Genomic DNA, 447,455 nt, shown 5'->3' on the forward strand with positions numbered 1-447,455 from the left:
CGCTGATCCTGACTGCGCCCCCAATGGCTGCGATGTTCTTCCAGGGCACCCTGGGTACCTTCATGGCATATTCGCAGATAGGTGGTAGCGCCGTGCCGACCTCGCCGGGTCCGAATGGGCAGCCGCCGGGTTCTAGTGGATTGAGCGGGGGGGTGTATATGCCTCCGGTTCCCACCAATTCGAGGGCCTCAAGTCAGGTTCCGGTTCAAGATGCAACGCCTAGATTTGGAGGTGCGACCACTGAATCTCCGATTCAGAGTGGGCAGCGCGGCAATGCTGGAACAATGAATTCGTAACTCTTCGGGAATTGGAGGCCATGATGCGAACGACTTTGACCTACACAGTTCTCGTTGTATTGTTGTTATGCGTACACTCCGCATCAGGAGAGGGTGGCTGCCCCCCGGGGTCGTATCCGATCGGTGGGCAGGGTGTCCAGGGTTGTGCGCCAATTCCTGGTGCAGTTGGTGGAACGGCTTCAGCCTCTGCTCCCGCTCCTGCTCAGCCGTTGGGGGAGTGGTTGACGAGATGGGGAGCCGTGGCTGAGTCGCCTACGTCAAATCTCGTCGGTACCGCAGCCAATGAGTCCAGCGAGCGGCGCGCGGTGGCTGCGGCGATCAAGAAGTGTGCCGCAGAGGGTGCAAAGGACTGCAAGTCTTCGGTTACCTATTACAACCAATGCGTTGCATTCGCTGTGCCGTCCTCAGGAAAGGGGCAGGGCTCCCTGGATACGGCGGTGGACGCAGAGACCGTCGCTAGAAATGCGATTGGTCATTGTCGGGATACCGGAGGCGGAAAGTGCGCCGTCGTCTATTCCGAATGCTCCTTGCCCGTCTTCCGGAAGTATTGATAAGGCCTCAGATAGGTCAGCAGAAAAATTGGGAATTGATCGTCAGATTAGCGTGAGTGGGGTTGCGCTCTTGTCAGTACCTCGAATGCCAGCGTTTCCATGAGATGCCGCTAAAAGAAGGGCCCAGAACGGGAAGCTGTGTAAGAATGCGCCGCTTTTGGGCGCGTGATCACAGCGGCGGCATGACTTTCTTCAATTGGTACGCTTTGTGGATCACCCTGAGCGGGGGAAGCACGTACTTCCTGTCTGGCATGGATCCAGTCTGACGCAGAGGCTACGGGGGCCGCGCAAGGGAGCTGCAGGAACGAATCATCGTGCGCACTGACTGCGCCCCCAATGGCTGCGATGTTCTTCCAGGGCACCCTGGGTACCTTCATGGCATATTCGCAGATAGGTGGTAGCGCCGTGCCGACCTTGTATCCCAGAAATCGAAGTGAGCTGCGGAAGCGGCGGCGATCGACAGATGTGTCCGGCGAGGAGGGAGCAAGTGTCAGATTCGTTTGAGCTATCACGATCAATGCGCCGCAATCGCCGATCCGTCGCCCCGCTCGGGCGGACAGGCTGCCGGAAATTCAATCGTTGCCAGCGCTGAAACACTTGACGAAGCTCAATCGCTCGCGTTGAAGGAATGCGCCTCTGTGAATGATGGGGGAGCGTGTGAAGTGGCCTACTCGGCCTGCAGCATGTCGGAATTCAGGGCGTATCGCTGATCGCCAAGTTCCGCATGATATCTGTCAACAGGTACGCATGCCACGTCAGAAAAGGGCGCTATGCGTGACAGCGTCTGATATGGCTTGGACTTTTTCCAGTGTGCCCCGGAGACTTCATACGTGTTCGCAGATGGTTGCAAATTGGATCGGACGCGAGTGAGTGAAAATGACTAGTCGTTCGATGCAAATGGTCGTAGCAGCAATGCTCTCGCTAGTATTCTCGTCCGCAAGTGCGGAGGGCAACTGTCCCCCTGCTATGTATCCGATCGGAGGGCAGGGAGTACAGGGCTGTGCACCTATCCCGGGAGCAAACAAAGGCGGGTTGACCGCTCCCGTCTCGCCGCCACAACCGTCTGGAGAATGGATCACCACCTGGGGTGCAATTGCCACATCCAAGCGAACGTCGCATGCAGGTGTGTCGACAGGGCAGCGAAGGAAGAGTGGAGCGGAGCAGGAAGCCCTTGGCAAGTGTGCTTCCGCGGGTGCGAACGATTGCAAGGTTATGCTTGCCTACTTCAATCAGTGTGCGGCATGGGTAGTTCCCAGCGGCCGGACAGGTCAGGGTGGATCTGGTATTGGACGCGGACCGACACTCGACGTGGCAGAGCGCGAAGCTCAGAAAGGCTGCACAAATGACCAAGCCGGGGCATGCGAGGTTTTCTATACAGATTGCACAAAGCCGATCTTCAAGGCGTATTGATGTTGCCGCCTCTCAGCTGTGCGTCCGGAACCGCTGGGCGAAGGGTTGAGTGGATGGTGAGCCGTTGCCAAATTTCACATGTCCAAATCAAACGAGTCCAGTGAGTGGCAGGCGATAGCTGTCGCCATCAAAAGGCGGGCAGCTGAAGAAGCAGGGCTACAAGCCTTCTGCGACCTGTTTTAATCCGGGAGTCGCATCCGCGGCGCCATCCTCGGGGAAGGCGCAAGGATCACTGAATCAGGAGGTTGGGATGATGAAATGCGGTCTGGCCGGGGTGTTGGTTGCTGCTGCCGCCGGGTTTGTTGGAGGCATCAGTTCCGCGCACGCAGAAGGCAACTGTCCGCCAGGGATGTACCCCATTGGCGGCCAGGGTGTTCAGGGGTGTGCACCAATTCCCGGATCTAGTGGAACTTCCATGACTCCGTCCGCGCCGGCACCCGCGCCCGCTGGGGAATGGGTGAAAACCTGGGGCGCGATTGCGGTCTCGAAGGCCACGTCCGAGGCCGGTGTTTCAACCGGGATGAGATCCCGGCGAGCCGCTGAGAAGGAGGCGCTGTCCAAGTGTGGTATCAGCGGAGCTCCTGATTGCTCGCTCAACATGACGTACTTCAACCAGTGCGTCTCATGGGCCATCCCTGCTGGCCGTTCGGGACGGGGGCAATCTGGTATTGGATCGGGACCCACGCCGGAAGCTGCACTTGAGACGGCGCGGTCACTGTGCAGGAACGATCAACCGGGCGCATGCGATGAAGTCTATGCGGATTGCACGCAGCCGGTGTTTGATCGCTATTGAGTGGCGTTGCGACAGGTGAGGCTCGCGCTTTGGGCCCCGCGGCGGGTGGGCTGCTGGGAGCCCATGCGGCGATGGTAGCGTGCGCCGAGCCGTGACCCACTTCGCCGGGCCCGCACGAACAATTGCGGAGTGCTGATCGTATGGATGGTGTATCCGGAATCGGGATCCATCAGCGCCAATCCCGATTTTATGTGATCAAGTGCGCTTTTCATCCCAAGCACCCTTCGACGAGCGCTGCCTCCTCGAAGTAAGCTGCGTGCGCGTCAAAATCCCGACGCGCTGGTGCCATCGAACGCAGGAGCTTTTCCGTCCATGAGGACTGTGTCCCCCCGCAGTGCGGGTGACGCTTGCCACCATCGCGGTTGCCGTGGGCTCGGGGCTATCATCCGCCATGGCGGCCGCAGGGCACGTGCGAGGCATCGCCCCGTTTCCGGCCTCCGCTCGGGAACTGGCAAGACGGGATTGAAGGAGTTGCAGGGGATGGAGAAGGGGAGTGGCACGCACATGGACAATGCCCTGGCGTTCGTTCCGTCCGGCGCGAACCTGCTGGAAGCCGTACGCGGCGATCTGACCGGTAATGGTTTCCAGGACCAGCTGCTGGTGATCGACCAACCTCCTCCGGAGGGCTTGCTGCCCGGCGAGCACGGACCGAACCGGGTCCTGCTGTTGCTGCTGGGCGATGCCACGGGCCGCTGGCAGCTGGCGGCACGCAACGACAAGCTGGTGCCGTGCTCAACGCGCGGTGGCATTGCCGGTGACCCCTTCGCCTACGTGACGATTGAAGACGGCGCGTTCAGCGTGATCACCAACGGCGGCAGCCGCGAACGCTGGAGCAGCGTCTACACCTTCCGGTATGCACCTGCCGAGCAGGCGTGCTGGGTGCATGGCGTGCAGCGCAAGGTGGTGGACACCGAAACCGAAGCGACCCACACGCGCGATTTCTCCGCGGCCGAGCTTGGCCGGGTGCGGTTCGAGGATTTCGATCCGTCCGTCGTCGCCGACGTCAGCTTGCCCTGAGTGCCATGCCCGTGAGGAGGCGGGAGTATCCAACGATGATCGAGCAGGAGTTTCACCGTGTCGCAGGATAGAGAGTCGCAGCTGTTGCGGCAGGCCACGGAGGCCGGCATGACCTCGTCCCGGGAACTGGCCAACTTCATGGCGCAGGCCGGGCACGAGTCCCGTGGCCTGAGCCGGCTCAATGAGAGTTTCAACTTCACCCGGGGCATCTCGCAGATCCCGGTGGAAGCAGCGTGGCGCAATGGCAATGGCGCGCTTGAGAGCGCCCGCCAGGAGGCGCTGCGCGGGCGGCCGGAGAACCTGGCTGAGCTGATGTACGGCGGGCGCATGGGCAACGACGCGCCTGGCGACGCGCTGAAGTATCACGGCCGCGGCTATCTGCCGCTGGTCGGCAAGGAGAATTACGAGCGTGCCGGCAAGGCGCTGGACCTGGACCTGGTGAATCAGCCGGAGCTGGCCGCGCAACCCGAGCACGCAGGCCGTATTGCCGTGTGGCAGTGGCAGACGCGGGTGCCGGAAGCGGCGCGCGAGGACGTGCGCGAAGCGACGCGTGCCCTGAATGGCGCGCTCAACGGCATCGAAGCCCGCCAGCAGCGTTTTGACGTGTGGCAACAGAAGCTGACCCCCGATGTGATGGCGCGCCTGGAGCGTGGCGAAGTGGGGGCGCCTGCCCAGCCCACAACGGGACGCGACATGTCGCAACCGGGCGAGCCGGGATACACGCTGTTCTCGGGAGCGCGCCAGCACCTGCAGCAGATGGGGCCGCAAAGCGGTCTGCGCAGCGTGCAGGAACTGGACAATGCCGCCGGCGCACTGGCGCTGAGCGCGCAGAAGGCGGGGATGTCGCGCATCGATCATCTCCTGGCGGGCAATGACGGTCGCACGCTGTTTGCTGTACAGGGCGCGCTAGGCGATCCGGCCATGCTGCGCGCATCGGTCGATCGCGAACAGGCGGCGCAGCAGCCGCTGGCGCAGAGCAGCCAGCAATTGGCTGCCAATGTCGCCCAGCAGGACCCGGCGGCTGCGCTCGCCCGCGAGCAGGAGCAGCGTTCTCGATCCCTGTAACACCGATGCCGGCGGGCAGGGTGCCCGCTGGCGCTTTACGTACGACGCGTGGCGCCCTGTGGCGCCGACATGGAAACCCACCCGTAAGGACACCACATGCGAATCGTTCCCCCGAATGCCCGCCACGCCGCTGCCCGCTGCAATGCACCCGTGCGCCGCCTGCCGCCGCTCTGGCTGCTGTCACTTGGACTTGCCGCAGCGTCGGCACAGGCTCAGGAGGCAGCGGCGCCCGTCGTGGAGACGCGCCCCGCTGCCGAGGCTACCGTTGAGGCGCCTGCAGGGGCGGCGCCCGTTGCAGCGCCCGCGGCGGCCGACGCCGTTGTCGCGGCGCCGGCTCCCGAAGTACCGGCTGCCGTGACACCCCCTGCGACACCGGTGGTGGACACGCAGCCGGCGCCGGCTGCGGACCCGGCGCCGGCGCCCGTTCCGCCCGCAGCGGCGGCGCCTGTGGCTGCACCGCCTACAGTCGTCGAGCCAGGGGTCCCGGCCGTAGCGCCGGCACCGCCCGCATTGGCGATCGTGCCGTTGCCGCCCGAGCAGGCGACCGAGCGTGCGCTCGGTGCCCGCTGCCCGGTGGATCTGGCCGGGCGGCTGGCGACCCAGGGCGACCTGTTGATCGGCGCCTGCCAGGGCACCATGCCGGCGCATCTGGCTGCGATGCTGGTCGCGCTGCCCGAGCAGGACATCCACCTGCCGCGCAGCTGGCGCGAGCGTGAGGTGCGGCAGAAGGCCTGGTTCAAGGCGGTGCCGGGCTACGGCCAGCGCCCGGACTTCATCGTCCGGATGGGCGACATCTGGGTGCGCTCGTTGGAAGGGCGCGACGCCGACAGCACGTTCTACCTGGTGTCGGCGCCGTTCACCTGCAGCGACCAGGTCGCCAACCGCGGTGAGTACGGCGCGGAGCCCGTGCGCGTCCCAGCGGGCGACTGCCGCGAGGCCTATGTGGCCCAGCGTGTGTACCAGGTCCGCGGGGACGCGGCGCCGAGGGATGTGACCGCCGATGCCATGCCGGCCATGCCCCCGGTGACGGAAGCCGACCGTGCGCGCCAGCTCTCGCGTGAGGGACGGATCAGCCTGGACCATAGCAAGTTGCAGTACGGCCCGGCCATGCGCTGGTTCGTGCAGTACCCGGAAACGGCGCAGAAGGGCGGTCCGCGCGCCTACAGCGACTGGAACCGCGAGCACATCGCGTTCGTGGTCTGGACTGGCGATCGCTTCGAGCTGCGTGAGAAGGTCGCACGCGCCCAGTGGCCCTGTGATCCGGTGGCACCCGGTGATCGCACCTGTGGTGGATTCCCGGATTCCGGCCCGGATCCGTTCGTGACTGCCGGAGGAGCCGTGCCAATGGCGGCCTCCAGTCCCTGAGCCGGAGTGCCGATGTACAACGGGAGCCGGAAAGACCGGCTCCCGTGCTGTCCATCAGGCCTGCAGGCTGCGGGTCTGGTTCTGCTGCTGTTCCAGCTGCTGGTCGCGCTCCAGTGCAAGGCGCTGACCTGCGGCCTGCTGGTCGATGCGCTGGCTGCTCTGTTCCAGCGGTGTGTTCATCGCCACCGCCGTATCCACTGACACGCGAAGGTGGGCCGGGTCACCGCCCTGGCCCTGCACGGCAAAGCTGCGCGAGGCATCGGCATTCATGACCACTTCGTCGATGCGCTTGCCGCCCGCCGCATGCATTTCGGCGGCCAGGCTGCCGGCCAGTTGCGTGCTCATTACGTCTGGTACCCGGCCGACGCGGACGTCCTGCGCGTGCACGCCACGGATCGCGTCGTTGAACAGTGGGTTGCCCACATGGTTGGCGTCGTCCATGCGCAGCATGCTGGTGTGATGGCCGTTCTTCTCCGCTTCGCGGCGTGCCGGCTCACCGGGCTGCAGCGGGCCGCGGATGTGGTCGTACAGATCGACGGCGCCGCCCGGAATGCCCCGCGCCGCGCGGGTGACACCACGGCGCAGTGATTCAACGTCGTCGCGGTACTCCTCGATCATCCTGGCGTTGTCTTTTGCCAGCTTCTGCGTTTCCGGGTGTTGCAGCACCGAGCCGTCACCGAGGAAGTTGCCCAGCTTGTGCGCACCGAACGAGCTGCCTGCGGCGATGATCGGCCGGTCGGGGATCAGGGCGCGCAACGAGTGATTACTGAAGCCGTTCGCGGCAAGCGTGCTGATTTCATTTGGCCGGGCGTAGATGCGCACCTGGCCGAAGTGCGGCGACGCCGCGCTGACCGGATCGGAGGCCATGACATGGTTGATCATGGTGTTGCCGCCTTCCGGGATGCGGTAGCTGAGGCTGACCGCGCCATAGGCGTTGAAGGTCTCGCCCTTGACGTTGAAATGGTGCGAGGTGATCTGGGCCAGAGCGCCGCCGAGGGAGTGACCGGTGACGGTGACCTGGGGGGCATGTCCGCCATTCAAGCGTCCCTGCAATGCGGCAGTTTCGAGTGTTCGCTGTGTCAACGCGATCGCGTCCGGCGCCTGCACATTGGTGCGCGCAACCACCATGCCGCCATCGGTCAGAATCGCGTCGCGAGCTATCTGCTCGGTGCCACGATGCGCAATGACGATCTCTTTGCTGTCTACGCGCTGATAGACGGTCCCTTGATAGCCGTTGAGACGATTATTGACATGCTCAAGAATCTTGTACTCATGGCCGTTTAAGGTGACTTTCTCTTCTTGGCCGGGTTCACGTCGGCCGACGGCCCGATCCTTGTAGGCGTCATCAGATAACGCAGCGTAATCCTGGGAGGTGATGGTCACGGCGCCACCTCACTTGCGGAGAGGGTGATCGTAAACAGCTTGTCCTGAAGATCAGGGGCGTAATTGCTGCGATCGGGTTCGCCACTGGCGGGGAAATTGGGAACGCGATCTGCCTTCGGATAGACCAGATCCGGATAGTAGAGCGTATGCGCGCCACCTTCGGTCAGTGGCTTGGCGTCAACGAAGGTTAGGAAGCGGGTCTCTTCTTCAGCGCCCGTTGCCTTCAACATCGCCCCAGCGCCAGTGAACTCCCAACGGCACACGCCGCGGCCGTAGTAGTCTTCATCCAGCATGCGATCCACATACAGCGTGCCGCGGTACTCGCCATCAGCGACCTTGCGCAGTTCCACCGGTTCCTGGCTGGTAATCCGTGCAGCCGTGCCGGTGGCCGGCTCGATATAGCCACACTGGTCTTCGTTGGTGACGTCGTACTGCGCGACACCTTCGACCACCGCGAAATCGCCTGGGGCGTCCTTCAGGCGCAGCACCAGTTCATAGGCCTTGCGCGGGCTGGGGTTGAGCTTGGCGAGGCCGCGCCCACCCTGGGCGACATCGGCTTCAGCAGCGGCACGTTCCTGGTTCATGGCGGTCTCCGGATGGCAGGCGGTCAACAGAAGCAGAGCAAGGCACGGAATCATCTTGTGGCGCAATGTCGGCCTCCTGGTGTGTAGGGGGAAATGTGGCACTGGCAGCTCATGGCGCGAGCGTCCGCACAGTGGTTGTGGTCGAGAACAGCGCGTCGCGCAGTTCCTCCTTGTAGGCCGACGGATCTTCTTTGCCGCTGGCAGGGAAGTTGGCAGCGAGCTCGGCGCGGGGATAAGCAGTCTTCGGATAGTAGAGAGTCAACGGCGATCCCGCGTCCATGCGCTTCTTGTCGATGAACGTCAGGAATCGCGTATCAGCTTCGCCGGTCGTGGCACGCAACATCGCGCCAACGCCGGTCAGCGTCCAGTGGCACGTACCGCGATCGTAATAGTCCTGGTCCTGCATGCGGTCGAGGTAGAACGTACCGCGGTATTCGTTCTCGCCCGTCCTGCCCAGTTCCACCGGTTCCTGGCTGGTGATGCGGCTGGCCGTGCCGGTGGACCAGATGACCCTCCCGCAGTCTCCGTAGTTGCTCACGTCATACTGGGCCACGCCCTCAACAACCGCGAACGGGCCTGGCGCGCCCTTCAGTGTCAGCACCAGCTCATAGGCCTGCTTCGGCGCCGGGTTGAGTTTGGCCAGGCCGCGTCCACCCGCGGCGACGTCGCGCTCGGCATCGGCGTAGGGCGAGCATGCCGCCAGCAGGACGAGGGCGAGCACTGCCAGCAGCGGCCGTCCCCTGTGTGCGAGGTGCGCTACACCCATGGCCCGATCCTGCATCGTGCGTCCATGTCCATCTATCCTTCCTGGGTGGCAGGTTTCTCGATTATGGAGCGTGTCGGGAGCCCTGTGCCACCCTTGGAGACGGATTTTTGACGCCCCCGGGGCGCACTGCCCAAGCGGATCGCTTGCCGCACAGGGCATTCGATCGTGGCGTTGGCGTTGCTGCCGGACGCAGGTTCGCAGCTGAATCCGTGAGCGGAATCGATCATTCACATGTCCATCACTTCATCAAAGGTGTTGTCCTTGAACTGCACGATCCGCCCTGAAACCCGCGAAGACCACGCGGTCATCCATGCACTCACCGAGGCGGCCTTCCGCGAAGCCCCGCACAGCAGCCACACCGAGCAGTTCATTGTGGATGCGCTGCGTTCGCGTGGAGAGCTGAGTCTTTCGCTGGTCGCCGAGAAGGACGGACAGGTCGTCGGGCACATCGCGCTGTCGCCGGTGACGATCAGCGATGGCAGCACCGGCTGGTTCGGCCTCGGGCCAATCTCGGTGCTGCCGGACTGGCAGGGGCAGGGCATCGGTGCGGCGCTGATGCACGCGGCGCTCGACGCGTTGCGTGAGCAGAACGCGCAGGGCTGTGTATTGCTGGGGGAGCCCGCCTATTACGGACGATTCGGGTTCCGCGCCGAGCCGGGCCTGGTGCTGCCGGGTGTGCCGCCAGAGTACTTCCAGGCGCTGTGCCTGCGGCCACCGATGGCGCAGGGAGAGGTGCAGTACTCGCCGGCATTCGAGGCCACGGCCTGATGATCGGGGCGGGCCTCGAACATCCGTCGAATGTCAGCCGTTGTACCGGAGATGGATCAGGGGATACGGGCGGCCCTGCGAATCCAGCGGTGAACGTCCGGTTTCGACGAAGCCCATGCGCTGGTAGAAGCCGACGGCCTGCGCGTTCTGTTCGTTGACGTCGGTACTCAGCTGCGGATGCAGTGCCAGCGCGTGCTGCAGCAACTGCCGGCCGATACCGGTGCCGCGTACGTCCGGATCGATGAACAGCGCTTCCATGTGCGTGCCGTCGATCAGCATGAAGCCAAGGGGGCGGTCCTGAGCGTCGACGGCCACGGTCATCGGAGCCTGCGGCAGGAAGCCGGCGACTTCGGCATCGATGGCTTGGCGGTCGTCGGCGCTGAGGAAGTTGTGGGTGGCGTCGACGGCGCGGCGCCAGAGGTCGACGAGGGCGGCGCCGTCGTCGGCGCGCGAGGGACGGAGGGTGGTCATGGGTTCACCAAGGTGCTTGCAAAGAGCGCGTAGTATGGCGCGTCCCGACCCAGCGCGCAGGCGTGGATTCATCCGGTGTTGCGATGGCGGATGAAGGGGCTGTAGGCAGTGGCCTCCGCGCGCAGCACCACGCCATCCTCGAAATCGCCGCTGTCGTTGAAGGGCACGGTGGGCCACCGCGGCCATTGCGCCAGGCGTTCGCGGTAGTAGTGGGTTGCTGCAGCCAATGCCTCGTCGTGTGCCTGCACGCGCTCCGCTGCCAGCCCGGAACGCACGCCATGCACCAGATGCGGCTCCAGCACGTCGAAGCCGACGTAGCGCAGGCTGTACATCAAGGGCCACAGCAACAACCGGGTATCTCCCTCGCGGCCGTCGACGGCGCAGGCCCGTGCCGATGAGCCGGTGGTGACGCTCAGCAACGCACGCTTGCCGCGCATCGCGCCGTGCTCGTGGCGCAGGCGGCTGTTGTACATCGGCCCGTAGACCAGCACGCGATCCAGCCAGCCCTTGAGGATTGCCGGCGGCGCGAACCACCACAGCGGGAACTGCAGGATGACCAGATCCGCGGCCTGCAGCAGCTGCAGATGGCGCTGCACATCGGCGGGCAGCCGGCCCTGTTCGGCGCCGTGGCGTTGTTCGCGCTGGGCATCGAAACGGCCGGGCTGCAGGCGACTTGAATGATGGTGGGCCGCTTCCAGCGGATCGAAGCCCTCTGCATACAGGTCGACCACGTCCACCTGCAGCGCGTCATGCCGCAGCTGCTCCGCGGCCTGCGCGGCCAGGTGGGCGTTGAAGGAGCGGGGTTCGGGATGGGCAAGCAGGATCAGGGCGCGCATGGGGCGAGGTGTTCGAGGAGTGTGCGACCATCCTCGCGGCGCCGGTATGCCCCGGCAATTACGCACCTTGAGGTAACCATGGCCTATCCGGGCGATGTCTATGCCGCCGATTGCTCGGCACGCGATGCGCTGGCGCTGATCTCCGGCAAGTGGGTGATGCTGCTGTTGCCGGCGCTGGCGCAGGGCCCGCAACGCAATGGCGCGCTGCTGAGGAAGATCGAAGGCATCTCGCAGAAGGTGTTGACCCAGACCCTGCGGCAGCTGGAGCGCAACGGCCTGGTCGAGCGGTGTGAGCGGGGCAGCAAGCCACTGCATGTGGAATACCGGCTGACCGAGGTCGCACGTGGACTGGTTGACACGCTGTCCGCCCTGGACCGTTGGGCCGAGCACAATTTCCCGGCGCTGGACGCCGCCCGCGAGCGCTTCGACGCGCGTTAGCGGCGCCTGCACGGCCGCGGGCGTACAATGCGGCCCCGGCGGCCATCCTGGCCCTGCAGACACGCGAGAACCGCCATGACCGACGCCCTGGGTGTACCGGTGCACGACGCCGATGAACACTGGATGCGCCATGCGCTGGCGCTGGCCGAGCGTGCGCAGCGCGAGTACGACGAGATCCCCGTTGGTGCGGTACTGGTGGGCGCCGATGGCCAGCTGCTGGGCGAGGGCTGGAACCTCAACATCGCCTCGCACGATCCCAGTGCGCATGCCGAGATCGTGGCCATGCGGGCCGGTGGCACGCGGCTGGCCAATCATCGGCTGCTCGGCAGCACCCTGTACGTGACCCTGGAACCGTGCGCGATGTGCGCGATGGCCATCGTGCATGCACGCGTTGCCCGCCTGGTCTACGGCGCCAGCGACCCCAAGACCGGCGCCTGCGGCAGCGTGTTCGACCTGCTGGGCGATGCCCGCCACAACCACCGGGTGGAGATCCACGGTGGGGTGCTGGCCAAGGAGGCCAGCATGCGCCTGACCAATTATTTCCGTGCCAAGCGTGGCAAGCCGCCGCTGCTGCTGGAAGACCATGCCGGCGAGGCCTGAGGGGGCGAACCGGTATGATGGGCGCCTCTTTCCATCACCGGCAGGCCGCGCGCCTGCCCAGCAACGAGGCGACACATGGCGGACAACGGCGCGGCCAACGAGCGACTGATCTGGATCGACCTGGAAATGACCGGGTTGGATACCGACAACGATTCGATCATCGAGATCGCCACCGTGGTCACCGATGCCCAGCTCAACGTGCTGGCCGAAGGGCCGGAATTCGCCATCCACCACCCGCTGGAAACGCTGGAAGCGATGGACGAGTGGAACCGCAACCAGCATCGCCGCTCGGGCCTGTGGCAGCGCGTGGTGGACAGCACCACCACCCTGGGCCAGGCCGAGGCGCAGACGGTGAACTTCCTGGCGCAGTGGATCCCGGCCGGCCTGTCGCCGATGTGCGGCAACTCGATCTGCCAGGATCGCCGCTTCCTGCACCGCCAGATGCCGCGACTGGAGAAGTACTTCCACTACCGCAACCTGGACGTGTCCACGGTGAAGGAACTGGCCAAGCGCTGGGCGCCGAGCGTGGCCGCCGGCGTCGGCAAGAACAGCAACCACACCGCGCTGAGCGACGTGCACGATTCGATCGCTGAGCTGCGCCACTACCGCCAGTTCATGGGCGCGCTGTCGGGGCTGCCGGTTGCCTGAACAACGACGCCGGGCATGGCCCGGCGCTATCGGATGACACGCCAACGGGTAGTGCCGGCCGCTGGCCGGCAAGGCGCCGGGGTCGGATCCCTTTCCTGCGGAAAGGGCTCTGACCCCTCTTTCGTACCCCGCGACGAACCGTTCAACTTCCTGGCGCTAAGATCGGGGCCATGAACGAGCCGATCCTGCTCCCCCGCGACATCGCCCATGACGCCCGCGACTGGTCCGACCTGCAGCGCGCGGTGGCCCTGCTGGAAGCGCCGACCCTGACCGCGCGCATGGCCAACCTGGTCGGCACGCCGCTGGAGTTCGCGGTGAAGGCGCTGCCCAGCTCGGTCTCCAACCGCATCCACGGCGCTGTGCAGGCGGCGCTGAGCAAATCGGCGCAGGCCGCGCTGTGGAGCATGGACAACACCCCCGGCAAGGGGGCGTCCACCCGCTGGCACAAACTGGCGGCGGCCACCTCGGGCGCGGTCGGTGGGGCCTTCGGCTTCGCGGCCTTGTTCATCGAGCTGCCGGTGTCGACCACCATCATGATGCGTGCAGTGGCTGACGTGGCCCGCAGCGAGGGCTTCGACCTGTCCGAGTTCAGCACCCGCCAGGCGTGCCTGGAGGTGTTCGCGTTGGGCGGCAACTCGCCGCGCGATGATGCCAGCGAGACCGGCTACTACCTGGCCCGCGGCTTCACCACGGATGTGATGCGCCACCTGTCGGCCGAGCTGGCCGGGCGCGTGGTGACCGGCCGCGACCTGACCCTGGGCGTGGCGCCAAAGGAAGCTGGCAAGCTGCTGGCGAAGATGGTGGAAAAGGTGGCGGCGCGCTTCGGCGTGGTGGTTACCGAGAAATTCGCTGCGCAGGCGGTGCCGATCGTCGGTGCCGCCGCCGGTGCAACACTGAATACCATGTTCACCGACTACTACCAGGACATGGCGCGCGGCCACTTCATCGTGCGCCGTCTCGAGCTGAAGTACGGGGAAGACGTGGTGCGCGCCTGCTATGACCGCGTGGCGCATGGCGGCGTACTGATCGAGCCCACGCTGTAACCGGCTTCGGGGTCGGAGCCCTTTGCGTTGCAAAGGGATCCGACCCCGGTTCCGCGCGGGGTCGGATCCCGTTCCGCAGGAAGGGGCTCTGCCCCCCGGCCGGTCATCCTTGCCTTGGGGGAACAATTGTTTTGCCAGTACATGCCTGTTGCCTGGCAGCTGGCATCCCCATCCTTTGCGGCAGTCCCCCCCGCAAGAGATCGCCGCCATGTTGTTCACTCCCCACCGCCTGGGCGCCTTGACCCTGCCCAACCGCATCGTGATGCCGCCGATGACCCGCTCGCGTGCCGCCGACGGCAACGTCGCCACCGCGGACATGGCCGCCTACTACGCCCAACGTGCCAGTGCTGGCCTGATCGTCAGCGAAGGCACCCAGATCAGCCCGCAGGGCCAGGGCTATGCCTGGACCCCGGGTATCCACAGTCCGGAACAGGTGCAGGGCTGGCGCCGGGTGACCGATGCCGTGCATGCCGCTGGCGGCCGCATCTACGCCCAGCTGTGGCATGTGGGCCGGGTCTCGCACGTGGCCCTGCAGCCGGGTGGTGCCGCACCGGTGTCGTCGTCGGCGCTGCTGGCCGAAGGCGTGAAGGTGTTTGTCGACCCTGCAGGCGCTGGCCCGGAAGCGGGCGTAGGCGAGATGATCCAGCACTCGATGCCGCGCGCGCTGCGCGAAGACGAGATTCCGGGCATCGTCGCCGACTATGCACAGGCCACCCGCAATGCACTGGCCGCCGGCTTCGATGGCGTGGAGCTGCACGGTGCCAATGGCTACCTGATCAACCAGTTCATCGACTCGCAGGCCAACCGGCGCACCGACGGCTATGGCGGCGCGTTGCAGAACCGGCTGCGTTTCCTGCGAGAGGTCGTGCAGGCGGTGACGGCCGTAGCCGGTGGTGACCGCGTCGGTGTCCGTCTGGCGCCGCTGACGACGTTGCAGGGCGCGGTGGACGATACGCCACAGGCGACCTATCTGGCCGCGGCGCACCTGCTGGGTGAGCTGGGCGTGGGCTACCTGCACATCGCCGAAGCCGACTGGGACGATGCACCGTTGATGCCGGTGGCGTTCAAGCAGGCGCTGCGCATGGTCTACCCGGGCACGCTGATCTACGCCGGCAAGTACACCGCCGAACGCGCCGGGCAGGCACTGGCTGAAGGCTGGGCTGACCTGATCGGCTTCGGTCGCCCGTTCATCGCCAACCCGGACCTGCCGGAGCGACTGCGTACCGGTGCGGCGCTGAATCCGCCGGATCGTGCGACATTCTTTGGCGGTGGCGCGGCGGGCTTCACCGATTATCCGACGCTGGAAGAGAGCGTCGCGGCCTGATCCTGGCCGGCATTCCAGTCAGGCGGCGGGGGTAGTGCCGGCCGCTGGCCGGCATTTCAATGTCGTATCGCCGATGGGTGGGTGCCGACCGTTGGTCGGCACTACCGGCATGGATCAGGGCTTGTCGCGCACCAGCGCGTCAGCCTCTATCACGCCGCCATCCTTTCCATGCAGGTACAGGTGCATGTCCTGCTGCGGGTACGGGATGTTGATGCCCGCCTTGTCAAAGCCCAGCTTCAGCTGCTCCAGCAGCGTGACCTTGGTACCGAACCAGTCGGCCGACTTCACGTAGCAGCGGATGCCCAGGTTGATGGCGTGCGCGCCCAGTTCATACACCACCACGTCCGGTGCCGGTGTCTGCAGCACGCGTGGGTCGGCCTTCATCAACGCCAGCGCGGTATCGCGTGCCAGCTGGATGTTGTCCTCATAGCCGATGCCGATCACCAGCTCGACGCGGCGCGTCGGTTCGGCGGTGAGGTTGATGATCGGTGCGGCAGTGATCAGCGTGTTCGGAATGGTGGTGTGCTGGTTGTCGGCACCGGTGATGACGGTCTGGAAGATGCGCACTTCGCGCACCGTGCCGGTCTGTCCGGCCACGGTGACCACATCGCCCACGCGGAACGGTCGCAACGTCACCAGCATCACGCCCGAGGCGATGTTGGACAGCGAATCCTTCAATGCCAGGCCGACGGCCAGGCCAGCGGTACCGAGCACGGCCAGCAACGGGGTGATCTGCACGCCCAGCGTGCCGATCGCCAGTACCACTACGATCACGAGCGATGCGGCATACACCACGTTGCGCAGGAAGCTGCCCAGCATCGGGTCCACACCCATGCGAGCCGTAGCGCGCGGCATCGCGTTGGACAGGCGTCGTGCCACCCACAGGCCCACCAGCAGCACCACGATCGCGGCCAGCAACGGTACGCCGTAGGTTTCCAGCAGGCGCTCCCAGTCGAGCGAGTGGAACCAGGGCGTTGCGGCGGGGGCGGGTGGGGCGGCGGCGATCATGCGGGAGTTCCTTTGCTGCTGAGGGACAGGCGCGAGGTGCGCGTGGCGTGCACGGACGCCAGAAACAGCAAGCCCCGCAGAGGCGGGGCTTGCGTGCGGCAGCAGTATGGGCGGACGTCGATGAAAGCGACGTCAGCCCATTACGGCATCAGCCGTTGGCCTTCAGCTTGGCCAGGCGCAGCCAGGTATCGACCACGGTGTCCGGGTTCAGCGACACCGACTCGATGCCTTCCTGCATCAGCCATTCGGCCAGATCCGGGTGATCGGACGGGCCCTGGCCGCAGATGCCGACGTACTTGCCCTTGGCGCGTGCGGCCTTGATCGCCATCGACAGCAGCTTCTTCACTGCCGGGTTCCGTTCGTCGAACAGGTGCGCGACGATCGACGAGTCGCGGTCCAGGCCCAGGCTGAGCTGGGTCAGGTCGTTGGAGCCGATCGAGAAGCCGTCGAAGATCTCCAGGAACTCATCGGCGAGCAGTGCGTTGGACGGCACTTCGCACATCATGATGATCTTCAGGCCGTTCTCGCCCTGCTTCAGGCCGTTCTGTTCCAGCACCTCGACGACCTTGCGGCCTTCCTCCAGGGTGCGCACGAACGGAATCATGACCCACAGGTTGTCCAGGCCCATTTCGTTGCGCACGCGCAGCACGGCCTTGCACTCCAGCGCGAAGGCGGCCGAGAAGCTCGGGTCGACGTAACGGCTGGCGCCGCGGAAGCCGATCATCGGGTTTTCTTCGTGCGGCTCGTAGTTGCTGCCGCCGATCAGGTTGGCGTACTCGTTGGACTTGAAATCCGACAGGCGCACGATCACCGGGTTCGGTGCAACCGAGGCGGTGAGCGTGGCGATGCCTTCGGCCAGGCGGTCCACGTAGAAGCTGACCGGATCACCGTAGCCGGCGATCTTCTCGTCGATCTTCTTCTTGGTCGCCGCATCCTGGCGGTCGTATTCCAGCAGCGCGTTCGGGTGGATGCCGATGTGGCTGGCGATGATCATTTCCAGGCGGGCCAGGCCGATGCCGGCGTTCGGCAGCTGGCCGAAGTCGAAGGCACGTTCCGGGTTGGCCACGTTCATCATGATCTTCAGCGGTGCCGGCGGCATGTTGCCCAGATCGGTGGTGGTGCGCTCGAAGCCGAGCTTTCCTTCGTAGATGAAGCCGGTATCACCTTCAGCGCAGCTGACGGTGACCAGCTGGCCATCTTCGATCACCTTGGTGGCGTTGCCCGAACCGACCACGGCCGGCACGCCCAGCTCGCGCGCGATGATCGCGGCGTGGCAGGTACGGCCGCCACGGTTGGTGACGATGGCCGAAGCGCGCTTCATCACCGGCTCCCAGTCGGGATCGGTCATGTCGGCGATCAGTACGTCGCCCGGCTGCACGCGGTTCATGTCGTCCAGCGTCTTCACCACGCGGGCCACGCCCGAGCCGATCTTGGCGCCGACGGCGCGGCCTTCGGCCAGCACGTTGCCGCCCTTTTCGGTCAGCGCGAAGCGCTCGATCTGGGTGGCGTGGCTGCGCGACTTCACCGTTTCCGGGCGCGCCTGCACGATGAACAGCTTGCCGCTGACGCCGTCCTTGGCCCACTCGATGTCCATCGGGCAGCCGTAGTGCTTTTCGATGACCAGCGCCTGCTTGGACAGTTCCTGCACGTCCTCGTCGCTGATCGAGAAGGTGTTGCGCAGTTCGGCCGGGGTGTCCTCGATCCTGACGCGCTCACCCGGAACATCGGAATACACCATGCGGATCGCCTTGCTGCCGAGCGAGCGGCGCAGGATCGCCGGCTTGCCGGCCTGCAGGGTGGGCTTGTAAACGTAGTACTCGTCCGGATTGACCGCACCCTGCACGACCATTTCGCCCAGGCCGAACGAAGAGGTGACGAACACCACGTCGCGGAAGCCGGACTCGGTGTCCAGGGTGAACAGCACGCCGGAGGAACCGACGCCCGAACGCACCATCAGCTGCACGCCGGCGGACAGGAACACGTCCTCATGCTTGAAGCCGTGGTGGACGCGGTAGGCGATGGCACGGTCGTTGTACAGCGAGGCGAACACTTCCTTGACCTTGTGCACGACATCGTCGGCACCGGTGACGTTGAGGAAGGTCTCCTGCTGGCCGGCGAAGGAGGCATCCGGCAGATCCTCGGCGGTGGCCGACGAACGCACGGCCACGGCCACGTCGCCGCCGCCGTTTTCGGCGCTCAGCTTGGCGTAGGCGGTGCGGATGTCCTGGTCCAGCTGCGGCTGCAGCGGCGCATCGATCACCCAGCTGCGGATTTCCTTGCCGGCGGCGGTCAGCGCGTTGACGTCCTCGACGTCCAGCGTGGCCAGCTTGTCGAAGATGCGCTTGGACAGGTCGTTGTGCGCGATGAAGTCCTTGAAGGCTTCAGCGGTGGTGGCATAACCGCCCGGCACCGAAACGCCCAGACCGGCCAGGTTGCCGATCATCTCGCCCAGCGACGAATTCTTGCCGCCTACGCGGGCCAGATCGGCCAGACGCAGTTCGTGCAACCACAGGATGTTCTCGTTCAAGCGCGATGCTCCGTTTGGCCATCGCCCGAGGCGGGCTGAGTGGCCGCGTCCGTAGGAAGAAGCCGATATGATGCCGGGCAGAGCACCGTCGGCACAAGCTTGTGCTGGCGGCCTTTTTAAGCTTCGTAGGGGGTAAAAGCGCGCATGTCGACCATCCGTCCGGTGTTCTACGTTTCCGATGGAACCGGTATCACCGCTGAAACCATTGGGCATAGCCTGCTGACCCAGTTCTCCGGGTTCAGCTTCATTACCGACCGCATGTCGTTTGTCGACGACCCCGAAAAAGCGCGTGAAGCCTGTGCCCGGATCCAGGCGGCAGGGGAGCGCTACCAGGTCCGGCCGATCGTGGTGAACTCCTGCGTGGACCAGAGCCTGAGCCTGATCCTGGCCGACAGCGGGGCGCTGATGCTGGATGTGTTCGCGCCGTTCATCGAGCCGCTGGAGCGTGAACTGGCCAGCCCGCGCCTGGCCCGGGTCGGCCAGGCCCACGGCATGGTCGATTTCGATACCTACCACCGTCGCATCAACGCGATGAACTTCGCCCTGACCCATGACGACGGCATCGCGGTGAACTACGACGATGCCGACGTGATCCTGGTGGCGGTGTCGCGCGCGGGCAAGACGCCGACCTGCATCTACCTGGCCCTGCATTACGGGGTACGCGCGGCCAACTACCCGCTGACCGACGAAGACCTGGAAAGCGATCGCCTGCCGCCGCGACTGCGCAATTACCGGCGCAAGCTGTTCGGCCTGACCATCGATCCGGACCGGCTGCAGCAGATCCGCCAGGAGCGCCGTCCGAACTCGCGCTACGCCAACCTGGAGACCTGCAAGCGCGAGGTGGCTGCGGCCGAGACCATGTTCCGCATGGAGCGGATCCCGACCCTGAGCACCACGCATACCTCGATCGAGGAGATTTCCAGCAAGGTGCTGGCCACGCTGGGGCTGCAGCGCGAGCTGTATTGAGCCTTTCCGGCGCGCTGCACTTCGCCCTGTAGAGCCGAGCCCACGCTCGGCTGGGCCGCCGGGTTCTTCCCGAACAGCAGCCGAGCATGGGCTCGGCTCTACACGGGGATCGTCGTTGTCGGGTTGGCTGTGGCTTGAGGCGCCCCCACGTTGAAGCACCAACGTGTAGGATCGACCCATGGCCCAAGCCTCGCCCCGCACCGAACGTATTCCCCGCCTGAGCCGGTTGAGCTGGCTCATGGGCCTGTACGCGGAGAACTACCGCCATCTGGTGCGCCTGTTCGAACCGGCCGGATTGGTGGCGGGCAGCTACATTTCCTCGATCGGCGACGGCCTGGACGTACGCCTGGACGTGATCGAGTGCCACCGCTACACGGTGGAGCTGCGCCTGACCTACGACCTGGCCGACCCGGTCACCGGTGAGCCGGATCCCTCGGCGTATGTGCGCCTTTACCGTGACGCACGCCAGGCCGAGACCACCCATTGCTACGTCGGCCGCCGCTGGCAGGACACGATGGGCCTGTACCCGCCGCCGGCCGAGCTGATCAGCCACCGCATGCGGATGAACACCTTCCTCGGCAAGTGGCTGGAATACCTGGCCGAGCGCGGTCACGGCGTGGCCACCCTGCGCCGCGATCCCGATGGCGCAGGCACACCCGCCGAGCGCCGCCTGTCGCTGGTGCGCTGATCGGCCATAATCCACGGCTGACCTGCCGCTGGATGCCGCCCATGCCGTACACCCCGATCGTCGCCACCCTGGGCTACGTGCTGTCGCCTGATCGTCGCCAGGTGCTGATGATCCACCGCAACACCCGTCCGGGTGACCACCACCTGGGCAAGTACAACGGGCTGGGCGGCAAGATCGAAGCGGACGAGGACGTGGCATCCAGCATGCGTCGCGAGATCGCCGAGGAAGCTGGCATCGACTGCACCGGCATGCGCCTGCGCGGCACCCTCAGCTGGCCGGGCTTCGGCAAGCACGGTGAAGACTGGCTGGGCTTCGTGTTCGTCATCGATACTTTCGAAGGCACCCCGCACGGCGGCAACCATGAAGGCACGCTGGAGTGGGTGGACCTGGACAAGCTGGACACGCTGCCGATGTGGGAGGGCGACCGCAACTTCCTGCCGCTGGTGTTCGACGCCGACCCGCGCCCGTTCCACGGCGTGATGCCGTACAAGGACGGCCGCATGGTCAGCTGGTCCTACAGCCGGCTGTGAGGTGACGAATCGGGTGGGTGCCAACCTTGGTTGGCACGCTCTTTTGGCAAATTAATACCCGGATAATATTGACTCGGTGAAATTACCCGGGCAATATTCGCGCATCGCCTCTGATGCCATTGCCATGCCTGTGTCCCGACTTCCTCCCTTCAGCTGTTTCGACGGCCATCGCCTGGTCGCTTCCGGTACCCCGGAAGTGGCAGCGCTGGCGTTGAAACAGTTGCGTGCCGACAATGCAGCCGGTCCGCTGCTGGTATTCGACAACGCCAGCGGGCGAACCCGCGATTTCGACACGCGCGGCAGCGACACAGAGCTGCTGGCGCGGGTGACCGAAGCGTTTCCCTCCGCCGTGGAGGCGGGTGCCGACGTCACTACCGGAGAGGCGCCCGCGACCCCGCGTGGCCGTGGCCGCCCCAGACTGGGCGTGGTCGCCCGCGAAGTGACGCTGCTGCCGCGGCATTGGGCGTGGTTGGCCGAACAGCCGGGTGGGGCCTCGGTGGTGCTGCGCAGGCTGGTGGAAGCGGCCAGCCGTGCCGGTGCCGACGAGGATCGGCAGCGCCGTCACAGCGAGCGTACCTATCACTTCCTGCAGGCCATCGCCGGTGACCTGCCGGGCTTCGAGGAGGCCATTCGGGTGCTGTTCGCGCATGACCGCGCGGGCCTGGAAGCGGCGCTGCATTCCTGGCCCAGGGATGTGCGCGACCACGCCCTGCGCCTGGCGTTCGAAGACGCTGACGGCTGAGCCATCGCGCCGTTGCTGAGCGACGGCGTCATCTGATCGCGGGCCGCGGCCCGCTTCCCCTGTGCTTGCTTTGCTGGCGGAAACGCCGGGCAGGGCGGCGCCTTGCCCAGAGAATCCCATGAGTCCCCCTGTACATCCGACACCTCCGGCAGCACCCTCGCTGTGGCGCACCTACCTGACGCTGCTGCTGCCGATGCTGCTGACCAATGCGTTGCAGCTGGCCGCAGGCACGCTGGACAACATCTATCTCGGCCACCTGCTTGGCACACAGGCGGTGGCTGCGGCCGCGGCGTTCTTCCCGGTCTTTTTCCTGCTGCTGGCCCTGGTGATGGGCCTGGCCACGGGCGCGATGGTGCTGATCGGCCAGGCCTGGGGCGCGGGCCGCCCGCAACAGGCGCGCGCGGTGGCCGGCAGCGCGGTGGCGCTGATCCTGCTGTTGTCGGTGCCGGTGATGGCCCTGGGCGGCGGTTTCGCGCCACAGCTGCTGGCGGCACTGGGCACGCCGGCAGCGATCCTCGGCGAGTCCATCGTGTACGCGCGCGTGCTGTTGCTGGCGGCTCCGGTGTTCTTCCTGCTGTGGCTGGCCACTGCCGTGAGCCGCGCGGTGGGCGATGCAAAGACGCCGCTGCAGGCGCTGCTGCTGGCCACGGTGGTCGGCCTGCTGTGCACGCCGCTGCTGATCCTGGGCTGGGCCGGCCTGCCGCGGCTGGGGTCGGCCAGTGCGGCTGTATCGGCGGCGTTTGCCTCATTGTTGGCCCTGGGCTGGTTGCTGTGGCGCTGGCAGCGGGTAGGACATCCCCTGGCACCAGGGCGCGAGCTGTTGCGTGCCATCCGTTTCGATGGCGCGCTCATCCGCGCGATGCTGCGCATCGGCGTACCGTCTTCGCTGCAGATGCTCAGCCTGGCCATTGCCGAGATCGTATTGCTGGGCTGGATCAACCGCTACGGCTACACGGCCACGGCGGCCTACGGTGCGGTCAACCAGTTGATGAGCTGGGTGCAGCTGCCGGCCATGTCACTGGGCATTACCGCCACCATCCTTGCGGCGCATGCGATGGGCGCGGGGCGTACGGCACGGCTGCCCGGCATCGCCCGCACCGGCGTGCTGCTTGGACTGGCGATGCTGAGTGCAGTGGTGCTGCTGGCGATGGTGCTTGCGCCCTGGCTGACCGGCCTGATCCTGGTGGCTATCGAAGCGCGTGAACTGGCCACGCTGCAGTTGCGCACGGTGGCATGGGGCGTGCTGGCGATGGGCGGCAGCACCGTGCTGGTAGGGGTGATGCGCGGCAGTGGCACGGTATGGCGGCCAGCGCTGCTCGGCATGACGGCGGTATTGCTGCTGGAGCTGCCGCTGGCGATGTGGTTGCAGGCGCGGCATGGGCTGGCCGGCGTGTGGTGGGCGTGGCCGCTGGGGTTGCTGGCGATGCTGGTGATGCAGGTGATGTGTTTCGCCCGGTGGCGGCGGGTGCAGGCTGGGTAGTGCCGGCCGCTGGCCGGCAACGCTGAACGGTCGGGGCAGCCGGCCAGCGGCCGGCTCTGCCACTTCAGGGCCGCTGCGCCAGCGGCAGGTGGAAGCATCCGGCATCATCGCCGCCCGTCACCAGGCATCGGACGCGGCGGCGGCGGGCCCACCGGTGACCATAGCGCCGACTCTGCGGCTTGGGAAGTAGGGAAACCCCGCGGAAGAGTGATGAGGAAATGTCCACCGTCGCAGTCGGTGAGATCTGGTTGTCCACAGGGGGTGTGGATTACGCGTGGGCAACTTTGTGGATAAGCCCCGACAGGCGCCACCCCCCTAGGCTGTCAAGATGGGTGGCGAAAAATTCACCGCCGGTGACGACGGGTGAGGGGGCGGTGAAGGATCGGCTGAGCCAGCGCTGTCGCCAGCAGCGGCGCTCGCGGTAACCTGTGGGCCTTGATGCTCCGTGAGACCCCATGAAACGTCACTTCTCGATGCTGCGCGAATTCCAGCTGGCCGACTGGTTCACCCTGGCCAATGCTTTCTGCGGCACCGGTGCGGTCTTTGCCGCGATGCGCTTCCTGCAGGACGGCGAGCGCGGCTATCTGCTGTTCGGCATGGCGCTGATCCCGCTGGCCTTCATCTTCGACGCCCTCGACGGGCGCATCGCGCGCTGGCGCAAGTCCAGCTCCACCCTGGGCCGCGAGCTGGACTCGCTGTCCGACGTGATCTCCTTCGGCGTGGCGCCGGCGGCGCTGGCCTATGCCTGCGGCATGCAGGGCGGATGGGACTGGCTGGTGCTGAGCTACTTCGTCTGCTGCGGCGTCAGCCGCTTGGCACGCTACAACGTCACTGCCGAGGCGCTCGCCGGCGACGAGGGCAAGGTCACGTATTTCGAGGGCACCCCGATCCCGACCAGCCTGGTGCTGGTGATCGTACTGGCGATTGCCGCCGGCACCGATGCCATCGGCCAGAACATCTGGTTCGGCCAGTGGCAGATCGGCCCGTGGCAGCTGCACCCGATGGTGCTGTTGTTCGCCCTGTCCGGGTCGCTGATGATCAGCAAGACCCTGCGTATTCCCAAGCCATGAGCCAGCCCTGCGGAGGCCTGCGATGACCAGCTCGGCCCACGACACCGGCAGCAGCGATTTCGAAACCCTGGCCCGGCAGTATTTCGGCGCCTGGGGCGATGCCCTGCGCCATGCGAGCACGCCCGGCGCACCCCCCGGTGACGATCCCGGCAGTTGGCAGCGGTTGTTCGACTGGTGGGGCCAGCTGTTGCCCGAGCAGGCGAAGGGCGCGCCGGAAGATGCCGTGCGCCGGTTCCGCGAACAGGCGGGCAGCTGGTACGGCACCATGCAGGAGGTCGCCGCACGGTTTGCGGGCCGCGACGCCAGCAGTGCCGATGTTGCCCAGGCCTGGCGCGAGGCGGTGCAGGGGCAGGGCGACGGCATGCTCCAGTGGATGCTGCAGGGCGCCCGTGGCAGCACGCACGCCGGCGCCGCGATACCCGAATTCGCCGCCTGGCTGCAGCAGTTCCAGCTGCAGGCGGGCCCGTGGCTGCAGAGCCCGGCATTCGGCCCCGGCCGCGAGCACCAGGCGCGCTGGCAGGCCCTGCTGCGTGCGCAGGAGGAATACCAGCAGCATTCGCGCGCCTATGTCGATCAGATCAAGCAGGCACTGGACGAAGCCTTTGCGCTGTTCGAGCAGCGCCTGGCCGAGCACGAACAGCCCGGCAGCCAGCTGACCAGCGCCCGCGCGATGTTCGACCTGTGGATCGAAGTTGCCGAGGAGGCCTACGCCAAGGTCGCCATGTCCGAACCGTTCCAGCAGGTGTACGCCTCGCTGGGCAACGCGCAGATGCGCCTGCGCGCCGGCCTGCAGCGGGAGGTGGAACAGATGAGTGAACGGATCGGCCTGCCCACCCGCAGCGAGATGGATGCCGCACACCGCCGCATCGCCGAGCTGGAGCGCAGCCTGCGCCGCCTGCAGGCGCAGGTGGCTGTGCTGGCCGGAACCGCTGAGGTCGATCCGGTGGCGCAGCCGGCGCCGGCGAAGGTGAAGCCAACTGCGCGCAAGGCCGCGAAGAAGGCCGCGCCGGCAAAGAAGGCGCCTGCGAAGAGGACATCTGCGAAGAAGGCCGCACCTCGCACTTCCGCTCGGGCGCGTGACCGATGAAGGGACCATTGGGCTTCAACGCCGATGACCTGATGCAGGAGAGCCTGGCCATGCAGCGCAAGCTGATGGAAGGGCTGAAGCTGCTGCCGCAGGTGGAAGACGTGGACTATGGCGTGACCGCGCGCGAGGAAGTCTGGCGCGACGGCAAGGTGGTGCTGTATCGCTTCGTCGGTGAGCAGGCGCCGACCCGGCGCACGCCGCTGCTGATCGTCTACGCGCTGGTCAACCGGCCGTACATGGTCGACCTGCAGGCCGACCGTTCGCTGGTGCAGAAGCTGCTGGCGCTGGGCCAGGACGTGTACGTGCTGGACTGGGGCTACCCGGACCGGTCCGAACGCTTCCAGACCCTGGAGGACTACCTGCTGCGCTACATCGACGGAGCGGTCGATGCGCTGCGCGTGCGCAGTGGTGGCCCGGTCGACCTGCTCGGCATCTGCCAGGGCGGCGTGTTCGCGCTGTGCTACGCCGCGCTGCGCCGGCAGAAGCTGGGCAAGCTGATCACCATGGTCACCCCGGTCGATTTCCAGACCGCCGACAACATGCTCTCGCACTGGGCGCGGCAAGTGGACGTGGACCTGCTGGTCGATACGCTGGGCAACATCCCGGCCGACCTGATGAACGCCAGCTACCTGATGCTCAAGCCGTTCCGCCTGAACGTGCAGAAGTACGTCGGCCTGCTCGACATCCTCGATGACAAGGCGGCGCTGGAGGACTTCCTGCGCATGGAGAAGTGGATCTTCGATTCGCCGGACCTGGCGGGCGAGGCGTTCCGCGATTTCATCAAGCAGTTTTACCAGGCCAATGGCCTGATGAAGGGCACGGTAAGGATCGGCGAGGAAGCAGTGGACCTGTCGCAGGTGACGCTGCCGGTGCTGAACATCTACGCCGAGCAGGATCATCTGGTGCCGCCGGACGCCTCGCGCGCGATGCGCGGGCGCCTGGGCACGGACGACTACACCGAGTCCAGCTTCCGCGGTGGCCATATCGGCATCTACGTGTCCGGGCGCGCGCAGCGCGAAGTGCCGGCCACGATCGATGGTTGGCTGAAGGCGCGCGACCTGTAGAGTCGAGCTTGCTCGACTTCGAAAGGTGGATAAGCTCAAACACCGTTTGATGGACAGGCACATGGCTCAGCCAGCAGTTTTCGCCCGGAACAACGTCGTGTTCAACGATTCGTCGCCACCGGTGCCGATCGATCTGATTGCAGTGATGGTGCCGGGCAGATTTCCCGGCAGAGATGCCTTTATCGAATTCTATTCGAAGCACAATGGTGGCTACTTCGACGGCGGCGCGGTGTTCTATCGGGACACGTTCTACGAAGTTACCGCAGAAGATCGAAATCGGCTTGAGCTGGAGGCATTCCATTGCATCGAGGTGCCGGGCGTGCCTCCCAATCCTCGGCTTGTGTCAATCGTTGATGTGATGGAATGGAGGGCAGACCGCCATCGTGACGCTCTGGCGTTCTTTGAATCTCACATCCCCTTTGGGGTTGACTGCGGCGACAACGACTATTGGCTTGATACGCGGACAGGTAGTGTGAAATTCACAATTGCGGGGGAGCATATCCGTGCGGACGACGCGATTCTTGTCGCCCCGGACTTCCTCTCGTTTTGCGAGAATATTCAGGCCATGCAGCGATAGAATCGAGCTTGATCGGCCGCCATGAGGCCCCTGATGTCCCGACGAATTCCTCTGATCTTGGCCGCGCTACTGGCAGCACCACTTGCCCAGGCGGCACCCGGTGCAGACGCACGGCGGGAGATCGCCCAGTTGATCGCCAGCCTGGACGGCTCCCAGTGCCGGTTCCAGCGCAATGGCAGCTGGTACGACGGCGGCGATGCGCGCGCGCATCTGCAGCGCAAGTACGACTATCTGCTGAAGAAGGACATGGTGGACAGCGCCGAGCAGTTCATCGAGCGCGCCGCCAGCCAGAGCAGCATGAGCGGCAAACCCTATCGCATCCAGTGCCCGGGGCAGCCTGAACAGACCGCAGCCGCCTGGTTCGGTGCGCGCCTGCAGGCGCTGCGTCACCGCACGCCGTAGACATGGGCAGGGTGTAGAGTCGAGCCACGCTCGACTGCCCTGTCCGTTGCCCGGAGCCGCCGCCATGAACACCACGCCCAAGACACTGTCGCGTTCATTGAACGACCGCATGATCGCCGGCGTGATGGGTGGCATTGCCCATCGCTTCGGCTGGAATGCCACCCTTCTGCGGGTGGTCTACGTGCTGCTGTCGCTGGCCTCGGCGGCCTTCCCCGGCATCCTGGTCTACCTGATCCTGTGGCTGCTGATGCCGAACGAGGCCGATTGAACACCGCCTCCCGGCCTTGGCCGATCTGGCTGCGCGCGCTGCAGGTGCTGGGCGCGGTGTGGACCCTGCCCAACACCCTGATCGGCCTGATGGGTGGGCTGGCCGGCATGCTCGGCGGCGCGACATTGCGCTGGAGCCGGCGTGACTGCGCGCTGGTGTTCGACCGCTGGCCGTGGGGGCCGGGTGGGGCGATCACCTTGGGCAATGTGATCCTGCACACGGGCCACGATCTTGGCATTTCCTGCCGGACCTACGCGCATCAGGCGGGGTGGGGCGTGGAGCCGCTGATCCGGCTGGACGACCATGAGCGTGCGCATGTCTACCAGTACATGGTGCTGGGGCCGCTGTACCTGCCGGTGTACCTGCTGTGTGGCGGGGTGAGTGCGCGCAATCCGTTCGAGCGGGCGGCCGATCATTTCGCCCGGTTCGGGCAAGGCTGGTGGCCGTAGTTTCCAGCCAACGGCACCGCCCCTCGTGGCTTGGTCGCGGAATGCCTGCTTCCTGGGGGCTGGCCGGGTGGGTGGGGCCAGCGGGGACGCCGTGAACCCATCCATGGGGGCTTGGCCGCGGCTTGCACGTGTGCGCTGTCCTGCGCACACGGCAAGACCGGGGTTGGGCGTCCTGCCCAACCCGTCGGGCGCATGCGCCCGACCCAAGCCGCGGATACCCGCCACCCCCACCCACCCGGCCGCTGACAGATTCCGTGCGCGTCCAGCCACGGAAGAGATAAAGAACAGCAGAAGCGGGTCGCGCGCTGCGCTTGCTCGTGTAGAGCCGAGCCTGCGCTCGGCTTCGCGGACTGGCCTGAAAGCAGCCGAGCGTGGGCTCGGCTCTACAAAAAGCGGCCAGCCAAGCTGTTTTTGCTTTTGATCTTCTTTTTTCTTTTCCGTGGCTGGACGTGCCCGAAAAACTGCCAGGGGCCGGGCGGGGTGGGTGCGCGGGACCGTTGGCGCCATGGATGGCGCCATCGAGCCCCCAGGGACGGGTTCACGGCGTGTCCCGCGCACCCACCTCGCCCGGCCCAATCACATCAAACGCGTTACACGACCACCCACGAGGGGCTGCGCCGTTGGCGGGAATCCCCCACGGATTCGTTAGCCGGAAGTTAAGGATCCGTAAGCATTCTGCTGCGATCCCGCAGTCATCTGCATGCAACCGATCGTCATTAGCCTTCGTGACGTTCCAGTCAGGTTCGACGCGGTAAGCTCTCCCCCGATGAGCTCGCAGCATTGCTCATCGAGTGCAGTACGCAGTAGCAATTTGGAGGAATACATCACATGGCAATCGTTCTTTATGTCGGTGGTAGCAAGGATGGCGAGAAGGGCGTGGTGCCCTACGGCTTCAGCAAATCCCGCGCCGACACCGCGCTGGGGCCGGAGTTCTACACGGAGCGGTTCATGGAACTGCAGGGTGTCGGCAAGGTCCGCCTGATGGCCCTGGAAGGCATGCGTGACGAGATCGTCATGCAGCGCGCCGCCCGCCACTACCGCTGACCTTCGCAACACGCGGCAGGGCGCGCCCACCATCGCGCCCGCGCCGGCATCCCAGCCCCGGGCCAGTCCGGGCCCGCTCTTTGCCAGGATGCCGGCGTCCACTCCGGCTACGCCGCTGAACCCCGTCCCCTGTCAATGCCTTGTCCGGCTCCGTCGTCGGTTGCCAGAATGGGGTCTTCCCGTAACGCGGCTCAGACCTGAAGCAATGCACGACGCCAAGAACGCCCAGAGCGCGCTCGCCCAGCAGATCGCCCAGACCATCGCCGACGAGATCGGTGCCCAGTCCGCCCAGGTACGCGCCGCCGTCGGCCTGCTCGACGAGGGCGCCAGCGTTCCGTTCATCGCGCGCTACCGCAAGGAAGTGACCGGTGGCCTGGACGACACCCAGCTGCGCAACCTGGAAACCCGGCTGACCTACCTGCGCGAGCTGGAGGACCGCCGTGCGGCGGTGCTGGCCAGCATCGGCGAGCAGGGCAAGCTCAGCGACGAGCTGCGCAATGACATCCTGGCCGCCGATACCAAGAGCCGGCTGGAAGACCTGTACCTGCCTTACAAGCCCAAGCGACGTACCCGCGCCCAGATCGCCCGCGAGGCCGGTCTGGAGCCGCTGGCCGATGGCCTGCTGGCCGATCCGACGCAGGACCCGCAGACGTTCGCGGCCACCTTCGTCGATACCGACAAGGGTGTGGCCGACACCAAGGCCGCGCTGGAAGGCGCCCGCGCGATCCTGATGGAGCGCTGGGGCGAAGATGCCGCGTTGGTTGGCGAGCTGCGCACCTGGCTGGGCGAGACCGGCGTGATCCGTGCCCGCGTGGCCGAGGGCAAGGAAACCGAAGGCGCCAAGTACCGCGACTATTTCGAACATGCCGAATCTCTGGCGAAGATTCCCTCGCACCGGTTGCTGGCGCTGTTCCGCGCGCGCCGCGAAGAGATCCTGTTCCTGGAACTGGACCCGGGCAGCGATGCCGAAGCGGGCCACCAGTACGCCGAGGGTCGGGTGGCACGCAAGGCCGGCATCGCCGACCGGGGGCGTGCCGCCGACCGCTGGCTGCTGGATGCCTGCCGCCTGACCTGGCGCGCCAAGCTGCACACCCATCTTCTGCTGGACCTGTTCAACCAGGCCCGCGAAAAGGCCGAAGCCGAAGCCATCGCGGTGTTCGGCGACAACCTGAAGGACCTGCTGCTGGCCGCACCGGCCGGCCCGAAGACTGTGCTGGGCCTGGACCCTGGCATCCGTACTGGCTGCAAGATCGCCGTGGTCGATGCCACCGGCAAGCTGGTCGCCACCGACACCATCTACCCGCACGAACCGCGCCGTCAGTGGGAGCAGTCGGTGCAGACGATCAAGCAGCTGTGCGCCAAGTACAACGTGGAGCTGATCGCGATCGGCAATGGCACCGCCAGCCGCGAAACCGACAAGCTGGCCGGCGAAGCGATCAAGGCTGCCGCCAACCCGAAGCTGCAGAAGGTCGTGGTCAGCGAGGCGGGCGCCTCGGTGTACTCGGCCTCCGAGTTCGCGGCCAAGGAGTTCCCGGGGCTGGACGTGTCGCTGCGTGGCGCGGTATCGATCGCTCGTCGCCTGCAGGACCCGCTGGCCGAACTGGTCAAGATCGAACCCAAGGCGATCGGTGTCGGCCAGTACCAGCACGACGTGGACCAGTACCGCCTGGCGCGGGCGCTGGACGCGCGCGTGGAGGACTGCGTGAACGCGGTCGGCGTGTATGTCAACACCGCCTCGGCCGCGCTGCTGTCCCGGGTGTCCGGCCTGTCGGCCACGGTGGCCGAGAACATCGTGCGCCATCGCGACGACAACGGCCCGTTCAAGTGCCGCAAGGACCTGCTGAAGGTCGCGCGCCTGGGCGAGAAGACCTTCGAGCAGTGCGCCGGCTTCCTGCGCATCGCCGATGGCGACCAGCCGCTGGACGCCTCGGCGGTACACCCCGAAGCCTATCCGGTGGTTGAGCGCATCGTGGCCAGCACCGCGCGCCCGATCAAGGCGCTGATCGGTGACGGCAGCTTCCTGCGTGGCCTGAAGGCAGAACAGTTCACCGACGACACCTTTGGCGTCCCGACCGTGCGCGACATCCTGAAGGAACTGGAAAAGCCGGGCCGCGACCCGCGCCCGGAGTTCAAGGCGGCGCGCTTCGCCGAGGGCGTCGAGGACATCAAGGACCTGCGCGAGGGCATGGTGCTGGAGGGCGTGGTCAGCAACGTGGCCGCCTTCGGGGCCTTTGTCGATATCGGCGTGCACCAGGACGGCCTGATCCACATCTCGGCGCTCTCCGATACCTTCGTGAAGGACCCGCGCGACGTGGTCAAGGCCGGTGACATCGTCAAGGTGAAGGTGCTGGAGGTGGACGTGGCGCGCAAGCGCATCGCCCTGACCCGGCGCCTGGACGATACCCCGGGCCAGGCCACCAGCCGCCCGGGCCAGCGCGATGAGCGGGGCCAGGGCCAAGGGCCGCGCCGTGACGCTGGCGGCCAGAACCGTGGACCGAACCGCGGCCAGGGCGCTGGCGGCCGTCCGGCCCAGTCTGCGCCGCCGGCCAACAACGCCCTGGCCGAAGCCTTTGCCCGGGCCAAGCGCAGCTGAGGATCGTGCCCCCCGTCACGGTTGATCCGGGGCGGGGGGCTTGTCGGTTTTCCCGGTGATTGCGCACACTTGCGCCTGAGGGGGGCGTTTGGCCTCCCCGCTGTCGCTGGGGAGGACCATGACGCCAGCACGACCCGCCGTCTTCGTTGCAGGCCGCAGCGCTCCGCTGCGGTCGGCGCCTGCCCGTGCCGGCAGGGGACCGGAGTGATGCCGGGCCAGGGCACCCACGGCAATGGACTGCTGGAGCGCCGCCTGCAGGCGTTGGCGGAAGAGCGTCGCCGGCTGGCGATGATCATCGACGGTACCGCTGCGGGTACCTGGGAATGGAACGTGCAGACCGGCGAGATGCGGGTCAATGCGCGCTGGGCCGAGATTGTCGGTTATCGCCTGGATGAGCTGGAACCGATCTGCCAGAAGACGTTCCTGAAGCTGGTCCATCCCGATGACATTGCGCTGTCCGATGCAGCGCTGGACGATCATTTCGAAGGGCGCAGCGACAACTACGCCTGCCTGCTGCGCATGCGCCACAGGAACGGCCAGTGGATCTGGATCCAGGACCGTGGCCGGGTCTTTGAATGGGACGGGCACGGCAAGCCGCTGTGGATGGCCGGTGCCCATGCCGATGTCACCGAGCTGCAGCAGGCAAGGCAGGACGCGGCCGAGACCCGGCAACGCCTGCAGGCCGTGGTCGATGCGTCCGATGAGGTGGCGGTGATCGCCACCGATACCGATGGCACCATCACCCTGTTCAACACGGGGGCGGAGCGCCTGCTGGGCTACAGCGCGGCGGAGGTGGTCGGCCAGCGCCGGCTCGACGCCTTCCACGATCCAGCCGAACTGAAAGCGTGGTTGCAGCCGCTGGCTGATGCTGATGGCAATCTTCCCGGCGTGTTCGAGGCGCTGAGCGCGCGTGCCGACGGGCAGACCTACTCGCGGCAGTGGACGCTGCTGCGCAAGGATGGCCAGTCACGCCAGGTACGCCTGTCGATCAGCCGCATGGAGAGTGCCGATGGAACGCGCATCGGCTACGTCGGCATGGCCATCGACATTACCGAGATCCTGCAGGCACGCGCCGAAGCACGACTGTCGGCAGAGAAGTTCGCTGGCGCGTTCACCTCCGCCGCACTGGGCATGGCACTGGTGTCGCTGGAAGGACGCTGGCTGGATGTCAACGACGCGCTGTGCCGGATACTGGGCTACCCGCGAGAAGAGCTGCTGCAGGTCGATTTCCAGCGCCTGACCCATCCCGATGACCTGCAGACCGACCTGGCCCTGGTACAGGACCTGTTGGCCGGGCGACGCAGCCACTATCACCTGGAAAAGCGCTACCTCGACCGCGACGGCCGCATCATCTGGGCGCGGCTGTCGGTGTCGCTGGTGCGCAACGAGCATGGCGAACCGCTGCATTTCGTGTCGCAGATCCAGGACATCACCGCCCAGCGCAGCAGCGAGCAGCGCCTGTTCGAGAGTGAACAACGCAGCCGAATCACCCTGGATGCGGTGGCCGACCTGGTGCTCAGCGTCAGCCTTGATGGCCGCATCGACTACGCCAACGCGGCTGCGGTGCGCACCCTGGCCGGTGATGGCGCATTGTCGCTGGCCGGGCACAAGGTGCAGGACGTGCTGGCGCTGACCACCGAGTACGCGCCCGGTTCGGTACTGGATGTGACGGTGCTGCTGGACCCGGAGAGCAACGCGGTGGACCTGCACGCCGACCTGCTGCTGCGCCTGGGCACGGCAACGGTGCCGGTGGACCTGACCCGCGCCTGGCTGCGCGATGACGAAGGCCACGTGCGCGGCGCGGTGTGGGTGCTGCGCGACGACACCCAGCAGCGGGCACGCCAGCGCGAAGCCCGCCACCTGGCCGAGATCGATCCGCTCACCGAACTGAGCAACCGCCGCGGTTTCGAGGTGCACCTGCAGCAGGCGATCACCCGCGTGGAGCGCACCGGCCAGGCTGCCTCGCTAATGTACATCGATCTGGACCGCTTCAAGCCGGTCAACGACACCTGGGGCCATCTGGCCGGCGATGCCGTGCTGTGGGCGGTGGCCAGCGTGCTGCGCCATGGCGTGCGCGATTCGGACGTGGTGGCGCGGTTGGGCGGTGACGAATTCGCGGTCATCCTGTCCGGTTGCACGCCGCGGCGTGCGGCCCGCATCGGGGGCGAGCTGCTGCACACCCTGGCCGCGCTGTCCATTCCGTGGGACCAGGACCGGCTGCGGATCGGTGCCAGCATCGGTATCGCGCCGCTGGCCGGCGGCATGAGCGTGGACCAGGCGGTGGCTGCGGCCGATGCCCAGTGCTACCGGGCCAAGGCGATGGGGCGCAACAACGTGCAGGTGCAGGGCGAGTTGTCCCAGCTTCCGGGTGACGATCCCGACGCCGCGGAGGACTGATCTCAGCCTGTGAGAGGACGCGCGCGAATACTGCGCGCACTCCACTCACGCAGGTAACCTCCATGAATGCCTGGAACCCGGTTGCGGTACGCAAGTTCATTCCGGCCCTGATCGGCTGGTGCCTGGCGCTGGCCGCCTGTCTACGCGCCGAACAGCTGCGCGGCGACCTGCACGCACGGGCGTTGTTGCCCGTGTTGCAGCAAGGTGCGGTCGCGCTGCTGGTCCTGAGCCTGTCCTGCACGGTTGCGGCCTGCCTGTTGCTGTGGCGGCATGGCCGCAGCGATCATGTGCATCCCGCTGCAGGCACTACACCCGTACGGCATCCATCAGCAGGAACCGGCACGGCGCACACTGGAAGGCATTGATCTGTGGCACAAGGCGCTGGAAGTGTTCGCTGGCACAGTGCAGGTCGAGCGCGGCGCGGTCGGGCCACAGCTCGATGAAGATGAAGTGGCCCGGATCCTTCTGGTCGACGAACAGTTCATAGCCGAGGCAGAGCGGCTCGCGCAGCGTGCATGCGACCAGCTCCCGGTACAGGGGAAGCACGGTGTCCACCGCATCGGGATGGATGAAATCCTCGGCGATCACTTTCAGCATGTCGGCTCCTGCGAATCGGGCCTTGCAGGATAGCGCCGGCGCATGGCCGGCACCTGTTCCCGTCAACGCAATACCGTGTCCGCACTGACCAGCCGCACGTCATGCATCTGATTGAGGTAGGCCTCGTAGTAGCCCTTGTGCGAGGCACCCACGATGGCCAGCATGCGTCTGCCAGGATGCTGGCTCAGCACGTCGCGGATGTTGGCGACCATGCGCAGGTTGCGGGTTTCCCAGTAACCGACGTACATCCGGCCGAACGCCTTGGAGGACGGCTCGACGAGCGTCGCGCCGAAGTCGCTCTGGTAGGCGGCCATCGCCGCCGCCGGGCTGTTGTAGTCCCGATACAGCGCCATGACACCGCCGGGCTTGTCCAGATCGGCCACGAGGCGTTCATCGGCCTCCCGCCGCGCGCGCGAGTGCGTATTGTTCCAGGCACCGGTGATGGCCGCGCTGGCCGCCGCTTCATCCTCGGCGGGCGTGGGCGAATCGGCCGTGTGGTCGTCCACGGCCCACAGGCGTTCCTGCCCGAGGCGGGCGGCGACCTCGGCGGCGATCAGGTGGGTTTCATTGCGGCGAACCAGGCCTTTTTCGAGGATCTCGACCAAGGCAGGTGTCAGTCCATCACCGCCTTTGCGCTCGGACGCAGGCAGGCGCAGCCACTGCACCTGCGCCGAGCCGCGTTCACCCGCTGCCAGGAACAATGCTGCGAGCCGACGACGCTGGGCGGGCGTCGGCTCGTCCGGCCAGGTCGCAAGCAGGTGCTCGGCCTGGGTGTTCGCCGTAGGCACGTCCAGTCCGGTCGCAGCCTGCGCAGCGGTGGTGTCGAAGCAGTAGGTGGCCACGCTCTCCGCATAGCGTGCCGGGTAGCGACGCATGAAATCGCACTGCAGGCCTGACAGGTCTTCGGTGGCGATCAGCTCGGGCTTCCAGGCGACCAGTCGCTGCAGCAACGGTTCAAGCAAGGCGGGCTGGAAGGACTTGGGCAGGCCGGACAAGTGGGGGGTGCCCAGTACCAGCGCTTCGTTCGGGCGCCCGGCAGGCGGGCCCTTCAGCTGGTCGGGATGGAAGCTGGGGCGGTAGGTGGCGTCGGCAGCGAAGGCGCCGCTGCTGCACAGGCCCAGGATGAGGAAACTGGCCAGGCGTGGGAACATGCGATCTCCGTGTCAGTGAGCGTCCTGCGGTTCGCTGCATGCTGGCCAGTTTCATCTACCACCGGATCTCCCGTTGGTCATGCAAACCTTTTCCGCTTGAACTGCATCCGCGTGCCGGGCAAGGCTATGCCCAGTGACGGCGACAACGCGCGACATATGCCCTGACGACACCCGGTGCCGAGCAGAACCTGCCCAGCCGGCGCCTGGCGAAACCGCTCGGCGGTGCCCCTGTCTCGCGTGAGCAGAATGTGAAGTGCATCGCGATTGTCTACCGCATCCCTGCAGGAGCATCTGAAGATGCGACGGACGTCGCGGAATCCGGCTAAAGCCACCGATCGCATCGCCGATATTCCCTCTGGATCCCGCTCAAGTCGCCCGCTGCAGGACCCCAGGCTGCCCCCGACGGGCGGCCCGCGCTGTGTGTTCCGCCGCTCCTTATGCCGATCGCACCCGCACCAGACGTTCTTGCCAGCCGCTCGAGGGGTGCCTGCCGGTACCTGTAGTCCCAAGCAACTGAAGTTGCCGCCGGGCATCCCGCCCGTCGGGTCGCAACCGCTTACCGGACACCGAGGATCAGACAATGCTCATTCCAGGCTTTACGGCGGGCGCGCAGGCGCCGGCCGAGCTGCATACCCGTTGGTCGCCGTGGCGCGCCCTGCTGGGCGCGCTGGCACCGCAGCACCGCAGCGGCGTCGAGGCGGCGGCCGATGGCCGTGCCGAGCTGGAGGCGCAGGTCGCGGCGCTGCACCGGGTCCAGGCGGTCATCGAGTTCGCCCTCGATGGCACCATCCTGCAGGCCAACGAGAACTTCCTGCAGGCGATGGGTTACCGGCTGGAGGAGATCCAGGGCAAGCATCATTCCCTGTTCGTCGACCCCGAGCAGGCGCGCAGCGCCGGATACCGTGACCTCTGGGCGCGGCTGGGTCGTGGCGAATACGACGCGGGCCAGTACCGGCGTTTTGGCAAGAACCAGCGCGAGATCTGGATCCAGGCCTCGTACAACCCGGTGCTGGACCGGCAGGGGCGTCCGTACAAGGTGGTCAAGTTCGCCACTGACATCACTGCGCAGAAGCTGCAGGCGGCCGACTCGGCCGGCCAGCTGGCGGCGATCGACAAGTCGCAGGCGGTGATCGAGTTCAGCATGGATGGCCGCATCCTGTCGGCCAACGACAACTTCCTGGCTGCCACCGGTTACAGCCTGGATGATGTGCGTGGCCAGCACCACTCGCTGTTCGTCGAACCTGAGTATCGCAGCAGTGCCGAGTATCGGCAGTTCTGGGAAAAGCTCGGCCGTGGCGAATATGATGCCGGCCAGTACCGGCGCCTCGGCAAGGGCGGACGCGAGGTCTGGATCCAAGCGTCCTACAACCCGATCCTGGACCTCAACGGGAAGCCGTTCAAGGTGGTCAAGTACGCCACCGACATCACCGCGCAGGTGCATGAGAACCAGGCCATGCAGCGTGCCGTGGCGCAGACCCGTGAAGTGGTGGCGGCCGCCAAGGAAGGCGACCTGACCCGGCGCGTGGCCACCGCCGACAAGAACGGGCCGATCGCCGAGCTGTGCGAAGGGGTGAATTCGCTGGTCGAGGCGATGGCCGCGATCATCGGCCAGATCAAGTTCGCCGCTGACACCATCGCCGTCGGCGCCACCGAGATCGCGCAGGGCAACAGCGATCTGTCGCAGCGCACCGAGCAGCAGGCAGCGTCGCTGGAGGAGACCGCGGTGTCGATGAAGGGCCTGGCCGAGACCGTGCAGCGCACCGCGACCAACGCACGGCAGGCCAGTCAGCTGGCCGGTGGTGCCGCCGATGTCGCCGCGCGCGGCGGTAACGTAGTGCACGAAGTGGTGGAAACCATGGCGGTGATCAACGCGTCCTCGCGCCGCATCGTCGACATCATCGGCGTGATCGACGGCATCGCCTTCCAGACCAACATCCTTGCCCTGAACGCCGCGGTGGAAGCCGCGCGTGCGGGCGAACACGGGCGTGGCTTCGCCGTGGTCGCCACCGAGATCCGGGAACTGTCGCAGCGCTCGGCCAGTGCCGCCAAGGAGATCAAGCAACTGATCGATGCGTCGGTGGCCAATGTCGGTGCCGGTACCGCGCAGGTTGAGAGCGCCGGCCGCACCATGGACGAGATCGTGGTCAACGTGCGCCGGGTCAGCGACCTGATGTCCGAGATCAGCACGGCCGCGCAGCAGCAGAGCGACGACATCCAGCAGATGAACCATGCCGTCGATCTGATCGACCAGGGCACCCAGCAGAACGCCGCGCTGGTCGAGGAAGCTTCGGCCGCGGCGCGCAGCATGGAAGAACAGTCGGCGCAGCTGCTGCAGACGGTGGCCAGCTTCCGCGTGCAGGGTGGGGCGGGGCACATGCATGGTGCGGCGGTGCTGCGCGCGGTCTAGGCGCGGCGGTCGGCGTGTTGTTCCCCGGCCTCGACGGCCGGGGCGGCGTGCACGCAGTTGCGGCCGGCATGCTTGGCCCGGTACAGGGCCTGGTCGGCACGCTCGACCAGGCTGCGCGGGTCACCCTCATCATGCGCGGCCTGCCAGGCCACGCCGATGCTGATGGTCACGTGGGCCTGGGCGGCGGGCAGGGCGGCGGCTTCCACGGCGGCGCGCAGGCGCTCGCCCAGGCCCAGGGCGTGGCCGATGTCGGGCGCGGGCAGGGCGGCGATGAACTCCTCGCCGCCGTAGCGGGCCAGCAGGTCATCACCGCGTTGCAGGCAGCCGTCGAGGATCGCGGCGACCGCCTGCAGGCGGCGATCACCTTCCGGATGCCCGTAGGTGTCGTTGAGTCGCTTGAAGTGGTCGATATCGATCATCAGCACCGCCAGCCCCACGCCCTGGCGACGGGCGCGGCCGTGCGCGCTGCCGAGCGCTTCATCGAAGTTGCGCCGGTTGCCGAGCCCGGTCAACGGATCGCGCCGGGCCAGCAGCGCCAGCTCGTCGCGCTCACGCTGGATCTGCACCTGGGTGAGCACGCTGCGCAGGGCATGGCCGAGCATGGCACCGATGAACCCCACGGTGGCCAGGGTCGGCTGCAGGCGTGCCACCAGCAGCGCCACCATTATCAGCAGCAACGGCAGCATCAGCGGCACGCCGGCATCGACGATGCGGCGGAGGTTGCGCGGCACAGCCACCGCCGGTGGGCGGTACGTGCTGCCGGCCAGCACTGCCAGCAGCACGAAGAGCCCGCTGATCAGCAGGTCGCCCCAGCCACCATCGGGTACCTGCGGCTGCCAGGTATTGATGTAGAGCGCCATCAGGAAGTAGCCGAGCGCGTAGATCGTCAACGTGCGGAAGAAGTCGCGGCGGTCGGCATTGTCCTCGGCCAGGAAGCGGATCAGCGCGAAGCAGAACACCAGGCTGTTCTGCACGTTGCTCAGGGTGTGCAGGCATTGCGTCCACAATGCGGTGTTGAGGTGTGCCATCGCCCGCGTATGCACGAAGTACAGCACCCACAGCAGCGCGATGACCGCCAGGTCCACCGCACGGATACAGCGGTTGCCGCCGCCTGGGCTGGCGGCAACGTAGGTCAGCGGAATCCGGTAGAACACATACAGGATCAGCGACGAGGCGGTCATCTGCGCAGGGCTGAGGCCGGCCACATTGCGATACAGCAGGGCCAGCAGGGCCAGCGAGAACAGGCCGACGGCAGCGCCCAGCGTTCGCCACTTGCAGGCCGCCTGGCTGTCGCGCGCGCGTCGCACGCAGGCCAGAGCGGCCAGAAGGGGGGCGGTGATCAGCATCAGGTAGGAGCCAACCGGGTCCTGCGGGCCGATCAAGGCAATGACGAGCGCGTGCGTGACCATGAAAAACAGTGCCGCACGCAACGTCATGCATTCCCCCGCCCCCAGATCCGGCTGGGATCACGATAGGCAGAAGTAGGTGAGGCTGGCAAGAAAAGTGTGCGCTAGTGCTATTCGCAACCTTGTCGACTGTCACATTTTCGTTTCAGCGGGGTGACACGACGGCGTTGACGTGGGCGTACGTCCAGAAGTCGCGGGGCTGCCCCCGCACGTGGCGATGGGCGCGCAGTATGTCGGCAAGCGTGGGAGGGGCATGCTGGGGCATCCTCGCCAGTGCCGGCGCTCCGGCCCGGGAAATGCAAAAGGCCAGGTCATGGACCTGGCCTTTGATGCAGTGGTGCCGGTGAAAGGACTCGAACCTTCATGGGGTCACCCCCGGCTGATTTTGAGTCAGCTGCGTATACCATTCCGCCACACCGGCAGGCAGCATGCGAGTGTAACCGAGGTCGGCAGGAGATGCCTAGTAGGAGAGCCTATCAGGGCGGTTCCTGTCGGCATTGGCCCCTTGGTAGCTATACTCCCGACGTGCAATTGCCTCCAGGAGCGGTAGCTGATGACAGTGTTGCAGGACCTGAGGGTGCTGGTGGTCGAGAACGACGAGATGAGTGCGGCCCTGCTGCAGATGCAGCTGGTGCATGCCGGTGCGACTGTGGTCGGGCTTGCCGCGAGTGTGTCCGAGGCCCTGCGGCTGCTGGAGCAGAGCACTCCTGACGTGGCCCTGCTGGATTACCGGCTGGCCCGCAACGAGACCAGTGAACCAGTGGCTGCAGCGCTTTCGGCGCGTGGCATTCCGTTCGTGCTGGCCACCGGGATGCTGGCCGAGCAGCTGCCTGCGCCGATGCTGGCCGGCCTGTTGCTGGTCAAGCCGTACCTGTCGGCCGATCTGTCGCGGGCGCTGGCGCGTGCGGTGGGACGCTCCAGCGCCAAGGCCTGAGCCGCTCGCCACGCACCGGCGGGGGGAAGCTGCGGGGGGCTGAATCCTCACGTCTGCGATGTGCGGCGGCAACCCCTGATCCAGGAGCCCTGCCCACGCGCGGTTTTTCATTCGCGTCCGGCGCTCAGCCCGCTTCCTCGTACACGTAACGGATTTCCTCGCGGTCATCGAGGATGCGGTACTGGCGCGCCAGATCATCCGGTTCGGGGTTGAGCCAGGCGTCCAGGTGTTCCCTGCGGATCGGTACCACGCCGCGGTCATGCCCGGCAGCGGCGACGTCGCTGGGCGGTGTGTCGGTGATCGTGGCAAACGAAAGCAGGCGGCCTTCCGGTCCTTCCCATTCTGCCCAGAGGCAGGCCAGCAGCAGGTCGCGGGGTGGATCGGGGCGGAATTCGAGCACCACGTCCTGCTCCTTTTCGTCGGCATCGAGGCTGCGGCCGGCGATGGCGTGGCGGGGCACGTGCTCGTAGAACGCCTGCACCACCACCACGCCGTGGCGCAGTCCGAACGCACCCCGCCAGTAACCTTCCAGGCTGTCGCGCCGCGCGTTGTAGGTGCCGGGGTACAGCACGTCGTTGCGCGCCGGCTTGTCCGGCAACCGGCACTGGTAGCGCATCGGCTTGATCACGCGCCGGCCGTTCTCGCTGACCATCACCGGCGCGTAGGTGCCGGGGAAAATGCGGTTGTCGCGCGGCAGCAGCTGCACCCGATGCAGGTCGTCCAGCCGGGCCTGCGCGCGCTCGATGCGGTTGCCGGCCACGCGCAGGTCATTGCGCGCTTTCTGCGTGGGCCGGGTGGCCAGCGTGGCATGGGCAATATCGCGTCGTTCGCGCTGCCGGACCAGTTCAGCCTCCAGCGCCTGCTGCTCCTGCGCATGCCATTGCTGGATCTTCGCCACGATGTCCCGGCCCTGTTCGGTACGCGCACCGGCGAACCCGTCATCCATCGCCTTCGGCGTCTTCGGCCGCTTCTTGCCTGGATCGTGTGCGTACAGTTCGGCGAACTCTTCCAGCGACAGGATGGCGCCGAACTCGCGTACCAGCTTGGCGTAGTCAGCGCGGATCAGGGCGGAATAGCACATGGGACTCTGGGGGCCTGGGTCGCAGCGGCTGCGACGTGGATGCGGCAGGATAGCCCGACCCATCTGGAGATGCCGCATGACTGATTCCATCACCTGCCAGTTCCGCGAAGCCGTGCCCACGGTCGAGGACTACTGCCGGTTGCGCGTGCTTGCAGGCCTCAGTGCCAAGGCCCGGGAAGCGGCCGCCCGCGCGCTGCCCAATACGCTGTTCGGCGTGTGTGCCTACCAGGGCACTGAGCTGGTGGCGATGGGCCGTATCGTCGGCGATGGCGGCTGCCACCTGCAGATCTGTGATATCGCGGTGCTGCCGCGGTTGCAGGGGCAGGGCCTGGGCAAGGAAGTGATGCGGCGCCTGGATGGCTGGATGCAGGCCAACCTGCCGCCATCGGCGTACGTCAGCCTGCTGGCCGATGGCGAGGCGCATCGGTTGTACGCACAGTTTGGTTTCGCGCCCACGGCACCGGCATCGATCGGGATGTATCGGCGGTTCTGAGCCGTAATCGGGGTGAAGCCATCCACACCATGCGTGGATAGGGCCTTCCCAGGAATCACAGGCAAAGAAAAACCCCGACCGGAGTCGGGGTTTTCAAGAATTGGCGTCCCCACGGGGATTCGAACCCCGGTCGCCACCGTGAAAGGGTGATGTCCTAGGCCTCTAGACGATGGGGACGCACGAAAACTTCAAGTTGTAGATCCTTCGACGGCCTAATGTCGAAGTGGTGGAGCCAAGCGGGATCGAACCGCTGACCTCCTGCATGCCATGCAGGCGCTCTCCCAGCTGAGCTATGGCCCCATGAAACTCCGGATGATCTGCCGGGAGCAGAGTCCGTTTTGAAACTGGCGTCCCCACGGGGATTCGAACCCCGGTCGCCACCGTGAAAGGGTGATGTCCTAGGCCTCTAGACGATGGGGACGCACGAAAAACTTCAAGTTGTAGAACCTTCGACGGCCTAATGTCGAAAGTGGTGGAGCCAAGCGGGATCGAACCGCTGACCTCCTGCATGCCATGCAGGCGCTCTCCCAGCTGAGCTATGGCCCCGTGTTACCGAGCCGCCTATCATACCTGCGTGTTCACGTTTGTGGAAGTTTTTTTTGAACTTTTTTCGTTCCGGTTCGCCCGTCGCCACGAGGGCAGGGGAACCGCAACGCCACAACCTGAATGCCGGTAGGCGGTGAACAAAAAAGACCCGGTTATCGGCCGGGTCCTCGTTGTTCGTGATGAGTGGCGTCCCCACGGGGATTCGAACCCCGGTCGCCACCGTGAAAGGGTGATGTCCTAGGCCTCTAGACGATGGGGACGCAATTCTCATCAATGTTCTTTAGCGACCTTTCGACGGCCTAATGCCGAAAGATTGGTGGAGCCAAGCGGGATCGAACCGCTGACCTCCTGCATGCCATGCAGGCGCTCTCCCAGCTGAGCTATGGCCCCACGTCGCTGAGGAGCGAAATAATAGCCTTGCCCCCGGGGGTTGGCAAGCATTTGTTGCACTTTTCTTCACGCGCGTTGTTATGCCGCGTCGTCGGTCAGCGCCGCCAGGATCGGGCACTGATCCAGCGTGCCGTGGCCGGGGCAGGCGTCGACCAGCTGAGAAAGCGCGGTGTGCATGCGCTGCAGTTCGGCCATGCGTTGTGCAATGTCCTGCAGTCGGGCCTGCGCCGTGTCGCGCACACTGCCCATGTCCTGTGAGTGGCGGTCACTGAGCGCCAGCAGTTCGGCGATTTCTTCCAGGCTGAAGCCCAGCGTCTTGGCGCGGCGGATGAAGCGCAGCCGGCGCAGGTCCTGCTCACCGAAGATGCGGTAGCCCCCGGCCGAGCGTGCCGCCGTGGGCAGCAACTGCTGGCGTTCGTAGTAGCGCACCGTATCGATCGGCACGCCGGCCTGGCGTGCCAGTTGACCAATGTTCATGGCGGATTCCTGCGGATGCTGCCGCTCATTGTGAAGCCTTGAGTCTGGTCCAGGGTCAAGGTCCCGTCGCTGACGGCGCATTCAGCGCACTTTGCAACTTTCTTCATAGCCCCACCGTCGTGGCAGTTCCTACCCTGCGCCTGAACCGGCCGCTGGACGGCCTGCAACGAACCGAGGAGATGGTCTGTGGAAGGATTCAGGAACGAAGGATTCGTCGAGGTCGCGGTGGTCGAATACCCGGGAGGCGACCCGTCGGCCGCCTCCGTGCTGACCGAGATGGCACATGTCGCCAACCGGCTTGCCCAGCAGCAGCGCCGTCCGTTCAAGCGTGTCCTGGTGACCCGCTGGATCGTGCCGGCCAGCCAGACCGGCGTGCATCGCATTGCCGGCGCGGAGATGCTCGAGGCGGACATCCCCGCCGTGATCGCCGTGCCTGGCCAGATCAGCCAGGGCGTCTGCCTGCGCGCCGATGAGGTGCTGCTGGATTGGCTGCGCGCGCATTACGACGGTGGCAGTCTGCTGGCTGCCGCCAGCGACGGTGTCAGCATGCTGGCACGCGCCGGTCTGCTGGCTGGGCGCACCGTCAGTGGTCCGGACCTCGGGCGCCATCCGGGCCTGCAGGGGCAGTCGGCCAGCTGGGTACCCAGCGAGCGCGCGCTGGTCGATGACGGCGACCTGCTGACGGTGGCCGGTTCCCAGGCCTGGCGCTTCCTCGCCCTGCGCCTGCTGTACCGGCTGCACGGCCAGGGCGTGGCGAGTTCCGTGGCGCAGCAGCTGGGGATCACGGTTCCGGCGGCGATCCAGCAGGATCTCGAGCGTTTCAGTGCCAACTTCGCCCACGGCGATCGCGATGTACTGAAGGCGCAACGCTGGCTGCATACCACCGCTGCGCGCGGCGCCACGCTCGGTGCGATCTGTGAGATTTCCGGGCTGGAGCCGCGCACCCTGCAGCGGCGCTTCCTGAAGGCCACCGGCCTGCGCCCGATCGAGTATTGCCAGCGGTTGCGTATCGCCAAGGCGCAGACGCTGTTGCAGCAGGGGGCGGGCATCGATGAAGTGGCCTGGGGCGTGGGCTATGCCGACCAGAGCGCATTCCGTCGCCTGTTCCTGCGCATTGTTGGAATGACGCCGGCCAACTATCGCCGGCTGGTCAACAACAAGCGGCGCGAGCGGCCGCTGTTGTCATCGGTGGCAGGCAGCCTGCGCGGGCTGCAACCGGCGCCCGGCATGCAGATGCCGCGCAGCGTGGCCTGATGCCTGCAGTAGGCGTCGCGCTTGCAACCTGGGCGCGACGCTTCGACCATGCAGGTAACGGATGATGGGGCAGGTGGGCTGATGTCGAGTGTGGGACCGGTGCCGATGCCGGTGGTGTTGATCCTGATGTGCGTGCTGCTGGCCATGGCGGTAGCACGCCTGTGGCCGCGTCGGAAAGACGGGATGGCAGTGCCTTCCGCGGCCAGCCTGGTTCTGGACATGTTGCTGATCGGCCTGCTGTGCGGACGCATCAGCTTCGTCGCCTTGAACTTCGCGCTTTACCGTGAGGCCCCGTGGAGCATCCTGCAGATCGCCGACGGTGGGTATCACCTTGCAGTCGTGCTGGCTGCGGGCCTGGCGTGGGGCACCTGGCGGCTGCGGCTCTGGCGCGCGTTGCGTGCGCCGGTGCTGGCGGGCGCACTGGTGGGCGTGGTGTCGTGGGTGGTGGGCAGCCACCTGCTGTCAGCCTGGCAGGAGCAGCGGATGCCGCTGCCGGCGGTGCAGGTGGCCGATCTGCAGGGGCGCGTGATCGACCTGCAGCAGTTCCGGGGCAAGCCACTGGTGCTGAATCTCTGGGCCAGCTGGTGTGGGCCCTGCCGGCGCGAGATGCCGGTGCTGGCATCCGCACAGCAGACCCACACCGACGTGCAGTTCGTGTTCCTCAACCAGGGGGAAACCCCGGACGAAGTGAAGGGTTTCATTGCATCCGAACAGCTCCGGCTGGGCAATGTGCTGCTGGACGATACCGCCTCGGCGTCAACCGTGCTGGGTGTGCAGGCCTATCCGTCGACGCTGTTCTTCGACGCCGAAGGTCGCCTGCGTGAACTGCACCTTGGCGAACTGACGGCCGCGGGTCTTGAACACAAACTGCGCCGGCTGCGGTAGCCTGCGCGGGCATCTCATTACGGAGTTCCCATGTTGTCGACTTCCCTGCGCATCGCTCCGGCGGTGCTGTTGCTGCCGGTCATGCTGGCATTGGCCGCCTGCAGCCAGGCCCAGACCCCGCCGGGCAAGACGGCGGCAGCGCCGGCCGCCGGCGCTCCGGCCACCGCGGCCAAGGGTGACCGTCCCGCAGTGCTGAAAGGCATCGAGAAGCACGGCTTCGAAGTCGTTGCCGAGTTTGATGCACCGGGTGGCCTGCGTGGCTTCGCCGGCGTGGTGGGGGGGCAGCAGCCCGCCGCCGCGTACGTGACCGCCGACGGCAAGCATGTGCTGGTGGGCAGCCTGTTCGATGCCGAAGGCAACGATGTGGCCGCCGAGGCGGTGGAGAAGCTGGTCGCTGCACCGATGTCGGCCAAGATGTGGACCAAGCTGGAAGCCAGCGCCTGGGTGCGTGACGGCAAGGCCGATGCACCGCGTGTGGTCTATACCTTCAGCGATGCCAACTGCCCGTACTGCCACAAGTTCTGGGAAGCGGCGCGTCCGTGGGTTGACGCCGGCAAGGTGCAGTTGCGCCACATCATGGTCGGCGTGATCCGCGAGGACAGCCCGGCCAAGGCCGCCGCCATCCTCGCGGCGCGTGATCCGAGCGCGGCGCTGCTGGAGAATGAGCACCAGTTCGACCGTGGCGGCATCAAGGCGCTACCGAGCATCAGCCGCGAGATCGCAGGCAAGCTTGATGCCAACCAGGTCCTGATGATCGAGATGGGCTTCCAGGGCACGCCGGGCATCCTGTTCCAGGATGCACAAGGGCAGGTGCAGCGTCGCGCGGGCCTGCCGCAGGGCGCCGACCTGCAGACGGTGCTGGGTCCGCGCTGATCGCCGCCAACGTCGTTATGTAACCGACAGGCCCGCATGGCAGCATGCGGGCCTGTTGCATTTCGGCGCTCCTGCGGCGGGCGGAGAGGGCAGCAGGGCTGCGCAGCAGCTGTTCGTCGTCACATCTGAATCGTGACTGACATCAAGCATCGCGCCTTGATTCCAATCAAGGTCAAAAACGACAGGCGGATTAGCCTGTTGACGCATGGAATACAGCGTCAACGCGCCATGGATGCCGCGCCAGACATGCCTTGAACCAGGGCGGTCGGCACAGCCATTCACGACACTCTCACTCCCCGATTGTTACCCAGACCGCTGCGGTCGCCACCTCTCTGGCAGCGCGGCCTTGATGGGCTCGACACCGGTGCGGGCAGGGCAGTGTCATCGTCCTGTTGCCTGCCGGATGCAGGCTGGCCGGTGTCGTCAACGCAGTATCCGCATTTCCAGCAACGGCGACGCGAGGCCAGGGCACTGTGCGCCTGTATCCGGCCAGCGCGCTGCGAATGTTTGTCCAGGGAGGATGCAATGCGCTTGGCGGTACTGAGTCTGGCCTGTTCGACCGCACTGGCGATCGCGCCAGCGTATGCGCAGCAGCATGGCCAGGAAGATGCGCAGGCGTTGCGGCAGGAAATCGCTGCCATGCGCCAGGCATTGGAAGGCATGCAGCAGCGCCTGGATCGGCTTGAGCAGCGCGAGGGCTCAGCGCCTGCCGCCGTGGCGCAGGCCCCGACCCCGGCAGCAACGGCGGGCGGCAGCGCCAGCATGCTGCACCCGACCCAGGTGCCGGGCGTGGCGCAACCGGTGCTGCCGCAGCGCGAATCGGTGGCCGATCCCTCAACGGCGGCGTCGCGTCCCGACAGCGCAGCCGGTCCGACCGACCCCGATCTGAAAGGCTTCTTCACCATTCCCGGCACCGATACGGTGATCCGCATCGGCGGCTACGCCAAGCTCGATGCGATTGCCGATTCGCGTGCGGCCGGTGACGAAGATCAGTTCATTCCGTCGTCGATGCCGGTGGGTGGCAGCCATCGCGATGTCTCCAATTTCAACATCCATGCCAAGCAGACCCGCTTCAGCTTCGAGGCGCGGCGCCCGACCACGCACGGCAACCTGCGTTTCTACCTGGAGAACGATTTCTTCGGCAGCAGTGAGGGGTATGAGTTCCGCCTGCGACACGCCTATGGACAGCTTGGCAACACCTATGCCGGCTATGGCTACTCCAGCTTCATGGACCCGGACAGCCTGCCCGATACGCTTGACTTCGCCGGGCCGGGCGGCGCCGGATACCTGCTGGTGGCGGGCATCCACCACAGTTTTGCGATAGGCAAGGGCAACACCCTGACCGTCGCTGCTGAAGACCCGAAGACTGAACTCGCCGGCGCCAGCGATGCTCGCACGGCAGTCAACCGCCTGCCCGATGTGACCGTGACCGCGCGCCTGGAGCGCGACTGGGGCCACCTGCAGCTGGGCGCGGTGGCACGCAGCCTGGCCTACGACGGCGATGGCGAGCGCGACCGGCGCATGGCCGGTGGCCTGCAGCTGAGCGGCTCGGCGTCAGTGGGCGAGCGCGACCTGCTGCTGTTCGGCGTACTCGGCGGGCGCGGCCTCAGTCGCTACACCGCCGACCTGACCGGCTCCGGACTGGACGCAGTGGTCGGTGCCGATGGCCGCCTCGCCGCGTTGGACCTGCACGGCGGTTTCGTCGGCTACACCCATTACTGGTCCGCGCTGTGGCGCTCCAACCTGATCTTTGGCCAGCTGACCCTGGAGCGCAACGCCGCACTCGCCACTGATGCATTCCGGCAGAGCCGCTACGGCGTGTTCAACCTGATCTGGAGCCCGGCGCCGTCCTGGACGATGGGCATGGAGCTGCTGTACGGCCGGCTGGAACAGCAGGGCGGCGCACGCGGCGACACGGTCCGGGTGCAGGGCAGCCTGCAATACAACTTCATCAAATAGACGCCAGCGGTCGTACGCCAGCGTAACCGTCCCCACGCCCGGTGCTGCCGGGCTCATGCCAGTACCGGAGATCGTCATGGCAGAAGCAAAGAAAATCGGGGTGGTCGGAGCCACCTTCCTCGTCGCCGGCAACATGATGGGCTCAGGCGTGTTCCTGTTGCCGTCCAGCCTGGCCAAGATCGGTACCGCCTCGATCTGGGGCTGGCTGATCACCACCGCCGGTGCGCTGCTGCTGGCCTTCGTGTTCGCCAAGCTGGGCAAGCTCGCACCCAAGGCGGGCGGTCCCTATGCCTACGCGCGCGACTGGTTCGGGCCGTACATGGGCTTCCAGACCAACACCATCTACTGGTTCGCCAACTGGATCGGCAACGTCGCCATTCCGATCGCGGCGGTGGGCTATTTCAGCTATTTCTTCCCGATCCTGTCCGAGCCGCTGGTGCGTTGCATCGCGGTGCTGGTGCTGGTGTGGGCACTCAGCTTTGCCAACGTGATCGGTCCGGCCTTCGTCAGCCGCGTGCAGACGGTCACCACCAGCTTTGCGTTGGTGCCGATCCTGGGCATCGCCATTTTCGGCTGGTTCTTCTTCGATGCCGACATCTTCAAGGGCGCCTACAACGTGTCTGGCGAGTCGAACTTCGGTGCGATCTCGAGCGCTGCGGCACTGACCCTGTGGGCCTTCATCGGCGTCGAGTCTGCATCGGTGACTGCCGGTGTGGTCGAAAATCCGGAGAAGAACGTCGCCCGCGCGACGCTGGCCGGCGTGTTCCTGGCTGCCATCGCCTACATCGCCAGTTCATCGGTGATCATGGGCATGGTGCCGAACGCGGAACTGCAGGTGTCCGACGCACCGTTCGCGCTGGCGGCGGCCAAGGCGGTCGGTGGCTGGGGCGGCGCGCTGGTCAGCCTGTGCGCCTTCATCGGTGCCGCCGGCTCGCTGGGTGGCTGGATCCTGCTGACCGCGCAGAGTGCCAAGGCAGCGTCGGATGACGGCCTGTTCCCGAGCATCTTCAGCAAGACCAACAAGGACGACGTGCCGGTCAAGGGCGTGCTGATCGTGGCGGTGCTGATGACCCTGGCGGTGCTGGTGACCTCCACCTCGGAAACCGCGTCGGCCCAGTTCGACGTGATCACGTCGGCGGCCGTGGTGCTGACCCTGCTGCCCTACATCTACTCGTGCGTGGCGTGCTACTTCGTGGTCGAGCGTTCGCACACCCTGGTCCACACCGGTGCGTTCTGGACGCTGACCAGCCTGACCGTCGTGTACTGCCTGTGGGCGATCTACGGCTCGTCGGGGACCATCGTGCAGTACGCCTTCCTGTTCGTGCTGTTCATCACCGTGTTCTATCCCTTCTTCAGCGAGGAGCGCCGCCAGCAGCGGCAGCGCGCCCGCGAGGCCTCGGCGATCAGCGCCGGCGCCCGGCATTCCTGAGTTCGACAAGGAGAATCAACGTGTACTTCAAGTCCCTGGACTACCCGGTCATTGTCATCGACAACGACTACGAGTCGCCGCGCATCGGTGGCATCCTGATCCGTGCGCTGGTGGAAGAGCTGCGCAGCAACGACCAGCGCGTGCTGTGCGGGCTGAACCTGGATGACGCCCGGGCCGGTGCCCGCACCTACGTGGCGGCCTCGGCGGTGCTGATCTCGATCGATGGCAGCGAAGAGGTGGATGGCGAGTTCCAGCGCCTGACCGCCTTCCTGCGCGAGCAGAGCGCACGCCGTGCCAATCTGCCGGTGTTCCTGTACGGCGAGCGCCGCACCATCGAGAAGGTGCCGAGCAAGCTGCTCAAGTACATCCACGGTTTCATCTTCCTGTTCGAAGACACCAAGAGCTTCATCTCGCGGCAGGTGATGCGCGCGGCCGAAGACTACATGAAGAACCTGCTGCCGCCGTTCTTCAAGGCGCTGATCCATCATGCGGCCGAGTCGAACTATTCCTGGCATACGCCGGGCCATGCCGGCGGCGTGGCATTCACCAAGTCGCCGGTCGGCCGCGCATTCCATCAGTTCTATGGCGAGAACACCCTGCGCAGCGATCTGTCGATCTCGGTGCCGGAGCTGGGCTCGCTGCTCGATCACACCGGCCCGATCAAGGATGCCGAGAACGAGGCGGCACGCAACTTCGGTGCCGACCACACCTTCTTCGTCACCAATGGCACCTCCACCGCCAACAAGATCGTCTGGCATGGCACGGTGGCCCGCGGCGACGTGGTGTTCGTTGACCGCAACTGCCACAAGTCGCTGCTGCACGCGCTGATCATGACGGGTGCGGTGCCGGTGTACTTCACGCCCAGCCGCAATGCGCACGGGATCATCGGCCCGATCAGCCTGGACCAGTTCACGCCGGAGTCGCTGCAGCAGCGCATCGCCGCCAATCCGCTGGCCAGCCAGGCCTACAAGGCCGGCTCCAAGCCGCGCATCGCGGTGGTCACCAACTCGACCTATGACGGCCTGTGCTACAACGCCGAGAAGATCGCCGACGAGATCGGCAGCGCAGTTGATTTCCTGCATTTCGACGAAGCCTGGTACGCCTACGCCGCGTTCCACCCGTTCTACGAGAACCACTACGGCATGGCCAAGGGCAAGCCGCGTGAGCAGGATGCGATCATTTTCACCACGCATTCCACCCACAAGCTGCTGGCTGCGTTCTCGCAGGCGTCGATGATCCACGTCCGCAACTCGGCGCAACGCAACCTTGATGCCGAGCGCTTCAATGAGTCGTTCATGATGCACACCTCGACCAGCCCGCACTACGGCGTGATTGCCGCCTGTGACGTGGCCTCGAAGATGATGGAAGGCGATGCCGGGCGCTCGCTGGTGCAGGAAATGCATGACGAGGCAATTGCCTTCCGCCGCGCGATGCTGCACGTCCGCGATGATCTCGGTCGCGACGACTGGTGGTTCAGCGTGTGGCAGCCAACCCAGGTCGAGCGCAGCCTGGACAAGGGCGATACGCCGGCACCGCTGGTGGCCAAGCGCGAGGAGTGGTACCTGCGGCCGGACGCGCACTGGCACGGCTTCGAGAACCTGGTTGACGACTATGTGTTGATCGATCCGATCAAGGTGACCCTGCTGACCCCGGGCCTGGCAATGGACGGCAGCATGGGCAGGCTGGGCATCCCGGCGGCGGTGCTGAGCAAGTTCCTGTGGGGCCGCGGCATCACCGTGGAAAAGACCAACCTGTACTCGGTGCTGTTCCTGTTCTCGATGGGCATCACCAAGGGCAAGTGGAGCACCCTGGTCACCGAGCTGATGGCGTTCAAGGAACTGTACGACCGCAATGCGCCGCTGAGCCAGGCACTGCCGACGCTGGCCGCCGATTATCCGAATGCCTACGCCGGCTGGGGCCTGCGTGACCTGTGCGACGCGCTGCATGCGTTCAACCAGGAATTTGCCGTGGCCAAGGTGATGCGCGAGATGTACGTGGACCTGCCGACGCCGGTGATGACCCCGGCCGATGCCTACAACCACCTGGTCAAGGGCGAGATCGAGCGGGTCGACATCGAGCAGATCAGTGGCCGCATCGCGGCGACCATGCTGGTGCCGTACCCGCCGGGCATCCCGACCATCATGCCGGGCGAGCGCTTCGGCGACAGCGACGAGCCGATCATCCAGTCGCTGCGCATCGCCCGCGAGCAGAACGCCCGTTTCCCGGGCTTCGAATCGGACGTGCACGGGCTCATCATCGAGCAGGAGGGTGATGCGGTCTCGTACAAGGTGGAGGTGCTGAAGGCCTGACCCGTAACGGTCGGCTCATCGGCGAACGATGGATACCGCGCGCGAGCAACGCATCCTGACGTTCTCGATCGGTGTCACCCTTGCGGTGAGCGCGGTCGGCTTCGGCGGTGGCCTGCTGGTGGGATCGCAGGCCATCCTGTTCGACGGCGTGTACAGCCTGGTCGACGTCGCCCTGACCCTGGTGTCGTTGTCGGTGCTGCGGCTGGTGGCGCGGGAACAAAGCCCGCGCTTTCAGTACGGCTACTGGCACCTGGAGCCGATGGTCGAAGCGCTGGGTGGTGTGATCCTGTCGCTGGCCTGCGTGTATGCGCTGGCCAACGCGGTGATCGGCCTGACCACGGGCGGGCACGAAGTGAAATTCGGGCCCGCGCTGTGGTGGGCGGCGCTGCTGAGTGCCAGCAACCTGGCGATGGCGGCGTTCGTTGCGCAGCGGGCGCGGCATCTGCGCTCGGCGCTGTTATGGCTGGATGTGCGTGGCTGGCTGCTGGGTGGGTTGATGAGCCTGGCAGTGGTGCTGGCCTTCGTGTTGGCGCTGGTCCTGCACGGTGGTGAGTGGCACCATTGGGTGCCGTACCTGGATTCGATCGTGCTGGCATTGATCAGCCTGGCGATGCTGCCGGTGCCAGCGCGCAGCGCGTGGAAGGCCATGCGCGAAGTGCTGCAGGTGGCGCCGGATGATCTGGACCGGCGCGTGCAGCAGGTGATGCAGGCGTTCGTGGCCGAGCGTGGCTATGCCGGTTTCACCAGCCATGTGGCGAAGATGGGGCGGATGCGCTTCATCGAGATCCATGTATTGGCTGACCCGATCACGCCGCTGGGGTCGGTAGGCGAAGTCGATGCGATGCGCGATGAGATCGCGGTGCGGCTGGATGCGCGGGGCAGTACTTTCTGGTTGACCATCGATTTCACCGCAGACCCGGCGTGGACGTGAGCCGTGAACGGTAGAGCCGAGCCCATGCTCGGCTGCCATTCGCGCTGAGCAGCCGAGCGTGGGCTCGGCTCTACACGTGGGCACGATCGTTGCGCATGGCAGACCGGACTGTTGCAGCGGATCTGTTTGACCTCAACTCTGGTTGAGGTCGCAGACTGCTTCACATTCCCCATGAGGCATGCGGCATGAACCTGCTGACCACCCCGGACCTGGGCCACGGCCTGCTGGAACTGTTCAATCCTGCGGGGCTTTACGACCCCTCGGCCAACGGCTACTCGCACGTGGCGGTGGTGCGCCTTCCCGCCCGGGTGATCCATATCGCCGGGCAGGGCGGTGAGGATGCCGATGGTCATCTCTCCCCCGGCTTCGGGGAACAGGTCGAGCAGGCACTGGACAACCTGCAGATCGCATTGCGTTCGGCGCAGGCCAGCCTGGCCGATGTCGCACGGTTGCGCATCCTGGTGGTCGACCACGACGAGGACCGGCTGGGCATCATCGCCCGGCAGGTACGGCGGCGTTGGCCGAACGGCGCAGCGCCGACCTGCACCCTGATTCCTGTGCCACGGCTGGCGCTGGACGGCATGCTGTTCGAGATCGAGGCGGAGGCCTACGCCGCCTAGCGCAGGTAGTACTCCACCGGCACCACCAGTTCCTGCGGTGCCTTCATTTCCATGGGAATGGGCGGCAGCGGCTGCGCGCGGCGGAACGTCTGCAGTGCGGCGTCGTCGAGCATCGGTTGGCCGCTGGACTGCTCCAGCCGCAGGGCCTGCAGGCGTCCCTCGCGATCGATGCTGGCCCTGACCCAGGCCGTCCCCTGCTGCCGGCGCGAGCGCGCGACGGCGGGGTAGTAGCGATAACGCTCCAGCCGCGCCATCAGGCGGGCTTCCCACTGGTCGCTGGCGGCGCCGGCCTGGAAGTCCGCCGGTGGTGCGTCGGGAGCGGGCGGCGCGGCCGTGATCGATGCCGGTGCGGGACTTGCATCGGTCACGACCGCAGGCGGGGCGACCGGCAGGGCTTGCCGGCCAGGGCCACCGAGCTCGCTGGCGGCCACCTCGCCCTCGCGCGCGGCGGTGGGCTTTGGCGGAGGGGGCGACTTCGCCGGTTGCGACGCGCGCGCCTGCTGCGCCTGGCTGGGGGTGTCGGCCAGGCGCTCTTCGACCGGCTGGGGAGGCGTAGCTGGTGCCAGCAGGCGCAGGCTGATGCGCACATCCTGCTCAGGCGGCGGCAGCAACGGTGGCGCGGCCATCCAGTGCACCAACAGCAGCAAGGGCAACAGGTGCAGGCCGATGCTGATGGCAATCGCCTGCCAGTGTTGGCCGCGTTCACTCATCGCCCGGCACCCACAGCAGATCGGCGTCGGCCGCATCGACGCCTTCGTCGGGTGACGCAAGCGCGATCACCAGTGCCGGTACCTCCGGTGGCAGGTAGCCCGGCACGCCGGTGCCGCGCAGTACATGCCAGCGGCCGGCCACCAGCAGCGCGGGTGCAGGGGCTGCGGTCAGTGCCTGTGCCATGCGGGTGTCGCGGGCCTGTTGCACGGCCAGCATCCCTTCCAGCATCGGTGCGGCGTCTGCGTGCTGGGCCAGCACCACGGCCGACAGGCGTTGCCGGGCGGTGGGCATCGGAAACCGCACCGACGTGTTGGAGGCAAGCAACGCATCGACCTCGGCACGCGACAGGTTGCCGCCGAACAGGGGGATGCCGGCGGCGGTGGCGTCCTGTACCAGCCCGCCATAGGTGGCCCACGGCCAGCGTGTATCCCAGCCCAGCAGCGCCTGCAGGCGCGCACCATCGGCATGGTTGCCCTTGGCCAGCCAGCGCTGCACCCGCTGCAGGCGCGGTTGGCGTTCACTGGCGATCATCTCCATCACCAGCGCGCCTTGTGGACGCTGCCGTTGCAGCGCGTGCAGCAGCCAGCGCTGGGCGGCGTGGTCACCGGCCAGGTCGTGGCGTTCGCCCAGCAGCAGCCGCGGGGCGTTCGCTGCACGCTTCACGAACGCGGCTTCGTCCAGGCGCTGCCCGCTGGCCAGGTCGATCACCGTGCCGGGCATAGGCTGCGCGCTGGCCGTTGCGGCCAGTGCGAGCAGGCACAGCGGCAGCCAGCGGCGGCTAGAACGCCACATTGACGCCCATCGAGACGGTGCGGCCACGGCCGTTGCCGCGGTCCAGGATCGGGCTGAAGATGCTGTCGATCGAGGCATTGTTGTCATAGGCCTTGTTCTGCAGGTTTTCGATGTTCAGCCACAGCGTGGTGTTGGGCTGGGGCTTGAAGCTGGCGTAGAAGTCGAGCAGTACACCGGTACCGCCGGTCCTGCGGGTCTGGAAGAAGTCGTAGCCTTCTTCGGTGGGCCCGGAGTATTCGGCGCGCAGGCCGGCCTGCACGCGCTGCTGCCACCAGCGGCCGCCGACATCCAACGTCCAGAAGCGGTCGGGCAGGGCGGTGATGTCTTCCAGGTTGACGAATTCGATGGCAGGCGCACTGGTGCGCGAGCGGGTCCAGCTCAGCGTGGCGTGGTAGTGCGCGCTGGCGTAGTGCGCTTCCAGCTCGATACCGCGCATGCGCACCACGCCGGGGTGGTTCATCCAGCGCGTGGTGGTGCTGAAGTCGTCCACGTCCAGCGCATCGGTCCAGGCAGTGAGCTGCTGATCGCTGTCGATCGGTACCACGAAAGGCCCCACCTCCGGCGGGTGCACGATCAGCAGGTACTGCGGCTTGATGTAGTCGCGGATGCGGTTGTCGAAGCGGGTGACGCGCAGCTGCGCCAGGTCACCGTCGGTCAGCAGCGAGGAGGCGCTGAGGTTGGCGCCGAACTGCAGGTTGCGCGAGCGCTCTCGGCGCAGGAACGGGTTGGCACCCACGCCGTCGGCATCGCTCATGCCTTCCAGCGGGATCTTCTCGAAGAACATCTCCTGCACGCGCGGCGGGCGGGAAGTACGCGAGGCTTCGGCGAACAGTTGCAGCCAGTCGGTGGCCTGCCACGAGACCGTCAGGCTGGGGCTGAGTGCGCGCTGGGTACGGCGCACGTCGATGCCGCCGCCGTTGATCTCGGCGCACTGGCCAGGCACATCCGAGCACACCGGGACGTGGCCGCGGATGCCATAGCGATCCTGGCGCAGGCCTGCAGTCAGCGCGTAGATGTCGTACTGCAGTTCCAGCGTGCTGAACACGCTGTCCAGCTGGCTGCGGCCCTGGGGGTTGGCGCCGCGCAGGATGGGGGTGTCGGCCACGTAGACGTCCGACTGGTGCTTGATGCCGGTGTTCCAGCGTGCCTGCAGTGCACCGATATCGAAGCGGCTGGTGTTGTCGAGCGTCCAGCTGCTCAGGCTGCTGTGGGTGCGGCGGCCGATGTAGCTGGAATCCTCCACGGGTGGATAGAACAGCCGGGTCTTGTTGCCGGCGAAGGTCGCGCGCAGGTCGATCCACGGCGTGTAGGGCGTGTAGTGGTAGCTGGCGCGCTGGTTGCGTGCGGAAATCTGCCACGGGTAGTTGTGGTAGAAGTCGTTTTCGTAGCGCATGTGGCTCAGGTCCAGCCGATGCTGGTCACTGGGCTGCAGGCGTGCTTTCAACAGCCAGCTGCTGGGCTGCTGGCTGCCGGGGTCGGCATTGTTCTTCTGCCCGCGTGCCGTGGCGTACTCGCCGCTGCGACTGCTGCTGGCAGCGGCCAGCAGGCCGAACTGGCGGTCACCGCCGTCCTCGCTGTGGCGCCATGCGCCGGCGAAGGTGCGGCCGCTGCCATAGCCGTTGTTGCCATGGCGATAGCCCGCACGCAGGCCCCAGTCACGGCCTTCGCCGAGCAGGTCGTCGATGTCCAGCGTGCGGAAATTGGCACTGCCGGCCAGCGTGCCGGCACCATCACCACCGGCGACCGCACCGCGTTGCACGTCCACACCGGCCAGCAGGAATGGGTCGACGTAGGCGAACGGACCACCGGAGCCATGGCCCGCGTTGTTGCGGAAGGTCTGGGTGACACCATCGATCATGGTGTTGACCCGCCCGGCGCCGGTCATGCCGCGGATGTTGACCTGCAGGCCGGGCTGGCTGCGCGAGTGGAAAGTGTGGGTGCCGGGCATCGAACGCAGCAGGCTGTTGCCGTCCTGGCGTTCGGCCATTGCCACGCGCTCGCTGCCGACGGCGGGCGCAAAGCCATCGCGGGCCGCCGGGACATACTGGCTGGCGCCTGCACCGGGGGAATGGCGGTGTGCGATATCGCCCTGTACGCGCAGCGGGCCGGTTCGACGGCTGCCATCGGAGGGGGCGGCCGGCGCCGGTTCCAGGGTGGCGCGGCGCGCGTCGATGAAACGGGGGCGCAGGCCGCTACCGGCCAGCAGGCGCGACAGGGCCTGCGCGTCGTCGAACCGTCCGCGTAGTGCCGGCGCCGTCTGGCCGCCTGGCAATGCCGCGCCGATCACCAGATCGACACCGGTCAGCCGGCTGTAGGCATCCAGCGCGCTGGCCAGCGGTTGCGCAGGAAGATCGAAGTGACGGGAGGCGGCCTGCGCGTGTGCGCTGGCAGGTAACAACGGAAGCGGACCGGCGCAGGCCAGTGACAGGGCGAGGACAAGGGGACGGTGAAACAGCATTGGGAGCTCCAGGGGCTGACGCAGCGCGTCGTCATCCTGGGTAGACGCAGTGGCAGGGCCGATGTCAGGGTGCATCGCGATGTTCCCTGCGTGGCGGCAGCCACACCTGCACGCCCGCGCCCAGGCGCAGCACGCGTACATGCAGCTGCGTGGCCAGCTGGTCGCGGCTGCGCGCCGCACCGTCTGCACTGCCGAGCAGGGTGACCGGCTGCTGGCGCAGGTGTGCGCCGATGATCCAGGTGTGGCCGCCATGCCAGCGATCCAGGCCCTGGGTGGCCTCGGCCAAGGGCGTGGAGACCCAATGCAGGCGACGCTCGCGCCAGGCCAGGGCACTGTGGCTGGCGGCCAGGCCGATGATCGGTGCCTGTCCATCGAAGCGCAGCTGCTGCCCTTCGATGGCCTGCTCACTGCGGGTGCCGCTGTCCACACGGACGCGATGCTCAGTGACGGTGACCACGCTGTCGTTGTCCTGCACGGCAAGGTCGAAGGCCGTACCGAGCGCGGTGACCATGCCGTGCGTCGTATGCACCTGGAACGGATGCTGCGCATCGGCGGCTACCTTGAACCAGGCTTGGCCGTGCTGCAGCTGCAGCTGGCGGCGCTGTGCATCGATGCGGACATGGACTTCGCTTCCGGGTGACAGCAGCACGTGCGAGCCGTCCGGCAGTACTTCTTCACGGATCTCGCCTGCCGCCGTGCGCATCACCTGCGCGGCCGGTGGTGCGGCCTGGCGGGTATACAGGCCCAAGGCGCAAAGCAGCAGCACGGCAGTGCCGGCGTCGCGCAGGTGCCGGCGCTGCCGCTTGCGCTGATGCCGCTGCAGGCTGGGCGTGGCATCACCGGCCTGCCAGAGCGCCTGCAGGTGCTGGTACTGCGCGGCGTGGCGGCAATCGGCGTAGTACCACTGGTTGAAGGCACGCTCGTCGCGGCCGCCGTCGTGGCCGTCCAGCCACCAGCGCGCGGCCTCGCGCGCGATCGCCTCCGGGCTCATGCGCCGGGTACCTGCTGCAGCGCCACCAGCGCACGCAGCAGATGGCCGTGCGCGGTCTGCCGGCTGATGCCGAGCCGGCGGCCGATCTCGGCCAGTGCCATCTGCTCCACCCGGGCCAGCAGGAATACCTGGCGCGAGCGCGGTGGCAGCGCGGCGATGATCGCGTCGAGATGGCGCAGCTGTTCGGCGTCCAGCAGGTGCTGCTCCGGCAGCGGTGCAGGATCGGCGAGGGCGTGCAGTTGGGCGTCATCCAGCGCTTCCTCACGACGGCGCTGGCGTTGCCGGTAGTGATCGGCGATCAGATTGTGGGCGACGCGGTACAGGTAGGCGCGGCCGTTGCTCAGCAGGCCGCTGGCGGCGACCTTGATGACACGCAGCCAGGCTTCCTGGACGACGTCATCGGCGTCGCTGCGTTGCGGGAGTTTACGGCGGACATGGGCGTGCAGCGGCCGGTAATGGGCCGCGCACAGCTGCGCGACATCCGTCGGTTCGACAGGCGTGGACACGGGGCGGGCGACAACTGGGAAAGGGAACAGCCCGCGGCGGCAAGGGCAGCGGCTGCACCTTACAGCAAAAGAGAATCATTTGCATCTATCGATGGGCGTGACACGCCTGCCCGGGTGGGAGATCAGCGCGGGCGATAATCGCAGTGGATCTGCAGGGCTTCGGTGGGGTTGTGATGCAGCTCGAAGCCGCAGCGCTGCAGGCTGCGCTTCACCCGCGCGACCGCTTCGGCATGGCGGGCGACGCGACGATCCTGCCAGCGTGGCGGGGTGAATACGCCCACGGGCAGCAGCCGTAGCCGCTTGCCGTGCAGTACCAGCGAGACATCGATATGACGGCCATCGATGTCGTGGCCGTTGGCGCCGAAGATGGCATCGACCTCATCATGGCGTTGCGGATAGCAGGCCCGGAACAACGCGATACCTAGCCAACGCACGCCACGACGGAAGCTGCCGAGCCGGCTGCGGCCGGGTTCGAAGCCGCGCGTGAGCAGCAGTCGCAGCCCGTCAGGCAGCATTGCCTGCGCATCGAGCAGGCGTTGCAGTACCTCTTCTTCCAGTTGGATATGGGTGGAGGGCCAGCGCGGGGCGACCAGCAGCCCGTGGTGGCTGCCGCGTTGCAGGGTCAGCATGCGTGAAGCTTCGCACGCGGGCGAACAGCCGTGGTAGTGCCGGCCAGCGGCCGGCACTACCGTGACGATCGTCAGATGTCGCGGTACTGGATCTGCGAAGCCAGTACGCGCAGGCCGTCGGCATTGCTGGACAGGATGCGCTCTTCGCCGACACCTTTCTGCCGTTTCAGCTGGAAGCCCTGTTCGGCAGGCAGCTGCGCGGCGATGGTGTCCATGCGTTGCATGGCATCGGGGCCGCTGCAGTCGAAGTGGCCCCAGTGGGCGCCATCGCGGTGGATCTGCAATCGGTAGTTCATTGCGGTGTCTCCGGCAGCTCCTGCAGCCAATGGTCGAACATCGCGGTGGCCGCCGCCGCCAGCGGTGCACCGTAACGGCGTGCCTGGGCGCGAAGATCGTTCGGATCGATGCCGGCCTGCGCCAGCTCCAGGGTGTGGCCGATCAGCCAGCGTTCGAACTGGCGGGCATCCAGTTCCGGGTGGCATTGCAGGGCCAGCGCATGGCTGCCCATGGCGAAGGCCTGGTGGCGGCAGGCCGGCGTGCTGGCCAGGCGTCGTGCACCGGCCGGGAGTTCGAACGCCTCGCCGTGCCAATGCAGTACCGGAATGCCCTGCAGGGACTGCAGCGGAGAACGCTGGCCTTCATCAGTCAGCAGCAGTGGCGCAAAGCCGATCTCCTTGCCACCACTGGCGGCGACGTCGGCACCGAGTGCGCGCGCCATCAGCTGCGCGCCGAGGCAGATGCCCAGCGTGGGCCGTTGCTGCTGCAGCCGACGTTGCAACAACGCGATGCTGTCGTTGAGGAAGGGATAGCGATCAACATCGTTGACGCTGACCGGGCCGCCCAGCACGACCAGCAGGTCGGCGGTTTCGGCGGAGTCGAGCGCGTCGATACCGGCCTGCAGCACCTGCAGCTGCCAGCCCTGTGCCGACAGCAGTGGCTGCAGGGTGCCGAGGTCTTCAAAGGCGACGTGTTGCAGGACGACCGCGTGCTTCATGCGGGGGCTCCATTGCTGGGCCAGTAGAAACTGTCCGGGGTGGCGCGTGCGCCGAAGATGGCCTGCCCGACGCGGACCACGGTGGCACCTTCCTCGATCGCCACTTCGAAGTCCCCGGACATGCCCATCGACAACTGCGAAAGGTCGATGACGGGAGGTGCAGTGCGCTGCAGCTGGTCGCGCAGTTCGCGCAGGCGCACGAAGCAGGCACGCACGCGTTCGACCTCCGGGGTGAAGATGGCCAGCGTCATCAGGCCGCGTACGCGCAGGTGATCGAACGCTGGAAGCTGCTGCACAAAGGCCTCGACGGCAGCGGGTTCCAAGCCGTACTTGCTGGGTTCGGCGGAGGTGTTGACCTGCACGAACACATCCAGCGTGCGGTCTTCCAGCTGCAGGCGCTGCTGCAGTGCTTCGGCTACGCGCAGGCTGTCCAGCGCCTGGAACTCGCTGGCGAAGCGCGCCACGTAGCGCGCCTTGTTGGTCTGCAGATGCCCGATCACCGACCAGTGCACGCCAAGATCGGCCATCGTCTCGGCCTTGCGTTGCGCCTCCTGCACCTTGTTCTCGCCCAGCTCGCGGCAACCGGCGGCCACCGCCATGCGGATGCGGGCATCATCGACGGTCTTGCTGACCGGCAGCAGGCGCACGCTGGCCGGGTCACGGCCGACGCGGGCGCAGGCATCGGCGATGCGTTGGCGCACCGTGACCAGGTTGGCGGCGATCTGTTCAACGGACTGGGCGACGGGCCAGTCGGCAGCGGCAAGGGGCATGCGGGCACCTCCAATGCAGGGTGGCCAGGGTGGGATACACTGGCACAGGACAAGAGATATTTTGGCATAGGACAAAATGAAAATCACCGGGCACAGCGCCGAGTCGATCTTCGACAGCATCCGCGACGGCATCGGCAAGGGTCGCCTGTCGGCCGGTAGCGTGCTGCCGCCGGTGCGTGAACTGGCCGAGCAGCTGGGCGTGAACCGCAACACCGTGGCTGCTGCCTACAAGCGCCTGGATGCGGCGGGACTGGCCAGCACGGCGGGCCGCCGCGGCACGGTGGTGCGTGGCCTGCCGCCGCCGCTGGCGCGCGAGGGCAGCACCCCGGGGCTGGCGCTGCAGGACCTGGCCGGTGGCAACCCGGATCCGCGCCTGCTGCCGAACCTGCGCCTGACCCCGGCGGCGCCGCGGCTGTATGGCGTGGGTACGGTCGACACGAGGTTGCAGGTGCTGGCACGCGCCTCGCTGGATGCGGATTGCCCTGAGGGATATGCGCTGGAGCTGACCCATGGCGCGGTCGATGGCATCGAGCGCCTGCTGGCGGCGTGGCTGCTGCCGGGGGATCGCATCGCGGTGGAGGATCCATGCTTCCTCGGCAGCCTCAATGTGCTCAATGCGTCGGGTCATGCGCCGTTGCCGGTGGCGGTGGATGCCCAGGGCATGCAGGTCGAATCGCTGCGGCAGGCGCTGGAGGCTGGTGCACGTGCGGTGCTGCTCACCCCCCGGGCGCACAATCCGACCGGGGCCAGCCTGGATGCGAAGCGGGCGCGGGCGTTGCGGCAGTTGCTGGCGGCGTACCCGCAGGTAGCAGTGCTGATCGACGATCACTATGCGCTGCTCTCGCAGCAGGCCTATCACTCGGTACTGCCGCTGGATGGGCGGCGCTGGGCGCTGCTGCGCTCGTTGTCCAAACCGCTCGGCCCCGACCTGCGGCTGGCCTGGCTGGCCTGCGATGAAGAAACCGCGATGCGGTTGCGGCTGCGATTGGCATCCGGTATCGGCTGGGTCAGTCACCTGCTGCAGGACGCGGCAACCTCGGTGCTGGCGTCGTCAACGCAGCGGGCGAAGATCGCCTCGGCAGGCGAGCGTTACCAGCAGCGCCTGCAGTCGCTGCAGGAACTGCTGCGCGCGCGTGGCGTGCCGACGCCGCTGCCGATGGAGGGATTGAACCTGTGGCTGCCGTTGCCGGGCGACAGCCATCCGCAGGTGCTGGCGCTGGCCGCGCGCGGATGGCATGTGCGCGCTGGCGAGGTGTTCGCGGTGGCGGCGCCGGCACATGGCCTGCGCATCACCTGCGCGGCGCTGGGCGCGGCGCAACTGCGGCCGCTGGCTGACGACCTGGCGGCGGTGTGCGGTCTGTAGCGTCGAGCGATGCTCGACGTTGCTTCGCCTTTGTAGAGCCGAGCCATGCTCGGCTGCTGTTGGTAGAAGCAGTCGAGCATGGCTCGACGCTACAGAAGCAGATCAGGGCGCGGCGTTGGCGCCCGGGCGCACGTAGTAGGACTGGCCGCTGTCATCGACGAACATCAGTTCCGGCTTGCCCTGCCATGAGGTGAGCATGGCGCCGGTGTTGTTCTGGTGCTTGACCATCAGGCTGGCACCACGGTCCGGGTTGGCCACCACCTTGAACACTTCCGTGGTGCCATTGGCATCGTCCAGGGTCAGCACGGCTTCACCGCCGCGATCGCTGGTGCCATAGCCCCCGCGTTCGGAGCCATCCGGGCCGAGCAGGATCAGGCCGGACAGGGCGGTGGCGCGCGGCCCCTGGATACGGCCCCGGCTGAGGGGGTCGGGCACCGGCGCGCCTAGGATCACCCGGGGTTGGCCCGTGCCATCGTGGATGATCAGCCCGCGCGCTTCGATGATGCGCTGTGGCGATTGGCTGCGATGCAGGCTCCAGGCGGTCCAGCCGGAAACCAGCAGGGCGAGTGTGGAGACCACCAGCGTGGTCAGCAGCAGTGCGCGCGGCATCGTGTCGTCCTTCCTTGGATGCAGCGACGATAGCGGATGCGGGCGACCGATGGCCAGTTCATTGTGTGACGCTGTGTATCGTCAATGGAAATCGCGGCTGTGGCTGCGCAACCCCTGCAACAGTTCATCCAGGCAGTGCATGCGCTGCACGATGACATGCTGCACGCCATCGACGCGTTCCAGGCGGCCGTCGATCTGCATCAGCCGGGTATCGACCAGGACCCGGTGCTGGCGATCGGCCAGGTGCCGCCAGACCACGGCATTGACCATGCCGGTCTCGTCTTCAAGGGTGAGGAAGGTAACGCCACTGGCGGTCTGCGGGCGCTGGCGCATGCGGACCAGGCCGGCGATGCGCACGCGACGGCCATGGCCGTGGCCCGCAAGCTGCGCGGCATCCAGGCAGCCGCGGCTGCGCAGCTGCGTGCGCAGGAACGAGATCGGGTGGCGGCCGAGGGTGGTGCCGATGCTGCGGTAATCGGCCTGCATGTCCTCCCAGGCGCTGGGCAGGGGCAGCGGCACACGTGCTTCAGTGGTAGCGCGGGCCTGGTCGAACAGCGGCAGCCGGTTCTCCACGCCGGAGATATCCCAGCGTGCACGATGGCGATGGCCGCTGAGCCCGCGCAGCGCACCGGCATCGGCCAGCAGGCCCTGCTGGCGGCGATCCAGGGCGGTGCGCTGGCACAGGTCGCCCACATCGTCGAACGGGCGCCGTGCACGTTCGCGCATGATGGCCTGTACAGCCGCTTCATTGCAGCCGTCGACCAGGCGCAGGCCGAGCCGGATCGCGGCCGCGCCCCTGCTGAAATCCAGCGTGCAATCCCAGTCGCTGTGGCGCACGTCCACGGGAAGCACGCTGATGCCATGCCGGCGCGCGTCCTGCAGCAGCTGGTCGGGGCTGTAGAAACCCAGCGGCTGGCTGTTGATCAGGCTGGCGGTGAACGCGGCCGGATGGTGGCATTTCAGCCAGCAGCTGTTATAGGTCAGCAGGGCGAAGCTGGCGGCGTGGCTTTCCGGGAAACCGTAATCACCGAACCCTTTGATCTGCTCGAACAGGTGCTCACCGTATTCGCGGCTGAAGCCGTTTTTCAACATGCCTGCCAGCAGTTTTTCACGATGCGGTTCCAAGCCGCCACGGCGTTTCCAGGCCGCCATCGAACGGCGCAGGGCATCGGCCTGGCCAGGCGTGTAACCGGCTGCTTCGACCGCCAGCTGCATCACCTGTTCCTGGAACAATGGCACGCCCAGCGTGCGTGCGAACACGCGTTCCAGCTGCGGTGGGTAGAGCGGGTTGTCCGGGTCGTTCAACGCGTCCGGTCCCTGTTCGCGCAGGATCCGGCGCCGCTCCAGATAGGGGTGCACCATGTCGCCCTGGATCGGGCCAGGGCGCACGATTGCCACCTCGATCACCAGGTCATAGAACGTGCGTGGCTGCATGCGCGGCAGCATCGCCATCTGTGCGCGCGATTCGATCTGGAACACGCCGATGGTGTCGGCGGCGCAGATCATGTCGAAGGTCTTTGCATCCTTGGGCGGGATCGCATCCATGCGTCCTTCATGCAGGCCATGCTGTTTCAGCATGGCCAGGCACTTGCGGATGGCGGTAAGCATGCCCAGCGCCAGGCAGTCGACCTTCATCAGGCCGGTGGCGTCGAGGTCGTCCTTGTCCCATTGGATGACGGTGCGGTCGGCCATCGCCGCGTTTTCCACCGGCACCAGGGTCGACAGGGGATGTTCGGAAATCACGAAACCGCCGGGGTGCTGCGACAGGTGGCGCGGGAAGTCGATCAGCTCGGCGGTCAGCGCCAGCAGGCGCCGCATCAAGGGCGTGTCCGGATCGAAACCGCGCTCGCGCAGGGTTTCCGGCAATGGGATGTTGCCGCCCCAGTGGTCCATCGCCGCGCCCAGTTCGTTGACCTGGTCCATCGGCAGGCCAAGTGCACGCGCCACGTCGCGGATCGCGCTGCGGCCACGGTAGCTGATTGCCACCGCGGTCAGTGCGGCGCGCTCGCGGCCATAGCGCTTGAACACGTACTGCAGCACTTCCTCGCGGCGCTCGTGCTCGAAATCGATGTCGATATCCGGTGGCTCGTCGCGCTCGGCGGAGATGAAGCGCTCGAACAGCAGGTTGCTGCGTGCCGGGTCGATCTCGGTCACGCCCAGCACGAAGCACACCGCGGAGTTGGCCGCCGAGCCGCGGCCCTGGCAGAGGATGTCCTGGCTGCGCGCGAAGCGCACGATGTCCTGCACGGTGAGGAAGTACGAGGCGTAGTTCTTCTGCTTGATCAACGCCAGTTCGTGTTCGATCTGCTCGCGTTGTTTCGGTTCGATGCCGCCTTTCCAGCGCCAGGGGATGCCACGCTCGACCAGCACGCGCAGCCAGCTGTCCGGGTCATGCCCCTCGGGCACCAGCTCGCGTGGGTAGGTGTACTGCAGCTGTTCCAGGGTGAAGTGGCAGCGCTCGGCGATGCGCAGGGTCTCGGCCAGCAATTCGGGCGGATACAGTTGGGCCAGCGCGGTGCGCGGACGCAGATGGCGCTCGCCGTTGGGGAACAGGCGCCAGCCAGCCTCGGCCACGCTGCAGCGGTGGCGGATCGCGGTCAGGGTGTCCTGCAGGGCGCGGCGGCGGCGCACGTGCATGTGCACGTCGCCACTGGCGACCAGCGGCAGGCGGTGGCGTTGGCCGAAGGCCTGCAGCTGCTGCAGGCGGCGTGCGTCGTCGTGTTCGTGGTGCAGCTCCACCGCCAACCACAGCCGATCATTGAAGCCGGCGCGCAGCAGTTCCAGGTCGGTGGCGGCCGGTTGCCGGTCCAGCCACAGGCACAGCAGGCCGTCGGGCAGGCCGAGCAGATCCTCGCGCAGGCAGCGGTACTCGCCCTTGGCTGCGCGCCGCCGGCAGGTGGTGATCAACTGGCAGAGCCCGGCATAGGCGGCCTGGTCGGTGCACAGCAGGGCCAGCTTCGGGCCGTCCTCGACCTGGAATTCGGCGCCGACGATCAGCGCCACGCCATGCGCCTTCGCCGCCTGCCAGGCGCGCACAATGCCGGCCAGCGAGCATTCGTCGGTGATCGCCAGTGCCCGGTAACCCTGGCCAGCGGCGCGCGCGAACAGTTCTTCGGCGATCGAAGCACCGCGCTGGAAACTGAAGGCCGACAGGCAGTGCAGTTCGGCGTAGCCGGGCAGTTCGCTGTGCATGGCGGCTCAGCCGAACCAGCCGTGCAGCATCCACGGCGCATGCGGATCGTTGCGCTCACGGAAGGCCCAGCCGCGCTGGCCGTGTGCGGTTTCCACCACGTAGTAGTCGCGGCGTGCGTCGGCCTGGTCCCACCAGCCCGATTCGATCCGCTCCGGCCCGGCGACGATGCGCAGGCGCGGGTCACGCAACGGTTGTGGGGTGTCCAGCAACCAGCCGGGGCGCAGTGGCCAGTACGACGGGGGCTTGGCCGGTGGCTGGGTACCACTGGCGCGTTCGGGGCGATGGTCGGCCTGCACCGCCAGCGGCTGCACGGCGTCATCACCCAGCCGCGCACGCAGGCGCTCGCGCAGCTGGTTCCAGGGCATCGCCTGCGCCGGCCGGGTATCGAACAGGTCACGCGCGGCGGGCACGAACGGTGGCAGCTGCTCGGCCTGCAGGCGCAGTGCGCGGCTGCCGGCCGGCAGGGCGAACGCTTCCATGCGGTTGCGTGCGATCTCGAACAGCAGCGCAGGATCGCGTTCGGGGGCCAGCAGGCCGATGGTCAGCACGCTGGCCGGCAGCAGGTCGTGCTCGAAATGCAGGTCGAAGCGCTGCACGCCGCCATCGCGCGAACACAGGAAGGCGGCCAGGTCCAGCAGCAGGCGGCGCAGCGGGAACAGCAGGGCCTGGCTGGATTCGATCTCGTATTCGAATTCGATGCGCGCATCGAAACGGTCCGGTGGCTGGTAGTAGCGCAGCGGCGCGGTGGGCAGGCCGCGCAGTGCATCCAGCTGCTGCAGTACCTCCGGTGCGAAGCGCCGGGCCAGGCTGTCACGCGGCAGCTCGAGCACCGCACCCAGCGTGCGCAGGCCGGAACGGCCGAGCACGGTCACCGCGTCGCTGGGCAGGCCGCAGCGCGGCAAGGGTAGCTGCGCCAGTGCCGCTGGCAGCTGCTGCGCATCGATGCCGAGGCCGTCGTGGACGTTGGCCAGCACGCGCGCGGCATGCGCCGTGGGCGCGGCCACCAGGCGGTGGCGGAAACCGAGTTCATGCAGTTCGTTGCGCAGGCGCTTTTCGATCGTCAGCCAGTCACCGAACAGGGCACGGCTGGCGCCGATTTCCAGCACCAGTGCATGCGGGAAATCGAGGCTGACCTGCGAGCTGTAGGCGTAGGCCCAGCTGGCCAGCAGCTGCCGGGTGTGCTGTTCCGCGTCAGGGTCGTAGTCGTGCAGGTGCATGTCCTGCACCAGCACCTGCGCGGCCGACAGCAGCATGCCCGGGCGCAGCCCTGCTGCGCGCGCGGCCGGGCTGACCGCACGCAGCACGCGGCGCTGCGCTGGGCCCTGCAGCAGCACCAGTGGCCGCTGGGGGTCCGGCTGCAGGCGCAGCACGCTGTCCAGCGCCAGCTGCGGCAACAACAGGCAGGCCCAGTGCATGGCGCGGCCTCAGTGGGTGATGGCCAGTGGCAACGGCTGCGCGGGTGGCAGGCCGCCACGGCACTTCAGCACCCTTACCTGGCCGTGGTCGAGCTGCAGGCGCAGGCTGGCCGGGGAGGGGTTGCGCGCTGCCTGCGCCTCGCGGAACACGAAGCCCAGGCACTGGCCGCTGTCGGCGGCGACCTGCAGCCGGCGCAGGGCGCGATCGTCGGCCTGGTGCGGCCAGCACAGCACCGCCGCGCAGGCGGCAGAGCGCAGGCATTGTTCGGCCGCCCACAGCGCCTGCTTCGGCGCAGCATGGATGATCTGCAGCTGGGCCAGATCCAGCCCGGCCGCAGCCCAGGCCGGGGCATGCGGGCGATAGGGTGGGGCGACCAGCACGATCGGGCGGTCGCGCTGGCTCAGCCTGGCCAGCGCCGGCCAGACCAGGGCCAGTTCGCCAACGCCCGGCGCCGCCTGCAGCACCTCGCACAGCCCGCTGGCCGGCCAGCCGCCGCCGGGCAGGCGTGCGTCCAGCGCCGGGTGGCCGCTGGCCAGGTGGTCGCTGGCCGGCCCTTGGCGGGCCGGGCCGCGCCACAACTGGCGGCCGTCCAGCAGCCGGTCGAGGGCGACGACGGCGCCCATCAGCCGGTCCTCCAAGGGAGGCGCCGGGCGGGCTGGAAGCGGCAGGAACGGGCGGAAACGACAGGCATGGAGCGAGTATCGGCGGGCTGGTATCAGGGGCTGAGACCAGACATGCTACTCGCCTTGTGAGTAGAATTACTAATGAAATTGGCGGGCCGGGTTTCAGGTTGCTGAAGTGGGAAAGGAGTGCCGACCCAGGTCGGCACCCACAGGGCCCGGTTACGGGCGGACCGGCAGCGCGACCGGGCGCAGCGGCGCGGCATCGCCGCCGCGGATCTTCAGCGGGCCGCCGATGAAGGCGAACTCGTAGACCTTGTCGCGGGCCAGTTCATCCAGCGCCACCAGTTCGATGATCGGCGCGCCCTGCTGGGCCAGCAGGTAGGTGTGCAGCGGCACGTAGTCGTCAGCCACCTCCGAGGGGAAGGTCTCGAAGCTCAGGTTGTCGGCGCCGACGATCATCGCGCCGCTGTCCTCAACCAGGAAGCGCGCCGCGTCCAGACCCATGCCCGGCGGGTTGGCCATGTAGGCCTTGGGCTGTTCGAACAGGCGCATGCGGCCGGTGCGGATCAGCACCACGTCGCCCTGCTGCAGCTTCACCCGCTGGCGTGCCAGCGCATCCTTCAGGTCCTGGCGGGTGACGCGGTAGCTGTCCGGCAGCATGTCCACGCCCTTGGCGGCGGCCACGTCGATCAGTACGCCACGCGCGATCAGCGGCGGGAATTTCTCGATGCCGGTGACATTCCAGCCACGATCGCCGAGATGCTTGTCGGCCTCGAAGCCGTTCCAGATCTTTCCGTGGATGCCAAAGTGGTTCAGCGCATCGATGTGGGTGCCGGTGTGGCTGTACATCGAGAACGCGGTGCCGGTGTAGCTGCGGGTGAGGTTCATGGTCTCGCCCACGCCCATCGGATCATCCATCACCGTGCCGCGCGGGGTGTGGGTCATCCAGAACTGGTAGTGCGGGTCGCCGGCGTCCTGCCAGCTGGGCATGCCGACGTAGTAGTCGGTGGCCAGGTCATAGGCCTTGCCGCCGCTGACCCGCGACAGGATCGCCGCACGCGAGGCTTCGGTGATCAGGTTGAGCCGGCCGATCTCGTCCTTCGGCCCCCAGGGGCTGGTGCCGACCTGCTGGCCGGAGGGAACGCGTTCGTGCGCGGACACGGTGGTGGACGCCGCGGTGCCGGCCAGCAGCAGGGCCAGCGCGCTGGCCAGGATACGTGGGGTCATGGGGGAATCTCCTTGCAGGGTGGGGGAGGGTGCGGCTCAGGCCGCGACCAGGGGCGCCAGGGCCTGGCGCAGTTGCGGCAGCGGCAGGGTCTGCAGGCGCAGGCCGTTGCCGCCGATCACGGTGGGAATGGAGCGGATGCCGAGGGCAGCGGCGTCGGCACGATCGGCCTGCACGCGCTGGCGCACTGCGTCGCTGCGCATGTGGTCAGCGAAGGCACCACGGGGATGGCCCAGTGATTCGGCGATATCCAGCAGCACTTCGGCGTCGCCGATGTTGCGGTGCTGGTGCAGGTGCGCCCATTGCACCGCGTCGAACATTGCGCCATGGGCATCATTGCCGCCGATCAACCCTGCGGCCTGGCAGGCCAGTGCGCCGAGCCAGCCGGAGGGATATTCGAAGTCCTGTGCGCGCATGCCTTCGATATCGATGCGCGCGCTGTCTTCATGCGCGGCGCAGTCGGTCCAGTGGCGCAGGATGATCGCCTTGGCGCGCTCCATCGAGCCGAACACCTCGACCATCTGCGCGCGCGAGTCCTGCAGCACGAAGCTGCGATGGCGCACCTGGATGCCGAGTTCGGCCGAGACCTGCTGCAGGCGCGGGGCCAGCACGAAGCACCAGCCGCAGACCACGTCGTGGAAGAAGTCGACCACCGGCGCGGCGGTGGCGGGGGAAGGAACGGGAGACATCTGCCTGCCATCGGTGAGAGGGGAGGCGGCAGATTAGGCAGCGCGGCGGGGCCGAAACAGCGCGCCGTGGGCAGCTCAGTTTTCGCTGGCGGTTACGAATCCAGGCCGGCGCAGCGGGGCAGCTCGGCGTGCAGGAAATCGATGAAGGCACGCACCTTGGGTTGCAGGTGGCGCGACGTGGGATAGACCGCATGCACGAAGCGTGGCGGATAGCGGTGGTCGGGCAGCACCTGTTGGAGTTCGCCACGGGCCAGCGCTGGTGCCGCCAGGAACGAGGGCAGGGCGCCGATGCCCATGCCGGCCACCAGCAGGTCGCGCAGCAGCAGGCTGTTGTTGACGGTGACGCGTGCCGGCAGGGTGATGGTCACCTGCCCATCCGGGCCGAGCAGCGGCCAGCTGCCGGGGGAGTCGGACAGGCTGTAGGCCAGCACACTGTGCACCTGCAGATCGTCCACCGACTGCGGTGCTGGACGCTGCCGCAGGTAGGACGGGGCAGCGCACAGCACCTGTTGCAGCGAGGCAAGCCGGCGCGCCACCAGTCGCGAGTCGTCCAGCTCGGCACGCAGCCGCAACGACACATCGAAACCCTCACCGACCGCATCAAGCAGGCGATCTTCCATCACCAGGTCCAGCGACAGCTGTGGATGCTGTTGCAGGAAGCGTGGCAGCAGCGGCGACAGCGTGCTCAGTGCGAACGACTGCGGTGCATTGACACGCAGGCGCCCGGCCACCTCGCCACGCTGTTCGGCGATGCCACGTTCCAATGCGTCCAATTCGTCGAGCAGGCGGCAGCATTCGCGGTAATAGGCGTGGCCGGTCTCGGTCAGGCTCATGCGCCGCGTGGTCCGCTGCAGCAGCACCACGCCCAGGTGCGTTTCCAGCGCGCGCAACTGCTTGCTCAGCCCGGCCGGCGACATGCCCAGGTCTTCGGCAGCGCGGGCCAGCCCGCCGCGTTCGACGATGCGGCGGAAGGCGCGCATCAGGTTGAAGGAATCCATGCCGGTACCGGGCGCGATGAGGGCGCCATTGTAGATCCACGCCATCCGTGGGTGGGGGAAACGCGGTGTCGGGCAAAGGGGGGATATCCACCGAGGCGGGGCGGGTTGCGCCGTTTGTTCAAGCCCGCAACCGTCGTGCCGCGCCAGCATGCAGGCCCCTCACGTTCCGGGTTGCCCATGAAACACTGGATCCTCCGCCTGTATGCCCCGTTGTTCCTGCTCGGTTTCGTTGCCGCCGCCGTCGTCTGGGTCGGCCACCTCCATGGCGATCCGCTATGGCTGCTGGCCTTGCTGGCGGTCGCCATCGCGGTTTCGTTCGCTGCCGAACGTGCCTGGCCGTATGACCCCGCGTTCAACCACGACCACGGCGACAGTCTGCGTGACACCCTGCATGCACTGGTCAACGAAAGCCTGAACCTGCTGTCGATCGCTGCGGTGCCGCTGCTGGCAGCGCTCCTTCCGTGGCAGCTGTGGCCGCTGCAGTGGCCGTTCGTTCTGCAGGTACTGCTGGCCATCGTCTGCGCCGACCTTGGCATTACCCTGGTGCACTACGCCAGCCATCGCATCGGCTGGCTGTGGCGGTTGCACGCGGTGCATCACAGCGTCATCCGCATGTACGGCTTCAACGGCTTGATGAAGCATCCGCTGCACCAGGCGGCCGAAGCAGTGGGCGGCGTACTGCCGCTGCTGCTGTTGGGCCTGCCGATGCCGGTGGCTGCGGTGCTGGCCTTCGCCATTGCCATCCAGCTGCTGCTGCAGCACTCCAACGTGGACATGCGCCCGGGCCTGCTGGGCCGGGTGATGGCGTGGGCGCCGCTGCACCGCTTCCACCACATGCGTTACGGCACCGCTGGCGACGTCAACTTCGGCCTGTTCCTGACCGTCTGGGATCACCTGCTGGGGACCGCCTTCGATGCGCCGGGCTATCGGCTGCAGCAGCGCGACCTCGGCATCGGCAGCCAACCGGACTATCCGCGCGATTATCCGGGACAGCTGCTGGCGCCGTTCCGCGAACTGCCGCACGGCGAGGTGCCGGAGCTGCCGGAAGGTCTGCGCAGGCGCGGATGATGGGCCGTGTCAGGCCGCGTGAAGCTGCAGGCCCTGCAGCTGTGCGGCACCGATACCGAACATGCGGCGCAGGCTGCGCGACAGATGGGCCAGATCGGCGAATCCAGCGGCATGCGCACTGTCGGTCAGGGTGTGCCCGCGCAGATGATGCATGAGTGCGCGGCGCAGCCGCTGCCACAGCACCCAGCCGCGCAGGGTCACCGCCAGATCAGACTGGAAACGCCGGTGCAGCTGGCTGGTCGACAGGTGCGCCGCCCCGGCGATATCGGCGGCCGGCACCGGGCCGGGCAGGTGCTGGGCGATACGGGCCAATGCCGCCTGCACGCGGCGGTCCAGCGGTTGCGGGCGGCTCAGCCGTGGCAGCCAGCCGTGCAGTTCCAGCGCGTTGCCCGGCAGTGCGTGCAGGTATTGCTGGATCTGTGCGGGATTGGCATGCGTCGGCTCAAGAAACACCGTGCAGCCTGCTTCTGGCGCTAACAGGATCGCGTGCGACTGGAATGATGGCAGCCACAGTCGCTGGCCTTGCTGCTGCACGCCATCGACCTCGACCTGCCAGGCTGCGCCGTCGCTGAGCAGCAGTTGATGGGCGTAGTGCGCGTGCGCGGCGCTGTCACCGGCATGACCCTGCAGCACGGCCACGTGAGCATCCAGCAGCAACGTGCCATTCCAGGGCAGGGTGGGGGAGGACATTGAGGGATTGTAGATCCACGCCATGCGTGGATGAATCTCCATCGAAATCAAATATTTCGACAATGAAACGAAGAGCATCCACGCATGGCGTGGATCTACCGCAGGTTGCGAGAAATTGTTGAAGGCGGGGTGGGTCCGTTGGCGGGGGCGTGAGCGCCATGGATGGCGCGACCGAGCCTCCAGGGACGGATTCACGGCGTCCCCCGCCAACGGACCCACCCCGCCTACCCACAGGAGCCCCGCTGTTGCTTTGGCCGTTGCCTCTGCGGGTGCCGGGCGCAGCCCGGCCGTCCCCTCACCGCCCGTGCGGATCCGGCCGGTGATGCACGTATTCAACCACGGTGCCATCGGGATGCACCGCATTGAACGCCGCCCCGGTCGGGACTACCTGCAGCGGGAAGATGATCTCGGCGCCGGCGGCGACCAGTTTGTCGTGATAGGGCCGAACATCATCGACCAGCAGTGTCCCCGTGGTCGAGGTGAACGGGGCCAGTGCCGCCTGGCTGCCTTCGATCAGCAGGAAGGCGCCGACCATCGCCAGGCGCAGCCCGGCTTCCGGGAACGGGAACCCCGCATCGGCTACCACGCCCTGCAACTGCTCGTAGAACGCCACGCTGCGCTCCAGCTCGCCCGGGGCCACGAACACCCGGATCAGCACGCGCGGTGCGCGCTGGCTGGAGGTGTCACAGCGGTCGCGCCAGAGATGATCGAAGTCGCGATGTACGGTCATGGGCTCGCTTCGTGGCCAGGGATCTCCATTATCAGCAGCCTCGCGCGGCGCGCTGATGACCGCCAGTGATGGCCTGATAACCATTGGCCGGGTTGCCCCTGTGACTTAGGTCCTGTTGACAGGTGTGAACGCCCTCGCACAATCTTCCCAGGATTGGGTCGCCCTGCGCGGCCCGGGCAGGCAGGTTGTCACGCCGGGAGGAGGGTCCCGCGCGCAGACCGGCCCGTCCATCGGCCTGCGGGGCGTTGCCTGGCAACCCCTGCGCGGCATGAACGCTGCACCCTTCGGCGGCACTTTCCCTGGACCGATTGCCTTGGCAACGGAATTACGCCTGCCGATGAAAACGTTTACAAAACCGCTTGCACTGTCTCTGGCCCTGTCTGCCGCACTGGCCGCTCCGGCCTGGGCCGACCCGGCCGCGTTCACTGTGCTGACCCTGGAACAGGCGCCCCACGCCGAGGCGATGCCGGCGCTGGCCGCGCAACTGAAGAGCCTGAAGGTGGACGCGGTGAGCGTGCGCCAGGTGCAGCGCGGCATCGGCCAGGTCGATCCGCTGCAGGTGCTGGCCGATGGCCTGGGCTACGAGTACCGCTTCATTGCCGCCGGCAAGGACGATGGCCAGACCCAGCGCGGCCAGGCTGTTCTGACCCGGCTGCCGATCGCCGCTGAATCCGGCCCCGACCAGCCGGGCCTGAACTACCTGCGCCTGGACGATGGCCGCCACACTGTGGCGGTCTATACCGATGCCGGTGCAGGTGCGGCGCAGCTGCCGGCGCTGGTCACCCGTTCGCGGCTGGGTGCACCGGCGGTGCTGCTCGGCGCGGTGGCCGGTGAATCTGCCAAGGCCGCAGGCTTCGATCCGGCGCGTGTGGCGCTGGAAGCCGATGCCAGCTATTTCAGCGACGGCTTCCAGGCCGCCAGCAGCGCGCCGTTCAAGGTGGAAGGCAGCACGCTGCGTGCCACCCTGCTGACCCTGGCCTATGCCGCCGACAAGCACGGCGACACGCCGTGGATGGACACCACGCTCAACGCCGATGCGCGCGCTGCGCTGCTGCTGAAGGCGATGACCGAGGATGAGAAGTTCCAGATGCTGCACAGCTACTTCGGGCTGGGCAAGGACGGCGGCCCGCTGCCGGAAGGTGCGGTCGGTTCGGCCGGCTTCGTGCCGGGCGTACCGCGGCTGGGCATCCCGTCGCAGCAGTCGGCCGATGCCGGTGTCGGCGTGACCAATCCGGGGGGCATCCGCCCGGGCGACTTCGCCACGGCAATGCCATCGGGCCCGTCCACCGCATCGAGCTGGAACCGCGAAGTTGCCTTCGCCGGTGGCGCCACGATGGGCCGCGAGGCGTGGCAGCAGCGCTTCAATATCCTGCTGTCGGGCAGCGTCAACCTGCAGCGTGACCCGCGCAACGGCCGCAACTTCGAGTACGCCGGCGAAGACCCGCTGCTGGCCGGCTCGATGGTTGGCGCGCTGATCCAGGGCGTGCAGAGCCAGCACGTGATCTCCTCGATGAAGCACTTCGCGCTGAACGACATGGAGACCCGTCGCAACTTCCACGACGTGCGCATCGGCGAACAGGCCATGCACGAGTCGGACCTGTTGGCCTTCGAGATCGCGCTGGATGCCGGTCGCCCGGGCGTGGCGATGTGCTCGTACAACAAGATCAACGGCACCTACGGCTGCGAGAACGGCTACCTGATGAACCAGGTGCTGAAGCAGGAATGGAAGTTCCCCGGTTTCGTGATGTCCGACTGGGGTGGCGTGCACAGTGGCTCGAAGGCTGCGCTGGCCGGCCTGGACCAGCAGTCGGCCGGTGAGGTGTTCGACGCGGCGGTGTTCTTCGATGAACCGCTGCGCCTGGCCGTGCATGGCGGCGTGGTGCCGCAGGCGCGCCTGAACGACATGGTGGCGCGCATCCTGCGCACGATGTTCCTGCATGGCAACTTCGACAACCCGCCGCAGCACCAGAAGGTGGATGCCGAGGCCGGCTTCGCCGTTGCCCAGCGCACGGTGGAGGAGGGCAGCGTGCTGCTGCGCAATGAGGGCAACCTGTTGCCGCTGGCCGACAGCGTGAAGCGCATCGTCATCATCGGCGGCCATGCCGACAAGGGCGTGATCGGTGGCGGTGGTTCATCGATGGTGGGCGTGACCGCCAAGGGCACCAACGCGGTGCCCGGCGTGATGCCGACCACCTGGCCGGGCCCGGTGATCTTCCATCCGTCCTCGCCGCTGGAATCGCTGCGTGCGGCGCGCCCGGACGCGACTATCACGTATGTGGATGGCACCAACGCCGCTGCTGCGGCCAAGGCGGCCGCGCAGGCGGATGTGGCCATCGTGTTTGCCACGCAGTGGGCCGCCGAATCGGTGGACCTGCCGGACATGCGGCTGCCGGACAACCAGGATGCCCTGATCTCGGCAGTGGCCAAGGCCAACCCGAAGACCGTGCTGGTGCTGGAAACCAACGGCCCGGTGCGCACACCGTGGCTGGCGCAGGTGCCGGCGATGCTGCAGGCCTGGTACCCGGGCATCCGCGGTGGCGAAGGCATTGCCGCACTGCTGACCGGCCAGGTCAATCCATCCGGCCGCCTGCCGGTGACCTGGGTGACGGACGAATCGCAGCTGCCGCGCCCGCACATCGACGGCCTCGGCTTCAAGCCGGCCAAGCCGTTCGGTGATGTGTTCGATTTCGATATCGAAGGTGCCAACGTCGGCTACAAGTGGATGGCGGCCAAGGGCCTGACCCCGACCTTCGCCTTTGGCCATGGCCTGTCCTACACCTCGTTCGCCTATGACAACCTGAAGGTGAGCGTGGAAGGTTCGCGCCTGGTCGCCAGCGTCGACATCCGCAACACCGGCAAGCGCGCCGGTGCCGACGTGGCCCAGCTGTACCTGAAGCTGCCGGCCGGCAGCACCACGCCGATCCGCCTGATCGGCTATGACAAGGTGACCCTGCAGCCGGGCGAACAGCGCCGCATCCGCATCGAAGCCGAGCCGAAGACGCTGGCCCACTACGATGCACAGGCGCGCCAGTGGAAGATCGACGGTGGCACCTACCAGGTGCAGCTGTCGCGCAACGCCGCCGAACCGCTGCAGACGGTGGACGTGCAGCTGGTGGAGCAGGTGCTGCGCTGAGGCTTGAAGGCACGGCCCGCAAGGGCCGTGCCTGAAAAAGGGGACGGAGGGGATTAAGTCGTTTATGCATAAACGACTTAATCCCCTCCGTCCCCTTTTCATATGGCGAACCACCCGCGCAGGAAATCGATCAGCTGCCGCACCTTCGGCGAGGGCTGCGTGCTGTGCGGGTAGACCGCGTACACGCTCTGCTGCGGGAAGCGGTGCTGGCGCAGCACCGGGCGCAGGCGGTCCTGGGCCAGGTCGTCCTCGATCAGCCAGCGTGGCAGCACGGTGACCCCGGCGCCGGCCACGGCGAAGGCGCGCAGGCTGCTGGCACCATCCACGCGCACCACCGCATTGCCCGGATTGGTGGCAAACAAGGCGTCGCTGCCGTCGGGCGCGACCACCGGCACGTCGGCCAGGCGCGGGTAACCCAGGCGGGGCAGGGTGCCCAGTTGCACGGGGTCATTGGCCGCATCGGCAGAGGGCAGGCGTGCCAGCAGGGACGGAGCCGCCACCGCGCACAGCGGGTGCCGTTCCAGTTCACTGGCATGCAGGCCCGAATCGGGCAGACGGCCAAGACGGATCGCCAGGTCGAAGCGCTCGGGAATCAGGTCTGCCGGCGCGGGAGACGTGGACAGGTGCAGCTGCAGGGCCGGATGCCGCGCACGGAAGGCTTCCAGTGCGGGAATCAGGCGAAGCTGCGCGTACTCCGGGGTGGTGGTCAGGCGCAGCACACCCTGCAGCTGGTGCTGGTCGCGCCGCGCGGCATCGATTGCCGCCTGCGCGGCATCCAGCGCCTGTACGCAGTGCTGCAGGAACTGTTCGCCAGCGTCGGTCAGGGCCAGGTGGCGGGTACTGCGCAGCAGCAGGGTCACGCCCAGCTCCTGCTCCAGCCGTTTCAGGTTGAAGCTGACCACCGCACGGCTCAGGCCGAGCCGATCGGCCGCTGCGGTCAGGCTGCCGGCCTCGACCACGGCACGGAAGATATCGAAGCGATCGAGGCTGACCATGGCGATTCATTGTCAAAACAGATTTGACAGTGTTGCAGGTGTTGTCGTGTTTTTCCAACAAAGCCCGGACGGCATGCTGGACGCTTCCTTGCTGGAGCGCCGCCGATGCCGTCCCCCCGCCTGCGCCATGAGGCGATCTTCTTGCTGGTGTTCGCCCTGGATCTGGTCAACATGTTCATCGCCACGGTGGCCTATCCGGCACTGGCAGCGGAACTGCACGCTGATGTCGGTACCCTGGCCTGGGTGGGCACCGCCTACATGCTGGGCCTGAGCGTGGTGATTCCGCTGGCGCCCTGGTTGGCCGCGCGCTGTGGTGAGCGTCGCCTGCTGCTGGTGGCGTTGCTGTTGTTCGCGGTTGCCGCTGTGCTGGCCGGCGCCGCACCGGGTATCGGCTGGCTGCTGGGCTGGCGCCTGCTTCAGGGGCTGGCCGGCGGCCTGCTGATTCCGGTGGCACAGGCGGCAGCGTACCGACAGTGCACGCCGGACCAGCGTGGCGCGCTGACCCGCCGCATCCTGCTGGTGGCGCTGCTGGTGCCCGCACTGGCGCCGGCGCTGGGCGGGGTGCTGGTGCAGTGGTTGTCCTGGCGCGGTGTGCTCTGGGCCAGCCTGCCGTTGGCGGTGGTGGCGATCGGCCTGGTGCTGGCCTGGATGCCGGCCGATGGCGCGCGCAGTGCGCCGCGCCTGCAGGCCTATGCGCTGTCCACCGCGATGCTGGCGCTGGGCGCGCTGCTGCTGGCGTTGACCTGGCTGGGTGAACCCGGCCATCGGGCCGCCGGTGCCGTACTGCTGTTGATCGCAATGCTGTTGGCGGCGGCCCACCTGCGGCATGCACGGCAGCAGGCGCAGCCCCTGCTGCGCTGGTCGCTGCTGTCCCATCGGGGCCTGCGCTTGGCGATGCTGGTCTATCTGGCAGTGCCCGGTGTGTTCATCGGCAGCCAGCTGGTCAGTACCCTGCAGCTGCACCAGGCCGGTTACAGCGCGGCACGCATCGGCGCGTTGATGCTGCCCTGGGCGCTGGCCTCGGCCATTGCGATCACGGCCAGCAAGCGCCTGCTGGCGCGCTTCGGCCCGTCCACGGTACTGCGTACGGGCATGCTCCTGCAGGCCAGCGGCCTGCTGTTGATGGCGCTGCTGCCGCAGCCGGCCTTCGCGTTGGCCGGGCTGCTGTTCGCTCTGATGGGCGCCGGCGGCAGCCTGTGCAGCAGCACCGCGCAGACGCTGGCCTTCCATGGGGTCGAGGGCGAAGCATTGGGCGATGCCAGCGCACTCTGGAACCTCAACCGCCAGCTCAGCTTCTGCCTGGGCACCGCGGCCATCGCGCTGCTGCTGGCATTGGCCATGCAATGGCTGCCGGCCCACGCCACCGGCATGGCGCTGGGTCTGGCCGCGGTACTGACCCTGCTGCCGATGGCGCTGCTGCGCCGGCCGCAGTTGCTCACCCTTTCGCAACCGGAGAACATCTGATGGATACCACCGCAGAACATGAAATCCACCACCTGCACGACAAGCTGCAGGCCTGGTTCCGTGCCGATGTCGGCGCCGATGCGCTGGAGGATCTGATGGCGCACTTCAGCGCGGACTTCAGCATGGTCGGCATCGCGGGTCGCCGATTGGATCGGCAAGCCGTGCAGGCGTTGTTCGCGGGCGGTCACGGGGCGCGCCCCGGGCTGCGGATTTCCATCGACGCCGTGCACGCGGTGGAAGCGCCTTCACCGCTGGCGGTGCTGCGCTATCGCGAAGGGCATTCGATCGATGGCGGCACGCCTGCATGGCGGGAGTCACTGGCGGTGCTGCGGCAGGAAACCGGGCGCTGGCGCTGGCTGGCCCTGCATGAAGTGCCGGTAGCCTGACCGGTAGTGCCGGCTGCTGGCCGGCAACCGCGTAACGCGCCGCAGGATCATGAAGTTGCCGGCCAGCGCAGCGGCAACGCAGGCACATGTGCCATCAGTCCTGCCTGCATCCACCGCAGAATGCAAAGCCCGCACACACTTCATGGCTCGGGGCAGGAGTAGGCTTGGAGCTTTCCTGCCGGGAGGGGTTGTCCATGCGTGTGCGTGCCGTCGCTGTAGCCATTGCCCTTTGCCTGTCCAGCGCCGTGCTGGCCGCCGATACCCCGCCGATGACCCCGGACATCAGCGGCAAGCCCTTCGTTGCCCCCGATGTCGGTCGTGACTACGACAAGCGCGTGGTGATGGTGCCGATGCGTGATGGCATCAAGCTGTATACGGTGATCGTGGTGCCCAAGGGTGCCCGCAATGCCCCGATCCTGCTGACCCGCACCCCCTACGACGCTGCTGGCCGTGCCAACCGCAGTGACTCGCCGCGCATGCGCGACCTGCTGCCACAGGGCGACGAGGTGTTCGTCGACGGCGGCTACATCCGCGTGTTCCAGGACATCCGTGGCAAGTACGGCTCCGAAGGCGATTACGTGATGACCCGGCCGCTGCGCGGGCCGTTGAACAACACCAGGGTGGATCACTCAACCGACGCCTGGGACACCATCGACTGGCTGGTGAAGAACGTGCCGGAGAGTAACGGCAAGGTCGGTATGCTCGGCTCATCGTACGAGGGTTTCACCGTGGTGATGGCGCTGACCGACCCGCACCCGGCACTGAAGGTGGCCGCGCCGCAGAGCCCGATGGTCGATGGCTGGATGGGTGACGACTGGCTCAACTACGGTGCGTTCCGCCAGGTCAACTTCAACTATTTCGCAATGCAGACCGAGAAGCGCGGCAAGGGCACGCCGCTGCCCAGCCTCGGCTATGACGACTACAGCACCTTCCTGCGCCTCGGTTCGGCCGGTGACTACGCGCGTTTCACCGGCGTGGACCAGCTGACCTGGTGGAAGAAGCTGGTCGAGCACCCGGCCTATGATGGCTTCTGGCAGGGCCAGGCGTTGGACGCGGTGATGGCCAAGACACCGTTGAAGGTGCCGACCATGTGGCTGCAGGGCCTGTGGGACCAGGAAGACATGTGGGGTGCCAACCACGCCTACCAGGCGATGGAAGGGCGCGACAGCGGCAACAACCGCAACTATCTGGTGATGGGCCCGTGGCGGCACAGCCAGGTGAACTACGGCGGCAGCGAGCTGGGTGCGCTGAAGTTCGATGGCGATACCGCGCTGCAGTTCCGTCGCGATGTGCTCAAGCCGTTCTTCGACCAGTACCTGGTGGACGGCGCGCCGAAGGCCGATACGCCGCCGGTGCTGATCTACAACACCGGCGAAAACCACTGGGACCGCCTGAAGGGTTGGCCGCGCAGCTGCGACAAGGGCTGTGCCGCCAGCAGCAAGCCGCTGTACCTGCGCGCCGGCGGCAAGCTGGCGTTCCAGGCACCGGCGGCGGGCGAGGGGGACTTCGAGGAATACGTGTCCGACCCGGCCAAGCCGGTACCGTTCGTGCCGCGCCCGGTCCGCTTCGGCGACCGCGACATGTGGACCACCTGGCTGGTCAAGGACCAGCGATTCGTTGATGGCCGCCCGGACGTGCTGACCTTCATCACCGAACCGCTGACCGCGCCGCTGCGCATTGGCGGCGCGCCGGTGGTGCACCTGCAGGCTTCGACCAGTGGCACCGACAGCGACTGGGTGGTGAAGCTGATCGACGTGTATCCGGACCAGGAAGCGTCGACGCCGGAGATGGGTGGCTACGAGCTGCCGGTGTCGCTGGCGATCTTCCGTGGCCGTTACCGCGAAAGCTTCAGCGATCCGAAGCCGCTGGCCGCCAACCAGGTGCTGCCGTACCGCTTCGACCTGCCCAACGCCAACCACACCTTCCAGAAGGGGCATCGGGTGATGGTGCAGGTGCAGTCCAGCCTGTTCCCCCTGTATGACCGCAATCCGCAGACGTACGTGCCGAACATCTACCTGGCCAAGCCGGGCGATTACCAGAAGGCCACGCAGCGGGTCTGGCACAGCGCAGCGCAGGCCAGTTACATCGATCTGCCGGTGTATTGAGGTTGATGAGGTACGCCGGGTGCGCGATGCCCGGCGGCGGTAGTGCCGGCCGCTGGCCGGCATCGGCGACGGTGCAGGACCGTGTCGACCAAGGTCGACACCTGCCAGGGCTGAGCCACAGCAGGTTGATTCAGGCGATGGTGGTAGTGCCGGCCGCTGGCCGGTATCCGCGACGGTGCAGGAGCATGTCGACCAAGGTCGACACCTACCGGGGCTGAGCCATGGCATGTCGAATCAGGCGGCTTTGGTAGTGCCGGCCGCTGGCCGGCATCGGCGACGGTGCAGGAGCGTGTCGACCATGGTCGACACCTACCGGAGCGGGGATTCTCACCCCACCTTCGACGGGCCCGTACGCCAGCGGCTGGGGACCAGGCCGAAGCGCTTGCGGAACGCGGCGGCGAAGTTGCTGGGGTGGCGGTAGCCGCTGGCGGCGGCGGCCTGCTCAACCGTCCATCCGTTTTCGCGCAGGCCCTGTTCGGCATGGCGCATGCGCTGTTCATGCAGGTAGTCGAACACCGAACTTCCATACTGCTGGGCAAAATGGCGGCGCAATGAGCTGGGGCTCATGCAGGCCAGCCGGGCCAGCTCGACCAGGCTGTGTGCATGGCTGGGGTCGTCATGCAGGTAACTGCGTACCCGTTCCAGGCGCTCGCGCTGGCCGGCACGCAGCGTGCGCACCGGGTCGGTCTGCAGATCCTCGGCCTGCAGGCCGAGGGCCAGCAGCTGCAATGCCACGCCTTCGCGCCACAGCGCGTCGATGCCGTCCTGCCACGGGCTGTCGAACAACTGGCCCAGCACCGGCAGCATGGCGTGGGGAATGGCCCAGTGGCGGCATTCCAGGTGCGTGCCAAGCGCTTTTTCCAACTGTGGCATCTGGAAAACATCCGCGTCGATGCCACCCGGCACGATCACGCTGACCCCGCGCAGGCGCGTTTCGCCGGGGTGCGCGCCGGTCATCTCGATCTGGTCGCGATGGTGGGCGGTCATCGCGGTGCCGGCACGCAGGGTGAAACTTCCGCGTCGCGGGATACGCACGTCGACCTGACCCTGCAGCATCACGCGGATGGCGAGCCCGGGCCGCTGTTGCGCGGTCGCCACATAGGGGAACCGGTTATGCACGTCGGAGGCGATCAGGCTCATGCCACCGCGCATGAACTGTTCGTTGACTTCGCCGCGGCCGGCCCACTGGTCGTCACGCAGGTGTTCCGGATCAGCGCGGTAATCGAAGCCGTGGCGTTGGCCGAAGCGGCGGTAATCGGCAAAGGTGAAGTATCGGGACATCGCTCGGCACGTACAGGAGGGGGAGGCGCTGGCGCCATGAGCCCATGTGCTGCCCCGCGTAGCGGGCAGCCTGGAAGGCCGGAAAACGCCAGGTTGGAAGGAATGTGTCGAAGAAACTGGAAACGTTTCCCATTGTCGCTGCGAATCATTCGCAGGGGATTTGAATACGGTCAAACCGATTGGTCATTACGGCCAAGTTGAACGGGTTGCCGGACATACGCCAGCGTTTTGCCGCTATATCCGTACTTGATTCCCTACATGAACTTCGGTTGAGGTTTCATTGCTGGAACGATCATCCGCGGACAGGCTGTTGGTCTGCTCGTCACAGCGGCCGGCGTAAGGTGATGGATTGGCGGCCGCGCGCCGCATCGCTCCCCCCACCGATGGAGAATGCAGATGATTGATTACCAGCTGACCGGCAAGACCGCGATCGTGACCGGCGGCGTGTCGGGCATCGGCCTGGCCGTGGCACAGACGCTGGCCGCATCCGGTGCCCGTATTTCGGTCTGGGACCTCAAGCAGGATGCGGTGGATGCCACCGTGGCGCAGTTGCGCAGCACCGGCGCACAGGCCATCGGCATCGCGCTGGACGTCGCCGACGATGCAGCGGTGGAGGCGGCGGTGCAGCGCACGGTCAAGGAACTTGAGGGCCTGCATGTGGCGGTCAACAACGCCGGTATCGGCGGGCCGGCGGCCAGCAGCGGCGACTATCCGATCGAGGGCTGGCAGCGGGTCATCGACGTCAACCTCACCAGTGTGTTCCTGTGCCAGCGTGCGCAGATCCAGGCAATGCGGGCCGCTGGAACCGGCGGCAGCATCATCAACATGGCCTCGATCCTGGGCCAGGTGGGCTATGCCGGTTCCACCGCTTATGCGGCGGCCAAGCACGGCGTGGTCGGGCTGACCCAGACCGCCGCGTGGGAACATGCGGCCGACGGCATCCGTGTCAACGCGGTGGGTCCGGGTTTCATCAGCACGCCGCTGCTGGAGAAGATGGACCCGAAGGTGCGCGCCACGCTGGAAGGACGGCACGCGCTGAAGCGGCTGGGCACGGCCGAGGAAGTGGCGGCATTGGTGGCCTGGTTGGCCAGCGACGACGCCTCGTTTGCGACCGGCGCGTACTACGCCATCGATGGTGGCTACCTGGCGCAGTGATGCGTTGAACGCAGGGTGCGGTGCCGCCGGGTGTCGCCCGGCGCTACCGGGTGAACGGACTGTGGCGTGGCCTTCACCTCTGTGCCACGGGGGCCACGCGACGCTCCGGGAAAATCCCGGAGCTTGGCCATGGAACTCACCCAGGATGTCTCGATCCTGCTGCGCGTAGCCGCAGCGATGCTGTTTGGCGGCGTGCTCGGCGTCGAGCGCGAGATGGGCAAGCACGCCGCTGGCCTGCGTACGCACATGCTGATCGCGGGGGCCGCTGCGCTGATCGTCGGCCTCGGCGACTCGGTGGCCGAGCATTTCCAGCAGGAGCGCTACCGCGACCTGCTGCAGGTCGATCCGGTGCGCCTGATCGAAGCGGTGGTGGCCTGTGTCGGCTTCGTTGCCGCTGGCACCATCCTGCGTGGGTCACGCGAGGACCAGGTCAGCGGCCTGACCACGGCCAGCTCGCTGATCATGGCAGCGGCCATCGGGATTGCGGTGGGGATCAGCAAGTACGTGATCGCCATCGGGGTGAGCGTGCTGTGCGTGCTGGTGCTGGCGGTGATGCGGCGGCTGGAGAAACGGATCTCGTAGGGAATCTCGAATTGCCGGCCAGCGGCCGGCACTACCATGCGGACTGAATGGTCGGACCAATATGGCATCTAGCCCTATGGTCTAATAGGTTCCTCGCCGGAGTGGCGGTTAAATCCGCTGCAAGTGGTCTGATCGAAATCATTATTGGTACGACCAATAGTCGACAGCCACGGCGACCCACCGCCTGCGGTGGAGCACATCCCGCCCCAGTCGAGAGCCTTCATGCAGCCCTGGCAACACCTGTACGACCCCGCCGGCAACCTGTGGTTGTCCAGCCTGATCGCGCTGCTGCCGATCGCGTTCTTCTTCGTTGCCCTTGCGGTGCTGCGCATGAAGGGCTGGCTGGCCGGCACGATCACCGTGGCCATCGCGCTTGGCGTGGCCCTGTTGTTCTATCGCATGCCGTTGAGCCAGGCGCTGGGCGCGGCCGGTTTCGGCTTCGTCTACGGCCTGTGGCCGATCGCCTGGATCATCATCGGCGCGGTGTTCCTCTACAAGGTCTCGGTCAAGACCGGTCAGTTCGACATCATCCGCGTCTCGATCCTGTCGGTGACCGAAGACCAGCGCCTGCAGATGCTGATGGTCGGTTTCGCGTTTGGTGCCTTCCTGGAAGGCGCGGCCGGCTTCGGTGCGCCGGTGGCGATCACGGCGGCGCTGCTGGTCGGGCTGGGCTTCAAGCCGCTGTATGCCGCCGGCCTGTGCCTGATCGTCAACACTGCGCCGGTGGCGTTCGGTGCGATGGGCATCCCGATCATCGTGGCCGGGCAGGTCACCGGCCTGGATGCATTCGAGATCGGCCAGATGGCCGGCCGCCAGCTGCCGTTCCTGACTGTGATCGTGCTGTTCTGGATCATGGCCATCATGGATGGCTGGCGTGGCATCAGGGAAACCTGGCCGGCGGTGCTGGTGGCCGGTGGCTCGTTCGCCATCGCGCAGTACCTCACCTCGAACTTCATCGGCCCGGAGCTGCCGGACATCACCGCCTCGCTGGCGTCGCTGGTGTGCCTGACCCTGTTCCTGCGCCGCTGGAAGCCGGCACGGATCTTCCGCTTCGATACCGAAACCAGCGCCGAGGCGGCCGCGCAGGCACTGGAGGCACCACGCTACAGCGTCGGCCAGATCGCCAAGGCGTGGTCGCCGTTCCTGATCCTCACCGCGATGGTCACGCTGTGGAGCATCAAGCCGTTCAAGTCGCTGTTCGCGGCAGGCGGCCCGTTGGAAGGCTGGGTGCTCAAGCTCCCGGTGCCGGGCCTGGACCAGAGGGTGCAGAAGATGCCGCCGATCGTCGACGCGCCGCTCAGCTATGAGGCGATCTACAAATTCGACTGGTTCTCGGCCACCGGCACCGCGATCATCCTTGCGGCGGTGATCGCGATCATCGCACTGCGCATGCCGGCCCGCTCGGCGCTGCAGACCTTCGGCGAAACCGTGCGTGAGCTGCGCATGCCGATCTACTCGATCGGCATGGTGCTCGCCTTCGCCTTCATCGCCAACTACTCGGGCCTGTCGGCAACACTGGCGCTGGCATTGGCGCACACCGGCGATGCGTTCCCGTTCTTCTCGCCGTTCCTGGGCTGGCTGGGCGTGTTCCTGACCGGTTCGGATACCTCGTCCAATGCGCTGTTCTCGGCGCTGCAGGCCACCACCGCGCAACAGATCGGCGTATCCGACGTGCTGCTGGTGGCGGCCAACACCACCGGTGGCGTTACCGGCAAGATGATCTCGCCGCAGTCGATTGCCATTGCCTGCGCGGCGGTCGGCCTGGCCGGCAAGGAGTCGGACCTGTTCCGCTTCACGGTCAAGCACAGCCTGATTTTCACCACGATGGTCGGCCTGATCACCCTGGCCCAGGCCTACTGGCTGACCTGGATGATTCCCTGAGCCATGCATGGCTGGCCGACCACCCGCTGTGCGCTTCGGGCCACAATGGCGCCATGAGCACGCAACGTATTTCGGACAGGGTGGCCGCGCAGCTGCGCGGCCTGGTGCAGGAACAGCGGCTGCGGCCGGGCGACCGGTTGCCCGCCGAGCGCACCCTGGCGGTGCAGCTGGGGGTCTCGCGCACCGCGCTGCGCGAGGCGATCGCGCAGCTGGCCAGCCAGGGCCTGCTGACCGCACGCATCGGTGGCGGCACCTACGTGGCCGAACCGGCGGCGCGCGCGCGGCAGGCGCTGGATGAACCGCTAGCGCCGTACCTGCCGCTGTTCCAGGGCGACCCGGAATACCGTTTTGACGTGCTGGAGATCCGCCACGCGCTGGAAGGTGCCACTGCCTGGCATGCGGCGCTGCGAGCCACCGATGAGGACCGTACGCGCATCGCGCAGGCCTTCCAGACCATGATGGACGCGCACGGCAAGGACGACCCCACCGGTGAAGCAGAGGCTGACGCGGCCTTCCACCTGTCCATCGCCGAGGCCTCCCACAACCTGGTGCTGCTGCAGGTGATGCGCGGCCTGTTCGAACTGCTGCAGACCAACATCTCGCAGAGCCGCGAGAAGCTCTACACCTCGGCGAGGACCTTCTCGCCCCTGTCCGACCAGCACCGCGAAATGATGGATGCGGTGCTGGCCGGCGACCCCGAACGCGCGCGCGCCGCCGCGCATGCCCACCTCGAGTTCGTGCACACCACGCTGCGCACGCTCGATGACAACGAAGCCCGGCGTGCGCGGGCCTCGCGCCTGCCTTCCCCACACGGTTGACCCCATGATCATCTCCGCCTCCACCGATTACCGTGCCGCAGCGCAACGCCGGCTGCCGCCGTTCCTGTTCCACTACATCGATGGCGGCGCGTATGCCGAGCACACGCTGAAGCGCAACGTTTCCGACCTGTCCGACATCGCGCTGCGCCAGCGCATCCTGCGCAACATGTCCGATCTGAGCCTGGAAACCGAGCTGTTCGGCGAAACGCTGGCAATGCCGGTGGCGCTGGCGCCGGTCGGCCTGACCGGCATGTATGCCCGCCGCGGTGAAGTGCAGGCGGCGCGCGCGGCCGACAGCCGGGGCATCCCGTTCACCCTGTCCACCGTATCGGTGTGCCCGATCGAGGAAGTGGCACCGGCCATCCAGCGGCCGATGTGGTTCCAGCTGTACGTGCTGCGGGACCGTGGCTTCATGCGCAATGCGCTGGAGCGGGCACAGGCCGCCGGCGTGACCACGCTGGTGTTCACCGTGGACATGCCGGTGCCGGGCGCGCGCTACCGTGACGCACACTCCGGCATGAGCGGCCCGAATGCCTCGCTGCGCCGCATCGGTCAGGCCGTCACCCATCCGCACTGGGCGTGGGACGTCGGCCTGTTCGGCCGTCCGCATGACCTGGGCAACATCTCCACCTACCGCGGCAACCCGACCGGGCTGGAGGATTACATCGGCTGGCTGGGCAGCAACTTCGATCCGTCCATTTCGTGGAAGGACCTGGAGTGGATCCGCGAGTTCTGGAAGGGCCCGATGGTGATCAAGGGCATCCTCGACCCGGATGATGCGCGCGATGCGGTCAGGTTCGGTGCCGATGGCATCGTGGTCTCCAACCACGGTGGTCGCCAGTTGGATGGCGTGCTGTCTACCGCACGTGCATTGCCGGCCATCGCCGATGCGGTGCAGGGCGACCTGAAGATCCTCGCCGATTCGGGCATCCGTACCGGCCTGGACGTGGTGCGCATGCTGGCGCTGGGGGCCGATACCGTGCTGCTGGGGCGCGCCTTCGTCTATGCGCTGGCCGCGCAGGGCGAGGCCGGCGTGGCCAACCTGCTGGACCTGATCGCCAAGGAGATGCGCGTGGCGATGACACTGACCGGCGCGCGCCGCATCGCCGACATCAGCCGCGATTCGCTGGTCAACCTGCCATGAGTGGCCATGACGCCGTGCTGGCGCAGTTGCGCGACGCGGTCGGCAGCCGCCATGTGTTGACCGGCGACAAGGCCACGCGCCGCTTCCGTCGTGGCTACCGCTTCGGCGATGGCCCGGTGCTGGCGGTGGTGCGCCCTGGTACCTTGCTGGAACTGTGGTATGTGCTGCAGGCAGCGGTGCAGGGCGGAGCGGCGATCATCCTGCAGGCGGCCAATACCGGCCTGACCGGTGGCTCGACCCCGGATGGGGACGACTATGGGCGCCCGATCGTGCTGGTCAGCACGCTGCGCCTGACCGGCATCCAGCTGTTGAACGAGGGCCGCCAGGTGCTGTGCCTGCCCGGCGCCACGCTCGACCGCCTGGAGCAGACCCTGGCACCGCTGGGCCGCGAACCGCATTCGGTGATCGGCTCCTCCTGCATCGGCGCCTCGGTGCTGGGCGGCATCTGCAACAACTCCGGCGGCGCGCTGGTGCGCCGTGGCCCGGCCTATACCGAGCTGGCGCTGTATGCGCAGGTCGATGCGCAGGGCCAGTTGCAGCTGGTCAACCACCTCGGCATCGCGCTGGGTGATACGCCCGAGCAGATCCTGCAGCGCCTGCAGGCCGGTGACTATGCCGCTGACGACGTGGGTGACGGCGATGGCCGCGCCGCGTCTGATCCACGCTACGCCGAGGAAGTGCGCCGGGTCGATGCCGATACGCCGGCACGCTTCAACGCCGACCCCAGCCGCCACTTCGAAGCGGCCGGTTCGGCCGGCAAGCTGGCGGTGTTCGCGGTGCGCCTGGATACCTTCGAAAAGGAGCCCGCCGAGGTCTTCTACATCGGCAGCAACCGCACCGACAGCCTCACTGCGATCCGACGCCAGCTGCTGACCGGCTTCGAGCGCCTGCCGATTGCCGGCGAGTACATCCACCGCGATGCCTATGACATCGGCGAGCGCTACGGCAAGGACAGCTTCCTGTTGATCGACCGCCTCGGCACTTCCCGTGTGCCCGCCGCGTTCGCGTTGAAGAGCCGGGTCGATGGATGGTTCGAACGGCTGGGCCTGCGCGGGGTAACCGACCGGGTGATGCAGATGCTGACCGGCCTGCTGCCCTCGCACCTGCCCAGGCGCATGGGTGAATTCCGCCAGCGCTACGAGCATCACCTGTTGCTGAAGGTCTCCGCACAGGACGCGGCGGCAACCGAGGCCTGGCTGCGCGGCTTCTTCGCCGATCATGAGGGTGGTTACTTCCACTGCACGGCCGATGAGGGGCGCAAGGCGTTCCTGCATCGCTTCGCGGTGGCCGGCGCGGCGGTGCGCTACCGCGAAGTGCATCGGGACCAGGTGCAGGATATCGTGGCGCTGGACATCGCCCTGCGCCGCGATGATGCCGACTGGTTCGAGCAGTTGCCGGCCGATATCGATGGACGCCTGCTGCACAAGCTGTATTACGGGCACTTCCTGTGCCATGTGTTCCACCAGGACTACATCGCACGCAAGGGCGAAGACCCGATGGCGATCGAGCATGCGATGTGGGCGCTGCTGGACCAGCGCGGCGCCGAGTATCCGGCCGAGCACAATGTCGGCCACCTGTACCCGGCCAAGCCTGCCCTGGCCGGGTTCTATCGGCAGCTGGACCCGAGCAATACGTTCAATCCGGGCATCGGCCAGACCTCGAAGGAAAAAGGGTGGGGTGGCTGCGACTGCGGATGATGTAGAGCCCAGCCTATGCTCGGCTGCTCTTCCCGACAGACAGCCGTCGAGCATGGCTCAGCCCCACCCGGACAGCGGTTACCATCGGAATCCCGTACGCAGGAGCCGCCCATGCCCACCATCGTTGCCCGCGCGACCCTGTGCGCTGCATTGCTGGCAACACCGCTGCTGGTGCTGGCGCAGTCTGCGATCCTGCCGCAGCAGCGCGACGCCGCCGGCAACGTGATGGAGCCGCTGGGGCAGGTGCTGGAACAGGGAGGGCAGGGCGAAGCACGCATGCAGTACTGCACCCTCGATCGTGCCTGGTGCGTGCGTGTGCAGCCGGTGGCCGAGGACGGCGATCGGCCGACGACGCTGGAAGTCTCTGAACGGGAGGCCGGCGAAAGCGAGCCGCACGTCTACCACGTCAGCATCGACGTGCCGCAGGAAAGCGAGCTTTCGCTGTGGCCGTGGATCGTGCGGCTTGCGCCTGGCGTTGGCAGCGATGAGGCAGTGAGCGACCCGCGGCAGCGCGCCCGCCAGAACGTGCTGGTGGGCGGTATCGTCAAATTCAGCACGATGTACTCAGGCGGTGGTGCCGACGCGTCCACGCTGCAGCTGGCGCGCGTGCGTCACCTGCAGGATGACATCCAGGTGGACGACGACGTGCTGACCCTGCCATGGCTGGGCAACGCGATGATCCGCGCCTGTTTCAGCGAGCAGGACATGAAGCAGCGCGCAGGCGCCTGCCACGACGAGTACGGGTTCTCGGCAAGGCTGGCGCTGGATACCGCCGCCGGGGGCATGCCGGTGCTGCGCTACCAGACGGTGGCGACGCGGTTCCCGGCCGGTGTCTCACGCTTCGAGGATTCGCTGGCCAAGGGGCCGTTGAAGAAGAAGGACCTGCGCACCGAGCAGGACCCGGCGTGCAGCTACACGCGGTTGTTCCGCTTCAGTGATGGGGTGTTCCACCCCGACCAGGCGCTGCCGGACTGCGCGGGGTATACCGAGCCCTGAGCTGTAGAGCCGAGCCTGCGCTCGGCTGTCACGGAAGCGCAGCCGGGCATGGGCTCGGCTCTACAGCGCCTACTCGCAGCGGGTGGCGGTGATGATGTTGTCCTTGTCCACGTACACACGCAGGCGGTCGTGGCGGATGTCCTTGGTGGTGATGGTGTTGGGGCCGATCGGGTTGACCAGGCCGGCACCGCTTTCGCTGGACAGGCGGCGGATGTTGGGCTCATTGGCAGGCTGGCCGATTGCCCAGCCCAGCTGGCTGGCGTCGCAGTGGCCGGTACCCTTGACCTGCGGACCGGGGGTGCTGACGCAGGCCGACAGCAGCAGGGCCGACGCGGGTAGCAACAGGGACAGACGGAAGGCGGACATGCAGCGCTCCTGCGCAGGGAAGATGGGCGGAACGATAGCACCCGGCGCGCGAAAGGCGTCAGCGCCCCGGTCATTGCCGGCACGGCGTAGCCACTGCATAGTGGGAGGGATGACTGGCATCGCGCCAGCGGGCAGGCCGGGCCATTCCGGTGCAGGTGCTGGATACGGTATGACGGCAGACAGTTTCCGCGACAAGCGCAGGGCGATGACGGTACTTGCAGTATCGGTGCTGGCCGTGGCGTGTGCCGCCACTGCCGCCGAGCCAGTGCCGGCCGCAGCCGCGGAAACGCCGGTGTTCGGCGCGTGGCGCAACCTTCAGACCGAGGCCGGCTACGCGCCGGCCCAGCGCAATCTGGCCTTCGCCATGCTGCCGCAGGCGGCGACCCGCGGCGACCGTTTCGCCGTCCTCGACCGTGAAGGCAAGCGGGCGGTGTGTTGCCTGCAGGTGGCCAGCCCGTCGCTGGGCGTGGCCGCGCTGCGCGAGCAGTACCACCTGCCGCAGGCCTGGGTGACCGACCTGAGCAATGGCCGCAGCCCGGCGCGTCCTTATCTGCCGCATGTCTATGCGATGCAGCGTGTGGACGAACTGGCAGACTACGGCTTCGCCGATGTGCCCGGGGCCTACAGCGACCTGGGTGGGCTGCTGATCCCCGAGGGCGCCGCCCTGGAGGACGATGGCAGTGCCGTCCTGCTGGGCGACAACCGTTATTCCCTGCATTTCCAGCGCCAGCCGCACGCCGATGATGATGGCGCGCTGGACCGCTACACCCTGCAGGGCGGCGACAGCGAGGCCCCGTTCGTGGTTGAAGTGCCGTTCGGCACCTACTGACTGCAGCACTGCACTGGCTAGAATGCAGCGCGGCGCCGTCTGCCGTGCCTGTTCCGTGAGTTGCTGCCGTGTCCCTGCGCCCTTTGCTGCTGTCGTCCCTGCTGCTGTTGTCCGCCTGCGCCAGCGCGCCACCTCCACCGCCGGCCCATTCCGATGCGCTGTGGCGCTTGATCGAGCGTGACTGCAAGGCGGTGGAAGGACCGCGTGGCAGTTGCCTGCGGGTGGAGACGGCGGCCGACCGCCGCGACGTGCTGGTCAAGGATGCGCACGGTGACTACCAGTTCCTGCTGATGCCGCTGGACAAGGTCAGTGGCATCGAGAGCCACGGCCTGTACCAGCGTGGGGTGCCCAACTATTTTGCGGCCGCCTGGCAGGCGCGCGGGCATACCGAACAGGCCCTGGGCCGGCCGCTGCCGCGCAGCGTGGCCAGCCTGGCACTGAATTCGCCGCACGGTCGCTCGCAGCACCAGCTGCATATACATGTCGACTGCCTGCGCGCGGATGTGCTGCAGGCACTGGATGCACATGCCGGTGCGCTCGGTCCGCGCTGGTCAGCGTTTCCGGTGCCGCTGCGCGGGCATCAGTACCAGGCCTATCTGCTGCCCGGTGCAGAACTGACCGCCAATCCGCTCAATCTGCTGGCCTATGGCCTGAGCGGCGTGGGCGATGTGGGCCAGTGGAGCCTGGTGGTGGCCGGGCGCGGCGAGGTGCAGGGCGGCCCCGGCTTCATCCTGCTGGCTACCCGCGTGGATGCCGCCAGCGGCAACGATGCCAGCGGCGAGGAACTACAGGACCATGCCTGCACGGTCTTGACCGGTGCCGGTGCGGCACTGGAGCGGGTGCGCTAGCCGATCGGCTGCTGGCAGCTGCGCCAGGCCGACGCGGTCAGCGCCAGCAGCTGACGGTCATGCCATCCCTGCGCGTCCAGATGGTAGTCGCGCAGGATCCCTTCGCGGATGAACCCATGGGCCTGCAGCGCCTGGGCAAACGGGCTGGTGCAGCCTGGCGGCAGCAGCACGAAGAGGCGGTGCAGGCCGACATCGTCGAACAGGAACGGGCACAGTGCCCGCAGTGCCGCCTGCGGATGGGGGTGCCGGTGCTGCAGCGATTGCAGCTCGGCGCAGCGCGAGTGCAGCGACTGCAGGCGGATATGCAGCTGGTCGTGCAGTACGCCCTGCACGTCGTCGAACACACCCAGCACCAGCAGGTCGTTGTCTTCCTGCAGGCGTGAACGATAGACGCTGGCGAGGAACCGCGCCTCTTCATCAATGCCGTAGGACGGCCGTTGGCCGCGCTGGCGACGGTCGTCGAAGGCGCGCCAGCGTGGCAGGTCGGTGCGCTGGAACGAACGCAGGGTGATGGGCGTGGCCTGGAGGTGGAGCAAGTGGCGGCGCAGGACGGGTCGTAGTGGGGCGAAGTGGGTGGAAGGGGCGCTGTTGGTCATCCCGGCACGATGCGCATCACCGACGCGCCAGGCCATGCAATTCATTGCAAAAGTGGGGTGGTGCCGTAAACGCGTCTGATTCGGTTCAGGCATAAGCCCATCAGGGCTGGTCATTTCCGTTGAAACCACCCATTCAGGACACTTTCGTTACGGGATCGTTATGTGTCGTACCGGCTGCGGCTCCCGTACCACCCGCCCACTCCCCCAGGAAGCCCATGTCCGCCTCCCACAAGGCGATGCGCCCGCGTCCGCTGGTGCTCGCGCTGTCGTCCCTGATGCTGGCCTCGCTGCCGGCCTTCGCGCAGGAAAGCGCGCCCACCACATTGCAGGAAGTGAAGGTCACCGGCTCGCGCATTCCACGTGCCAGTGTCGAGGGACCCTCGCCGGTGACGGTGATCAGCCGCGAGCAGATCGACGCACAGGGCTACCGCAATGCCTTCGACGCCCTCAGCGCGCTGACCGAGAACACCGGCAACGTGCAGGGCGAGGATTTCGGCAATACGTTCACGCCGGCCGCCAACACCATCAATCTGCGCGGGCTGGGTCCGAACCGCACGCTGGTGCTGGTCAACGGCCGTCGCCAGGCCGACTACCCGCTGGCCTACGAAGGCTCGGTGAACGTTGTCAACCTGGCCAACATTCCCAGCGCCCTGATCGAACGCATCGAAGTGCTGGCTGCCGGTGCGTCGGCGGTGTACGGCTCCGACGCCATTGCCGGTGTGGTCAACATCATCCTCAAGGACCGCTTTGAAGGCGTGGACGTGAACGTGCGCGCCGGCGGCACCCAGCAGGGCGGCGGTGACAACCAGCGCGTGCAGGTGGTGGGCGGCAGTTCCGGCGAGCGCTGGGACGGCCTGTTCGGTTTCGAGTTCGACGTGCGCAAGGCGATCCACGCGCGCCAGCGCGACTTCATGGATTCGCTGGACGATGACCCGGCCGGCAAGGCGCCGCAGGCGACCGCGATCGCCTATCGGCGCAATGCTGCCACCGGCCGCAACATCGATCCGGGCGTCAACGGCTGCGACGCCGCGTCGGACATCTATGGCGGCAGCGTGTTCCGTGCCAACAACCCGCGCCAGGGCTGGTACTGCGGCAGCAACGAGGCCGCCGCCAGCTACTGGACCGTGCAGACCCAGAAGCGCAATCTCAACGGCTACGGTCTGCTGACCTTCCACGTCAACGAGACCACCGACCTGTTCGCCGATCTGGCCGTGGGCAGCGCACGCATCACCAACAACACCCGTGCGCCCACCTGGACCTCGGCCCGCAACTACTTCTACAACCAGACCACCGGCAACCTGGAAAGCTGGTACCGCCGGTTTGCGCCCGAGGAAATCGGTGGCCTGCCGCGCAATGCCAACCGCTTCCTGGAAAATTCGTGGTCATTCAACGTCGGCGCGCGCGGCCAGATCGGCGACAGTGGCTGGGACTATGAGGCGGTCTACAGCCGTTCGCGTTACGAGAACCGCACCCGCCGCCCGGTGCTGCTGGCCGGTATCAACGAATACCTGCTGGGCCCGAAGCTGGGCGTGCGCAATGGCGTAGAGGTCTATGCGCCGGATCCCGCGCGCCTGTTCCAGCCGCTGAGCCCGAACGAGTACCAGAGCCTGTCCGGCTACCAGGAGAGCCGCAACGCGGCGTGGCTGCAGACCTTCAGCGCCAGCGTCAACGGCCGTTTGTTCGCGCTGCCCGGTGGCGACGCTGCATTGGCGGCGGTGGTCGAGGCCGGCAGCCAGGGCTACCGCAACCGCCCGGACCCGCGACTGGGCACAGGCGAGTTCTGGAACACCAGCGCCGGTATCGGTGCCGGCGGTGATCGTGACCGCTATGCGGCCGGCGTGGAGCTGCAGTTGCCGTTGCTGAAATCGCTGACCACGACGCTGGCCGGTCGCTATGACCAGTATCGCGCCGATGGCGAGCACATCGGCAAGGCGACCTGGAGCTTCGGCGTCGAGTTCCGCCCGATCGAGAGCCTGTTGATCCGCGGCTCTGCTGCGACCAGCTTCCGTGCGCCGGACATGAACTACGTGTTCGCGACCGAGACCCGCGGCTACAACCCGGGCATGACCGACTACTGGCGCTGCCGCACCGCAGGCCAGTCGTACGACAACTGCGACTACAACGGCCTGTCGATCGACTACAGCAACCGCGCCAACGCGCAGCTGCAGCCGGAAACCGCTAAATCCTATGGTTTCGGCGTGGTCTGGTCGCCGCTGTCCGGCCTGGATTTCAGTGCCGACTACTACGACATCCGCATCGACAACGAGGTCACCAGCCTCGATACCAGCCGCATCCTGCGCGACGAAGCCGATTGCCGCCTGGGCCGCACGCTGGGTGGCGAAGCGCGCGATATCGGTTCACCGCTGTGCCAGGACGCGCTGTCGCGGGTGATCCGCAACCCGTCCACTGCAACCGTGCAGCCGGACCAGGTGACCCGCGTGCTGATCAATCCGATCAACGCGGCCTCCGAATCGGTGCGTGGCCTGGACCTGAAGGGTAACTGGCGTTTCGATGCCGGCCGCTATGGCCGCTTCACTACGCGCCTGGCCTATACCGTGGTGCTGGAGCACACGTACCGGCAGTTCTCCGATGATCCGGAGCGGGACATCCGCAATTCGCTGGATGACTACCAGTGGCGCAGCAAGGCCAATGGCAGCATCACCTGGAACCAGGGTGACTGGACCACCACGCTGTACGGCAACCGTTTCGGTTCACTGCCGAAGACCGATGGCAGTGGCCGCATCGCGCCGTACATGACCTACAACGCCAGCGTGTTCCGCCAGTTCGGCGAGAACCTGTCGGTGGGCGTGATCGTCAACAACCTGCGTGACAGCCGCCCGCCGGCGGACAGGAACGGTGGCGGCTGGCCGTTCTATCCGGTTGGCAACTACGACCCGTATGGCCGCCAGTACTGGCTGCAGCTGGACTACCGGTTCCGCTGATCCGGCTGGCAAACAGAAGGCCCGGCAATGCCGGGCCTTCTGCTGTGTCGATGTCCGCTGTGATGGCGGGCGCCGGTGGCCTAGGGCAGTGCCTGCTGCAGGTACGACTCGATGACGTAGCTGAAGGGCTGCTGCTGGCGATCGCGCAGCAGGGCGCGCACTTCCAGGATCACGCTGCGGTCGCCTTCGCCACGCGGTGGCCAGAAGGTCTGGTCAGCCAGTGTCTGGCGCTGGAAGCCGAGCGGGCCAACCACGCGGCCAAAGGGTTCGTCGGTGCTGTCCAGCACCTGGTTCATGGCGGGACTGAGGTGGTCCGGCAGGTACCAGTTGTCGGCCTCGGAGAGTACGCGGCTGCCACAGACCAGCTGCACACGGCGGTAGCGAAGGGCGGTGCCGGGTTTCGCACCCAGTGCCTGCAGCACGTCGGCCGGTGCTGTCTTGTCCTGGCCGTGTACACGCACCGCGCGCACCCGCGCCTGTTCGGCCAGGCCGTGTTCGGCGCACCAGTGTTCCAGGGTGGCGGTGGCGCTCTGCCCGGAAAGCACACGCTGGTGCAGCCGCTCGACCAGCGCCGCCGGGGCGATGCGCTGTTGGCCAGGCGGCGCCTGCAGCGGCGCGGTGGCGGCCGCATCAGTGGCGGACAGGCTGGCCATCGGGGCAGCAGCCAGCAGGGACGCGGCCTGCCAGCGGCGGAGACGATCGTGGCGGTCGGACGGGCCCATGCGGCATCACAGCGGAAACAGGTGCCTATGGTACCCGTTCAGGCGTGTGCACGGCGTGGCTGCGAGCCGCCGTCGCGGCGGCATTCATCGTTCTGATGAATGTGTGGCATCTAGATATTTCGTTGGCCGATGGCAGTGCCAGCGCGCAGGATGGCGCCATGACTTGGCTTTCCGGGAGTTTCCGATGACGCTTCAGTTCGTCCATGGCGCGGTTGATCGCGAGGGCGCGCCGCTGCATTTCCACATCCACAACGGTCGTATCAGTGGTCTCAACGGTGATACTGCGCCGCGCGAGGGTGCGGAACCCGTCGACTTGCAGGGCTGTGCAGTCCTGCCGGGCCTGGTCGACGGTCATATTCATCTGGACAAGAGCTTCGTCGGCGACCGCTGGCACCCGCATCAGCCGGTGAACAGCCTGCGAGAGCGGCTGGCGGTGGAGAAGGCCGCGGTGGCGGGGGCCGCGCCGATGGTCGACCGCGCCGAGGCCTTGATCCGCCAGTGCAGTCGCTTCGGTACGGTGGCGATGCGCTGTCACGTCGATGTCGACGGCAGCACCGGCCTGCGTCATCTCGAAGCAGTGCGCGAGGCCGCGCTGCGCTGCGCCGACATCATGCGCATCCAGTGGTGGCGTTCCCGCAGGCCGGGGTGATGTCCTGTCCCGGCACCGCCGCCGTACTGGAGCAGGCCCTTGCCGCAGGGGTGGAGGTGCTGGGCGGCATCGATCCGACCACGCTCGACGGCGATGCCGAAGGCCAGCTGGCCCTGCTGTTCGGCCTGGCCGAGCGCTATGGCGTGCAGCTGGACATCCACCTGCATGAGCCCGGCGAAACCGGACTGGCCCAGCTGCTGCGCATCGCCGCACGCACCCGTGCCGCCGGCCTGCAGGGACGCGTTGCGGTCAGCCATGCCTACTCGCTGGGCGACGTGCCGTTGGCACGCGCGCTGCAGGTGGGTGAAGCACTGGCCACGGCGGGCGTTGCGATCATGAGCAACGCGCCGGGCGACCATCCGTTCCCGCCGCTGCGTGCATTGCATGACGCCGGCGTGCGCATGTTCGCCGGCAATGACAACATCCGCGACTGCTGGTGGCCGTACGGCAATGGGGACCTGCTGCAGCGCGCGATGCTGCTGGGCTACCGCTCGGGCTTCTACACCGATGGCGACCTGATGCTGGCGCTGGACATGGTCACCACCCATGCCGCGCAGGTGATCGGGCTGCCGCAGCACGGCATCGCCGAAGGCCGGCCGGCGACGTTCGTGGCCGTGCGTGCGGACCATGGCCCAGCGGCCGTGGCCGGGGTGCCGGTGGAGCGCCGGGTGGTGGTTGACGGCCGCTGGTTGTAGATCCACGCCGTGCATGGAGGGAACCATCGCGTGGTCTCATTCATCCACGCATGGCGTGGATCCACCTCGATGTGTCGTCAGGCGTAATCGTCGGCGCGGGTAGCGACGAACGCTTCCAGCCACGCAAGCAGGTGGGCGATGTCGATGACTTCGCCCTGTTCGACGCGCTTGAGCAGCAGTGTGCTGGCGCCGATCTGCAGGCTGCTGTCGGCATAGCGCAGCACTGCATCGATGCCCCAGGCGTCGGTGACCTGCATCCAGGCCAGCCCCGGCACGCGTTGGGCCAGGGTATCGCCGAACGCCACGCCCAGCGCTTCCCAGCCATCGCAGTCGTCACGCTCGATCAGCTCGGCATCGATCACGCGCTGCAGCGTGCTGGCCGCCAGCGGCCATTGCACCGGCAGCGTCGGGAAGCCGGCGGCGACGCGCGCGGCGATCAGCGAGCGCTGGTGCTGCAGGTGCGTCTGCAGGGCGGCGGGCAGGGGGTCGAAGCGGGCGGGGATTTCGTCGGACATGACACGATGCCGTGGAGCACGGAAACAGGGGGCACTCTAGCGGCAGAGCCGTGACTTCCGCGCGACAGGCGTGATCAGCTTTCGATGGTCAATGCGCGGATTTCGCTTCGGGGTCAGATCCGTTTCGGAAAACGGATCTGACCCCACGCGGGACGATGTTGCCGTCGCGGCTGCCGGCCAGCGGCCCACGCTACCGCAGTTGCAGTGGTCAATCCGGTTCGCGCTGCACCTGCCGCCACAGCTCGCTGGCCAGCGCGCGCACCGCATCGTCGGCGTCCGCACGATGCAGCAGGCCGAGTTCGTAGTTGTCGATCACCGGCAGGTCGCGCTCACCATCGATGATGCGATGATCGCGGGCGACCGCGCGGCGGGGCAGCAGGCTGATGCCGATGCCATCGGCCACGGCGCCCTGGATGCCACTCAGCGACGAGCTGGTGAAGGCGATGCGCCAGCGCAGGCCCAGCGCTTCCACGGCGTGGATCATCTCGTCGCGGTACAGCCCGCGCGGCGGGAAGGTGACCAGCGGCAGCGGGTCCTGCTGCAGGCAGCTGCTGCGCAGGCTGTCGATCCAGTGCATCGGCTCGCGGCGGCAGTGCACCGCCTGACGGCTGTTGCGCCGCTGCTTGACCAGCACAAGATCCAGTTCACCGTGGTCGAAGCCGTGCGCCAGGTCGCGGCTGAGGCCGCTGCTGATTTCCAGCTTCACCTGCGGGTGACGGCGGCTGAAAGCGGCCAGCATGCGTGTGGTCTGCGCGTTGACGAAGTCCTCGGGGACACCGATGCGCACCGCGGTTTCCACGGTGGCGCCGGCCAGCGCCTGCGCCATTTCCTCGTTCAGGTCGAGCATGCGCCGCGCATAGCCGAGCAGGGTGTGGCCGGCGTCGGTGGGGTGCACGTCGCGGTGGCCGCGCTCGAGCAGGCGATGCCCCGCCAGCTCTTCCAGGCGGCGCACCTTCTGGCTGACCGTGGACTGGGTCGAATGCAGGCGGGTGGCGGCCGTGGTGAAACTGCCGCAGTCGGCCACCATCACCAGCGCCCGCAGCAGGTCCAGTTCGAACAGGGTTCTATTCGATTTGGCACTGTCTTGCATTTGAACATTTCACTTCTGGATACCCAGGCCGACTTCTACCATGCAGGGCAGGGGCCGGCAATGCCCGGCTGTTGCTACCGTCGCACGGCGTTCCGTGGCGACGGACATGAGGAGACACTGTCATGCGCGTCCATCATTCCGCTGGCTGGCCTGCGCCGTTCACGCGCGTGCTGCTGTTGTGCCTGCTGGCCATGGTCACCCCCGCCTGCACCGCCACGTCCCGGGCCGACGCAGACGCGCGCCTGCGGGATGCTGCCAGCCGCGGCGACGCCGATGCGGTGCGGCAGGCGATCGAGGATGGCGCCACGCTGGAGGCGCGCGATGGCCAGGGTCGCACGGCGTTGCTGCTGGCCACGCAAGGCAACAACGTGGATGCCGCGCGCGAGCTGATCGAAGCCGGTGCCGACGTCAATGCCAAGGACGCCATGCAGGACAGCGCCTACCTGTACGCCGGCGCGCGGGGCCTGGATGAGATCCTGGCGATGACGCTGGCGCATGGCGCCGATCTGCGCAGCACCAACCGCTATGGCGGCACCGCGCTGATTCCGGCCGCCGAGCGTGGCCACGTCGCCACCGTACGTACGCTGCTGCGCGCGGGCGTGGCGGTCGATCATGTGAACCGCCTGCACTGGACCGCGCTGCTGGAAGCAATCCTGCTCGGCGATGGCGGTGCGCGCCACCTGCAGATCGTGCAGTTGCTGCTGGAGGCCGGTGCCGACCCGGAGCTGGCCGACGGCGACGGCGTGACGCCGCTGGCGCATGCGCGCCAGCGCGGCTATACCGGAATTGAGACCCTGCTGCGCCAGCACGGCGCGGTGCGCTGAATGCAAACCCCTTCCACCCGCACGCTGGGCGTGCCCATCAGGATGCTGTCCATGTTCCGTTCCCGTCCGTTGTCCCTTGCCATCCTCCTTGCGGTGGCACCGCTGTCGGCGTTTGCCGCCGAGCGCGCCGACCTGCTGATCCGCAATGCCACCGTGGTCGATGTCGAGCACGCCAGTACCCGGGCCGGGCAGAGCGTGGTGATCCGTGGCGAGGACATCGTCGCGGTCGGTCCGGATGCGCAGCTGCGCAGCCAGTGGAGCGCGGCCCGCCAGATAGATGCCAAGGGCAAGTACCTGATCCCGGGCCTGTGGGACATGCATGCGCACTTTGGTGGTGGCCCGGCGCTGATCGAAGAGAACAAGGCGCTGCTGCCGCTGTACATCGCGCACGGCATCACCACGGTGCGTGACTGTTCCGGCGACCTGCCCGAGCAGGTGCTGCAGTGGCGCGGGGAAATTGCCAAGGGCACGCTGTTCGGTCCGAGGCTGCTCAGCTCGGGCGCGAAGATCGAAGGCCTCAAGCCGGTCTGGAAGGGCACGATCGAAGTGGGCAGCAAGGCCGACGTCGACAAGGCGATCACCCGCCTGCAGCACGACAAGGTCGATTTCGTGAAGATCACCGACAGCACGCTGAAGCCGGAACTGTTCCTGTACTCGGCCAGTGCCGCGCGCAATGCCGGATTCAAGGCGTCGGGGCACATCCCGATGGCGCTGACCGTGGAGCAGGCAATCGATGCCGGGCTGGCCTCGATCGAGCATCTGGACTACGCATTCAAGGCCGGGAGCAAGGACGAGGCGCAGATCGCCGCCGACTTCGGCGCAGGCCGCATCGACCGCGCCGAAGCCAACCGCCGCCTCGACGCCAGCTTCGACCGTGACACGGCGATGCATGCCTACCGCGATTTCGCCAGGCGCGGCGTGTTCGTGACCCCGACCCTCAACGGTGGCCGCATCCTCGATTTCCTTGACCAGGATGACCACGCGAACGATCCGTACCTGGCTTACATCGGCCCGGGCCTGCGCGCGACCTACCAGTGGCGCGTTGAACGTGCCGCCAAGGCAACGCCAGCGCAGATCGAAGCGCGCCATGCGCAGTACCACCAGGTGGCCGCCGTGCTGCCGATGCTGCAGGAAGCCGGCGTGACGATCATCGCCGGCACCGATGCGGGCTTCCTCAACTCGTTCAACTTCCCGGGCATCGCCCTGCACCAGGAGCTGCAGCTGTTCGTGAAGGAAGGCTTGAGCGCGCCGCAGGCGCTGTCGGCGGCGACCCGTTCCGGCCCGGCCTGGTTCGGCCAGATGAATCGTTACGGGGGTGTTGCTCAAGGCAAGGCCGCCGATCTGGTGCTGCTGACCGCCAACCCGCTGCAGGACATTGCCGCCACCGAAAAGATCGACAGCGTGATCCTGCGTGGCAACGTGTATGACCGCGCCGCGCTGGACAAGATGCTGGCCGACACCAGGGCCAAGGTCGCGGCGTGGAATGCCGAGGCGGCGAAGGCGCAGTGATCGACAGGGTCAGAGCCCTTCCCCGTGGGAAGGGATCCGACCCTGTGGCTTCGATGCGGCCAGTGACCTAACGCGGTGCCGGCCGCATTCCGTGCAGCTGCGGCAGTGCGGCCTTCATCGCATCGATGAAGACGCGCAGCCGTGGCGGCTGCTGGCGCGCGGCGGGAAATACCACGTGTACCGGCAGCGCCGGCGCCTGCCAGTCCGGCAGCAGCTGCACCAGCCGCCCTTGTGCGAGGTCTTCGGCCACCAGCCAGGCCGAGACCACCGCTGCACCCAGCCCAGCACATGCGGCCTGTTGCACCACGAACAGGTTGTCGCTGAGCAGGCGCGGGCTGATCGAAAGGGTATGCGCACGCCCCTGCGCGTCATGCAGCAGCAGGCGTTCGCGGTAGTAGGTGACCAATGAAATCCACGGCAGTGCCTGCGCCTGTTCTGGTGTGCTGATCGCGGTGGCCTGCACCAGCGAGGGCGCTGCCACGACGATGCGCGGCACTTCGGCGAGCGGCAGTGCGACCATGCGCGGTTCGTCGACGGGGCCCACCCGCACCGCGCAGTCGATGCCTTCGGCGATGAAATCCGGGCGGCGATCTTCCAGGATCCACTCCAGGCTCAGCTGTGGGTGCTGGGCGAGGAACGCGAGCATGGTCGGCAGCAGCTGCGCCTGGCCGAAGGCATGCGGCACCATTACCCGCAGGCGTCCGCGCAGCGTTTCCGGTTCGCCGTGCAGTTCGGCCTGCAGCGACTCCCATTCGTCGACCACGCGTTGCGCATGACGCTGGCAGCGCAGGCCATCCTCGGTCAGCTGCAGGCCATGGGTGGAGCGCTGCAGCAGGCGCAGGCCGAGCTGACGCTCCAGTGCCTGCAGGCGCCGGCTGACCGTCGGCTGGGTGGTGCCCAGCTGCACGGCGGCGGCAGACAGGCTGCCGGCATCGACGATGCGCAGGAAGGTGCGCAGCAGATCCAGGCGATCGGCGCCGGTGGCGAGGTCATTCATGCGTGGCACGTATGAAGTTTATGTGCGGGAGCCTACTACAGACGCATGGCGAATACAGGCAGGATACGCCCACTTCCTCCACCGGACTCCCCCATGTCTACCCCTTCGCTGTCCGTCGTCGCACCCGCGAACGCGCCTTCCACCCCGCTGGTGCTGGCGATGGCGGCCGGCGCCGGCTTTTCGGTCGCCTCGCTGTACTACAGCCAGCCGATGCTGGGCCTGATCGCGCAGGACCTTGGCGCAGGTGAGCGCGCCGCCGGGCTGGTGCCGACCCTGACCCAGCTCGGCTACGCGCTGGGCATCCTGCTGCTGGCACCGTTGGGCGACCGCTTCGACCGCCGCCACCTGATCCTGTTGAAGTCCGCGCTGCTGGCGTTGGCACTGGGCGCCGCAGCGATGGCCGGGCACCTGCCGGGCCTGCTGATGGCCAGCCTGCTGGTCGGGCTGATGGCCACGCTGGCGCAGGACATCGTGCCGGCCGCTGCGGTGCTGGCGCCGGATGCACAGCGTGGCCAGATCGTCGGCCGGGTAATGACCGGCCTGCTGCTCGGCATCCTGCTGTCGCGCGTGGTCAGTGGCGTGGTGGCCGAGGCATGGGGTTGGCGCACGCAGTTCGTGCTGGCCGCGGTATCGGTGGCGGCGATGGGCGCAGTGATGGCGCGTGCACTGCCGCGTTTCGCACCGACCAGCACGCTGCGCTATTTGGCGTTGCTGGGCTCGTTGCTGGCGTTGTGGCGCGAGCAGCCGCAGCTGCGCCGCGCGGTGGCGAGCCAGTCGTTGCTGGCGGTCGGCTTCAGCGCATTCTGGTCGACGTTGGCGCTGATGCTGCATGCCCGCCTGGGCCTGGGCAGTGCGGCGGCGGGTGCGTTCGGTATTGCGGGTGCGGCCGGTGCGCTGGCCGCACCGTTCGCAGGACGTTTCGCTGATCGCCTGGGTTGCCATGCCGTGGCGCGGTTGGCGATCGCGGTGGCGCTGCTGGGCTTCGGCCTGCTGCTGGCCGAAGCCTGGCTGCCGGCCGCCGCGCTGCTGCCGCTGCTGGTGGTGAGTGCGCTGCTGTTCGACTTCGGTTTCCAGTCGGCGCTGGTGGCGCACCAGACGCTGGTCTATGGCCTGGTGCCGCCGGCACGCAGCCGGCTCAACGCGCTGCTGTTCACCGGCATGTTCATCGGCATGGCCGCTGGCGGTGCGCTGGGCAGCCTGGCGCTGGCGCAGTGGGGGTGGCACGGCGTGGCCTGGCTGGCGGTGATGTGCGCGGGCGGCAGTCTGCTGCTGCGTTTGAAGTAGGGGGGTGTTCGGCAGGGCTTGCAGCCCTGCACCTGCGGTAGTGCCGGCCGCTGGCCGGCAACAGCGCAAACAGCGGATTTTCAGTAGCCTTCGACAGGTTCCTGCGGTCTGTTGGAACGGCTCTTGGGGTCAGATCCGTTTTCCGAAGGAAAACGGATCTGACCCCTGATTGATTTCGATATCTGACAGAAGTGTCGACCAAGGTCGACACCTACCAAACGCCATCGGAATCCGTCAGAGGTGGGGCGGTGTCGGAGTGCGGGGTGTCAGCCGCATGGATGCGGCTGCCAAGCTTGCAGGGACGTACTTGCAGCGTCCCCGCAGTCCGACACCGCCCCGCCATCCCACGGAATCCATGCTGTTGCTGTTGCTGTTGCTCCAGCGCGTAGCGGGTGCAGGGCTGCAAGCCCTGCCGAACAACCCCTAATCGTGACCGCTGTCGTCCAGGCTGATGATGCCGCGCCGCAGCGCCTGGGTCACCGCGTGCGTGCGATCACCCACCCCGAGCTTGTCCATCAGGCTCTTCATGTGCGCCTTCACCGTCTGCTCGGAAATCTGCATGCGCTCGCCGATGCGCTTGTTCGACAGGCCACCGGCCACATGCCGCAGCACCTCGGTCTCGCGCGGCGACAAGCGGTCCTCCACCACATGTGCGGCAATGCTCGCAGCGACTGCCGGTGGTATCGGTGCGCGCCGGCCGCTAGCGACCATGCGGATCGTATCGACCAGCTCGTGGCGCAGCATGTCCTTCAACAGGTACGCACTGGCGCCGGCCTGCAGCGCCCGTACCGCACGCACGTCACCGCGATAGGTGGTCAGCACGATGATGCGCGCACGCGGGTCCATCGCGCGGATCCGCACGATGGCTTCCACACCATCCAGGCGTGGCATCTGCAGGTCCATCAGCACCACGTCCGGCTGCAGCTGCTGATAGCGCTCGATGGCTTCCTCGCCATCGGCGGCCTCGCCGAGCAGGCGCAGGTCGGAATGGGCGCCCAGCAGCGCGGCCAGGCCGTCACGCAGCAGCGGGTGGTCGTCGACCACCAGCACGCCGATCGGGGCAGGGGACTCAGTCATGGTGGCTTCTACTCCAGGGCCAGCGCCAACGCGATGGGCGGCGGTGATACAGGCGACGGGCGGGAACCGCCAGCGCGACTTCAGTGCCCAGCCCGGGGCGGGTCCACAGCTGCAGCTCCGCGCCGAGGCGCTGCGCGCGCTCACGCATGCCCTGCAGGCCCCAATGGCCATGCCCGGCATTTTCGTCGGCGATGCCGACGCCGTCGTCGCGCACGTGCAGCAGGAAGCACCGCGCGCCGTAGGACAGCTCTACCTCGATGGCGCTGGCATTGGCGTGGCGCAGTGCATTGCGGATGGCCTCGCGGCCGATCAGGAACACCTCCTCGGCGGCATCGGCCTGCAGCGGTGGTGTTGCGCCTTCCACAGTCAGGCGCAGCGGATTGGTGCCGTGCCCGGCGTATTCGGCGTGAACATCGGCCAGCGCCGAAGCGAGGTCGCGGCCCGCGAAAGGACCGTCGCGCAGTGCGTTGACCCGCTCCCGGCCCTCGGCCAGGTTGCGTTCGGCCAGCTGCATCGCCGATTCCAGCTGGCCGCGCACCCTGTCCGGGGTCTGCGGCGACTGGCTGATCGCGTGCAGCCGCAGGATCAGGCCCTGGCTGCCCTGCAGCAGCGTGTCGTGCAGGTCGCGGGCAATGCGTTCGCGTTCGCCATGGCGTTCCTGCAGGCGCGCACGGAACAGTGCAGCCAGCTGCCCGCTGCGGATGCGCACCGCCAGGACCAGCAGCGCAAGCACCGCGGCGGCGCACAGCAGCTTGAACCATAGGGTCTGCATGAAGGTAGGGGCGATGCGGAAGGTGCGGCTGGCGGGTGCAGTGCTCCAGATGCCGTCTTCGTTGGCGGCTTCCACCTCGAACCGGTAATTGCCCGGTGCGAGGTTGGTGTAATACGCGCGCGTGCTGCTGCCGGCATCCTGCCAGCCGTCGTCGACCCCGGACAGGCGATAGCGGTAGCGGTTGCGCTCCGGGCGCGCCAACGACAGCGCCACGTAATCGATCTGCAATTGGCTGGTGCCGGCCGGAAGGCGCAGGCCATCGCGCAGTGGCTGGTGTTCACTGCCATACAGCACGTCGCCGATGCGCACGCTGGGCGCCATGGTGTTGACGTGCGAGCGGGTGGTGTCCAGCCAGGCCAGGCCCTGGTTGGTGGCCAGCCACAACAGGCCATCGCTGGCCAGCGCGGTGGTGGAGATCGGTCCGCTCTGCAGTGCGATGCCCGGCATGCCATCCACCGCATCGAACAGGCGGGGCGTCACCGGCTGCCGGCTGCGCAGTGCGCGCCGCAGCTGATCGCTCCCCAGCCGGACCAGGCCACGACTGCCATTGAGCCAGAGGTAGCCATTCGCATCGGCCACCATGCCGGTGATGCCTTCCATGACGCCGGCCATGTCGGTGCTCACCTGAACGAACCGGCCATTGCCCGGGCGCACGGCCAATCCGGCCTCGCCGGCTACCAGCAGGAGGTCTTGATGATCGAGTACCGCCGTGATCGGCCCGACCGACAGGCCGTGGCTGGCGTCGAAGGTTTCGATCTGCGTCGCCCCCATGCGGCGCAGCCGGCCGTCTGCATAGCCGAGCAGCAGCTGGCCGTTGGCATCCAGCGCCAGTGACGAGCAGGCCTGTTCGGGCAGGCGGCGTTCGCGTTGCCACTGGCCCTGCCGGTAGTGCAGCACCCCCCGTTCGCCGGTGCAGACCCAGGCCTGTTCGTCGTCGGGGAACAGCAGGGCATGCAGTGGTTGCCCGGTGAACGGCGCAGGCAGCGGAATCCGCGTGGTGCGGCCGGCCACGGTGCGCGCAAGATTGACCCAGTCGAACTGCCAGATCGGGGCAGCTGCCTGGCGCGCGGCGGCCTGCAGCTGCGTGGCGCTGCCATCGAGCAGGGTGCGCTCGAGGTCGTAGGGCTTGAGGTCTTCGCCATAGCCATACACATGGCCATCGCTGGCCCGCACCAGCGAGCGGTAGGGATCACTGGGACCAACCGCCAGCGTGTGCACGCTGCGCGCGCGGAAGCGGTTGAGGCCGAGATTGGTGCCGACCCAGAGATTGCCTTCGCGATCGACGATGATCGGCACGGCCGAGGTGGCGGTCAGCCCGTGCGGCGAATCGAAGCGCTCCATGCGTATGGCGCGGTCGCCATCGAAGGTGACCCGGGCGACACCGCCATGCGGGCTCATCGTTGCCCACAGCGCGCCATCGGCAGTGAACTGCAGGCGCGCCGCCACCAGCTCCGGCAACCGCCGTGCCTCGCGCTCGCTGTCCGGCAGCAGGCCTCGTGCGTTGGCCAGCGGCGACGTACCGCGCACGCGGTCGGCCAGCCACACTTCCCCCTGCGGACTTTCGGCCAGCGTCGCCATCTGCGAAACGGCGATGCCGGTGTCCTTGAAGGCCGCCTGGCCGGCCGCGCGCACCCAGATCTTCAGGTCGGCCAGTACCCAGAAGGTGCCGCGGCTGTCGTGCAGCAGCCATTGCACGCGATGTTCCGGCACCCCCATGCCAGCGGGCAGCGGCTGCCAGCGTTGGCCAGTGAACTGGCGTAGTCCACCATTGATCGCGGCCCACAGCCGGCCGTCACGGTCCTGGCTGAAGTGTGGCACCACACCCACCGGCACGCCCTGGTCGCGGCCGTAGTTGTGCAGCTGGCCGCGCGCAAACTGACTGATGCCGGCCTGGAAGTAGCCGATCCACAGTGCATCGTCGCGGCCCCGCGCAAGGGTGACCATGTTGGTGGACGGAAAATGGCTGCCCGCGGGAGCGGCCTGGCGTTCAAAGCGACGACCGTCGAAGCGGTACAGCCCTGAGCCGGTGGCCAGCCACAACAGGCCATCGCGGTCCTGGGTGATATCCCAGATGTCACCGGGGGCGCCCTGGCCGACGCGCCAGGCCGTGTGCTCGTAATCGGGCAACCCGCCGCTCACCGGCGGGCGCTGCACGGCAAGGGCGGGCAGGGCGGTCAACAGCAGCAGGCAGGTCAGCAGCGTCCGCAGGTGACGTTGCAACGGGAAGGGGCGGCCACGCATGGCGCGCATTCTGGCAGGTGCGGGGCAGTCCGGGGTGACCCGAACGGGGTAGGCAGTGGCCGCCGTGGTCGGCTATCACGCCGGCATGACCCCTGGAGCCCGGCCATGCAGCGCCTGTTCGTGATGTTCCCTGATCGCGGTCCGGGCATCGGCCTGCTGTGGCTGCGGCTGTGCCTGGCCGCCGCGCTGTGCGCGCCTGGCACGCATGCTGGTTGGGGGGCGGTGCTGTGCGGGCTGGCGGCGGCCATGCTCGTGCTGGGCGTGTTGACGCCGCTGGCGACCCTGATGGCAGCCGCGACCATGTTCGCGCAGCAGGCACCGTGGCCGCTGGTGGCGTTGCCTGCGGCGCTGCTGATGCTGGGGCCGGGCGCCTACTCGGTGGATGCGCGCTTGTTCGGGCGCCGCCTGCTCGGCCGTCGGCCTCCCCCATTCGGGTAGGTGCCGGCCTCGACCGACGGGGGTAGGGCATCGTGCGCCGGCCACGCACCATGGGCCACCCCCTCGCGGCGCCCCGCATGGCCACCGTCAGTCCGTCCGATCCGTCCGCCATCCCACTTGCCCCGCAGCAGGCCGCCGCACTGCAGCGCGCCCTGCGCTATGTCGATGAGCACCTGTCGCAGCCGCTGCGGGTGACCGAGCTGGCGCAGGCTGCCTGTGTCAGCCGCTTCCACCTGGTGCGCCTGTTCCGTAGCGGCACCGGTGCCAGCCCGCTGCGCTACGTGCGCCGCCGCCGCATCCAGCGTGCCTGCCAACTGCTGCCCAGCGCGCAGTTGCCGATGGCGTGCCTGGCCCAGCAGCTGGGCTTCTTCGACCAGAGCCATTTCGTCCGCAGCTTCCGCGCCGAGACCGGCTGCAGCCCCGGCCAGTATCGGGCCGGCGATGCGGCCCTGCTGCTTCCCCCTGATCATGTTTCCCACGGAGTCCACCCATGAGCCTTGCCACCGCCACGCCCGCCCCGGCCCTGCTGTCGCCCACCGACCATGCCCTGGTGCTGATCGACTTCCAGTCGCAGATGGCATTTGCTACCCACACGATCGACATCTCCGCGCTGCGCAACAACGTGTCGCTGATCAGCAAGGGGGCCAAGGGGTTCAACGTGCCGGTCGTGTTGACCACGGTGGCCGAGACGTCATTCTCCGGCCCGATGTTCCCGGAACTGCCGCAGATCTTCCCGGGCCAGCCGGTGTTCGACCGCACTTCGATGAATACCTGGGAAGACCAGCCGGTAATCGATGAGATCAACCGCATCGGCAAGCGCCGGCTGGTTCTTGCCGGCCTGTGGACCAGTGTCTGCATCGTGGGTCCGGCGCTGTCGGCGCTGGCGCAGGGCTTCGAGGTCCACGTGATCACCGACGCCTGTGGCGATGTCAGCGAAGAAGCGCACGAGCGTGCGATCACCCGCATGGTGCAGGCCGGCGCGGTGCCGATGACCAGCGTGCAGTACCTGCTTGAACTGCAGCGTGACTGGGCACGCGGTGAAACCTACGACCTGACCACCGGCATCGCCCGCGACCACGCCGGCGGCTATGGCATCGGCATCCAGTACGCCAAGCGCATGTTCGGCGCGCAGGAAGGCGGGCACTGAGCATGCTGGCCGGCCACGGCCTCGACCTGGCCCTGCTGATGCTGCGGGTGGCGGCAGGCGGCTTCCTGCTGCCTCACGCGCTGGGCAAGCTGTTTGGCTGGTTCGGCGGACCGGGGCTGGCCGGCTTCGCCACCGAGCTGCGCGGTTTCGGGCTGCCGGCAGTGGCGCCGTTGCCGCTGCTGTTGTCCCTGCTGCAGGTGCTGTCCGGGCTGGCCGTGCTGCTGGGCTGGCAGACCCGCATCGCCGCGCTTGCCGCCGCTGCCTTCATCGGCTTCACCGTCCTGTTGGCCTTGCCCAGGGGCTGGTTCTGGATGCGCGGCGGCAGTGAGTACCCGCTGATGTGGACCACGGTGCTGCTGGCCATCGCCCTGGCCGGGCCGGGGGCCTGGGCGCTGGACGGTCCACGACTTCCGGGAGCTTTCGCATGAGTCACGATCCCCTCGACCACGGCCGCCGCAACGTGGTGCTGGCCAGCGGTGCCGCGGTTGCGCTCGGCCTGGCCGGTCGCGCCGCTGCCGCACTCGATTCCACTTCCAAGGAGCGTCGCATGAGCACGCTGGTCATCCGCAATGCCCGCATCACCACACTCGACCCGCAGCAGCCGCACGCGCAGGCATTGGCCGTGCAGGAGGGCCGCATCGTCGCTGTCGGCAGCGATGAGGAGATCATGCGCGGCTGGGGCAATGAAGCGACCCTGATCGACGCGCAGGGCCGGCGCCTGCTGCCCGGCCTAAACGACAGCCATACCCATCTGATCCGCGGTGGCCTGAACTACAACCTGGAGCTGCGCTGGGACGGTTTGCGCTCGCTGGGCGACGCGCTGGACATGTTGAAGGCCCAGGTCGACCGCACCCCGGCACCGCAGTGGGTGCGCGTGGTCGGTGGCTTCACCGCCGCACAGTTCAACGAGAAGCGCCTGCCGACGCTGCAGGAGCTCAACGACATTGCGCCGGATACGCCGGTGTTCCTGCTGCACCTGTATGACCGCGCGCTGCTCAACCGCGCCGCGCTGCGCGCCTGCGGCTACAGCAAGGACACGCCGGATCCACCGGGCGGGCAGATCGTGCGTGACTCGCTGGGCAACCCGACCGGGCTGCTGCTGGCCAAGCCCAACGCGCTGATCCTGTATGCGACGCTGGCCAAGGGGCCACGCCTGCCGATCGAGTACCAGGCCAACTCGACGCGCCACTTCATGCGCGAACTGAACCGGCTCGGCATCACCTCGGTGATCGACGCTGGCGGTGGTTTCCAGAACTACCCCGAGGACTACCAGGTCATCGAGCAGCTGCATCGCGATGACCAGCTGACGGTGCGCATCGCCTACAACCTGTTCACCCAGAACAAGGGCAAGGAAGTGGACGACTTCCGCGGCTGGAGCGAGATACTGCAGCCGCGCCAGGGCGATGACCTGCTGCGCCACAACGGCGCTGGCGAAATGCTGGTGTTCTCCGCGGCCGACTTCGAGCTGTTCAACGAGCCGCGCCCGGAACTGCCGCCTGAGCTGGAACCGGAACTGCACGATGTGGTGAAACTGCTGGTCGAGAAGCGTTGGCCGTTCCGCATCCACGCCACCTATGACGAGAGCATCACCCGCATCCTCGATGTGTACGAACAGGTCAACCGCGAGGTGCCGTTCGATGGCCTGCACTGGTTCATCGACCACGCCGAGACCATCACCCCGCGCAACATCGAACGCATCCGCGCGCTGGGCGGCGGCATCGCCGTGCAGCACCGCATGGCCTACCAGGGCGAAGCCTTCGTCGAGCGCTACGGCGTGCAGGCGGCGCGGCACACGCCGCCGGTCAAGCGCATGCTGGCCGAAGGCGTGCCGGTCGGTGCCGGTACCGATGCCACCCGCGTGGCCAGCTACAACCCGTGGGTGGCGTTGTCCTGGCTGGTGACCGGGCGCACCGTGGGCGGGCTGGCCCTGTATGGCGATGAGAACCTGCTCGAGCGCGAACAGGCGCTGCGCCTGTGGACCCAGGGCAGCGCCTGGTTCTCCGGCGACGAAGCGGTGAAGGGCACGCTGAAAGCTGGCCAGCTGGCTGATTTCATCCTGCTCTCGGCCGACTTCTTCCGGGTCGATGACGCGCAGATCGCCGACATCACCAGCCTGCTGACCGTGGTCGGCGGCCGCATCGTGCACGCCGACGGCGATTACGCCGGCCTGGCGCCGCAGCTGCCGCCGGCGATGCCGGACTGGTCGCCGGTCAACCGCTTCGGTGGCTACCACGTTGGCGGTGCCGCCACCGGATTGGCCGCCGCGCATCGCCACCATCACGGTGTGGCCTGTAGTACGCATGGTGCTCACGGCCATGCCGCGCAGCATGCGGCGCCCACCGACGACCTGAGCGCCTTCTGGGGTGCGATGGGATGCTCGTGCTTCGCGTTCTGAGCCTGGCGCTGCTGGCCATGCCGTGGATGGCGCTGGCCTGTGACACCGGCCGCTGCACCGACATGGGCGGCGGGCAACTGCAATGGGACGCCTCGCTGCGCTTCAGGGGGATGTACTACGACCCGGCCCGATTCGGTATCGGCGGCAGTGAAGACGGCTACGGTCTGCTGCGTGCACTGGCGTCGGCCACGTATGTCGAGGACAACTGGCAGGCACGGGTGCAGCTGGGCGTGCATGCCGAGACTAGCAAGGCAGGTGGACCGGGTCGTACCGACCGTGGCGCGTTGGACGTGCAGCAGGCGTACTGGCGCTGGCAGCGCGGTGGGTTCCATCTGCAACTCGGCCGGCAGGAAGCCGGCTATGGCAGCTCGCGGCTGTTGTCGGTGCGCGATGGGCCGAACATCCGGCTGGCATTCGATGGTGCCCGTGCAGGCTGGAAAGGCCGCCTCGGCACGCTGGACCTGATGGCGCTGCGACCGCTGGAGAACCGACCCGGCGCCTTCGATGACCGCGGCGAACGCGGTGCCCACTTGTGGGGCGCGTATGCGACCACCGCGCGTGGTCGTGGCCCAGGCCAATGGGATCTGTACCTGCTGGACTACCGTCGTGAAGGCGCGCGCTTTGCGGCGGGCTCCGGTACCGAGCGACGGCAGACCCTGGGCGCGCGCTGGTTCGGTCAGGCTGGTGCACTGGACTGGAACAGCGAGCTGGTGGCGCAGGGCGGTGAACTGCGAACGACCGCTGGCACGCTCGATATCCACGCCTGGACGCTGGCCACCGATACGGGGTGGCGCTGGACGGACCTGCAGCTGCAGCCGCGTCTGGGGCTGAAGGCCGACATCGCCAGTGGCGATGGCAATCTGCACGACGGCCGCCTGGGCACCTTCAATGCCTTGTTCCCGAAGTCGGCCTATTTCAGCGAGGCCAGCCTGCTGGCCCCGGCCAACCTGATGGACGTCCAGCCGACCCTGACACTGCGCCTGCACGACGCGGTGACGACGGAACTGGGCGTACAGATGGCCTGGAAGCATCGCCGCGCCGATGCGGTCTACACCACGCCGGCACCGCTGGTGGCGTTGCCGGGCAGCGCCGGCGGCGCGCGCCGCATCGGCACGCAGTACAAATCCGAAACCCGCTGGCAGGCCAGCGAACACTGGCAATGGCAGCTGCAGCTGGCCTGGGTCGATGCCGGGCCTGCACTGAAGCAGGCCGGCGGCCAGGACACGCTGTTCGCCTCGATCGTTGGAGCATGGCAATGGTGAACGCAACCGCGTCGCAACCCCCCGCACAGGCCGCAGGCGCCTGGTCCCCACTGAAGATCCAGATGTTCCGCTCGATCTGGCTGGCGATCCTGGCCAGCAACATCGGCACCTGGGTCAACGACGTGGCCGCCGCCTGGGTGATGGCCGAACGTACCGGCTCGCCGTTGATGGTGGCTCTGGTGCAGTCGGCCACCACCGTGCCGATCGTGCTGCTGGCACTGGCCGCCGGAACCCTGGCCGACATCGTTGATCGCCGCAGGTACCTGCTGGCCACGCAGGGTTGGATGCTGCTGGTCGCCGCCGTGATGGCGGCGCTGACCGCAATGGACATGCTGACCCCGCAGCTGCTGGTGCTGCTGACGTTCTGCATGGGCTGCGGTGCGGCGATGGCGATGCCGGCGCAGGCCGCTATCGTGTCCGAACTGGTGCCACAGCCGATGCTGGCCTCGGCGGTGGCGCTGAACTCGATCGGCATCAACATCGCGCGCTCGATCGGCCCGGCCATCGGCGGCGTGATCGTCGCCCAGCTCGGTGCGGTCTGGGCCTTCGGCTTCAACGCCATCACCTTCGCCGCGATGCTGTTCGTGGTGTGGGGCTGGAAGCGCGACCCGAAGCAGTCCAGCCTGCCGCCGGAAGGCTTCGGTGCGGGCCTGAAAGCGGGCCTGCGCTATGCCAGCCGCGCCGGGCGGTTGCAGGCGGTGCTGATCAAGTCGGTCGGCTTCTTCTTCTTCGCCGCAGCGATGAATGCGTTGCTGCCGGTGGTGGTGCGTGGGCAGATGCAGGGCGGGGCGGGCCAGTACGGCATGCTGCTGGGCTGCATCGGGATCGGTGCGGTGGGCGGTGCGCTGCTGTTGCCGAAGCTGCGCGCGCAGCTGGACCGCGACCTGCTGGTGCTGCTGGCGACCCTGTCGCTGGCCATGAGCCTGGTCGGGCTGGCGCTGACCCGAAGCTGGTACGTGCTGCCGCTGGTGATGCTGGTCAATGGCTTTGCCTGGATCACCGTGCTGTCGTCGCTGCAGATCGCGGCGCAGACCGCAGTGCCGGCGTGGGTGCGTGCGCGTGCGCTGGCGCTGTACATCATGGTGTTCTCTGCCGGCATGGCCGCCGGCGGCCTGAGCTGGGGCGCACTGGCTCAGCGCACCTCGCCGGAGCTGGCCCTGCTGGTGGCTGCCGCGGGTGCGGTCATCGGCGGGTTGCTGGTGTGGCGCGTGCGCATCGCCGGCACCGAAGACCTGAACCTGCGTCCGGCGGGGCACTGGCCAGCCCCCGAACTGTCGGTACCGGTATCCAATGATCGAGGCCCGGTGCTGGTGACCATCGAGTACCGCATTGACGATGCTGATCGCGCCGCGTTCCAGGCGCAGATGCGCGCACTGGGCACCATCCGCCGCCGCGATGGCGCCGTGGTCTGGGGCGTGGTCGAGGATGTGGCCACCCCGGGCATCCACCTGGAGTATTTCGTGACCCCGTCGTGGCTGGAGCACCTGCGCCAGCACGAACGCATCACCGCCGACGACAGGGCGATCCAGGAAGTGCTGCGGGAGCTGCATCGCGGTGAACGTGCCCCTGTGGCGCGCCACTTCGTGGGTGGGCATGACCCGCTGCCTGCCGCTGTGCCGCATCACCACACCGACATCTGACAAAAAAGGGGACGGAGGGGATTAAGTCGTTTGTGCACAAACGACTTAATCCCCTCCGTCCCCTTTTTGCGATCGAAGGGGCGGCGGCACCGTTACAGTGCCGCCGCGGCGCATCAACTGCGCGCGAACGCCAACAGGTCGGCGTTGAACTGCTCGGCGTGGGTGATGGTCAGGCCGTGCGGGGCACCGGCGTATACCTTCAGTTCGGCATCCTTGATGATCTGCGAGGAGAGCTTGGCCGAGGCATCGAACGGGACGATCTGGTCGTCATCACCGTGCACGACCAGTGCCGGCACGTCGATCTTCTTCAGGTCTTCGGTGTAATCCACTTCCGAGAATTCGTGCACGCAGTCGTACTGGCCCTTGACGCCACCGAGCATGCCCTGCAGCCAGAACGCATCACGCATGCCCTGGGTGACCGTGTTGCCATCGCGGTTGGCGCCGAAGAACGGGGTGGTCAGGTCCTTGAAGAACTGCGAACGGTCGCCGCCGGTGCCCTTGCGGATGCCGTCGAAGACCTCCAGCGGGGTGCCGGCCGGGTTGCCGGCGGTCTTGAGCATCAGCGGCGGCACGGCGCCGACCAGCACCACCTTGGCCACGCGCGTGCTGCCGTGGCGGCCGATGTAGTGGGCCACTTCGCCGCCGCCGGTGGAATGGCCGACCAGGATCGCGTCCTTCAGGTCCAGCGCCTCGATCACTGCAGCCAGATCGTCGGCGTAGGTGTCCATGTTGTTGCCGTCCCAGGTCTGGCTGGAACGGCCGTGGCTGCGGCGGTCGTGGGCGATCACGCGGTAACCGTTCTGGCCCATGAACAGCATCTGCGGGTCCCAGGCATCGGACGACAGCGGCCAGCCGTGGGCGAACACGATCGGCTGGCCGTTGCCCCAATCCTTGTAGAAGATGCGGGCGCCGTCGGCGACGGTGACGAAGTTGCTCATTGCAGGTTCCTTGGCGGAAGGGAGGGAAGGCACCGGCAGGCTGCCGGTGCCTTCGGCAGTACAGCGCAGGTGCCGGCGACGGACTTGCACCGCTGTGCTGGATTGCAGAGGATGTGACGCATATCGCTCTGGCGGGACCCGAGTCGCGCGCCGAGGATGTCCGCAGCCCGCCTGTGGAATGCCCGGATGCCCGCCACGCGATGGTCCCTGCTGTTGTGCCTGCTGTTGCCGATGGCCGCGCCGGCTCAGACCAATGTCTACAAATGCGTGGATGGACCGCATCCGGTCTACCAGCAGACACCCTGCCAGGGCCGGGCGGCGTGGCGCTGGGATGTCCCGGCGGAGCAGTCATTGTCCCGTGGGGCGGTGGTTCCCGCAGTCACGCCATCGAAGCCGTCGCGTCGCCCGCGTCGTGCCGTCCGGGCGCAGGGCGCATTGATCACGATCAGTACGGATGCGGCGGCCTGCGAGCGTGTGCGCCGCCAGCGCGGACAGGCGCTGCTCAAACGTCGGCGGTTGGATTTCGTGCAGCGCCGGCAGCTGGATGACGCGGTCTACGACGCCTGCCAGTGAAGTGGTGCACTGAAGCGCCGAAAACAACAACGGCGCCCTGGGGCGCCGTCGTGTGCAATGCCGTGAGTGCAGCTCTCAGCGGCCGTCGTTGGTGGCGGCCGGTGCCGGCGAGGGCACGCTGTCCGGCTTGGGCAGGCTCAACTCCGGGTTGCCCTGTTCGGCCTGCAGGATCTGGATGCGGCGCTGCAGGGCGTCCAGCTGGCTGTTGGTGCTCTGCACATCGGTGCTGAGGCTGACTGCCTGCTGCTGGGCCTGCTGCAGGGCGGCGCTGACCTGCGCCGATTGTGCCTGCTGCTGTTCCATTTCCTGCTGCAGGGTGCGCAGGCGTTCTTCGTTGTAGGCCACCAGGCGCTCGGTGTAGCGCTTGCCGGCTTCCAGGCGGGTGGTGTCGATGTAGACCTGGGCCAGCTGCTCGGACTGCTGCGCGAAGGTGCGGTAGACACGTTCGGCGTTGTCCACCGCATCGGTCTTGATCACCCGCCAGAAGTTCTTCTCCTGGAACAGGGCGACGTAGTAGGTCAGGGTATTGGCGTTGAACAGCAGGCTGGCGCCGTAGTTGCCGTTGTAGGTGGTGCGCAGCTCGGTCAGCTGGCGCGAATCCATCAACTGCTTGAGCTCGTCCACGGTATTGCGCACCACCGGCGCGCTGCGCGCCGGTTCGGCTGCAGCCTCGCGGTCGCCACGCGCGGCCATCGCCGCCGGTGCCACCAGCATCATGGCCACGGCCAGCACTGCTGCGTTGCGCGCGTGCCGGGCGAAGACCGCGCCCCCTGAAGTTTCTCGCATGTCTAGACCATCCACGGATGAGTGTGGGTTGAGATGAAGGTGGTTCCCCGCCGGGAGTCTAGCATGGGCGCGGGCGCCGCCAAGGGCGGCGGTCACGGCGCGATTTCAATAGACCAGCTGTGCCGCGCTGCACTGGATCGACTGCACGTTGACGTCGGTCCGGCCCAGTTCCAGGCCCAGCACGCTGGCCAGCAGGTTGGTCAGCAGAGTGCCGACACTGTTGAGCACCGGTCGCAGTGCGGCCAGGATCGGCTTCAGCACGGTGCACAGCAGGCCGCTGCAGCTGACGCTTCCGTCGGGGTTGGCGACGCCGCTGCCACCGGCGCCATCGAGGAAACCCGCCGGCGCGGTCTGGATGTACGACGCCAGGTTGTTGCGCACGCAGCCGTTGTAGTCGATCAGGTTGCCGAGCAGGCTGTCGCAGCGGTTGATCAGCAGGCCGCCGACCAGCGAGCCGAGCAGGCCATCGAGCAGGCCCAGGCCCTGGCCGGTGACGGTCGTCCTGTAACCGGTCCACACCGAACCGTCTTCCCAGCAGGTGGTCAGGCCCAGCAGGCAGGGCTTGGGGACGCCATTCTTCACCGTCCAGTTGCCCAGCGGGGCGAGGTTGCGTGCCGGATCGCCATCGCGCAGCAGCGGGATGACCTGGTCGACGTTGTAGCGTCCGCCAGTGGGAAAGGCCGCCTGCAGGTAACGATCGGCCAGCGCCTTGGCCGTGTCGTTGGCACTCATGCCCTGCTTGGGCGAGCTGAGCATGCCCGACAGCACCCGCAGCAGCTCGTTGACCAGGCTCGACACTGCGTCACCGATCGCGAGCGGATTGATCCGGGTCGAGCCGGTCTCGCCCGCAGCCAGGGTCAGGTTCTGTGAGCCGGTGAGGGCGGGCAGGGTGATCCTGTCGTTGATCAGCGGCTGGCCCAGCAGCTTCAACAGCTGTTCGTTCTGCAGCGTGGCGTCGCAGACATTGGCCTTGGAGAATCGCTGTGCGGGGTCGACGTTGCCGACGCAGGCACGCAGCACCGATGAATCGACCTGGATGGTGGCCTTGGGGGGACTGCTGCCGCACTGGATGCCGGTCAGGGTGCCCATGCCGTTGGCCACGTCGACGTGCAGCGGCAGGTGCAGGCGCGTGCCGAGCAGGTTCAGCAGCGGCCCAAGCGCGAACAGGTTGTTGCTGTCCACGTCCACCATCAGCCGCACCTGCGCATTGTAGGCGCGGGTGCCGACGCCGCCGATGGCGATCGACGGCGGCTCGACCACGCCGCCCTGGATGTTGATGCCCAGCAGGTCCAGCCCCTTGATCGTCACGCCGTTGCCATCGTTGGCGATGGAGATGGCGGTGCTGATCAGGTTGAGCACGTTGATCTTCGATTCCAGTGCGCTGCCGACGGTGCCGTCGGGTGAGACAACTTCCGCGAACAGCCCGCCGCCGCCGGCCTGGCTGCCGAGCACGATGTTGAGCTTGTTGATGTCCAGCTGGGTGGCGACCAGGTCGGACAGGGCGCGCAGCTGCACGCCCACCGTCGAGTCACGGCCGACCACGGTGGCGGTGGCATCGACCAGTTGCGCCAGCGAGATCTTGTTGACCGACAGCAGGCGGTTGAAATCGGCCACGCTGAGGTTGGCGCTCACCGGGATGTTGAGTGCCTTCAGCAGGCCGGATGGGGTGACGTTGGCCTGCGCCAGACCGTCATAGGACAGCACCGTGGCATTGCTGACATCCAGGCCGACCAGGCGCAGGGTCGACAGCAGTACGGAATCGCCATTGGTGCGCAGCAGCTGCGAGCCCACCGCGAACACCGCCGTGGGCTCCGAGCGGCGGGCGACCGCCTGCACGCTGACGGTCGGCAGGCTGGTGTTCTGGCCGAAGAAGGGCAGCACGCTGCGCTCGGCGATCACCTGCACCGCATTGCGCGGGTTGCTGGCATCAACGCTGGTGACGAAACGGTTGCTGGTACCGCGGCTGGCACTCCAGTTGCCGCAGCGGACCTGCAAGGTGCCTGCGAACCTGTTCTGGGCCAGTGCGCTTTGCCGGGTGGCGCTGTTGTCGCTGTTGTCCGCGCTGCACAACTCCAGTCGCTGCGCGCCGGCCAGTGCGGCCAGATCGGCAACCTTCTGCGCATCGCGCTTGGCCCAGAACAGATAGCCGATCTCGATCAGGCCCAGCATCGCCAGCAAGGCCAGCATGACCAGCATCATGGTGACCGACATGCCGCCGCGTGCGCGGCCGAAACTGAACTGGCGTGGGCGTTTCATGGCCTACCTCAGCGTCCGGAGGAGGAGGCATCCTTGGACCGGGCAACATCGGTCTCAAAGAAGTCCGGGATCTCGTGTTCAAAGCTCTTCAGGTAACGCGCATAACTCAGGGTGGCCTGGTCACCCAGGATCGGCAGGCGCTGGCCGGCCTGCTGTCCCGACGCCTGCAGGCGGAACAGGTTGCGGGTGGCTTCGCCGCTCTGCAGGCGCGCACGCGGTGTTGCCGGCGGGGCACCGTCGGTTGCGGGGAGTGCCGGTGGCACCGCTGCCACCGCCGCGGATACGGCGGGTGCGGCCAGCTCCACGGTGGGAAGCGGCTCGGCCTGCATCGGTGCTGCGGCCGGTGCCGACGGCAAGGGGCCACCTAGCATCTGTCCGGTCAATGGCTGTTGCTGGGCCTGCACGGCACCGGCAGCAAGCAGGCAGGACAGCACGGGCAACAGGCGTCGGGTCAGGCGCATCGCAGTCATGGTGTGCTTCCGGTCGGGTGTTCGGTGGAGCTGAAGCGTTCCAGCATCGACGGTGGCAGGCGCTGCGGATCGCGCTCGTCACGTGCTTCGCGGCGTGGTTCGGCTGCCAGCCGGGTACTGCCCGACGCACGGGCGCCGTGTTCGCTGCTGGCCGCAGGCGCAGGCGCAGGGGCGTTGACGGCGGCCGCCGCCTGCCGCTGCTGCAGGCGCGTGCGGATCTGCTGGGCCTGCTGCTGGATGCTGCGGCGCGTTTCGTCGTTGAGGTTGGCCTGTGCCGCCAGGCGCTCCGCGGTGGCCTGGTCGCCGCGCAGGAGCGCCCACAGTGCGAGATTGGCCGTGGCCTTGGCGTTGCCTGGCGACAGTTCCAGGGCCTTGGCCAGCGGCTCGCGCGCCTGGTCGAACTGGCCGGCGCGCAGCCGCGCATAACCCAGGTCGCCCAGGTAGTCGGTGTTCAAGGGCTGCAGTTGCGTGGCGCGCGCCAGCGCCTGTTCGCTGCCGGCGTCGTCATCGCGGCGTGCAGCGATCAGGCCCAGGCCGTGGGCGGCCGCAGCGGCCTGCGGCCCGCTGGACAGCTCGCGATACAGCGCGACCGCTGCGTCGCTCTGGCCAGTCTCGCGCAGGGCGTCGGCCTGCAGCAGGCGCAGGGCGGGGCGATCACCATAGCGTTGGCGGAAGGCCTCCACGTGGGCGAGCGAGGCATACCAGGCGCCCTGCTGCTGCATGCGCTCGATCAGCTCCAGATAGGTGTTGCGGCTGTCCTGCGGATCGGGCTCCGGCGGCGCAAGGCTGGGCGCCCGCACGTACTTCGGCGTGGTCGATGCGCAGCCACTGGCCAGGGTGGCGAGGGCGACGGCAAGCAGCAGGCAGGGGGGGCGCAGGGCAGGCATCAGGGCGATCCCATCTTGGACATGGTGGTGGCCAGCGCGACCAGCGCTGGACCGGCAAGCACCAGCATCAGTGCCGGCAACAGGGTCAGCATCATCACCACGGTCATCTTCACCGAGAGCTTGCCGACCTTTTCCTTCAACGTGTTGCGGCGCTGCTCGCGCAGGCGGATGCTGAACTGGCGCAGCGGTTCCTGCACGGCGCCGCCGTGCGCATGCACCTGCAGGATCAGCTGCATCAGGCTGGCCAGGTCGTCATCGGCGTAGACCTCGCTCAAGCGCCGCAGTGACTGCGCGCGGGTGCGGCCGTGGGTGTAGGCCACGTTGGCTTCCTGCAGTTCGCCGCCCAGTACCGGCAACGCATCGCGCAGCTTGTCGCCCAGCGTCTGCAGGCTCTGGTCCATGCTGAAGCCCACGCCCTGCAGCAGGCGCAGCAGGTCGATCAGCAAGGGCAGTTCGTTCTCGACCGCGCGGCGGCGGCGCTTGACCCACGACGACAGCACGAACTTGGGCAGCAGCAGCCCGGCCGCCAGCGCACCGATCACCACCATCACCCTGGCCAGACCGTGCGCGCTGCTGAACGCCAGCGCCAGCGCCAGCACCAGCAGCGCAAGCAACAGGCGCAGGCCGAGATAGATGGCGGTGCCGCGGCGCGTGTTCCAGCCGGCCAGGTCCAGCAGCAGCCTGTCCTCGTTGGCCAGCAGCGCGGCCTCCAGGCGGCCACCACTGAGCGAGCGCCCGAAGCGCTCGAGCCAGCCCAGCGAGTCGCGGCGCGTGGCCTCGGTGTCGCGGGCTTCCTCGCGCGGCTGCAGGGCGGTCTTCAGCGCGGCCGAGGTGCGGTGCTCGCGATGGCTGCGCACCCAGCCGGCAATGCCGAGCAGGGCGACGCCCGCTGCCAGCACCAGCAGCGAAAGGGCGAACCAGGCGCTGGCGCTCATCGGGAACCTCGCGGGTAGCTGCGGGCGGTCATAGCGATTTGGCCAGGCGGTACAGCAGCAACGCCCCGAGCAGTTCCAGGCCCAGTGCGATCAGCAGGATCCTGTGGCCGAGCGGGTCATGCAGCACCGGCTGGAAGAACGCCGGGCTGGAGATCGCCATCAGCACCGCACTGGCCGGTGGCAGCAGCCCCAATACCCAGGCCGACATGCGGGTTTCCGAGGTGGTGGCGGCCAGCTCCTGCTGGGCCTGCTCCAGATCGCGCATGAAATCACCCATGCGCTGCAGGATCTGGTCGGCGCGCCCGCCGATGCGCACGCTCACCCCGATCACCACCGCCAGCACCTTCAGCACGTCCATCCGGTACGGCTGTGCGGCCAGGCTCAATGCACGATCCAGCTCCATGCCGCTGCGCGCATAGCGCACCGTGGTGTCCAGCAGGCCGCGCAGTGGCGCGCTGGTCTGCATCGAAGACACCTGGAACGCGGCCTGCAGGCTGTTGCCCAGCGCGGTGAGGCGGACCAGGTTGTCGAGGAAGTCCGGCATCTGGTGCAGCAGCTGCGCGCGCAGTTTCGTGATCCGGCGCATCACCCACAGCCAGCAGCCCAGCAGGTACAGCAGAAGGGTCAGCGGAAACATCCAGGCCGTGCCCAGCCGCACCGCCGCCACGACCGCAAGCACCAGTCCCGGTACCAGCAGCATCAGTGGCAGCTTCCAGCCCGGCTGCAGGCCGGCGCGCTGCAGGACGCCATCCCAGGGCAATGCGCGGCTCCCACTGCTGGCGGGGCGGGCCGAATCGTTCGCCGCCGCAACGGCAGGCCCGGCCGGCACCGCACTGGCCGTGCTGCCGCGTGCCAGCTGCTGCTCGGTGTGCTGCAGCGAGGCCTGGCGCTGTTCACGGCTGCTGGCGGTACCCCACAGCCAGACGGCCAGCGCCAGCAGCACCGAGATGATGCTCAACACGCCCAGCAGCAGGCCGGTGCCCATGTTCAGAAGTCCCCGTAGAGTGATTCGCGCAGCTGCTGGCGGAACGGCTCCAGCTTGTGCGAATGCGGATGGAAGCCCAGGCCGATCCAGCGGTCGGTCTCGCGGCCGGTGCCATCGATCTGCACCTCGTGGCGGAACATCTCCTGGGTGGTGATCAGGTTGTCGCTGACCCCGGTGATCTCGGTGATCGAGACCAGCACCCGGCGCCCGCTGCCCAGTCGCGAGATCTGCACGATGAAATCAATGGCGCTGGCGATCTGCCGGCGCAGGCTGTCTTCGCTGCCCTGGAAGCCGGCAAACCCGGCCAGCATCTCGATGCGGTACAGGCAGTCGCGCGGCGTGTTGGCGTGGATGGTGGCCATCGATCCGTCGTGGCCGGTGTTCATCGCCTGCAGCATTTCCAGCACTTCAGCGCCGCGCACTTCGCCGACCACGATGCGGTCCGGGCGCATGCGCAGGCTGTTGCGCACCAGGTCGCGGATGCTGACCGCGCCCTGGCCCTCGGCGCCGCCGATGCGGCTCTCCAGGCGCACCACGTGCGGATGGTTCAGCGAAAGCTCGGCGGTGTCCTCCACGGTGATGACGCGCTCATCGGCCGGCACATAGCTGGCCAGGGCATTGAGCAGCGAGGTCTTGCCCGAGCTGGTGCCGCCGGAGACCAGGATGTTGCAGCGCCCCAGCACCATCGCCTTCAGCAGTGCCTGCATCGGTGCGTCAAAGGTGCCCTTGGCGAGCAGTTCGTCGGGGGTGAACGGGTCCTTGCGGAACTTGCGGATGGACACCATCGGTCCGTCCACCGCCAGCGGCGAGATGATCGCGTTGAGGCGGCCACCGTTGGGCAGGCGCGCGTCGACCATCGGATTGGAATCATCCAGCCGGCGGCCGAGCGGGGCGAGGATGCGGCGCAGGATGCGCAGCAGGTGGGTGTCATCGGTGAAGCGCTGGGTGGCGCGCTTGAGCTGTCCGCCCTGCGAAACGTGCACGTCCTTGAAGCCGTTGATCAGGATGTCTTCGATGGAGGGGTCGTGGAGCAGGTCGTCCAGCGGGCCGAAACCGGTCAGCTCCTTGACCAGTCCCTCGGCGACCACCTGCATCTCTTCTTCGTTGATCGGGATGCGCCATTCCTGGATGAAGCCCACGGTCTGCACCTGCACCCAGCGGGCGATGGTGTCCGGGGCCCAGGAATCGATGTCGATGCGCTCGTCCTCGATGCTGTTGAGCAGATGCTCATGCGCGGCCGACAGCACCTTCTGGTACTGCTCGGTCTGCGCGAACGGCAGGTGGCCCGGGGCAGATTCGGGCAGTACCGGGCGGGCAACGGCGTGCGGGAACGGGGTTACCTTGTCTTCCATTGCGATCCACCCAGGGCAAGGGAGAGTCTTTCCCGCAGGCCATGCGGCTGGACCGGGCAGGCGGCCGGATCCAGGCGCGACACGAGCGGGGCGAGGGCACGCAGATAGGGGTCGCGCGGGGCATCCTGCAGCAGCAGGTGTCCCTGGCTGGCGGCCAGGCGCACGCGCGGTCGTTCGGGCAGCGTCGCCAGCAGCGGTACTTCGAAGCGGCGTGCGATCTGTTCCGGGCTCATGCCGCTGCTGTCATCGTGGCGGTTGATCACCAGTTGCAGGCGCTTCTCGCGCTCACGCTGGCCCGCCAGGTGCTTCAGGGCCTGGTCCAGAGAAACCAGCGTGGCGATCGAGGCATCGGTGACCAGCCAGATCTCGTCGGCCTGGTCCAGCAACAGGGGCGGAAGCTGCCGCAACGGGCAGCCGCCGGCATCGCACAGCACGCTGGCGAACACGCCGCGCAGGCGCTGCAGCAGCGCGCCAGGATCCGAGGGCGGAACGGCATCGCTGCCACTGGCACGATCCAGCAGCACCAGCCCGGAGTCATGGCGCGCCATGGCCGTGCGGGCGAGGGTGGCATCGATGCGGCTGGCATTGCGCAGCGCGTCTTCGTAGTGGAAGCGGCTGTCGAGATTGAGGTACAGCGCGAGGTCGCCGGAGGGCTGCGCCAGCTCCATCAGCAGGCCGTCCTGCTGCACGGCTTCGCCCTGGGCCAGGGCGCGCGTCTGCTGCGCCAGCACCGAAAGATGTGCGGCCAGGGTGCTGGTGCCGACGCCGGCGCGCACACCCAGCAGCACGATCAGGCGTGCCTTGTGTGCGTGCTGGGCAGCCGCTGCCGGGCGCGGAGACAGGGCGCGCCGCAAGGCCGCCTCGATGCCTGCGTCGTCACTGTCCAGGTCCAGTACATCGCGCAGGCCGGCGCGCAGCGCGATCACCACGCCTTCGACCTGGCCGGCGCTGGTGGCGCCCACGGCCACCAGCGGCAGGTCCGGTTGGGTCTGCTGCAGCTGCTGCGCCAGCACGCTCGAGGCGGCCGCATGCTCGGGCCGGAAGTCGAGCAGCACCAGGCTCTGCGGGCCGCGTTGCAGGTCCTGGGCGGAGGTGGGGGCGTTGCTGTCCTGCCAATGCAGGGCGGTGCTCGGCGGCAGCTTGGCGGCCAGCCGGGGCAGCAGTTCGCGGTCGATGCCGTACAGGACCAGGTTCATTGGCGGTCCTTGCGGATGCAGCGGCTGGGCGGTGGCGTAGGGCATGGGCGTGGTATCGCAGGCATCATGGAGTCAGCGCGAGAATCCGGGCACCGGGTCCTGGCTGACGGGACCCAGCAACCAGGAACCCCACTCGGGGAGATGCGGCCTGGCTTCGCGCTCGCCGGGCAGCGGCAGTTCGGTGTTGCGCGCCAGTGGCTGCACCAGGCGCGGGGTGACGATGATCACCAGCTCCTTGTCCTGGCGCTTGTAATCGAAGTTGCGGAAGAACGAGCCGATGATCGGCAGGTCGCCCAGCAGCGGAATCTTGCTGACGTTGGAGACGATGTTGGAGCTGACCAGGCCCCCGATGACGAAACTCTCGCCATCACCCAGCTCGACGGTGGTGTCGGCGCGGCGGGTGGTGATCGAGGGAATCTGCACGTTGTTGAGCACAATGGCATTGCTGTAGTCCAGGTCGCTCGCTTCGGGCGCTACCTTCAGCGCGATGCGGTTCGCTGCCAGCACGGTCGGGGTCACGGTCAGGCCGATGCCGAACGGCTTGTAGGTGATGGTGGTGGTGCCAAGCCCCTGCGGTTCCAGGATCGGCAGTTCGCCACCGGCCAGGAAACTGGCGCTCTGCCCGGACAGCGCCACCAGCGTCGGCTCGGCCAGTACGCGGGCCATGCCATTGGCCTGCAGCAGTTCGACATCGGCGTTCCACAGCCCCTTGGTCGAGCCGAAAACAAGGCGGAATGCCGAGGAAATCGGCGAGACGGCCTCGTTGCTGCTGTTGCCTTCCTTCATGCCGGGCAGCAGGCCGGTGTTGCCCGGCAACCCGGTGCCGGGCCGCGCGAAGCCGTAGGCGAAGCCGCCGTTGCGGTTCTGGAAGTTGATGCCGATCTGCTTCATCGCGGTCTTGTTGAACTCGACCACCTTGACCTCGACCTGGACCACACCGCCGCTGCTGATGGTGGACGTATCGGCAAGCGCACCTTCCTTGCCCAGTGCCATCGCCGCCGTGCGTTGTTCCTGCATGTGCGAGAGCACGCTGTCAGTGCTTCCCTGCAAAAGGCCCTGCTGGTCCTGCTGGGTGAACACCAGATCGTTGCCGCCGGTGCTGGCCGCGCCCTGTACGGCGCTCTGCACCCGTACTGTCACCCGTTGCGGCTCGGCCTGCTTGCGGTGCCACAGCAGCAGGGTGGTGGTGCCGGGCATCCTGCCCACCAGCAGCGCCTGGCGCTGGCCGCGCAGCATCACGATGTCGGCAACGCCGGGGTCGGCAATGGCCACCCGTTCCAGGTCGGCCGGCAGGTTCCAGGGACGCTGCTCACGGGCCTGCAGCACCAGGTCATCGGCGGCCACGCTCGTTGCCGGTGCCAGCAGCACCAGCAGCAGGGCCAGCCACCGCTGGCGGGGAGAAAGGCGTGGACGGCGGCGACGTTCGGTCATGGATGCGCTCGATGCAGGTCAAAGGGAGCCACGGGGGGCGGAACTGTCGCCACGGATGATCTCGATACCCGAAGCGCGCGGGGCGCTGCGACGGGGCGCCAGCGCACGTGCGGGTGCATCCGCGTTGCTGCGTGGCGGGGCACTGCCGCGGCCGGCCAGCGCGTCGCCGTCGATACCGGCGAAGGCGTGGTTCTCCGGGCGCTGCAGTGCCAGCTGCTGCTCTGCGTCGAGCCCACGCAGCGGATCGATCACGCCGCGCGACTGAGGGAACAGTGCGAGGTCGGGCAGGCCCGTATCAGCGGGATTGCGCAGCGCCAGGAACAGCTTGCCCTGCTGCGCACCCAGCAGCAGTCGATTGGCGTCGGCCACCGGTACCGCCAGCACCGCGCTGCGCGCGGGTTGCGGGGCTTCATTGCTGCTGTGGCTGCCGCCACTGCCGGTGATGTCGGCCGCGCGCGGGTCGTTGCGGGTGTCGGCCTCGCTATTGGAGGTGGCTTCCGAGGCGACTGGCGCGATGTCCTGCTGCCCATAGCTCAGCACGCGCAGGCGCGACAGCAGCAGGCGCGTCTGCGCGGCTTCGGCGGGGCTGTTGATGCTGGGCTGGGCATTGCGCAGGTTGAGGAAGACGTCGACGAAGTCACCGGGAAGGATGCGGTTGCCGGCACCAACCAGTTCGTCCACGGGCACGGCCAGTGCGCGCTCGCCCGGCCGCAGCTGCAGCGAGAAGCCCTGTGCCAATGCGCTGCTGCTGATCGGGCTGCCTTCGGCGATGTCCTGCACCGGCACCTTGCCGACCACGGCGGCGATGCTGGTGGCGGCACCGGCGACGGGGGAGGTGCGCTGGGCCAGGCGCAGGTCGTTGGCGCTGATCGGCTCGCCCGCGGGCAGGCGCGCCACGGCTTCCACCACCGTGATGGCCTGCACTTCGTTGTGCGCGATCGGCGCGGCCGTGACCGGTGCGGCCGGTTTGCGCCCGATCATGAAGGCGATCAGCGCCAGCAGCACGGCCAGGCCGATCAGGGCGACGGCAGCGATGCGGGTCAACTTGAGCATGGAACCGTCTCCAAAATACCGGTCATCAGTTGCCGCTGCCGAGATCGAGCTGGGCGACCGCGACGCTGCGGATGGGAGCCTGCATCACCCACTTGTAGAGCGTGGCGGTGCCGGGCAGGAAGGGATGGCTGGCGTAGTCGTAGCTGACTGTCACGGTCATGCACTGGGCCGTGGCCAGGCCGGCGCAGGGCGCCTGCGCGGACACCACGATGGCATTGCTGCCCCCCGCGCTGCAGTCAACGTTCTGCTTGGAGAACTGCAGCAGCCATTGCATCGAGGTGCGTGCGGCGACGCAGGCGGCGGTGCGCCGTTCGCCGGCCGTGCCGTAGCGCAGCGAGGCGCGCGCACCTTCGGCCGAGGCGGTGGCCAGGGTCTGCTGCGCTGCCATGATCATCACCCCGGAGAAGGTGAACAGCAGCAGCGGCAACAGGCCGAGCATCAGCATCAGGGCGAACTCGATGCTGGCGACGCCGCGTTGCCGGCGCGGGCTGCGGATGTTCATGGTGCACCTCCGTAGATGCTTGCCAGCACCCAGCCGATGGCGGCGAGTGCGAGGTAGGCGGCATAGGGAATGCCACGTCGTCCCTGGCGTGCGGCCTGCATGTCGCGCAGGGCCGGATGCGCGTGCCATTGCGTGCTGGTGCGATTCACCTGCATCTGCAGGTGGCCGGGCAGCAACACGCCCAAGCGCCGGCCCGCCAGCACCAGCACGGCGTGCAACCCGGCGGCGAGGCTGGCGACCAGCCAGACCGGCAGCAGCGCCTGCCAGCCCAGCATCAGCCCCAGCACGGCAAAGAACTTCACGTCGCCGGCGCCCATCCAGCGCAGGGCATAGAACGGCAGCAGCGCCAACAGGCCGAGCGCCGCGCCGGCAACGTGGGGCAACCACGGCTGGCGCGGCGCACTGAACTGGCCGAAGACGATCACCACGGTGGCGATCACGCAAGCGGCGATCAGCCAGGCGTTGGGCACCCGACGGGCATACAGATCACTGATCGCGATCCGCAGGCATACGCCGATGGCCAACAATCCCAGCAGTGTCATCGCACACTCCGTCGTCCGTCACTGGACGGTCTTCGCCTGGTTCCATGCGCCCCACCGTCGCGGCTCTGCCGGCCGCGCGCGGTCGCCGCTCAGGTCGTCGAGCCCGACGCCTTGGTGGCCAGTGCGGAGAGGTTCTTGAACAGCGTTTCGAAGAACCCCTTGATCTGGTCGTTGCCGACCGCGATCAGGACACCAGCGATGACGGCAGCCAGCAGCCCGTACTCGAGCGCGGTGACACCGTCTTCTTCCTTCAGGAATTTGCGGATCGATGCGTTCATGACCAATGTCTCCCTCTACCTGTCTGCGGATGCAGTACACCTGCGTTGGGCGGTGGCCCGGCTCCGCCGGGATCGTCCGTGGGCCTCCGCGCGTCCTGGCGGAGGAGGCACGGCGGGATGGACCCGCTGTGCTCAAGCAGGGTGATCGTCTCCAGGCTGGCCGCCAGCCGCACGGTCGCGACCGCTCGGCCCGGGGCCGGTGGTCGAGGCATCCAATGATGCGTGCGTGGTCATGCTGTCCCCCTGGGTGCGGCCGGATCAGTTGGCCGGATCACCGTGCTATCGACTTTGCCTGAATGGACGTTGGCTGCAACAGGAACCTATATGCAAATTCGGCAGAAACCCCGCGATGCTGAAACTTTCAGGCCGTTTCTGTGACGAGAATCCGTTCGAAGGCAAAACGATTCATGCTCGTGCAGATTATGTGATTTCCATTTTCCGGCGCATGCGAGGACCGTGCCAATGGCGCCGACATTTTCTTCATCTGTGTATCTTTTTTCTTCATTGCAGCCCGCGGGTTTACCTTCGCCGATTATCGGGCATACTCCCATTCAAGCTGTTGCATTTCCATGGTTGGCCGCATCGGAGCCGATGCGGCCTGCGCGACAACGGAAGTGGTTTCTGGATCGCTGCGCGCCCTGTCAGGCAGTGGGGGCCGCATCGCATGGCGGATCAACGGGGGACAACACTGTCATGGTCGATGGTGGGGTAGGAGACAGCGGCGACAGCGGCCTGCGGTCGATAGACCTGGCCACGCTGAGCGGCGTGCTTCGTGTCTGTGATGTCGAACTGCTGCTGCTCGATGGCAATGGGCCACGTGCGGCATTCGCTTCGCGCGTGCACGAGGAAGCCCTGTTCTGCAGCATCAGCTGCGGTTTCCACTGCCGCGGCCGTTTCATGCTGCCGCCGGACTGGGCGATGCTCGGGTACCTGCACGCCACCGATGAGACGCTGAGCTGGTGCCATGGCGTACCGCTCACGCCGGGGATGGCGTTGACGATCATGCCGGAAGGCATCAGTGAGTTCACCCTGAGCCCAGGCACGCACATGACCCTGATGCTGCTGCCGGTGGCACGGGTGCAGCGCAAGCTGACCGAACTGAGCCTGCGCAGCACGCCTCCCGCTGGCCAGGCACTGTCACTGTTCAATCTGGCCAGCGAAGGCACGCCGTTGGCACGCCACTACCAGCAGCTGCACCTGCAGCTGGGGCAGGGTGCAGGCCTGCAGCCGGAAGAAACTGAAACCCTGCTGCACGAGCATGTGCAGGCCCTTCTGGGTGCCGGTGCGGCGGATCGCCCGGGTTGCAGCCGTGCACGGCGTACGCATTATCTGATCGCACAGCGGGCAGAGAACTTCATGCGGCTCAACCTGCGCCGCAATATCTACATGAATGAAATCTGCGATGCGGCTGGGGTCAGCGAGCGCGGCCTGCGTTATGCGTTCGAGGACCTGTTTGGAACCTCGCCCAACCGGTATCTCTCCATGCTGCGCCTGTGCGCGGCCTGCCGCAGCCTGTCGATGGCCGATTCCAGCCGTCGCTCGGTGAAAGCCATCGCCCTCAGCTGCGGCCTGTGGGATCTTTCGCGCTTCGCCGACAATTACCGCAAGGTATTCGGCGAACTGCCGCGCGATACCCTGATGCGCGCGCCCGCGCAGATCGGCCAGCCGGCCTGAGCCAAGCCCCGCAAGGGTTTTCGCGGCATTCGTGCCGGAATTGCACATCCGATTGCCGATCATGTTGCCGCTTCTGCATAAACGGCTGCCGATTCCGGCCGTGGATTTGCCGGAATGCGCGATTGCCGTGCCGGATTGAAGTGCGCCGCCACCGTTGCAACCGCTGAAATGTCAGTCACCTGCCTAACGGCAAGTCCACTGACATTCCAGTTGTTCGCCTACGGGGGAAATGCTCATGAACCGCATCTACCGGCGTGTATGGAACCGCCAGCTCAATGCTCTGGTTGTGGCCTCGGAACTGGCCACCGGCGACAGCGGCGGCGGCGCCGCACGCGATCCGCGCGCCTTCCTGCTGATGCCCACCGCGCTGGTCCTGGCACTGCTGTGCGCGCTGGCCAGCGGCCACGCAGGGGCATCGGAAACCAATCAGTCGCTGCGCGACCTGCAAGCGCTTGCGGCGAAGTATGCGCAGCCGATGCCGGTCAAGGTCGACGCGGAAGTGGCCTTGGCTGCCGCCGCGCGACAGGCGCAGAGCAGCCCCGCGATCAGTGCGGACGCTCGCCTGGGCCTGCAGTTGAACACCACATCGCTGCCGGTGGTGCGTGACGTATTGCCGGCCGCCGTGCAGGTGAAGCTGGCAGCGAACACCACGCCGAAGCAGGTGGCCGTGCCGGCGCTGGCGGCCGATGTACGCGCCACTGTCGGCCTGGGCAACACTGCGATCAAGGCGGCACAGGTGGATGCATCGCTGGCAGCGCACGTTGCGCCGGGCGCGCAGGCGCCGCTGGGCGTGGCTGCCGATGCGCGCGCCAGGGCCAAGGTCGGCATCGCTGGCCATCAGGTCGCTTCGATCGATTCGGGTGCCCAGGCGGCAGCGGGCCTCAGCGGTTCGTCCCTGAAGGCCTCTGTCGACGGCGACACCGACGCGCATCTGGCGGTGGCTGGCCATCACATCGAGGGGCAGGGCCAGGCCCGGGCGACGGCGGCGGTCACGCTGCCGGCCAAGGAGGAACTGCCGGGTGACACGCATGATCGCGCCATCAGTGCCGCGTTCGATGCCGGCGCCGCGGGCAAGGTGCGCGTGCAGGCGCCGGACGGCCAGGAAGTAGTCGCCGATCGCAACCTGAAGCTGGCCGGGCAGGCAACCGTAGCCGCGCAGCACAGCGCGCTGGGCGTCGGCGGTCTGGTGGGCGGAGCAGCGGATGCTGTCGGCGGGGCACTTCACGGTGCCGCGGGTGCGGTCGGTAGCACGGTGGGTGGTGCGCTGAACGGCACCGTTGGCACGGTTGGCGGTGCAGTGGGCGGCGCTCTGAACGGTACTGTCGGAACAGTCGGTGGCGCAGTGGGCGGCGCTCTGAACGGTACTGTCGGAACAGTCGGTGGCGCAGTGGGCGGTGCACTCAACGGCACAGTCGGCGCGGTCGGCGGTGCAGTGGGCGGCACGCTCAACAACACAGTCGGCGTGGTCGGTGGTGCAGTTGGCGGTGCACTGAACGGCACGGCAGGCACAGTTGGCGGCGCCGTGAGCGGCGCGCTCAACAACACGGTCGGTGCGGTCGGTGGTGCTGTGGGCGGAGCTCTGAACGGCACCGTTGGCCAGGTCGGCAGCGCAGTGGGCGGTACGCTCAACAACACGGTCGGCGCAGTCGGTGGTGCAGTTGGCGGTGCTCTGAACGGCACGGTCGGCACAGTTGGCGGCGCAGTCGGCGGTGCACTGAACGGCACCGTCGGTACCGTCGGCGGTGCGGTGGGCGGAGCTCTGAACGGCACCGTTGGCCAGGTCGGCGGCGCCGTGGGTGGCGCTCTGAACGGGACTGTCGGTACGGTCGGCGGTGCAGTGGGCGGCACGCTCAACAACACGGTAGGCGCAGTCGGTGGCGCTCTGAACGGCACTGCCGGTACCGTCGGCAGTGCGGTGGGTGGCGCACTGAACGGCACTGTCGGCCAGGTCGGCGGTGCAGTGGGCGGTACGCTCAACAACACGGTGGGCGCAGTCGGTGGCGCATTGAACGGTACCGTCGGTACCGTCGGCAGTGCGGTGGGTGGCGCACTGAACGGCACTGTCGGCCAGGTCGGCGGTGCAGTGGGCGGCACGCTCAACAACACCGTCGGCACGGTCGGTGGTGCAGTGGGCGGCATTCTCAACGGCACCACCGGTAGCCCCGGCACAGGCCTGGGCGGCGTGCTGGGAAGCACGCTGGGCAACGTCGGCAGCGCGGTGGGCAACCTGCTCAACGGCAATCTCAATGGCACGGTCGGCAACCTGGGCAGCGCCGTGGGTGGCCTGGTGGGTGGCACGCTCGGCAGTCTCGGCCTGACCCAGCCGTCGGCGATCCCGCCGACCAGCCCGAAGGCACCGGCGCCGGCCGACCCGAATGCCGGCCTGATCATCGGCACCGGTGGCCTGGTCGGCAATGTCGGCCAGCTGATCGGGCCGACCACCACCAGCCTGTTCGGCGGCGATGGTTACGTCAGCAACGGCAATCTCAAGCTGAGCAACGCCAACGTGATGCAGACCTATTCGACGGTCAATGTGCTGGGCCTGCCGGTGGTCAACCTGTCGCCGGTCGGCAGCACGCTCAACGGCCTGGGCGGCGCAGCCACGGGTGGCAGCTCGCACCTGACCCTGATCGGTGGCGTCACCTCCGACAGCTACATCTACAACATCAACAACGGCAATCCCGGTGGCCTGCTGGGCCTTCTTCTGCCGACCGATTCGCCGGCGTGGGCGGCCAAGTGCCTGGACATCGCGCTGGCCGACATCTCCTGCTGGGCCGTCAACGCGGCGCAGGACTACCAGGTGCTGATGGGTGACGGCGCCTTCGCCAACGGCTCCAAGGAAGTGGTGATCGGTGCCAACGCACGGCATGAGCTGCCGAAGGTCGATGCCAACGTCGCCTTCCCCGGTGATGGCGTGAACGATCCCAGCAACCCGACCGGCGTGCCGACGGCCGACTATGCCGCGCGCATGGGCCATTCGGTGATCGTCGGCGACAGTGCCGTCGGCACCGCCAACGGGCAGACCCTGCTGGGTGCCGAGTCCACCTCCAACCAGGCCAACTCGGTCGCGCTGGGCTACCGCTCGGCCGCACTGCGTGGCGCGCAGGCCAGCTACAGTGCCTACGGCCTCACGGCGCCGCAGGTCTCGGCCGGTGAAGTATCGGTGGGCACCGCCGGTGGGGGCGAGCGCCAGATCACCAACGTGGCTGCGGGCAGCGGCAACACCGACGCGGTCAACGTAGCGCAGTTGAAGGGGGCCATCAGCCTGATCAATGGTGTGGCCGATGCCGCGGTGACCTACGATCTGGACGCCGGCGGCAATCCGAACTATCGACGGGTCACCCTCGGTGCAGGCACCGGCACCACCACCATCGGCAATCTCGCCGCCGGTGCGGTCACCGCGGGCAGCCTCGAGGCTGTCAACGGTGGCCAGCTGGCGGCCACGAACAGCGCGATCGCCAGCTTCTTCGGTGGTCGTGCAGCCTTTGACCCGGCCAGCGGCATCTTCACCGCACCGCTGTTCGAGATCAGCACGATCTCCACCACCGGCGCCATCGCCCAGGGCCTGTACACCAACGCCACCGATGCCTTCGCGGCGGTGGATGGTTCGCTGGTCAACCTCAACACGCAGATCACCGATATCCGCAACGGCGGTACCAAGTACCTGCGGGTGAACTCGACCGGTACCGAGGCCGTGGCCAGCGGCGCCGATTCGATCGCGGTCGGCACCAATGCGCGGGCGACGGCAGCCAACAGCATCGCAGTGGGTGCGGGAAGCCTTGCCGATCGTGCCAACACGGTTTCCATCGGTGCCGCTGGCGCAGAGCGTCAGGTCATCAACGTGGCGGCCGGTACCGCGGCCACCGATGCGGTCAACGTGGGACAGCTGCAGGCCTCGGAGCAGGGGGCACTGCGCTATGACCTCAACGCCGATGGCAGCGTCAACTATGCCAGCGCCACGCTGGGCCAGGCCGGCACCGCCACCACGCTGCGCAATCTCGGCCCGGGCCAGGTCAGCGCCACCAGCAGCGAGGCCATCAACGGGGCCCAGCTATTCGCCGCCAACCAGGCCGTGGCCACCCACCTCGGCGGTGGTGCTGCGGTCAGCGCCAGCGGCGTGCTGACCGCACCGACGTACTCGATCAACAACGTCGCCGCCAACGGCACCGTGACCAAGGGCAGCTACAACGACGTCGGCACCGCCTTTGATGCGGTCAGCAACTCGCTGGCCAACGTTGCCGACCAGACCGGCGAGATCGACAAGCTGGCCGTGAAGTACGATGTCGACGGCAGTGGCAACGTGCTCAACAGCGTGACGCTGACGGGCACCGGCACCGGCGCGGTGAAGATCACCAACGTCGCCGCCGGCAGCATCCTGGCCGGCAGCAGCGACGCCATCACCGGCGACCAGCTGTTCAGCACCCACAGCACCATCGCCAACTACTTCGGCGGCACCACTGCCTACAACGGCACCACCAACGCGTGGACCGCGCCGACGTTCAGCATCTCCAGCATCGCCACCGATGGCACCTTCACCAGCGGCGATTACAACAACGTCACCGCCGCCTTCACTGCCGTCGATGGCTCGCTGAAGGTCCTCAACCAGCGCATCACCAACGGTGGCGGTGGCAGTGCCTACCTGGCGGTGAACTCGACGGCGGCCGCAGCCACCGCGGCCGGTGCGGAAGCGGTCGCGGTCGGCCCGCAGGCCAGTGCAGCCGGTGCCAACAGCGTGGCGGTCGGCAACGGTGCCAGCAGCAGTGCCGGCAACAGCGTGGCGCTGGGTGCCGGTTCGGTGGCCAGCGTTGGCGCACAGAGCGGCTATACCGGCGCCTACGGCCAGACCGGTGCCAGCAACTCGGCCGGTGAGGTCTCGGTCGGCAGCAGCGGCAGCGAGCGCAAGATCACCCACGTTGCCGACGGCTCGGACACCTACGACGCAACCAATGTCGGCCAGCTGAAGAACGGCGTGAATTACGCCATCGACGAGTCGAAGAAGTACACCGACCAGAAGATCCAGAACATCACCAACGTGGCGGGCAGCTTCCGCGCCAACAACACCAACAACCTGGCCGATCCGTCCGCCAGCGGCGCCAACTCCGCCGCCGGTGGTGCAGGCTCCACTGCCGCCGGTGCCAACTCGACCGCGCTCGGCAATGGTTCACAGGCGCAGGCCGACAACTCGGTGGCATTGGGTGCAGGTTCGGTGGCGAACCGGGCCAACACGGTCTCGGTGGGTGCCAGCGGCGCCGAACGCCAGGTGGTCAACGTGGCCGACGGCTCGCAGGCCACCGACGCGGTCAACGTGCGCCAGCTGCAGGCGTCGCAGCAGGGCACCATCCGCTACGACACCACGGTGAACGGTGCGACCAACTACAACAGCGTCACCCTGGGCAGCACCAGCAGCGGCCCGACCACGGTGCGCAACGTTGCCGCTGGCACCGCCGGTACCGACGCGGTCAACGTGGATCAGCTGAAGTCGGGCATGGCGCAGACCCTTGACTGGTCCAAGGCCTACACCGACGAGCGCATGGGTGGCTTCGAGCGCGACCTGCGCAAGACCGACAACCGTGCTTCGGCCGGTATCGCCTCGGCGATGGCCACCGCAGCGCTGCCGCAGCCCAGCGAGGCGGGCCGCAGCATGGCCTCGATCGCGGCTGGCAGCTACAACGGCGAATCGGGCGTGGCGCTGGGCATCTCCGGTGTCTCCGAAGGCGGGCGCTGGATCTACAAGTTCAGCGGTTCGACCAACAGCCGTGGCGAGGCCGGCGTGGCCGTCGGTGCCGGCATCCAGTGGTGATCCCCGCCGCCGGGCCGCACCCGCGGCCCGGCATCGCGGAAACGTCTACAGGGGGAATGACATGAAACAGCATCGCATCGCCCGCGCCGGCCAACATGCCGCTACGCTGGGCCTGATCCTGGGGATGGGCCTGCTGGCCGCCTGCCGCAGCCATGCGCCGGCCACCGGCGGTCCCGTCGAAGCCACCGCCGTGCAGTTCCCGGAGGCCTCCAGGGCCTCGTTGAAGGAAGGCATCTATCCGGACGTCGCCGACCTGCGCCGCTTCGCGCCGGGCATGAGCAAGCGGCAGTTGTACACGCTGCTGGGCACGCCGCATTTCAATGAAGGCATGTGGGGCGTGCGCGAGTGGAACTACCTGTTCAACTTCCGCACCGCGCAAGGTGCGGAGTATTTCACCTGCCAGTTCCAGGTCCGCTTTGACAGCAAGGGCATCGCCCAGGCGGGTTACTGGAAGCCGGAATCGTGCGCGGCCGTGCTGGAGCCGCCGCGGCCACCGGTCCCGCCGGCACCGGCACCGGCACCGCTGCCGGAACAGCCGCTGCGGCTGTCGGCCGACGCGTTGTTCGGCTTCGACAGCGCGGTGCTGAGCGCGGAAGGGCAGCAGGCGGTGCAGGGCATCCTGGCGCAGGTACGCGAAGCCGCACAGGTGCAGTCGATCAGGGTGACCGGCTATACCGACCGTATCGGCAGCGCCAGCTACAACCAGGCGCTGTCGCAGCGCCGCGCCGAGGCCGTGCGCAGCGCGCTGGTGCAGGGCGGCGTGCCTGCGGCCAGCATCAGCGCCGAAGGACGCGGCGCGGCTGAGCCGATCGTGCAGTGCGGGCAGCGCAACCGGCGCGAGCTGATTGCCTGCCTGGCGCCGAACCGGCGCGTGCAGATCGCCGGGATGGCACAGCCACGTTGACCCTCCTGCGCCGGGGCGGTGCCCCGGCATCCCGAGTCCCCCCTGACCGCCGGCAGGCGTGGCAACGTCTCCCCCGTCGTCCACGCCTGCCTGCGGCTCAGGTCTACAAACGGTGCACGCGATGAATGCCCAATTCCTGCCACTCTCCATGAAGACGGAAGCTACGCTCAGCGTGTACGGCCAGCTCGGCAACCATGCCGTGGTGCGCATCCCGGGCCGGCGCCTGCCCGGCTTGATCCTGCAGGCCGATACCGTGGCAGGGTTCCTGGCCCAACTGCAGGAAGCACAGGCCTGCCTGCGCAGCGGCCGCGCACAGCGCACCGACGCCGAGCTGGACATGCTGATCGACGTGCTGCAGCAGTGGTACGCCTTGATCGAATCGCGCCTGGCCGACGCCGGCGAGGCGCTGTAAAGAAAAAGGGGACGGAGGGGATTAAGTCGTTTCCTGCACACGCGGGGCAAGAACGACTTAATCCCCTCCGTCCCCTTTTCCTACGCGCGGGCGCGGACCAGCCAGCAGGCGGCATCCACGCGTACGCGGTCGCCTTCGATGAACGGCGCGAATGCAGCCAGCGCCTGGTGGCGAAGCACGGCGGCACGGGCTTCCGGCATTGAGCGCAGGGCCAGCCCCAACGGGCCCAGCTGGCCGACATAGGTGGGCAGGTCTTCGCGGGCGATCGAGCAGGGCAGGTCTACCGCAACCACCTCCACATCCTTCCAACCGGCGGCCTGCACAAGCCGCTGTACCCGCCCGCCATCGGCGAAGGCGAACTGTCCCGGCGCGCCGGGTACCCGGGGCGGCAGATCCAGTGCATCGCCGATGGCGCGCTCGGCCGTGGTCATGAATGGATTCTCGTCGGCACTGCGCCAGGCGATGAAGCGCAGCCCAGCGCCGGGTGTCGCGGCACGATGCAGGTTGGCGAACGCGGCCTGGCTGTCCTCGAAGAACATCACGCCCAGCCGCGACTGGATCCAGTCGAAGTGCGCGGACGGCAGAGGATGGCGCTGCGCGTCTGCCACGATGAAGTCCGCGTCCAGTCCCGCAGCCTCGGCGCGCTGGCGGGCCAGCGCCAGCATCGGCGCGGAGATGTCCAGGCCGGTGCTGTGTGTCGCCGGGCGTGCGGCGGCTGATGCCAGCAGGCTGGCACCGGTACCGCAGCCTACATCCAGCAGTTGCGTGACGGTCTCCGGAAGTTCGGCCACCAGCAGGTCGGCCATGGGCTGGAACAGGCCATCGAGAATGGCCTGCTGCGCAACCCAGACCTGGCCGCCAGGACCGTTCCACAGGGCGCTCTGATCAACGGGGGGTGTACGGGTCATGGTCTTGCCTTGCAGGGAAGTCGCCCATAGGTTGGCGCTTGAAGGTCACTTGAGGTCAAGCCCGTGCGTGAACTGGATATCGGCGAAGTGGTCAAGCGCAGTGGCGTGCCGGCCTCGACCCTGCGTTACTACGAACAGCTTGGGCTGCTGCAGGCAGTGGGCCGTCGCGGCCTGCGCCGGCAGTACGACGAGCAGGTGCTGGAGCGGCTGGCACTGATCGGCCTGGGCCAGGCGGCCGGGCTGTCGCTGCAGCAGATCGGCGCATCGCTGCCACCGCAGCGCGGATGCCTTACGCTGGATCGTGAGGCCCTGCTGGCGCAGGCTGATGTGCTGCAGCAGCAGATCATCCAGCTGCAACGGGTACGCCGGCACCTGCAACGTGCGGCGGCCTGCCCGCAGGCACAGGATGCCCGGAAGTGCGGCTCGTTCCGGAAGCTGCTGCGGGCACAGCAGCGCATGGCGGGTGGGTGAGAGAAGCGTATCCACGCATGGCGTGAATCTACTGCAGCACGACCTCGGCAGATCCACGCCCTGCGTGGATGAATCAATCGCGGGTGCTGACTTCCCACGTGGCATGCAGCACCCCCGGCACGTGCTCCATCCGTGCCAGCACCAGATCCAGCTCGTCGGCACTGACCGCGGTACTGACCAGCACCGCGATCACGTCGGTAGGCGCGTCGGCATGTTCGACCACCTGCACATCGCCCACCGGATACTGCGCGGCCTCCAGCGCATCGACCAGTCGCTCGCGTACACGCGGAACTGCTTCGGCATCCACGCTCAGGCGCACTTCGTAGGTGGCTTCGGTCGCCGTCTCGTTGATCGGGATGCGGTTGATCGCATTCACCAGCGGCCGCAGCAGGGTGTTGCCGGCGATGATCAGCACGGTCAGCAGCACGCCCTCGGCCAGCATGTCCGCGCCGGTGCAGCTGCCGACCGCCGCCGAGCACCACAGGGTGGCGGCGGTGTTCAGGCCGCGCACGTTCATGCCTTCCTTCATGATCACGCCGGCGCCGAGGAAGCCTACACCGGAGACCACGTAGGAAATCACCCGTACCGCCTCGGCGCTGCCGGCGATGCGCATGCCCAGGTCGACGAAGGCGGCGGCGCCCACTGCCACCAGCACGTTGGTGCGCAGGCCGGCGGTGCGTTGCCGGTACTGGCGCTCGGCGCCGATCAGCGTGCCCAGCACGAAGGCGGTCAGCAGGCTGACCACGGTGTCGGCGAAGGGGCCGGCCTGGAAGGTCTCAATGAAGCGCATGGCCGGAGTCTACCCGGTCGAGGTGACAGTAGATCCACGCCATGCGCGGATTTCGAAAGTGTCAGAAACGACTTAATCCCCTCCGTCCCCTTTTTGCGGGGTCAGTCGGTGTCGTCGACGCGCTCGCCCATCAGTTCGCGCTGGCGCTTGTCCAGTTCCTCGGCGTAGCGCTTGCGGACGAAGGCTTCAGAGACCACGCCCAGGACCTGGCCGTCGGCGGCGACCACGGCCAGTTCATCGGCCTGGGTCTGGTCGAAGCGCTGCATCACGCTGACCACGTCCGCGGCCGGTGACAGTGACACGTCCCGGTTCTCGGCCAGCTCGCCGATCATGGTCTCCGGCTTCACGCCGTCGCCGTAGACGCGCGGAATCTGCACGATGCCTGCGTAATGGCCTTCGCTGTCGATCAGGATCACCCGGCTGCCCGAACCCAGCGGGAAGCGCTGGCGGAACGTGGCGGCATCGAGATCGGCCGGCGCGGTAGCCACGCCCTTGCGCATCAGCCGGCCGGCGTTGAGGTTCTGCACCCAGCCCACGTCGCGTGCGCTCTTGATGGTCTCGCCGCGCAGGTGCATGCGCCAGGTCGAGAACGAATAACCGAACCACTGCCGTACCAGCGTGCTGGAGACCAGCACCGCACTCATCACCACGCTGGTCAGCAGGAAGTCGTGGGTGCCTTCCAGCACCAGCATGGCCATGGTCATCGGTGCGCCGACCACGGCGGCGGCCAACGCTGCCATGCCAGCCAGCGCGGCGGACGTGGCGTCGATCACCGGCACACCAGTGGCCATCGCCAGCAGGCCGGCGAACAGGGCGCCGACCAGGGTGCCCATGAACAACGAGGCGAAGAACAGGCCGCCGCGGAAACCAAACCCGAGCGAGATGCCCGAGGCCAGGCACTTCAGGGTCAGCAGGCCGCCGATCCAGATCAGCGGCAGGTGCGTGGTCAGGTCCAGGTGCAGCGCGCCATGGCCGGACGACAGCACCTGCGGGCTGGCCAGGGCCAGCGGAATCAGCAGCAGGCCGCCCACCACCGGCCGACCCCAGGCAGGCAGCGGGCTGCGCTTGACCGTGCCTTCGATCGAGGCGATCAGCCGCATCACCGCGATGCCGACCATCGCGCAGCAGCAGCCAAGCAGGCCGTAAATGGCGTAGTCGGCGGCGCGGACATCAATCGTCGAGGCAGCCGGCAGCAGGTAGGGCTCGATGCCGGCCTGGTCGGCCACGAATGCACCTGCCAGCGCGGCCACCGCCACCGGCGCCAGTGCGGCCGGGGTGTAGGCGCCGATGACGATCTCGAAGGCGTAGAACGCGCCGGCCAGTGGCGCCCCGAAGGCGGCCGCGATGGCACCGGCGGCACCGGCGCCGACCAGGATGCGCACGTCGTTGCGGCGCAGGCGCATCACCCTGCCCAGCTGCGAGCCGCTGCCCGCTCCCATCTGCGTATACGAAGCCTCCAGCCCGACCGAGGCGCCGCAGCCATTGGACAGCAGGGTCTGGGTCAGCACGATGAGGTTGTCGCGCATCGACATGCGCCCGCCATGCAGGGCATTGGCTTCGACCGCATCGAGCAGGGGCCGCTTGAGCCGGGTCGCGGCCAGGCTGACCAGGCCGACCAGCAGGCCACCCAGCGGCAGCACCAGCAGTGCGGTCCAGGTCAGCGCGGGCAGGGAGCTCAGGCGCATGCCGTCGTCGAGCCCGTACAGGGTGCCCTGCAGCCAGCGTGCGATGCCGGACTGCAGCAGGGTCAGGTAGCCGGCGATCAGGCCGACCAGCAGGGCAAGCGCGATGAACCACAGGTCGCTGCCGCGCAGGCGCAGGCGCAGGCCCTGGAAGGCCAGATGCAGGCGCGATGGCGAAACAGGCAGTGACATGGTGGCGGCATGATACGCCGCCACCGTGGTCGCCGCCGTCACTGCATCGGGCGGTTACCGCGTCAGAAGCGGTAGCGGCCCTGCACGTAGAAGGTGCGTGGCGCAGCCACCATGCGGCCGGCGTTGCCATCGACGTTGCGGGTGTACCAGCGCTTGTCGGTCAGGTTGTTCACGCCCAGCGCGATCTCGCTGTCGTCCAGCCCCGGCACCTGCCAGGCCACCTGCGCGTTCCACAGGCGCACGCCCGGCACGCGGCCCACGCGCGCGTCAGCGGTTTCTTCCCAGGTGTTGGCGGCATCGGAGAACTGGCCGCTCTGATGGGTGCTGGAGACATTGAAGGTCCAGCCGGCCAGTGCGTAGCGGGCGCCGACGCTGTCGGTGTCGCGCGAGTAGAAGGGCACGTCCAGGCCGCGGTTGTCACCGGACTGCTGGATCGCCTGGGTCCAGGTGTAGTTGGCGTACAGCTCCAGTCCGGCCAGCGCACTGTCCTCGGCGAAGTGGTACTCCAGCGCGCTCTCCACGCCCTTGTGGTCGGTGGCGCCGATGTTCTGGAAGGTCGGTGGGGTGATCCCCGGCACCTGCAGGATCTGGTTGTCGAAGCGCATCTTGAACACGGTCACTTCCGCGCGCAGTGCGCCGTCCTGCCAGCGCGCGCCCAGTTCGGCGGTCTTTGCCACTTCCGGTTTGAGCGGATTGCTGGCGGTCTGGGAATTGAGCTGGATGTTCTGCACCGGCCCGAACGAGGTGGTGTAGTTGCCGAACACAGTCAGCCGCGGCGTCAGCAGGTAGGCGATGTTGAGCGAGGGCAGGGCCTTGTCGTTGCGGCTGCTGAAGGTCGCCGTGCCACCGGCCTGGCGGCGGTCCATGTCGATCCATTCCATGCGCACGCCCGGGGTGATCCGCCACTGGCCGATCGCGATGCGGTCGTCGATGTAGAACGCATGGGCATCGGTCGCGTTGTCGAAACGGGTGGTGGCACTGGCCACGCCGGTGCGGCGGCTGACGGTGTAACTGCGGTCGTTGCCGCGCTCGCGCAGGAAGCGGTAGCCGGCGGTGATGTCGTGCACGCTGGCGCCCCAGTGCAGGCGCTGGGTGTAGCGCGGCTCGATGCCAAGCACGCGGTAATCGCGCGGCTGCACGGTCAACTGGGTATTGGCCGTGTTGATCAGCGAGCTGGCGCGGCTGCTTTCGTTGTAATAGGCCAGCACCTCGAACTCGCTGTTGGCCGACAGCGTGTTGGTGTAGCCCAGGTCGATGCCGGTGCGGTGGCCCTTCCAGAAATCGGTGGAGCGGGTGTTCTGGAACGGGTCGGCCTCGTATTGCGCGCGGGTCAGGCCGCCCGGGGTCAGCGAGCGCACATCGTAGTACGACAGCTTGGCACGCAGTTCCTGCTGCGCGTCGATGGCATAGGCGAACTTCAGCGCCAGGTCGTTGAAGCGGTCATCGCTGCCCTGGCGCCAGCCACGCCCGTCCTGGCCGGAGTACAGCAGGGCCGCGCCCAGGCCGTTGTCGCCGGTACCGCCGAGGAAGGCGTTGTACTGGGTGCTGTCACCGCCGCCATGGTCGTAGGCGGTGTAGCGCACGCCCGCTTCGCCGTGCAGGCCTGCCTCGGTGGGGATGGCGCGGGTGCTGAAGTTGATGATGCCGCCCACGTTCTGCGGGCCGTAGCGCACCGCGCCGCCGCCGCGCACCACGTCGATCGATTCGATGTTGGACAGGCTGGTCGGCGCGAACGACAGCTGCGGCTGGCCATACGGCGCCACCGCCAGCGGCACGCCGTCCAGCAGTACGGTCGAGCGCGGCGAGTAGCGTCCGGTCAGGCCGCGCACGCCGATGTTCAGCGAGACCGAGCTGCCGGCCGTGCCGGAGTTGTCGGTGACCTGCACGCCGGGGATGCGGCGCATGGCATCGCCGATGCTGGCCGCGCCGCTGGCCTCGATGCGCTGGCGGTCGACCACCGTGCGCGCGCCGGCGAAGCTCTTGACGCTGTCATGCAGGCCGGTGCCCAGCCAGCTGCCGGACACCTGGATGCTGTCCAGCGTTGTGGCGCCGTCCTGGGCGAAGGCACGGGTGGCCGGGAGCAGGCACAGGGCGAGGGCGGCAGCCAGGGGCAGGCGGGCCGGTTGCAGGGCGTGGATGGGCATCGATGCGGGTTGTGGAAGGTCGTAAATGAGAATTATTGCTGATTCCATTCGCTATTGGAATGCGCCTCCGGTTCATACCGATGCCCCGGTGGTAGAGTGGGCGATTGCTTCCTGACTCGCCGAGATCCGCCATGTCCCAAGCCGCCTTCTACCCCGTCGGAACTCCTGGCCAACCGTGGGGAGCGGCGGAACGGGAGCTGTGGCGTGGTCGCCAGCAGCGCCTGCGTCGCTATGACCAGGAGGTGCTGCCGCGCATCGAGGCGCTGGCCTCGCGTTTCGACAAGGTGGCCTATGGCCAGCTCGACTACGCTGGCGAGACCTATACGTTGTTCGCCCTGCGCAGCCGCGACTGGAACCCGGCGCTGCCCGCCGCGCTGGTTACCGGTGGCGTGCACGGCTATGAGACCAGTGGCGTGATGGGCGCGCTGGAGTTCCTCGAGAAGCACGCCGCCGACTATGCCGGCAAGGCCAACCTGATGGTGGCGCCGTGCGTGAATCCGTGGGGCTTCGAGCGCATCAACCGCTGGAACTTCGATGCGATCGACCCGAACCGCAACTTCCGCGCCGATGGCCCGGCCCGCGAGTCGACTGCGCTGATCGAGCTGATTGCACCGATCAAGGGCCAGTTCGTGCTGCACATCGACCTGCACGAGACCACCGACAGTGATGAAAGCGAGTTCCGTCCGGCGCTGGCCGCGCGTGACGGCAAGCCGTTCGAGCCGGGCCTGATTCCGGATGGCTTCTACCTGGTGGATGACAGCGAGGCCCCGCAGCCGGCCTTCCAGCAGGCGGTGATCGCTGCGGTGGAGAAGGTCACCCACATTGCCCCCGCCGACGACAAGGGCGAGATCATCGGTTCGCCGGTGGTCGCCCATGGCGTGATCGAGTATCCGCTGGTGAAGCTGGGCCTGTGCGCCGGCATTACCGGCGCGAAGTACACCACCACCACCGAGGTCTACCCGGACAGCCCGCGGGCAACCCCGCAACAGTGCAACGACGCACAGGTGGCAGCGGTGTGCGCGGCGCTGGATTACGCGCTCGCCCATCGCTGACAGATAAAAAGGGGACGGAGGGGATTAAGTCGTTTGTGCCCCAGTACCGCCGGGGCACAAACGACTTAATCCCCTCCGTCCCCTTTTTCCGTCCCCTTTTTCACCCCAACGCGTCGGCCCACCAGAGTGCGGCTGGGCCTGGCGGCGTGTCGCGTCGCCACAGCAGGTCGCTGTGGATGCGCCGCGGCCAGCCCGGCAGCACCAGTTCCACCAGCCGCCCACGGTCATAGCGCTGCACCAGCGCCCGCGGCAGTTCGGCCCAGCCGATGCCGTCCTCGGCCATCTCCATCACCATCAGGTAATCGGTGGCGGTCCACGCGAGGCCGGTGACCAAGCGGGTCTGATCGACTTCCGCGCTCAGGCGCACCTGCCGATGCCGTGCCAGTTGTGCGGCGGCGCGACGCCCGGCGCTGGCCAGCGGGTGTCCGCGCGCCACGTACACCGACAGTTCGCTGTGGTGCGCCAGCGGCCGCGCCACCAGCCCATCGGGATAGCGCTCCTGCCTGGGCAGCAGGCCCAGCGCGGCGCGGCCGCTGCTCACCCGTTCCAGCACGTCCTCGCCTTCGGCATCCAGCCACTCCAGCTCGATCTCCGGGAACGCTTCGGCGAAGCGCTGCAGGATCCGCTGCTCGGGATCCAGCTGGTAGACATCGGAAAACACCACGGTCAGGCGCGGCTCGACCGGCGCGGACAGGCGCACGCTCAACTGCTGCAGGCGCGCATCGGCGGCCAGGATCTCCTGTGCGTGGCCCAGCACCTGGCGCCCGGCCTCGGTCAGCCGCGGGTAGCGCCCGCTGCGGTCGAACAGGCTCACGCCGAGGTCGGCTTCCAGGTGGGCAATGGCGGTGCTGACCGTCGACTGGGTCTTGCCCAGCCGCCGTGCCGCGGCCGAGAACGAGCCCAGCGCGGCGGCTTCCACGAAGGCCTGTAGGGATTCAGGGGAATAGGGCATTGATCCATCGCTCCTGTCGATGGAATCCATTTTGATACCACCGTAAAAGGCGATGATACTAACCACCGTCGCCCCTGTCTGCGAGGGGCGTTCCGGACCCTCCACGCGCGGCGTGGATCCATTGATGAGGCGGCGCGGTCCCCGTCCTGCAAGGAGTTTCACATGTCCCGTACTGTTCCCGCCCGTGGCGCGCTGGTCGCCTGGGCCTGCCTGACCGTGGCGATCGTCGCCGAAGTGGTCGGCACCTCGTTCATGGCCCACGCCGCCCGCGATGGCGGCTGGACCGGTTATCTGATCATGGCCGGTGCGCTGGCGCTGTCCTACTTCTTCCTGGCGCAGTCGGTGCGTCGCATCGCGGTGGGCGTGGCCTACGCGGTGTGGGAAGGCCTGGGCCTGACCCTGCTGACCGTGGTCGGCCTCACCGTGTTCGGCGAGAGCCTGTCGCTGCAGCAGCTGGCCGGCCTGGTGCTGGCGGTGGTGGGCATCGTCTGCGTCACCCTCGGGGAGGCACACTGATGAATACCTTGGCTCTGTTTTTCGTGATCTGTTCGGCGCTGATCGATGTCGCCGCGAACATGATGGTGGCCAAGTCGGAAGGCTTCCGCCGCTGGCGCTGGGGTGTCGCTGCGATCGTCATGGTCTGGATCGCCTTCGCCCTGCTGGGCCAGGCGGTGCGTTACATGGACCTGGCCACCGCCTATGCGATGTGGGGTGCGATCGGCGTGATCGGAACCGCCACCTGCGGACGCCTGTTGTTCGGCAACCGCCTGCGTCCGATCGGTTGGATCGGCATCGGTCTGGTCACTGCGGCGGTGCTGCTGCTCAGCACCGCCAAGTAGCAACGGGTCTTTTCGCGGGCGTGGCGGCACCGGTGCGGGCGATTTGCGAAGTCGCCCGCGCTCGCCGACACTGCGGCTTTCCACAAGGAGTGCCCGCATGTTCAGCCACATCACCGTTGGAACGAACGACATGGACGTCGCGCATCGCTTCTACGATGCCCTGTTCGCCGCGATGGGGGCACGTCCGGGTGTGTTCGACGAAAAGGGTCGGCTGCTGTACTTCAAGGATGGGCGGATGTTCGGCGTGACCGCGCCGATCGATGGGCAGCCAGCGTGCCATGCCAACGGCGGCACCATCGGTTTCAGTCTGGGCAGTGCAGAGGCCGTGCGTGCCTGGCAGGAAGCTGGCGTGGCTCACGGTGGCACCGCAATCGAAGATCCGCCCGGCGTCCGCAACATGTCCGGTCGGCAGGTGTTTCTGGCCTATCTGCGTGACCCGGATGGCAACAAGCTGTGTGCGGTGCATGTAATGTCGTGATCGGACAGGACGCGCGTGGCCGCGGCGCGGCCCGCGCGGGCAAGGTTGCGCTCCGGCGCGCGCGTGATAACACGGAATGGTGGGCCGGGCCTGTGACCACAGGCCGCAACTTCATGCTCTGTCCACTGCGGTTCAGCCAGAATCGGTCGGCTAACCCTTTGATCTACCGGAGAACGCCGCCCCATGGATGTACTGGAGCCGCAACAATCCCCGGTGCGCACCCTTCGGCCTGTGTTCGCCTTCGCGGCGATCGTTGTCGTGGCGTTCGCGCTGTTCGTCAGCCTGTTTCCGCTCGGTGCGGGCCGCCTGCTGGTCAAGGCGCAGGACTGGGCCGCACTCAATGTCGGCTGGTACTACCTGCTGGCGATGACCCTGTACTTGGTGTTCGTGGTCGGTGTGGCGCTGTCCAAGTATGGTGGCATCAAGCTCGGCGCCGACCATGATGAGCCGGAGTTCAGTTATCTTTCCTGGGCCGGCATGCTGTTCGCCGCCGGCATCAGCATCACCCTGTTCTTCTTCTGCGTCTCCGAACCGCTGACCCACTACCTGCAGCCGCCGCAGGGCGAACCGGCGGCGGGCGAGGCCGGCGCGCGCCAGGCCATGCAGCTGCTCTTCCTGCACTGGGGCCTGCATGGCTGGGGCGTGTTCGCACTCGCAGCGATGGCGATGGCCTACTTCGCCTATCGCCACAACCTGCCGCTGGCGCTGCGCTCGGCGCTGTATCCGCTGATCGGCAAGCGCATCAACGGGCCGATCGGCTACACCGTGGACGCGCTGGGCATCGTCGCCACCGTATTCGGCATCGGCGCCGACATGGGCTTCGGCGTGCTGCACCTCAACGCGGGCCTGTCGCACCTGTTCAACATCCCGCACTCCAACCTGGTGCAGATCATCCTGGTGGTCAGCATGATGGGCGCGGCGGTGGCCGTCGCGGTTTCAGGCGTGGAGAAGGGCGTGCGCTGGATGGCCAACATCAACATGCTGCTGGCGATCGCGCTGGTGCTGTTCATGCTGTGCGCCGGCCCCACCCAGTACCTGCTGAGTACGCTGATGCAGAACCTGGGCGACTACCTGGGCAGCGTGGTCGGCAAGAGTTTCGATGTGTACGCCTATGGCGGCCGGCCGGAATGGCTGGGCGGTTGGACGGTGTTCTACTGGGCCTGGTGGATCGGCTGGGCGCCGTTCGTCGGCCTGTTCATCGCGCGCATCTCGCGTGGCCGCACCATCCGCGAATTCGTGTTCGGCGTGCTGCTGATCCCGCTGGGCTTCACCCTGGCCTGGCTGTCGATCTTCGGCAACAGCGCGCTGGACCAGGTGCTGCACCACGGCCAGCAGCAGCTGGCGCAGCTGGCGGTGGATGACCCACCGACCGTGCTGTATGCACTGCTGGATGGCTACCCGTGGAGCCGCACGGTGATCGCGGTGACCGTGCTGGTCAGCTTCATCTTCTTCGTGACGTCGGCTGATTCGGGGGCGGTGGTGTTGTCCACGCTGTCCTCGCACGGCGGCGCGCCGGAGGATGATGGTCCGCGCTGGCTGCGCGTGTTCTGGGGCACGGTGATCGCGGTGCTGACCGCCGGGCTGCTGCTGGCCGGCAGCATCGATGCACTGAAATCGGCGGTGGTATTGGCCTCGCTGCCGTTCTCGGCGGTGCTGCTGCTGATGATGTGGGGCCTGACCCGCGCCTTCAGTGACGAATCGCACCGCAAGCGCGCGCTGCAGTACCGGCCCTCGCCGCTGATCGGTGACGATCGCCACCATCAGGGCTGGCGCCAGCGCCTGAGCCAGGCCATGCACTTCCCGGTGCGCGACCAGGTCTACCGCTTCATGGATGACACGGTGAAGCCGGCGATGGAAGCGGTGGCCGAACAGCTGCGCGGGCAGGGCTGGGACGTCGCCACGCGCTTCGAGGCCGGCGACATGGAGCTGACAGTGAACCATGGCGAGCAGCAGGATTTCCTGTACCGGGTGATCCTGAGTGGCTACCTGACCCCGTCGTTCGCCGCGCAGCAGCTGCGCAACCAGCGCTACTACCGCGCGGAAGTGCATCTGTTCGAAGGCAGCCAGGACTACGACCTGGTCGGCTACAGCCGCAAGCAGATCATCAACGACATCATCAGCCAGTACGAACGGCACCTGCAGTTCCTGCACCTGAGCCGGTAATACACGACCGCCGGGCATTCCCCCGGCGGTCGGTGGATTCGATGGTAGTGCCGGCCGCTGGCCGGCAACGCGAACGGGGCGGCCCATCACCGCCGCCCCGTTGGCCCATCAGAACCGGTAGCGCGCCCCCAGCGAGACGAACTGCCCGCGCAGGTTGTACTGGCTGATGTCGAAGCCGTTGGAGCCACCGGCCGGGTCGAACGGCGGATCCTTGTCGGTCAGGTTCAGCACCGACAGCGACAGCGTGGTGTTGGGAATACCTTCGTAGGCCACGTACAGGTCCAGCTGGTGATACGGCTTGATGCGGTCGCGCAGGCCCGGGTTGCTGGTCGCCGTCGCCACACGCTGGTCATAGCCGCTCACGTACTGCAGGCTCAGCGTGCTGCTCCAGTCGCCCACCGCCCAGTTCAGCGAGGTGGTGCCGCGGGTGCGCGGCAGTGCGCCGTGGCGGTTGTTGCCGGCGCCGTCATACGGTGCCTGGCCGGCCACCAGCGGCTGCTTGAAGCTGAGCAGGTGGGTCCAGCTGCCGGCCACGGTGAAGTTGCCCCAGCCCTCGGTGCGGAAGGTGTGGTTGGCATCCAGGTCCAGCCCGGAGGTGGTCAGTTCGCCCTGGTTGGCGTACTGGTTGGTGATGAACTGGATGCGCCCCTGCGCATCACGCTGTACACGGCCGGGGAACAGCGTCGGGTTGTCGACGATGAACTGCGCGCTGTCCGGCTTGACCAGGTTGTCCTGCTCGATGCGGTACCAGTCCAGGCCGATGCTGGTATCGCCATCCGGCGACCACACCGCGCCCACGTTGAAGTTGCGCGAGCGTTCGGCCTTCAGGTCCGGGTTGCCGGTGCGGATGTTGGTCACGCCACGGCTGCCACCGGGCTGCAGCGGATCCAGCGGATCGATCACCGAGCCGTAGCTGACGGTCTGGCCCGGCGCGATTTCCGGCAGCGAGGGGGCGCGGAAGCCGCGCGAGAACGAACCGCGCAGCAGCAGGCTGTCCAACGGCTGCCAGCGCAGCGCCAGCTTCGGCGAGAACGCCTTGCCGAAATCATCGTAGTGGTCGCCGCGACCAGCCACCTGCAGCTCAAGCGTGCGGTGCAGCGGCACGCTCAATTCGGCGTAGGCGGCGCTGACCTGACGCTCGCCGTTGACCACGTTGATGGCCGGACGCAGTTCGGTGCCCGACAGCACCTGTGCGCTGGTGCGCGCATCCAGTGACTCCTTGCGGAACTCGGCACCCCAGGCGAAGCCGACCGCACCGGCCGGGAGGTCCCACAGCGAGGTCGAGGCCTTGACGTTCAACGCGTGCAGCTTGTACCAGCCTGGCCGCTTGGTCTGCAGGCGCAGTGCATCCAGCGCGCCCGGCGTGGCGGACGGGTTGAGGAAGTTGTAACTGCCATCGCGCAGGATCTGTTCGAACGCGTAGCGGTTGACGAAATTGTCGACGTACTCGCGCTGCGCGCTCTGCGAGGTCAGCGCCGCCACTTCCCAGTCCCAGCGCTCGCCGCTGCCACGCACGCCGGCCAAGGCGCGGTAGAACACCTGGGTGTTGTCCTTCAGGCGCGGGCCGAGGTCGAAGAACGTGTACTCGAACGGCAGCGGCGTGCTGCCCGGGTTGTTCGGGTGGCCGACCGGCAGCACCGCCGGCACGTCGATAAGCGTGCCGGTGGCCGGGTTGTAGGCACGCAGGCCAGGGCCCACGGTGAGCGGCGCGCTGAAGATCTGGTCGGCCTTGTTGTGGCTGTACAGCACATCGGCGAAGGCTTCGACGCTGTCGTTGAAGCGGTAGGTCGCGCTCAACGACGCCTGCAGGCGCTCGGCGCCGGGCTGCAGGGTCTTGAACGGCTGCGCGTTGAAGGCGCAGGCCTGGCCGGGCAGGGTGCTGCCGAAGTCGCTGTACGGGCGCAGCTGGCTGCCGTCGGGGCAGTTGGCGAACGGCTGCGGCGCGCGTGGGTTGGACAGCCAGTTGCCACCGGCGGTGGACCAACCGGCCAGGCGGCCGCCGGGCTTGTCGCGGAAATCGCCGCTGCGGGTGTAGGCACGCTGGTCGGCGTCGAGGCGATCACGCTTGAGCAGGTCCAGCCCGAACAGCACGTTCCAGCCCTGCTGTTCGAGGTCACCGAAGCCAGCCAGCAGGTTGGCCTTGCGCTCGTTCAGGCCGCCTTGGGTGGCGGTACCGAAGCCGCCGCCGACTTCCACGCCCTGGAAGTTCTTTCGCAGGATGATGTTGATGACGCCGGCGATGGCATCGGAACCGTACACCGCCGAGGCGCCATCCTTCAGCACTTCGATGCGTTCCACTGCGCTGATCGGCAGCGCGTTGAGGTCGACGAAGGTGTCCTGGGTGTTGAGCGCGAAACCGAAGTTGGAGACGCGGTAGCCGTTGACCAGCACCAGCGTGTTCTTCGGAGACAGGCCGCGCAGGCCGATCGATGCAGAACCGGCGGCGAAGCTGCCGGTGTACTGCTCGTCGAAACTGTTGCCGGCATTGGCCGACAGGTTGCGCAGCACGTCGGTGAGGGTGGAGCGACCGGTCTGCTCGATCTGTTCGCGGCTGACGATCTGCACCGGGTTCGGCCCGGCGGTGTCGCTGCGCTTGATGTTGGAGCCGGTCACCAGCACGGTGCCCAGGGTGGTGCTGTCCTTGCCGGCATCGGCGGTTTCAGCGGCGCCGGCAGCGCCGGCGGTGAGGCCCAGCGCGATCGCGCCGGCAAGCAGGTTCAGGGTGGTGCGGTACATGGAAGCGACAACGCCGAACGGGGGAGGAGCCGTCAGTACCGCATGCAGGCAAGTACGCCTTCCAATGACGAAAGCGCATTCAGTTATACATCACAGGTTCTTAACGAACCGACTCGATGGGTGCGGACCGTTGGTCCGCACTCCTCCCGGGGGTCAGGTCCCTTTCCAGCGGAAAGGGATCTGACCCCGGTTGTCCTACCCTCAAGGCCGCAGCAGCACCTTGCCATTGCGGCCAGAACCGGCGCCCGCCTTTGCCGCCTGGGCGATGTCGTCCAGTGCGAAGATCTTCTCCACCGGCAGGGTCAGTTCGCCGCTGGCCGCACGCTTCAGCAGCTCGCCGACCAGCCGGCGCTTGTCCTCCACCGCCATCGCCTGGCTGACTTTGCTGCCCCAGAAGCCCTTCACCGTGGCCTCCTTGTAGATCAGGCCACCGGCGGGAATGCGCATCGGCTCGCCGCTCATCACCCCGAACGACACCAGGGTGCCGTGGTGGCCAAGCAGGTCGACCAGGTCACCGCTGGCGTCGCCGCCGATGGAATCCACCGCGGCCGCGGCCTGTGCTTCGCCAGTCGCTTCACGCACGCGATCCTTCCAACCCTCCACCGAGGTGTCGAACACATGATCGATACCCAGCGCCTGCAACTGCGCGACGGCATCGGCATTGCGCACCAGGTTGGCCACATGCACGCCACGCGCCCGCGCCAGCATCGCCAGCGACTTGCCCACCGCGCCATTGGCGGTGTTCTGCACGATCCACTGGCCTGCTTCGACGTGCAGGAATTCCAGCAGCATCAGCGCGCTCAGCGGCATGGCGATCAGCTGCGCGGCCATTTCGTCGGGGATCGCCTCGGGCATCGGAATCACCATGCGTGCCGGTGCAATGAACGCTTCGGCCCAGGTGCCATGCACCGAGGCGGCGGCCACCCGCTGGCCGATCTGCAGGCCGTCGACGCCTTCGCCGAGTGCATCGACCACGCCCAATGCTTCACTGCCACCGATCGCCGGCAGTGTCGGCTTGTAGCCGTAGAGGCCGCGCACGGTCAGCAGGTCGTGATTGTGGATCGAGGCCAGCACGGTGCGGATGCGCACCTCGCCGGGGCCGGGCTCGGGGAGGGTGGCATCGGCAATGGCGAGGACGTCGGCCGGGTTGCCGAAGGAAGGGTACTGGGCAGCGCGCATGGGCGGTGTTCCGCGGAAAGTTGATGTTGTACCGAACTGGGGACGCAGGCGCTGTCGACAAGGCGCCGCAGGTGCAACACGGCATCCTGCGACTGATCGTCGCGGCATGTCGTGATTGCCGCATCTTGTGTTGACGGTTCCGATTATCCCCACTATGTTGTGGTCGTCACTCCCGGTCAGCCGCCGCCGCCGGACACGCAGCAAACGTCCCGCGGCCCGCCCCTGAAGGCTTGCCGTGTCGACGCGGCCGCCATCGTGCGGACCCAGATCGCCCCCACGGCCCGGATACCGGCCGCAGGCGCAGGCTGTTGCCGACGATCTGGTGTTCCCGCGCTTTGGCATCCCACCCCGACCGCCCCGTGCGCCGGTATCGCGTGCAGGGCCGCCATGGCATCGACCGCCAACGCGCGTGCGAGCCTGGAGCTTCACCACCATGACCGACAGTACCTTCCGCGTGGCCGATCTGGCCGGCGCTGGCGACGCCTTGCGCGCCGGTGGCGAGCGCGTGCCGACCTGGATCACCAAGGAGGCCGGCAACCGCCGCCTGCCATTCGACGCCGAGCGCCTGCAGCGCAGCATCGATGCGGTGCACGCCGAGTTCCCGCAGCTGGATGTGAGCGACTACCGCCGCGTGGTGCAGGCAATGGTCGAGCGCAAGCCCAGCATCAGCGCCGATGACCTTGTCGATCTGCTGATCCGCGAGGCCGAATCGCGCGTGGACCTGGTCGCGCCGGAGTGGGAGCAGTTTGCCGCGCGCATCTACCTGCGCCGCCTGTACAAGCGTGCCAGCCGCAACCGCTTCTACGATGTCGGCCTGAAGTACGGCTCCTACGTGGGCCTGCAGGAAAGCCTGGCTGACCGCGGCATCTACAGCAACGACATCCTGCGCTGCTACTCGAAGGAAGAACTGCAGCAGGCCGGCGGTATGATCGACCCGGAACGCGACCGCCTGTTCGCCTACAACGGCCTGTACCTGCTGGCCACGCGCTATCTGGCCAGCGACCGCAGCCGCGAGGTCTATGAGCTGCCGCAGGAGCGTTGGCTGACCATCGCGCTGTACCTCATGCAGGAAGAAAAGCCGCGCGAGCGGCGCATGCAGCTGGTCGGCGAGGCGTACTGGGCGCTGTCCAACCTGTACATGACGGTGGCCACGCCGACCCTGGCCAACGCCGGCAAGGTCGGGGGGCAACTGTCCAGCTGCTTCATCGACACGGTGGACGACAGCCTGCAGGGCATCTATGACTCCAATACCGACATCGCCCGCGTGTCCAAGCACGGCGGCGGCGTGGGCGCCTATCTGGGCTATGTGCGCAGCAGCGGCGCGCCGATACGGGGCGTGCCCAATTCCTCCGGCGGCGTGGTGCCGTGGATCAAGCAGCTCAACAACACCGCAGTGTCGGTCGACCAGCTTGGCCAGCGCAAGGGCGCGGTGGCGGTGTACCTGGACATCTGGCACCGCGACATCGAAGCCTTCATGGACCTGCGCCTCAACAACGGCGACCAGCGCCTGCGCGCGCATGATGTGTTCACCTCGGTGTGCGTGCCGGACCTGTTCATGGAAGCAGTCGAACGCCGTGCCGACTGGTACCTGTTCGACCCGCACGAGGTGAAGCAGGCCAAGGGCTGGTACCTGCAGGACTTCTACGACGAGAAGCGCGGCGCGGGCAGCTTCCGCGACCGCTACGCCGAACTGGTGGCCGACGAGCGCATCAGCCGGCGCACGGTGAAGGCGATCGATCTGTTCAAGCGCATCATGCTCAGCCAGCTGGAGACGGGCAACCCGTTCCTGTTCTACCGCGACGAGGTCAACCGCCGTAACCCGAACAAGCACGCCGGCATGATCTATTCCAGCAACCTGTGCACCGAGATCCTGCAGAACATGAGCCCGACGCGGATGATCCAGGAGATCGTCAGCGGCGACCAGATCGTCACCACACGCCGCGCCGGCGACTTCGTGGTCTGCAACCTGTCTTCGATCAACCTCGGCCGCGCGATCCATGCGCCGGATGACCTGCTGGCCACCGATGTGCTGGAGCGCCTGATCCCGATCCAGGTGCGCATGCTGGACAACGTGATCGACCTCAACGCACTGCCGGTGCCGCAGGCCACGATCACCAACCGCAAGTACCGCGCCATCGGACTGGGCACGTTCGGTTGGCACCACCTGCTGGCGCAGCAGGCGATCCAGTGGGATTCACCGGATGCCGAACAACTGGCCGACCGCCTGTATGAGCGCATCAATTTCCTGACCATCCAGGCCAGCGCGCAACTGGCGAAGGAAAAGGGCAGCTATCCGATGTTCACCGGCAGCGATTGGCACAACGGGCGTTACTTCCGTGATCGCGACTACACTGGCGCCGCATGGGACAGCCTGGCGCGCGAGGTCGCCACGCACGGCCTGCGCAACGGCTGGCTGCTGGCGGTGGCGCCGAACATGAGCACCGCGCAGATTGCCGGTTCCACCGCATCGATCGACCCGATCTACAGCGCGTTCTACTACGAGGAAAAAAAGGACTTCCGGCGGCCGGTGGCAGCGCCGGGGTTGTCGCTGGAAACCTGGCCGTACTACGAGAAGGGGGCGTACAAGGTCGACCAGTTCGCCAGCGTGCGCCAGAACGCGCGTCGCCAGCGCCATGTTGATCAGTCGATCAGCTTCAACCTGTACGTGCCCAGCACGATCCGCGCCAGCACCCTGCTGGAGCTGCACCTGAGCGCCTGGCGCGAGGGCCTGAAGACCACCTACTACGTGCGCTCCAACGACATCGACATCAGCGAATGCGAATGGTGCTCCAGCTGATCAATGGTAGTGCCGGCCGCTGGCCGGCAACCCCGCGATCTTCGGTAGTGCCGGCCGCTGGCCGGCAACACGATAGAAAGAGAACGAAGGCAGAAAACCATGGCAACCCCCCTCGACCGCATCAAGATCCTCGAACCGCGCCATCCCAACCGCAGCACCGGCATCATCAACGGCCGCACCAGCGGGATACTGAACTGGAATGACATCCCGTACCCGTCGTTCTATCGGGCCTACAAGGAGCTGTCGACCAACTTCTGGATCCCCGACGAGGTCGACATGAAGGCCGATGCGCGCCAGTACGGCGAGCTGTCCGGGCGCGAAAAGAACGCCTACGACTCGATCATCGGCCTGCTGGCCACGCTCGACTCACCGCAGACGCGCTTCATCTACAACGTGGCCGAGTACATCACCGACCCGGCCGCGCATGCCAATGCCGCGATCATCGGCCAGCAGGAAGTGATCCACAACGAGAGTTACAGCTATGTGCTGGCCTCGATCACCGACCTGCCGAACCAGAACCGCGTATTTGAACTGGCGCGCACCCATCCGACCATCATCAAGCGCAACGCGCCGATCATGGGCGCGTATGACGACTTCATGCGCGAGAAGACCGCCGAGACCCTGTTGAAGTCGCTGATCCAGTCCTCGATCCTGGAGGGCATCAACTTCTATTCCGGATTTGCGTACTTCTACAACATGGTGCGGCAGAACCGCATGACCGGCACCGGCAAGATCATCAGTTTCATCAACCGCGATGAACTGGCCCATACCAAGTTCATCAGCGAGCTGATCCGCGCCATCATCGGCGAGAACCCGGAGCTGCAGACCAACGAGCTGACCGCCTATGTGCACCAGGCGTTCGAGCACGCCATCGAACTGGAAACCCAGTGGTCGTCGGAAGTACTGGACGGCATCGACGGCATCGATGTGGAGGAAATGACGCGCTACGTGAAGTACCGCGCCAACAAGATGGCCGGCATGCTCGGCATCGAGCGCCTGTACAGCGACACCACCGACAACGTGATGCCGTGGATCAAGGCCTACGCTGACAACTTCACCGAGACCAAGACCGACTTCTTCGAGATGCGCAATGCAAGTTACAAGAAGACCAACGTCGACAACGGCTTCGACGACCTCTGAGTCCGGCACGGCGCTGAGCATCCTGCTGGTGGTGGCCTCACTGAGCGGCAACACCCGCGAGCTTGGCCGGCAGATTGCCGAGCGTTGCCGCGCTGCAGGCCATGCCGTGCACTGGCAGGAGGCCGACGACCTGCAGCAGGCGCCGTCCCTGGCGGCCGACGAGGCCGACCTGGTGCTGCTGGGCTGCTGGACCGACAACGCCGGCCGCACGCCTTCGGAGATGAAGGCATGGGTGGCTGGCATCGCCGAGCGCGGCGAGCGGCCGCGGCAGCTGGCGGTGTTCGGTACCGGCGAGACACAGTGGGGGCAGGAGTACTACTGCGGTGCTGTGCACCGGCTGATCCGCCACTTCCACAGCGACTATCCGCCGCTGGAGATCGAACAGATGCCGCATGGCGAGCGCCATGCCGCGGCCATCGAGGCTTGGACCGATGCGGTCCTGGCCCATTACTGGAGCAACAGCGATGCAGATCATCGACGCCACCACGCCTGAGCAGTTCCAGCAGCTGCTGGCCGAACACCCGCGCGTACTGGTGGACTTCCACAAGGACCAGTGCCCGGGGTGCCGGATGCTGGAGATGTCGCTGCACCGGGTGGCCAACAGCGTCGCGGGGCAGGGCACCACGCTGCTGCGCGTGCAGCTGGAGGTGCTGGGCGAGGCGTTCTTCAGGGAACTGGGGCTGCGGCAGACGCCGACGCTCTCGCTGTTCCGTGACGGGGACGAACGTACCCGCCTGGCAGGGTTCCAGTCGCCGCAGCAGATCGAGGCCGCGATTGCGTTGCATCTGTAGCATGGAGATGGCGGGGTCGGAACCCCTTGCCTGCGGCAGGGAGTCCGACCCCAGGGATGCGGTTTACGCCCCGGCGAAGGTGTCCACCAGCAGCTTCACGTTCAACACCACGATGACCAGCGCGATCACCCAGGCGATCGCGCCCAGCCAGCGCGGTGCGACCAGCGCGCCCATCGTCACCTTGTCGGTCACGATCCGTACCAGCGGGATGATCGCGAACGGCAACTGCATCGACAGCACCACCTGGCTCAGCACCAGCAGCTTCACCGCGCCCTGGTCGCCGAACAGCAGGATCACCACCACCACCGGGATGATGGCCAGCGCACGCGTGATCAGCCGACGCAGCCACGGCGGCATTCGCAGGTGCAGGAAGCCTTCCATCACGATCTGGCCGGCCAGCGTGGCGGTCACCGTCGAATTCAGGCCCGAGGCCAGCAGGGCCACCGCGAACAACGTCGCCGCCGCGCCCACACCCAGCATCGGTGCCAGCAGCTGGTGCGCCTGCTCGATGTCTTCCACATCAAATCGGCCATTGGCATGGAACACCGCCGCCGCCAGGATCAGGATGCTGGCGTTGATGAACAGCGCCAGGGTCAGCGCGAGGGTGCTGTCGGTCACCGCCCAGCGCAGCGCGCTGCGGCGGCCTTCATCGGTACGTGGGTAGGCGCGGGTCTGCACGATGGACGAATGCAGGTACAGGTTGTGCGGCATCACGGTGGCACCAATGATGCCGATCGCGATGTACAGCGCGTGCGGATCGGTCACCACCTGCGCGCGCGGAATGAAGCCGCCGAGCACCGCCATCACCGGCGGCGCCGCCATCGCGATCTGGACCACGAAGCAGGCGAAGATCACCATCAGCAGCGCGATCACGAACGCTTCCAGCGCACGGAAGCCGCGGTTCATCAGCAGCAGCACCAGCAGCGTGTCCAGCGCGGTGATCACCGCACCCCACAGCAGTGGCAGATCGAACAGCAGTTTCAGTGCGATGGCGGTGCCGATCACCTCGGCCAGGTCGCAGGCGATGATCGCCGCCTCGCACAGCGCCCACAACGCCAGGTTCACCGGCTTGGGGTAACGCGCGCGGCAGGCCTGCGCCAGGTCCATGCCGGTGGCGATGCCGAGCCGCGCCGACAGCGCCTGCAGGATCACCGCCATCAGGTTGGAGATGAGGATGACCGACAGCAGCAGGTAGCCGAAGCGCGAGCCGCCGGCGAGGTCAGTGGCCCAGTTGCCAGGGTCCATGTAGCCGACCGAGATCATGTAGCCCGGGCCGAGGAAGGCCAGCAGGCGGAACCACCAATGGCCCCTGTCGGGCACCGCGACCGAGGCGTTGAGCGCACCCAGGCTGGCCGGAGTGGAGGCCGAAGGGTCGCTGGGCGCCAAGGTATTCATGGGTCCAAATATAGCTCCTGCTATAGTCATTAGCAATGTGAAACAATCGTCTTTATCGTGTGACTGGTCCAGAATTCAGGTTCAACACCGGATTGCACCGGAAGGACAGGCGCAGGCGTGGGCAAGACCGACGATTCGACATCGCTGAAAAGCACCCCCTTGATCGAGGCCGAGCGCCAGGTCGAGAGCTTCCGGCAAGTGCGCGAGGCGCACCGGATGGAACTGGTGGAGGACTATGTCGAGCTGATTTCGGACCTGCTGGCCGACGGCGGCGAGGCCCGCCAGGTCGACATTGCCACCCGACTGGGCGTGGCCCAGCCCACCGTGGCGAAGATGCTGCGGCGCCTGGCCCGTGATGGCTGGGTGGTACAGCGGCCGTACCGTGGCGTGTTCCTGACCCCGGAAGGCGAAGCGCTGGCCCACGCCAGCCGCCAGCGCCACCAGACCGTGGAGCGTTTCCTGCTGGCGCTGGGCGTGGACGCGGATACCGCGCGGCGCGATGCCGAGGGCATCGAGCACCATGTGAGCGAGCAGACGCTGGCCTTGTTCGAAGCCTTCGTGCGCAAGGCCGAGGGCGAGGCGCCGTAACGGTAGCGCCGGGCCATGGCCTCCGGCCGTTCGCGCGATCCCGGTTTTTGTAGAGCCGAGCCATGCTCGGCTGCCGTTCGCACGGTGATCGAATGCGTCGAGCGTGGCTCGACTCTACAGATCGGGCGGGCAGCGCGCCTGCTGCTGCGCACACGCCCGTTTCATCCATTCCTTCAACACCGGCTGCAGGCCTTCATAGCGCCGGCCTTGCCAGCCGTTGGCCAGCACCGTGCCGTCGGCATCGATCAGTACCAGGTTCGGCGGTGCCAGCCCGGCCAATGCCTGCAGCGCCGGCATGCGCGCGGCGCGGCGCGGGTCCAGCACCGGCCACGGCATGTCCTGCGCGTGCATGTAGCGGCGCAGCGCGCTCTCGCTCTCATCCAGGCTGACGTACACCACTTCGGTATCGGCGCCGGCCTCGCGCAATGCGTCGCGCACGCTGCGCAGCGTGGGGACGAACGCATGGCACGGTGCGCACCAGTCGGCACCGAAGTACAGCGCGACCAGCTTCGGCGGCGGCGACCACTGCATCGGCCGCAGCGAGCGCTGCTCCGGCCGCATCAACGAGGCCGAGACCTGCGCGTGCAGGTCCGCAGCCACCGTCGGTGCGGCCGGCAGCACGGCACAGGCCAGCACCAACGCTCGCAGCGCTTCAGAACGCATAGCGCAGGTTGACATACCACGAGCGCGCGAAGCGCGGCCCGTAGACATAGTCGCCGTCACGCAGTGCGCCCACTTCCAGATCCTTCTGGCGCTGATCGAACACGTTCTTGACGCCCGCGGCCACCGACACTTCCTGCTGCGCCTGTGCGCCCAGGTGACGGTGCCAACGCGCCCCGAGATCGGTGACCAGGAACGAACGCGTGCGGTGCAGTTCGCCCAACCGGTTGTTCAGCACCGACATCGGCCCGGTATGGCGCAGCGCGACGAAGGTCTCCCACGGTTCGGCCGGCATCCAGCTGAGCTGGGCCAGGCCGGTCCAGCGCGGAGTCTTCAGGTAGTCGCGGCTTTCGATCACGGTGTCGCCACCGTCGCCGCTGTCGTCGAAGATGCGCTGCGGCTCGCGGAAGCGCGAGCGGTACCACGAGGCGCCGGCGGTCAGGCGCCACTGCGGCGACGGCTGCCAGCCGAGGTTGGTTTCCGCACCCAGCACGTCCGAGCCGGAGGCGTTGTAACGCAGCTGGCTCAGCTGGCCGTCATCGCCGCGCTGGATCTCGCCCAGCGCGAAGGTATCGCGGATGCGTGCATAGGAGGCGGTAGCATCCCAGCTCCACACCGGATTGGCCGGGTCCGAGCGCCAGTCGAAGCCGAACAGGGTGGTCAACGCGCGCTCTTCCTTCAGGCCATCGGTATTGCGCACGCGTACCTGTTCGCCACCGAGCGTATCGACGTGCACATCCTCAACGAAGATCTCCGGAGCACGGAAGCCGGTGGCAATGCCCGCCCGCCATTTCAGGTTTGGCGTGGCCTGCCAGGCCAGCGCGATGCGCGGCGAGAACACCGCGCTGTCCAGTTCCGAGCTCTTGTCCACGCGTGCACCCAGCACCAGGTCGACGTTGTCGCGCAGGCTCCATTCGTCCTGGATGAACGCGCCCAGGTTGTGGAAGGTCGCATCCTCCAGCACCGCAAGACGCTGCCCGTCACCGGTGCGGTTGTCGTCGCACAGCGCCTCGTGCTTGTACTGCACGCCGAAGGCCAGCGCATGCGCGCCCAGCCGCCAGTTCAACTGGCTGTCGATGTAGTGCAGCGGGTTGTGGGTGCGGCCGTACTGGCGCCACGAACGCGAGGCCGCGCTGCCGGCCACGTTGCGGTCCAGCTGCGACGGGTCATAGCCGGGTGCGGACGGATCGGTGACTACGTCGCCGAGACCGCCGTAGAAGCTGTCGCGGTCGATGTCGGCGAAGGCGTAGGCCAGGCGGAAATCGACGTCGGCAGTGATCTCCTGGTCCCACGACACACTGCCGCGCCGGTATTTCGTATCCAGCGATTCGGCGATGTTGGCCAGGTATTCGGGCTGGTCCAGGCGGTTGCCGCCGCGGCGGGTTTCATCGGTCACCTGCAGGTCCAGGCGCAGCCGCGTGCCCGGCGTGGGCGCGTACCAGGCCTGCAGCCCGCCGACCTTGAGGTTCTTTCGGGTGATCTCGGTGTAGCCGTCACCGTTGTAGTCGATGCCGTTGTTCCAGTTGCGCTGGGCAATCATTGACAGGCCGGCGTCTGCGTCCCTGGCCACCAGGTCCAGCCGCAGGTCGGCGTTCTTCTGCGGCGTACCTTCCAGGACATCCACGCCGGCCTGCACATGACCACCACTGCGCGCCGGCAGCGGCGGAATCAGGTTGATCACACCGGCAACCGCACCCGGGCCGTACAGCGCCGAGCCACCGCCCTTGACCACTTCGATGCGGTCGACGAACCCGGCCGGGATCTGTTCCAGGCCGTACACGCTGCCCAGCGTGGACAACAGCGGGATGCCATCGAACAGCAGCTGGTTGTAGGCACCGGGCAGGCCCAGCAGCTGCACTTCGCTGGTGTTGCAGTTCTGGCAGTTGCTCTCCACGCGCAGGCCGTTGATCAGCTCGGCGGCGCGCGAGAAGTCGGTGGCCGCGCGCAGCGCGATGTCTTCCTTGCGCAGCACCTCGGTGCGGATCGGCACGTCCGACAGCAGGCGTTCGCTGCGCGTGGCGGTGCTCACCTTGACCTGCACACGGTCCAGTTCGGTCGGTTTCGGAGTGGCGGCCAGTGCGGGCAGCGGCAGGGTCAGGGCAATGGCGGCGGCCAGGGGCAGCCGATGGAAGAGGGGCGTGGCAACGGGCATGAGGGCGTCGTCCTTGGGGAAAGAAAGGCGGCGAGGGCGACCTGGCTGACGCATATGAAAGCAGTGGCTTATCAATATAGCAAGTGCTATATAAGGAAGCCGCAGTCATTCCGAGCGGAACACCGACGGAGCCAGATCATGGCCGTGTTATAACATTACATTTGGCAGCCGCAACCCTGCCTGTGGTCATGCACGGAGGTTGGTGTTGCTGTGTGGTTGGGGTCAGAGCCCTTTCCCTTGGAAAGGGATCCGACCCCGGGGGCGATCGTCAGCCGCGGCGGAACGCGGCGGGCGTGCGGGCGCCGACGATGATCATGCGGATCATCGTGGAGATCTCTTCGATCAGCTCCGGGTCCTTCTCCGGCGGCAGGTCCATGGCGGTGGCACCCATCGCGAACACCAGCCGGGTGATGGCCTTGGCCACCAGTTCCGGGGCATGCAGCACGGCGCCGTCCAGCGCGGCCAGACGCACCAGGTCGTGCTGCAGCTCTTCCTCGAAATGGTGCAGCTCACGTTCGACCGCGTGCTTGAAGTCGTCCGAACCCACCGCGCCTTCGCGCAGCAGTACGTGCAGCAGCTTGTCGTCGGCGCGCAGCTGTTCCATGAAGGTCTCCACCGAAACCCGCACCACGCTGGTGGCGGTGGAGGTGGCGCGCTGGCGGGCCTCGCCGATGATGGTCCGCAGCGAGCGGCCGGCGGCGTCGATCAGCGCCACGGCCAGTTCGTCCATGTCGCGGAACTGCCGGTAGAAGCTGTTCGGCGCGATGCCGGCCTCACGTGCCACTTCGCGCAGGCTGAGCGTGGACAGGCTGCGGTGCGGCCCGATCAGTTTCAGGGCGGCGGCCAGCAGGTCCTCGCGGCTCACCGTACGGCGGGCCGGGCTGTTGGCATCTTCAGGCGTCGACAAGGCGGGGGCGGCGGCCATGGGGGTTCCGGTGGGGCGAGGCTGAATCATACCCAATCCGGTTCAATATACACATGTATACACAGGTGTATGTGCGCCCGTATAGTTCGCCCATGAGCGCTGTCGTCCGTCCGTCCCTGTTCTCTCCGTACCGCTGGGTCTCGCCGTCGCTGTTCGATTTCTGGGCAGGCCAGCTCAATCCCCTGTGGACCCTGCGCGAGCCGGTGGCCCGCCTGGTCCGGCGAGAGCCGGCCGGCGAGGGCGCGGCGACCCTGGTCCTGCGCACCAACCGGCACTGGGCCGGCATGCGCGCCGGCCAGCACGTCACCCTGGGCGTGGAGATTGAAGGGCGCCTGTGGCAGCGCAGCTACAGCCCCACCGCACTGGGTCGGCGCGAGCTGGCGATCACCGTCAAGGCGATCGACGGCGGCCTCGTCAGCCAGCACCTGGTCAACCGCGCGCAGCCGGGCGAACTGTTCCGCCTCGATGCCGCCTTCGGCGAGTTCCACATGCCGGCTGCGGCGCCGGTGTTGCTGCTGGCTGCCGGCAGTGGCATCACGCCGATGCGCAGCCTGTTGCGCGACGCCTGCCAGCGCCCGCTGGCAGCGCCGGTGGACCTGTTCTACTGGGAACGCAGCGCCGCCCACCTGCAGTTCCGTGATGAGCTGCAGGCGTTGGCCGCCAGCCAGCCGAACCTGCGTGTGCATCTGCTGACCACCCGCGAAGGGGATGTGCCCGCCGCACGGATCGATGCCCACGACCTGCAGGTGGCGGGCGATGACACCCCGTTGGCGCAGCGCCATGTGCTGGCCTGCGGCCCGGACGGCTTCGTTGCCGCCGCCCGCGAACGCCTGGCGCACCAGGTCGCCGGTTTCCAGGCGGAAGCGTTCACTCCTCCCGCACCGCTGCGTGACGCCAGCAGTGAAGGGGAGGTCGTGCTGACGCTGGCGCGCAGTGGCCGCCAGCTGAGCGTGCCGCGTGGCAGCTCGCTGCTGGAAAGCCTGGAAGCCCATGGCATCAAGCCCAGGCATGGCTGCCGCATGGGCATCTGCAACACCTGCAGCTGTGACCGCGTCAGTGGCGCCACCCGCCACCTGCGCACCGGCGACCTGCAGTCCGAATCGGCGCAGCCGGTACGGATCTGCGTGAGCGCACCGACCACCGACCTGACCCTGGATCTCTGAGGACGCCTGCCATGACCCGCGCTACCGACCGTGCCCTGAGTACTGCCGAGATGCATGCCTTCGGCGAGGAACTCGACGCGATCCGCGACCGCGTGATCGGCAGCCTCGGCGCCTCCGATACCCGCTACATCCGCCGCGTGGCCGCCGCCGTGCGCTGGTTTGGCGTGGGGGGCCGTGGCCTGCTGTTTCTGGCGGCGTTCTCGCCACTGTTCTGGATGCCGCTGCTGTGGCCGGCCGCGATCACCGGCACGCTGCTGCTGGCGCTGTCGAAGATCCTGGAGAACATGGAGCTGGGCCACAACGTCATGCACGGCCAGTTCGACTGGACCGGCGACCCCAAGCTCAACGGCAATACCTATGAGTGGGATATCGTTGCCACTGCCGACAACTGGCGCAAGACCCACAATTTCCGCCACCACACCTATACCAACGTGCGTGGCATGGACGATGACATCGGCTATGGCCTGCTGCGCATCTTCCCGGAGCAGCGCTGGAAGCCGTTCTACCTGCTGCAGCCGATCATCGCGCCGATCTTCGCGCTGCTGTTCCAGTGGGGCGTGGCCGCGCAGGACCTGCGCCTGGGCCGCTGGCTGAAGGGCCGCATCAGCGGCCGTGCGATGTGGATGCAGACCCGCCCGGTGGCGCGGAAAATGGCCCGCCAGGTGCTGAAGGACTACGTGTTCTTCCCGCTGCTGGCCGGCCCGTTCTTCCTCACCGTGATGCTGGGCAACATGGTGGCCAACGGACTGCGCAACATCTGGACCTACGTGATCATCTTCTGCGGCCACTTCACCGCCGAATCGGAAACCTTCCCGAAGGAATGCCTGCGCAATGAATCGCGCGGCCACTGGTACCTGCGCCAGCTGCGCGGTTCATCCAACATCAGCGGCGGCTTCCTGATCAACGTGCTGTCGGGCAATCTCAGCCACCAGATCGAGCATCACTTCTATCCGGACCTGCCGGCCAACCGCTATGCGGCCATTGCCAAGGAAGTGAAGGACATCTGCCGTCGCTACGGCCAGCACTACAACAACGGCTCGCTGCCGCGCCAGTTCGGCCAGGTGGTCTGGCGCATCCTGCGCCACGCGTTCCCGAGCAAGCCGCGCCGCCTGCCGATGTCGGACATCATGTCCGCACCGGCATCGGCCAACGCGGGCTGATCAACTCAGCCCGCTTTCGCCGGCTCCGCCTGCTCGCGGTCCAGGCGGCGCAGGAACACCTGCATTTCCTTGCGTGCCTGCTGGTCGCCCTTGCTGCCGGCCACGCTCAATCCGCGCTGCCAGGCTTCGCGCGCCGCCTGCGGCTGGCCACTGGCCAGCCAGGCCTTGCCCAGCAGCTTCCACGCCGCCGAGTACTGCGGATCAAGCACCACGCAACGGCCCAGATGGGTGGCCGCGCGCACCGGGTTGCCGGCATCCAGCCAGCCCTTGCCCAGGCCGAAGCGCAGCAGCGCGCCATCCTTGCCGGCGGCGAGCATGCATTCCAGAGCTTCGATGTTCATCCGCGCACCTCCACCAGCAGTTCGGCCGGGCCGGGCTGGAAGCGGCCGCGATGGAACAGCAGCGGCGCGCCGCCGTTCTCGTGCACGTCGATGATGCGGCCGGCCAGCAGCAGGTGATCGCCCACCGGCCACTGTGCGTGGCGGGTACAGGTGAGATGGGCCACGGCACCGGCGATGCGGGGTGGGGCGTCCTCGTCGTCATCCAGCAATGCCAGGCCGTCGAAGCGATTGCGGACCTGCGGATCGGCGAAGCGCCGGGCCAGCGCTTCCTGGTCGGCCGCCAGCACGCTGATTGCAAAGCGGGTGGCGCGCTGGAAGGTGGACAGGCTCTGCGCGTGCAACGCCAGGTTCCACAGCACCAGCGGTGGCTGCAGCGAGACCGGTACGAACGAGTTGATGGTCAGGCCGACCGGCTTGCCCTGTGCATCGCGCGCGCAGACGATGGCCACGCCGGTCGGGAAATGGCCGAGCAGCCGCCGCAGGGCGCGCGGCGGCATCTCGACCGACGGCACCGGCGCCGGTGCGGGGAAGACCCCCGCCCACGGCCCGGCGTACGGCACTGTCTCGCCGCTCATGAGGCCCGGGCCTGGCGGTAGCGCCGGCCGACCTCGGCCCAGTTGATGATGTTGAAGAACGCACCGATGTAGTCCGGGCGACGGTTCTGGTAGTGCAGGTAGTAGGCGTGTTCCCAGACGTCCAGCGCGAGGATCGGGGTATTGCCGGACAGGCCGACGGTTGCACCCATCAGCGGGCTGTCCTGGTTGGCGCTGCTTTCGACCTGCAGGCGGCCGTCGCGGTCACTGGTCAGCCAGGCCCAGCCGCTGCCGAAACGGGTCTGCGCGGCCTTGCTGAAGGCGTCCTTGAAGGCATCGAAGCTGCCCAGGTCACGGTCGATGGCGGTGGCCAGTTCCTCATCGGGTGCACCACCGTCGGTGCTGAGCACGGTCCAGAACAGGCTGTGATTGGCGTGGCCACCGCCGTTGTTGCGGACCGCGCCACGCTGCGCCTCGGGCACGGCACCGAGGTTGGCGATCAGCGCCTCGACCGGCTGCTCGGCGATGCCGGCCTGCTCGATGGCGGCATTGAGGTTGTTGACGTAGGCCTGGTGGTGCTTGCTGTGATGGATTTCCATCGTGCGCGCATCGAAGTGCGGCTCAAGGGCGTCGTAGGCGTAGGGGAGCGGGGGAAGCGAGTACGACATCGAAGCAATCTCCGTGGGGAAGGCCAGGGGCTGGCCGTGGGGAGATTGTTATCGCACCTCAACATTGGTTGAGGTCAAGGGGCGGGATTGAAATGCGTGCGCGTTCGTCGCCTTGATTCTTCCTGGCAGGCAGGGGCTGATGGGTCAGCGCAGGACACGCCGTGAACCCATCCATGGGGGCTCGATGGCGCCATCCGTGGCGCCAACGGTCCTGCGCTGACCCATCAGCCCCTGCAGGACAGCTCCCTGCGCTGGCGCGGAGACGGAGTCAAAGGCAGGAGCAGGAGCGGCATGGTAGTGCCGGCCGCTGGCCGGCAATCAGCGAAGGTCGGGTTGCCGGCCAGCGGCCGGCACTACCAGAACCCGCTTTTCGAACCTCACCGGCGCGCTGTTGCGCTGCCCGCGCTCGCAGGAAACCGTCGGGTGGCGGGGGAAGGGCTGGCCGGGACCGTTGGCGCCATGGATGGCGCCATCGAGCCCCCAAGGATGGGTTTACGGCGTGTCCCGGCCAGCCCCTTCCCCCGTCACAGCCGATATCAACAAAAGCGCCGGCAGGCGAACCAGCCGCCAGCGCCTTCATCAACTCAACCAATCCTTGCACGCACCATCAACCTGTTCCTCGCACGCCTGCTGCATCCGCTGCTGCAGCCGCGCCAGTGTTTCGGCGCCCTGGTGCTTGCCGCTCCACGTCTTCAACTGCCCGGCCAGGCGCTCGAAACGCTGGCGGGTACGCTGGTGGTAGCCCGACGGCTGCGCTTCCAGTTCGGCGATCAGCGAGGCGGTGGCCTGCTCGATGCGTGGTGCATCGTCCGGCGCCAGCTTCAACAGGCCCTCCACGTACAGCACGCCCCACTGCACGCGGGTGGCCGGGCCCTGCGCACCATCGTAGGCGCGCTTCAGCCACTCCAGCGCACCGGCGGTGTCGCCGCGCTGCTCGGCCAGTTCGGCCAGCTCGGGCATGTAGTAGTACGGCTGTTCGCTGCGTTTCAGCTCGGCCAGCAACAGCGCCTCGGCGCCCGCGTCGTCGCCGACCTGGCGCAGTGCGTAGACCGCGCTGCTGATCGTCGCCTGGCGTGCATGCGCATCGGTGGCGGCGGCATCGGCAGCGGCCACGCGCTGCTTGACCCGCTCAACCAGGGCCGCGGGCAGTGCGCCGTTGGGCTGCTGCTGACGTGCCAACGACACTTCGGTCAGCGCACGCGACAACGCGTCGTCGGCGCGATCACCGCGCTCGGCATCTGCGCGCTCCAGTGCGACCAGCAGCTGCTGTCCCAGCGTGTTGCTGGTGGCCGGCCCCGCACTGGCCTGCTTGACCAGCGTCGCGCCCGCGTAGCCCAGCAGTTCGCGGTTACGACGGACTTCGGCAGGTTGCGCCAGCACTGCCTGCAGCAGCTCACGCACCTCGGTGGGCGAGCTGGCGGGCGTGTCGGCGGTGGCCAGGGCCAGCAGGGCGAAGCGGCGTTGCAGCGCCGCGTCGGGTGCGGCCTTGGACAGCTGGCGCAGCACATCCTGGCTCCTGCGCTCGCCGGCCAGGCGGTTGGCGTCGACTTCCCAGCCGTAGTCGCCCAGTACCTGCCAGTCTTCGGCGGCCAGCCTGTCCGGCGTGGCCAGTGCCGTCGCCAGGGTGGCGGCGATGGCGCTGCGGCGCCCGGCCGCGACGGTCAGGGCACGGGTCAGTTCGGCCGCGTCGTTGCCGCCGGCCACGCGGGTGAGCTCATTGCGTTGGGGGTCCAGCACGATCAGGGTCGGATAGCCGCGCACCCCGAAGCGTTCGCCCCAGGCCTGTGCCCCTTCCTCGTCGCCATCCAGGTAGACCGGCACGAACTTGCCGGTCAACGCGATGAACGCCGGGTCCTTGAACAGGCCGGCCTTGAGCTGGTTGCACGGCGGGCACCAGACCGCGCCCCAGTACAGCAGCACCGGCTTTCCGCTGTCGGCGGCCTCGGCGAAGGCATCGTCCACATCGCCCTGGCGCCAGGCGATGGCGGACGCCGGCGCGGGCGCCTCGGCGGAGCTGGCGGTGGACACCGGGGCCGGGGTGCAGGCGCTCAGCGCCGAAGCCAGCAGCAACACGGAAAGCGCGACGCGCATCGGCGGCATCTCGAAGGGGGGACAGTCCATTGTAGGAATGGCCGGGGAGTGTGCTGATTCAGTTTGCTTATATCGGCCGTGCAGCGGGGCATGACACCCGCTGCCCTCAGGCGGCTGTCCGCACCATCTGCTGGTACACCAGCCCGTTGAACTCGCCGACGTCACCGTCCAGCGCAAAGCCATAGCGCAGGTAGGTCGGGACTGCATTGAGCGAGGCGCGCACGGTCAGCACCGGCTCGCGCACCTGTGGAAGCACCGCCTCGAACAAAGCATGGCCAATGCCCTGGCGCTGGCAGGCGGGATCGACGAACAGCATCGCCAGGTGGCGGCCTTCCTTCAGCTCTACCACGCCGACGATGCGGCCATCCTGCTCGGCCACCAGGATGTGGTTGTCACCCTGCAGGCGTGCAGCGAACGCATCGGCGGCGGCGACACCGCCGAACGTAGCAATGCCGGCCGCGCTGAGCGAAGGCGCGACCGCGGCAGTGAACGCGGCCAGGCACACCGCGCTGATCGCAGGCAGGTCATCGACGTGGGCAGGGCGGATCGTCGGCATGCAGTGTTCTTCCGGTAGTGGGCGGCGCGTCATCGTTGCCGCAGGCCTGCACGCTAAGCTGGCGGCATGAGTGATTTCAATCCTGCTTACGCTGCCTTGTTTCCGCAACAGGGCCTGAGCCTGGGCCTGATGACGCCCGTTGCGGCGCATGGGCTGGCCGATCCGGGCGCGGCGCGGCGCATTGCGCGGCTGGCCGACGATCTTGGTTTCGCCGCGTTGTGGGCGCGCGATGTACCGCTGATGGTGCCGCAGGGTCCGGACGCGACGGCGAGCGCGCTGGACGACCCCTTCCTGTGGCTGGGCATGCTGGCCGCCGCGACCACGCGCATCGTGGTCGGTACCGCCGCCATCGTGTTGCCGTTGCGCCAGCCGTTGCAGGTGGCGAAGTCGGCCTTGAGCCTGGACCGGATCAGTGCAGGGCGGTTCGTGCTGGGCCTGGGTTCGGGTGACCGCCCGGAAGAATTCGCCGCCTTCGGCGAGGATCTGGAGGGCAGGGCGACGACCTTCCGTGAGCGCTGGACGTTGCTGCGCGCGGCGTTGTCACCGGAGGCCGATGCGCGGACCGCCGTACTGCAGGCCACGGGTGGCTTCGACGTGCTGCCGGCGCCGGCAACCCGCATCCCGATGCTGGTGGTGGGTACCGCGCGGCAGAGCCTGCAGTGGATCGCGCGCGAGGCCGAAGGCTGGGCCACCTATCATCGTGAGGAGGCCGCGCAGGAGGGGCGCATCGGCCTGTGGCAGCAGGCGCTGGTGCAGCGTGGTGGCCCGGGCAAGCCGTTCGTGCAGTCGATGCTGCTGGATCTGCAGGCAGATCCGCAGGCGCCAGCCGAGCCGCTGCCGCTGGGCCTGAAGGTCGGCCGCGATGGCCTGCGTGACTATCTGCTGCGCGTGCATGGGCAGGGCGTGGCGCACGTGATGTTCAATCTGGTCGACAACGGGCGGCCGATGGACGCGGTGTTGCGTGAGATCGGGGAGCACGTTCTGCCATACACGCTCCGGTAGGTATCCACCTGGGTGGACGCGCTTCATCGTTGCCAACCCTGCGCTCGCCTGTGTGCTGGAAGTTCGCATCTGCGTATCATTCGCATTTGATACCCCGCTGCCGGAGCCCCGTGTGACCCAACGTTCCCCCATGCACCCGAGCGGACGCCTGTTCGCCGCGGTCGCTTTCATCGAGGCCGTGACCTGGGCCGGCCTGCTCATCGGCATGTGGATGAAGTACGGCCCCATGGCCAACGTGGCGCTGGTGAAGCTGTTCGGACCCCTGCACGGCGTGGCGTTCCTGCTCTATGTGGCGGTGACGCTGTTCGCGGCGCTGCGCCTGCGCTGGCCGTGGTGGGCCAGTGCGCTGGCGCTACTGGCAGCCATCCCGCCGCTGGTGACGCTGCCACTGGAATGGTGGTTCAAGCGCCGTGGCCTGTTGGGCCTGCGCGGGGTGCGCTGAAGTCGCTGTTGCGTGCCCGTTCAAGAGAATGGGTATCAAATGCAAATACGAGCCGTTATCATTTGAGGATGGCGTCCGGTCCTGAGCAGGGCCGGCGCCGGGCGGGGCGCAGGTGCGCCCGGCGATCCCTTCCTGTTACGGCTGGTGTTCCATGCACGCACGTCCCGTCGTTCCCGGCTTGCCGGCGCTGGTAGTGGCCGCCCTGATCGGCACCATGGCGATGATGTCCTTCGTCGCCGTGATCGGCCCGGTGGTCCGCATGCTCGGGCTGTCCGAGTGGCATGCCGGCCTGTCGGTCACCGCCGCAGGCGTGTTGTGGATGCTGGCCGCGCGCCCCTGGGGTCAGCTCAGCGACCGCATCGGCCGCAAGCGCGTGCTGATGCTGGCGATGAGCGCCTACACCGTGGTCTACATCGCGCTGGCGGTGTTCATCGACGTTGCCCTGCAGGCGGTGCCGCCGGTACTGGTATCGGTGCTGGTGCTGGTCGGTGCGCGAGGCCTGATCGGCCTGTTCTACGCGGCGGTCCCGCCTACCGCAGCCGCGCTCATCGCCGACAAGGCACCGACCGGCCAACGTGCGAAATTCCTCGCCCGACTGGGCAGCGCCAATGCGCTGGGCATGGTGCTCGGGCCGGCCGCTGCCGGCTGGCTTGCCTATACCAACCTTTCGCTGGCGCTGTACGTGGCCGCGTTGCTGCCGCTGCTGGCACTGGCATTGCTGGCTTGGCGGCTGCCGGCTACACCGCCGGTGGTTGGCGCGTCCGCACAGCGCTGCGCGCCGATGAGCCGCCTCGACCCGCGCCTGCGCCTGCCGCAGCTGGCGGCGCTCATCGCCATGGTCTCGGTGACCATCGCGCAGGTGACGGTGGGCTTTTTCGCGATTGATCGCCTGGGCCTGGATGCTGCCGCTGGTGCACGCATGGCCGGCATCGCGCTGACCGCGGTCGGCATCGGCCTGATCCTGGCGCAGGCGCTGGTGATGAAGCTGGAGGTGCATCCGCGCCGCTGGATCATCCTCGGCGCGCTGATTTCCGGCATTGGCTTTGCTTCGGTGGCGGGCGTGCAGCAGGGCTGGCAGTTGCCGGCGGCATACGCGCTGGCCGCGTTCGGCATGGGCTTCGTATTCCCCTCGTTCCAGGCGCTGGCCGCCGACGCGGTGGAAGCGCACGAGCAGGGTGCCGCGGCGGGCACGGTCGCTGCCGCGCAGGGGCTGGGCATGGTGGCCGGGCCGATGCTCGGCACGCTGTTGTATCGCGGCGGGCCCAGCCTGCCATATCTGCTGGTCGGCGCGCTGCTGCTGTTGCTGTGCGCGCTGGCTGCAGCGCATCGGATGAAGGAGACCCCATGAACGATTCCCTGATGCAGGGCGCGTGGCCGGAGGCTGCGCCCGCGCCGCTGGAGAGCACTGACGACGCGTCGCTGTTCCTGCTGCAGCATGCAGGCCAGCATGTGCACGCACGCGGTTGCCGCCTCGCGCTGCCGGGTGGCACGCTGGCAACCCTGGCGGAGCGCGTTGCGGCCTTCTTCGCCCAGCAGCGTGGCGGTCCGGGCCTGCTGGTCGGTGCGGTGCCATTCGAACCGCGTGCCGACGACGCGTTGTACCAGCCCGAGCGCCTGCTGCCGGCCCTGCCGTTGCAGCCACGGGCGGCGCCGGCGCTGCAGGGCCCGCTGCAGGCGGAGCCCGCAGCGCAGGACTATGCAGCTGCGGTTGCCGCGGCAGTGAAGGCGCTGCGCGCGCCCGACCAGGACCTGCACAAGGTGGTGCTGGCGCGCAGCCTGCTGGCGCACAGCCGCCATGCGCTGTCTCCGGAGGTGCTGCTGGCGCGGTTGGGCGCGGATCCCTCGGTGGCGACCTATGCGGTGCCGCTTCCGGTTGAACCGGGGCACGCACCGGCCTGGCTGGTGGGGGCGACGCCGGAACTGCTGCTGCGCAAGCGCGGCGCCGAGCTGTTGTCGCATCCGCTGGCCGGGTCCGCGCGCCGCAGTGCCGATGCCACCGAGGACGAGCGCGCCGCGCAGGCGCTGCTGGCTTCGAACAAGGACCATGACGAGCACCGCCACGTGGTCGAGGCCATCATCGAGGGCCTGGCGCCGTACTGCAGCCACATCGATGCGCAGCCGCGCCCGGTGCTGCATGCCACCGCCAGCATGTGGCATCTCGGCACCCGCATCCACGCCACCCTGAAGGATCCGCAGACATCGGCGGCCGAGCTGCTGGCGCAGTTGCATCCAACGCCGGCGGTCTGCGGTACACCCCGGCTGGCGGCACTGCAGCGTATCCGCGAGCTTGAGCCGGTGCCGCGTGGCTTCTATGCCGGTGCGGTCGGCTGGCTGGATGCGCAAGGGGATGGTGACTGGTATGTGGCGATCCGCTGCGCACGCCTGCAGGGCACGCAGCTGCGCCTGTACGCCGGCGCCGGCATCGTTGCCCAGTCGCAGCCCGAGGCCGAGGTCGCCGAAACCGCGGCGAAGTTTGCCGCCCTGTTGAACGCGTTGGGCGTCCACGACGCCGCGCCCGTCATCGAGCCTGCTGCATGAACACGCCCACTGTTTCTTCCCGCCTGCCACTGCAGCAGGCATGGCCCGATGCGCTGGTGGCGCGCTATCGCGAGGCGGGCTACTGGCGCGGCGAGACCTTCCCGGCGTTCCTGCGTGAGCGTGCGGAACGCTACGCTGATGACATCGCCGTGGTCGCTGGCGATGTGCGCCTGAGCTACGCGCAGCTGTGGCACGAGGCCGGTCGCATCGGTGCCGGACTGCTGGCACTCGGCCTGCAACCCGGTGAGCGGGTGCTGGTACAGCTGGGCAACACCGCCGGGTTCATCGCCACCGTATGCGGGCTGTTCCGCGCCGGCCTGGTGCCGGTGTACGCGCTGCCGGCGCACCGCATCACCGAGCTGGTGCACTTCGCCAACAAGGCCGAAGCCAGTGCCTACATCACTGCCGACCTGCACGATGGCTTTGATCATCGCGGGCTGGCGCGGGCGCTGCAGGCCGAGGTGCCGGCGCTGCGCCACGTGGTCATCGATGGCGATGCAGCAGAGTTCACCGCGCTCGAGGCGCTGCAGGGAGACCGCAACCAGCTGCCGGCCGACCCGGACCCGCAGTCGGTGGCGTTCCTGCAGATCTCCGGCGGCAGCACCGGGCTGTCCAAGCTGATTCCACGCACCCACGACGACTACATCTACTCGTTCCGTGCCAGCAATGACCTCTGCGGCATCGACCGCGACAGCGTGTATCTGGTCGCGCTGCCGGCCGCGCACAACTTTCCCATGAGCTCGCCCGGTTTCTTCGGCGCGCTGTATGCCGGTGCCCGCGTGGTGCTCAGCCCCGGTCCGGGGCCGGACGCGGCCTTCCCGCTGATCGCGCGCGAGCAAGTGACCTGCTGTGGGCTGGTGCCGCCGCTGGCGCTGTTGTGGGCACAGGCCGCCGCCACCAGCAAGCACGACCTGTCCAGCCTGCAGGTACTGCAGGTAGGCGGGGCCAAACTGGTGCCGGAAGCCGCACGGCGGGTGATTGACGGTCTTGGCTGCACGCTGCAGCAGGTGTTCGGCATGGCCGAAGGCCTGGTGAACTACACACGGCTGGATGATCCGGAAGAACTGATCGTAGCCTGCCAGGGCCGGCCGATCAGCCCGGACGACGAGGTGCGCGTGGTCGATGACCATGACCAGCCGGTGCCGGAAGGCGAGGTAGGGCATCTGCTGACCCGCGGCCCGTACACCATCCGTGGCTACCACAACGATGCGGTGGCCAATGCGCGTTCGTTCACCGACGACGGCTTCTACCGCACCGGCGACCGCGTGCAGCAGCTGCCCGGAGGCTACCTGGTGGTGCAGGGCCGTGCCGGTGACCACATCAACCGGGCGGGCGAGAAAATCTCCGCCGAGGAGATCGAAGATCACCTTCTGGCCCACCCCGGCGTGTTCGACGCCGCCGTGGTCTCCATTCCTGACGAGTATCTCGGTGAGCGCAGCTGCGCGTTCGTGATTGCGCAGGGCGAGCCGTTCAAGGCGCCGGCGCTGAAGGCCTGGATGCGCGGGCGCGGCTTGGCCGCGTTCAAGGTGCCCGACCAGGTCGTGTTCGTCGACAGTTTCGATACCACCGCGGTCGGCAAGATCAGCCGCCGCGAACTGCGCGCGCAGCTGCGTGCGCGTCATCTGCAACAGACAGGAGGAACGCGCTGATGGCGCTGCCCCGTATCACCGATTACCCCTTGCCGACTGCCGCCGAACTGCCGCAGGCGCGCGGCCCGTGGCGCCCGCAGCGCGATCGTGTCGCGCTGCTGGTGCACGACATGCAGCGCTATTTCCTGGCCGCATTCGACGCCGGCAACGCACCGCTGCGGCCGGCAGTGGACAACATCGCACGGCTGCTGGCGCATTGCCGCGCGCACGGCATTCCGGTGTTCTACACCGCCCAGCATGGCGACCAGGACCGCCGTGACCGTGGCCTGCAGGCCGACCTGTGGGGACCAGGCATGCGTCGCAGCACCGACCATGAACCAATCATCGAGGCACTGGCACCGCAGCCTGGCGAGCACGTGCTGGTGAAGCACCGCTACAGCGCGTTCCAGCGCAGCAACCTGGAGACGCTGATGCGGGTGCGTGGACGCGACCAGCTGCTGGTCACTGGCGTGTATGCGCATATAGGCTGCACGGCCACCGTGGTCGAAGCCTTCCAGCGCGACATCGAGGCGTTCATCGCGGCCGATGCGGTAGCGGATTTCTCGCGTGCCGACCACGATCAGGCCCTGCACTGGATTGCCCGCACCTGTGGCGTACCGATGACCACCGACCAGTTGCTGGAGGTGCTGTGATGGCCGCCACGGGTGACGTGCTGGATCTGGAGCGGATGCGTGCCGACGTGGCGCGCGTGCTGGAATGTGCTCCGGCCGAGATCGGTGACGACGACAACCTGATCGACCTGGACCTGGACTCGATGCGCATGCTCGGCCTGGTCCTGGCCTGGGGCAACACCGGCCTGCCCATTGAGTTCTCGCAGCTGGCCGAGCACACCACGCTGCGCCAGTGGTGGGCTGTGGTGCAGCAACTGCAGGCCGCGCAGAACGCATGAACGCCGCTGCGCTGGCCACACCGGTGGCATTGACCGAGGCCCAGGCCGGACTGTGGTTCGCACAGCGGCTGGCACCGGACAATCCGTCATTCAATACCGCGCACGCGGTGTGGATCGACGGCCCGTTGGACGTGGCCGCGTTCATTGCAGCGGCAGACCAGGCTGCAGGCGAGGCCCAGGCCTTCGCATTGCGCTTTGCCGAAGGGGCCGATGGCCAGCCGCTGCAGTGGCATGACCCGGCACACGTGCCGCTGCTTTCGGTGCGCGATGTTTCCACCGCGGCGGATCCCACCGCGGCGGCACGCAACCTGATGCAGGCCGATCGGCTCAGCGCGGTCGATCCGACCCGCGACCGGATCAGCCAGCAGGTGTTGTTTGACCTGGGCGGGCAGCGCTGGGTCTGGTACCTGCGCGTGCATCATCTGGCCGCCGATGGCTACGGCATGGCGCTGTTCACCGATCGCGTGTGCGCGTTGCATGCCGGTCGCATGGCTGAACCGCTGCCAGGGCTGGCGGGCGTGCTGGCGGATGACGCCGCCTATCGTGCCGACCCGCGTCGTGCGCAGGCCGGGCACTGGTGGCGCGAGCAGTTGCAGGGGGCGCCGGCGGGCGTGGGCCTGGCAGGCACCGTGGCGGCAAGCGACGATGCGCTGCGCTGGGTGCGGCCGCTCGATGCGGCCTTCCGTGAGCAGCTGCTGCAGGCCTCGGCACGTTGGCTGCAGCCCTGGCCGGATGTGCTGGCCGCGCTGGCGGCCGAGTACCTGCGGCGGATGAGCGCCGCCGATGAAGTGGTGCTGGGCGTGCCCTACATGGGCAGGCTCGGCAACGCGTCGGCGCGGGTGCCGGCGATGGTGATGAACGTGTTGCCGCTGCGCGTAGCGGCCGGCGAGGGCAGCGTCGAGGCCTTCACCCGCGGCCTGGGCCGGCAGCTCAGCCAGGGTCGCAAGCATGGCCGTTACCGCAGTGAGCAGCTGCGCCGGGACCTGGGGCTGGTCGGCGCGCAGCAGCGCCTGCACGGTCCGCTGGTGAATGTGCAGCCGTTCTACAAGCCGCTGGCGCTGGCCGGCGCGCAGGCAACGCTGGAGGTGCTGTGCACCGGGCCGGTGGATGATCTGACACTGGGCTTCCGTGGCGATGGCCAGCACCTTCTCGATCTGGAGATCGAGGCCAATCCCGCGATGTACAGTCGCGAGGATGTCGAGGCGCATGCAGCGCGGTTGCTGCATTTCGTGTCGGCAGCATTGCAGGCTGACGATATCGCAGCCGTGCCTCTGGCGACGCTTGAGGAGGCGCAGCAGGTGCTGCACGGTTTCAATGCCACCGCGCATGCGCTTCCCGAGACTACCCTGGTTGAACTGCTGCAGCAGGGCATGGATCGGGATCCGCACGCGCCGGCGCTGGTGTTCGGCGACACTACGCTCGACTATGCAACGCTGGAAGCACGCAGTTTTGCGCTTGCCGCACAACTGCGCGGCATGGGCGTCGGCCCGGGCAGCGTAGTCGCGGTGGCATTGCCGCGCTCGCTGGAACTGGTGCTCGCGCTGGTCGCGGTGCTACGCGCAGGCGCGGCCTATCTTCCGCTGGACCTTGCCCATCCCGATGAGCGGTTGGCACGTATTCTTGCGTCGGCGCAGCCGGTGTGCGTACTGGCTGCGCCAGACGTATCGGTGCGCATGGCCGGTGTGCCGGTGCTCGCGCCGGAGCAGTGGACCGCGCTGAGTTTTGCAGCGCCATGGGCGGATCCTGCGCCCAGCGATGCCGCCTATGTGATCTATACCTCCGGTTCGACCGGCGAGCCCAAGGGCGTGGTCGTCGAACACCGCGCGATCGTCAATCGCCTGCTGTGGATGCGCGAGCAGTACGGCATCGGCGCCGATGACCGCGTGCTGCAGAAGACCCCGGCCACCTTCGATGTCTCGGTCTGGGAATTCTTCCTGCCGCTGCTGTGCGGGGCAACGCTGGTGGTTGCCAGGCCCGATGCGCATCGCGATCCCACTGAACTGGCGCGCTTGATCCGGGGCCATGGCATCACCACCGCGCATTTCGTGCCGTCGATGCTCGACGCCTTCCTCGCTGCGCCGGCCTCCGAAGGTTTGCAGCTGCGCCGCGTATTCACCAGTGGCGAGGCGCTGGACGCTGCGTTGCGCGACCGCTTCCATGCGCGCGTGCACGCAGAACTGCACAACCTGTATGGCCCGACCGAGGCCGCAGTGGACGTCAGCTATTGGCCGGCGTCAGCGCAGGATCGCTCGCGGCCGGTGCCGATCGGCTTCCCGGTCTGGAACACCCGCCTGTACGTGCTGGACGCCCGGATGCAGCCGGTGCCGGTTGGTGTGGCCGGTGACCTGTACCTGGGCGGCGTGCAGCTGGCACGCGGCTATCTCGGTCGCGACGATCTGACCGCCGAACGCTTCCTTGCCGATCCTTTCCTGGCGGGCGAGCGCATCTACCGCACCGGCGACGTGGCGCGCTGGCGCCGCGATGGTGCGGTGGAGTACCTGGGCCGCAGCGACCATCAGGTGAAACTGCGCGGCCTGCGCATCGAACTGGGCGAGATCGAGGCGGCTTTGCGCGAACTGCCGGGCATGGAGCGGGTGGAAGTGCTGCTACGCCAGGATGCTCCCGGCGAAGCGCGTCTGGTGGCCTATGTGCCGACCGCGCTTGCCGATGCCGTAATGCTGCGCAGCCACCTCGCCACGCGTGTGCCGGACTACATGGTGCCCTCGGCCATAGTTGGTGTGGACCACTGGCCGGTGACCGCCAACGGCAAGCTCGACCGCAACGCGTTGCCGAAGCCACCGCAACGTGAAGTTGCCGGCTTGGCGCCGCGCACGCCGTTGGAACAGGAGCTGGCGTTGCTGTTCGCACAGGCGCTTGGGCGTGAGGCGCCGGTGGCGGTGGATGCGGACTTCTTCAGTCTCGGCGGTGACTCGCTGTCGGCGGTGCACCTGCTGCTGGCGATCGAGCAGCGCTGGCGCTGCGATCTGGGTTTGGGCGCCTTGTTTGCCCGGCCCACCGTGGCCGCGCTGGCGGTTCGTATTGCCGCGCCACCCGCGCTGGCCGATCACGCGCTGGGGCCGGTGATCGCGCTGGCCGCAACCGACGCTGCCGGGCCCACTCCGCTGTTCGTGCTGCACCCGGCCGGTGGCATCGCCTGGAACTACCGCACCCTCGCCCGGGCACTGCAACCAGCCCGCCCGGTGTATGGCCTGCAGTCGCCGGCACTGGACGCGCGGCTGCCACTGCCGAGCAGCATCGAGGCGATGGCCAACGATTACGTACAGCGCGTGGTCGCACTACAGCCGAAGGGGCCGGTGCATCTGCTGGGCTGGTCGGTGGGCGGCATCCTCGCCCAGGCGATGGCGGTGCGGCTGCATGAGATCGGCCGCGACGTCGGCGAACTGGTGCTGCTGGACGCCTATCCCAGCGAGTGCTGGCGGGCCGAGCCTGAACCGGACGCCGTCGCCGCACTGCGGGCACTACTGGCGATTGCCGGCCATGACCCGGATGCGCATCCGGAACTGGACAGTCGTGAACGCATACTCGCGTTCCTGCGTCGCGGCGGTAGTGCACTGGGCAGCCTGCCGGATGTGGTGCTTGACGGCGTGGTGCGCGCGGTGACCGGTACCAACCGGCTGATCCGCGAACACATCCACCAACCGTTCGACGGCACGCTGGTGCACGTCCGCGCTGGCCGGGATCACCAGGCGCGGCCACAGCTGCAGTCGGCGTTGTGGCGGACCCACGCGCGCAAGGTGCAGGCACTGGAGCTGCCGTTCCTGCACGCCGAACTGACCGGCCGCGATGCGGTGGCGCAGCTGGCGCCGTGGTTGTCGGCGCGGTTGCGCCACTGGGACGAGCAACAGGAGACCGCAACATGCAATTGACCGGTTTTGAAGGTCGTGTGGCGCTGGTGACCGGTGCCGCCGGCGGCATCGGCGACGCACTGGTACGGTTGCTGGCCGCGGCCGGTTGCACCGTGGTGGCGACCGATCGCGAGGCACCCATGTTCGCGGATGCACGTGTGCAGGCGTTTGCTCTTGACGTGACCGACAGTGCGGCCGTCGACGCCTTGGTGGATCGGGTCGAGTCCAGCATCGGGCCGATCATGCTGGCCGCCAGCGTGGCCGGTGTGCTGCATGTGGGCGGCGTGACCGAGACCGGCGATGACGACTGGCGCCGGGTGTTCGCGGTGAACACCGACGGCGTGTTCCATGTCGGGCGTGCTCTGGCGCGGGTGATGTCGCCGCGCGGGCAGGGCGCGATGGTTACCGTCAGCTCGAATGCGGCCAGTGTGCCGCGACACGGGATGGCCGCCTATGCGGCATCCAAGGCCGCCGCCACCATGTTCACCCGCTGCCTCGGGCTGGAACTGGCGCCGCTGGGAATCCGCTGCAACATCGTCGCCCCGGGATCGACGTTGACCCCGATGCAGACCGGCATGTGGCAGGACGAGCACGGTGCCGAGCGGGTGATCGCTGGCAGCCTGGAGACCTACAAGGCCGGCATTCCACTGCGCAAGCTGGCCACCCCCGAGGACATCGCGCACTCGGTGATGTTCCTGCTCTCCGAGCAGGCCGGGCATGTGGCCATGAGCGACCTGTACGTCGACGGCGGCGCCACCCTGCGCGGCTGAGCCCCGACGGCTGGTAGTGCCGGCCGCTGGCCGGCAACCTACGGCCCCCGGTAGTGCCGGCCGCTGGCCGGCAACCTCATTCACCTTCAGACATCTCCCAACCCCCGTCGAGCCATGGCCCGACAGCCAACGCGCAATGATCGACCCACCATGGGGCATGAGCAGCCATCGCCTCCGCCTGGGCCGTCACTCGATCATCGGCCAGGTCTACGTTCTGACAACTACCACGCATCAGCGCCGCCGGCTCTTTGAAAGCAAAGCTGCAGCAGCATGTGTGATCGACCAGTTCCACTACATCGAACAGCGCGGGCTCGTACAGTCACACGCATGGGTCGTCATGCCGGATCACGTCCACTGGATGTTCGAGCTGCGCGCAGCTGACCTTCCAGACATCGCACGCCGGATGAAATCGTCGAGCGCGCTTGCCCTGAATCGCCTGGTGGGCCGTCGAAGTACGGTGTGGCAGCCCGGCTACTTCGATCATGCCGTGAGGGCCGAGGAGTCGATGGCGCGGCAAGCGCTGTACATCCCGGGGAATCCGGTACGCGCCGGTCTTGCTGGGCAGATTGGCGAGTATCCGCATGCGTGGTCGGTCTGGGTGTGATGCCGGCCAGCGGCCGGCACTACCAGTCAATGTTCAGCGCGGCCATTCGCTGTTCAGCGCCGCTTGAGTGCGCTTCGGCCGTGGTCGGTCCGATCTGATGCCGGCCAGCGGCCGGCACTACCACGGCAGAACCGAAGCGCAGCGCAGATCGTGTTCCGGCGCACAGAGCACCCGCGATGGTAGTGCCGGCCGCTGGCCGGCAACCCCATGGACCTGCGGCCATCAATCAATTGCCGGCCAGCGGCCGGCGCTACTCCTTCGGCGTCTGGCGCGGCTTGCGCGTGCGCTTCGGCTTTGCGCTATCCGCACCGCTGGCGGCGCCATCCTGCAGTGCCTGCAGCCAGGACAAGGTGTCCACGTAGTCGATGAAGTGGCGCAGGTAGCCGGGGCTGGTGGCCTGCATCGTGTCCAGCATGCGCTGCACCAGCACCGCCGAGTTCAGCGGGCCGCCGTCAGCCGGGGCCTCGGTGCGCAGGGAGCGACGCACCTGCAGTTCGCTGCGCAGCTCCGACCACTCGCGCTGCACCTGCTGCAGCATCGGCACCTGCGGGTAATGCGGCAGCGAGCGCGACCCTGCATCAAGGTCGCGCACCAGTGCGCGCAGGCCTTCGAGCGCTGGCGGCTTACTTGGCATCCGGGGCCTTGGGCTTGGGAATCGGCGCGATCTCTACGCGACGGTTGCGTGCGCGGCCTTCCTCATTGGCATTGGAACTGACCGGCTGCTCGCTGCCGAACGCGGCGGCGAACACGGCGTCCGCCGGTACGCCATCGGCGATCAGGGTGCGGGTCACGGTCAGCGAGCGCTGCGCCGACAGCTCCCAGTTGTCGGCGAAACGCCGGTTGCCTTCGCGTACCGGCGCGTCATCGGTGAAGCCGCTGACCATCAGGATCTCTTCGCGGCTGCCCAGGTAGGCGGCCAGCGGTGCGGCCAGGCTGCGCAGCAGCTCCTGGCCTTCCGGCTGCAGCTGGTCGGAGTTCAGCGCGAACAGCACGCTGCCGCTGATGCCGATGCGGCCATCCACCAGCGTCACGCGACCGGCCGCCAGCGGGCCCGCCAGCGCCTGTTCCAGGGTCTGCAGACGCTTGGCTTCGGCCTGGCGCTGCTTCACTTCCTGGTCCAGTCGCTGCGACAGCTCCAGCTGCACGGCGACCACACCGACCAGTATGAGCACGAACGCGCCCAGCAGCACCGACATCAGGTCGCCGAAGGCTGCCCAGATCGGGGCATGCGAACCGCCGTCGACCTCCAGCTCGTCGCTCATGCGCTGCCGGCCTTGCCGCGGCGCGCGGCCAGCTGCTGCAGTTCTTCCATCACCTGCTTCTGCGACAGCAGGCTGAGGTCGACCACCTCGCGCGCCTGGGCTACGTAGTAGGCCAGCTGCTCGTCGCTGCGGGCCAGCGAGGCATCCAGTGCGCCGCCGATCTGTTCCAGGCGGCCGGACAGCTCGGTGGCGGCACTGCCGAACTGCGCGACCGCTTCGCCGAACGTGCCGGCCAGCTGGCCCACTTCGGCAGCGCTGCCGTTGAGCGCTGCGGCAATGCCATCCAGCTTGCCGGTCTCTGCGGCGATATGGTCGGTGAAGCGATTGCCAACCCGCTCCAGCAGCTCGGCCGAGCCACCGACCAGTGCGTCCACAGCGGTGCGCTGCTCGTGCGAAGCGTGATTGATCGCATCCAGCAGGGTCTGCACGGTGGCCAGCAGGCGGCCGCGCTCTTCCAGCATCGCGTTGTCACGCACCAGGCTCTCGGACAGCGTGCTGCGCAGCTCGTTGATGACGTCGGCAGCAGCCTTCGGAGCGGCGGCGGCGGTCTGCAGCAGGGTAGACACTTCAGCCAGCGTGGCGCTGGCCTGCGCGCGACCGTTCTCGCCGATCTGCTGTGCGGTGGCCGCCAGCGCGTCGCAGACCTGCTGCTGCTGCGCGGCCAGGCGTTCGCCGTTGGCCTGCAGGCGCTCGGCCAGGTCGCTGGAAACGTGCTGCAAGGCATCGCTCCAGCGCTGCAGGCGCTGTTCGTCGCCGGCCTGCAGCTGCGCCTGCAGCGCGGCGTGGGCCTGCTGCAGCTCGGCGCTGACCGCGTCCCAGCGCGCCTGGCGCTGCTGCTCGCGGCTGTCCAGGCTGGCCTGCAGCTCGGCGTGCGCGGTGGCGGCGGCGGCCTGGGCGGCCTGCCACTGCTGCGAACGTTGCAGTTCGTGGTCCTGCAGCAGCGACTGGCTGGCGCTGTGCTGCTGCTCCAGTGCCTGCAGCAGCGCCTGCGCACGCGCGTCCAGATGCTCGCTGGAGGCCAGCAACGCCTGCTGCTGGCGTTCGACCAGCGCGCTGTTCAGTGCCTGCTGCTGTTCGGCGGCGGCGCGCCATGCCTCGGCATTGCCGCGGGCATCGGCCTGCAGGCGCTCGCCGAGACGCGCGACCAGTGCTTCGGCGTGCGCGCCCTGGCCATCGCTGAAGGCCTGCAGGTGCTGGCGCAGATCACTGACCAGCGCCTGTTGTGCCTGGGTCTGCTCGCTCACCACCTTGGCCCAGCTGGCCTCGGTGGCGACGCGGCTGCGCTCGAAACCCTCGCTCAGGCCGGCCAGCTGCTGCTGCACGGCCTGCTCGACGCGGGCATGCAGTGCTTCGCCGTGATGGGCCAGGCCAGCCAGGGTGGTTTCGGCCATCGGCTGCAGCGCACCACCGATGGCGGCGGCGCTGGCTTCGGCCCCTTCGCGCAGCGACTGCTGCAGCGAGACGGCCAGGCGTTCCTGCAGGGCCTGGCTCTGGGTCAGGAACTCGGCCTGGCCGGCCAGCAGGCGCTCATTGGCGGCCGCACTGTGCTGTTCAAAAGTGCTGGTCATCGCCTGCAGGCGGTCGACCAGCGCCGGCAGCGCCGCAGACTGTGCCTGCAGCAGGCGCAGCGATTCGGCGCGCTGCCAGGCCTGCGAGTACGGATGCAGGTCGCCGGCAATGGCGCGGTCCAGCTGCTGCACGGCCTGCAGGCGGTCACGACGCAGCAGTGCCGCCAGCAGGCCGAGCATGGCCGAGCTGGCCACACCGGCGATCGAGGTACCGAATGCCACCGCCAGGCCCTGCACCGGCGAGGCCAGCGAGCCGCGGATCGCGGCCATGTCGGTCGCACTCTGCAGCGCCAGGCCGGTGCCACGCAGCGTGTCCATCATTCCCAGCAGGGTGCCGAGCATGCCCAGCAGCACCAGCAGGCCAACCAGGTATGGGGTCAGTACCGGTGCGGGCAGGGCGGTGCGCTCGCCTTCCACGCGCAGGCGCACGGCGTTGCGCAGGCCCAGCGGCACGCGTTCCAGCCAGGCGGCGAGGCTTTCCTTCGCGCTGGACAGGTCGTTCAGCGCGCTGCGCAGGCCGTTGCTGGCCTGGCGGTAGCGATACAGCTCCACGCCACCGGCGATGTAGCAGGCCGCGATGATCGCCGCCACCGCTGCACCCAGCGGATGCACCGAAACGTAGCCAATGCCGATCCAGCACACGGCCAGCAGGCCGACAAGGAAAACAACGACATGGAAAGCAGTTCTGGACATGGTGTTCCGGTCAGTGGGAGCGCAGGGCGTCTTGCAGCCCTTCGATCGGGTGGAAGCGCAGCTGCAGCTCGGCGAGCAGCAGGGTGCGCATGTCATGGCGGAAGGCCGCGCGCCAGCCGGGCTGGCCGTGCACGCGTTCAAAACGGGCGCCGAGCACCGCCGGCGCCGTGGCCAGCAGGCTGTGCTCGCGCGGGGTAAGGGTCTGTTCCATCACCGCATCGACCTCGGCCAGCCGCGCCAGCTCGGGCGAAACCTGCACCAGCTGGTCGCGCAGTCGGCCGCGCAGGCGCCCGGTGGCGGTCTGGATGGCCTGCTGCAGCACCCGATAGCGCTGGCGCAGCGAGGCGAAGTTGGGTACAGCGGCGGCTTCGGCCAGGTCCAGCAGGCGCTCGGCTTCGGCATCCTCACTGATCGAGGCCAGCAGGCTGGCGTGCGCCTGCGCGCAGTCGGCCAGCACATCCTCGAGCGCTTCGGCGGCTTCACCGGGCTCGGGCAGACGTCCGCCGAGCGCCCCGGACAGGGCCACGGCGCGGCTCCAGTCCACCCACTGGCCGAGGCGCTCGGTCAGGGCGGGACTGGTGGCCGGCATCGCGCCGTCGCTGAGACGGGCGAGCAGGCGGAGGAACTCCGGTCCACCCAGGACCGGCTGCGCTGCGTTCGCCATCAAGGGATGAGGGGCCAAAAACCGCTGATTTTACAACCAGATGACCCGGCTTGGATGAAGGCGGGGCCGGGGGGAGGGGCCCGCGGGCGCGACAAGGCTTAGAATGTCCGGCTGCACCCTTCCGTTCGACCCCTGGAGTTCCCCAATGACTGTTGCGCAGTTCTACCCGATCGGCACCCCCGGACAGCCCTGGGGCGACGCGGAACGCGCACAGTGGCGGGCCCGCCAGCAGCGCCAGCGCAGCTACCACGACGATGTGGTGGCCGCGCTTGAACGCCTGGACGACAGCTTCGATGTGATCCAGTACGGTCAGCTGGACTACGCGCCGGACCATTACCCGCTGTTCGCCGTGGTCAATCACGACTGGAACCCGGCGCTGCCGACCGCGCTGATCACCGGCGGCGTGCACGGCTATGAGACCAGTGGCGTGCATGGCGCCCTGCAGTTCCTGGAACAGCAGGCCGAGCGCTACCTGGGCCGGCTGAACCTGATCGTGGCGCCGTGCGTCAGCCCATGGGGCTACGAGCGCATCCAGCGCTGGAACCCGGATGCCATCGACCCGAACCGCAGCTTCCGTGACGGCGGCCAGATCGAGGAAGCCGCCGCGCTGATGCGCTGGGTGGCCGAGCGCAAGCCGAACCTGCTGGTGCACCTGGACCTCCACGAGACCACCGACAGCGACCTGCACGAGTTCGATCCGGCCCGCTGCGCCCGCGACGGCAAGCCGTTCGAGCGCGACACGATTCCGGACGGCTTCTACGTGATCGGCAACAGCGAGGATCCGCAGGCCGAGTTCCAGAAGGCCCTGATCGCCGCCGTCGCCCCGGTCACCCATATCGCCCCGGCCGACGCCGAGGGCAACCTGGTCGGCCTGCCGTTGCAGTCGCCGGGCGTGGTCTGGGGCGAATCGCGTTCGATTGGTGCCTGCGCCGGCTTCACCGATGCACGCTTTGCCACCACCACCGAGGTCTACCCGGACAGCCCGCGCACCAACCCGCAGGAATGCAACGACGCCCAGGTGGCGGCGGTATGCGCCGGCCTGGATTTCGCCCTGGCCGCACAGTAACGCGCCACGTTCCGGGCGGTGACCGGCATCAGCCGGTGCCGCTTGGCCGGCGCGGTGGCGAGCGGCGCGCCGGTCGTCGCCCGGCAGCCGGCGAAGACATCCAGATCGCGCTGGTACACGCTGCTGCTGACACCGAACAGGCCCAGCAGGGAATGGAAGACATTGTCGTGGCTGTAGGTGCGGTGCAGCGCATTCCCACGCAGGCAGGCCATGTCCAGGCCCGCGTTGCGGCTGAACTCCGTTGAGAACCACATCACCATCGGCACCTGGATCTGTTCGCGCGGGGCGATGAAGTAGGGCGTGCCGTGAAGGTACATGCCGCGTTCGCCGAGCGACTCACCATGGTCGGAGACATAGATCAGCGCAACGTCGCGGTGGTCCGAATAGCCCTGCAGCAGGTCGATGGTCTCCGCCAGCACCTGGTCGGTATGCACCAGGGTGTTGTCATAGGTGTTGACCAGTGCCTCGTTGCTGCAGTGCTGGATCTGGTTGCTGTCGCAGGTCGGGCTGAAGGCCCGCGACGCTGCGGGATACCGTTCAAAGTAGGTCGGCCCATGGCTGCCGAGTTGATGCAGCACGACCAGGGCATCGCCGTGCATGGCGTCGATGCGTGCGCCGAGCTGATGCAGCAGCACGTCGTCGTAGCAGGTGCCGTCGGCGTTGACGCACTGGTCGGCCACCTTGAGTGCGGGCATGTCCTCGGTCGGCACGCGCTCGCACACGCCCTTGCAGCCGCCATTGTTGTTGTTGCGCCAGAGCACGCCGACGCCGGTACGCTGCAGGATGTCCAGCACGTTCTCCTCGGTCGCCGCGCGGACGTCGTCGTATTGCTGGCGGGTCATCTGCGAGAACATGCACGGTACCGAGATCGCTGTCGCGGTTCCGCATGAGGAAACATCACTGAAGCTGATGACGCCTTCCTTGCGCGAGAGCCGGGGATTGGTCGCGCGTGGGTAGCCGTTGAGCTGGACGTTCTGTGAACGCGCGGTCTCGCCGACGACCATGACCACCAGCTTCGGGCGCGGGCCCGGAACGCGCCGCGCGTCCGTGCCGATCGGGCGCAACGGTTGCTGGCGGGTGCTGTAGAGGCTCTTCAGGTAGCCGTGGGTATGGCGCATCACGTTCAACGGCAGTACCTGGTCGCGGATGTAGCGGTTGTTGCGCAGCAGCGAGGAGTAGTCCTTGTAGAACGCAAAGCCGATCACCAGCAGCATCACCAGCGACGCCAGGACGTTGGCCGGCCACACCAGCAGGGAACGTATCGAACCGGCCCCGCTGGTGGTGCGCACCAGGGCGAGCCCGGCAGCGGGCAGCACGCCCAGCGCCAGCAGCGTGACCAGCAGCGGCAGCGACAGATAGGCGTTCAGTTCGGCCTGATTGGTCTCGAACACGTTCTGCACCATGCTGCGGTCGATCAGCACGTTGTAGTGCAGCATGAAGTAGCTGCACGCGGCGCTGACGACAACGAGCAGCACCAGCAGCGGCCTGCGCAGGAATGGCAGTGCCAGCAGTGGCGTCAGCAGCAGGTTGAACAGGCAGAACAGCAGCGGCGGCAGGCTGGCCAGGAACAGCGTGCTGCGCAGGCTGTTGAGATCGATCAGCCCCCACAGCGTCTTCCAGAGGGCAAGGTTTCCAATCGTGGCGAAGAACAGTGCGGCGGCCCAGACCAGAACGATTGGATGGGACCGCGGGAAACGGAGGCATTGACGCACGAGCAGGTTCCGCGGAACAGGAGTGCGCGCAGTATCGAAACGGCCTTATCAGGAAGTTGTCAGGATTGCCGGGCTAGCCCAGCAGGATCACGCCCCACACCGCACCCACCATCAACAACGCGGTGGTCTGCGCGGCGCTGCCCATGTCCTTGGCGTTCTTGGACAGCGGGTGCTGCTCCAGCGAGATGCGATCAACCACGGCTTCAATCGCCGAGTTGAGCAGTTCCACCAGCAGGCTGATGAAACAGACCGCCAGCACCAGCGCCCGCTCGACCGTGCTGATGTCCAGCACGAACGCGGCCGCCATCAGCAGCGCGTGCAGCAGCAACAACTGGCGGAACGCCGCCTCGCCGCGAAAGGTGGCGATGAAGCCATCGCGCGAATGGATGAGGGTGTGGAAGATGCGGCTCAATCCGGTCTTGCCGTGCGGGTACTTGCCGCTGTCCTTGGGGTGTTGCATGCCGTCTCCAGAGCGGGGGAGCAGCCCGGAGCATGTGCAGCCCGATGTCAGGAATCCGTCAGATGCGGGAGGCGGGGCCAGCGCAGGGTGAACCGGCACCCCTGCCCGGAGGATTCCACGGTCATCGTCCAGCCCAGGTGCTCGACGATGCGCTGCACGATCGACAACCCCAGCCCCTCGCCGCTGTGCGCGCCACCGGGCACGAAGCGCTGGAACTGCCGTGGGTCGATGCTGGACGGCAGGCCGGGTCCGGTGTCAGCGACGATGAGTGCGGTGTCGTGGAGGGTGATCCGCACTTCGCCGCTTTCGGTGTACTGGCAGGCATTGCGCAGCAGATTCCAGATGATGCTGTGCGCCAGATCCGCGTTGGTGACCAGCACGGCGTCACGCCGGGCATCAAACGCAACGGTCACCGGCTTGCCGGAAAGCCAGGGCTGGCAGCGCTCCATGCAGGATTCGAGCAGCGGACGCAGGGCCACCGCGTTGCGCGGCACGGCGCCGGGGGCACGCGAGAGCAGCAGCAGGCAGGTCAGCTGGCGCTGCATCTCCTGGGTGGTGCGCAGGATGCGTGCCGCGCTGGGAACCAGGTGGCTGTCGGCCGGAAGCTGGCAGGCCAACGTTTCGGCAGCACCACCGATGATGGCCAAGGGCGTGCGCAGCTCGTGGCTGGCATCGCCGCTGAAGCACTGCTCGCGATGCAGGAACCGTTCGAGCTCGTCACTATGACGGGCAAAGGCGCGCGCGAGCACGCCGATCTCGTCGCGTGCGTCCTGGTAGGGAAAGGGCTTGTGGCCGTCCTGTACCGCATCGGCCAATCGTGTGATGGGCGCGATGACGTGGGTAGCGACCCTGCGGCCGATCAGGAAGGCGCCGAGTACGCAGACCGAAATGACCAGTGCCGCAAAGGCATTGATCAGGTGTTCCAGATAGCCATAGGGTGCAGCGTCCTGCAGCAGGTAGTAACGTTGGCCACGACTGTCGAACACACGCAGGTGCCACTCGTTGGGCGCCTCTTCGCCGTGGTAGCCCGGGCCGTATTGGCGCAGCACGACAGGCACGTCCTGGGCATCGAACAGCTGGGTCCCTGGTGGCAGGGCGGGGCGTTGGCCACGATCCAGCGCGGCCTGCAGCCTTTGCACTTCGCCGTGCTGGGTCCGTGCGACGACAGCAGCCCGGACCTGGTCGTAGTCGACCTGTTCGGCCAGTACGATGAAGCCCATGGCACCGGCCATCAGCAGCACGAACGAGATCGTGATGCGGGTGCGCAGGCTCAGGCGGCGGTAGAGGGAGGCAGGGCTCACGCCTGCATGCGCCAGCCGACGCTGTGCACCGTGGTGATCAGCGCGGTGTCGAAGCTGCGGTCCACCTGCAGGCGCAGCTCATGGATGTGGGTTCGCAGCGCGCCGCTGTCCGGTGGCTCGTCGCCCCAGACCAGATATTCCATCTCCTGCTTGCGCACCACGGCGGGAGCTGCACGCACCAGGCACATCAGCAGCTTGTGCGACGTGGGCGTCAGCGCAATGCAGCGGCCTTGCCGCCAGGCCTGCGGCGAGCGCGTGTCCACCTGCAGGTCCTTCCACGCCAGCACGCTCTGGACCTGGCGCCCCTGTGCCCTTCGTACGAGGGCCTTGATCCGTGCATCCAGTTCCGTCAGCGAGAACGGTTTGACCAGGTAGTCATCCGCGCCCAGGGCCAGGCCCTGCACACGGTCTTCGACCGGATCGCGTGCGGTCAGCATCAGGATCGGCACCGGGTTCTGGAACTCCTGGCGCAGCTTCTGGCACAGCGTCATGCCGTCCAGGCGCGGCAGCATCAGGTCCAGCAGGATGGCGTCGTAGTCGTGCTGCGTGGCCCGGCGCAGGCCACTGGCGCCGTCGCGCGCGTCGTCCAGCACGTAGCCGAGCGGTTCAAAGAAGGCATACAGGTTGGCAACCAGCTCGGGGTTGTCTTCGATGATCAGCAGGCGGGTCATGGCATGCGTCCTTGCGCGTGGCCGAACTCTGCCCGATCGATGGCCGAATGCCAATGCCCTTGCTGAATGGATCGCGGCCTGGGTTCGGCCCGGTCAAGCGACGTTCAATCGCCCGGGCTGCGTGAATCGCGGATCGAGTAGATCACCGAGAAGATCTTCCAGCCCTGCTCGGTGCGGACCAGCTGCCACATTTCCTTGCCCCAGTTGGTCTTCACCCCATCGTCGTGGAAGCTGTAGTCAAACGAGACCGAGGCCACATCGCCGTCCGTTTCGATCTTCGTGTTGGAGAACTTCTCCTCCTTCGGCTTCGGCGAGGCGACCGCCCCGTCGATCAGCGCGATGAAGTTGTTGGCGGGAATCTGCCGTGCCTTGATCGCATCGGGCTTGGCCTTGCGGATGTCCTGCAGGCGCACATCCTCGGAAACGAACTGCCAGCCGATGTCTTCCGGTTTATCAGAGAAGAACAGGCCCATGTAGGTCGGCCTGTCCTTGTTGATCAGCGAGGTGCGGAACGCTTCGACCACCTGTTCGATCGCCTTGACGTCGGCGGGGGCGTTCCTTGCGGCGTGGGCCGGCAAGCACGCCGGGAGGAAAAAGGCGAGGGCAGCGAAGCGTGCACGTGCGTTGGGCATCATGGGGTCCTGGGGAGGAATAGGGTGGCGCGGGCGCATCACCGCGCGTAGGTTCGCCAGAAGAGCACGTGGTCTTCGGTCCTGTTGATGGCGACGAAGACTGATTTTCCGGATTCGGGCGCGCAGCGAAAGACGCGATACGACGACTTGAGCGTCCCGTCGCCCGGCCACCAGTATCGATCGAACGCAACAGGATCACTGTCGTTGAATGTGGTTGCCTGGCAATCCGCAGGCAGCCGCAGTGGTATCGCAGGAGGCTTGGAGAAGGCCAGCGCGCTGGTGTTCGAGTCGAGGTCGTGTACCTCGCGCAGGTCGGTCGCCTCGTGGGGCACCCAGCTGGGAATCCATCCCTTGTTCACCATGTCGGAGTCAAGCGCCTCGCGCAGCGTGTCGAACGAACTGTCCATCACCAGGCCGCAGGCGCACAGCACACTGCAGAGCGTCACGACGATGGCGCGCCGGATCATTCCTTCAGGGCTGATCATCGTTGTAGTCCCCGCCGGGAAGCAGCCTGACCAGATCTTCCGGCGCCAGGCGCTTGAGCCGCTCTCGCAGTTCCAGTCCGTAGGGCCGGTCGTTGGATTCGGCATGGCGCTGCCCTTGGGCCCGCACCGCTTCACGACCAGACCGAGCTCCTGCGTGATCCTGCACTTCCGGCGCTTGCCTGCCATCGACGGGTGTCCCTGCGTTCGTCCTGAAACATCGGTCGGCGCACGCTAGCACGGTTGCCGGGAGCCGCAACAGGTCCGCTTGTCGTTGGGGTTTGACGTCGAAGAGAGTCTGCGCGGATGATGCGCGGGCGCGCGGCGCAGGAGGGGATCTGTCAATGAGGGCACTGATGTGGGGGCTTGCGGGCCTGTTCGTGGCGTACGTGGCCGGTTGCTCGGCGATCTCGGCGTGGCATTCCCACGCGCTCGCCTCGGTCCCGGTCGGGGCGAGCAGGGTCGAGGTACTGCGGGCGTTGGGGCCCCCTGACGTGGTGGAGCACGCCGGTGTTCCCTTTACCCGCTATGCCAGCCGTGGATGCAGTGGTCGCTGTGCGCACCGATGGTGGTATGAGAACCGGCTGGGACTGGATACCGAAGCCTGGTCGGTGGAACTGGATGCTTCCGATCGCGTGATCGCAACGTCGCGCCTGACATCACCGTAGAGGACCGCAGCAAGCGCATGCGTATCCATCGTCCTTTCATCTTCATCGCAAGCCTGGCCCTGGTGGCGTGGTGCACGTTGATGGGCGTACTGGTGCTCATCCATGGCTTCAAGGAGCAGGGCCTGCGCTGCGGCAAGCTGTGCTCACTGCAGATCTCCATCCGCCTGCTTTTTGGTGATCGAGGATTCGAATTACTGGTGGCGCTGGGGCTCTTTGCCGCAGCGCTGATATGCGGGTACATCGCGCTGCGGGAGGGCATGCATGGCGGGCCGCAGAGGCGGGCGGGGCGCCGTGGGCGCAGACACCGCCGACCGGGACGGCCCCGGTCGTAAGGTGTCTGCACCGATGTAAATCGCTGCGTGTGCGGACGCTGCAGGTCGCTTCAGCGATGCAGGGCGTCGATGATCAGCCCGGTGGCGATCTCCACCAGCAGGTACTCGTTATCGGACTGGCGCACCCAACGCCGGTCGCGGCCCGGTTCGCGCAGGTCATAGCGCGCGTAATCGTCTACCCAGTAGCGGCGGTCCACTTCGGCCCACGGCAGGCGCTCGCCACGACGCCAGGCCTTCTTCTGCCAACCCGGCGGCGGCGCATCGCGGTGGTGCGGGCCGCCTGCATGCGGCGGCGGGCCGTTGCCGCGGGCATGGTGCGGCGGATCGGCGAACGCGGGGGCCGCAGCGAAAGCGGTGGCGGTGGTCAAGGCGATGGCCAGCAAACGTGTTGTCTTCATGGATATGCCTCCGTCATGGCCGCAGCATGCGGCGCTGTGGCAGGAATATAGGGCAGTCAGAGTGAATGAATACGGGTGTAGGCGGTACGTTCCTGAACAGACGGCGCGGCGTGCAGTCGCTGCCCTGAACGGGTCACCGGGCACCGCCCGCGGCCGAATCCGTTGCGGCCCAGCCTCCGCCCAACGACAGGAAAAGACCCAGCTGGCGGTCGACCCGGTCCGCGCGCGATGCAGCCAATGCGGACTCCGCATCTGCCAGCGCGGCCTGGGCCGAAAGCACATCGAGGAAATCGATCCTGCCGTAACGGTACAGCTGCTGCGCCTGCCCGGCGGCCCGCGCTGCATCCCCACGCGCCTGCGCCAGGCTGCGCTCGCGTTCAAGCTCCTGCGTGCAGGCAGAAAGCGCGGTCTCGGTCTGCCGCAGAGCCTGCAGCACGACGCCGTCAAAGGACGCGAGAGCGGCATCTGCATTGGCGCCGGCCGCCGCGATGCGGGCCTTGGCTACGCGGCGGTTGGGCCAGTGCCATGAGAGCAGTGGCCCGACGCTCACCCCGAAACCGTCGGCGGAAAGCAGCTGAACTCGCGTGCCTGCCGTACCCAGGGACCCGCCCAAGGTGACCCGCGGATAAAGGTCTGCGGTCTCTACGCCGATCATCGCCGTGGCCGCCGCAAGGCTGCGCTCGGCGGCACGTATGTCGGGGCGCCGCTGGAGCAGCTGCCAACCATCACCGACCGGCAGCGCCTGCTCCAGCTCCGGGGGGCGTGGGCAGGCTTCGGCCTCCCTGGGATAGTCCGCCGGGAGCCTGCCCATCAATGCGGCCAGTTCGAACAGTGCGGCCTGCCGTTCCGCCAGCAGGTGCGGTATCGCCGCCGCGCTGCGGTTGACCGCGGCACCGGCACGGCTGACATCGAAGTCCGTTCCGCGCCCGCCTGCAGCCAGGCGACGGGTTGCCTCCAGCGTGTCGCGCTGTATCGCCAGCACCTGCCGGGTTGCAGCGAGCGTGTGATTGCGGGTGCACACCTGGAGATAGGCACGGGTGACGGCCGCAGCGACGACCACGCGGACCTGGTCGCGCGCCGCAGCGACGGCCGCCGCGTCGGCGTTGGCGGCTTCGATGCCGCGGCGGATGCCACCTGCAAGATCCAGTGGATAGGAGAGGTGAAGGCCCAGCGCGTACGACTGCGGGGCGGCCGACGCCTGGGTGTAGCCACCGGCATGGGTGAGCGTGCCCGATGCATCCACGTCGGCCTGTACGGCACCGCGCGCGCGATACTCCAGCGCGGTAGCGCTGGCGCGCCGAAGGTTGGCATCGGCGGCGCGCAGGTCGGTATTGGCCGCCAGTGCTTCGCGTACGTAGGCGTCAAGCTGGGGGTCGCCATACAGGTGCCACCATCGATCCGGTGGCGCGTCGTGGCTGAACGATGCGTCCTGGCCTGAGACGAACGCCCGCGCAGCCTGTTGTGAAGCTGCGACGGCGTTCGCAGGCAGGTGATAGTCGGGGCCGGATACGCAGGCCGTCAGGGGCAGCAACAGGGCAAGCAGCCCACCACGTACTGTCCGCACGCTCACTTGCAGGCTCCCGGTGCCGAGGGCGTGATGGTCACACTCGCAGTGCGACCCACGATCAGGCGCGTATCCGGCGGCGCATCATCGATACGGATGCGTACCGGGATGCGCTGTGCCAGCCTCACCCAGGTATAGGTCGGCGCTACGGCAGGCAGCAGGTTGTGCGTGTTGGAGCGCTGATCGTCGGCAATGCCGGCGGCGATGGTCTCCACGTGTCCGCGGACATCGTGGGTGTCGCCCATCAGCCGGGCCACGGCGGCATCGCCTTCGGTGATGCAGCCCAGTTTGGTTTCCTCGAAGTAGCCTTCAATGCGCAGGCTGCGGGTGTCGATCAGCGCCAGCGCCTGCGCCCCTGGCTGCAGGTAGTCGCCCGCGTGCAGGTCCAGGTTGGTGACGATGCCATCGGTGGTCGCGCGCACCTCGGTGCGTTGCACATTGAGCCGGGCAACGCGCTGTTCGGCCCGCGCCTGCGCCAGGGCGGCCAGCTCGGTATCGACCTTGGCGGCATTGCGTTCGCGTGTTTCCGAGGCGACCAGGTTGCCAAGAGCGTTGTCCCGCGTCGATTCGCGGCGGGCCAGCGCCAGCGTCGCGCGTGCGCTGCTGACCGCTGCGTCGGCCTTCTCAAGCGCGGCAGCCAGGCGTGGCTGATCCAGCACCAGCAGCAGTTGTCCGGCGCTGACCCGCTGGTTGTCGTGCACCAGCACCTGGGTGACCAGCCCCCCCATGTCCGATGCAACGCGCACCACATCGGCGCGCACCCGCCCATCCCGCGTCCACGGGCGTGTTTCGTAACGCTTCCAGATGGACAGTGCGGCAACAACAGCAATCGCGAATACAACCAGCGTAGCGCTCCAGCGCCCGATGACAGCAAGCAGGTGTTTCATTTCATTTCTCGAGCAGGGGCGAGAGCCGGATCATTAGCTCCGCCAGGATCACGAACAGGGACAGGCCCACCAGTGGTCGCGCGGCGAACAAGCGGTACAGACCGAGACTGGCGAGCAGGCGCGAGGTCAGCATCGAAAGCACCAGCGCGGCGGCGGCCACGGCGAGCAGGCCGGGAATGAGCACGCCATCAATGGAAAGATCAGAAAACATGAGGTCAGTGCCGATGGGTGAGCGCGGGCGCCAGCAGGTCGCGGCGCAATCCGCAGAGCAGGTGCGACAGATGCTCACGATCATCCCCGCTGCTGGCCACTGCTGCCTCGCGCATGCGGTCGAGCAGTTCCAGAAGATGGGCGTCGACGCTGCGTGGCGCGTGGGCACGAACCCTGAAATGTGCGGCGACGCGTTCGATCAGCGCCGCATGAAGCACCCGGACCTGCGGGTTGTCCTGGCACTTGGCCAGTGCGCGGAGTTGGTTGGATGTACGTACCGCACGTACGTCCGCAAACAATGCCCGCACGTCGTGCGCGGCGCTGGAACGGCTCTGCAACCTGGGAGCGAGCAGTCCGATTCGATCCAGCATGCGGCTGAGCCAGGCCCGGGCCACGCCGCCTTGACCGGCGGCGTGTCGTGCGATGTCCCGACGGATCGAACGCTCCAGCCGTGCGCGATTGCGGCCCGCATCGGCGGTCTGGAACAGCTGCATGCTGCACAATGCCATTGCCGTACCGACGAACAACGCAACGCTGTTGTTGAGTGCGCCGACGACGTTGACCGTATTGGTCGCACCCAGGCTGGCGATGAGCGGGAAGGTCAGCACCACGCCCAGGGCAGCCATGGTGAATGGCGGCCGGGCCAGGAACGATCCGCACAGCAGCAGCACCGGCGCCAGCGCGGCGATCAGGCCGACGAAATCGGACAGCGCGGGGAAGATCAGCAGACCGTAGAGCAGGCCGACGCCAACGCCGGCCAACGATCCCACCAGATAGCGCATGACATGCGGCGCAGGCGCTTCGATCGTGCCGAACAGTACGCACGCCGTGCCGATGATGGACACCGCCGTGGCGCCGTCCGACCAGCCGGTAACGATCCACAGAACGCAGCTCAGCAGGATGCCGACGAACGCGCCCAGCGCACTGCGCAGGGCAAGCCGATGATCCCGGTGAAGTACCGCACCCTGCGCATGTCGCGCAAGGCGGGCAGGTACATGCCGGCGCCAGTCGGGCCGGGCAGTGTGCAGCTCCGCCTGCAGTAAGCGGCAATCGGCGTGGGCAAGGTCGATCTCGGCCTGTTGCGCGACCAGGCCGGTCCGCAGCAGATCGCGCCAGTCTGTTGCATCCATCGCGCTGGCCTGTGGTGATCGCAGCCGGGCGATGGAATCTTCCACCGCGCTGGACAGCATCAGTACGTCCAGCATCCGGTCATGCAGGGCACGCAGGATCTGCACCTGGGCCACGCCGTGGGCGCTGTCGAAGGGCAGGTGGATCGACAGCACATGCAGCTCGAGCAGGTCGGCCGCCACTTTCGAGCGGTCCGTCGCCAGCACCGTGTCCGATGCGCCGGCGCGCATGTCCCGTGTCCATCGTTCCGCGTCATCCAGCACGGCAGCGACTCGTGCGTGCACGCGCATCGAGACCCGGCGCGGCAGCACCAACGCATGTACCAGCGTTGCGGCCAGGATGCCGATGGCAATTTCCTGCACCCGCGTGATGGCAATGGTGAACACGTCTGCCGGCACCATCACCGCAGGAAAGCCGATCAGGCTGGTGGTATAGCCGGCCAGCAGGAACGCATACGCACGTGGCGTGCGGTCGAGCATCGCCAGATACAGGCACAGCGCCATCCAGGTCGCGAGCGCGGCGCTCAGCACCAGGGGTGCATTGGCGAAACGTGGCACCAGCACGACGGTGGCGACGGCTCCGCCCACGGTACCGAGCAGGCGGAACAGGCCGCGGCTGAGTGTCACCCCGGACAGAGGCTGAGATACCAGATAGACCGTGCCGATCACCCAGAACGGGCGATTCAGGCCGATCCTTAGAGAGACATACAGCCCCAGCGACGCGGCGAGCAGGCATTTGAGCGAGAACAGCACCGCCTCCTGATCGGTCCTGAGGGCAGGGCTTTTCAACCGGGCGAATGCCTGGAACACGTGGGGACGGGCAGGAGTGGGGCAGTGCATGCGGCTCATGCTAGTGATCGGCCGCACTGGCGAATTTCGCTACAATGACAATCAATCGCTAAAACCGGTCAATGTGAGAATGGCTCGCATTTCGCTCCCCGGCTTTGACCTGGACCCGGACGAGACCGATCGCCCGGCGGTTGCCAGCCGCCTGCAGGTGGCCGAGCACGACGCGGAAATTCCGGTGCATGAGCATCGAAAGGGCCAGCTCATTCTTGCGCTGCATGGGGCGGTGACCTGCGAAGTGGCCAACGCGCTGTGGATCGTGCCGCCCCAGTGTGGCGTCTGGATTCCGGGCGGCATGCCGCACAGCAACCGCGCCACCGCCAACGCGCGCCTGTGCTACCTGTTCGTCGAGCCTGGCATCGTCGACCTGCCGGCGCAGTGCGTGACACTGGCGATCTCGCCGATGCTGCGCGAGATGATCCTGCACTTGGCCGACGCGCCGCTGGACTATCCGCATGGCAGCCACACCGACCGACTGGCGCGGGTGTTGCTGGACGAGCTGGTACAGATGCCGGCCGAGCATCTGTCGCTGCCGGTCAGCCATCACCCGAAGGTGCGTGCGCTGGCTGCGGCGCTGTCGGCGGATCCGGCAGACCGCAGCACCATCGGCCAGTGGGCCATGCGCCTGGCCCTGGGCGAGCGTACGTTGACCCGGCTCATCGAACGGGAAACGGGCTTGTCCTTCGGGCGCTGGCGGCAGCAGCTGCACCTGCTCATCGCCATTCGTGAACTCGCCGCCGGTGCACCGGTACAACGCGTTTCCGAGACGCTGGGCTATGAGTCGGTGACGGCCTTCATCACGATGTTCAAGAAGGCGCTTGGCCTTTCCCCAGCGCGGTACTTCGCGGTGCGCCTGCGCGGGCAGTAGCGGGGAACAGCGGGCGAAGCCGTTGCCTGGAACGGCTACTTCGAGGTGTCGGAGACCGATTGAATCGCGGCCACCACCGCAGCAGGGTCCTCGCGCTGGAGGGTGTGGCCGGTCGCCAGGTAGCGGTGCGAGCCACGCGTGAAGCCTGAGAAGAGCAGGGCGTGCTGCGCCTTCCAGAGCGCCTTGCCCGCTGCGGTTTCTTCGAAGAACAGCGGTTCGGCAGCCAGCTGGGTTGCAGTCAGCAGCGCCACCGGCACGTCCGGCATCGTGCGCGGGGTTTCCGCACCGGGTGCATCCAGTTGTTCGGTCAGCACGGCGTAATCGGCGGCCATGGCTGGCGGCAGCATCGCCCGCAGCTGGGCATCATCTGCCTGCACGCGTGCACTGTCGGCCTGCTTGAACGCATGGCGCTGCCCCATCGTGGCCGGGTCCACCAGCACCAGGCCCAGCAGGCGCTCCGGATGACGGCGTGCGAACTCCGTGGCCAGCAGGCCGCCATAGGAATGACCCACCAGCACAACGCGGCGACCGGGAGCGAGCGTATCGATCACGGCTGTGAGGTCGGCCAGATGCGCATCGATGCGCTTGGGGTGACCGTCGCTGCCGGACTTGCCGAGTCCCGCACGGGCGTAGGTGATGCTGTGGTAGTCGCGCCCCAGACCGGCAACCACCTCCTTCCAGGCGCCCGCACCCTGCCCGAAGCCGGATTCAAAGACCACGGTGATCGGGCCGGCCCCGGTCTCTTCGGCCTGCAGCGCGTAGGCGCTGCGATCCACCTGGATTTCCCCTGCGTGGGCGGTGCCCGCCGCGGCCATCACCGCGGCCAGCGCCCACATCGTCACTCGGCTGCTCTTCATTGCCATTCCCCTGGGCCGTGACGCGTGCCGGCCCTTCCGATGGGTCAGGTCTGCAGCGGAGTGCCGTAGCCTGCCGACCTCGCGACAGGTCGTGTTGGTAATGTAGTGAGGTATAACACCGACTCCCTGTGCAGGAAGTCATGGGGACGGGGCGTAGTCCGAAAGGCGTTGGATGCCTGAATCTGTGATCGGTTACGCGACTCCACACTTGAATGAGCAAGCGTCCTCGACGATAAAGGCGGCATGTGGCACTGCCGCATTCCGGACCAGGGACGATCCGATGCACGACGCGTGGGCACAGCTCCGCGTTCTCGTTCCCGCCGGCGCTGTGTTCGTCCAGGAAGGAGAACAGGGATGTTGGAACGACTGAAGACCCTCTCGCGTGCCGCGCTGGCGATTGTCGCCCTCGGCTGCTTCGCCCCTGCTGTGGCGCATGCGCAGGAAAGCAAGATCACCTGGCGCATTTCACAGCCCGGCGGCGATGCGACCCAGTACAAGACCCAGCAGGCGGCGGTGGCCGGCATCAAGAACCTGCCGGCGCCCAGCCCCTTCCCGCCGGAGTTCCAGTTCGGCTGGCAGTACGTCGACAAGATCAAGTCGAAAGTCGTGGACTTGAACGGAAACACGTCGATCACCTACTGGATGGGAAGGACGCAGCCCTCCGACCCTGACTGGACTTACTACGGCGCGGGTGATGGTGGCTTCCTGTCCGAAGAGGAAGTGCTGGAAGCGCTCATTGCAGACTTGCAGGACATCAATCCCCAGTGTCCTGGGGAAACTGCTGTGCCGGAAGGAGAATGGGGCCCAACTGCTCCAGGGATGGACGGAATTTCGGAGGTCAGGGAGTACCGGGTCACCGGCATGCTGGGCAGCAATTCGGCGGAGTCTCCGTGCGTGCCCTTCGACGCAGGAACGACAGGGCTTGCTCGCATGCGACGCTTGAACTGCCCGATCCCCTTCACGCAGTGGTCCAACACACACAACGCCTGCGTCAGCGAAGAATTCGTTGCAACCATTACCTCGAAGTCGCAGAAGTGCGACAAGGACAGCGCGGGTCCGAGTTGTCCCTCGACAGAAAAAGGTGAGGAGGCAAACAACGCGCCTTGCGACGGCACCGTAGGCAATCCGTGCGACGTCAAAACGGGCGAGAAATACGAAATCGCGCCGGACTTCGATCTGGGCTGGATCGCGCTGACGCGCTTCTATCACTCCGGCATCTCGACCTCATCCGGTGGCTTCGGTTATGGCTGGACCCATTCGCTAGGCGCCCACTTGGCACTGGATGGCGTTGACAGTGTGGGCATCATTGAAAGTACTGGTTTCCAGCGTGCATTCAAGAAGGTCGGCCAAGCCTATGAGGCGGACGACGACAGTGGCGATCGTCTGGTCCAGAACGGCAACTGGACACTGTACTCGAAGGGCTCCATCTCGACCTTCGACGCGGACGGGCGTCTGGCCGCCAAGCGCTTCGCGGATGGCACGTCGCTGACCTATATCTACGACGACAGCGACCGCCTTGCGGCCGTTACCCACAGCAGTGGCCGCACACTGGAGTTCGTCTACCAGTCCAACGACTATGAGGCGCTGATCAGTTCGGTGCTGGTCGAAGGCATTTCGCTCGCCACCTACAGCTACACACCGCAGAACCAGGTCGCCACGGTGACCTATGCGGGTGGCGGTGTGCGCACGTATCACTACGAGAACCAGGCTTTTCCCCAGCACCTGACGGGTATCACCGCCGAGGACGGTCGCCGCTACAGCACCTTTACCTACGATTCCATCGGTCGTGTGATCTCCAGTCAGCATGCCGGCGGTGCCGATGGCGTGACACTGGCCTACAGCCCCAATGGTGGTGCGGTGGTGACCGACGCGCTGGGGCGGCAGACCGACTACACCCTTACACCCGGCGGCGATAGCGCTCCGTCGCGCAAGGTGACCGGCCTGACGGATTCGCAGGGAACCGTCAGCCGAACCTACTACGACCAGAGTGTCGACTTCCGCCGGCGTCTGGATACCTACACCGATCGCCGCGGCATCCAGACCAAGCACACCTATGCGCAGGGCCCCGACCCGGTGAGTGGTCGTGCCGTCAGCATCCATACCGTGACCGAAGCGTTCGGCCTGCCCGAGCAGCGGGTGGTGACCACGGCGCGCGACGTCGAAATCAATGCGGTACTGACCACCCGCATCGGCAATCGTGAAACCCGAACGTCCTTCAATACCCGGCGTCAGCCGACAACCAACACGGTGACCGACACCGCGTCCGGTCAGACGCGCATCACCAGCTACACCTACTGCGAAGCCGCTGATGTGGCAGCGGCAGGCAGCTGCCCGGTGGAGGGGCTGCTGAAGAGTGTGGATGGCCCGCGCACGGATGTGGCCGATGCCGTTACCTATGCCTATTACTCGGCGGATGATGCAGGGTGCGCGATCGGAGGCGCCTGCACCTATCGCAAGGGCGACCTGCGCAGTGTGACCAATGCGCTGGGCCAGACGGTCGAGACCCTGGCCTACGACGCACTCGGAAGGCCGCTGTCGGTCAAGGACGCCAACGGCGTGGTGACTGATTACACCTACCATCCCCGCGGCTGGACGACCTCAATCACCGTGCGCGGCGCGACCACTGCCGAGGATCGGGTCACCCAGCTGAGCTACTGGCCAACCGGCCAGGTGCAGAAAATCACCGAGTCGGATGGCAGCAGCGTGTCCTACGTCTACGATGCTGCGCTGCGCTTGACCGACATCGAGGACAACGCGGGCAACACGATTCGCTACACGCTGGACAACGCCGGCAACCGCCTCAAGGAAGACACGCTGGATACTGGCGGCACCCTGCGTCGCACCCTGGCACGGACGTTCAACACGCTCGGCCAGCTGACCGCACTGAAGGACGCGAGCAATCACGCCACAGGCTTCGCCTACGATGGCAACGGAAACCCGCAGACGATCACCGACGCACTGCAGCGCGTGACCAGCCAGCAGTACGACCCGCTGAACCGCCTGGCGCAGACGCTCCAGGACGTCGGCGGCGTCGCGGCGGAGATCCGCAGTCAGTACAACGCGCTGGATCAGGTCACCCAGGTCACCGACCCGAAGGGCCTGCACACCACGTACGCCTACAACGGGTTCGGCGATCTGACCGGCCAGGTCAGCCCGGACAGCGGCGCCAGCAGCTTCACCGTGGACGCCGCCGGCAACCGCAAGACCGCCACCGATGCGCGTGGCGTCACCGCCACCTATCACTACGATGCACTCAACCGCCTGATCGGCGTCGCCTACCCGGACCCCAATCTCGACGTGGGCTACAGCTACGACGTGGCACCAGCTGCCTGTGCCGCCGACGAGCGCTTTGCCAAGGGGCGCCTGGGGCAGGTGCTGCATGCCAATGGCAGCACCCAGTACTGCCACGACCGCTTCGGCCAAGTCACCCGCAAGGTGCAGACGCTCAATGGGGTGGCCAGTACCCTGCGCTATGCCTACAGCAAGGCGGGTCGCCTGACGGCGCTGTCCTACCCCGACGGTAGCGTGGCCGACTACGTGCGCGATCCCCAGGGGCGCATCAGCCAGATCGGCCTGACCCGGCCCGGCCAAGCCCGCCAGATCGTGGTGAACAACGTGACCTATGCGGCCTTCGGACCGGCGACCGGTTGGACTTATGGCAACGGCCGCCAGCTGCAGCGTCCGCTGGATCTGGATTACCGCCCGCAGGCGGTGCACGACCCGGCTGCAGGCGGCCTGTCGCTGGGCTACGGGTATGACCCGGTCGGCTCGGTCACCGAGCTGAAGAACGGCACGGGCTCGACGGTGCTGGCCAAGTACGCCTACGACACGCTGGGCCGCCTGACCCAGACTCAGGACGGCGCGACCGGCACGCCGATCGAAACCTATGCCTACGACGCCACGGGCAATCGGACCGCGCTGACCACCTCGGCAGGCACCGCCAGCTACACCTATCCCGCAACCAGCCACCGGCTGACCGCCGTGGATGGCGAAGCGCGCGCCCAGGACGCGGTGGGCAACACCACCAGCATCGGCAGCAAGACGTTCACCTACAACGATGCCAACCGCATGAACGCGGTGAAGCAGGGTAACGCCACACTGGAGAGCTACGGTTACAACCACCGCGGCGAACGCGTGCTGCGCACCCCGACTGGTGGCGCTGCACAGATCACCCTGTACGATGAGGCCGGGCAGTGGCTGGGCAACTATTCCGCCACGGGCCAGGCACAGCAGCAAGCCATCTGGCTGGACAACTACCCGGTGGCGCTGATCAGCGTGCCAAGCGCAGGTGTGCCGGAGTTGGCCTACATCCAGCCGGATCATCTGGGTACGCCGCGTGTGGTGATCGACGCGGCGCGCGATGTGGCGATCTGGGAGTGGAGCAACAAGAGCGAGGTGTTCGGCAACCAGATTCCGAGTGCCGATCCGGATGGCGATGGTGTGGCGTTTGAACTGGCGCTGCGCTTCCCGGGGCAGCAGGCGACGGATGCGAGTGGGTTGTTCTACAACTACTTCCGTGACTATGACCCGGCGTCGGCCAGATACGTGGAGAGCGATCCCGTTGGGTTGAACGCCGGCATCAGTACGTATGGCTACGTGATCTCGAACCCCGCCCGATTTACTGATCCGCTTGGGCTGACGACGACGCTAATAACGACATACGATTTCGGTATTGCAAACCATTCGGCGATTCATGTTTCGATACCTGGCAAGCCTGATTTCCTGTACGACCCTTCCGGCACCTACGCACCTGGTGGTCGTCGAGGAACCGGTGGGCTATTTGAGGGGCGCGATGCTAGCTTGGCCAGCTACAAAAAGTATCAGGTGGGAACTGGTAGCCGAGTTGAATTAACGGTAATCCCTTTGACTCCGGAGCAAGAGTTAACTCTCATTGCGAACGCGGAGGAGTGGGGGGATGCACGTGGCTTCTGGTGTGCGAGCCACGTGTCCGGCGCGTTGGATGGAATGTGTGGGATAAAGCAAACACTCTTCCCGGGTGTTCTTCACAAGAGTGCAAAGGCGGCAGAATGTCCAGTCAAATGAAGGATAGGCTTATCTCATCATTGATATGCTTCACTCTATCTGTTTCTGTGAATTCTGCGGGATGGATATGGATATCCGCTTTCATGAAGATAGGAGCGATGCGAGTTCCATACGTACTGCTTCTCTCACTACTTCTTTCGGTTACATTCTATGCGCTCTCTCGATGCGAAAGTATGCGCCGCATCCCGCGAAGTTTAGTGGTGGGGGTGATCGCTGGTCTTGTACTCGGGGTCGTGGCTGTCACTTCTTCCAATCTGGCAATTGATGGGGGGGGGCGCTTGCTTCTACAGAGCCTTGAGAGATTCGGAGCAACGGCGTTGGTAGCAGACCTTTGGCCGTCGCTATTACTTGGAAGCTGGCTTGTGGGGGCGGTCGCATTTTGCGGGGCGTCGGTTTACTTAAGGCGAGCGTTCCTGGGGACGCCATGAATAATCGCCGCAGAGCCTTGGATTTCGACCGCGCTGAATTGATCCTATGCCTGCGGCGCCACCGGTAATGGCCGCGCTGACCACCTCGGCGGGAACTACCAGCGGGAATACGACGCTGCGACCGGACGCTATACGCAAGCGGATCCCATAGGCCTGTCCGGCGGCATCTCCGCCTACGGGTACTCGAGTGCCTCTCCGCTTCGCGCGGTTGACCCACTTGGGCTTGAGCCTGTGTTCGACACAAGTACGTGTGGCGGACAACTGGGAATGGTGACTTGTGATGGCAATGGAGGGTTCCTGGTCAGTGTCTGCAATTCGGGCTGCGACAAGATATGCACCGTTATGCATGAGCGAAACCATAAGGCGTTACTGGAAAAGAGGGTTCCTAATGCCTGCGTGGGTAGGCCCAAAGGTGCAAGTCCATTCCCAAAGAACTGGGAATATGGTGGGATCGAGCATCGGCAGCTGGCAAATGAGCTTGAATGCCGTGCATATCAAGAGCAGATGATCTGTGCAACTCGGCTGCGCGACGGCGGACTCGGAGGCGCCGCAGTAGACAAGGCTTACAGCAGGGCAGTAAAGGAAAGGAGCGACAGGCAATGCGATGCATTCGGATACTAGCCATCCTCTCGCTCGTTCTGGGCCAGCTGGGGTGCCGGGATGAGGTGGAGAGTTCAACGTACCCATGGGTCAGACGGGAAAGACTTGCACTGTCTACAAAGACTTTGATCGCCAGCCTCCAGAAGTGGTTGTTGCCGAACTGGTCAGACGGGGGGGGACAGTCGCAGGTTGATCCATAAAACAGTTTGCGGCTCGATCACCAGTTGGGAGATCCTTCCTGCAGGGGCGTCGATCAATCGGATACCTCCCCCAGATACCTATGTGAACCTCTGGCTGAGGGAAGACGGCTCTGTCTCCGTCAGTACGGACCGCCCTTGATGTCGGCGCTGCCCCTGATGCCCACGCATCGGACCAGCGCCCCTGTGCAATAGGCCTGCCAAGTGGGGAATTGCGCTCACTCAGCGTCATCCGGGTGAGCCTCGCGTGGTGATCGATCGGTCGTCCGATGTCTGGGCTTGGGAGTGGAGCAACAAGAGCGAGGTGTTCGGTGACTGGATCCCGAGTGCTGATCCGCATGACGATGGAGTGGTGTTTGAACTCGGCCTGCGCTTTCCCGGCCAGCAGGTGACTCGCGCGAGTGGCTCGATCAAAACATCAAGGGCGACTCTGCCGCTGACTCCGCTGCGGATCAGTTGGCAAATCGCCTCGGACGATCATCCGGACAAATGAGTCGTACGGGGAGTTGCTCGCAGATGTGCGGGAGCTATCGTCCCGGTGGAAACTTCCCCTACTGATGATTTGGACGCCTCAAATGTACGCTCCCAAGCTGCTCCCAGTCGTGATGCTGTCAATCGCACTTTCTGGTTGCATGGAAGTTGCCAGCACCGAGTATGCAGACCGCAATCAAGCCGTCTCAAGACAAGCAATCGGTGAATCGAAATGGTTGCCTTCATGGTTGCCTGAGGACGCAGTCAACATACGCGAGTCGCACGACATGGACACAAATGAATCGTGGCTGGTTTTCCGCCTGACCAGCGGGGTTCTTGCTTTGCCCGAAGAATGTAGGCTGGTGAGCAGGCCGGAGATGTCCGACGCGCGAGTCATGCGGAGATTTCCTCCGTTTGCCCGCAACGCGTGGTCGCGAGCGTCAAGCTATGGCGGCAAGTTCTATCTGTGTCCGGAGGGAAATGCTGGCCGCTGGGTCATGCGCGATGAAGAGCTGGGCCTTGTTTACAGCGGAATAAAGTTATAGGTGGCTGGGCGGTCTCACCTAGTAAGCGAAATGCGTGAGTGGCACGTGGCGATCTCCTTCCCGGTGCCTGATTCGGCACTTTCCGGCCGAGCGTCGTGTGGGTATGTGTCAAATCGACCTTGCCACTTGTCCGTGTTCACGAATGGGAGGGCCGTGTAAGAAGATCGGATGGTCCGGCAAGCTTCAAGCACCCAGGCGTTCGGCAGGAAGATTGCTGGGCCGCGGTGACGACTGTGCGGGAGGACCTATGGGATATCGGCTCCATGGTCTATTGTGGCTGCAGCGCAGGCGGTGGATAGAGGCGAAGGGAAATGAAAGACAAACTGAGAGAAAGAGAGGCGCTGTCGCCAACTGGCTTCTATGACCGATACTATGCGGAGAGTGGCCTGGATCAGGAAACCGTAGTGGAGCTGCTGGAGCATGTTGCAGACGAGCTTCGTTTGCCCTCCGGGAAGCTCCGTCCTGAAGATCGATTTTCGAAGGAACTGTCGCCTGGTGAAGATCATGGTTGGGACTCGGGGTATGGGGTGTTGATATTCGAGCTTCAATCGCTCGCAAAAAAACGTGGTATTGCAGTCGATCGGCGGGTGGATTCGCTCGACGACTACATTCGTATCATGGCGGGTATCTATCGATGAGATTGATGCGTCCCTGAATGGCCATCGGCGTAGACGTCGCAGTGCGTACTGAGAATTCGGGGATGCCGAAGGTGAGGTATGCCGCCGCTGTCATTACCGGTCTGGTTCTGGCGGGCTGTGCAACATCGGGTGGCGATATGGTCGTGCGCGTCTCGGGAAGCGTGCCGCCAGGTCAGGGTGACGTTCGCGCTCTAGATTGTGAGCTGAGTATGCTCGGGGAGGACGAAGGTGTAGTCTCGTCGAAACCGGTTGGAAGCACATTCTCGGTCCCCATGATGGTCGTTGCAGGGCCGAAACCCAGAAGCTACCAATTCGCCGTCGAATGCAGGGATGGCCGGAGGTTCGCATCCAAGCCGGTGCAGATCAGTAGTCGGCGGTCCTATGCCCGGGATCTCAATCTTGGGGAGCTTCAGGAGCGGTGACCGGCGATCGTCCTCGCGCATCCCAGAGCTCTGATGGGGAATCTAGTCCATGAGATTCATTTGCGTGTTGCTCTTCATCCTTCTCACGGGTGCGGCGCTGTTTTCATTTCGCAAACTCCATCGAGGTGAGCTGGGCGAGAAGCCGGTTTATGCCGCTTTGCAGAGAGCAGAGCTGGAGTACAGACGCCAGCCGGTTGGCGACCTGATCTATGAAGAAGGGGGCGGGCATCTGCTCGCCGGGTTCTCTATAGACGCGCAAGCGAGGGTTTGGGTTGCGTTGGACACAATGAGGGACAATGGGGATCTGTTTGTCGTCCCTATGCACGCGGAACAGAGAATCCCTTGTCAACTCGTCGATCAGCTGGTGTCGGCCAATGTCGGATCAGCACAGGCTAGGCACGCGTTGAAGGCGTCTTGCGTGAAGTAGGGCGTTGCGAGGCTGAAGAAATTCCCCGTACACGCCGCAGCAATGATGACGGCGGTGATTCGGTCGTTTTGTTGTATGGGTTTGGGGGATTCCAGTAGATGAAGGATTTCAACGCGCTCGAATGGTGTGATGCCACGTTGCTGGCTATCAACATCGATAGAAGGAATCCAGGCGTATGCGATGAGGTAAAGGTCCACGTGCGCTGGCCGGACGGTCGGGAGTCAATCGTTTGCTTCCCGGAAGCGTACGGGTGCTCTGCGCTCATGAACTTCGGCGTACTGGGTGACGAGGGAATTGAGTTCGCCAGAGTTGACGATGACGCGCCGGGACTCGCTGATCTTCTTGATCGTTGGAAGGCGGTCGGCTATCCGCTGTCCGGCCTGAAGTGTTTTCGTATCGAGACCACCTCGACCGGTAGCGTCATTCTGATCTACGCCAGGACATGGCGGATCGAGGATCTGCCGATGGCGGGTGCAGTGCTCTGAAGGACATTCCGTGCCCAGATTCCTCACCCCCGACAAGGTCTCCCCCATCCGGGGGAAGGCGCCTGAGAAGACCGAGCGGAGATATCCTTGGGGTCATGATTTTTGGCCCTGCGGCGACGTTGGCCGCCACACTCTGCAAATTGGGACCTTGATGATGGTGAGGATCCTGACAGCACTACTTCTGATTGGAGTCGGACTTGGATTCTCTGGCGGCGCATGGGCTGTAGGAAAGCGGCCCTTCAAGATGATCCAGTTCTGCGTGCATGACCAAGAGGGCGTGAATCGGTTCAAGCAGACCCTCAGCTCTATCGCCAAGGACGAAGGAATGCAGTTCTTCGATGGCAGCGCTGAATTGGATCGCCAGCTTGCCAGGGCAAAGGTGGACGTGAAACGCCCTGTCGTCTACATCGGAGTGAAGCGGGAAGATGGCTCGGGACTGGAGGCGGGGAACCTCGGATTGGATCGCTTCGAGATAGCTATTGGCTTCTCTGAAGGGAAGATGCCCGCCGAGGCATGGTCATTCTCTTTCCGCGTCGAACGCGCTTTGGCAGATCGCTGGAATGTACACGCGGTTCCCCCGAACAAGGGGGCTGCGCCGACGGCGTGTCGGGCGGGAGGCGATCCTCGCTGAAGTCCGTTGCACATGGCATTCACCCTTCGGGCTGCAACCGCCCTACCGCCTGGGCGCACAACGACTGGCAGGCCATGACCACCCCCTCCATCACGCGGTCGCCCACGTACTGCCCGGGTTCGCCGTTCTGCCGGGTGCGTTCGGCCGCCAGCAGCATTTCCAGCACCACCCGCAACCCGTTCAACGCGCAATCGGCATCGGCGAGGGCCAGGCAGCGGCCGGGTAGTTGATGCCGCTCCGGCCAGGGTTGTCCGTCGGCTGCCGCACCGGAGCCGATGCGGTGGAGATTGGCAATGAAGGTGTTCCTGTCCACTGTTGGCGCAGCCGGAGGCGAACCGTCGTCGCCGGCGGTGCTGCGGTAGGCGTGCAGATGCGGGAGGTCCGATTCGTTCATGGCAAGGCTCCGTGCAGGGCAATCGGTAGCCGCCACCCGAAAGGTGGCGGGCGGTACGTGGTTCGAATCCGGGTTGGCCTCAAGCCGGCGGGCGCGAACGCCCCCAACGCACCGCCCGCCATAGCCGGCAGACGGATTGCCAGCCGGCGCCACGCATGGTGACGCCGGCTGGCAAGCGCACTTACTCAAGGCCAACACGGGATTCGAAGCCCGGCCACCCTTTTGCGGTGGCACGCCATCTGAGCCCCTGGCGCTGTGCAATGCCAATCAGAAGAGTTGCAAACATCACTCGATTGGAGACGCTTTTGACATTGTCCTACGCTGTTAAGCCCCGCCAGTGCTGGCTGGCGTAGTGATCCGCCCGCAGCGTGCAATCTGCGACAGGTGTCGAGGTTGTCACGGCGAACGGGACGGGCGCGGAGGGCCTATCGCGACAGGCGGTACCAATTCAGGCTGCGTGCCTCCCGGGTTGACGCTTTCAACGCCCCAGCGCACTCTGCGGGCTGGGGTCGACAACCCGTTCAGGGGCAGGGCTGCAGGGTGGTACCAGGAGGCGGAACAGCCATGAGCCAACTCACCGACAGCTTCGGACGCAGCTTTCCGTACCTGCGCTTGTCGCTCACCGAAGCCTGCAACTTCCGGTGCAGCTACTGCCTGCCCGACGGGTACCAGGCCGATGGCCACCCGCGTTTCCTGCAGGTGGAGGAGATCGGCCGCCTGGTGCGGGCCTTCGCGGCGTTGGGCATGAGCAAGATCCGCCTGACCGGCGGCGAGCCCAGCCTGCGCAAGGATCTGGACGAGATCATCGCCACCGTGGCGGCGGTGCCGGGCATCCGCAAGGTGGCCATCACCACCAATGGCACGCTGCTGCCGCGGCGCCTGCCGGGCTGGCACCGGGCCGGCCTGACCGCGCTGAACGTGAGCATGGACAGCCTGCAACGCGAGCGTTTCCACACCATCACCGGGCACGACCGCCTGCCGGAGATCCAGCAGGGCCTGGCGCTGGCGCAGGCGTTGGGCCTGCCGGCGATCAAGCTCAACGCGGTACTGCTGCGGGGCCTGAACGACGACGATCTGCCGCAGTGGATGGACTACCTGCGTGACCGCCCCTTCAGCGTGCGCTTCATCGAGCTGATGCGCACCGGCGACAACGAAGCCTATTTCCAGCGCCACCACCTGCGCGCCGACGTGGTGATCGAGCAGCTGCTGGCCGCGGGCTGGCACGAGCGTCCGCGCGCGGCCGACGCCGGCCCGGCGCGCGAGTTCGGCCACCCCGACCATCGCGGCAGCATCGGCATCATCGCCCCGTATTCGCGTGACTTCTGCAAGGGCTGCAACCGCCTGCGGGTGACCGCCAAGGGCGACCTGCGGCTGTGCCTGTTCGGCGAGTTCGGCGTACCGCTGCGCCCGCTGCTGCAGCGCGATGAGGACCACGACGCGCTGCTGGCACGCATCACCACCCAGCTTGGCCTGAAAGCGGCCGGGCATGGACTGCACCAGGGCCAGACCGGGCTGACCCCGCACCTGGCCTCCATCGGAGGATGAGCAACACGATGAGTGGGGAATTGAACGCGGCCTTCCACATGGCCGATGTGCGCAACAAGCGCATCAGCCGCCGCCGTGCGGTGGCGGTGGGCGAGCTGAATGCCGGTCCACTGGCCTATCCGCTGATTGTCGAGCGCCGCCTGCCCAAGGGCGATGCGCTGGTGATGGCCGAGATTGCCGGCCTGCAGGGCGCCAAGATGGCCTCGATGCTGATGCCGCTGTGCCACCCGCTGCCGCTGGAACTGGTGCAGGTGTTCTGCGCGCCGGTACCGGAACGGCAGGCGATCCGCGTGTGGTGCGAGTGCGCCAGCGAGGCGCGCACCGGCGTGGAGATGGAGGCACTGGCCGGCGTCAACGCGGCGCTGCTGACCCTGTACGACCTGAGCAAGCCGGTGGAGCCGGCACTTAGCATCGAAGGCATCCGCCTGCTGTTCAAGGAGGGCGGCAAGCGCGGTGTCTGGCTGCACCCGGACGGCATGGACGAGGCCGAGCGTGAGCGGTTCAAGCCGCGTGCGCCGAAGGGCCTGGAAGGCGCGGCCTGCGCGGTGATCACGCTGAGCGATCGCGCCAGCGAAGGCACCTATGAAGATGTCTCCGGCCCGACCCTGGTGACCGGGCTGAAGAAGCTGGGGGGCGAGGTGGTGGCCGCCGAAGTGCTGCCCGATGGCATCGAGCCGTTGGCGGGCCGCCTGCAGGCGTTGGCTGCCGAGGGCGTGCGCCTGTGCCTGTGTACCGGGGGTACCGGGCTGGGCCCGCGTGACCTGACCCCGGAGGCGCTGCGTTCGTTGAATGCGCGGCCGGTGCATGGCCTGGCGCAGATGGTGCGGGCACTGAGCGCACAGCACACGCCGATGGCCTGGCTGAGCCGCGCCGAGGTGGTGCAGCTGGGCAATATGCTGGTGTTTGCATTGCCGGGCAGCCCGAAGGCGGCGGCGCAGTGCCTGGACATCCTGGCGCCGGTACTGGGCCACGCCCTGGCGATGGTCGAGGGGGATGGCCACGCATGATCCCCTACAGCGAAGCCCTGCAGCACCTGCTGGACGCGGCCACGCCGCTGCCGGCCGAGCATCTGCCGCTGCATGAGGCCAGCGGCCGTACCCTGGCCAGCGACATCCTCAGTGGGCAGTCGCTGCCGCCGTTCGACAATTCGGCGATGGACGGCTTCGCGCTGCGCGCCAACGGCGCGACGTTCGAGGCCGGTACCGAATTTGCCGTGCAGGGTTGGCAGGCGGCCGGCGATGCTGGCGCCGAAGGCGGCGAGGGTGCCTGGGAAATCATGACCGGTGCGCGCATGCCGGCCGGGCTGGATACGGTGGTACCGGTCGAGAACGTGGAGATCCTCGCCAGCGAGGATGGCCGCCCGACCCGCATTGCCCTGAAGGCATTGGTGAAGCCGGGCCAGAACGTGCGCCTGCGCGGCGAGGATGTAAGCGACGGCGAGCGCGTGCTGCAGGCCGGGCAGGTGCTGGACATCAACGCGCGCACCCTGCTGCATGCCATCGGCGTGGGCGAGGTGGCGGTGGTGGCGCGGCCAAAGGCAGCGGTGATCGCCACCGGCAAGGAGCTGGTGACCGAGGCGGCGCAGGCGCTGGAATCCGGGCAGATCCGTGACAGCAACCGGCCATACCTGGTCGGCCGCCTGCAGGCCGCCGGTGCCGAGGTGGCCTGGCAGGGCACGGTGGGCGATGAGGTGGCCGCCTTCAATGCCGTACTGGATCAGGCGCTGGACGCGGGTGCGCAGCTGTTGATCAGCACCGGCGCGGTGTCGGCCGGCCGCTACGATTTCATTCCCGACGCGCTGCGCGGCCGGGGTGCGCGCATCGTGTTCCACAAGGTGGCGATCCGCCCCGGCAAGCCGTTGCTGTTCGCGGTGCTGCCCAATGGCACGCTGTATTTCGGCCTGCCGGGCAACCCGGTGTCGGCTGCGGTGGGCCAGCGCTTCTTCGTCGAGCCGGTGCTGCGCCGCCTGCTGGGGCTGGCACCCGAGCCGGTGCTGAGGTTGCCCCTGCAGGCCGACGTGCGCACGCCGCCCGGCCTGCGCTTCCATGCGCGGGCGCGGGTGGAAGTGGACGCGCAGGGGCGCCTGAGTGCGCGCGTGCTGGCCGGGCAGGAGTCGTTCCGTTTGATGTCCATGCTGCAGGCCAACGCCTGGGTGGTGCTGGAAGGCGAGAGCGGCGTGGCCGCTGCCGGCACGCCGGTGCGGGTGCAGGGCTGGGGTCATCAGGACCCGGTGCAGCTGGTGAGCCAGGAGCCGTGATGAGACAGGTGAATCTGCAGTTGTTCGGAGCGTTTTCCGATCTGGATGCCAGCCGCGAGATCGCAGTGGATGTAGCCGGTGGCACCGTGGCCGATCTGCGCCAGGCGCTGCGAGAGCTGCTGCCGCTGCGTTGGCCGGGTTTCCGCGCGGGCCTGCTGGACTACTCGGCATTCGCCGATCAGCAACGCGTGCTGCGCGACCACGAGGCGCTGCCCGACGATGGCCGGGTGGCGATCCTGCCGCCGGTGAGCGGGGGCTGAGCGATGAGCGAGACGATCATCGCCAAGGTCGTGGACCGCGCGCAGGCGGCAATCGATCCGGCCGAGGGCATCGCGGCGGTTTCCGATACGGGCTTCGGCGGCATCGACGTGTTCATCGGGAAGGTGCGCGACGTCAACGTGGGCCGGCGGGTGACCGGGATCACCTACGATCTGTTCGAACCGCTGGTGCTGAACGAATTCAAGCGGCTGGCCGCCGAGGTCGAAGCCACGTTCGGTCCGAAGCTGAAACTGTATGTAGCGCATGCCAAGGGCCGGCTCGGCATCGGCGATGTGGCGGTGGTGGTGGCCGCCGGCAGCCCGCACCGTGACGAAGCGTTCCGGGCCTGCCGGCATTTGATCGAGGTGGTCAAGCACCAGTGCCCGATCTGGAAGCAGGAGCATTACGAGGACGGCGACAGCCAGTGGAGCGAAGGTTGCAGCCTGTGCCATGCCGACAGCGAACCCGGCCATGACCATGCACACGATCACGAACATCCCCATTGATGGCATCGTGCTGGCCGGCGGCCTGTCCAGCCGGATGGGCCGCGACAAGGCGCTGCTGCCCTGGCACGGCCGCACGCTGCTGGAACACATGCGCGGCCTGCTGCTGCAGGCCGGCGCCGGGAGGGTATGGGTGAGCGGCGACTACCCAGCTTTTGGTGGCATCCCGGACCGGGTCGCACGCTGCGGCCCGCTGGGCGGCCTCTACAGTGTGGCGATGCAGATGCCAGGCGGCCCCGCCTGGGTGGTGCCGGTCGATACGCCGCGGGTGACACCCGCGCTGTTGCAGCGGCTGCAGGCCGATCAAGGGCGTGCCTGCACGGTATTCGACGATGAACCGTTGCCGATGCGGTTGCAGATCGATGATCATTGCCGCCGCGTGCTGCAGGCCTTGATCGATGATCCGACGGCGCGCCGTTCACTGCGCGCCCTGCAGGAACGCCTGGGCGTGACACGGATGCCACTGGCGCCGGAGGATCAGGCGTTGCTGCTCAACTGCAACACCCCGTCGGAATGGGAGTCCATCACAGCATGAAGGTCCAGCTGCAACAGCAATCGATGCGCCTGCGCGTGGATGAAGAAGAACTGGCAGGATTGCTGGCCGGCGAATCAGCGGAGAACCTGACGCGCTTTGGTGGCAGCGGTGGCTGGGGCGTGGCGCTGTCGCTGCATGCCGGCGATCAGGCGGTGCTGCTCGATGGCGGGACATTCTGCCGGTTGGTACTGCCTCGCCAGGCCGTTGAGTCGCTGGCGGGCAGGCTGCCCTGCCGGGATGGGCTGGGCTTCGGTATCGCGTTGGATGACGACAGCATGCTGCAGCTGCAGTTCGACGTGGACGTGCGCGACAGCATGCGGCAGCGTGGCCCGCAGCGGCGTTCCGAACCCGCGCCAGAGTAGGTGCACGTTGCGCAGGGCCGGGCGGTGCGCTGTCGTATGATGAGGGCCTTCGTTCCTGCCCCGCTGCAATGCCTGTGAACCCCTCCGCTCCCTCTGCGTCCCGGCCGGCCACGCCCAATCCGGCAGCAGCCGATGACGGAGACGCGCTGCACTTCTGCAGCACCTGTGCGTTCTCCGACGCCTGCATGTCGCAGGGCTACGACAAGACCGCGCTGGGCGAGCTGCATGTGCTGGTCGACCACGTCGGCCCGTTCCAGGTCGGCGACTACCTGTTCCGTGCCGGCGATCCGTTCGACTCGATCGCCGCGGTGCGTGCCGGCATGGTCAAGACGTTCGTCGATGACAGCCAGGGCAACGAGCAGGTGCTGGGTTTCAGCCTGCCGGGCGAGGTGATCGGGCTCAATGCCATCCACGGCGCGCGCTTCCCTTGCAACGCCGTGGCCCTGGACACCGTCTACCTGTGCCGGATCTCGTTTCCGCGATTGAGCCTGCTGGCCACGCGCATGCCGGGGTTGCAGGCGCGGCTGTTCAGCCTGCTCAGCGCCGAGATCGGCAAGGTCGCCACGCTGGCCGCCAACCATCGCACCGAGGAGCGCATGGCGGCGTTCCTGCTGGATCTTTCCGAGCGCTATGCCCGGCGCGGATTCTCCGCCACCCGTTTCAACCTGAGCATGGCCCGCACCGAGATCGCCAACTACCTGCGGATGGCGCCGGAGACGGTGAGCCGGGTACTGCGCCGCTTGAGCGACGACGGTGTGATTGCGGTGAACCAACGTGAGATGCTGTTGCTGGACCCGGACCGGCTGGCGGAACTGGCCGTAGCCCGGGACGCCGGACTGGACTGATCAGGCAGGGGGCTGGGCATGAAGCGAGCGGCATTGTTGTGGCTGGGCCTGCTGGCCACGGTACCGGCCTGGGCGGCCGACCTGACGGTGTCGGCGGCGTCGAGCCTGACCGAGAGCTTCCGCGAACTGGGTGCGGCCTATGAGAAGACGCACCCGGGAACCAAGGTCGATTTCAACTTCGCCGCCTCTGGCGTACTGCTGCAGCAGATCAGCCGCGGCGCGCCGGTGGATGTGTTCGCGTCGGCCGATGAAGCCACCATGGACCAGGCCCAGCAGCAGGACCTGCTGGCGGCCGGCAGCCGCGCGGTGTTCGCGGTGAACGCGCTGTGGGTGGTGGCGCCGCCGCAGGCCAGGGCCGCGCCGCGCAGCTTGAAGGACCTGGCCGGTGCCGGCGTGCAACGCATCGCACTGGGCAACCCGGACAGCGTGCCGGTCGGCCGCTATGCCAAGGGCGCGCTGGAAGCGGCCGGCCTGTGGCCGTCGGTGCGGGGCCGGATCATCACCACGCAGAACGTGCGCCAGTCGCTGGATTACGTGGCGCGCGGTGAAGTGGATGCCGGCTTCGTCTATGCCACTGACGCGCAGGCCATGCCGGACCGGGTACGCCGTGCCTTCGTGGTACCGGTGTCTGGGCGCATCGCCTATCCGCTGGCGGTGACCAGGGCCAGCGCGCAGCCGGCAGAGGCCAAGCGGTTTGTCGCCTTTGTGCGTTCGGCGCAGGGCCAGGCGATCCTGGCCCGGCACGGATTCGGCAAGCCCTGACGCATGGATCTGGACTGGAGTGCATTGGGGTTGTCGCTGAAGGTGGCCGGCTGGGCCACCGCGGCCAACCTGGTGCTGGGCGTGGCGCTGGGCGCGCTGCTGGCGCGTCGGCGCTTTCCCGGCCGTGAGCTGCTGGATTCGCTGTTGACCCTGCCGATGGTGCTGCCACCAACGGTGCTGGGGTACTACCTGCTGGTGCTGATCGGTCGCAACGGCCTGATCGGCGCGTGGCTGCAGTCGTGGTTCGGCATCAACCTGGTGTTTACCTGGCAGGCCGCGGTGATCGCGGCGGCGGTGGCTTCGCTGCCGCTGGTGTTCAAGCCGGCACGCGCGGCGTTCGAGGAAGTGGACGGACAGCTGGAGCAGGCCGCGCGGACGCTGGGTGTGTCCGAAGCGGCGGTGTTCTTCCGCGTCACGCTGCCGCTGGCCTGGCGCGGCATTCTTGCCGGCCTGTTGCTGGCGTTTGCACGCGCGATGGGTGAATTCGGCGCGACGTTGATGGTGGCCGGCAGCATTCCGGGACGCACGCAGACGCTGTCGATCGCCATCTACGAGGCGGTGCAGGCCGGCCAGGATGGCAAGGCCAATGCGCTGGTGATCCTGACCTCGGTGGTCTGCATCGTGATCCTGTTGCTGGCTGCGCGGTTGGTGGGCGGACGTCGCCGGGAGCTGCGTGATGTGGCTTGACCTGCAGGTGCAGCGTCGCCTGCAGGCGGCCGGCCAGGATTTCGTGTTGGACGTATCGCTGCAGTGCACGCAGCGGCAGGTGGTGCTGTTCGGACCCTCCGGCGCCGGCAAGAGCCTGACCCTGAAGGCGGTGGCCGGGCTGCTGCGGCCGGGCCAGGGCCATGTGCGCCTGCAGGGGCAGACCCTGTTCGACGCGGCCACCGCTGTGGATCTGCCGCCGCAGCGCCGCCGGCTGGGCTACGTGTTCCAGGATTACGCGTTGTTCCCGCACCTGAGCGTGCGCCAGAACGTGGCGTTCGGGCTGCAGAAGGGATGGCTGAATCCGCGGATCGGCCAGCGCTTCGACGCGGTGGAACAGTGGTTGCACGCCTTCCGCATCGACACGGTGGGCGATCTGCTGCCATCACAGATTTCCGGCGGACAGCGCCAGCGTACCGCGCTGGCGCGCGCGCTGGTGACACAGCCGCAGGCGCTGCTGCTGGATGAACCGTTTTCCGCGCTGGACCATGATCTTCGCCATCATCTGCGCCAGGAGCTGGAGACCGTGCTGGACAGGACCGGCATTCCGCTGCTGTTGATCAGCCATGACCCGCAGGATGTGGCCATGTTCGGCCAGCAGGTGGCGCGCGTGGTGGACGGCCGCATTGTCGACAATTGACCCGTGATGGACGCGCCGGCGATGGTTGGGCACATCTGATGGTAGTGCCGGCCGCTGGCCGGCAACCACGGAATCCTGAGCAGCCGGCCAGCGGCCGGCTCTACCGGTTCAAGGTCCGTGCGGTCCGGTGGTCATGGATCAGTACAGCTCACAGTGCGTGCGGCCTTCATTGCGCAGCGTGTCCCAGTGCCCTTCGCCGCCGATGGCATCGATGGCCTCGCGCACCGCGCTTTCCAGGTGGCGCTTGTTGCCGCACAGGTACAGATGCCCACCGCGGGCCAGCACATCGCGCACTTCATCGCCGCGCTGCTGCAGCACATGCTGCACATAGATCTTCTCGGCGCCATCGCGCGAGAACGCGGTATGCAGGCCGGCCAGCACGCCACGCGTACGCCAGTCCAGCAGCTGGTCACGGTACAGGTAGTCGTGCTGGCGGTGCTTCTCGCCAAACACCAGGTGCACTTCGCGTTCGCAGGCGTTGGCCTGCAGTTCCTGCAGCAGGCCCATCAAGGGTGCGATGCCGGTACCGGTACCGACCAGCAGCAGCGGTGCCTCGCCGGTATCGGGCAGGTGGAAGCCGGGGTTGGAGCGGCAGTACACACGGGCATGGCCGCCTCCATGCAGGAGGCTGCCGGTGGCAGTGCCGAAGCGTTCGCGGCCGCGCAGGGTGTAGCGCACTTCGCGCAGGCACAGGCTCAGCTGGTCGTCGCACGGGTGCGAGGCGATCGAATAGGCGCGCGGCAGCCGCGGTGACAGCAGTTCGCGCAGCCGGGCAAGCGGCACGCTGTCCGGCGTGGCGTGGTCCTGCAGCACGTCCAGCAGGTCCAGGCCGTGCAGGTAGGCGTCCAGCTCGCGCTTCTGACTGACCTTCAGCAGGCCCTTCAGTGCCTCACTACCGCCCAGCCGGGCCAGTTCGCGCAGCACGCCCTTGCTCAGCAGGCGCAGCTCGCGGTCATGCAGGGCGGCCACGGCGGTGGTGTCGCCGTACCAGGTGGCCAATGCCTGCAGCAGGGCAGGGTCGTTCTCGGGTACTACGTGCAGGGTGTCGCCCGCGCGATAGGCCATGCCACTGCCGGCAATGTCCAGTTGCAGGTGCCACGCGGCCGGGTCGCTGCTGTTCAAGCGGCGGCGTTCGAGGATGCGCGCGGCAAAGGCATTGTCTTCGCCATAGGCGGTGACCTGCAGGTGCAGGTGCTGGCCAGCGCTGAGGTCACCCTCCAGCACCTGGCCCAGCACCGGCTGCCATTGCTGGAAGAACTGCTCGTAGCCCAGGTCGGCGTCCACCCGATGCAGCAGCGGCCGGGCCTGGCGCTCGCTCAATGCAGCATCCAGCGCCTTGGTGAAGCCGCAGAAGCTGGGGTAGCCGGTGTCACCAAGGCCGAACACCGCATAGCGCAGGCCGCGCAGCGTCGGGGTCTGGCGCAGTGTTTCGAAGAACTGCTCGCCATTGGCCGGCGGTTCGCCATCGCCGAACGAGCTGGAGATTGCCAGCAGCACATCGCCTTGGCCGAGACTGGCCACGTCGATGTCGTTGAACGGGAGTACCTGCGGCCCGTGCAGCTGCAGGCCCGCGCCCAGGCGCTGGGCCAGGGCGCGGGCGTTGCCCGACTCGGACGCAAAACCCACCAGCAGGCGGCTGAAGGGTGTACTGGTCGGGAGAGCGTTCACGCGGCCTCGTAGAAGTCGTCGAACTTTTCCTTGCTGAACTCGACCAGGTCGTAGTTCTGCATCAGGTCGTTCACCACGCGGCGGATGCTGATGTACGAGGTGATGTTGCCGTCGGCGTCGAACAGCGGCTGCACGGTGGTGTCGACCACGTAGAGCACGCCGCCTTTGCCAAGGTTGGGCACGATGCCGGTCCAGGTCTTGCCGGCCTTGATGGTGTCCCACATGTCCTTGTAGACGGCCTTGGGCACGTCCGGGTGGCGCACGATGCTGTGCGGCTGGCCGATCAGTTCCTCGCGGGCGAAGCCGGTGAGCGTGCAGAACAGGTCATTGGCGTAGGTGATGTTGCCCTGCAGGTCGGTGGTGGAGATCACCATGACGTTCTGCATGGCGTTCAGCAGCTGGGCGTTTTCGGGGGTGTAGCTCATCGCAGGGTCCTTGTGGATGCCGGCAGTGCCGGCGTGTTCGGGTCCTGCATAGAAATACGCCCGCGCGGCGGCGGGCGGTTTGACATTGGTCAAGCGCGTCGCTCGATGGCCTGCGACCGGGTGTCGCAGGAAGAATCTCTGTAGAGCCGAGCCCATGCTCGGCTCACGCGGCAAACGGGATTGCCGGCAGCCGGGCGCGGGCTCGGCTCTACAGGAGAGACACGGGCAGGAGGCGGGCGCCTGTCATGTGTACTGAGCTCATGACGCCTTGTCACAAAGAAATCGCCATGGCTTCACGGTTGATTGATCGCATGGCGGGCTATTGTCGTACTGAGCCTCTCGCTGACGTCCCCCACGTCCTGCGTCGACTTCCTTCCCAGCACAAGCGCCCGTCCGGGCGCCGCTGGCGTCTGTCTGCCTGAAGCATCCGAGATCATCCCCATGGCCCGCGCCGCCCAGTCCGCTTCACCCGTTGCGATCTCTCCGCTCACGCCCGTGCCGATCGGCACTCGCCGCGGCCACTCGCAACCGTTGGATCTCCCAGAACTGGTGCAGCGCGTGCTGTTCGTCGCCACCGAGATGGCCGACTTCATCAAGGCCGGCGGACTGGGCGATGTGGCCGCGGCGTTGCCGCGTGCGGTGCGCGGTGCATGTGATTCGCGCGTGCTGCTGCCCGGCTACCCGGAGGTTCTGCAGCGCCTGCCACAGCTGCGACCGGTGGGGCGGGTCAGCGCCCGAGCCGGGTTGCCCGCGTGCACGATCGGCATGGCGGTGCAGGCCGACGGCCTTCCTATCTACGTGCTGCTGTCGCCTGGGCTGTACGAGCGCGAGGGCTCGCCCTACGTGGATGGGCAGGGACAGGAGTGGAAAGACAACGCGGTCCGCTTCGCCACGCTTTCGCATGCGGCTGCGGAGATTGCGGCCGGGCGCGCCGGGCTGGACTGGGCGCCGCAGCTGCTGCACCTGAATGACTGGCCGGTGGCCATGGCTGCCGCCTACGTACGTTGGGACCGGACAGCCGTGCCGACCCTGCTGACCATCCACAACCTGGCCTACCAGGGGCTGTTCCCCTACGCGCTTGCGCCGGTGCTGGGCGTGCCGGCCGAACACCTGGATGAACTGCACTTCCACGGGCAGATGTCGTTCCTGCAGGGCGGCATCACCAATGCCACGCGGCTGAACACGGTCAGCCTGCGCTACGCGCAGCAGATCACCGCCCCGGATGACGGCTGCGGGCTGCATGACCTGTTGGCGCGCCGGGCGGCCGGCGGACACCTGAGTGGCATCGTCAACGGCATCGACGCCAGCTGGGATCCACGCCGCGACATCCACCTCAAGGCCCATTTCGGCATCGGCGAATGGACCGGGCGCGCCACCAACGCGCATGCGGTGCGCAAGGCGTTCGGGCTGGCGCCGTCGACCGGCCCGCTGTTCGCGGTGGTCTCCCGCCTGGTGCACCAGAAAGGCCTGGACATCACCTGCGACGTGGCACCGCAGATCGTGGCGGCCGGCGGCCAGCTGGTCATCATCGGCGGCGGCGAGCCGCAGGTGGAAGCGCAGGTGCAGGCGCTGGCCCGGCGCTACCCCGGACGGGTGGGCGCATTCATCGGCTTCGAAGAGGCGCTGGCCCGCCAGATGTTTGCCGGCGCCGACTTCCTGCTGATGCCTTCACGCTTCGAACCCTGCGGGCTGAGCCAGATGTACGCGCAGCGCTTCGGCTGCCTGCCCATCGCACACGCGACCGGCGGGCTGGTGGATACCGTCGAGGATGGCGTGACCGGATTCCTGTTCCACGGCGCCAATGCCGATGGCCTGCGCCGCTGCGTGGAACGGGCGATGCGCACCTTCCGCCTGCCCGGCCTGCTGCAGGCCATGCGCCGCGCCGCCATGCTGCGGCCGGGTGGCTGGGATGCGGCCGGACGCGCGTACCTGGCCCTGTACCAGCAGACCTGCCAGGTGGCCGCATGAGCCACGACAGCCTGCATCTGGCCGCCCTGGAGGATGAAGCGATCACGGAGACGGGATTGGATCAGCGTATCGCCCCGGCGCTGCAGGACCTCGTCCACGCGCGCCCGGCCGATGCATTCGCCTGGCTGGGCCCGCATCGCCAGCCAGAAGGCGGACGCCAGCTGCGCGTGCTGGTGCCGCATGCGCAGCGCGTCGAGGTGATTGCAGACGATGGGCGGCGCTGGAACCTGTCCCCTGGCCCGTTGCCCGGCCTGTTCGAGGGCGCGGCCGGTGACGCGGCGATACCGCTGCTTGCCCTGCATTTCGAACAGGGCGTGGAGCAGGTGCACGATGCCTATGCGTTCGGTCCACTGTTGGACGAAGCCCTGCTGCAGCGGTTCCATGCCGGTGATGCCGATGCGGCGCGGCAGCTGGGTGCGGTGCCGATGCAGGTGCAGGGCATTGCGGGCGTGCGCTTCGCGGTGTGGGCGCCCAATGCCCAGCGGGTCGCCGTGGTTGGCGATTTCAACGGGTGGGACGGCCGACGCCATCCGATGCGGCTGCGTCACACCGCCGGCGTGTGGGAGCTGTTCCTGCCGGGCGTGCAGGCCGGTGCCCGCTACAAATTCCGCATCGTCGGCGCCGACGGCCGGGTGATGCCCGACAAGTTCGATCCGATGGCGCGCTGGGCCGAGCTGCCACCGGCGACCGCATCGCGGGTGCCTTCGGCTGGGCCAATGGAGTGGCACGATGATGCTTGGTTGGCGGCCCGCCGCCTGGCCGGAACCTGCGCACCGCTGTCGATCTACGAAGTGCATGCGGGTTCCTGGCAGCGCAGCGACGACGGTGCGCCGCTGGACTGGGATGCCCTGGCCGACCGGTTGATTCCGTACGTGGCCGGTCTTGGCTTCACCCATATCGAGCTGTTGCCGGTGAGCGAGCATCCCTTCGGCGGTTCCTGGGGCTATCAGCCGCTGGGGATCTACGCGCCGACGGCACGCCATGGCACGCCACAGGCCTTCGCACGCTTCGTGGACCGCTGTCACCAGGCCGGCGTGGGAGTGATCGTGGACTGGGTGAGCGCGCACTTCCCCAACGATGCGCATGGCCTGGCCGGGTTCGATGGCACCGCGCTGTACGAGCATGCCGACCCGCGCGAAGGGGTGCACGCCGACTGGGACACGCTGATCTACAACTACGGCCGCAACGAAGTGGCCGCCTACCTGATCGGCAGTGCATTGGAGTGGGTGGAGCGGTTCCACATCGATGGTCTGCGCGTGGATGCCGTGGCGTCGATGCTGTACCGGGATTACAGCCGTGCCGAGGGGGAGTGGGTACCCAACGAGCAGGGCGGGCGCGAGAACCTGCAGGCGGTCGCTTTCCTGCGGCGGATGAACCAGACGCTGCGGGAGCGCTTCCCGGACGTGCTGGTGATCGCCGAGGAATCCACCGCGTGGCCGGGGGTGACAGCGCCGGTGGAGGAGGGCGGGCTTGGCTTCACCCACAAGTGGAACATGGGCTGGATGCACGACACCCTGCAGTACCTGGGGCGCGATCCGGTCCATCGTTCGCATCACCACAGCCAGATCAGCTTCGGCCTGGTCTACGCCTTCTCCGAACGGTTCGTGCTGCCGCTGTCCCACGACGAGGTGGTGCATGGCAAGGGCGCGCTGCTGGCCAAGATGGCGGGCGAGCCGGCACAGCGGCTGGCCCAGCTGCGCGCGTATTACGGCTTCATGTGGGCGCACCCGGGCAGCAAACTGCTGTTCATGGGCGGCGAGTTCGGCCAGGGCCATGAGTGGTCGCACGATGCGGCACTGGACTGGGCACGGGCGGCCAGCAACGAGGGCCAGGGCCTGTCGCGCCTGGTGGGCGACCTCAATAACGTGCTCCGCGCCGAACCTGCGTTGCATCGCGACGAACGCGACGAACGCGGCTTCGACTGGAGCGTGGCGGACGACAGTCGCAACAGCGTCTACGCCTTCATCCGCCGGGATCCTGCCGGCAGCGGCCGCACCCTGCTGGTGGTGAGCAACTTCACCCCGCTGCGTCGCGACGGCTACCGGGTCGGGGTGCCGCAACCGGGGCGCTGGAGCGAACGGCTCAACACCGACAGCGCGTATTACGGTGGCGGCAATGCGGGAAACCTCGGCGCAGTGCATACCGAGCCGAGGCCGATGCACGGCCACGCGCAGTCGCTGCGGCTCACGCTGCCGCCGCTGTCCACGCTCTACCTGCAGGTTGATGCATGACGACAATGGCGCCGCGCCTGGGCGCATGGCCGGTGGCCGGTGACGAGGTGGAGTTCCGGGTGTGGGCGCCGGACGCAGTCGCGATGGCGCTGTGCCTGCACGGCACCCAGCGGCCGATGCAACGCGAGCCGGACGGCTGCCACTGGCTGCGAACGCCGGCATCGCATGGCGACCGCTACCGGTTCCGCCTGCCTTCTGGCCAGGACGTGCCCGACCCGGCCTCGCGCTGGCAGCCGGACGGCATCGACGGCGACAGCGCGGTGGTGCTGGATACCGACGCGACGGGGCCTGCCTGGCAGGGGCATGCCTGGCAGGACCTGGTGATCTATGAGGTGCATATCGAGGCCGGGGGCGGCTTCGCGGCGTTGACCGCGCAACTGCCGATGCTGGCCGCGCTGGGCATCACCGCCATTGAACTGATGCCGGTCGCGCAGTTTCCCGGGCAGCGCAACTGGGGCTACGACGGCGTGTTCCCGTATGCGCCGGCCCATGCCTACGGCGGGCCGGCAGCGCTGAGGGCCTTCATCGAGGCGGCGCACGATGCAGGGCTGTCGGTGCTGCTGGATGTGGTCTACAACCACTTCGGACCCCAGGGCAACCACCTGCGCGACTACGCGCGCGGGTTCTTCCGTGACGACCGCAGCACGCCGTGGGGCGAGGCCATCGACTTCCGCCAGCCCTGGGTGCGGCGCTTTTTCATCGACAACGCGCTGATGTGGTTGCGCGACTACGGCTTCGATGGCCTGCGCCTGGACGCGGTGCACGCCATTGACGATGACCGTTTCCTGCAGCAGCTGGCCGATGAGGTACGTGCGGTGGCCCCGCACGCGCACCTGGTGCTGGAGAACGAACGCAACCAGGCGCGGTGGCTGCGCGGCGCCTACCAGGGACAGTGGAACGATGACTTCCACAATTCGCTGCACGTGATGCTGACCGGCGAGCAGGAAGGCTATTACGCGGCCTATGCCGGTCGCGCCGAAGCACTGCTGGCGCGCTGCCTGGCCGAAGGATTCGCCTGGCAGGGTGAACCGGACCTGCGCGGCGACCGCCGCGGCGAACCCAGCGCCGACCTGTCGCCCGCGCGTTTTGTGGTATTCGCGCAGAACCATGACCAGGTGGGCAACCGCGCTTTCGGCGAGCGCCTGTCGATGCTGACCGATCCTGCGCCGCTGCGCGCGGCGCTGGCGCTGACCCTGCTGACGCCGATGATCCCGCTGCTGTTCATGGGCGAGCCGTGGCAGGCGCAATCGCCCTTCCTGTTCTTCACCGACTACGCGCCGCCGCTGGACGAGGCGGTGCGCGAAGGGCGTCGCCGTGAGTTCGCTGGTTTCAGCGCCTTTGCCGCCGCCGCCGCGCGAGCGCGTATTCCGGACCCGAACGATGCAGCGACCCTGCAGGCGTCGTACACGCCGCCGCCCGGCGATGATCCCTGGTCGCAGCACTGGCTGCGCTGCACGGGTGAGTTCCTCGGCCTGCGCAGGCGCTATCTGCAGCCGGGCCTGCTGCAGGCGCGGTCGCTGGGCGCGCGCGTGCTGGGCCAAGGCGCGGTGCAGGCGGGCTGGCAGTTGCCATCGGGCCAATGGTGGATCGCGATCAACGTGGGCCCTGTGCCGGTGGCGCATGCGGTGCCGGCCGGCGAGTGCGTCGTGGGGCCGGACGCGGCCGGGATGCTGCCGGCAGGCGGCGGCGTGCTGGCCTGCTGGGTCGCCGCATGAATACGGATGCAGCGGTGCGGGAGACGGCCCGCCGTGCGGGCCTGCTGGTCCGTTGGACCGACGTGTCCGGTGCCGCGCGCGAGGTCGCACCGGACGTGCTGCGCGCCGTGCTGGAGGGGCTGCAGTGCGAGGCGGTGCCCGAGCACGCTGGCCTGCGCACGGCCTGCTGCGGACAGCTGCTGGTGATGCCGGAGGCAGCCGGTGCAGCGTGCTGGGTGGATGAGCAGGGCGCAGCGTTGCCCGCCCGTGCCGATGCGCAGGGCCGCTGGCGCGTGCCGGATCAGCCCGGCTACTGGCAGTGGCGCCGGGGCGACCAGCAACAGGCGGTTGCGGTGGCGCCACAGCGTGCCTGGTGGCCGCGGGGCACGCTGCGCGGCTGGGGCCTGTCGGCGCAGGTCTACAGCCTGCGCGCGCCCGGTGATGCCGGCATCGGTGACAGTGCCGGCTGTGCACGATGGAGCGAGCTGCTGCACCGGCACGGCGGCGACGCACTGGCGTTGAGCCCGCTGCACGCGGGCATGCCACCGGGCCCAGGCTACAGCCCCTATTCGCCCAGCGACCGGCGCTGGCTCGACCCGCTGCAGGTCTCCCTGCCGCAGGTATTGCCCGATGCCGCGAACAGCGTGCTGGGCGGGGACGAGGCGCTGGCGGCGGCGGTGGAAGCGGGGACAGCCGCACGTCGCATCGACTGGTCGCACTCGGCGGCAGTGAAGTGGCGCTGGATACGGCAGGTTCGCCAATGGATTGCAGCGCAGGCACCGTTGCAGCGCGCGCAGATCGAAACCTGGCGTGCCATGCAGGGCGATCCGCTGCGGCACTATTGCCAGCATGCCGCCGACCGGTTCACCGGCAGCGCGGACGACCATGCGTTTGCGCAGTGGTTGGCACAGCAGGGCTGGGCGCAGGTACACGCCACGCTGCGCGACGAGGGCGCCTCTATCGGGTTGATTGCCGACCTGGCCGTGGGCTGCGCGCCGCAGGGCGTGGAGGCACGCACCGGGGGGGCTGATCTGCTGCAGGGACTTGAGCTGGGTGCACCGCCGGACGCGTTCAATCCGCTCGGCCAGGCCTGGGGCATCACCAGCTGGTCACCGATGGCGTTGCAGCGCGAGGGCTTCGCACCCTACCTTCGCGTGCTGCGCGCCGTGATGGCCGGCCGCGGCGGGCTTCGCATCGATCACATCCTGGGCCTGCTGCGGCTGTGGGTGTTGCCCCGTGGCGCGGGCGCTGGGCAGGGCGTGTACCTGCGCTATCCGTTCGATGATCTGATCAACCTGCTGGTGCTGGAGTCCTGGCGGCATCGCTGCGTGCTGATCGGCGAAGACCTGGGCGTGGTTCCGCCGGGCATGCGCCAGCGGCTGGCAGCCCGGGGCATTCTGGGCATCGAGGTGCTGCCGTTTGCCCGCAACGGCGCGCGCTTCCTGCCGGCGCCGCAGTGGCGCCGCGATGCGGTGGCGATGCCCTCCACCCATGACCTGCCACCGCTGGCCGGTTGGCTGCGCGGGCGTGACCTGCGCTGGCGCGCACGCCTGGGTGAGCTGGCGGATCTGCCAGGGGCACTGCGCGCGCGTGCCAGCGACGCGCAGGCACTGTCTGCGGTGGTTGGCGGCGAGGGCGCGCCGCTGGACGCCAGGGCGTTGTCTCTGGTCGCCCACGCGGCGTCCCGGCTGGCGTTGCTGCCGCTGGAAGACGCGCTGGGCGGTCGCGCACAGGTGAACCTGCCAGGCACCGTCGGCGGCCATCCCAACTGGCGCCGCCGCCTGCCGCCGACGTGGGATGCTGACGCGGCCGATGCGCGCGTGGCGCGCCTGAGTGCCACGCGCCGCAGGGCCGGGCAATGACGGGGTTGCGTGCCACCGCGCGCCTGCAGCTGCACGCAGGCTTCGACCTCGGGGCGGCTGCCGCGCAGGTGCCGTACTACGCCGCGCTGGGCGTCAGCCACCTTTACCTGTCACCGATCGCTGCGGCGGTGCCCGGGTCGACGCATGGCTACGATGGCATCGACCCGGCTCGCATCAATCCGGAACTGGGCGGTGAAGCGGGCTTCCGGCAGCTGGCGGAAGTGACGCGCGCGCACGGCATGGGCCTGATCCTGGACATCGTGCCCAACCATCTGGCGGCGTCCCCGCACAGCCAGTGGTGGAGCGATGTGCTGATGCACGGGCCTCGAAGCCCCCACGCAGCTTGGTTTGACATCGAGTGGGAGGCGCCGGGCTGCGAGGGCCGGCTCTGGCTGCCGGTACTGGACCGGCCGTTGCACGACGCGGTACGCGACGGCGTGGTGCGCTTGGTGGTGGACAACGCGCGGCCCGTGCTGCGCCACCATGGCCTGGCATTGCCGTTGTCGCCGCGCAGCCATCCGCTGGAACCCGCGCAGTGGCCGGCGTGGGCCGAACGCTGCAACCGCAGCGTTGAACGGTTGCACACGCTGCTGCAGCGGCAGCACTACCGTCTGGCCTGGTGGCGCACGGCCGGCGATCAGGTGAACTACCGGCGCTTTTTCGATATCAACGAACTGGCCGCGCTGCGGGTGGAGCGCGAGGATGTGTTCGAGGCAGTGCATGCGCTGCCGCTGCGGCTGGTACGCGAGGGATGGGTGGACGGCCTGCGCATCGACCACGTGGATGGCCTGTCCTGCCCGGGCGCGTACCTGCAGCGCCTGCGTGAATCGCTCGACGCCGCCTGCGCGGCCGGCGGTCGTGACCCGCAGACCGTCAGCCTGCATGTGGAGAAGATACTGGCCGAGGGCGAGCAGCTGCCCGACGGCTGGGCCTGCGACGGCACCACCGGCTATGACTTCATGGACCAGGCCGGTGCCTGGTTGCACGATCCGGCGGCTGCACCCGCGCTCTCGCGCACGTGGCAGGCGCTGGGCGGTGACCCGCGCAGCTTCGACCGGATCCAGCAGGACGCCCGCGCCATGTTGCTGCGCCAGGGCCTTCATGCCGACTTCCAGCGGCTGCTGCGCAGCGCGCAGCAGGTCCTGCAGCCGCGGCTGGCCGAAGCCGATATCGGAGTGGCTGCGCTGGCCCGCGCATTGGCTTCCGTGCTGGGGCATTACCGCACCTACCGGCCCTATTCGCTGCAGGGGGCGGGTGAACGAAAGGCGCTGGCGGACGCTTCCGCCGCAGCGCGCCAGGCACTGGACGGTGCCGCACGCGCGGCGCTGGACCTGTTGCTGGCAGCGCTTGCCGGCGAGGCGCAGGCCGAGCGCGTGCTGCGTGCGCGTTTCGGTCAACTGGCCGCGCCGTTGAATGCCAAGTCGGTGGAAGACACCGGGTTCTATCGCTATTTCAGGCTGCTCTCGCGCAACGACGTCGGCAGTGATCCGCAGCGGCTGGGCATGGAGGGGCGCGCGCTGCTGGAACACGCCACTGCGCGCCTGCGTCGCCATCCCAGGGCGTTGCTTGCGCTTGCGACCCACGATCACAAGCGCGGCGCCGACAGCCGGGCACGGCTGGCGGTTCTCAGTACCTGCACGTTCGAATGGCGGGACGCTATGCGGCGCTGGAACCGGATGTCGACCCGCGCCGGCGCGCCGGTGCCGTTGCCGGGTGCCGAGGCCTACGCACTGTGGCAGGCGCTCGTGGCCGCATGGCCGATGCACGGTGCCCCTGGCGCCGACTTCGCCTCGAGGATGGTGCAATGGCTGACCAAGGCATTGCGCGAGGGCAAGCGGGTCAGCAGCTGGTCAGACCCGGATGTGGCCGTGGAGGAGGCCGCCGCGCAGTGGCTGCACGCGCTGCTGGACGCAGCGCCCTTGCAGCCGGTGCGCGAGGCGCTGGCGACGTTCGTGGCGCGCATCGCGCCGGCCGGCGCCTGCAACGGCCTGGCGCAGCTGTGCCTGCAGCACTGCCTGCCCGGCGTGCCCGACCTCTACCAGGGCGGCGAAGGCTGGGACCTGAGCCTGGTGGACCCGGACAACCGGCGTGCCGTGGACTATCCAACGCGGCAGGCGTGGCTGCGCGATACGCGCGGGTGGCCCGCGCTGCTGGAAGACTGGCGGGACGGTGGCATCAAGGCATTCCTGCTGCGGCAATTGCTGGAGTGCCGCCGCAGGCACCCGCACCTGTTCCTGCATGGCCAGCTGCAGCTGCTGTCCGCGCCTGCGCGCTCGCCGTGGCTGGCGTTCACGCGCAGGCATCAGGCGCAGGTGCTGCTGGTGATCGTGCGGCGGGGTTCGCCCGCCGCCGTGCCTGGGCCCAGCCTGCACGCCGGGCACGACGTCGGCACCGGCGCAGCACTGCACGGTGTGCCGACAGGCCCCATGCGCAACCTCCTGGACGGGCGCATCGAACATTTCAACGCAACCGCGGACGTGGGCAGGCTTCTGGCTGGCAGCCCGCTGGCGATATGGATCAACGAGGAGACAGGTAGGGATGGACAGCAGGGAACGACGGCAGCGGATTGAGGCACTGGCCCACCAGATCTGGGAAGCGGAGGGGCGCCCGGACGACCAGCAGCAGCGGCACTGGCACATGGCCGAGCGCCTGGTGGAGGCCGAGATTGCCGCGGCGCGCGGCGAGGAGGGCACCGATGGCCAGCCGTAAGTGGACGCAGACCTCGCGGGTGCGCGAAGGTCGGCCGTTCCCGCTGGGCGCGACGTGGGACGGGCTGGGCGTGAACTTTGCGCTGTACTCGCGGCATGCCACCCGGGTGGAGCTGTGCCTGTTCGACGCGCGCAACCGTGAAGTCGAGCGCATCGTCCTGCCTGAGTACACCAACGAGATCTGGCACGGCTACCTGCCGGACGTGCGGCCCGGGCAACGCTATGGCTATCGGGTGCACGGCCCGTATGCGCCGGAGGAGGGGCATCGCTTCAATCCCAACAAACTGTTGCTGGACCCCTACGCCAAGCAGATCGTCGGCGAGCTGAAGTGGGCGCCGCACCTGTTCGGCTACACCCTGGGCCACCGCGATGGCGATCTCAGTTTCGACCGCCGCGACAGCGCCAGCTACATGCCACGCTGCGCGGTGATCGACCCGGCCTTCAGCTGGGGTGTCGAACGTGCACCCGCAACGCCCTGGGACCGGACCGTGATCTACGAAGCGCACGTGCGCGGACTGACCATGCAGCACCCCGATGTTCCGCAGGCCGAGCGCGGCACCTTCTCTGCCCTGCGCCACGACGCGGTGGTCGACCACCTCAGCCATCTGGGGGTGACCGCCATCGAGCTGCTGCCGGTGCATGCCTACGTGGATGACCAGCAGCTGCTCGAGCGCGGGCTGCGCAACTACTGGGGGTACAACACCATCGGCTTCTTCGCGCCGCAGCCACGCTACCTGTCGCTGGGCACCGTGGCCGAGTTCAAGCAGATGGTCGCGCGGCTGCACAGTGCCGGCATCGAAGTGATCCTGGACGTGGTCTACAACCACACCGCCGAAGGCAATGAGCTGGGCCCCACGCTGTCCTTCAAGGGCATCGACAATGCCAGCTACTACCGCCTGGCCGATGATCGCCGCTATTACATCAACGATACCGGCACCGGCAACACGTTCGACCTGACCAATGCCGGCGCGCTGCGCATGGTGATGGACTCGCTGCGCTACTGGGTGACCGAGATGCGGGTGGATGGGTTCCGTTTCGACCTGGCCACCATCCTTGGCCGCGAGCGGCATGGCTTCGATGCCTCGGGCAGTTTCCTTGATGCGGTACGCCAGGACCCGATCCTGAGCCAGGTGAAGCTGATTGCCGAGCCATGGGACATCGGCCCGGGCGGCTATCAACTGGGCCAGTTCCCGCCGGGCTGGGCGGAATGGAACGACCGCTTCCGCGATACGGTGCGCGCGCTCTGGCGCGGCGATGGCGGCCAGTTGCCGGAATTCGCCACGCGCTTCACCGGCTCGGCCGACCTGTTCGAACATCATGGCAGGCGGCCCTCGGCCAGCATCAACCTGGTGACGGCGCACGATGGGTTCACCCTGCACGATCTGGTGAGCTACAACGATCGCCACAACGAGGCCAACGGCGAAGACAACCGCGATGGCCACTCGCACAACCTCTCCAGCAACCACGGTGTGGAGGGCGACACCGATGATGCGGCGATCCTCTCGTTGCGTGCGCGGCAGATGCGCAACCTGCTGGCCACGCTGCTGTTCGCGCAGGGCACGCCGATGCTGCTGGCCGGCGATGAGTTCGGCCATTCGCAGCAGGGCAACAACAATGCCTACTGCCAGGACAACCCGCTGAGCTGGATCGACTGGGAGCGTGCGGCATCGCCGGCTGCACAGGCGCAGGTGGCGTTCGTACGCCGGGCGCTGTCGCTGCGCCGACGCTATGGCCTGCTGCGCAGGAACCGGTTCCTGCGCGGCGAATACGATGAAGCGCTGGGCCTGCGCGATATCGACTGGCGGCATCCTGATGGCCGCAGCATGGAGGAAGCGGACTGGCATGACGCAGGGCTGCGTGCGCTGCTGATCGTGCTGGACGGCCGCAGCCCGGACAGCGGCCTGCGCGAGCCCGGGCGGCATGTCAGCCTGGCCCTGCTGTTGAACGCCGGAGACCAGCCGCAGCGGTTCAGTGTGTCGGATGAAGCCTTGTCGTTCCGGCGCGTACTGCTGCAGACCGACGAAACGCCGTTGGAGCCGGATGAGGAAGGCGCCTGGACGCTGCCGCCGCGCAGCCTGTGCCTGCTGGCGGCCAGCAGCAGCGCCTGACGGCAGCGCGCGTACAGGCGGTGCTGCGATGACTGGCCAGCGCCGGGCCTTTGCCCGGCGCACCGCAGTCAGCCCATCAGGTAGCGCAGCAGCCCGGCCGAGGCCACGCCGATCAGCACCGTCGGCAGCATCGACAGCCGCGTGGCGGCCAGCAGGGTGATCGCCAGCGCGGCCAGGTCGGCGGGCTTGTCGGCGACGAAATCCGGAGCGATCACCGAGATCAGCACGCAGCCCGGGGCGGCTTCCATCACCGTCACCGCGCGCTTGCCCAGCGTGCGGTTGCGCAGGGCGAGGAAGCCGACGATGCGGGTCAGGTAGGTGGCGGCGGCCATCAGCACGATGGTCAGCACCGAGGACCAGTGGATCAGGCCGTTGAAGATCATGCTGCGTCCTCCGCCAGCAGCCAGGCGGCGGCCAGGCCGGCCAATGCGCCGCTGGCCACGTACCACGCACCCGGGATCAGCAGATAGGTGGCGGCGGCCACGACCAGGCTGACCAGCCACGGGCGCGCGGCCTTCATGCCCTGCCACATGCCGCGCAGCAGCACCAGGAACACGGCGGGGAAGGCCATGTCGAAGCCGTAGGCGTGGATGTCGCCCAGCAGCGGCCCGACGATCGCACCCAGCGCGGTGCAGGCCACCCAGACGGTGTAGAGGCCCGCGGAGACGCCCAGGTAATAGGCCAGGCTGAAGCCGAGCGCACGGCGGCGCGCATCGGCCACGCCCATCGCCCAGCTTTCGTCACACATGAAGAACAACGCCGGCAGCACCCGGCGGCGCGGCAGGTGCTGCAGCAGTGGGGCCAGGCTGGCGCCCATCAGCAGATGGCGGCTGTTGACCAGTGCGGTGATCGCCACGATCAGTGCGATGTGCGGTGGCGAGGTCCACAGTTCGACGGCGGCGAACTCCGAGCCGCCAGCGAAGTTGAGGCCCGTCATCAGTGGCACTTCCAGTGCGCTCAGGCCTTTCTGGGCGGCCTGCGCGCCGAGCACCAGGGCGAAGGGAATGAAACCGATCATCACCGGCACGGCGGCGCGCAGGCCGCGCAGGAATTCGGCACGCGGCGCGGTATCGCAGGTGTCGGGCAGGGGGAGGGTGGTACGGGCGTCCATGGAACGGCACAACGAGGTGGGGGTGGCCCATGCTAGCGGTCCGATCGCGAAATCGGGTTGCGTTGATGCCACTGGATTCTGGATGATTGATATTTCATGCGGCCAAAAGTGACAAGGGCGAAATCCCATGCAGTATCAGCTCGACAACCTCGATCGGCGTATCCTCGACGCCCTGCAGCGCGACGGCCGCCTGCAGAACCTGGAGCTTGCCCGGCTGGTCGGGCTGTCGCCGTCGGCCTGCCTGCGTCGGGTGCGGCTGCTGGAGGAAGGCGGCTACATCGACCGCTACGTGGCCTTGTTGAACGAGGCCAAGGTGGGCCGTGGCTTCACGGTATTCGTCCGCGTGTGGCTGCGCGGGCAGGACGAGGACACCACCAATCACTTCATCAACAGCATCAAGTCTTTCCCGGAAGTGCTTGAATGCCATCTGATGGCCGGTGACTGCGATTTCCTGCTGCGGGTGGCGGTGGCCGACCTTGATGCCTACCGGCAGTTCCAGATGCAGCACCTGAACCGGATCGCCGGGGTGCAGAACACCAAGACCGAGATTCCGATGCAGCGGATCAAGCAGACGACCCGGCTGCCGCTGTGAAGGGCGGGGGTTTGCGGCCGGGTTGCACCCGGCGCCCGCGGGTAGTGCCGGCCGCTGGCCGGCAACCCCAGAAGCAACAGCCGAAGCAACAGCGTGCATTCCGTTGGATGGCGGGGTGGGTCCGGTTGCAGGGGACGCCGTAAACCCTTCCATGGGGGCTTGGCCGCGGCATCCATGCCGCGGACACCCCTGCAACCAGACCCACCCCGCCTTCGACAGTTCCCCGCAATCTGCCGGAACGGCATGAACTGCTCTTGGTGGGTGTCGACCTTGGTCGACACGTTTGGGCCGGCACGGGGTCGGATCCCGTTGCTTCGCAACGGGCTCTGACCCCAGGCGTGGATGAGGTGGTCTGTTCGATTTATTGATTCCTGATGGGTGACTGGCTTCACGTCGGCTGTAGGCGGCGGTCATCGCAATGACATGTGGCCCCGCTACGGTTTGAGCCCGCTTGCGGGTCGCGCGCGGGCCGGGGTGCTGGTCCTGGTGCGCGTCCACTGCAGCTGCTGTCGCTGCCGAGGGTCATGTGTTCTACGTCAGGGGGCTGAATGGACACCATGCGGTCAGAACTTGGAAGGTGGCCATCGTCGCGTGGCTGCTGCTGTCCTTTGCCGCTGCCGGGCAGGACGGAGTTCATGCCTACGACATCCCTGCGCAACCGCTGGAACAGGCGGTCGAGCGCTTCAGCGTCATCAGTGGGTGGTCGGTGATGTACCCGGGCGACCTGGCCGCGGGCCGCAGCAGCCATGCGCTGCGCGCCAGCCTGGAGCCGCTGCCTGCCTTGCAGGTGCTGTTGCAGGACTCCGGCATCGAGGTCGAGGTGATCGGCGCGCAGCGCGTGGTGCTGCGCCGGGGCACGTCCTCGGCCGCCGAACCCCGTGTTGGTGCCGAACTTCCCGAGGCCGAACGTCGGCGTCGCTATGGCGGGCTGCAGCAGCGGCTGCGTGCGGCGTTCTGTGACGACCCGGAGATCGCGCCCGGCCGCTACGCCGCGACGCTGCGCTTCCGCATCGACGGCGCGGGCCGGGTGAGCGAGCCCGAGCTGCTGTCCGGCAGTGGTAGTGCCCGCCGCGATGCACGCCTGCTGCAGGCGCTGCAGGGCCTGGTGCTGGCGACCGAGGCCGCCGCGCTGGCGCAGCCGGTGACCCTGCAGATCCGTCCTTCCGGCACCGACCACGACTGTGGCGGGCGCGCGCCCCTTCCATGACTTCAAGGATTCGAACATGAGCAACGGTACGGCTGGCGCAGTTGACCTGATGGACCACCTTCTGGGGGCCTACGACGAGCTGAAGCGCCGGTTGGTGCGCAAGCTGGGATCGGAGGAGCTGGCCGGTGACGCGCTGCAGGACACCTGGATGCGCCTGAGTGCGCGCCGTGACCGCCTGGACGCCGTGCAGAACCCTGCGGCCTACCTGCTGCGCATGGCGATGAATACCGTGATCGACCGCCAACGTGCCGACCATCGCCTGCTGAGCCTGGAAGAGGTGGAGACGCTGATGGACATGGCCGACCCGGCACCGGGGCCGGCGCAGGCGGCCGAACTGGACTTCGCGCTGGAGGACATGGTGGGCCTGCTGCAGCGCATGCCCGAGCGGCGTCGCCGCATCCTGCTGGCAATCCGCGTCGATGGCCTGCAGCAGCGTGACGTCGCCGATCACCTCGGCGTGTCGCTGCGGCTGGTGCAGCGTGAGCTGAAGGCGGCCCAGGACTACCTGGCCGAGCGCAGCGGGCAGGGGCGCCAGGTGCGGTTCTGAGCGGCGGCATCCGTCTACACTTTGACGCCGAGCAGAACCCCGCAGCGTGCGGGTCCGGCATGAGCCCCCATGGATCCTGACGATCACCCGCAACGCCCGCTGGATGCCGTCGAGCGCCAGGCGCACGCGTGGGTGGTGCGCCTGACCTCGGGCGAGGCTACTGCGGCCGACGGGCGCAGCTTCCGCGCGTGGTGCGAGGCTGATCCCCGTCATCGCGAAGCATTCGGCCGTGCGCGCCGGCAATGGGAGCAGGTACGCCTGGCCGGCGAGCAGCTGCCTGCCGCTGCACGCCAACCGGTCGTGCCGACGCCGACCCAGCGCTGGAGCCGGCGTGCCTTCCTGGGTGCCGCGATTGCCGCCCCGGCCAGCCTGGCAGTGGTGGCGGCGATCCGTCCGCCGCTGGGGCTGTGGCCCTCGGTGACGGCGATGACGGCCGACTTCCACACCGGTACCGGTGAACGGCTGCAGATCGCACCTTCGCCACAGCTGAAGATCGAGCTGGATACGCAGAGCAGCCTGCGCCGCCGTGCGGACACGGAGGGCGAAGGCTTCGAGCTGGTGCAGGGCCAGGCCGCGATCGAGACCCGGGCCGGCCTGCGCCTGGCCCTGTTCGCAGGGGCGGGCTGCGTGATTGCCGATGAAGCCGCGGTGCGCCTGGACGTGCGCAACACCCACGACCAGGTACGGGTGACCTGCCTGCAGGGCAGCGCCCGGATCGAGCACCCGCAGGGCCGCCTGCAGCTGCAGGCGGGCCAGCAGACCCGGTACGACGAGCGCCTCAGTGGCGTGGTGGCCGAAGCCGTGGCCTCGGAAGTGAGTGCCTGGACCGAAGGCATGCTGGTGTTCCGCCGGGCGCCGCTGCGCGGGGTGGTGGAGGAGATCAACCGCTACCGCCGCGGCAAGGTGCTGCTGGGTGAATCGGCATTGGCGCGCGCCCCGGTCAGCGGCCGCTTCCGCATCGATGATCCGGATGCGGCGCTGGAGCAGCTGCGACTGACGATGTCGCTGGATCTGCGTCGCTTTCCAGGTGGCATTGCCGTCCTTGGTTAGGTGAAGACGCTGGCCGTGCGCGCCGCGCAGGGCTGTTGCAAGCAAGGAGACGCCAAGGATGCGCAACGAGACCATCGGTGTGCTGGATCTGCGCCGCAATCTGTCGGCGTTGCTGGAAACCACCCAGCGACGGCCGTTGATGGTGCACCGCTACGGCTCGCCATGGGTATGCGTGGTATCGGACGCACAGTGGCAGCAACAGGCCGTGTTGCTGGACTTCGATCCGCAGTCGCACCCGCTGGCGATGCTGTTGCGCCTGCAGCAGCAGGTGCTGCCGCTGGCTGAAACCGGTGTGTTGCCGCCTGCGGCGCTGGCACGCGCGCTGCTGCTGATGGACATGCATGGCATCAGGGATCTCGCGCAGCTGCACGAGCAGGTGCTGCACCATCGGCTGTGGCACTGGTTCGTGGCGGGCACCCGCGGGGTGATGGACGGCTGGCAGCTGCCGGCGGTGCGCATTGCGATGGCGTCGTGGTGCGATGATGTGGACATGACAGACGCGCTGGTCGCGTTCGCCGCGCGCAGCGACGTTGCGGTGCTGGCCCGCCGCTGCGGGGGTGACGCACCGCGCCTGCAGCGCGAAGCCTGCAGGCGGATGACGCTGCGATGACGTTGCCGATGAAGCACCACCCAGCGCACAGAGCGGCATTCGCGCTGTCGCTTCACCTGCCTTGCTGACGTCTTCTCCAGAGTACGACGCACCACGCGTCGCGGAGCACGGGCGACGCAGATGGCAGACAGTCGCAGGATCAGCATGCTGGAGCTGGATCGCCACCTGAGCCGGTCACTGGAGCAGGCGCGGCACACGCCCTTGAATGTGCAACGCTACGGGCACTCGTGGGTCTGGGTGCTGTCCAGTGATGCCTGGGCCGATGCGGCGCGCTGGGCGGCACTGGACAGCAGCGCGCATCCATTGGCGGCGCTGCGGCGCGCCCTTGATCTGCAGCTGCGGCCGTGGTCCGAAGCAGCCATGAACGCGCTGCCGCTTGACGCAGGCGATGTGCGGCTGCTGCAACGTGCGGCCCTGCTGGTGGTCGTGCGTGATCTCAACAGTGCGCAGCGCGTGTACGACGATCTGCGCTATCACCAGGCCTACCGGACGTTCATCGGCCTCGACCATGGCACCGCGTGGTCGCCGATGCAGTGCGTGCGCCTGTTGCAGGCGTGCGCCCTTCCGCTGCTGCGCGGCTGCATCGACGAAACGCTGGCCAGTGTGCCGCCACACCTGCTCGAGGCGGCACGCGTACCGGCTGCGCCGGCGCCCGCGCAGGCACATGCGCAGCGAATTGCCGGCGGATGTTTATCGTACTGACACATGCACCGCTGACCATGGCGCAGCGGTCTCTTCCAGGATGACGAGGGCGGAACAATGGCAAGGCAAGTGGGTGGTCGCAGGGCTCGGCAGCAGGGTTTCAGCCTGATCGAGATCATGGTGGTGGTGGTGATCATCGGCATTCTCGCGGCATTGATCGTGCCGCGCTTGATGGACCGTCCCGACCAGGCGCGCGTGGTGGCAGCGCGCCAGGACATCGCGGCGCTGATGCAGGCGCTGAAGTTGTTCAAGCTGGACAATGGTCGCTATCCCAGCGCCGAGCAGGGCCTGCAGGCGCTGGTGAAGCCGCCGCAGGGCAGTGGCGCGATGCCGGTCACGCCCTATCTGGATCGCCTGCCGAACGACCCGTGGGGCCATCCGTACCAATATCAGGTACCTGGCACACATGGCGACATCGATGTGTTCTCGCTGGGTGCGGACAGCAAGCCCGGTGGCGACGCCGGGAACGCGGACATCGGCTCCTGGCAGCTGTGAGGCAGGCCGATGTCAGCCCGGATGCGGTCTGTTTCGAGTGTCCGTCAACGTGGCATGGCGGTGATCGTCGCCCTGCTGGTGGTGGCACTGGTGGCAGTGATTGCCACTGCACTGCTCACCCGGCAGTCGGCCCAGCTGCGCGCGCTGCGTGGTGACCAGCTGCGCGCACAGGTACGCATGGCCGTGGACGCAACGCTGGAACGTGCGGCGCAGCAGCTGCGTGAGGATGCAAAGGAACAGCTGACCACGGTGCGCAGCGGGCGCTGGGCGCGCCCATTGGAGCTGCAGGCGCCGTTGCCGGTGCAGCTGCAGCTGGTCGATGCGCAGTCGATGTTCAACCTGCGCAATCTGCTTGCGCATGGCAGGCCGGACCCCGAGGCGCGGCGCGCGTTCATCGCGTTGTGTGCCGGGCAAGGGCTGGGCCAGGGCGCCTGCGCATCCGCCGCGGACCACATCCAGGCGCGCCTGCGCGATGGCGACATGCAGGCGCAGGCCCCGCTGCCGCGCGAATCACTGATCGAACAGGCGCTGCCGGGTGCCGATCCGGTGGCGTTGCAGGCGCTGGCGCGACGCACCGTGGTGTTGCCGGCGCAGACCCTGGTCAACGCCAACACCAGCGACCTGCGCGTTCTGCAGGCGGTGACGCCTGCGGTCGAGCCGGCACGGCTGCAGGCGCTGCTCGGTGAGCGCGACGCTGGCCATTGGCTGCTCAATCGCGGCGACATCGCCAACCGACTCCAACTGAGCAACGAACAGATGGCGGTACTTCCCTTGGGTATCCATAGCGAGTGGTTCCTGGCCGTCGGCCAGGTGCAGGCTGACGGCAGCGCGGTTGATTTCCGCGCGCTGCTCTGGCGCGAGTACCGCGACGATGGCGTGCGTGTGCAACGCGTGTGGACGAGGATCGGCGCATGAACGCGCAGCTTCGGGTACGCCTGCCGACGCTTGAGGGTCTGCACGCCAACAGCGCGGTGGACTGGTCGCAGCTGCACAAGGGCGAGGTGCTGGCTCACGGTTGCGCCACGCTGGCGGCGCTGGGCCTGCGGCATCCGCGGGCTGCGGTGCATGCCTGCCTCGATCCGAGCGACCTGATCCTGCTGGAACTGCAGCTGCCACCGTTGTCCGGGCGCCGCCTGCAGTTGGCGTTGCAGGGTGAGGTGGAGGCGATGTTGCTGGACGACCTGCAGGACGTCGCGCTGGCCCACGGTGCGCAGGCGGCTGACGGCACGGTTCCGGTGGCCTGGCTCGGCCAGCAGGCGGTCCTGCAGGCGCAGCAGTTGCTGGCCTCGTGCGGACTGCAGCTGCAGGCACTCCATCCGACGCCGCTGCTGCTGCCCTGGCAGGACGGACAGGCCACGCTGCAGGTCAGCGGCGAGCACCTGCTGGTGCGAAGCGGGCGCGATCGGGGGTTCGTCCAGTGGTATGGCGGACGTGATGCGTGTGCAGTCATGCAGGCGCTGGCCGTGCGCCTGCGACAGGCCGGCGTGCAGGCCGTGCAATGGATCGGCAGCGTACCGCCGGCGTGGCCGGACAGCCTGCCGGCCACCGCCGTCATGAAGGAACGGCAGGCATGTGGCCCTCTGCCGGGGTGGTCACTGCCGCTGCCCGGTGCGGGTCGGCAAGCGCCACGCCTGGCAATCGGCCTCGCGTTGGCGGCAGTGCTGCTGGCCGCGCTCGGCCTGCAGCTGCAGGTCTGGCGTTGGCGGATCGAGGGCGAGGCGCTGCAACAGGACATGGCGCGGCAGTTCAGCGCACGCTTCCCGGAGATCACCGATGTGGTGGATCCGGTGCTGCAGGCAAGGCGTGCTCTGGCGGTGCCGCCACCGGCGCCACCGTTGCCGCCGTTGCAACGGCAGGTAGCCAGCACGCTGCTGGCGGTTCCGGAACTGGCCGGGCAGGTGCGCAGCCTGCATTACCAGCCCGGCCAGCTCGACATGGAGCTGGATGCCGATGCCCAGGCATTGGCCGACGATCCGCAGCGGCTTGAGCACTGGCAGCACGCGCTGCAGGTGCAGGGCCTGCTGCTGGCGCGCGACGCCGGTGGGCGCCTGCGGGTGAGCGGAGCGGGACAGTGACGGCCCGCACCCTGCGGCTGGGCGGGGGGCTGGCCGGCCTGCAGCAGCGCTGGCAACGCCTGCCACCGCGCGACCGGCGGATGCTGTGGGTGATGGTGGTGGCGCTGCTGGTGGCGGGCCTGTGGTCGTTGTGGCTGGAGCCACTGCTGAAGCAGCGCACGCACTGGCAGGCCGAGCTACCGCGGCTGCAGGCGCAGTGGCGCGCACTGGCACCGCTGCTGCGCGTCCGTGAGCGCCAGCAGCTGGCGCAGGGCCAGCATCCGACACTGGCCGGGCTGCGCGATGGAATCAAGACCGCCGGCCTTGCCGACGGCCTGCATATCGAAGCGCGCGACGGGCGCTGGCACCTGCAGGTGCAGGCGGTGCCCGCCGATGCGCTATGGAACTGGCTGCTGCCGCTGCTGGCCGACCCCGCCATCGAGCTGCAGCAGCTGCAACTGACACGCACAGGGGACGCGAACATGCCGGCGGCACGGATTTCCGGAAACATCGTGATGGTGGCCACTGCGGGTGCCCATCCATGAGGGCGATGCGCAGCCTTGCCTGCAGTACTGCATTGGCCCTGATCGTGGGCATGGCCCACGTGCCGGCGCCGGTGGCAGCGCAGGACACACGCGATGAGCCGGTGCAGCTGAACCTGGTGGATACCGATATCGGTGGCGTGCTGCGGATGGCGGCACGGTTCACCGGCCGCCAGTTCCTGGTCGACCCACGGGTGACCGGCAAGATGACGGTGGTCTCCGATGGCCCGGTCAGCCGTACCCAGGCCTATCAGCTGCTGCTGGGCGCGCTGCGCATGCGCGGCTTCGCCGTGGTCGAGAATGGCGGCGTCAGCCGGGTGGTGCCGCAGGCCGACGCCAAGCTGCTCGGTGGCCGGGTGGGCAGTGGCGGTGCAGGAGGCGAGGTCGCCACGCGCACCTTTCCGCTGCGCTACGAGAACGCCGCCGCGATGGTGGCGGTGCTGCGGCCGATGATCAGCCCGGACAATCCGATCACGGCGAACCCGGGCAACAACACCCTGGTGATCACCGACTATGCCGACAACCTGGAGCGCATCGCGCGGGTGATCGCCAGCGTCGACACGCCGGCCGGCATGGACACCGATGTGGTGAAGCTGCAGCAGGGCATCGCCGTAGACGTCGCGGCGATGGTCGCGCCGCTGCTGGATGCGCAGGGCGCAGAGCCCAGCCAGAAGGTGGTGGTGATGGCCGACCCCCGCAGCAACAGCGTGCTGCTGCGTTCCAGCAGTCCCGGGCGCACCCGTCTGGCCCGGCAGCTGGTGGAGAAGCTGGACCGCGCGCAGGACGAGTCCGGCAACCTGCATGTGGTCTACCTGCGCAATGCCCAGGCCAATCAGCTCGCCGGCGTGCTGCGCGGCGTGGTCGCGGGGCAGAGCGATGCGCCGGCAGTGGGCAGCAATGAAGGCATCACGCCACTGCCTGGCGATGCAAGCCGTTCCGCACCGGCGCAGCCGTCGCAGCCACAACAGGCCAGGGCCGGCAGCAATGCGCTGGAATCGCAGCGGCTGGATCCGAACCGCCGCGACCCGATCGACGCCGGGAGCACCGGCTTCAGCCAGAACGGCATTTCGGTACAGGCGGACGTGGCCACCAACACGCTGTTGATCTCGGCGCCGGAACCGGTGTACCGCAACCTGCGACGGGTGATCGACCAGCTTGACCAGCGCCGTGCACAGGTGCTGGTGGAAAGCCTGATCGTGGAGGTCAACCAGACCGACGCGGCCGAACTGGGCGTGCAGTGGATGCTGGGCAATGGCCGCACCTTCGGCGGCACCCACTTCGGCGGCACCAGCGGTGGCAGCGGGCTGAACACCACCGCGCGTACCACCCTGGACGTGCTGCCCAAGGATGGCCTGAAGATCGGGGTGATCGACGGCACGATCAACCTGCCCGGCGTCGGCCAGATCCTCAACATGAAGGCGCTGGCCAACGCGCTGCAGAGCAAGGGCGGTGCCAACATCCTGTCCACGCCGAACCTGATGACGCTGGACAACGAGGCGGCCAGCATCATGGTCGGGCAGACCGTGCCGTTTGTGAGCGGCCGCTACGTGACCGACGGTGGCGGCGGCAGCAACAATCCATTCCAGACCATCGTGCGCGAGGACGTGGGCCTGAAGCTGCGGGTACGCCCGCAGATTTCCGAGGGCGGCACGGTGAAGCTGGACATCTACCAGGAAGTCAGCAGCATCGATGCGCAGAGCGCGAACAGCACGGCCGGCATCATCACCAACAAGCGCGCACTGGATACCAGCGTGCTGCTGGACGATGGCCAGATCATGGTGCTGGGTGGCCTGCTGGAAGACAGCGTCAGCCATGGCCGTGACGCGGTGCCGGGGCTGGGGAAGATTCCGGTGCTGGGTGCCTTGTTCCGCAGCGACACACGCAGGCGCGCCAAGACCAACCTGATGGTGTTCCTGCGTCCGCACGTGGTGCGTGACCCGGCCGCCGGCCAGCGCCTGACCCGCGACCGCTATGACTACATGCGCAACGCGCAGGCTGGCGCGCAACCGGTGCAGAGCTGGGCATTGCCGGCGCTGTCGGCACCGCAGCTGCCGCCGCAGGACCTTTCTGTACTCGGCCAGGGCAATGCGCGCGATGGCCAGGGCCAGCCGCTGCAGAACACCAGCCTGGCAGCGTTGTATCCGGCCGGTGACGGCGATGCGCAGCTGGTGCAGTTCGCACAGGGGCTGGACTCGACCCGTGCCCGCCAGGGCGTGGCGCAGGTGCGGGCGCTGGGCCTGCAGGCCTATGCCGAGGCGACGCCGGGCGAGAGTGGCCAGCGCCTGCGGGTGCGGCTGCCGCGCGACCCGGCGACGCTGGATCCGGCACTGCAGCAACTGCGCGGGCTGGGCTACACGCCGGAACTGGTGATCGGACCGTGAGCGCCGCCGCGCCACTGCCGTACGCCTGGGTGCGCAGCCATGGGGTGATGCTGTCCGAGGTTGGCGGTGAGCCTGTGCTGCTGGGTACCGTCGATACCGCAGCGTGGGCTGTGGCCGAACTGCGCCGCCGGCATGGACCGTTGCCCTTCCAGGCACTGGATGCCGCGACGTGGCAGCAGCGGTTGGCTGAGCAGTATAGTGACGGCGGCGACGCCGCTGCCGTGGTCGGTGCCGCCGAGAGCGAAGTCGATCTGGACCGGCTGATGCAGGACATGCCGGAAGTCACCGATCTGCTGGACGCGCAGGATGATGCGCCGGTGATCCGCATGATCAACGCGCTGCTGGCGCAGGCCGCACGCGATGGCGCCAGCGATCTGCACATCGAGCCGTTCGAGACCCATTCGGTGGTGCGCTACCGGGTGGACGGCACGCTGCGCGACATGGTGCAGCCACGGCGCGCACTGCACGCAGCGCTGGTATCGCGCATCAAGATCATGGCCCACCTGGACATCGCCGAGAAGCGCCTTCCGCAGGATGGGCGCATCGCGATCCGCGTGGGTGGGCGTCCGCTGGATATCCGAGTCTCCACGGTGCCGACCGGGCATGGCGAGCGCGCCGTGCTGCGACTGCTGGAAAAGGATGCCGGCCGTCTGCAGCTGCAGCGCCTGGGCATGGCCGATGACACCCTGGCCACGTTCACCGGATTGATCCGGCAGCCGCATGGCATCGTGCTGGTCACCGGCCCGACCGGTAGTGGCAAGACCACCTCGCTGTACGCCGCGTTGGGCCAGCTCGACAGCAGCACCAGCAACATCCTCACCGTGGAGGACCCGGTGGAGTACGACTTCGCCGGCATCGGCCAGATCCAGGTGAACGCGCGCATCGGCATGAGCTTCGGCACCGCGCTGCGCGCGATCCTGCGCCAGGACCCGGACACCATCATGATCGGCGAGATCCGCGACCTGGAGACCGCACAGATTGCGGTGCAGTCGTCGCTGACCGGCCATGGCGTGCTGGCGTCCCTGCATACCAACGACGCGATCTCGGCAGTGACGCGCCTGGCCGATATGGGCGTGGAACCGTTCCTGCTGGCCTCGTCGCTGCGCGGTGTGCTGGCGCAGCGGCTGGTGCGGCGGCTGTGTACCCAATGCCGGCGTGCCGAGGTGGATGGGGACGGCCGTACCGTATGGCGCGCGGTGGGTTGCGCGGCCTGTGCCAACAGCGGCTACCGGGGGCGTACCGGCATCCACGAGTTGTTCGTGGTGGACGATCGCGTGCGTACGCTGATCCATGAAGGGCAGGGTGAACCTGCACTGCGCGAGGCGGGGCGGCGTGCCGGCATGCGGACCTTGCGTCAGGACGGCCAGCGTTGGGTCGACAGCGGGGTGACCACGCTGGAAGAGATCCTGCGCGTCACCGGCGACGACTGAGGCTTGCATGGCGCTGTTCGACTACCAGGCCGCCAACGCGCAGGGCCGCATCGAGAAGGGCCAGCTGGACGCTGACAGCCCGCGCGGTGCGCGGCAGTTGCTGCGCGGTCGTGGGCTGACACCCGTGCAGGTCAGCGTGGCGCGCAGTGCCGGCAGTGGCTGGGCTGCCCGGCGGCTGTCTGCCAGCGAGCTGGCCTGGGCCACGCGCCAGCTGGCCAGCCTGCTGGCCGCCAGCCTGCCGTTGGAAGGCGCCTTGAGTGCGGTGATCGAGCAGGCCGAACGCCCGCACGTGGCCCAGGCGCTCACCGCAGTACGCGCCGACGTGCGTGCCGGCCAGCGCCTGACCGTGGCCCTGGCAGCGCGGCCGCGCGATTTCCCGCCGATCTATCGGGCGCTGGTGGGTGCAGGTGAGGATTCCGGCGATCTGGCACGGGTGATGGAGCGCCTGGCCGACTACATCGAAGAGCGCAATGCGCTGCAGGCCAAGGTACTGACCGCCTTCATCTACCCGGCGGCGATCAGCCTGGTATCGGTGGCGATCGTGATCTTCCTGCTCAGCTACGTGGTGCCGCAGGTGGTGACCGCGTTCGTTCAGGCACGGCAGACGCTGCCGATGCTGACCCAGGTGATGCTGGCCGCCAGCGCGTTTGTGCGCAGCTGGGGCGTGTGGGCAGGGCTGGGCATGGCTGCGCTGGTGGTGGCCTGGCGGCTGGCGTTGCGGCGGCCGGAACTGCGCCTGCGCTGGGACGCGATGCTGCTGCGGGTGCCGATGGTCGGGCGCTTCGTGCTGGGTGTGAACAGTGCGCGCTTTGCCTCGACGCTGGCGATCCTGCTGGACGCCGGTGTGCCGCTGCTGCGTGCGCTCGAAGCGGCGCGGCAGACGCTTGGCAATGCGTTGCTGGCGCGCTGTGCCGATGATGTGGCTGCTCGCGTACGCGAAGGTGCGGCACTGGGTGCTGCGTTGAAGGTGCAGAAGGTCTATCCGCCGATCCTGGTGCATCTGGTGGCCAGCGGCGAGAAGACCGGTTCGCTGGCGCCACTGCTCGAACGCGCCGCGCAGACGATCTCGCGCGAGATCGAGCGTCGCGCGATGGCGCTGACCGCACTGCTGGAACCGACCATGATCCTGGTGATGGGCGGCGTGGTGCTGACGATCGTGCTGGCCGTGCTGATGCCGATCATGGAAATGAACCAGCTGGTGCAGTGATGCGCAACGCGCATCACGGGTGGAGTCGACTGCTTCCAAGCACACTTCGACAGGACCAGCGCTCCGTGCACCAGTCGACGAACAGTCGACTCTACCCGGTCGCCGTCTTCGATTCTCCACACAATCCTCCACACCTTTTTCCGATCTTCCACAGGTTTCTTAAGCGGCCTGTCATCGGCGCGGACCAGCATGGACACGTCGCCGCAGAGTGGGCTGGGAGGCCCTCGGCGGCAGCAGGCGTGTAGTGACCGTTCCTCCCTTGGTGTTTCCCTTCGCAGTAAACCCTTCAGGAGAAGATCATGAACAAGTGCAAGACCCTGGCCGCGCTGGTTGCCACCGCGCTGCTCGCTACCGTGGGCGCCGCCTCGGCGCAGACCGTGACCGGCGGCGGTGCCTCGTTGCCGGCCGACCTCTACAAGGGTTCGTCCGACAGCATCCTGCCGGCGAACTTCAGCTACGCCGTGACCGGTTCGGGCACCGGCAAGAAGGCGTTCCTGGAAAACAACTCGCTGCTGTTCTCGACCACCGGCACCGTGCACTTCGCCGGCAGCGATTCGGTACTGAGCGGCACCGAGCTGAACACCTACACCACCAACTTCAACCAGCCGACCAATGCCAACCGCTACGGCGCGCTGATCCAGGTGCCGTCGGTGGCCACCTCGGTCACCATCCCGTTCAACAAGGCCGGTTCGGCGGTGAACCTGAGCGTGGCGCAGATCTGCGGCGTGTTCTCGGGCGCGATCAGCGACTGGTCGACCATCGATGCCAACCGCAGCGGCCCGATCCAGGTGGTGTATCGCGCGGAAAGCAGCGGCACCAGCGAAATGTTCAGCCGCTTCCTGACCGCGGCCTGTGCCGCTGAGAACGCTGAAACCTCGAAGCTGGTGGGCGGCAAGTTCGCCATCAAGTCGACCTTCGCCGACCTGTACAAGCGCGATGCCAACGGCAACCTGCCGGCGTTCCTGGTGGCCGCCCCGGCCACCGGCGGCACCTCGCTGTACAACGCTGTCTATGCGGCTGAAGGCCGTATCGGCTACGTTGGCCCGGACGTGATTCCGAACCTGACCGATGCGACCAAGGTCGCCAAGGTCAAGGGCTTCTCGCCGGACCAGGTGAGCGTGCAGGCCACCCTGGACACCGTCGCTCCGCCGACCGGCACCGATGCAGAGAACCCCGCCAACTGGGTGCCGGTGTTCGGCAACCCGTCGGCCGGCTATCCGATCGCCGGCTACACCAATCTGGTGATCGGCCAGTGCTACAAGGATTCGAGCGTCGCCACCAGCCTGCGCGGCTTCCTGGCCCGCCACTATCCGGCGACCTACACCGTCGCGTATGAGAAGTCGATCACCGACCACGGCTTCATCCCGCTGACCAAGGCCTGGCGCGATGCGATCCGCAACCGCTTCGTGCTGGCCAGCAGCACTGCCGGCCTGAACAACCCCAGCACCTGCGCCGGCATCGGCCGTCCGCTGTAATCCGCAGCATGGGTTGAATCCTGCTTGACCCGACGCCGGCCTCTGGGCCGGCGTCGCCATTTCCGCGACGGTGCCGCGGTTGCAGCGTTTGGCTGTCGGCTTCGTCTCGCGTGAACCGTCTATCAGTGGCAGGGCATGCGTTGCGTGTGCCTCCCCGATCGCCGCCGCAGCTGCGGCCCACCAGGTTGATGAGGTTCCGATGTCGCACCCGCTTCCGTCCGCTGTTCATCCGGCCGCGTCGATGCGCCGCAATCATCCGATGGCGTGGGCCATCGCGGTCGCACTGGGGAGCATGGTGGCCCCGGCCAGCCAGGCGCAGCAGGCGTTCAGTCCGGGCTGGTTCGCCGAACGGGGCGCGGCCCAGGGCAGCGCGGCACAGAGTGGCCGGATGCCCAACGGCGTGCCGATCCAGTTCCAGTTGCCGGCCCAGCAGCAGGATGCGGCACGGCAGAAGCTGCAGCAGTCGATCGACAATCTTGGCACTGCGGCGCAGGCGATTGCCCTGCAGCAGCGCCTGCAGGAACAGGCGCGGCAGGCGCGCCGCGAGGCTGGCTTCATCGTTGCCGATGGCCTCGGCAAGGACGGCCTGAGCGTCGACCAGAACCCGCTGACCCGTGGCTGGCTCAATGCGCGCGACGTGATCCAGTCGCAGGGCAGCGACGGGAGGGTGCAGGTCACGGTCGAGCAGACCGCGGACAAGGCGATCCTGAACTGGGAGACCTTCAACATCGGCGGCAACACCACGCTGAATTTCCTGCAGAACCCTGACTGGGCCGTACTGAACCGCGTCAACGATCCGCAGGCGCGGCCCAGCCAGATCCTGGGCCAGCTGAAGGCCAGTGGCACGGTGTTCGTGGCCAACCGCAACGGCGTGGTGTTCGGCAACAACAGCCAGGTCAATGTACGCAATCTGCTGGCGGCTGCAGCACGGATCAGCGATGCGCAGTTCGGCGACAACGGCCTGTACAGCCCCGACGCCAGCAGCAGCGCGCTCAGCGATGCATTCGGCAAGGTGATGGTGGAGCGGGGCGCGCGCATCGCGACCCATGAGCCGACCAGTGCGACGCGCGGCGGTGGCTACGTGCTGCTGGCCGGGCACAGCGTGGACAATGCTGGCCAGATCGAAGCGCGCAAGGGCCAGGTGCAGCTCGCAGCAGGTGACAGTTTCGTGATCCGGCGCGGCGTGGGTACGGCCGCCAACACCAGTTCCACCACCCGCGGCAATGAAATCGCGCCGCGCTTCATCGCTGGCAGCACGGCTGGCAGCGTGCGCAATACCGGTCTGCTGCGCGCACTCGAGGGTGACGTGACCCTGGCCGGACGCAGCGTCGAGCAGGCCGGTGTGGCCGTGGCCAGCACCACGCTTGCACAGCGCGGCACCGTGCATCTTCTGGCCTCGGCCAGTGATGCAGGCAGCAGCGTCACGCTTGCTGACGGAGCCACCACGGCGGTGCTGATCGAGGACGATGGCAAGACCACGGTGCTGGATACGCAGCGCGACGCCCTAATCAAGGAATCGGCCGAGCAGGACGCGATCCGCGCTGGCGCGCGTTCGGCAACCTTCGACAATCTGTCCCAGCACAATGATCGCCGGGACCAGTCGCGGGTGGAGATCGTCTCGGGGGGCAACATCCATTTCAGCGCGGATTCGCTGACGGTTGCCACGGGCGGCCAGATCATTGCCGATGCGGCGGCCCGTAGCTACGTGGACGATGCCGCGCGCGTGGACGTGTCCGGCGCAGTGGGCGTGCGGGTGTCGATGGAGAGCAACAATGTCCAGGTCAAGGTGCAGGGCAACGAACTGCGCGATGCCCTGGACAACCGCGACAGCGGCAAGCTGACCAGCAGCGAAGTCTGGGTCGACCGCCGCAGGCTGGTCCACGTTCCGGCCGGTACCGGGGGCTACGAGGGTGAGCGCTGGTACGCCGCAGGCGGCCTGCTGGAAGTGGGGGGCTACCTCGACAACCAGGGGCACTCGATCGGCGAATGGGCTGCGCAGGGAGGCACCGTCCTGCTGGGCGGCAGGGAAGTGATCACGCAAGGTGGCTCACGCATCAACCTTGCCGGCGGCAGCCTGGATGTGCAGAGCGGCGTGGTCCGGCAGAGCTGGGTGCGCGGCGTTGATGGCCAGGTCTACCGTCTTGATGAGGCGCCAGCGGAGATGCTGTTCGATGGCCTGTACAGCGGCCATGAAGTGAAGCAGGAACGCTGGGGCATCACCGAGACCTTCCGTGATCCGATCGTATTCGCGGCGCAGCGGGTCGATAACGGGTACACGGTCGGCCGCGATGCAGGACGGCTGATCGTCTCCGCACCGACCGCGGTGCTGGATGGAAAGGTTGAGACTGCCACCTTCCAGGGCGCGCAGCAGAACCGCAGGCCGGATGCCGCACTGGATGGCTATGCACAGGCGCAGACGGCGGTCGCGCGCAATGCGCAGTTGTACCTGGGGCGCTATGACGGCCAGGGCCGCAGTGGTGTGTTCGGCTCGGATGTGCGCCTGGGCGACAAGGCTCCGACGAAGACGGCGTGGTCGCTGGCGGCTCCGGTCAACGAGGAGCTGCGTGACACGGTGTGGCTGGATATCGCAGAGCTGAGTGCCCAGCAGTGGGGGCGGATCGACCTGGCGACCGCCGATCGCATCCGCATCGACAGCAGCCTTCGGCTTCAGGCCGGCGGGCAGCTCAACCTGACCGGCAGCGAGGTGGAGCTGGCAGGCGACATCGGCATTGCCGGCGGCCAGTTGTCGGCGGGCAACCTGCTGGATGTCCAGGGCCGGCCGACGGCGCTGCTGCACGATGGCCGCGCCCGCACCGTCATTGCCGACGGCACGCGGATCGATCTCTCCGGCGAATGGAGCAACGCCTCACTGGCGATGCCGCGCGACGCGAGCGGTGCCTGGACGGATGGCGGCCGCCTGAGCCTGGGCAACAGTCATGACGTGGCCGTGGGCGCCAAGGCAACGGTTGACGTCGAGGCCGGTGCCGCGCTGGACCTGCGCGGCAAGGCCCATATCGGCAAAGGCGGCAGCGTCAGCCTGCAGGCGAACAGCAGTACGGTGACGACCGACGGCAGTGGCCGGGTGCAACTGGGTGAGGGAAGCCGGTTCAGTGGTCGAGGACAGGGCGGTGGTTCTTTCTCGCTGGGTACCGGTGGCCAGGTGCGGGTGGGCGATGCGGACCTGGCGGGCGCGTCGCTGCGACTGGACCCCGGCCTGTTCGGCAGTGGCTTCGCGCAGTACGACATCAATGGCCACCACGGCGTGGAGGTGGCCGATGGCGCGCGGCTGGTCGCTGCCCTGCCAGGCCTGCGCCTGACCCAGGACGCGCCGATGGCGACCGACCGGGCGTCCGCACTGGCGGCGTGGGACGCGCCGCTGTACAGCGCCGATCCGTCGAGCGGGCGCGTCAGCCAGCGCGCGGGTGCGAGCATCAGCCTGCGTTCGGAGCGCAACAGCGTGGGCGGTGACCTGCGGGTCGGCAAGGATGCACTGGTGGCGGTCGATCCAGGCCAGACGATCTCGCTGCTTGGTGCGGGCAACATCGATGTTGAAGGCACGCTGCGCGCGAAGGGCGGACGCATCCTGATCGACGATGTGCGCCCGGAGAACGCGCTGTACGCCGGGCAGCGCACCGAACGCATCTGGCGTTTCGCCGAAGGCGCGCTGCTGGATGCCGATGCAGACGCGATTTCGCTGCCCGATTCCAGCGGCCGTCTGCGCGGGCAGGTGCGCGCGGGTGGACGCATCGAGATCGGCGGGGCGCTGGACTGGGAGACCACAGCATTCGTCGACAACCGACCACCGGAAGCCTTCGTGGTGGTCGAACGCGGTGCGCGCCTGCAGGCGCGGGGTGCGTCGGCCGAGCTGGACGTCGACGGCCAGGGCCGCGTGCGCGTGGACAGCGATGGCGGGCAGATCGTGCTGCGCTCGGCCAATGCGCTGTACCTGGACGGCGGGATGGATGCGGCCGCCGGCGGTGCCGGCGCACGCGGCGGCACCCTGGGGCTGGCCTTTGGCGGCAGCATCCATGCACGTGGCGCCAACGAGGAGGTACTGCGGTCACGTGCGATCACCCTCAGCCAGCACAGCGCGCCGGGGCAGCCACTGCCGGCCACATTGGAGTATGGCCACGCCGCGTTGTCGGTCGAGCAGCTGCAGGCTGGCGGTTTCGACAATCTGTCCGTGTTCGGTGACATCCGCGCGGTCGGCGACGTCGACCTGCGCCTGGCCCAGAGCCTGCGCATCCACGGCCAGGGTACTTCGAGCCTGGGCATGGCCGTGGATGCCGGGCCATCGTCGGGGCTGCGACTGAGTGCGCCCTACGTTCGCCTGGCGCAGGCACGCTGGCGCCAGATGCCGGGCGAGAACCTGCAGGGCACCGCCGCGGTCGCTTCGTCCGGGCCGGAAGATCACGCGCTGGCGGTGCAGGCCGGGCTGATCGACATCCGCGACGTCACCTGGCTGCCGGGTTTCAAGCATGTGGCGCTGGAAAGCCGCAGTGACGTGCGCCTGACCAACGGCATTGCCAGCAGTGGCAACACCAGCGCGTTGATGACGGCTGGTTCGATGGACGTGACCGCTGCGCGCCTGTATCCCACCACAGGCGCGGTCGGCACGCTGGTGGCCGGCGCGTCGGCGCAGACCGTGCAGACCGCTGATTACTGGTCCGATCCGGATGCCGTGCTGCGCATCCACGGCACCGGTGCGGCCACGAAGCCAGCGCCGGAATCGGCGCTGGGTACGCTTCGCCTGGTGGCCGCCACGGTGCAGCAGGGCGGCAACGTACAGGCGCCGATGGGCACGCTGCAGCTGGGTGGCCTGATCCAGAACGGAACCGTCGGCAGCCGGGTGGAACTGCTGCCAGGCAGCGTAACCTCGACCAGTGGCGCCGGCTTGTCGCTGCCCTATGGTGGCACCGTCGATGGTGTTGACTGGCGGGTCGGTACGCGCAGCCTGGGTTCGCTGACGCCGGCCGGTATCTCCTCGATGGGGGTGACACTGAAGGCCAACGAGATCGAGGTGGCGCCGGGGGCCCTGCTGGACATGTCCGGCGGTGGTGAGCTGACCGGCGCCGCCTTCGTGTCAGGACGCGGTGGCTCTGTCGACGTCCGGCGAACGGCGTTGGCCGACGCCAACCCGCGCTACGGGTTCAGTGCGTCGGGCAACCCGGTGTACGCGATCGTACCGGGACGCGCCGGGGCGTTCGCCCCCAGTGGCGAAGAAGGGTTCGCAGCTCCGGCGGTGGGCCAGCAGATCACCGTGCCGGCTGGCGTGCCCGGCCTGGCGGCCGGCACCTACACGCTGATGCCGGCAAGCTATGCGCTGCAGCCCGGCGCATTCCGGGTGGAGCTGGGCGCCACCGGCACCTCCGGCATCGTGCAACCGATTGCGACCGGCACCGGCACCTGGCGTGTGTCCGGGCAGCAGCGCACGGCGCTGGGCGCGGCAATCTCGCCGTTGCTCACCGACATCCTGCTGACTCCCGCGGCAGTGGTACGCCGGCACTCGGGCTACAACGAAACCTCCTACAACAGCTTCGCGCAATCGGTAGCTGACCGCCGCGGCGAGTCGCGTGGCTGGCAGACCATCGATGCGCTCGGGTTGACCCTTGCGCTGGGCGAAGGTGCAGGTCGTGCAGACACGCCTGCCATCCACTTCGCCGGCACCGCGCGGTTCGCGGCTGCCACCGACAAGGGGCGTGGTGGCACGCTGGCAGCCACGTTGGCGAGCCCGGCGGTCGGTTCGCTGGAGATCGTCGATGGCAGCGCGCCATCGCAGGCGCGTGATCGCGGCGCCACCTTCAGCGACGACGCGCTCAATGCCTTCCTGCCGGCGCGGATGATGATCGGCGGGCAGTTCAACCAGGAGGCCTCGCAGGTTGCGGTGACCGGCCAGGCGCGCAGCGTGGCGATCCGTTCCGGCGTCACCTTGAACGCACCGGAAGTGCTGGTGGCAGCGGCCTCCGGTGGCAGCGGCGTGCTGGTCGAGGCCGGTGCGACCCTCGATACACTGCCGTTCGCATCCGCCAACGCGAATGCCAGCGCGACCCTGCCTTACCAGGTCTCCGGCGGCCTGCTGGCGGTGTCCAACCAGCGCCTGAACCTGATCACCGGCACCACCGGGGTGGAGGCCGGTCCGGTGGCGATCGACATCGGCGGATGCCAGGCGGCGTGCGACGGCCAGACGCGGCTGGTTTCCGATGGCAGCATCGCGGTAGCGACCGATGGCGCGCTGCAGATGCGCGACTCGGCCAGCTATGGCACCCGCCAGCTCGGCCTGAGCATGGCGGCGCTGAACCTCGGCAGTGCCGAAGCGATCGCCCAGGCCGCTGCGGCCGGGGCGCTGCCCAGTGGCATGACCATGAACCAGTCCGTGCTGCAACAACTGCTGCGCGGCAATGATGCGACCGGCGCGCCGGCGCTGGACACGCTGAGCCTGGTCGCGCGGGAGTCTGTCAACGTGTTCGGCAGCGTCGACCTGGATGCGCGCGACAGTGCCACCGGCCGCAGTGGCCTGCAGACGCTTGTGCTCGGTGCGCAGGCCATCCGCGGCTACGGTGCGGCGACCGACCGCGCGCGCATTCTGGTGGACACGCTGGTCTGGGACGGCTCATTGGCGGCGAGCCAGGCGCCGGGCAGCGACGCGACGGTGCCGCCGGCCGATCCGATGGTGGACCGGCTCGGGGCCGGGCAACTGGACATCGTCACCCGCCAGCTGCAGCTGGGGCGGGCGCCATTCAGCCGTCCCAGCTCTGAAGTACCTGCGAACCGGCAGGTGCTCGGCTTCAGTGCGCTGAACCTGAGTGCCTCGGAGCAGCTGTCGTTCTCCGCGCAGGGCACGCTGGACGTGTTCCAGCAGCGCGGCGACTATCTGGCCGACAAGGGCTGGCAGTACAGCGGAGGCAGCCTGGGTATCGATACACCGCTGTTGACGGCCGATCCCGCCGCGCAGCTGCGCGTGCGCACCGGCGGCGACTTCCGCCTGCAGGGGGGCACCGGCAGGGCGGGTGGCGATGCACTGGGCAGTGAGCTGAGCATCGACGCCAACCGGATCACGCTGGACAGCACGGTCGCGCTGGCGTCCGGACGGCTGTCGGCGAACGCGCGCGAGGGCATCACGCTTGGCAGCCGGGCCGCGCTGGACCTGGCCGGGCGCAAGGTCTCGCTGTACGACGTGGACAAGTTCAGCTGGGGCGGCGATGTCCTGCTGTCCAGCGACACGGGTGACATCCGCTCCGATGCGGCCTCCCGCATCGATGTTTCCGCACGCAACAACCGCGGCGGGCGCCTGACGGTCACCGCAATGGCCGGCCGAGCCGATCTGGCCGGTGTTCTGCAGGGTGCCGCCACTGGTCGTTACGATGCCGGTGGCACGCTGGTGCCCTATGACGGTGGCGAACTGGTGGTGCGGGCACACCAGCTGCAGGACTTCGCCGGCCTCAACCAGCGATTGACTGCCGGCGGCGTCGTCGGCGGTCGCAGCTTCCAGATCGGTGAGGGCGATCTGCGGATCGGCGACGAAGTGAAGGCGCGCCGGGTCGACATCAGCGTCGACGCGGGCAGCCTGACCGTGGCCGGCCGCATCGATGCCAGCGGCGAGCAGGTCGGCAGCATCCGCCTGTACGCCCGCGATCAGTTGCAGGTGGACGGCACGCTGGACGCGCACGGTACCGGCCTGCGCGTGGACAGCCATGGCAAGATCATCGACAGTCCAAACCGGGCCACCATCACGCTGGGCAGCGCCGAAGGTGCCGTCGGCCTGGGCAGCGCGGCGCAGCTGGACCTGCGTGCGGGCAGCGACGTTACCGTCGGTGGACGTCCTGGCCAGAACGATGGCACCCCGCGCGGCACGCTGAAGATCGATGTGCCGCGGCTGGGCAGCAACGACGCGGCGATTGCCGCGGCCACCGGCCTGCGCATCGATGGCGCGGCCGACATCCAGCTCAATGGTGTTCGCCGCTACGACGATGCGCCCCTGGCAACCACCGCTGACGTGCGCGGCAACCGCGCGCAGCTGGTCACCCAGCAGTGGCTGGACCAGGTGGTCGATCCGCACAGCGTGGCCTGGATCGATGGTGCGCTGGGCAACGCGGATCTGCAGCAGCGCACGCGGGCGCTGGGCGATGTGCGCCTTCGTCCCGGCGTGCAGGTGCTGGCGCGGCGCAGCGACGCCAACCCGGACGGCGACCTGACCATCGCCGGCGACATCGATCTGTCCGGCTACCGTTATGGCCCCGATGCCAACCGCGCCGATCCATCGCGGCGTGGCTTCGGCGAATCGGCCTCGCTGGTGCTGCGCGCCGAAGGCAACATCAACGTCTACGGCAGCATCAACGATGGGTTCGCACCGCCGCCGTCCACGCCGGATGAGGGCGGCTGGCAGCTGTACGAGGGCCGCAATGGCAGCGCGGGGCACACCCCCTTTGGCGGTGGGCTGGTGGTGCCGGTGGACGGAGTGAAGCTGCAGCCCGGCACCGAGTTCCAGGCCGGCACCCGCCTGAACTATGACGTGCCGGTCGAATCGGTAACGCTTCCGGTCGGTACCGTGCTGCCCGCGCCGATGGTGATCTCGCAGAACCTGCGGCTGCCTGCAGGCACGGTGCTGGGTGCGGCGGTGACCACCGACTCCGGGCAGACGCTGGCCGCGGGCACCGTGCTGCAGGAGCCGCTGATGCTGGCGGCCGGTGCGCGGCTGGGGGCCGGCTTCCGCCTGCGCAGTGCGGTACAGATGGCGGCACAGGAGTGGCCCGCCGGCGCGGTGCTGCCGGTTGCGCTGCGCCTGGCACGCGAAGTCGCGCTCAAGGTGGGCGCGTACATCCCGTCGTTGACCAAGGTGGAGCTGCCCGGCGACGCGCCGCTGAATCTGAGGCCGGCCGATGCCGGCGGCAACCAGGGGCGCAACTGGGCGCTGGCGCCGATGCTGGCCGAGGGCACCACCTCCTGGGACCTGACCGTTGTTGCCGGTGCCGATGCCGGGGCAGCCGACCCACGCAGCCGGCGCTGGGGCAGCGAAGGCAGCGTGGTGCTGGCCGATACCCACCAGGGCTCGATCGGCACGGTCAAGACGGAAATCATCTGGGTGGGGGATCGCGCGTTGACCGAGCAGGCATCGTTGGACTGGATCGGCGACACCTCCTATGCAGGCCGTCCGATCGCGGAGCTGGCCGACATGTTCGGCTTCACCGAAGACGAGTTCTGCGCGATGTCGGCCGACTACTGCGGCCCGGCACCCCGCCAGGTGGCCGCGCAGGGCTCGCTGGATTACTGGGGCGACGAGTCCTACGCAGGCACTCCTGCGAAGGACTTCGCCGCGATGTTTGGCATGACCGAAGACGAGTTCTGCAGCACCGCGCCCACCTACTGCGCCGGCGGCGGCACGCAGACCGAAGTGACCACTTACGGCAAGCGCGCAGGCACGCCGGCGTGGAGCGTACTGCGCACCGGCAGGGGCGACATGGAACTGCTCGCGGCCGGTGACGTCGTGATGAAGTCAGGCTTTGGCGTCTACACCGCCGGCACTCCCGCCGCGCTGGGTGGGGGCCGCGACGCTGCCTTCAATTCGCCCCGTGCAGCGGCCCCTTGGAACACCGCAGTGCTGGGACCGAACCTGGTGCCGGGCAGCTATGACGCCGCGATGGCAGGCTACCAGGCCTGGTATCCGGATCATGGTGGCAACCTGCGCGTCGAAGCCGGGCGCGATATCGTCGGCGACGCCTGGACCGCGCGCGCAGAGTCGGGCAGCAGCGATCGCGACTGGGCGCTGTACTCCAGTGCCGCGGTCGGCAACTGGCTGTGGCGGCAGGGTACCGGCGGCACCACTGGGGTGGAGCCGGTGCCGACCAGCTGGTGGGTGAACTTTGGCGCATACACCAACGTGTCCGCTGCCGCTGGCGCCTCTCCACGGATGGTTGGTTTCACCGGCTTCGGCACATTGGGCGGGGGCAACCTGACGCTGGAGGCCGGGCGTGACGCCGGCGTGCGCGATGCGATAGGTGACGCGTTGGTGTCGACGATCGCACCGCGCTCGGGTGCGATCATTGCTGCGGTGGGATCGACCGGCCGGGTCAGCGATGGCCAGCTGCATCTGACCGGCGGCGGCGACCTGCAGCTGCGTATCGGTGGCGCGCTGAATCCGAACCTGCAGGCGACGATCTCCAGCCTCAACCCCTCCAGGGCGGGACAGAATCTCGACCTCAACGGTACCTTCAGCAACCTGCGTGGGAGCCTGCAGCTCGATGCGGGGCGCATCGGTGCAATGGGCGTCACCCTGGAAAGCTACGCGACGCTGGGTAAGCAGCGGGCGGCAGACCTGTTTGCGCCCGACGCCGCCCGCGCGATGGGCGGGCCGGTGCTGGTGCTGGGCGACGCCGCCGCGCAGCTGCAGGCGCGGGGCGATGTGGTGCTCGGCGGCGTCGCCGATGCCGGCCGGGTTCCGCTGGCCAACTACAGCGCGGTGCTGCAGGATGACGGCGCGCGCGCTGCAGGCAGTACGTGGTTCTCCCTGTGGACCGCCAACACGGCCGTGGATCTGTTCAGTGCCGGTGGTGACCTCGCGCCAGGCCTCGCCGGGCCGGAAAACGTGACGGGCAGCAATCTGTGGCGGGAGCAGGTCCAGCTTGTTGTGCGTGGCGGTGATGATCTGCTGAATTACTGGCTCTATCCTTCGCGCTTCAGCGCGATTGCTGCGCAGGGTGACATCAAGCTGGACCGGATCAGCGCCACGCCGGGGACGCAGGATGTGATTCTGCTGGCACCCTCGGCGACAGGACGGCTGGACGTCCTGGCCGGTGGCGGCATCTTCGCCCAGCCTGGCGCGACCCAGATCGCGCGCTCGGCCAGTGACGCGCGCCTGCCGGGACCCTTCGACCCGGCATTCATGGCCGAGCAGGGGGATTCCGCAGGCAATGTGACCCGCACGCGGCACAACCTGTCCGTCGACGGCAACACGGCATCGCCGGCGGGGTCGCTCCCACTGTTCGCATTCGGTCCGAATACGCCGCTGTCCACTGTGTCTGCGGCACTGGCGCCGAGCCGCTTCTACGCGGTGCAGGGCGACATCATGGGTCTGGCCACCGGCGCCCAGCGCACGCTGAATGTCAACGCGGGGCAGCGCACGCAGCTGAACTGGTTCGAGGCCGCCGGCGCCGTGCAACTGCGGGCAGGCCGGGACATCCTCGGGGTGTCGATGACCGCGTTGAACACCGCGCCCACCGACATCACGGTTGCGGCGGCAGGCCGCGACATCGTGCATCTGAACGCGACCATCGCTGGCCCCGGCACCACCGAGATCAGTGCCGGCCGCCAGCTGCGCCAGGAGGATGCGGGCAGCATCGTCAGCCTCGGTGGCATCGTGCAGGGCGACACTCGTCCCGGCGCCAGCATCGCGCTGACGGCCGGCAACCAGCAGATCGACTTCGCGGCCCTGCGTGCCCGTTATCTGGACCCAGTCAACCTTGCCGATCCCGCGCAATCGCTTTCATCGCAGCCGGGCAAGGCAGTCAAGGTCTACAACCAGGAGCTGAAGCAGTGGCTGCAGCAACGCTTCGGCATGGCCGCCGATGGCGACGCGGCGCTGGCTGCGTTCGATGCGTTGCCGCAGGAACAGCAGCGTATCTTCCTGCGCCAGGTCTATTACGCCGAGCTGCGCGAAGGTGGAAGGGAATATACCGATGCAGAAGGGCCCCGCTTCGGCTCCTACCTGCGTGGGCGCGAAGCCATCGCCACGCTGATGCCGGACAGGAATGCGGCCGGTGCGACGATCGACCGTACCGGCGACATCGTGATGTACGGTGGCTCCGGCGTGCGTACCGAGGCGGGCGGCAACATCGAGCTGATGGCACCGGGTGGGCAGATCGTGATCGGTGTGCAGGGCGTGGTGCCACCTGCCAGCGCCGGCCTTGTCACCCAGGGGCAGGGCGATATCCGCCTGTTCAGCCAGGACAGCGTGCTGCTGGGCCTGTCGCGGGTGATGACCACGTTCGGCGGCGACATCCTGGCGTGGTCGGAGCAGGGTGACATCAATGCCGGTCGCGGTTCGCAGACGACGCTGCTGTACACGCCACCGCGTCGCGTCTATGACGGCTGGGGCAATGTGATCCTGTCGCCGCAGGCTCCGGCCAGCGGTGCCGGCATCGCGACGTTGAACCCCATCGCCGAAGTGCCGCCGGGCGACGTCGACCTGGTCGCGCCGCTGGGCACCATCGACGCGGGCGAGGCTGGTATCCGCGTCTCGGGCAACATCAACCTGGCGGCGCTGCAGGTGCTCAATGCCGCCAACATCCAGGTACAGGGCGAGAGCAAGGGCCTGCCGGTGCTGGCATCGGTGAACGTCAATGCGCTGGCCTCGGCCAGTGCGGCAGCCAACAGCGCCAGCCAGGCGGCACAGGATGTGATGCGCAAGAGCCAGGACGAGGCACGGCGCAACCAGCCGTCGGTGATCAGCGTGCAGATTCTGGGCTTCGGCAGTGGTACCAGCGCCATCAATCCGCCGGCGCGTGGCAACACTGCCAACAGCGGTTATGACGCCAACAGTGCCTTCCAGTTCCCGCAGGCAAGTCGCGACGAGGGCACACAGCGCCGGTAGGTGCCGTCCTTGGTCGGCACACGTTGCTGCCCACCAAGCTCGGCAGTAGATCCACGCCATGCGTGGATGCGACCGGGCCGAAAGAACGAACAGCATCGGGCCAGCCGCCACGGAACGGCAGCGGCCCCAGCCAGGATGGCACGGAGGGCAGGGAGCGGCCATCAGCGGTGAGGACCACCGACACGGCGCCGCCGGGTGCAGGAGCGCGCCCGGCGGCAGGCTCCGCAGTAGATCCACGCCATGCGCGGATGCCCGGACCAGCCTCAGTGCCGACCAACGGTCGGCACCCACCAGGGCAGGCCGGGCAGTAGAAGCCGCTCGGCAGTAGATCCACGCCATGCGTGGGTGCTTTGCCTGGGAGGAATCCTAAAGCTCCAGCACGCGCCGGTAGCCCAGCGGTCCACGCCCGTCACGCAGGCCCAGCCGCAGTTCCAGCCCGGTGGCCGGCAGCACCTCGCCCTCGCTCGGCAGCATCGCCCAGCCGGCCCCGGGTTGCCAGGCGCGCACCTCGAACCGCCGCACATCCTTTGCCACTGCAATGCCTTCCGAAGGAACCGGTGCGGGCAGGGGATAGCGGTCCGTCGCCGTACCGCTGGCGCGCCATAGCGTGTTGCCTTGCCGCCACCAGCGCACCCGCTGCCAGCGCAGCCCATCACTGTCGACGCTGCGGGTGATTTCCAGCGCAAAGCTGCCATCCGGGTACCGTTCGCTCACCAGCGAAGGCGGCAGCAGTCGCTGCGGACGATCCGCCGGGCGCACCGCGCCGTTCATCAGCGCATCGTCGGCACGCATCTCGATATCGCGCTGGAACTGCTGCAGCACGCGTAGTGCCGTCGTGGTCTCGGCATCGGCCCGGCGCAGGCGCTGGTCGCTGCTGGCCACGCTGTCGAGCGCTCGCCAGCAGATCAGCGCCAGCACGCCCATGATGGTGATCGCGATCATCACCTCGATAAGGGTAAAGCCTGCTGCGGTACGCTTCATTGCGCCGCGGTCCACGGCAGCTGCATCCGCGCCAGCGACTGCCGCGGTGCATCTTCGGCAGCCACGCTGAGTTCCAGTTGCGGCTGTCCGTCACCCCCCGTGCCGATATGCTGCAGCACCAGGAAACTGCTTCGCCCCTGCACGCAGCGCAGCCGTGCATCCTGCGGCGGCTGCCCGGCCAGGCGCAGCTCCTGCCAGCGGTCCTGCGCGCACAACAGCGCCAAGCGACGGTCGTGCAGGCGTGACTGATCGTCGGTGGCCACCGCGACCGAGCGCATGACCGCAGCCAGCGCAATCGAAACGATCGCCAGTGCGATCAGCACTTCGATCAAGGTGAATCCGCGCATGTTCCGCTTCACTGCACGACCTGCAACTGTCCGCTGCCATCGTCACGAAGACGCAGCTGGCGGCCCTGCAACGACAACGTCAGTTCCCATGCCACGCCGATCCACTCCGGGCTCAGTTCAACCGGGGTGGCCGGCTGCACCACGATGCCGGCCGGTTGCCATGGCTGTGGGCGCAGCAGGTCGTCGCGTTGCACGTCCACCCAGCGGGTGCCTTCGCGCCTGCTGAACCGGTAGCCGGCGGCGTCGGCCTGCCAGCGCAGGGGGCGGCCATCGATGCGGGCCTCGTCGCGCGCCACCTGCAGGCGCTGCGCCAGTCGTTCGGCCTCCTGCCGCAGCTGGCGCGCGGGGTCGAGCAGGCTGCCCAGGCCCAGGCCGATGCCCGCCGTGCAGATACCGATGATCACCAGCACCACCATCAGTTCCAGCAGGGTGAAACCACGCGGCACGTGCTGCATCGACGTTGCCTCCTGTCCAGGTCGATGCCTGCCAGCGTAGGCCCGCATGATGAAACAAAAGCGTCAGCGGCGGCTGCTAGCGTGGGCGGACACGAACGTGGCGATGGTGCGGAACATGGATGGCAGGCGCTGGGATCGCAATCGGATGTTGACCCTGCTGGCGGCCACCCTGCTGCTGGCGGTGGTGGCCTATTGGAGCGTCACCCTGTCTGCGGTGGCGCCTGCGGCGGCGGCCAGCGAAGCGCATGCCGATGCGCCGGCCCGGCCGCTGTTCGATGCGGTGGCCAGTCTGCCGCTGGTGCGGCTGCTGTCGCCCGGTGCGGTGCAGACCGAGGTGGTCGTGCTGGGTGTGATGGCGGGTGACCACGCGCCCCTGGCCCTGTTGTCGGTGGATGGACGCCCGCCGGAGGCTTACGCGCCCGGCCAGCGGCTGGGGCCCTGTACGGTGCTGGCCAGCATCAGCGCCAACGCGGTGGAACTGAACCAGGCCGGGCAATCGCGCAGCCTGCCGGTGCCCGCGCTGCCACCGGTGCCTAACGATGGCATCGTGCCGGCCGCTCCGCAGGGCGGCGCTCGGTAGAGCCGAGCCCGCGCTCGGCTGCCTCTGCATGGCTGTTGAATGGTGTGCAGGCGCAGCCGGGCGTGGGCTCGGCTCTGCAGATGCATGGGTTCATCGCGCCGGACGCTGCGGTACCACCGACCGCCCGAAGGCATCGCCCATGCGTTGCCGCGTGCCTTCCATGTTGTACTGCATCAGCTGGTTGCCGGGCTGCCGCATCAGGCGTTCGGCATCCGGCAGCGCCGCTGACTTCGCCGATTTCGGCGCCGGTGCCAGCCTGCGTTGCAGGCATTCCCACGGGGGGATGCGCTCGCCGTTGACCTGTACTTCGATGCACGGCGCAGCACCGTCCTGCTTCTTCGCCTCTCCGGCCCAGGCCGATGGCAACGCCACCAACAAGGCAAGGGCGAGGGCAGGGCGAAGGCCCGCCTTCAATGGCTCACTCATCTCGAATCTCCTGCAACGACCGACGCTCTGCAATGAAGACGTGTGGCGAGGGCAGTCTACGCCCGCGAGTGCACCGGCGCGGTCAGAAGATGACAGTGCTGTCACAAAACGGATGGCGGTTTTGACGCGACGTGCACGTCCTGTTGGTAGACCCACGCGCCGCTCCCTGGCCCCTCCCTCCGATACGACGCGATGCCTTCGATGACTCCTGTTCCGTGCCGAGCCGTCCGCTTTCCGCTGTGCCTGCATCCGCTGGTGCTGGCGCTGGCCGCGATGCCGCTGCCATTGTTCGCGCAGGAGGCGGCGCCTGCGCCCAGCGTGAACATCAATGAATACATCGTGCGCGGCAACACCGTGCTCGATCCGCGCCAGATCGAACGTGCGGTGGAGCCGTTCCTTGGCCCTGGTAAGACCCTGGCCGATGTCGAAAAGGCACGCGATGCAGTCCACGCGTTGTACCAGCAGGCGGGCTACCAGTCGGTCTACGTCGAACTCCCCGAGCAGCAGGTCAGTGGCGGCGTGGTGCTGCTGAAGGTGCAGCAGACGCCGATCGGCCAGCTGCGCGTGGTCGGCACCCGCCACGAATCGCCCGACCGCATCCGCGATCGCGTACCGGCACTGGCCGAGGGCAAGGTGCCGGACTTCGACCAGGCGCAGAAGGAACTGACCGCACTGAACGAAGGCGGGCGTCGCCAGGTGATGCCTCTGGTGCGCGAAGGCCAGGTGCCGGGCACGATGGATGCGGACCTGCAGGTCGAGGAGAAGTCGCCGTGGCGTGCCAGCGCGTCACTCAACAACGACCACAGTGCCGACACCGAGAAACTGCGCCTGAGTGCGTCGCTGGCCTACGACAACCTGTGGAAGCGCGGGCACAGCGCCAACATCGGCGTGTACCTGGCGCCGGAAGATACAAAGCAGGCCAAGGTGTTCTCGGCCTCGTACACGATGCCGTTCGAAGGCACGCCGTGGAGCCTGGAAGCCTCCGGCTACAGATCCGACAGCCGCGTGTTGAATGCAGGCGGGCAGGTCGGTACCGGCACCGGCACCAACGTGATCGGCAACGGCCATTCGATCGGCCTCAAGCTCAACTACCGCCTTGCCGGCAGCAGCCAGTGGTGGCGCCAGCTCAGCCTCGGTGTGGATTTCAAGGACACCGAGGAAGACACGCAGATGGGCAAGGACAGCCTGAAGACACCGTTGAAGTATGCGCCGATCACCCTGGCCTTCGTCGGCGTGCGCCAGGGCGAGCAGGATCAGCTGAGCATCAACACCCAGCTGGTGGCCGGTACCCGCCGCCTGTTCGGTTACGGCAGCGACGCCACCGCGTTCGGGCAGAAGCGCTACTGGGCTGACCCGAGCTTCGTGGCCTTCAAGGCCGACGTGGCCAACACCCACACCTTCAGCAATGACTGGCAGTGGTATGCGCGTGGCTCGCTGCAGGTAACCGATGCGCCACTGGTGTCGGCCGAGCAGTTCGCTGCTGGCGGCATGTACACCGTGCGTGGCTACCTGTCGGCCGAGGCGATCGGCGACTACGGCGGCCTGGCCAGCCTGGAATGGCGCACCCCGGCGTGGTCGCTTTGGAGCGGCACCGATCTGCGTGTCTACAGCTTCGCCGACGCGGCCTACCTGCGCCTGCGCCGGCCGCTGCCCGAGCAGCGTGACAAGTACAACCTGGCCTCGGTCGGCCTGGGCGCGCAGCTGCGCCTGGGTGAACACCTGCAACTGCGCCTGGACTACGCCTGGCCTTATGCCGATGGCCCGGTCACGCGCAAGGACGACCCGCGCCTGCATTTCAACATCAGCACCAGCTACTGACCCTTCCCTTGAACATGCGTTCTCCGGAGACCCTTCGCATGGACCGTTTGCTTTCCCGAGTGTTGCTGCTGCTGGCCGCGCTGGTTGCGTTGCCTGCGGCTGCGGCCGATGCCAATTGGTGGCAGGCCGAATGGAAATACCGCAAGCCGATCACCGTCGACGCCGGCCCGCAGGGCGCGGGCCTGGCCGGTGACCCGGGCCGCACGCCACTGCTGCTGCGGCTGCATACCGGCAACTTCGGCTTCGACGGCACCCAGGATGCGGGCAACGACCTTCGCTTCGTCTCGGGTGATGGCCGTACCGTGCTGGCCCACCAGATCGAGCAGTTCGATCCCACGCTGGGCCTGGCCCTGGTCTGGGTGGACCTGCCGGCGGTCAGTGCCGCCGCGCCGCAGACCATCTGGATGTACTACGGCAATGAAAAAGCCCCGGCCAGCGGCAACGGCCAGCAGGTGTTCGATCCGGACTATACGCTGGTCTACCACTTCGCCGAGGCCAATGCGCCGGCACGCGACACCACCGCTTATGGCAACAATGCCGGTGCCGTGGTGCCGCCATCGGAAGGCTCGGTGATCGGCCGCGGCGTTCAGTTGGGTGCAGCCCCGCTGCCGCTGCCGGCCAGCGCATCGCTTGCGCAGGAGGCGGGCGCGCCGCTCACTGTTTCGGCCTGGATCAAGCCAGGCAGCAACAACGCTGCACAGGCGATCTACGCGCGTCGCGACGGTGCGTTCGAACTGGTGCTGGGCATCGAAAACCGGGTGCCGTTCGTGCAGCTCAATGGCCAGCGCAGCACGCCGGCGCAGCCGGTTCCGGAAGGGCAGTGGGCGCATGTGGCGCTGACCGCAGAGAAGGGCGCACTGCAGTTGTACCTCAATGGCCGCGTGGTCGCCCAGCTGAGCGGCGAGCTGCCGGCGCTGGCCACCGCGCCGGTGGTCGGCGCCGATGCGCCGGGCGCGGCGCAGCCGCTGGCCAACTTCGAAGGTGCCCTGGACGAGTTGCGCATTTCGCGGGTGGCACGTCCGGCCGCGCTGCTGCTGGCCGACGCCACCGCTCAGGGCGCCGACTCGCGCCTGGTCAGCTACGGCGCCGACGAGCAGTCCGCCGGGCAGAGCCACTTCGCCTTCATTCTCAAGGCGATGCCGTTCGATGCCTGGGTGGTGGTCGCCATCCTCGGCCTGATGATGCTGCTGTCGTGGGCGATCATGATCGCCAAGAGCCGCCACTTCGGTCGTACCAGCAAGGCCAATGCGGTGTTCACCGAGAGCTTCGGCAAGCTGTCCGGCGTACCGCTGCGCACCCTGTCCGACATGGACCGCCAGGGCAAGGCGCCGACCGCCATGCACGATGGCTCGTTGTGGCGCATCTACCAGGTGGCCATCGATGAAATGCAGCAACGCCACCAGCGCGATGGCAACAGCGGCTACCTCAGTGGTGCCACCATCGCGGCGATCCGCGCCTCGATGGATGCAGTGATGGTGCGCGAGCAGGAAGCGATGGCGCGGCGCATGAACTGGCTGTCGACCACCATCGAAGGCGCGCCCTACGTGGGCCTGTTCGGCACCGTGATCGGCATCATGCTGGTGTTCGTGGTTGCGGCAATGGCCGGCGCGGTGGACATCAACTCGGTGGCACCGGGCATGGCCGCGGCGCTGCTGTGTACTGCCGCCGGCCTCGGCGTCGCGATCCCGGCGCTGTTCGGCTACAACTACCTGGGCGCGCGTGCCGAAGCGATCGGTGCGGACATGGCGGTGTTCATCGACGAATTCGCCGCGCGCCTGGCCGAAGAGCAGGACGGGCGCGGCCCGGCCGCGGTCCAGGGCTGAGGGGCGCGCCATGGGCCAGAAGGCGAAGTTCGGCATCAAGAAGCGCGAGAAGGGCATCAACGTGACGCCCTTCGTCGATGTGCTGCTGGTGGTGCTGGTGATCTTCATCCTGACCAGCAACGCTTCCATCCCCGGCATCGAGGTCAACCTGCCGAAGGCCAGCAACAGCGTTGCGCTGGAGAAGCCGAAGACCAAGGCGATCACCATCGACCCCAGCGGCCAGGTGTTCCTGGATGCCTACCCGGTGACGATGGCCGAGCTGGAAGACCGGTTGCGCACCGAGCGCGCGACCACGCCGGACTTCCCGGTGATCGTGCGCGGTGACGCGCAGGTGCAGTACGCCCGCGTGGTGGAGGTGCTGGACCTGCTGCGGCGCCTGGAGCTCGCCCAGGTCGGCCTGGTCACCGGCAAGGCGCAGGGCTGAGGCATGACGGCCCATCAACCCCCTCGGCCGGAGCCCGGCATGCGCGGTCGCCAGCTGCTGGTGACTGTCGCGCTGGTGCTGGCCGCGTTGCTGGTGCTCGGCATCGCCGTGTGGTGGATGCTGTTCAAGGACACCGCCAGCACCCGCCGGCCGGTGGTGCAGCCGCCGATGCTGGCGCTGCCGCCAGCGCCTCCGCCACCCCCGCCGCCGCCGGAAAAGCCGCCGGAGCCGGAAACGCCGCCGGAGGAGACGATGCCCGAACCGGAGCCGCTGGAGCAGCCGACGCCGGCTGAAGAGCCGGCACCGACTCCGGACAATGCCGATCCGGTGACGATGAACGCCGATGCGCAGGCCGGCGGTGACAACTTCGGCATCCAGTCCGGCAATGGTGGCGGTTCGTCCGGCGTCGGTCGCGGCGGTGCCGGCAATGCCACCTATGGGCGCTACCTCGGCTACCTGATGCAGCAGGCAATCTCGCGCGACGACAAGGTCAAGCGCCTGGCGTTCCAGCTGCAGGTGAATGTGTGGCTGGCCAGCGATGGCCGCCTGGAAAAGGTCGAGCTGGTGCGTGGCAGTGGCAACGAGGAGGCCGACGCGGCCGTGCTCGATGCACTGCGCCGCATCGGCAAGGTCGACCAGGCACCCCCACCGTCGCTTGATTTCCCCGCCCGCGTCCTGATCCAGGGCCGCCGGCCCGGGGCCTGATTCCCGACCTCCGTGATTTCCCTTCTTTCGATGAGAACCGTGATGAACGACCACGTCCGCGCACGAACCGATTCCCGCCGCCCGCGGCCGGCCCGACGGGCGCTGCTGTGCTGCGCCGTGCTGCTCAGCCTGGCCGCCCCGGCCGGTGCGATGGCCGCTGAAACCACCATGGTCAAGCTGATCAAGGGCCTGATCGCCAGCGGCGCACTGAAACCAGAAGACGGCCAGGCATTGCTGGTGCAGGCCGAGGCCGAAGCGGCGGCCGCCCAGCGCAGCGCAGCCACCGCGACCTCGGCCGCCAGTGGCGGTGTCGCCCTGGAAGCCGGCGACGTGCGCGTGCCCTACGTGCCGCAGAGCGTGCGCGACGGCATCCGTGACGAAGTACGCCAGGACGTGATGGCGCAGGCCAGGTCCGAGGGCTGGGCGGCACCGAACGAAGTGGCCGAGTGGACCAAGCGCATCAAGGTCACCGGTGACATGCGCGTGCGCAGCGAATCGCGCTTCTTCTCCGAACGCAACAGCGACATCGTGAGCAACTGGTCGTCGATCAATTCCGGCAACGGCTTCGACACCAACACCAACACCAACCTGCAGCTGCCACCGCTGCTGAACACCCGCCAGGACCGCCGCAACCTGTGGCGCATCCGCGCCCGCCTGGGCATCGAGGCGACCATCGGCCAGCACACCACGGCCGGTATGCGCCTGGCCAGCGGCAGCAGCAATGGCCCGGTGTCGACCACCGAGCAGCTGGGCGGTGGCCTGAGCAAGAAGGACGTGTGGCTGGACCAGGCCTGGCTGGCCTACAGCCCGGCCGACTGGGTGACGGTGCGCGGCGGCCGCTTCGGCAATCCGTTCTGGACCAGCGACACGCTGTTCTCCAACGACCTCAACTTCGATGGCCTGGCCGCCAACCTGAAGTACGACTCCGACGGCGGCGACCTCGGCCTGTTCGGCAACCTGGCGGTGGTACCGCTGGAATACACCTCCGACAGCGCGCCCAGCCAGAGCCGGGTCAAGACCCCGAACGAGAACAAGTGGCTGTCCGGGGCGCAGGTGGGCGTGAACTGGCGCTTCAATGACGACAACGCGCTGCGCGCGGCACTGGGCTACTACGACTTCAAGAACATCAGCGGCCGCCTGTCCTCGCCGTGCGCGCTGTATGCGGGCGCGGTGGGCTGCGACACCGACTGGTCGCGTCCGGCGTTCATGCAGAAGGGCAACACCCTGATGCTGATCCGCGACATCGCGCGCAATCCGCTGGATCCGGCCAATACGCCCACCCCGCAGTATGTCGGCCTGGCCTCGGCATTCCGCCTGGCCACGCTGAACCTGCGCTGGGATACGCAGCTGGCCCAGGACGTCGGCCTGCGCCTTGAAGGCGACTACATCCGCAACCTGGCCTACGACAAGCAGGCGATGTTCAGTCGCGCCAACAACGGCATCGTCAACAATTACGGTGCCGGTGGTGCCGCCAGCATCGATACCTTCCGCAGCGGCGACACCGCATGGATGCTGCAGGCCACCTTCGGTGCCACCGAGCTGAAGGAGAAGGGCCAGTGGCAGGCGCTGCTGGGCTACAAGCACATCGAGGCCGATGCGCTGCCGGATGCCTACAACGATCCGAACTTCCACCTCGGTGGCACCAACGCCCGCGGCTACTACGTGGGCGGTGCCTATGCGCTGGACGCGCGCAGCTGGATCAGCGGCAAGTGGATGGCGGCCAAGGAAGTGTCCGGTGCGCCGCTGTCGATCGACGTGTTCCAGCTGGAGTTCAACACCGGCTTCTGAGTAGCGGGCGTGATGCGGATCACGTAGTGCGTGGCGGGGGCGCAGCGATGCGCCCGTCTAGGGAAAGGAGACCACGCGTTGTTCAAAAGGAGGAGTGGATGAGCCGTCGCAAGCTGTTCGAGAGTCCCGAACCGTCCAGCCAGATGCTGGGTGTTGGACCGGCCTATGTTTCCGTGGAGGGCCTGCGCCAGCACCTGGCCGAGTTCCTGCTGTACGCGGGCCGGCCGGTGGTGATCATGCGCGGGCGCAGCGAAGTGGGCTACTTCCTGCCGGCGCGCTGCTGGCGCCAGCGTGACGATGATCCGCTGGCGGCCGCGGCCGCCGACCAGCTGCTGGATGCCGCCGGGTTCCAGGCCGAAGACATCCAGCAGGTGGAGCAGGAATTCAACGCGATGCGCCAGCGCACGGTGCTGCATCCACGGCGCTGAGCCCTCTGTTACGCCGCCGCCCCACGCTCACTGGTGATGCGTGCACCTTCGCGCATCACCAGGGTCACCGGGGTCTTTTCCACCACCTCCAGCAATCGCTGCCACTGCGCATCGCTCAGCTCGGCACTGGCATGCAGCACGCGGTGCACGTGGAGGCGCCCGTCCTCATCACGTTCCGAGCGCAGCTCGGCATGGAACTCGCCCAGGTCCCAGCCCTTGCGCTGCGCGTACATGCGCAGGGTGATGGCGGTGCACGCCGCCAGCGAGGCCAGGTACAGGTCGAACGGCGCGAAGCCCTTGCCCTGGCCGCCCAACGAGGCGGGCTCGTCCGCATCCACATCGACGCTGCCATTGCTGATGTGGTGCAGGTAATTGTCGGCGGTCGAAACAATGCGTGCGTAGGCCATCACATTCTCCATCTATCCATGGCGTCGAGCCACGCTCGATTAAACCCACTGTAGCGTCGAGCCATGCTCGACGGCTCCCCAAAGGCGGCGCCAGTCAGGACCGGCGCCGCCACCCGGTTACTCGGTACGATCGTACGAGAACTGGATGCCCGCCGTACCGCCGGTTTCAATGAAGAGGTTCATGAAGGCCGGCACCGTTTCCGAACGGGCCCAGTCGCGCTGCAGCTCGCAGAACAGCTGCGGCGCGCTGATCAGCTGGCCGCCGGCCTGTTCGATGCGGCGCAGCGCGGCATCGTGCGCGGCCAGCGAGGTGCCGCCGACGGCGTCGACCACCACATACACCTCATAGCCTTCCTTCAACGCATCCAAGGCCGGGAAGGTCAGGCAGGCCTCGGTCCACAGCGCGGTCATGATCAGCTTGCGGCGGCCGGTGGCTTCCACCGCCCTGCGGAACTGGACGTCTTCCCAGGAATTGATGGTGGTGCGGTCGTAGGTCGGATAGTCACCCAGCACCTGGCGCAGCTGCGGAATCGGCGGCTTGTTCAGGCCGGTCTTGACGTTCACCGTCGAATGCACGATCGGCAGGCCATAAGCCACTGCGGCTTTGGCAGTGCCGACGATGTTGTTGACCAGCAACTGGCGGTCCATCGAAGCAATGGAGTTCACCTGCACCGGCTGGTAGTCGATGATGATGAAGGCGGAGTTCTGCGGGGTCAGCAGATGATCGCTGGCCGGTTCGCGGATCGGTTCACTGGACATGATGGGTCTCCGGTTGAGAGGCGTGCCGACAGCGGGCCGGCACCCCGGGCGTAGGTCAGCTGCGCTGCGAATCCAGCGGCTCGTGGTTCTTCTGCACGTCCTGCGCCTTCAGGTAGCTTTCGATCAGCAGCTGGTAGTTCGGGAAGATCTTCGTGTAGACCTCGGCCCACTGCTGGGCATCATCGCGGTTCCAGCTGCGCTGGATCTCCGAGGCCACCGCGGCGGTGTCCATCGGCACCACGCCGGCCTGCACCACCCGGGCCAGGGTGATCTCCTCGGCCATCTTCGAATAGGTGCCCGAGGCATCGATGACCGCGAACACCTGATAGCCATCGGCAACGGCGGCAATGGACGGGAAGGCCATGCACACGCTGGTGATGGTGCCGGCAATGATCAGCTGCCTGCGGCCAGTGGCCTTCACCGCGCCAACGAATTCCGGGTTGTCCCAGGCGTTGATCTCGCCCTTGCGCGCCACGTACCGGGCATGCGGGGCTGCGTCGTGGATCTCCGGTATCAGCGGGCCGTTCGGGCCCTGCGGAACAGAGGCAGTGGTGATCACCGGCATCTTTGCCAGCGTGGCCATCCTGGCCAGCGCGGTGGCGTGGGCGCGCACGCGGGTGAACGGCATGTCACCGATGGTCTGGAACAGGCCGCTCTGATGGTCGATCAGCAGCATCGCGGCGTTGTCCGGATCGATCACCGGGCGGGCACCGTTGAAGTTGGCGGGGGTACTCATGGTCAGTCTCCTGGAAAAAGCGGGCGATGGCCCGGAGGGTGCGGCGGGCCATCGCCCGCCGCTTGAAACGATCAGTGCGCGATCTGGCCGAAGCGGCCGCTGTTGAAATCGTTGACCGCCTGCGCGATCTCGGCCTGGCTGTTCATCACGAACGGGCCATAGCCCACCACCGGCTCGTCGATCGGTTCACCGCTGAGCAGCAGCACGGTGGCGTCGCTGTCGGCGTCGACGAACACGTCCTCGCCGCTGCGGTCGAAGGTGACCAGCTGTGCCTCGCCGACCGGCTGGCCGCCGTTGATCCGCACCGTGCCCTTCAGCACCACCAGCGCCAGCGTGCGGCCCTCAGCCACCGGCAGTTCGGCGTGGTGGCCCTGCCGCAGGCGGATGTCCCAGACATCCATCGGCGTGTGGGTGCGGGCCGGGCCGGCATGACCGTGGAAGCGGCCGGCAATGACCCGCACGCGGCCGGCGCCATCGGGCAGATCCACCGAGGGAATCTCTGCGTCGAGCAGGGTCTGGTAGCCCGGTGCGCCCATCTTGTCGCGCGCCGGCAGGTTCACCCACAGCTGGACCATGTCCAGCGTGCCGCCGCGCCTGCTGAATTCCGGCGTGTGGAATTCCTCGTGGAGGATGCCGGAGGCAGCCGTCATCCACTGCACGTCACCCGGGCCGATGGTGCCGCCGGCCCCGGTCGAATCGCGGTGGGCGACCTCACCCTCATAGACGATGGTGACGGTCTCGAATCCGCGATGCGGATGCTGGCCGACGCCACGCGGCGTATTGCTGGGGGCGAAGGTGTACGGGCCGGCGTAATCCAGCAGCAGGAACGGGCTGAGGTGCTGGCCGTGGGTGTTGTAGGAAAACATAGAGCGGGCGGGGAATCCGTCGCCCACCCAGTGCGGGCGGGGGGCGCTGTAGGTACCGGTGACACGCTTCATGGCGATCTCCTGGCCGGGGCTGCCGGCCGCTGTTCTTCGTTGCGAAGACGATATCGCCGTGACAATAAGGCCGGTAGACGCCAATATTTGCCGTCATAGTCCTATCTGGTGAACAATGTCTGCAGGCCGTGGCCGCAGGAGATCGCCCCGTGTTCATCGCAGATATCCGCCGTTGTGACCTCAACGACCTGTTCTACTTCGCCATGGTGGTCGAGCACGGCGGCTTCTCGCAGGCCGGCCGGGCGCTGGCGATGCCGAAGTCGAAACTGAGCCGGCGCATCGCGCTGCTGGAGGAACGGTTGGGCGTGCGCCTGATCCAGCGTTCGACCCGGCGCTTTTCGGTCACCGAGGTCGGCCAGGACTACTACCGCCACTGCAAGGCCATGCTGGTCGAAGCCGAAGCGGCCGAGGAAGCCATTGCGATGTCACGCGCCGAGCCGCGCGGCACCATCCGCCTGGCGTGCCCGATCGCGATCCTGCACGCGCGCATTGGCACGATGCTGGCCGATTTCCTGGCCCTGCACCCGCAGGTGACGGTGCAGCTGGACGCCACCAACCGGCGCGTCGATGTGGTGGGCGAGGGTATGGACGTGGCGATCCGCGTGCGGCCGCCGCCGCTGGAGGACAGTGACCTGGTGGTACGCGTGCTGGCGCGCCGGGTCTGGTGCACCAGTGCCAGCCCGGCGTTGCTGCAGCGGCTGGGCACGCCGCAGGTGCCGGCCGACCTGGCGATGATGCCGACCGTGGATCTGGCATCGCCCAGCCAGCAGCATGCCTGGGAATACACCGGGCCGGGCGATGTGCTGGCCAGCGTGCACCATCGCCCGCGGCTGGTCAGCGATGACATGATCGCGTTGCGCACCGCCGCGGTGGCCGGGGTGGGCCTGCTGATGCTGCCGCGGATGATGATCAGCGACGAGCTGGCCAGTGGCGCGCTGGTGCCGGTACTGCCGGAGTGGGTGCCCAAGCACGGCATCGTGCACGCGGTGTTCCCGTCGCGACGCGGCCTGTTGCCTGCGGTGCGTGCGCTGATCGACTACCTCGCCGAACGCTTCGAGGCGCTGGAGGAACCGTAGATCCTCCATCCACGCCATGCGTCGATGATGCTTTCGTGGCGCGGCTTGCCGCCTGCGGCCCCGCAGCCCACAATCCACGTCCGGACCGTCGCCATCACGCCCATCATTCCCCGGTCCGGCCTTGGCACCTATGTCTCCCAATGCCCTGGCGCTGGTCGAGCTGCTGATCCGCGAGCGCCGTGCGTTGTCCCGCTTCGTCGCGCGCTACCTCGACCCGGCCAGCACCGAGGACACCCTGCAGAACCTCTACCTGAAGGCCAGCAGCGTGCCCGGTGATCCACCGATCCTGGAGCCGCGCGGTTATCTGTACCGGATGGCCTACCACCACGCGCTCAACCGCAGCCAGGCCGACGCCCGCGAGCGGCGCGCGATGGCCGAGTACGCCACCGGCATGGCCGAGGCAGGCCACGACGGCGAGGCGCAGGCGCTGGACCAGGCGCAGCTGCGCGAGATCACCCAGACCATCCTGGCCCTGCCGGCCCAGGTACGCGAGTGCTTCGTGCTCAACCGCTACCTGGGCCTGAGCGAACGCGAGATTGCCGCGCGCCTGGGGATCTCCAAGAGCCTGGTCGGCAAGCATGTGCTGCGCGCAGCGCTGCTGATCCAGCAACAGCAGCGGGGAATGGGCCGATGAGCGGCGATTGCCGTGGGCAGATCGTGCCCGCCGTTGTCACAACAGGAAAGCGCACCCATTCGCGGTGCGGCAGGCCACAACCATGACCACGTCCGAACCCTCGCCGCGTCAGGCCAGGCAGGCGTTGCGCTGGGTGATACGGTGCAGTGCAGGCCCGTTGCCGGGACGCCAGCAACGCACCCTGCAGCGCTGGCTGCAGTCCGATCCGCGCCATGCGCTGGCCTGGCGCCAGCAGCAGGCCTTCTGGCAGCGGTTGGACGCTGCCGGGCCCGAGGTGCTGGCCGCGCTGCCCGAGCTGACCGCCGACCGCCAGGGGCTGCGTCCGATCGCACCGCGCCGTCGCCTGCCGTGGCTGCTGGCTTCGGCCGCGGCCGTGGTGCTGATGGTCGCGGCCGCTCCGCATGCGTTGCTGCTGGCGCGCAGTGATGTGCGCAGCAGCGATGCGCCACGAGTGGTGCAGCTGGCCGATGGCAGCACGGCGGTACTCGATGCCGGCACCGCGCTGGCATTTGCGTTCGATGGCCAGCAGCGGCGCGTACGCCTGCTGCGCGGCCAGGCCTGGTTCCAGGTAGCGCACGAGGCTCGCCCGTTCCAGGTCGAGGCAGCGGGCGGCCTGGTCCGTGACATCGGTACCGCCTTCAGCGTGTCGATGCTGGATACCACGGTCACCACCCAGGTCAGCGCGGGTGTGGTCGATGTGCGCCCGGGCGATGGCAGCGTGCAGCGCCTGCATGCCGGACAGGCACGCGTGTTCCGTGACGGGCACTGGCTGCAGCCGGTGCAGCTGGAAGATCCGGAGAGCATGGCGCCGTGGCGGCGTGGCGAGGTAGTGATCGATGATCGGCCGGCCGCGCAGGCCATCGCCGACTTGGCGCGCTACCGTCGTGGCCCGGTCTGGGTACTGGGCGGGCAGGGCGCACGCGTACGGGTCAGTGGCCTGTTCCACCTGCAGCAACCGGACACGGCCATCGTCGCCGTGGCCGCGCAGGCGGGACTGCGCGTGCAGCGCTTGCCCGGTGGTGCGTTGCTGCTGTGGTGAAGCACCCGCGGAACATGGACGAACCGGTCGCATGAAAAAAAACATGAAAAAACCGTGGGCAGTCGTCGCAGCCCGCTGTCTATAGAGGTATAGCCAGAGCGAAACAGCGTTTCTTCTCAAGCCAGACACACCACCGGGCACCGGACGTGTCCGTTGTCCCGCCCCGCTTGAGGAGTTCCTGTCCATGCCGTCCACGGCATCCGCCTGTCATCGTCGCGCCACCGCTCTGGCCCTGGCTGTTTCCACCGCATTGCTGCAGTTGGCCTGGGTGCCGGCCGGGCAGGCGCAACCGGCGGTCGTCGCGCCGCTGCGCCAGTACGCCATTCCGGAACAGCCCCTGGCCGACGCCGTGCGTGCCTTTGGCCGCCAGGCCGATGTGCAGGTGGTGTTCCGCAGTGACCTGGTGGAAGGCCGTCGCTCCAGCGCGGTGAGCGGCGAGTACAGCCAGATGCAGGCCCTGCAGCTGCTGCTGCGTGGCAGCGGCGTGCGCGCGCAGCGTGGCATGGACGGCACCTGGAGCCTGCGTGCCGCAGCGGAGGCGGGTGAAGGGGAAGGGGTGCGGGTGACCGAGACACTGGACGTGGCCGGTCGCCTGCAGTCGGAAGGGGGCGAGGCCCGCGATCGGCGCGGCTACGATGATGTGTTCGCGCTGGACATGGCCACGGCGTATTCGGGACGCGACCGGGTGGAGCGCTACCGCGGCTCCAATCCGGCCGACGTGGTCAAGGATCTGGTCGGTGTGTTCAGCGGCGATGCGCGCAACAGTGGCGCGCTGGACATCAACATCCGCGGCATCCAGGGGCCGGGGCGGGTGCCGGTCAGCATCGACGGCGGCGAGCAGGCACTTACGGTCTGGCGCGGCTACAACGGCGTCAGCAACCGCAACTACATCGATCCCAACCTGATAGGTGGCATCCAGGTCATCAAGGGGCCGGGGCTGGTGCGCGATGTGCACAGCGGGATCGGTGGCGCGCTGGTGATCAAGACCATCGACGTCGATGACATCGTGGAAGCGGGTGAGCGCTTCGGCGGGGAGCTGAAGATCGAAGGCAGCAGCAATGCGGTGGCGCCACGCCTGCCGCGGCTGCATACCGGCGAGGACTACCGCACGGTGCCCGGGTTCCCGCAGGGCTCGCCCTCGGCACCGTATGCCGACAGCACGCTGCTGGTGCCGGTGAAGTCGCGCGGTTCGGAAGCCAATGTGTTCGCCGGCGAGGACCAGGCCTGGCGGCTGGCGCTGGGCCTGCGCGGCGAGCACGTGGACCTGATGGCCGCGTATGCCTGGCGCAAGCGCGGCAACTACTTCTCCGGCACCCAGGGCACGGCGTACTACGACCAGGACCCGCGCGAGCAGTTCGAGTACAAGGGCCTGGACTACATCACCACGCTGGCGCGCTACTTCAAGCCCGGCGACGAGGTGCCCAACACCTCCAGCGAGCAGGAATCGTGGCTGCTGAAGGCGACCTGGCAGATCAACGATGACCAGCAGCTGCGCGCCACCTGGCGGCGTACGCTCTCCCACTACGGCGAGATCATGCCCTCGCGCATCCTGTCCGCGCCCGACTACGGTCGCATCCAGTGGCCGCTCAGCCGCGTCGATGCCGATGCCTGGAACCTGGAATACCACTGGCAGCCTGCCGGCAGCCGCTGGCTGGACCTGCGTGCCAACCTGTGGCGCACCGAAACCACCAGCGATACCTACACCGCTGGCGGCTTCCCCAATTTTGCCAGCAACCCCGACTGGAACCCCGGCAGCAGCCCGATCCTGCGCAATACCGCGCTGGCCAATGCCCGCAACGACCGCACCGGCCTGACCCTGAGCAACCGCTTCGCGTTGCATTCCACCCTGGACCTGACGGTGGGCGGCAACTGGCAGTTCGAGAAACTGCGCTCGGCGGACCCGTACTTTGGCGTCAGCGATGGCTGGCGCATGTACCCGCGCGCCGGGCGCCGCCAGGAAGGCGAGGGCTATCTGGTGCTGGACTGGCGGCCGGTGGATTTCCTCTCCCTGAGCGCCGGGGTGCGCTACGCGCGCTATTGGGCCATCGATGATTTCCTGCAGGAACACCCGGAGCTGATGACCACCTCTGTATTCCCCAAAGAGGCCCGCTACCGGGTCAACGAACTGCCCGAACGCCCGGCCAGCCTGCAGGGCGAGATCGACGCCATCGAGTCGCAGCGCGCGTTCTGGGACAGCATCGGCATGGGCTTCATCGTCGATGATCTGCTGAAGGGCCTGCTGAGCAGGTACGAGACGCCGGTGGCGGTGGAGCACAGCATTCCGTGGCTGCCGGATGCGGACGGCAACTACAGCCGTGCCAGCAACCCGTGCCTGAATGGTCAGGTGGCGGCCATTCCCGGGCTGTTGCCGGTGCAGGGCGCGCAGATCCTGTGCAGCATCCAGAGCGGGCGGTCGCAGACGGTGGCCGGCCGCAACGAGCGCAGGCGCGACCATGCTTGGCTGCCGACCTTCTCGGCCACCGCGCATTTCTCGCCCAATGCGCGCGCCTATGTGCGTTACAGCGAGGCGGTGCGTTTCCCCAGCATGTTCGAGAGCACCATCGCGTTCTCCAGCAGCCTGAACCCGCTGTACCCGCTCAAGCTCGAGCACGCCTACAACTACGAAGTGGGCTATGTGCACAACCTGTCCGCACTGTTCGGCAACACCGCCGATGCCGACGTGAAGCTGGCCTACTACGTGCACAAGACCCGCAACGTGATCGAGCGCGACGGCAATTTCCTGTTCGACAACCTGGACAAGCAGCGCATCCGCGGCGTGGAGCTGCAGGCGCGGTTCGACAACCGGCGCTTCTTCACCGACCTGGGCATCACCCGTACGCTGGAAAACAAGGTCTGCGACGAAAGCATGGCGGTGCAGCTCGATGCGCTGGCCGGCAAGGTGCCCAACTGCGTGCAGGACGGCTTCGTCAGTGGCTACCTGCTGACCCAGGCCATTCCCCGGTTGTCGGTGAACGTGTCGCTGGGCACCCGGCTGTTCGATGAGCGCCTGGAGCTGGGCAGCCGCATCGTGCATTACCAGCGCCACCAGAACCCGGACCTGCAGGCCTACCGTGACCGACTGTACGCCGGCAGCGGTGGCCTGATCTGGCAGAACGTGCCGTTCACCTGGGGAAACATCACCACCGTCGATGCCTACGCGCGCTGGCGCTTCAATGACCACGCCAGCGTCGAGCTGGTCGGCACCAACCTCGGCAACCGCTACTACGTCGACCCGGCCACGCGCTCCACGCTGCCGGCGCCGGGGCGCACGCTGAAGCTCGGTGTCACTGCACGCTTCTGATGACCTGCCTCGTTGTTGTACCCGTTGTTCCCTCAACCCAAGGAGTAGTTCCATGAAGATGATCTCCCGTTCCGTACTGGCCATGGCCGCCACCTTCGCCCTGGCCGGTGCCGCCCAGGCCGCCGACATCGTCGGTGCGGCCAGCCCGGCCACCGATTCGCAGCTGTACGTCAAGGTCGGTGCCTCCGAAGTCAACGGCGGCCCGCACAGCGCAGGCAAGGCCGGCATCGGCGTCGGCACCGTCTCCAACGGCAAGCCGGTCGACTTCCAGGGGCTGGCGGCCTACTCGGCCCCGACCACCGTCAACGGCGTTACCGTGCGTACCCTGGCCATGCCGATCACCGGTACGCCGGGCAGCCATTCCGGCATGGGCCACTTCAACTTCGTCAAGGTGGGCAGTGGCGATGTGTGGTTCGGCGAATGGTCCAAGGACGGCGCTGCGGGTGGCTTCAACAACCGCCAGGTGTACTTCGCTGGCGACCGCGCCGGCACCACCCTGCCCAGCGGTACCGCCACCTACGCGGTGGCCGGCCTGAACCGGTTCAATGGCAGCAACCTGCTCAGCGGTACCTTCGCGGCGAACTTCGGCACTGGCAAGCTGACCGGCGGCCTGACCGGTGGTGGCCAGACCCTGGCGATCAGCGCCAACATCAACAGCGCCGATGCATCCTTCGCCGGCACCGCCGTGGCCAACGGCTCGGTCACCGGCAACAGCCAGGGCCAGTTCTTCGGCGCCAACGCGGCCACGCTCGCCGGTATCGCCACGTTCGCCGGCAACAGCCAGTACGACACCGCCTTCGGCGGCAGCAAGAACTGATCGCCACGCCCCTGACGGGGCAGGGCAGGGACAAGCCGCGATCCGCCAGTCCCTGCTTCGGCCGCTGCATGCACCACCACGGATCGACCATGCGCTATTCCACCTTCCTTGTCGTACTGCTGTTGGCTGCCGCTGATGTGCGCGCCCAGCAGGACGATCTGCGCCGCGTGCTTGAACAGGGCAGCGAACTGCGCCACCAGCAGCAGGACCGGCAGCGCCTGCAACAGGTCGAGTCGGAGCGGCCGACCATCACCATCGACGGCAGGACGCTGCGCGTGGAGCGCAGCGTCGACGATCTCGGCCAGGCCCTCTACCTGTCACTGCAGCATCAGCAATGGCGGGCCGCCGCGGCGTTCCTCGAGGAGTACATCGAACTGCCGGGGCATGACCCGCTGCTGCGCCATTACGCGCAGGGGGCGTTGGCCCGCGTGGCCGGCGACCATCGTCGCGCGGCGAAGGAGTACGAAGCGCTGCTGGCGGCGCAGCCGGATTTCCTGCCGGCCCGACTCGAGCTGGCACGTGTCTATGCGGAAGACCAGCGTGATCGCGATGCGGTCGCGCTGTTCACGGCCATCGCTGCAGGCATCAATGCTGATGATCCGGCCACGGCCGGCGTCCGCGCGCGCGTGGACGGTTACCTGGGTGCCCTGCAGGCGCGCCAGCGCTGGAAAGGCGCGCTGTCCGCCGGCCCCGCATGGAGTGACAACATCAACCGCAGCTCGGCCAGCCGCACCTGCCTGTTCGGCGTAGGCGACGCCTGCATCATCGAACGGAAACTGCCCGACGCCCAGCACGCAGGGGGCGTCGACTACGACGCCAGCCTGGAACGGCGTTGGGTCCTCGACGGGCATCATGGGCTGTACGTGCGCGGTCTCGCCTTCGGTCAGGCATGGCGCGGGCACCGTGCCTACAACGAGCTCAATGCCAATGTGCAGGCAGGTTACAGCTGGCGCAGTGCGCGGCAGACCGTGCTGCTTGCCCCCAGCTATGACGTCCAGGGCCTGGGCAACCATGCGCTGCAGGGCGGCAGTGGCGTGCACGGCGAATGGCAGTACGCCCCGGATGCACGCAGCCTGCTCAAGCTGGAGGCCGACTGGAAGCGCCAGCGGTATCGCCAACAGGGCCTGGCCAGCAACTATGACGGCGAGCTGGCATCGGTGTATGCCACCTGGTTCCGTGCGCTCAATCCGCGCTGGACGGTCTTCGCCGGGCTGGATGTCACCGGCAGCAGCGCTGCCGACCCGGCCAACGGCTACCGCCAGCGCGGCTTGCGGCTGGGCGCGGCGCGGCAGTGGAGCGGCACCACGGCCACGGTGTTCGTGTCGCTGCGCCGCCGCGACTACGACGCCTGGAGTCCATTGCTGGAGGCGCGCAGGCAGGACGACGAACAGAACCTGATCGCCATCGTGCGCAGCGAGCGGCTGGCGGTGGCCGGGCTGGTGCCCAGCCTGGGCCTGCGCTACGCCCGCATCGACAGCAACGTCGGCTGGCTGTACAGCCACGACCGCAGCCTGCTCAGCCTGAAATGGGAGCGTGCGTTCTGAACGCGCCGCTGCAATGCCTGGGTGAACGGGCCGTGGCGGCGATCTTCATCGATCATCACGCGCCCTTGTAGCCCGTTTCGCGCATCCTGCAGGCGTTGCGGCAGAGGTGCGCCGCGTGTATCGAGGAGCGCGGGTCGTGCTGGAAGCGGGCAACAAGCCAGAGGGCCTGAAAGGGCTGCGGGTGCTGGTGGCGGAAGATGAATTCGCCATCGCGATGTTCCTGGTGGACTATCTGGAACTGAAGGGGGCGCGGGTGGTGGGACCGGCCGGTGACCTGCAGGCGCTGGGGCGTCTGGTCGATGAGAACCCCATCGATGTCGCCCTGCTGGACATCAACCTGGGGGGTGAACTGGTCTACCCCTTGGCCGACCGCTTGGCGGACGCCGGCACGCCGTTCATGTTGACCTCCGGCTACGATGACAATCTGCCCAGCCGCTTCGCTGGCGCGCCCCGCTGTACCAAGCCCTATCACATCGAGGCACTGGTGCAGCAGCTGGCACGGCTGGTGGCAGGCCCGCAGGCTGCTGCGGACATCGCCTGATTGCGCGGCATGTCACACCGCATCCAGGGTCTCCCGGCCGTTGAGCGCCCGGCGGGCATGCCGCCGTCGCTGCAGGCGCATGCGCGCCATGACGGCATGGCCGCCCGTATTGCCCGCCACGACTGGTCAGGCACGCCACTGGGTGCGATCGAGCGATGGCCGCCGCACCTGCGCGCCACTGTCGACCTGATGCTGGCCCACGGCTTCCCGATGATCGTGCTGTGGGGCGAGCAGCTGGTGCAGCTCTACAACGATGGCTATGCCGAGATCCTCGCCGACAAGCATCCGGGCGGGCTTGGCCAGCCCACCCGCGAGTGCTGGCCTGAGGTCTGGCACATCAACGGCCCGATCTACCAGCGGGTGTGGCAGGGCGAGACCATCACCTACGAGGACAAGCTCTATCCGCTGGCGCGGCGGGGGCGGCTGGAGGATGTCTGGTTCACCATCACCTACAGCCCCATCCGCGGTGAGGAAGGGCGCATCAACGGTGTGCTTGTCACCATGTTCGAAACGACGGCCGCGCATGTCGCGCAGGCGGCCCGCGAGCGCGAGGAGCAGAAGCGCCGTGAGAGCGACCGGCGCCTGGCGCTGGCATTCAAGGTGCTGCCGGTGGGCGTCTGCATTGTCGATGCCGAAGGCCGACTGCAACTGTCCAACGACCGGATGCGGACCTATCTGCCCACCGGCAAGGTGCCGTCCACTGATCGTCCCAACCACTACCGCTGGCAGGGATGGCACCCCGACGGCTCGCGCATCGAGCCCCATGATTTCGCCATCGCCCGCGCCCTGCGGGGGGAGACGGTGGTCCCCGGCCTGGAGTTCCAGTTCATCCATGACGACGGGCGCGCCCGCTGGACACGCGTCGCCGCTGCGCCGCTGCGCGATGCAGACGGCGAGGTGACCGGGGTGTTCGCCATTGCGGTGGATATCGACGACCTCAAGCGCGCCACCGAGCGCCAGGCGGTGCTGCTGGCCGAACTGCAGCACCGGGTCCGCAACATCATGTCCACCATCCATGCCCTTGCCTGGCGGACGCGCAGCACCGTGGCCAGCGTGGACGAGTACGCCGAGCGGCTGTGCGGGCGTTTGATGTCGCTGGCGCGCACGCAGAGCCTGCTGACCCGCGGCGGCAATGCCGGGGTCTGCCTGCGCGGGATGATCGAAGAGGAAGTGTCGGCGCAGATGCCGGGCACGGGCCTGTGCGAACTGCACGGTGAGGACGTGCTGCTGCCACCGAAAGCGGCCGAGGTGCTGTCGTTGGCCATCCATGAGCTGGCGAGCAATGCGCTGCGCTACGGCGCGGCCGCGCGCGAGGCGGGGCGGATCGAGGTGTCCTGGCATCTGCAGGTGCAGGACGCCGAACCGTGGCTGGGCCTGCACTGGTGCGAGCGCCATGCCGACGTGGAGGGCTGGGAAATGCCACGCCAGCGCGGCCTGGGCCGGGCGCTGATCGAGCAGCGCGTGCCCTACGAGCTGGCTGGCAGCGGCGAGCTGCACTTTGGCCCACAGGGGCTGGATGCGTGGATCCGCTTCCCGCTGCGCGAACGCGACAGCCTGCTGCAGACCGACGCTCCGGACACCGCGCCCCTGCGGTAAAAGGGGATTTATCCCCAATTTGGCCAAATTGGGTATAGTGTCGCTCATCCACCCCGCCTGGAGCCGTGCCATGACCCTGCCGCTGGATCTGCCTGGCCTTGAAAAGGCCCCGGCCTCGTCGGTGAAGACCCGGGGCTGGCCGAGCCTGATGCGCACCGTGCGCGAAAAGCAGGCGCTGGTCATCACCAACCACAACCACCCGGAGGCGGTGATCGTGGACATCCGCACCTACCAGGAACTGCTGGCCAAGGCCGCTGGCGGTGATGCCGGTGAGCGCAGCGAGGAGCTGCAGCGCCTGCGCAGCGAGTTCGACCAGACCCTGGCCGGGCTGCAGCGCGGGGAAGGGCTGGGCAAGGTGCTGGGCCAGCCGATCCGGCGCGGCCGCAAGGTCACCCTTGGCCGTCCGCTCTGATCGATGGGACGCATCCTGGCGTTGGCCGGTGTCAATGGCGCCGGCAAGAGTTCGCTGCTGGGCACCTGGCTGGACGCCGAAGGGCTGAGCTGGTTCAACCCGGACTCGTTCACCCGCCGCCTGGTCGACGCCGGCTGGCCGCTGCCGGACGCCAATGCCGAGGCCTGGCAGGAAGGCACCCGCCGCCTGCGCCAGGCCATGGCCGATGGCACCGACTTCGCCTTCGAGACCACGCTCGGTGGCAACACCATTCCGCGCCTGCTGCGTGAGGCCTGCGAGCGGCACCAGGTGGCGATCTGGTTCTGTGGGCTGGCCGATGTCGGGCTGCACGTCGCCCGTGTGGCCGCGCGGGTGGCCGCCGGTGGCCACGATATTCCGGTGGAGAAGATCCACGCGCGTTTCGATTCGGCGCGCGCGAACCTGCTGGAGCTGCTGCCGCACCTGGCCGAGCTGCATGTCTACGACAACAGCGCGCCGGCCGATGCCGACGGCTGCGTGGTGCCGCTGCCGGTATTGGCCATGGCTGCAGGCCAGCTGCATTACCCGGTCGCAGTGGCCGACCTGTTGCACACGCCGGGCTGGGCCAAGCCCATCGTGATGCGCGCGATGGAATTGGACACCCCGGGTGATTGATGCCGCACGGGGTGCGGAGTCGAACCCATGCTCGGCTGATCCCCTGGAAGTCAGCCGAGCGCGGGCTCGGCTCTACAACGCCGGCTTCGCCTGCTCGGGCTCGGCAACGTCCGGCAGCGGCGGCAAGGTCGGGTCCACCGTCACCGGCACATCGCTCTTCAACAGCGCAGCCGCTTCCCGTTCACTGCCGACCGCCGGCGGTGAACCGCGCAGCGGCAGGCCGGCGGTTTCCTTCACGAACAGCATGGTCACCAGCCCGATCACCGCCGCGCCCATCAGGTAATAGGCCGGCACCAGCGGGTCGCCGGTGCGTTCCACCAGCCACGCGGTCACCAGCGGCGTGGTGCCACCGAACAGCGACACCGACACGTTGAAAGCGATCGACAGCGCGCTGTAACGCACCGGGGTGTAGAACAGCGCCGGCAGCGTGGACGGCATCGAGCTGGTGAAGCACACCAGCGCCAGCCCCAGCAGCATCAGGCCGAGAAAGATCAGCCCGTCGTTGCCGCTGCCGACCAGCAGCAGGCACGGAATGGCCAGCACCAGCAGCGCGATGCACGCACCGATGATCATCGGGCGCCGGCCCAGCCGGTCACTGAACAGGCCGCCGACGATGTTCAGCGGCATCATCACCAGCATCACGATGATGATCAGCAGCAGGCCCTTGCTCTCGGCATAGCCCATGGTGACGCTGAGGTAGCTGGGCATGTAGGTCAGCAGCATGTAATCGGTGACGTTGAACACCAGGACCAGGCCCATGCACACCAGCAGCTGGCGGCCATGCACCTGGAACAGCGCGCCCAGCCCCGGCCGCTCGTGCTCACGCTTCTCGGCTTCCTCGGCGAAGGCGCGGAACGCCGGTGTTTCCTCCAGCTTCATGCGCATGTACAGGCCGAGCAGGCCCAGCGGGCCGGCCACCAGGAACGGAATGCGCCAGCCCCAGTCCAGCATCTGCTCGCTGCTCAGCAGCATGTGCAGCGCGGTGACGGTGCCGGCGCCGGCGATGTAGCCGCCCAGCGTGCCGAACTCCAGCCAGCTGCCCATCAGGCCGCGGTTGCGGTCGGTGGAATACTCGGCGATGAAGGTGGCCGCGCCCCCGTATTCGCCGCCGGTGGAGAAGCCCTGCACCACGCGCGCCAGCAGCAACAGCACCGGTGCCCAGATGCCGATGCGCTCGTAGGCGGGAATCAGGCCGATGGCAAACGTGCCCAGCGCCATCAGGATCATGGTGAACGCCAGCACTTTCTGGCGGCCGTAGCGATCACCCAGGGGGCCGAATACCAGGCCGCCCAGTGGCCGCACCAGGAACGCCACGGTGAAGGTGGCGAACGCAGCGATCACCTGCGCGGTGGGGTTGCTGGAGGGGAAGAACACCTGGCCGATGGTGACGGCCAGATAGCCGTAGACACCGAAGTCGAACCACTCCATGGCATTGCCGAGTGCGGCCGCGCCGACGGCGCGCTTGAGCATGGGCTTGTCGACGACGGTGATCTCATCGACCTTCAGGTGGCGGCGGCGTTTGAACCAGCCGAAATGGGCATGTGCATCGGGGGTGTCCTGCATGGGGGCTCCCTTGTAGGCAGAAGAGGGGAAATGAGCGGTGAGGTAGGTCCCGGAAATCGGAAACGGCGATGCAGGCGCAGGTGGCGCAGGGGCATCGGTGAGTGGCGTGGGGGCCGGTGAATGTGTGCAGGCACGACGCCACGCGCACGGCAAAGCACCGCCGCAACGGCGGAAACGCAGCAACGGGATCACAGCGGTCGCGCAATCAGCGGCCGGCGGTCACAGCAGCGTGGGGAGTGCAGGCCGAGGGCCTGCGGGCGTCATCCGCCAGGATCCAGCGCGAGGCGGTGGAACGGCAGGGCGGGAGCCATCGTGGCAAGCGAAGCGCCGGTCGGCAGTGCTTCCCACGTAACAGGTGCGCCCGTCACGTAGTGGGTCGTGTCGATCATCCGTTCATCATAGCGGCATCGGCGTGAGCATGCAGCGAAGCGGACTGATCTGCACGCTGTGTTCCATCGCGCCTGTTCATGCGCGCGGCATGCAATGACAAGTGTTGAACGAACTCTGGCCGCAGCGCTCACGCGACGCTGTCTACGGTAGCGCTGAACGCAATCGAGAAGGAGCATTGCATGACCCGACGCATTCCCGAAGGCGCGTTGATCATCGTCGCCGATGGCGGTTCGGCCCGCGTGTTCACCAACGTCGGCAGCGAACATCAGCTGGCGTTGAAGCAGGAAGGTGAGCTGCGCCTGCAGGACATCAGCGAGCAGGGCGTCTCCGGTCAGGGCCCGGCTGGCGCGGTGCCCAAGGACATGTCCATTTCGCAGCTCAACGAGGCGACGTTTGCCAAGCAGGTAGCGGAGCAGTTGAACGAAGATGCGCTCAACAACCGCTATGCACACCTGGTGCTGGTGGCAGACCCGACCACGCTGGGCCGTATCCGCCCGCTGCTGCACAAGGAGGTCCAGGCGCGCCTGCTGGGCGATATCGCCAAGGACCTGACCAACGCCCCGCTGGCGGATATCCAGAAAGCGCTGGCGGCGTAACCGGCATGCCGTTCATGCGTGACTACCCGGCGGCGGAGCCTGCGGGTGCGGACATGGAAGCTCAGGCGGGGTGGCAGCTGCTGGACTTCGGTGCACCCTGGTGTGGCCATTGCCAGGCCGCGCAGCCCGCACTCCAGGCGCTTGTGGACGCCCACGATCTTGTGCATTGGAAGATCGAGGATGGCAAGGGAAAGCCGCTGGGGCGTGCGTTCAAGGTAAAACTGTGGCCCACCGTGGTGCTGCTGCATGACGGCCAGGAAGTGGCGCGCGTGGTGAGGCCGGTCGACAGCGCCGACCTCGCCACCTTGCAGGGCGCATTGCCAGATTGAGGGCAGCGATCGCTGCGTGCGGTGCGCACGGCGTCGAGCAGGCTCGGCTGCATCGCGGTCTAGTGATAGGTCACCTTCTCCGCTTCCGCACGCAGCTTCTGCAACAGGCACCGCCCATGCTGGCTCAGCATGACCATCGCGTTGGCGATCTCTTTGGCGTTGTAGCCCATCGGTGCGGGCGGCTTCGGCTCGGGGCCGTACTGTTCGCCGATGAGGATGGCCATGCCTTCGGCGCTGTTGAGGGCGTGTTCGATGCGCTGGAAGAGCGACTCCATGGCCGGACTGAGTGGACGTTGGGTCATGCGGGAACTCCTTGGGAAGCGAGGGCCACCGCAAGGGTGGCGGGCGGTGCGAGGTTGGAACTTCGGCTGAGCTACGAGAAAAGCCGGAGGGCCATGCGGCCGCCGCACACCGCCCGCCGTAGTTACGGCAAGCAAATCTCGTAGCTCAAAACGGGGTTCCAATCCCGGCAGCGGGATGTCCGCTGCGGCGCCATCTTGTACGGGTCACGACGTGGAATGCTCATTGATGCTTTCTGCCAAACGGGCAGAATCGAAAGGTCACGTCACTCACCGCTGCAGATCCCGGCAAACAAGTGTCTGACGCGACAATCCCTGTCGCGCCCTTCACGCCGTGGCCGCGAACCCCAGTCCGGCAGCCACACCTCCCGCCTTGATATCAACCCGCAATCGAATCGATCGCGGGCTGAAGGCGACCGATTACCAGCTGTAACTGACACCCACCTGCGCACTGGTCTGGTGATAGCCACTGGCCTTCTGCAGCGACAGCCCGCCCCAGGCGCCGATGCCGTTGCTGAACTTCACCGACGCGCCGCCACTGAACTCGCCACGGCTGCGCGGCACGCGCGCATCGGCGATCTCGTCATCCATGCGGATCTGCGATTCGGCGCGGGTGTGCAGCCAGTTGGCGGCCAGGTACGGCTGCACCTCCGCCGCGCCATTGCCCCAGCGGGTCACGCCGGACAGGCGCAGGCCTGCACGCCCGAACACGCCATTGGCATTCTCGGTGCTCACCACCGTGCCGTTGGCCTCGGTGTGGCGGTTGCTGTCCCAGCGGCTGTAGCCCACCTGCAGCTGCGGCTCCAGGTAGATGCCGCCGTTGTTGGCACCGCCGACGCGGAACGCGTAGCCGGTTTCCACCGCCCCCTGCCAGGCACGGCTGTCGTAGCGTTCCGTATCCAGGCCGATGCCTTCCACGCGATTGCGGAACTGCGCGCGCTGCACCGAGCCGTCCACATAGAAGCCTGCATACGGGTCGGCACCGTTGCCGCCGCGCCAGGTGGCGTAGATGCCCAGCGCTTCGCCCTTCACCTTGCCGCGGGCGTAGTAGCCGGTCAGCGCGTTGGTGGAGGTGCTGCTGGCGTTGCCGCTGGACAGCATCACGCCCACGCTGCTGCCCGAATCGTGACGCCACAGATCGGCACCGACGGTCAGTGCCTGGCTGTTGCCACGGATGTCGAGCTGGCGGCTGATGGCATCGAAGCCGTTACGCGAGCCATCCACGCGGGCCCAGGCGCGGCCGGAGTTCTGGCCGGCGTTGCGGTCGTGGTAGCCCAGGCGGAACATCGTCTGCGCGGCCTGCAGGTTGGCCAGGTAGGCGCCGGGCTCGGGGCGCAGCACCGGCTCCGGATCGACCGGATTGCACTCGGGCAGGCTCGGATTGACCACGCACGGGTCCGGCTGGGTCGGCAGCTGCGAGCGCAGGTACCAGTTGCCGTCGGCGCCGGTGCCTTTGTGCAGGAAGTACTCGTACTGGCCACCCACCGCACGCCCGGCCAGGTTGAACTGCCCGTTGGAAGCGCCGCCGACGGAGATCAGCTCGATGCCCTTGTCGGTCTGCGCCCCCGCGCCGCCGACATTGTTGACGCGCACGTTGGCGCTGCCGCTGGTGTCACCGCCGATGATCAGCTTGTCGGTGGCTGCGTCGTCGCCGGCCAGTACGGTGTTGAAGATGATCGTGCCATCGGCGCCGCTGAAGTTGCCGGCCACGTTGAGAGTGTGGAAGGCGGAGCCGTCGCCGAGGGAGATGGTGCCGTTACCGAGGCTTAGCGCACCGATCGTGGAATTGCCGGTCATGTTCCAGCTGGCCGAGTCCAGCGTGGCGCTGGTGACGTTGGTCATGACGCCGGTCAGTACCGCGCCATTGGAAAGCTTGGCGTGCAGCTGCGAGGTTGCATCGGCACGAAGCGTACCCTGCAGTTGTGACGCGCCGACGTTCAGATTCAGCGTACCGCCATCGACGGCTTCAGCAATCACGCCATTGCCGCCGCTTACAGTGCTGCCGTTTAGAACGTTGACAGTGGTTGGGGCGATGATCCCTGCACCACTGACAACAATGCCTGAGCCGTTTCGGCCGGAGACGCGCGACTTGTCGATGGTGAGTACGTTGTCACTGATTGGACTGGTGGGAGTTCCCCCGATGTCCTTCACAACGATGCCGTTCTCATCCCCCATGACGGAAGATCCGTTGGTGATGTTGACGCTTGAGTTCGAGAAGACTGCCAGACCGGACGAGATTTCGGACGGTAGGAGGCCGGCTCCGATGCCGGTTCCATCAATCGTCGTGTTGCTCAGGGTCAGTACGCCACCTTGAACATAGCCTCCGATTCCTTGGCCGATGATGCTCGAGTCAGTGACAGTTGCGGTGCCGGCAGCGCCACCAGAGATGCCATTGGTTACCGCCAATCCCGCGGCGCGGCTGTTCTGTATCCGGGTGCCGGCGATCGTTGCGCTGGAGGAGGCAATCTGGACGGCGGCAAACGGATCGGTGGCGGTGGCTGCTGCCCCCGTCATGGCGAGCGTGGATCCGTCGCTGATGCCTACGGATGTGGCGGCGCTGCCGGTGTTGAAGGTCAGCGTGGCACCCTGAGCCGTCCAGCTTTCAACAGGGTCGCCAGCATTCACGGTGGCCGACTGGCCCGGCCCGAGAGTTCCGGCCTGCGACGTGGAGGCAAGGGCGATGCCGGTTGCAATGGCCAGCGCAAGGGAACGGCGAACAGCGATCTTCATGACGTACTCCTGTTGGAATCAGAACCTCAGGAAAGGGGACCGCGTTCACTCGTCAGCGTTAATGAGACGCCGAGATGTTGTGAAGCCCATGTGATACCCGTGCCCTTTTCCGGCCCGCCCGACGCAAACTGCGCGAGAGATCACACAACGGCAGGAAATGTCGTCACTCGCTTTGCCGCGCCGTTTTGGGCACGGGGACAGTGTGGTGAAGGGGGATGGATCGATCCATGCAATTAATTGCAGTCTTCATTCGCCATAGGCTGTGTGATTGGAACCGTTCAGCCGCACCGCAGCATGCGGTGCCAGAACGCCGGTGCTACGATCCGACTACCGCCTGAATCGATCCAAATGCCGATGCCCACGCTGGACCGTCGTCTCCTGATCGCTTTCGCCGCGACCGCCGTGCTTGCCTCCGGGGCGGCGCTGGCGGCCCCGTCGAAATCCGCCGCCGAACGCGCCTATGGCTCGGTCGACCCGTTCATCGGCACCGGCGGGGAAGGCCATACCTACCCGGGGGCGACGGTGCCGTTCGGCATGGTCCAGCTCAGCCCGGACACGCGCATCCAGCCACGGGAAAAGGCCTATGGCTGGGCAGCGGGCTACCGTTACGACGACAGCAGCATCGTCGGTTTCTCGCACACGCATTTTTCCGGCACCGGGCATTCGGACCTGGGCGACATCCTGCTGATGCCGTTCACCGGCAGTCCCGGCCTGGAGCGTGGCGATCCCGAGAAGCCGCGCAGCGGCTATGCCTCCCGCTTCCGCCATGATGACGAGAAAGCGGAGCCGGGCTACTACGCGGTCACGTTGGACGATTACAAGGTGCGTGCCGAGCTGACCACCAGTACCCGCGTGGGGGTGCATCGCTATGCGTTCCCCAAGGGCACCGACGCCAGGGTGCTGCTGGACATGCGCACCAGCATGTACGACTACCCGGGCAAGGTGTTGTGGTCGCGGGTGCGGGTGCGTGCCGACGGCACGGTGACCGGCTTCCGCGAGACGCGCGGCTGGGCGCCGGGCCGCCAGCTGTATTTCGCGATGCGCTTCTCGCGCCCGCTGGCCGGGCATGAGCTGCACAACACCGAGCAGGACATCGTCTACAAGGGCTTCCCGCCGCCGGGCGAGAAGGATCCGTCCCAGCGCGCACAGATCGAGGGCCGTCAGCTGGTCGGTACCTTCGCATTCGGCAAGCTGGACGCACCGCTGGTGGTCAAGGTTGCCATCTCGCCGGTCAGCGAGGCCGGCGCCATTGCCAACCTCGACGCGGAAGTGGCCAACTTCGATTTCGACCGCGTGCGTGCGCAGGCGAAACAGGAATGGACGCAGGCGCTGTCGGTACTCGATATCGATGCCCCCGAGCATGCGCGGCGCAGTGCCTATACCGCGCTGTACCACACGATGCTGGGGCCGACGCTGTTCATGGACGCCGATGGCCAGTACCGCGGTTCGGACAACGCGGTGCACAAGGCCGACGGCTTCACGCACTATTCGACGTTCTCGCTGTGGGACACCTACCGCGCGCTGCACCCGTTGCTGACGCTGGTGCAGCCGGAGAAGCGCAACAGCGACTTCGTCAATTCGATGCTGGCCCACCATGAGCACAGTCCGTACGGCATGCTGCCGGTGTGGTCGTTCCATAGCCTGGAAGACTGGTGCATGATCGGCTACCACGCCGTGCCGGTGATCGCCGACGCCTACGTGAAGGGCATTCGTGGCTTCGACGCCGACAAGGCATTGAAGGCGATGGTCGAGACCGCCAACTACGGCCCGTATGACGGTATCGCGCAGTACCGTGAGCTGGGCTATGTGCCGATCGACGAGGAAGGCGAAGCGGCCAGCAAGACGCTGGAGTACGCCTTTGATGACTGGACCATCGCACGCATGGCGCAGGCGATGGGCAAGGCCGATATCGCGGCCACCTTCGACAAACGCGCGGGTAACTGGCGCAACGCGTTCGACAAGGACACCGGCTTCATGCGCGCGCGCAAGCGCGATGGCAGCTTCCGTACGCCGTTCGACCCCAGCGCCAGCGGCTACGGCACCGACTACACCGAGGGCAACGCCTGGCAGTATTCCTGGTATGTGCCGCAGGACGTGGCCGGGCTGGCGGCAGCGCACGGGGGCAGCGACAAGCTGCTCGCGCGCCTGGACGAGGTGTTCAACGCCAAGGTGGATCCGTCCATCTTCGAGCACATGGAAGACATCACCGGGCTGATCGGCTGGTATGCACATGGCAACGAACCCAGCCACCATGTGGCCTACCTGTACTCGTACGCTGGCCAGCCGTGGCGCACCCAGGCGCGCCTGAAGCAGATCATGGACACCCAGTACGCCGACCGTCCGGATGGCCTGGCCGGCAACGATGACGTCGGCCAGATGTCGGCGTGGTATGTGTTCACCGCGCTGGGCTTCTACCCGGTGGCACCGGGTTCGGGCGAGTACATCCTCGGCCGCCCATTCCTGCCGAAGACCGCGATGCGCCTGCCCAACGGCAAGACGTTCACCATCGTGGCCGATGGCCTGGATGACAGGCACACCTATGTGGGCAGCGTGAGCCTCAACGGCAAGCCGCTGCAGCGCACCTTCCTGCGCCACGACGAGATCCTGGCCGGTGGCGAGCTGCGTTTCAGCATGCAGGCCGAGCCGAACAAGGACTGGCCGGGGCAGGGCGCGCAGGCGCCGTACTCGATGAGCCGGTGATGCGGGGCGGCACCGCATTGCCGCCGTCATTGCCCCGCACCTGGTAGGTGCCAACCTTGGTTGGCACGCGGAAGATCAACGGCGCCCACCAAGGTGGGCCTCTGCCGGAATCCGTGGGTCGCGGTGCTTTTGGTAGGTGCCAACCTTGGTTGGCACGCAGGACGTCAACGGCGCCCACCAAGGTGGGCCTCTACCGGAACGCGTGGGTCGCGGTGCTTTTGGTAGGTGCCAACCTTGGTTGGCACGCAGGACGTCAACGGCGCCCACCAAGGTGGGCCTCTACCGGAACGCGTGGGTCGCGGCGCTTTTGGTAGGTGCCAACCTTGGTTGGCACGCAGGACGTCAACGGCGCCCACCAAGGTGGGCGTCTACCGGAATGCGTGGGTCGCGGCGCTTTTGGTAGGTGCCAACCTTGGTTGGCACGCGGGACATCAACGGCGCCCGCCAAGGTGGGCGTCTACCGGAATCCGTGGGTCGGGGTGCTTTCGCGAACGGAAACGCAACCCCACGCGCGCGCCACCGAGCGGCGCCGTTTCGATCATCAATATCGCGCCATGCCGCTGCGCGATCTCGGCCACGATCGCCAGCCCCAGCCCGCAGCCATCTCCCTCGCTGCTGGTCCGGTAGAACCGTTCCGTGACGCGCGCGCGCTCGGCTTCGGCGATACCTGTACCGTCATCGTCCACCCACACCTGCACGCCCTCGGCATCCCGCTGTAGTCCCAGGGTGATCACACCGGGCACGGCGCCGTAGCGCAGCGCGTTGTCCAGCAGGTTGCCCAGCGCCTCGCGCAGCAACTGCGGATCACCCTGTACCTTCACGCCGTCGTCGGGTCCGTCGTAACCCAGGTCCACGCCCGCCACCAACGCACGGTCGGCGTAGCGCTCGACCACGCCCCGTGCCAACGCGGCCAGATCCAGCGGCTGCAGCGGCAGTGCGCTGCCCTGTGGATCTTCCGAGCGGCTGAGCATCAGCAGCTGGTTGACCAGGTGCTGCAGCCGTGCCAGCCCGGCCAGCGTGCCGGACAGCGCCAGCTGCTGGGCCTGCGGATCCTGTTGGCGGAGTGAGCTCTCCAGCTCCACCTGCATTGCCGCCAGCGGCGTGCGCAGCTGGTGCGCGGCATTGCTGACGAAGCGCCGTTGCGCGGCCTGCAGCGCGTCCAGCCGTTGCAGCAGTGCGTTGTAGGCTTCGACCGCCGGCCACAGTTCGCGTGGGGCTTCCTGCGCGGGCTCCAGTGGCGCCAGCGGGTCCGGACGCGGGCTGGCCAGCCGCCGCGCCACCTGGTTGGCATGGCGTGCAGCCGCGCCGGTACCGGACCAGGCCAGCCACGCGGCCAGCGCCAGGATCGCGGCCTGGAACGGGATGCTGGCCAGCAGCAGCTTGCGCTCCAGCCGGTGCCGCTTGCGCAGCGTCTCGGCCACGCGCAGGCGGATATCGTGGCCCGGCCCAGCGCTGACCACGACCTCGACCATGCGCACCGGCTGCCCACGCAGGCGCGCGTCGTAGTAGACGGCATCGTCGCTGCCGGCAGCGATCGCGGGGCGGGGCAGCGCTTCGGGCAGGTCCCCATACAGGCGCCCGCCGGCAGCGTCGACCACTTCGCCATGCACTTCGTCAGCGGTATCCCAGGTGAACATGCGCGACACCGCGGGCGTGATCTCGATCGAGGCACGCCCGTCCTGCACCTTCACCAGCTCGGACAACGACATCGCCGAGTCCAGCAACCAGCGGTCATAGACCTGGCCGGCATAGAAGCGGGCCAACGTGAATGAACCGACCGCGCTGCACAGCAGCAGCACCAGCAGGGGCAGCCACAGGCGGCGCAGCAGCAGGCCGCGCAGGCTGTGCACACGCTCAGTCACCGCCGGCTTCCAGCCGATAGCCCAGGCCACGCAGCATGCGAATGCCGACGCCGGCGCGCGCCTGTTCCAGCTTGCGGCGCAGGCGGCTGACATGCACTTCGATCACTGACAGGTTGGCCTCGTGATCCCAGCTGTACAGCGCGTCGAACAGGCGCTGCTTGGTGACGGTGCGGCCAGGATGCTGCATCAGTGCCTCGACCAGCGACAGCTCGCGCGCGGTCAGTTCGATGCGCTGGCCTTCCACCTGCACTTCATTGCGGATGCTGTCGAAGCACAAACGGCCCAACCGCTTGTGCGCCGGTGCGTCGCTGCGGCGACGCGACAGCGCACGCAGGCGGGCTTCTAGTTCCCCCAGTGCAAACGGCTTGGCGAGATAGTCGTCGCCACCGCGGTCAAGGCCGAGGATGCGGTCCTCCACGCCATCGCGCGCCGTGAGGATCAGCACCGGCAGGGTGACGCCGTCGTTGCGCAGGCGCGAGAGCAGGTCGAGGCCATCGACGTCGGGCAATGAAAGATCGAGCACCATCACGTCATACGGCGCGCTGGCCAGTGCAGCCGGCGCGTGCAGCCCGCGCGAAAGGTGGTCGCACAGATGGCCGGCGCCCTGCAGGGCGCGGATCAGTCCATCGGCCAGGGCGGCGTCGTCTTCGATCAGCAGGATTCGCATTGCAAGCTTCGTGCAAGGTTGGGGCAAGTTTGGCGCAAGTGCGTCACCTTACCGTGACGTGCATGAATTTCTCCCGTCGCCTTGCGGCCCTGCTGGCCGCCCTTTCGTGCGCGCCTGCGACTTCGGCGCTGTCCTTGCAGGATGCACAGCGTGCAATGGAAGCGCACAACCCGGACCTGCGCGCGGCGGCATTGGAACTGCGTGGGGTGCAGGGCGATGCGCTGACCGCTGCGTTGCGGCCAGCTGCCGAGCTGTCGATCGGCAGCAGCAAGATCAGCCCGAAGCACGGCATCGGCCCGGGGCGCTGGCAGGACAAGCGGGTGGACAGCACGCTGGGCCTGGGCTGGACCTGGGAGCGCGGCGGCAAGCGCGCATTGCGCATCCGCCAGGCGGACGCGCTGCTGGAAGTGGCCGGGCTGGACATGCTCGATACCCGGCGCCGGCAGCAGGTGGCACTGCATGAAGCCTATTTCGGCCTGAAGGGCGCGCAGGAGCGGGCGCAGATTGCCGAGGCCAACCGCCAGAGTTCGGCCGAACAGATGGCGGCGGCCGACAAGCAGGTGGCCACCGGGGCGATGGCGCCGGTGGATCGCGCGCGGATGGCGGTGGACCATCTGGCGGTGGCCGATGCGGCGCGCGAGGCGGCCCTGGATCTGCGTGACGCGCGGCATGCGCTGGGCCTGCTGCTCGGCAGCGATGACAGCCGCGACCTCAGTGCCGATGACCCCTGGCCGGATGCCAGCAGCGTGGCCAAGGTGCGCGCGTTCGATCCGCAGCAGCGTGCCGATCTGCGCGCGGCACGCTCGCGCCTGGCCGCCGCCGACGCTGGCGTGGCCCTGGCACGTAGCGAGCGCCACCGCGACATCCAGCTGGGTGTGGAGGCCGAGCGCGAGCCCACCGATATCAGCGGTGTCACCTGGGGCGTGTCGTTGACCATTCCGCTGGGCGGCCCGTCGCGCGCACGCGGCGCGATCCAGCGTGCCGAGGCCGACCGGGAAAGCGCCGCGCTGGAACTGCAGCTGCTGCAGCGCGAAGCACACGCTGAACTGGACCAGCTGCAGGCCAGCGTGCAGTCCGCCGCGCAGCGCCGCAGCGACTACGAGGGGCTGCAGTCCGACGCTGCGCGCAAGGCGGTGGAGGGCATCGAACTGGCCTATCGCCGTGGCGCCGCCAGCCTGACCGATCTGCTCGACGCGCGCCGCAGCTGGCGCGAGTTCGAGGCCGCGCTGATTGATGCGCGTGCCGACCATGCCATTGCCCTGGCGCGCTGGGAAGCGGCCACATCCGTTGCTGAAGGAGAGTCCCGATGAAGTCCACCGTCGCCCATCGCCCGCGGGCGCGACATGCCATGCTGCCGGCCCTGCTGGCGCTGGCCCTGCTGGGCGGCTGCGGTCGCGAACCGGCGTCGTATACCGAGGATGCGCCGCAGGTCAGTGCCGGCCAGATCCTGTTTCCGGCCGGCAGCCGCCAGCTGGATGTGCTGCGCAGCGAGCTGGTGACCGCCGGTGCCAGCGCCAGCCTGCAGCTGCCGGGCCGGGTGGTCTGGGACGAGACCCGCTCCAGCGCGCTGCGCACCCCGCTGGCGGGGCAGGTGGCGCGCATCGAGGCACAACCGGGGCAGAAGGTGAAGGCCGGCCAGGTGATCGCCTGGATCACCTCGCCCGAGTTCGGCCAGGCGCAGGCGGAGGGCGTGCGTGGCCGTGCCGAGCTGCAGCTGGCACGCCGGGAACTGGACCGCACCCGCGAACTGCACGCGGCAGGGGTGGCGTCGGGCCGTGAACTGGACGAGGCCGAGGCCAGCTTCGCCGGCAGCCAGGCCGATCACGCGCGCGCGACCGCCTTCGCCAGGGCGTATGGCAACGGCCAGCACGTCGACCAACGGCTGCCGCTGCGCGCACCCATTGATGGCGTGCTGGTGGAGCGGCGGATGAGCCCGGGCATGGCAGTCAGCCCCGACAGCGAACAGCCGCTGGCGATGATTGGCGATCCTGACCGCCTGTGGTTGCTGCTGGATGTACCGGAGAGCCTGTCCGGACGCCTGAAGGCGGGCATGCAGGTGAGCGTGCCCGGCGCCGATGGGCAGCCGCAGCAGGCGACCCTGCAGCACGTGGATGACTTCGTCGACAGCGAACGCCGCGTGGTGGAGGCGCGCGCCGAACTGGACAACCGTGCGCGCGGTTTCAAGGCGGGCCAGTACGTGCGTGCGCAGGTGGCAGTGCCGGCCGGGGGCGGTGTCTCGCTGCCCGATGCTGCGGTACTGCTCATCGACGGCAAGCAGGTGGTGTTCGTGGAGGAGGCCAAGGGCCGCTTCGCGCGCCGCGCCGTGCGTGCCGAGGAACTGGGCGATGGCCGCCTGTGGGTGCGCGAGGGCCTGGCCCAGGGCGCCAGGGTGGTGGTCGAAGGGGGCCTGTTGCTGCAGCAGCTGGTCGACAGTGCGCCCGCAGCCGCCAGCACCGGGACGGGGCATGCCGCGCCATGATCGATCGCCTGATTGCCTATTGCCTGCGCCAGCCGCTGATGGTGATGCTGGCGCTGCTGCTGTTCATCGGCGCTGGCATTGCCGCGTTCCGCGTGCTGCCGGTGGAAGCCTTTCCGGATGTGTCCGACACCCAGGTGACGGTGGTATCGCTGCACCCGGGCCGGGCCGCGGAGGAGGTGGAGCGCGAGGTGACGATGCCGCTGGAAGTGGCACTGTCCGGCATCCCGCATTCGGTGCGGGTGTTCTCGCATACGCAATTCGGCCTGTCGATGGTCATCCTGACCTTCGACGACAAGGCCGACGATTACTTCGCGCGCCAGCAGGTGCTGGAACGCCTGCAGGGCGTGGAGCTGCCCGAAGGGGTGACGCCGGAGCTGGAGGCGATGAGCTCGGCGGTGGGCGAGATCTACCGGTACGTGCTGAAAGGCCCGCACCTGACGCCGACCCAGCTGCGCACCGTGCAGGAATGGACGATGGAGCGCAGCCTGCGCACCGTGCCGGGCGTAGCCGATGTGATCAGTTTCGGTGGCTTCGCGCGTACTTTCCAGGTCAAGCCGGACCTGGACAAGCTGCGTGACCGCGGCATCAGCCTGGGTGAGTTCGCCGAGGCGCTGGAGAAGGGCAGCTCGAACGCAGGCGGCGGCTACGTGGAACGTGGCCAGCAGCAGTTCCTGATCCGCGGCGTCGGTCTGATGCGTTCGCCGGCCGACATCGGCAACGTGGTGGTCGCGCAGCGCAGTGGCACGCCGATCCTGGTGCGCGACCTGGCCGGCATCGCCGATACCGGCCTGCCCCGGCAGGGCCTGGTCGGCCAGGATGAAAACGACGATGCGGTGTTCGGCATGGTGCTGATGCGCAAGGGCGAGAACCCGTCCGACGTGCTCGACGCCCTGCATGCGCGCATCGCCGAGATCGAAGCGAACCAGCTGCCGGCCGGGGTCAGCATCGAGCCGTTCTACGACCGCTCGTGGTTGGTCTCGACCACGCTGAAAACCGTCCTCAGCAACCTGCTGGAAGGCGCGGTGCTGGTGTTCCTGGTGCTGTGGCTGTTCCTGTACAACGCCCGTGCCGCGCTGATCGTGGCGGCGATGATGCCGCTTGCGCTGCTGTCGACCTTCCTTGGCCTGCATCTGTGGGGCGTGCCGGCCAACCTGCTGTCGTTGGGTGCGATGGACTTCGGCATCATCATCGATGGCGCGGTGATCGTGACCGAGCACATCGTCTCGCGATTGTCGAAGCTGCCACCTGCGGCCGATCGTAAGACACGGTTCTCGACCATTCTTTCGGCAGCGTCGGAAGTGGGCCGGCCGACGTTCTTCTCGATGCTGATCATCATCGCCGCGCACATCCCGATCTTCACCCTGCAGCGCCAGGAAGGCCGCATGTTCGCGCCGATGGCGTACTCGGTGACCTCGGCATTGATCGGCGCGCTGATCCTGGCGCTGACCGTGGTGCCGTTGTTCTGCTACTGGTGGCTGCGGCGCGACCGCATGCGCGACGGCAATCCGCTGATGGACCGCCTGACCAGCTGGTACCGGCCGGTCCTGGAGCGCGCACTGGCCCGCCCGCGTGCGGTAGTGCTGACCGCGGTTGCGCTGCTGGTCGGCACGCTGGCATTGGGCACGCGGCTGGGTTCGGAGTTCCTGCCCGAGCTGGACGAAGGATCGATCTGGCTGACGGCCACGCTCGACCCGAGCACCAGCCTGGGCGAAGCGCAGCAGCAGTCGCGGCGCATCCGTGAGCTGGTCGGCACGTTCCCGCAGGTATCGACGGTGGTGGCCAAGCTGGGACGCCCGGAAGACGGCTCCGATGCCAAGGGCGCCAACCAGATCGAGGCGCTGGTGGCGTTGAAGCCGGAGAAGGAATGGCCGAAAGGCGTGGACAAGCGACAGCTGGTGAGCGATCTGCAGCGCACGCTGGAGCAGCGCATTCCGGGCCCCGAGTTCTCGATTTCGCAGCCGGTGCGCGACAACATCCTGGAGAGCATCTCGCAGATCAAGGGCCAGGTGGTGATCAAGGTCAGCGGCTCGGATCTGGACGTATTGAACCAGCAGGCGCAGGCGATCCTCGGCCAGGTACGCGGCGTGGAGGGCGTGGAGAGCGCCTTCATCGACCGCGACGGGTCATTGCCGCAGCTGCAGATCGAGATCGACCGCGACCGCGCCGCGCGCTATGGCCTGAACGTACGCGACGTCGACGAAGTGATCGAGACCGCACTGGGCGGGCGCCAGGTCGGCGAGCTGTGGGAGGGTGACCGCAGGTTCCCAATCACCCTGCGCCTGGACGATGCCGATCGTGACCTGCAGCGGCTGCGTACGGTGCCGGTTGGCATCGGCGATGGCCACACGGTGACGCTGTCCGACGTGGCCGACTTCCGCATGGCCAGCGGCGCGATCAACATCTCGCGCGAGAACGCACAGCGGGTGAAGGCGGTGAGCATCTTCATCGCCGGCCGCGACATGGGCAGCGTGGTGGCTGACATGCGCAAGCGCGTGGATGCCAGCGTACAGCTGCCGGAAGGCTACCGGCTGGAGTGGTCCGGCGAGTTCGAGAACCAGCAGCGTGCGATGAAGCGGCTGGGCTGGGTGATTCCGCTGTCGGTGCTGATCATCTTCGTGCTGCTGTTCGATGCCTTCAAGGACATCAGCAGCGCCGCGCTGATCCTGGCCAACGTGCCACTGGCGATGATCGGCGGCATCCTGGCCCTGTGGCTGACCGGCATCCCGCTGTCGGTGTCTGCGGCGATCGGTTTCATTGCATTGTTCGGGCAGGCGGTCTTGAACGGGGTGGTCATGCTCAGTCGCTTCGCGCAGCTGCGCGAGCAGGGCATGGACCTGCTGCAGTCGGTGGTGCAGGGCTCGCTGCAACGCCTGCGCACGGTGCTGATGACCGCACTGCTGGCGATGTTCGGCCTGCTGCCGATGGCGACCTCGCATGCCATTGGCGCCGAGACCCAGAAGCCGCTGGCGGTGGTGGTGATCGGTGGCCTGCTGTCGGCGATGCTGCTGACCCTGCTGGTACTGCCCACGCTGTACTACTGGGTGCATCACCGCCGCGAGGCCCGCACGGGCTGACGGCGATATCCGGCTCTCCGCCCGGTAGAGGCCAACCTTGGTTGGCAGACGGCGAAGCGCCCACCAAGGTGGGCGACTACCGGTGTGCGATGGCCGCGGCCTACACCATTCCGCCGTTGGCGCGCAGCACCTGGCCGTTGATCCATCCGCCATCGGCACCTGCCAGGAACCCCACCGCGCCGGCGATGTCCTCCGGCGTACCCAGCCGCTCCAGGGGGTTCATCTTCGCCAACCGCTCGATCAGCTCGGGCGATTTTCCATCCAGGAACAGATCGGTGGCGGTCGGGCCCGGCGCCACGGCGTTCACGGTGATATTGCGTCCGCGCAGCTCCTTGCTGAGGATTGCGCCCATCGTCTCCACCGCCGCCTTGCTGGCCGCATACACGCTGTAGTTCTCCAGCCGGATGCCGACCACGCTGGTGGACAGGGTGATCAGGCGGCCACCGTCGCGCACCCGTCGCGCGCTTTCGCGCAGCACGTTGAAGGCGCCCCTGAGGTTGATGCCGATCACCCGCTCGAACAGGGCGTCGTCGGTATCGGCCAGTGGTGCCAGCTGCAGCACTCCGGCGCTGTTGACCACCACGTCGATGCCGCCGAAACGGGCTTCGATGGCGTCGAAGAGCTGGCGCACCGCCTGCGGATCGGACACATCGGCCTGCAGCGCGATGGCCTGCGCGCCGGCGGCGCTGAGTTCGGCCGCCAATGCATCGGCGTCGTCGCGGCGGCCCGCATAGTTGATCGCGACCGCGTGGCCTTCAGCGGCCAGGCGGCGGGAGATGGCGGCGCCGATGCCACGGGAGCCGCCGGTGACCAGGGCGACAGAGCGGGCGGGGGAGAGGGTCATGGTGGCTTCCACTGGGGCGCGCCGAAGTGGCGCAGGGCCATCTTCGCGAGATTGTCCTTTCGAATAATCCTGCATAATCCGTCAACATCATCCGGAGAGCCGAACAATGGATCGTTTCACGGCCATGCGCGCCTTCGTCCGTATCGTCGAGCGCCGCAGCTTCACCCGGGCCTCCGAGGACCTGGGCCTGCCGCGGGCCACGGTGACCGACGCGATCAAGGCGCTGGAACAGCGGCTGGGCGTGCGCCTGCTGCACCGGACCACGCGGCTGGTGGTGCCGACGCTGGAAGGCGAGGCCTTCTATGGCCGTTGCCTGCGCCTGATCGCCGACATGGACGACGCCGAGGCCGCGTTCCGTGATGCCCCGCCACGCGGGCCGCTGCGCATTGAAGTACATGGCACGCTGGGCCGGCACCTGCTGTTTCCGCACCTGCCGGAATTCCTGCAGCGCTACCCGGAGATCGAGCTGGACGTCAGCGAAGGCGACCGCTATGTCGACCTGCTGCGCGAAGGCGTGGATGCGGCGCTGCGGGTGGGGACGCTGGCCGACAGCGATCTGGCGGCGCGCCGGTTGACGATGCTGCGCGAGGTCACGGTGGCCGCGCCGGGTTATGTGCAGGCGCACGGCCTGCCCGATACCATTGAATCGCTGGAGCAAGGCCATCAGATGATCGGCTACCGCTCCAGCGCCACCGGCCAGCTGATCCCCCTGGAGTTCCAGCAGGCGGGACAGGTGCGCTACGTGCCGCTGCAGGCGCGGGTGCGTGTTTCCGGCGCGGATGCATTCCTTGGGGCCGCGTTGGCGGGCCTGGGCATCATCCAGGCACCGCGCTACCGGATGGACCCGTATATCGCGCGCGGGCAGCTGGTCGAGCTGTTGCCTGAGACGCCGCCGACGGCAAGCCCGTTGAGCCTGGTCTACCCGCGCAACCGCACGCCGTCGCCACGCTTGCGGGTGTTCATCGACTGGGTGGCCGGGGTGTTCGAGCAGGCCGCGGTTGCCGGCCAGCGGCCGGCACTACCGGAGCGGCACGCGAAGCTGTCCGACCGCAGGGGGTAGTGCTGGCCGCTGGCCGGCAACCGCAATGCGCTTGATGTACCCCGGGGGGGCCGGCCAGCGGCCGGCACTACCGGGCGGCGGCGCCCGGCAGCACCAGCTCGAACACGGTGCCGGTGTCATCGGACGCAACACTCACGCTGCCGCCATGCGCCTGTGCAATCGCGCGGGTGATCGCCAGCCCCAGCCCCGCACCTTCGTGTCGGCCACGCGCGCCGCGGTAGAACCGATCGAACAGGCGCGGCAGCGCTTCGGCGGAAATCGGCGTGCCGACGTTGTGCACGCTGACCCTGCACACGCCATCGGCCTCGGCCAGCCGTACCCGCACCTCGCTGCCGGCAGCGGCGTGCTTCAACGCGTTGGACAGCAGGTTGGCAATCGCCCGGTGCAGCATCAAGCGGTTGCCTTCCACGCTCGCCACACCTTCGCGGCGCAGGGTCAACTGCCGGTCCTCGGCCAGCAGCTCGTAGAACTCGAGCAGCGAATCCACCACCCCATCCAGCGCCACCGGCTCGCGCGAAGGCAGCGCGCCCGGTGCTTCGGCCTGCGCCAGGTACAGCAGGTCGCCCACGGTCTGTGCCAGCTGCTGCAGTTCCTCGGCACACGACGCCAGCGTCTCGCGGTAGGCCTCGTTGCTGCGCGGGTGCGCCAGCACCACCTGCACCTGGGTGAGCATATTGGTGATGGGCGTGCGCAGCTCGTGGGCGAGATCACCGGAGAATTCGGTCAGCCGCGCGAAGTCCCGCTGCAGGCGTGCCAGCATGCCGTTGAGGGTCTGCGCCAGCTGCTCCAGTTCGGCCGGTGCACTGCGCGCGCTCAGGCGGCGCTGCAGGCGACCGGCGGTGATCTGCCTGGCCTCATCGGCCAGCGTGCGCAGCGGCCGCAGCGTACGCCGCACCACATAGCCGCCGAGCAGGCTGCTGGCCACGGCGGCGCCGATGATGGCGATTGCCAGCAGGTGGCGGAAGCGCTCCAGGAAGTCGGCGTGACGGTTGTCATCAATGGCCAGCAGGGTCACCAGCTGGCTGCCGTCGGCCAGCGTCTGGCGCAGGTGCAGGGCATGCATGCAGCGACCATCGGTGAGGATCCAGTCGTGCCGCCGTGGCGCGGCGTCGATGGGCTGGCTGCGTGCATGCTCGCGCAGCAGTGCCGGCGCAGTGGAGAACAGTACGGTTCCGCTCCCATCAACAATGTGGAAGGCGATATCCGGATGATGGCCGAGCGCCTCTGCCAACCGCGGTCCGCGCGCGGCGGCAGGCCCATTGTCAGCGAGGTCGCGGATCAACGCGACCTTGTTTTCCAGTTCGATGAAGTCCTGGGCAACAAGATCATGGCGGGCGCTGACATAGATCGCCACGCCCAATACGGCCAGCACCAGCGTGGCCACGATGGCGAACAGCAGTGTCAGCCGTACCGCGATGGAACGACGCAGGCTCATCCGCTGTGCACGGCACCGTCGTCCGGCGCCTCCAGCACATAGCCCATGCCGCGCACGGTGACGATCAGCTTGGCATCGAAGTCATCGTCGATCTTCGCGCGCAGGCGGCGGATCGCCACGTCGATCACGTTGGTGTCGCTGTCGAAGTTCATGTCCCACACCTGCGAGGCGATCAGCGAGCGTGGCAGCACTTCGCCCTGGCGACGCGCCAGCAGCTCCAGCAGGGTGTATTCCTTCTGGCTGAGGGCGATGCGCTGGCCGCCGCGTTCGACCCGGCGGCGCAGGGTATCCACCACCAGGTCAGCGATGATGATGCGCTCGGCCTGCGGCTGTGCCTGGCCGCGACGCAGCAGGGTGCGTACCCGCGCCAGCAGCTCGGCGAAGGCGAACGGCTTGGCCAGGTAGTCGTCGGCGCCCAGTTCCAGGCCCTGCACGCGGTCGGCGATGCTGCTGCGCGCAGTCAGGAACAGCACCGGCACCTGCCATCCGGCGGCGCGCAGCCGCGACAGCACGTTCCATCCGTCCATGCCGGGCAGCATCACATCGAGAATGACCAGTTGGTACTCGCCGCTGCCGGCCAGGTGCAGCCCGTCCACGCCGTTGCAGCCGAGATCGACCACGTAGCCGGCCTCGATCAGGCCCTGGCGCAGGTAGTTGCCGGTCTTGGGTTCGTCTTCGACGATCAGCAGTTTCATGATGCGCCCATCATCGCAGCTTGCACGTGGGCTGGCTGCGCAGGCTCACGCCAACGGGTCCAGCGTACCAAGCACCGCCACGCAGGCCAGCACCAGCACGGCCAGCACCGACTTGCAGGCCAGGCTGTGGCGCAGGGAACGCAGCGGCCGCGGTTGCCAGCCGTCGCGGATGGAGGTGGCCAAGGCCGGCACCAATCGCCAGCGATGCAGCGCCGCCAACCCCAGCATGCCGACCACCAGGGCCAGCTTGAGCAGCAGCCAGCGCCCATGTGCGGTGCCGGTCAGGGTCTGTATGGAACCGCCGAGATCGACATAGGTATAGGTGCCGGTCATCGCCAGCAGGGCGACGATGATCGTGCCGGGCAGGGCGAAGCTGTGGGCGGCCTGCCACAGCTCGCGGGTGCGTTCGCGCAGGCGCAGGCCCTGCGGACGCAGCGCCAGCTGCAGGATGGCGGCGATCGCGCCGACCCAGGCGCCGGCGGCCAGAAGGTGCACGATGCCGGCCAGCAGCCGCAAGGTGCCGCCGAACCCATCGCCCGCAGCGGCGTGGCCGTTCCAGGACAGGCTGGCGAGGGCCATTCCGGACAATGCGAGCAGGACCACGCGCCGCGGTCCACCCAGCGGCGTGGCGAATGCCAGCAGGGGCAGCATCGCCAGCACCGCCACGGTACGCAGCAGGCCGGCTTTACCCACCGGCGTACCGGTGAGGAACCAGTGCGCCGTTGCAGGGTCGATGTCGGCCGGCGCGATGCCGAGCACACCGGTCAAGCGGGTGATGGCATCGGTGGCCACCACGGCCAACGCGATCAGGGCGAGCGCCAGCGAGACGCCGCGCGGCAGCCCCGAACGGACGAACAGCATCCGCCCGAACAGCAGCATCAGCACCAGGTACAGTGCCAGCCGCAGCGCATACGGCGAGAGCTCGGCCACGACGGCAGCCTTACTTCACGGTGAAGCGGTAGCTGCCGGTGATCGGGTGGCTGTCCTGGCCCACCGCGCGCCACTGCAGTGCGTAGCTGCCTGCCGGCAAGGGCTTGGCGAAGCGTGCCCGCAGGGTGTGGCCATCTTCGGAGAGCTCCTGCGCAGTGGTGGGCATGGCCATCTTCATGCGGCCATGGTCCATGCTCAGTTCGATGCGGGTGGCACGCGGCATCACCTTCTCGCTGAACTGCAGCTCGATCTGGCTGGCCGGCGCCACGGTCGCGTCGGCGGCCGGCGTCGAGCGCACCAGGCTGGGATGGGCCAGGGCCAGCGGCGCAACCGCGAGGCCGGAGACGAGGACAACAAGGGCGGTGGAGCGGAGCAGGGGACGGGCCATGCGTGGGACACCTGTGGAAGACATGGCCCACAGGGTGGAGGGCAGCGCCTTTCGCTGCCCTGACCCCTGCATTACTGATCTGTAATGTTTCGTCCGCCGGCCGCTGGCCCGCATCACAGCGCGTGCAGCGGCCCCTGCATGCGATGGAAACTGCCATCGGTGGCGGTGAACCAGGCCAGCGAATGCCCGCCCGCGAAGTCATCGACATGCACGACCGTAGCGCCATCGGCTTCCTGCCACGAAATGGCATAGACCCCGTCGCTGATCCGCTGCCACTCACAGGCGGCTTCGCCCTGCGCACCGGCATAGGCGCCAGAGACGATGGCGTACTGCACGTGGCGGCCATCGGCGCTGTAGACATTGTCGGCGGCCAGGCCGTCATAGCTGACGCGGAAGCGGCGGCCGGCGAACACGGGAAGGTCAGCGGCGGTGTTCATCGGATTGCCACCGGGTTGATGTTGACCTGGGTCGAACCGACGTACAGCGGCTGGCCGAGCACGAACAGGAATTCCCAGGCCTTGTCGCGCACCAGGGCACGGCTGTCGATCAGCTCCAGGTTGTAGATGCCACGCTTGGCCAGCATGTACTGGTTGATCGGGAACTCCTCGGCACCGTTCGGGTTCGGGTAGACCTCCGAGGCCCAGGTGTCGCCACCGAAGGCGACGATGCCCTGGTCGGCCAGCCACTTCGCCGCCTCCATGCCGATACCCGGTTCCACTTCCAGGAACTGTTTGTCGTCCTTGCCGATCAGTTCCAGCCAGCCGGTGTTGAACAGCACCACGTCGCCCTTGCGCAGGCGCAGCCCCTGCTTCTTCAGCACGGCCTGGATGTCGGCCACGGTGAACTCGGTGCCGCCGGGCACGATCGCCTTGCCGTAGTACGCGGTCATGTCCAGCACGACGCCACGGGTGACCATCGGCGGCACCTTCTCGACGCCGAGCTTGCGCACCCCGTCCACGGTGACGAAGTCGGCGGCCTTGTTGCCGTTGTAGTAGACGTTGTCGATGCCGATATGGCCGATGCCGTTGAGCTGGGTGCCAACGCCGGTCCAGGCGTTCACCAGTTCATCGTTGAAGGTGAACTTGTTGGGGCCCAGCGACTTGCCAGCCTGCTGGCCGACCTGCACGTTGTACAGGCGGAAGCTGCGGTGGCGGAACGCGGGCAGGTTCTTGTCCACCGGCACCGCCAGCGGATAGGTCTTGCCGGTCCTGACCAGCGAGACCGCGTGCTTGACCACGTCAGCGGTGAGCAGGTTGGCCGCGCCGATCTCGTCGTTGGCGCCGTAGGTAGAGGGATACCACTCCTCGGCGGTGGCCTGGAAGGACAGCGGCAGGGTGGCCAGCGCAAGCGCGGCCAGGGTCTTCATCTTCATGGCAAAGCTCCGGTAACTGTCAGGCCATCGCGGTGGCGCCGGCGTGGGCCGGGAAGTGCGGCAGCACGTACTCGGCGATTTCGTGGAAGGTTTCGGCCAACGGCCGTTCGTTGCGGCGGAACTGCAGGCCGATGTGGTCGACACCGGCCGCCCGCATGGCGTGCAACTCGGCCAGCAGGGCGTTGCGGCCGCCGCGCAGGCCGAAGCGCCAGCGCTGCAGAGGAGCATCGGCATCGGCCACCAGGTCCAGGTGGATGAAGCTGGCATAGGGCTTGTTGCCGGCCACGGCGCGCCAGGCCGCCACGCGTTGTACATGGTCCTGCGGCGTGCCCGGGTAGGCCAGGCAGCCATCCATGTGCTGGCCGATCCACGCCGGTTGCTGCTGGGCCAGGCCTGCCACGAACAGCGGCAGGGCCGGGCCATCCGCGGGCAGCACGTCCAGGCCCTGCGGCAGGTGCGCGGCGGCGCCTTCGCGCAGCAGTGCGATGTGCTCGCGGAAGCGGCTGCCACGGCTGTCGAAGTCGCGGCCGAACAGCGGGTACTCCACCGGGCGGTCGCCACTGGCCACGCCCAGCAGCAGGCGGTCACCGCTCAGCCGCTGCACGCTGCGTGCCGACTTCAGGGTCAGCAACGGCTCGCGGATCGGCAGCACCACCGCGCCGGTACCCAGCAGGATGTGCTCGGTGATGCCGGCCAGGTAGCCGAGGTAACTGAACACCTCGAACACCTGTGCGGCATCGCCGAAGGCCGGGTCGTACACCGGCACGTCGCGTACCCACAGCGCACGGAAGCCAAGGCGGTCGGCCAACCGTGCCAGCTCCGCATGGCGCTGCAGGTCCGGTTCGCCGGGCAGGCGTCGCGCGGCGTGTCGTGCCTGTTCGCCCAGCGGCGTCCAGTCATTGTCCAGCGGTGCTTCGATGCCGATGCTGAAACCACCGGCCTGCAGCCGCGTCAACGCACTGCCCATGGCGAGGCTCCTCAGTCCCAGGCCGGGGCCAGGCCCGGCGGATCGACTTCGCGGCCGTTGCGGTCAAGCGCGGCGATCGCGGCCATGTCATCGGCATCCAGGTGCAGGTCCTGGGCAAGCAGGTTGCTGGCCAGGTTCTCGCGCTTGGTCGAGGACGGGATGACCGAGTAACCCCGCTGCAGCGCCCACGCCAGCGCGACCTGGGCGACGGTGGCCTGGTGCTTGTCGGCGATGGCGGCCAGCACCGGGTCCTTCAGCACCTTGCCGTAGGCCAGGGTCATGTAGGAGGTGACGGTGATGCCTTGTTCCTGCAGGAAGGCAGTCAGTGCCGGGTTCTGCAGGTAGGGGCTCAGTTCGATCTGGTTGGTGGCGATCTCGCCGGCGCCGACCACCTCGATGGCCTGCCGGGTCAGTTCGATGTTGAAGTTGGACACACCGATCTGACGGGTCAGGCCCAGCGATTTGGCTTCGGCCAGCGCGGTCATGTACTCGCGCAGTTCAACGCCATTGCCCGGCGCCGGCCAGTGGATCAGCAGCAGGTCGACGTACCCGGTGCGCAGCTTGGCCAGGCTGTCGCGCAGGCTCGGGATCAGCTTGTCGGCGGCGTAGTTGTCCACCCAGATCTTGGTGGTCAGGAACAGCTCGTCGCGCGGGACGCCGGATTCGGCGATGGCCTGGCCGACCTCGGCTTCGTTGCCGTAGATCTGCGCGGTATCGACCGCACGGTAGCCGACGTCGAGGGCGTTGCGCACCGAATCGATGACGGTCTGGCCGGTCAGGCGGAAGGTGCCGACGCCAAAGGAAGGAACGCTCATGATGGACTCCAGGGACTTCGTTGAGAGCCGGTGGGCTCGGGACAGGGCGAAGTGTGGGTGCTTTACATTTGTTGATTAAGCCGTGTATACGGGAAATGCTTTTGCGCCGAGGTAAAAAATGAAAACCACCCTGGATGAGCTGAAGGCCTTCGTGGCCGTGGTCGACAGCGGTTCGATCACTGCCGCGGCCGAAGAGCTGGAGCTGACCATCTCCGCCACCAGCCGCACCTTGGCGCGGCTGGAGGACAAGCTGCAGACCACGCTGCTGCGGCGGACCACGCGGCGGCTGGAGCTGACCGAGGAGGGAGCCGCATTCCTGGAGTACGCGCGCACGATCCTGGCCACGGTGGACGAGGCCGAGGAACAGATGGCCGCGCGGCGGCTGCAGCCGGTCGGGCGCCTGCGCGTAGACGCCGCCACGCCGTTCATGCTGCACGTCATCGTGCCGTTGCTGGAGGGCTTCCGCGAGCGCTACCCGCAGGTGGAGCTGGAGCTGAATTCCAATGAAGGCATCACCGACCTGATCGAGAAGCGCACCGACGTGGCGTTCCGCATTGGCGTGCTGCGCGATTCCACCCTGCATGCGCGGCCGATCGGCCACAGCCGCATCCGCGTGGTGGCCAGCCCCGAGTACCTGCGCCGGCATGGCACGCCCACGCGGGTGGAGCAGCTGCGCGAGCACGACCTGCTTGGCTTCACCCAGCCCAGTTCGTTGAACGAATGGCCGCTGCAGGATGCCGATGGCGGCCCTTTCGTGATTGAGCCGGCGATTGCTTCATCCAGTGGCGAGACACTGCGGCAGATGGCGGTGGCCGGGCTGGGCATCGCCTGCCTGTCCGACTTCCTGACCCGCCAGGACCGGCGTGATGGCCGCCTGGTGCAGCTGTTCGCGAAGCAGACGCAGGAGGTGCGCCAGCCGATCAACGCGGTGTACTACCGCAACACCGCGCTGGCCGCGCGCATCACCTGTTTCGTCGACCACGTGACGCAGACGCTCGGCCAGCGTCCGTTTGACGAATAAGGCGGCGTAGAGCCGGCCGCTGGCCGGCTGCCGGGTCTCTGGGGCTGCCGGCCAGCGGCCGGCACTACCAGCTGTGTATCACCTGATGCGTGGCCCATGCATGGAGGGGGTAGAGCCGGCCGCTGGCCGGCTGCCGGGTCCCCGGGCTGCCGGCCAGCGGCCGGCACTACCAAATGCGCGTCACCTGTTGCGTTGCCCATGCATGGAGGGGTAGAGCCGGCCGCTGGCCGGCTGGCGGGTCCCCGGGGCTGCCGGCCAGCGGCCGGCACTACCGGCGGTTGTGCAGCGCGCGCCGGTTGCCGATGTGCGCGCATGCCAGCAGCACGCCACCACCAGCTGTCGCCACGCCATGCCAGAGCAGTGATTCCTTCAGCGGCAGGTATAGCGAGGCCGGCAACAGCAGGAGGGCGCCGACGCAGGCCAGCCTTGCAGGTCGCCAGCGCCCATGCCGGTGAACCCCGGCCAAGGTGCTCGCCAAGGCGATCGACGAAGCCAGCAGCGCGAACAGCCATTCCCAGCGCGACATCATCAGCAGCAGTGTCATCGCGCCATGGCCGGGATGCTGGAACGAGCGCAGCGCCATCATCGCAGCCGGCACGAAGGCCAGCAGCAGGGGCAGGGCAATGCAGTGGGCGGCGCAGGCCAGGGACAGCCAGGCCCCGGCAAGATCGAAGCGGGGGTGCCAGCGTGCCGAAGTTGGCGGCTGGGCCAGGGCCCTTGCGGGCGTCGTGGGGATGTGGTCCATAATGTTACATAGTAACAATTGGAGCCTCCCCCATGAAGCGTTCTGCTGCTCTTTTCCTGCTGCTGGCTGCCAGTGCCGCGCAGGCCCATGACATCCGCCAGCACGCACCGCACGTGCACGGCCAGGCCACCGTCGATCTTGCGCTTGACCAGCAGACGCTGGAATTCGCCCTGCAGGCACCCGGCATCGGCATCCTTGATTACGAGCGACCGCCGGCCAATGCAGCCGAGCAGGCCGCGCTGACACGGGCTACGACAGTGCTGAAGGGCGGCAGCTGGGTCACCTTGCCCACCGCCGCGGGCTGCCGCCTTTCAGGCAACGATGCCAAGGCCGAGGGATTCGATGCGACGGCTGCCGCACCGCCATCAGGTGAGCACCGGCACGCGGGGTTCAGCGTAACGCTGCGGTACCAGTGCGCCAAGCCGGCCGAGTTGCGGGCCATCGTGGTGCGCTTGCCCGTGCTGTTCCCGGGCCTGCACGAAGTGATCGTCAACAGCGCCACCGCCCGAGGACAGAACCGCAGCGTGCTGACCCCGGACAACCTGCGCGTGGTGCTGGCACCGTGAGCATGCGACCGGTGATCGCGCTGGATGGCGTGCAGTTCGGCTATGGCCGGCGGCTGGTGCTGGACGTGCCGCGGTTGTGGATCGAGCAGGGCAGCAGCGTGCTGCTGCGCGGGATCAGTGGCGGTGGCAAGAGCACGTTGCTGGGCCTGCTGGCGGGCGTGCTGCTGCCTGGCAAGGGCCGCATCGAAGTCGCCGGCCACGCGCTGCAGGCGATGCGCGGTGCCGCGCGGGACCGCTTCCGCGCCGACCACCTGGGCGTGATCTTCCAGCAGTTCAACCTGCTGCCGTTTCTCAGCGTGCGCGACAACATCGTGCTGGGCCTGCGCTTCTCGCGCCTGCGCAGCGCACGCATCAGCGGCCCGCTGGATGCCGAGATCGCCCGCCTGGTGCAGGCGCTGCAGCTGGACCCGGCGCTGATGCAGCGGCGCGCAGGCACGCTCAGTGTTGGCCAGCAGCAACGCGTGGCGGCGGCACGCGCCCTGATCGGCCGCCCGGCGTTGCTGCTGGCCGATGAGCCGACCTCGGCGCTCGACCGCGACGCGGCGACCGCGTTCCTGAAGCTGATGTCGGCGCAATGCCAGGCAGCCGGCACCACCGTGCTGGCGGTCAGCCATGACGACAGCCTGGAGCGGTTGTTCGACCGCACGATTGCCCTGTCTCAGATCAACCAGGCAGGTGCCGGCCATGCTTGAGCTTGCCTGGGCCAGCCTGCGCAGCCGTGCGTTGAGCGTGGGCCTGACCGTGCTGGTCATCACCCTCAGCGTGGTGCTGTTGCTGGGCGTCGAGCGCGTGCGCACGCAGGCACACGAAGGCTTCGCCAGCACCGTGTCCGGTACCGACCTGATCGTCGGTGCGCGTTCGGGGCCGGTGAACCTGCTGCTGTACTCGGTGTTCCATATCGGTGACCCGACCAACAACGTGTCCTGGCAGTCCTACCAGGAGCTGTCCGCGTTGCCGCAGGTGAAGTGGGCGGTGCCACTTTCGCTGGGCGATTCCTGGCGTGGCTACCGCGTGGTCGGTACCAGCGATGGCTATTTCGAGCACTACCGCTACGGCGCCGGGCACGCGCTTGCGTTTGCGAGCGGACGGCCGTTCGATGACCTGTATGACGTGGTGATCGGTGCCGAGGTGGCACAGGCACAGAAGGTCGGTCTCGGTGACCAGATCGTGCTGGCGCACGGCACCGGCGCGGTCACCCTGGCCACGCATGCCGACAAGCCATTCCGTGTCGCCGGCATCCTGCAGCGCACCGGCACGCCGGTCGACTCGTCGCTGCTGGTCTCGCTGCCGGCGATCGAGGCGATCCATGTCGACTGGCGATCGGGCGTGCAGCTGCGCAGCCAGCGCGTCAGCGCCGAGCAGGCGCGTCATCTGGATCTGACCCCGACCAGCATCACCGCCTTCATGCTCGGCCTGAACTCGCGCATCGCCACGTTCTCGGTGCAGCGCAGGATCAACGAGTATCCGGACGAGGCGATGCTGGCGATCCTGCCCGGCGTCACGCTGCAGCAGTTGTGGCAGTCGCTGGGCATGGCCGAACGGGCGCTGCAGCTGATCAGCGCAATGGTGGTGGCACTCGGCATGGTCTCGCTGGTGGCGCTGCTGGTCTCGACCCTGCAGGAGCGGCGGCGCGAGATGGCGATCCTGCGTGCCACCGGGGCACGGCCGGGTTACATCGCTGCCCTGCTGGTGGTGGAGGCGGTGGCGACCAGCGCGGTGGCCTGCGCGCTGGCGCTGGTGCTTCTGGTGGTCGCCAGCATGGCCGGGCGCGGCTGGGCCCTGGCCAACTTTGGCCTGTCGATCACCCATGTCTGGCCGGACGGCCGCGAGCTGGCCTGGGTGGCAGGCGTGCTGGCGATCAGCGCGGTGGCCGGGCTGGTGCCGGCGTTGCTGGCCTACCGGCGCACGCTGGCCGATGGCCTGTCGCCGGGAGGCTGAGCATGCGCTGGATGCTGTCGCTGCCGATGCTGCTGGCACTGGCCGCCTGCGAGCGGCCGGTGGATACCGGTGTGCAGGCCCTGCCACCCTCGCCGGTTGTCGACCGCGCTGACGCTGCGGATGCGGCAGAGCAGGAACTGGACTGGTTGCAGATGATGCCGAAGGACGAGCTGGCCGCGCTGGAGCGGGGCGAGGGCCCGGAGGTCGAGCACAACGGCAACCGGCGCATGCCGCAGTTCGGTACGTTCCGCACGGTGGACACGGTGCTGCAGCGACCGGTGCGCCTGCCGGGCTACGTGGTACCGCTGGCCAACGCGCAGGACGGGCGGCTGACCGAATTCCTGTTCGTGCCGTACTACGGCGCCTGCATCCACGTGCCACCACCGCCGCCGAACCAGATCGTGCACGTGGTGCTGCCACGCCCGATCGCCATGCCGGACATGTACTCGCCGTTCTTCCTGGCCGGCACTCTGCGTGCCGAGCGGCTGGACGACGATCTGGCCGGTTCGGCCTACACCATGCGTGATGCACAGTTGAGGCCCTATGAACCGTAGTTGCCTGCTGCTGGTGGTGGGGTGCGTCGGGTTGGCAGGCTGTACCGCGCCGGGCGGCGATGCCGTGGTGGTCACGCCGCAGGACAAACCCGCGCCCTCCGCCACGGCCGAAACCCCCATCGACCGTTGGGATGCGTTGCGGCCCGACGAGGTCACCTATCAGCGCCCGCCGCCGCAGATCGGCCTGTCACGCGGTGGCATGGATGATGTGGGCGGGCTGATCGACGACACCGGCTCGGGCACGCCACCGGGGCAGGAGATCGACCATTCCAGCCTGGATCGCGCCAAGCAGTTCGGCTCTTCGCGCGTGGTCGACGCTGTCGACGGTCGCGCGGTGGATCTGGATGGCTACGTGGTACCGCTCGGCACCAACGATGCCGGCCTGGTTGATGAACTGCTGTTCGTGCCGTTCTACGGCGCGTGCATCCACGTGCCGCCGCCGCCACCGAACCAGATCATCCATGTGACCCTGGCCACGCCGATCGCGCTGGGCGATCTTTGGGACCCGTACCAGTTGGCCGGCCGCCTGCAGGTGAAGCGCTTCGATGCGGACATTGCCAGCGCGTCCTACGATGCCGCAGCGGCCACGCTGACGGCGATCCACGACTGATGCGCATGCGCTGGATCCTGGCTGCCGGGGTGCTGGTGAGCGCAGTCGTGCTGCTGGTGTGGTGGCAGCGGCAGCGCGCACCCACCGCGCCGCCGGCGGTTGCGTTTCCAGCACCGGCGTCCGATGCCAGCCAGCGCATCGAACAGCGCCTGCGCGACGATCACGCGTTCCGCAACGACGTGCTGTTCCTGCTTGCGGCAACAGTGCGCGACCGCTGCCAGCCAGCGCAGGCGGGGCTGCTGGCGCGCATGGCCAATCGTGCATCGCTGCCGGTGCTGGCGGGAGTCAGCGCGGTGACCCAGCAGGATCCATCGCTGGACCGGCCGATCTACCAGTACATCCAGCATCGCGCCGATGCGACGCGGTGCGGGCAGCCGCTGCAGATGCCGTTGGCCGCTGGGCGCAGCATGACCGTGGACATCGAACAGTACGCGCGCACATTCCCGGACAGCTACTTCGACCCGCAGCGCAGCAGTGAACCCCGGGATTTTGGTGGACGGTCGTTGCAGCAGCGGGCTGGCAACGCCTGCAACAGCGTGGTGTATTCGGTGCTGCCGCTGGGTGGCACCGACTGGCGGTGCAGCAGCCTGCGCGCGAATGCCCGCGCGCAGGTGCGCGACCTGTGCGAGGACGAGCTGCGGCGCCAGCACGGGGCAACGGGCGGGGAGCTGGACATGGCCGTGGGGCAGGGCATGCAGGCGGCGGTGGTAGCGGCGATTGCTGCGCTGCCGGAAGACTGCCGGTGATGATCCCGGACACCAGCCAAGACCGGGCATGAGGGGCACGGCAACATGAACATTGCCCGGACCGCAATCTGAGCCGCTGTCGCCGCCTTCATAACTATACAGGACATCCTGTATAGTTATGATCGTAATCCACCCCCATCAGGTTCTCCCATGGCTTTGTCCCAGCCCTTGGCCGGTGCTCCGGCCCTGTCGCGTGCCCGTCGCTGGGCACTGCTGTTCACCGTTGCCGCCGGCCTGCTGCTGGTCACGCTCGACAACTCCGTGCTCTACACCGCCCTGCCCACGCTGACCGAAGAACTCTCGGCCAGTGCCGGCCAGGCGCTGTGGATCATCAACGCCTATCCGCTGGTGATGGCCGGCCTGCTGCTGGGCGCGGGTACGTTGGGCGACCGCATCGGCCACCGCCGCATGTTCCTGATCGGCCTGGTGGTGTTCGGCGTGGCATCGTTGGCAGCGGCGTTCGCCGACACCGCAGGGCAGCTGATTGCCGCGCGCGCCTTGCTGGCGGTCGGCGCAGCCGCGATGATGCCGGCCACGCTGGCGCTGATCGGCCTGAGCTTCCACGAAGCGCGCGAACGCAACATCGCCATCGCGATCTGGGGTTCGGTGGCGATCGTCGGTGCGGCGCTTGGCCCGATCATCGGTGGCTGGCTGCTGCAGCATTTCTGGTGGGGCTCGGTGTTCCTGATCAACGTGCCGGTGGTGGTGGTCGCGTTCGTGGCCACGTTGCTGCTGGCACCGGAAGGCCAGCGCGACACCTCGCGACCGTGGGACCTGGTTTCGTCGCTGCTGGCTCTGGCTGCACTGTCCGGCCTGGTGCTGGCGATCAAGTCACTGATCGCTACGCCGCCGTCGTATGCGCTGGGTGCAGGCGCGCTGCTGCTGGCCGCCATCAGTGGTGCGGCGTTCGCGCGCCGCCAGCAGCAGCTGCCGTACCCGCTGCTGGACTTCGCGATCTTCCGCAATCCGGCGTTCCTGGCCGGCACGCTGTCGGCGGTGTTCACCCTGTTTGCGATGGCCGGCCTGCAGCTGGTCACCACCCAGCGCTTCCAGCTGGTGGCGGGCTTTTCGCCGCTGCAGGCGGGCCTGCTGGTGTCGGTGGCCGCGCTTGGCAGCCTGCCCAGTGCGCTGCTGGGCGGCAGCATCCTGCACCGGGTGGGCCTGCGCCCGCTGATCTGTGGCGGCCTGGCCGCAGGTGCGCTGGGTGTCGGCGTGGTGGCATTCGGCTTCCCGCACGGCCTCGGCTGGGTGGTCGCCGGCATGGCGATCACCGGCTTCGGCATGGGTTCGGCCATCTCGGTGGCGTCCACCGCCATCCTCAACAACGTACCGGCGCACCGTGCGGGCATGGCCTCGTCGGTGGAAGAGGTGTCCTACGAGTTCGGCGGCCTGCTGGCGGTGGCGATGCTGGGCAGCTTGAGCGCGGCGATGTATGGCGCATTCCTGCCGGTCTCGGCCGACATGCCCGCGCTTGCACGGGAAGGCTTCACCCAGGCGCTGCACGTGGCACGTGAAAGCGGGCAGGGCGAGTGGTTCGCACTGGCCACGGCCGCGTATGACCGCGGCTACCAGATCGTGCTGCTGGTGATCACGGTGGTGCTGGCGCTGGGCGCGTCGATCATCGCGCGCCTGCTGCGCGGGCGCGTCGGCAGCCGCGAGGGTGCGGCCGATCGCGTAAAATGACGCGATGAGAACCAGCAAGCGCGACCGCATCCTCGACGCCGCCGTCAACGTGATCAATCGTGATGGCGTGCGCGCAGTGACCTTCGAGTCGGTGGCGGCCGAGGCCAAGCTGACCCGCGGCGGCCTGCTGTACCACTTCCCGTCGCGCGAGGCGCTGCTGCGCGGCATCGACGAGCACCTGGTGCAGGCCTGGGAGACGTCGATGGAAACGCTGCTGGGCAAGCGTGCAGACGAAGCCTCGGCGCTGGAGCGTTACCAGACCTTCGTGCGCGTCTCGGCGCAGAGCGCTACCCGTGCCGAGCTGATGTTCATGCTCGAATCGGCCGACCCGGACGCCGATGAGCGCCCGTGGGGGCCGGCGGTACGGCGTTGGGCGCCGTTGCCGCCGTCGACCGGGCAGAGCGACCCGGCCGCGCTCGACAATTTCGTGGCACGGCTGGCCGCCGACGGCCTGTGGATCTACGAGGCGATGTACGAGGGGCAGCTGGATGAAAGCGTGCGCGCCCAGGTGGCCGAACGGATCGCCGGGCTGCTGGCGAAGCCCGATGGAACGTCCAGTTGAGCGGGCAGCCGGCGCGCCGACATCGCCCGTGGTAGAGCCGACCGCCGGTCGGCTGCCCTTCGGTCAGATCACGAAAATGCCGCATCGGTAGAGTCGGCTGTTGGTCGACTGCCCTTCGGTCGGACAACGAACCTCCCGCGCGTCGCGCGATAGTCGACCAGCGGTCGACTCTACCCCCTCACCTTTACCCAGCCTGCGCGGCGCCCGTGGCCAGCCACGCCCTCGGCGAAGCCCCCAGCCGCTTGCGGAACGCCTTCGACAACGATGCGGTATCGGCAAACCCCACCTCGATCGCCACCTGCTTGACCGCCACGCCGGCCCGCAGCTGCGCGCAGGCCAGGCTCAGCCGCCAGTCCAGCAGGTAGCTGGCTGGCGTGGCCTGCATCACGTCCTTGAACACGGCCGCGAACGCGCTGCGCGACATGCCGGCGGTCGCGGCCATGCGCGGCAGCGTCCATTCGTCCTGCGGTGCCTGGTGCATCGCCACCAGCGTGCGTGCCAGCCGCGGATCGGACAGCCCCCGCATCAACCCGTGGCTGACGCCGGCTGCATCCGGGTGGTCGACCACCCAGCGCAGGATCTGGATCAGCGCCACCTCGAACAGGCGGTTGGTCAGCAGCCGTGACCCGCAGCGCTGGCGATCGGCTTCGGCGAACAGCAGCTGCAGGGTGTCATCCAGTTCGGTGATCGCGGCCAGCGGCACCACCATCACCGGTGGCAGCGACTGCACGATCGGATTGCGCGCGCCACCATCGAAATCCAGCGTGGCACAGGTGAAATCCGGGCCGTCCAGCGGAGCGTTGAAGAACACATGGTGCAACGGCTGCGGATACAGCAGGAGGCTGGGTGTATCGATCTTCAACCGGGGCAGCGTGCTATCGCCCCCAGGATGACGGACTTCCATCTCACCCTGGCGCAGGATGTGCAGGAACGCACGACCGGGCTGCGGCTCGAAGACATGCTGCCCGCACAGCGGGCCACTGTGGAACAGCGCCGCCTGCACCCGGAAGCGTTCCAGCAGGGAGGAGAGGCGGTCGGGTGCGGAAGTGTCGGCGAACACGTTCATGGATGAATGGACAACATGTGTGGTTTATTGCGCCTGATTCGTCCGGGGAGTCTACCTAGGATGAGCGGGTCGTCCAATTCCGGGCGCTTTCCCAAGGAGATCCACCATGTCCCGTGTCCCCCTGATCGATGCCGCCAACACCACCGCCGACCGCCAGGCCCTGCTGGGCCAGGTCCACGCTGCCTTCGGCGCCACCCCGGCCATGTTCCGCGCCGTGGCCAACTCGCCGGCTGCCCTGCAGAGCATGTGGGGTTCGTTCGGCGCGCTGGGCGGCGGTCGCCTGTCGCCGCTGCTGGGCGAGCAGATCGCCGTGGCCATCGCCAACCGCAACGCCTGCGAGTACTGCCTGGCCGCACACACGGCATTGGGCCGCAAGGCCGGCGCCAGCGGTGAGCAGATGGCTGCCGCGCAGATCGGCCAGTCCAGCGACCCGGCCACTGCGGCGGCGCTCGACTTCGCGTTGAAGGTGGTCGAGCAGCGTGCGCAGATCGCCGACGGCGACGTGCAGGCGCTGCGCGCGGCCGGCTTCGATGATGAGCAGGTCGTCGAGATCCTCGCGCATGTGGCGCTCAACCTGTTCACCAACTACGTCAACGTGGCGTTCGACGTGCCGGTGGACTTCCCGAAGGTCGCGCTGCGCTGAGGCGTACCGGGCCGGGGGACGCAGTGCTCCCGGCCATCCTCAGCGGGCGTGGCCGTCGTGCGCCTGCAGCCGCTCTGGATGCGTATACACATTGAACCCGCTTTCCCGCGCGAACCCGACCAGGCACAGGCCGGCGCTGCGGGCCAGATCGATCGCCAGCGCGGTCGGCGCGGACACTGCCGCCAGCACGCTGGCGCCGGCGCGCACTGCCTTGCTCACCATCTCGTAGCTGGCCCGGCTGGAAATCACCAGCAGGCCGCCTTCGATGGCGTGTTCGTTGTGGTGCAGGGCGCCGATCAGCTTGTCCAGTGCATTGTGGCGGCCGACGTCCTCGCGTACCCAGCCGATCCGCCCACTGGCGTCGGCCCAGGCCGCGGCATGGATCGAGCCGCTTGCCGCATTCATCGGCTGGTGCTGCGCCAAGCTGGCCAACGCCCGCTGCAGGGCGGTGGCGGAATAGCTGCGGCGTTCGCGGATCTGCGGCAGTGGGCGCAGCACTTCTTCCAGTTGGCGCGTGCCGCACAGGCCACAGCCACCACGGCCGGGCAGCAGGCGCCCCTTGTCGGGGTCGAGGTTTGCGCCGGGCGCAGCCTCGTCCACGGTCATCTGCAGCTCGATGCCTTCCAGCTGTGGGTGGATATCGATCGACAGCAGCTGCGAGGGCGCGCTGATCAGGCCTTCGCTGAGCGAAAATCCGAGTGCGAAGTCCTCCAGATCACAGGGTGTGGCCATCATCACGGCAAAGGCGGCATCGTTGTAGCGCAGCGCCACCGGCACTTCCTCGGCCACCACGTCGACCTGCTGCTGTTGCGTGCCGCCGCGCCAGCGCTGCAACGGGCGTTGGGCGGTGCCGGCAGGCGGGGTGTGCGGCGGGGTCGAATCAGGCATGCAGCGCGTCCGGACAAGGGAGAAACGCGGGCGGGCCACCGCCTGCGGTTTCGAGGATAGCGCAGTGGTCGCGCGCAGACGCGGCTGTAACCGTTGCCATGGCAGGTTGTGCTGAAATCAGCCTGTGCCCTCTGGCGAAGCGCCGTGGGCCGTGCTTGACTGTGCGGCTGGTCGTGCCACTGAATGCACCGCCGGACCGCGTTGTGCCGTTCGTTGTTGCGTTCCTACTGCCAGGTTCCCGAACATGTCCGAGCAGAAACCGCCGCGTTACAAGCCCTACAACCAGCCCGCCGGAGGCTGGGGTGCCGCCGGCGCCACGGCCAAGGTGCTGCTGCAGCAGAGTGTGATCGGCAAGGGATCGAAGGCATTGCTGGCGATGAACCAGCCCGGTGGCTTCAAGTGCCCCAGCTGCGCGTTCCCCGATGCCGACGAACGCAAGAAGCTGGAGTTCTGCGAGAACGGCGCGAAGGCACTGGCCTGGGAAGCCACCCAGTTCCGCGCCGGCCGCGAACTGTTCGCCCGGTACACCGTGACCGAACTGATGGCGCAGACCGACTACTGGCTGGAGATGCAGGGCCGGCTGACCGAGCCGATGCGCTACGACGCAGCCACCGACCACTACGTGCCGTGCAGCTGGGACGATGCCTTCGCGCTGATCGGCCGCCACCTGCAGGCGCTGGACAGCCCGCACCAGGCCGAGTTCTACACCTCCGGCCGCACGCCCAATGAAGCCGCGTTCCTGTATTCGATCTTCGTGCGCGAGTTCGGCACCAATAATTTCCCGGACTGCTCGAACATGTGCCACGAGCCGACCAGCCGTGGCCTGCCGCCGGCCATCGGGGTGGGCAAGGGCACCATCGTGCTGCAGGACTTCGAGCATGCCGAGGCGATCTTCGTGATCGGCCAGAATACCGGCACCAATTCACCGCGGATGATGAGCAACCTGGTCGAGGCGCGTAAACGCGGCATCCCGATCGTGGCGGTCAATCCGATGCCCGAGCGTGCGCTGATCCGCTTCGCCGAGCCGCAGGACGTGGTGCAGATGGCCACGTTCGGTTCGACCGAGATCACCAGCGAGTTCGTGCATATCCGCATCGGCGGCGACCTGGCCCTGATCAAGGGCATGATGAAGGTGATGTTCGAGCGTGAGGCACAGGGCGAGCGCGTGCTCGACCATGATTTCCTGTCGGAACACACGGTGGGCCTGGAGGCGCTGCGCGAAGACGTGATGGCGCAGGACTGGGACCAGATCGTGCAGGTGTCCGGCATTTCGCAGGCGCAGATCCGCCGCTGTGCGGAGATCTACATCCGTTCCAAGGCCACCGTGATCTGCTACGGCATGGGGCTGACCCAGCACCAGTACGGCTCGCGCCTGCTGCAGCAGGTCGCCAACCTGCTGTTGCTGCGTGGCAACTTCGGCAAGCCCGGCGCCGGCATCGGACCGATCCGTGGGCATTCCAATGTGCAGGGCGACCGCACCGTCGGCATCGACGAGAAGCCCAAGCCGGCCTATCTGGACCGCGTGCAGCAGGTGTTCGGTTTCGACCCGCCGCGTGAGCACGGCCATCACGTGGTCGAATCCATCGAGGCGATGCTGGACGGCAGCGCCAAGGTGTTCATCGGCCTGGGTGGCAACTTCATCCATGCCGTGCCCGATACGCCGCGTGCGTATGAGGCGATGCGTGGCCTGGAGCTCACCGTGGGCATTGCCACCAAGCTCAACCGCGGGCACCTGGTCCATGGCCGCGATGCACTGATCCTGCCGGTGGTGGCGCGCTCGGAACGCATCGTTACGCCGGCCGGCGAGCAGTTCGTCACCATCGAAGACGCGATGTCGAATGTAACCGCGTCGCGCGGGGTACTGGAGCCGGTCAGTGCCGAGGTGTTGCCCGAGGTCGAGATCGTCTGCCGGATGGCACTGGCCACGCTGCCGGACAGCAGGGTTGACTGGGCCGGCTGCATGCACGACTACGCGCCCATCCGCGAGCTGATTGCCGCGGTGTATCCGGAGATCTACACCGGCTTCAACGAGCGCATCCAGCAGCCACACGGTTTCCATCTGGACATTCCGCCGCGCCGCCGGGTGTGGCCCACGCCCAATGGCAAGGCCAACATCCTGGTGATGCCCGGCCTGGACGTGGACGATCCGGTGCACGATCCAGACATGTTGCGGTTGGCCACCGTGCGCTCGCATGATCAGTACAACACCACCATCTACAGCTACAACGATCGCTATCGCGGCGTGTACAACGATCGCATGGTGCTGTTCATGAATATCGAGGACCGGCTGGCGCGCGGGCTGGAGAAGGAGGCGCTGGTCAGCCTGGAGACGATCAGCGGCGATGGCGTGGAGCGCCGCATCGAGGGCCTGACGGTGCTGGACTACCCGATGCCGCGCGGCGCGCTGGCCGGTTACTACCCGGAACTGAACCCGTTGCTGCCGCTGGACTACTACGACCGGATCAGCGGCACACCCGCAGCGAAGTCGATCCCGGTGCGGATGCGGGCGATGGCGGCGGCGATTGCGTGACGCGCATCGGCTATCATCGGCGGGTGAACCTGCCTGGCCTGCTGCTGCGATGGATGCTGCTCGTTGCCCTGGTGCTGAATGCACCGGCGCTGGCGCTTGGCTCGTCTTCGTACGGCGGGTCGGCCAACCAGGATCACTGCTCTGCACCGCACGCGGCTGCGCTGGCGGCAGCCGGCTGCTGCGATGATGCGGCCCGGGCGGCCTGCCAGAGCGGTGAGTGCGAATGCCCGCCAGCCTGCCTTGGCATGCTGGCCACGTTGAGTGGAACGCCCGCCTCGCCGTGGCGCGAGGCGCCTGTAGCTGCCCGTTCCCACCAACGCGCATCGCCGCCGATGCCGGACCCGTTGCGTCCCCCCATCGTGTGATGTCCTGCAGGCGCTCAAGCGCCTGCCATGACTGTTCGACTCTTTCTCGCCTCTGCCTGCGCCTTCGATGCGCGGGCGGCGGGCCGCGTTGCCCGCCTCAGCAAAGGAATCACTCAATGAACCGTTCTCTCTCCCTCGGCCTGCTGCTGGGCACCGTGCTGGCCACCACCGCCTGTGCACGTGCCGCCGAAGAATCCGCCGCCGCACCGGTCGCCAGCAAGGCACCGGTGGCACCGATCCAGGCCAGCCCGGCCAAGGTCGATCCGGCCCTGCCGGTGGCCATCGTGCACAAGACCGCCAGCTGTGGCTGTTGCGGTATCTGGGTCGACCATCTGAAGGCCGCGGGCTTCCAGGTGGACGTGCGCGATACCGATGACATGAATCCGATCAAGGTCCGCCTGGGCGTGCCGGTCGGCAAGGCCTCCTGCCATACCGCCGAGATCGGCGGTTATGTGGTCGAAGGCCACATCCCGGCCGAGGACATCAAGCGCCTGCTGGCCGAACGCCCGGCCGCACGCGGGCTGGTGCTGCCCGGCATGCCGGCCGGTTCGCCGGGCATGGAAATGCCGGATGGTTACGTGCAGTCGTACACCGTCGAGCTGGTGCGGACCGACGGCAGCACCGAGCCGTTTGCCCAGCACGGGCAGGGTGGCTGATGGAAGGCGGGTGCCGGTCGTCCTGACCGGCACCCTTCGACGCGTCTTGTGTAGGGCTGAGCCTATGCTCGGCTGTGTTTGGCCGGCAAGCCGAGCATGGGCTCGGCTCTACAGGATCAGCGTGCCGTGGCCGTTTCCTTGGCCAGCTGTGCGTCGAACTTCTTCTCGGCCGCATCCGCGTAGGCCTTGCAGGTCAGGGCGTTGGCTCCGGCCTCTGCACCCGCGGCATAGTTCCAGTTGCTGGCGCCCGGATGCGGCGTCAGCAGCAGGTCGCAGGGCAGACCGCGCACCGTAGCGAAGCTGCGCCGGTAGTCCTCGACCAGGCGGGGATAACGGGCGTTGCCCTGCAGCTGGTAGCCCGGCGCACTCAGGCTGTCGGCGTAGGCGATGCGCACCGGCTGGCCATCGCGGGTATCGGTCCAGGTCCAGGCGGTGCTGCCCGGGGTATGCCCCGGCATGAAGTGCGCGGTGAACGCGATGCCCCCTACGGTGACCCCTTCGCCATCCATGATGATGCGGTCGGTGCTGGCCGGCGGAAAGGTGATGCTGTCGCCAAAGTGCAGGTCGTTGCTGCCGCCGCGCGCCAGCAGCACCGCCGATTCGGCGCTGGCCGCTACGCTGGCGCCGGTACGGCGCTTCAGCTCCGCCACTGGCCCGGCATGGTCGGCGTGTGCGTGGCTGAGCAGGATCAGCCGTAGATCCTGTGCTGCCACCCCGCGTGCCTTCATGTTGTCCAGCAGGTGACCGGCCATCTGCGGCATGCCGCCGTCGAGCAGTACCGCACCGTCGGCGGTCTGCACCAGCAGCGCGGTCAGGTCCTCGGTGCCGATCTGCCAGGTGTGGTCGGCAATCTGCAGCGGTGCCATCGGCTGCAGCCACGAGGCGTCCACGGTGTAGGCCTGCAGCTGCGGCAGCGGTGCGTCGGCGGCAGTCACATCAAAGGCAAGTGTGGCAGTCAGGGCAAGGGTCGTCAGGCAAAGGCGCATGGCGGAGAGGTGTCTGGGCAGGGTCGGATGAAACTAGCACGCGGGCGGGGCGGACCGTTTCGCGAATAATTCATGGCTGCAATAAGGTGCGCCGCAGCCTGCCCAGGGATTGTTCGCTGGCCATGGATTGTGAATCCACCTCCACGGGCTGGAGCGCAGAATCGGCCGGGGCTAGCCTGCTACCAGGCTCAAGGAGGTGGACCATGCACGTGCTCATGGTGATGCTGGGTGGCGTACTGCTGCTGGGGGTATTCGTGCTGTTTGGCCATCTCTGGAGCACGGGCACCTCGCAGCTGCCCACGGCACTGATCGCCTTCATCGCCACCTGGCTGCTGGTGGCCGTGGCCAACATGTGGGTAGGGGTCAGCAAGGCCGGCTACGCGGTACGCGAGGAGCTGCCGATCCTGTTGCTGGTATTCGCCGTGCCGGCGCTACTTGCCGGTTTCCTGTACTGGCGCCTGGCGCGCTGAAGGAGTTCCATGAGTACCCGACTGCGCCTGCCCGCGCTGCGCCACCGCGATGGCCATCATGCCCGCGTGACCTACGAAGAACTGTTCTTCGACCTGGTCTACGTGTTCGCGGTCACCCAGCTCAGCCACCATCTGCTGCACCACCTGGACCTGGCCGGCGTGCTGCAGACCCTGGTGCTGTGGTTCGCGGTCTGGCTCGGCTGGCAGTACGCGTGCTGGGTCAGCAACTGGTTCGACCCGGAGGCGCCGCGCATCCGGGGCCTGATGTTCGCCACCATGCTGCTGGCGTTGTTGATGTCCTCGTCCATTCCCGAGGCGTTCGCCGATCGTGCGTGGATCTTCGCCGGGGCGTACGCCACGATGCAGGTCGGACGCACCGCGTTCGTGCTGCTGGAAGTCGGCCGCAACCATACGTTGGCGCCGAACTTCCGCCGCATGCTGGCCTGGGTCAGCGTGTCGGCCTGCTTCTGGCTGGCCGGCGCGGCGGCCGAGGGCCACCTGCGGCTGGCACTGTGGGCGATGGCGGCGGCCTGCGAATACATCTCGCCGATGTTCGGCTTCGCGTTCCCGGGCATGGGCCGGTCGCACACCCGCGACTGGACCATCGAGGGCGGTCACCTGGCCGAACGCTGCCAGCTGTTCGTCATCGTCGCACTGGGCGAGACGTTGCTGGCCACCGGGGGCGTGCTCAGCGACGTCGAGCACTGGAGCCTGCAGGTGATCTCGGCGGTGCTGGCCACCTTCGCTGGCACGATTGCCATGTGGTGGCTGTACTTCGGCATCTCCAGCCGCGATGCCACAGAGGCCATCACCCACGCCGAAGACCCGGGCCGGATGGGCGCCAACTTCCATTACGTGCATGCCCTGCTGATCGCCGGCATCATCGCCACCGCGGTGGGCAACGATCTGGTCATGGACCATCCGGCGGCGGCCGTCACCACGGTGTACGCCACGGTGATGGTGGCGGGCCCGCTGATCTATCTGCTGGGCAGTGCCCTGTACAAGCGCGTGGTCTATGGACGCGCGCCGCGCTCGCACCTGCTGGGCGCGGTGGCGCTGCTGGTGCTGGGTCTGGCGTTGCCCTGGACGCACCTGCTGGCCGCCGGATGGCTGACCAGCCTGGTGCTGCTGGGCGTGGGGTTGCTGGATGCGCGGCTGAAGCGGCGCACCCGGCCGTTGCCGGGCTAGAACCCGCCCCCGGTCTTGAAGTCACCGCCGCCGCTGATACCACCGCCGCTGTGGAAGCTGCTACCGCTGGAACTGGAACTGGAGCTGGAGCTGGAACTCGAACTCGAACTCGAGCTCGAACGCGAGCTCGAACGCGAGCCGGAACTGCTGGAGCCGCCCGCAAGCAGGTCGAACAGGCCGCCAGAGGAGCGGGTGGTGCTTCGGCTGCTGGTGGTGCTGAAGAAGGATGCGGCGACGGTGGCCGGCGCGGCGGCCCGGTAGCTCGGCGCCTCGTACGCCTGGCGCTCGATGTCTGCTGCCGCCTGGTAGCTCCTGCGCGCCGCCTGCAGGCTGTCCAGGCGCTTTTTCAGTACGGCCATTTCGCGGGTGTGCTCGCCTACCATCCCATCGATCTCGCCCAGGCGCAGGCGACTGCGATGGATGCGCTCTAGCACGGCATCGTCCTCGCCGGAGGCGGTGGCGGCGACGCGCCGGTACAGGTCGTCCATGCTCTTGGCCGACAGCGTGCGCGCCAGCGCGGTGAGCAGGGCGCTGCCTTCGGCATCGGTCCAACTGCGGAAGCCGTCGATCTGTGCCTGCTTGGCATCCACGGTCTGCCGATGCAGCTGCTCGCCCAGCAGCGCCTGCGCTACTGCGCCCTGTGCCGTCTGCAGCTGCTGGCGCAGCGGGTCGCCACCGGCGCGGGCGAGGGCGGCATCGCGGGCCTGCTGTACCGGTTGGCGGGCCGCCTCCACGTCGTCGCGGGCGCGTCGGGCATGTTCCTGCAGATAGGGCGGAAGCTCGACCAGCGTGGCGTACTCGCGACGGGCACGGTCAAAGCCGCACAGTTCGGCCAGCCAGCCGTCGACGGTGCGCACCAGTGGCCAGCCGCGGTAGGCCGTGCTGCCGTAGTTGCGTCGGTGCAGGTACATGAAGATCGGGTCGGCCTGATAGGCGCCGGCCTTGGCGTCATGCTCCGATTGGGCAGAGGAGGCCATGCGCTCGACCGTGTCGGCGCGTGCCACGGCCAGCTGCAGGTCGTCCTGCAGCACCCTGTAGGTGGGTTCCGCTTCCAGCGTGGTGTCCACCTGGTCCTGCAGGGCCTGCCAGCGTTCGCCGGCGGCGTCGCGTGCGGCAACGGCCTCCTGCGACCGCTGCTGCAAGGACTGCTCGATGTCCAGCAGCGCCTGCAGTTCGTCGTCCAGTACCGCCGCTTTGCGGTCACGGCGCTGCAGATCGGCGCTGGACTGCTGCAGCAGGTCCCGGGCCAGCATCGGCGGCGCATCGGTGGCGGCCTCGGCCTGCAGGCGCGCCAGGGCGTTGAAGTCGTCGCGGACCCGCCCGTGCAGCGCTTCCTGTTCCTTGATCAGCTCCCGGCACTGGTCGCCACGCGCGGCCAGTTGTGCCTGCACCTGGCCGATATCGGTCTCGACATCGGCAATCGCGTCGTTCAGATCTCTCATGTCAGTTCCTTACCCATCACCATTGGGTGATGTAGCCACCGGTGGCGGGCATGCGGAACCGCGGCGACAGGCTGCCGCGCGGCTTGCTGCCGATCTGGTCGTCTTCGATGATGCCGTTGTCCTGCTTGTCGGCGGCAACCCGGTTGTAGGTGGCCTCGGGCACGCGCACTGCAAACACCGAGACCCGTTCCTCCTTGCCGGTTTCCTCGTTGCGGATCGGCAGTTCGGCAGCATTGCCGGCCTCGTCCAGCGCTTCGGTCACCAGATAGTAGTTGCGGCCACCATTGGCCTTTTCGTTGTAGCGCCAGACGCCGGTGCGTTCATCGTCACGGTTGACGATGCGGTAGACCAGGGTCTGCGACAGCAGCCCCACCAGCTGGCTGACCTCGTCCAGGGCCGGCCCGGCTTCGGCCAGCGTCTCGACCCGGATCAGGCGGGCGGCCTGCTCCAGCGCACGCTCGAAGCGCTTGCGGTCTTCGCCGGCGACACCGGTGGCGAGGCCGTCGGCCTTGAGCTGGGCCAACCGCTCGTTGAGCGCGGCCAGCGTGGCGGCGCTGCCGATCAGCTCCTTCAGGGTCGCTACCGCCTGGCCCGCCGCGGCCATGTCGCCCGCGCGCAGTGCCACGTCGCCGCCGGTGTAGGCGCGTGCGCGCGCCTGCTCTGCATCCGGCGCGAGGCGTGCCGCCCTTGCAGCGGCGTTGGTGGTATCCAGCAGCTCGCTGGCCTCGATCGCCTGGCCGAGAATGTTCACCCGCTCGGTCAGCGGCGGCAGCGTTTCCCTGGCATTCGCCAGCAGCTGCGCGGCGGCCTGCCGATGCTGCTCAACCTGCGCGGCCGCCTGCTCGCCGGTGGCACTGCCACCACTGCTGAGCCGGGTGAGCTTGTCCTTGCGCACAAGGGTCGGCTGTGCGGCCAGTGCGGCGGGAACCCCGGCGAAGCGCCGCTGTGCTTCGGCCAGCGCGGCCTGTGCGCCTTCGGCCAGTGGCTGCAGGCGCCCACCGCTGGCGGTGGCACGTGGCAGCAGCCCCTGCAGGGCCTGTTCCTGTGCGGCCAGCAGGGCGCGCGCTGCAGCAGCCTCCTGTTGCTGCGCGGCCACCTTGTCGTTCAGCACCTGCACGTTCTTCTGCACGTTGCTCTCGTGCACGAACGCTCCGAAGCTGCGCGCCATGACCAGCAGCATGCCGAGCACCAGCAGCAGGAAGGCCGCCAGCAGCGCCCACTTCAACAGGCGGGCCCGATCGATCCAGCGCCGCGCCAGCCACGCCTTCCAGCCACGCGGCGCGGTGTAGAGGTAGCGCTGCTCGCGCTGGGCCTGGATGCCGGCCTCGAGGATCTCGTCGGAGACCTCGATACCCTGCGAGCGGTACAGCTCAAGCAGGCGCTGCTTCAGCGACGCCTTGTCATGGCCGCTGTCGGCCAGCGCCTTCATTTCGGCGTTGCGGTAGCGCAGCTGGTCGACCACATCCATGGTCAGCAGCGCATCCTGCAGCTCGGCAGGGGCCATCGTCGCACTCACCTCAGCGCGACTCCGGGCTCGGCGGCGCCTGCAGCAGGGCGGCGAAGCGCTGCTTGCCCTGTTCGACATACTCGGCGATCTCGGCCGAGTCGCGGGTCGCCTGGCCGCGCAGCTGCTCGATCTCCTGCAGCGAGGTCTCCTGGAAGTGCACCACCGCATCGACCAGCTTGCGCACCGAATCGACGCCGATGGTGGCGCCGTAGCCGGCCTTCAGGCCCTCGTGCAGCACGTCATCGCCGATGTTGGCCACCGCTTCCAGGCCCTTGGAGGTGCCCTCGGTCATCGCATTGAGCGCCTGCGTGGACTCATGCAGGCCCATCTGCGTGGTGAAGGCCAGGTTCAAGGCGGTGAAGCTGGTTTCATTGGTGGAGAAGAACACCACCGAGCGCTCGTTGACGCGGCGCTTGATCTCGTGCGACTGGTGCACGCGCAGCATGATCGCCTCGGAGGTGGCGTAGTTCACCTGCAGGTTCTCGGCCAGGTCCTTGGCCAGCTGGTAGCGCGACTCCTCGGCCTGGTTGTTGCGCAGGGCCTCATCGCGGGCCATGACCAGGCGGCCGGTGTCGGCGGCATCGGCGGCCGGATCGGCCGACTCCACGCGCTGCTGCGCCTGCTTCAGCGCCTCGCGGGCATTGGCCAGCGCCTGCTCCTGCAGCTTCAACAGCTCATGGGCCTGGATCTCGGCATCCTTGATCGACAGGCGGAAGTCGCCGTACATCTCCAGCACGCGCGACTCGCGCTGCAGCTGCTCGGCCGAATCGCGGCTGACTTCCAGGAATGTGCGGCGGATCTTCTCGAACCGGCTCGGGATGTCGCCGCGGGTGACCTTCATCCACAGGTTCTGCAGGCGCTCGCCCATGTCGATCCTGCCGTCGCGCACCTGCTCGACCATGGTGCTGGCATCGTCACGGATGCTGTCGAAGGCGCGGATGATCTCGGTATAGCGGTCGGACACCTTGGCCGAGCTGATTTCATCACGCATCACGGCATTGAAATGCCCGGACTGCTGCAGCACGCGGGCAATGGCCACCACGCGGCCCTGGTCAAGGGTGGACAGCTGCGAGACCAGCGCGATGGCCGGAGCGTTGTTGTCCTGGGGAGCGGCCAGGCCCAGGCTGCGCAGCGTGGCCATGGCGCGGTCGAGGTACTTGATCGGCGCGGTAGCGGCCGGCGTGGCAAGGAGGGTGTTCTCGGACATTTCGACGGCTCCGGTCAGGGCAGGCAATGAGGAACCTGCCGCGCGGAACGGGCAGGTTGCTGCGAAACGAAGGGGAAGGGGAGCGGCAGCCGTGCGCTGCACGGCAGGCTGGCCCGGTCAAGGGCCAACGGCCCGGTATGGGCGAGGGTGGTGTCCTGTTCAAGCATGGCGCATTCCCTGCAGATCGCCCCCCTGGCGATTCCGTCCCCATTGTAGCGGCGGTGATGGGCAGGTGAAGCCCCACCGATGGCAGGGTGGAGTAGCGTTGGCGCACGCTCATCGGTTGCGGCAAGCGAGGGCTTCGTGCAGAACGTACCGCAATGGTTGCTCTGGGCTGGACTGTCCGCCGTGTTCGCAGCGCTGACCGCGCTGTTCGCCAAGGTCGGCGTCAAGGGTGTCGACCCGGACCTGGCCATGGCCATCCGTACCCTGGTGGTGGCGGCGGTGATCCTGCCGCTGGTGGTGGTCACCGGCAAATGGTCCAACCCGTTGCTGCTGCCGGGGCGCACCCAGCTGTTCCTGGTGCTGTCGGCGCTGGCCACCGGTGCGTCGTGGCTGTTCTACTTCCGCGCACTGCAGAGCGGCGAGCTGGCCAAGGTGGCGGTGGTGGACAAGTTCAGCGTGGTGCTGGTGATCGTGCTGGCCTATCTTCTGCTGGGCGAGCGGCCCAGCCTGCGGGAGTGGAGCGGCATCGGCCTGGTGCTGGCCGGGGTGATCGTGCTGGCCACGAAGAAGTAGCAGCGTTCAACCGACCAGAGGGGAGAGCAGGATGCAGGGCGAAGCACACGGTACGTTTGAAGTGGATCTGCGGCCGATCGGTGGCAATGACGGCCCGATTGCGGTGATGTCGATCAACAAGACCTTCGCCGGCGACCTGCACGGCAGCAGCGTCGGCCAGATGCTGGCCTTCCGCACGCCGGTGCAGGGCTCGGCCGGCTACGTGGCGATGGAGCGGGTAACGGCCACGCTGGCCGGGCGCCAGGGTGGGTTCACCCTGCAGCACAACGGGTTGATGACCCGTGGCACGCCGCAGCTGAGCGTGGTGGTGGTGCCCGATTCGGGCAGTGAAGGACTGCTCGGCCTGAGCGGCACGCTGGAGATCACCATCAGCGAGGGCCGCCATGACTACCGGCTGGTCTACAGCCTGCCGGAAGAACCCTAGCGGAGTTCCGCTGCCATCGCCGCTAGCCTAGCGACGGTGTTGAGGTTGCGCGCCGTGCCCTGTGCCGAGCCGGGAATGCGCAGGCGCGAGTCGGCCATGCCGGCGCCGTAGTGGATGAAGATCTCGCGCGTGCCGAGTGCAAGCTGTTCGTCGCGCCGGCCGGTCACGCCATCAAGCGGGTCGGCAGGCAGGCTGCCGTCGAGGAACAGGGCGACCACACGGTTGCCGGCGGCCTGCGGAAACGGATTGCGTGCCACCACGCCTGCGATCTCGCTGGCCGAACGCACCAGTACGCCCACCGGCTTGCCGGCATATTCCTGGAGCCGCTGGCCGAGGGCCTGGCGCACGCCTGCCTCGTCGAGCGAGCTGCGCAACACCACGTTGCCGCTGGCGATGTACGTGCGGACATCGGCGAAGCCTGCGTCCTTGCACATCGCCGCCAGTTCGCGCATCGGCAGCCTGCCGGTACCGCCGACGTTGACCGCGCGCAGCAAGGCGACGTGGACGTTCATGGCGTCCCCGCCTGCAGGCGGTCGTACATGCGCACCAAGTCGACCAGGGTGCGCGCGCCCATCTTGCGCATCACCTGCGCGCGGCGCACCTTCACCGTGATCTCGCTGACGCCGAGGTCGCCGGCAATCTGCTTGTTGAGGCGGCCACGCACCACGCCATCGACCACCTCGCGCTCACCCGCGTTGAGCGTGCTCCAGCGCTGCTGCAGGGCATCGAGCGCCTCGCCCTCGCGGCGGCGCTGGCGGTCGATCTCGATGCCCTTGTGGATCGCATCCAGCAGTTCCTGGTCGCGAAAGGGCTTGGTCAGGAATTCGATGGCACCGTCCTTGATCGCGTTGACACCCATCGCGATGTCGCCGTGGCCGGTGATGAACACCACGGGGAGCTGCAGGCCATGGCTGCCCATCGTGCGATGGAATTCAAGACCGCTCTGGCCGGGCATGCGCACGTCCAGCACCAGGCAGGCCGGCGCGTCTTCCAGGTCGTGTTCGAGGAAGGCCTGGGTGGAGGCGAAGGCCCGCACCTGCAGGTCCATCGAGGCCAGCAGGTCTTCCAGCGCCGCGCGCACCGACGGATCGTCGTCGACCACATAGACAATGGGCGCCGGATCGGCGAGGGGTGCAGTGGGCTTACGCATGGTGGACATCCGTGGCGACGGGCAGGTCGAAGACGAAGCAGGCACCGCCGCCTGCCGGTCGTTCGGCGCGGATCTGGCCGTCGTTGGCCTCGATCATCGAGCGGCTCAGGCTGAGGCCCAGCCCCAACCCGTGCGACTTGGTGGTCCAGAACGCGTCGAACACGCGCTCGGGATGGTCGGCGGGCAGGCCGATGCCACGATCGCGTACGCTGAGGCTGACCCGTTGGCCCTCACGCCGGGTCAGCAGCGACAGACGCCGGTCGCCTGCGGGTACGGCTTCCATTGCATCCACCGCATTGAGGATCAGGTTGCCGATCACCTGCTGCACCTGTACGCGATCGGCCTGCACCGGCGGCAGGTCGGCGTCCAGCAGCAGGGCCACGGCCACGCCATGCTGGTCCAGTTCGCTGCGCGACAACGCCAGCATTTCCTCCACCGCCTGGTTCAGGTCGAAGGCGCGCCGTTCCGGTGCCGCGCCCTGGGTCAGGCCGCGGATGCGGGCGATCACGTCACCGGCGCGGTGCGCGTCTGCCAGGATGCGGGCTACGGTCTGCCGGGCCTTGTCCACGTTCGGCGGGTCCTGCGCCAGCCAGCGTTGGCAGGCTTCGGCGCTGCTGGCGATGGCCGCCAGCGGCTGGTTCACTTCGTGGGCGATGGAGGTGGTCAGCTCGCCTACGGTGGAGGCGCGCGCTACCCGCAGCAGACGGCCCTGTGCTTCCTGCACGGCGGCCTTGGCCGCTTCCATGTTCAGGGCGAGGTAGGTGGTGATGCCGATCACCAGCATGCCGATCACCGAATTGACCAGGCCGATGCGGTAGGTGCCGAAGCGGGTCAGGAAGAAACTCAGCCCGGTCAGCGCGATGCAGGCGATGGCCAGCGTGATCAGGCCGCGGGCGGCCAGCACGCGCGATGCCGCGAGAATGACCGCTGCGTAGAAGCAGGCAGCAGCAACCGCGTAATCGGTGACGGTGTCGATCAGGAAGATCGCGGCCATCACGACGATCAGGGCCAGCAGCACCAGCGGGCGGCGGGGCGACAGCGATGGCATCGGGACGGCTCCCTGGCGTGGGGTGAAAGGATAGCAAAGCCGCCATCGGCAGATGCCGATCTTGGTCGGCAGGCTCTTTTGCTGTGGGTGCCGACCGTTGGTCGGCACAAGCCAGAACGATGCCTGGTAGTGCCGGCCGCTGGCCGGCAACTGCACGGTGTTGCCGGAGCTCATGAGGTTGCCGGCCAGCGGCCGGCACTACCGCAGGGATGGACACGGTCTCTGAAGGTTCTCTGCCGACCAAGGTCGGCACCTACCAAAGCGGTGCACGGTGTTGCTGGCCAGCGGCCGGCACTACTCCTCCAGGCTGGCGTTCCAGAATCCCTGCAGCACACCGGGCGTGGTCGCCAGCGTCGCAAGTACAGCGTCCAGTTCGCCGGCATCCACCGTGGTGGCATACAGCACCGCTTCGATCTCCACATCGCGCTCACCGAACGGGCGCTGGTCCACCGCGCGCACCGGGTACTGCGCCTGCTCAAGCAGCAGCAACAGCTGGTCCAGCACCTCGGCCTGCTGCTCGCGCTGGCAGACCACGTTGATCGCATAGGTCGCCTCGCTGAACGCTTCCGGCAGCGGCTGCCGCTGGATGCGGTTCACCACCGGCCGCAGCAGGGTATTGGCGGCCAGCACGAAGACGGCGGCCAGCACCGCTTCCGGCAGCAGCTTGATACCCGCGCAGGCTCCCACCGCTGCCGATCCCCACAGGGTGGCGGCGGTGTTCAGGCCGGACACCTGCGCGCCGTCCTTCATGATCGCGCCGGCGCCGAGGAAGCCGACGCCGGAGATCACATAGGCCACCACATGCAGCGGCGAGGGTGGTCCGCCGTACAGGTCATGGAAGCGCACCGCCAGATCGACGAACACTGCCGCACCCACCGCCACCAGCGTATTGGTACGCAGGCCGGCGGTGCGTTGCCGCAGCTGCCGCTCCAGGCCGATGACCGTGCCCAGCACGAATGCCACCGACAGGCTGGTCAGCGAGCTGAGCGTGGCGCCGGCGTTGAACGCCGGCAGGTTCGGATTGATGTCCATTGTGTTTCTCCCTGGACAAGCGGCGGGCGCTTACTGCCAGCCGTAACGACGGATGTAGAACTTCTTCAGCGCGGTGGTCAGCACCGCATAGCCGAACAGGATCGCCACCAGGAACGGCCAGTAGCCGGCCGGCAGCGCCTGCAGCTTGAAGTAGCCGGCCAGCGGGCTCATCGGCAGGGCCACGCCGATGGCCATGATCAGGCCGGTCATCAGCAGCAGTGGCGGCGCGGCGATGCTCTGCAGGAACGGCACCTTTGGCGTGCGGATCATGTGCACGATCAGGGTCTGGGTCAGCAGGCCGACCACGAACCAGCCGGACTGGAACAGGCACTGGTCGGCCGGCGTGCGTGCATCGAACACGTACCACATCAGCGCGAAACAGCTCAGGTCGAAGAGCGAGCTGATCGGCCCGAAGAACACCATGAAGCGGCCGATGTCCGCCGGGTTCCACTTCAGCGGCTTGCGTACCAGTTCCTCATCCACGTTGTCGAACGGAATGGCGATCTGCGAGATGTCATACAGCAGGTTCTGCACCAGCAGCTGCAGCGGCAGCATCGGCAGGAACGGCAGGAAGGCCGACGCCACCAGCACCGAGAACACATTGCCGAAGTTGGAGCTGGCGGTCATGCGGATGTACTTCAGCATGTTGTTGAACGTACGCCGGCCCTGGATGACGCCTTCTTCCAGCACCATCAGGTTCTTTTCCAGCAGGATGATGTCGGCCGCCTCCTTGGCGATGTCCACCGCGCTGTCAACGCTGATGCCGATATCGGCCGCACGCAGCGCCGGCGCATCGTTGATGCCGTCACCGAGGAAGCCGACCACCTTGCCCTGCGCGCGCAGCTCGCGTACCAGGCGCTCCTTGTGCAGCGGCGTCAGCCGGGCAAACACGCGATGGTGGTGCAGCGCCCGCGACAGCGCGCAGTCGTCCATGCGCTCGATCTGCGGGCCGGTCAGGATGGTGTCCGCGTCCAGCCCCACCTGTGCGCAGACGCGGGCGGTCACCAGTTCGTTGTCACCGGTGAAGACCTTGACCTCCACGCCATGCGCGGCCAGCGCCTGCAGCGCCTGCGCTGCCGATTCCTTCGGCGGGTCCAGGAAGGCCACGTAGCCGACCAGGGTCAGGTCGCACTCGTCGGCCTGAGAATAGGTGGTCTGGCTGGCAGCGGTCTCCTTCATCGCCACCGCCACGACGCGCAGACCCTGCTCGTTCAGTTCCTCGGTGGTCTGCCGCACGCGGGCCAGGCGGTGCTCGTCCAGTGGCATGTCCCGGCCGTTCTCGCGAACGGTACTGCACACCGCCAGCATTTCTTCCACCGCGCCCTTGCAGATCAGCTCATGATGGTCCTCGCGCTCGGACACCACCACCGACATGCGGCGGCGCTCGAAGTCGAACGGGATCTCATCCACCTTGTGGTAGTCCTGCGACAGCCGCAGCGAGCTCTGCAGCTCCACGTGTTCCAGCACCGCGCGGTCCAGCAGGTTGATCAGCCCGGTCTGGAAGTGGCTGTTGAGGTAAGCGAACTTCAGCACGTCTTCCGAATCGTGACCGAACACATCGGTGTGGCGCTCCAGCGCGATCCTGTCCTGGGTGAGCGTGCCGGTCTTGTCGGTGCACAGCACTTCCATCGCGCCGAAGTTCTGGATCGCATCCAGGCGCTTGACGATCACCTTGCGCCGCGACAGCAGCACCGCACCCTTGGCCAGGGTGGAGGTGACGATCATCGGCAGCATTTCCGGCGTCAAGCCCACCGCCACCGACAGCGCGAACAGGAACGCCTCGGTCCAGTCGCCCTTGGTCCAGCCGTTGATCAGCAGCACGAACGGCACCATCACCAGCGCGAAGCGGATCAGCAGCCAGCTGACACTGTTGACGCCGGCCTGGAACGCGGTGGGCGCACGGTCGGTAGCGGTGCTGCGCTGTGCCAGCGTGCCGAAGTAGGTGCGGTTGCCGGTGGCCAGCACAATGGCGGTGGCGGTGCCGGAGACCACATTGGTGCCCATGAACAGCAGGTTGTGCTGCTCCAGCAGGCCAGCCAGGCCGTCGCCGGGGTGCGCGAACTTCTCCACCGGCAGCGACTCGCCGGTCATTGCGGCCTGTGCCACGAACAGGTCCTTGGCAGTCAGCACGCGGCAGTCGGCCGGAATCATGTCGCCGGCCGACAGCACGATGTGGTCGCCGGGCACCAGTTCGCGGATCGGCAGGTCCAGCAGGCGTGCCGGGCGACGGCTGTGCAGGTGCGCGCCGAAGTACTGGTCGGCCACATCGGCGGCCTCGGTGCCCGGATTGCGGCGCAGTACGCGCGCGGTGTTGCCGACCAGCGCCTTCAGCCGCTCGGCGGCACGGTTGGAGCGGCCTTCCTGCACGAAGCGGATCAGCGTGGACAGCAGCACCATCGCACCGATCACGATCGTGGCCTTGATGTCCTCGGTCAGCCAGGACACCGCCGCCAGCACGGTCAGCAGCAGGTTGAACGGATTGCGATAGCACTGCCACAGGTGCCGCCACCACGGCAGCGGCTTTTCGTGATCCACCTCGTTGGGGCCGAGCGTGGCCAGCCGCTCCTCGGCTTCATGCGGGCTGAGGCCATCGGCATGCGAATCCAGCGTGGCCAGCAGCTCGGCTTCTTCCTGCTGGGCAAGGGTGACCAGGCCGGTGGTAAGCGCGAACGGCGCCGCTTCGGCGCTGCCCGGACCGAAGCCGGCTTCGGGCATCGCGCCGCGGCGGAACAGGTTGCCTGCGCGACGGCTGCGCAGGAAGGCGTTGAACCAGGCGTTGAGCAGGCTCATGGGACGCTCCTCGAATGTCAGAGCCGGCCGCAGCCGGAACACGAACGGAATGGGTGAGACAGATCAGGCGTGGCGCATGGCCAGCACCGCCGGCGACCACGGCTGCATGTGCAGGCGCTGGCTGCCGCCGATGCATAGCGGCTTCATCGCATCGCGCAGCGGGTAGGGCAGATGGCGCAGCACGGTGATGCGCTCGCTGATCGGCAGCAGCGACAGCGCGTCAGCCACCACGCGCGGCGAACCGAGCGACAGCGAACGGGCGAACATGACCGGGCCGTGCTGCAGCAGCTGGCTGCGCAGGGCGGCAACATCGCGCTCGCCAATCAGGCGGCGCAGGGTGATGTAGAGGATCTTGTAGGACATGGGGGTGATCTCCAGGCAGGCGGCGCCTGGCGATCCCCCGTCACTCAGGCAGGCAGGGACCGGCGGGCAGGCGCCAGGAACAGGCAACAAGCGGTCATCCGGGGCGCGGTGCGCCCGGCAGGGTCGGGGTCCATCTGCGTCTCCATGAGGGGAGGGTGCCAGCCAGGGTTGCCCTGGCCAGTGGCGCTATTGTCCGCCGCTGAATGGGGCAGGCCTAGAGGCCCGTGGGTTAGCCCGGCTATACCTTGGTATAGCCGGGCACCCGTAGCGCCAATCGAGGGTTCAGTGATGGATCAATGCGAAGCGCTGGTCTGCTTGCACACGTCGTACTCGCCACGGGTCAACGTCTTGTCACGGTCGGTATCGCAGGCGTGCAGTCGTTCGGCCCAGTCCGGCGCCACTGCATCGACTTCCGCCAGGGTGACAATGCCGTCCTTGTCCTTGTCCAGCGACTCATACGGCGGTATCAGCTTCACTTCGGTGACGTCCTCGGCGGCGGTGGCCTTGCTCGCCTCCTGGGTCTTGGAACAGGCGCCCAGCAGCAGGCCGGCACAAAGCGAGAGTGCAATGGGGAGGTAGCGATAACCGATCATGGCGTGCTCCTGAAAAAAGGGCTGACCACCTGTGCGATGGTCACGGCCGGATCTTCCGCGCGGGGCTGTAAGTGGGCTGCGAAGAATGGGGCCCATGGACAGCTGCCAGTGGGCCGCCATTTGCCGGGCTGCGCAACGGGGATTGCGCGCGGACGCCTTGGGGAGTCGGCTCGACGGATGTGGCACGGTAGAGTCGACCGTTCGTCGACTTTCGCGCGCAGCGCGGGGTTTTCAGCTTCCTGCAAAGAGCAGTCGACTGACAGTCGACTCTACCTTCCTACGGTGGAATGCCGGCCAGCGGCCGGCACTACCGTCCCTTCAGAACCGGTCGGCAAAGGCATCCGTCGCCCGCACCAGCGCATCGACCGTGGCCGGCTCGTTGGCGCTGTGGCCGGAGGTCACCATCTCCAGGCGCGCTTCCGGCCAGGCCTTCGCCAGGTCCCACGCGCTGCGCGGCGGGCAGATGATGTCGTAGCGCCCCTGCACGATCACGCCGGGCAGGTGGCGGATGCGATCGATGTTGCGCAGCAGCTGGTCCGGTTCCAGGAAGACGCCGTTGCGGAAGTAGTGGGCTTCAATACGGGCCTTGGCCAGGGTATCCAGCGGATCATCGGTGGATTCGGCATCCACGTCGTGCTGCAGGGTGGCCGCATTGTCTTCCCAGCCCAACCAGGCCTGCGCGGCTTCGATGCGGGTTGATTGATCCGGGCCATCCATGCGCGCCCAGTAGGCCGCGATCATGTCGCCACGCTCGGCTTCCGGGATATAAGCCTCGTAGCGGTCCCAGCGCTCCGGGAAGATCCAGCGCGCACCGCCATCGGCCTCGGCGAACCAGCGGTTCTCGATCTCACGACCGAGGAACACGCCACGCAGGATCAGGCCGGTGGCGCGTTCGGGATGTGCCTGCGCGTAGGCCAGCGACAGCGTGGAGCCCCACGAGCCGCCATAGACCAGCCAGCGCTCGATGCCCAGGTGCTCACGCACCTTTTCGATGTCCGCCACCAGGTCCTGCGTAGTGTTGTCGCGCAGCTCGCCGAACGGCGTGGAGCGGCCGCTGCCGCGCTGGTCGATCAACACGATGCGGTAGCGCGCCGGGTCGAAGAAGCGCCGATGGGTCGGCGAGATACCGGCGCCCGGGCCACCGTGCAGGTACACCACCGGAATGCCCTCCGGCGTGCCGCACTCTTCGATATGCAGCGTGTGCAGATCGCTCACCGGCAGGGTGAATTCGCGGTAGGGATCGATGGCCGGGTACAGGGTGCGCATGACGGGTGTCTCACAAGCAGGGGCGGCCAGCATAGCGCCGCCACCGGCGGCTTGCAGCAGCGGGCTCCTGCGCGGCGCTGGAAATGCGCTGGCCGATGCGCATAAGCTTCCGCGATGCAAGCGACCACGACCGGGACGTCCACGTTCAACCTCACCCTCGGCAGCGGCGCGCGGGAGCTGCTGAAGTGGATCGCGCTGTTGGCCATGACCGGCGACCACATGGCCAAGGTGGTGTTCGGGGGCTACGTGCCGGTGGTCAGCGAACTGGGGCGTATCGCCTTCCCGCTGTTCGCGCTGGTGATGGCCTGCAACCTGGCCCAGGCGGGCGCCGACCTGCGCAAATCGATCCGCCGGCTCGCGCTATGGGGGCTGATCGCGCAGCCGTTGCACGCCTTTGCGTTCGGTTCCTGGCTGCCGCTCAACATCCTGCTCACCTTCACTTTGGCGGCGGTGGCCGTGCATGCGCTTGCGAACAATCGGCCTGTGCTGCTGTTGCTGGCTGCCGGTGTGCTGCCGATGTTCGTGGACTACCAGTGGGCCGGCGTTGGCGCCGTGCTGCTGGCCTGGATCGCGTTCCGGCATCGGGCGTGGTGGCCGCTGCTGGTCGCGCTTGCGGCGGTGTGCTGGGCCAACCACAACGGCTGGGCGGTGCTGGCCGTTCCGGTGGTGCTGCTGGCCGCGCGGGTGCCGTGGCAGCTGCCGCGCTGGCGCTGGCTGTTCTACGGCTACTACGTGGGGCATCTGGCGGTGCTGGCGTTGATTGCCCATCTGCTTGTGTAATGTCGGAACTGGCGTGTCGCGCGTCTTGAAAGCCGGATGCGGTCAAGGAACGCGTGGTGCCGATGCGGGTGGGGAACGCCGCCGTTGGCGTGGCGCAAGTTGTTGAATCTTCGGCTCGATTGTCGATATGCGACAATGCGGCCACTGCGTAAACGTTGCTGTCTTTGCACTTGGGTTGTTGGCGCCTGCCACCCCGTTGTGCACATGATGGGGTGCCACCGAAAAAGGGTGGCCGGGGCCTGGAAACCCCGTTGAGTAAGTGCTGTTTACGCTTGCCAGCCGGCGTCGCCTTGCGCGGCGTCGGCTGGCATTCCGTTCGCGTTCCATGGCGGGCGGTGCGTGGAGGTGGGCGCAAGCCCACCGCCCGGGTATAGCACTGACTCACGGGATTTCCAGCCACGCACCGTCCGCCGCCTTGATTGTTAAGGGTGGTGGTCCCGCATGCCTTGCACGGAGACCTGCCATGAACGCATCGGAGTTTCCCCATCAGCGCGCCCCGGCCAATGCCGATGAGGGGCACGACATCCCGCCCGATCCCAACAACCTGACGGCCCTGCTGCATCGCATCGGGTTGGGCGCGGCTGCCGACGGCCAGCCCTGGCCCGAGCGCCATCAGCTGCCGGGCCGGTGCCTGGCGTTGGCCGACGCCGACGGTGCACTGGCCGGGCTGCGTATCGTGCAGGAGATCCTGCTGGCGGCCGAACGCGCCCGCCAGAATGGCGGCCCGGAACAGTACGTGGGCGATCGCGTAATGGAAGGGCTGAAGCTGGCGGCATTGGCGTTGACCAGCCACGCCATCTATCGCCTGCATCCGGAATGACACGTAGATCCACGCCATGCGTGGATGCCGTTCGCGGATTGCCCGACGTCCTGTAGAGCCGAGCCTATGCTCGGCTCAGCGGACGAAACGGAGCCGAGCATAGGCTCGGCTCTACAGGAGATCCATGCCGGCTCAGAAATCCATGGTTGCCGACACCAGCACTGTCCTCGGTGCACCCAGCGCCAGGCTCGACAACAACGGCATGCCCCAGTAAGCCTTGTTGGTCACGTTGTTTACCGTGGCCCGCAGTGCAAGGGGCCGTCCTGCGATCGTCGTGCTGTAGCGCGCGCCCACGTCGAACAACGTCCGCCCCGGCACGGACAGGTTGTTGTCGGCACTGATGTACTGCTTCGACATCGCCGTGGCATTGCCGGTCAAGGTGAGGCCCTGCAAGGTCGGCACATCCCATTCCACGCCCAGCTTGGCCTGCCGCTGCGCCACGGCGGTGGCGATGCGTCCTTCATTCACGCCGCCGGCCGTGCGGGTCAGCTTCGGCTGCACATAGGCCACGCCACCGAGCAGGCGCACGCCGTCCATCGGTGCGCCGAAGAAGCCCCATTCCACGCCGCGATTACGTTGCTCGCCGCCAAACGAGAAGATATTCGTGACCGGGTCGGTGTAGCTGCTCGGTCGCTTGATCTCGTACACGCTGAAGGTGTGCGCGGAGCTGCCCAGGTCCAGCTTCAGGCCCAGCTCCTTCTGCCTGGTGCGGAACGGTGCGAACACATCGCCGGCATTGGCGGCGGTCATCGGCGCGGTGGCGCCCTGGCTGAGGCCTTCGATGTAGTTGGTGTAGAGGGCGATCGTGTCGGTGGCTTTCACCAGCAGGGCCGCTGCCGGCGTGGTGGCGCTCTCGTCGTAGCGCGAGGTGCGTGCACCCGTGGACACGTTGAAGGTCTCGCTGACCACCTGCTGGCGGCGCACGCCCAGCGTCAGCTGCACGCGGTCATCGGCGAAGGCGAGGGTGTCGGCGAAGCCGAGGCTGTCCAGCTTCAGCTCGGTATGCGAGATGTGCGGTGCCATGAACGACGCCGCCGGGCCCCACACTGGGTTGTACAGGTTGGTGGTCCAGTCCCAGCCGGGTACGCTGCGCCGGCCGTAGTCGTTCTGGGTGTGCTGGTAGTGGGTCACGTTGGCGGCCCACTGGTGGCCGACGTTGCCGGTCTGGAACGAACCGCGCAGGCCGGCATCTGCGGACTGCTTCTTGATGTCGAAGGCGAGCTGGCCGATCACCGTGGTGAAGTCGCCAGCCGGATTGAGGATCTGCGCGCTGATCGAACCGTTGTAGCGGTAGTCGGTCTTGCTGGTGCCGTAGGCCAGATAGGCCATCAGGCTATCGTTGATATCCAGTTCGCCGCGCAGCATTGCGCCCTTGTCCTGGCTGTCCACGTAGGCCCAGTCCGGGTTGATCAGCGTATCGCCACGCGGCGGCCGCGGAATGGCCACGCCCGGTGCCAGGCCGACGCCACGTGCCGGGCCGTCCACGCGATCGTCGGCGCTGTACAGATCGGCCGACAGCCGCGCACGTTCGCCGCGCCAGTCCAGTGCCAGCGAACCGAGCTGTACCTTCTTGCGCTGCTTGCCGACGGCGCCGTCACCATCACGGTAGGCACCGTTGAAACGGATGCCGAACTGCTTGCCGGCACCGAGGCGGCGACCCATATCCACATGGGTGCCGAACTGCGCGTCGGAGGCGAAGTTGGCACTGACCCGCAGCAATGGCAGCTCACCCGCACGCTTGGGCACCAGGTTGACGCTGCCACCGACCGAGCCGCCCGGCGGCATGCCGTTGAGCAGCGCAGACGGTCCCTTCAGCACCTCGATGCGCTCGAACATTTCCGGCGAGGTGCGGTAGTAGGGCGCCATGCCGCTGAGGCCATTGAAGGTGGTGTCGCTGGTGTTGGAGGCAAAGCCGCGGATCGCGTAGTTCTCACTCCAGGCACCGGTGACGCCGTTGCTGAACACCGTGGGGTCGGTGGCGGCAATGACGTCGGTCAGGTCCTTGGCCTGGCGATCGCGGATGAAGGACTCGGTGTAGCTGACCGTATTGAACGGCGTGTCCATGAAATCCTTGTCGCCGAGCAGGCCGACGCGGCTGCCGGCGGCCACCTGGCCGCCCGCATAGTCTGCAGTGACCCGGCGCTGTTCCTGCACCTGCACCGAGGGCAGCGTGGACGGTGCGGTGTCGGCCTGCGCGGCAAACGAGGCCAGCAGCCCCAGCGCGAGGGCTGACATCCGGTAGCGCATGGGCATGCCCGGCGGATGCATCAGGCCGGAGGATGCGGCCGCAGCGCGAAGCTGCGCAGAAGTGAAGTTGTAAACGGTCATGCCAGAGTCCTGTGAATCGCAGGCGCGAGCGCGCCTGGCGCGCTGCCGACGGCAAGCACGGGGAAAGGGCGCAGCGCAGGGTTGTTGGCTGGGTGGGGACCTGGCGGGAGGTGAGCCATGGGCTCGGTTACGGGTGCGCGGCGGACGCGTTCCGAATTAGTTGAGTAAAGTAAACTAAATCAATCGAAGCGGACAAGAGGGTCCCTTTGCTGGCACCCTCAGCAGGGTATGGACGCGCACTGTAAGAGCAGGCACCGCATGAGCACGCACCCCGATCCAACGGCGCCGACCCGTGGCCGCCCGCCCACCATCACCCCGGAGCGTCTGGCCGACATCGGCATCCGCCTGGGCCTGCCCAACCTGACCATGGCCAACGTGGCCGCCGAACTGGCGGTGACCCAGGCAGCGCTGTACAAGCGCGTGGCCAACCTGGAGGCGTTGAAGCGCCTGGTGGCGGAGGCGGTGTTCCAGCGCTGGCAGATTCCGCGCGCGTCGGTCGACGCACCGGGTGGGCTGGAGGCCTATCTGATGGGGTTCGTGGAGTCGCTGTGCGAAGTGGTGAAGGCGCATCCCGGGCTACCGCCCTACCTGCTGCGGCGCACGGTGGCGACCGCGCCGATGCTGGAAAAGATCGCCTCGCACCAGGCGCACGTGGCCGAGGTGTTCGGCCTGCCGGTGGACAAGGCGCGCTGGCTGCTGGCCACGATCGCGTTCTACTGCATCGCCGGTGCCGACACCATCTACGCGCTTGCGGATGACGAAGAAGGGCAGGTGATCACCGAGTTCAAGCAGGGCATGCGGGCGTTGGTGATCGGTTCGCTGGAGGTATCGCGGCTTCGGTAGATGCACGCCATGCGTGGGTGCCGTTGCACGGTTCGCCACGGCCCCATCTACGGATGGCGTGGATCTACAATGCGGCCATGCCTGCCACGCCTACTCTCGATGATCTTCGCCGCTACGCGGTCGCGCGCACCCTGTTCAAGCCGACCACGCTGCTGACCGCGATCCGGCGGCTGGGCTTCGTGCAGGCCGACCCGATCCGCGCACCGGCACGCGCACAGGACCTGACCTTGCGCCACCGGGTGAAGGACTACCGCGCGGGCGATCTTGAGCGCCGCTACACGCGTCTGCCGGTGGAAGAGGATTGCCTGGTGAACTACGGCTTCCTGCCGCGCGAGCATCTGGCGCTGATGCACCCACGGGTTTCCAAGCGCGAGTGGGATGCCGAGACCCATCGCCGTGCGGCCGACGTGCTGGCCTTTGTGCGCGAGCGTGGCAGCGTGCACCCGCGCGAGGTCGACCAAGCGTTCGCGCATGGGCGGGTGACCAACTACTGGGGCGGCACCAGCAACGCCAGTACGCATCTGCTGGATGGCATGCACTACCGCGGGATGCTGCGGGTGCAACGGCGCGATAGCGGCACGCGCATCTACGCGGTGGCCGATCATGCCGAGCCCGATTCCAGCGAACAGGCGCAGGTCGAACGTGCCGCCGCCCTGATCGACCTGGTGGTGCGCAAGTACGCGCCGCTGCCCTCGGCCAGCCTGACCTATCTGGTGCGCCTGCTGGGCTATGGCGCGCCGCACCTGGCCGAGCAGACCCGCAAGGCATTGGCGCTGGCCAAGCAACAACTGGCCAGCTGCACGCTGGAAGGCACCACCTGGTACTGGCCGGCGGACGAGAATCCGCGCTCGCGCCGCCATGCACCGGATGAGCAGGTGCGCCTGCTGGCGCCGTTCGACCCGGTGGTGTGGGACCGCCGCCGCTTCGAACTGCTGTGGGATTGGGTGTACAAGTTCGAGGCCTACACGCCTGCACCGAAACGCCAGTACGGCTACTACGCACTGCCGGTGTTGTGGCATGAGCAGGTGGTGGGCTGGGCCAACTTGAGCGTGCGCGAGGGTGAGTTGGTGTCGAGCGTGGGCTATGCCGGCAAGTCGCTGGCCCGCGACAAGGTATTTCGTGGCGCGCTGGACGACGAGCTGCAGCGCATGGCGGAGTTCCTGTAGCGCCAAGCGGCGCATGGGTATCTATCGATCCCGGTAGCCGCCAACCTTGGTTGGCGCTGGCTTCCATCGGTGCCCACCAAGGTGGGCAGCTACCAGAGCAACACCGCTCAGGCCCGGTAGCCGCCAACCTGGGTTGGCGCTGGCTTCCATCGGTGCCCGCCAAGGTGGGCAGCTACCAGAGCAACACCGCTCAGGCCCGGTAGCCGCCAACCGTGGTTGGCGCTGCTCTCGTCGGTGCCCACCAAGGTGGGCAGCTACCAGGGCAACACCGCTCAGGCCTGGTAGCCGCCAACCTGGGTTGGCGCTGGCTTTCATCGGTGCCCACCAAGGTGGGCAGCTACCAGGGCAACACTGCTCAGGCCTGGTAGCCGCCAACCTTGGTTGGCGCTGGCTCCCGTCGGTGCCCACCAAGGTGGGCAACTACCAGAGCAACGCTGCTCAGGCCTGGTAGCCGCCAACCTTGGTTGGCGCTGGCTTCCATCGGTGCCCACCAAGGTGGGCAGCTACCAGAGCAACACCGCTCAGGCCTGGTAGCCGCCAACCGTGGTTGGCGCTGGCTTCCGTCGGTGCCCACCAGGGTGGGCAGCTACCAGAGCAACACCGCTCAGGCCTGGTAGCCGCCAACCTTGGTTGGCGCTGGCTTCCATCGGTGCCCACCAAGGTGGGCAGCTACCAGAGCAACACCGCTCAGGCCCGGTAGCCGCCAACCTTGGTTGGCGCTGCTCTCGTCGGTGCCCACCAAGGTGGGCAGCGACCGGTCAAGCGGCGCCCTTGTGCTCCGCATCGTCCATGCCGGGGCTGACGCGGCGGCCGATATCCTTCAGCCGCGCAAGCTGATCCACCATTGACGGCGCATCGTCCAGGCTGCCGACGAAGGTCCACAGGTAGGTCATCACCGCGTAGACGTGGCCCGGTGTAACGCCTTCACTGGTGGCAAGGCGACCGATGGTCAGCGCGAACAATGCCGCGGCAGCCAGGCCGATCACCACATAGGCGCCGGCCTCGCGGTCGGACAGCAGGATGCGCAGGCGCGACAGCGTGGTGTAGTGGCGGCGCAGCACCGAGGGGCTGACCCGGTCGACCAGCCGGATTTCGTGTTCCAGGCGGTTGTTCAGTCGGCCGTGCAACTGCTCGTTGCGGCGTGCGAACGAGGGCAGCACCAGCAGGGCGCCGAGCAGGGTGGCCAGGCCAGCGGCACCGACCATCGGCTCGATCGCCAGCAGCATGGCCACCGCACCGAACATCGATGCCAGCGCGGTGGCGATGATCGGCACGTGCTTTTCAAAGAAGTCGACGAACTCGCGGGCCAGCACCACGCGTGCCGCCGAAGTGGACGTCGCCTGGCCCAACCGGCGCTGCGCCTGCACCACGCTCACTGCCAGATCGGCATAGATGCGGGTGAAGGTGCGCGTATCCACCGCCCGACGGGCGGCACCCACCAGCCAGAACAGCAGTACCACGCCGGCATAGGAGATGGCATGGCCGATGTTGCCGCTGATGATCGCGTCTACCGCGAAGCCGGCGAACAACGGATAGGCCAGCAGCAGGGTGTTCTCCAGCGCCACCAGCGAGAACGTGCCGGTGAGCTGCCAGGGGTAGGTGCGCAGGATCGCCTTGAGCGTGGCGGCCGCATTCTGCTGGCCGATGCTGCCGGCGGCGGCCGCTGGATCGTGGGGGTGCTGCATGGGATGCCTGGGGGGTTCGGGGACAGGGCAGGGGACGGATGCCTGCCATCTGCCGGGTAGCGCCCAGTATCTGCAGCCCTTTGGAGCGGGCATGGAGGGATGATGGAGATTGCGTGGAGAAATCGGCGGCGTTCAGCCACGCGCGTGGTGCCCACCAAGGTGGGCCGCTACCAGGGCAGCGTCTACGGCCTCAACGGCGCACGTGCACCGGCCAGCGGATCTCGAACGAACTGCCGCCACGCTCGGTAGCTCGGCACTGCGCCGTTCCGTGATGGGCCACGGCAATCGCACGCACGACCGCCAGGCCGAGGCCTGAGCCCCCACTCTGCCGTGAGCGCGACACATCGGTGCGCTGGAAGGCTTCGAAAATGCTGTCGCGCAGGTCGTCCGGCACGCCGGGGCCACCATCTTCCACGGCCACCGCGCAGTGCCCCTCAGCGAGGGTGACGCGCACCCGCAGCGGGCAGGGGATGGCATGGCGACGGGCGTTCTCCAGCAATGCCAGCACCGCCTGGCGGATGCGGGCCGGATCGCAGTCCGCCAGCGACGGCCGCGCGTCCAGGCTCACCGAGAAGCCACTTTCGGTCAGCGCCTCGGACATCGCCTCCACCACCGCCGCCACCTGCACGCTGACGTCGCTGCGTTGCAGGCGCAGATCCAGGTGGCCACTCTCGGCCAGGCTGACCACGCGCAGGTCCTCGATGATGCGGGTCAGTCCCTCCAGCTGGGTGAGCATGCTGTTGAACTGCTCGGGGCCCGGCTCGAATACACCTTCGGCGATGCCTTGCAGGCGGCCACGCAGGATGGTCATCGGCGTGCGCAGTTCGTGTGCGATGGCCGCGTTCCAGAACACGCGGTTCTCGGACATCCGGCTGAGCCGCTCGGCCATGGAATTGAAGTCGTTGACCAGCGTGGCGGCCTCGGCCATCGAGGTGTCGCCGCCGCGTGCGCGCGCCTCCAGGTCACCGCTGGCCACGCGACGCAGGCTTGCGGCCACCGAATTCAACGGGGTGATGATGCGCCGGGTCAGGCGAGACGCGATCAGGGTGGCCAACGCCACCACCACGGTGGCGGTCAGGCCGATCCACAGCCACTCCAGCCCGGAGGGCATCATGGACTTCGGCTCGTCATACCAGCGCGGATAGAACACCTCCAGCAGGTAGTAGAACAGGTAGAAGCCGCTGATCGACAGCACCGTCGAACACAGCGAGGCCACGGTGATCGACAGGCTGATCTGGCGGCCGATGCTCTTGCCTTTCGCAGTCATCATTCAGTCCAGGAAGCGGTAGCCGACGCCACGGATGGTGGCGGGAATGCCGATCACGCCGACATCCTCGAGCTTGCGCCGCAGCTTGCTGACATGGCTGTCGACGGTGCGCTCCTGCGCATCGCCCTCGGGCAGGCAGGCGTGCAGCAGGTCCACCCGCGCATGCACCTGGCGCGGCGCGCGCGCCATGTGCACCAACAGCCGGAATTCGGTGAGGGTGAAGTTCAGTGCGTGCGCCTGCTCGCCGTTGCGGACCGTCACTTCGTGGCTGCGCAGGTCGATCTCGAATGGGCCCTGGCGGATCAGCCCGGTGGGTTCTTCAGCCACGCTGCGGGCACTGCGGCGCAGCACGGCCTGGATGCGCGCAACGATCTCAGCGGGATTGAATGGTTTGGCCACGTAGTCGTCAGCGCCCACGCGCAGGCCGGTCAGCTTGTCCACGTCCTGGTCGAGCGCGGTGAGCATGATCACCGGCGTGTTGCCGCGACGCCGCAGTTCGCTCAGCACCTGCCAGCCATCCAGCTTGGGCATCTGCACATCCAGCAGTACCAGGTCCGGGCGCAGCTGGCGGTGGCTGGCAAGCGCCGCCTCACCGTCGGCGGCGCGTGCGCTGCGCAGGCCCGAACGGGCCAGGTAGGCACCGAGGATGTCGGCGATCTCGCCCTCATCTTCGGCAATCAGCACCAAGGGCGGCGGTCGGTTACGGAGTTGGTGTTTCATTGCGAGCGGCAGGTTCGAGGCCAAGGGCGGGCAGGGCGGGACAGGGGCGGTGTCATCGTCGGCGTTCCCTGGCCTGCGCCTCTTCGTTGGCCGCCCAGGCCAGCGTGGCCAGCACCAGAGTGCGCTGCAGGCTGGGGTCCACCGAACCCGCGCCGCGCAGCTGCTGCAGCGTCAGGGTAGACACCGCGGCAGGCAGCGCGTTCCAGCGCGAAGCCATGGGGGTGGCGTTCACCCGGGCCTGCAGCCGCGAGGCCATGCCCACAATGGCGCGCAGGCGCACTGCCAGCAGGGCGGCGACCACGGCGGTGGCGGGCGCAAGCAGCAGATGCAGGTTGACGTTGGCGGCCGGAGGTGTTGCCGACCAGAACGCCAGGCCGATCAAGGCCAGCGATGCGAGCGACCCGGAGCGGCGGGTGCGTCCGGGCCCGTCACTGCGGAACCCCAGCAGGGCGGCGGCCCCGAAGCCGGCCAGCAACGGCAGTAGCGGATACGGTGCGACCCACATCCATGTGCTGGTCGATGCCAGCACCAGTGCGATCAACCACGGCGAAGGCGCACACCACGCCAGGTAGGCACGGCGCACATCGATGGGTGGCAGGTCCGGGTAGGAAAGGGGCACGGCGGGCTGGCAGTCGGCGAGGCCGCCGAGGCTAGCGACCGTTGATGGAGACTTGGTCGAGATTGTGTCGAGATTGCGTGGAGCCGCGCCATGGATTCAGCCGCCGACGCGGTGCCTGAACGGCGGTCGCGTCTCCATCCAATCTCCACAGCCGCTCCAAGAAACATCCACCTGGGGCTTCCAGACTGCGGCCCTGGCGGTCGCACCGGGCGACTGCACGCACCCCCGGAAGTTTCGATGAACAACCGCAGGACCTGGATCATTGCCGCAACGCTGGCCGTTCTTGCCGGCGGCGGTTGCTGGTGGGCGTTTGCCGATGGCGAGGATGCCGCGTTGATCACCGCACCGGCAAGGGTCGCCGGTCTGGAAAAGACCGTGCAGGCGGTCGGCCGGGTCAATCCGAAAGAACTGGTGGCCGTGGGCGCGCAGGTCTCCGGGCAGGTCACGCGCCTGCATGTGGTGCTGGGCCAGCACGTGCAGGCCGGCGACCTGATTGCCGAAGTGGATTCACAACCGCAGCGCATTGCCCTGCGCAGTGCCGAAGCCGCCGCCAACGCGCTGCGTGCGCAACATGCGGCCAGCCAGGCGCGCTACCGCCAGGCCCTTCGCACGTACGATCGCCAATCGCAGCTGGTGGCGTCGCGGCTGGTCTCGCAGGAAGGCTTCGAAGCGGCACGTGTGGCGCGCGATGCGGCGCGCGCGGATGCCGCTGCGTTGCAGGCGCAGATCGACCAGGCGGTGACCCAGGTGGAAACCGCCCGCATCAACCTGGGCTACACGCGTATCGTGTCGCCGTCCGAGGGCTACATCGTGGCCATCGTCACCAAGGCGGGGCAGACGCTGAACTCGATGCAGACCACGCCGACCATCGTGATGCTGGCACAGATGGACACGATGACGGTGCGCGCCGAGATCGCCGAGGCTGACGTGGAACTGATCGCACCCGGCCAACCGTTGTGGTTCTCGACGCTGGGACCGAGCGGGCGCCGCTATGAATCGCACCTGCAGCAGCTTGAGCCAGCGCCGTCGTCGATTGCCGACGCGGCCAGCGGCAACAGCGGCGGATCGGCGCAGACGCCGAAAGCGGTGTACTACGCGGGGCTGTTCGACGTGGCCAATCCGGGCTTGATGCTGAAGCCTTCGATGACGGTGAAAGTGACGATCCAGCTGGCACGCGTGGCCAATGCACTGCAGGTGCCGCTGACCGCCCTGGGCGAGTCCGACGACAAGAACGGCAACGGCGCAATCGTGCGGGTAGTCGATGCGAAAGGCCGCGCCCACGAGCGCGCTGTGACTACCGGCCTGCGCACCGCCACCGCCGTGCAGATCCTCTCTGGCCTGGAAGCGGGCGAGAACGTGGTGGTCGGCCAGGCGCCCAGCGGTGGCGATGCCGAACCCACCAGCCTGCTGGGGATGTGAGCATGGCTGACGCACTGCTGGAATTGAAGGGCGTATCGCGCGCCTATCGCTCGGCCGCCGGCGAGGTGGTGGTGCTGAAGGGGGTCTCGCTGCGCATCGATGCCGGCGAGTTCATCGCCATCATCGGCCCCTCGGGTTCGGGCAAGTCCACGCTGATGAACATCCTGGGCTGCCTGGATCGGCCGACCGAAGGCAGCTACCGCGTGGAGGGGGCTGCGACCGAGCAGATGTCGCCTGACCAGCTGGCGCGCCTGCGCCGCGAGCACTTCGGCTTCATCTTCCAGCGCTACAACCTGATGGAGAACCTCAGTGCCACCGAGAACGTGGCCTTGCCCGCCGTCTATGCCGGGGTGGAGGCCGATGCGCGCACCACGCGTGCCCGCCTGCTGCTGGAAACGCTGGGCCTGGGCGAGCGGACCGCGAACCGGCCCAGCCAGTTGTCCGGCGGCCAGCAGCAGCGCGTCTCCATCGCACGCTCGCTGATGAACGGCGGCGCGATCGTGCTGGCCGATGAGCCGACCGGCGCGCTGGATCATGCCAGTGGCAGGCAGGTGATGGCGGAGCTCAAGCGCCTGCATGCGCAGGGCCATACCGTGATCCTGGTCACCCACGATGCGGCGATTGCTGCCCACGCGTCACGGGTGATCGAGATCGCCGATGGGCGTGTGGTGGCGGATCGCCAGGAGCGAGGCCCTTCGGTGCGGCAGCGTTCGGACGCACCGGCGCGCACATCCACGGCGGCTACCGAGCGGCGCGCCCGTATCGATGCCGTGCGCGAGGCGACGCGCATGGCAGTGCGTTCGATGCTGGCCCATCGCCTGCGCACCCTGCTGACCATGCTCGGCATCATCATCGGCGTGGCCGCGGTCGTGACCGTGGTTGCGCTGGGCAAAGGCGCGCAGGCGCAGGTCGAGGCGCAGATAAACGAGCTGGGCGCCAGCACGCTGGAGATCTTCCCGGGCGCCGATTTCGGTGACCCGCGCTCGGCGGAGATCGAGACGCTGGTGGTAGGCGATGCCGATCACCTGGCCGCCCTGAGTTACGTGGACAGTGTCAGCCCCAACCTCAGCGGTTCGGTAGCAGCACTGCAGGGCGGCCGACGAGCCAATACGCAGGTGCTGGGCGCCGGTGCCGATCTGCCGCGCGTGCGCGGGCTGCGCCTGAGGGCCGGCCGGTTCTTCACCGATCCCGAGGTGGAGGCGCATCGGGCAGTGGGCGTGGTCGACCAGAAGGCAGCGAAGGCACTGTTCACTGGCAACCCCGTCGGCAGCACGGTGCTGCTGGGCGGCATGCCGGTCGAGGTGATCGGCGTGGTGGGTGCCAATGCACTCGCCGGTGGGGCCACGCCAACCGTCTACGTTCCCTATACGTCGGCTGCCTCCCGGCTGCTGGGCAGCCAGCGCCTGGAGAGCATCACCGTGCGCGTACGCGACAACGTACCCACCAATGCCGCCGAGGCCTCGCTGGGCGCCGAGCTGGAGCGGCTGCATGGGCGTCGCGATTTCTTCATCTACAACTCGGACCAGATCCGCAAGGCGGTGATGAAATCCAGCCAGACCATGGCGGCGCTGGTTTCGGCGATCGCGGCGGTGGCGCTGGTGGTTGGCGGCGTGGGCGTGATGAACATCATGCTGGTGTCGGTGAAGGAGCGCGTGCGCGAGATCGGCGTGCGGCTGGCGGTGGGGGCGAGGCAGGGCGACATCCTGCGCCAGTTCCTGATCGAGGCCGTGCTGATCTGCCTGTTCGGTGGGGTGCTGGGCGTGTTGTCCGCGTTGGGCGTGGGGGCCTTGTCCAGTCTGCTGTCACTGGGCGTGCCGTTCCTGTTCACGCCTGGGCCGGTGCTCGCCGCGCTGGCATGTTCGTCTGCAATCGGGCTGGGTTTCGGCTACTTCCCGGCCCGCAATGCCGCGCAGCTGGACCCGATCGAGGCATTGGCGGCGGAGTAGGCTCGCCTGCTATGGCACGTGTAAAGCCGAACCCACGCTCGGCTGCTCTCCGTTCAGACCGCGATGCGCCCTGCGCCGCGCGCAGCGAGCCGAGCATGGGCTCGGCGCTACAGCGACTCAGCGCGCCTTGCCTTTGATCGCCACGCTTCCCGGCAGCTGCGAATAGCCGCTGTCACCCCAGTGCCGGGTGATGCGCTGGAAGAACAACGAGTTCGGCACGCGCAGCAGACAACCGCGCGCGCCTTCGCCACGGTCACTCAGCGTGGTGTAGATCAGGTTGATGTCCACCACTTGGCCGCACAGGCCCGGCTTGTCCACGCTTTCCAGCACTTCGATCGTGTCGTTGATGCGGAACGGGCGCGTAGCCACGATCAGGAACGAACAGAACAGGTTGGACAACACGCTCCATGCGGCGAAGAACGCCACCGCACCGACCGCCATGAACCCGGTCAGCGCGGTCCACAGCACCGAGCGCGAAACGCCCAGCCGCTCCAGTATCAGCAGCGCAGCCGCCAGATACAGCAGCAAAGCACCGCCGCGGCGCAGGCCCACATGAAGCTCTGGAGCCAGCCTGCCGCGCTGCCGGGCCTGCACGAGCAGCCACGCCAGTGCACGCACCATCAGCCAGGCCACCCCGAGAATGACCAGCACCTCGGCCACCGGTACCACCACCAGCAGCCAATCCGCGATCCAGGCAGGCAGTCCGGCCATGGGCGGTCACAGCGTTGCCGCGCCGCCGGAGATGGTCAGCAAGGCACCGGAGGTATAACTGGCGCTGTCCGAAGCCAGCATCACGTAGGCCGAGGCCAGTTCCGCGGGCTGCCCGGGTCGGCCGAACGGCGTCTGCGAGCCGAATTGCTCGACCTCTTCGGCGGCCATGCCTGCCGGGATGAACGGTGTCCAGATCGGGCCGGGCAGCACGGCGTTGACGCGTATCTGGTGCTCGGCCAGCAGGCCCGCCAGCCCCAGCGTCAGGTTGGCGACGGCGCCCTTGGTCGCAGAGTACGGAAGGATGTTCGGGGTCGGTCGCTTGGAATTGACCGATGCGGTGTTGATGATCGCGCCGCCACCGCGCAGGTGTGGCACGCACAACCGCGTCAGATTGAACACGGCATGGACATTGGTATCGAACGTCCGCTTCCAGTCATCCAGGGTGATGTCGTCGAAGTGCTCGTAGTAGCGCTGGTAGGCCGCGTTGTTGACCAGGATGTCGAGACCGTCCAGCTCGCTGGCCACGCGGTCGACGAGCGAGCGCGCCTGCGCCGGGTCGCTGATGTCACACGGTACCAGCACGGCCTTGCGCCCGGCCTGTTCGATCTGCTGCTGCACATGGCGGGCGTCGTCCTGCTCGCCATCAAGAAAGGCGATGGCGACGTCGGCACCCTCGCGCGCGAAAGCGATGGCCACCGCTGCGCCGATGCCGCTGTCACCGCCGGTGATCAGTGCCTTCTTGCCCTGCAGCAGGCCATGGCCGCGGTAGCTGTCCTCGCCGTGGTCCGGCCGCGGCTGCATCTGCGCGGTCTTGCCGGGGAAGGATTGCTGCTGCGCCGGGAAGGGCGGACGTGGGTAGTCGGGCAGGGCCATCGTCACTCTCCGAAAGGGAACCTGGCGGCAGTCTCGCTCGGCGCGGGTAAACGGCCGGAGGGCGCGGTGTCGTGGCAGCGTGGACGACTGCGCACGGTGCTTCACAAGGGATGGGCGATCGTGGTCATGATGCTGTTGGCCGGCTGCCGTGAATCCAGCCGCGTGTGCTGCACGATGATCGGCTGGTCGGATTCGATGAGGGTGGCGAAGCCGGTGCCGCGTGGTACCGGCGCCGGATCCTGCAGGTCGTTGAAGCGCAGGTGGCAGGTGCGTCGTGCTGGCACGGTGATCCGGTAGGGACCCACCGGATCGCGGTCCTCGAAGTAGAGGGTCAGCGTGACATGCGCGTCCTCGTTGCCGGCATTGAGGACGCAGCAGGTTTCGTGACTCTGCATCTCCGGCGACGGGCCGTTGCTCCAGGCTGGAATGTAGCCTTCGGCGATAGCCCAGCGTCGATGCCCGATGCAGGAAGTGTTCGTTTCCATGACGCCGTTTTAGCTGGAGGGGTGTTGCCATCGTGTCCAGTCCCCGCACGGAATCCGTGATGACCATCGGCTACCACGCATCGCACGAGCAGTTCCCGCCCGCCACCTTGCTGGGCCTGGCGCTGCGCGCCGAACAGGCGGGATTCGAGGCTTTGATGTGCTCGGACCATTTCCACCCGTGGACGACCGCGCAAGGGCAGTCCGGCCACAGCTGGGTATGGGCCGGCGCGCTGGCGGTGCAGAGCGCATTGACCTTGGGCATGGTGACCTGCCCGATGCTGCGCCAGCACCCGGCATTGGTGGCACAGGCAGCGGCGACGCTGGAGCAGTTGGCGCCGGGCCGGATCTGGCTGGCGCTGGGTACCGGCGAGGCCCTGAACGAGCGCATCACCGGCCAGCCGTGGCCAGCCAAGCGCGAGCGGCAGAAGGCATTGCGCGATGCGACCGAGGTGATGCGGCGGCTGTGGGGCGGCGAGCAGGTCGACCACGACGGTGGCTTCCGGGTGCGCCAGGCACGGCTCTACAGTCGCCCGGCGCTTCCCCTGCCGCTGCTGGGGGCGGCCGTCACCGAGGAAACCGCACGCTGGATGGGGGGCTGGGCCGATGGCCTGATCACCATCAGCCAGCCACTGGCGCAGTTGCGGCGTGTGGTGGCGGCGTTTGAGGACGGCGGTGGCAGGGGCAAGCCGATGTACCTGCAGGCCAAGCTCTCCTACGCGCGCGCCGAACAGGCGGCGCTGGAAGGTGCGATGGAGCAGTGGAGCGCCAACGTGCTGCCGCCGGAACTGGCTGAAGGCCTGGACCAGCCCGAACAGTTCGAAGCACAGGCCCGATCGGTCAGCGCCGAGGTGGTGCGTGAGCACGTGTATGTCTCGGCAGACCTGGGCCAGCATCGGGCCTGGCTGCAGGAGCTGCAGTCCCTGGGGTTCGATCGCATCTACCTGCACAACGTGAACCGCGAGCAGGAACGCTTCATCGACGACTTCGCCGAACACGTACTGCCTGCGCTGCGCACTCAGGCACCCTCGGCAGCCAGCCATGCATAGCCATGGCCCTGCAGGTAACAGCGGCGACCCTGCAGTTTGGCGCCGTGGCCCACCAGCGTGTTCAGCGGGCCGCGCAGGGGCACGTCCACCTCGACCGGCTCGTCGCCGAAGTTGATCAGTGCCAGTGCCTGAGGAGGTGCCTCACCGTAGCGGAGCATCAGCAGCGCAGGTGAGGGTGGGTCGAGCGTGTGAGGACCCTGCTGCAGCACGGAATGTGCATTGCGCTGCTGCAGCAGCTCGCGCACCCGCAGCAGCAGTGAACCTGGCGTCGCGCGTTGCGCCTCGACGTTCACCGTGCGGTAACCGTAGGGGCCGTCTGCCGGTGGCGCGCGCCAGGCATGCCGCGGTTCGTCGGTGAACCCAGCCCCTGGGCCGTTATGCCAGTGCATCGGCATGCGCACGGCATTGCGTTCGGGCAGCTCCAGGCAATCACCGAGGCCGATCTCTTCGCCATAGCGGATCACCGGCACCTGGCCCAGCGACAGCAGCGCCGCCCAGGCCATGGCCTGCCATGCGATGTCGCCCTCCAGCATCGGTGCCAGCCGGCGGCGGATGCCACGGCCATAGATGCGCATGCCACGCTCAGGAGCGAAGCGTTCCATCACCGCTTCGCGCTCATCCGGCTCCAGCTGCTCCAGGTCCAGTTCATCATTGTTGCGCAGCCAGGCAATGCGTGTGTCCGGCGGCGCGTGCGGGCCGTACTCGGCCATGACCCGCGCCACTTCGCTGGCATCGCCGCGTGCCAGTGCCAGGAAGAAATGATTGTTGAGGTGGAAATCCAGCAGGTGCGAAAGCCGCCGCCCGTGGCACAGGAAGTCACCGTAGTGGGACGCGCGGACATCCGCTTCGCCGATCAGTGGCAGCCCTGGTTGCTGCGCGTCTGCCGTGGCGCGCATCGCCTCCAGCAGCCACAGCCCGTCGTCGCGCGGGTCCGCGTGGCGGGCGCGCTCGACCATGTACGGTACCGCGTCGACGCGGAAGCCGGCCACGCCGTGCTGCAGCCAGAACGTCATTACCCGCAGCAGTTCCTCGCGTACCGGCGCATGCGCCAGGTCGAGGTCTGGCTCGTGCCGGTAGAACATGTGCCGGTTGAACGCGCCGGCCTCGGCATCCCAGGTCCAGACAGAGGCCTCGATCGGCGGGAACATCGGCTGCAGGCCGTCGTCAGGCATGTGGTCGCTCCACAGGTACCAGCGGCGCCAGGCCGGGTCACCCTGCTGCGCGGCGACGAACCACGGGTGCGCGCTGGCGGTGTGCTGCATCACCAGTTCGACGATGATGCCGATGCCACGTGCGTCGGCGGCATCGACCAGGCGCTGGAACGCGGCCTGGTCGCCCAGGCGTGGATCGATACGGTAGTGATCGGTGACATCGTAGCCACCATCGCGGCCGGCGTTGCAGTAGAACGGCAGCAGCCAGACATGGCTGATGCCAAGCCACTGCAGGTAGTCCAGCTTTTCCGTGATGCCATCCAGCGTGCCCCAGCCGCGGCCGTCGCTGTCGCGGAACAGGTAGGGGTCGATCTGGTAGATGGCGCGCAGTGGACGCACCGCCATGGGCTTCTCCGGCACTGTTCACGGGTGACCAGCCTGCTGTCGCGCGTGGCAGCGGTTCGTGAAACGAATGGCACCGCATCATGACGTGGCATCCACGGCTCGTGCATGCCCGGGCGCGCAGAGTGAATGCTCATTCCCGGCACCGAGGAGGCTTCCTGCATGGCCCGACGCAAGACGCTTCGTATTGCCACGTTCAACGTCAACGGCATCGGCACGCGCCTGCCACAGCTGCTGGACTGGCTGCACAGGGAATCGCCGGACGTGGTTGCCCTGCAGGAACTGAAGGCGACCGACGCGGCGTTTCCGGCTGCGTCATTGGAGGAGGCTGGGTACGGTGCGCTCTGGCAAGGTGAGGCGCGCTGGAACGGCGTGGCGCTGCTGGCCCGGGGGACCATGCCGGTCGAGAGCCGCCGCCGATTGCCGGGCGAACCCAAGGATACGCAGAGTCGCTACCTGGAGGCGGTGGTGCACGGCGTCATCGTGGGTGCCCTCTACCTGCCCAACGGCAACCCGCAGCCCGGACCCAGGTTCGACTACAAGCTGCGCTGGATGGAACGCCTGATCCGGCATGCACGCAGCCTGGTCGAGCTGCCGCACCCGGCGCTGCTGCTGGGTGATTTCAACGTGATTCCCACAGACGCCGATGTCTATGATCCCAAGGCCTGGCGGCGCGATGCGCTGTTCCAGCCCGAGGTTCGCGATGCCTTCGAGCGGCTGCTCGCGCAGGGCTGGACCGATGCGCTGCGGAAGGTGCACGGCGACGCCACGATCTACACCTTCTGGGACTATTTCCGCCAACATGCGGAGCGCGACCGTGGGCTGCGCATCGATCATCTTCTGCTGAATCCCGTACTGGCGGAGCGACTGAAGGACGCTGGCGTCGACCGTTGGGTGCGTCTGCAGGAGAAGGCCAGCGACCACGCGCCGACGTGGGTGACGGTGCGGGCGGCGTGATCAACGCGCGGCAGGGCCTTCGCGCCGCTCGCGGCGCACGCGCGCGCGGGTCCGGTAGAGGCGGCTGTCCGCCTTCTGGATGGTGTCGGCCACGGGCTCACCGGCCGTGTTGATGGCTGCACCCATCGAGAAAGCGCTGGGCGACAGCGCAGCGTGGTCCTGGTACCAGTGCTCCAGTTCGCTCAACCGGCCATCCGCGGGCGCGACCAGTACCACCATGAATTCGTCGCCGCCCAGCCGCACCACCGTCTCCTCCTTGCCCAGTGGCGAGCGCAGGAAGGTGGCGAACTCGACCAGGACGGCGTCGCCGCGGCGGTGGCCCTGGGTGTCGTTGATGTGCTTGAAGTGGTCCAGATCGAACATCACGCAGGCCCAGCGCTCATCAATCAGTTCATCCAGCCGGTGCAGGTAACGCCGGTTGTAGCACTGCGTGAGCGGATCCTTGAAGGACATTTCGCGCAGCTGCTGCTCCTGCATCCTCAGCGCGGTGACGTCCTGTGCATGCCCCAGCACGTAGGGCGGGCTGGCCTCGCTGTCGAGCACGTTGTGGTACGCCCAGTAGTGGCGCGTACCGTCGGCGGCAATCAGCTCGATCACGCCAGCGTCGGTGTGGTTCGCCTGGATCCGAGCGAGGTAGGCCTTGAAGCCCTCGCGTTTTTCCGGTGGCATCAGGTCGCACAGGCTGCGCCCGACCATCTGGCTTTCCTCGAAGCCCAGCGACTGCACCGCCGCGGGATTCACCGAGGTCAATGTCCCGTCCAGCGTGTGGGTGCAGATCAGGCCCAGGCTGTAGTGGAACAGTCGCCGGTAGCGGGTCTCGCTCGCTTCCAGCGCGTCGAGCGCGGCTCGCTCGTCCGTGATGTCCTGGATCGCCCCGACCAGGCGTGGATGGCCGTCGACCTGTTGCCGGCTGCCGACCACCCGGGTCCAGATCGCGCGCCCGTCGGCGGTGGTCATTGGCAGCTGCACCTCCCAGGACGTGCCTTCGTCGATGCAACGCTGCACGGCCGCGCGGATGATGTTGCGGCTGTCTTCGCGATAGAACGACAGCGCGGTGTCGAGCGTCGGTTCAAAGTTGCTGCGCACCCCGTGCAGCTGCTTGGTCTCGCGGGTCCAGCGCACTTCGTTGGTGACCAGGTCCATCTCCCAGCCGCCCACCCGGGCGGCGCGGTTGGTCCGCTCCAGGAAGTCTTCGCTGCGTTTCAGCTCGCGATGCAGCGCTTTCGCCTGGCCAACCTGCGCCATCAGGGTACTGCGCTGTTCCAGCACCTGGGTGGTGACCCGCGCCAGATGCACCATCAGTTCGCGCTGGGAGGGGGACAGCACGCCGGGCATCGGGTCGAGCAGGCACAGCGTGCCAATGCGTGCACCATGGGCCGAGCCCAGCGGGATGCCGGCGTAGTGCCGGATGCGCGGCCCGGCGGTCACCAGGGGATTGGTCGAGAAGCGAGGGTCCTGGCGCGCGTCGGGTATCTCGAACAGCTCGTCGTGGCGGATCGCATGCGTGCAGAAGGAGATCTCGCGGGCCGTTTCGGTGACGCCCTCCAGCCCGATATTGGCCTTGAACCACTGCCGGTCTTCGGCCACCACGGTGATCAGTCCCATGGTCATGCCGGTCGCGGCACGGGCGGCGGCGACGATCGCATCGAACACCGGCTCGGGGGGCGTATCCAGCAGGTGCAGTCGGTCGATTTCGAGCAGACGTTCGGCTTCGTCCATGGCGCTTTTCAGGGCTGGGTGGCGAGGGCGGTTGCGGCGGCTGGCTGGCGCTACGCTAGTGCGCACGGCGTTATGTATCGCCATGGCGGAGTGATGCCGATGTGAGGTGGCCGCGCCCGCTCAGTGTTGCTGGAGCGATGCCTGCAGGGCGGTGGCCAGTGCGGCATCGCCGGATACCAGGTCCTGCCAGCGTAGCGTGATGCCCTTGCGTCGCCCCTTTTCGACCAGCTTGAGGCCTTCGGGGTCCACAGTGAGGGTATGGGGCCGGCCATCGATGTCCAGTTCGCGTCGCAGTGGTTTGTCGAGCGGGGTCATCATCGTTTCCTCGCAGGGGCGGCAGTACGCCGTGGCTGAATCGATACGTGACGATTGTCACGGATGTGCCAGCGCCAAGGGAAATCGACAGCGCGGGTGATGCCGATGCGTGGACCAATTACCGGGTCGGACGGAGGCGGGGTCCCATCGCTTGCGATCGCGATGCCATGACCGCCAGTCACCAGGTCGGCGCCGTCGAAACTGCGGTCCAGCCCGAATGCCTGCGAGAGCTTGCCGGGGCCGCTGGCCAGATCGTGGTCCCGGCGCGCGGCGGGGCGCAGCTCGTGCATGCGCTCAAGGCCCGCCAGCGGCTCGACGGCCCGCAGCAGCACCGCCACGCCTTCACCGACCTCTCCGCAGACCACGTTGCTGCCCCAGTGCATGCCGTAGGTGAAGTAGACATACAGGTGGCCGGCCTCACCGAACATGCTGGCCGTGCGCGGCGTCTGCCCGCGATAGGAGTGCGCCGCCGGATCGACGCTGCCCGCGTACGCTTCGACTTCAACGATGCGACCCGTTCGGCCATCGTCACGGACCAGAAGTTTGTTGAGCAGCTCGGGCGCAACCTCGACGGGCGGGCGCCGGTAGAAACTGCGCGGGAGGATCTGAAGAGAGGCGGGCAACCAATCCGGCACGGTAGAGGCAGGCTCGGGCAGATGTTGGTGGCACTGTGGCATTGGACTGGTGAAACGGGCGCAGACGCAGCGTCATTCCGGCGCGGACGGTGCCGCCAGCGTGGCGCGCCGGGCGGCGTAGACCTCGGGCGTCTGCGGCTTGATGAACAGTGCCACCAGCTCCGGATACTCGCGCTTTACCGCCGTTTCGATGCGGGTGATGCAGGCTTCAATCTGTGGGGTCTGCCGATCGTCCTCGAACTCGGCGCTGAGCATGGCCACGACCTGTTCCGGTCCCATCTGCATGGTGGTCACGCCGTTCGCGCGACGCAGGTCCGGATCGGTTTCGGCCACCGCCATGATCCGCTCGGCCACCGCAGGGTGGGCAGGCTCTCCAACCAGCAAGCCCTTGGTTTCACGGGCCAGGAGGAAGGCGGTTGCGGCCAGCACGCCGGCGATGCACAGCGACGCCACACCATCAAGCACCGGCATATCCAGCACCTGCGCGGCCACCAGGCCGATCAACGCGAAGCCCAGCCCGAGCAACGCAGCGCTGTCTTCCAGCAGTACGGTGAAGGTGGAAGGATCCTTGCTGCGGCGGAAGGCTTCGAAGTAGCCCAGTCTGCCTTTGGTACGCCGGAACTCGCGCAGCGCCACCCACCAGGAGGCCCCCTCGAACAGGATGGAAATGCCCAGCACGCTGTAGCTCAACGCGTGGTTGGTGGCCGGCTCCGGCCGGCGGATGTGCTGGATGCCCTCGTACGCCGAGACGCCGGCGCCAGCGGCGAACACCAGCAGGGCGACGATGAAGCTCCAGAAGTACAGCTCGCGGCCATAGCCGAATGGATGTACCGGGTCTGGCGCCTTGCCGGCCCGGCGCAGCCCGTACAGCAGCAGGAGTTCATTCAATGTGTCGACCAGCGAATGCACGCCCTCGCTGAGCATGGCCGAGCTGCCGGAGATGCCGGCAGCGATGAACTTTGCGATGGCAATGGCCAGGTTGCCCGCGAGGGCGGCATAGATGACCAGACGGGAACCGGTGGGAGCGGACATTTCGGCGGCGGGGCGGGGCGGACGCCTGATCTTCCCGATCAGCGCGTGCCCATTGCGTGCACGGCGCGATCAGTGCCCCTTGGGATTGAGGTACAAACGCGCCCCATCCGATTCACGGTAGCCCGTCCAGCGCCCACCGCCTGACGCGCGGAAGCGCCCGAACACGGTGTTGCTGGTGTCGGTGAGCAGCAGCTGGTTGCCCGACAGTACCCAACGGTTGGCCGAGAAGAAGCCATCCGGGCAGCCGGCGGGCACGTAGGCACTGTAGCCGCCGAACCACTCGATGTTCTTCAGCTCGATGGAGCAGGTGTTGCCGTTCTCCTGGCCCAGCGTCCAGCTGCCGAACAGATCGCTGTCGCGCACATCGCGGCCGCCACGGTGGCGGTCGTGGCCCCAGTCGTCGTTGTCGTCGTGGAAACCGAAGCCCACGTCGATCTCTTTGCTTTCGCTGCGTGACCCGGACTGCGAGCTCCCGCTGGTGGTGGTCTGGGTGGTCACCGCGCCACTGCTCTGGGTCCGGGTGCTGCTGGATTGCGTGGTCTGGTCGGTGTGGGTGGTCTGTTCGCCGAAGCCGAACGAGGCGTCCTGGGCCAGGGCGGGCAGGGCCAGGCAGCACAACGCGGACAGGCAGGTACGGCCGAGCACGGCAGCCATTGCAGCATCCTCGGAAGGGTGGACCGCGCGAGTATCGAACCGGTGGGGCGGGAGACGGTGTGAGGGTGTGCGCGGCGGCAGCCCAGCGAAGGGTAGTGCCGGCCGCTGGCCGGCTCCCACTTGGCACCCAGGAACCGAAGGAATGCCGGCCAGCGGCCGGCACTACCCGCAGCCAGGCAGGGCCTGGCGCTACGGGTCGGGCTTTACCCTGACCACCCGTTTCCGGTACTCATACACATTGTCACCGCGGATACGCTTTTCCTCGGTGCCGGTAACCCGGCCTACCTGCTGGTCCGAGCCGGTGACCGGCTTGGCCTCGATGGCGGTCTCGTGCTCGAAGGAGTGCGATTTGTCGGTGTTGCGGTAATAGCGGTACAGCGCCCAGTACAGCGCGGTTGCGCCGGCCGGACCTGCCGCCAACAGCCAGAGGCCACTGTCGTCGCTCATGTCGATGCCACCAGGATGGCAATTGCGAGGGCTTCAATGACGGTGCCGGTGGCCAGTGCCGCCAGCAGCATCTTCCATTGCTGCACGGGCACGCTGCCCATGGTTTCGCCGGTACGGCCGTTCACCGCGATGTAGTGCAGCATGCCGCCGTTCTTGCCGGGCTGGTGGTAGGAGTACAACCACACCGGCAGGTACATCGACACCCAGCGGGTGCCATGCACCTCCAGCTGCTCCTGTTCCCAACGCACGCCACGGTTGTAGCGCTTTACCGAACCTTCCAGCTGTGCGCGGGCGATCGACAGCAGCTGGTCTTCCAGCCGCGGCCGCAGCTTTTCCACATCCAGGTTGCGCTTTTCGGAGGTGAAGCCGGCCAGGTACGAGGCGTTCCATTTCACCGCGTTCTTGGTATCGAACGGCAGGATGGTGTTGATGATGTTGTTGGTGTTGGCGCGGGTATCGAGATTCCCGCGCTCGGCCGAGGATTCCAGTGGCAGGTCATCGACCGTGAAGTCGACCTGGCGCTCGACCTGGTAGACATCGGCGTCGTACAGGGTGCGCTTGTTCTTCTCGCTGCCCACGGTGTACTGCCGGGTCTGGATCTCACCCTTGCCGGCCACGGCCGCGCTGACATTGCTGTCGACGATCATGTAGGGCAGGAACACGCCCACCACGTTTTCCGGGGTGAACTGGTCCTTGAATGCCTTCAGCGCGAACATGCGGCGCTTGTCGACGAACTGGCGGATGCGCGCGACCGCATCGTCCTTCCTGATATGGAAGGGCAGCACTGCATCGGGCACCGCGCCGTTGGCGATCTGCTCGTTGACGCCGAACACATGGCGGCACCAGTGGCAGCGCGCCGTCATCGTACTCTCGGTATTGACCGTGACTTCAGCGCCGCACCCGGTGCATTTGAACGTCATCAGTGCCGAGGTGTCGGCGTCGATGTCACGTGCGCCAGAGGCAATGACCGTACCGCGCAGCTGGTCGATGGCCTCGCCCAGGCCGAACTCTTCCTCGACGCGTGCGCCATGCCATTCGTGACGGCAGTACAGGCAGACCAGGATGTCGGTGCCGGCCTTGGGCCGGATGTCGGTGGCACCGCACTTCGGGCAGCGGTTGAGGCCGTCCTTCAGCTCGCTGGCCGACGTATCGATGGCCACCGGGTCGGGCGCTTCCACTTCATCACGGATGGCCTGTGGCAGTTTCGAGGTGTCCAGCGGGAAGCTGCCGGGCAGGGGAGGGACGTCCTGCGGCGAACCGGGCCCATCCAACGACGCCGCCGGCAAGGGCGGCGGCGTCGCGGGCGCGGATCCGGGCAGCGGCGGCGGGCCGTTTCGGGGATCGGACATGTTCGTTGTGCGTCCCGCTGTTACAGGCCCAGTGCCTTGGCCTTCAGGGCGTCATAGTCGCCCTGGGTGATCAGGCCCAGATCCAGCATTTCCTTGGCCTTCTTCAGCTTGGCCACCGGGTCGTCGGCAGCCGGGGCGACCGGCTGCTGCATGCCGCCGACACCGAACATGCCCGAGGCCATGCCGACACCGACCAGGCCAGCCGCTCCGCCGTTCTCGCCGGCGGACTGGATGCCCTGGGCGACGCTGGCCTGCAGGTTGGAATTGCCGCGCGAACCCGACAGGGCATCGGCGCGCTGCACGGTCTTCAGCAGTTCGCGGGTGTTGGCGTCGTACTCGATCGAGACGATGGCGGTCTTGACGATGGCCAGGCCGCGGTCGGACTTCCACTGGTAGCCCTGCTCGACGGCGGCAGACAGGCTCTGTGCAAAGCCCAGCGAATCCTGCTGCAGCTTGGTGATGCGGTTGCCCTTGCCCGGGTCGTTCGTGTACAGGCTGAAGGCCGGGGCCAGCGAACCGACCACTTCATTGAACAGCTGGCTGGCGGCGGCGTTGTCCAGGTCGGTGAAGTCGAACACCTGGCCCGGCTGCAGGTAGCTGGCCGGCACGAAGTTCTTCACGAACAGGATCGGGTCGACGATCTTCAGCGTGTAGGAGCCGCGCGTGACCGCACCCACCTGGGTGTTGAGGAAGCCGTCGTCCCAGTAGATTTCCGACTGGGTACCGAAGCGGTTGTCCGGCAGTTCCTTCAGCGACACGAAATACGCCGCCTGCTGCGAACCCGGCTGGCCGCCGAACTTGAAGCGCTCCCAGCTCTGCTTGATGAACGTGCTGACCAGGCCGTCGCCGGCGAAGATCGACTGCGAGTTCAGATCATCCGAACGCCACTCGTAGCCACCCGGTTCGGCGACGAACGCGGTGATCGCGCCGTCCTGGAACAGCAGCAGGCCGTAGCCCTCCGGCACGATGATCTTCGAGCCGTTGGTGATGATGTTGGACGAGCCGCTGGTATTGGAGCCGCGGCCGGCATTGGTGCCGCGCGGTACCGCCGCGAACAGGGCCGCCGTCGAGGGCAGGCCCGTGGGCACGGTGTAGAAGTCCTTCCACTGGTCGGCCAGCACACCACCCACCGCACCCTTCACCGCCTGTACCAGACCCATGTCCAACTCCCTGTGATTCGAGGGCAGGCACCATGCCTGCCGAGCTGGACTGACTATAGAGGAGCGGGATGGGCCGCCGCCACCGCCGCGCGCGCCTGCCATTCATCATGGCGCGACGGCGACGGCAGGCTTTCAGGCCATGCCGCGCGCGATCAGGGCATAGCCGATCATCAGTGCCAGGCACAGTGGCAGGGTGACGAAGGAGGCGATCATCCAGCGCAGCGCCTTGCGCGAAGCCTCGGTGGCCGCGCCGATCTGGCCGCTGGCGACCAATGACGTGCTGCGGTTGGCGTAGACGGTGGCGACGATGCCGAACGGCCAGAAGCCGGCGATGATGCTCAGGATGGCCCACATCAGGTAGTTCCTGGGGGGCACGGGTGGCGGGGTGCGGTCCATGCGGTCGATCTCCTTGATCGTGCTGCGGTCGGGAGCGCGAGTATGCCGACAGGCCAGGTGCAGCGGAAGGCATGCCACCCGTGCGTGGTGCGCAATCTTCTGCTGGTCGATGGGTCATTGATCGGGGGCGGCGCCGCGGCAGGCAGGCGCGGTGGCCTGCGGGCCTGGGCGAGCAGGCGGTGCAGCCGTCACGGCGGCGCAATACGTGCCCGTCCCTGGTTCGCTCACACGCGTTGATCATCAGCGTGGATGGAATCCCGGCGCCTTGCCTTCACCTGCTTTGCAGTGCGCCGCGCACGGAAACGCGGGCGACAAATATCCGGCGCGGATATTCACGTCATTATCATGCTTATTTTCTGGAAACTCGTTTCCCATAATCCAGGGACGCGATGGCCGGAACACAGGGAGCGCCGCGTCACAGGCAGTGCCGCCCTGTGGCGCACGACCCCGGCCTGGACGACGTCCGCCTTGCCGACCTCCAGCAGCGATGGCAGTTCCCGGCACTGCGGGAGCGGGCAGCGTGCACGGCACCAGCGGTGCGACCAGCGGGTACGGCATGCGGCGTGGACGTCGCAGCATCCCGCGATGATGCCGGAGGGCCTGCATCGCGAGATCGCCCGTTGCAGATGCATCGGGTCGCCATTCCAAAGGGGAGTTTCGATGCACAGGCAAGTCAGTGAGATGCTGCAGCGCGCTTATCGGCCCTATCCGTCATTGCCCGAACTGCTGGGCGCGTTCGTGAAGGAGCTGTCCCAGCACAAGGTGATGCGGGGTGGCCAAGTGCGGTTGCGTGGTGCGGTGGCAGGGACGGCTGCGGGGTTGCCAGCTGCGTCCGGGCAAGAGGTTTCCTTGCAGCGGGTTCCCATCCGCTATGGCGGCGAGGTGCTGGGTGAGCTGCACCTGGAAGGCGAGAAGGGCCGGCTGGATGGCAGTGCCCTGGCGCTGGGGGAGCAGTTTGCCCAGCGTTGCGCGCATCTGATCAAGCGCTACGAAGCCAAGGCCTGGGCCGAACAGGCATTGAGCCGGCCGCTGTTGCTGGTCGGCGCCGGCGAGGCGCTGAAGCAGATGGATGAATTCGTGGAGCGCGCGGCGGCCAGCCCGTTGCCGGTCCTGCTGCGCGGCGAGTTTGGTACCGAGAAGATGGAGCTGGCCGCCGCCCTGCACAGTGGCGGCCCTTCCCGGCAGGGCCCGTTTGTGGAGGTGAACTGTGTTCACCCGCTGGGCGAAGCCAGCGACTGGTTCGCGCGCGCACAGGGCGGCACGCTGTACTTCCACGAAGTCGACGAACTGCCGGTGCCGCTGCAGGGGCAGCTGTCACATCGCATGCGTGGGCTGCCTGCCGCTCATGCTGAAGCGCTGGCGGCCGGCCCGATACGGGTGATCGCGTCGACCAGCGCGGACCTGGAACAACGGGTGAGAGAGAAGCAGTTCTCGCGCGCCCTGCTGGCTGGGCTGGAGTTCCTGACCGTGGATATTCCACCGCTGCGCGAACGGGTGGAGGACATCGGCGCGCTGGCGGCGCGTTCGCTGGAGCTGCATGGATTCAATCCCCGCGTGCTGGGCGACGATGTGCTGGAAGCCCTGTGCGCGCACGACTGGCCCGGCAATCTGCTGGAAATGGAGCGGGTGGTGGTCCGGCTGGCGGTGATGACCGGTGGCCGATGCATCCGTCGTGAGGATCTCGCACGCCACGCGCCGGATCTGGCTGCAGGCCACGTTGCCAGCGATGCCGGGCGCGCCCCGCAACGGCTGCCCGCGGTTGAGCAGACCGTCGGTCCTGCGCCCGCGCAGCCGGATACGCCGCGGGCAGCGCATGAAGGCCTGCACGACGGCCTGAAACGCGCCCTGGCCTACCTGAAGGACCATGCCGCGGAGCCGCTCACGCTGGGCGACCTTGCCCGTCAGGCCCATGTGAGCCAGTCACACCTGGGATTCCTGTTCCGCAGCGAGCTGGGCACGACGTTCAAGCTGCTGCTGCAGCAACTGCGCATCGAGCACGCCAAGCAGCTGCTGCGGGATGGGCAGCGCCTGCGCATTACCGATGTCGCACTGCAGGTCGGCTTCGGTGACCTGAGCCACTTCGAAAAGAGCTTCCGGCGCGCGGTAGGGGTCAGCCCGCGCAGCTACCGGCGAAGCCCGCACCAGTAAAAGCAACGCCCCGGTGCAGGCGCGGGCCTGCCCGGGGCGTTGGGATGGCGGACGCAGCGTCAGCGCGCGTTGGCTTCAGCAGCGCGCTGCACGGCCTGTTCGGCCGCTTCGTCCGCGCATCGCGCGGCCTCGGCGGCGGCCTCGACCGCGCGTTGCGAAACCTTCATCGCGGTGCGGATGCCTTCTTCACTGGCAGCCATTGCGGCGTCCGCCAGTTCCTGGGCGATCTCCATCGGGGTTCTGCCCGCCGGATGGGCGGGAGTGGGCTTGCCGGGAAGCGGGGTCGGGAAGGTCATCGTCGGTGCTCCTGCTGGGGATGAGGGGGGAACACCGTCACTGCGCTCCCCCAGGATGTGGCGCAATGCCGCCTGGGCATCGGCCAGGATCTTCTGCGCCTGTTGCCGGGCCGCCAGGCGTCCGGCAGCAACGGCCGCGCCGGCTGCCGAAGCAAAGGCCTCTGTTGCTGCCTGCACGCCATCGCCATCTGGCGCCGGAGCCGGGTTCACACTGCATCCTTCTGATAATCCACTCGCGCTTCATCGCCCAGGTAGCGGCGGGTTCGGCGGTAATCCTGCAGGGTGATCACATTGTCCTCCACCTGTATCAGCGCCTTCGCTCTGGAACCATCGATCGCGAACTGCACGCTGGCACCGTCCTGGCCGAGCCGGCCACGGGAAACCGGATGTTCGTTGAGGAATTCCTGCGCATCGCGCAGCTGCCACCGCGCGGCCTCGCGCAACCGGCTGTCATCCTGCAGCAGGTCGGGTTCGTCGTCGAAGCAGGCCGCCATCTGCTGGGCGGCCAGCGAGATGCGGGCGTAGCCGATCTGCCGGTTCGCGGCCAGGCTTGCGTCGATCGCCTCGCGCACCTGCTCTGGCGACGGCAACTGTGGCAGCTGCGGCCCGTCCAGGAAGCCGAACAGGATCGGCAGCACCTGCTGCAACGCACGGGTGGCACGCGCCAGCCGATGCTCGCGGCTGCCACCCCCTGCGCTCACCCGCTGGTAGAAGCGGAAGTAGTCGGCAAACTCGATGGGCCTGCGCGCGTGCAGCAGCGCGAAGCCGGCAGCGGCGGCCAGGTCGTCGCGCCCTGCTGCGGACATGTCCACCTCACGGGCCACGTGGTGGAGCGCCACCGATTCGCGAAAGTCCAGCTGCTGCAGCAGGGGTGCGTCGGCCGCGCCGATCGAAGCCAGGAACGCGCGCGAGGCGCCGAGCTCGGCGTTGGTCAGCAGCCGGTGTTTTTCCAGCACTCGCTGTGCCTCGTTGTGCGACAGGCGTGTCTCGTCATCAAACTCCATGTTGCGCAGGGCACCGAGGTCGCTGGCACCAAGGCTGAGCAGCTTGACCGGACCGATCTGCAACCCGGTGCGCGGCAACCATGTCATGCGCGAACCGTGCAGGCCCTGTTGCACCCCATCAAGCATCGTGCCCTCGTCGGAGAAGGCGTAGCGGTGCTCATGCGATTCCATGGCCCACTTCAACCAGTGCTCGCCGCCGTCGATGAACTGAAGGACATGCCTGCAGGATTGACTGATCAGGTTGGCCTGGGGGATGGAACGACCGGCAATGAAAATGCTCATGCGTGGATCTCCTGGCGGCCTCACTGGGCCGGAAATTCCTTGAGGACGGTCGCAGCGGCATTGCCGACGCGGTTGAAGTCGGCGGTGGCCCCCTGCATCATGTTCTGCGCCTGCGTGAGCACCCTTGCGTACTTTTCGTCCCCCGTCGCCAGGTACTGGGCCATGGCCACGCCGGCCGCGGTGGTCGCGATGGTTGAGACATTGCGCAGGGCGTCGGCGGCATCCTGTACGGCGATCGCCGCAGACTGGGCCACCGACTGGTAGGCCTTGCCGGCACCACTGGTCGTCACGACGGTCGCTGACATGGTGGCCGTCTGCACTTGGTTGATCACATCGATGATCTGGGCGTTGACGTTGCTCGGGTCCATACGGGCTCCTTGATGGGCGGGTGGGGCCGCAGGCGGCCTGCAGTCTGTCAGGCCCCGGCGTCAGCGTCGTCCGCCGGGGAAGGGGAAGGGGAGTCTGGCGCGGGATCCTGGGCGGGACCTGCGTCCGGATCCGGACCGGACGCGGGGTCGGGCGCAGGACCGGGCGCGGGCGCTGCCGCATTGCCTGCAAGCGTTTGGAGTGCATGCAGGCTGCTGGTAGCGGCCGCAGCGTCGGCAGTGGCACCGTGGGTCTGTGCCTGCAGGACGCTGATGGCGGTCTTTCCTTCTGCGGTGGCCGCGGCGATCACCGCCGCAGGCGAAGGGGGCGCCGGCACCGGGCCGGGCAGGGGGATGACCTGCGGCGGTGGCGGCGGAGGGGGTTCCGGAGCGGGTGGCGGCACCGGCCAGGGAGCGTTGATCATCTTCGCGCAGGTGGCGGTGACCGCTGCGTTGCTGACCATGCCTGCACCCTGCTGGCGCGCGACGGCGTTGTGCATGGCGGTGCCCAGCGTCTCCAGCATCACCATGTCCAGCATGCTGAAGGACTGCGCCGGACCCTGGGCCACCAGCAGCGTCGAGGCGGCGCTGACGCTGTCGACGATCTGGCTGTTGACGGTGTTCTCACTGCTCATGACGGAACGGCTCCCTTCTGGATGATCAGGGCCAGGACCTGGGCCAGGCTTGCGCCGGCGGTCACCTGGCCGCGTTGCTGGTTGGCCACCGCGTTCTGCATTGCCAGGCCGAGGCTGTCGGCCATCGCCAGGTAGGTGGCGGACATCGCGAACGAGGGGGCAAGGGCGATCGCCACACCGGATCCGGCGCTGGTGGTTGCCAGCAGGTAGCCGGTGGCGGGCGATGCGGCCATCGATCAGGGGCCCGACGTGACGCCGCCCTGGGCGGGGGCGCGGTGGTTGGCGTCACGCCGGGCCGACACGTCAGCGCAGGCCCAGGATTTCGCGGGTGGCCACGCCGTTGGAGGCGGTGTCGATCGCATACAGCGTGGACACCCCCTGGGTGGTCGACGCCTGCATGGTCACGTAGGACTGCTGCTGGTTGTTGGTGGCGTTGTGCGCGGCGTTGGACAGCGCCTGGCTGGTGGCCACGAACAGGTTGCCCATTGCGATGGCCGGCGCATCACCAAGCACCTTGGTGTTGACCTGCGAGACCGAATCGGTGATCTGGCTGTTGACGGCGGTGGGAAATGCCATGGTGGAAGCTCCTAGGGTGGACAGCACTACAGGAACGGAGATTGCCGGCACTCAATGGAATCAGCCGAGAATCTTCCGGGTGGCGGCGCCGGTGGCGCCGGTATCGACGGCGTAGAGCAGCGCGACGCCCATCGTGGTCGCGGCCTGCGCCGTGACATACATCTGCTGCTGGGCGAGCGTCGCGTTGTGGGCGGCATTGGCCAGCGCCTGCGCGGTGGCCTGGTATAGCGTGCCCATTGCCGTGGCAGGCGCCACGCCCAGCACCTGCAGGTTGGCCTGGCTGACCGAGTCGGTGATCTGGTCGTTGACGGCCGTGGGAAATGCCATGGCTCAGCTCCTCGCCTGCCGGCGCATCACGCGCCGAGGATCTGCTTGGTGGCCACGCCGGTGGTGGCGGTGTCGATCGAGTACAGCGTGGCCACGCCCATGGTGGTGGCCGCCTGCGCCGTCACATAGGACTGCTGCTGCGCATTGGTGGCGTTGTGGGCGGCGTTGGCCAGCGCCTGCGCAGTGGCCTGGTACAGATTGCCCATGGCCACGGCGGGCGCGTCGCCCAGCACCTTGGTGTTGGCCTGGGTGACCGAATCGGTGATCTGGTCGTTTACAGCGGTCGGGAATGCCATGTCGATCTCCTTGAGGTTGGCGGGTCAGCGATGGAACGACAGATCAGGAGCCCAGGCCGCGGACGCGGGTGCTGAGGATTTCCTTGCTCGCTACCGCCGTGGTGGCGGTATCGATCGAGTACAGGGTGGCCACGCCCATGGTGGTGGCCGACTGCGCGGTGACGTAGGACTGCTGCTGCGCGTTGGTGGCGTTGTGGGCGGCGTTGGCCAGCGCCTGTGCGGTGGCCTGGTACAGATTGCCCACTGCCACGGCGGGCGCGTCGCCCAGCACCTTGGTGTTGGCCTGGGTGACCGAATCGGTGATCTGGTCGTTTACCGCGGTTGGAAATGCCATGTCCTGCTCCTGCGAAAGGGTGGAAGTGCGTGGTATCCAGTGTCACGGTGCGTTGCCTGCAGCGGCCTGGGCTTCACCGTGGGGCCAGAGTAGGAAATGGCGCCGCCGCCGGATTGGCGGAATCGACGGAGAATGCGGTGGGATCACCGTGAAGGTGCGGCGTGAATACGGCGGAACTGATGATCATCGCCGTCGTCGCCAGCGCTGGCGCGTTGCCCTGGAGCACACACAGGGCCTGCGCGTGGGTAGCGCCATCCGGCGGCGAGGGGCTGTCGGCCACAGCGTCGCCGGATCGGGCGGGTCAGAGCATGTAAGGGATCTTGAACGCCAGCGTGAAGTCCGGTGCATCCGGGGTCAGCCCGATGCCCAGCAGGGTCACCAGCGTGGTGTGCTGGTTGAGCGCGTACGTCACACCCAGATTCAGTGACGCCGCGTTGGCGTCGCTGCCAATCACTTTCATCCACTTTCCGCCCTGGAAACGGGTGGAAGCACGGGCGCTGATGCGGTCGCTGAAGGACAGGCTGAGACTGGTGCGCTCGTTGAACGCAAAGGCCACGCCGGCGCCGAAGTAGACCGAGCCGCCGAGCTTCACGTCACCCGGGTTGACCGTGTCGGGGTTGCTGTCGATGTCACTGAAACCACGCGGGAACGAATGCACGTAGCCGAGGTTGGCGAACAGGATCGCCGGATCGGCTGTCTTGACCACCGACAGCCCGACGTTGGCCTGCCACACACCATTGCCGGTCGGTTGTTCCTTGGGCACGGCGAAGCGGATGTAGTCATCGTCATCGCGCTCGATCACCTTCCAGTCCAGGCCGTAAGGTGCACGCCCGGTGGGTGCGGTCACTCCGGCGGTGAGTACGGCTTCCGGGCGCCAGCCGCGCTCGCCGAACAAGCGGTAGTTCGCACTCAGGCCGATATCGCCCAGGCCGTTGCCATTGGTTTGTTCCTGCGCGATCGCGGCCGCCGCACCGCCGGCACCGCCCTTCTGGTAGACGGTGCGCCGCGCCAGGTATGGCACGTCCAGGTTGAGCGTCAGGTTCGGACTGACGCCCCAGCGCGCGGCCAGATTGTAGGTGAGCGAATCGGACTCGACGTTCTCGATGGCGATGTTGCCGAGGAAGATCGCATCCAGCGCCAGGAAGCCATTGAGGGTGAGCTGCTTGCGGTCGTAGCGGGCGTAGGTGAGGCTGTTCTCGACGGTGAAGCGGCGCGAGAACAGCGCCGACTGCTGCTGTTTCACATCATCCACGCTGCGCCGCGATTCCTGCTTTGCCTGCTGCGCCTCGGCGGCACTGCTGGCATAGCCTTCGCTGCCCGGCGACGTCTGTAGGGTCGAGCCATGCTCGACGGGCGCAGTCGTAGACGGGGCCATCGGACCAACCTTCCCACTCAGCCGCGCCTGCATCGCCTGTACCTGCATGTCCAGTTCGCGCAGCCGCCGCACTTCCTGTGCGTAGTTGGATTTCAGCTGCTCCAGCTGGTTGGCCAGTGCCTGCACGTCGGCGCCATCGTCCGCCGCGGGTGGCGCGGCGAAGGCGGTGCCCGCCAGCGCCGCCAGCGCCAACGGGGTGATCCTCATCAGGGTGTGCATGTTCGTGTCCTGCGTTGTGGAACGCTTCCCCCAACGCCGTGCCGTGGTGCTACCGGCCCGGCCCCATGCCGCGGTTCATCGCAATCGCCTGGGCCACGTTCTGGCTCAACGGCAGGTTGCCGCCCGCGGTATCCCGCACCAGCTCCAGCCGCAGCTGGTTGCTGGCGATCTGGCCGTCACCGGCCAGGGCGATGCCCTGGCCGACGCTGCCGTTGCGTATCCATTGCTGGACCAGGCCCTGGCCATCTACCTGCAACAGCAGGCGTGCCTGGTTGCCGTCGAGCACCGCAGAGGCCGAGACGCCTGCGGCGTGTGCACTGATCGAATGGGCACCGTCACCCGGCAGGGCCGGCACCGCGCCATTGCGTACCACCAGCGTGGTGGCATTGCGGGCGACGTTGCCATCGCCGGCCACCTGCACGCTCTGCACCACGCCGCTGGCGTTGGCCAGGCCGCTGCTGTCGATGTGGCGACCCTGCGTGTCCGGCAGCGGCGCATCTGCGGCGGTCACGTGCACGCTGGGCTGGAAGCTCATCTTCGGGCTGCCGCCGCCGCGGAAGTCCATGCCCAGGGTCAACGCACCCTGCAACACGCTTCCGTTGCTGGCCTGCCACCGCGAGACCATCGTCACCCCGAACCAGGCGACGGTATTGCCGCCCACGGTGTAGCGGCCCCGCATCAGGTTCAGTTCGGGATCCGGGATTTCCTTCAGGCCGCGCCCGGGCGCCGCGTCCGCCGCCTGCAGGGGCAGGGCGGGGCAGGCCAGCAGCAGGACCATCAACAGGCGGTGACGGAACATGGCGGAACCTCCTTCAGAACAGGTCGGCGTGGCTGAAGCCGAAGTCGACCAGTTCGGCATCGGTGATCGGCCCCTGTCGCGCGTAGAGCGCGCGGGCACTGGGCCGTTCGCTGGGTTGCAGCAGGACCGTGTTGCGATCGAAATCGCTGCCGATCACCACGAAGACGGCACGCGATGGCCACGCAGCGAGGAATTCAGGCAGCGCCAGGCTGCGGTTGCCGAGGATGGGATCAGCCACCTCGACCACACCGTCGCGCACCTGCTTGAGCACCACGAAGTGGCGGAAGCCGCGCACGTCCATCAGCACAAGACCGGGAACGCGAAGCGTGCGCAGGCGTGTTTCATCGATACGATAGCCGCGCCCGCGCATGCCCAGCGATTCCACGTAGCGCTTGATGTCGAGCAGCGAGAAACCACGCTCGGCCACCAGCGCTGGATCGGACACCCCCATCATTCCTTCGATCACGGTCGCTTCGTCGGTCTGCAGGTGATAGGCATGGCGCAGGATGGTTGCCAGTGCGGCCGCCCCGCAGCTGTAATCGGTGTGCTGCCGCACCACGTTGCGGTAGCGCCGTTCCTGCATGCTTTCCACCTTCTGCTGCAGCAGTGCGCCATTGGGCAGCACGCCGGCGAAGCCGACGTCGCCCGCCCGCGCCGATGCACCGCCCAGCAACAGCAGGCAGGCCAGCAGGCATATCGACAGACGGTGGCCGAGCATCACGTTCTCCAGCAGCAGGAGGGAGCCCCTGCCCCAAGGGGGAGGAGGAACAGGGGCTCCCGGGAACCCGGCCATTGGCGGACGGCCGGGGTGGTGCACTTACTCGCCGTTGCCGCCACCACCGCCGGTGCTGGGCTGGGCTACGGCCAGGGCCAGGCTGTTGGCCTGCAGGTTGCCGGTGCCCGCCGCCACGTTCACGCCGATGTTGCCGGAGGCGCCGGAGAAGGCACTGCCGGACAAGGCCGACGTGTTGGTGGCGTTGACGTTCACCCAGCGCGTGGTGCTGACCGTGCCGCTCAGGCTGGCGTACAGATCGGCCACGCCCAGTTCGACGAACTGGCTGGAGCCGCTTTCACGCGTATCGAAGCCCAGGCCGCCCACCCCCGGCCGGTTGGGGTTCATCGTGGCGTTCTGGATCTCGTTGTCCAGGTCGATGTGGCCGGTACTGTTGCCACCCGGATGCGGCAGTGCGCCGTTCCACGTATCCAGGTAATAGTTGGCCATCTGGTAGGCATTGCCGGTGCCGCGGTAGGTGCCGGCGCCATAGCCCCACGTCAGGCCGCTGACGCCGCCATGCAGGCCGACCTGCACGGTATCGGTGTAGGACTGCACGAAGCCGGCATTGCTGACCGTGTTGCCGGTGGAGACCTGGTTGGAGCTGATGCTCGACTGCGCCACCGCCGTGGTTGCGACGGAGGCCGCGAGCGCGTTCTTCTGCTCGTTGTTGTTGCCCGAGGCGATGTTGACGCCGATGTTGCCCGACGCACCGCCGAAGGCATTGCCACCGAGACCTGCGGCATTGGTGACGCCGGAGTTCATGGTGGCGTTGCCGAAGCCGGCCTGGTTGACGAACACCTCGGCGTCGGCCATGCCGAAGCTGAAGGACGCATCGGCAGCGGACAGCGACGCAGCATTGTCCTGGGCGTTGTTGTCGCCCGATACCACGTTGAAGCCCAGGTTGCCGGAGGCGCCGGCACCCACGCTGTCACCGATGGACGCACTGTTGGTGACCAGGCTGTTGCTGGTGGCGTTGCTGCTGATCGACTGGCGGTTGTCGATCACCGCAATGGCCGCCGAGTCGAGGTCGATGTCGCCGGTGATGGTGGGGTCGCCGGAGAAATTGACGTCGGTGCTGAGGCGCAGGTCCTTCTCCAGGTTCACGTCGACGCCGTGGTTGTTCTTTTCCTTGCGCTCGTCGGCCTGGATGGTGCTGTGCTTCTGCACATTGACGTTGACGGTGCGGTTGCGTACGTCGTTGTCGGTGTGGTTGTGGGTGTCGTTGCGGGTCTCGCTGACGGTGTGGTTGTGGTTGATGTTCGCGTTGGCGTTCTGGTTGTCCCAGCCATTGGCCGCAGCGGCGGTCGAGGCAGTGGCAATCGCCATGGCGAGCATGGTCCGTTTGACGGTCGCTTTCATGGTGCCCTCTCTCTCATCGGGTGGTGCATCGGTTGGGTGGTTGTCACGGGAGGTCCTGCACGATCAGGCCCAGCACATTGGCCGTGTCGTTGCCGCTGCCCGCGATCTGATTGAGTTGCAGGACCCCGTCGAATCCCCGCAGCGCGGTGCTGGTGACACCGGCGCTGCGGGTGCCGGTCGCGACGCCGCGACCGGCGTCGTCCCGCCCCCCTGCCAACGCGGAACCTTCGGCGGCCAAGGCCGTATCGTCGGATTCGCGTATGCCCTGTCTGGCCAGCGTCGCGCTGACGACGTTGAGCGTCGTGTTGGCGATGCCGCTGGCCTGGTTGATGGATGCGATGCCGCTGGCACCGGCCAGCGCGTTGCCGTCGATGACGGCGGTGGCGTGCGCCGGTGCGCTCAGCACGCGGTTGCCGGCCTGCAGTTGCCGGTTGCCGATCGACACGTCGGCGCGTTCGCCGGTGGCGATGCCATGCAGGTTGGCCTGCAGGTTGAGGTCACCGGCCGCCTGGTTCACCGCGATGGCGCCGTTTGCACCCGCCAGGGCGTGACCGTCGATGCGGGCCACGTCGAGGTAGGCGAGCATGCCGCTGTAGTCGTCGGCCTGCGCCATCAACGGCGTGGCAAACAGGACCAGCAGCAGCCAACGTGCCCGCTTCACTTGCCACCTGCCGGGGCCGGGCCCTGCAACGGGAACTGGGCGAGCGCGCCGCGCACGGTATCGCCGATGCCGCGGGTGCTGTTCCCGACCGCGCCCAGTGGGCCACCCAGTGCGCCACCGAGGCTGCTGCCGAGCATGCCGTCACTGCTGCGTCCCAGCGTGCCGCCCAGGGCCTGCTGGGCGACCCGTTCGACGGTGGTGCCAGTGGGGGTCGCGGTCGCAGCCGTGTGCCCCGCCCCAATGCCGGCATAGTCCTCATCGCTCAGCTCATCCATCGCGTTTGCCGGGGTACCCGCACCGAGCGCCAACGCAATCTCGCGCTGCGGTTTCGGATCGGCGATCAGCGCCATGCCCGGGGGCGCCATGCGATAGGCCGGTCGCGCGGCCACATCCCGCAACAGGACGATTTCGCCCGGTTGTGCCTTCACGCCCTGGCGGGCACCGGAGGCAGAGGCGCCCGCGGCTGCCGACAGCAGGGCCACGGCCAGCATTGCCAGCAGGCCGCGAATGGGGGTGATGCCGTCCATGCCGATCTCCCGTGATGGGTGCGGCGGAACCACGCATCATCCGTGCCAACCCTGAAAGGCTTGGCCGCCAGGGGGGCGGGCACTGGCGGGCGTGGGGCGTTGCTGCTGCACTGATACAGCCGTGTGGAAAAAATGTTGGGATTGCGCAGCGCCAAGCGCCGCAGGGCAAGGCAGGCGGCCGACTGTCGCACCGGTGTTACAGGTGCCGCCGCGGACTGTAACGATGCCGCTTCAGCCAGTGCTTTCTTGACGCGCCGCTCATTGCGCCGCCGTTTAGCGCAGCGCTAGGATCCGCGCAACAAAGGCCGCCGCGGTGGCCGTAGAGGTCCCGGCGGAGGGGCGGCACGCCGGTGATTGCCTGACAGTCCGCCGACGGTGTCCGGATGCTGGGGGAAGCATGGCAGCGGTCCCGGAGGCTTCTGCGTCACGATGCGTGCTCTGGTTCGGCGAGCCGCTGGCGAACGAGCGCAGCGCGCTGGCGGCCGCAGGCTGGTACGTGCGTCGCATCCATCCCGACCCGGCGATGGCCATCGGCCTGCGCGGGCGCGACCGGCTGCTCGCCGTGCTGGATCTTCGCCATCTGGATGCGCCGGCCCAGCAATTGCTGGCGCCGTGGATCGAACAGCACGCGCATCTGACCTGGCTGGCGGTGCTGCCGCCTGGCGCAGGGCCCACGCCTGCAGCGTGGCTGCCCTTGTTGCAGCGTTGCATCTCGCGGTTCACGCTGCCTTTCGGCCTGCTGGACCTGGTGGCGGCGATGCGCCAGCAGTTCGACGCGGAGGATACGTCTGCCGACGAAGTGTGCGGCGGGCAGGGGCCGCGCGCATTGATCGGCGAGAGTCCTGCGCTGCATGCGGTGCGCACCGTACTGCACAAGTTCGCGCCGGTCGATCTGCCGGTGCTGGTCACCGGCGAGACCGGCACCGGCAAGGAGTTGGCGGCACATGCACTGCACGCGTTGTCCGGCCGTGCGGGCAAGCCGTTCATCGCGGTCAACTGCGGTGCCATCCCTGCGAACCTGGTGCAGTCGGAGCTGTTCGGCCACGAGCGTGGCTCGTTCACCGGTGCCGACAAGCGCCAGATCGGCGTATTCGAGGCCGCATCCGGCGGAACCGTGTTCCTTGACGAGGTGGGCGACCTGCCGGCCGAAGCGCAGACCAGCCTGTTGCGCGTGCTGCAGGAAGGTACGTTCGAGCGGGTCGGCAGCAGCCAGCCGCTGCGGGCGGACGTGCGTGTACTGGCTGCCACCCATGTGGAACTGGAGCACGCGGTGGCGCAGGTGCGGTTCCGCAGCGATCTCTACTATCGCCTCAACGTGCTGCGCCTGCTGATGCCACCGCTGCGCGAGCGCGGCGCTGATGTGCAGCTGCTGGCGGAACATTTCCTGCGCTGCTTCCGCCTGCGCCACAGCGTGCGTGCACGTGGCTTTGCACCCGCTGCGCTGCAGGCGATGCGGCGTTTCGAATGGCCCGGCAACGTGCGCGAACTGCTGAACCGGGTGCAGCGGGCGGCGATCATGGCCGAAGGCGAGCTGATCAGCGAGCGTGACCTCGAACTGGGAGGGCGCGTGCATGCGCCGCCGGGGGCGGTGCTGCACGATGCCCGCGGCCAGGCCGAACGTGATGTGCTGCTGCAGACGCTGCGGCAGACCGGCTACAACGTCTCCGAGTGCGCGCGGCAGATGCAGATCTCGCGGGTGACCGTGTATCGGCTGTGCCGCAAGCATCGGCTGGAGCTGCCGGCGCAGCGCTGATCAGCCGGCCGGCACGTGCTTGAACAGGCGCAGTGGCGTGCCTGGAAGACGCTCGATCACGCCCTTGGCCTCCAGGTCCAGCTGCACGGCTTTCAGCCACCAACCGGCCGTGGCGCCTTGCGGAAACAGCGATGCGGGCAGGTGCGGCAACAGCGCCTGCTTCGCCTGCGCCACCGTCATCCCGGGAGGTTGCCTGGGCAAGGCACGCAGCAGGGCCGCGCGCATGGCCATGTACTTGGCGCGATCCACGCGCTGGATGTGCCCGGGCGTGGTGATGCTCTCGATCTCGATCTCGATCCGCTCGGGCTCAGGCATGGCTGTCTCCCGCGATCTCGATGCGTGGGCTGCGGAAGCCCATGGAGATCCACGCCTTCAACAGCCGGGCATAGAACCGCAGCGAGTGGGTCTTCAGGTTGGGCACATCGCCGGGAAGGACAGACGCGTCGGGAAGATCGTTGACCATCGTCCGCATCTCCACGGCGGGGCGTATCGCGTCCGGCCACAACAGCGCATACAGGCTCAGCCAATGGCCACCGCTGAACTCCAGGAAGAGCGGCGTATTGCAGCAGCCCGCCACGACGCGGCGGCTGCCGGCCGTGCTGGACAACCGCCACGCGTGCAGCCGGGAATGCCCGGCTTCGATGCGGACGCGATCCTTGCGCTGCATTACGAAATGCGTCTGGCCCTGCGGCCCCAGCACCTGCGGTGCGCCGGGCATCGCCTGCATCCGGGCGCCGGCCCTGCGGCAGCTGTCGCAGCAGCATTCGACGCTGGCGATGGGGCTGCCGGTGGTGGTCAGGCGGACCTGGCCGCAGGCGCAGGCAAGGGACTGTTGGGAAGGCATCTGCATTTTCTCCTGGGGTACTCAACCTCTCGACGAACGGGCGCGTGGGAAATCGACACCCACTGCCTTCAGCGCGGCATCATCCGGTAGCGGACGCGGTACAGGTCCAGTCCCTCACCACCGGCGCGTCGCGCCGAGTAGGTCAGCGTGTCACGGCGCGAGCCATCCAGCATCGCGCCGTAGCTGTCGCCGCTGGGCGCGTTCAAGGGCGATGGCAAGGCATGGCCTGCGTCATAGCGGCCTCCTCGTTCGTAGGCAATGAACTGGCGCACCGGTGCACTGCCGAAGTCCTGGGCGCGGGCAAACACCACCGTTCGGCCGTCGCCCAGGAAGGTGGCATCGAACTCCTGCGCTGCGGTATTGAGCTCTCCCGCCAGCGGCCGTGCCGGCTGCGCGACGGCGCCGATCATCGCCGCGCTGTAGAGGTCATGGCCGCCAGCACCGCCCGCACGATCGCTGGAGAACAACAGCGTACGACCGTCGGGCGAGAGCATCGGCGCGAACTCATCGGCCGCGCTGTTCACTGCGGGGCCAAGATTGACTGGCTCCCCGAATCGACCGTCGCTCCCCATGCTGACCCGATACAGATCGTCACCGCCCTGGCCGCCTGCGCGGTCCGAGCAGAAATACACGACGCGCCCATCTGCGGAAAATGCGGGATCGAAGTCGCGCCCCGGCGTGTTGAACGGCACTGGCGTGGCCGGCCGCCAGCGGTCACCTTCGCGGTGCGAGATCCAGATGTCGTAGCCCCCAGGCCCGCCCGGCCGGTTGCGGCTGAACCACAGGGCGGTATTGCCGTCCGGACTCAGGGTCAGCCGGATCTCGTCATGCTGTGTGGAGGCAATGCCGGGGGCGAAGCGCTCGGCGGGGCCGATGATCCGCAGCACCACGGGCGGGGAGGGCACGGGCAATGCCGATGCCAGCAGCATCACGGCCAGCAGCGCCTTCATGCCTGTCGCTCGAAGTCGCTGACCCAGTTGGTTTCCCAACTGCGTCCACCATCGGCGGAGGCCGCCTGTTCCCAGCGCGCCGAACGCGGGGTGATGCGTGACCAGATCACCCGCGTCTGGATCGCCCGTCCCTCGTGCTGGTCCTCGCCGAAGAAGCGCCCGACACCGGCCTCGAAGCCACCACGCAGTGGCGCGCCGATCCGGGTCGGCTCCCGGCCATCCAGCCACCAGCTGAGCCAGTGCCGCTCGGCCGCATTCCAGGCGCGGATCCCCATGCCGCGCAGCGGTGCTCCAGGCACGGCCATCAGGTTGTCGCCCACGTTGCCGAATCCGCCCAGTACCGGCCAGTTGTGCAGGGTGCCGTTGAACGCGTCCCACGCGTCGCTGCCTGCCAGCCGAGCGCGCAGGCGGCGATGGCGCACGTTCCAATGGCCCACCAGGAAATCAAAATCGCCCGGTGCATCCGGCAGCTTCGGAAGCGGCGAGGGGATCGCAGCAGTGCGGCGGAACCAGTTGCGCCAGTTCACTTCCCAGTGGGCACCGGCATCGTCGGAGAACGCCTGCTCCCACCACGGCTCATCGCCGTGGATGTCATGCCAGCGGAACCAGACCTCGATGGGGCGTCCCTTGAAATCATCGCGACCACGGAAGCTGCCGCCATCGCCTGCGAAGGCGCCGCGCACGGGCGCTTCGATATGGGCAGGGGTGCGCCCATCGATCCACCAGATCGACCAGGTGGAAGACACCGGATCGAAGGCACGCACGCCGAGGCCCCTGTAGGGGCCCGAAGGCAGTGCCATGACGTTGTCATCGATGGTGCCGAGCCCGCCCAGGGTGAGCCAGACCGCGCTGGCGCCGGTGAAGGCGTCCCAGCGGGTATCGCCCACCAGGCGCTCCTTCAGGCGTTGGTGCCGGACCTGCCAGTTGCCCTGCAACCATTTCCAGTCTGCGCTGGGGCTGGCCAGGGCCCACCCGGAGGGCAGGGCGGTGGACGCTGCCGTGGCGGCCAGGGTGGCCAGGAACTGCCGTCGATCCATGTGCGTGATCCCTTGCCGGAGGTGCCTCCATCGTTGCGCGTGCGAGGGGGATTGACCACGCGGAAATCGGGGCTCAGGCTAAGCCACACTTATGGTGACCCAACGTCAGCTGCCATCGCTTGTCGCCATCCGCGCCTTCGAGGCGGCGGCACGGCTGGGCAGTTTCGCCCGCGCCGCCGAGGAGCTCGATACCAGTGCGGCATCGGTGAGTTACCACGTGCGCCGGCTGGAGGCCCAGACCGGGACCTGCCTGTTCCTGCGCCACGCCCAGCATGTGGAATTGACCGCCGCCGGTGCGAGCGTCGCAGTGGAGGCCACCCGGGCCTTCGACGCGCTGCGCGCCAGTTTCATGCGCGCCGCTGACATGGATGCAGCACGACTGCGCCTGTCCGTTCTGCCGACGCTGGGCACCAGCTGGTTGACGCCGCGCCTGGGCAGTTTCCGCGCGCGCCATCGAAGCATCGTGCTGGAACTGGACCTGTCGGCAGAGCCGCAGGACCTGGCCGCCGGGCGTTTCGATGCCGCCATCCGCAACGGGCATGGTGCGTGGCCCGGGCTGCAGGCCACGCCCCTGTTCCCCAGCATTTTCACTCCGCTGTGCGCGCCAGCGCTGCTGCCGGCGGCAGACGGGCTCGGTCGGCGGGCGTTGGAGGTTCCACTGCTCGGCAGGCCTGACTGGTGGGCGCTGTGGTTTTCCGCACATGGTGCTGTTCGGCCACCGGACCCGGAGAGCTTCGTCACCCCCTTTGCGATGGAGCATCTGGATGTAGGTGCTGCCATTGCCGGGCAGGGCATCGCCATCGGCTCGCCGATCCTGTTCCAGGCCGAACTGGACAGTGGGCGCCTGGTGCAGGCACATCCCGGTGTGGCCAGCGACGGGCGTGGTTTCTGGTTCGTGGCACCGACGGCGCGCAGCCGCAGCGCCAAGGTCATCGCATTCGGTGACTGGCTGGGCGAGCAGGCCGCGCAGGCCAGGCGTGCGTCGCGACATCATCTGGCACACGCGGTGACGCCATGAACCAGAGCCCGGAACTGTTGCGGCGCCTGCTGCGTGCCAAGGACCGGATGGACCACGCCAGTCACGAGGACTGGCCGGTGGCCCGCCTGGCCGAGGTCAGTGCGGTATCGCCTGCGCATTTCGCGCGTTCGTTCAAGCAGGCATTCGGCCTGCCGCCGCACCGCTACCTGCTCAGCCGCCGCATCGAACGGGCCGTGGCGATGCTGCGTGACACCGAGCTGCCGGTCACCGAGATCGCCGCGCAGACCGGCTGGAGCAGCCTGGGCACCTTCGGGCGCATCTTTCGTGACATCACCGGCGACAGCCCGGGCAATGTGCGCCAGCGCCAGCGCGCCGGCGAGGCGACGCCGGCCAGCGTGCCGGAATGCCACGCACGTGCCGCGCAGCGACCGGACCTGAACATCGCAGTTTTGGAGAAGCGCCGCCGCGAGGCGGTTGCTAACGTGGATCCCACCTGAGGGAGGTCCCATGACAAACACTGTGAACATGGTCGGCCTGTATGTGCGCGACCAGGATGAGGCGCTCGCGTTCTACGTCGGCACGCTCGGCTTCGAAGTGCATACCGACGTGCGCAATGGCAGCTACCGCTGGCTGACGGTGCGCAGCCCCGGCCAGGACGGATTCCAGCTGGGCCTGTTCGTGCCCGGTCCGCCCACCCACGATGCGGCCACCGCGCAGGCGCTGCAGCAGCTGGTGGCCAAGGGCGCAATGCCGCCGCTGGTGCTGGCCGTGGATGACTGCCAGGCGCGCTACACGCAATGGCTGGCGCAGGGCGTGGAGTTCACCCAGGAGCCGGTCGAGCGCTACGGCGCCATCGATGCGGGGTTCCGCGACCCGTCCGGCAATGGCTGGAAGATGATCGAAGCGCGCTCCGAAGCGAGGCACCGTCAATGAGCCGCGGTGGCTGGGCGCGGCCCGTACATCGCTGGACCTCGATCGTCTTCACCCTGGCGGTGATCGCCAACTTCGTCGTCCGCGGGTTGGGGCAGGGCGAGCCTGCAGCGTGGATCACCTATTCGCCGCTGCCGCCACTGTTCCTGCAGCTGTTCACCGGCCTGTACCTGTTCGTGCTGCATTACGCCGGGAAACGCCGCGGCGCCGCGCTGGGCGCTGCGGGCTGAGGCCGCCTCAGGCGGCTGCGTCGGCGGCGTAGGCCGCCAGCACTGCCGGCAGCTGCTCCATGCGCTGGAAGATCACCTTCGCGCCCGCAGCGCGCAGGGCCTCCGGCGTGCTGTGGTGCGGGCCGCCCTCGCTGAAACCAAACACGGTCGCACCTGCCGCGACGCCGGCGGTGGCGCCGGTCACGGTGTCTTCGATCACCGCGCAGCGCTTCGGGTCCACGCCCAGCGCTGCGGCCGCGGCCAGATAGACATCCGGGTGAGGCTTGGTGTTCGGCATGTCCTGGCCACTGAACACATGGGCACCGAAGGCATCAAGGATGCCGACCTTGCCCAGCTGCAGCTTCACCTTGAACAGGTCGGCACCGGAGGCGCAGGCAATCCGCCCGCCGGTGGCCGCGGCAATCGCACGCACGGCCTCGGGCGCCCCCTGGATCGCCTCTAGGTCCTGCTCCAGCGCACGGTTGCGCTGCTGGCGGAATTCCTCCAGCCATTGCTCGGTGAACGGCTTGCCGGTGCGCTCTGCGATCAGCCCGGCCAGATGAGCCACGGATTGGCCGAGGAAGACCTCGCCCGCCTGCGCCGGGGTCAGCGGCCAGCCGCGTGCGGTCAGCATTTCCGAGAGCACACGGGCCACCAGCGGCTCGGAATCGACCAGTACGCCGTCGCAGTCGAACAGCACGGCATCGAAGGGGAAACGGGACATCTACTACTCCGGGAACAGCCAAAGGGGCGACGTGCCCGCCATTTTCCCATAGCGGGTCGGGCGGGGCACGCGGGCCACAGGAACGCTAGACTGCCAGGTCAGCCCGCCCAGCGCCTGCACGGGAATACGCCTTGAACCGATTGCGATCATTCTTCAGTGCGTACCCCATCAAGTTCGCGATGGCCGCCAAGCTTTACGTGCTCTGCCTGTATCTGCCTGTAGCCCTCCGCCTGGTCGAATTCGGGCGCCGTCTGGGCCCGCCCGAGGCCTCACGTGAAATCGGCTACGCGCTGGCTGAGCTCGGTTTCAGGCTGAGTCTCTTCGCCGGAGCGGCGGTACTGGTGTCGATGCTGCTGTTCGGGCGTCGCGGCGCGCTGCGGATCCGGCATCCGGTGATCGCTTCGGTCGCCTTTTTCGGGTTGCTGATCGTGCTTGATCGCGCGATACGCATTCCACTGGCGCAGGCGCAGTTTCCCGTCTACGGCGTCGCCGCCATCAGTCTGGGCATGCTTGCGCATGCACTGGTCCTCACGCTGCTGGCCTTGGTGCCGGCGCTGCTGATGCAGCGGCGCATCCCTGCCGAGGGCGGGCACCATCACCTCATCAGTGCCAGCATCGCCGGCGCGGTGACGCTGGTGGCCGGCAGCTGCCTGCTCCCCATCCTGGTGGCGCAGCTGCCGGTGGGATTCTCGCCCGGCGAGTTCATCATGCCCGTTGCCGACGGCGCCGCGCAGCTGCAGATTGCGAGCCTGATCCTGCTGGTGGCCTGCGCGCTGGCCACGTTTGCCGGCCTATGGGCCAGCGCGCCGTCGCCGGAACCCGCATCGACGGCGCGCACGATGGTGGTGTCGCTGATCCTGCTTGCCACGGCGCTGCTGATCATCCTGGCCAGCATGGCTTATCTTCTGCGAGGGCTGTCCGCTGGGGCGCCGACGACGGGTCGCGGGCTTGTCGTTGCCACCGTCGTCGGCGCCGCAGTGCAGTTCCTGCTGGCCAGAGTGCTGGCGTCACGATGGCTGCGCGCACAGGCATCGTGACGTTCCTCTGCCCCCCGATCAGCCCAGGTCACACCCGGCCGGCTGCGGCCAGGTGGTGGCCGGCAGCATATTCTTCAGCGAGGCCGGCGCGTTGATCGCCACGTAGCTCGCACCCAGCAGTTCCTCCAGATCCGCAATCGTCACCAGGTAATTGTCCAGGCTGCCCAGGTTGGCCTCGTTGGGGATGATCCAGCTGATCGCCTTGGCGGTTCCGGTGTTCGGGTCGCGGGTGATGATCGTCTTCCAGAAGAACTCCGGCGTCGGAATGCCGTGGCTGGCCAGGAAATAATCGTTGGCGGCATCGCCGTAGACCACGCCACCGTAGACGTCCACTGGCGCGATGTCGCGGTAGCACTCGGCCACGTTCTCGGCCTTCACCCAGATGCCCTGGTTGAAGCTGGACACCTGCGGCACGATGTTGGTCATGTAGTTGGCGCGACGGATGTAGGTCGCGTCGTAATCCATGTGGTTGGACGTGACCAGGTGGCCACGGTCATAGCCGGATTTGATGCTGGCGTAGGACGCGGTGCTGGTCTGGCCCAGGCAACCGGCCGGCAGGTCCGGGTCCTTGTAGAAGCTGGACGGCCGTGCGGCCGAACCGGTATCGGCGGTGAGCGTGTACTCGTAACGGGTGGCGCTGTGGATGCCGCAGTCGTAGGTGAGCACGAAGCCGCCCTTGTTGAGGGTGACTACCTGGGCCTGGGCTGCGCCGGCAAAGGCGCTGAGGACGAAGGCAAAGACGAAGCTTGCAAGGCGCATTGCGATTCTCCAGCAAAGAGTTCAGGACGCAGCTGCCCGCCACGACCAGGCCGGGCCTGTGTCATGTGAAGGCGTTGCGGATACGGGTGATGCGGAGTGCAGTAGAGCGAGGCCGCGATGAGGAGGCCCGGAGGGCCGCGCGGTGTCGCAAGCGTCACAAGCTGTCGTCTTTTGGTCAACGACGAGAACGCGAAGCTGTGACCGGGTGCAAGCACTGGTGATGTGTCAGATCACGCGGTCCGTGGCTGACATGCGTACGTGCTAAGCACCCTGCAGGTGTGAAGTGCATGCTGGACCGCGCATCCTCCGCGGCCCGGTTCCGCACCGATTGGCTCTACAAGGAAGCCTCTTGCCCAGCATCCGGCGCCAGGCAGGCGGCCCTGCTTTGCTCGCTCGAGTCCGCAATGACCGCCTCGCTGAAACCACTTCGGCTCAAGTACAGGCGATTCCACCGATCCAGGGCATCGCCGTCACGCGCCCAACAGGCGTAGCGTGTAATGGTCTCCAGATTGTCGATGGTCGGGTAGCGCTGTGCGATTTCGTCCAGCCCCTGGCGCATCAGCGGCCAATCGGGTGTCGCCGCGCGGAAGTGATCGGCCGAATACGCGGTGGCTGACCAGTACAGCCGTGCGTAGCGCATGGCCCGCTTTTTCTTCGGGATACTGGCCATCGAGCGCCGTGCGAAGGCTTCCATCTTCTGTGCGCTGCCGCCCCAGGCCGGCGTGAAGTGCTGCAGGGCAATGAAGTGCAGCGGCTCGTAGTCGGGGAAGGCCTTCGCTGCACGGTCGACGAGCGTCAGTAGTTCTTCGTCATCCGCGCCCTCGCGCAGCGCGATCAGCACGCTCATCTCGTGCCAGAACGGGTCGCCGCCGGCAACGCCCTCATGCGATTGCAGGTAGGCCTGCGAAGCCGCGTTGTACTCATGGAACTGAGCCCAGTCTTCGGCATTGACGGTGTTGGCGTAACCATTTCCGCGGTAGCTCCAGGCCAGGTTGAGCGGAATCCGTGCAGTCATCAGGTGGGCTGCCGGCGACTTTGGCGCATGCTGAACCCAGCGCGCCGCCCAGGCCGACCAGCGGTTCCAGGCCTCCACCTCCTGCCGCGCCGTGCCGATTGCACGCGACATGCAGAGGTAGAAACGGCCCAGCCGGGATTCGCCGGCGGCGTTGAGCTCGCCCGTGCGGAGGCGCGCGGCCATCGCGTCCAGTGCCGGAAAGTCGTCGTTGGACATCAACTGCGCGATTTCGCTGCAGTCATCCGTGACGTCAGGGTCCCGGGCCGCCACGACTGAAGGGGCGAACAGACTGGCCACGCTCAAGAGCGTGCCGACGAAGAGCGTCCTGCGCATCGGGGGGGCCTCCTTGCATTGATGGGAGCCTGCGGAGGACCGCAGTGCCGCGAAGCATACCAAGGTGCGCTTTGCGCCATGCTGCGTCGCAAGGTGCCAGCCACCATTCGCACTGGTACGGTCCGACCCGTTGCACCACCACCGACGGGGAGAGACGACGATGCGCAAGCTTTTGCTGCTGTTGATCCTGCTGACCGGCCTGGCGCCCACCGCCTGGGCCGCCACGGTCAAGACCACCCATCGCACCATTCCCAGCTGGGATGGCACGCCTCTCGGGGCCTTCGTCATCGAGCCGCAGGATGCCGGCAGCGGGCGCTATCCGCTGCTGGTCATGCCCAGCAGCTGGGCGGTGCCCAGCGTGGAGTACGTGGGCGTGGCACAGTCGCTGGCGCAGCGCGGCTATGTGGTCATCAGCTACAGCTCGCGCGGCTTCTGGGAGTCGGGTGGCAGCATCGACATCGCCGGGCCCGCCACGGTCGAGGATGTCAGCGCGCTGATCGACTGGGCGCTGGACAACACCCGCGCCGATCCGGCCAGGATCGGGGTCTCGGGCATCTCCTATGGCGCCGGCACCAGCCTGTTGGCGGCGGCGCGCGACCCCCGCATCAAGGCCGTTGCCGCACTCAGTGGCTGGGCCGACCTGCAGGCGTCGCTGTACAGCCATGACACACCCAGCGCCCAGGGCATCGCCCTGCTGGTGGCGGCGGGCCTGGCCACCGGCCGCCCCGGCGCGGAGCTGGCCACCATCAACCGCAATGTGCTGGTCGGCAATTACCAGGGGGCGGTGGACTCGCTGCTGCCGGTGGCCGCACAGCGCAGCCCGGCCAGCAGCCTTGAAGAGATCAACGCCAACCAGCCGGCGGTATTCCTCGCCAATGCCTTCAATGACAGCCTGTTCCCGCCGGGCCAGCTGGTCGATTTCTTCAACCGCCTGAAGGGGCCCAAGCAGCTGCAGTTGCGCCACGGCGACCATGCCCTCAACGAGGCCTTCGGTGCGTTCGGCATTCCCAATGAGGTCTATGCCGCCGTGGGCGACTGGTTCGACCACTACCTGAAGGGCGTGGCCAATGGCATCGATCGCCAGGCAGCGGTGCAGCTGAAGTCGCAGAAGGGCAGCTGGAGCCGCTATCCGGACTGGCAGGCCACCAATGCGGGCGCCGTCAGCTACGGCCTGACCGCACCCTCCGGTTTGCTGCTGCCCACCGGCGGCCTGGCAGAGAACGGTGGCGCTACCGGCTGGAGCTACCGCATCGGCAGCGGGCTGCTGACGGCTGCCAATTCCGGCGTGGTGATGGCCTCCGGTGCACTGCAGATGATCAACCTGCCGCCCGGCGCCTATGTACCGTTCGTCGGCCGCAACGCCGCCGGCGTCTGGCAGGGCCCGATCTACTGGAGCGCACGTCGCCTGGATGGCGCACCGGAAGTGCGGGTGACGGTGACGCCCAGCCGCGCCAATACCACGCTGTATGCCTACCTGTATGCCGAAGACGCGCTGGGCAACGGCCAGCTGGTCAGCCACAAGCCCTACACCCTGCGCGGGGCCGCGCCCGGCCAGCCGAAAACAATCGATCTCCGCCTGGAAGCCAGCAGCTGGAACCTCCCGGCCGGCAGCCGCCTGACCCTGGTGGTCGATACCGTGGACCTGCGCTATGCAGGCATCAGCCAGCTGGGCGGTGCGGTGACCTTCAGCTCACCGGCCAACGCGCCTTCGGTGCTGAAGGTGCCCCTGCATTGACGTGGCGCCGCGCCCGTTGCGGCGGGCGCGGCACGACAGACCTGAAAGTTGCCAGACTGGAGCGCAATCCAGTCGAGAGGTGAATCGATGGCGCTCGCATCGTTGCTGGTCGGCGCGGTACTGGCAGCAGGCACCCAAGGCTCTGCCACAGATTGGCCGAGCACGCTGTTGATGGATCTGGAGGCTGCTGACGCGGCCCTGCGCGACAGCCATCCCGGGGTGGTTGACCCGCACAATCCCGGCTTCGTCGCCCAGATGGACGGCGCCCTGTCACTTGCACGGTCGCGCGCGCGCCAGGTCGACAGTTTCGCCGGCTACTGGTGGGCGATGAAGGGCTATGCGGCCACGTTCAACGATGGCCACGTGAGTCTCAATCCATTGGCGGGCGCCCCCATGCTGCCGGCCCGATGGTCCGGGTTCCTGACGGGCTTCGAAGGTGACGCGCAGGTGGTGATGGTCGTGGATGGACGCCCCGGTCGGCCGCCCATGGGCGCGCGATTGCTGTCCTGTGATGGCGTCGATGCACAGGCACTGGCTGAGTGGCGCGTGGGCGACTTCAACGGGCGCTGGAACCTGCAGGCGAGCCGTATCCACGCGGGCGGCGAGGTGCTGCTTGAACAGGGCAACCCGTTCGTGCCGACGTTGCACAGCTGCGTCTTCTGGGTGGATGGGCGCCAGAGCGCCTACACGCTGCAATGGCTTCCGATTGATACGGCAACACGCGAAGCGCGACTGGCCGATACCCGTCGCAGCTTCCGCCCAGCCAATGGCTGGCACACATTGGCCGGTGGCGGCTACTGGATCACCACCAGCAGCTTCAATGCCGATCCAGCCACGCGCAATGCCCAGCAGCTGACCGAGCTTTTGCAGCAACTCACCCCGGTGGCCGACGCACTGCAGCAGGCACCGCGGGTGGTGCTGGACGTGCGCGGCAATACCGGAGGTGCGTCGCACTGGAGCATCGCGCTGGCCCGTTTGATCTGGGGGCCTGCAGCGGTGGATGCATTGCGTGACGAGAGTTGGGCGGAATGGCGGACGTCGGAGGCCAACATCGCGCAGCTGCGCGGCTTCCTGCAGAAGCTGAAGGCAGCACACGACGCGTCGCCCGAACTGCTGCACATGCTGGAAACGGTCACCGCAGGGATGGCCCGTGCCGGTGCGAACGGTGAGGCGCTGTGGCGCGAACCGGCGGACGCGCCGGTTGGGCCGATGCGTCCGCCCGCTGCAGCCGTTCCGGATCGCAGCGGCAGGGTGGTGATCGTGGCGGACGCCTCCTGCGGCTCAGCCTGCCTGGATGCACTGGATCTATGGAAGCGGCTGGGCGCTCTGCAGGTGGGGGTCGAGACGTCCGCCGACAGTGTCTACATGGATATCAGGCCTCAGCCATTGCCCAGTGGGCTGAGCCGGATTTCGGTACCCATGAAGGTCTACCGCGGTCGCGGGCGCGGTTCGAACGAGCCCTACGTGCCGGATCGCCGCTACGCGGGGGACATGCGGGACACGCAGGCGCTGGAGGCATGGATCCTGGAGGGCAGGGACTGATCGGACCTGATCGGAACCCGCCGCCCGCGCTGCGCTGATGGAGGATCATTCCCCCTGTGGCAACAGCACCCGGATCATCTCGTGCTGCCTGGACAGATTCGCCCGTTGCACGAAACCCTGGACGATCGAGGCTGCCACCTTGCGCTGGTTGTCCATGTCCAGCAACGGTGCGATGGCCTGCCCGGAACCGTCGGGGCTGTCCCGGAACGGGCAACCGACCGGGCCAGCCGTGGTGAATGTCAGGATCGCCTTGGCCACGCGCGCCGACGGCGAACGCGGCGCATCGAAGATCACCAGCGTTCGCTCGTAACTGATACCCGTCGCACGTACGGTCGAGTGCAGGGAATCCTCGATGGTCATGTGCGCGCCGAGATCCTCGGCAAGCGCATTCAAGCAGTTGGCCGCCGTCGCCCTGCGCAGCGTTGCAGGGTCGGTGCGGATGATCATCGCGCAGTCGACGTCGGAGATCGGTACCTGGGTGACATCCAGGTAGGGGTTCTGTGCCAGCGTCCCGATCAACGCCAGATCGTCGCTGTAGCCACAGGATGCGGCAGATGTCTGCAGGCGTTGCAGCAGCGTTGCGACCCGCTGCGCGACCCACTGCCGCCCCTGCCGCAGGCGATGCGTGTGGGTGGCCGACAGGGCGCCGTGATCGAATCCCGAAGATGACGCCTGCATGCGCATTTTGACCTCACGCATGCAGGCATCGACCTGCTGCATGCAGTCCCTGTCATCGGCGAACACCGGCGCCGCCGAGATGCCATCGATCACCCTGCCGAACGTCGCCAGGTCGCCCTGCTGGTCGCGGTACCAGTCGTGGATGCGCTGCACATTGCGACGACGCTTCTCCAGCTTGTCCGCACCCGGCCAGCCGGGATAGGCGGCGATCTCGCATAGCATGGTCAGGCCTTCCCACAGGTGGTACTCCATGCTGGGCAGGGGCAGCCGCCAGCGCTCTTCCGCGCCGGCATCCTCGGCAATCACCAGATGGTTGCGGATGATGTCCGACCACACTGTCACGGCCTCCACGGTATCGCGGCGCGGCGTGGTCACATCGATCAGTTCCATCAGGATCGGCCGCGGCGTCACCGGGTCGTCGCCGACAGGCGCCTTCGGATCCTTCACCCATCGCGCGTGCCAGGTGTAGCCCATGCGGTACAGCACGAACGGCTTGATGCCGTCGTTGAGGATGATGCCGGGTGGCGGCGGAGGGGTAGGTGGCGGCTGCACGGGCAGTGGCGGCTGCGGCGGTGGCAACACGGACGGGCTGGCCAAGGCCGTGGAGGTGCCGATGCCCTTCAGCGGTTCGCTGGTGAACAGATGCAGGCCCGCGCGGTCACGCTGGTAGACCTTCCGGAACGCCTGCGGAGTGTCACAGGTCACCAGGCACTGCTGGCCGGGCGGCACATGGATGTCCACCGGTGCAAGATCCACCACTTGGCCGGCCAGCGGATTCTGGTTGGGTGGGAAGACACTGATCTCCAATGCGATGTTGAGGCCGGCGCCGAGCATCACCTCGATCACGATGTCCTCCACGCCGCCGTGCAGGGCGTCCTGGGCCGGGATCGGAATCCAGGGATTGATCACCACCTGCGTATCCCAGTCGGAGCGGCCGAAATCGAACAGCGTCGGTGGCGGCTGGGCCGGGCGTTCAAGCAGTGCGTCCAGTGCGTTGCCGCCCTTGACGTAGAAGAACATCAGCGGCTCGTCGGGCTTCAGGCTGTAGTCGCGCCGTACCTTGCTGGACAGGCTGCGCAGCTGGTCCTTGATGTCCGACAGGGCCTTGACCACGACCGAGCGGACGTCGGGATACGCCTGCGCGTTGTTGATCTGCGCGGTGAGCTGCTTGCTGATGTGGCGCCGGGCCTCGCGCTCGGGCGTGCTCTCTTTCATGGAGGGGCCTCGCTGGGGTTGCAGGGGATCACACGGGTTCGCGCTGGAGGCTCAGGCGGGTGACAGCAGAGCGGCGATCTCCCGGTACCAGTCGATCTCCTGGCTACCGGGCCTGGCGCCGGCCAGGGCCTCGTCAACCTCCAGTGTTCCTTCGCCCGGAACCTCCACACGTGCCCCGAGGACATTGCGCAGATTGGCCACCGGCACCCGTCCGATGCTCGCCACCTCCCAGTCGGTCACCAGGCAGGACTGGGGGCGCGCAGGGCTGCTGGCACTGGCCTGGACGTTGTTCTCGGCCTCCTGCGCCATCCGCAGGAGCTCCTCGGCCGTGGTGCGGAAGCGAACCAGGGAGAAGCTGCCTCCCCCATCCGGAAACAGCCGGGCACGCAGATCGCATGCGGCGCGTCCCTGCCCAAGCCGGATGCCAAGCTCCTCCTCGAACTCGCGGCGCGCGGCGCGCTCCTTGCGTTCGTTGTTCAGGCGGCCGCCGCCGGGCAGGGCCCATTGCCCCGCCTGGTTCACCAGCGCCGGGGGCAGGCCATCCGACCACGCCCCGACTTCCGCCACCAGGCGTTGTGCCAGTATCAACGCAGCGGCCCAGTTCGGCGCACCCCGGGTGGGTGGCGGCAACGCGATGGAGAGCTCCCGCAAGGTTGCACGCGCAGCGCTGAACGTGGGAGGGGTTCTTGCGTCCTCGCGGAACAGGCTCTGCAGAGCGGCCAGCGTCTCCATGGCGATGTCATCGGTTTGCGGATGCGTGCGTTCGGCGCTTTCAAGCGCCCGGTCCAGTGCGTCCATGGTGCGGGGCAGCGTGCGTTCGCCGCGGTAGGCGACTGACCCTGCGGCGCGCCAGGCGCCGGAAAGCAGCTTCTTCACCAGATCCCAGTCCTGCTCTGTGCCACCGCCGGACGCGTTGCGGATGGCCAGCACAGCGGCCATCGCCTCGGCAGAAAGTACGACCACGGAATTGCTGCCCCACCAGCTGTTGAGCACCCGTTTGCGGACGACCAGATAGTGGGCTCCATCCCAGACTGCGACGTAGACCTGGTTCATGGTGCACCCCTCCGTTCAACCTGCGTGGAGGGGGCTGGGCGCATTGCCGCTGTGCCAGCGATAGTCCGGGAAAGGCATGCCATGTCTCGCTCCTGTGGGCTCGAAAAGTGGGGGCGGCGGCGTTGCCATCGGGGGTGCAGGCCATGCGTCGCCGCGAATCCACTGTAGGAGCGAGGGGCGAGGGAGGATCGGCGCCAGCCACGATGTATGCGGCGGAACCGACGGAACAGGAGCGCGGGTGCATTGATTTCCCCGCATTGGCGCAGAGCCCGTGGCCGCCCAGGGATCAGCGACTGCCGGCGCCTGCCTCCGGGTCGCGCAGCACGTGCAGCTTCTTCTTGTTGATCTTGCCGACGCTGATCACCTGGCTGTTCCTGAAGCACTACCTGCGTTGAGTGGCAGCCGCTGCAGCGTCAAGCCTGGCGGTCGAGACACCATGCTAGCCTTCCCCTTGGCAGAGGAGTGCCTGACAGGGGGAAGGCATGGACACACGACGCCGCGTTTCCAGCGTATTGACTGCATCCGGCATGCTCGCACTGGCACTGTCCGCCAATGCGCTCGCGCATCCGGGCGGGCTCGACAAGCAGGGGTGCCACACCAACCGGAAAACGGGTGAGTATCACTGTCATCGAGGCGCTCCAGCGGCACCTCGATACGTCGACACTCCGCGCAGCAGTTTCGCCCCCGCGCCCGCGCGCGGTTCCCGGGTGTTTGCCAACTGCGCGGAGGCCCGCGCCGCCGGGGCGGCGCCGGTACGGCGTGGTGATCCGGGCTATGGCCCGCACCTCGATCGCGACAATGATGGCGTGGGCTGCGAACCCTATCGGGGCCGCAGGTAGGGCATGGCCCGCCTGGCTTCAACTCCCGTTTCCCCGCGTTCGTCGGCCATCGCCGGGGATTGGTCGCACGATCTCCCCGTATGGCAGGGCCATGCCCTAGGCTGTTGGGATTGAACTGCTGGGATGCAAGCAACCATGAACCGCTGGATTTTCCTGGTATTGGCCACGCTCCCGTTCGCCGCCGGCGCCGTGGTCATCCGCGATGATGTTGACGATGCCAGGTACCAGATCGACGCATCGGTGTTCCCGGCACTGGCAGACATGCCGGGCGAGGGGCACGGCGTCCTGATCGCACCGCGCTGGGTGCTGACCGCCGCGCATGCAGCGCCGATGGCGGGGATGGACGCCACGATCACCATCGATGGGAAGGACTACGGCGTCGGGCGTGTCTTCCTGCACCCCGGCTACCGGAAGATGCCCGAGGCGCTGGGCAAGGAAGCGATGGCAACCGGGAGCGCGTCGAAAATCCACGCGTTCCTGGCAGCATCGGATGACATTGCACTGATCAGACTTGCCGCACCGGTGGGCGATGTGCCGCCGGTCGCACTCTACCGGGGCGCCGACGAGGTCACGCAGGTCGCCGCCCTGATAGGGAGAGGCGCCACCGGCAATGGTGCGACTGGTCTGGTGCCCGGCGGGCCGCATCGTACGACGCTGCGGCGGGCCTGCAACGCGATCACCGGCGGCAACACGCGCTATCTCTGGTACCGGTTCGATCCGCCTCCGCAGGGCCTTCCCCTTGAAGGCGTGCTCGGCAACGGCGACAGCGGCGGCCCGCTGCTGATCGAGAAAGATGGGGCCTGGCAGCTGGTGGGCCTCGGTTCCTGGATCACCGCCGTACCCGAGCATGCGCTGGAAGCGGGTTTCTATGGGCAGGTGGTCTACAACGTGCGCGTGTCCCGCTACATCGACTGGATCGAAAGCATCATCGAGCGTGACGCGTCACTTTAGTTCTTGTTCCCGTAGCCCGACGGTGCGGAGCAGGCGTAGCGGAAGCAAGCGCGCCTTAACGATTCATGGTCTCGAACAAGCGCACGGTGCGGATCTCAGCCAGTGCGACGGGCGCTCGTATCCTTCCTGGCATGAGTCCTCCCTTCGATCTTCCAGAGTTCATGACGGTCACCCGGCCCTCCGGCTGGGTGCGGAGCGGCGAGCGCTGGGACCTGTGGTGGAACGGGCGCTCGGTGGCCAACATCGTGCCGCATGCCGAACTTGGCTTCCGGGTCTACCTGGATGCACGCAGGATGTCCCAGACCAAGGTGGTGGCCGCCACGAATGTGCGGCAGGCCAGGCGCTACGCCGAGCGCTGGTGTGCTGCGCGGCTCTGCCCACAGCTGCGGCTGCGCGAGGCAGTGGCACGCCTGGTGGACGTAGCGCCGGAAGCAGGCGCTGCGCCGTCGCCCGCGCTTTCGCGGGAACAACGGCAGCAGGCCCGCCGCCTGGCCGAGGCCGGGGCGGGGGAGGTGGTACGGATCAAGCAGGCACTGGCGCCGCGACAGCCCGCGATGAAGACCCGACCGGAAGTGCAGGGGCGGGGTGGAGCCTGGTCGATACCCGGCCAGGCTCCGTCAAACCGACATTCGAACAACAATTCCTCCCCAGCCAGGGTTATGCCGAGAGTTCTTCGCGAACGATCCTCGCCCCCGCGCTGAGTGCGCGCAGCTTGCCCCTGGCCACGTCGCGCGCCAGTGGCGCCATGCCACAGTTGGTGCTCGGGTAGAGCTTGTCGGCGTCCACGAACTGCAGCGCCCTGCGCAGGGTGTTGGCCACGTCCTCCGGGGTTTCCACCGTGGTGGAGGCCACGTCGATGGCACCGACCATCACCTTCTTGCCGCGCACCAGCTCGATCAGGTCGATCGGCACATGGGAGTTGTGGCATTCCAGCGAGATGATGTCGAGGCTGGAGGTCTGCAGCTTCGGGAACGACTCCTCGTACTGGCGCCATTCCGAACCCAGCGTCTGCTTCCAGTCGGTGTTGGCCTTGATGCCGTAGCCGTAGCAGATGTGCACCGCCGTCTCGCACTTCAGCCCTTCGATCGCACGCTCCAGGGCGGCCACGCCCCAGTCGTTCACCTCGTCGAAGAACACATTGAAGGCCGGCTCATCGAACTGGATGATGTCAACGCCGGCGGCCTCCAGTTCCTTCGCTTCCTCATTGAGGATCTTCGCGAACTCCCAGGCCAGCTTTTCGCGGCTCCTGTAGTGCGCGTCGTACAGCGTGTCGATCATCGTCATCGGGCCCGGCAGCGCCCACTTGATCGGCTGCGTGGTCTGGCGGCGCAGGAACTTCGCATCCTCCACGAACACCGGCTTCGGGCGGCTCACCGCGCCAACCACGGTCGGCACACTGGCGTCGTAGCGGTTGCGGATGCGCACGGTTTCGCGCTTCTCGAAGTCGACGCCGCTGAGATGCTCGATGAAGGTGGTGACGAAATGCTGCCGGGTCTGCTCGCCGTCGCTGACGATATCAATGCCGGCGTGCTGCTGTTCCTGCAGGGACAGGCGTAGGGCGTCCTGCTTGCCTTCAAGCAGGGCTTCGTCCTGCAGCTTCCAGGGTGACCAGAGTGTTTCGGGCTCTGCCAGCCAGGAGGGTTTGGGCAGGCTGCCTGCGGTGGAGGTGGGGAGCAGCGTCTTCGTCGGCATTGTGTCGTGTGTCCTGGGGGCGGTTGGAAAATCGATGGATCAGCGGGCGGCCCACTGCTCAAGCACGGCGCGGTACGGCTTGATGAAGTGCTCTTCGGTGAACCTGCCCTGCTTGACCGCCAGCTGGCTGCGCTCTTCGCGGTCGTAGACGATGCGGGTGGAGGAGTAGTCCTGGTGCTTCAGGCTGGGCTGGTAGACCTTGCCGGCCACGGAATTGGCGTTGTAGATCTCCGGGCGGTAGATCTTCTGGAAGGCTTCCATGGTGCTGATGGTGCCGATCAGTTCCAGGTTCGAGTAATCGCCCAGCAGGTCGCCCTGGAAGTAGAACGCCAGCGGCGCGACGCTGCCCGGTGGCATGAAATAGCGCACCTGCAGGCCCATCTTGTCGAAGTACTGGTCGGTGGGGGAGAACTCACCCTGGCGGTATTCCACGCCCAGGATCGGGTGATGGTTCTCGGTGCGGTGGTAGGTCCTGCTGCTGGAAACACTGATGCAGATCACCGGCCCCTTGCTGAAGTTGGCGCGGTAGGCGTCCGAGCGCAGGAAGTGCTGGAACAGCTTGCCGTGCAGGTCGCCAAAGCCCTCCGGAATGCCGAAGGTGTCCTTGCCCTCGTTGCTGGCCGGCAGCACGACGCTGAAGTCGTAGTCGCGCACGTAGGACGAGAAGTTGTTGCCAACGATGCCCTCGCTACGCACGCCGGTCTGCGTATCGACGATGGTCGGCCGCAGCACTTCGATCAACGGGAACGGATCGCTGCCGTCGGCGCCGTCGATGTGCATCTCCACGGTGATGATGTCCAGCTCGACCGCATAGCGGTCCGCATTCGGGTTGTCCCAATGTGCCAGGTCGTTGAAGCGGTTGTTGATCATGCTGATCGTGTTGCGCAGGTTCTCCCGCCGCGACGCGCCACGGGCCAGGTTGGCGAAGTTGGTGGTGATGCGCGTGCCCTCGGCCGGCTGGTAATCCTCGTTGAAGGGGATGCGCGTGATGCTGAAGGTGAAGGTATCGGTCGTCATGGCGGCGTTCCGGGTTGCGGGGGGACATCCAGATGCAGGTCGGCGGCGTCTGGCATTCAAGGCGTTGCGGTGGCCTCTGCGGTAGCGGGAGGCGCGGCGCGATGGGACAGCGCCAGCAGGGGCATCGCCCGCTGCACGGCCAGTCGCGCACGCTGGATCAGTGCGTCGTTGTGCACGCGGCCCTCGGCGAAATCGCGGTCGGTGGCGTAGACGCCCAGGGGCAGGGTGCGGGCCTGGAAGAAGCTGAAGAGCGGGCGCAGCTGGTGGTCGATCACAAGGGCGTGGCGCTCGCTGCCGCCGGTGGCGGCCAGCAGGATCGGGGTGTCAACCAGCGCATCCTGGTCGATGAAGTCGAAGAAGTGCTTGAACAGGCCGGTATAGGAGCCGCGGTAGACCGGCGTGGCCACCACCAGGACGTCGGCCTGTTCAACCGCAACCAGCTGCCGCTCCACGGCCTCGGGCAGCTGCGAGCGCCACAGCGCACCGGCCAGCTGCGGTGCCAGCTCACCGAGTTCGATCAGCTGCTGTTCGCTGTGGATGTCTTCGCCGATCAGGTCCAGCAGATGCTCGGCCAGGGCGGCGGCCCGGGAGGTGCGTTGCAGTCCGCCGGAAACGGCGACGATACGGAGGGGGCGGGTCATCTGTTCGCTATCAGCGGGGGAGGGGAGCACCTTCGGGCATCTGCAGGTGCGCAGCCCTGCAGGCCGGCTGGGTCAGCAGGCTGGCAGGCAACCGAAGGCATGACCCGATCCTAGCCATGCCCTTCCATGACGTAAAATGGTATTACTTCACCAATCCATGAATGAGATTCATCGTCATGTTGGAACGGATCCACCTCAGCATCGTGCAGCAGGTAGAACAGCAGGGCTCGCTCACCGCGGCCGCCGGCGTGCTCAACCTGACCCAGTCGGCGCTCAGCCACAGCATGAAAAAGCTGGAGCAGCAGCTGGGCACCGATGTCTGGCTGCGCGAGGGCCGCAGCCTGCGCCTGACCCAGGCCGGGCAGTACCTGCTGGCGGTCGCCAACCGGGTACTGCCGCAGCTGGACCTGGCCGAGGAGCGGTTGGGCCAGTTCGCGCAGGGCGAGCGCGGCGCGCTGCGCATCGGCATGGAATGCCATCCGTGCTACCAGTGGCTGCTGAAGATCGTCTCTCCCTACCTGGCGGCGTGGCCGGACGTGGATGTGGACGTCAAGCAGAAGTTCCAGTTCGGTGGCATCGGCGCATTGTTCGGTTACGAGATCGACCTGCTGGTCACGCCCGATCCACTGCTGAAGCCGGGCCTGAAGTTCATCCCCGTGTTCGATTACGAGCAGGTGCTGGTAGTGGCCAGCAACCACGCCCTGGCCAAGGTGGACCACGTAAAGCCGCGCCAGCTCGGCCAGGAAGTGCTGATCAGCTACCCGGTGCCGTTCGAGCGCCTGGACATCTACAACCAGTTCCTGCTGCCGGCCGGCATCACCCCGCGGCGCCACAAGGCCATCGAAACCACCGACATCATGATGCAGATGGTGGCCAGCGGCCGCGGCGTGGCTGCCATGCCGCGCTGGCTGGTGGAGGAGTACGCCACGCGCATGGACGTGGTGCCCGTACGGCTGGGCGCCAAGGGCATCCCCAAGCAGATCTACCTGGGTGCGCGCGAGGCCGATACCGGTATCGACTACCTGCAGGCCTTCATCGAACTGGCCCGCAACAGCTCGCCGCTTGCCGGCAATGCACGCGAGGCGCGCTGATGCCGGCCGGTACCTCAGCGCACGCGGAAGCCTTCATCAACGCCTTTTCACTGGAAGTCAGCGCGAAGGCCATGCCTGCGCTGCGCGCCGAGGCGGATCGGATCCCGCGCGGTACGGTCATCTCCATTCCCTGGCTGGCCAGCGAGGATGACGACGCCCGCCTGGCCGCCGTGCGCACCGTGCGCGCGCTCGGATTCGAGCCGATGCCGCATCTCTCTGCCCGCCGCATCCGGTCAGCCGCATCGCTTGCGCGCTTCCTGGAGCGTGCGGCCGGCGACGCCGGGGTCGCGCGTTGCCTGCTGATCGCGGGCGACCTGGCCACGCCCGCTGGGCCGTTTGCCGACAGTGCTTCGATCATCCAGACCGGTCTTCTGGAGCACTCCGGGATCAAGGTCGTTGGTATCGGCGGACACCCGGAAGGGCATCCGGTAATGAGCAGTGACGAACGCTGGCAGGCGCTTGAGCGTAAATGCCAGAGCATCGAAGCGCGCGGCATGGCCCCCTTGATCGTCACCCAGTTCGCCTTCGATGCCGATGCCGTGCTGGCCTGGCTGGATGCACTGCGCGCGCGTGGCATCAGCGTCCCGGTGCTGGTCGGCGTGCCGGGCCCGGCCAGCGTCTCTCGCCTGCTGCGCTACGCCGCGATGTGCGGCGTGGGCGCCAGTGCATCGATGCTGGCCCGGTATGGCATCTCGATCGGCCGGCTGCTCGGCACGGCAGGGCCGGAGGTGTTCGTCGATTGCCTGGTGAAGGGGCTGACCCGCGCCCATGGCCAGGTCAGCCCGCATTTCTTCCCGTTCGGCGGTATTGCGCCGTCGCTGGAGTGGGTGGCGCAGTACCGGCGGCGCATTTCCATCAGCCAGCGCCGATGATCTGCGTCATGGCACGGATCGCGTTGTCCGGGTGCCGGGTTGATCCAGCGAAGGCGCCGGCCTGGAAAGCCTCCCATTGCAGCCACGCATGCCCAGGTCGAGGCGCTCTGCAATGCCCTGCGGGTTGATATCTCCGGCGCGATTGATCAGCACGACGAGCGTTCTTCGATCGGTGGGACGGTGCCGGAGATACCCGGTAAAGCCTGCGGTCCCGCCGCCATGGCCGACTACCTTTCCGCCATCGGAAACTTCCCAGCCGGCCCCCCAGCCCGCCTTGCTGCCATTGGCGAGGAGTGTGTCGCACCACATCCGCTTCAGGGCCGACTCGGGCAACAGTCGATGCTGGTCCAGCGCCACAGCAAAGCGCGCCATGTCGTCGATGCTGGCGAGCAGGCCGCCAGCGGCCCATGCCGAGCCCGGAGCAGTGGGTGGCGGTGCGCGCCAGTGGCCATCCTGGAACAGATGCCCCTGGGCAACACGGCGCCGATCGTCGGCACGACGCGGTCCCGCATCGCGCATGCCCAGCGGCGACAGTATCTCCTCCTGCAGAACCCGCCAGTAGTCCATGCCGGTTGCATGCTCGATGGCCAGGCCGAGCAGGATGTAGTTCGTATTGGAATAGGCGTGCCGCGCACCGGGCGCAAACGCCAGCGGCCGCTCGGCCACCTCTGCGAGCAATTCACGGGGGGCTGGATTCGTCGGCATCAACCGCAGGAAGTTGTCTTCATTCAGATAGTTGGGAATGCCTGAGGTATGGCTCAGCAGCTGCAGCAGCGAAGTGGATGCCCATACGGAAGGCAACCCTTCCACGTACTCGCCGATGGGCGCGGTGACGTCGAGCAGATGCCGCTGCTGGAGCCGGAATATCAGCAGGGCCGTGAACAGCTTGGTGATCGACCCCAGTTCGAACACGGTATGGCGATCAATCGGTGCAGGCCGGGTGTCATTGAGCCGCCCGGTCGTGGACAGCGCGGCAATGCGCCCGTGATCGACCAGAACGGCCGCCATGCCAGGCTGCCGTTCGGCCTGCAGCAATGCGGTCAGCGAACCGCATCCCGCCAACGTCGCCCGGCTCGCCAGCGCCGATGGTGCTGACAGGCCGCAGCCGGTAGCCAGCAGCGCCGCACACAGGCGGCGTCGAACAGGGTCGTGGTACATGCACGTGGCTCGCAGCGGCGTCGTGGTGATGGTAGCGCGGACCGAGGGCCGGCCCGCTCAGGGTGAACCGGGTGAATCCACCCCGACCGCTGCCGGGGACGCGCAGCATGCCGGCGGGTCATCCGCGATGGCTGACAGCTGTCACTGGCTGCAACCCGGGCGGAAGCGAATAGTGAGCGCCAAGGCGAGGACACCTCGCCACCACTCAGCCACCACTCACCAGGGGGACCGCTCATGAACATGCTCCAGCAACTCGCCTCGCAGACGCCGATCTGGGTCTGGCTGCTCCTGGCCTTCCTGGTCACCCGTGGCATTGCCGCCATGAAGCCGGCCCAGACCTCGCTGCAGAAGCTGGCGATCGTGCCCGGCCTGTTTGCCGTCTGGGGTGCGTCGATCAGTCATCGTTTCGGCGCGTCGCTGATCGCCTGGAGCGAGTGGCTGGCCGGCATCGCCACGGGGGCCGCGCTTGCCTGGCTGCTGTTGGGTCGATTGAAGCTGACGCTGGACCGCAGCACCGGCAAGCTCTGGCGCAGCGCGGACTTCAGCCTGCTGCCGCTGCTGCTGGTCACCTTCCTGGTGAAGTACGGCTTCGAGGTCGCATTTACGGTGTCGCCGACGCTGACCGCCAGTGCCGGCTTCAGCGCCGCCTACCTGCTGCTGACCGGCGGGTTCACTGGCGTCTTCGTGGGCAAGTACTGTCGCTACCTGGCCTCGCTGCGGATGGATGCGGCGGGGAAGGGATTGGAAACCGCAGGTTGATTGACCTGGTAGTGCCGGCCGCTGGAGGCTCCGCAGGTCATCGGCAATCGAGTTTGGCGTTACCATCGGAGCGGCTGTACCTCCCGTGAGAGCCCGGGATGGATGGAACCATCTGAGCAGGAATCGATAGTGGAAGCGATATATCCGGTCGGCGTTGCAGGGGGAATGCGGATCATCTGGTTTGCCTGGGTATCAGGTGACCATGATCGGGTGATGTCCAGCAATGGAAGGCCTGTCTGCGATAGCAGCAAGGAAGGGCTGGAGGGTCAGGTTGCCGCGCGCGGCCGAGTCCTGGACTGGGAAGGAGAGTCCGTCATTGACCTCGACTCGCTGATCTCGTCTGTAGATTCAGGGCGGGAGGTCGACCCCGGGGAGGTCGTGGATGCATGGAATTTCATGACGGACCTCTCCAGGGTGATCGACAACGCCCCCAATCAGCTGTTTCATGCCGAGTTGATGGAGACCTATGACATCTTCTTCTCGCGACGGAAGGCGAATGGTGCAGGGCATCCAGTTGAACATTGAAAGTCCTATGCCGTCGCCAACCGTCGAGCGCACGCATGAGATCCATTGATCTGTGGACAATGAAACGGAACGCCAGGAAGGCTGGGTTGCGGGTGGTTGGCAACTTTCTGATTGTTTCGTACACGCGCGATGTGATCTCCGGGTTTGCCATGGACCCAGCGCCGTCCTCCATCTATGTATGGACCTTCGCACTTCCGGTCTATGACGGCCTGCCACACCTGCATATGTCTCTCGGCCAGAGGGTCGCTTGCCCGGAAGATCCAAAGGACTTTTTCCGCGGCACGCACGAGGCTCACCTCGCAATGCTCGAAGGGGTGAGAACAGCTGCGGACCTTCTGATGTATGTTGAAGAGGCCGGTTTCGAGGGCGATTACTGCCAATGGGTGAAGTACCTGTCCACCATTCGCCTGGGCGATTTCCCGGCCGCAGACGCTGCACTGAAGAATCTGCTCGCACTGCCGGTGTCCAGCGCGATCCGCGGAAGACTGGACAGGATGCTGGAGGCAATCGGGCGAGGTGGCGAATCAGGCGCGCGGCAGCTTCTGCAGGAATGGTCGATGCAGACGGCCCGATTGATGGGTGGCAGCAGCACATTCGCCTGGAGCCAGGACAGCACAAGCGCGTGAACCGCGCGGTTGCTCACGCCTCCCCACGCCACTGGCTCATCAGCATCTGAAGGAATCGCTCCGCCGTGGGCGAGAGCAGGGCACCCCGTCGGCGGACGATGCCGATCGTGCGCGACACCACCGGGTTGCCGATCGCGCGCGTCACCAGGGTGGGGTGATCCCCGTCCGGCGTGGCCATCTTCGGTAGCACCGACACGCCGATGCCGGCCTCGACCATGCCCAGTGACGTCGACAGGTGCGTCACCTCGTAGTGCCAGCTCAACTTGAGGTTCTCGCGCGCCAGCGCGCCGTCCAGCAGGGTGCGGTTGCCGCTGGTGCGATGCACGGTGATCAGCTGGTGCTCGGCCAGATCAGCCCATTCCACTTTGCGCTTGCGGGCCAGCGGATGATCGCGCCGGCAGGCGAGGACGAAGGGGTCCTCGGCCAGCACGTCGAAGTCGAGATTCGGATCGTTGGCGCCCATGAAGTTGATGCCGAACTCGACTTCACCACGTTCCACTGCCTGCAGACCCTCCGTGGCCGGGATATCCAGAATGCGGAAGCGCACGTTCGGGTGTGCTTCGTGGAAACGCGCCATCACGCTGGGCAGGAAGTAGAACGCCGCCGTCGGCAGGCACGCGATGGTCACGGTGGCGCCGCGGGTGTCTTCGCGGCCGCGCAGCGAGAACAGCGAGCCATCGAATTCCTCCAGCATGCGGCGCACCAGTGGCAGCAGGTTCTCGCCGACAGCGGTGGTACTGACGCTGCGCGTGGTGCGCTCCAGCAGCGGCGAACCCACGGCCTGCTCCAGCTTCTGTATCCGTCGGCTGAGCGCCGGCTGGGAGACGTGCAGGATTTCAGCGGCGCGATGGAAGCTGCGTGTCTCCGATACCAGCAGGAACGCGCGTAGATCCAGGATTTCGCAATTGATGCTCATTGGGTATCAATCATCCAAAAATCAGCAATTCACAGATCAATTAGGGTCATGCCAGTATCGAATCACAGAGGGGTCATTCATCCCCTATACGCATCAATCTAGCACACGTATGTCCAACGATCTGCTCAGCATTCCCTGCGTGCTCATGCGCGGCGGCACCTCCAAGGGCCCGTTCTTCCTGGCCAGCGACCTGCCGGCGGACACCGCCGAACGGGATCGCCTGCTGCTGGAAGTGATGGGCTCGGGCCATCCGTTGCAGATCGACGGCATCGGCGGTGGCAACGCACTGACCAGCAAGGTGGCGATCATCGACCGCTCGAGCCGGGCGGACGCTGACGTGGACTACCTGTTCGCCCAGGTCCGGGTGGAGCAGCAGGTGGTGGATACCTCGCCCAACTGCGGCAACATGCTGGCGGCCGTCGGCCCGTATGCCATCGAGCGTGGGCTGGTGCAGGCGCAGGATCCGCAGACCGAGGTGCGCATCCACAACGTCAATACCGGCAAGCTGATCATCGCCACGGTGGAAACGCCGGGCGGCAATGTGGCCTACCGCGGTGATACGCGCATTGCCGGCGCGCCGGGCTCAGCCGCGCCGGTCAGGCTGTCCTTCCTTGATGCGGCAGGCGCCCGCACCGGCAAGCTGCTGCCCAGCGGGCATGCGCAGGAAACCATCAATGGCGTGCCGGCCAGCCTGGTGGACTGCGCCATGCCGATGATGCTGGTGCGTGCCGAAGACCTGGGCGTGCGCGGTGATGCCTCGCCCGCCGAACTGAACGCGGACGCGGCGTTCATGCGCCGGCTGGAAGCGCTGCGCATCGAAGCGGGCGCCCGCATGGGCATCGCCGACGCCGGCAACAAGGTCATTCCCAAGCCGGTGCTGCTGTCGGCACCGCAACAGGGCGGCGATCTGCAGGTGCGCTATTTCATGCCGCACCAATGCCACACCGCACTGGCCATTACCGGTGCGGTCGGCCTGGCCACCGCCGCCGTCACGCCGGGCACGCTGGCCCACACTTTGGTCGGATGCCGGTCCGTTCCCGGCAGCATTACCCTCGAACATCCGAGTGGGGCCCTGGAGGTGGGCCTCAGTCGCAGCTCGGGCGATTCGCCGGTGATTGCCAGCGTGGTCCGCACCGCACGCCGCTTGTTCGAGGGGCGCGTGTACGCGACTTCGCCCGCGCCCGCCACGGCCAGTGCCACCCAAGCCCGCCAATGGACGTCAGCGGCATGATCTGAACCCGGACGGGCCTGCGTAGACGCGCATGCCCGCCATTACAACGTAGATGCTTCACTCCTGGGAGGGATGATGTACAAGCAGTTCTTCTTGGCCGCGCTGTGCGCGGCCGGTCTGGCCGCGGCCGGATGCAGCAACAGCGGGCGCAGCGAAGGCGCATCCGCCGGCGGTGGCGACAATGCACCGGTACGCATCAGCGTCGGCTCCTACAACCTCAACAACCTGCCGTTCTTCATCGCCGACGCCAAGGGGTACTTCAAGGACGTCGGCCTGCAGGTGAAGACCGAGAACTTCGCCCAGGGCGGCTCCAAGGTATTGCAGGCGCTGGTGGCCAATTCCACCGACGTGGCCGTCGGCTTCTACGACCACACCATCCAGATGCAGGCCAAGGGCAAGGACGTGGTGGCCTTCGTACTGCTCTCGCGCAACTCCGGCCTGGTGATGGCCGGCCGCGAGGATGCCACCTTCGATCCGGCGCGCCCGGAGACCATCAAGGGCCAGAAGGTCGGGATCACCGCGCCGGGCTCCTCGTCCGACTTCTTCGTCCGTCACTTCCTCGCCCAGCACGATATTCCGGCCGACAGCATCTCGTTGATCGGCGTCGGCTCGGGCGCCGCAGCGGTGGCCGCGCTCGAGCAGGGCAAGATCGACCTGCTGGTCAACTATGATCCTGCCGCCACCCTGATCACCGAGCGCAAGGTCGGCAGGATCATCCTCGACGCGCGCAGCGACGACGGCGCCCGCCAGGTCTATGGCGGCCTGTACCCGACCTCGGTGATGTACGCCAACCAGAGCTTCCTGGACACGCGTCCCGAAGCGGCCGAGAAGATCGCCCGCGCCGAGCAGATGGCCTTGAAGTTCATCGCCGACAACAGTGCTGAAGACATCGTCGCCGCGCTGCCGGACAGCTACGTCTCCGGTGACCGCGCCACCTATGCCCGCGCGGTGGAGAACGCGCGCGCGATCTTCACCCGGGACGGTCACTTCACGCCTGCCGATCTGGAAACACCGCTGAAGGTGCTGCGTGAGTTCAACACGGATGTCGCCAAGGCCGATATCGATCTGTCCCGGACCTATACCAATGCCTTCGTCGAGCGTGCCAACGCTGCGGCGCCGGCTGCCCAACCGTAAGCGGAGGTAAACCATGGCCCTCAATGCCACCGTGCGCCAGTTCAATGGCGCGCCGCAGCTGGAGCCTGCACAGACCATGGTCGCCATCAACAAGGTGACCATGTCCTTCGGCGAATTCACCGCCGTACGCGATGTCGACATCCAGGTGGGTGACGGCGAGTTCCTTGCCATCGTCGGACCCACCGGCTGCGGCAAGAGCACCATCCTCAATTCCGTGGCGGGCCTGCTGAAGCCGTCGTCGGGCCAGGTCAGCATCGATGGCCGTGCCGTCAGCGGCGTGCAGGAGTCGGTCGGCTACCTGTTCCAGCAGGACGCGCTGCTGCCGTGGAAGACCGCATACCAGAATGTTGAACTCGGCCTGCGCTTCCGTGGTGTGCCCGAGGCCGAACGCAAGGCCAAGGCCAACGCGTGGCTGGCCAAGGTCGGCCTGGCCGGCTTCGAGCATCGCTACCCGCACCAGCTGTCCGGTGGCCAGCGCAAGCGTGTGCAGATGGCCCAGGCGTTGATCGTCGAGCCGAAGGTGATCCTGATGGATGAGCCGTTCTCGGCGCTGGACATCCATACCCGCCACCTCATGCAGAACGAGCTGCTGCGGTTGTGGCAGGAAGACCGGCGCTCGGTGATCCTGATCACCCACGATCTGGAAGAAGCGATCGCCCTGGGCGACCGCGTGGTGGTGCTGTCCTCCGGCCCGGCCAGCCGGGTGGTGCGCAGTTTCGATGTGGATCTGGAACGGCCGAGGAACGTGGCCGAAATCAAGCTGGATGACCGTTTCACCGACCTGTACCGCGACATCTGGGCCTGCCTGCGCGGCGAAGTGGAGAAGAGCTATGCACGCCAAGACTGACAAGTTCATCCAGCTCGCGCTGGTGGTCGCCGTGTTCGGTGGCTGGGAAGGCGGCATCGCGCTGGGCGTGATCGATCCGTTCTTCTTCCCATCGCCAACCGCCATCGTGCAGCAGGCCTGGACCTGGCTGTCCGATACGTCGTTCTATCAGCATGTCTACATCACGCTGACCGAAACCGCGCTGGGCTACATCATCGGCACCGGCCTGGGTGTGGCCGGCGGCGTCTGGCTCGGCCTGAGCCGCCGCTCGGCACGCATCCTCGATCCCTTCATCAAGGGCTTCAACGCGATTCCGCGCGTGGTGCTGGCGCCGATTTTCGTGCTGTGGCTGGGCCTGGGGCTGTGGTCGAAGGTGGCGCTGGCGGTCACGCTGGTGTTCTTCACCACGTTCTTCAATGCCATGCAGGGCGTGCGCGAGGTGAATCCGGTGGTGCTTGCCAATGCCCGCATCCTGGGGGCGAGCCGCAGTGACCTGCTGCGCCATGTCTACTTCCCCGCAGCGGCGAGCTGGATCCTGTCTTCGCTGCGTACTTCGGTCGGTTTTGCCGTGGTCGGTGCGATCATCGGCGAATACCTCGGCGCCTCGGCGGGCCTGGGCTACCTGATCGCGCAGGCAGAAGGCAACTTCAACGCTGTGGGTGTGTTCGCCGGCATCATCATCCTGGCCGCCTTCGTGCTGGTCATCGACGCGCTGCTGGACGTGGTCGAGAACAAGCTGATCACCTGGCGTCCCAACGCCCAGGCACAGGCCACCAGCTGACCCGGACGGGCTGAGCCCGCCTGCCGCGCCGCCGGGCCGATCCGGCGGCGCGCGCTTCCTTCCCCGATCTTCCCCCGCACCACCGCAACGGGCCAGCGCCAGGCCAGGGGGCCGGCTGGCCGGAGAGAGCCCATGAACCATTCCAACGTGCTGCCGCTGGCAGCGCTGTCGGTCGCGCTCGGCCTGCTGTTGGCCAGTGGCCATGCCGACGCACAGTCCACGTCGTCGCTGCCCGCGCCGCTGAGCCAGGCCGAGCTGTCACGCCTGGTGCAGCAGCAGGCACTGCAGATCCAGCAACTGGAAGCACGCCTCCGCGCCGTCGAGGGCGGGCAGGGCAGTGCGAGGGCACCGTCAACGCCGCCCGCGCCTGCGCTGGAAACGCGGGTGGCCGCACTGGAAACCAGCCAGTCCAGGCTGCCGAAGGTGTCCTGGGCCAAGGGTGCACCGGAGTTCAGCAGTGCCGACGGCACGACGGTGTTCCGCCCCCGTGGCCGCCTGTTCGTCGATGCCTCGAGCACCGACGGTTCGGCGGTCGCCGACCGCAACGTTTCGGGTACCGAGGTCCGTTCGGTGCGCCTGGGGGCCGAGGGGCGCTACGGCACCCTGGGCTGGGTCGTGGAGGGCGACTTCGCCGACAACGCGGTGGCGTGGAAGTCGGTCTACGCCACGCTGGACCACACGCTGTTCGGCCTGCCGGCCGATCTCACGATCGGCAACCGCTTGAACGATCGCGGTATCGATGGCTCAAGCAGCACCTCCAACACGCCGTTCCAGGAACGCAACGTGGTCGGCACGCTGCTGCTGCCGCAGCGGGGCCTGTTTGGTGTCGGGCTCACCGAGCGGGTGTATGGAAGGGGCTGGCATGCCAGCCTGTCGGTGGCCGGCAACGACCTCAACAACGCCGGCACCGACAACGACAGCCAGACCTGGGCCACCCGCGTCCACTGGAATCCGCTGGACACCGCCGACGCCACGGTGCATCTGGGCGCATGGGCCTTCCACGAGAAGATTCCCGCCGGGGCCAGCGGCGTGGTGCGCAGTTCGGCCATCGCGGGGCATTTCAACGATCTGGTCAGGATCACACCGGGCATGCTGGTGGGCGCCGAGCGCAGCACCGCCTACGGCGCGGAACTGGCCGGCTTCTTCGGCCCGGCGTGGGCAACCGGCGAGTGGGGTACGCGAAGCCTGCGCGGGGCCGATGCCAGCGGGCGCTATGATCGCGACCACGAAGCGTGGGCGATCTCGGCCGGCTGGTTCCTGGCGGGCGCGCTGCCGTCCTACTCGGGCAAGGCCGGCACGTGGGGCAAGGTGAAGGTGGCCGATCCGGTGACGCGCGGCGGCAGCGGTGCGTGGGAGCTGAAGGGCCGCTATGAGGACGTGGACTATGCCGAACTGCCCAGTGGTGGTACCGGTCACGCGTGGACACTGGGCGCGAACTGGTACCTCAACGATTTCAGCCGGGTGATGTTCGAAGCCGTGCGCTGGCAGACCCGCCACCGCAGCGGCAGTGCGGCGGGCAGGGATGAAGGCACCACCTTCAATACCCGTCTGCAGCTGGTCTTCTAGGGCCGGGCCGCCGCCTGCATTCTGGTCACAGCAGCAACAACGCAGCGATGAGTGCAGGCGGCATCACCAGCGCGCCGACGCGCAGGAAGTCGAGCGCGCTGACATGCTCGCCCTCGCGGCGCAGCGCCACCAGCCACAGCATCGTGGCCAGCGAGCCGGTCACCGACAGGTTCGGGCCCAGGTCCACGCCGACCAGCAGTGCGGCACGGGTCTGTGCGGGCAGTTCAGCCATCTGGCCCAGCGAACCGGCGGCCAGGCCGACCGGCAGATTGTTGGCTACGTTGCTCAGCAGTGCAGCGGCGCCACCGGCCAGCCAGCTGGCCTGGTGGGGAGAAGCCTGCGCCATGGCCTGCAGCGCGCTTGCCGCAGTCTGGATGACGCCGGTCTGCGCCACCGCCTCCACCAGCACGAACAGACCGGCCACCAGCGGCAGCACGCCCCAGGCGACATGCCGCAGCAGCGGCAGCGGGCTATGGCGCTGGCGTATCACCACGACCGCCACGCTCAGCGCGCCGGCGCAGAACGTGGCCAGGCCCAGCGGTCCGTTCAGCGCGGACGTCACCAGCAGTACGCTGCCGGTGAACAGCACGCCCAATGCACTCAGTCGGCCACCCTCGGTCAGCGGGCGATGTTCCGGTGCGGCGACCAGCGGCTGCGCGATTTCGCGCCGGTGTACCCAGCGCAGCACCAGGTAGGTGGCACCGATCGCCGCCGCCGACGGCAGCGCGAACTGCGCCAGCCACTGCAGCAGTGGCGGCATGTGCTGGCCGTACACCACCAGGTTGGCCGGGTTGGAGATGGGCAGCACGAAGCTGGCCGCATTGGCAATGAAGGCGCAGACGAACAGGTAGGGCAGGGGATTGGCGCGCGCCGCCTTGCAGGCCGCGTAGACCGCCGGTGTCAGCACCACGGCCGTTGCATCGTTGGACAGGAACACCGTCACCAGCGTGCCGACCAGGAACACCAGGTCGAACAGGCGTCGCCCCGATCCGCCCGCATGCCGCACCGCGTACAACGCCAGCCAATCGAACAGGCCTTCGCGCCGCGCCAGTTCGGCCAGCACCATCATGCCGACCAGGAACAGGTAGACGTCGCGGCCTTCGGCTACCGCGCCCCATGCGGTCTGCAGCGATACCGCGCCCAGCAGCGGCAACAGGGCGGCAGCGCCCAGCGCCCACACATACTCGGGGATGCGGAAGGGACGGAACAGCAGGCCGAGGGTGGCAACGGCGACCGCTGCCCAGATCACGAGGGGGGAATGGGGGGCAAGCATGGAGTGGGGGCTTCAGCGGCACCGGCAGCGACCCCGGCGCAGGTGCTCCTGGCGCACGCGATCAGCGGATGGGCGGCCGCTGCAATCATCGCAGGTTCCGGGATCGCCGCATCATACCGTGCGCACTGGCATGGCGACTGCTGGGGGGCCGGGCGCGTTGGTGACGAACCCGGCGTCCAGTGCGGATGGGCAATCAAGCGCGGTATGACTTCAGGCACTGCAGTTTGACTACATGTGTAGTCAGACTGCGGGCACACTCACTGGAAGAGAACGCAATGCCAACGTCCTGCTGGTTGTCCTGCGCCCTGGCCCTCGTGATCGGCATCGCGGGGCCCACCCATGCGACGCCGCGTGCCGACGCCCTCGCCACGATCGAGCGCAACGCGCGTGCTTCGCATACCGATGCGGTGCTCGTGATGCACGACCGGGACACGCTGCTTGAGCTGAAGCCCGCCCCAGCGCAGGAATCCGTGCACCTGATGTCGGCAACCAAGTCCGTCGTCGCGCTGGGCATTGCGTTGCTGCTGGACGAAGGAAAGCTGGCTTCGATCGACGTACCGGTCAGCCAGATCTATCCGGAATGGAAACAGGGCAGGAAGAGCCGCATCACCGTGCGCATGCTGCTGGACCACACCTCCGGCCTGCAGAACGTGGCGAACGCGGGCGCCGAACTGGAAGGGGCCCCGGACCTGGTCAAACTGGCACTGGCAGCCGAGCTGAGTGACGACCCGGGCGCCGTGTTTTCCTACAACAACAAGGCCACCAACCTGCTGCCCGGCATTGTCGAGCGCCTGGCGGGCGAGCCGCTGGATGCCTACCTGGATGCGCGCCTGTTCAAGCCGCTGGGCATTGCCCACCACGCCTGGATGAAGGATGAGGCAGGCACTCCGCTGGGAATGGCGGGCCTGTCCCTGCGCGCCGCCGACCTTGCCGCCATCGGGCAACTGTTGCTGGATGGAGGCGTGGCGCCGGATGGCAAACGACTGTTGAGTGAACGGTCAGTGGCATTGATCACTGCTGAAAGTGCCCGTTCGCCTGACGTGGGCCTGTTGTGGTGGCGGATACCAGCGTGGGAACGCTATCAGCTCAAACCCCGGCTGGATGACCTGCTGGCCGGGCACGGCGTTGACGATGACGTGCGCCGCGCCGTGCAGGCCAGCGCGGGGCGCACATTCGACAGCCGGGGGCAGTTGATCGCATTCCTCACCGAACGGTTGGGCGCAGACGGGCCGCAACGTTACGCCAGCCAGATCACCGCGCGCGGCCTGAAGCTCGCCGATCTCTACGACATCACACGGGGACCGGTCGTCGGCTTTGCCGCCAACGGCTACCTGGGCCAATACCTGATGATCGTTCCGGAACAACGCGTCGTCGCAGTGCGCCTGATCCATCGGCGCGAGAGCCACCGCGCCCCACAGGACGACTACGCGTCCTTCTTCGCCGATGTCATGCAATTGGCGCGGGCACTGCAGTAGGTGCTGCCATCATCATGTCCACGCGCTCTGAACAACTTCCTGGAGCCTTCTTCACTGTCGTGCCGCCTAAGGTGGGATGACCCCTTGGCCGCCGGGATACTGAAGCATGTTTGATTACCAGGACTGGACCTTCCACGCCAATGGGCGCACGGTGGTGGCGCGCGTGGCGCTGGACGGCGACGGGGGCGGCACCATCAACCGATACCAGCTGATGCCCGGGCCGGCGCAGTCGGGGCTGTGCATCAAGGTCGCCTCCCAGGACGAGGCCGCGCAGAAACTGGAGGTCGAAGTGATGAAGCTGCTGGGACCGGAGTGGTAGCCCCTGCGTAGCACCACGGTGAGCGGCTCATCTGCTCCGTCCACGATCACGGCGTTGGCCGCGAAAACGGCGGAGCCGGACGGAACGAGTACGGCGAGCCGACTGCGGCGGCGATGCGCTGGAGAGCGTTCACGGTCCGTTCCTTTCTGGATGACCCGCAGGCGCGGGCATCTTTCCTGCGGCGGGTGAGCGGTGACCGGATGCAGCAGCAGCCCGGTCATCAGTAGCGGGGTGATTCCAGCGCCGCTACGCGCGCTGCCGATTTGCTGCGCTGCATGGTGACAAGCGCGAACCCGGGTGATTACTCTCCGCTGCAACGCGATGGTAGCGCTACCAGCCGGACGGGGATCCAGGGTCCAGGGGCTGCCTTCTTTGCCGCGTGTTTGTCCTGGCAGGCTTGAAAAGCAAGTGTAAGTCGCGGCGTGCTCCAGCAGCCGTGCTGTTCGGTTTGGAATGCGGGCCACGCCCGTGCGTGCCCCTGGGAGGGGGCGGTACATCCATTCGATCGTATGTCAGAGGGGACTTTCATGAGCACTTGCAGTTTCCGTGGCACCCCGGGCCCGAGGTCCGGTTCATGAGCCGCGCGTTGGCGAAGTTCCGGTCCCGGGCCATGTTCACCTTCGTGGGTGGCGCCCTGGTCATCAATCCTGCGTTTGCGCAGGACGCAGCACCGGCGACCGGGCAGCAGCCGCAGAGCCAGTCGCAGCCCACCCAGCTCGATGCAGTGCAGGTCACGGGCATACGCAACAGCCTGAGCCAGGCCATGGACATCAAGCGCGACTCGGCGGGCGTGGTCGATGCGATCAGCGCCGAGGACATCGGCAAGTTCCCCGATACCAATCTTGCCGAGTCGTTGCAGCGCATCACCGGCATCTCCATCGAGCGCCGTGACGGCGAGGGCGCGCAGGTGACCGCGCGTGGCTTTGGTCCGCAGTTCAACATGGTCACGCTCAATGGTCGCCAGATGCCCGGCGCCGATGCATTCGGTGCCTCCGGGCAGGTGGCCATCGGCGGTGTCGACGGCGGCACTCGCGCCTTCAATTTCGCGCAGCTGGCCGCCGAGGCCATCAATGGCATCGAGGTCTACAAGACCAGCCAGGCACAGGTGCCCAGCGGTGGCATCGGCGCGACGATCAACATCCTGACCTCGCGCCCGCTCGACCACGCCGGCATCGTGGCCAATGCCGGGGCAAAGCTGGTCTCCGACCAGAGCCAGCCGTTCGACAACGACCTGACGCCGGAGCTGTCGGGCATCTTCAGTTACAGCAATCCGGAAAAGACCTTTGGCGTCAGCCTCAGCGCGAGCCAGCAGAAGCGCAAGGGCGGCTCGGTGCAGGCCACGGAGAACTACTGGAACGTGCAGCCCTGGACGGGGTCGATGCCGGGCAACCCGACCGTGGTGAACGCCCCGGCCGCCGGCCAGCTCTATGCGCGGCCCAACGACCTGCGCTACGCGTTCTCCGAATTCGAGCGCGAGCGAGTCAATGGGCAGGCCGTGCTGCAGTTCGCACCGACGGACAGCCTGACCCTGACGATGGATTACACCTACTCGACCAACGAGATCACCGAGAATCGTGGCGAGCAGGGCATGTGGCTGCAGAACAGCAACTACACCAATGTCCAGTTCGACACCTCCGGTGCGGTCGCCACCCCGGTCTACATCCGCGAGATCGCCGGCACCAAGGACTTCGGGCTGGAACAGCAGCGCAGCATGCAGGAGTACAAGCTGGGCTCGCTGGGCTTCAACGCGGTGTGGAATGTCAGCGACCGTTTCAAGCTCAGCTTCGATGCGCACAATTCGAAGAATGAAAGCCGCCCCAATGACCCACTGACCGGCGGCGGCTCCATCTTCATGAGCATTGCCGGCACCAACAACTGCACCCGTGGCCCGCATTGCGGCGGCTCCTGGGTACAGGAGTTGAACTTCAACAATGGCCTGCCGGTCGGCACCCAGGTCTGGTATCCCAGTACTGCCGATGCGGTCGCCGGGACCAATGGCGTGGTCAATCCGGGCTTCCAGGAAGGCGAGATCGGCACCCAGGTGCTGCGCGTCAACGCGCAGACCCAGATCAGCAAGATCAAGCAGGCGCGTGTCGACGGCGAATGGAACTTCGACCACGGCCGCTTCCAGTTCGGCGTGGATACGAACAAGTCCACCACCCACCGCATCCAGGCCGCCGAGGCCTATTCGACACTGGGCGACTGGGGCGTGGCCAACGTGGACCGGGATACCGCCGCCGGCCTGATGGACCTGCTGCAGCCGGTCAGCATCGTCGGCCTGTTCGATGACTACAGTGCCAACAGCTGGCCGGCCTGGCGCGGCAATGCCGGGCAGCTCGCGCAATGGGCATCGCGCGAATACGGCGTCAGCCTGGGTGTGAACCCGCAACGTGCGGCCGACAACTTCGTGGAAGAGAAGACCAAGGCGGCGTACTTCCAGGTGGAACTGGACGGGGAGCTGGGCGGCATGCGCACCAATACCCGCCTGGGCGTGCGCTATGAAACCACCGACGTGGTGTCGACCTCGGTCATTGCCGTTCCCGAGTCCATCGAGTGGCAGGCCAACAACGATTTCCGCATCGTGCTGTCCGATGAGCAGCAGCCCTTCACCGAGAAGGCCAGGTACAGCTACATCCTGCCCAACCTTGATTTCAGCATTGACCTCACCGAGGAACTGAAGGGCCGCGTTTCGTTCGGCAAGAGCATCGCCCGCGCGCCGTACGGCAATCTGTATGCAGGGCCCGGTGCCCAGCAGCCGTTCGGCTCGGTGCTGATCGATCCTTCGTCGCGCGCCAGCGGCAATTCGCAGAACCCGAGCCTGAAGCCGCTGGAATCGGACAACCTCGACCTGGGGCTGGAGTGGTACTTCGCCGATGCCAGCTATGTGTCATTGACCTACTGGAACAAGTCGGTCAGCAACTTCATCGGCAACACGGTCGTCCAGGAAAGCCTGTACGGCCTCACCGACCCGACCTCCGGGCCGGATGCGCGGGCGGCGTTGGACTTCCTGACCAGCGGCGCCTGCGTGGCCCAGGTCGGGCCGGCCAATGCCGCCGCCTGCTCGGCCAACGACACCTCGCTGTTCACAGCACTGGCGCTGCTGCGCAACAATCCAGCTGGCCTGGGCGCCTACAACGGCACCGATGCGCAGGTACTGGCCACCGAAGCGGCCTACGATCTGTATGGGCAGGCCAACGACCCGCTTTACCAGTTCAACGTCAATCGCCCGATCAACCAGAACAAATCCAAGCTGCATGGCTGGGAGCTGGGCGGCCAGTACTTCTTCGGTGACACCGGCTTCGGCGTGCTGGCCAACTACACCGTGGTCAAAGGTGATGTCGGCTACAACAATGGCGGCGATCCGGGTATCGACCAGTTCTCGCTCACCGGCCTGAGCGACACTGCCAACGCCATGCTGATGTACGAGAAGTACGGGTGGTCGGTGCGCCTGGCATGGAACTGGCGCGACCAGTACCTGATCCTGGCCAACCAGGGTTCCAGCCGCAATCCGTACTATGTGGAGCCGTACGAGCAGTGGGATCTCAGCGTCAACTACGCGCTGGATGACCACTGGTCCTTCAGCCTGGAGGCGATCAACCTGACCGGCGAGGATGTGCGGTGGCGCTCGCGCACCTCGCAGATGATCGTCAAGCTGGCCGACCAGAGCCCGCGCTACATGCTGGGCGTCCGCTACAAGTTCTGAGCCTGGTTGCCGATGCGTCCGGCACGGTACCGCTGCCCGCCAGCGGTGCCGTGCCGGGACGGTGTCGCCGCACCTGCCGCGCCTGCGCTACCCTGCTGGCCAGCCACCCCGCACTGGACTGGATACCCCGATGTCCCGCTATGAAATGCTCAACAACATCGCGCATCGGGACCTGAAGGTCGCCACCGGATTCGGGCCGCAGTTCGGCGATGCGGTGGGCATGGTGCCGGCCTATCCCAGCGAGTTCGCCGAACTGCAGCGCGAGTATCCGATCTTCCTGCGCCGGGAGGCCGGGACCGGGGCGTGGCAGTCGGTGGCCCTGCTGGGTTTCGAGCAGCACGAGAACCTGTACCTGCAGGACGGACGCTGGAATGCCTCCTACCTGCCCGGCGCGGCCGCAAAAGGGCCGTTCCTGATCGGCTTCCAGGAGCACTACGTGGACGGCCTGCTCACCCAGGACGCGGTGATGCACGTCGACCTGGACCATCCGCGTGTCACCTCCGGCGCCGGTGAGCCGGTGTTCCTGCCGCAGGGCGGAAACACGCCTTACCTGGACCACATCGCCGGCGTGCTGCGCGGCATCCACGAGGGCAGTGCCTTCGCGGCCAGTATGTTCACGATGCTCGACGACTGTGGGCTCATCCAGCCGGTCACGCTTGATGTGCAGCTCGCGCCGCATCACCGCGTGGGCGTGAGCGGATTGCACGGCATCGACCGCGAGCGCCTGGCGGCGCTGGACAGTTCACGCCTGGCTGCGTTGAACCGCGCCGGTTACCTGGAAGGTGCGTACCTGATGCTTGCCTCGCTGCATAACATGCGCCGCCTGATCGCCGAGAAGCAGCGCCGTCTCCGCGTCCAGGACGGCACCGCGCAGGCGGTCAGGAACTGACCGGTGCAAGCCCGCCTGCCGATACGGAGCCTGGAAGGCATCGATCCTGCCGCCTTGCCATTGGCCGCCCTGGTGGAGGCCGGTGAGCCGGTCGTACTGCGCGGCATCGCCAGCGGTTGGCCACTGGTCCAGGCCGGACTGGGCGGCGTGCGTGACGCGATGGCGTACCTGTGCAGCGTCGATGCGGGTGCGCCCATCCAGTACTCGTTCGGCGGCGCCGAGATCGCGGGCCGCCCGTTCTACAGCGCGGACTTCACCCGGCTGAACTTCGAAGTGCGGCGCGGTGTACTCGCCCAGGTGCTGGAAGAGATCGCCGCGACGCTGCATGCGCCGCGGCCGCCAACCTATTACGTGGCCTCGCTGCCGATCACGCGGGCACTGCTGCCGGCATTCGCGCAGGCCAACGACGCCGGGATGGCGAAGCAGGGCATCGATGCCACCGCCAGCATCTGGATCGGCAACCGGGTGACGGCCTCGTGCCATTTCGACACACCCGACAACCTCGCCTGCTGCGCGGTGGGGCAGCGCGAGTTCACGCTGTTCCCGCCCGCCCAGATCGACAACCTCTATCCGGGCCCGCTCGATCCCACGCCGGGCGGACAGGTGGTCAGCGTGGTGGACTTCGAGCGCCCCGACTTCGATCGGCATCCACGTTTCCGCGAGGCGCTGGCGCGTGCACGCAGCGCGGTACTTGGACCCGGCGATGCGATCTTCATTCCCAGCATGTGGTGGCACCATGTACGCAGCCTGGAGCCGTTCAACGTGCTGGTGAACTACTGGTGGCGAAGCTCGCCGGCCTGGCTGGGGTCGCCGCTGGCGGCGCTGCAGCACGCGATGTGGTCCGTGCGTGACCTGCCAGCGCGTGAGAAGCAGGCCTGGGAAGGGCTCTTCCGTTACTACGTATTCGGCCCCGGCGAGCGCGCCGGTCAGCACCTGCCTGAGACGGCGCGCGGGGATCTGGCACCGTTCGACGAGCAGCGCGCCCGCCGCATGCGCGCGATGCTGCTGGGCAGGCTCAACCGTTGAGAGAGGGCACCGCGTTGGATATCGAGAGCACGCCTGCAGGGCGCATCCGCAAGGTGGTCATTGCCGGTGGCGGTACGGCGGGATGGCTGGCCGGCTGCGCGCTGGCGCATCAGTTCCGTGACCAGCTGCATATCACGCTGGTCGAGTCCGAGCAGATCGGCACGGTCGGCGTCGGTGAGTCCACCGTGCCGCCGATCCGCACCTTCCATCGCTTCCTGCAGATCGACGAGCAGGAGTTCCTGCGCGCGGTGGCCGGCACCTTCAAGCTGTCGATCTCGTTCGAGAACTGGCGCTTGCCGGGGGATCGCTTCTTCCATCCGTTCGGCACCATCGGCCATGGCACCTGGGCGGCACCCTTCCATCACTTCTGGCTGGACAGCCTGCGCCGCGGCATGCCCTCGGACCTGGGCGACTTCTGCCTGGAGAGCATCGCCTCGCGGGGCGACCGCTTCTCGCTGCATACCCAGCCGCAGGCCAGCTATGCGTATCATTTCGATGCCAGCCTGTATGCGCGGTTCCTGCGCCGCAGGGCCGAGGCCCACGGCCTGCACCGGATCGAAGGCAGGATCGCCCAGGTCAGGCAGCACGCGCACGACGGTTCGGTGCAGGCGCTGGTACTGGACGACGGCCAGGTGATCGAGGGCGATCTGTTCATCGACTGCACCGGCTTCCGTGGCCTGCTGATCGAGCAGACGCTGGGCACCGGCTACGAGGACTGGCACGAATGGCTGCCGTGCGACCGCGCTGTGGCGGTGCAGACCGAAGCGGTGGCGCCGCCGGTGCCCTATACGCGGGCGATCGCCCACGAAGCGGGGTGGCGCTGGCACATCGCGCTGCAGCACCGCGTTGGCTGCGGGCTGGTGTATGACAGCCGCCACCTGTCCGATGACGAGGCCGCAGCGAAGCTGCTGCGCGATGCCGGGGCTCCACCTTTGCGCGATCCATGGAAGGTGCCGTTCCGCAGCGGGCGCCGGCTGAAGGCCTGGAACAGGAACGTGGTGTCGCTCGGGCTGGCCAGCGGCTTCATCGAACCGCTGGAGTCGACCAGCATCCATCTGACGATCAGCGCAGTGGTGCGCCTGATCCAGTTGTTCCCGTTCGACGGCATCAGTGCGTCGCTGGTGCAGCTGTACAACGATGTCAGCCGGCAGGAAATGGAGCACGTGCGCGACTTCATCATCCTGCACTACCACGCCACGCAGCGCAGCGAACCGATGTGGAAGGCCTGTCGCGAGATGCGCGTGCCCGAATCGCTGCAGCAGCGGCTGCAGGCGTGGCGCGAGCGTGCACATGCGTGGCAGGACCCCGGCGAGCTGTTCCGCGTCGAATCCTGGACCAGCGTGCTGCTTGGGCAGGGCATCGCGCCCGGTCCCGCCCACCCGCTGGCGCGGGCCGTGAGTGACGCCGATCTGCGCACCCTGTTGAGGGGGATCCAACAGCCCGTGCAGCAGGCTGCCGCGCAGATGCCGGCGCAGGCGGAGTTCATCGCGCAGTACTGCAGGTCCGGCGTGGACGTGTGGCGTTCGACGGCAGCAAGCGCGTAGCAGTGTTTTGCGTTGCAGCACGCTTTTTCCGCTGCAGCTGGTTACAGTGCGGCAACACCGCTGGCGATGACGCGCGCGGTGGCAACGAGGGGGCCGGACACCACGCCCCCTTTTTGAGTCCACGGAATGTTAGCGCTACCTTTTTTTTGATCGGAGGCGGTTTCGATGGGTCTGGTTGCAGGGATCGATGCAGGGACGCAGAGCCTGAAGGTGCTGGTCTATGACCCGCGGACGCAGGTGGTGGTGGCCTCGGCCAGCGTGCCGCTCGCGCTGGACAGCGGTGCCGACGGCAGCCGTGAACAGGCGCCTGCCGACTGGGTGTCGGCCCTGCGCGACTGCTTTGCCAGGATCGACCCCTCGCTGCGCGCTCGCATCGTTGCACTGGCGGTATCGGGGCAGCAGCATGGGTTCGTGCCGGTTGATGATGCTGGCGAGGTACTGGCGCCGGCCAAGCTGTGGTGCGACACCAGCACCTCGGCCGAATGCATCCAGATCATGGACGCCGTGGGCGGGTTCCAACGCACCATCGCGCTGGCGGGCAACCCGATCCTGGCCGGCTACACAGCGTCCAAGCTGCCCTGGACCCGGATCCACCGTGCCGACGCCTATGCGCGGCTGGCGACCATCCTGCTGCCACACGACTACCTGAATTTCGTGTTGACCGGGCAGCGGTTCTGCGAGCTTGGCGATGCGTCCGGAACCGGCTGGCTGGACGTGCGCACACGCACCTGGTCGCAGGAACTGCTGCGCGCCACCGATCCTGATCGTGATCTTGCTGCCTGCCTGCCGCCGATCGCAGCGCCCGATGCCCTGTTCGATATCGCGCCGAAGGCCGCGGCCGAGTTCGGGCTGCCGGCGGCCGTGAAGATTGCCGTTGGTGGCGGCGACAACATGATGGCGGCAATCGGCACCGGCTGCGTCACGGAAGGTCGGCTGGCGATGAGCCTGGGAACCTCCGGAACGCTGTTCGCCTATTCCGGCTCGCCGGTGATCGATCCGGACGGCGCGTGGGCGGCTTTCTGCTCGTCCACGGGGGGCTGGCTGCCGCTGATCTGCACCATGAACTGCACCGTGGCCACCGAACGCGTGGCCAGCGCCTTCGGTTTCAGCACCCGCGACGGCGATGCGCACCTCCACGCGACGCCGCCGGGCGCAGGGGGGCTGGTGATGCTGCCGTTCCTCAATGGCGAACGTACCCCCGACCTGCCGCTCGGCAAGGGCGTGCTGGCAGGCCTGGACATCGCCAATTTCACCCCGGCGCACCTCTACCGCGCCGCCGTGGAGGGCGCGACCTACAGCCTGAGGTACGGCTACGACGCCTTCGTCCGCGCGGGCATGCAGTTCGATCGCATCGTGCTCACCGGCGGCGGCAGCAACAGCGCGGCCTGGCGTCAGCTGGTGGCCGATGTATTCGGCCTGCCGGTGGACGTCCCGGTGCAGGCCGAAGGCGCGGCGTTTGGTGCGGCACTGCAGGCGCTGTGGGCGCTCGCCCGGGCGCAGGGAGACGCCGCCTCGATCAGCGACATCACCGCGCGCCACGTCACCGTCGATCCGGCGCTGTCCGCACGGCCGGATCCGGATCGCAGCGCTGCCTATGCACGGGCCTACGCACGCTTCCTCAGCCATCTTGATGCCATCACGCCGCTGCAGCGCGGTTGATGGCTCCTCCACGACACCCCGTACAACGACAGGAGCACGCACCATGAGCACGCAGCCCTTCATCGGCGCCAAGGAGTACTTCCCCGGCGTCGGCCGCATTCCGTTCGAGGGCAAGGGCTCGGACAATCCGCTTGCCTTCAAGGTCTACGATGCGAACCGGGTCATCGGTGGCAAGACCATGCAGGAGCATCTGCGCTTCGCCGTGTGCTACTGGCACACCTTCTGCAATGCCGGGCACGATCCGTTCGGCCCGGGTACCCGGCAGTTCCCGTGGGACGCAGCCTCGCCACTGGCCACGGCCGAAGCGAAGGTGGACGCGGCGTTCGAGTTCTTCACCAAGCTGGGCGTGCCGTACTGGTGCTTCCACGATATCGACCTGGCGCCGGATGCCGACGACATCGGCCAGTACCAGAAGAACCTCTCGCACATGGTGGCCCTGGCCAAGGCGCGCCAGGAGGCCACCGGCGTCAAGCTGCTGTGGGGCACGGCCAACCTGTTCTCGCACCCGCGTTACATGAACGGCGCATCGACCAACCCCGACTTCGCGGTGGTCGCGCGCGCAGCGGTGCAGGTCAAGGCCGCGCTGGAGGCCACGGTCGAACTCGGCGGCGAGCACTACGTGTTCTGGGGCGGACGCGAAGGTTATGCGTCGCTGGCCAATACCCAGATGAAGCGCGAGATCGAACATTTCGCGCGCTTCCTCACCATGGCCCGCGACTACGGCCGCAGCATCGGCCTGAAGGGCAACTTCCTGATCGAGCCCAAGCCGATGGAGCCGATGAAGCACCAGTATGACTTCGACAGTGCCACGGTGGTGGGCTTCCTGAAGGAGCATGGGCTGGACAAGGACTTCAAGCTCAACATCGAAGCCAACCACGCCACGCTGTCCGGGCACACCTTCGAGCACGATCTGCAGGTTGCGTCCGATCATGGCCTGCTCGGCAGCATCGACGCCAACCGCGGCAACGCGCAGAACGGCTGGGACACCGACCAGTTCCCCAGCGATCTGTACGACACGGTGGGTGCGATGCTGGTGGTGCTGCGCCAGGGCGGCCTGGAAGGAGGCTTGAACTTCGATGCGAAGGTGCGCCGCGAATCGACCGACCTTGAGGATCTGTTCATTGCCCATATCGGCGGCATGGACGCCTTCGCACGCGGACTGGAGGTTGCCCATGCACTGCTGACCGAGTCGCCCTGGGAGCAATGGCGCAAGGAGCGCTACGCGAGTTTCGACAGCGGCGCCGGCCAGGAGTTCGAGCGTGGCACGCTCAGCCTGCCGGACCTGGCGGGCCTGGCCGCCCGCCTCGGCGAACCGCACCAGGCCAGCGGCAAGCAGGAGCGTTACGAAAACCTGCTCAACCAGTACCTGCTGCGCTGAGCGCGGCAACGGTGCACGCAAGGGGACGGGAATGAACCAGGCAGCAGGCAGCGGTGAGAACACCCGGCTGATCGTACTGATCAGCGTGGTAGCGACGATTGGCGGTTTTCTGTTCGGCTTCGACAGCGGCGTGATCAACGGCACCCAGGACGGCCTGCACCAGGCGTTCCGGTCCGGTGAATGGATGCAGGGGTTCGAGATCGCGTCGATGCTGCTGGGCTGTGCGGTGGGCGCGTTCAGTGCCGGCCGCCTGGCCGACCGCCTCGGCCGTCGCAACGTGCTGATCCTGTCGGCGGTGATGTTCCTGCTGTCGGCACTCGGTGCCGGGGCGGCGGCCTCGTCGGGCTGGTTCATTGCGGCGCGGGTGGTGGGTGGGTTCGCGGTAGGCGCGGCGAGCGTGATCTCGCCGGCCTACATTGCCGAGGTCGCTCCGGCCCGCTATCGCGGCCGCCTGGCCACGGTGCAGCAGATCGCGATCATCACCGGGCTCACCGCCGCCTTCCTGTCCAACTACCTGCTGGCGGCCGCAGCGGGCGCGTCGACCGAGCCGCTGTGGGCCGGGCAGGCTGCCTGGCGCTGGATGTTCTGGATGCAGGCCGCGCCATCGCTGGTGTTCCTGCTGCTGTTGCTGACCATTCCTGAGAGCCCGCGCTACCTGGTGGTCAAGCGGCGCAAGGACGACGCGCTGGGCGTGCTCACCCGGCTGCTCGGCAACGACAAGGCCCGCGCCACGCTCGAAGAGATCGATGCCTCGCTGTCCAACGACCACCATCGCCCGCGCCTGTCCGATCTGAAGAGCCGGGCGACCGGGCGGATCCGCCCGATTGTGTGGGTCGGCGTCGGGCTGGCCTGCTTCCAGCAGCTGGTCGGCATCAACGTGGTGTTCTATTACGGCGCCGTGCTGTGGCAGGCGGTCGGCTTTTCCGAAAACGACGCGCTGCTGATCAACGTGCTGTCCGGCGCGCTGAGCATCGGTGCCTGCGTGGTCACGGTGCTGCTGATCGACCGGATCGGCCGCAAGCCCCTGCTGTGGTTCGGCTCGGCCGGGATGTCGCTGTCGCTTGCACTGGTGGTGGTCGCGTTTGCAAGTGGTTCACTGGCCGACGGGCATCTGCAGCTACCCGGGCGCATGGGCACGCTGGCGCTGGTGGCGGCCAATGCCTATGTCGTGTTCTTCAACCTGTCGTGGGGGCCGGTGATGTGGGTGATGCTGGGCGAGATGTTCCCGAACCAGATCCGCGGTTCGGCACTGGCGGTCGCCGGCGCAGCGCAATGGACCTCCAACTTCGTGGTCACGGTGACGTTCCCGATGCTGCTGGCCGCGGCAGGGCTGGCGGCCACCTACGGCATCTACCTGGTGGCGGCGATCATCTCGGTGATTTTCGTGGTCCGGCATGTGCACGAGACCAAGGGCAAGGAACTGGAGCAGATGGAAGGATGAGCGCCATGACATCGCAGACCTCCTTATCCCGCAGCGGCGCGCTGGTCGCCGTGCTGACGCTGGCGTTGCTGGGCTGCCACGGCCAGGACCGGCCCGCCGCCACTGCGGGAGCCGCCAGCGACCCGTGGCCACAGGTCACCTGGCCACTGGCCGCGGATCCTGCGCTGGAGAAGCGGATCACCGACCTGATGGCAGGCATGACGGTGGAGGAAAAGGTCGGCCAGCTCGTGCAGGGCGACATTGCCAGCCTCACCCCCGATGACGTGCGGCGCTACCGCCTTGGTTCGATCCTGGCCGGTGGCAATTCCGACCCCGGTGGCCGCTACGATGCGTCGCCAGCTGAGTGGCTGGCGCTGGCAGACGCCTTCTACGACGCCTCCATGGACACGTCGAAAGGCGGCAAGGCCATTCCGCTGCTGTTCGGCATCGATGCCGTGCATGGGCAGAGCAACATCATTGGCGCCACGTTGTTCCCGCACAACATCGGGCTGGGCGCCACGCGCAATCCGGAGCTGCTGCGGCAGATCGGTGGCATCACCGCGCTGGAAACCCGCGTCACCGGCATGGAGTGGACGTTCGCGCCGACCGTTGCGGTACCCCAGGATGATCGCTGGGGCCGCAGCTACGAGGGCTACTCGGAATCGCCCGAGGTGGTGGCCAGCTATGCCGGCGCCATGGTGGAGGGATTGCAGGGCAGGGTGGGAACACCGGAGTTCCTCGATGGCCGCCATGTGATCGCCTCGGTGAAGCACTTTCTCGGTGATGGCGGGACCACCGACGGAAAGGACCAGGGCGACACCCGCATCAGTGAGCCGGACCTGGTGCGCATCCATGCCGCCGGATACCCGCCGGCCATCGCCGCCGGCGCGCAGACCGCGATGGCATCGTTCAACAGCGTCAACGGTGAAAAGATGCACGGGCACCGGCACTACCTCACCGATGTGCTCAAGGGACGCATGAACTTCGGTGGCTTCGTGGTGGGCGACTGGAATGGTCATGGCCAGGTCAAGGGCTGCACCACCACGGACTGCCCGGCCACGATCAACGCGGGCCTGGACATGGCGATGGCCTCGGACAGCTGGAAAGGCTTCTACGAGACGACGCTGGCTGCGGTGAAGGACGGCCGGATAACGCCGCAGCGCCTGGACGATGCGGTGCGCCGGATCCTGCGGGTCAAGTTCCGCCTGGGGTTGTTCGAGGCCGGCAGGCCGTCCACGCGGGCCGTTGGCGGCCAGTTCGCACTGATCGGCGCGCCGGCACATCGCGCGGTGGCCCGGCAGGCCGTGCGCGAATCGCTGGTCCTGCTGAAGAACCAGAACGGCGTCCTGCCGCTGTCGCCGAAGCAGCGGATCCTCGTGGCCGGCGACGGTGCCAACGATGTCGGCAAGCAGGCCGGCGGCTGGACGCTCAACTGGCAGGGCACCGGCACCACCCGCAAGGACTTCCCCAATGCGGACTCCATCTACGAGGGCATCGCGCACCAGGCCAGGGCGGCCGGTGGTGAAGCCGTGCTTGCCGTTGACGGTCGCTATGCAGTGAAACCCGACGTGGCGGTGGTGGTGTTTGGCGAAGACCCCTATGCCGAGTTCCAGGGAGACCGGCCGACGCTGGCCTACAAGCCCGGCAACGAAACGGATCTGGCGCTGCTCAAGCGGCTCAAGGCCGATGGCATACCGGTCGTCGCGGTCTTCCTGAGCGGGCGGCCGCTCTGGGTGAACCGGGAAATCAATGCCGCCGATGCCTTCGTGGCCGCGTGGCTGCCGGGCTCGGAAGGCGCCGGCATTGCCGATGTACTGCTGCGCGGAAGCGATGGCCGGGTGCAGCACGATTTCAAGGGCAAGCTCAGTTTCAGCTGGCCGCGCACCGCCACCCAGTACGCCAACAACGTCGGCCAGAAGGACTACGATCCGTTGTTTGCGTTCGGCTTCGGCCTGACCTACGCCGACAACGGCGACCTGGCCGCGCTGCCGGAGGCATCGGGTGTGACCGGCAACGAGGGTGCGACCGGCGTGTTCTTCGCGCGCGGTCATGCAGGCCCCGGCATGGCGCTGCGCCTTGAGCAGGCCGCAGGCCAGGGCCTGACCGTGACCCGCGTGCCGGACGCATTGCCCGATGATCGGCTGAAGATCACCGGCGTGGATCATCTGGCGCAGGAGGACGGGCGACGCCTGGCCTGGTCGGGCAAGGGCGAGGCCGTTGCTGCACTGCACTCGCACACGGCGCTGGACCTGCAGCGCGAATCCAACGGTGACCTGATGCTGCTGACCACGCTGCGCGTGGACGCTGCGCCGGAGGGTGAGGCGTGGCTGTCGGTCGGGTGCGGCGTGGGCTGCTCGGCACGTATCGCCATCGGGCCGTCGCTGGCGGCGCTTCCCCAAGGCCAGTGGAAGCGCGTTGGCGTGCCGCTGAAGTGCCTGGCCAAGGCGGGTGCAAAGCTGGACGCGATCGACCGACCGTGGTCGTTGGTGACGGCCGATGCGATGACGATCTCCGTGTCACGCGTCGCGCTGGGCGCACTGAACGAAGCCGAGGTCGCCCTTGGATGCGGCGCATGATCGCTGCCGGCCTGACCGGCACCCTGCCGCGGACTGCGCAGGCGCAGGCATGAGGGCGGGGCCTGCGCTACCGGCGCGTGGGCGGTGCGGCTACCGAACCGCGAGCGATCAGCCGATGCGGCATCACATGTTCGCGCAGCACCGTTGCGTCCCCCGCAGGACGGCGGATGGTGCGCAGCAGGATGTCGATGGCCGCGTTGGCCATCGAGGCGATGGGCTGATGGATCGTGGTCAGTTCCGGCCACACGGTGGTGGCGGCCGAGGTGTCATCGAAACCCACCACCGACAGGTCGCGTGGCACTTCCAGCCCGCGCCGATGCGCCACGGAGATGGCGGCGGCACCCATGTCGTCGTTGCTGGCGAAAATCGCGGTCGGTGGCCGGCGCTGGGACAGCAGCTTCTCGGCCGCGGCCAGGCCGGACCGGTAGGTGTAGTCACCGTGCTGGACCAGGCCGGGCTCCACCGCCAGCCCGGCCTCGCGCAGGGCGGTGACGAAGCCGTCGTAGCGGAGCGCACTTGCGCTCAGGTCATCGCGCCCACGGATGAAACCGATGCGGGTGTGTCCCTGCCGGAGCAGGTGATCGGTCATTTCCCTGCCCGCACTGAAATCGTCGATGCGGACGCAGGACAGGGCCTCGCTCAGGCGACCCGATGCGATGGCCACCACCGGAATGCCAGCCTTGACCAGTTCGCTTACGGCGGCCTGCGATTCGCACAGCGGCGGCGGCAGGATCACGCCGTCGACGCGTCCGGCGAGCGCACGCGCCGCCCTGCGTTCGGATTCGGCATCCAGGTTGTCCCAGTAGTCGATGACCAGCTGGATGGCGGAACTGGAGGCGACGCGCAGCAGGCCCACCAGCAGTTCGCGCAGGTAGGCGCCGCTGGGGTTGGTGTAGATCAGCGCAATGCGCGTGTGCTGTGCAGCGGCCAGCGAACTGGCGGCAAGATTGGGCGTATAGCCCAGCTCACGCACGGCGCGCAGCACGCGCTCTCGGGTGACGTCGCGCACCTTGCCCTGGTTGATTACCCGCGACACGGTCATCGGCGAAACGCCGGCAAGGGCCGCAACCTCGTCGATCGTCACGCCTGCGGTTCTGCGGCGAACCGATTTCTTCGGCTTGTCCAATGCACGATCCCTTTGTTCTTGGTGGCGCTGCCGCGCGGGTGCGAAGGACGATGATGCGCTGCCCTGGGCCCGGACGTAGTCTACAAAAGCGCATGTTAACGCCGTTGTTGCGCGCTGTCGGCACGCACCTGTGGGCCCTGCTCGTGCTGCTGGCCTGTGCTGGCGGGGCACGGGCGGAGGATGGGTATGCGCTGTGGATGCGCTACGAGCCGGTTGCCGCAACGGTCGCTGCCGATTACCGGCGGCAACTGGCCGAAGTGGTGGCCCCGGATCGCACGCCGATGCAGCGCGCCACCCGCGACGAGCTTGCGCGCAGCCTCCCTGGATTGCTGGGAGCGGCGCCGCCAATGCGAACGGCAATCAGTACCGAGCGTGCCCTGGTGCTGGGCACGCCGCAATCTTCGACACTCGTCGCCGCGTACGGCAACGAGATCGCCACGTTGGGCAACGAGGGCTTCCTGATCCGGCGGGTCCGGATCGAGGGGCGCGATGTGCTGCTTGTGGCGGCACGCCAGGATGTCGGCGTGCTGTATGGCATGTTCCATCTGCTGCGCCTGCTGCAGCGTGGCACCCCACTGCAGGCGCTGGATGTGCGTGAGTCGCCGCAGGTCGCACTGCGTCTGCTCAACCATTGGGACAACCTGGATCGTTACGTCGAGCGTGGCTATGCAGGCAGCTCGCTGTGGGACTGGCAGACGTTGCCGCAGTGGCGTGACCCACGCTACACGGACTACGCCCGTGCCAACGCCTCGCTCGGCATCAACGGCACCGTCCTCAACAACGTCAATGCCAGTGCGCTGAGCCTGTCGCCGGCCTATCTGGCCAAGGCCGCTGCGCTGGCCGACCTGTTCCGGCCCTATGGCATCCGGGTCTACCTGAGCGCGCGCTTCAGTGCGCCGATCGAGCTTGGCGGCCTGGCAACGGCTGATCCGCTGGATCCGGCTGTGCGGCGCTGGTGGCGCGACAAGGTCGATGAGATCCATGCGCGCATTCCGGATTTTGGCGGTTTCCTGGTCAAGGCGAACTCGGAGGGGCAACCCGGCCCGCAGGATTACGGTCGTTCCCATGCCGACGGCGCCAACCTGCTGGCCGAGGCACTGGCGCCCTACAACGGCGTAGTGATGTGGCGCGCCTTCGTGTACTCGCACCAGGTTCCCGAAGATCGCGCCAAGCAGGCGTACAGCGAGTTTGTAGGGCTGGACGGTGCCTTCCGCCCCAACGTGATCGTGCAGGTGAAGAACGGTCCCATCGACTTCCAGCCACGCGAGCCGTTCCATCCGCTGTTCGGCGCCATGCCACGCACGCCGCTGATGATGGAACTGCAGATCACCAAGGAGTACCTGGGTTTTGCGACGCACCTGGTGTACCTGGGAACGCTTTACGAAGAAGTGCTGCAGGCCGACACCCATGCACGTGGCGAGGGCTCCACGGTCGCCCGCGTGGTCGACGGCTCGTTGGAAGGTCATGCACTGACCGGCATCGCCGGCGTTGCGAACATTGGCGTAGACCGCACCTGGAGCGGCTCGCATTTCGACCAGGCCAACTGGTACGCGTTCGGGCGACTGGCATGGAATCCGCAGCAGTCCGCGCGCGGCATTGCCGAGGACTGGGCCGCGCTGACCTTCTCGCCCGACCCGCAGGTGACCGGCCCGATCGTGCGGATGATGATGGACTCGCGCGAGGCGGCAGTGGACTACATGACGCCGCTCGGGTTGCATCACCTCATGGCACGCGGCCATCACTACGGTCCCGGCCCCTGGGTGGACGGCGGCCCGCGTGCGGACTGGACGTCGGTCTACTACCACCGTGCAGACCGCAACGGCATCGGTTTTGACCGCAGCGCAAGCGGAAGCAACGCCGTGGGGCAGTACTTCCCGCCGGTTGCCGGGGTTTATGGCGATCCGGCGCGGGTGCCCGAGTCGCTGCTGCTGTGGTTCCATCACGTGCCGTGGGACCGCCGCATGCGCTCGGGCAGGACGCTGTGGGACGAACTGGTCGGGCGCTATTCGCGGGGTGTGCGCCAGGTGCAGTCGATGCAGGCGACCTGGGCGGGCCTGCGCGATCGGATCGATCCGCAGCGGCACCAGCAGGTGGCGGCGTTCCTGCAGATCCAGCGCGAGGAAGCGCAGTGGTGGCGCGATGCCAGTGTGGCGTACTTCCAGTCAGTCAGCGGCCGACCGCTGCCTGCGGGAGAACGGCCACCGCCACAGCCGTTGTCGTACTACCAGGCGTTGCAGTTTCCTTTCGCACCCGGAGATGGGCGATGAACCGGTTCGGATGGTCCGCCCGCGCGGCGGCGTTGATGGTGCTGGCGTGGCTTGCCGCACCGGTGGCGGCCGGCGAAACGACGGGTTTGCTGCACCCGCTGTTCCAGGACCATGCGGTCCTGCAGCGCGACCGGCCGATCACCGTCTGGGGCCAGGCAAGCCCTGGGCAGGCGGTATCGGCCACCTTCGCGGGCCAGGCGGTGGCCACACAGGCCGATAGGGCAGGCCGCTGGCAGGCCATGTTCCCCGCCATCGCCGCAGGCGGCCCGTACACCCTCGAGGCAACCGCCGGGACCCGGCGCGAGACGGCGCGGGATCTTCTGGTCGGCGACGTCTGGTTGTGCGCGGGGCAGTCGAACATGGAGCTGCCGGTCTGGCGCTCGCTCAACGCAGCCAGCGAGATCGCCTCGGCCACGCTGCCACGGATCCGGCTGTTCAGCGTGCCGCAGGACGCGGCCGTGCACGCGCAGGAGAGCTTCAAGGGTCACCCTGGATGGACACGGGCAACGCCCGATTCGGTGCGCGGTTTCTCTGCAGCCTGCTTCTATTTCGCCCGCGAACTGCAGCGCACGGTTACCGTACCGATGGGGCTGATCCAGGCAGCGTGGGGCGGCTCGCGGATCGAGGCCTGGACCAGTACCGATGCCCTGCGCGGGCAAGGTGGCATGGACGAGGCCCTCGATATTCTCGCGCGCTCTGCCCGTGATCCGCTGGAGGCACGCGCAGCCTGGGGCCGCCACTGGCAGCACTGGTGGGAGACGCGCGAAGGGGCGCTGCCGGGCGACGCACCTTGGCGCGCGGATACCGATGACCGCGCATGGTCGCACGCACCGGCCACACTGGGCGCATGGGAGCGGTGGAACGAGCCCGCGCTTGCCGATTACAACGGCATGGTCTGGTATCGCACGCAGGTGGTGCTGAGCGCTGAACAGGCTGCACGCGGCGCGACCCTGGAGCTGGCATCGGCCGACGAGGTGGACGTGACCTGGGTGAACGGGGTCGCCGTCGGCAGCCAGTACGGCGCCGGCCAGAGGCGCTATCCGTTGCCGAGTGGCCTGTTGAAGGCGGGATCCAACAGCATTGCGGTCAATGTGCTGGACACCTACGGCGAAGGCGGCCTGGCCGGCCCCTCAACGGCATACGGCCTGCAGTTCGACAACGGCGAGCGCGTGGCACTGCAGGGCCCCTGGAAATACCGGGTGGCGGCGAGCCAGCAGGCGCCGCCTTTCGCGCCATGGCAGGCCGCCACCGGGCTGTCGACGCTGTACAACGGGATGATCGCACCGCTCGGGGGCTTCGGGCTGCGCGGCATGCTCTGGTATCAAGGTGAATCGAACACCAGCGATGGTGCGACGTATGCGATGCGGTTGCGTGCGCTGCGCGAGGACTGGCGGCGGCAGTTCGGTGCGCGCACGCCACTGCTGCTGGTGCAGCTGGCCGGCTACGGCCAGCCGCCGGTTGCGCCCGCCGCCAGCGGTTGGGCGCAGGTGCGTGAGGCGCAGCGGCGCGTCGCCGCCGAGGACGCGCTGAGCGGGCTTGCCATTGCCATCGACATCGGCGACGCCTACGACATCCATCCGCCGAACAAGCAGGAGCTCGGGCGCCGCCTGGCGCGCTTGGCGCGCCACGTGGTGTACGGCAAGCAGGACGTGGCGCCGTCGGGTCCGCGAGCGGTAACGGCCGTGCGCACGCCCGCTGGCGTGGCCATTGCGTTCGAGGATGTCGAAGGCGTGCTCACCGCGACCGGCGCGCTGCGTCCGATTGGCTTTGAACTGTGCGAGACCAGGGGTGATACCCGCCACTGCGACTACGGCGACGCCGAACTGGATGGGCGCCGGATCCTGCTGCGCGGCCCGCTGTCGACGCACGCAACGCATGTCCGTTACTGCTGGGCCGATGGCCCGGTGTGCACGCTGCGCGACCGCAGTGGGGCGCCGGCAGGCCCGTTCGAACTTCCCATTGCCGAAGCCGAGACGCGACGATGATGACGTTGTCCAAGCAGTCCCCTCCGGTCCGCGACAGGGCCGGCCTGAGGTCGATGGCGTGCCACCTGCTGGCGGCGGCACTCCTGCTGTCGGCCGCAACCAGCCCGGCCAGCGCGCCGCCGGACGCACCGCCGGTGTACTTCGACTGGTTCGAATACCGCGGCCACGACGCGGCCTTCGACACGCCGCTGCCGGCCGGCCACTACCGCAATCCGGTGCTGGCCGGCTTCCATGCCGATCCCAGCATCGTGAGCGCGAACGGCCGGTTCTACCTGGTCAATTCCAGCTTCACCTATTTCCCGGGCATTCCGGTGTTCGAGAGTGCCGACCTGGTTCACTGGAAGCAGATCGGCAACGTGATCGACCGCGCCACGCAGCTGGATTTCGACGGGCTGAGCGTCTCGCGCGGCATCTTCGCGCCCACCATCGAATACCACGATGGGGTCTTCTACGTGGTGACCACGGCCACCGACAGTGGCGGCAACTTCATTGCCACCGCACGCGACCCGGCCGGTCCGTGGTCCGATCCGCACTGGCTGCCCGGCATCGATGGCATCGATCCATCACTGTTCTTCGATGACGACGGCAAGGTGTACCTGGTCAACAACGATGCACCGCCCGGCCCGCCGCGCTACGACGGGCACCGCGCCATCTGGATGCAGCAGATCGATCTGGCTGCCTTCAAGCCGGTCGGGCCGCGCCGGGTGCTGGTCGAAGCGGGCGTGGAGCCGGCGAAGAACCCGATCTGGATCGAAGGCCCCCACATCTACAAGCGCCAAGGCTGGTATTACCTGTCCGATGCCGAAGGCGGCACCGGGCCGCAGCACTCCCAGGTGGTGCTGCGCAGCCGCACCGTGTGGGGCCCGTATGTCCCCTACGCGGGCAATCCGATCCTGACCCAGCGCGAGCTGCCCGACGACCGACCGCTACCGATCACCAATGCCGGCCATGCCGACCTGGTCGAAGGCCCGGACGGTTCGTGGTGGGCGGTGTTCCTGGCCAGCCGCAACTATCAGACGCGGCACTACAACACCGGGCGCGAGACCTATCTGCTGCCGGTGCGCTGGCAGGACGGCTGGCCACGGATCCTGCCGGCCGACCAGCCCATCCCCTATGTGGTCAAGGCGCCGTCGTGGATGCAGGGCGAGGCATCCCAGGCCCCCTCGACCGGCAACTTCGTCGAGCGCGACAACTTCGATGGCCCGAGGCTCGATCGCCAGTGGCTGCGCGTGCGGGTGCCCAAGCACGCCTGGGCCGACCTGGCCACGCGCCCGGGAATGCTGGCCGTGCACCCGCTTGCCGAGGATCTGGACACGCTGCGCAATCCCGCGTTCCTTGGCCGACGCCAGCAGCACCTGCGCTTCGAGGCGAGCGCCGCGATGAGCCGGCCGGGGCCTGGCGTGGCGGCCGGCCTGGCGGCGTTCCAGAGCGAGGCGTACTGGTACTTCCTTGGCGTTCGCAGCCTTCCGGACGAGCGACTTTCGCTCTTCCTGGAAGTTCGTGATGGCGGTGGCAGTACGCGCATCGTGGCGACCCGCGAGGTGCGGGCACCGGATGCGTTGCGCCTGAAGATCGCCGGCAACGAGGGCGACTACGCGTTCTCGTTCGATACCGGCGACGGGCAGGGCTGGCAACTGCTTGCAGGCAAGGTGGATGGCACCGTTCTGAGCACGGACCGGGCAGGCGGATTCGTAGGCGCACTGCTGGGTCCCTTCGCGCGCGATGAGCGCACCGGGAGAAGCAAATGAGGCTGTCGCTGTCGTCCAACGCCCGTCGCCGCACATTGCGCCGCGGGCTCACTGTGTTCGTTCTGACCTGCATCGCGGCGGCCGCATCCGCAGCCGCGCCGCGGCCCTGGCTGGACGTTTCGGCCAGCTTCGAGCAACGGGCTGCCTCACTCGTCGCGCAGATGACGCTGGAAGAGAAAGCCGCGCAGATGCAGAACGCCGCGCCGGCAATCGAACGCCTGGGTGTGCCCGCTTACGACTGGTGGAATGAGGGACTGCATGGCGTGGCACGGGCAGGGCAGGCCACGGTCTTTCCGCAGGCGATCGGCCTGGCCGCGACCTTCGATGTGCCGTTGATGGGGCAGGTGGCCACGACGATCAGCGATGAGGCCCGCGCAAAGCACCACCAGTTCCTCCGCGAAGGCGCGCACGGCCGTTACCAGGGGCTGACCTTCTGGTCGCCGAACGTCAACATCTTCCGCGACCCGCGCTGGGGCCGCGGACAGGAAACCTATGGCGAGGACCCGTACCTCACCGCGCGCATGGGCGTGGCCTTCGTACGTGGCCTGCAGGGCGACGACCCCGTCTACCGCAAGCTGGACGCCACCGCCAAGCATCTGGCCGTCCACAGCGGGCCGGAGGCCGACCGCCATCACTTCGATGCACGGCCCAGCCGGCGCGACCTGTATGACACCTACCTGCCGGCATTCGAGGCGCTGGTCAAGGAGGGCGACGTCGATGCTGTGATGGGCGCCTACAACCGCGTGTACGGCGAGTCCGCCAGTGCCAGCCGTTTCCTGCTGCGCGATGTGCTGCGACGCGACTGGGGCTTCAAGGGCTACGTGGTCTCGGACTGCTGGGCCATCGTCGACATCTGGAAGCACCACCATATCGTGACCACGCGCGAAGCCGCTGCGGCGCTGGCGGTCAGGAATGGCACCGAGCTGGAATGCGGCCAGGAGTACGCCACGCTTCCGTCGGCCGTGCGTCAGGGTTTGATCAGCGAAGCGGAGATCGACGATGCGGTGACCCGTCTGTTCACCGCACGGATGCGCCTGGGCATGTTCGACCCGCCGGAGCGGGTGCGCTGGGCGCGCATTCCGGCCTCGGTGAACCAGGCCCCGGCCCATGATGCGCTGGCGCTCAAGGCCGCGCAGGCGTCGCTGGTGCTGCTGAAGAACGACGGCATCCTGCCGCTGTCACGCGACATCAAGCGCATTGCCGTGGTCGGACCCACTGCCGACGACACCATGGCGCTGCTCGGCAACTACTTCGGCACACCGGCCGCGCCGGTCACAATCCTGCAGGGCATACGCGAGGCGGCCAAGGGCGTCGAGGTTCGCTATGCCCGCGGCGTGGACCTGGTGGAGGGCCGCGACGATCCCGGTGCCACGCCGTTGATCGAGCCGACCTTCCTGCGGCCTTCGGCGGACTCGCCCGAGCGTGGCCTGCGTGGCGAGTACTTCCGCACGCCCGACCTGTCCGGTACGCCGGCCCTGGTGCGTACCGACGCGCAGATCGGCTTCCGCTGGGACCGCGGCTCGCCGACCGACAACCTGCTGGCACGCGGCGAAGCGGCACCGGGGCAGGGGATCCCGAACGACCGCTTCAGCATCCGCTGGAGCGGCCAACTGCTGCCACCCGTGTCCGGCCGCTACCGGCTGGAGGTGGCCGGCGATGATGGCTACCGCCTGTACCTGGACGGGAAGCGCGTGATCGATCACTGGGTGAACACAGATCGCCTCCATGCCGAGGGCATCGAACTGGAGCTGCAGGCCGGGCGTGCCTACGCGCTGACGCTGGAGTACTACGACGACGAGCGCGATGCCGGCGTGCGCCTGGGCTGGCGCATGCCCGGCGCCAAGGCGCCGTTCGATGAAGCGCTCGATGCCGCACGCGAAGCCGATGCGGTGGTGTTCGTCGGTGGCCTTACCGGCGATGTCGAAGGCGAGGAAATGACGGTCAACTATCCGGGCTTTGCCGGTGGCGACCGTACCGACCTGCGGTTGCCCGCGCCGCAGCGCACCCTGCTGGAGGCCCTGCACGCTACCGGCAAGCCGGTGGTGATGGTGCTCACCGGCGGCTCGGCCGTTGCCGTGGACTGGGCGCAGTCGCATCTGCCGGCGATCCTGATGAGCTGGTACCCCGGGCAGCGCGGCGGCACCGCCGTCGGCCAGGCGCTGTTCGGCGACGTCAATCCCGCCGGCCGGTTGCCAGTGACGTTCTACAAGGCCAGCGAAGCGTTGCCGGCATTCGACGACTACGCCATGGAGGGCCGCACCTATCGCTACTTCCGCGGCACGCCGCTTTATCCGTTCGGTCACGGCCTGTCGTACACGCGGTTCGACTATGGAACGCTCCGCCTCGATGCAGGCAGCCTCCGCGCCGATGGCCGCCTGGGCGTTGCGGTCGATGTGACCAACGCAGGCACGCGCAGCGGTGACGAAGTGGTGCAGCTGTACGTGCGGCGCGAGCACGCTGGCAGCGGCGATGCCGTGCAGGAGCTGCGCGGCTTCCAGCGGATCCATCTGGCCCCGGGCGAACGCCGCACGGTGACGTTCACCCTGGAGGCAGCGCAGGCCCTGCGCCACTATGACGAAGCGCGCGCCGCGTATGAGGTGCGGCCCGGTGCCTACGAGGTCAGGGTGGGGGCGTCCAGTGCCGATGCACGCGCGCAGGGCAGGTTCACGGTGGTGTCCGCGCATGACTGATCGCTCTCGCCGGCATCGATTTCCCTCCGCCCAGATCCCTTTTCCAGGACGTCCGCTGCATGGCAAGCACTGAACACGCGCTATCGGTACGCGAGAAGCTCGGCTACAGCCTGGGCGATCTCGCCGCCAACCTGATCTTCCAGACCCTGATCACCTACCTGGCGTTCTTCTACACCGACGTCTACCGCCTGCCAGCTGCGACCGCGGCCACGATCATCTTCGTGGTGGGCCTGCTGGGTGCGTTCGTGTTCACGCCGTTGATCGGCATCGCGGCTGACCGGACGTCCACCCGTTGGGGCCGCTTCCGGCCGTGGATCCTGTGGACGGCCATTCCCTTTGGCGTACTGTCCCTGCTGGCGTTCAGCACGCCGGACCTGGGCGAGCGCGGAAAGGTGATCTATGCACTGGCCACCTACGCGCTGCTGGTGTGCGTGTACGCAGCGAACAACCTGCCGTACTCGGCGCTGAGCGGCGTGCTGACCGGCAGCATGGCCCAGCGAAACAGCCTTTCGGCCTACCGCTTCGTGGCCGTGATGATCGCGCAGTTCATCATCCAGGTGCTGCTGATGCCGCTGGTGCTGATCCTGGGTGACGGCGACCGGGTGCGCGGCTTCGAGCAGGTCATGACCGCATTCGCCATCATCGGCACGGCGTTCTTCCTGATCACGTTCGCCACCACCCGCGAACGCATCGTGCCGACGCGCGAACAGACCGGCGGCATAGTGCAGGACCTGTCGGACCTGCTGCACAACCGCCCGTGGCAGGTGATGCTGGCCCTGACCGTGCTGGTGTTCATCAACCTGGCATTGAAGGGCGGTACCTACATCTATTACTTCCAGTACTACATGAGTGAAGCGGCGCTCGCCGGCTTCCTTGAAAACTCGGGGTTCAACGGCCTGGTCAGCGCGTTGAATGCTGCGCTGGCCAGCGCCGGCTTCGCGGCGTTCACTTGGCCGAAGGACGCGGCCACCTCGGCGTTCAGCCTGTTCAACGCGTGCGGCATCCTCTGCATGATCCTGGGTATCGGCGCGTCGCGACGGCTGGCGGACCGCTTCGGCAAGCGCGACGTCTTCGGTGGCGCCCTGTTTGTCTCGACCCTGTTCCTGCTTGCCTTCTACCTGTTTCCACCCACGGCGGTGGCGGTGGCGTTCGGCGCCTTCATGCTGCATGGCTTCTGCTACGGCATCACCATCCCGCTGCTGTGGGCGATGATCGCCGACGTCGCGGATTACTCGGAGTGGAAGAACCATCGGCGGGCAACCGCGATCATCTTCTCGGCGATGCTGTGCGGGCTGAAGATCGGCCTCAGCGTGGGCGGCGCGCTGGTCGCCGCGATCCTCGCCCACTACGGCTACCAGGCCGGCCTGGCGCAGCAGCCTGAGGCCGTGGTGCAGGGCATCCGCCTGACCGTGAGCGTCTACTGCTCCCTTCCTTTCCTGCTCGCCGTGGCGCTGCTGGTCTTCTACAGGATCGACAAGCGCACCGAAACCCGCATCGAGCAGGACCTCCACCTGCGTCGCCGTTCCGCCGACGCCTCCGCGTAACCCCAAGATGACGACCATGATCGACCTCTCTGCCGGCGAAGACGGCCAGGCCAGCGAAGCCCGTCTTGCGCAGCTCACCGCGCACGCCATTTCGCAACCACTGGTGACCCACATCTATACCGCCGACCCTTCGGCGCACGTGTTCGAGGGGCGCCTGTACATCTATCCGTCGCACGACATCGACGGCGGCCAGCCATTCGACGACGAAGGTGGCCACTTCGGCATGCAGGATTATCATGTGCTGAAGATGGATACGCCCGACGGCACGGCCGTCGATTGCGGCATGGCGTTGCATGTGCGCGACGTGCCCTGGGCCCGGAAACAGATGTGGGCCCCCGATGCCGCCTGCCGTGATGGCCGCTACTACCTCTACTTCCCGGCCAAGGATGCCGAGGGCCGGTTCCGCATCGGCGTGGCGATCGGTACGCGGCCGGAGGGCCCGTTCGTGCCCCAGCCGGAGCCGATCAAGGGTGCGTACTCGATCGACCCGGCCGTGTTCGAAGACGAGGATGGCAGCCACTACCTGTACTTCGGCGGCATATGGGGCGGGCAGCTGCAGAAGTATCGTGACAACCAGTACAGCGAGGCCCACGAGGAGCCCGAGGGCAGCGCACCGGCGCTGGGCCCGCGCGTGGGCCGCCTGGATGCCGGCATGACCGAGCTGGCCGAACCCACCCGCGAAGTGCAGATCCTGGATGAGCATGGCCAGCCGCTGCGCGCGGACGACCATGCGCGCCGCTTCTTCGAAGGTCCGTGGCTGCACAGGTACCAGGGTCGCTACTACCTGTCGTACTCCACTGGCAACACCCACCAGCTGTGCTACGCCATCGGCGACAGCCCGTATGGACCGTTCACCTACGCTGGCGTGATCCTCACCCCCGTGGTCGGTTGGACCACCCACCACTCCATCTGCCAGTTCGAAGGCCAGTGGTACCTGTTCTATCACGATGCACTGATGTCCGGCGGCATCACCCACCTGCGCTCGGCCAAGTGCACGCCGCTGCACATGGAGCCGGACGGAAGCATCCGCACGATCAACCCGTATGGGGCCTGAGCGGATGCTGCCGGTGGATGATGCGCTGGCTCCGCTGCCAGCCGGCGAGCTGCACTGGCTGAGGTGCGGCGAACTGGAGGTTGCGTTAGCCGCAGGGGCGGGCGGGCGCGTGGCGCACCTGCGCTACCGGGGCGTGGAATGGCTGGTGGATGCGCAGCAGGCAGGCCCGGCGGCGATCGCGTGGGGCTGCTACCCGATGGTGCCGTGGGCCGGGCGCATCCGCCGTGGACAGTTCCATTTTGACGGCAGGCCGCATCGGCTGCCGCTCAACTTCGACGGGCACGCCATCCATGGGGTGGGTTTCTCGCGACCCTGGCGGATCGACCGCTTGGACGCGGCGGCAGCCCGGTTGTCGCTGGAGCTGCCGAGCGACGGCTACTGGCCTTTCGGTGGCGCTGCCGTGCTGGACCTGCAGTTGCAGGCTCACAGCCTGCAGATGGACCTCTCGGTCCAGGCCGGCGGCCAGGCGATGCCGGCGGTGCTGGGCTGGCACCCCTGGTTCCGGAAGCCGGAACGACTGCTGTTCAGTCCTCGCTTGATGTATCCGCGGGACAGGGAAGGTATTGCCACGCTGCCCCGCGTGGAGCCCACCACCGGCCCCTGGGATGACTGCTTCATCGCCGACGGTGACGTCACGCTGATACGCGAAGGCCAGCACCTGCGGCTGAGGTCGGACCACGACCACTGGGTGGTCTACGATGGTACGCCGCACGCCACCTGTGTCGAGCCGCAGAGCGGCCCGCCAGATGGCTACACCCTGGCACCGCACCGGCTGGAGCCCGGCCAGCGCCTCGCATTGACATTCGAACTGGCGTGGGCGGCGGACAGCACCTGAAACCCCGGCCAGGGCAGGCGATCACCCGGGTGCCGGGCGGTCGGTACGCCGCCTGGACCGGCCGTGGACCCGGTGCCTGACACGGGCCGCGCCCCAGGACCACCTGACATTTCCTACAGGTTCCAGTCGATCCGCATGCCCGCGATCAGCGCATCCGGCAGGTCGTGCTGGCGTGCGGGCTCATTGAACTGGTCGGGGTGCACGATGTAGTGCAGGTTCGGTGCAACACGAAGCTGCGGGGTGAGCTGGATGCCGTAGCTCAGCTCCATCATCACCTGGCTCCCGTGCGGGGTGCCGCTGCCACCGGCTGCGGCGCGGGCGAGGCGCAGGTCTTCCAGCGCGATGCTGCTGTACTTCTGCTGGGTCACGACGAAAGCGATGCTGTCCTGCGGCCGCCGGGCGAACGTGCCTTTCTGCACCAGCCCGGCCTGCAGGAAATGATCCTCGATCAACTGGCCGGAGGTGCCCTTGAGCGCCGCACCGAAAAGGGTCAGGCCGCGGCCGGCACCATTACTGGTGAGCTGCTGCTCGAAGCGGGCGAACGCACCGGAGCGACCGTGACGCGTCGCGTACTCCTGGCCACTGAGCAGCGCGGGAATGCCGTTGGCATCGCGCAGCGGATCGCGATAG

The 447,455-nt window shown here is 67.4% G+C and carries 402 protein-coding genes, 7 tRNA genes and 5 pseudogenes (1 of these 414 running past the window's edge); 228 read left to right on the forward strand and 186 right to left on the reverse strand.

What is annotated here, in order from left to right; genetic code table 11:
- The first annotated feature begins 319 nt into the window (after positions 1-319).
- The 8 genes and pseudogenes from AC5QAB_RS05285 (at position 320) to AC5QAB_RS05320 (ending at position 6,497) form a co-directional block, all read left to right on the forward strand.
- Complete coding sequence (locus tag AC5QAB_RS05285) at positions 320-847, forward strand: DUF4189 domain-containing protein (RefSeq protein ID WP_423172721.1); 528 nt, start codon at positions 320-322, stop codon at positions 845-847.
- 321 nt (positions 848-1,168) lie between these two features.
- Positions 1,169-1,258 (forward strand): annotated as a pseudogene (locus AC5QAB_RS05290) (type IV secretion system protein); the annotation flags it as partial.
- Positions 1,259-1,296: 38 nt separating this feature from the next.
- Positions 1,297-1,557, forward strand: a pseudogene (locus AC5QAB_RS05295) (DUF4189 domain-containing protein); the annotation flags it as partial.
- A 256-nt stretch (positions 1,558-1,813) separates the two neighbouring features.
- Complete coding sequence (locus AC5QAB_RS05300) at positions 1,814-2,257, forward strand: DUF4189 domain-containing protein (protein WP_241884532.1); 444 nt, start codon at positions 1,814-1,816, stop codon at positions 2,255-2,257.
- A 415-nt stretch (positions 2,258-2,672) separates the two neighbouring features.
- On the forward strand, positions 2,673-3,050 hold the full coding sequence (locus AC5QAB_RS05305) for a DUF4189 domain-containing protein (protein ID WP_258010630.1): 378 nt from the start codon (positions 2,673-2,675) through the stop codon (positions 3,048-3,050).
- 480 nt (positions 3,051-3,530) lie between these two features.
- Positions 3,531-4,067 carry a hypothetical protein gene (locus tag AC5QAB_RS05310; RefSeq protein ID WP_049408130.1) on the forward strand — a complete coding sequence of 179 codons (537 nt, stop codon included), beginning with the start codon at positions 3,531-3,533 and terminating at the stop codon, positions 4,065-4,067.
- A 57-nt stretch (positions 4,068-4,124) separates the two neighbouring features.
- Entirely contained in the window at positions 4,125-5,132 is a 1,008-nt protein-coding gene (locus AC5QAB_RS05315) for an XVIPCD domain-containing protein (RefSeq protein WP_049408128.1), read from the forward strand.
- 96 nt (positions 5,133-5,228) lie between these two features.
- Positions 5,229-6,497: a hypothetical protein gene (locus tag AC5QAB_RS05320; RefSeq protein WP_495233202.1), complete on the forward strand. Its 1,269-nt coding sequence runs from the start codon at positions 5,229-5,231 to the stop codon at positions 6,495-6,497.
- Positions 6,498-6,551: 54 nt separating this feature from the next.
- On the opposite strand, the gene AC5QAB_RS05325 is transcribed toward AC5QAB_RS05320, so the two are convergent.
- From AC5QAB_RS05325 to AC5QAB_RS05335, 3 genes are read right to left on the reverse strand one after another with little or no spacing between them, the layout of a single operon-like run.
- Complete coding sequence (locus AC5QAB_RS05325) at positions 6,552-7,880, reverse strand: XVIPCD domain-containing protein (protein ID WP_075075584.1); 1,329 nt, start codon at positions 7,878-7,880, stop codon at positions 6,552-6,554.
- Positions 7,877-8,530: a hypothetical protein gene (locus AC5QAB_RS05330; RefSeq protein ID WP_046431299.1), complete on the reverse strand. Its 654-nt coding sequence runs from the start codon at positions 8,528-8,530 to the stop codon at positions 7,877-7,879. The genes AC5QAB_RS05325 and AC5QAB_RS05330 overlap by 4 nt, the downstream gene beginning before the upstream one ends.
- Before the next feature lie 43 nt (positions 8,531-8,573).
- Positions 8,574-9,230, reverse strand: coding sequence for a hypothetical protein (locus AC5QAB_RS05335; protein WP_262086981.1), 657 nt, complete (start codon positions 9,228-9,230; stop codon positions 8,574-8,576).
- A gap of 261 nt (positions 9,231-9,491) precedes the next feature.
- Between AC5QAB_RS05335 and AC5QAB_RS05340 the strand changes: the two genes are divergently transcribed.
- The gene (locus AC5QAB_RS05340; protein WP_032961586.1) at positions 9,492-9,998 is read left to right on the forward strand and encodes a GNAT family N-acetyltransferase; all 507 of its coding nucleotides are present in this window, start codon (positions 9,492-9,494) and stop codon (positions 9,996-9,998) included.
- 33 nt (positions 9,999-10,031) lie between these two features.
- Here AC5QAB_RS05340 and AC5QAB_RS05345 read toward each other — a convergent pair whose 3' ends face one another.
- Positions 10,032-10,469 carry an acetyltransferase gene (locus tag AC5QAB_RS05345; RefSeq protein WP_049441672.1) on the reverse strand — a complete coding sequence of 146 codons (438 nt, stop codon included), beginning with the start codon at positions 10,467-10,469 and terminating at the stop codon, positions 10,032-10,034.
- Positions 10,470-10,537: 68 nt separating this feature from the next.
- The gene (locus tag AC5QAB_RS05350) at positions 10,538-11,305 is read right to left on the reverse strand and encodes an NAD(P)H-dependent oxidoreductase (protein WP_046431296.1); all 768 of its coding nucleotides are present in this window, start codon (positions 11,303-11,305) and stop codon (positions 10,538-10,540) included.
- A gap of 78 nt (positions 11,306-11,383) precedes the next feature.
- Here AC5QAB_RS05350 and AC5QAB_RS05355 point away from each other — a divergent pair, with 78 nt between their 5' ends.
- The 5 genes from AC5QAB_RS05355 (at position 11,384) to AC5QAB_RS05375 (ending at position 15,358) form a co-directional block, all read left to right on the forward strand.
- On the forward strand, positions 11,384-11,743 hold the full coding sequence (locus tag AC5QAB_RS05355; protein WP_032961582.1) for a winged helix-turn-helix transcriptional regulator: 360 nt from the start codon (positions 11,384-11,386) through the stop codon (positions 11,741-11,743).
- Between the two features lie 75 nt (positions 11,744-11,818).
- A complete protein-coding gene (gene tadA / locus AC5QAB_RS05360) occupies positions 11,819-12,343 on the forward strand; it encodes a tRNA adenosine(34) deaminase TadA (protein WP_014647558.1) in 525 nt (174 codons plus the stop codon).
- A gap of 75 nt (positions 12,344-12,418) precedes the next feature.
- Entirely contained in the window at positions 12,419-12,991 is a 573-nt protein-coding gene (gene orn, locus AC5QAB_RS05365; RefSeq protein ID WP_014647557.1) for an oligoribonuclease, read from the forward strand.
- A gap of 170 nt (positions 12,992-13,161) precedes the next feature.
- Entirely contained in the window at positions 13,162-14,034 is an 873-nt protein-coding gene (locus AC5QAB_RS05370) for an EcsC family protein (protein ID WP_049441668.1), read from the forward strand.
- A 208-nt stretch (positions 14,035-14,242) separates the two neighbouring features.
- Entirely contained in the window at positions 14,243-15,358 is a 1,116-nt protein-coding gene (locus AC5QAB_RS05375; protein ID WP_495233203.1) for an alkene reductase, read from the forward strand.
- Between the two features lie 114 nt (positions 15,359-15,472).
- Here the strand turns inward: AC5QAB_RS05375 and AC5QAB_RS05380 are convergent, their stop codons facing one another.
- Together AC5QAB_RS05380 and ppsA are read right to left on the reverse strand one after the other, a co-directional pair.
- Positions 15,473-16,366: a mechanosensitive ion channel family protein gene (locus tag AC5QAB_RS05380; RefSeq protein ID WP_495233204.1), complete on the reverse strand. Its 894-nt coding sequence runs from the start codon at positions 16,364-16,366 to the stop codon at positions 15,473-15,475.
- 148 nt (positions 16,367-16,514) lie between these two features.
- The gene (gene ppsA / locus AC5QAB_RS05385) at positions 16,515-18,893 is read right to left on the reverse strand and encodes a phosphoenolpyruvate synthase (protein ID WP_495233205.1); all 2,379 of its coding nucleotides are present in this window, start codon (positions 18,891-18,893) and stop codon (positions 16,515-16,517) included.
- Between the two features lie 144 nt (positions 18,894-19,037).
- On the opposite strand from ppsA, the gene ppsR reads away from it, so the two are divergent.
- The 15 genes from ppsR (at position 19,038) to AC5QAB_RS05460 (ending at position 34,250) form a co-directional block, all read left to right on the forward strand.
- Positions 19,038-19,859, forward strand: a complete 822-nt coding sequence (gene ppsR, locus AC5QAB_RS05390; protein WP_014647552.1) for a posphoenolpyruvate synthetase regulatory kinase/phosphorylase PpsR — start codon at positions 19,038-19,040, stop codon at positions 19,857-19,859.
- Positions 19,860-20,037: 178 nt separating this feature from the next.
- Positions 20,038-20,547, forward strand: a complete 510-nt coding sequence (locus tag AC5QAB_RS05395) for a DUF1249 domain-containing protein (protein WP_032956108.1) — start codon at positions 20,038-20,040, stop codon at positions 20,545-20,547.
- A gap of 41 nt (positions 20,548-20,588) precedes the next feature.
- Complete coding sequence (locus tag AC5QAB_RS05400; RefSeq protein ID WP_049441664.1) at positions 20,589-21,077, forward strand: NUDIX hydrolase; 489 nt, start codon at positions 20,589-20,591, stop codon at positions 21,075-21,077.
- Positions 21,078-21,201: 124 nt separating this feature from the next.
- Positions 21,202-21,819, forward strand: coding sequence for a DUF2239 family protein (locus tag AC5QAB_RS05405; protein WP_134809026.1), 618 nt, complete (start codon positions 21,202-21,204; stop codon positions 21,817-21,819).
- A gap of 118 nt (positions 21,820-21,937) precedes the next feature.
- Positions 21,938-23,299 (forward strand): MATE family efflux transporter, encoded by a 1,362-nt coding sequence (locus AC5QAB_RS05410; protein WP_197557700.1) that lies wholly within the window; start codon positions 21,938-21,940, stop codon positions 23,297-23,299.
- Between the two features lie 455 nt (positions 23,300-23,754).
- Positions 23,755-24,369: a CDP-alcohol phosphatidyltransferase family protein gene (locus AC5QAB_RS05415; RefSeq protein ID WP_014647547.1), complete on the forward strand. Its 615-nt coding sequence runs from the start codon at positions 23,755-23,757 to the stop codon at positions 24,367-24,369.
- Positions 24,370-24,391: 22 nt separating this feature from the next.
- Positions 24,392-25,456: a class III poly(R)-hydroxyalkanoic acid synthase subunit PhaE gene (gene phaE / locus AC5QAB_RS05420; protein WP_197562166.1), complete on the forward strand. Its 1,065-nt coding sequence runs from the start codon at positions 24,392-24,394 to the stop codon at positions 25,454-25,456.
- Positions 25,453-26,520, forward strand: coding sequence for a class III poly(R)-hydroxyalkanoic acid synthase subunit PhaC (gene phaC / locus AC5QAB_RS05425; RefSeq protein WP_197557713.1), 1,068 nt, complete (start codon positions 25,453-25,455; stop codon positions 26,518-26,520). Before phaE ends, phaC begins: the two co-directional genes overlap by 4 nt.
- Before the next feature lie 61 nt (positions 26,521-26,581).
- Entirely contained in the window at positions 26,582-27,097 is a 516-nt protein-coding gene (locus tag AC5QAB_RS05430; protein WP_197562167.1) for an SMI1/KNR4 family protein, read from the forward strand.
- A 33-nt stretch (positions 27,098-27,130) separates the two neighbouring features.
- The gene (locus AC5QAB_RS05435; RefSeq protein ID WP_049416750.1) at positions 27,131-27,499 is read left to right on the forward strand and encodes a YfeK family protein; all 369 of its coding nucleotides are present in this window, start codon (positions 27,131-27,133) and stop codon (positions 27,497-27,499) included.
- A gap of 64 nt (positions 27,500-27,563) precedes the next feature.
- Positions 27,564-27,767, forward strand: coding sequence for a PspC domain-containing protein (locus AC5QAB_RS05440; RefSeq protein ID WP_014647543.1), 204 nt, complete (start codon positions 27,564-27,566; stop codon positions 27,765-27,767).
- Entirely contained in the window at positions 27,764-28,216 is a 453-nt protein-coding gene (locus tag AC5QAB_RS05445) for a hypothetical protein (RefSeq protein WP_046431279.1), read from the forward strand. The genes AC5QAB_RS05440 and AC5QAB_RS05445 overlap by 4 nt, the downstream gene beginning before the upstream one ends.
- A gap of 828 nt (positions 28,217-29,044) precedes the next feature.
- On the forward strand, positions 29,045-29,260 hold the full coding sequence (locus AC5QAB_RS05450; protein ID WP_005410085.1) for a hypothetical protein: 216 nt from the start codon (positions 29,045-29,047) through the stop codon (positions 29,258-29,260).
- Positions 29,261-29,465: 205 nt separating this feature from the next.
- On the forward strand, positions 29,466-31,853 hold the full coding sequence (locus tag AC5QAB_RS05455) for a Tex-like N-terminal domain-containing protein (protein WP_197561707.1): 2,388 nt from the start codon (positions 29,466-29,468) through the stop codon (positions 31,851-31,853).
- Between the two features lie 207 nt (positions 31,854-32,060).
- The gene (locus AC5QAB_RS05460; protein WP_049404946.1) at positions 32,061-34,250 is read left to right on the forward strand and encodes a PAS domain S-box protein; all 2,190 of its coding nucleotides are present in this window, start codon (positions 32,061-32,063) and stop codon (positions 34,248-34,250) included.
- 140 nt (positions 34,251-34,390) lie between these two features.
- On the opposite strand, the gene AC5QAB_RS05465 is transcribed toward AC5QAB_RS05460, so the two are convergent.
- The 3 genes from AC5QAB_RS05465 to AC5QAB_RS05475 all read right to left on the reverse strand — a co-directional run bounded on the left by AC5QAB_RS05465 (position 34,391) and on the right by AC5QAB_RS05475 (position 35,998).
- Complete coding sequence (locus AC5QAB_RS05465) at positions 34,391-34,537, reverse strand: hypothetical protein (RefSeq protein ID WP_154582529.1); 147 nt, start codon at positions 34,535-34,537, stop codon at positions 34,391-34,393.
- Positions 34,538-34,556: 19 nt separating this feature from the next.
- Positions 34,557-34,847: a putative quinol monooxygenase gene (locus tag AC5QAB_RS05470; RefSeq protein WP_014647538.1), complete on the reverse strand. Its 291-nt coding sequence runs from the start codon at positions 34,845-34,847 to the stop codon at positions 34,557-34,559.
- Positions 34,848-34,909: 62 nt separating this feature from the next.
- Positions 34,910-35,998, reverse strand: coding sequence for a DUF5694 domain-containing protein (locus tag AC5QAB_RS05475; RefSeq protein ID WP_197561708.1), 1,089 nt, complete (start codon positions 35,996-35,998; stop codon positions 34,910-34,912).
- A gap of 580 nt (positions 35,999-36,578) precedes the next feature.
- On the opposite strand from AC5QAB_RS05475, the gene AC5QAB_RS05480 reads away from it, so the two are divergent.
- The gene (locus AC5QAB_RS05480) at positions 36,579-38,405 is read left to right on the forward strand and encodes a methyl-accepting chemotaxis protein (RefSeq protein WP_164110563.1); all 1,827 of its coding nucleotides are present in this window, start codon (positions 36,579-36,581) and stop codon (positions 38,403-38,405) included.
- Here AC5QAB_RS05480 and AC5QAB_RS05485 read toward each other — a convergent pair.
- Both AC5QAB_RS05485 and AC5QAB_RS05490 read right to left on the reverse strand, forming a co-directional pair.
- Complete coding sequence (locus AC5QAB_RS05485) at positions 38,402-39,841, reverse strand: diguanylate cyclase (RefSeq protein ID WP_197561709.1); 1,440 nt, start codon at positions 39,839-39,841, stop codon at positions 38,402-38,404. The genes AC5QAB_RS05480 and AC5QAB_RS05485 overlap by 4 nt on opposite strands.
- A 305-nt stretch (positions 39,842-40,146) precedes the next feature.
- Positions 40,147-40,232: transfer RNA gene (locus AC5QAB_RS05490), tRNA-Leu, on the reverse strand.
- Positions 40,233-40,364: 132 nt separating this feature from the next.
- Here AC5QAB_RS05490 and AC5QAB_RS05495 point away from each other — a divergent pair.
- Positions 40,365-40,745, forward strand: a complete 381-nt coding sequence (locus tag AC5QAB_RS05495) for a response regulator (RefSeq protein WP_032957303.1) — start codon at positions 40,365-40,367, stop codon at positions 40,743-40,745.
- Between the two features lie 124 nt (positions 40,746-40,869).
- Here AC5QAB_RS05495 and AC5QAB_RS05500 read toward each other — a convergent pair whose 3' ends face one another.
- Complete coding sequence (locus AC5QAB_RS05500; protein WP_197557357.1) at positions 40,870-41,826, reverse strand: SOS response-associated peptidase family protein; 957 nt, start codon at positions 41,824-41,826, stop codon at positions 40,870-40,872.
- 76 nt (positions 41,827-41,902) lie between these two features.
- Between AC5QAB_RS05500 and AC5QAB_RS05505 the strand changes: the two genes are divergently transcribed.
- Positions 41,903-42,319 (forward strand): GNAT family N-acetyltransferase, encoded by a 417-nt coding sequence (locus AC5QAB_RS05505; protein WP_032957300.1) that lies wholly within the window; start codon positions 41,903-41,905, stop codon positions 42,317-42,319.
- A gap of 101 nt (positions 42,320-42,420) precedes the next feature.
- Here AC5QAB_RS05505 and AC5QAB_RS05510 read toward each other — a convergent pair.
- The 7 genes from AC5QAB_RS05510 to AC5QAB_RS05540 all read right to left on the reverse strand — a co-directional run bounded on the left by AC5QAB_RS05510 (position 42,421) and on the right by AC5QAB_RS05540 (position 43,732).
- A tRNA-Glu gene (locus AC5QAB_RS05510) sits at positions 42,421-42,496 on the reverse strand.
- Between the two features lie 47 nt (positions 42,497-42,543).
- Positions 42,544-42,619 (reverse strand) — tRNA-Ala (locus tag AC5QAB_RS05515).
- Between the two features lie 45 nt (positions 42,620-42,664).
- Positions 42,665-42,740, reverse strand: a tRNA-Glu gene (locus AC5QAB_RS05520).
- 49 nt (positions 42,741-42,789) lie between these two features.
- Positions 42,790-42,865: transfer RNA gene (locus tag AC5QAB_RS05525), tRNA-Ala, on the reverse strand.
- 184 nt (positions 42,866-43,049) lie between these two features.
- A tRNA-Glu gene (locus AC5QAB_RS05530) sits at positions 43,050-43,125 on the reverse strand.
- A gap of 54 nt (positions 43,126-43,179) precedes the next feature.
- Positions 43,180-43,255 (reverse strand) — tRNA-Ala (locus tag AC5QAB_RS05535).
- Between the two features lie 78 nt (positions 43,256-43,333).
- A complete protein-coding gene (locus AC5QAB_RS05540; protein WP_032957298.1) occupies positions 43,334-43,732 on the reverse strand; it encodes a heavy metal-responsive transcriptional regulator in 399 nt (132 codons plus the stop codon).
- A gap of 186 nt (positions 43,733-43,918) precedes the next feature.
- Here AC5QAB_RS05540 and AC5QAB_RS05545 point away from each other — a divergent pair, with 186 nt between their 5' ends.
- The 8 genes from AC5QAB_RS05545 (at position 43,919) to AC5QAB_RS05580 (ending at position 53,992) form a co-directional block, all read left to right on the forward strand.
- On the forward strand, positions 43,919-44,986 hold the full coding sequence (locus tag AC5QAB_RS05545; protein ID WP_032957296.1) for a GlxA family transcriptional regulator: 1,068 nt from the start codon (positions 43,919-43,921) through the stop codon (positions 44,984-44,986).
- Positions 44,987-45,067: 81 nt separating this feature from the next.
- Positions 45,068-45,871: a redoxin family protein gene (locus AC5QAB_RS05550; protein ID WP_197561710.1), complete on the forward strand. Its 804-nt coding sequence runs from the start codon at positions 45,068-45,070 to the stop codon at positions 45,869-45,871.
- Positions 45,872-45,901: 30 nt separating this feature from the next.
- On the forward strand, positions 45,902-46,744 hold the full coding sequence (gene dsbG, locus AC5QAB_RS05555) for a thiol:disulfide interchange protein DsbG (RefSeq protein ID WP_032957294.1): 843 nt from the start codon (positions 45,902-45,904) through the stop codon (positions 46,742-46,744).
- A gap of 525 nt (positions 46,745-47,269) precedes the next feature.
- Positions 47,270-48,703 (forward strand): DcaP family trimeric outer membrane transporter, encoded by a 1,434-nt coding sequence (locus tag AC5QAB_RS05560; RefSeq protein WP_069118259.1) that lies wholly within the window; start codon positions 47,270-47,272, stop codon positions 48,701-48,703.
- Between the two features lie 76 nt (positions 48,704-48,779).
- Positions 48,780-50,132: an arginine/agmatine antiporter gene (gene adiC, locus AC5QAB_RS05565; protein WP_021204506.1), complete on the forward strand. Its 1,353-nt coding sequence runs from the start codon at positions 48,780-48,782 to the stop codon at positions 50,130-50,132.
- 20 nt (positions 50,133-50,152) lie between these two features.
- Complete coding sequence (locus AC5QAB_RS05570; RefSeq protein ID WP_049440967.1) at positions 50,153-52,441, forward strand: Orn/Lys/Arg family decarboxylase; 2,289 nt, start codon at positions 50,153-50,155, stop codon at positions 52,439-52,441.
- 28 nt (positions 52,442-52,469) lie between these two features.
- Positions 52,470-53,372: a cation diffusion facilitator family transporter gene (locus AC5QAB_RS05575; protein WP_032957286.1), complete on the forward strand. Its 903-nt coding sequence runs from the start codon at positions 52,470-52,472 to the stop codon at positions 53,370-53,372.
- A gap of 185 nt (positions 53,373-53,557) precedes the next feature.
- Positions 53,558-53,992, forward strand: a complete 435-nt coding sequence (locus tag AC5QAB_RS05580; RefSeq protein ID WP_049406192.1) for a RidA family protein — start codon at positions 53,558-53,560, stop codon at positions 53,990-53,992.
- On the opposite strand, the gene AC5QAB_RS05585 is transcribed toward AC5QAB_RS05580, so the two are convergent.
- The 9 genes from AC5QAB_RS05585 to AC5QAB_RS05625 all read right to left on the reverse strand — a co-directional run bounded on the left by AC5QAB_RS05585 (position 53,989) and on the right by AC5QAB_RS05625 (position 61,843).
- The gene (locus AC5QAB_RS05585; protein WP_495233206.1) at positions 53,989-54,702 is read right to left on the reverse strand and encodes an energy transducer TonB family protein; all 714 of its coding nucleotides are present in this window, start codon (positions 54,700-54,702) and stop codon (positions 53,989-53,991) included. The genes AC5QAB_RS05580 and AC5QAB_RS05585 overlap by 4 nt on opposite strands.
- Positions 54,695-55,495: a ChaN family lipoprotein gene (locus tag AC5QAB_RS05590; protein WP_032957281.1), complete on the reverse strand. Its 801-nt coding sequence runs from the start codon at positions 55,493-55,495 to the stop codon at positions 54,695-54,697. Before AC5QAB_RS05590 ends, AC5QAB_RS05585 begins: the two co-directional genes overlap by 8 nt.
- Positions 55,482-57,953, reverse strand: a complete 2,472-nt coding sequence (locus tag AC5QAB_RS05595) for a TonB-dependent receptor domain-containing protein (RefSeq protein ID WP_197562131.1) — start codon at positions 57,951-57,953, stop codon at positions 55,482-55,484. Before AC5QAB_RS05595 ends, AC5QAB_RS05590 begins: the two co-directional genes overlap by 14 nt.
- A 64-nt stretch (positions 57,954-58,017) precedes the next feature.
- Entirely contained in the window at positions 58,018-58,944 is a 927-nt protein-coding gene (locus AC5QAB_RS05600) for a FecR domain-containing protein (protein WP_197562132.1), read from the reverse strand.
- A complete protein-coding gene (locus AC5QAB_RS05605) occupies positions 58,941-59,450 on the reverse strand; it encodes a sigma-70 family RNA polymerase sigma factor (protein WP_197562133.1) in 510 nt (169 codons plus the stop codon). The genes AC5QAB_RS05600 and AC5QAB_RS05605 overlap by 4 nt, the downstream gene beginning before the upstream one ends.
- 122 nt (positions 59,451-59,572) lie before the next feature.
- Positions 59,573-60,079, reverse strand: a complete 507-nt coding sequence (locus AC5QAB_RS05610) for a hypothetical protein (RefSeq protein ID WP_414614192.1) — start codon at positions 60,077-60,079, stop codon at positions 59,573-59,575.
- A 71-nt stretch (positions 60,080-60,150) separates the two neighbouring features.
- Positions 60,151-60,375, reverse strand: a complete 225-nt coding sequence (locus AC5QAB_RS05615; RefSeq protein WP_014647516.1) for a hypothetical protein — start codon at positions 60,373-60,375, stop codon at positions 60,151-60,153.
- The gene (locus AC5QAB_RS05620; RefSeq protein WP_049406205.1) at positions 60,372-61,073 is read right to left on the reverse strand and encodes a glutamine amidotransferase; all 702 of its coding nucleotides are present in this window, start codon (positions 61,071-61,073) and stop codon (positions 60,372-60,374) included. Before AC5QAB_RS05620 ends, AC5QAB_RS05615 begins: the two co-directional genes overlap by 4 nt.
- On the reverse strand, positions 61,070-61,843 hold the full coding sequence (locus AC5QAB_RS05625) for a YggS family pyridoxal phosphate-dependent enzyme (protein ID WP_495233207.1): 774 nt from the start codon (positions 61,841-61,843) through the stop codon (positions 61,070-61,072). Before AC5QAB_RS05625 ends, AC5QAB_RS05620 begins: the two co-directional genes overlap by 4 nt.
- Before the next feature lie 76 nt (positions 61,844-61,919).
- Between AC5QAB_RS05625 and ptsJ the strand changes: the two genes are divergently transcribed.
- Positions 61,920-63,206 carry a MocR-like B6 salvage transcription factor PtsJ gene (gene ptsJ / locus AC5QAB_RS05630; RefSeq protein WP_197557588.1) on the forward strand — a complete coding sequence of 429 codons (1,287 nt, stop codon included), beginning with the start codon at positions 61,920-61,922 and terminating at the stop codon, positions 63,204-63,206.
- A 102-nt stretch (positions 63,207-63,308) separates the two neighbouring features.
- Here ptsJ and AC5QAB_RS05635 read toward each other — a convergent pair whose 3' ends face one another.
- The 7 genes from AC5QAB_RS05635 to AC5QAB_RS05665 all read right to left on the reverse strand — a co-directional run bounded on the left by AC5QAB_RS05635 (position 63,309) and on the right by AC5QAB_RS05665 (position 72,004).
- Complete coding sequence (locus AC5QAB_RS05635; protein ID WP_032957269.1) at positions 63,309-63,815, reverse strand: hypothetical protein; 507 nt, start codon at positions 63,813-63,815, stop codon at positions 63,309-63,311.
- 81 nt (positions 63,816-63,896) lie between these two features.
- On the reverse strand, positions 63,897-67,007 hold the full coding sequence (locus tag AC5QAB_RS05640) for an error-prone DNA polymerase (RefSeq protein ID WP_197561972.1): 3,111 nt from the start codon (positions 67,005-67,007) through the stop codon (positions 63,897-63,899).
- Positions 67,008-67,013: 6 nt separating this feature from the next.
- Entirely contained in the window at positions 67,014-68,423 is a 1,410-nt protein-coding gene (locus AC5QAB_RS05645; protein ID WP_046431214.1) for a Y-family DNA polymerase, read from the reverse strand.
- 9 nt (positions 68,424-68,432) lie between these two features.
- Positions 68,433-69,047: a translesion DNA synthesis-associated protein ImuA gene (gene imuA / locus AC5QAB_RS05650; protein WP_014647509.1), complete on the reverse strand. Its 615-nt coding sequence runs from the start codon at positions 69,045-69,047 to the stop codon at positions 68,433-68,435.
- Between the two features lie 219 nt (positions 69,048-69,266).
- On the reverse strand, positions 69,267-70,274 hold the full coding sequence (locus tag AC5QAB_RS05655; protein WP_053496083.1) for a cyclase family protein: 1,008 nt from the start codon (positions 70,272-70,274) through the stop codon (positions 69,267-69,269).
- A gap of 36 nt (positions 70,275-70,310) precedes the next feature.
- Positions 70,311-70,961 (reverse strand): DsbA family oxidoreductase, encoded by a 651-nt coding sequence (locus AC5QAB_RS05660; protein WP_014647507.1) that lies wholly within the window; start codon positions 70,959-70,961, stop codon positions 70,311-70,313.
- 92 nt (positions 70,962-71,053) lie between these two features.
- Positions 71,054-72,004, reverse strand: coding sequence for a LysR family transcriptional regulator (locus AC5QAB_RS05665; RefSeq protein WP_014647506.1), 951 nt, complete (start codon positions 72,002-72,004; stop codon positions 71,054-71,056).
- A gap of 132 nt (positions 72,005-72,136) precedes the next feature.
- On the opposite strand from AC5QAB_RS05665, the gene AC5QAB_RS05670 reads away from it, so the two are divergent.
- A complete protein-coding gene (locus AC5QAB_RS05670; RefSeq protein WP_134965956.1) occupies positions 72,137-73,027 on the forward strand; it encodes a sterol desaturase family protein in 891 nt (296 codons plus the stop codon).
- A gap of 9 nt (positions 73,028-73,036) precedes the next feature.
- Here AC5QAB_RS05670 and AC5QAB_RS05675 read toward each other — a convergent pair whose 3' ends face one another.
- Both AC5QAB_RS05675 and AC5QAB_RS05680 read right to left on the reverse strand, forming a co-directional pair.
- Positions 73,037-73,741, reverse strand: coding sequence for an AraC family transcriptional regulator (locus tag AC5QAB_RS05675; RefSeq protein WP_134965955.1), 705 nt, complete (start codon positions 73,739-73,741; stop codon positions 73,037-73,039).
- 271 nt (positions 73,742-74,012) lie between these two features.
- Positions 74,013-74,447 (reverse strand): VOC family protein, encoded by a 435-nt coding sequence (locus AC5QAB_RS05680; RefSeq protein ID WP_014647503.1) that lies wholly within the window; start codon positions 74,445-74,447, stop codon positions 74,013-74,015.
- Between the two features lie 337 nt (positions 74,448-74,784).
- Here AC5QAB_RS05680 and AC5QAB_RS05685 point away from each other — a divergent pair, with 337 nt between their 5' ends.
- A complete protein-coding gene (locus AC5QAB_RS05685; protein ID WP_197561975.1) occupies positions 74,785-77,580 on the forward strand; it encodes a glycoside hydrolase family 3 C-terminal domain-containing protein in 2,796 nt (931 codons plus the stop codon).
- Between the two features lie 98 nt (positions 77,581-77,678).
- Here the strand turns inward: AC5QAB_RS05685 and AC5QAB_RS05690 are convergent, their stop codons facing one another.
- Positions 77,679-78,575 carry a LysR family transcriptional regulator gene (locus AC5QAB_RS05690; RefSeq protein ID WP_014647501.1) on the reverse strand — a complete coding sequence of 299 codons (897 nt, stop codon included), beginning with the start codon at positions 78,573-78,575 and terminating at the stop codon, positions 77,679-77,681.
- A 105-nt stretch (positions 78,576-78,680) separates the two neighbouring features.
- Between AC5QAB_RS05690 and AC5QAB_RS05695 the strand changes: the two genes are divergently transcribed.
- The 3 genes from AC5QAB_RS05695 (at position 78,681) to AC5QAB_RS05705 (ending at position 82,530) form a co-directional block, all read left to right on the forward strand.
- A complete protein-coding gene (locus tag AC5QAB_RS05695) occupies positions 78,681-80,039 on the forward strand; it encodes an MFS transporter (protein ID WP_197562114.1) in 1,359 nt (452 codons plus the stop codon).
- Positions 80,039-80,425, forward strand: a complete 387-nt coding sequence (locus tag AC5QAB_RS05700) for a DUF4440 domain-containing protein (RefSeq protein ID WP_032957712.1) — start codon at positions 80,039-80,041, stop codon at positions 80,423-80,425. Before AC5QAB_RS05695 ends, AC5QAB_RS05700 begins: the two co-directional genes overlap by 1 nt.
- Positions 80,426-80,619: 194 nt before the next feature.
- Entirely contained in the window at positions 80,620-82,530 is a 1,911-nt protein-coding gene (locus tag AC5QAB_RS05705) for a CocE/NonD family hydrolase (RefSeq protein WP_197562115.1), read from the forward strand.
- 327 nt (positions 82,531-82,857) lie between these two features.
- Here the strand turns inward: AC5QAB_RS05705 and AC5QAB_RS05710 are convergent, their stop codons facing one another.
- Positions 82,858-83,811, reverse strand: a complete 954-nt coding sequence (locus AC5QAB_RS05710) for a helix-turn-helix transcriptional regulator (RefSeq protein ID WP_049407541.1) — start codon at positions 83,809-83,811, stop codon at positions 82,858-82,860.
- Between the two features lie 396 nt (positions 83,812-84,207).
- Here AC5QAB_RS05710 and AC5QAB_RS05715 point away from each other — a divergent pair, with 396 nt between their 5' ends.
- The 7 genes from AC5QAB_RS05715 (at position 84,208) to AC5QAB_RS05745 (ending at position 92,084) form a co-directional block, all read left to right on the forward strand.
- Positions 84,208-84,966 carry an SDR family NAD(P)-dependent oxidoreductase gene (locus AC5QAB_RS05715; RefSeq protein ID WP_197562116.1) on the forward strand — a complete coding sequence of 253 codons (759 nt, stop codon included), beginning with the start codon at positions 84,208-84,210 and terminating at the stop codon, positions 84,964-84,966.
- A 129-nt stretch (positions 84,967-85,095) separates the two neighbouring features.
- The gene (locus AC5QAB_RS05720; RefSeq protein WP_005413774.1) at positions 85,096-85,548 is read left to right on the forward strand and encodes an MgtC/SapB family protein; all 453 of its coding nucleotides are present in this window, start codon (positions 85,096-85,098) and stop codon (positions 85,546-85,548) included.
- A gap of 222 nt (positions 85,549-85,770) precedes the next feature.
- Positions 85,771-87,429: an L-lactate permease gene (gene lldP / locus AC5QAB_RS05725; protein ID WP_197561837.1), complete on the forward strand. Its 1,659-nt coding sequence runs from the start codon at positions 85,771-85,773 to the stop codon at positions 87,427-87,429.
- 53 nt (positions 87,430-87,482) lie between these two features.
- Complete coding sequence (gene lldR, locus AC5QAB_RS05730) at positions 87,483-88,247, forward strand: transcriptional regulator LldR (RefSeq protein ID WP_014647493.1); 765 nt, start codon at positions 87,483-87,485, stop codon at positions 88,245-88,247.
- A 4-nt stretch (positions 88,248-88,251) separates the two neighbouring features.
- Positions 88,252-89,391, forward strand: coding sequence for an FMN-dependent L-lactate dehydrogenase LldD (gene lldD / locus AC5QAB_RS05735; protein ID WP_014647492.1), 1,140 nt, complete (start codon positions 88,252-88,254; stop codon positions 89,389-89,391).
- A complete protein-coding gene (gene dld / locus AC5QAB_RS05740) occupies positions 89,388-91,088 on the forward strand; it encodes a D-lactate dehydrogenase (protein ID WP_049407547.1) in 1,701 nt (566 codons plus the stop codon). Before lldD ends, dld begins: the two co-directional genes overlap by 4 nt.
- A gap of 111 nt (positions 91,089-91,199) precedes the next feature.
- Positions 91,200-92,084, forward strand: coding sequence for a hypothetical protein (locus AC5QAB_RS05745; protein WP_032957700.1), 885 nt, complete (start codon positions 91,200-91,202; stop codon positions 92,082-92,084).
- Positions 92,085-92,153: 69 nt separating this feature from the next.
- Here AC5QAB_RS05745 and AC5QAB_RS05750 read toward each other — a convergent pair whose 3' ends face one another.
- Complete coding sequence (locus AC5QAB_RS05750) at positions 92,154-92,450, reverse strand: hypothetical protein (RefSeq protein ID WP_014037553.1); 297 nt, start codon at positions 92,448-92,450, stop codon at positions 92,154-92,156.
- A gap of 169 nt (positions 92,451-92,619) precedes the next feature.
- Here AC5QAB_RS05750 and AC5QAB_RS05755 point away from each other — a divergent pair, with 169 nt between their 5' ends.
- Both AC5QAB_RS05755 and AC5QAB_RS05760 read left to right on the forward strand, forming a co-directional pair.
- Positions 92,620-93,279, forward strand: coding sequence for a decarboxylase (locus AC5QAB_RS05755; protein ID WP_100450243.1), 660 nt, complete (start codon positions 92,620-92,622; stop codon positions 93,277-93,279).
- Between the two features lie 68 nt (positions 93,280-93,347).
- Positions 93,348-94,127 (forward strand): CDP-diacylglycerol diphosphatase, encoded by a 780-nt coding sequence (locus AC5QAB_RS05760; protein ID WP_164165779.1) that lies wholly within the window; start codon positions 93,348-93,350, stop codon positions 94,125-94,127.
- On the opposite strand, the gene AC5QAB_RS05765 is transcribed toward AC5QAB_RS05760, so the two are convergent.
- Entirely contained in the window at positions 94,124-94,759 is a 636-nt protein-coding gene (locus tag AC5QAB_RS05765; RefSeq protein ID WP_014647486.1) for a GNAT family N-acetyltransferase, read from the reverse strand. The genes AC5QAB_RS05760 and AC5QAB_RS05765 overlap by 4 nt on opposite strands.
- A gap of 179 nt (positions 94,760-94,938) precedes the next feature.
- Between AC5QAB_RS05765 and AC5QAB_RS05770 the strand changes: the two genes are divergently transcribed.
- A complete protein-coding gene (locus tag AC5QAB_RS05770; protein ID WP_495233208.1) occupies positions 94,939-97,665 on the forward strand; it encodes a TonB-dependent receptor domain-containing protein in 2,727 nt (908 codons plus the stop codon).
- An 80-nt stretch (positions 97,666-97,745) separates the two neighbouring features.
- On the opposite strand, the gene AC5QAB_RS05775 is transcribed toward AC5QAB_RS05770, so the two are convergent.
- Complete coding sequence (locus AC5QAB_RS05775; RefSeq protein WP_049440926.1) at positions 97,746-98,387, reverse strand: hypothetical protein; 642 nt, start codon at positions 98,385-98,387, stop codon at positions 97,746-97,748.
- Between the two features lie 184 nt (positions 98,388-98,571).
- Between AC5QAB_RS05775 and AC5QAB_RS05780 the strand changes: the two are divergent.
- Positions 98,572-99,731, forward strand: a pseudogene (locus tag AC5QAB_RS05780) (amidohydrolase family protein).
- 77 nt (positions 99,732-99,808) lie between these two features.
- Here AC5QAB_RS05780 and AC5QAB_RS05785 read toward each other — a convergent pair.
- The gene (locus AC5QAB_RS05785; protein ID WP_046431156.1) at positions 99,809-100,246 is read right to left on the reverse strand and encodes a DUF3806 domain-containing protein; all 438 of its coding nucleotides are present in this window, start codon (positions 100,244-100,246) and stop codon (positions 99,809-99,811) included.
- Positions 100,247-100,454: 208 nt separating this feature from the next.
- A complete protein-coding gene (locus tag AC5QAB_RS05790; RefSeq protein ID WP_495233209.1) occupies positions 100,455-101,336 on the reverse strand; it encodes a LysR substrate-binding domain-containing protein in 882 nt (293 codons plus the stop codon).
- Positions 101,337-101,458: 122 nt separating this feature from the next.
- Here AC5QAB_RS05790 and AC5QAB_RS05795 point away from each other — a divergent pair, with 122 nt between their 5' ends.
- Both AC5QAB_RS05795 and AC5QAB_RS05800 read left to right on the forward strand, forming a co-directional pair.
- Positions 101,459-102,160: an ankyrin repeat domain-containing protein gene (locus tag AC5QAB_RS05795; RefSeq protein WP_099476071.1), complete on the forward strand. Its 702-nt coding sequence runs from the start codon at positions 101,459-101,461 to the stop codon at positions 102,158-102,160.
- A 51-nt stretch (positions 102,161-102,211) separates the two neighbouring features.
- The gene (locus tag AC5QAB_RS05800) at positions 102,212-103,669 is read left to right on the forward strand and encodes an amidohydrolase family protein (RefSeq protein WP_241884033.1); all 1,458 of its coding nucleotides are present in this window, start codon (positions 102,212-102,214) and stop codon (positions 103,667-103,669) included.
- Between the two features lie 67 nt (positions 103,670-103,736).
- On the opposite strand, the gene AC5QAB_RS05805 is transcribed toward AC5QAB_RS05800, so the two are convergent.
- Positions 103,737-104,666, reverse strand: a complete 930-nt coding sequence (locus AC5QAB_RS05805) for a LysR family transcriptional regulator (RefSeq protein ID WP_241884032.1) — start codon at positions 104,664-104,666, stop codon at positions 103,737-103,739.
- A gap of 93 nt (positions 104,667-104,759) precedes the next feature.
- On the opposite strand from AC5QAB_RS05805, the gene AC5QAB_RS05810 reads away from it, so the two are divergent.
- A complete protein-coding gene (locus AC5QAB_RS05810) occupies positions 104,760-105,950 on the forward strand; it encodes an MFS transporter (protein WP_495233210.1) in 1,191 nt (396 codons plus the stop codon).
- A gap of 423 nt (positions 105,951-106,373) precedes the next feature.
- Here the strand turns inward: AC5QAB_RS05810 and AC5QAB_RS05815 are convergent, their stop codons facing one another.
- The gene (locus AC5QAB_RS05815) at positions 106,374-107,027 is read right to left on the reverse strand and encodes a response regulator (RefSeq protein ID WP_495233211.1); all 654 of its coding nucleotides are present in this window, start codon (positions 107,025-107,027) and stop codon (positions 106,374-106,376) included.
- A complete protein-coding gene (locus tag AC5QAB_RS05820; protein WP_495233212.1) occupies positions 107,020-110,049 on the reverse strand; it encodes a sensor histidine kinase in 3,030 nt (1,009 codons plus the stop codon). The genes AC5QAB_RS05815 and AC5QAB_RS05820 overlap by 8 nt, the downstream gene beginning before the upstream one ends.
- A 96-nt stretch (positions 110,050-110,145) precedes the next feature.
- Between AC5QAB_RS05820 and AC5QAB_RS05825 the strand changes: the two genes are divergently transcribed.
- From AC5QAB_RS05825 to AC5QAB_RS05855, 7 genes are all read left to right on the forward strand, one after another.
- Entirely contained in the window at positions 110,146-110,478 is a 333-nt protein-coding gene (locus AC5QAB_RS05825) for a hypothetical protein (protein WP_046431144.1), read from the forward strand.
- 77 nt (positions 110,479-110,555) lie between these two features.
- Positions 110,556-110,972 carry a helix-turn-helix domain-containing protein gene (locus tag AC5QAB_RS05830; protein ID WP_262217532.1) on the forward strand — a complete coding sequence of 139 codons (417 nt, stop codon included), beginning with the start codon at positions 110,556-110,558 and terminating at the stop codon, positions 110,970-110,972.
- A complete protein-coding gene (locus AC5QAB_RS05835; protein ID WP_014647472.1) occupies positions 110,969-111,625 on the forward strand; it encodes a hydrolase in 657 nt (218 codons plus the stop codon). Before AC5QAB_RS05830 ends, AC5QAB_RS05835 begins: the two co-directional genes overlap by 4 nt.
- A 2-nt stretch (positions 111,626-111,627) precedes the next feature.
- The gene (locus AC5QAB_RS05840; protein WP_032958865.1) at positions 111,628-112,053 is read left to right on the forward strand and encodes a DoxX family protein; all 426 of its coding nucleotides are present in this window, start codon (positions 111,628-111,630) and stop codon (positions 112,051-112,053) included.
- Between the two features lie 119 nt (positions 112,054-112,172).
- Entirely contained in the window at positions 112,173-114,020 is a 1,848-nt protein-coding gene (locus AC5QAB_RS05845) for an amidohydrolase (RefSeq protein WP_495233328.1), read from the forward strand.
- Positions 113,999-115,282, forward strand: coding sequence for an alginate export family protein (locus AC5QAB_RS05850; protein ID WP_495233213.1), 1,284 nt, complete (start codon positions 113,999-114,001; stop codon positions 115,280-115,282). Before AC5QAB_RS05845 ends, AC5QAB_RS05850 begins: the two co-directional genes overlap by 22 nt.
- The gene (locus AC5QAB_RS05855; RefSeq protein ID WP_495233214.1) at positions 115,276-116,922 is read left to right on the forward strand and encodes an MFS transporter; all 1,647 of its coding nucleotides are present in this window, start codon (positions 115,276-115,278) and stop codon (positions 116,920-116,922) included. Before AC5QAB_RS05850 ends, AC5QAB_RS05855 begins: the two co-directional genes overlap by 7 nt.
- A 113-nt stretch (positions 116,923-117,035) precedes the next feature.
- Here the strand turns inward: AC5QAB_RS05855 and AC5QAB_RS05860 are convergent, their stop codons facing one another.
- On the reverse strand, positions 117,036-117,860 hold the full coding sequence (locus tag AC5QAB_RS05860; RefSeq protein ID WP_495233215.1) for an alpha/beta fold hydrolase: 825 nt from the start codon (positions 117,858-117,860) through the stop codon (positions 117,036-117,038).
- A 186-nt stretch (positions 117,861-118,046) separates the two neighbouring features.
- Here AC5QAB_RS05860 and AC5QAB_RS05865 point away from each other — a divergent pair, with 186 nt between their 5' ends.
- Positions 118,047-118,433: a hypothetical protein gene (locus tag AC5QAB_RS05865; protein WP_014647466.1), complete on the forward strand. Its 387-nt coding sequence runs from the start codon at positions 118,047-118,049 to the stop codon at positions 118,431-118,433.
- Between the two features lie 75 nt (positions 118,434-118,508).
- On the opposite strand, the gene AC5QAB_RS05870 is transcribed toward AC5QAB_RS05865, so the two are convergent.
- The 13 genes from AC5QAB_RS05870 to AC5QAB_RS05930 form a co-directional block, all read right to left on the reverse strand.
- Entirely contained in the window at positions 118,509-119,219 is a 711-nt protein-coding gene (locus tag AC5QAB_RS05870; protein ID WP_049408181.1) for a DUF2968 domain-containing protein, read from the reverse strand.
- Between the two features lie 105 nt (positions 119,220-119,324).
- Complete coding sequence (locus AC5QAB_RS05875; protein WP_495233216.1) at positions 119,325-121,475, reverse strand: TadG family pilus assembly protein; 2,151 nt, start codon at positions 121,473-121,475, stop codon at positions 119,325-119,327.
- 8 nt (positions 121,476-121,483) lie between these two features.
- Positions 121,484-121,945 (reverse strand): DUF3613 domain-containing protein, encoded by a 462-nt coding sequence (locus AC5QAB_RS05880; protein WP_032962556.1) that lies wholly within the window; start codon positions 121,943-121,945, stop codon positions 121,484-121,486.
- On the reverse strand, positions 121,942-122,832 hold the full coding sequence (locus AC5QAB_RS05885) for a tetratricopeptide repeat protein (protein ID WP_495233217.1): 891 nt from the start codon (positions 122,830-122,832) through the stop codon (positions 121,942-121,944). Before AC5QAB_RS05885 ends, AC5QAB_RS05880 begins: the two co-directional genes overlap by 4 nt.
- The gene (locus AC5QAB_RS05890) at positions 122,832-123,767 is read right to left on the reverse strand and encodes a type II secretion system F family protein (RefSeq protein WP_014647461.1); all 936 of its coding nucleotides are present in this window, start codon (positions 123,765-123,767) and stop codon (positions 122,832-122,834) included. Before AC5QAB_RS05890 ends, AC5QAB_RS05885 begins: the two co-directional genes overlap by 1 nt.
- Before the next feature lie 28 nt (positions 123,768-123,795).
- Positions 123,796-124,752, reverse strand: coding sequence for a type II secretion system F family protein (locus AC5QAB_RS05895; RefSeq protein ID WP_100450230.1), 957 nt, complete (start codon positions 124,750-124,752; stop codon positions 123,796-123,798).
- Positions 124,753-124,754: 2 nt separating this feature from the next.
- Complete coding sequence (locus AC5QAB_RS05900) at positions 124,755-126,104, reverse strand: TadA family conjugal transfer-associated ATPase (protein ID WP_014647459.1); 1,350 nt, start codon at positions 126,102-126,104, stop codon at positions 124,755-124,757.
- Positions 126,089-127,345, reverse strand: coding sequence for a CpaE/TadZ family protein (locus tag AC5QAB_RS05905; protein ID WP_032962553.1), 1,257 nt, complete (start codon positions 127,343-127,345; stop codon positions 126,089-126,091). The genes AC5QAB_RS05900 and AC5QAB_RS05905 overlap by 16 nt, the downstream gene beginning before the upstream one ends.
- Before the next feature lie 27 nt (positions 127,346-127,372).
- The gene (locus tag AC5QAB_RS05910) at positions 127,373-128,731 is read right to left on the reverse strand and encodes a type II and III secretion system protein family protein (protein WP_032962552.1); all 1,359 of its coding nucleotides are present in this window, start codon (positions 128,729-128,731) and stop codon (positions 127,373-127,375) included.
- An 18-nt stretch (positions 128,732-128,749) separates the two neighbouring features.
- Positions 128,750-129,784, reverse strand: a complete 1,035-nt coding sequence (gene cpaB, locus AC5QAB_RS05915) for a Flp pilus assembly protein CpaB (protein WP_049408169.1) — start codon at positions 129,782-129,784, stop codon at positions 128,750-128,752.
- 25 nt (positions 129,785-129,809) lie between these two features.
- Positions 129,810-130,286, reverse strand: coding sequence for a TadE/TadG family type IV pilus assembly protein (locus AC5QAB_RS05920; RefSeq protein WP_032962550.1), 477 nt, complete (start codon positions 130,284-130,286; stop codon positions 129,810-129,812).
- The gene (locus AC5QAB_RS05925; RefSeq protein WP_046431106.1) at positions 130,283-130,828 is read right to left on the reverse strand and encodes an A24 family peptidase; all 546 of its coding nucleotides are present in this window, start codon (positions 130,826-130,828) and stop codon (positions 130,283-130,285) included. Before AC5QAB_RS05925 ends, AC5QAB_RS05920 begins: the two co-directional genes overlap by 4 nt.
- An 89-nt stretch (positions 130,829-130,917) precedes the next feature.
- On the reverse strand, positions 130,918-131,106 hold the full coding sequence (locus tag AC5QAB_RS05930) for a Flp family type IVb pilin (protein WP_005416979.1): 189 nt from the start codon (positions 131,104-131,106) through the stop codon (positions 130,918-130,920).
- A gap of 693 nt (positions 131,107-131,799) precedes the next feature.
- Here AC5QAB_RS05930 and AC5QAB_RS05935 point away from each other — a divergent pair.
- The 4 genes from AC5QAB_RS05935 to AC5QAB_RS05950 all read left to right on the forward strand — a co-directional run bounded on the left by AC5QAB_RS05935 (position 131,800) and on the right by AC5QAB_RS05950 (position 139,896).
- Complete coding sequence (locus AC5QAB_RS05935; RefSeq protein ID WP_032962548.1) at positions 131,800-132,780, forward strand: AraC family transcriptional regulator; 981 nt, start codon at positions 131,800-131,802, stop codon at positions 132,778-132,780.
- A gap of 235 nt (positions 132,781-133,015) precedes the next feature.
- Positions 133,016-138,580, forward strand: a complete 5,565-nt coding sequence (locus tag AC5QAB_RS05940; protein ID WP_495233218.1) for an ESPR-type extended signal peptide-containing protein — start codon at positions 133,016-133,018, stop codon at positions 138,578-138,580.
- A 61-nt stretch (positions 138,581-138,641) separates the two neighbouring features.
- Complete coding sequence (locus AC5QAB_RS05945) at positions 138,642-139,484, forward strand: OmpA family protein (protein ID WP_049407421.1); 843 nt, start codon at positions 138,642-138,644, stop codon at positions 139,482-139,484.
- Between the two features lie 148 nt (positions 139,485-139,632).
- Positions 139,633-139,896, forward strand: coding sequence for a DUF6959 family protein (locus AC5QAB_RS05950; protein WP_223224455.1), 264 nt, complete (start codon positions 139,633-139,635; stop codon positions 139,894-139,896).
- A gap of 80 nt (positions 139,897-139,976) precedes the next feature.
- On the opposite strand, the gene AC5QAB_RS05955 is transcribed toward AC5QAB_RS05950, so the two are convergent.
- The gene (locus AC5QAB_RS05955) at positions 139,977-140,804 is read right to left on the reverse strand and encodes a class I SAM-dependent methyltransferase (RefSeq protein ID WP_053494470.1); all 828 of its coding nucleotides are present in this window, start codon (positions 140,802-140,804) and stop codon (positions 139,977-139,979) included.
- Positions 140,805-140,867: 63 nt separating this feature from the next.
- Between AC5QAB_RS05955 and AC5QAB_RS05960 the strand changes: the two genes are divergently transcribed.
- Positions 140,868-141,275, forward strand: a complete 408-nt coding sequence (locus AC5QAB_RS05960) for a MerR family transcriptional regulator (RefSeq protein WP_049407425.1) — start codon at positions 140,868-140,870, stop codon at positions 141,273-141,275.
- 73 nt (positions 141,276-141,348) lie between these two features.
- Here the strand turns inward: AC5QAB_RS05960 and AC5QAB_RS05965 are convergent, their stop codons facing one another.
- From AC5QAB_RS05965 to AC5QAB_RS05975, 3 genes are all read right to left on the reverse strand, one after another.
- Positions 141,349-142,065 carry an MgtC/SapB family protein gene (locus AC5QAB_RS05965; protein ID WP_495233219.1) on the reverse strand — a complete coding sequence of 239 codons (717 nt, stop codon included), beginning with the start codon at positions 142,063-142,065 and terminating at the stop codon, positions 141,349-141,351.
- Positions 142,066-142,166: 101 nt separating this feature from the next.
- Positions 142,167-143,939, reverse strand: a complete 1,773-nt coding sequence (locus tag AC5QAB_RS05970) for a chloride channel protein (RefSeq protein WP_046431088.1) — start codon at positions 143,937-143,939, stop codon at positions 142,167-142,169.
- Positions 143,940-144,001: 62 nt separating this feature from the next.
- Positions 144,002-146,083, reverse strand: a complete 2,082-nt coding sequence (locus tag AC5QAB_RS05975) for a TonB-dependent siderophore receptor (protein WP_197561589.1) — start codon at positions 146,081-146,083, stop codon at positions 144,002-144,004.
- A 131-nt stretch (positions 146,084-146,214) separates the two neighbouring features.
- Between AC5QAB_RS05975 and AC5QAB_RS05980 the strand changes: the two genes are divergently transcribed.
- On the forward strand, positions 146,215-147,135 hold the full coding sequence (locus AC5QAB_RS05980; RefSeq protein WP_049407430.1) for a M14 family metallopeptidase: 921 nt from the start codon (positions 146,215-146,217) through the stop codon (positions 147,133-147,135).
- Positions 147,136-147,235: 100 nt separating this feature from the next.
- On the opposite strand, the gene AC5QAB_RS05985 is transcribed toward AC5QAB_RS05980, so the two are convergent.
- On the reverse strand, positions 147,236-148,087 hold the full coding sequence (locus AC5QAB_RS05985; protein WP_049407431.1) for a LysR family transcriptional regulator: 852 nt from the start codon (positions 148,085-148,087) through the stop codon (positions 147,236-147,238).
- Positions 148,088-148,249: 162 nt separating this feature from the next.
- Here AC5QAB_RS05985 and AC5QAB_RS05990 point away from each other — a divergent pair, with 162 nt between their 5' ends.
- From AC5QAB_RS05990 to betT, 4 genes are all read left to right on the forward strand, one after another.
- A complete protein-coding gene (locus tag AC5QAB_RS05990) occupies positions 148,250-148,603 on the forward strand; it encodes an SMR family transporter (RefSeq protein WP_010485170.1) in 354 nt (117 codons plus the stop codon).
- Complete coding sequence (locus tag AC5QAB_RS05995; RefSeq protein ID WP_014647443.1) at positions 148,603-148,926, forward strand: DMT family transporter; 324 nt, start codon at positions 148,603-148,605, stop codon at positions 148,924-148,926. The genes AC5QAB_RS05990 and AC5QAB_RS05995 overlap by 1 nt, the downstream gene beginning before the upstream one ends.
- A gap of 97 nt (positions 148,927-149,023) precedes the next feature.
- A complete protein-coding gene (locus AC5QAB_RS06000; RefSeq protein WP_046431075.1) occupies positions 149,024-149,404 on the forward strand; it encodes a VOC family protein in 381 nt (126 codons plus the stop codon).
- 183 nt (positions 149,405-149,587) lie between these two features.
- Positions 149,588-151,567 carry a choline BCCT transporter BetT gene (betT, locus tag AC5QAB_RS06005; protein WP_049407437.1) on the forward strand — a complete coding sequence of 660 codons (1,980 nt, stop codon included), beginning with the start codon at positions 149,588-149,590 and terminating at the stop codon, positions 151,565-151,567.
- Positions 151,568-151,675: 108 nt separating this feature from the next.
- Here the strand turns inward: betT and AC5QAB_RS06010 are convergent, their stop codons facing one another.
- The gene (locus AC5QAB_RS06010) at positions 151,676-154,303 is read right to left on the reverse strand and encodes a TonB-dependent receptor (RefSeq protein WP_197557472.1); all 2,628 of its coding nucleotides are present in this window, start codon (positions 154,301-154,303) and stop codon (positions 151,676-151,678) included.
- Between the two features lie 201 nt (positions 154,304-154,504).
- A complete protein-coding gene (locus AC5QAB_RS06015) occupies positions 154,505-155,482 on the reverse strand; it encodes a zinc-binding dehydrogenase (protein WP_075077108.1) in 978 nt (325 codons plus the stop codon).
- A gap of 433 nt (positions 155,483-155,915) precedes the next feature.
- On the opposite strand from AC5QAB_RS06015, the gene AC5QAB_RS06020 reads away from it, so the two are divergent.
- The 4 genes from AC5QAB_RS06020 to AC5QAB_RS06035 all read left to right on the forward strand — a co-directional run bounded on the left by AC5QAB_RS06020 (position 155,916) and on the right by AC5QAB_RS06035 (position 160,210).
- Positions 155,916-158,279: a ribonucleoside-diphosphate reductase subunit alpha gene (locus AC5QAB_RS06020; protein ID WP_032962532.1), complete on the forward strand. Its 2,364-nt coding sequence runs from the start codon at positions 155,916-155,918 to the stop codon at positions 158,277-158,279.
- A 99-nt stretch (positions 158,280-158,378) separates the two neighbouring features.
- Positions 158,379-159,419: a ribonucleotide-diphosphate reductase subunit beta gene (locus AC5QAB_RS06025; protein WP_008267116.1), complete on the forward strand. Its 1,041-nt coding sequence runs from the start codon at positions 158,379-158,381 to the stop codon at positions 159,417-159,419.
- Between the two features lie 13 nt (positions 159,420-159,432).
- Positions 159,433-159,912 carry a flavodoxin gene (locus tag AC5QAB_RS06030; RefSeq protein WP_197562032.1) on the forward strand — a complete coding sequence of 160 codons (480 nt, stop codon included), beginning with the start codon at positions 159,433-159,435 and terminating at the stop codon, positions 159,910-159,912.
- Complete coding sequence (locus tag AC5QAB_RS06035) at positions 159,884-160,210, forward strand: thioredoxin family protein (protein WP_005409967.1); 327 nt, start codon at positions 159,884-159,886, stop codon at positions 160,208-160,210. Before AC5QAB_RS06030 ends, AC5QAB_RS06035 begins: the two co-directional genes overlap by 29 nt.
- A 63-nt stretch (positions 160,211-160,273) precedes the next feature.
- Here AC5QAB_RS06035 and AC5QAB_RS06040 read toward each other — a convergent pair whose 3' ends face one another.
- Positions 160,274-161,605 (reverse strand): Nramp family divalent metal transporter, encoded by a 1,332-nt coding sequence (locus AC5QAB_RS06040; protein WP_197562030.1) that lies wholly within the window; start codon positions 161,603-161,605, stop codon positions 160,274-160,276.
- Between the two features lie 117 nt (positions 161,606-161,722).
- Between AC5QAB_RS06040 and mntR the strand changes: the two genes are divergently transcribed.
- On the forward strand, positions 161,723-162,193 hold the full coding sequence (mntR, locus tag AC5QAB_RS06045; RefSeq protein WP_014647435.1) for a manganese-binding transcriptional regulator MntR: 471 nt from the start codon (positions 161,723-161,725) through the stop codon (positions 162,191-162,193).
- Between the two features lie 114 nt (positions 162,194-162,307).
- On the opposite strand, the gene AC5QAB_RS06050 is transcribed toward mntR, so the two are convergent.
- The 3 genes from AC5QAB_RS06050 to fabR form a co-directional block, all read right to left on the reverse strand.
- Complete coding sequence (locus tag AC5QAB_RS06050) at positions 162,308-162,856, reverse strand: thioredoxin-like domain-containing protein (RefSeq protein WP_041863553.1); 549 nt, start codon at positions 162,854-162,856, stop codon at positions 162,308-162,310.
- On the reverse strand, positions 162,846-165,005 hold the full coding sequence (locus AC5QAB_RS06055) for a TonB-dependent receptor plug domain-containing protein (protein ID WP_495233220.1): 2,160 nt from the start codon (positions 165,003-165,005) through the stop codon (positions 162,846-162,848). Before AC5QAB_RS06055 ends, AC5QAB_RS06050 begins: the two co-directional genes overlap by 11 nt.
- A gap of 268 nt (positions 165,006-165,273) precedes the next feature.
- Positions 165,274-165,930, reverse strand: coding sequence for an HTH-type transcriptional repressor FabR (fabR, locus tag AC5QAB_RS06060; protein WP_495233221.1), 657 nt, complete (start codon positions 165,928-165,930; stop codon positions 165,274-165,276).
- Between the two features lie 92 nt (positions 165,931-166,022).
- Between fabR and AC5QAB_RS06065 the strand changes: the two genes are divergently transcribed.
- Both AC5QAB_RS06065 and AC5QAB_RS06070 read left to right on the forward strand, forming a co-directional pair.
- Positions 166,023-167,093 carry a ferredoxin reductase gene (locus AC5QAB_RS06065; RefSeq protein ID WP_053494485.1) on the forward strand — a complete coding sequence of 357 codons (1,071 nt, stop codon included), beginning with the start codon at positions 166,023-166,025 and terminating at the stop codon, positions 167,091-167,093.
- Between the two features lie 11 nt (positions 167,094-167,104).
- Positions 167,105-168,253: a fatty acid desaturase family protein gene (locus AC5QAB_RS06070; protein WP_005413710.1), complete on the forward strand. Its 1,149-nt coding sequence runs from the start codon at positions 167,105-167,107 to the stop codon at positions 168,251-168,253.
- A gap of 5 nt (positions 168,254-168,258) precedes the next feature.
- Here the strand turns inward: AC5QAB_RS06070 and AC5QAB_RS06075 are convergent, their stop codons facing one another.
- The 5 genes from AC5QAB_RS06075 to AC5QAB_RS06095 form a co-directional block, all read right to left on the reverse strand.
- The gene (locus tag AC5QAB_RS06075; RefSeq protein WP_014647429.1) at positions 168,259-168,594 is read right to left on the reverse strand and encodes a tetratricopeptide repeat protein; all 336 of its coding nucleotides are present in this window, start codon (positions 168,592-168,594) and stop codon (positions 168,259-168,261) included.
- Positions 168,591-169,169 carry a flavin reductase family protein gene (locus AC5QAB_RS06080; protein WP_032962524.1) on the reverse strand — a complete coding sequence of 193 codons (579 nt, stop codon included), beginning with the start codon at positions 169,167-169,169 and terminating at the stop codon, positions 168,591-168,593. Before AC5QAB_RS06080 ends, AC5QAB_RS06075 begins: the two co-directional genes overlap by 4 nt.
- Positions 169,166-169,795: a superoxide dismutase gene (locus AC5QAB_RS06085; RefSeq protein WP_049407456.1), complete on the reverse strand. Its 630-nt coding sequence runs from the start codon at positions 169,793-169,795 to the stop codon at positions 169,166-169,168. Before AC5QAB_RS06085 ends, AC5QAB_RS06080 begins: the two co-directional genes overlap by 4 nt.
- A 579-nt stretch (positions 169,796-170,374) precedes the next feature.
- Entirely contained in the window at positions 170,375-171,895 is a 1,521-nt protein-coding gene (locus tag AC5QAB_RS06090; RefSeq protein WP_495233329.1) for a thioredoxin family protein, read from the reverse strand.
- Positions 171,896-171,992: 97 nt separating this feature from the next.
- Positions 171,993-172,442 carry a GNAT family N-acetyltransferase gene (locus AC5QAB_RS06095; RefSeq protein ID WP_197561960.1) on the reverse strand — a complete coding sequence of 150 codons (450 nt, stop codon included), beginning with the start codon at positions 172,440-172,442 and terminating at the stop codon, positions 171,993-171,995.
- A gap of 66 nt (positions 172,443-172,508) precedes the next feature.
- On the opposite strand from AC5QAB_RS06095, the gene AC5QAB_RS06100 reads away from it, so the two are divergent.
- The 10 genes from AC5QAB_RS06100 (at position 172,509) to AC5QAB_RS06145 (ending at position 184,202) form a co-directional block, all read left to right on the forward strand.
- Positions 172,509-173,444 carry a TIGR03571 family LLM class oxidoreductase gene (locus AC5QAB_RS06100; RefSeq protein WP_197561959.1) on the forward strand — a complete coding sequence of 312 codons (936 nt, stop codon included), beginning with the start codon at positions 172,509-172,511 and terminating at the stop codon, positions 173,442-173,444.
- A 130-nt stretch (positions 173,445-173,574) separates the two neighbouring features.
- Entirely contained in the window at positions 173,575-173,886 is a 312-nt protein-coding gene (locus AC5QAB_RS06105; protein WP_100450209.1) for a DUF3817 domain-containing protein, read from the forward strand.
- A gap of 151 nt (positions 173,887-174,037) precedes the next feature.
- Entirely contained in the window at positions 174,038-175,234 is a 1,197-nt protein-coding gene (locus AC5QAB_RS06110) for an MFS transporter (RefSeq protein ID WP_100450208.1), read from the forward strand.
- Complete coding sequence (locus tag AC5QAB_RS06115; protein WP_197561958.1) at positions 175,231-176,424, forward strand: isochorismate synthase; 1,194 nt, start codon at positions 175,231-175,233, stop codon at positions 176,422-176,424. Before AC5QAB_RS06110 ends, AC5QAB_RS06115 begins: the two co-directional genes overlap by 4 nt.
- A complete protein-coding gene (locus AC5QAB_RS06120; RefSeq protein WP_049439392.1) occupies positions 176,421-178,073 on the forward strand; it encodes a (2,3-dihydroxybenzoyl)adenylate synthase in 1,653 nt (550 codons plus the stop codon). The genes AC5QAB_RS06115 and AC5QAB_RS06120 overlap by 4 nt, the downstream gene beginning before the upstream one ends.
- On the forward strand, positions 178,073-178,705 hold the full coding sequence (locus AC5QAB_RS06125; protein WP_164110483.1) for an isochorismatase family protein: 633 nt from the start codon (positions 178,073-178,075) through the stop codon (positions 178,703-178,705). The genes AC5QAB_RS06120 and AC5QAB_RS06125 overlap by 1 nt, the downstream gene beginning before the upstream one ends.
- Positions 178,705-178,962, forward strand: a complete 258-nt coding sequence (locus tag AC5QAB_RS06130; RefSeq protein WP_032962506.1) for a phosphopantetheine-binding protein — start codon at positions 178,705-178,707, stop codon at positions 178,960-178,962. Before AC5QAB_RS06125 ends, AC5QAB_RS06130 begins: the two co-directional genes overlap by 1 nt.
- Complete coding sequence (locus AC5QAB_RS06135; protein WP_197561957.1) at positions 178,959-182,849, forward strand: non-ribosomal peptide synthetase; 3,891 nt, start codon at positions 178,959-178,961, stop codon at positions 182,847-182,849. The genes AC5QAB_RS06130 and AC5QAB_RS06135 overlap by 4 nt, the downstream gene beginning before the upstream one ends.
- Positions 182,840-183,598 (forward strand): 2,3-dihydro-2,3-dihydroxybenzoate dehydrogenase, encoded by a 759-nt coding sequence (locus AC5QAB_RS06140; RefSeq protein WP_197561956.1) that lies wholly within the window; start codon positions 182,840-182,842, stop codon positions 183,596-183,598. The genes AC5QAB_RS06135 and AC5QAB_RS06140 overlap by 10 nt, the downstream gene beginning before the upstream one ends.
- Positions 183,599-183,755: 157 nt before the next feature.
- Complete coding sequence (locus tag AC5QAB_RS06145; protein ID WP_197561955.1) at positions 183,756-184,202, forward strand: REP-associated tyrosine transposase; 447 nt, start codon at positions 183,756-183,758, stop codon at positions 184,200-184,202.
- Between the two features lie 250 nt (positions 184,203-184,452).
- On the opposite strand, the gene AC5QAB_RS06150 is transcribed toward AC5QAB_RS06145, so the two are convergent.
- Genes AC5QAB_RS06150 through AC5QAB_RS06165 form a run of 4 tightly spaced genes read right to left on the reverse strand, consistent with a single transcriptional unit; the run spans position 184,453 to position 188,389 of the window.
- Positions 184,453-184,836, reverse strand: coding sequence for a DUF2894 domain-containing protein (locus AC5QAB_RS06150; RefSeq protein WP_049407312.1), 384 nt, complete (start codon positions 184,834-184,836; stop codon positions 184,453-184,455).
- Positions 184,826-185,464 (reverse strand): OmpA family protein, encoded by a 639-nt coding sequence (locus AC5QAB_RS06155; protein ID WP_005409939.1) that lies wholly within the window; start codon positions 185,462-185,464, stop codon positions 184,826-184,828. Before AC5QAB_RS06155 ends, AC5QAB_RS06150 begins: the two co-directional genes overlap by 11 nt.
- Positions 185,461-187,725, reverse strand: a complete 2,265-nt coding sequence (locus AC5QAB_RS06160; protein ID WP_197561429.1) for a DUF802 domain-containing protein — start codon at positions 187,723-187,725, stop codon at positions 185,461-185,463. The genes AC5QAB_RS06155 and AC5QAB_RS06160 overlap by 4 nt, the downstream gene beginning before the upstream one ends.
- Before the next feature lie 10 nt (positions 187,726-187,735).
- A complete protein-coding gene (locus AC5QAB_RS06165; protein WP_032962494.1) occupies positions 187,736-188,389 on the reverse strand; it encodes a DUF3348 family protein in 654 nt (217 codons plus the stop codon).
- Between the two features lie 145 nt (positions 188,390-188,534).
- Between AC5QAB_RS06165 and AC5QAB_RS06170 the strand changes: the two genes are divergently transcribed.
- Complete coding sequence (locus AC5QAB_RS06170) at positions 188,535-189,455, forward strand: M14 family metallopeptidase (protein ID WP_032962492.1); 921 nt, start codon at positions 188,535-188,537, stop codon at positions 189,453-189,455.
- Here the strand turns inward: AC5QAB_RS06170 and AC5QAB_RS06175 are convergent.
- From AC5QAB_RS06175 to AC5QAB_RS06200, 6 genes are all read right to left on the reverse strand, one after another.
- Positions 189,359-191,167, reverse strand: coding sequence for a phosphoethanolamine--lipid A transferase (locus tag AC5QAB_RS06175; RefSeq protein ID WP_197561428.1), 1,809 nt, complete (start codon positions 191,165-191,167; stop codon positions 189,359-189,361). The two genes, AC5QAB_RS06170 and AC5QAB_RS06175, sit on opposite strands and share 97 nt — an antisense overlap.
- A gap of 73 nt (positions 191,168-191,240) precedes the next feature.
- Entirely contained in the window at positions 191,241-191,627 is a 387-nt protein-coding gene (locus tag AC5QAB_RS06180) for a diacylglycerol kinase (RefSeq protein ID WP_050483602.1), read from the reverse strand.
- Positions 191,628-191,674: 47 nt separating this feature from the next.
- Positions 191,675-192,928 (reverse strand): ATP-binding protein, encoded by a 1,254-nt coding sequence (locus AC5QAB_RS06185; protein WP_197561427.1) that lies wholly within the window; start codon positions 192,926-192,928, stop codon positions 191,675-191,677.
- Positions 192,925-193,599, reverse strand: coding sequence for a response regulator transcription factor (locus tag AC5QAB_RS06190; protein WP_032962486.1), 675 nt, complete (start codon positions 193,597-193,599; stop codon positions 192,925-192,927). The genes AC5QAB_RS06185 and AC5QAB_RS06190 overlap by 4 nt, the downstream gene beginning before the upstream one ends.
- Positions 193,600-193,703: 104 nt before the next feature.
- The gene (locus AC5QAB_RS06195; protein ID WP_032962485.1) at positions 193,704-194,234 is read right to left on the reverse strand and encodes a Cif family virulence factor; all 531 of its coding nucleotides are present in this window, start codon (positions 194,232-194,234) and stop codon (positions 193,704-193,706) included.
- A gap of 35 nt (positions 194,235-194,269) precedes the next feature.
- Positions 194,270-194,716: a YbbD-related protein gene (locus AC5QAB_RS06200; protein ID WP_197561426.1), complete on the reverse strand. Its 447-nt coding sequence runs from the start codon at positions 194,714-194,716 to the stop codon at positions 194,270-194,272.
- A gap of 341 nt (positions 194,717-195,057) precedes the next feature.
- Here AC5QAB_RS06200 and AC5QAB_RS06205 point away from each other — a divergent pair, with 341 nt between their 5' ends.
- Positions 195,058-195,381: a hypothetical protein gene (locus AC5QAB_RS06205; protein ID WP_080342761.1), complete on the forward strand. Its 324-nt coding sequence runs from the start codon at positions 195,058-195,060 to the stop codon at positions 195,379-195,381.
- 17 nt (positions 195,382-195,398) lie between these two features.
- Positions 195,399-195,713, forward strand: a complete 315-nt coding sequence (locus tag AC5QAB_RS06210) for a hypothetical protein (protein ID WP_049420791.1) — start codon at positions 195,399-195,401, stop codon at positions 195,711-195,713.
- A 50-nt stretch (positions 195,714-195,763) separates the two neighbouring features.
- On the opposite strand, the gene AC5QAB_RS06215 is transcribed toward AC5QAB_RS06210, so the two are convergent.
- The 5 genes from AC5QAB_RS06215 to AC5QAB_RS06235 all read right to left on the reverse strand — a co-directional run bounded on the left by AC5QAB_RS06215 (position 195,764) and on the right by AC5QAB_RS06235 (position 200,652).
- Positions 195,764-196,111: an RcnB family protein gene (locus AC5QAB_RS06215; RefSeq protein WP_099481275.1), complete on the reverse strand. Its 348-nt coding sequence runs from the start codon at positions 196,109-196,111 to the stop codon at positions 195,764-195,766.
- A 133-nt stretch (positions 196,112-196,244) separates the two neighbouring features.
- The gene (locus tag AC5QAB_RS06220; protein ID WP_197561425.1) at positions 196,245-197,681 is read right to left on the reverse strand and encodes an efflux transporter outer membrane subunit; all 1,437 of its coding nucleotides are present in this window, start codon (positions 197,679-197,681) and stop codon (positions 196,245-196,247) included.
- Entirely contained in the window at positions 197,678-198,562 is an 885-nt protein-coding gene (locus AC5QAB_RS06225) for an efflux RND transporter periplasmic adaptor subunit (RefSeq protein ID WP_197561424.1), read from the reverse strand. Before AC5QAB_RS06225 ends, AC5QAB_RS06220 begins: the two co-directional genes overlap by 4 nt.
- Position 198,563: 1 nt before the next feature.
- Complete coding sequence (locus AC5QAB_RS06230; RefSeq protein ID WP_032962478.1) at positions 198,564-198,773, reverse strand: DUF1656 domain-containing protein; 210 nt, start codon at positions 198,771-198,773, stop codon at positions 198,564-198,566.
- 4 nt (positions 198,774-198,777) lie between these two features.
- The gene (locus AC5QAB_RS06235) at positions 198,778-200,652 is read right to left on the reverse strand and encodes an FUSC family protein (RefSeq protein ID WP_197561431.1); all 1,875 of its coding nucleotides are present in this window, start codon (positions 200,650-200,652) and stop codon (positions 198,778-198,780) included.
- Positions 200,653-200,818: 166 nt separating this feature from the next.
- Between AC5QAB_RS06235 and AC5QAB_RS06240 the strand changes: the two genes are divergently transcribed.
- Complete coding sequence (locus tag AC5QAB_RS06240; RefSeq protein ID WP_197561423.1) at positions 200,819-201,613, forward strand: helix-turn-helix domain-containing protein; 795 nt, start codon at positions 200,819-200,821, stop codon at positions 201,611-201,613.
- A gap of 35 nt (positions 201,614-201,648) precedes the next feature.
- Here the strand turns inward: AC5QAB_RS06240 and AC5QAB_RS06245 are convergent, their stop codons facing one another.
- Positions 201,649-202,470, reverse strand: coding sequence for an alpha/beta fold hydrolase (locus AC5QAB_RS06245; RefSeq protein ID WP_197561422.1), 822 nt, complete (start codon positions 202,468-202,470; stop codon positions 201,649-201,651).
- 354 nt (positions 202,471-202,824) lie between these two features.
- On the opposite strand from AC5QAB_RS06245, the gene AC5QAB_RS06250 reads away from it, so the two are divergent.
- The 8 genes and pseudogenes from AC5QAB_RS06250 to AC5QAB_RS06285 all read left to right on the forward strand — a co-directional run bounded on the left by AC5QAB_RS06250 (position 202,825) and on the right by AC5QAB_RS06285 (position 212,357).
- Positions 202,825-207,513, forward strand: a complete 4,689-nt coding sequence (locus tag AC5QAB_RS06250) for an RHS repeat-associated core domain-containing protein (protein WP_197561421.1) — start codon at positions 202,825-202,827, stop codon at positions 207,511-207,513.
- 521 nt (positions 207,514-208,034) lie between these two features.
- Positions 208,035-208,562 (forward strand): annotated as a pseudogene (locus AC5QAB_RS06255) (RHS repeat-associated core domain-containing protein); the annotation flags it as partial.
- A 405-nt stretch (positions 208,563-208,967) separates the two neighbouring features.
- Positions 208,968-209,144: pseudogene (locus AC5QAB_RS06260) on the forward strand (RHS repeat domain-containing protein); the annotation flags it as partial.
- 169 nt (positions 209,145-209,313) lie between these two features.
- Positions 209,314-209,754, forward strand: a complete 441-nt coding sequence (locus tag AC5QAB_RS06265; RefSeq protein ID WP_141098601.1) for a YbbD-related protein — start codon at positions 209,314-209,316, stop codon at positions 209,752-209,754.
- Positions 209,755-210,065: 311 nt separating this feature from the next.
- Positions 210,066-210,392 carry a hypothetical protein gene (locus AC5QAB_RS06270; protein WP_197561420.1) on the forward strand — a complete coding sequence of 109 codons (327 nt, stop codon included), beginning with the start codon at positions 210,066-210,068 and terminating at the stop codon, positions 210,390-210,392.
- Between the two features lie 486 nt (positions 210,393-210,878).
- Positions 210,879-211,241 (forward strand): hypothetical protein, encoded by a 363-nt coding sequence (locus AC5QAB_RS06275; RefSeq protein WP_100450188.1) that lies wholly within the window; start codon positions 210,879-210,881, stop codon positions 211,239-211,241.
- A gap of 98 nt (positions 211,242-211,339) precedes the next feature.
- The gene (locus AC5QAB_RS06280; RefSeq protein WP_197561419.1) at positions 211,340-211,726 is read left to right on the forward strand and encodes a hypothetical protein; all 387 of its coding nucleotides are present in this window, start codon (positions 211,340-211,342) and stop codon (positions 211,724-211,726) included.
- A 244-nt stretch (positions 211,727-211,970) separates the two neighbouring features.
- A complete protein-coding gene (locus AC5QAB_RS06285) occupies positions 211,971-212,357 on the forward strand; it encodes a hypothetical protein (protein WP_074725434.1) in 387 nt (128 codons plus the stop codon).
- A 19-nt stretch (positions 212,358-212,376) separates the two neighbouring features.
- Here AC5QAB_RS06285 and AC5QAB_RS06290 read toward each other — a convergent pair whose 3' ends face one another.
- Positions 212,377-212,751, reverse strand: coding sequence for a hypothetical protein (locus AC5QAB_RS06290; RefSeq protein ID WP_197561418.1), 375 nt, complete (start codon positions 212,749-212,751; stop codon positions 212,377-212,379).
- Positions 212,752-213,315: 564 nt separating this feature from the next.
- On the opposite strand from AC5QAB_RS06290, the gene moaA reads away from it, so the two are divergent.
- From moaA to AC5QAB_RS06345, 11 genes are all read left to right on the forward strand, one after another.
- The gene (gene moaA / locus AC5QAB_RS06295; RefSeq protein WP_197561417.1) at positions 213,316-214,296 is read left to right on the forward strand and encodes a GTP 3',8-cyclase MoaA; all 981 of its coding nucleotides are present in this window, start codon (positions 213,316-213,318) and stop codon (positions 214,294-214,296) included.
- A gap of 8 nt (positions 214,297-214,304) precedes the next feature.
- Positions 214,305-215,303 (forward strand): bifunctional molybdenum cofactor biosynthesis protein MoaC/MoaB, encoded by a 999-nt coding sequence (gene moaCB / locus AC5QAB_RS06300; RefSeq protein WP_049404259.1) that lies wholly within the window; start codon positions 214,305-214,307, stop codon positions 215,301-215,303.
- A complete protein-coding gene (locus AC5QAB_RS06305; protein WP_197561416.1) occupies positions 215,300-216,553 on the forward strand; it encodes a molybdopterin-binding protein in 1,254 nt (417 codons plus the stop codon). The genes moaCB and AC5QAB_RS06305 overlap by 4 nt, the downstream gene beginning before the upstream one ends.
- The gene (locus AC5QAB_RS06310) at positions 216,553-216,813 is read left to right on the forward strand and encodes a MoaD/ThiS family protein (RefSeq protein WP_005409914.1); all 261 of its coding nucleotides are present in this window, start codon (positions 216,553-216,555) and stop codon (positions 216,811-216,813) included. Before AC5QAB_RS06305 ends, AC5QAB_RS06310 begins: the two co-directional genes overlap by 1 nt.
- A 3-nt stretch (positions 216,814-216,816) precedes the next feature.
- Positions 216,817-217,317: a molybdenum cofactor biosynthesis protein MoaE gene (locus AC5QAB_RS06315; protein ID WP_197561415.1), complete on the forward strand. Its 501-nt coding sequence runs from the start codon at positions 216,817-216,819 to the stop codon at positions 217,315-217,317.
- A complete protein-coding gene (gene mobA, locus AC5QAB_RS06320; protein ID WP_197561414.1) occupies positions 217,283-217,849 on the forward strand; it encodes an NTP transferase domain-containing protein in 567 nt (188 codons plus the stop codon). Before AC5QAB_RS06315 ends, mobA begins: the two co-directional genes overlap by 35 nt.
- Positions 217,846-218,211 (forward strand): hypothetical protein, encoded by a 366-nt coding sequence (locus tag AC5QAB_RS06325; protein ID WP_197561413.1) that lies wholly within the window; start codon positions 217,846-217,848, stop codon positions 218,209-218,211. Before mobA ends, AC5QAB_RS06325 begins: the two co-directional genes overlap by 4 nt.
- A gap of 68 nt (positions 218,212-218,279) precedes the next feature.
- A complete protein-coding gene (locus tag AC5QAB_RS06330; protein ID WP_049404274.1) occupies positions 218,280-219,056 on the forward strand; it encodes a helix-turn-helix domain-containing protein in 777 nt (258 codons plus the stop codon).
- A gap of 18 nt (positions 219,057-219,074) precedes the next feature.
- Entirely contained in the window at positions 219,075-219,818 is a 744-nt protein-coding gene (modA, locus tag AC5QAB_RS06335) for a molybdate ABC transporter substrate-binding protein (protein WP_197561412.1), read from the forward strand.
- A gap of 3 nt (positions 219,819-219,821) precedes the next feature.
- Entirely contained in the window at positions 219,822-220,505 is a 684-nt protein-coding gene (gene modB, locus AC5QAB_RS06340; RefSeq protein ID WP_197561411.1) for a molybdate ABC transporter permease subunit, read from the forward strand.
- On the forward strand, positions 220,495-221,163 hold the full coding sequence (locus AC5QAB_RS06345) for a sulfate/molybdate ABC transporter ATP-binding protein (protein WP_197561410.1): 669 nt from the start codon (positions 220,495-220,497) through the stop codon (positions 221,161-221,163). The genes modB and AC5QAB_RS06345 overlap by 11 nt, the downstream gene beginning before the upstream one ends.
- Before the next feature lie 138 nt (positions 221,164-221,301).
- Here AC5QAB_RS06345 and AC5QAB_RS06350 read toward each other — a convergent pair whose 3' ends face one another.
- Positions 221,302-222,831 (reverse strand): flavodoxin domain-containing protein, encoded by a 1,530-nt coding sequence (locus AC5QAB_RS06350; protein ID WP_197561939.1) that lies wholly within the window; start codon positions 222,829-222,831, stop codon positions 221,302-221,304.
- Complete coding sequence (locus tag AC5QAB_RS06355) at positions 222,828-223,256, reverse strand: PAS domain-containing protein (protein WP_164110450.1); 429 nt, start codon at positions 223,254-223,256, stop codon at positions 222,828-222,830. The genes AC5QAB_RS06350 and AC5QAB_RS06355 overlap by 4 nt, the downstream gene beginning before the upstream one ends.
- Positions 223,257-223,697: 441 nt before the next feature.
- Here AC5QAB_RS06355 and glgA point away from each other — a divergent pair, with 441 nt between their 5' ends.
- Genes glgA through glgX form a run of 7 tightly spaced genes read left to right on the forward strand, consistent with a single transcriptional unit; the run spans position 223,698 to position 235,827 of the window.
- The gene (gene glgA, locus AC5QAB_RS06360) at positions 223,698-225,224 is read left to right on the forward strand and encodes a glycogen synthase GlgA (RefSeq protein WP_080354736.1); all 1,527 of its coding nucleotides are present in this window, start codon (positions 223,698-223,700) and stop codon (positions 225,222-225,224) included.
- Positions 225,221-227,455: a 1,4-alpha-glucan branching enzyme gene (locus AC5QAB_RS06365; protein ID WP_241883973.1), complete on the forward strand. Its 2,235-nt coding sequence runs from the start codon at positions 225,221-225,223 to the stop codon at positions 227,453-227,455. Before glgA ends, AC5QAB_RS06365 begins: the two co-directional genes overlap by 4 nt.
- Entirely contained in the window at positions 227,452-229,170 is a 1,719-nt protein-coding gene (treZ, locus tag AC5QAB_RS06370; RefSeq protein WP_495233222.1) for a malto-oligosyltrehalose trehalohydrolase, read from the forward strand. Before AC5QAB_RS06365 ends, treZ begins: the two co-directional genes overlap by 4 nt.
- The gene (locus AC5QAB_RS06375; protein ID WP_495233223.1) at positions 229,167-231,011 is read left to right on the forward strand and encodes a 4-alpha-glucanotransferase; all 1,845 of its coding nucleotides are present in this window, start codon (positions 229,167-229,169) and stop codon (positions 231,009-231,011) included. Before treZ ends, AC5QAB_RS06375 begins: the two co-directional genes overlap by 4 nt.
- Positions 231,008-233,581, forward strand: a complete 2,574-nt coding sequence (gene treY / locus AC5QAB_RS06380) for a malto-oligosyltrehalose synthase (RefSeq protein WP_495233224.1) — start codon at positions 231,008-231,010, stop codon at positions 233,579-233,581. The genes AC5QAB_RS06375 and treY overlap by 4 nt, the downstream gene beginning before the upstream one ends.
- Entirely contained in the window at positions 233,550-233,720 is a 171-nt protein-coding gene (locus AC5QAB_RS06385; protein ID WP_014647380.1) for a DUF2934 domain-containing protein, read from the forward strand. The genes treY and AC5QAB_RS06385 overlap by 32 nt, the downstream gene beginning before the upstream one ends.
- Entirely contained in the window at positions 233,707-235,827 is a 2,121-nt protein-coding gene (gene glgX / locus AC5QAB_RS06390) for a glycogen debranching protein GlgX (protein ID WP_100450175.1), read from the forward strand. The genes AC5QAB_RS06385 and glgX overlap by 14 nt, the downstream gene beginning before the upstream one ends.
- A gap of 68 nt (positions 235,828-235,895) precedes the next feature.
- Here glgX and AC5QAB_RS06395 read toward each other — a convergent pair whose 3' ends face one another.
- Both AC5QAB_RS06395 and AC5QAB_RS06400 read right to left on the reverse strand, forming a co-directional pair.
- Positions 235,896-236,210 carry an AzlD family protein gene (locus AC5QAB_RS06395; protein WP_014647378.1) on the reverse strand — a complete coding sequence of 105 codons (315 nt, stop codon included), beginning with the start codon at positions 236,208-236,210 and terminating at the stop codon, positions 235,896-235,898.
- Positions 236,207-236,938, reverse strand: a complete 732-nt coding sequence (locus tag AC5QAB_RS06400) for an AzlC family ABC transporter permease (RefSeq protein ID WP_049439472.1) — start codon at positions 236,936-236,938, stop codon at positions 236,207-236,209. Before AC5QAB_RS06400 ends, AC5QAB_RS06395 begins: the two co-directional genes overlap by 4 nt.
- Before the next feature lie 127 nt (positions 236,939-237,065).
- Here AC5QAB_RS06400 and AC5QAB_RS06405 point away from each other — a divergent pair, with 127 nt between their 5' ends.
- The 15 genes from AC5QAB_RS06405 (at position 237,066) to AC5QAB_RS06475 (ending at position 263,813) form a co-directional block, all read left to right on the forward strand.
- A complete protein-coding gene (locus AC5QAB_RS06405; protein WP_111205433.1) occupies positions 237,066-237,530 on the forward strand; it encodes an Lrp/AsnC family transcriptional regulator in 465 nt (154 codons plus the stop codon).
- 526 nt (positions 237,531-238,056) lie between these two features.
- Positions 238,057-238,737 (forward strand): TonB-dependent receptor, encoded by a 681-nt coding sequence (locus AC5QAB_RS06410; protein WP_041863515.1) that lies wholly within the window; start codon positions 238,057-238,059, stop codon positions 238,735-238,737.
- Positions 238,738-238,753: 16 nt separating this feature from the next.
- Positions 238,754-239,284, forward strand: coding sequence for an RNA polymerase sigma factor (locus AC5QAB_RS06415; RefSeq protein WP_032961748.1), 531 nt, complete (start codon positions 238,754-238,756; stop codon positions 239,282-239,284).
- Positions 239,285-239,353: 69 nt separating this feature from the next.
- Positions 239,354-240,334 carry a FecR family protein gene (locus AC5QAB_RS06420; RefSeq protein ID WP_495233225.1) on the forward strand — a complete coding sequence of 327 codons (981 nt, stop codon included), beginning with the start codon at positions 239,354-239,356 and terminating at the stop codon, positions 240,332-240,334.
- 58 nt (positions 240,335-240,392) lie between these two features.
- On the forward strand, positions 240,393-240,944 hold the full coding sequence (locus tag AC5QAB_RS06425; RefSeq protein ID WP_049439478.1) for a hypothetical protein: 552 nt from the start codon (positions 240,393-240,395) through the stop codon (positions 240,942-240,944).
- A gap of 144 nt (positions 240,945-241,088) precedes the next feature.
- Positions 241,089-241,646, forward strand: coding sequence for a hypothetical protein (locus AC5QAB_RS06430; protein ID WP_495233226.1), 558 nt, complete (start codon positions 241,089-241,091; stop codon positions 241,644-241,646).
- Positions 241,647-241,703: 57 nt separating this feature from the next.
- Positions 241,704-242,141 (forward strand): type II secretion system major pseudopilin GspG, encoded by a 438-nt coding sequence (gene gspG / locus AC5QAB_RS06435; protein ID WP_014647371.1) that lies wholly within the window; start codon positions 241,704-241,706, stop codon positions 242,139-242,141.
- A gap of 9 nt (positions 242,142-242,150) precedes the next feature.
- Positions 242,151-243,056, forward strand: a complete 906-nt coding sequence (gspK, locus tag AC5QAB_RS06440; protein WP_495233227.1) for a type II secretion system minor pseudopilin GspK — start codon at positions 242,151-242,153, stop codon at positions 243,054-243,056.
- A complete protein-coding gene (gspL, locus tag AC5QAB_RS06445) occupies positions 243,053-244,216 on the forward strand; it encodes a type II secretion system protein GspL (RefSeq protein WP_495233228.1) in 1,164 nt (387 codons plus the stop codon). The genes gspK and gspL overlap by 4 nt, the downstream gene beginning before the upstream one ends.
- Positions 244,213-244,740, forward strand: a complete 528-nt coding sequence (locus tag AC5QAB_RS06450; RefSeq protein WP_032961733.1) for a type II secretion system protein M — start codon at positions 244,213-244,215, stop codon at positions 244,738-244,740. The genes gspL and AC5QAB_RS06450 overlap by 4 nt, the downstream gene beginning before the upstream one ends.
- Positions 244,737-247,118 carry a type II secretion system secretin GspD gene (gene gspD, locus AC5QAB_RS06455; RefSeq protein ID WP_197561328.1) on the forward strand — a complete coding sequence of 794 codons (2,382 nt, stop codon included), beginning with the start codon at positions 244,737-244,739 and terminating at the stop codon, positions 247,116-247,118. The genes AC5QAB_RS06450 and gspD overlap by 4 nt, the downstream gene beginning before the upstream one ends.
- Positions 247,115-248,548, forward strand: a complete 1,434-nt coding sequence (gene gspE / locus AC5QAB_RS06460; protein WP_197561327.1) for a type II secretion system ATPase GspE — start codon at positions 247,115-247,117, stop codon at positions 248,546-248,548. Before gspD ends, gspE begins: the two co-directional genes overlap by 4 nt.
- A 7-nt stretch (positions 248,549-248,555) precedes the next feature.
- Complete coding sequence (gene gspF / locus AC5QAB_RS06465; RefSeq protein ID WP_197561326.1) at positions 248,556-249,755, forward strand: type II secretion system inner membrane protein GspF; 1,200 nt, start codon at positions 248,556-248,558, stop codon at positions 249,753-249,755.
- Between the two features lie 299 nt (positions 249,756-250,054).
- On the forward strand, positions 250,055-251,230 hold the full coding sequence (locus AC5QAB_RS06470) for a substrate-binding domain-containing protein (protein WP_049404349.1): 1,176 nt from the start codon (positions 250,055-250,057) through the stop codon (positions 251,228-251,230).
- A 199-nt stretch (positions 251,231-251,429) separates the two neighbouring features.
- Entirely contained in the window at positions 251,430-263,813 is a 12,384-nt protein-coding gene (locus AC5QAB_RS06475; RefSeq protein ID WP_197561325.1) for a filamentous hemagglutinin family protein, read from the forward strand.
- 366 nt (positions 263,814-264,179) lie between these two features.
- On the opposite strand, the gene AC5QAB_RS06480 is transcribed toward AC5QAB_RS06475, so the two are convergent.
- Genes AC5QAB_RS06480 through gspH form a run of 3 tightly spaced genes read right to left on the reverse strand, consistent with a single transcriptional unit; the run spans position 264,180 to position 265,596 of the window.
- Positions 264,180-264,794: a prepilin-type N-terminal cleavage/methylation domain-containing protein gene (locus tag AC5QAB_RS06480; RefSeq protein ID WP_164110062.1), complete on the reverse strand. Its 615-nt coding sequence runs from the start codon at positions 264,792-264,794 to the stop codon at positions 264,180-264,182.
- On the reverse strand, positions 264,791-265,141 hold the full coding sequence (gspI, locus tag AC5QAB_RS06485; protein ID WP_197561324.1) for a type II secretion system minor pseudopilin GspI: 351 nt from the start codon (positions 265,139-265,141) through the stop codon (positions 264,791-264,793). The genes AC5QAB_RS06480 and gspI overlap by 4 nt, the downstream gene beginning before the upstream one ends.
- An 8-nt stretch (positions 265,142-265,149) precedes the next feature.
- Positions 265,150-265,596, reverse strand: a complete 447-nt coding sequence (gspH, locus tag AC5QAB_RS06490; RefSeq protein ID WP_053495043.1) for a type II secretion system minor pseudopilin GspH — start codon at positions 265,594-265,596, stop codon at positions 265,150-265,152.
- Between the two features lie 103 nt (positions 265,597-265,699).
- Between gspH and AC5QAB_RS06495 the strand changes: the two genes are divergently transcribed.
- Positions 265,700-266,176 (forward strand): general secretion pathway protein, encoded by a 477-nt coding sequence (locus tag AC5QAB_RS06495; RefSeq protein ID WP_014647359.1) that lies wholly within the window; start codon positions 265,700-265,702, stop codon positions 266,174-266,176.
- Between the two features lie 90 nt (positions 266,177-266,266).
- Here AC5QAB_RS06495 and AC5QAB_RS06500 read toward each other — a convergent pair whose 3' ends face one another.
- Positions 266,267-266,602, reverse strand: coding sequence for a hypothetical protein (locus AC5QAB_RS06500; protein ID WP_197561323.1), 336 nt, complete (start codon positions 266,600-266,602; stop codon positions 266,267-266,269).
- A 201-nt stretch (positions 266,603-266,803) separates the two neighbouring features.
- On the opposite strand from AC5QAB_RS06500, the gene AC5QAB_RS06505 reads away from it, so the two are divergent.
- From AC5QAB_RS06505 to AC5QAB_RS06530, 6 genes are all read left to right on the forward strand, one after another.
- A complete protein-coding gene (locus AC5QAB_RS06505; protein ID WP_495233229.1) occupies positions 266,804-268,420 on the forward strand; it encodes a ShlB/FhaC/HecB family hemolysin secretion/activation protein in 1,617 nt (538 codons plus the stop codon).
- 38 nt (positions 268,421-268,458) lie between these two features.
- Entirely contained in the window at positions 268,459-270,243 is a 1,785-nt protein-coding gene (locus tag AC5QAB_RS06510; protein ID WP_197561321.1) for a DUF2341 domain-containing protein, read from the forward strand.
- A 10-nt stretch (positions 270,244-270,253) separates the two neighbouring features.
- Positions 270,254-270,667 carry an ExbD/TolR family protein gene (locus tag AC5QAB_RS06515; RefSeq protein WP_005409874.1) on the forward strand — a complete coding sequence of 138 codons (414 nt, stop codon included), beginning with the start codon at positions 270,254-270,256 and terminating at the stop codon, positions 270,665-270,667.
- 39 nt (positions 270,668-270,706) lie between these two features.
- The gene (tolA, locus tag AC5QAB_RS06520) at positions 270,707-271,372 is read left to right on the forward strand and encodes a cell envelope integrity protein TolA (protein ID WP_197561320.1); all 666 of its coding nucleotides are present in this window, start codon (positions 270,707-270,709) and stop codon (positions 271,370-271,372) included.
- Positions 271,373-271,414: 42 nt separating this feature from the next.
- Positions 271,415-273,160, forward strand: a complete 1,746-nt coding sequence (locus AC5QAB_RS06525) for a putative porin (RefSeq protein ID WP_495233230.1) — start codon at positions 271,415-271,417, stop codon at positions 273,158-273,160.
- A gap of 98 nt (positions 273,161-273,258) precedes the next feature.
- Positions 273,259-273,588 (forward strand): hypothetical protein, encoded by a 330-nt coding sequence (locus AC5QAB_RS06530; protein ID WP_197561318.1) that lies wholly within the window; start codon positions 273,259-273,261, stop codon positions 273,586-273,588.
- An 8-nt stretch (positions 273,589-273,596) separates the two neighbouring features.
- Here AC5QAB_RS06530 and AC5QAB_RS06535 read toward each other — a convergent pair whose 3' ends face one another.
- The 4 genes from AC5QAB_RS06535 to AC5QAB_RS06550 all read right to left on the reverse strand — a co-directional run bounded on the left by AC5QAB_RS06535 (position 273,597) and on the right by AC5QAB_RS06550 (position 276,428).
- Positions 273,597-273,995: an OsmC family protein gene (locus tag AC5QAB_RS06535; protein WP_014647353.1), complete on the reverse strand. Its 399-nt coding sequence runs from the start codon at positions 273,993-273,995 to the stop codon at positions 273,597-273,599.
- A 117-nt stretch (positions 273,996-274,112) separates the two neighbouring features.
- Positions 274,113-274,754 carry an isochorismatase family protein gene (locus tag AC5QAB_RS06540; protein WP_197561317.1) on the reverse strand — a complete coding sequence of 214 codons (642 nt, stop codon included), beginning with the start codon at positions 274,752-274,754 and terminating at the stop codon, positions 274,113-274,115.
- A 55-nt stretch (positions 274,755-274,809) separates the two neighbouring features.
- A complete protein-coding gene (locus tag AC5QAB_RS06545; protein ID WP_032962579.1) occupies positions 274,810-275,490 on the reverse strand; it encodes a hydrolase in 681 nt (226 codons plus the stop codon).
- Between the two features lie 71 nt (positions 275,491-275,561).
- Positions 275,562-276,428: a pirin family protein gene (locus AC5QAB_RS06550; protein ID WP_164166675.1), complete on the reverse strand. Its 867-nt coding sequence runs from the start codon at positions 276,426-276,428 to the stop codon at positions 275,562-275,564.
- Between the two features lie 149 nt (positions 276,429-276,577).
- On the opposite strand from AC5QAB_RS06550, the gene AC5QAB_RS06555 reads away from it, so the two are divergent.
- From AC5QAB_RS06555 to AC5QAB_RS06600, 10 genes are all read left to right on the forward strand, one after another.
- Positions 276,578-277,504, forward strand: coding sequence for a LysR family transcriptional regulator (locus tag AC5QAB_RS06555; RefSeq protein WP_197561364.1), 927 nt, complete (start codon positions 276,578-276,580; stop codon positions 277,502-277,504).
- 130 nt (positions 277,505-277,634) lie between these two features.
- Positions 277,635-278,138 carry an RNA polymerase sigma factor gene (locus AC5QAB_RS06560; RefSeq protein ID WP_014647349.1) on the forward strand — a complete coding sequence of 168 codons (504 nt, stop codon included), beginning with the start codon at positions 277,635-277,637 and terminating at the stop codon, positions 278,136-278,138.
- A gap of 82 nt (positions 278,139-278,220) precedes the next feature.
- Complete coding sequence (locus AC5QAB_RS06565; protein ID WP_495233231.1) at positions 278,221-279,177, forward strand: FecR family protein; 957 nt, start codon at positions 278,221-278,223, stop codon at positions 279,175-279,177.
- Positions 279,178-279,361: 184 nt separating this feature from the next.
- Positions 279,362-282,478, forward strand: a complete 3,117-nt coding sequence (locus AC5QAB_RS06570) for a TonB-dependent receptor (RefSeq protein WP_495233232.1) — start codon at positions 279,362-279,364, stop codon at positions 282,476-282,478.
- Positions 282,479-282,530: 52 nt separating this feature from the next.
- Positions 282,531-283,295 (forward strand): Slam-dependent surface lipoprotein, encoded by a 765-nt coding sequence (locus tag AC5QAB_RS06575; RefSeq protein ID WP_014647346.1) that lies wholly within the window; start codon positions 282,531-282,533, stop codon positions 283,293-283,295.
- Positions 283,296-283,384: 89 nt separating this feature from the next.
- The gene (locus AC5QAB_RS06580; RefSeq protein WP_495233233.1) at positions 283,385-284,839 is read left to right on the forward strand and encodes a surface lipoprotein assembly modifier; all 1,455 of its coding nucleotides are present in this window, start codon (positions 283,385-283,387) and stop codon (positions 284,837-284,839) included.
- 136 nt (positions 284,840-284,975) lie between these two features.
- A complete protein-coding gene (locus tag AC5QAB_RS06585; RefSeq protein ID WP_495233330.1) occupies positions 284,976-285,380 on the forward strand; it encodes a response regulator in 405 nt (134 codons plus the stop codon).
- A gap of 9 nt (positions 285,381-285,389) precedes the next feature.
- The gene (locus AC5QAB_RS06590; RefSeq protein ID WP_495233234.1) at positions 285,390-286,976 is read left to right on the forward strand and encodes a sensor histidine kinase; all 1,587 of its coding nucleotides are present in this window, start codon (positions 285,390-285,392) and stop codon (positions 286,974-286,976) included.
- 70 nt (positions 286,977-287,046) lie between these two features.
- Positions 287,047-287,388 carry a type II toxin-antitoxin system prevent-host-death family antitoxin gene (locus AC5QAB_RS06595; RefSeq protein ID WP_014647343.1) on the forward strand — a complete coding sequence of 114 codons (342 nt, stop codon included), beginning with the start codon at positions 287,047-287,049 and terminating at the stop codon, positions 287,386-287,388.
- A gap of 3 nt (positions 287,389-287,391) precedes the next feature.
- Positions 287,392-288,021 (forward strand): ATPase, encoded by a 630-nt coding sequence (locus tag AC5QAB_RS06600; protein WP_014647342.1) that lies wholly within the window; start codon positions 287,392-287,394, stop codon positions 288,019-288,021.
- Between the two features lie 72 nt (positions 288,022-288,093).
- On the opposite strand, the gene proP is transcribed toward AC5QAB_RS06600, so the two are convergent.
- Positions 288,094-289,584 (reverse strand): glycine betaine/L-proline transporter ProP, encoded by a 1,491-nt coding sequence (proP, locus tag AC5QAB_RS06605; protein WP_495233235.1) that lies wholly within the window; start codon positions 289,582-289,584, stop codon positions 288,094-288,096.
- Positions 289,585-290,153: 569 nt separating this feature from the next.
- On the opposite strand from proP, the gene AC5QAB_RS06610 reads away from it, so the two are divergent.
- Both AC5QAB_RS06610 and AC5QAB_RS06615 read left to right on the forward strand, forming a co-directional pair.
- Positions 290,154-290,570 carry a host attachment family protein gene (locus AC5QAB_RS06610; protein WP_495233236.1) on the forward strand — a complete coding sequence of 139 codons (417 nt, stop codon included), beginning with the start codon at positions 290,154-290,156 and terminating at the stop codon, positions 290,568-290,570.
- A gap of 5 nt (positions 290,571-290,575) precedes the next feature.
- Positions 290,576-290,899 carry a thioredoxin family protein gene (locus AC5QAB_RS06615; protein WP_495233237.1) on the forward strand — a complete coding sequence of 108 codons (324 nt, stop codon included), beginning with the start codon at positions 290,576-290,578 and terminating at the stop codon, positions 290,897-290,899.
- Between the two features lie 59 nt (positions 290,900-290,958).
- Here the strand turns inward: AC5QAB_RS06615 and AC5QAB_RS06620 are convergent, their stop codons facing one another.
- Both AC5QAB_RS06620 and AC5QAB_RS06625 read right to left on the reverse strand, forming a co-directional pair.
- Entirely contained in the window at positions 290,959-291,201 is a 243-nt protein-coding gene (locus AC5QAB_RS06620; protein WP_032962604.1) for a hypothetical protein, read from the reverse strand.
- 417 nt (positions 291,202-291,618) lie between these two features.
- A complete protein-coding gene (locus AC5QAB_RS06625; RefSeq protein ID WP_236636461.1) occupies positions 291,619-293,373 on the reverse strand; it encodes an autotransporter family protein in 1,755 nt (584 codons plus the stop codon).
- A gap of 211 nt (positions 293,374-293,584) precedes the next feature.
- Here AC5QAB_RS06625 and AC5QAB_RS06630 point away from each other — a divergent pair, with 211 nt between their 5' ends.
- Positions 293,585-293,788: a hypothetical protein gene (locus tag AC5QAB_RS06630; protein WP_235643033.1), complete on the forward strand. Its 204-nt coding sequence runs from the start codon at positions 293,585-293,587 to the stop codon at positions 293,786-293,788.
- Positions 293,789-294,276: 488 nt separating this feature from the next.
- Positions 294,277-296,628 carry a GH92 family glycosyl hydrolase gene (locus AC5QAB_RS06635; protein ID WP_197561371.1) on the forward strand — a complete coding sequence of 784 codons (2,352 nt, stop codon included), beginning with the start codon at positions 294,277-294,279 and terminating at the stop codon, positions 296,626-296,628.
- Positions 296,629-297,059: 431 nt separating this feature from the next.
- Here AC5QAB_RS06635 and AC5QAB_RS06640 read toward each other — a convergent pair whose 3' ends face one another.
- Entirely contained in the window at positions 297,060-298,490 is a 1,431-nt protein-coding gene (locus tag AC5QAB_RS06640; protein ID WP_495233238.1) for a sensor histidine kinase, read from the reverse strand.
- Complete coding sequence (locus AC5QAB_RS06645; protein ID WP_014647334.1) at positions 298,483-299,157, reverse strand: response regulator; 675 nt, start codon at positions 299,155-299,157, stop codon at positions 298,483-298,485. Before AC5QAB_RS06645 ends, AC5QAB_RS06640 begins: the two co-directional genes overlap by 8 nt.
- Positions 299,158-299,219: 62 nt before the next feature.
- Here AC5QAB_RS06645 and AC5QAB_RS06650 point away from each other — a divergent pair, with 62 nt between their 5' ends.
- From AC5QAB_RS06650 to AC5QAB_RS06660, 3 genes are read left to right on the forward strand one after another with little or no spacing between them, the layout of a single operon-like run.
- Positions 299,220-300,467, forward strand: a complete 1,248-nt coding sequence (locus tag AC5QAB_RS06650; RefSeq protein ID WP_495233239.1) for a TolC family protein — start codon at positions 299,220-299,222, stop codon at positions 300,465-300,467.
- Positions 300,464-301,636, forward strand: a complete 1,173-nt coding sequence (locus tag AC5QAB_RS06655; protein WP_495233240.1) for an efflux RND transporter periplasmic adaptor subunit — start codon at positions 300,464-300,466, stop codon at positions 301,634-301,636. Before AC5QAB_RS06650 ends, AC5QAB_RS06655 begins: the two co-directional genes overlap by 4 nt.
- Positions 301,633-304,710, forward strand: coding sequence for an efflux RND transporter permease subunit (locus tag AC5QAB_RS06660; protein WP_495233241.1), 3,078 nt, complete (start codon positions 301,633-301,635; stop codon positions 304,708-304,710). The genes AC5QAB_RS06655 and AC5QAB_RS06660 overlap by 4 nt, the downstream gene beginning before the upstream one ends.
- A 100-nt stretch (positions 304,711-304,810) precedes the next feature.
- On the opposite strand, the gene AC5QAB_RS06665 is transcribed toward AC5QAB_RS06660, so the two are convergent.
- Positions 304,811-305,554, reverse strand: coding sequence for an SDR family oxidoreductase (locus tag AC5QAB_RS06665; RefSeq protein WP_032962618.1), 744 nt, complete (start codon positions 305,552-305,554; stop codon positions 304,811-304,813).
- A 106-nt stretch (positions 305,555-305,660) separates the two neighbouring features.
- On the opposite strand from AC5QAB_RS06665, the gene AC5QAB_RS06670 reads away from it, so the two are divergent.
- The gene (locus AC5QAB_RS06670; RefSeq protein ID WP_197561376.1) at positions 305,661-306,614 is read left to right on the forward strand and encodes a LysR substrate-binding domain-containing protein; all 954 of its coding nucleotides are present in this window, start codon (positions 305,661-305,663) and stop codon (positions 306,612-306,614) included.
- Positions 306,615-306,681: 67 nt separating this feature from the next.
- Here AC5QAB_RS06670 and AC5QAB_RS06675 read toward each other — a convergent pair whose 3' ends face one another.
- The 8 genes from AC5QAB_RS06675 to dkgB all read right to left on the reverse strand — a co-directional run bounded on the left by AC5QAB_RS06675 (position 306,682) and on the right by dkgB (position 313,216).
- Entirely contained in the window at positions 306,682-308,049 is a 1,368-nt protein-coding gene (locus AC5QAB_RS06675; RefSeq protein ID WP_197561377.1) for a heavy metal sensor histidine kinase, read from the reverse strand.
- Positions 308,046-308,744 carry a heavy metal response regulator transcription factor gene (locus tag AC5QAB_RS06680; RefSeq protein WP_197561378.1) on the reverse strand — a complete coding sequence of 233 codons (699 nt, stop codon included), beginning with the start codon at positions 308,742-308,744 and terminating at the stop codon, positions 308,046-308,048. The genes AC5QAB_RS06675 and AC5QAB_RS06680 overlap by 4 nt, the downstream gene beginning before the upstream one ends.
- 45 nt (positions 308,745-308,789) lie before the next feature.
- Positions 308,790-309,674: a copper homeostasis membrane protein CopD gene (copD, locus tag AC5QAB_RS06685; protein WP_197561379.1), complete on the reverse strand. Its 885-nt coding sequence runs from the start codon at positions 309,672-309,674 to the stop codon at positions 308,790-308,792.
- A 10-nt stretch (positions 309,675-309,684) separates the two neighbouring features.
- Positions 309,685-310,062 (reverse strand): copper homeostasis periplasmic binding protein CopC, encoded by a 378-nt coding sequence (gene copC, locus AC5QAB_RS06690; RefSeq protein ID WP_069116614.1) that lies wholly within the window; start codon positions 310,060-310,062, stop codon positions 309,685-309,687.
- A gap of 113 nt (positions 310,063-310,175) precedes the next feature.
- Positions 310,176-310,499, reverse strand: a complete 324-nt coding sequence (locus AC5QAB_RS06695) for a MoaF-related domain-containing protein (RefSeq protein ID WP_134808935.1) — start codon at positions 310,497-310,499, stop codon at positions 310,176-310,178.
- Positions 310,496-311,434 (reverse strand): cyclase family protein, encoded by a 939-nt coding sequence (locus AC5QAB_RS06700; RefSeq protein WP_087786657.1) that lies wholly within the window; start codon positions 311,432-311,434, stop codon positions 310,496-310,498. The genes AC5QAB_RS06695 and AC5QAB_RS06700 overlap by 4 nt, the downstream gene beginning before the upstream one ends.
- A gap of 19 nt (positions 311,435-311,453) precedes the next feature.
- A complete protein-coding gene (locus AC5QAB_RS06705) occupies positions 311,454-312,401 on the reverse strand; it encodes a TIGR03571 family LLM class oxidoreductase (protein WP_197561380.1) in 948 nt (315 codons plus the stop codon).
- Positions 312,402-312,412: 11 nt separating this feature from the next.
- Positions 312,413-313,216: a 2,5-didehydrogluconate reductase DkgB gene (gene dkgB / locus AC5QAB_RS06710; RefSeq protein ID WP_032962635.1), complete on the reverse strand. Its 804-nt coding sequence runs from the start codon at positions 313,214-313,216 to the stop codon at positions 312,413-312,415.
- A 118-nt stretch (positions 313,217-313,334) separates the two neighbouring features.
- Here dkgB and AC5QAB_RS06715 point away from each other — a divergent pair, with 118 nt between their 5' ends.
- On the forward strand, positions 313,335-314,237 hold the full coding sequence (locus AC5QAB_RS06715) for a LysR family transcriptional regulator (protein WP_032962637.1): 903 nt from the start codon (positions 313,335-313,337) through the stop codon (positions 314,235-314,237).
- 268 nt (positions 314,238-314,505) lie between these two features.
- Here the strand turns inward: AC5QAB_RS06715 and AC5QAB_RS06720 are convergent, their stop codons facing one another.
- Complete coding sequence (locus AC5QAB_RS06720) at positions 314,506-314,982, reverse strand: MerC domain-containing protein (protein ID WP_329855824.1); 477 nt, start codon at positions 314,980-314,982, stop codon at positions 314,506-314,508.
- Positions 314,983-315,014: 32 nt separating this feature from the next.
- On the opposite strand from AC5QAB_RS06720, the gene AC5QAB_RS06725 reads away from it, so the two are divergent.
- From AC5QAB_RS06725 to AC5QAB_RS06760, 8 genes are all read left to right on the forward strand, one after another.
- On the forward strand, positions 315,015-315,548 hold the full coding sequence (locus AC5QAB_RS06725) for a ZrgA family zinc uptake protein (protein WP_053495169.1): 534 nt from the start codon (positions 315,015-315,017) through the stop codon (positions 315,546-315,548).
- On the forward strand, positions 315,545-316,240 hold the full coding sequence (locus AC5QAB_RS06730; RefSeq protein WP_495233242.1) for an ATP-binding cassette domain-containing protein: 696 nt from the start codon (positions 315,545-315,547) through the stop codon (positions 316,238-316,240). Before AC5QAB_RS06725 ends, AC5QAB_RS06730 begins: the two co-directional genes overlap by 4 nt.
- Positions 316,233-317,486, forward strand: a complete 1,254-nt coding sequence (locus AC5QAB_RS06735) for an ABC transporter permease (RefSeq protein WP_478439471.1) — start codon at positions 316,233-316,235, stop codon at positions 317,484-317,486. The genes AC5QAB_RS06730 and AC5QAB_RS06735 overlap by 8 nt, the downstream gene beginning before the upstream one ends.
- Positions 317,487-317,488: 2 nt before the next feature.
- The gene (locus tag AC5QAB_RS06740) at positions 317,489-318,040 is read left to right on the forward strand and encodes a DUF3299 domain-containing protein (RefSeq protein ID WP_049407926.1); all 552 of its coding nucleotides are present in this window, start codon (positions 317,489-317,491) and stop codon (positions 318,038-318,040) included.
- The gene (locus AC5QAB_RS06745) at positions 318,030-318,650 is read left to right on the forward strand and encodes a DUF3299 domain-containing protein (RefSeq protein ID WP_164232928.1); all 621 of its coding nucleotides are present in this window, start codon (positions 318,030-318,032) and stop codon (positions 318,648-318,650) included. Before AC5QAB_RS06740 ends, AC5QAB_RS06745 begins: the two co-directional genes overlap by 11 nt.
- Positions 318,650-319,396: a hypothetical protein gene (locus AC5QAB_RS06750; protein ID WP_495233243.1), complete on the forward strand. Its 747-nt coding sequence runs from the start codon at positions 318,650-318,652 to the stop codon at positions 319,394-319,396. The genes AC5QAB_RS06745 and AC5QAB_RS06750 overlap by 1 nt, the downstream gene beginning before the upstream one ends.
- Positions 319,397-319,546: 150 nt before the next feature.
- Entirely contained in the window at positions 319,547-321,079 is a 1,533-nt protein-coding gene (locus AC5QAB_RS06755) for an MFS transporter (RefSeq protein WP_049407931.1), read from the forward strand.
- A gap of 4 nt (positions 321,080-321,083) precedes the next feature.
- The gene (locus tag AC5QAB_RS06760; protein WP_032962647.1) at positions 321,084-321,641 is read left to right on the forward strand and encodes a TetR/AcrR family transcriptional regulator; all 558 of its coding nucleotides are present in this window, start codon (positions 321,084-321,086) and stop codon (positions 321,639-321,641) included.
- Between the two features lie 184 nt (positions 321,642-321,825).
- Here the strand turns inward: AC5QAB_RS06760 and AC5QAB_RS06765 are convergent, their stop codons facing one another.
- A complete protein-coding gene (locus AC5QAB_RS06765; RefSeq protein WP_495233244.1) occupies positions 321,826-322,707 on the reverse strand; it encodes an AraC family transcriptional regulator in 882 nt (293 codons plus the stop codon).
- Between the two features lie 106 nt (positions 322,708-322,813).
- On the opposite strand from AC5QAB_RS06765, the gene AC5QAB_RS06770 reads away from it, so the two are divergent.
- A complete protein-coding gene (locus tag AC5QAB_RS06770) occupies positions 322,814-323,350 on the forward strand; it encodes a carboxymuconolactone decarboxylase family protein (RefSeq protein ID WP_046430864.1) in 537 nt (178 codons plus the stop codon).
- A 39-nt stretch (positions 323,351-323,389) separates the two neighbouring features.
- On the opposite strand, the gene fdhD is transcribed toward AC5QAB_RS06770, so the two are convergent.
- Positions 323,390-324,238 (reverse strand): formate dehydrogenase accessory sulfurtransferase FdhD, encoded by an 849-nt coding sequence (fdhD, locus tag AC5QAB_RS06775; RefSeq protein WP_197561782.1) that lies wholly within the window; start codon positions 324,236-324,238, stop codon positions 323,390-323,392.
- A 244-nt stretch (positions 324,239-324,482) separates the two neighbouring features.
- Here fdhD and AC5QAB_RS06780 point away from each other — a divergent pair, with 244 nt between their 5' ends.
- Together AC5QAB_RS06780 and AC5QAB_RS06785 are read left to right on the forward strand one after the other, a co-directional pair.
- Positions 324,483-326,768, forward strand: coding sequence for an FdhF/YdeP family oxidoreductase (locus tag AC5QAB_RS06780; protein ID WP_495233245.1), 2,286 nt, complete (start codon positions 324,483-324,485; stop codon positions 326,766-326,768).
- 481 nt (positions 326,769-327,249) lie between these two features.
- Positions 327,250-327,789, forward strand: coding sequence for a DUF411 domain-containing protein (locus AC5QAB_RS06785; RefSeq protein ID WP_014647305.1), 540 nt, complete (start codon positions 327,250-327,252; stop codon positions 327,787-327,789).
- Positions 327,790-327,905: 116 nt separating this feature from the next.
- Here the strand turns inward: AC5QAB_RS06785 and blaL1 are convergent, their stop codons facing one another.
- Positions 327,906-328,775, reverse strand: a complete 870-nt coding sequence (gene blaL1 / locus AC5QAB_RS06790; RefSeq protein ID WP_032962659.1) for a L1 family subclass B3 metallo-beta-lactamase — start codon at positions 328,773-328,775, stop codon at positions 327,906-327,908.
- A 203-nt stretch (positions 328,776-328,978) separates the two neighbouring features.
- Between blaL1 and AC5QAB_RS06795 the strand changes: the two genes are divergently transcribed.
- Positions 328,979-329,245: a hypothetical protein gene (locus tag AC5QAB_RS06795; RefSeq protein WP_014647303.1), complete on the forward strand. Its 267-nt coding sequence runs from the start codon at positions 328,979-328,981 to the stop codon at positions 329,243-329,245.
- 9 nt (positions 329,246-329,254) lie between these two features.
- The gene (locus AC5QAB_RS06800) at positions 329,255-330,433 is read left to right on the forward strand and encodes a low temperature requirement protein A (protein ID WP_197561784.1); all 1,179 of its coding nucleotides are present in this window, start codon (positions 329,255-329,257) and stop codon (positions 330,431-330,433) included.
- Here AC5QAB_RS06800 and AC5QAB_RS06805 read toward each other — a convergent pair.
- From AC5QAB_RS06805 to AC5QAB_RS06815, 3 genes are read right to left on the reverse strand one after another with little or no spacing between them, the layout of a single operon-like run.
- On the reverse strand, positions 330,430-331,875 hold the full coding sequence (locus tag AC5QAB_RS06805; RefSeq protein WP_495233246.1) for a coiled-coil domain-containing protein: 1,446 nt from the start codon (positions 331,873-331,875) through the stop codon (positions 330,430-330,432). The two genes, AC5QAB_RS06800 and AC5QAB_RS06805, sit on opposite strands and share 4 nt — an antisense overlap.
- 16 nt (positions 331,876-331,891) lie before the next feature.
- Entirely contained in the window at positions 331,892-333,379 is a 1,488-nt protein-coding gene (locus AC5QAB_RS06810; RefSeq protein WP_164109991.1) for a DUF6384 family protein, read from the reverse strand.
- Positions 333,380-333,392: 13 nt separating this feature from the next.
- Positions 333,393-334,589 carry a cell surface protein gene (locus tag AC5QAB_RS06815; RefSeq protein WP_164109990.1) on the reverse strand — a complete coding sequence of 399 codons (1,197 nt, stop codon included), beginning with the start codon at positions 334,587-334,589 and terminating at the stop codon, positions 333,393-333,395.
- 303 nt (positions 334,590-334,892) lie between these two features.
- Here AC5QAB_RS06815 and AC5QAB_RS06820 point away from each other — a divergent pair, with 303 nt between their 5' ends.
- Entirely contained in the window at positions 334,893-335,327 is a 435-nt protein-coding gene (locus AC5QAB_RS06820; RefSeq protein WP_032962665.1) for an EamA family transporter, read from the forward strand.
- A 31-nt stretch (positions 335,328-335,358) separates the two neighbouring features.
- Complete coding sequence (locus AC5QAB_RS06825; protein ID WP_049408744.1) at positions 335,359-335,751, forward strand: DUF3224 domain-containing protein; 393 nt, start codon at positions 335,359-335,361, stop codon at positions 335,749-335,751.
- Here AC5QAB_RS06825 and AC5QAB_RS06830 read toward each other — a convergent pair.
- From AC5QAB_RS06830 to pip, 8 genes are all read right to left on the reverse strand, one after another.
- Complete coding sequence (locus AC5QAB_RS06830) at positions 335,748-336,263, reverse strand: DUF1697 domain-containing protein (RefSeq protein ID WP_164109988.1); 516 nt, start codon at positions 336,261-336,263, stop codon at positions 335,748-335,750. The genes AC5QAB_RS06825 and AC5QAB_RS06830 overlap by 4 nt on opposite strands.
- On the reverse strand, positions 336,260-336,901 hold the full coding sequence (locus AC5QAB_RS06835) for a response regulator transcription factor (RefSeq protein ID WP_197561787.1): 642 nt from the start codon (positions 336,899-336,901) through the stop codon (positions 336,260-336,262). The genes AC5QAB_RS06830 and AC5QAB_RS06835 overlap by 4 nt, the downstream gene beginning before the upstream one ends.
- Positions 336,894-337,949 (reverse strand): sensor histidine kinase, encoded by a 1,056-nt coding sequence (locus AC5QAB_RS06840; protein WP_032962722.1) that lies wholly within the window; start codon positions 337,947-337,949, stop codon positions 336,894-336,896. Before AC5QAB_RS06840 ends, AC5QAB_RS06835 begins: the two co-directional genes overlap by 8 nt.
- A 294-nt stretch (positions 337,950-338,243) precedes the next feature.
- Positions 338,244-338,981 (reverse strand): MgtC/SapB family protein, encoded by a 738-nt coding sequence (locus AC5QAB_RS06845; RefSeq protein WP_164111329.1) that lies wholly within the window; start codon positions 338,979-338,981, stop codon positions 338,244-338,246.
- Positions 338,982-339,011: 30 nt separating this feature from the next.
- Entirely contained in the window at positions 339,012-341,771 is a 2,760-nt protein-coding gene (mgtA, locus tag AC5QAB_RS06850; protein WP_495233247.1) for a magnesium-translocating P-type ATPase, read from the reverse strand.
- A gap of 63 nt (positions 341,772-341,834) precedes the next feature.
- Entirely contained in the window at positions 341,835-342,134 is a 300-nt protein-coding gene (locus tag AC5QAB_RS06855; protein ID WP_005413574.1) for a hypothetical protein, read from the reverse strand.
- A gap of 293 nt (positions 342,135-342,427) precedes the next feature.
- A complete protein-coding gene (locus AC5QAB_RS06860; RefSeq protein WP_164111325.1) occupies positions 342,428-342,727 on the reverse strand; it encodes an EF-hand domain-containing protein in 300 nt (99 codons plus the stop codon).
- Between the two features lie 318 nt (positions 342,728-343,045).
- Positions 343,046-343,993: a prolyl aminopeptidase gene (gene pip, locus AC5QAB_RS06865; protein ID WP_164111322.1), complete on the reverse strand. Its 948-nt coding sequence runs from the start codon at positions 343,991-343,993 to the stop codon at positions 343,046-343,048.
- A gap of 114 nt (positions 343,994-344,107) precedes the next feature.
- Here pip and AC5QAB_RS06870 point away from each other — a divergent pair, with 114 nt between their 5' ends.
- Positions 344,108-344,773, forward strand: a complete 666-nt coding sequence (locus tag AC5QAB_RS06870; protein WP_164111320.1) for a TraX family protein — start codon at positions 344,108-344,110, stop codon at positions 344,771-344,773.
- 463 nt (positions 344,774-345,236) lie between these two features.
- Entirely contained in the window at positions 345,237-345,593 is a 357-nt protein-coding gene (locus AC5QAB_RS06875) for a hypothetical protein (protein WP_032962681.1), read from the forward strand.
- 132 nt (positions 345,594-345,725) lie between these two features.
- On the opposite strand, the gene AC5QAB_RS06880 is transcribed toward AC5QAB_RS06875, so the two are convergent.
- On the reverse strand, positions 345,726-347,921 hold the full coding sequence (locus AC5QAB_RS06880) for a TonB-dependent receptor (RefSeq protein WP_164111318.1): 2,196 nt from the start codon (positions 347,919-347,921) through the stop codon (positions 345,726-345,728).
- A gap of 258 nt (positions 347,922-348,179) precedes the next feature.
- On the opposite strand from AC5QAB_RS06880, the gene AC5QAB_RS06885 reads away from it, so the two are divergent.
- Together AC5QAB_RS06885 and AC5QAB_RS06890 are read left to right on the forward strand one after the other, a co-directional pair.
- Positions 348,180-348,764 carry a TetR/AcrR family transcriptional regulator gene (locus AC5QAB_RS06885; protein WP_197561217.1) on the forward strand — a complete coding sequence of 195 codons (585 nt, stop codon included), beginning with the start codon at positions 348,180-348,182 and terminating at the stop codon, positions 348,762-348,764.
- 77 nt (positions 348,765-348,841) lie between these two features.
- Positions 348,842-349,930 (forward strand): DNA glycosylase AlkZ-like family protein, encoded by a 1,089-nt coding sequence (locus AC5QAB_RS06890; protein ID WP_495233248.1) that lies wholly within the window; start codon positions 348,842-348,844, stop codon positions 349,928-349,930.
- A gap of 758 nt (positions 349,931-350,688) precedes the next feature.
- Here AC5QAB_RS06890 and AC5QAB_RS06895 read toward each other — a convergent pair.
- From AC5QAB_RS06895 to AC5QAB_RS06910, 4 genes are all read right to left on the reverse strand, one after another.
- Positions 350,689-351,615: an ABC transporter six-transmembrane domain-containing protein gene (locus AC5QAB_RS06895; protein ID WP_049406833.1), complete on the reverse strand. Its 927-nt coding sequence runs from the start codon at positions 351,613-351,615 to the stop codon at positions 350,689-350,691.
- Positions 351,616-351,805: 190 nt separating this feature from the next.
- Entirely contained in the window at positions 351,806-352,882 is a 1,077-nt protein-coding gene (locus tag AC5QAB_RS06900) for an ATP-binding protein (protein WP_049406889.1), read from the reverse strand.
- A 3-nt stretch (positions 352,883-352,885) separates the two neighbouring features.
- Entirely contained in the window at positions 352,886-353,602 is a 717-nt protein-coding gene (locus AC5QAB_RS06905; RefSeq protein WP_164167741.1) for a response regulator, read from the reverse strand.
- 52 nt (positions 353,603-353,654) lie between these two features.
- Positions 353,655-354,221 carry a hypothetical protein gene (locus AC5QAB_RS06910; RefSeq protein WP_495233249.1) on the reverse strand — a complete coding sequence of 189 codons (567 nt, stop codon included), beginning with the start codon at positions 354,219-354,221 and terminating at the stop codon, positions 353,655-353,657.
- 237 nt (positions 354,222-354,458) lie between these two features.
- Here AC5QAB_RS06910 and AC5QAB_RS06915 point away from each other — a divergent pair, with 237 nt between their 5' ends.
- Together AC5QAB_RS06915 and AC5QAB_RS06920 are read left to right on the forward strand one after the other, a co-directional pair.
- Entirely contained in the window at positions 354,459-355,640 is a 1,182-nt protein-coding gene (locus AC5QAB_RS06915) for an efflux RND transporter periplasmic adaptor subunit (RefSeq protein ID WP_164109355.1), read from the forward strand.
- Positions 355,641-355,642: 2 nt separating this feature from the next.
- Positions 355,643-357,586: a MacB family efflux pump subunit gene (locus AC5QAB_RS06920; RefSeq protein ID WP_164109353.1), complete on the forward strand. Its 1,944-nt coding sequence runs from the start codon at positions 355,643-355,645 to the stop codon at positions 357,584-357,586.
- A gap of 117 nt (positions 357,587-357,703) precedes the next feature.
- Here AC5QAB_RS06920 and AC5QAB_RS06925 read toward each other — a convergent pair whose 3' ends face one another.
- The 3 genes from AC5QAB_RS06925 to AC5QAB_RS06935 all read right to left on the reverse strand — a co-directional run bounded on the left by AC5QAB_RS06925 (position 357,704) and on the right by AC5QAB_RS06935 (position 359,655).
- Complete coding sequence (locus AC5QAB_RS06925; RefSeq protein ID WP_164109351.1) at positions 357,704-358,297, reverse strand: mechanosensitive ion channel domain-containing protein; 594 nt, start codon at positions 358,295-358,297, stop codon at positions 357,704-357,706.
- 6 nt (positions 358,298-358,303) lie between these two features.
- A complete protein-coding gene (locus tag AC5QAB_RS06930; RefSeq protein ID WP_012480369.1) occupies positions 358,304-359,170 on the reverse strand; it encodes a glucose 1-dehydrogenase in 867 nt (288 codons plus the stop codon).
- A 101-nt stretch (positions 359,171-359,271) separates the two neighbouring features.
- Positions 359,272-359,655, reverse strand: coding sequence for a sensory rhodopsin transducer (locus AC5QAB_RS06935; RefSeq protein WP_014647273.1), 384 nt, complete (start codon positions 359,653-359,655; stop codon positions 359,272-359,274).
- Between the two features lie 59 nt (positions 359,656-359,714).
- On the opposite strand from AC5QAB_RS06935, the gene AC5QAB_RS06940 reads away from it, so the two are divergent.
- A complete protein-coding gene (locus AC5QAB_RS06940) occupies positions 359,715-360,701 on the forward strand; it encodes a TIGR03885 family FMN-dependent LLM class oxidoreductase (protein WP_495233250.1) in 987 nt (328 codons plus the stop codon).
- Here AC5QAB_RS06940 and AC5QAB_RS06945 read toward each other — a convergent pair.
- The gene (locus AC5QAB_RS06945; protein WP_164165661.1) at positions 360,671-362,257 is read right to left on the reverse strand and encodes an alpha-amylase family protein; all 1,587 of its coding nucleotides are present in this window, start codon (positions 362,255-362,257) and stop codon (positions 360,671-360,673) included. The genes AC5QAB_RS06940 and AC5QAB_RS06945 overlap by 31 nt on opposite strands.
- A gap of 159 nt (positions 362,258-362,416) precedes the next feature.
- Here AC5QAB_RS06945 and xth point away from each other — a divergent pair, with 159 nt between their 5' ends.
- Positions 362,417-363,211, forward strand: coding sequence for an exodeoxyribonuclease III (gene xth, locus AC5QAB_RS06950; protein ID WP_495233331.1), 795 nt, complete (start codon positions 362,417-362,419; stop codon positions 363,209-363,211).
- On the opposite strand, the gene AC5QAB_RS06955 is transcribed toward xth, so the two are convergent.
- The 9 genes from AC5QAB_RS06955 to AC5QAB_RS06995 form a co-directional block, all read right to left on the reverse strand.
- The gene (locus AC5QAB_RS06955; RefSeq protein WP_329855872.1) at positions 363,212-364,930 is read right to left on the reverse strand and encodes a sensor domain-containing diguanylate cyclase; all 1,719 of its coding nucleotides are present in this window, start codon (positions 364,928-364,930) and stop codon (positions 363,212-363,214) included.
- 120 nt (positions 364,931-365,050) lie between these two features.
- Complete coding sequence (locus tag AC5QAB_RS06960; protein WP_014647268.1) at positions 365,051-365,245, reverse strand: hypothetical protein; 195 nt, start codon at positions 365,243-365,245, stop codon at positions 365,051-365,053.
- The gene (locus tag AC5QAB_RS06965; protein WP_495233251.1) at positions 365,245-365,880 is read right to left on the reverse strand and encodes a DNA-3-methyladenine glycosylase; all 636 of its coding nucleotides are present in this window, start codon (positions 365,878-365,880) and stop codon (positions 365,245-365,247) included. Before AC5QAB_RS06965 ends, AC5QAB_RS06960 begins: the two co-directional genes overlap by 1 nt.
- Before the next feature lie 72 nt (positions 365,881-365,952).
- On the reverse strand, positions 365,953-366,912 hold the full coding sequence (locus AC5QAB_RS06970; RefSeq protein ID WP_100450112.1) for a cation diffusion facilitator family transporter: 960 nt from the start codon (positions 366,910-366,912) through the stop codon (positions 365,953-365,955).
- Positions 366,913-366,981: 69 nt separating this feature from the next.
- Positions 366,982-367,566, reverse strand: a complete 585-nt coding sequence (locus AC5QAB_RS06975; RefSeq protein ID WP_329855876.1) for an AprI/Inh family metalloprotease inhibitor — start codon at positions 367,564-367,566, stop codon at positions 366,982-366,984.
- A gap of 189 nt (positions 367,567-367,755) precedes the next feature.
- Positions 367,756-368,013, reverse strand: coding sequence for a hypothetical protein (locus AC5QAB_RS06980; protein WP_014647264.1), 258 nt, complete (start codon positions 368,011-368,013; stop codon positions 367,756-367,758).
- The gene (locus tag AC5QAB_RS06985; RefSeq protein WP_495233252.1) at positions 368,010-369,362 is read right to left on the reverse strand and encodes a TFIIB-type zinc ribbon-containing protein; all 1,353 of its coding nucleotides are present in this window, start codon (positions 369,360-369,362) and stop codon (positions 368,010-368,012) included. Before AC5QAB_RS06985 ends, AC5QAB_RS06980 begins: the two co-directional genes overlap by 4 nt.
- 20 nt (positions 369,363-369,382) lie before the next feature.
- Positions 369,383-370,522 carry an SPFH domain-containing protein gene (locus AC5QAB_RS06990; RefSeq protein ID WP_014647262.1) on the reverse strand — a complete coding sequence of 380 codons (1,140 nt, stop codon included), beginning with the start codon at positions 370,520-370,522 and terminating at the stop codon, positions 369,383-369,385.
- Between the two features lie 132 nt (positions 370,523-370,654).
- Positions 370,655-370,918: a CD225/dispanin family protein gene (locus AC5QAB_RS06995; protein ID WP_032956532.1), complete on the reverse strand. Its 264-nt coding sequence runs from the start codon at positions 370,916-370,918 to the stop codon at positions 370,655-370,657.
- A 660-nt stretch (positions 370,919-371,578) separates the two neighbouring features.
- On the opposite strand from AC5QAB_RS06995, the gene AC5QAB_RS07000 reads away from it, so the two are divergent.
- Positions 371,579-373,066, forward strand: a complete 1,488-nt coding sequence (locus AC5QAB_RS07000) for a helix-turn-helix domain-containing protein (RefSeq protein WP_164109337.1) — start codon at positions 371,579-371,581, stop codon at positions 373,064-373,066.
- Positions 373,067-373,125: 59 nt separating this feature from the next.
- Here AC5QAB_RS07000 and AC5QAB_RS07005 read toward each other — a convergent pair whose 3' ends face one another.
- The 15 genes from AC5QAB_RS07005 to AC5QAB_RS07075 form a co-directional block, all read right to left on the reverse strand.
- Positions 373,126-373,572, reverse strand: a complete 447-nt coding sequence (locus AC5QAB_RS07005; RefSeq protein ID WP_014647259.1) for a hypothetical protein — start codon at positions 373,570-373,572, stop codon at positions 373,126-373,128.
- A complete protein-coding gene (locus AC5QAB_RS07010) occupies positions 373,569-374,648 on the reverse strand; it encodes a hypothetical protein (RefSeq protein ID WP_495233253.1) in 1,080 nt (359 codons plus the stop codon). Before AC5QAB_RS07010 ends, AC5QAB_RS07005 begins: the two co-directional genes overlap by 4 nt.
- A gap of 20 nt (positions 374,649-374,668) precedes the next feature.
- Positions 374,669-375,016: a hypothetical protein gene (locus AC5QAB_RS07015; RefSeq protein ID WP_046430815.1), complete on the reverse strand. Its 348-nt coding sequence runs from the start codon at positions 375,014-375,016 to the stop codon at positions 374,669-374,671.
- A gap of 47 nt (positions 375,017-375,063) precedes the next feature.
- Positions 375,064-375,648, reverse strand: coding sequence for a RebB family R body protein (locus tag AC5QAB_RS07020; RefSeq protein ID WP_049406879.1), 585 nt, complete (start codon positions 375,646-375,648; stop codon positions 375,064-375,066).
- Positions 375,645-375,881 carry a RebB family R body protein gene (locus AC5QAB_RS07025; RefSeq protein WP_032957589.1) on the reverse strand — a complete coding sequence of 79 codons (237 nt, stop codon included), beginning with the start codon at positions 375,879-375,881 and terminating at the stop codon, positions 375,645-375,647. The genes AC5QAB_RS07020 and AC5QAB_RS07025 overlap by 4 nt, the downstream gene beginning before the upstream one ends.
- Before the next feature lie 70 nt (positions 375,882-375,951).
- Positions 375,952-376,224, reverse strand: a complete 273-nt coding sequence (locus tag AC5QAB_RS07030; protein WP_005416651.1) for a RebB family R body protein — start codon at positions 376,222-376,224, stop codon at positions 375,952-375,954.
- A gap of 60 nt (positions 376,225-376,284) precedes the next feature.
- Positions 376,285-376,551 (reverse strand): RebB family R body protein, encoded by a 267-nt coding sequence (locus AC5QAB_RS07035; protein ID WP_006446865.1) that lies wholly within the window; start codon positions 376,549-376,551, stop codon positions 376,285-376,287.
- Positions 376,552-376,577: 26 nt separating this feature from the next.
- Positions 376,578-376,847: a RebB family R body protein gene (locus AC5QAB_RS07040; RefSeq protein WP_005416649.1), complete on the reverse strand. Its 270-nt coding sequence runs from the start codon at positions 376,845-376,847 to the stop codon at positions 376,578-376,580.
- A gap of 43 nt (positions 376,848-376,890) precedes the next feature.
- Entirely contained in the window at positions 376,891-377,181 is a 291-nt protein-coding gene (locus AC5QAB_RS07045; protein ID WP_005416648.1) for a RebB family R body protein, read from the reverse strand.
- 301 nt (positions 377,182-377,482) lie between these two features.
- On the reverse strand, positions 377,483-378,775 hold the full coding sequence (locus AC5QAB_RS07050; RefSeq protein WP_134966317.1) for a transporter: 1,293 nt from the start codon (positions 378,773-378,775) through the stop codon (positions 377,483-377,485).
- A gap of 49 nt (positions 378,776-378,824) precedes the next feature.
- Complete coding sequence (locus AC5QAB_RS07055; RefSeq protein WP_197561231.1) at positions 378,825-379,574, reverse strand: hypothetical protein; 750 nt, start codon at positions 379,572-379,574, stop codon at positions 378,825-378,827.
- 13 nt (positions 379,575-379,587) lie between these two features.
- A complete protein-coding gene (locus AC5QAB_RS07060) occupies positions 379,588-380,292 on the reverse strand; it encodes a C39 family peptidase (protein WP_197561232.1) in 705 nt (234 codons plus the stop codon).
- A gap of 99 nt (positions 380,293-380,391) precedes the next feature.
- Positions 380,392-381,708, reverse strand: a complete 1,317-nt coding sequence (locus tag AC5QAB_RS07065; protein WP_032957581.1) for a FapB/FapC family functional amyloid domain-containing protein — start codon at positions 381,706-381,708, stop codon at positions 380,392-380,394.
- A 43-nt stretch (positions 381,709-381,751) separates the two neighbouring features.
- On the reverse strand, positions 381,752-382,321 hold the full coding sequence (locus AC5QAB_RS07070; RefSeq protein WP_197561237.1) for a FapB/FapC family functional amyloid domain-containing protein: 570 nt from the start codon (positions 382,319-382,321) through the stop codon (positions 381,752-381,754).
- Between the two features lie 44 nt (positions 382,322-382,365).
- Positions 382,366-382,896, reverse strand: a complete 531-nt coding sequence (locus tag AC5QAB_RS07075) for a FapA family amyloid fibril periplasmic chaperone (protein ID WP_197561233.1) — start codon at positions 382,894-382,896, stop codon at positions 382,366-382,368.
- Positions 382,897-383,293: 397 nt separating this feature from the next.
- Between AC5QAB_RS07075 and AC5QAB_RS07080 the strand changes: the two genes are divergently transcribed.
- On the forward strand, positions 383,294-384,649 hold the full coding sequence (locus AC5QAB_RS07080) for a sigma-54 interaction domain-containing protein (protein ID WP_100450104.1): 1,356 nt from the start codon (positions 383,294-383,296) through the stop codon (positions 384,647-384,649).
- Here the strand turns inward: AC5QAB_RS07080 and AC5QAB_RS07085 are convergent, their stop codons facing one another.
- From AC5QAB_RS07085 to AC5QAB_RS07100, 4 genes are all read right to left on the reverse strand, one after another.
- A complete protein-coding gene (locus tag AC5QAB_RS07085) occupies positions 384,650-384,964 on the reverse strand; it encodes a DUF6958 family protein (RefSeq protein ID WP_478425535.1) in 315 nt (104 codons plus the stop codon).
- On the reverse strand, positions 384,957-385,499 hold the full coding sequence (locus AC5QAB_RS07090; RefSeq protein ID WP_032957574.1) for a GFA family protein: 543 nt from the start codon (positions 385,497-385,499) through the stop codon (positions 384,957-384,959). Before AC5QAB_RS07090 ends, AC5QAB_RS07085 begins: the two co-directional genes overlap by 8 nt.
- Before the next feature lie 62 nt (positions 385,500-385,561).
- Entirely contained in the window at positions 385,562-386,443 is an 882-nt protein-coding gene (locus tag AC5QAB_RS07095) for a TolB family protein (RefSeq protein ID WP_032957572.1), read from the reverse strand.
- A complete protein-coding gene (locus tag AC5QAB_RS07100; RefSeq protein WP_197561234.1) occupies positions 386,440-387,480 on the reverse strand; it encodes a hypothetical protein in 1,041 nt (346 codons plus the stop codon). The genes AC5QAB_RS07095 and AC5QAB_RS07100 overlap by 4 nt, the downstream gene beginning before the upstream one ends.
- 91 nt (positions 387,481-387,571) lie before the next feature.
- Here AC5QAB_RS07100 and AC5QAB_RS07105 point away from each other — a divergent pair, with 91 nt between their 5' ends.
- Genes AC5QAB_RS07105 through AC5QAB_RS07120 form a run of 4 tightly spaced genes read left to right on the forward strand, consistent with a single transcriptional unit; the run spans position 387,572 to position 389,619 of the window.
- Complete coding sequence (locus AC5QAB_RS07105) at positions 387,572-388,498, forward strand: LysR substrate-binding domain-containing protein (RefSeq protein WP_032957569.1); 927 nt, start codon at positions 387,572-387,574, stop codon at positions 388,496-388,498.
- A complete protein-coding gene (locus AC5QAB_RS07110; protein WP_197561235.1) occupies positions 388,495-388,956 on the forward strand; it encodes a helix-turn-helix domain-containing protein in 462 nt (153 codons plus the stop codon). Before AC5QAB_RS07105 ends, AC5QAB_RS07110 begins: the two co-directional genes overlap by 4 nt.
- Positions 388,957-388,966: 10 nt before the next feature.
- Positions 388,967-389,392 (forward strand): VOC family protein, encoded by a 426-nt coding sequence (locus AC5QAB_RS07115; protein WP_197561236.1) that lies wholly within the window; start codon positions 388,967-388,969, stop codon positions 389,390-389,392.
- Entirely contained in the window at positions 389,389-389,619 is a 231-nt protein-coding gene (locus AC5QAB_RS07120) for a hypothetical protein (protein ID WP_032957563.1), read from the forward strand. The genes AC5QAB_RS07115 and AC5QAB_RS07120 overlap by 4 nt, the downstream gene beginning before the upstream one ends.
- 7 nt (positions 389,620-389,626) lie before the next feature.
- Here AC5QAB_RS07120 and AC5QAB_RS07125 read toward each other — a convergent pair whose 3' ends face one another.
- Positions 389,627-390,322, reverse strand: coding sequence for an HAD family hydrolase (locus AC5QAB_RS07125; RefSeq protein WP_014647239.1), 696 nt, complete (start codon positions 390,320-390,322; stop codon positions 389,627-389,629).
- Positions 390,323-390,501: 179 nt separating this feature from the next.
- Here AC5QAB_RS07125 and AC5QAB_RS07130 point away from each other — a divergent pair, with 179 nt between their 5' ends.
- Complete coding sequence (locus AC5QAB_RS07130; RefSeq protein ID WP_495233254.1) at positions 390,502-391,359, forward strand: hypothetical protein; 858 nt, start codon at positions 390,502-390,504, stop codon at positions 391,357-391,359.
- Between the two features lie 18 nt (positions 391,360-391,377).
- On the opposite strand, the gene AC5QAB_RS07135 is transcribed toward AC5QAB_RS07130, so the two are convergent.
- Both AC5QAB_RS07135 and AC5QAB_RS07140 read right to left on the reverse strand, forming a co-directional pair.
- A complete protein-coding gene (locus AC5QAB_RS07135; RefSeq protein WP_032957559.1) occupies positions 391,378-392,118 on the reverse strand; it encodes a DNA/RNA non-specific endonuclease in 741 nt (246 codons plus the stop codon).
- A 334-nt stretch (positions 392,119-392,452) separates the two neighbouring features.
- Complete coding sequence (locus AC5QAB_RS07140; RefSeq protein WP_164109320.1) at positions 392,453-393,466, reverse strand: DUF4034 domain-containing protein; 1,014 nt, start codon at positions 393,464-393,466, stop codon at positions 392,453-392,455.
- A 160-nt stretch (positions 393,467-393,626) separates the two neighbouring features.
- On the opposite strand from AC5QAB_RS07140, the gene AC5QAB_RS07145 reads away from it, so the two are divergent.
- Both AC5QAB_RS07145 and AC5QAB_RS07150 read left to right on the forward strand, forming a co-directional pair.
- On the forward strand, positions 393,627-395,201 hold the full coding sequence (locus tag AC5QAB_RS07145; protein WP_197562191.1) for an alpha/beta fold hydrolase: 1,575 nt from the start codon (positions 393,627-393,629) through the stop codon (positions 395,199-395,201).
- Positions 395,202-395,288: 87 nt separating this feature from the next.
- Entirely contained in the window at positions 395,289-396,743 is a 1,455-nt protein-coding gene (locus tag AC5QAB_RS07150) for a S41 family peptidase (protein WP_197561848.1), read from the forward strand.
- Positions 396,744-396,788: 45 nt separating this feature from the next.
- Here the strand turns inward: AC5QAB_RS07150 and AC5QAB_RS07155 are convergent, their stop codons facing one another.
- Positions 396,789-398,636 carry a hypothetical protein gene (locus tag AC5QAB_RS07155; RefSeq protein WP_134808888.1) on the reverse strand — a complete coding sequence of 616 codons (1,848 nt, stop codon included), beginning with the start codon at positions 398,634-398,636 and terminating at the stop codon, positions 396,789-396,791.
- Positions 398,637-398,687: 51 nt separating this feature from the next.
- Entirely contained in the window at positions 398,688-399,689 is a 1,002-nt protein-coding gene (locus AC5QAB_RS07160; protein ID WP_495233255.1) for an NUDIX domain-containing protein, read from the reverse strand.
- A gap of 527 nt (positions 399,690-400,216) precedes the next feature.
- Between AC5QAB_RS07160 and AC5QAB_RS07165 the strand changes: the two genes are divergently transcribed.
- The 3 genes from AC5QAB_RS07165 to AC5QAB_RS07175 all read left to right on the forward strand — a co-directional run bounded on the left by AC5QAB_RS07165 (position 400,217) and on the right by AC5QAB_RS07175 (position 402,180).
- On the forward strand, positions 400,217-400,528 hold the full coding sequence (locus AC5QAB_RS07165) for an excalibur calcium-binding domain-containing protein (protein ID WP_080342752.1): 312 nt from the start codon (positions 400,217-400,219) through the stop codon (positions 400,526-400,528).
- A 135-nt stretch (positions 400,529-400,663) separates the two neighbouring features.
- Positions 400,664-401,479 (forward strand): S1 family peptidase, encoded by an 816-nt coding sequence (locus AC5QAB_RS07170; protein WP_134966779.1) that lies wholly within the window; start codon positions 400,664-400,666, stop codon positions 401,477-401,479.
- Positions 401,480-401,544: 65 nt separating this feature from the next.
- A complete protein-coding gene (locus AC5QAB_RS07175; protein ID WP_164165615.1) occupies positions 401,545-402,180 on the forward strand; it encodes a hypothetical protein in 636 nt (211 codons plus the stop codon).
- Here the strand turns inward: AC5QAB_RS07175 and AC5QAB_RS07180 are convergent.
- Genes AC5QAB_RS07180 through msuE form a run of 3 tightly spaced genes read right to left on the reverse strand, consistent with a single transcriptional unit; the run spans position 402,137 to position 404,829 of the window.
- Positions 402,137-403,171: a methionine synthase gene (locus tag AC5QAB_RS07180; protein WP_014647229.1), complete on the reverse strand. Its 1,035-nt coding sequence runs from the start codon at positions 403,169-403,171 to the stop codon at positions 402,137-402,139. The two genes, AC5QAB_RS07175 and AC5QAB_RS07180, sit on opposite strands and share 44 nt — an antisense overlap.
- A 39-nt stretch (positions 403,172-403,210) precedes the next feature.
- Positions 403,211-404,188, reverse strand: a complete 978-nt coding sequence (locus AC5QAB_RS07185) for a DUF1852 domain-containing protein (RefSeq protein ID WP_126412268.1) — start codon at positions 404,186-404,188, stop codon at positions 403,211-403,213.
- A 56-nt stretch (positions 404,189-404,244) separates the two neighbouring features.
- Complete coding sequence (gene msuE, locus AC5QAB_RS07190; RefSeq protein ID WP_164165613.1) at positions 404,245-404,829, reverse strand: FMN reductase; 585 nt, start codon at positions 404,827-404,829, stop codon at positions 404,245-404,247.
- Positions 404,830-405,005: 176 nt separating this feature from the next.
- Between msuE and AC5QAB_RS07195 the strand changes: the two genes are divergently transcribed.
- Both AC5QAB_RS07195 and AC5QAB_RS07200 read left to right on the forward strand, forming a co-directional pair.
- Positions 405,006-405,920, forward strand: coding sequence for a LysR family transcriptional regulator (locus AC5QAB_RS07195; RefSeq protein WP_014647226.1), 915 nt, complete (start codon positions 405,006-405,008; stop codon positions 405,918-405,920).
- Positions 405,920-406,792, forward strand: a complete 873-nt coding sequence (locus AC5QAB_RS07200; RefSeq protein ID WP_075076938.1) for a methylenetetrahydrofolate reductase — start codon at positions 405,920-405,922, stop codon at positions 406,790-406,792. The genes AC5QAB_RS07195 and AC5QAB_RS07200 overlap by 1 nt, the downstream gene beginning before the upstream one ends.
- A 6-nt stretch (positions 406,793-406,798) precedes the next feature.
- Here AC5QAB_RS07200 and AC5QAB_RS07205 read toward each other — a convergent pair whose 3' ends face one another.
- Positions 406,799-407,950 carry a serine hydrolase domain-containing protein gene (locus AC5QAB_RS07205; RefSeq protein ID WP_100450093.1) on the reverse strand — a complete coding sequence of 384 codons (1,152 nt, stop codon included), beginning with the start codon at positions 407,948-407,950 and terminating at the stop codon, positions 406,799-406,801.
- Positions 407,951-408,184: 234 nt separating this feature from the next.
- On the opposite strand from AC5QAB_RS07205, the gene AC5QAB_RS07210 reads away from it, so the two are divergent.
- The 3 genes from AC5QAB_RS07210 to AC5QAB_RS07220 all read left to right on the forward strand — a co-directional run bounded on the left by AC5QAB_RS07210 (position 408,185) and on the right by AC5QAB_RS07220 (position 409,860).
- Positions 408,185-408,709: a DUF6622 family protein gene (locus tag AC5QAB_RS07210; RefSeq protein WP_197561851.1), complete on the forward strand. Its 525-nt coding sequence runs from the start codon at positions 408,185-408,187 to the stop codon at positions 408,707-408,709.
- 129 nt (positions 408,710-408,838) lie between these two features.
- Entirely contained in the window at positions 408,839-409,234 is a 396-nt protein-coding gene (locus AC5QAB_RS07215; protein ID WP_164165608.1) for a hypothetical protein, read from the forward strand.
- A 35-nt stretch (positions 409,235-409,269) separates the two neighbouring features.
- Entirely contained in the window at positions 409,270-409,860 is a 591-nt protein-coding gene (locus tag AC5QAB_RS07220; protein ID WP_164165606.1) for a hypothetical protein, read from the forward strand.
- Between the two features lie 13 nt (positions 409,861-409,873).
- On the opposite strand, the gene AC5QAB_RS07225 is transcribed toward AC5QAB_RS07220, so the two are convergent.
- A complete protein-coding gene (locus AC5QAB_RS07225; protein ID WP_010485668.1) occupies positions 409,874-410,776 on the reverse strand; it encodes a LysR family transcriptional regulator in 903 nt (300 codons plus the stop codon).
- Between the two features lie 109 nt (positions 410,777-410,885).
- Here AC5QAB_RS07225 and AC5QAB_RS07230 point away from each other — a divergent pair, with 109 nt between their 5' ends.
- The 5 genes from AC5QAB_RS07230 to AC5QAB_RS07250 all read left to right on the forward strand — a co-directional run bounded on the left by AC5QAB_RS07230 (position 410,886) and on the right by AC5QAB_RS07250 (position 416,314).
- A complete protein-coding gene (locus tag AC5QAB_RS07230) occupies positions 410,886-412,007 on the forward strand; it encodes a 4-oxalomesaconate tautomerase (RefSeq protein ID WP_111205710.1) in 1,122 nt (373 codons plus the stop codon).
- 75 nt (positions 412,008-412,082) lie between these two features.
- Entirely contained in the window at positions 412,083-413,141 is a 1,059-nt protein-coding gene (locus tag AC5QAB_RS07235) for an ABC transporter substrate-binding protein (RefSeq protein ID WP_041864185.1), read from the forward strand.
- Positions 413,142-413,154: 13 nt separating this feature from the next.
- Complete coding sequence (locus tag AC5QAB_RS07240) at positions 413,155-413,988, forward strand: ABC transporter ATP-binding protein (RefSeq protein ID WP_014647218.1); 834 nt, start codon at positions 413,155-413,157, stop codon at positions 413,986-413,988.
- The gene (locus AC5QAB_RS07245) at positions 413,972-414,748 is read left to right on the forward strand and encodes an ABC transporter permease (RefSeq protein ID WP_005409726.1); all 777 of its coding nucleotides are present in this window, start codon (positions 413,972-413,974) and stop codon (positions 414,746-414,748) included. The genes AC5QAB_RS07240 and AC5QAB_RS07245 overlap by 17 nt, the downstream gene beginning before the upstream one ends.
- Before the next feature lie 132 nt (positions 414,749-414,880).
- A complete protein-coding gene (locus AC5QAB_RS07250) occupies positions 414,881-416,314 on the forward strand; it encodes a porin (RefSeq protein ID WP_197561122.1) in 1,434 nt (477 codons plus the stop codon).
- Between the two features lie 25 nt (positions 416,315-416,339).
- On the opposite strand, the gene AC5QAB_RS07255 is transcribed toward AC5QAB_RS07250, so the two are convergent.
- Complete coding sequence (locus AC5QAB_RS07255; protein WP_197561121.1) at positions 416,340-417,587, reverse strand: SLC13 family permease; 1,248 nt, start codon at positions 417,585-417,587, stop codon at positions 416,340-416,342.
- 293 nt (positions 417,588-417,880) lie between these two features.
- On the opposite strand from AC5QAB_RS07255, the gene AC5QAB_RS07260 reads away from it, so the two are divergent.
- The 10 genes from AC5QAB_RS07260 to AC5QAB_RS07305 all read left to right on the forward strand — a co-directional run bounded on the left by AC5QAB_RS07260 (position 417,881) and on the right by AC5QAB_RS07305 (position 433,576).
- Positions 417,881-419,062 (forward strand): serine hydrolase, encoded by a 1,182-nt coding sequence (locus AC5QAB_RS07260; RefSeq protein ID WP_197561128.1) that lies wholly within the window; start codon positions 417,881-417,883, stop codon positions 419,060-419,062.
- Positions 419,063-419,168: 106 nt separating this feature from the next.
- The gene (locus AC5QAB_RS07265) at positions 419,169-419,381 is read left to right on the forward strand and encodes a hypothetical protein (RefSeq protein WP_032957243.1); all 213 of its coding nucleotides are present in this window, start codon (positions 419,169-419,171) and stop codon (positions 419,379-419,381) included.
- Positions 419,382-419,955: 574 nt separating this feature from the next.
- Positions 419,956-423,084 (forward strand): TonB-dependent receptor, encoded by a 3,129-nt coding sequence (locus AC5QAB_RS07270; protein WP_197561120.1) that lies wholly within the window; start codon positions 419,956-419,958, stop codon positions 423,082-423,084.
- Positions 423,085-423,214: 130 nt separating this feature from the next.
- Entirely contained in the window at positions 423,215-423,973 is a 759-nt protein-coding gene (locus tag AC5QAB_RS07275) for a SapC family protein (RefSeq protein WP_197561119.1), read from the forward strand.
- A gap of 3 nt (positions 423,974-423,976) precedes the next feature.
- Positions 423,977-424,999, forward strand: a complete 1,023-nt coding sequence (locus tag AC5QAB_RS07280) for a cupin-like domain-containing protein (protein WP_197561118.1) — start codon at positions 423,977-423,979, stop codon at positions 424,997-424,999.
- Between the two features lie 14 nt (positions 425,000-425,013).
- Positions 425,014-426,543 carry a tryptophan 7-halogenase gene (locus AC5QAB_RS07285; RefSeq protein ID WP_197561127.1) on the forward strand — a complete coding sequence of 510 codons (1,530 nt, stop codon included), beginning with the start codon at positions 425,014-425,016 and terminating at the stop codon, positions 426,541-426,543.
- A 165-nt stretch (positions 426,544-426,708) separates the two neighbouring features.
- Positions 426,709-428,202, forward strand: a complete 1,494-nt coding sequence (gene xylB / locus AC5QAB_RS07290) for a xylulokinase (RefSeq protein ID WP_495233256.1) — start codon at positions 426,709-426,711, stop codon at positions 428,200-428,202.
- A gap of 43 nt (positions 428,203-428,245) precedes the next feature.
- Entirely contained in the window at positions 428,246-429,580 is a 1,335-nt protein-coding gene (xylA, locus tag AC5QAB_RS07295; RefSeq protein WP_049406256.1) for a xylose isomerase, read from the forward strand.
- Between the two features lie 31 nt (positions 429,581-429,611).
- Positions 429,612-431,021 (forward strand): sugar porter family MFS transporter, encoded by a 1,410-nt coding sequence (locus AC5QAB_RS07300; protein ID WP_197561116.1) that lies wholly within the window; start codon positions 429,612-429,614, stop codon positions 431,019-431,021.
- The gene (locus AC5QAB_RS07305) at positions 431,018-433,576 is read left to right on the forward strand and encodes a glycoside hydrolase family 3 protein (RefSeq protein ID WP_495233257.1); all 2,559 of its coding nucleotides are present in this window, start codon (positions 431,018-431,020) and stop codon (positions 433,574-433,576) included. The genes AC5QAB_RS07300 and AC5QAB_RS07305 overlap by 4 nt, the downstream gene beginning before the upstream one ends.
- A gap of 67 nt (positions 433,577-433,643) precedes the next feature.
- On the opposite strand, the gene AC5QAB_RS07310 is transcribed toward AC5QAB_RS07305, so the two are convergent.
- A complete protein-coding gene (locus tag AC5QAB_RS07310; RefSeq protein WP_014647205.1) occupies positions 433,644-434,702 on the reverse strand; it encodes a LacI family DNA-binding transcriptional regulator in 1,059 nt (352 codons plus the stop codon).
- A gap of 92 nt (positions 434,703-434,794) precedes the next feature.
- Between AC5QAB_RS07310 and AC5QAB_RS07315 the strand changes: the two genes are divergently transcribed.
- From AC5QAB_RS07315 to AC5QAB_RS07345, 7 genes are read left to right on the forward strand one after another with little or no spacing between them, the layout of a single operon-like run.
- Positions 434,795-436,969, forward strand: coding sequence for an alpha-glucuronidase family glycosyl hydrolase (locus tag AC5QAB_RS07315; protein ID WP_495233258.1), 2,175 nt, complete (start codon positions 434,795-434,797; stop codon positions 436,967-436,969).
- Positions 436,966-438,954, forward strand: a complete 1,989-nt coding sequence (locus AC5QAB_RS07320) for a sialate O-acetylesterase (protein ID WP_495233259.1) — start codon at positions 436,966-436,968, stop codon at positions 438,952-438,954. The genes AC5QAB_RS07315 and AC5QAB_RS07320 overlap by 4 nt, the downstream gene beginning before the upstream one ends.
- Positions 438,955-439,007: 53 nt before the next feature.
- Positions 439,008-440,702 (forward strand): family 43 glycosylhydrolase, encoded by a 1,695-nt coding sequence (locus tag AC5QAB_RS07325; RefSeq protein ID WP_197561125.1) that lies wholly within the window; start codon positions 439,008-439,010, stop codon positions 440,700-440,702.
- Positions 440,699-443,392 carry a glycoside hydrolase family 3 protein gene (locus AC5QAB_RS07330; RefSeq protein WP_495233260.1) on the forward strand — a complete coding sequence of 898 codons (2,694 nt, stop codon included), beginning with the start codon at positions 440,699-440,701 and terminating at the stop codon, positions 443,390-443,392. Before AC5QAB_RS07325 ends, AC5QAB_RS07330 begins: the two co-directional genes overlap by 4 nt.
- 59 nt (positions 443,393-443,451) lie before the next feature.
- A complete protein-coding gene (locus AC5QAB_RS07335; RefSeq protein ID WP_164165578.1) occupies positions 443,452-444,936 on the forward strand; it encodes an MFS transporter in 1,485 nt (494 codons plus the stop codon).
- Positions 444,937-444,952: 16 nt separating this feature from the next.
- Positions 444,953-445,990, forward strand: coding sequence for a glycoside hydrolase family 43 protein (locus AC5QAB_RS07340; protein WP_075076923.1), 1,038 nt, complete (start codon positions 444,953-444,955; stop codon positions 445,988-445,990).
- A complete protein-coding gene (locus AC5QAB_RS07345) occupies positions 445,980-446,825 on the forward strand; it encodes an aldose epimerase family protein (protein ID WP_197561113.1) in 846 nt (281 codons plus the stop codon). Before AC5QAB_RS07340 ends, AC5QAB_RS07345 begins: the two co-directional genes overlap by 11 nt.
- A gap of 113 nt (positions 446,826-446,938) precedes the next feature.
- On the opposite strand, the gene AC5QAB_RS07350 is transcribed toward AC5QAB_RS07345, so the two are convergent.
- A protein-coding gene (locus AC5QAB_RS07350; protein ID WP_032959029.1) for a carbohydrate porin crosses the window boundary here: on the reverse strand, positions 446,939-447,455 show its 3' end. Its footprint extends 737 nt past the window's final position; 517 of the gene's 1,254 nt are visible here — the last part of the coding sequence; its start codon lies off the right edge, out of view — the gene reads right to left on this strand; the stop codon is at positions 446,939-446,941.

Source organism: Stenotrophomonas sp. YJH_SMC_127, assembly GCF_059372445.1.

What these genes read in the sequence shown, in the direction of transcription:
- mgtA (WP_495233247.1), bottom strand. Translation starts at nt 341,771, where the DNA reads ATGAGCCTGCTCAACGCCTGGTTCAACGCCTTCCTGCGCAGCCGTCGC.
- AC5QAB_RS07025 (WP_032957589.1), bottom strand. Translation starts at nt 375,881, where the DNA reads ATGGCCGCATCGCCCGCCACCGGCTACCTGCTGGCAACCACCAGCGCC.
- AC5QAB_RS06810 (WP_164109991.1), bottom strand. Translation starts at nt 333,379, where the DNA reads ATGGCCCCTGCCGAGCTGCAGGATGCGCTGCTGACCATGGATGTGGTC.
- AC5QAB_RS07060 (WP_197561232.1), bottom strand. Translation starts at nt 380,292, where the DNA reads ATGCTCGGCCACCGTCTGTCGATATGCCTGCTGGCCTGCCTGCTGTTG.
- AC5QAB_RS06630 (WP_235643033.1), top strand. Translation starts at nt 293,585, where the DNA reads ATGCCATTGGTTACCGCCAATCCCGCGGCGCGGCTGTTCTGTATCCGG.
- AC5QAB_RS05970 (WP_046431088.1), bottom strand. Translation starts at nt 143,939, where the DNA reads ATGTCACTGCCTGTTTCGCCATCGCGCCTGCATCTGGCCTTCCAGGGC.
- AC5QAB_RS06875 (WP_032962681.1), top strand. Translation starts at nt 345,237, where the DNA reads ATGAACGCATCGGAGTTTCCCCATCAGCGCGCCCCGGCCAATGCCGAT.
- AC5QAB_RS05335 (WP_262086981.1), bottom strand. Translation starts at nt 9,230, where the DNA reads ATGGGTGTAGCGCACCTCGCACACAGGGGACGGCCGCTGCTGGCAGTG.
- xylA (WP_049406256.1), top strand. Translation starts at nt 428,246, where the DNA reads ATGAGCACGCAGCCCTTCATCGGCGCCAAGGAGTACTTCCCCGGCGTC.
- AC5QAB_RS07135 (WP_032957559.1), bottom strand. Translation starts at nt 392,118, where the DNA reads ATGCGCCTTGCAAGCTTCGTCTTTGCCTTCGTCCTCAGCGCCTTTGCC.
- AC5QAB_RS05380 (WP_495233204.1), bottom strand. Translation starts at nt 16,366, where the DNA reads ATGATCGCCGCCGCCCCACCCGCCCCCGCCGCAACGCCCTGGTTCCAC.
- AC5QAB_RS05830 (WP_262217532.1), top strand. Translation starts at nt 110,556, where the DNA reads ATGGCCACCGTCAGTCCGTCCGATCCGTCCGCCATCCCACTTGCCCCG.
- AC5QAB_RS06800 (WP_197561784.1), top strand. Translation starts at nt 329,255, where the DNA reads ATGAGTACCCGACTGCGCCTGCCCGCGCTGCGCCACCGCGATGGCCAT.
- AC5QAB_RS07030 (WP_005416651.1), bottom strand. Translation starts at nt 376,224, where the DNA reads ATGGCATTTCCCACCGCCGTCAACAGCCAGATCACCGATTCGGTCTCG.
- AC5QAB_RS05885 (WP_495233217.1), bottom strand. Translation starts at nt 122,832, where the DNA reads ATGCCTGCCCTGCGCCCCCCCTGCCTGCTGCTTGCCGTCGCCCTCGCC.
- AC5QAB_RS05980 (WP_049407430.1), top strand. Translation starts at nt 146,215, where the DNA reads ATGTCCCAAGCCGCCTTCTACCCCGTCGGAACTCCTGGCCAACCGTGG.
- AC5QAB_RS06815 (WP_164109990.1), bottom strand. Translation starts at nt 334,589, where the DNA reads ATGTCCGAGAACACCCTCCTTGCCACGCCGGCCGCTACCGCGCCGATC.
- AC5QAB_RS06240 (WP_197561423.1), top strand. Translation starts at nt 200,819, where the DNA reads ATGGCTCGCATTTCGCTCCCCGGCTTTGACCTGGACCCGGACGAGACC.
- xth (WP_495233331.1), top strand. Translation starts at nt 362,417, where the DNA reads ATGGCCCGACGCAAGACGCTTCGTATTGCCACGTTCAACGTCAACGGC.
- AC5QAB_RS05645 (WP_046431214.1), bottom strand. Translation starts at nt 68,423, where the DNA reads ATGCACTGGGCCTGCCTGTTGTTGCCGCAGCTGGCGCTGGACAGCGTG.
- AC5QAB_RS07225 (WP_010485668.1), bottom strand. Translation starts at nt 410,776, where the DNA reads ATGAGCATCAATTGCGAAATCCTGGATCTACGCGCGTTCCTGCTGGTA.
- AC5QAB_RS06670 (WP_197561376.1), top strand. Translation starts at nt 305,661, where the DNA reads ATGGATCGTTTCACGGCCATGCGCGCCTTCGTCCGTATCGTCGAGCGC.
- AC5QAB_RS07045 (WP_005416648.1), bottom strand. Translation starts at nt 377,181, where the DNA reads ATGGCATTTCCAACCGCGGTAAACGACCAGATCACCGATTCGGTCACC.
- AC5QAB_RS06500 (WP_197561323.1), bottom strand. Translation starts at nt 266,602, where the DNA reads ATGAGTGAGCCATTGAAGGCGGGCCTTCGCCCTGCCCTCGCCCTTGCC.
- AC5QAB_RS06050 (WP_041863553.1), bottom strand. Translation starts at nt 162,856, where the DNA reads ATGCGTTCTGAAGCGCTGCGAGCGTTGGTGCTGGCCTGTGCCGTGCTG.
- AC5QAB_RS05460 (WP_049404946.1), top strand. Translation starts at nt 32,061, where the DNA reads ATGCCGGGCCAGGGCACCCACGGCAATGGACTGCTGGAGCGCCGCCTG.
- AC5QAB_RS06505 (WP_495233229.1), top strand. Translation starts at nt 266,804, where the DNA reads ATGACTCCTGTTCCGTGCCGAGCCGTCCGCTTTCCGCTGTGCCTGCAT.
- AC5QAB_RS05480 (WP_164110563.1), top strand. Translation starts at nt 36,579, where the DNA reads ATGCTCATTCCAGGCTTTACGGCGGGCGCGCAGGCGCCGGCCGAGCTG.
- lldR (WP_014647493.1), top strand. Translation starts at nt 87,483, where the DNA reads ATGAGCACGCAACGTATTTCGGACAGGGTGGCCGCGCAGCTGCGCGGC.
- AC5QAB_RS05600 (WP_197562132.1), bottom strand. Translation starts at nt 58,944, where the DNA reads ATGAGCCCGGAGGCGATCGCGCGCGAGGCCGCGCGCTGGTGGCTGGAC.
- AC5QAB_RS07100 (WP_197561234.1), bottom strand. Translation starts at nt 387,480, where the DNA reads ATGGATCGACGGCAGTTCCTGGCCACCCTGGCCGCCACGGCAGCGTCC.
- blaL1 (WP_032962659.1), bottom strand. Translation starts at nt 328,775, where the DNA reads ATGCGCCTTTGCCTGACGACCCTTGCCCTGACTGCCACACTTGCCTTT.
- AC5QAB_RS06660 (WP_495233241.1), top strand. Translation starts at nt 301,633, where the DNA reads ATGATCGATCGCCTGATTGCCTATTGCCTGCGCCAGCCGCTGATGGTG.
- AC5QAB_RS06280 (WP_197561419.1), top strand. Translation starts at nt 211,340, where the DNA reads ATGAAGGATTTCAACGCGCTCGAATGGTGTGATGCCACGTTGCTGGCT.
- moaA (WP_197561417.1), top strand. Translation starts at nt 213,316, where the DNA reads ATGAGCCAACTCACCGACAGCTTCGGACGCAGCTTTCCGTACCTGCGC.
- AC5QAB_RS05395 (WP_032956108.1), top strand. Translation starts at nt 20,038, where the DNA reads ATGGCCCAAGCCTCGCCCCGCACCGAACGTATTCCCCGCCTGAGCCGG.
- gspK (WP_495233227.1), top strand. Translation starts at nt 242,151, where the DNA reads ATGTCAGCCCGGATGCGGTCTGTTTCGAGTGTCCGTCAACGTGGCATG.
- AC5QAB_RS05810 (WP_495233210.1), top strand. Translation starts at nt 104,760, where the DNA reads ATGTCTACCCCTTCGCTGTCCGTCGTCGCACCCGCGAACGCGCCTTCC.
- AC5QAB_RS05790 (WP_495233209.1), bottom strand. Translation starts at nt 101,336, where the DNA reads ATGCAAGACAGTGCCAAATCGAATAGAACCCTGTTCGAACTGGACCTG.
- AC5QAB_RS06430 (WP_495233226.1), top strand. Translation starts at nt 241,089, where the DNA reads ATGCTGGAGCTGGATCGCCACCTGAGCCGGTCACTGGAGCAGGCGCGG.
- AC5QAB_RS05940 (WP_495233218.1), top strand. Translation starts at nt 133,016, where the DNA reads ATGAACCGCATCTACCGGCGTGTATGGAACCGCCAGCTCAATGCTCTG.
- adiC (WP_021204506.1), top strand. Translation starts at nt 48,780, where the DNA reads ATGGCAGAAGCAAAGAAAATCGGGGTGGTCGGAGCCACCTTCCTCGTC.
- AC5QAB_RS06515 (WP_005409874.1), top strand. Translation starts at nt 270,254, where the DNA reads ATGGGCCAGAAGGCGAAGTTCGGCATCAAGAAGCGCGAGAAGGGCATC.
- AC5QAB_RS07110 (WP_197561235.1), top strand. Translation starts at nt 388,495, where the DNA reads ATGAACCAGAGCCCGGAACTGTTGCGGCGCCTGCTGCGTGCCAAGGAC.
- dsbG (WP_032957294.1), top strand. Translation starts at nt 45,902, where the DNA reads ATGTTGTCGACTTCCCTGCGCATCGCTCCGGCGGTGCTGTTGCTGCCG.
- AC5QAB_RS06215 (WP_099481275.1), bottom strand. Translation starts at nt 196,111, where the DNA reads ATGAAGACAACACGTTTGCTGGCCATCGCCTTGACCACCGCCACCGCT.
- AC5QAB_RS05800 (WP_241884033.1), top strand. Translation starts at nt 102,212, where the DNA reads ATGTTCCGTTCCCGTCCGTTGTCCCTTGCCATCCTCCTTGCGGTGGCA.
- AC5QAB_RS06195 (WP_032962485.1), bottom strand. Translation starts at nt 194,234, where the DNA reads ATGATGCCCAACGCACGTGCACGCTTCGCTGCCCTCGCCTTTTTCCTC.
- AC5QAB_RS06940 (WP_495233250.1), top strand. Translation starts at nt 359,715, where the DNA reads ATGACCATCGGCTACCACGCATCGCACGAGCAGTTCCCGCCCGCCACC.
- AC5QAB_RS06620 (WP_032962604.1), bottom strand. Translation starts at nt 291,201, where the DNA reads ATGACCCAACGTCCACTCAGTCCGGCCATGGAGTCGCTCTTCCAGCGC.
- AC5QAB_RS07205 (WP_100450093.1), bottom strand. Translation starts at nt 407,950, where the DNA reads ATGTACCACGACCCTGTTCGACGCCGCCTGTGTGCGGCGCTGCTGGCT.
- AC5QAB_RS07165 (WP_080342752.1), top strand. Translation starts at nt 400,217, where the DNA reads ATGCTCGCACTGGCACTGTCCGCCAATGCGCTCGCGCATCCGGGCGGG.
- AC5QAB_RS06785 (WP_014647305.1), top strand. Translation starts at nt 327,250, where the DNA reads ATGAACCGTTCTCTCTCCCTCGGCCTGCTGCTGGGCACCGTGCTGGCC.
- AC5QAB_RS06625 (WP_236636461.1), bottom strand. Translation starts at nt 293,373, where the DNA reads ATGGGGGATGAGAACGGCATCGTTGTGAAGGACATCGGGGGAACTCCC.
- AC5QAB_RS06905 (WP_164167741.1), bottom strand. Translation starts at nt 353,602, where the DNA reads ATGAAACACCAACTCCGTAACCGACCGCCGCCCTTGGTGCTGATTGCC.
- AC5QAB_RS05305 (WP_258010630.1), top strand. Translation starts at nt 2,673, where the DNA reads ATGACTCCGTCCGCGCCGGCACCCGCGCCCGCTGGGGAATGGGTGAAA.
- mobA (WP_197561414.1), top strand. Translation starts at nt 217,283, where the DNA reads ATGACCATGCACACGATCACGAACATCCCCATTGATGGCATCGTGCTG.
- AC5QAB_RS05865 (WP_014647466.1), top strand. Translation starts at nt 118,047, where the DNA reads ATGCCCGCCACGCGATGGTCCCTGCTGTTGTGCCTGCTGTTGCCGATG.
- AC5QAB_RS06740 (WP_049407926.1), top strand. Translation starts at nt 317,489, where the DNA reads ATGCGCTGGATGCTGTCGCTGCCGATGCTGCTGGCACTGGCCGCCTGC.
- AC5QAB_RS05410 (WP_197557700.1), top strand. Translation starts at nt 21,938, where the DNA reads ATGAGTCCCCCTGTACATCCGACACCTCCGGCAGCACCCTCGCTGTGG.
- AC5QAB_RS07175 (WP_164165615.1), top strand. Translation starts at nt 401,545, where the DNA reads ATGGTCTCGAACAAGCGCACGGTGCGGATCTCAGCCAGTGCGACGGGC.
- AC5QAB_RS06590 (WP_495233234.1), top strand. Translation starts at nt 285,390, where the DNA reads ATGTCACACCGCATCCAGGGTCTCCCGGCCGTTGAGCGCCCGGCGGGC.
- AC5QAB_RS05905 (WP_032962553.1), bottom strand. Translation starts at nt 127,345, where the DNA reads ATGCCCTACGCCACCGCCCAGCCGCTGCATCCGCAAGGACCGCCAATG.
- AC5QAB_RS05755 (WP_100450243.1), top strand. Translation starts at nt 92,620, where the DNA reads ATGACGGCAGACAGTTTCCGCGACAAGCGCAGGGCGATGACGGTACTT.
- AC5QAB_RS06115 (WP_197561958.1), top strand. Translation starts at nt 175,231, where the DNA reads ATGAACGATTCCCTGATGCAGGGCGCGTGGCCGGAGGCTGCGCCCGCG.
- tadA (WP_014647558.1), top strand. Translation starts at nt 11,819, where the DNA reads ATGACCGACGCCCTGGGTGTACCGGTGCACGACGCCGATGAACACTGG.
- AC5QAB_RS05825 (WP_046431144.1), top strand. Translation starts at nt 110,146, where the DNA reads ATGCAGCGCCTGTTCGTGATGTTCCCTGATCGCGGTCCGGGCATCGGC.
- AC5QAB_RS06290 (WP_197561418.1), bottom strand. Translation starts at nt 212,751, where the DNA reads ATGAACGAATCGGACCTCCCGCATCTGCACGCCTACCGCAGCACCGCC.
- AC5QAB_RS06305 (WP_197561416.1), top strand. Translation starts at nt 215,300, where the DNA reads ATGATCCCCTACAGCGAAGCCCTGCAGCACCTGCTGGACGCGGCCACG.
- AC5QAB_RS06600 (WP_014647342.1), top strand. Translation starts at nt 287,392, where the DNA reads ATGGGACGCATCCTGGCGTTGGCCGGTGTCAATGGCGCCGGCAAGAGT.
- AC5QAB_RS07040 (WP_005416649.1), bottom strand. Translation starts at nt 376,847, where the DNA reads ATGGCATTCCCGACCGCTGTAAACGACCAGATCACCGATTCGGTCACC.
- AC5QAB_RS05890 (WP_014647461.1), bottom strand. Translation starts at nt 123,767, where the DNA reads ATGAGCGCCAGCGCCTGGTTCGCCCTTTCGCTGCTGGTGCTGGCAGCG.
- AC5QAB_RS06845 (WP_164111329.1), bottom strand. Translation starts at nt 338,981, where the DNA reads ATGGACATCAATCCGAACCTGCCGGCGTTCAACGCCGGCGCCACGCTC.
- AC5QAB_RS06700 (WP_087786657.1), bottom strand. Translation starts at nt 311,434, where the DNA reads ATGAAGATGAAGACCCTGGCCGCGCTTGCGCTGGCCACCCTGCCGCTG.
- AC5QAB_RS05415 (WP_014647547.1), top strand. Translation starts at nt 23,755, where the DNA reads ATGAAACGTCACTTCTCGATGCTGCGCGAATTCCAGCTGGCCGACTGG.
- AC5QAB_RS07300 (WP_197561116.1), top strand. Translation starts at nt 429,612, where the DNA reads ATGAACCAGGCAGCAGGCAGCGGTGAGAACACCCGGCTGATCGTACTG.
- AC5QAB_RS05625 (WP_495233207.1), bottom strand. Translation starts at nt 61,843, where the DNA reads ATGCCCCTTGCCGCTGCCGACTGGCCCGTCGCCCAGTCCGTTGAACAG.
- AC5QAB_RS06680 (WP_197561378.1), bottom strand. Translation starts at nt 308,744, where the DNA reads ATGAAACTGCTGATCGTCGAAGACGAACCCAAGACCGGCAACTACCTG.
- AC5QAB_RS07255 (WP_197561121.1), bottom strand. Translation starts at nt 417,587, where the DNA reads ATGCTTGCCCCCCATTCCCCCCTCGTGATCTGGGCAGCGGTCGCCGTT.
- AC5QAB_RS06355 (WP_164110450.1), bottom strand. Translation starts at nt 223,256, where the DNA reads ATGAGCTACACCCCCGAAAACGCCCAGCTGCTGAACGCCATGCAGAAC.
- AC5QAB_RS06780 (WP_495233245.1), top strand. Translation starts at nt 324,483, where the DNA reads ATGTCCGAGCAGAAACCGCCGCGTTACAAGCCCTACAACCAGCCCGCC.
- AC5QAB_RS07145 (WP_197562191.1), top strand. Translation starts at nt 393,627, where the DNA reads ATGCGCAAGCTTTTGCTGCTGTTGATCCTGCTGACCGGCCTGGCGCCC.
- AC5QAB_RS05935 (WP_032962548.1), top strand. Translation starts at nt 131,800, where the DNA reads ATGGTCGATGGTGGGGTAGGAGACAGCGGCGACAGCGGCCTGCGGTCG.
- AC5QAB_RS07210 (WP_197561851.1), top strand. Translation starts at nt 408,185, where the DNA reads ATGAACATGCTCCAGCAACTCGCCTCGCAGACGCCGATCTGGGTCTGG.
- AC5QAB_RS07325 (WP_197561125.1), top strand. Translation starts at nt 439,008, where the DNA reads ATGGCGTGCCACCTGCTGGCGGCGGCACTCCTGCTGTCGGCCGCAACC.
- AC5QAB_RS05540 (WP_032957298.1), bottom strand. Translation starts at nt 43,732, where the DNA reads ATGAACATTGGTCAACTGGCACGCCAGGCCGGCGTGCCGATCGATACG.
- AC5QAB_RS06070 (WP_005413710.1), top strand. Translation starts at nt 167,105, where the DNA reads ATGACCCGCGCTACCGACCGTGCCCTGAGTACTGCCGAGATGCATGCC.
- AC5QAB_RS05995 (WP_014647443.1), top strand. Translation starts at nt 148,603, where the DNA reads ATGAATACCTTGGCTCTGTTTTTCGTGATCTGTTCGGCGCTGATCGAT.
- AC5QAB_RS07115 (WP_197561236.1), top strand. Translation starts at nt 388,967, where the DNA reads ATGACAAACACTGTGAACATGGTCGGCCTGTATGTGCGCGACCAGGAT.
- AC5QAB_RS07335 (WP_164165578.1), top strand. Translation starts at nt 443,452, where the DNA reads ATGGCAAGCACTGAACACGCGCTATCGGTACGCGAGAAGCTCGGCTAC.
- AC5QAB_RS06745 (WP_164232928.1), top strand. Translation starts at nt 318,030, where the DNA reads ATGAACCGTAGTTGCCTGCTGCTGGTGGTGGGGTGCGTCGGGTTGGCA.
- AC5QAB_RS05775 (WP_049440926.1), bottom strand. Translation starts at nt 98,387, where the DNA reads ATGGGCCCGTCCGACCGCCACGATCGTCTCCGCCGCTGGCAGGCCGCG.
- AC5QAB_RS06705 (WP_197561380.1), bottom strand. Translation starts at nt 312,401, where the DNA reads ATGGGCAGTGCGTTGACGCGGCTGCAGGCCGGTGGTTTCAGCATCGGC.
- AC5QAB_RS06285 (WP_074725434.1), top strand. Translation starts at nt 211,971, where the DNA reads ATGATCCAGTTCTGCGTGCATGACCAAGAGGGCGTGAATCGGTTCAAG.
- AC5QAB_RS05450 (WP_005410085.1), top strand. Translation starts at nt 29,045, where the DNA reads ATGGCAATCGTTCTTTATGTCGGTGGTAGCAAGGATGGCGAGAAGGGC.
- AC5QAB_RS05765 (WP_014647486.1), bottom strand. Translation starts at nt 94,759, where the DNA reads ATGGCCTGGCGCGTCGGTGATGCGCATCGTGCCGGGATGACCAACAGC.
- dkgB (WP_032962635.1), bottom strand. Translation starts at nt 313,216, where the DNA reads ATGAGCGTTCCTTCCTTTGGCGTCGGCACCTTCCGCCTGACCGGCCAG.
- AC5QAB_RS05770 (WP_495233208.1), top strand. Translation starts at nt 94,939, where the DNA reads ATGTCCGCCTCCCACAAGGCGATGCGCCCGCGTCCGCTGGTGCTCGCG.
- AC5QAB_RS06890 (WP_495233248.1), top strand. Translation starts at nt 348,842, where the DNA reads ATGCCTGCCACGCCTACTCTCGATGATCTTCGCCGCTACGCGGTCGCG.
- AC5QAB_RS05985 (WP_049407431.1), bottom strand. Translation starts at nt 148,087, where the DNA reads ATGCCCTATTCCCCTGAATCCCTACAGGCCTTCGTGGAAGCCGCCGCG.
- AC5QAB_RS06550 (WP_164166675.1), bottom strand. Translation starts at nt 276,428, where the DNA reads ATGAAGCGTGTCACCGGTACCTACAGCGCCCCCCGCCCGCACTGGGTG.
- AC5QAB_RS05310 (WP_049408130.1), top strand. Translation starts at nt 3,531, where the DNA reads ATGGAGAAGGGGAGTGGCACGCACATGGACAATGCCCTGGCGTTCGTT.
- gspI (WP_197561324.1), bottom strand. Translation starts at nt 265,141, where the DNA reads ATGCGCGGATTCACCTTGATCGAAGTGCTGATCGCACTGGCGATCGTT.
- AC5QAB_RS05500 (WP_197557357.1), bottom strand. Translation starts at nt 41,826, where the DNA reads ATGTGCTATTCCGCCCTGATCCGCGCTGACTACGCCAAGCTGGTACGC.
- AC5QAB_RS06470 (WP_049404349.1), top strand. Translation starts at nt 250,055, where the DNA reads ATGAACAAGTGCAAGACCCTGGCCGCGCTGGTTGCCACCGCGCTGCTC.
- AC5QAB_RS06760 (WP_032962647.1), top strand. Translation starts at nt 321,084, where the DNA reads ATGAGAACCAGCAAGCGCGACCGCATCCTCGACGCCGCCGTCAACGTG.
- AC5QAB_RS05820 (WP_495233212.1), bottom strand. Translation starts at nt 110,049, where the DNA reads ATGCGCGCCATGCGTGGCCGCCCCTTCCCGTTGCAACGTCACCTGCGG.
- glgA (WP_080354736.1), top strand. Translation starts at nt 223,698, where the DNA reads ATGGCCCGCGCCGCCCAGTCCGCTTCACCCGTTGCGATCTCTCCGCTC.
- AC5QAB_RS06975 (WP_329855876.1), bottom strand. Translation starts at nt 367,566, where the DNA reads ATGGCTGCCGTGCTCGGCCGTACCTGCCTGTCCGCGTTGTGCTGCCTG.
- AC5QAB_RS05455 (WP_197561707.1), top strand. Translation starts at nt 29,466, where the DNA reads ATGCACGACGCCAAGAACGCCCAGAGCGCGCTCGCCCAGCAGATCGCC.
- AC5QAB_RS07140 (WP_164109320.1), bottom strand. Translation starts at nt 393,466, where the DNA reads ATGCGCAGGACGCTCTTCGTCGGCACGCTCTTGAGCGTGGCCAGTCTG.
- AC5QAB_RS05370 (WP_049441668.1), top strand. Translation starts at nt 13,162, where the DNA reads ATGAACGAGCCGATCCTGCTCCCCCGCGACATCGCCCATGACGCCCGC.
- AC5QAB_RS05400 (WP_049441664.1), top strand. Translation starts at nt 20,589, where the DNA reads ATGCCGTACACCCCGATCGTCGCCACCCTGGGCTACGTGCTGTCGCCT.
- AC5QAB_RS05990 (WP_010485170.1), top strand. Translation starts at nt 148,250, where the DNA reads ATGTCCCGTACTGTTCCCGCCCGTGGCGCGCTGGTCGCCTGGGCCTGC.
- AC5QAB_RS06400 (WP_049439472.1), bottom strand. Translation starts at nt 236,938, where the DNA reads ATGGACGCCCGTACCACCCTCCCCCTGCCCGACACCTGCGATACCGCG.
- AC5QAB_RS06190 (WP_032962486.1), bottom strand. Translation starts at nt 193,599, where the DNA reads ATGACCCGCCTGCTGATCATCGAAGACAACCCCGAGCTGGTTGCCAAC.
- AC5QAB_RS06170 (WP_032962492.1), top strand. Translation starts at nt 188,535, where the DNA reads ATGACTGTTGCGCAGTTCTACCCGATCGGCACCCCCGGACAGCCCTGG.
- AC5QAB_RS05955 (WP_053494470.1), bottom strand. Translation starts at nt 140,804, where the DNA reads ATGACCCGTACACCCCCCGTTGATCAGAGCGCCCTGTGGAACGGTCCT.
- AC5QAB_RS06180 (WP_050483602.1), bottom strand. Translation starts at nt 191,627, where the DNA reads ATGCAACACCCCAAGGACAGCGGCAAGTACCCGCACGGCAAGACCGGA.
- AC5QAB_RS05840 (WP_032958865.1), top strand. Translation starts at nt 111,628, where the DNA reads ATGCTGGCCGGCCACGGCCTCGACCTGGCCCTGCTGATGCTGCGGGTG.
- AC5QAB_RS06125 (WP_164110483.1), top strand. Translation starts at nt 178,073, where the DNA reads ATGGCGCTGCCCCGTATCACCGATTACCCCTTGCCGACTGCCGCCGAA.
- lldD (WP_014647492.1), top strand. Translation starts at nt 88,252, where the DNA reads ATGATCATCTCCGCCTCCACCGATTACCGTGCCGCAGCGCAACGCCGG.
- AC5QAB_RS06990 (WP_014647262.1), bottom strand. Translation starts at nt 370,522, where the DNA reads ATGGGTCTGGTACAGGCGGTGAAGGGTGCGGTGGGTGGTGTGCTGGCC.
- AC5QAB_RS06135 (WP_197561957.1), top strand. Translation starts at nt 178,959, where the DNA reads ATGAACGCCGCTGCGCTGGCCACACCGGTGGCATTGACCGAGGCCCAG.
- AC5QAB_RS07035 (WP_006446865.1), bottom strand. Translation starts at nt 376,551, where the DNA reads ATGGCATTTCCCACGGCCGTCAACGACCAGATCACCGACTCGGTCAGC.
- AC5QAB_RS05710 (WP_049407541.1), bottom strand. Translation starts at nt 83,811, where the DNA reads ATGTCCCGATACTTCACCTTTGCCGATTACCGCCGCTTCGGCCAACGC.
- AC5QAB_RS06755 (WP_049407931.1), top strand. Translation starts at nt 319,547, where the DNA reads ATGGCTTTGTCCCAGCCCTTGGCCGGTGCTCCGGCCCTGTCGCGTGCC.
- AC5QAB_RS06645 (WP_014647334.1), bottom strand. Translation starts at nt 299,157, where the DNA reads ATGCGAATCCTGCTGATCGAAGACGACGCCGCCCTGGCCGATGGACTG.
- AC5QAB_RS07200 (WP_075076938.1), top strand. Translation starts at nt 405,920, where the DNA reads ATGCCGGCCGGTACCTCAGCGCACGCGGAAGCCTTCATCAACGCCTTT.
- AC5QAB_RS06110 (WP_100450208.1), top strand. Translation starts at nt 174,038, where the DNA reads ATGCACGCACGTCCCGTCGTTCCCGGCTTGCCGGCGCTGGTAGTGGCC.
- AC5QAB_RS06165 (WP_032962494.1), bottom strand. Translation starts at nt 188,389, where the DNA reads ATGGCGAACGCAGCGCAGCCGGTCCTGGGTGGACCGGAGTTCCTCCGC.
- AC5QAB_RS06155 (WP_005409939.1), bottom strand. Translation starts at nt 185,464, where the DNA reads ATGAGCGACGAGCTGGAGGTCGACGGCGGTTCGCATGCCCCGATCTGG.
- AC5QAB_RS05355 (WP_032961582.1), top strand. Translation starts at nt 11,384, where the DNA reads ATGGCCTATCCGGGCGATGTCTATGCCGCCGATTGCTCGGCACGCGAT.
- modB (WP_197561411.1), top strand. Translation starts at nt 219,822, where the DNA reads ATGGATCTGGACTGGAGTGCATTGGGGTTGTCGCTGAAGGTGGCCGGC.
- AC5QAB_RS06000 (WP_046431075.1), top strand. Translation starts at nt 149,024, where the DNA reads ATGTTCAGCCACATCACCGTTGGAACGAACGACATGGACGTCGCGCAT.
- AC5QAB_RS06315 (WP_197561415.1), top strand. Translation starts at nt 216,817, where the DNA reads ATGAGCGAGACGATCATCGCCAAGGTCGTGGACCGCGCGCAGGCGGCA.
- AC5QAB_RS07330 (WP_495233260.1), top strand. Translation starts at nt 440,699, where the DNA reads ATGAGGCTGTCGCTGTCGTCCAACGCCCGTCGCCGCACATTGCGCCGC.
- AC5QAB_RS05870 (WP_049408181.1), bottom strand. Translation starts at nt 119,219, where the DNA reads ATGCGAGAAACTTCAGGGGGCGCGGTCTTCGCCCGGCACGCGCGCAAC.
- AC5QAB_RS06265 (WP_141098601.1), top strand. Translation starts at nt 209,314, where the DNA reads ATGTACGCTCCCAAGCTGCTCCCAGTCGTGATGCTGTCAATCGCACTT.
- AC5QAB_RS07155 (WP_134808888.1), bottom strand. Translation starts at nt 398,636, where the DNA reads ATGAAAGAGAGCACGCCCGAGCGCGAGGCCCGGCGCCACATCAGCAAG.
- AC5QAB_RS06635 (WP_197561371.1), top strand. Translation starts at nt 294,277, where the DNA reads ATGCCGATGCCCACGCTGGACCGTCGTCTCCTGATCGCTTTCGCCGCG.
- AC5QAB_RS06010 (WP_197557472.1), bottom strand. Translation starts at nt 154,303, where the DNA reads ATGTACCGCACCACCCTGAACCTGCTTGCCGGCGCGATCGCGCTGGGC.
- gspF (WP_197561326.1), top strand. Translation starts at nt 248,556, where the DNA reads ATGGCGCTGTTCGACTACCAGGCCGCCAACGCGCAGGGCCGCATCGAG.
- AC5QAB_RS07080 (WP_100450104.1), top strand. Translation starts at nt 383,294, where the DNA reads ATGGCAGCGGTCCCGGAGGCTTCTGCGTCACGATGCGTGCTCTGGTTC.
- AC5QAB_RS07340 (WP_075076923.1), top strand. Translation starts at nt 444,953, where the DNA reads ATGATCGACCTCTCTGCCGGCGAAGACGGCCAGGCCAGCGAAGCCCGT.
- AC5QAB_RS06080 (WP_032962524.1), bottom strand. Translation starts at nt 169,169, where the DNA reads ATGAGCGGCGAGACAGTGCCGTACGCCGGGCCGTGGGCGGGGGTCTTC.
- treY (WP_495233224.1), top strand. Translation starts at nt 231,008, where the DNA reads ATGACGGGGTTGCGTGCCACCGCGCGCCTGCAGCTGCACGCAGGCTTC.
- AC5QAB_RS06475 (WP_197561325.1), top strand. Translation starts at nt 251,430, where the DNA reads ATGTCGCACCCGCTTCCGTCCGCTGTTCATCCGGCCGCGTCGATGCGC.
- AC5QAB_RS05610 (WP_414614192.1), bottom strand. Translation starts at nt 60,079, where the DNA reads ATGCTGACCCTGCAACGCGGCAGCCACCACGGGCTGCTGGTCGCCCCG.
- AC5QAB_RS06480 (WP_164110062.1), bottom strand. Translation starts at nt 264,794, where the DNA reads ATGAAGCGTACCGCAGCAGGCTTTACCCTTATCGAGGTGATGATCGCG.
- ppsR (WP_014647552.1), top strand. Translation starts at nt 19,038, where the DNA reads ATGTCGACCATCCGTCCGGTGTTCTACGTTTCCGATGGAACCGGTATC.
- AC5QAB_RS05855 (WP_495233214.1), top strand. Translation starts at nt 115,276, where the DNA reads ATGGTGAACGCAACCGCGTCGCAACCCCCCGCACAGGCCGCAGGCGCC.
- AC5QAB_RS06570 (WP_495233232.1), top strand. Translation starts at nt 279,362, where the DNA reads ATGCCGTCCACGGCATCCGCCTGTCATCGTCGCGCCACCGCTCTGGCC.
- AC5QAB_RS05910 (WP_032962552.1), bottom strand. Translation starts at nt 128,731, where the DNA reads ATGACCGAACGTCGCCGCCGTCCACGCCTTTCTCCCCGCCAGCGGTGG.
- AC5QAB_RS06415 (WP_032961748.1), top strand. Translation starts at nt 238,754, where the DNA reads ATGAGCAACGGTACGGCTGGCGCAGTTGACCTGATGGACCACCTTCTG.
- AC5QAB_RS07055 (WP_197561231.1), bottom strand. Translation starts at nt 379,574, where the DNA reads ATGTTCCGTCACCGCCTGTTGATGGTCCTGCTGCTGGCCTGCCCCGCC.
- AC5QAB_RS06420 (WP_495233225.1), top strand. Translation starts at nt 239,354, where the DNA reads ATGGATCCTGACGATCACCCGCAACGCCCGCTGGATGCCGTCGAGCGC.
- AC5QAB_RS06310 (WP_005409914.1), top strand. Translation starts at nt 216,553, where the DNA reads ATGAGACAGGTGAATCTGCAGTTGTTCGGAGCGTTTTCCGATCTGGAT.
- AC5QAB_RS05505 (WP_032957300.1), top strand. Translation starts at nt 41,903, where the DNA reads ATGACTGATTCCATCACCTGCCAGTTCCGCGAAGCCGTGCCCACGGTC.
- gspD (WP_197561328.1), top strand. Translation starts at nt 244,737, where the DNA reads ATGAGGGCGATGCGCAGCCTTGCCTGCAGTACTGCATTGGCCCTGATC.
- AC5QAB_RS06835 (WP_197561787.1), bottom strand. Translation starts at nt 336,901, where the DNA reads ATGCGTAAGCCCACTGCACCCCTCGCCGATCCGGCGCCCATTGTCTAT.
- AC5QAB_RS05320 (WP_495233202.1), top strand. Translation starts at nt 5,229, where the DNA reads ATGCGAATCGTTCCCCCGAATGCCCGCCACGCCGCTGCCCGCTGCAAT.
- proP (WP_495233235.1), bottom strand. Translation starts at nt 289,584, where the DNA reads ATGCAGGACACCCCCGATGCACATGCCCATTTCGGCTGGTTCAAACGC.
- AC5QAB_RS05720 (WP_005413774.1), top strand. Translation starts at nt 85,096, where the DNA reads ATGGAACTCACCCAGGATGTCTCGATCCTGCTGCGCGTAGCCGCAGCG.
- pip (WP_164111322.1), bottom strand. Translation starts at nt 343,993, where the DNA reads ATGCGCACCCTGTACCCGGCCATCGATCCCTACCGCGAATTCACCCTG.
- AC5QAB_RS05950 (WP_223224455.1), top strand. Translation starts at nt 139,633, where the DNA reads ATGAAGACGGAAGCTACGCTCAGCGTGTACGGCCAGCTCGGCAACCAT.
- AC5QAB_RS06900 (WP_049406889.1), bottom strand. Translation starts at nt 352,882, where the DNA reads ATGACTGCGAAAGGCAAGAGCATCGGCCGCCAGATCAGCCTGTCGATC.
- AC5QAB_RS07235 (WP_041864185.1), top strand. Translation starts at nt 412,083, where the DNA reads ATGTACAAGCAGTTCTTCTTGGCCGCGCTGTGCGCGGCCGGTCTGGCC.
- AC5QAB_RS05595 (WP_197562131.1), bottom strand. Translation starts at nt 57,953, where the DNA reads ATGCTGTTTCACCGTCCCCTTGTCCTCGCCCTGTCACTGGCCTGCGCC.
- AC5QAB_RS07125 (WP_014647239.1), bottom strand. Translation starts at nt 390,322, where the DNA reads ATGTCCCGTTTCCCCTTCGATGCCGTGCTGTTCGACTGCGACGGCGTA.
- AC5QAB_RS06655 (WP_495233240.1), top strand. Translation starts at nt 300,464, where the DNA reads ATGAAGTCCACCGTCGCCCATCGCCCGCGGGCGCGACATGCCATGCTG.
- AC5QAB_RS06985 (WP_495233252.1), bottom strand. Translation starts at nt 369,362, where the DNA reads ATGTCCGATCCCCGAAACGGCCCGCCGCCGCTGCCCGGATCCGCGCCC.
- AC5QAB_RS06595 (WP_014647343.1), top strand. Translation starts at nt 287,047, where the DNA reads ATGACCCTGCCGCTGGATCTGCCTGGCCTTGAAAAGGCCCCGGCCTCG.
- AC5QAB_RS06665 (WP_032962618.1), bottom strand. Translation starts at nt 305,554, where the DNA reads ATGACCCTCTCCCCCGCCCGCTCTGTCGCCCTGGTCACCGGCGGCTCC.
- AC5QAB_RS06385 (WP_014647380.1), top strand. Translation starts at nt 233,550, where the DNA reads ATGGACAGCAGGGAACGACGGCAGCGGATTGAGGCACTGGCCCACCAG.
- AC5QAB_RS06065 (WP_053494485.1), top strand. Translation starts at nt 166,023, where the DNA reads ATGAGCGCTGTCGTCCGTCCGTCCCTGTTCTCTCCGTACCGCTGGGTC.
- AC5QAB_RS07195 (WP_014647226.1), top strand. Translation starts at nt 405,006, where the DNA reads ATGTTGGAACGGATCCACCTCAGCATCGTGCAGCAGGTAGAACAGCAG.
- AC5QAB_RS07250 (WP_197561122.1), top strand. Translation starts at nt 414,881, where the DNA reads ATGAACCATTCCAACGTGCTGCCGCTGGCAGCGCTGTCGGTCGCGCTC.
- AC5QAB_RS06855 (WP_005413574.1), bottom strand. Translation starts at nt 342,134, where the DNA reads ATGTCCTACAAGATCCTCTACATCACCCTGCGCCGCCTGATTGGCGAG.
- AC5QAB_RS06270 (WP_197561420.1), top strand. Translation starts at nt 210,066, where the DNA reads ATGAAAGACAAACTGAGAGAAAGAGAGGCGCTGTCGCCAACTGGCTTC.
- phaE (WP_197562166.1), top strand. Translation starts at nt 24,392, where the DNA reads ATGACCAGCTCGGCCCACGACACCGGCAGCAGCGATTTCGAAACCCTG.
- AC5QAB_RS07095 (WP_032957572.1), bottom strand. Translation starts at nt 386,443, where the DNA reads ATGAAGGCGCTGCTGGCCGTGATGCTGCTGGCATCGGCATTGCCCGTG.
- orn (WP_014647557.1), top strand. Translation starts at nt 12,419, where the DNA reads ATGGCGGACAACGGCGCGGCCAACGAGCGACTGATCTGGATCGACCTG.
- AC5QAB_RS06960 (WP_014647268.1), bottom strand. Translation starts at nt 365,245, where the DNA reads ATGACCCCGCTCGACAAACCACTGCGACGCGAACTGGACATCGATGGC.
- AC5QAB_RS06880 (WP_164111318.1), bottom strand. Translation starts at nt 347,921, where the DNA reads ATGACCGTTTACAACTTCACTTCTGCGCAGCTTCGCGCTGCGGCCGCA.
- phaC (WP_197557713.1), top strand. Translation starts at nt 25,453, where the DNA reads ATGAAGGGACCATTGGGCTTCAACGCCGATGACCTGATGCAGGAGAGC.
- AC5QAB_RS06955 (WP_329855872.1), bottom strand. Translation starts at nt 364,930, where the DNA reads ATGGACGAAGCCGAACGTCTGCTCGAAATCGACCGACTGCACCTGCTG.
- AC5QAB_RS07050 (WP_134966317.1), bottom strand. Translation starts at nt 378,775, where the DNA reads ATGCACACCCTGATGAGGATCACCCCGTTGGCGCTGGCGGCGCTGGCG.
- AC5QAB_RS05795 (WP_099476071.1), top strand. Translation starts at nt 101,459, where the DNA reads ATGCGCGTCCATCATTCCGCTGGCTGGCCTGCGCCGTTCACGCGCGTG.
- AC5QAB_RS05670 (WP_134965956.1), top strand. Translation starts at nt 72,137, where the DNA reads ATGAAACACTGGATCCTCCGCCTGTATGCCCCGTTGTTCCTGCTCGGT.
- AC5QAB_RS05550 (WP_197561710.1), top strand. Translation starts at nt 45,068, where the DNA reads ATGTCGAGTGTGGGACCGGTGCCGATGCCGGTGGTGTTGATCCTGATG.
- AC5QAB_RS06870 (WP_164111320.1), top strand. Translation starts at nt 344,108, where the DNA reads ATGCAAGCGACCACGACCGGGACGTCCACGTTCAACCTCACCCTCGGC.
- gspL (WP_495233228.1), top strand. Translation starts at nt 243,053, where the DNA reads ATGAACGCGCAGCTTCGGGTACGCCTGCCGACGCTTGAGGGTCTGCAC.
- AC5QAB_RS06795 (WP_014647303.1), top strand. Translation starts at nt 328,979, where the DNA reads ATGCACGTGCTCATGGTGATGCTGGGTGGCGTACTGCTGCTGGGGGTA.
- AC5QAB_RS05695 (WP_197562114.1), top strand. Translation starts at nt 78,681, where the DNA reads ATGCCGTCCCCCCGCCTGCGCCATGAGGCGATCTTCTTGCTGGTGTTC.
- AC5QAB_RS06230 (WP_032962478.1), bottom strand. Translation starts at nt 198,773, where the DNA reads ATGTTTTCTGATCTTTCCATTGATGGCGTGCTCATTCCCGGCCTGCTC.
- AC5QAB_RS06535 (WP_014647353.1), bottom strand. Translation starts at nt 273,995, where the DNA reads ATGGCCTACGCACGCATTGTTTCGACCGCCGACAATTACCTGCACCAC.
- AC5QAB_RS06330 (WP_049404274.1), top strand. Translation starts at nt 218,280, where the DNA reads ATGCCTGTGAACCCCTCCGCTCCCTCTGCGTCCCGGCCGGCCACGCCC.
- AC5QAB_RS07065 (WP_032957581.1), bottom strand. Translation starts at nt 381,708, where the DNA reads ATGAAAGCGACCGTCAAACGGACCATGCTCGCCATGGCGATTGCCACT.
- AC5QAB_RS06765 (WP_495233244.1), bottom strand. Translation starts at nt 322,707, where the DNA reads ATGAACGTGTTCGCCGACACTTCCGCACCCGACCGCCTCTCCTCCCTG.
- AC5QAB_RS07120 (WP_032957563.1), top strand. Translation starts at nt 389,389, where the DNA reads ATGAGCCGCGGTGGCTGGGCGCGGCCCGTACATCGCTGGACCTCGATC.
- AC5QAB_RS06560 (WP_014647349.1), top strand. Translation starts at nt 277,635, where the DNA reads ATGTCTCCCAATGCCCTGGCGCTGGTCGAGCTGCTGATCCGCGAGCGC.
- AC5QAB_RS07275 (WP_197561119.1), top strand. Translation starts at nt 423,215, where the DNA reads ATGTCCCGCTATGAAATGCTCAACAACATCGCGCATCGGGACCTGAAG.
- AC5QAB_RS07315 (WP_495233258.1), top strand. Translation starts at nt 434,795, where the DNA reads ATGTTAACGCCGTTGTTGCGCGCTGTCGGCACGCACCTGTGGGCCCTG.
- AC5QAB_RS06825 (WP_049408744.1), top strand. Translation starts at nt 335,359, where the DNA reads ATGCAGGGCGAAGCACACGGTACGTTTGAAGTGGATCTGCGGCCGATC.
- AC5QAB_RS06575 (WP_014647346.1), top strand. Translation starts at nt 282,531, where the DNA reads ATGAAGATGATCTCCCGTTCCGTACTGGCCATGGCCGCCACCTTCGCC.
- AC5QAB_RS07130 (WP_495233254.1), top strand. Translation starts at nt 390,502, where the DNA reads ATGGCCGCCAAGCTTTACGTGCTCTGCCTGTATCTGCCTGTAGCCCTC.
- gspG (WP_014647371.1), top strand. Translation starts at nt 241,704, where the DNA reads ATGGCAAGGCAAGTGGGTGGTCGCAGGGCTCGGCAGCAGGGTTTCAGC.
- AC5QAB_RS05585 (WP_495233206.1), bottom strand. Translation starts at nt 54,702, where the DNA reads ATGAGTGAACGCGGCCAACACTGGCAGGCGATTGCCATCAGCATCGGC.
- AC5QAB_RS06840 (WP_032962722.1), bottom strand. Translation starts at nt 337,949, where the DNA reads ATGCCATCGCTGTCGCCCCGCCGCCCGCTGGTGCTGCTGGCCCTGATC.
- xylB (WP_495233256.1), top strand. Translation starts at nt 426,709, where the DNA reads ATGGGTCTGGTTGCAGGGATCGATGCAGGGACGCAGAGCCTGAAGGTG.
- AC5QAB_RS06090 (WP_495233329.1), bottom strand. Translation starts at nt 171,895, where the DNA reads ATGCCGCCGATGCGCGTCGCGCTTTCCGTGTTGCTGCTGGCTTCGGCG.
- AC5QAB_RS05640 (WP_197561972.1), bottom strand. Translation starts at nt 67,007, where the DNA reads ATGCACAGCGAACTGCCCGGCTACGCCGAACTGCACTGCCTGTCGGCC.
- AC5QAB_RS05685 (WP_197561975.1), top strand. Translation starts at nt 74,785, where the DNA reads ATGAAAACGTTTACAAAACCGCTTGCACTGTCTCTGGCCCTGTCTGCC.
- AC5QAB_RS05805 (WP_241884032.1), bottom strand. Translation starts at nt 104,666, where the DNA reads ATGAATGACCTCGCCACCGGCGCCGATCGCCTGGATCTGCTGCGCACC.
- AC5QAB_RS05945 (WP_049407421.1), top strand. Translation starts at nt 138,642, where the DNA reads ATGAAACAGCATCGCATCGCCCGCGCCGGCCAACATGCCGCTACGCTG.
- fabR (WP_495233221.1), bottom strand. Translation starts at nt 165,930, where the DNA reads ATGGCCGCCGCCCCCGCCTTGTCGACGCCTGAAGATGCCAACAGCCCG.
- AC5QAB_RS06245 (WP_197561422.1), bottom strand. Translation starts at nt 202,470, where the DNA reads ATGAAGAGCAGCCGAGTGACGATGTGGGCGCTGGCCGCGGTGATGGCC.
- AC5QAB_RS07010 (WP_495233253.1), bottom strand. Translation starts at nt 374,648, where the DNA reads ATGAGCATTTTCATTGCCGGTCGTTCCATCCCCCAGGCCAACCTGATC.
- AC5QAB_RS06830 (WP_164109988.1), bottom strand. Translation starts at nt 336,263, where the DNA reads ATGAACGTCCACGTCGCCTTGCTGCGCGCGGTCAACGTCGGCGGTACC.
- AC5QAB_RS06545 (WP_032962579.1), bottom strand. Translation starts at nt 275,490, where the DNA reads ATGAGTACCCCCGCCAACTTCAACGGTGCCCGCCCGGTGATCGATCCG.
- AC5QAB_RS05405 (WP_134809026.1), top strand. Translation starts at nt 21,202, where the DNA reads ATGCCTGTGTCCCGACTTCCTCCCTTCAGCTGTTTCGACGGCCATCGC.
- AC5QAB_RS05860 (WP_495233215.1), bottom strand. Translation starts at nt 117,860, where the DNA reads ATGAGCAACTTCGTCACCGTCGCCGACGGCGCCCGCATCTTCTACAAG.
- AC5QAB_RS05430 (WP_197562167.1), top strand. Translation starts at nt 26,582, where the DNA reads ATGGCTCAGCCAGCAGTTTTCGCCCGGAACAACGTCGTGTTCAACGAT.
- AC5QAB_RS05750 (WP_014037553.1), bottom strand. Translation starts at nt 92,450, where the DNA reads ATGTCCGCCTTCCGTCTGTCCCTGTTGCTACCCGCGTCGGCCCTGCTG.
- AC5QAB_RS06040 (WP_197562030.1), bottom strand. Translation starts at nt 161,605, where the DNA reads ATGAATACCTTGGCGCCCAGCGACCCTTCGGCCTCCACTCCGGCCAGC.
- AC5QAB_RS06200 (WP_197561426.1), bottom strand. Translation starts at nt 194,716, where the DNA reads ATGATCAGCCCTGAAGGAATGATCCGGCGCGCCATCGTCGTGACGCTC.
- AC5QAB_RS05560 (WP_069118259.1), top strand. Translation starts at nt 47,270, where the DNA reads ATGCGCTTGGCGGTACTGAGTCTGGCCTGTTCGACCGCACTGGCGATC.
- AC5QAB_RS06140 (WP_197561956.1), top strand. Translation starts at nt 182,840, where the DNA reads ATGCAATTGACCGGTTTTGAAGGTCGTGTGGCGCTGGTGACCGGTGCC.
- AC5QAB_RS05895 (WP_100450230.1), bottom strand. Translation starts at nt 124,752, where the DNA reads ATGGGCACCGGCCTGCTGCTGGGCGTGTTGAGCATCATCTCGGTGCTG.
- AC5QAB_RS05665 (WP_014647506.1), bottom strand. Translation starts at nt 72,004, where the DNA reads ATGGCGTGGATCTACAATGGCGCCCTCATCGCGCCCGGTACCGGCATG.
- AC5QAB_RS06915 (WP_164109355.1), top strand. Translation starts at nt 354,459, where the DNA reads ATGAACAACCGCAGGACCTGGATCATTGCCGCAACGCTGGCCGTTCTT.
- AC5QAB_RS06150 (WP_049407312.1), bottom strand. Translation starts at nt 184,836, where the DNA reads ATGCCAAGTAAGCCGCCAGCGCTCGAAGGCCTGCGCGCACTGGTGCGC.
- AC5QAB_RS06325 (WP_197561413.1), top strand. Translation starts at nt 217,846, where the DNA reads ATGAAGGTCCAGCTGCAACAGCAATCGATGCGCCTGCGCGTGGATGAA.
- lldP (WP_197561837.1), top strand. Translation starts at nt 85,771, where the DNA reads ATGCAGCCCTGGCAACACCTGTACGACCCCGCCGGCAACCTGTGGTTG.
- AC5QAB_RS05620 (WP_049406205.1), bottom strand. Translation starts at nt 61,073, where the DNA reads ATGAAGCACGCGGTCGTCCTGCAACACGTCGCCTTTGAAGACCTCGGC.
- AC5QAB_RS07320 (WP_495233259.1), top strand. Translation starts at nt 436,966, where the DNA reads ATGAACCGGTTCGGATGGTCCGCCCGCGCGGCGGCGTTGATGGTGCTG.
- AC5QAB_RS06615 (WP_495233237.1), top strand. Translation starts at nt 290,576, where the DNA reads ATGCCGTTCATGCGTGACTACCCGGCGGCGGAGCCTGCGGGTGCGGAC.
- AC5QAB_RS06695 (WP_134808935.1), bottom strand. Translation starts at nt 310,499, where the DNA reads ATGAACACCGCCGCTGACCTTCCCGTGTTCGCCGGCCGCCGCTTCCGC.
- AC5QAB_RS06035 (WP_005409967.1), top strand. Translation starts at nt 159,884, where the DNA reads ATGCAGATCATCGACGCCACCACGCCTGAGCAGTTCCAGCAGCTGCTG.
- AC5QAB_RS06105 (WP_100450209.1), top strand. Translation starts at nt 173,575, where the DNA reads ATGCACCCGAGCGGACGCCTGTTCGCCGCGGTCGCTTTCATCGAGGCC.
- AC5QAB_RS06925 (WP_164109351.1), bottom strand. Translation starts at nt 358,297, where the DNA reads ATGGCCGGACTGCCTGCCTGGATCGCGGATTGGCTGCTGGTGGTGGTA.
- AC5QAB_RS05440 (WP_014647543.1), top strand. Translation starts at nt 27,564, where the DNA reads ATGAACACCACGCCCAAGACACTGTCGCGTTCATTGAACGACCGCATG.
- AC5QAB_RS06405 (WP_111205433.1), top strand. Translation starts at nt 237,066, where the DNA reads ATGCAGTATCAGCTCGACAACCTCGATCGGCGTATCCTCGACGCCCTG.
- AC5QAB_RS06565 (WP_495233231.1), top strand. Translation starts at nt 278,221, where the DNA reads ATGACCACGTCCGAACCCTCGCCGCGTCAGGCCAGGCAGGCGTTGCGC.
- AC5QAB_RS06720 (WP_329855824.1), bottom strand. Translation starts at nt 314,982, where the DNA reads ATGGACCACATCCCCACGACGCCCGCAAGGGCCCTGGCCCAGCCGCCA.
- AC5QAB_RS07150 (WP_197561848.1), top strand. Translation starts at nt 395,289, where the DNA reads ATGGCGCTCGCATCGTTGCTGGTCGGCGCGGTACTGGCAGCAGGCACC.
- AC5QAB_RS06145 (WP_197561955.1), top strand. Translation starts at nt 183,756, where the DNA reads ATGAGCAGCCATCGCCTCCGCCTGGGCCGTCACTCGATCATCGGCCAG.
- AC5QAB_RS05745 (WP_032957700.1), top strand. Translation starts at nt 91,200, where the DNA reads ATGCCCACCATCGTTGCCCGCGCGACCCTGTGCGCTGCATTGCTGGCA.
- AC5QAB_RS06675 (WP_197561377.1), bottom strand. Translation starts at nt 308,049, where the DNA reads ATGAGCCTGCGTCGTTCCATCGCGGTACGGCTGACACTGCTGTTCGCC.
- dld (WP_049407547.1), top strand. Translation starts at nt 89,388, where the DNA reads ATGAGTGGCCATGACGCCGTGCTGGCGCAGTTGCGCGACGCGGTCGGC.
- AC5QAB_RS05875 (WP_495233216.1), bottom strand. Translation starts at nt 121,475, where the DNA reads ATGAAACGCCCACGCCAGTTCAGTTTCGGCCGCGCACGCGGCGGCATG.
- AC5QAB_RS06770 (WP_046430864.1), top strand. Translation starts at nt 322,814, where the DNA reads ATGTCCCGTGTCCCCCTGATCGATGCCGCCAACACCACCGCCGACCGC.
- imuA (WP_014647509.1), bottom strand. Translation starts at nt 69,047, where the DNA reads ATGGGCGCCGTCGTCGCCCTCGACCGGCTGCTGGACGGCCGCCAGTTG.
- AC5QAB_RS07090 (WP_032957574.1), bottom strand. Translation starts at nt 385,499, where the DNA reads ATGCAGATGCCTTCCCAACAGTCCCTTGCCTGCGCCTGCGGCCAGGTC.
- AC5QAB_RS06375 (WP_495233223.1), top strand. Translation starts at nt 229,167, where the DNA reads ATGAATACGGATGCAGCGGTGCGGGAGACGGCCCGCCGTGCGGGCCTG.
- AC5QAB_RS05675 (WP_134965955.1), bottom strand. Translation starts at nt 73,741, where the DNA reads ATGGCGTGGATCTACAATCCCTCAATGTCCTCCCCCACCCTGCCCTGG.
- AC5QAB_RS06980 (WP_014647264.1), bottom strand. Translation starts at nt 368,013, where the DNA reads ATGAGCGACGACAGTGGCCTCTGGCTGTTGGCGGCAGGTCCGGCCGGC.
- tolA (WP_197561320.1), top strand. Translation starts at nt 270,707, where the DNA reads ATGCGCGGTCGCCAGCTGCTGGTGACTGTCGCGCTGGTGCTGGCCGCG.
- AC5QAB_RS06100 (WP_197561959.1), top strand. Translation starts at nt 172,509, where the DNA reads ATGAGTGATTTCAATCCTGCTTACGCTGCCTTGTTTCCGCAACAGGGC.
- moaCB (WP_049404259.1), top strand. Translation starts at nt 214,305, where the DNA reads ATGAGTGGGGAATTGAACGCGGCCTTCCACATGGCCGATGTGCGCAAC.
- AC5QAB_RS06540 (WP_197561317.1), bottom strand. Translation starts at nt 274,754, where the DNA reads ATGTCCAGTGAACCGATCCGCGAACCGGCCAGCGATCATCTGCTGACC.
- AC5QAB_RS07265 (WP_032957243.1), top strand. Translation starts at nt 419,169, where the DNA reads ATGTTTGATTACCAGGACTGGACCTTCCACGCCAATGGGCGCACGGTG.
- AC5QAB_RS06995 (WP_032956532.1), bottom strand. Translation starts at nt 370,918, where the DNA reads ATGGACCGCACCCCGCCACCCGTGCCCCCCAGGAACTACCTGATGTGG.
- AC5QAB_RS06715 (WP_032962637.1), top strand. Translation starts at nt 313,335, where the DNA reads ATGAAAACCACCCTGGATGAGCTGAAGGCCTTCGTGGCCGTGGTCGAC.
- fdhD (WP_197561782.1), bottom strand. Translation starts at nt 324,238, where the DNA reads ATGCCTGATTCGACCCCGCCGCACACCCCGCCTGCCGGCACCGCCCAA.
- AC5QAB_RS05285 (WP_423172721.1), top strand. Translation starts at nt 320, where the DNA reads ATGCGAACGACTTTGACCTACACAGTTCTCGTTGTATTGTTGTTATGC.
- AC5QAB_RS06610 (WP_495233236.1), top strand. Translation starts at nt 290,154, where the DNA reads ATGACCCGACGCATTCCCGAAGGCGCGTTGATCATCGTCGCCGATGGC.
- copC (WP_069116614.1), bottom strand. Translation starts at nt 310,062, where the DNA reads ATGGCCCGTCCCCTGCTCCGCTCCACCGCCCTTGTTGTCCTCGTCTCC.
- AC5QAB_RS06020 (WP_032962532.1), top strand. Translation starts at nt 155,916, where the DNA reads ATGACCGACAGTACCTTCCGCGTGGCCGATCTGGCCGGCGCTGGCGAC.
- ptsJ (WP_197557588.1), top strand. Translation starts at nt 61,920, where the DNA reads ATGAAAATCACCGGGCACAGCGCCGAGTCGATCTTCGACAGCATCCGC.
- AC5QAB_RS07230 (WP_111205710.1), top strand. Translation starts at nt 410,886, where the DNA reads ATGTCCAACGATCTGCTCAGCATTCCCTGCGTGCTCATGCGCGGCGGC.
- AC5QAB_RS06650 (WP_495233239.1), top strand. Translation starts at nt 299,220, where the DNA reads ATGAATTTCTCCCGTCGCCTTGCGGCCCTGCTGGCCGCCCTTTCGTGC.
- AC5QAB_RS05920 (WP_032962550.1), bottom strand. Translation starts at nt 130,286, where the DNA reads ATGAACATCCGCAGCCCGCGCCGGCAACGCGGCGTCGCCAGCATCGAG.
- AC5QAB_RS06580 (WP_495233233.1), top strand. Translation starts at nt 283,385, where the DNA reads ATGCGCTATTCCACCTTCCTTGTCGTACTGCTGTTGGCTGCCGCTGAT.
- AC5QAB_RS07240 (WP_014647218.1), top strand. Translation starts at nt 413,155, where the DNA reads ATGGCCCTCAATGCCACCGTGCGCCAGTTCAATGGCGCGCCGCAGCTG.
- AC5QAB_RS05465 (WP_154582529.1), bottom strand. Translation starts at nt 34,537, where the DNA reads ATGATCGCTGCGGCCATGCCGCCACAGCAACAGGCAGGCCGCAACCGT.
- AC5QAB_RS05375 (WP_495233203.1), top strand. Translation starts at nt 14,243, where the DNA reads ATGTTGTTCACTCCCCACCGCCTGGGCGCCTTGACCCTGCCCAACCGC.
- AC5QAB_RS05495 (WP_032957303.1), top strand. Translation starts at nt 40,365, where the DNA reads ATGACAGTGTTGCAGGACCTGAGGGTGCTGGTGGTCGAGAACGACGAG.
- AC5QAB_RS05835 (WP_014647472.1), top strand. Translation starts at nt 110,969, where the DNA reads ATGAGCCTTGCCACCGCCACGCCCGCCCCGGCCCTGCTGTCGCCCACC.
- AC5QAB_RS05815 (WP_495233211.1), bottom strand. Translation starts at nt 107,027, where the DNA reads ATGACTGAGTCCCCTGCCCCGATCGGCGTGCTGGTGGTCGACGACCAC.
- glgX (WP_100450175.1), top strand. Translation starts at nt 233,707, where the DNA reads ATGGCCAGCCGTAAGTGGACGCAGACCTCGCGGGTGCGCGAAGGTCGG.
- AC5QAB_RS06530 (WP_197561318.1), top strand. Translation starts at nt 273,259, where the DNA reads ATGAGCCGTCGCAAGCTGTTCGAGAGTCCCGAACCGTCCAGCCAGATG.
- AC5QAB_RS05300 (WP_241884532.1), top strand. Translation starts at nt 1,814, where the DNA reads ATGTATCCGATCGGAGGGCAGGGAGTACAGGGCTGTGCACCTATCCCG.
- AC5QAB_RS06425 (WP_049439478.1), top strand. Translation starts at nt 240,393, where the DNA reads ATGCGCAACGAGACCATCGGTGTGCTGGATCTGCGCCGCAATCTGTCG.
- betT (WP_049407437.1), top strand. Translation starts at nt 149,588, where the DNA reads ATGGATGTACTGGAGCCGCAACAATCCCCGGTGCGCACCCTTCGGCCT.
- AC5QAB_RS07085 (WP_478425535.1), bottom strand. Translation starts at nt 384,964, where the DNA reads ATGCCTGAGCCCGAGCGGATCGAGATCGAGATCGAGAGCATCACCACG.
- AC5QAB_RS05930 (WP_005416979.1), bottom strand. Translation starts at nt 131,106, where the DNA reads ATGAACGCATCGATCCGCAAATTCCTGAAGGAAGAAGACGGTGTCACC.
- AC5QAB_RS06130 (WP_032962506.1), top strand. Translation starts at nt 178,705, where the DNA reads ATGGCCGCCACGGGTGACGTGCTGGATCTGGAGCGGATGCGTGCCGAC.
- cpaB (WP_049408169.1), bottom strand. Translation starts at nt 129,784, where the DNA reads ATGCTCAAGTTGACCCGCATCGCTGCCGTCGCCCTGATCGGCCTGGCC.
- AC5QAB_RS05350 (WP_046431296.1), bottom strand. Translation starts at nt 11,305, where the DNA reads ATGCGCGCCCTGATCCTGCTTGCCCATCCCGAACCCCGCTCCTTCAAC.
- AC5QAB_RS06920 (WP_164109353.1), top strand. Translation starts at nt 355,643, where the DNA reads ATGGCTGACGCACTGCTGGAATTGAAGGGCGTATCGCGCGCCTATCGC.
- AC5QAB_RS06510 (WP_197561321.1), top strand. Translation starts at nt 268,459, where the DNA reads ATGGACCGTTTGCTTTCCCGAGTGTTGCTGCTGCTGGCCGCGCTGGTT.
- AC5QAB_RS06395 (WP_014647378.1), bottom strand. Translation starts at nt 236,210, where the DNA reads ATGATCTTCAACGGCCTGATCCACTGGTCCTCGGTGCTGACCATCGTG.
- AC5QAB_RS06015 (WP_075077108.1), bottom strand. Translation starts at nt 155,482, where the DNA reads ATGCGCGCTGCCCAGTACCCTTCCTTCGGCAACCCGGCCGACGTCCTC.
- AC5QAB_RS06365 (WP_241883973.1), top strand. Translation starts at nt 225,221, where the DNA reads ATGAGCCACGACAGCCTGCATCTGGCCGCCCTGGAGGATGAAGCGATC.
- AC5QAB_RS07270 (WP_197561120.1), top strand. Translation starts at nt 419,956, where the DNA reads ATGAGCCGCGCGTTGGCGAAGTTCCGGTCCCGGGCCATGTTCACCTTC.
- AC5QAB_RS06495 (WP_014647359.1), top strand. Translation starts at nt 265,700, where the DNA reads ATGGTGCGGAACATGGATGGCAGGCGCTGGGATCGCAATCGGATGTTG.
- AC5QAB_RS06930 (WP_012480369.1), bottom strand. Translation starts at nt 359,170, where the DNA reads ATGGCCCTGCCCGACTACCCACGTCCGCCCTTCCCGGCGCAGCAGCAA.
- AC5QAB_RS05575 (WP_032957286.1), top strand. Translation starts at nt 52,470, where the DNA reads ATGGATACCGCGCGCGAGCAACGCATCCTGACGTTCTCGATCGGTGTC.
- AC5QAB_RS06970 (WP_100450112.1), bottom strand. Translation starts at nt 366,912, where the DNA reads ATGTCCGCTCCCACCGGTTCCCGTCTGGTCATCTATGCCGCCCTCGCG.
- AC5QAB_RS06345 (WP_197561410.1), top strand. Translation starts at nt 220,495, where the DNA reads ATGTGGCTTGACCTGCAGGTGCAGCGTCGCCTGCAGGCGGCCGGCCAG.
- AC5QAB_RS06805 (WP_495233246.1), bottom strand. Translation starts at nt 331,875, where the DNA reads ATGAGAGATCTGAACGACGCGATTGCCGATGTCGAGACCGATATCGGC.
- treZ (WP_495233222.1), top strand. Translation starts at nt 227,452, where the DNA reads ATGACGACAATGGCGCCGCGCCTGGGCGCATGGCCGGTGGCCGGTGAC.
- AC5QAB_RS05900 (WP_014647459.1), bottom strand. Translation starts at nt 126,104, where the DNA reads ATGGAAGACAAGGTAACCCCGTTCCCGCACGCCGTTGCCCGCCCGGTA.
- AC5QAB_RS07070 (WP_197561237.1), bottom strand. Translation starts at nt 382,321, where the DNA reads ATGGCGCAGGCCGACGACTACAGCGGCATGCTCGCCTACCTCGACGTG.
- AC5QAB_RS06885 (WP_197561217.1), top strand. Translation starts at nt 348,180, where the DNA reads ATGAGCACGCACCCCGATCCAACGGCGCCGACCCGTGGCCGCCCGCCC.
- AC5QAB_RS07245 (WP_005409726.1), top strand. Translation starts at nt 413,972, where the DNA reads ATGCACGCCAAGACTGACAAGTTCATCCAGCTCGCGCTGGTGGTCGCC.
- AC5QAB_RS05680 (WP_014647503.1), bottom strand. Translation starts at nt 74,447, where the DNA reads ATGACCGTACATCGCGACTTCGATCATCTCTGGCGCGACCGCTGTGAC.
- AC5QAB_RS05485 (WP_197561709.1), bottom strand. Translation starts at nt 39,841, where the DNA reads ATGACGTTGCGTGCGGCACTGTTTTTCATGGTCACGCACGCGCTCGTC.
- AC5QAB_RS07015 (WP_046430815.1), bottom strand. Translation starts at nt 375,016, where the DNA reads ATGGACCCGAGCAACGTCAACGCCCAGATCATCGATGTGATCAACCAA.
- AC5QAB_RS05845 (WP_495233328.1), top strand. Translation starts at nt 112,173, where the DNA reads ATGAGCACGCTGGTCATCCGCAATGCCCGCATCACCACACTCGACCCG.
- AC5QAB_RS06935 (WP_014647273.1), bottom strand. Translation starts at nt 359,655, where the DNA reads ATGGAAACGAACACTTCCTGCATCGGGCATCGACGCTGGGCTATCGCC.
- AC5QAB_RS06025 (WP_008267116.1), top strand. Translation starts at nt 158,379, where the DNA reads ATGGCAACCCCCCTCGACCGCATCAAGATCCTCGAACCGCGCCATCCC.
- AC5QAB_RS06895 (WP_049406833.1), bottom strand. Translation starts at nt 351,615, where the DNA reads ATGCAGCACCCCCACGATCCAGCGGCCGCCGCCGGCAGCATCGGCCAG.
- AC5QAB_RS05850 (WP_495233213.1), top strand. Translation starts at nt 113,999, where the DNA reads ATGCTCGTGCTTCGCGTTCTGAGCCTGGCGCTGCTGGCCATGCCGTGG.
- AC5QAB_RS06075 (WP_014647429.1), bottom strand. Translation starts at nt 168,594, where the DNA reads ATGAACATCGAAGCTCTGGAATGCATGCTCGCCGCCGGCAAGGATGGC.
- AC5QAB_RS06095 (WP_197561960.1), bottom strand. Translation starts at nt 172,442, where the DNA reads ATGCCGACGATCCGCCCTGCCCACGTCGATGACCTGCCTGCGATCAGC.
- AC5QAB_RS05470 (WP_014647538.1), bottom strand. Translation starts at nt 34,847, where the DNA reads ATGCTGAAAGTGATCGCCGAGGATTTCATCCATCCCGATGCGGTGGAC.
- AC5QAB_RS06225 (WP_197561424.1), bottom strand. Translation starts at nt 198,562, where the DNA reads ATGAAACACCTGCTTGCTGTCATCGGGCGCTGGAGCGCTACGCTGGTT.
- AC5QAB_RS06120 (WP_049439392.1), top strand. Translation starts at nt 176,421, where the DNA reads ATGAACACGCCCACTGTTTCTTCCCGCCTGCCACTGCAGCAGGCATGG.
- AC5QAB_RS07185 (WP_126412268.1), bottom strand. Translation starts at nt 404,188, where the DNA reads ATGACGACCGATACCTTCACCTTCAGCATCACGCGCATCCCCTTCAAC.
- AC5QAB_RS05880 (WP_032962556.1), bottom strand. Translation starts at nt 121,945, where the DNA reads ATGACTGCGATGCGCCTGACCCGACGCCTGTTGCCCGTGCTGTCCTGC.
- AC5QAB_RS05615 (WP_014647516.1), bottom strand. Translation starts at nt 60,375, where the DNA reads ATGAACTACCGATTGCAGATCCACCGCGATGGCGCCCACTGGGGCCAC.
- AC5QAB_RS06525 (WP_495233230.1), top strand. Translation starts at nt 271,415, where the DNA reads ATGAACGACCACGTCCGCGCACGAACCGATTCCCGCCGCCCGCGGCCG.
- AC5QAB_RS06250 (WP_197561421.1), top strand. Translation starts at nt 202,825, where the DNA reads ATGTTGGAACGACTGAAGACCCTCTCGCGTGCCGCGCTGGCGATTGTC.
- AC5QAB_RS05345 (WP_049441672.1), bottom strand. Translation starts at nt 10,469, where the DNA reads ATGACCACCCTCCGTCCCTCGCGCGCCGACGACGGCGCCGCCCTCGTC.
- AC5QAB_RS07305 (WP_495233257.1), top strand. Translation starts at nt 431,018, where the DNA reads ATGAGCGCCATGACATCGCAGACCTCCTTATCCCGCAGCGGCGCGCTG.
- AC5QAB_RS05580 (WP_049406192.1), top strand. Translation starts at nt 53,558, where the DNA reads ATGAACCTGCTGACCACCCCGGACCTGGGCCACGGCCTGCTGGAACTG.
- AC5QAB_RS07170 (WP_134966779.1), top strand. Translation starts at nt 400,664, where the DNA reads ATGAACCGCTGGATTTTCCTGGTATTGGCCACGCTCCCGTTCGCCGCC.
- AC5QAB_RS06055 (WP_495233220.1), bottom strand. Translation starts at nt 165,005, where the DNA reads ATGCCCGTTGCCACGCCCCTCTTCCATCGGCTGCCCCTGGCCGCCGCC.
- AC5QAB_RS05715 (WP_197562116.1), top strand. Translation starts at nt 84,208, where the DNA reads ATGATTGATTACCAGCTGACCGGCAAGACCGCGATCGTGACCGGCGGC.
- AC5QAB_RS06945 (WP_164165661.1), bottom strand. Translation starts at nt 362,257, where the DNA reads ATGGCGGTGCGTCCACTGCGCGCCATCTACCAGATCGACCCCTACCTG.
- AC5QAB_RS05690 (WP_014647501.1), bottom strand. Translation starts at nt 78,575, where the DNA reads ATGGTCAGCCTCGATCGCTTCGATATCTTCCGTGCCGTGGTCGAGGCC.
- gspH (WP_053495043.1), bottom strand. Translation starts at nt 265,596, where the DNA reads ATGCAGCACGTGCCGCGTGGTTTCACCCTGCTGGAACTGATGGTGGTG.
- AC5QAB_RS05785 (WP_046431156.1), bottom strand. Translation starts at nt 100,246, where the DNA reads ATGTCCGACGAAATCCCCGCCCGCTTCGACCCCCTGCCCGCCGCCCTG.
- AC5QAB_RS07000 (WP_164109337.1), top strand. Translation starts at nt 371,579, where the DNA reads ATGCACAGGCAAGTCAGTGAGATGCTGCAGCGCGCTTATCGGCCCTAT.
- AC5QAB_RS07345 (WP_197561113.1), top strand. Translation starts at nt 445,980, where the DNA reads ATGGGGCCTGAGCGGATGCTGCCGGTGGATGATGCGCTGGCTCCGCTG.
- AC5QAB_RS06210 (WP_049420791.1), top strand. Translation starts at nt 195,399, where the DNA reads ATGCGTATCCATCGTCCTTTCATCTTCATCGCAAGCCTGGCCCTGGTG.
- AC5QAB_RS05965 (WP_495233219.1), bottom strand. Translation starts at nt 142,065, where the DNA reads ATGCGCTTCATTGAGACCTTCCAGGCCGGCCCCTTCGCCGACACCGTG.
- AC5QAB_RS06860 (WP_164111325.1), bottom strand. Translation starts at nt 342,727, where the DNA reads ATGATCGGTTATCGCTACCTCCCCATTGCACTCTCGCTTTGTGCCGGC.
- AC5QAB_RS07180 (WP_014647229.1), bottom strand. Translation starts at nt 403,171, where the DNA reads ATGCCGACGAAGACGCTGCTCCCCACCTCCACCGCAGGCAGCCTGCCC.
- AC5QAB_RS05635 (WP_032957269.1), bottom strand. Translation starts at nt 63,815, where the DNA reads ATGCCGCGCGCACTGCTGCTGACCACGCTGGTGGTCTCCACACTCGCC.
- AC5QAB_RS06750 (WP_495233243.1), top strand. Translation starts at nt 318,650, where the DNA reads ATGCGCATGCGCTGGATCCTGGCTGCCGGGGTGCTGGTGAGCGCAGTC.
- modA (WP_197561412.1), top strand. Translation starts at nt 219,075, where the DNA reads ATGAAGCGAGCGGCATTGTTGTGGCTGGGCCTGCTGGCCACGGTACCG.
- AC5QAB_RS07020 (WP_049406879.1), bottom strand. Translation starts at nt 375,648, where the DNA reads ATGAGCAGTGAGAACACCGTCAACAGCCAGATCGTCGACAGCGTCAGC.
- AC5QAB_RS06205 (WP_080342761.1), top strand. Translation starts at nt 195,058, where the DNA reads ATGAGGGCACTGATGTGGGGGCTTGCGGGCCTGTTCGTGGCGTACGTG.
- AC5QAB_RS05975 (WP_197561589.1), bottom strand. Translation starts at nt 146,083, where the DNA reads ATGCCCATCCACGCCCTGCAACCGGCCCGCCTGCCCCTGGCTGCCGCC.
- AC5QAB_RS06725 (WP_053495169.1), top strand. Translation starts at nt 315,015, where the DNA reads ATGAAGCGTTCTGCTGCTCTTTTCCTGCTGCTGGCTGCCAGTGCCGCG.
- AC5QAB_RS06160 (WP_197561429.1), bottom strand. Translation starts at nt 187,725, where the DNA reads ATGTCCAGAACTGCTTTCCATGTCGTTGTTTTCCTTGTCGGCCTGCTG.
- msuE (WP_164165613.1), bottom strand. Translation starts at nt 404,829, where the DNA reads ATGACCCGCCCCCTCCGTATCGTCGCCGTTTCCGGCGGACTGCAACGC.
- AC5QAB_RS07075 (WP_197561233.1), bottom strand. Translation starts at nt 382,896, where the DNA reads ATGGACGGCATCACCCCCATTCGCGGCCTGCTGGCAATGCTGGCCGTG.
- AC5QAB_RS05700 (WP_032957712.1), top strand. Translation starts at nt 80,039, where the DNA reads ATGGATACCACCGCAGAACATGAAATCCACCACCTGCACGACAAGCTG.
- AC5QAB_RS05435 (WP_049416750.1), top strand. Translation starts at nt 27,131, where the DNA reads ATGTCCCGACGAATTCCTCTGATCTTGGCCGCGCTACTGGCAGCACCA.
- AC5QAB_RS06735 (WP_478439471.1), top strand. Translation starts at nt 316,233, where the DNA reads ATGCTTGAGCTTGCCTGGGCCAGCCTGCGCAGCCGTGCGTTGAGCGTG.
- AC5QAB_RS07160 (WP_495233255.1), bottom strand. Translation starts at nt 399,689, where the DNA reads ATGAACCAGGTCTACGTCGCAGTCTGGGATGGAGCCCACTATCTGGTC.
- AC5QAB_RS07105 (WP_032957569.1), top strand. Translation starts at nt 387,572, where the DNA reads ATGGTGACCCAACGTCAGCTGCCATCGCTTGTCGCCATCCGCGCCTTC.
- AC5QAB_RS05590 (WP_032957281.1), bottom strand. Translation starts at nt 55,495, where the DNA reads ATGTGGCGTTCTAGCCGCCGCTGGCTGCCGCTGTGCCTGCTCGCACTG.
- AC5QAB_RS05925 (WP_046431106.1), bottom strand. Translation starts at nt 130,828, where the DNA reads ATGACACTGCTGGGATTGTTGGCCATCGGCGTATGCCTGCGGATCGCG.
- AC5QAB_RS06085 (WP_049407456.1), bottom strand. Translation starts at nt 169,795, where the DNA reads ATGTCGTACTCGCTTCCCCCGCTCCCCTACGCCTACGACGCCCTTGAG.
- AC5QAB_RS07220 (WP_164165606.1), top strand. Translation starts at nt 409,270, where the DNA reads ATGAGATCCATTGATCTGTGGACAATGAAACGGAACGCCAGGAAGGCT.
- AC5QAB_RS05475 (WP_197561708.1), bottom strand. Translation starts at nt 35,998, where the DNA reads ATGTTCCCACGCCTGGCCAGTTTCCTCATCCTGGGCCTGTGCAGCAGC.
- AC5QAB_RS05655 (WP_053496083.1), bottom strand. Translation starts at nt 70,274, where the DNA reads ATGACCCCACGTATCCTGGCCAGCGCGCTGGCCCTGCTGCTGGCCGGC.
- AC5QAB_RS05705 (WP_197562115.1), top strand. Translation starts at nt 80,620, where the DNA reads ATGCGTGTGCGTGCCGTCGCTGTAGCCATTGCCCTTTGCCTGTCCAGC.
- AC5QAB_RS05660 (WP_014647507.1), bottom strand. Translation starts at nt 70,961, where the DNA reads ATGTCTCCCGTTCCTTCCCCCGCCACCGCCGCGCCGGTGGTCGACTTC.